Source organism: Azoarcus sp. DD4 (genome assembly GCF_006496635.1).
Classification (GTDB): domain Bacteria; phylum Pseudomonadota; class Gammaproteobacteria; order Burkholderiales; family Rhodocyclaceae; genus Azoarcus.
This window is the reverse complement of record NZ_CP022958.1, coordinates 558,242-1,012,511: the sequence shown is the minus strand read 5'-3', so window position 1 is coordinate 1,012,511 and position 454,270 is coordinate 558,242. Positions and strand designations below refer to the sequence as shown.

The following is a 454,270-nucleotide window of genomic DNA, read 5'->3' as shown; positions in this document are numbered from 1 at the left end:
CGACCACCGCACCGACGGTTGCGCTGCGCGACGAGATCACGCCATTGTCGGGCGCCAGCACGCGGGTATGCTTCAGCCTCACCTCGTGCGCGGCCAGCGTGGCGCGGGCGGCGGCGATGCGTGCTTGGGTGGTCCGTTCGGCGGTGAGGTACTGCACCACCTGCTGTTCGCTCATCGCCCCGCTCGCGCGCAGACCGCGCGCACGCTCGGCGTTGGCAGTCGCCTCGGCGGCGGCGGCCTCCGCTTCGAGCAGGGCGGCGCGTGCCTGGGCGACGTCGGCGCGCAGGGTTTCATCGTTGAAGGTAGCAAGCAGATCACCGGCACGCACGCTGTCGCCGACGTTGACCTTCACCTCGGTCAGGCGCTGGTCGCCCACACCGGCGCCTATGCTGGCTTCCTGCCAGGCGGCGATGTCGCCGTTGGTGGCCAGGCGCAGCGGCAGGCTCTGGCGCTGCGGCACGGTGGTCGTGACCGACAGCGCCGGCCGCGGCGAAGCCGCCGGCTTGCCGTCGTCGGCGCCGCTGGATGAGACCGTCATCAGGCCGATGAAGGCGGCGGGCAGCGCAAGGAGTAGCGCCGCCCCCAGCCCTGTTGAACGGGAAAGCAGTCTTTTCATGATCGTATCTGCGGACGGGCGCGAAGAATCCGGGCGAACAGCGGCGCCGGCAACGCGCAAATGTCATCGTGAGAACAGCGGACCGAAGCCTACCATCAGTCGCGCAACAATGACGCCTGCGTTCGCACGCGAACCCGCCCGGAATGCCTCAGGAGTGACTGACGCCGGCTTCGCGCCCCGCGCGCCGGCGCAGCGGCAGGCAGGCCAGCGCAAGCGCCAGTACCGCCAGCAGCAGGGCCGCGCGGTCGCCCCAGCGCGCGTAGGGCGTGAGGCCCTGGTAACCACGCACCGCGGCATGCAGCACGCCCTGCTCGAAGGCCGGCAACACCGCGGCGACGCTGCCGTCGGGCTGCACGACCGCCGTCATGCCGGTATTGGTCGAACGCAGCATCGGCCGCCCGGTCTCCAGCGCACGCGCGCGCGCAATCTGCAAATGCTGCGGCTGGGCCAGCGAGTCGCCATACCAGGCGAGGTTGGACAGGTTCAGCAGCAGCGTGGCCTCGGGCAGGCTGCGGATGATCTCGGCGCCGAAGAGGTCTTCATAGCAGATGTTGAGCGCGATCCGCTGCTGCCCGAAAACCATGGGCGCCTGGTCGGCCGCGCCGCGGGTCTGGTCCGACATCGGGATCTGCACCAGCCGGTAGAACCAGCCGAACAGCGGTGGCGAATACTCGCCGAAGGGCACCAGGTGCTGTTTTGCATAGGACTGGCCGGCGCTGGCGCCCAGGCTGATCGCCGCGTTGTAGATGCGCTGCTCCGTGTCGCGGGTGAACACTCCCAGCACCAGATCGCCGCCATTGCCGCGGGCATAGTCGCCGAGCAGTTCGAGGTAGCCGGCAGGCAGTTGGTCGGCCAGCGCCGGCAGCGTTGTTTCCGGCAACACCACCAGGCTGGCGGCGGTATCGCGCACCAGACGGGCATTAGTCTGCAGCACCTGGGCAAAATGCTCAGGACTCCACTTCAGGCTCTGCTCGACGTTAGTCTGCACCAGCGCCACCGACAACGGCTCGCCCACCGGCGTGGTCCAGGCCACACGGGCGAAGCCGCCACCGGCCAGCAACGCGACGGCAACAGCGGCCAGCGGCAGGCGCAGGCCACGCCAGCCAGCTTGCCGCCAGGCCAGGCCGAGCAGCGCCGCCAGCCAGGCGACGACCCCGCCCACGCCATAAACGCCGAGCAGCGGCAGAAAGCCGGCCAGCGGACTGGGCGGCGTCTGCGAATAACCGATCGCCAGCCAGGGGAAACCGGTGAAGAGCACGCCCCGCAACCATTCCGACAACAGCCACAAGGCGGCGAAGCACAGCGACTGCGGCAGCAGCCGCGCTCGCACCGGGCCGCGGCACAGCCGCACGAAAGCGGCGCCGAGCAGTGCGGGGTAGAGGGCAAGGAAGGCGCAGCACAGCCCGATCGCCAGCGCGGCCAGCGGTGGCGGCACGCCGCCGTAGCGGGCCAGGGCGATGTAGAGCCAGGACACTCCGCTGCCGAACACGCCCAGCCCCCACGCCAGGCCGAGGCCGAATCCGCTGCGGGTGCGCTCGGCGCCCCCCAGCAGGAAGGCCAGCGTCGCAAGGCTGAGGAAAGCGAGCGGAAAAAATTCGAAGGGAGCGAGCGCCAGCGTGACGCCGCCACCCGCCACCGCGGCCAGCAACAACCGCAGCATCAACCCGCCGCCACGCCGCTCGCCTGCGGCAGGCTCTCGACCAGCAGGGTATGGACGCGCCGGCTGTCGGCGCGCAGCACCTGGATGCGCAAGCCGTCGAGCTCCATGGTTTCGCCGCGCTCAGGCAGGCGGCCGAGGCGGTGCATGATCAGCCCGCCTATGGTGTCGACATCGGCGTCGCGCAGATGGGTGCCGAAGGCCGCGTTGAAATCCTCGATCTCGGTCGTGGCCTGAACGCGGTAGCGCCCCTTGTGATCCAGCCGGATGCGCGCGCCGACCTCGTCGAAGTCGTATTCGTCCTCGATGTCGCCGACGATTTGTTCGAGCACGTCCTCGATGGTGATCAGGCCGGACACGCCGCCGTATTCGTCCACGACGATGGCCATGTGGTTGTGGCTGACGCGGAACTCGCGCAGCAGCACGTTGAGGCGCTTGGATTCCGGCACGAACACGGCCGGACGCAGCATGTCGCGCAGATTGAACTCGCGGCCGGCGAAATAGCGCAGCAGATCCTTCGCCAGCAGGATGCCGACGACGTCGTCCTTGCTCTCGCCCACCGCCGGGAAGCGCGAGTGCGCGGTATCGATGACGAAGTCGGCGATGCGCTCCATCGGGTCGGCGAGCCGGATCACGTCCATGCGCGAACGCGGCACCATCACGTCACGCACCTGCAGTTCCGACACCTGCAACGCGCCTTCGATGATGGAGAAGGCATCGGCGTCGAGCAGGCCGCGCTCCAGCGCGGCGTGCAGCAGTACGAGCAGTTCGTCGCGGTCTTCCGGCTCGCGCGAGAGCATGGCCGAAAGTCTTTCCAGCAACGACGGTTTACCAGGAGCACTATCCATAAAGGGTACGCAAACGAAGAGCCAGGGTTTGGGACCGAGCAAGTTTCATGCGCGCCGGCCTCGCTCCCAATGCCTGGATCCTCCCGGTTTGGCCTCGTCAGGCATAGGGATCGGCGTAGCCCAGCCCGCGCAGGATGTCCGTCTCCAGGGCTTCCATTGCGTCGGCCTCGTCTTCCGCCTCGTGGTCGTAGCCCTGCAGATGCAGCATGCCGTGCACCACCAGATGGGCAAAATGGGCGTCGAGCGGCTTGTTCTGCTCCCCCGCCTCGCGCACCACCACCGGGACACAAAGCACAAGGTCGCCCGTCAGCGGCGCACCTTCTATGGTCGGCGCCCCGTCTTCCTCACCATAGACGAAGGTCAGCACATTGGTCGCGTAGTCCTTGCCGCGATAGCCGCGGTTGAGCTCGCGGCCTTCGGCCTCGCCCACCAGGCGCACCGTCACTTCGGCGTCGGTGCGCAGGGCAGCCTGGGCCCAGCGGCGGATCTGGTGCTTCTTCGGCGCCAGGCCCTTGGTGTCGCCGTCGAGCACCTTCTGCACCTCGAGGGTGAGCAGCGGCGGCTTGGCGGCTTCCGGCAGGTCGATGGACTCCACCGCCTGCATGTGATGATGCACGTCCACCCGCAGGGTGACGACATTGCAGGCACCGGGTTGCAGGGTGATGACAGGCACGTCGCTATCGTCGTCGCCGCCGATGTCGGCTTCGATCTCGAGATCGCCCCAGTCGCCCTCGGGAAAGCTCAGGGTGAGCTTGCGTCCGTCGGCAAGTTCGATCTCCAGCCGTTCGGCCTTGATGCGGGAGCTCTTGCCGGCCGCGTCGATGGCCAGGATCTTCGGTCCCTGCAACTGCTTAGGCATCACCCTCTCCGGTGTTCTTCGCGGCCGCGGCCCGGGCATCCCGCGCCGCCTCCTGGTTGTCGTAGGCCTCGACGATGCGCGCCACCAGCGGATGGCGCACCACGTCTTCCTTCTTGAATTCGGTGAAGGCGATGCCGCGCACCTTGGCGAGGATGTCGCGCGCCTCGCGCAGGCCGCTGCGGTTGCCGCGCGGCAGGTCGACCTGGGTGAGATCGCCCGTCACCACTGCCTTGGCGCCGAAGCCGATGCGGGTGAGGAACATCTTCATCTGCTCGGGCGTGGTGTTCTGCGCCTCGTCGAGAATGATGAAGGCGTTGTTAAGCGTACGGCCGCGCATGAAGGCCAGCGGCGCGATCTCGATGCTGCCGCGCTCGAAAAGCTTGGCGACGCGGTCGAAGCCCATCAGGTCGTAGAGCGCGTCATACAGCGGGCGCAGATAGGGGTCGACCTTCTGCGCCAGGTCACCGGGCAGGAAGCCGAGCCGCTCGCCCGCCTCGACCGCCGGACGGGTGAGGATGATGCGTTCGACCAGGTCGCGTTCGAAGGCATCGACGGCGCTTGCCACCGCGAGGTAGGTCTTGCCGGTACCGGCCGGACCGATGCCGAAGGTGATGTCGTGATCCTGGATGTGGCGCAGGTACTCGACCTGGCGCGGCGTGCGGCCGTGCAGCTCGGTCCGGCGCGTCAGCAGGGCGGGCGCGGTGAGCGCGTCGTTGCCGCTGCCGCGGTTGGCGATCTCGATCAGGCCGAGCTGCACGTCGTCGACCGTCAGCTCGTTCTCGGCGCGCTCGTAGAAGTGCTTGAGCGCCATCTCCCCGCGCAGCACCTGGGCCGGATGACCGTGCAGGGTGAACTGCTCGCCGCGCCGGCTGACGGTAATGTCGAAGGCGTTCTCGATCTGGCGCAGGTTTTCTTCCAGCGCGCCGCACAGTCGGGCGAGACGGGCGTTATCGACCGGCTCGAAGAAGACTTCCAGGGTCTTAGCCATCAGGACTCCCGGGTGAGGATCTCGCCACGCAGGCTGTGCGGCAGCGCCGAGGTGATGCGCACCTCGATGAACTGGCCGACCAGGCGGTCGCGATTGGGCGACGGCGCCGGGAAATTCACCACGCGATTGTTGTCGGTACGCCCCATCAGCTCTTCGTCGTTCTTGCGCGAGCTGCCCTCGACCAGGATGCGCTGCACCGAGCCGACCATGGACGCACTCACCGCCTGCGCCTGTTCGTCGATGCGCTTCTGCAGCCGCGCCAGCCAGCGCAGCTTGGTTTCCTGCGGCACCGGATCTTCGAGATCGGCCGCCGGCGTGCCCGGGCGTGCGCTGTAGACAAAGCTGAAGGAGCCGTCGAAGCCGACCTCGTCGATCAGCTTCATGGTCTTCTCGAAGTCTTCCTCGGTCTCTCCCGGGAAGCCGATGATGAAATCGGACGACAGCGACAGATCCGGTCGCGCCGCGCGCAGCTTGCGCACGATGGACTTGAACTCCAGCACCGAATAGCCGCGCTTCATCGCCGCCAGCACGCGGTCGGAACCCGACTGCACCGGCAGGTGGAGCTGCGACACCAGCTTGGGGAGCTTGACGTAGGCATCGAACAGGCGCTGCGTCATCTCGCGCGGATGCGAGGTGGTGTAGCGGATGCGCTCGATGCCCGGAATCTCGGCCACGCATTCGAGCAGGAAGGCGAAGTCGCCTTCCTCGCCCGCGTCGCGCACGATCTCGCCGCGCCAGGCATTGACGTTCTGGCCGAGCAGGGTCACTTCCTTCACGCCCTGCGCCGCCAGCCCGGCGATCTCGGCCAGCACGTCCTCGAGCGGGCGCGAGATTTCCTCGCCGCGGGTATAGGGCACCACGCAGAAGGTGCAGTACTTGGAGCAGCCTTCCATGATGGAAACGAAAGCGCTGGCGCCTTCGACGCGCGCCGGCGGCATCGCGTCGAACTTTTCGATTTCCGGGAAGGAGATGTCCACCTGCGAACGGCCGCTCTGCTTGCGCGCCTCGATCAGCGCCGGCAAGCGGTGCAGCGTCTGCGGCCCGAACACCAGGTCTACATAAGGCGCGCGCGCGACGATGGCCTCGCCTTCCTGGCTGGCGACGCAGCCCCCCACGCCGATGATGAGGTTGGGGTTGAGCTGTTTCAGGTGCTTGACCCGGCCGAGATCGTGAAACACCTTTTCCTGCGCCTTCTCGCGCACCGAACAGGTGTTGAAGAGGATCACGTCGGCCTCTTCCGGATTGTCGGTCTTGATGATGCCTTCATCGGCACCGAGCACGTCCGCCATCTTGTCGGAGTCGTACTCGTTCATCTGGCACCCGAAGGTGCGGATGTAGAGCTTCTTCATCGGGTAAATCCGGTCACTGCTTGGGGTCGGGCGCCGCGATCTCGGCCGGGGTGAGGATCCACACCCGGTGGATCTGGCCATTGTTGTCGAGCTGGGCACGCACCTTGAACTCGCCCGCCACGTAGGAGGGGAGCACGATACGGTTGTCGGTGTCGCGGATCTGCGAGCCGGCGCTGAGCTTGAGGACGGTATTGCTCTTGAAGAAGCTGTCCGCCTTGATCGTCACTGCATTGGAGCCGGCAAAGATCATCACCATCCTTGCCGCGTTGGCGGGGATTTCCCGCAGCACCGAGGCAAACGCACTCCCGCCTGCGAGCGGAGCGATGAACATCATGAGTAGAAGCAAGCGAAGCGCGCGCAAGGGAATCCGGACGACCCGTCGTAACACTGTGAGGAGAGCTGCGATCATCCCCGATCAACCCTCCGCTGTCAATGCAAACCCCTTATAAATCAAGCCTTCCACCGCAGGCCCGAACAGCGGAAACGCCCGCATCGGCCAGCCCGCGAACGAAAAGGATATTGACGCACCCCACGGCAGCCCGCTATAGTCGCGCGCTCGGTTGGTGATGTAGCTCAGACGGTTAGAGCGATGGATTCATAACCCATAGGTCGGCGGTTCGATTCCGCCCATCACCACCACCCGACAGAAGCCGCTGATTCCGCAAGGGTCAGCGGCTTTTTCACGTTCCCGGCCGAAACAAAACGGCAACACTCGGTGCGGCGCCGGACATGGGTCGGATACCACACCTCGCCAGCACCATGGGGGGACGCGCCGCCTTCGGCAGCCTGTTGCTCGCCCTCTTCACTGCGCTTCTGCCGCTCGCCTGCTGCTTCTCCGGCCGCGCGGCGTCCGCCACGGCTCGACAAGCGGACGCCACCGCGGCGGGCACGCCTGTGCGCGACCACCGCTTCTGGCTGGTCACCGGCGGCCTCTTCGTATGCGGCTTCCACGTCACCTTCCTCGTCACCCACGTGCCCGGCGTCATCACCGCCTGCGGTTTGCCGTCCGGACTTGCCGGCGCCTGGCTGGCAGTCGCAGGCGGGGCCAACATCGTCGGCAGCCTGCTCGCCGGCGGACTGATACGGCGCGTCGCACCGGCCCACCTCCGCCATGCCGGCAAGCACGCCCGTGAGGACCTGAAGCGATGCCCGGCTCAGGCAACCGGGAGATAGCGCGCCAGCAGCGCGAACAGGCGCTGCGGATCGACCGGCTTGTCCAGCACCGCCGCCAGTCCGTCGGCACCATTGGCCGGCAGCGCGTGCGCGTTGCCGCTGTAGAGCACCACAGGCAGCGCCGGGCGCACGGCGCGCGCATCGCGCGCGAGTTCCACCCCGGACAAGCCCGGCATCGCCTGATCGGTCAGCAGCAGGTCGATGTGCTCGCCGGCGACCAGGCGAGCGCGCGCAGCCAGCGGATCGCTGAACGCGCACACCTCGACGCCCCAGCGCTGCAGCAGCTCTCCCATGCAGCCAAGCACCGTCGGCTCGTCGTCGACCAGCAGCACCCGCCCGGCCAGACGGCCGGCGGGTAGCGCCCTGCGCCCATGCCCGCGGTCGTCGGACGCCATGCCGACAGCGGCCTGCGGCCGGAGCAACACGCGGAACCGGGTGCCGTCGCTGCCGGTATCGACCAGCACATGGCCATCCTGCTCATGGACGATGCCATGCACCATCGCCAGCCCCATGCCGGAACCGTGGCCGCCGCCCTTGCCGCCCCCCTTGGTGCTGAAGAAGGGCTCGAACATCCGGTCCATCACCGCAGGTGCGATACCGGGCCCGGAGTCGGTCACCGACAATTCGACGTAGTCGCCCTCCACCGGCTGGCGGCAGCTGCAGCACACGCCCTTTACCCGTGGCTGATGGCGCACGCCCACCACCAGCGTGCCACCCCCGCCCATCGCGTCGCGGGCATTGAGGCACAGGTTGAGCAGCACCTGCTCGATATGCACCGGATCGGCGAACACCAGAGGCACGTCGTCGGCGAAGTCGCTGTGTATTGCCACCGCAGCCGGGAAGGATGGCCGTGCGAGGCCGAGCGATTCGACCACCAGCGGGCCGAGTTCGAGCAGACGCGGCGCGCCGCGCTGGCCGCGGCTGAAGGTGAGCATCTGGCCGATGAGATCGCGTGCGCGTTCGCAAGACAGCCGCGCCTGCTCCAGGTAGCGCGCCTGCACCGCATCGCCGTCGTCCTCCGCGCGCTCGATGCCGAGCACCACGTAACCGAGGATGCCGGCGAGCAGATTGTTGAAGTCGTGGGCGATGCCTCCCGCCAGATGACCGATCGCTTCCATCTTCTGTGCCTGACGCAGCTGCGCCTCGAGCGCGTTGCGCTCGGCCTCGGCGCGCTTGCGTGCGGTGATGTCGCGCAGGTAGCCGATGAAGATATCGCCTTCCGCAGCGCGCGCCGTGCCTATGGCCAGCTCCACCGGAAATTCGCGACCGTCGGCGTGCAGCGCGGTGAGCTCCACGCTACGACCGAGAAATGGGCCGTGTCCGGTGGCAAGGTAGCGTGCCAACCCGCGGGAGTGAGCCTCCCGATGGCGCGCCGGCACGATAAGTTCCGCAAGCTGGCGGCCCATCGCCGCGCCGCGCGCATGGCCGAAGACGCGCTCGGCCGCCGGATTGAATTCGATCACCCGCCCTTCGGCGTCCATGCCGATCACGCAGTCGAACGCCGCCTCCACCGTGGCGCGCAAACGTGCCTCGCTGCGGCGCAGGGCATCCTCGGCGAGCTTGCGCGCGGTGATCTCCCGGGTGAAGGCAAGCAGGCGCGGGGTGCCGGCGATCTCAGCCATCTTCAGTACCAGTTCGTCCCAGTGCAGGCTGCCGTCTTTGTTGCGCCGGTGCCATTCCAGCTGCAACGGCCGGCCGCTGCGCCGCGCCTCGGCGATCAGGCGCGCCGCCTCTTCGCCGGTGTAGGGTGGTTCGCCCGAACACAGGGCATCGACCGGCATCGCACAGAGTTCGTCGTAGCTGTAACCGTAGGCGCGGCAGGCCTTGGGGTTGGCGTCGACGATCTCGCCGGTGTCGGCGTCGTGGACGAAGATCGCATCCTCCGCGGCGTCGAAGATGGCACGGTAGCTCGCCTCCGACGCCCGCAACGCGGCCTCGGCGCGCTGGCGCTCGATCTCGGCCGCCGCCCGCACCGAGAAGATCTTGAGTACCGACGCCACCAACTCCTCGTCCTGCATGGGGCGCCGCGACAACACCGCGATCACGCCTATCGGCCGCCCGGCCGGATCGCACAGCGGATAGCCGGCGTACGACTTGAGCCCCAGCGCGGAGAGCTGGCCATCCGCCGGGAACTGCGCGCCGACATCGGCGGCGAACAGCCGGAATCCATGCCCCACCACCGTCCGGCACGGCGTGGTGGCGAGCACGTAGGACATGTTTTCCTGGTAGGCGCCGTCGCCGTAGATGCCGCGCGTGCTAACCCGTTGCGGCTCGCCCGCCATCAGTTCGCCGATGAAGGCGTAATCGGCGTCGAGGATGGTCGACAGGTAGCGCGTGAGCTCCTGGAAGATACGGTCCGAACCGGCGCTGGACACCGCCAGTGCAGCCTCCTGCAGCGCAAGGCTGGTGCGCTGCCTTGCGGTGACGTCCTTGGCCACGCCGATCAGCCCGACGAGCGCGCCATCGCCATCGAACAGCGGCGACTTCATCGTCGCGTACAGTCGGCGCTCACCCTGGAACAGCGCTGTCTCCTCGAATTCCAGCGCACGCCGTTCGCCGAGCACCTGGGCGTCGTTGCGACTGAAGGCGGTGGCGATGTCCGGCGGGAAGAGGTCGATGTCACCCGCACCGACGATCTCCGACGCCGGGCGGCCGGCGAGGCGCTCGAAACTGCGATTCACGAACAGGTAGCGGCCGGAGCAATCCTTGGCGAAGACGATGGCGGCAACCTCGCGGTAGGCCTCGGCCATGGCGGCCACCACCGGCAACGGACGATCGTTCATGGCGTCTCCCCTGCGGCTGCGGAAGGTGCGTTTCGAGTGTAGCCGGGCGATCACCGGGCGGACACCGTGGCAACCGGACCGAAACCATTGAAACGCGCCGGTTACATTGCCCGACGCCGGCTTTCTCAGGGCGCGCCGGGCACGAACATGTAGCCGCTGCCGCGCACGGTGCGGATGCTGCGCGGATGCGCCGGATCGGCCTCGATCTTGCGCCGCAGCCGGGCGATGCGGATGTCGATCGAGCGGTCGAAAGGCTCCCACTCGCGATTGCGGGTCAGCGTCAGCAGTTGGTCGCGGCTGAGCACCCGGTTGGGGTGGTCGAGGAAGACGGCGAGCAGGTCGAACTCCATCGCGGTCATCGGCACATCCTCGCCGCGCGCGTCGAGCAGGCGGTGGGCGCTGCGGTCGAGACGGCAGCAGCCCACCGCCTCCAGCAACCCCACCGCCGGGGCCGCGGCCGGCTCCGCCGGCGGGCGGGACTGCATACGGCGCAGCACGCTCTTTACCCGGGCAAGCAGTTCGCGCGGGTCGAAGGGCTTGGCGATGTAATCGTCGGCCCCCACCTCCAGCCCCACCACACGGTCGATCACGTCGCCCGAGGCGGTCACCATGATGATGCCTACGTCGTAGCGCTCGCGCAGGAAACGCGCCAGCGTCAGGCCGTCCTCGCCAGGCAGGCGCACGTCGAGCAGGACGACGTCCGGCAGCGCCTCTTCCAGCGCGCCGCGCATCGCCGCGCCACTGTCGGCGCAGCGCACGGTGTAGCCGTGGGTGACAAGGTAGTCATTCAGCATTGCCCGCACGCTCGGATCGTCGTCGACCACCAGGATGTGCCCGCTGCACGTCATGCACGCCTCCCGCCACCGATACAAAGCGACAACACAGTGTTTCACCGCAGAAATCGGCGGATTACCCGCGGCGCCCAGAGTACGAACCGTACCGCGCCCCGGTGCAGACCCGAGCAGGCGACGCCGCAAGCAGCCCGCTTTCAATGTGAACCACAGGAGACCAACATGCAAACCACCATCGCCACCACCGACCACGTCACCGCCAGGCCCACCGCGGTCGACCCCGGCCGCTACGCCCGCTGCGTGGATACCTCGCGCCGTGTGCGCTGGGATATCGATCGCGACGTGATCCGCAGCCGTGACTTCGACTTCGGCCACAAATTCCTGCCCGACGGGCTGTCCATGGCCGACGAGCTCGACTTTCTCATGCCCGCCGCGCGCCGCCTCTTCAGCCAGGTGCAGGGCCGCAGCTACGCCAACATCTTCGGCCTGGTCGAACGCTTCATCGGCGCGAAGATCCTCGAGGTCAGCCGTGAGCACTGGCTGGGCGACCAGACCGCACTCGAAGCGCTGGTGCGCTTCACCGACGAGGAGCTCAAGCACCAGGCGATGTTCCGCCGGATCGAATCGATGATCGCGGCCGGCCTGCCACCGGGTTACCGCTTCCTGCCGCAATCCGACGAGGTCGCCCGCGCGGTGCTGGCCGCCTCGACTTGGGCGGTGCTCGGACTGACCTGCCACATAGAACTTTTCACCCAGATGCACTACCGCGAGAGCATCGCCGCCGATCCGACACTGTCGCCACTGTTCAAGGACGTCTTCCTCTACCACTGGAAGGAGGAATCGCAACACGCCATCCTCGACGAGCTGGAGTGGATGCGCGAGGACGAGAAACTGGACGATGACGCGCGCGACCGCGCAGTGGACGACCTCATCGCCCTGGTCGCCGCGGTCGACGGCATCCTGCAGATGCAGGCCACCGCCGACGCCGAATATTTCATCGCGGTCGCGCCGCAGGACTTCGACGAGGACGAGATGGAGCGCATCTACACGACCATGCTCAAGGCCTACCGCTGGCAGTACATCGTGTCCGGTGTGCAGGTACCGCACTTCCAGGCGGTACTGGCGCGCATGACGACTCCGGCGCAGCAGGCCCGCATCGGCGCGGCGCTTGCCCCGTTGATGTACGCGACGCCGGAGGAGGCGCGCTACGCGGCCTGAACGCGGGCGAAAAAAAAGCCCCGCCACATGGCGGGGCCGGACATCATCGTGTCGCGCCGGATCAGGCCGGGACCGAGGTGCGGATCAGGTGATCGAAGGCCGCCAGCGAAGCCTTGGAACCCTCGCCCATGGCGATGATGATCTGCTTGTACGGCACCGTGGTGCAGTCACCGGCAGCGAACACACCCGGCACCGAGGTCTGGCCCTTGGCATCGACGATGATTTCACCGAACTTGCTGAGCTCGACCGTGCCCTTGAGAAAGTCGGTGTTGGGCAGCAGGCCGATCTGCACGAAGATGCCTTCGAGCTCGATGCGCTTTTCCTCGCCGCTCACGCGATCCTTGTAGACCAGGCCGTTCACCTTATCGGCACCTGTCACTTCCGTGGTCTGCGCGCTCTTGATCACCGTGACGTTGGGCAGGCTGGCGAGCTTCTTCTGCAGCACTGCGTCCGCACGCAAGGTATCGGCGAACTCCAGCAGCGTCACATGGGCGACGATGCCGGCGAGGTCGATCGCGGCCTCGACGCCGGAGTTGCCGCCGCCGATCACCGCCACGCGCTTGCCCTTGAACAGCGGACCGTCGCAGTGCGGGCAGTAGGCCACACCCTTGCCGCGGTACTCCTTCTCGCCCGGCACGTTCATCTCGCGCCAGCGTGCACCGGTGGCGAGGATCACCGTCTTGGCCTTCAGCGAGGCGCCGTTTTCCAGCTTCACCTCGTGCAGCTCGCCCGGCACCAGTGCGCTCGCTCGCTGCAGATTCATCACGTCGACTTCGTACTGCTTGACGTGCTCTTCCAACGCCATCGCCAGCTTGGGCCCTTCGGTCTCCTTGACCGAGATGAAGTTCTCGATCGCCAGCGTGTCCATCACCTGGCCGCCGAAACGCTCGGCCAGCACGCCGGTGCGGATGCCCTTGCGCGCCGCATAGATCGCCGCCGCCGCGCCGGCCGGGCCGCCGCCGACGACGAGCACGTCGAACACGTCCTTGGCCGACAGCTTGGCGGCGTCGCGCTTGGCCGCGCCAGTGTCGATCCTGCCGAGGATCTCGCCCAGCTCCATGCGGCCGGCGCCGAACTCCTGACCGTTCAGATAGACCGTGGGCACTGCCATGATCTTGCGCGCCTCGACCTCGTCCTGGAACAGCGCGCCGTCGATCATGGTGTGGCGGATGTTGGGATTGAGGATGGACAGCAGGTTGAGCGCCTGCACCACGTCGGGGCAGTTATGGCAGGACAGCGAAATGTAGGTCTCGAAGTTGAACTCGCCTTCGAGCGCCTTGATCTGCTCGATCACGTCGGCTTCGACCTTGGGCGGATAGCCGGCGGTCTGCAGCAGCGCGAGGATGAGCGAGGTGAATTCATGGCCCATCGGCAGGCCGGCGAAACGCACGCGCGCCTCTCCGCCCTTGGGGCCGACCGAGAACGAGGGCTTGCGCTCATTGTCGTCGCGGCGCTCGATCACGGTGATGAGGTTGGACTGCTCGGCGACATCGCTGAGCAGTTCGCGCATTTCACGCGATTTTTCGCCATCGTCCAGCGACGCCACGATCTCGATCGGCTGCGTCACCCGTTCCAGATAGGCTTTCAGTTGAGTCTTGATATTGGCGTCCAGCATGATGACTTCTCCCTCGGATTTTTTCGGGCTGCCGCTGTTTTCGGCGAGCCCAGATACGACACAGCCGGCGCGTGGCCGGCTGCAGAGCACTTTGCCCAGGGCCGGATAGGCCCGGGCGATGCAGCGGATGCTTTTAGATCTTGCCGACGAGGTCGATGGACGGGGCCAGCGTCTTCTCGCCTTCCTTCCACTTGGCCGGGCACACTTCGTTCGGGTGGGCGGCGGTGTATTGGGCGGCCTTCAGCTTGCGCAGGGTTTCCGAGACGTCGCGGGCGATCTCGTTGGAGTGCACTTCGACGGTCTTGATGATGCCTTCCGGGTTGATCACGAAGGTGCCGCGCAGCGCCAGACCCTCTTCCTCGATATGCACGTCGAAGGCCTTGGTCAGCTGGTGGGTCGGGTCGCCGACGAGCGGGAACTTGGCCTTGCCGACCGCCGGCGAGGTCTCGTGCCACACCTTGTGCGAGAAGTGGGTGTCGGTGGTGACAATGTAGACCTCGGCGCCGGCCTTCTGGAACTCTTCGTAGTGCTCGGCGGCGTTTTCGATTTCGGTCGGGCAGTTGAAGGTGAAGGCGGCCGGCATGAAGATCACCACGGACCACTTGCCGATGAAGTTTTCGTCGGTAACCGGCACGAACTTGCCGTTGTGAAACGCGGTGGTCTTGAACGGCTGGACTTTGGTGTTGATCAGGGACATTGCAGACTCTCCGAGAAGTTGATGGAACGTCGTGGTGAAAACTCGATGGAATGAAGTGTAAGGTCGGGCAGAAAATTGATCTAATTAATTATCAAGATACCCGTCATTGCAAAGAGCTATGAAGCACGAAAGCCGGATTGTATGCCGTTGTGCATGAGCTTATGCATCTGGGGACGACCTGCGGACTTTCAATCCCCAGCGAGGTGGCGCCGCACCGAGATCGCAGCCCCCAGCCAGCCGAGGAAGGCGGCGAAGGCGACGATGACGCCCGACTCGAGCCCGTCCGGCCCGGCGAGCACGAACACCGCGCCGTAGGTTTCCGCCAGCGCCGACACCGGCCCTGACAACGCACGCACGCCCAGCCACACCGTACCGAGCGCCACCAGCCCGCCAAGCGCCCCCTGCAGCCCGCCGAACCAGTAGAAAGGGCGGCGGATGAAAGGGTCGGTCGCACCCAGCAGGCGGCTCACCTCGATCTCCTGGCGCTGCGTCATGATCTGCAGCCGGATGGTGTTGAAGGTAACGATCACCAGCGCGAAGCCGAGCAGCGCCGCCAGCATCATCACCGCCGAGCGCCCGAGACCAAGCAGTGCGTGCAGACGCTTGACCCAGGCCGAATCGAGCTGCACGTGCGTCACCGCCGGCCAGGCCTTCATGCGGGTCGACAGCTGTTCGAACAGGGCCGGATCCTCGCCGCGCGGGCTGACGATGAAGGCATCCGGCAGCGGATTGGCGGTCAGCCCGCCAAGCACGTCGCCCAGCCCGCTGCGTTCGAGCTGCTTGAGTGCCTCGTCGCGCGGCACGTAGCGGTAGCTCGCCAGCATGGGCTCCGCCCGCAGCTTCTTGTCGATCGCGGCGACCTCGCCGGCGCCAGCCTTGGGGTCGAGGAAGATGCTGATCTCCGGCGTGCCGGACACCCCCCGCACCAGGGATGCGACATTGTCGAGCAGCAGGTAGCCGCCCGCCGGCAAGGACAGCGCGATCCCGACGACGAGCGCCGACAGCAGCGTCCCCAGCGGCTGCCCGCCGAGGCGGCGCAGCGCATGCGCGATCGCGCGGATATGCAGGTAGAACCAGTGGATCATGCACCCTCCGCCAGCACACCGTGGCTCAGTACCAGGCGCCGCGGCGCGTTCTCGGCAAACAGCCCCGCATCATGGGTAGATACCAGCACGGTAACGCCGGCGCCGTTGAAGGACTTGAACAGCGCAGCGATGTCGCGTGCCGAGGCCGGATCGAGGTGGGCCGTCGGCTCGTCGGCCAGCAGGATGGTGGGGCGATTGACGATGGCGCGCGCGATCGCCACCCGTTGCTGCTCGCCGCCCGACAGGCCGGCAGGCATTTCCTTGTCGCGCCCGCCGAGACCGACGCGCTCCAGCGCGGCCGCCACCCGCTTGGCCGCGTCGCGCGGCGGATGGCCGGTGATGACCAGCGGCAGCATGACGTTGTCGAATACGCTGCGATCGAACAGCAGCCGGCTTTCCTGCAGCACCAGACCGAGGTTGCGGCGCAGGTAGGGAATCGCCCGGCGCGGCAGGCGCGAGACGTCTTCGCCGTTGATGCGCACGGTACCGCTGGTCGGCCGCTCTATCACCGGGATGAGCTTGAGCAGCGTGCTCTTGCCGGCGCCGGAATGCCCGGACAGCACCACCAGTTCGCCGTGGCCGATCTCGAAGCTGACGCCGGCGAGCGCCGTGTAGCCGCCGGCGTAGCGCTTGGCTACCTGTTCGAAGGCGATCATGCGTCGGCGTCGGTCCGCTTGCCCGGCGCCCCCGGCACCGGCTCGAACAGCGCGTCGACGAACTCGCGCGCCTTGAAGGGCTGCAGGTCGTCGATGCCCTCGCCGACGCCGATGAAGCGCAGCGGCTTCGGGCACTGGCGGGCTATCGCCGCCAGCACGCCGCCCTTGGCAGTGCCGTCGAGCTTGGTCACGACCAGGCCGGTGACGCCGATCGCGGCATCGAAGGCCTTCACCTGGGCGAGCGCGTTCTGGCCGATGTTGGCGTCGAGCACCAGCACCACTTCATGCGGACCGGTGGGGTCGGCCTTGGCGATCACGCGGCGGACCTTGGCAATTTCTTCCATCAGGTGCAGCTGGGTCGGCAGGCGGCCGGCGGTGTCGGCCAGTACGATATCGATGCCGCGCGCCCGCGCGGCGTTGATCGCGTCGAAGATCACCGCCGCAGCATCGCCGCCGTCCTGGGCGATCACGGTGACGTTGTTGCGCTCGCCCCAGGTCATCAGCTGCTCGCGCGCCGCCGCACGGAAGGTGTCGCCGGCAGCCAGCAGCACGCTCTTGCCCTGCGACTGGAAATACTTGGCGAGCTTGCCGATGGAGGTCGTCTTGCCCGAGCCGTTCACCCCCGCGATCATGATGATGTAGGGCTTGTGGCCGGCGACCTCGAGCGGCTGCTCCAGCGGTGCGATGATGCCGTGCAGCGCCTCGGCCAGCGCTTCCTGCAGCTGGTCGGCAGTCTCCAGCCGGTCGCGCTTCCAGCGCAGGCGCAGTTCGTCGAGCAGGTGCTGGGTGGCATCGACGCCGCAGTCGGCCATCAGCAGCGTGGTTTCCAGCTCCTCGAGCAGGTCTTCGTCGATCTTGCGCCGGCCGAACAGGCTGGCCAGCCCGCCGCCCAACTGCTGGCGGGTGCGTGCCAGGCCGGCCTTGAGGCGATCGGCCCAGGAGCGCTTGGGCACCGCCTCGGCTGCAGGGGCCGCGGGCACTGCGGCGGGAACGGGAAGGTCGGCCGCGACGGGCGCCGGCTCGGCTACCGGCGCGGGCAGCGTCGCCGGCGATTCGTCGGCAGGAGGCTGTCCGGCGCGATCGGCGGATTCGGACTTGCCGGACTTCTTGAAGAAACCAAACATGGGCGCTCGGGTCAGAGGGGGCGTTCGTTACAAGGCAGCCCCTGGCTTGCAGCAAATCTGCAACGCGGCTGCAACAAGGCTGCCACTCCCGGACGCGGCGTGCGACTCGGGCACGACGATCCGGATAAGGCTAAGATGCGGCTCCCCGAAAGGGCGGGCAGCGCCCGCTCTCGAAAAGCGCCGCGAATTCTATCAGATGCAGGACATCTCCATGTTTCGGCTCACCTTTCCGCGCCCCCTGCTGTTCATCGCCGCACTCGCCTTCGGCAGCGCCGCCCACGCCAATCCCGGCCCGCAGGCCGCCACCTACGAGACCACCCTCGCCAACGGCATGAAGGTCATCGTCAAGGAAGACCGCCGCGCGCCGTCCGTCGTCCACATGGTGTGGTATCGCAGCGGCTCGATGGACGAGCCGGACGGCGTGTCCGGTGTCGCCCATGTGCTCGAACACATGATGTTCAAAGGCACGAAGAAGGTCGGCCCCGGCGAATTCAACAAGCGCGTCGCCGCCATCGGCGGCCGCGACAACGCCTTCACCAGCAAGGACTACACAGCCTACTTCCAGCAAGTGCCGCCCGCCCACCTCGGCGATGTGATGGCACTGGAAGCCGACCGCATGATCAATCTCGTCATCACCGACGAGGAGTTCGCGCGCGAGGTCGACGTGGTGAAGGAAGAACGGCGGCTGCGCACCGATGACCAACCGCGCGCGCTGGTGCACGAGCAGCTGATGGCAAGCGCCTTCCAGGCCCACCCCTATCGCCGGCCGGTGATCGGCTGGATGACCGACCTCGACAGCATGACCGCCGCCGACGCACGCACCTGGTACAAGCGCTGGTACGCGCCCAACAACGCCTATCTGGTCGTCGTCGGCGACGTTTCCCACCAGGCGGTGTTCCGCCAGGCCAAGGAGCATTACGGCGCGATCCCCGCACGTCCGCTGCCCGAGCGCAGGATTTCCAGCGAACCGGCCCAGCGCGGCGCCCGCGGCGCCAGCGTGAAGGCGCCGGCCGAGCTGCCCTACCTTGCACTCGCCTGGCAGGCGCCCGCGCTGCGCAGGCCGGCAGCCGACCGCGACGCCTATGCGCTGCAGGTGCTGGCCGCGATCCTCGACGGTTACGACGGCGCCCGCCTCACCCGCCGCCTCGTGCGCGACAGCCGCCTCGCGGTTTCGGCCGGCGCCGGCTACGACGCCACCGGTCGCGGCCCGGCGCTGTTCTATCTCGACGGCGTGCCGGCCCCCGGCAAGAGCATGGACGAACTCGAAGCCGCCCTGCGCGCCGAGTTGCAGCGCATTCGGGACGAAGGCGTGAGCGAGGCCGAACTCGCCCGCGTCAAGACGCAGGCTGTCGCCGCGCAGGTCTACAAGCGCGATTCGCTGATGGGGCAGGCGATGGAAATCGGCTTTCTCGAAGCCTCCAACCTGTCCTGGCGCGACGACGACGCGCTGCTCGAGGGCCTGCGCCAGGTCACCGCCGAGGAAGTGCGTGCGGTCGCCCAGCGCTACTTCGGCGACGACACCCTGACCACATCCCGCCTCCTCCCGCTACCCATGCAGGCGCAGGCGCCGCGCCCCGCGGCCGCCACCCTGCGCCATTGAGTTCCGGACGCCCATGAGAACCAAGAACCCAAGCCCCTTCGCGCCGCTCGGCGCCCTCGTCGCGCTCGGTGCGCTGTTGCTGGCTGTCACCGGCGCGGCCGAAGCGGGACCGAAGATCGAGCAATGGAATACGGCCGCGGGCGCGCGCGTGCTCTTCGTCGAAAACCACGCCCTGCCGATGATCGACCTGCAGATCGACTTCGCTGCCGGCAGCGCCACCGACCCGGCCGGGCGCGCCGGCCTCGCCGGTCTCGCCCGCGGCCTGCTCGACGCCGGCACCGCGACCCTGGACGAACAGGCGATCGCCGACCGCAGCGCCGACATCGGCGCACAGATCGGCGGCGGCACGGAACTCGACCGCAGCAGCCTCTCGATACGCAGCCTGTCCTCGCCCACGGAGCGCGACGCCGCGGTGACGCTCGCGGCCGACCTGCTGGCCCACCCCGCTTTCCCGGCCGAGGTACTCGAACGCGAGCGCGCACGCGCCATCGCCGGCCTGCGCGAATCGCTTACACGCCCCGCCACGCTCGCGGCGCGCCGCCTCAACGCAGCCGTCTATGCCGACCACCCTTACGGCGCCAACGTCACGCCGGAATCGCTGGCCGCGATCACCCGCGACGACATCGTCGCCTTCCACCGCAGCCGCTACACCGCCAACAACGCCTCCATCGCCATCGTCGGCGACCTCGACCGCGCCACCGCCGAGCAGATCGCGATCCGCCTCACCGAAGCCCTGCCACGCGCTGCGGCCCCGACCCCACTGCCCGCCCCCGCGATGCCGGCGGCGGCCGACATCCGCATCCCGCATCCTTCCGCCCAGGCCCATATCCTCATTGGCCAACCCGGCCTGGCCCGCCAGGATCCCGACTACTTCCCGCTGCTGGTCGGCAACTACACGCTGGGCGGCGGCGGCTTCGTCTCGCGCCTGACCGCCGAAGTGCGGGAAAAGCGCGGCTTCGCCTACAGCGTGTACAGCTACTTCATCCCGCAGCAGGTCGCCGGCATGTTCCAGATCGGCCTGCAGACGCGTGGCAGCCAGGTAGAGGAAGCGCTCGGTGTGGTGCGCCGCACGCTCGCCGGCTTCATCGCCGACGGCCCCACCGCTGCCGAACTGAAGAGCGCCAAGGACAATCTGATCAACGGTTTCGGCCTGCGGCTGGATTCCAACCGCAAGATCCTCGACCACGTCGCGATGATCGGCTTCTACCGGCTGCCGCTCGACTGGCTGGACAGCTATCCGCGCCAGGTTGCCGCGGTCACGGCGGAACAGGTCCGCGACGCGTTCGCGCGCCGCATTCGCGCCGAACACCTGGTGACGGTGGTTGCCGGCGGCGACGGCGACGCCCAGGCCAAGCCGACGAGCGCGCAGTGAGCCGGGTACGCATCGTCGGCGGGCAGTGGCGCTCCCGCCTGCTCGACGTGGCCGACGTTCCCGGCCTGCGCCCCACGCCCGACCGCGTGCGTGAAACCCTGTTCAACTGGCTCGGGCAGGATCTCGACGGCCTGCACTGCCTGGACCTGTTCGCCGGCACCGGCATACTCGGCCTCGAATCCGCCTCTCGCGGCGCAGCGAGTGTCGCTCTGGTGGAGCAGAATCCGCGTGCGCTCGATGCGCTGCACAAGGCCGCAAAGACCCTGCAAGCGGCGCAGGTAGAGATCGTTCGCGGCGATGCGTTAAGATTCCTCCAGAACACTCCGCACAAGTTTGATGTGGTGTTTCTCGACCCGCCCTACAACCAAGGCTGGCTCGAGCGCGTGGAACCCTTGCTGGACCGGGTTCTCGAACCGGACGGCTGGCTCTACGCGGAGTCGGAAGCGCCGGTCAGCCGACTGGGCGCATGGCGGACGATCAAGCAGGGTCGCGCCGGCCTGGTTCATTACCACCTAATGCAAAGGGAGCAGGAATGAGGGATGGGGTGGCGATCTACCCGGGCACCTTCGACCCGTTCACCCGCGGCCACGAGGATCTCGTTCGGCGCGCCTCGCTGCTGTTCGACCAGGTCATCGTGGCGGTGGCCGAGAGCCGGGGGAAGGCACCGATTTTTTCTCTGGACGAAAGGGTGGCCATTGCCCAGGACGTGCTCAAGCCTTTCCCCAACGTCAAGGTGCTCGGCTTCGACGGCCTGCTGATGGATTTCTTGCGCGCAAACAACGGCCGTGTGATCCTGCGCGGCCTGCGCGCGGTGTCGGACTTCGAGTACGAGTTCCAGATGGCGGGCATGAACCGGAAGCTCTTTCCGGACGTCGAAACGGTATTCCTCACGCCGGCGGAGGAATACATGTTCATCTCTGCGACGATGGTCAGGGAAATCGCCCGCTTCGGCGGCGATGTGAGCAAATTCGTGCAGCCGGCGGTGCTGGCACGTCTGCAGCAGAAAGTGAGTTCAAAGCGATAGCAAGGAAGCGACAACCATGTCTTTGATGATTACCGACGAATGCATCAACTGCGACGTCTGTGAACCCGAATGCCCCAACGGCGCCATTTCCCAGGGCGATGAGATCTACCAGATCGACCCGAACAAGTGCACCGAGTGCGTCGGCCACTTCGACGAACCGCAATGCCAGCAGGTCTGCCCGGTCGACTGTATCCCGCTCGACCCCGACCACAGCGAAACCAAGGAACAGCTGATGGCGAAATTCCAGAAGCTGAGCGCAGTCAAGAGCTGACGCTCCCCCGGCCATGCCGGGCGTGGGATTAAAAAAGGGCGAGCCGCGAGGCCCGCCCTTTTTGCTGCCGGTCCCGCCGGCCGAATCGTTCAGGCGACCCGGCTGGCTGCGGCGTTGGCCTCGCCCACCGACGCGACCTCGACGCCAAGTGCCTGCGCAATCCCCTGCTCCAGGGCCGCGAGTTCGTCGAGCAGCGTCTGCACGCCGGCTTCTGCCTGCTTCAGCTCGTCCACCCTGTCCTCCAAGGTATCGGTCGCCTGGTGTATGCGCTTCACGCTCTCGAGCCGGCGCTTCAACTGCAGCTGGTACTCGCGCACCTGGGTTTCCAGCGGCGACATCACCGCGCGCAGCCATTGCTCGACGTCTCGATTGGCCAGCTCGAAGGTTCGCCGTGCCTGCACAGCGACCGTTTCGAAGAACTTCTGCGTGAGCGTGTGCTTTTCCGTGGTCACCAGGGTCAGCGTGGTGTTGATCTGGCGATTGAAGCTCTTCTCGAGGCGATCGAGTTCCTGCTCGTAGCGCACCGTGGAGAAAGCTTCCGGCGCATTGAGCTTGAGACCGTGCTCGACGCTGAAACGCTTGTACATCGCGTCCAGCATGCGGCTGATCTCCTGGATGTCGGTGGTGGAGCGCTGCAGATTGGCGCGCAGATGGGCGAAAAAGCCCTCCATTGCCTCTCGCAGGCCACGGGAGAAAGTCGATTCCAGCATCGCCTCGCGGGTGCGGCGGGTTTCGTCGCGCAGCGCGTCCAGGCCGAGATGGGCCAGCAGGCTGTTGGTCATGGTCGAGAATACCGAACGCACCGCGTAATACTTCTGCAGCCCCTGCTCGAACTCGTCCTTTTCGGCGCGGATCTTGCGCATCATGTACTCGATGACGCTCTGATTCTTGCCGCGCAGGTCGGTGAGTTCCTGCAGCTGCTCGCGCACGCCGCCGAGACGGGCCAGCAGCAGGTCGCGGGTCCGGGCGACGAGGTCGTCCGTTTCGCCCAGGGTATTGTCGCGCACGATTTCCTGCTTGGTCGGCAGCAGGTCTTCGGTCAGCGCACGTTCCAGCGCCGGCAGGCGGCTGCGTTCGAGCAGCGCGGCATCGCGCGTGACGCGCGCCACCAGGCCCTTCTGCGCCGACACGGGAAAAACCGCGCCGGCGTCGATCTCAAGGGTTTCCGCCACGCTTCCTGCCTGGCGTGCGATCTCGGCGTCGATGCTGGCTTCGTCGCGCAGGCCATCCCACAACCCGTCGATCTTGTTGAGCACAACCAGCCGCCCCTTCTGCCGACCGGGGCCGACATGGACGTAATTGCGCCATATCGCCAGATCGCTCTGGGTGACGCCGGTGTCCGCCGCCAGGATGAACAGCACCGCATGGGCGTTGGGCAGCATGGACAGTGTGAGTTCGGGTTCGGCGCCGATCGCATTGAGGCCCGGCGTATCGAGCACCACCAGTCCCTGTTCGAGCAAGGGATGGGGGAACTGGATCACCGCGTGACGCCAGCTCGGGATTTCGATCAGACCGTCGGCGCCGGGCTTGAGCCCGTCCTCGCCCTTGGGATCGACCTTGAATCCGAGCGCATCGGCCTCGTCCTGCGTCACCCGCTCGGTCTCGCCGACCCGCGCCAGCGCAGCCTGCAGGGCCGCAGCGGAATCCGCGCGCAAGGGCGTGACAGCCCACTGCTCGGGATAACGCTTGAGTTCGCTCACCGGAGCCTGCAGCGTACGGCTGCGGATAGGCAGCAGCCGGAGCTCCGGCTCCGCACCCGCGTGCCATTGCAGCTCGGTCGGACACATGGTTGTACGGCCGGCGCTGGACGGCAGGATGCGGTCGCCGTAGTCGGAAAAGAAGATCGCGTTGATCAGCTCGGACTTGCCGCGCGAGAACTCGGCCACGAAGGCCACCGTGAGCTTGTCGTCGCGCAGGCGGTCGAGCAGGTATTGCAGCCGCAGGTCGGCCTGCGCATCACCTACCTCATTGCGCGTCAGCCACGACCGCAGGCGCCCGATGGATTCGCTCGCTCCGGCACGCCAACGGCTATAGGCGGAAAACTGATCGACCAGGTTCATGCTCATATCATCCCCGAACGCGTGACAAACTTCACGACTGACTAACACCGGCAGCATAGCGCCGTTCGGGTTTGGCTTCCATGCCCACGGCACGATACGGGACAACCGGCAGCTGCCGCCGGACGAACGCACCCGCACCGCGGTCGCGCTACGGCCGATCAAGGCGGGTTCAACTACGGCGCTGGCACGCCGGGCAGAAGTAGGTCGCACGCTGTCCGCTCACGAAACGGCGGATGGGCGTACCACACACCCGGCAGGGCTCGCCCTCGCGGTCGTATGCGAAGTACTGCTGCTGGAAGTAGCCGGGGCGGCCGTCGCCGCCGACGAAATCGCGCAGCGTGCTGCCGCCGGCAGCAATCGCATCGCGCAGGGTGTCGCGCACGGCCTCCACCAGCCGGGCACAGCGGCGCGGCCCAAGCGCGCCGGCGGGCTCGAGCGGATGGATGCGGGCGCGGAACAGACTCTCCGAGGCGTAGATATTGCCCACCCCCACCACCCGCCGGCCATCCATCAGCACATGCTTGATCGGCGCCTTCAGACCGCGGGTGGCGGCCAGCCAGTAGGCGGCGTCGAAGCCCTCGCCCAGCGGCTCCGGCCCCAGCCCGGCCAGCATGGGATGGGCGATCGCCGGGCCCGGCTGCCACAGCACCAGGCCGAAACGGCGGGGATCGCGCAGGCGCAGCGCGCAGTCGCCGAAAACCAGATCCAGATGATCGTGCTTGTCGGGCGGCAGCCCGGGATCTATCACCCGCAAGCTGCCCGACATGCCGAGGTGGATCACCATGCCGCCCGCGTCGAAATCGAGCAGCAGGTACTTCGCCCGCCGCGACACCGCACGCAGGGTTTCGCCCACCGTCCGCTCGGCCAGCGCTTCCGGCACCGGCAGGCGCAGGCGTGGATTGCGCACGCTGACAGCGCTGAGCACCTTGCCTTCGACATGCGGACGCACGCCACGGCAGGTGGTTTCGACTTCTGGCAGTTCTGGCATCGGGACTCCTGTGCTGCCCGGCCGGCAGCTCTCTTGCCGGCGACGGGGCAAAGTGCCTACCATGAGGCGAACCGAATTCTAGATCACCCCTCCAATAGCGGACATCCCCAGCCTGGCCGCCACCGGCCGCTTCCTGGCGTCCACCGGATCACGCTCATGAAACGCACGCTCACCCAACTCGCCATCGGCATTGCGGCGACACTCACGCTAGGCGCGGGCGTGTCGCCGTCCGCGCTGGCTGCCGACCCCCCGGCCGAGCAACTGCCCGGGCAGGAGTTGACGGCGCGCACGCTCTATCAATTCCTGCTGGCCGAGATCGCCGGCGCGCGCGGTCAGATCGGCCTGTCCACCCAGCTCTACCTCGAACTCGCCCGCAGCACGCGCGATCCGCGCATCGCCAAGCGCGCCACCGAGATCGCCCTGTTCTCGCGCGATATCGATGCCGCAACGCAAGCGGCCCAGCTGTGGGCGGAGCTCTCGCCCGATTCCGACGAGGCCCGCCGCATCCTGGCCGGCGTCTCCGCCGGTCGTGACAGCCGGCTGGAAGACGTCCAGATCCAGCTCGCCCGCGCGCTGGCGCAGAACCCCGCCCACCTGGGGCCGAACCTGATGGGCCTGAACCGCGCCCTCAGCCGCATCCAGGACAAGCAGCTCGCCCGGCACCTGGTGCAGCGGCTCACCGAGCCCTACCTCGACCATCCCGAAGCGCATTTCGCCCGCGCCCAGGCTGCGGTCATGGCCGACAACACACTGGAAGCACTCGCCGGCATCGATGCCGCGCTCGCGCTCCAGGCCGACTGGGAGCCGGCCATCGTGTTCAAGGCCCAACTGCTGCTGCAGGGCGGCGCCACCCAGGAGGCGATAAGACTCCTGGGCCAGCATCTGGAACGCCGGCCGGACAGCCGCAACCTCCGTCTGGCGCATGCACGCGCCCTGGTGAGCGCACGCCAGTTCGAGGCCGCCCGCGATGAATTCCGCCGGCTGCTCGATGCAGCGCCCGAAGACCGCGACCTGATCTATGCCAACGCCCTGCTGGCGCAGCAACTCGACGATGACGCCGGTGCCGAGCAGCTGTTCAAGCGTGCGCTCGAAGCCGATCACCCTGAAGCCGACGCCATCCGCCTCAGCCTCGGCCAGCTCGCCGACAAGCGCGGCGAAGGCGAGCGCGCCCGTAGCTGGTACGAGGGTATTACCCCCGGCCGCCACTACACCGAGGCACGCCTGCGGCTCGCCCAGAGCTTCGCCCGCGAAGGCAAGCTCGACGAGGCACGCAGGATCCTGAGTGCAGAAGCGGACGACGAAGACGCCAACCGCCGCTTCATCCTCGCCGAGGCGCAGCTGCTGCGCGAGGCCAATCGCAGCGAGGAAGCCATGCAGGTGGTCGATCAGGCGCTGCGCCGCGCGCCCGACGACACCGACCTGCTCTACGAATCGGCCATGCTCGCCGAGCGCCTCGACCGCATGGAAATCATGGAAGGCCGACTGCGCAAGCTGATCGCACTCGCGCCCGACCACGCCCACGCCTACAACGCGCTCGGCTATTCGCTGGCCGATCGCGGCCAACGGCTCGACGAAGCCGAGAAGCTGATCGCACGCGCGCTCGAGATTTCGCCCGACGACCCGTTCATCCTCGACAGCATGGGCTGGGTGCGCTTCCGCCAGGGTCGCGCCCCCGATGCGGTCGTGGTCCTCGAACGCGCCTACGGCATCCGCCCCGACCCTGAGATCGCCGCACATCTGGGCGAGGTGTTGTGGGCACTGGATCGACGCGACGACGCCAATCGCGTATTCGACGAGGCACTCGCCGCCCATCCCGACAACAGCGTGCTGCGCGACACCGCCGACCGCGTGCGCAAACCATGACAGCCTGCTCACTGGCGCAGGCCCAGCCCGCGAAGCACTGGCTGGCGGCCCTGCTGTGCTCCGTGCTGCTGCTCGCCGGCTGCGGCACCCTCACCACGCAGCAGCATGCCACGAACGCGGTCGACCGCCAGGCCAGCCAGCGCTTCGACCTCGAAGGCCGCATGTCCGCATCGGACGGCGATCGCGGCGCCAACGGCCAGATCGAATGGCGCCACGATGCCGTGCGCGACGAGGTGACGCTCTACACGCCACTCGGCCAGATCGCTGCCCGGCTGGAGAGTTCGCTCCATGGTGCCGAACTGCTGACCGGCGACGGCAAGGTCTTCCATGCCGACAGCGCCGACGCCCTACTGCCGGAGCTGCTGGGCATCTCCCTGCCCGTGGCACGGCTCGCCTACTGGGTGCAGGCTGCGCCGCCCAGCGGGGCCGAGATCCGCGATGTGGACGCCGACGGCCGCCCGGCGCTGGTGATCGACCAGGGCTGGCGCATCGAGTATCTCGAGTATCACCCCGGCGCGGCCGCCTCGGCCCTGCCACGCAGACTCGACGTTTCCCGCGGCGACGCCCGCATCCGCCTGATCATCGACCAATGGACCACCCAGCAGTGACCACACCGGCATCGCTCACCGACTGCCCGGCCCCCGCCAAGCTCAACCTTTTCCTGCACGTCGTCGGCCGCCGCGACGACGGTTTCCATCTGCTGCAAACCGCCTTCCGGCTGCTCGACTGGGGCGATCGCCTCGACTTCCATTGCCGCGACGACGGCGAGATCCATCGCATCAACGACGTCCCCGGCATCCCACCCGAGCAGGATCTGGTGGTACGCGCGGCGCGGCGACTGCAGGCCGCGACGGCTTGCCGCCTCGGCGCCGACATCACGCTGCACAAGACCCTGCCGATGGGCGGCGGCGTGGGCGGCGGCAGCTCCGACGCCGCCACAACGCTGATGGCGCTCAACCGGCTGTGGAACACCGGCCAGTCGCGCACTGCCCTGCAGGAACTCGGACTCGGGCTGGGCGCCGACGTGCCCTTTTTCATCTACGGCCGGGACGCCTTTGCCGAAGGTGTCGGCGAGAATTTCCAGCCACTCGACCTGCCCGCCGCCACTTACGTGATCCTGTCACCCGAGGTCGGCGTGCCGACCGCTGAAATTTTTTCCGCGAAGGAGTTGACTCGGAATACCGCTCCAATCAGAATAGCGGACTTCGCAGCGAGCCTTACCCGAAACGACTTGCAAGCAGTAGCCTGCAGCCGTTACCCGGAAGTAGGGAAAGTGATCGACTGGCTGGCGCAATATGCCCCAGCACGGATGACCGGCTCTGGCGCCTGCGTGTTTGCCGAGGTGGCTTCAGAAGACGAAGCCGACGAAATCGTCAGCCTCTGCCCGACACGCTGGAAGGCCTGGAAGGCAAAAAGCCTGGCGCGGCATCCGTTGTACGGTTGGCTCGCTTGAGCATGCGAAACGGTTTTTGGGGAGTCGCCAAGTCGGTTAAGGCACCGGATTTTGATTCCGGCATTCGAGGGTTCGAATCCTTCCTCCCCAGCCAAATAACGACGGGCAGGCCACAGGCCTGCCCGAGTCGTTTTTGAACGCTTTTTCATTCTATCGGCATCGGAGATTCGGTCATGCCATACGGCAGCCTGATGGTCTTCACCGGCAACGCCAACCCCAAGCTCGCCGCCGACGTTTCCCGGCGCCTGGGCATCTCCCTCGGTTCGGTCACGGTGGGCCGCTTCTCCGACGGTGAGGTCAACGTCGAACTGCTCGAAAACGTCCGCGGCAAGGACGTCTTCATCCTGCAGCCGACCTGCGCCCCGACCAACGAGAACCTGATGGAGCTCCTGGTGCTCGTCGATGCGCTCAAGCGCGCCTCGGCCGGCCGCATCACCGCCGCCATCCCCTACTTCGGCTACGCCCGCCAGGATCGCCGCCCGCGCTCGGCGCGAGTGCCGATCACGGCCAAGGTGGTCGCCAACATGCTGCAGGCCGTGGGCGTTCAGCGCGTGCTGACGATGGACCTGCACGCCGACCAGATCCAGGGCTTCTTCGACATCCCGGTCGACAACGTCTATGCCGCGCCGGTGCTGCTGGCCGACCTCGACAAGCAGAAGTACGACGACCTGATGGTGGTGTCGCCCGACGTCGGCGGGGTGGTCCGCGCCCGTGCTTTCGCCAAGCGCCTCGAGTGCGACCTGGCCATCATCGACAAGCGCCGGCCCAAGGCCAACGTTTCCGAAGTGATGAACATCATCGGCGAAGTCCAGGGCCGCACCTGCGTCATCATGGACGACATCGTCGATACCGCCGGCACGCTGTGCAAGGCTGCCAGCGCGCTCAAGGAACACGGCGCCAAACGCGTGCTCGCCTACTGTACCCACGCGGTACTGTCCGGCGCCGCGGTGTCGCGTCTCAACGACTCCGAGCTCGACGAGCTGGTGGTGACCGATACCATCCCGCTGCGCGACGATGCCAAGGCCTCTCCGCGCATCCGCCAGATCTCGGTCGCCTCGCTGCTGGCCGACACGGTACTGCGCATCAGCAACGAGGAATCGGTTTCCTCGCTGTTCATGGAATAAAGGATTCGACCGCGGCCTGCCGCGGTTTTTTCATCTTCGCCTGGTCGCGGGCGAAGGTTCTTCAACCAGGAGTTTCAACATGACCATCGAATTCAACGCTACCAAGCGCGAAGGACAGGGATCGAGTGCGAGCCGCCGCCTGCGTCGCGCCGCCCAGGTGCCGGGCATCATCTATGGTGCCGGCAAGGACGCCCTGCCGATCACGCTCGACCACAACGAGCTGTATCACCTGCTGCGCAAGGAAGCCTTCCACGCTTCCGTGCTGTCGATCAAGGTCGAAGGCACCAAGGAAACCGTGGTGCTGCGCGACACCCAGTGGCACGCCTACAAGCAGCAAGTGCTGCACATCGACTTCCAGCGCGTCGACGCCGCGCAGAAGCTGCACCTGAAGGTGCCGCTGCACTTCGTGAACGGCGAAACCAGCCCGGCCGTCAAGACCGGCGGCAACATCATCGCCCACGTCATGACCGAACTCGACGTGGAATGCCTGCCGTCCTCGCTGCCCGAGTTCATCGAAGTCGACCTCGGCGCGCTCGAGGCCGGCCAGTCGATCCACATCTCCCAGCTCAAGTTGCCGGCTGGCGTCGAAGCCGTCCACCACGGCGAAGGCGACCCGGTCGTGGCTTCCGCCCAGACCACCCGTGGCGCGGCTGCTGCCGAAGGCGAAGGCGAAGCGGCCTGAGGCCGGCTTCCCGCCCGCATGCCTGAGACCGACACCCGATGAGCGCCGCGCCCTCGCGCCCTCCGCGTCTCGTCGTCGGTCTCGGCAATCCGGGCGCCGAATACACCGAAACCCGGCACAACGCCGGGTTTTGGTTTTGTGAGCGGCTCGCCGACAAGCTCGGCGCACGCTTCTCGCACGAATCCCGATTTCACGGCCTGGTCGCCAACGCGCGCGAAGCCGGGGTCTGGCTGCTGATGCCGCAGACCTACATGAACCGCTCCGGCCAGGCCATCGGCGCACTCGCCCGCTTCTACCGCATCGAACCGGCCGAGATTTTGGTGGTGCACGACGAGCTCGACATTCCGCCCGGCCAGTTGCGGCTGAAATTCGGCGGCGGCCTCGGCGGCCACAACGGTCTCAAGGACACCTCCGCCCACCTCGGCACCAACGACTACTGGCGCCTGCGCATCGGCATCGGCCACCCGGGCGATCGCAACGAGGTGGTGAACTTCGTGCTCAAGCCGGCACGCCGCGAGGAACAGACGCTGATCGACGACAGCCTCGACCGCGCGCTCGCCGCCTGGCCCACGCTGGCCAAGGGCGACTGGAACAGCGCCACCCAACGGCTCAACGCCCGCCCCGCCCCGCCCAAACCGCCCAAGCCCCCGAAAGCGCCGGCCGCAACCGACAAACCCAAGGACGAATCCCAGCCATGAGCCTGAAATGCGGAATCGTCGGCCTGCCCAACGTCGGCAAGTCGACCCTGTTCAACGCCCTCACCAAGGCCGGCATCGAAGCGGCGAACTACCCCTTCTGCACGATCGAACCCAATGTCGGCATCGTCGAGGTGCCGGACCCGCGCCTCGCCGCGCTGTCCGAGATCGTCAAGCCGCAGAAGATCCAGCCCGCCATCGTCGAATTCGTCGACATCGCCGGCCTGGTCGCCGGCGCCTCCAAGGGTGAAGGCCTCGGCAACCAGTTCCTCGCCAACATCCGCGAGACCGACGCCATCGTGCACGTGGTGCGCTGCTTCGCCGACGACAACGTGGTGCACGTCTCCGGCAGCGTCGACCCGATCCGCGACATCGAGGTCATCGACACCGAACTCGCGCTCGCCGACATGGCCACGGTGGACAAGGCGATCAACCGCTACAAGCGCCCCGCCGCATCCGGCGACAAGGAAGCCAAGATCCTGGTCGCGGTGCTGGAGAAGTGCCTCGCCCAGCTCAACGAAGCCAAACCGGTGCGTGCGCTCGATCTGTCCAAGGAAGAATGGGCCGCGCTCAAGCCCTTCTGCCTGATCACCGCCAAGCCGGTGCTGTACGCCGCCAACGTCGCCGAAGACGGCTTCGAGAACAATCCGCATCTCGACGCGGTGCGCGCCCACGCCGCCGCCGAAGGCGCCCAGGTGGTGGCGCTGTGCGCCGCGATCGAGGCCGAGATCGCCGACCTCGACGACGCCGACAAGAAGGATTTCCTCGAGTCCATGGGCCTGGAAGAGCCCGGCCTCGACCGCCTGATCCGCGCCGGCTACAAGCTGCTCGGCCTGCAGACCTACTTCACCGCCGGCGTGAAGGAAGTGCGCGCCTGGACCATCCATGTCGGCGACACCGCCCCTCAGGCCGCCGGCGTGATCCACACCGACTTCGAACGCGGCTTCATCCGCGCCCAGACCATCGCCTTCGAGGACTTCATCGCCTTCAAGGGCGAGGCTGGCGCCAAGGAAGCGGGCAAGATGCGCGCCGAAGGCAAGGAATACGTGGTCAAGGACGGCGACGTGATGAACTTCCTGTTCAACGTCTGAGCATCACACCCAGGACAGAACGCCCCGCCGGAAGCGCTCCGGCGGGGCGTTTTTCATGGAGCCCCGATTTCCCCAGCTCAACGGCCGGCCGACGAGCGCTTGCCGAAGGTCCACAGCGCATTGCCGCCGTAGTGCCACAACAGCAACAGCGCGGTGGTGATGATCTGGGCCAGCAGGTAGTGCAGCCCGAACACGTCGACGAACAGGTGCATCAGCAGCGCATTCCACACCAGCCCCATGCCGGCAATGGCGAAAAAGCGCGGCAGCGCCTCGACATGGGCTCGGTCGGAACCGAACACCAGGGAGCGATTCAACCCGTAGTTCACCAGAGCACCGAGCACGAAACCGGCAACCGAGCCAATCACCGGATCGACCCCGGCGACTTCGACCAGCGCCAGCAGCAGCGCATAGTGGGCCACCGTTCCGACCGCGCCCACGACAGCGAAACACAGGAAACGCGAAAGGTGATGCGTGCTCATCGCGGCGTCCGCTCCTCGCCTACCAGCATGCGCCGGTCGCGCATCAGGCCCAGGGTGACGCCATCGCGCACCACCTCCCCGATGACGCTGCCCCTCACAGCCGTGTGGCAGTCCATATGGGTCGGCGAAAGGAAGAAGTCGGCTGCCCGCCAGTCGCGCGTGACGGTAAAGCGTTCGTCCAGCCAAGCCGCAGCCTGCAGCGACTCGGCGCACACCGCCACCAGGTAGCGGCGCGGCGGCGTGCCTTCGTGGCTGACGAAGGCCTCCAACTGGCCAGTGAGTTCGCGCAGGCTGAGTCCCCAGTAATCCTGCTCCCAGCGCTCGACGGTGCCGCGCAGGCCACCGGTGAAGCCGTTGTATGCAAGGTACTCGTAGGGATGCAGGCGAGCCAGCGTGACGAGGTGGCCAACGGCCAGCAGCATGCAACCGGCAGCGGCCAGCACCCGCCCGCGCGGCCAACGCGCGGCGCGCAGCCAGGCTGCAGCCAGGCCGACCCCGCCCAGTGCCGCCAGCGGTGGCAGCAGGAAGGTGAAGTGGCGGATGCCGTTGTACAACGGCGGCGCGGCCAGCACGGTATAGGCAAGCGGAAAGCTCGCGGCCAGCACCGCCGGCAACCAGGGCAAGGCCGATCGGCGCGCCGCTGCCGAGCTGCCGAGTTGCGGCAAGGCCCGCAGGCCGGCCAGGCCAGCGAGCGCAAGAGCAAGCAGGAAAAGTTCGGGCAGCCGCACCAGCAGGTAGCGCGACAGGTAGCTGGCAGGCACTTCGCCGTTCTTCATGACCACGCCATCGAGGATGGTGTCGAGCTGGAAGGCGAAATGGGAGAAGGTCGTCATCGCCGTGTAGAGGTTGCCCGGCGCCAGCACCGACCATGGCCAGAACACCGCCATCAGCGCCACCGCAACGGCAATCGCCGGCCACAAGGCGGCAATGGCGCGCAGCAGGAAGGCGGCGCGCGCCCGACCGTTGTCGGCGGCCTGCCAGGCAGCGACCAGCATCGCGACGCCCAGATAGAAGACCGCGAACACCGCGCCGACGCGCAGGCCGAAGGCGCACCCGAAGCTCACGCCCAGCCCCATTACCTCGGCAAGTGGCGGACGCGGCAGGGCCGGCACCACACGCACAGTGAAATAAAGCGCCCACACCATGGCGGTGGCGAAGGGCACGTCCTTGGTATGCGTGAACATCGCCCCCGACCAGGCCCCAGTGACGAGCAGCAGCACCAGCGCGGCAAGGCCGGCCCACTCTGCCAGCCCGGCGTCACCCAGATGCCCCCTCCCCGCCAGCCTGCGCGCCAGCAACCAGGTGCCGGCCATGCCGGCCAAGCCGAAAGCGGCCGACAGCAGATGGCGCAGATCCCACACGTTCATCGGTACGACACGTTCCAACGCCGCCGCAATCAGGTCGAACAGGCCACCGTACAGGTAGAGGTTCTTGTAAGCGAAGGCGCTACGATCGGCAAAGCCGGACGCGTAGAAGTCGACCAGCAGACGGCCGTAGACGTGCTGCACCTCCTCGTCGTTGCTGATGCCGTGCTGCCCATAGCTCAGCAGGATGTAGACGCCGGTGGCCGCCAGCAGGCAAAGGGCCAGGCGGAAAGCCCAGCGCGACGACAACGCGAACGTCTGCCGCGCCGGGGCGAGGCCGCCGGCGCTCGCTTCTCCCGTACGGCTCACGCCTGCGGCTCCTGGCGCTCGAAACCGATGCGTTCGGCAACCAGGTACAGGGGGCGCGCCTTGACCTCGGTGAAGATGCGTCCCACGTACTCGCCGAGCACGCCCAGGCTGATCAGCTGTATCCCCGACAGGAACAGCACCGCCACCATGATGGAGGCGTAGCCGGGCACGTCGATGCCCCAGATCGCCGTGCGAACCACCAGCCAGCCGCCGTACAGCCCGGAAATCGCCGCCATCACCAGCCCGACCAGTGACCATACCCGCAGCGGCAGCGTGCTGAAGGTGGACAGGCCATCCACCGCATAGCGCAGCAGCCGCAGCATCGACCACGCCGATGCGCCAGCCGCACGCTCCTCCGGTTCGAAATCCACCTCGACCTGGCGGAAGCCCACCCAGCTGGTGATGCCTTTCATAAAGCGGGTGCGCTCGGGCAGGCTGTTGATCGCATCCACCACGGCACGATCGAACAGGCGGAAGTCGCCGCCGCCTTCGGCCAGCGCCACTTCCGACACGCGCTTGAAGAGGCTGTAGAAGGCGCGCGACAGCTGGCGGCGCAGCCACGGATCGGTGTCGCGCGAGCGGCGCACCGCCGTCACCATGCTCGCCCCCTGCTGCCAGTGCGTGACCATCTCCGCAATGAGTTCGGGCGGATGCTGCAGGTCGCCATCCATCAGGACCACCACGTCGCCACTGGCCGCACGCAGGCCGGCAGCCATCGCAGCCTCCTTGCCGAAATTGCGCGCGAAGCGGATCGCCTTCACATTGGCGTCCTGCGCGCGCAGCATCCCGACCTCGGCGAAAGTGGTATCGCGGCTGCCATCGTCGACGAAGACCAGCTCGCGGCGGCCTACCTCCAGCGGCAAGGTGTCCAGCGCCGCGCTGAGACGCTGGTGCAGCAGACCGAGCGAGCCACTCTCGTTGTACAGCGGGATGACCACGGAAAGCACAGGGATCCGGGTGCGCCCGGAGGCGGCCGGCAGGCTGGCGGCAGTGGCCAGGGCTTGTTGAAGATCGGGACGGGACACGATGCCAGAACTCGCGAAAAACTCTGCTAGGAGGGATTCCGCGTAAACGGCGCACCCCACTGGTGCGTTGACGGCGAACTCGTTACAAGCATTTGCCATGACAGCGTTTTTTCCGCTTCGCCCCATTCTGGTCTGTGCCGACGACTACGGTCTGGCGCCGGGTGTCAGCACGGCGATCACCGAACTGATCGCCGACGGTCGCCTGTCGGCCACCAGCGCGATGAGCACCCTGCCCGACTGGTGCCGCGCCGCGCCCGAACTGCAGGCCGTCGTCGCCCGCCAGCCCGCCGATGTCGGCCTGCACCTGACCCTGACCGACCATCCGGCGGCGACCAAGGCGGCGGGGCTGGCGGGTGACGGCCGCCTGCCGCCGCTAGGCAGCATCCTCAAGCAGGCCTTGGCGGGACGCCTGCCGCGAGCGGCCGTGCGCGACGAACTGCGCGCCCAGCTCGACGCCTTCGAGGATGCCTGGGGCGCACCGCCCGATTACGTGGATGGCCATCAGCATGTGCATCTGCTAGCCGGAGTCCGCGAGGCGGTGATCGATGAAGTGCTGCGCCGCTACCCGCATGGCCGCGTCTGGATACGCGATTGTGTCGAAGCACCGGCACGCTGCCTGAAGCGCGGCGTGGCGACACCGAAGGCGCTGTTCATCAGCGCACTGGGCCTGCCGCTGCGCCGCCTGCTGCGCAAGGCCGGCCTGCCGGCCAACGACGGTTTCTCGGGGCTGCACGACTTCGCATCGCCCCAACCCTTTGCTGCCAAGATGCGCCGCTTCCTCGCCGGCCTAGGCCCCCGCCCGCTGGTACACGTTCATCCCGGCCGGGTGGACGCTGCCCTGCTTGCCTGCGACAGCCTGACCACGCCGCGGGAGGCCGAACTCGCCTATCTGGCTTCCGAGGCCTTCGCCACCGACCTCGCCGCCGCCGGTCTGCGCATCGCCCGGTATGCGGACCTTGCCGCAGCGCCCAGCAGCGCCAGCAAGGCGCCGAGCACCAGCAGCGGATCGATCAGGTAGTCCCACAGATTGGGCGAGGCGAGCCAGTGCAGGCGCCAGCCGACCAGCGCGGCGACAAGGGCCAGCGCGATCACCGGGCAGCGGCCAACGCAGGCCAGCATCGCCACGCCGCCGACGACCAGCGGCAGCAGTGCGCCACCATATCCCCAGGCATAGGGGTCGACGGGACCAAGCCCCAGCGCGGGCGGGTAGAACGCCAAGCCGACCGCCACTGCCAGCACCGCCACCAGACTGCGCTCGAGGCCATCGAAACGGACCGCGCCCCCAACCCGCGTCAGCAGCAAGGCCGCGAGCACCACGATGGTGGTGAGCGCCGGCTCGGCGAACAGGCCGCGCAGCGCGGCCAGAAGCGTCGTCCCCGCCAGAGGCAGATGCAGCAGCGCGACTGCTACGCCCACGGCCACCAGGGCCCGCACCGGCCGGCCGCGCAGACGCGGCACGCACAGCGTCAATGCCAGCGCCCAGGCGCCGGTCGCGAGTATCGACCCCATCACAGTTTGCCCTCCAGCCAGGCGCGGTTGAACTGCAGATGCCGCACGAAGGAACGGTTCCAGGTGTAGACAAGGTGGAAGTCGCCGTCCGCCGCGCGGACCAGATAGGGATAGTCGTACTGCCAGCCGCAGGGACCGTTGCCGCGGCACAGGTTGCGCTCGGTATTGCGGACGATGACCTCACGCGCCGGCGCGGCGCCGAGCGCGTCGACGTCCTGCTCGAGCAGCGCACGGAACACGGGTTCGTCGAGCTCTTTCCCGGCCAGCGCCTGCTTGTCCTCGAAGCGGTGGATCACCCGCCAGTGACGGCCCTCGTCCGCGCTCACCAGCAGCGACAGGCGCAGACGCTCGTCGTCGGTGTCGTTGGCCACCGCCAGCAGACGGCCATCCTCCAGCCGCAGGGCCGCCAGCGCCGAATTCGGATTGGCGAGGTCGGTCGCCTCGACCGCCGACCAGCTGCGCCCGCCATCGGCGGTTTCCGAGCGCCAGGCACGGAACGGCGCCTGCTCGCCGCCGTAGCGCATCAGCGCCACCGCACGCTGCGCGTCCTGGACCAATACCACCGGCTGCAGCGAACGGCGGCCGTGGTCGATACGCTGCTTGCGCCTGACCTCGCCGCCGGCCGACAGCACCAGCAGTTCGGCAAACTTGCCCGCCATCTCGTGATACACCGGCAGGCCGATGTCGCCGTTGTCGAAGGATACCGGGTAGCCCTTCACCAGCGTGGACAGGTTGAGGAAGGGCGACGCCACCAGGCGCTGCGCCGGCAGCCAGCTGCGACCGAGGTCGGGCGAGCGCAGCAGGTTGAGATGACTGGTCGCCCAGCCACCCATGGTCACGCTGACGTAGACCACCCACAGTTCGCCCGCCGGCGTCACGAAAGCGAGCGGATTGCCCATCTTGCGCACCAGGCGACCGACATCGGCCGAGGTCTGTTCGGGCGAGGCGATCACCTGCTGCGTCTCCCACGCCACTGCTCCGGGAGCGCGGAAGGCGCCGTAGATCTTCACCTCGGTGCCGCCCTCGCGCTCGCCGCCGAACCAGGTGGCAAACAAGCGACCGTCGGGCAGTGCCGCGATCGAGGCGGCGTGCACCCGCGGCGGCTCCGCCTCGTTCACGATCGCGGAGACGAGGCGCGGTGTAGCTTGCACGCCGGCCGATGCAGCAGCGGCGAACGGCTGCGGCGCAACGAAGCCGGCCGGCGCAGCCGTCCTCAACCCCGGCCAGGCCGCCCAGGCGGTGACGACGGCGATCAGCGCCAACGCCGCCGCGCGCCCCGCCCTGCCCTTGTGCCCGCTCACGTCGCACACCCTCGGGAAGCCCCGGTACGCAGCATCATTCACCTACCTTCAGCAAGAAATATTCGTTGAGCGTCTTCGGCCGCCGCTTCGGATCGAGAAAGGCGGCATTGAGCCGGGTGACGCGGAAATCGGGATTGCTCGCCAGCACCTCCACCCGCAGGCCCGCCGCCACCACCGCGTCGCGCCCGCTGGCGGCGGTATACAGATAGTGCGGCCCCGGCGCGGCACGCAGCGCCTCGAGCGACAGCGTCGGTGTAAGGCGCGCGGTATAGAAATCGAAACTACCGGCACGGCCGTGCCCCTCCAGATAGAACACCGCGCCCCGATCCAGGCCTTGCTGCGCCACCGCCGCGGCCAGACGATTACCCGCCTGGTACTCCAGCAAGCGGGGATAGAAATTGAAATTGAGCAGAACGTTGAACACTGCCACCACCGCAATCGAAGCCACCACCAGGCGGGCGACGCCCTTGTGATGCAAGGCGAGCAGCCCCCCGGCCAGGGCCACCACCGCGGCGCCGGCAGCCACCCCGCCGCCGAGTGGAAACACCCAGCCGTTGAGCGCCACCGCGAGCAGGGCCAGCATGGCGCCCGCGAGCCACTGCGTGAGCACCATTGCGCGCCCCGGAGGCAGTTCGACGCGCGCGGCCAGCCAGGCGCCGAGCTGCACCGCAAAGAGCGGCAGCAGGATGTTGAGGTAATGCGGCAACTTGAACTTCGACGCCGAAATGATGGCGAACAGCACAGCCAGCGTGCCCAGGGTCAGCAGCTCGCTGCCGGCTTGCGGCTGCAGACGCGCGGCGACGATACGCCGGCCATGCGTCCACAGCGCGGCAAGGGTCAGCAGTGACCAGGGCAGGAAAGCCCACAGGAAGGTATGAACGAAGAACAGCGGATCCTCCGCACCGGCGTTGCCGAAACGCTCGCCGGCAAGGCGCTCGAAGTTCTGCGACCACAGGATGAAGCGCACGCCGTCCGCGCCGAACTGGTGGTAGTAGGCATAGAGCACCGGCGAAGCGAAAACCAGCACCAGCAGCGGCAGCGCCAGCCAGCGCGGATCGAACAGCCGGCGCCAGTCGCGCCGGTAGGCCAGGTGCAGGAAGACCGCGATCAGCGGCATCGCCACGCCTATCATGCCCTTGGTGGCAAAGCCGAGCGCCAGCCCCAGCGCCGCCAGCACCAGATGACGCCAGCGCGGCTTGGCGACGAAGGCCGCCAGCTGCCAGATCGAGAACACGATGGCGCCAGTGAGCAGCGCATCCATTCGTACGTCGTTGTTGGCAAGGACGAAGGCTAGGGCGCTCGCCAGCACCAGGCCGGCGATACGGCCGGCTTCCGCCGAGTAGAGCAGACCGCCGAGCCGGGCCGTCGAATACACCGCCAGCACGGAGAACATCAGGGACGGCAGCTTGTAGGCGACGGAGTTCACGCCGAACAGCTTGAACGCCAGGGCCGCCAGCCAGAACAGCAGGTGCGGCTTGTCGAGGTAGTCTTGTCCCTGGGTGACGAGGCTCAGGTAGTCGCCCGTCAGGTGCATGTGCAAGGCGATGCCGGCATGGTGCGCCGAATCGTTGTTCATCAGCGGCACCAGCACCCCGCCGAGGTAGGCAAGGGCAAGCAGCAGATAGCAGGCGAGAGCGGTTCGGGAATCGATGCGCACGGCGGGCCGGGACGAAAACGGTGTCACTCGCCGTCAGCATGGCAGCGGTCGACACAGGAAATGGCGGACGGGTAGCGGCCGCAAGGCCTGCGCGCATGCGCGGGCCGGGCGACCGGCGCCGAATGCTATCATGCCCCGCACATCCGGCGCCCGGCGCTCCGACCCGTGAGCACGGCGGACAGCGCCGGCTGTCGCAGCTCCCGAATCCAATGCCCCCAGCCACACCGATTGCCGCGATGCCATCCGCCTACGTCGGCCGTTTCGCCCCCTCGCCCACCGGTCCACTGCACTTCGGCTCCCTGGTCGCCGCCGCCGGTAGCCTGCTGGAAGCCCGCGCCCATCAGGGCCGCTGGCTGCTGCGCATCGAGGATGTCGACACGCCCCGCTGCATCGCCGGCGCGGCCGGGGGCATCCTCGCCACGCTGGAGCGCTTCGGCTTCGAATGGGACGGCGAGGTGGTCTGGCAGAGTGACCGCATCGACGCCTACGCCGCCGCGCTCGAACGGCTCAAGTCGGCCGGCCACGCCTTCCCCTGCGCCTGCACCCGTCGCGAGCTGGCCGATTCGGCACTCGCCCGCGACGGCTCGCGGCGCTACCCCGGCACCTGCCGCCAGGGCCTGCCTCCCGGCCGCGAAGCCCGTGCATGGCGGGTGCGCGCCGAAGGCCTGATCGGCTTCGAGGACGCCATCCAGGGCTGGCAGGAAGAAGACCTCGCGCGGGACTGCGGCGACTACGTGGTGCTGCGTGCCGACGGCCTCTACGCCTACCAGCTGGCAGTGGTGGTCGACGATGCGGCGGCCGGCATTACCCATGTTGTCCGCGGCGCCGACCTGCTCGACTCCACCGCCCGCCAGATCCACCTGCACCATCTGCTCGGCACGCCTGCACCGGCGCACGCACACCTGCCGGTGGCGACCAATGCCGCCGGCGAGAAGCTCTCCAAACAGACGCTGGCGCGGGCGATCGACGACCAGCCGCCGTCCGGCGCACTGGTGGCGGCGCTCGCCTTTCTCGGCCAGAATCCCCCCGCAGACCTCGCTGACATGCCGCTGGCCGAGGTCTGGCGCTGGGCACGGGCCAACTGGCAACTTGCCCGCGTACCGCGCAAACGCCACGCCCCGGCACCTGACCTTGCCTGAGGAAAACCCGATGCATCAGCCGAAGAAAGGCATCCTGATCGACGACATCGCCGGCCTGCGCCGCGTGCTGCAGCAGACGCGCACCATCGCGGTGGTCGGCCTGTCGGCCAACTGGCACCGGCCGAGCTTCTTCGCCGCGAAGTACATGCAGACGCGCGGCTACCGCATCATCCCGGTCAATCCGGCCTACAAGGAAGTGCTCGGCGAGAAGTGCTATCCCAGCCTGCGGGCGATCCATGAGCCGGTCGATCTGGTCGACGTCTTTCGCCGGCCAGAAGAAGTGCCTGCGGTTGTCGACGACGCCATCGCCATCGGGGCGCGAACGCTGTGGCTGCAACTCGGCGTCATCCACGAGGAAGCGGCGGCCAGGGCGCAGGCGGCCGGACTGGACGTGGTGATGGACCGCTGCGTCAAGATCGAATACGCCCGCCTTTTCGGCGGCCTCAATTGGGCAGGCGTAAATACCGGAGTGATCTCCGCACGGCGACCGGCACGCGCCATCCCCCATCCGCAACGCTGACCGGGCGCAGGCGTCGCCACTCAGTGGCGGCCGCCATACCCGGCCAGGCCGATCGCCAGACGTACCGCCTGGTAGGCCAGCCAGCTCAGCACCCGGCGCAGCGGCCGCAGGCGCCGCCAGTCGTCACGGCGCAGCTCCCGGGCGCCGTCACGCATCGCCACTTCCAGGCTGGCGCGCAGGCGACCGGCGAAGGCCTCGTCCTCCACCACCACGTTGGCCTCGCGCGCCAGCAACAGGCTGAAGGGATCGATGTTGCTCGACCCCACCGTCGCCCAGCGGCCATCGATCACCGCCACTTTGGCATGCAGATAGCTGCGGTGGTATTCGAACAGGCGAACGCCGTGATCGAGGAGGTGCGGGTACAGTGCCCGCGTCGCATAGGCCTGCACCGGATGATCCGCCAGCCCCTGAAGGATCAGCGTCACCCGCACGCCGCGCTCCGCCGCCTCGAGCAAGGTCTGGCGAAAAGGGCGGCCAGGAAAGAAATAGGCGCTCGCAATAACAACCTCGTGGTTGGCACGCGCGATTGCAGCGAGATAGGCGTCCTCGATGTCGCGACGATGGCGCAGGTTGTCGCGCACCAGGAAGGCCGCCCTGAGTTCGCCCGCCGACGCGGCGGTGGGCTGGCGCATCGTCTCCTGCAGGCGACGCCGGAAGTTCGCCCATGACACCAGCCGCCAGACCCGGTGCACCGACTCGGCGATAGGCCTCAGCAGAGGGCCTTCGACCCGTACCGCATAGTCGTAGCGCGGGTGCGGCGGGCCCGCGAGTTCGAAATCGTCGGTGATGTTGATCCCGCCGACGAAGGCGACGCGCGCGTCGATCAGGGCGATCTTGCGGTGCATGCGACGCAGGCGGTGACGGCGCAGCGACATCATGCGCAGTTCACGACGATAGATCAGTACCTCGACGCCGTCGTCCACCAGCGCGGGCATCAGCTCGCGCACGAATTCCCGACCACCGAAACCGTCGACCAGAACCCGCACCCGTACCCCACGCGCAACCGCACGTACCAGGGCTGCGGCAATGCGGCGGCCGATTGCGTCCTTGCTGAAGATGTAGGTCTCGAGAAAAACCTCGTGGCAGGCCGTGTCGATTTCGGCCTCCAGCGCGGGGAAATACTGCAGGCCGTTCTCCAGCAGCGCGATCGCGTTGCCTTCGACCAGCTCCGTCAATGCATGCGCTCCAGATCCGCGGTCAGCGCCGCATGATCGGAGATCCGCGACCAGGGTTCGCCGTAATGGACGTCCGCGCGAGAAACATCAAAACCGCGCACGTAGATCCGGTCTAGCCTGAACAAGGGCAGGGCGCTGGGAAAGCTGCGTGGTGGCCTCACCCGGCCGGCACCAAAGGCCTCGACGAGGCCCAGCCGGCGACAGAGGATGTCGTCGGCGCGATTGCGCCAGTCGTTGAAGTCGCCGGCGATTATCAGTGGCGCACCGTCGGGCGCCAGCCGCTCCATGCGTTCGGCCAGCGCTTCCATCTGGCGTCGCCGGCTGCCGGCCATCAGCCCCAGGTGCACGCAGACGCAATGCACCGGCGTATCCACTCCGGGCACCGCGATCTCGCAGTGAAGCAGCCCGCGGCGTTCGAAGCGATGGTCGGAGACATCCTGGTTGTCGGCCGAGAGGATGGCGTGACGGCTCAGGATGGCGTTGCCGTGATGGCCATGGTCATAGACCGCGTTGCCGCCGTAAGCCGTCTGATGCCACACATCCTCGGCCAGGAACTCGTGCTGTGGATGTGCCGGCCAGTCGGCATGGCGCAGCGGATGGTGCAGATGCAGCCCCTGCACCTCCTGCAGGAAGACCAGATCCACATCGAGGCTGCGCAGGCGCTCGCGCAGGTCGTGGACCACCATGCGACGGTTGAACTGGGAGAAGCCCTTGTGGATGTTGTAGGTGCAGATCCGCAGCTTCATCGCAGACCTCGTCGCTTGGTCCTCAGGACACCGCCAGCATGCGGTCCAGCGCCACGCGCGCGAGTTCGGCTTCGTGCTCTGGCACCTGGATGCGATTCACCACGTTGCCCTCGGCAAGATTCTCGAGGGTCCAGGCCAGGTGCTGCGGGTCGATACGCTGCATGGTCGAGCACATGCACACCGTCGGCGCCATGAACTGGACGACCTTGCCTTCCGGCTTCATTTCTTCGGCCAGACGGTTCACCAGGTTGAGCTCGGTGCCGACCAGCCAGCGGGTGTTGGCCGGAGCGGCAGCGATGGTCTTGATGATGTACTCGGTGGAGCCGACGAAATCAGAGTTCTGACAGACCTCGAGACTGCTCTCCGGATGTGAGATGACCAGGCCTTCCGGATGCTGCATGCGCCAGCGGCGGATATGGCTTTCCTGGAACATCTGGTGCACCGAGCAATGCCCCTTCCACAGTAGCACCTTGGCGTTACGGATCTGCTCGGGCGTCAGGCCACCGTATTCGAGATCGGGGTCCCACACCACCATCTGTTCGAGTGGAATCCCCTTCTTGTAGCCAGTCCAGCGTCCCAGGTGCTGATCCGGGAAGAACAGCACCTTCTCGCGACGTTCGAAAGCCCAGTCGAGGATGGTCGGCGCATTGGTCGACGTGCACACGATGCCACCATGCTCGCCGCAGAACGCCTTGAGGTCGGCCGCCGAGTTGATGTAAGTGACCGGGGTGATCAGTGCGTCCGGCATATCCAGCACTTCGCCCAGCTCGCGCCAGCAGCGCTCGACCTTGGCGAGATTCGCCATGTCGGCCATCGAACAGCCGGCGGCGAGGTCGGGCAGGATCGCGATCTGGCTGGGTCTGGACAGGATGTCGGCGACCTCGGCCATGAAATGCACGCCACAGAACACGATGTATTCGGCATCGGTCTGCGAGGCCAGCCGGGCCAGCTTGAGCGAATCACCGGTGAGATCGGCGTGCTGATAGACGTCAGCACGCTGGTAGTGGTGGCATAGCAGCACCGCCCTGTCGCCCAGACGGGCGCGCGCCGCACGGATGCGCTCCTGCGCCTCGTTGTCCTGCAGGGCATTGAAACGATCGAAACTGATGGTGGCAACTTGCATGGTGCTTGGCTCTGTCGCAAATAGTGCTCTGACCGCGAGTCCGGCGCCGGGTTGCGCTCGAACCGCCTGTCCTTCCTCGTCAGCCCTGATGCCAGGGCAGCCCGGCATGACGCCAGCCGCCGACGCGGTTGCGCTGGCCGTTGGCGTCCTTGTCGCCCTCGAACCCTTCGAGGACGTTGTAGCAGTTGGTATAGCCGGCCGCTCCGGCCGCCCTTGCGGCCGCATCCGAACGTCCGCCGGAACGGCACATGAACAGCACCAGCGCCTCCGGATCGACCTGCTGGCGCAACTGGTTGATGAATCCCGGATTCGGCTGGCTTCCCGGCCAGCTCAACCATTCGATCTCGACCGCGTTGGGAACACGACCTACCCAGTCCCATTCGGCACGGGTACGCACGTCGACCAATCTGGCACCGGGCGCAAGCTGCCACACCTGCCAGGCTTCGGCCGGCGTCAGGGCGCCCTGGTAGGGAAGATTGAGGTCACTCGCCCGCTGACGGGCAAGCGCGAGCAGATCGGATAAGGATCCCATGATGGTGTACGGCCACAATTGCGCAAGCACCCGAGTATACCCTGTCCCTTCGCCGGCAAGCGTCGCCACTCTATGGCCCCCTGCGAAATCCGCCTATGCGACGGAGCGGGAGAATGGCGGCAACAGCGGCCTGCCCCTTTCCATTCACCTTTCTTGTGCATAAGGCACCGTATTGGTGCATCAAAAATCACAGGGCACCATATTGGTGCCAGCCGCCGAACGCTAGCGAAAATTTGCCCTTGTGGCACAATGCGGCATCGGCCGAAAACCGCTTGGCACGGAAACTGCTTAAGTCCGCCGCAACGGAAATCTGACCGTTATTCAGGCATTGCCTCTTCTCACCAGGAGTGAATATGAACGCTCAAGACGTCATGAAGATGATTCAGGAAAACGAAGTTCGCTTCGTTGACCTGCGTTTTACCGATACCCGCGGCAAGGAACAGCACGTCGGCCTGCCGGTCTCCGCGTTCGAAGAAGACCACTTCGAGCACGGCCACCCGTTCGACGGCTCCTCGATCGCCGGCTGGAAGGGCATCCAGGCCTCCGACATGATCCTCATGCCTGAAGCCGGTTCCGCCTACATCGACCCCTTCTTCGACGAAACCACCCTGGTGCTGACCTGCGACGTCATCGAGCCGTCCGACGGCAAGGGCTACGACCGCGACCCGCGCTCGATCGCCAAGCGTGCAGAGGCCTACCTGAAGAGCACCGGCATCGGCGACACCGCCTACTTCGGCCCGGAACCCGAGTTCTTCATTTTCGACGCGGTCGAATGGTCGGTCGACATGTCCGGCGTCTACAGCAAGATCATCTCCGAAGAAGCCGCCTGGTCTACCGCCGACAAGTTCGAAGGCGGCAACACCGGCCACCGTCCGCGCGTCAAGGGCGGCTACTTCCCGGTCCCGCCGGTCGACAGCCTGAATGACGTGCGTGCCGCGATGGTCCTGGCCCTCGAAGGCGCCGGCGTTCCGGTCGAAGTTCACCACCACGAAGTGGCAAACGCGGGCCAGTGCGAAATCGGCACCAAGTTCAATACCCTGACCAAGCGTGCCGACTGGACCCAGGTCCTGAAGTACATCGTGCACAACGTCGCCCACCAGTACGGCAAGACGGCGACCTTCATGCCCAAGCCCATCGTCGGCGACAACGGCTCCGGCATGCACGTCCACCAGTCGATCTGGAAGGACGGCCAGAACCTGTTCGCGGGCAACGGCTACGCTGGTCTGTCCGAGACCGCGCTGTACTACATCGGCGGCATCATCAAGCACGCCCGTGCGCTGAACGCGATCACCAACCCGGGCACCAACTCCTACAAGCGTCTGGTGCCGCACTACGAAGCGCCGACCAAGCTGGCCTACTCGGCCCGCAACCGTTCTGCCTCGATCCGCATCCCCTACGTCGCCAACCCGAAGGGCCGCCGTATCGAAGCACGCTTCCCGGACCCCCTGGCCAACCCCTACCTGGCGTTCGCCGCGCTGATGATGGCGGGCCTGGACGGCATCCAGAACAAGATCCACCCGGGCGACCCGGCCGACAAGAACCTGTACGACCTGCCGCCGGAAGAAGACGCGCTGATCCCGACCGTGTGTACCAGCCTCGAACAGGCGCTGGAATACCTCGACAAGGATCGCGAGTTCCTGACCCGTGGCGGCGTCTTCTCCAATGACTTCATCGATGCCTACATCGCACTGAAGATGGAAGAAGTGGACCGCATGCGCATCACCACCCACCCGGTGGAATTCGACATGTACTACAGCCTGTAATCCTTCCGGTTACGGCGTGTAGCGAAAAGGACGGGCATTGCCCGTCCTTTTTTTATGGAGTCTAATCCCCCCTCCATGCCCCACCCGACCACTGCGGCGCGCCGCGGCGCAGTGGTCACGCCTGCGGACAACGTCATGCCCAAGCTTCGCATCCTGCCGATCCTGCTCCTCCTGTGCGGCTCCCCGCTGGCCAGCGCCGAGGTCTACAAATGCGTCGACGCCGAAGGACGTACCACCTACACCAACGATCGCAATCTCGGCCGAGGCTGCAAGCAGCTCTCACAGGACCAGTCGGTCTCGAGCATGCCGCCACCGCGCGCACCGTCCGGCACCACCCCCGCCACAGCCCCCTCTTCCCCCGCGTTTCCGCGCGTTTCGCCCGACACCCAGCGCTCACGTGACGACAGCCGCCGCCAGGTGCTCGAAAAGGAACTGACAACCGAAGAGAGCGCCCTCGAGGAAGCGCGCAAGGCACTGGGCGAGCAAGAAGCCATCCGAACGGGCGACGAGCGCAACTACCAACGCGTCCTGGATCGACTTCAACCGTTCAAGGATAAGGTCGAACTGCATGAGCGCAATATCGAAGCGCTCAAGCGGGAGATCTCCAACCTGCGCTGATGCCTGGTTTGGCGTGATTCTTGCGTAAATGCGGTACTGCATTTCCGCAGACAACCGCGACGCTGACCCCATGGCACGCCCATGGCCGACGATGGTCCCATCCATGGCCCGACATCCATCCTCACCTCCCGCTGCCACCGCCGCGGACGCCTTTGCCGGCCTTGACCTGCTGTCCTCAGCGGTCGTGCTGATCGACGAAAGGCGCATCATCCGCTACATCAACCCGGGCGCCGAAAACCTCTTCGCGATCAGTCAGCGTAAACTCTTGGGCGCCCCCTTGGCCCGCCTGCTCGGGGAACCCGTAGGGCTGAGTACCGCGCTCGACAATGCACTGCGGACCAACTGGAGCTACACCGGCCAGGATCTGACCATTACCCGTGGCCAGGCCGAAGCCATACACCTGGATTGCACCGTAAGCCCGGTGGAAGCAACCGGCGTCAAGCTCTTGCTCGAATTCCGCCCGATCGACGCGCAGTTGCGGGTCGCCCGTGAAGAACAGCTGCTGCAGCAGCAACAGGCCAACCGCGAACTCATCCGCAACCTCGCCCACGAGATCAAGAATCCGCTCGGCGGCATCCGCGGCTCGGCGCAACTGCTCGAACGCGAACTCGCCGACCCGCAACTGCGCGAGTACACCGAAGTCATCATCGCCGAGGCGGATCGCCTGCAGGATCTGATGAACCGCTTGCTGACCTCGCACTCGATGATGCGACCGGCCCAGCTCAACATCCACGACGTGCTCGAACGCGTGCGCCGGCTCATCCTCGCGGAGTTCCCCGATGTCGTGATCCGCCGCGACTATGACACCAGCCTGCCTGAACTGACTGCCGATCGCGAGCAGCTGATCCAGGCCATCCTCAACATCGCGCGTAATGCCGCACAGGCCCTCGGCGGCAAAGGCGAGATCCGGCTGCGCACCCGGGTCGCCCGCCAGGTCACCCTGGCCAAGCGTCGCTTCAAGCTGGCACTGGAATTGCAAGTGATCGACAACGGCCCCGGCATACCGGAAGAGATCCGCGACAAGATCTTCTATCCACTGGTTTCGGGGCGAGACGGGGGTAGCGGACTGGGCCTGTCACTTGCCCAGAGCTTCGTGGAGCAGCACCAGGGGATGATCGACGTCGAAAGTCGCCCCGGGCGCACCTGCTTCACCATCCTGCTACCGATTACCGACCGGACGTGACCTGCGCCTGCGGCGTCCGCACCAAAGAAGTGCATCAATACAATGAATACCGTCTGGATCGTAGATGACGACCGCTCCATCCGCTGGGTGCTCGAAAAAGCCCTCAGTCGCGAGGAGATCTCCCACCGCAGCTTCACCTCGGCGAGCGAAGCCCTGGCCGAGCTCGAGACCACCGCCCACCCGCCGAAGGTACTGGTATCGGACATCCGGATGCCGGGCGAAAGCGGATTAACCTTGCTGCAGCGGGTCAAGAGCGTACACCCTCAGCTTCCCGTGATCATCATGACCGCGTACTCCGACCTCGAGAGCGCGGTTGCCGCCTTTCAGGGCGGCGCCTTCGAGTACCTGCCCAAGCCGTTCGACGTCGACCAGGCGGTCGCACTCGTTCGTCGCGCCATAGACCAAAGTACGCACCAGGAAGGTGCGAGCGAAGAGACCACGCTCGCGCCCGAAATCCTGGGTCAGGCGCCATCGATGCAGGAGGTGTTCCGTGCCATCGGCCGGCTGTCGCAGTCGCACGCCACAGTCCTCATCAACGGCGAGTCCGGCACCGGCAAAGAGCTCGTAGCCCGTGCGTTGCACCGCCACAGCCCGCGCCGCGACGCCCCTTTCATCGCAATCAACACCGCGGCGATTCCGCGCGACCTGCTCGAATCCGAACTATTCGGCCACGAACGCGGCGCGTTCACCGGCGCTGCCGCACAGCGCCGCGGCCGCTTCGAGCAGGCCGAAGGCGGCACCCTCTTCCTCGACGAGATCGGCGACATGCCGTCGGAACTGCAGACGCGCCTGCTGCGCGTGCTGTCGGACGGCAATTTCTATCGCGTCGGCGGGCATCAACCGATCAAGGCCAACGTGCGAGTGATTGCGGCCACTCACCAGGATCTGGAAGAGCGCGTACGGCTCGGGCTGTTTCGCGAAGACCTCTTCCACCGCCTCAACGTCATCCGCCTGCGCCTGCCCCCCTTGCGCGAACGTCGCGAGGACGTGCCCATCCTGGTTCGCCACTTCCTGCAGCGCAGCGCGCAGGAACTCGGGGTCGAGAGCAAGCGCATCTCGGAGTCGGCCATCAAGTACCTGCAGGCCCTCCCCTTCCCGGGCAACGTCCGCCAGCTCGAGAACCTTTGTCACTGGCTGACGGTGATGGCTCCCGGCCAGATCGTGGAAGTCGCCGATTTGCCGCCGGAGATGCGCGACCAGCCGACCCGCGAAACGCCGGTCAACTGGGTCGATGGTCTTGGCCTGGAGGCCGACCGCCTGATTGCAGCAACCCCCGGCGAGGTTTTCGACCGCCTCACGCGCGAGTTCGAACGTACGCTTATCAGACGAGCCCTGACCGCCACGGGAGGTCGCCGCATCGAGGCCGCCCAGCTTCTCGGGATCGGGCGCAACACCATCACCCGCAAGATCCAGGAACTCGGCATGGACGACGACCGGCCGCACGCGGCCGAGAACGACGCCGACGAGTAAGGATTACCGACGCGACCACGCACCAGACTCGTGCGTGGTCGCCGGATGACGGATAATGACGGCCGTAACATGTCCGTCACCGTCCTTGCCTCAGCATGAGCCAACCTCACTCCTCGCCCGCGGGCATCGCCACCGCACTCGGCGACCTCGCCAGCCATTTCACCGTGCGCTGCGTCGCAAGCTGCGAATCGACCAATAGCGAACTGATGGCGGCTCCGCCGGCAGACGACGATCGGGTCCATGTACTCGTCGCCGACGACCAGACGGCCGGGCGTGGCCGCCGTGGCCGCCACTGGCAGTCCTGGAGCGGGGGCAGCCTCACCTTCTCCGCCCTCTGGCGTTTTGCGCCCGGCGCGCCGGTTCCGGCCGGCCTTTCCCTGGTTGCGGGACTCGCCCTGACCCGCGCACTGGAGGAACTCGGACTCGAGGGCGTCCAGTTGAAATGGCCAAACGACGTCCTGGTCCACGGCAACAAGCTGGCCGGCATCCTGGTCGAACTGCTGCCGGGCCGTGGCCGCACACCCGCCGCCGTGATCGGCATCGGACTCAATCTGCATATCCCCGACGGCATCGACATTCCCGATCAGCAAGGCGTCACCGACCTGCGCCGTGAGATCGGCACTTACCCGCAACGCGACGCGCTGCTCGCCGTCATCCTGCGCGAGCTCCACGGCTTGCTCGAACTCTACGCAAGCGCCGGCTTCGTTGCCCTGCGCGGTGCGTGGCAACAGCGCAATGCCTTCGCCGACCTGCCCGTGCGGGTGTTCGGCGAGGGCAGTGAGATCATCGGCACCTGTACCGGCGTGGACGAAGACGGCGCACTGCTGATCCGGACCGATACGGGCCTCGTGCGTATCCTGTCGGGCGAAGTCTCCCTGCGAGCAAGGTCGTGATACTGCTTGTCGATGCTGGCAACACCCGCGTCAAGTGGTGGGTGGTGGATGAAGCCGCTCAAGCAAACAACTTGGCGGAAGGCGTGCTCGAACACGCCCGGATCGACGAGCTTCAGCACGTGGTCGAACGCTTTCCGGCCGTAACCCGCATGGTCGGCACCAATGTCGCTGGCGACGCGATGGCCGAACGAATCGCTCGCTTGCTGGCATCGCGGTCGATCACAGTTGAATGGGTCCGGGCCAGCCTCCAGTGTTGCGGTGTTCGCAATCACTACGCGGCACCGACCCAGCTCGGCGCTGACCGCTGGGCCGCCTTAATCGGTGCGCGTGCGCTCCACCACGGCGCCTGTCTCGTCGTCAGCGCGGGGACGGCTACCACGGTCGACCTGCTCGACACCGACGGCAACTTCCTCGGCGGACTGATCATCCCCGGTGTCGATCTGATGCGGCACTCACTCGCCGGCAACACCGCGCAGCTCCCGCTCGCCAGCGGTCGGTTTTCGATGCAGCCGCGCTGCACGGCCGACGCCATCGAATCGGGTTGTCTACAGGCGCAGGCCGGTGCCGTTGAACGCATGTTCGCCCAGATTGCCCATCTACCGGATGCGTGCTGCCTGCTGGGTGGCGGAGCAGCTGGCCGCTTCGCCGGCCTGCTCGACATCCCTCTGCAGAAAGTGGATAACCTGGTTCTGCACGGCTTGGCTGCCATGGTGCGCGAACAGTATGCGGGCTGACGAGCATGGGACGCCCCATCCTGCGAAGGCGGCAGGTGACGCCCCTCGATCCAGAGCTTATCTGCAGCCCATCCATCGGTTAAGCTTCCGGCATGGCTCTGATGCGCTTATTCCTCATTCTGCTCCTCGTTCTCAACGCACTGGCGTTCGCTGCCATTCAAGGATGGCTGGGCAGCACACCGCCTCAAGGAGAACCCGAGCGCGTGGGCAATCAACTCCATCCCGAACGCATCCGCTTCGCCACCGACAGCGTCACCGAGTTGCCAACGCCGCCTGCTGGCGGCGACACCCCGCCCGGCGCACCGAGCGAACAGGCCAGCCCGACGCCGGCACTCGACCGCGCTGCCACCGCTCAGGCGGACACCCCCGATCCAGCAGCGGAGCAACCGTGTGTTGCATGGAGCGGGCTCGGCACTGACGAGGCAAATCGGCTCGTTGCACGGCTCCAGGCTGCAGCGATCAACGCACGGCAGATCAGCATCGACACGCCCAACTCATGGTGGGTTCGCGTTCCTCCGCAAGGCGGCCGCGAGCAGGCGGAGCGCAAGGTCAAGGAGCTGAAGGCACTGGGAGTCAGCGATTTCTTCATCGTCCAGGATGCCGGTCCGAATCAGTTCGCCATCTCGCTTGGTCTGTTCAAGACGGAAGCCGCTGCCAATCAGCAGCTCGCGCAGTTGCGAAACAAGGGCGTGCGCAGTGCGGGGGTTGCGCCCCGCATGAGCACCCAATACCGGGTCGAAGCGAATGCCAGCGCCGAGCGTCTGACATCGTTCACCAACGCCGACACGCGCCTCGACGCCGCGCGCGGGACGTGCCAGCCGTGAAGCCATCGCGTCCTTATGTCGTCGGACTGAGCGGCGGTATCGGCAGCGGCAAGAGCGCCGCCGCGGAGCGATTCGCTGCACTCGGCGCCGCGGTAATCGATACCGACGCCATTGCCCACCAGTTGACCGCCGCCGGTGGTGCCGCAATACCGGCCATCGCGCACACCTTCGGGCCTGGACTGATCGCGCCCGCGGGCAACCTTGACCGGGCAGCGATGCGTGCGCTGGTATTTACCCGGCCCGAAGCGCGGCGGCAGCTAGAAGGCATTCTTCATCCGATGATCCGCGCCGAGAGCGAGCGTCTGATCGCCCAGACCTGTGCCCCTTACGTCATCCTGGCGGTACCACTGCTGATCGAGTCGGGCAATTATCGCGGGCGCTGCGATCGTATCTGCATCGTCGACTGCCCGGAGGATATCCAGATCGCACGCGTTCAACAACGTAGCGGGCTCGACGAGAAGCAGATTCGCGCCATCATGCAGGCACAGGCGTGCCGGACCGATCGCCTGGCCGCCGCCGACGACGTGCTCGACAACACCGGATCACTCGCCGCCCTGCACACCCAAGTCGATGCGCTGCATCAGCGCTACCTCGCGGCGGCCCGCCCTACTCCCTCCGTATAAGCACGAGCAGGCTTGGGCTCTGGCTGCTGTGCTATTATCGATCGATTACTCAGGAGCTTCCGATTCTTGCGGACCAGACGCGGTGATTAGCTACGAATACCCTCTCAGCGAGCGCATTCGCACGCTTTTGCGCCTCGAGGACCTGTTCCGCAAGATCACCCACTTCGGTGGCAGCGAAGCCCCACTCGACCATCACGTGGCGCTGCTGACGATCTTCGAAATTCTCGAAGTGGCCAGCCGCGCCGATCTAAAGGTGGATCTGGTACAGGAGCTCGAACGCCAACGCCAGATCCTCGTCTCCTTCCGCAACAACCCGGAGATCTCGGAAGAGGCGCTTGCCGGCGCACTCTATGAAATCGAGCGAGCCTCGACCGCGTTGTTGTCAATGGCCGGCAAGATCGGTCAGTACCTGCGCGAGAATGAGTGGCTGATGGGGATACGCAGCCGTGCCGCCATTCCCGGCGGAGTATGCCAGTTCGACCTTCCATCCTATCACTTCTGGCTTAATCGCGAAGCCGACGAAAGACGCCGCGACCTGGACGGCTGGATACAGCCGATGACGCCGATCCGCGACGGTATCGAGATCGTCATGCGCCTGCTGCGAAGCAGCGGCCGCCCGGAGGCCCAACGTGCGCGCAGCGGTACCTACCAGTTGACGATGGCAGGACGTACCGCCCAGATGCTGCGCGTCCGCATTCCGCGCAGCGAGGCAGTGGTGCCGGAAATCAGCGCCAACAAGTACGCACTGAACATCCGGTTCATGCTGCCCGAAACCATCGCACGTCCACGCGTCGCCGAACGCGACATCCCCTTCGAACTGACCTTCTGCAGCCTGTAAGCAATATGTCGGACAGCAAGCCGCGCATCGTCAAATGCCCGACCTGCGGTACCGCGGTCGAGTGGCGACCTGAGAACCGCTTTCGCCCCTTTTGCTCGGCGCGCTGCAAGCAGATCGACCTGGGCGCGTGGGCCGCAGAGGAATACCGGGTACCGACCGCCCCGCCCGACAGCAACGAAGACGGCCAGCTCCCATCGGACGCAAGCAGTCGGCCTTAGGCCCAAGCACCCCGAATGGCCGCCACGCCGTGCGCACCGATGTTTCGTGCGTGCTCCAGATCGCCCCATCCCAGTCCGCCGAGCGCGAACACCGGAATCGGCAGGGACTGCATCTCACGGGCAAAGCCTTCCCAGCCCAGGGGCGTTCTTTCGGGGTGCGAAAGCGTCGGCATGACCGAACCAAGCAAGGCGTAATCCAATTCGAGCCGTGCTGCATGCAGGAGCTCGTCGCGGCAATGGCAGGACGCCCCCACCCACGCGAAGTCTGGACGCTCCTCACAAGACATCAGACGGGCTGCCGGCAGATGGAGTCCATCGGCACCGATTGCGCGCGCCAATTCTGCATCGTCACCGACGACGACAATAGCGCCGTGCGCATGCGCCCGCCTAACGACCTCCACGGCGAAACGCCGCCGTTCGTCAGACGGCAAGGCGGACTCACGAATCTGAACCAGTCCCAAGCCGCGATCGAGCGCGCCATCGAGACGAGCGAGTTGGGTCTCGATGCCGATATCCGCAGCCTGCGTGATCCCCATTCGGCGAGGCAGATGCAGCGCCTTGAGGATTGGGCCATTGGCCGGCAGCATCGGCGTGCACTCCTGCTCCATCGTACCTGCGACAACCCATTTCAGCGCGCTATGCACGTGGTCGTTTACGGCTCCCGACCACTCCGTCACTTCGAAGAAATGCAAGCGGACATGGGCATGCTCGTAAAGATGCTCTCGCATCAGCCAAGGCCGAAGTTTCAGCACACGCAGCCCCAACTCCTCGTCGAGTTCCCTGCACAGTGCCTGCGCGGGTGTTTCGCCCGCTTCGACCTTGCCACCCGGAAACTCCCAATATCCGGGATAGAAGGTTCCCGGCGCCCGCTGCCCGAGGAGAAAGCTTCCGTCTTCCTGGTAAATGACGCCAGCCGCGACATCGACGACCTTGCGCATATCAGATTTCGCCATCGATCCGCCCCGCGTAGTCACGGGCAAACTGCCACGCGACCCGACCAGACCGTGCGCCTCGCATCAAGGCCCATTGCAGCGCATCCTGACGCGCCGCATTGATGCCCCGCTTGGACACACCGAACACCTTCAACCAATGCGAAACGATGTCGAGATACTCATCCTGACTGAACGGGTAGAACGACACCCACAGCCCGAAGCGCTCGGACAGGGAAACCTTTTCCTCGACCGCCTCGCCTGGATGAATCTCGCCGCCGACATGGCGCACCTGCAGATTCTCGTCATGAAACTCCGGCATCAAATGGCGCCGGTTGGAGGTCGCATAAATCAGCACATTGTCGGACATCGCCGACACCGAACCGTCGAGAACGCTCTTCAGCGCCTTGTAGGCATCCTCCCCTTCCTCGAAGGAAAGATCGTCACAAAACAGGATGAAGCGTTCCGGCCGACCGGCCACCAGCTCAACAATTTCCGGCAGATCAACGAGATCACCCTTGTCCACCTCGATGACACGCAGACCACGATCGGCGTAGGCGGTCAACAGCGCCTTGATCAGCGACGATTTGCCAGTACCGCGCGCCCCCGTGAGCAGAACGTTGTTGGCATGGCGACCAGCGAGAAACTGGCGCGTATTGCGGTCGATACGCTCCTTCTGGTCATCGATATCCTGCAAGTCCTGCAGGCGAATCGCATGTGGCAAGGTCACCGGCACCAAGGCCGCACGACCGTTGCGGCGCCGCCAGCGAAACGCATTGGCAGCCCCCCAGTCCGGTTCGGCGACGGGCCCCGGCAGCATGGTCTCGAGACGGTCGATCAGGCGCTCCGCGCGCGCGAGAAACAGACTAAGTTCATTCATTATCGTGTTCTTGTTCGGAACCCTGACGGCGCTTCGGCCAAGTCGCCCATACGATGACGAGCACGAGTACGAGCGCCACGCCGGCCTCAAGAAAGATTACCCACATGGCTGACCTCGGGATTGGCAGAGCAGTATCGGTATACTTGGGACAAATCTTCGCGAAGTTTACCCGAACCGACTCATGAAGCGCTGCCCCCGCCAATCGCCGTTGTTACCTTCCATCGTAGCGACGCTAACCGTCACTCTGTCATTGCTCTCCGCCTGCACAACAAGCACAAGCGAGACGACGCGAATGGAGCCACCGTTGACTTGTCCGGCCCCAAAAATTTGCGCGGCCTGTTCGGCATGTCCCTCCAGCCCCAAGCCATCCCCCAGCCCCGACGAGGCGGCGCAAGCCTTCCAGCCGAGCGACTGGGGTGCCGTACACGGGTGGCTCGAAGACGATCCGTCTGCAGTCTGGCCTGCATTCCGCAGTTCATGCCGGACAATGGAAAAACAGGCCCAGTGGCAGAAAGTTTGCAGTCTCGTCAACCAGATGAGCGAAACGCCCTCCCCCGCAACAGCACGCGCTTTTTTTGAACAGCATTTCACACCCTGGGCGCTAGCCAATCCCGACGGTAGCCGCACAGGGCTGATCACTGGTTACTACGAACCGCTGATCAAGGGTAGCCGCACTCCGAACGAGCGCTACCGCTGGGCGGTCCATGCAACGCCAAAAGACATGCTGACCATCGATCTGAGCGCCGTATATCCGGATCTCAAGAACTACCGTTTGCGTGGCCGCCTGGTAGGCAACAGGGTTCTACCCTATTGGAATCGCGAAGAACTCGACAAACTGGAAAACAGACTACCCGCCGAAACGCTGCTATGGGCCGCAGACCCCATCGACCTGTTCTTTCTCCAGGTGCAAGGGTCAGGCCAAGTCGAACTGCCGGATGGCAGCCGGGTACGCATCGGCTACGCCGACCAGAATGGTCACCCCTATCAATCCATTGGCCGTTGGCTGGTCCAGCAAGGCGAGCTCACGCTCGACAGAGCGTCGATGGAGGGGATACGCGAATGGGCCCGTAAGCACCCGGAACGGTTGAAGGAAATGCTGCACAGCAATCCCAGCTACGTTTTCTTCCGTGAGTTACCGGCAAGTTCCGAGGGGCCAGTCGGAGCACAAGGGGTTCCCCTGACAGCGAGCCGTAGCATCGCCGTCGACCCGCGCCATACGCCCCTCGGTGCCCCTGTTTTCCTGGCCACCACCTACCCGAATACCGAACGCGCCTTGAACCGCCTTGTGATCGCACAGGACACTGGAGGCGCAATCAAAGGGGTAGTACGGGCGGATTTTTTTTGGGGATTCGGGCCTGAGGCCGGCAACCTCGCAGGCAGGATGCGTCAAGATGGGCGCATGTGGGTGTTGTTGCCGAAGGGTGCCAAGCCTCCGGCAACAACACCTCTCTGAGCAGACTTACCTTACTTCGCCCCGTTGGCCGCAAGCGCCTTTTCGAGCTCCGCCATTGGAACGAAACCACCTATGCGCGTCCCGTCAGCCAGGAAGATCGTCGGTGTGCCGTTGATCCTGAGCTTCTGACCAAGTTCGACATTGCGATCAATCACGCTAGCATTGCACTCCTCGCTGCTTGGAGCCTTGCCGGCCAGAATCCAATCGTTCCAGCTCTTGGCACGATCCTTCGAACACCAGATGCTGCGCGATTTGGCGGTGGAGTCCTGACTGAGGATCGGGTATAGAAAGGTGTAAATCGTGACATCCGACATCTGGGCAAGCTCCTTCGCGAGGCGCTTGCAGTAACCGCAATTGGGATCCTCGAAAGTCGCGATCACGCGCTTTCCATTACCCTTGACCTGCTTAACAGCCTGATCCAGCGGCAAGCTCGAAAAATCGACTGCCGAAAGCTGGTTGAGCCGGGCCTGAGTTACATCTCGCCGGGTGCGGGTGTCAATCACACGGCCGTCGATAATGAAGCCGGCCTTCTCATCCGTATAGACGATCTCACCACTCTTCAGCACGACCTCGTACAGCCCGTTATATGAGGTTCGTGTGACCGACTCAACCGCTGGAGCCCCGATGAAGGTCTCGACGCCTTTACGTACCGCTTCCTCGCTCGCCGATCCGACACCCGGGATGAATAATGCCAGCCCTACTGCGAGAGCTCGGGACAACGCTGATCCAGGGGTCAAAACCATAAACATCTCCGTATTCAAAATTTTCCGCTGACCGCGTATCGGGTCAGCGCATTACGTACGACCGGCAATCTGTCTGTCAGGTTCAACCCGAAATTCCGCGCAGCCACGGCCAGCGGGTGGCGGATGTTGAACAAACGATTGATGCCGTGAGTGACATATTGCACCAGGCACGGTTCCTCTGCCCGTTCTCTCGCGTAAGCACGCAGAATTCGCTCGTCGCCAGGATCTCCCCATTCCGGAAGATCCAACAACTTTTGACTCAGGACTTTCGCATCCTGGAATCCCAGATTGATGCCGTGACCCGACAATGGATGAATTGCATGCGCAGCATCGCCAACCAAGGCAACTCGCTTCGACACCACAGAACTAACCCGCATGAATTTCAATGGAAACCTTGCTCTCGGAGTAATCAAAGACAATTCACCAAAGGCCTTCTCTCCCGCCTCGGCCACCATCCTAGTGAACGTATCATCGTCCGTTGCCATGATCTCCTCGGCACGCTGCTTCTTTGCCGACCACACCATTGACATGTTATTGCCCGCCATGGGCAACCACGCGACGATGCCATCATCACAAAACCATTGCAGCGCTCGATTTCCATGCGGGCGACTGCAGGCAAAGTTTGCGACTATTGCAAGTTCGTCGTAAACGACCTCTCGTGCGTCAATGCCTGCCCGCGCACGCACCCAGGAGTTCCGACCATCCGCGCCGACCAACAAGCGGCCTGTCATACGCAGACCGGTATCTAGCTCTACCTCGGCGACATCCTCCCGAACCTCAAGGCTGGCAGGCACAGTCGGCGCAAAGAGTTGTACGTTGTGCTGACGCTTCAAACTCTCCCAGAGTTCCAAGTGCACCAAGCTCGACTCGGCGATCCACGCCAACGCATCCACACCGCAATCACCGGCGGAGAAACGTAGGGCACCTCCTCGATCGCCGAAAACCTCCATATCGTGGATTGCACACGTCCTCGACAGATCAAGGCGCTCCCAGACCCCCAGCGTCTGCAGGAATGCAACGTTGGCTGGACTATAGGCGTAAATGCGCGAGTCCCATCCCGAAGTCCTGATCGGTGGGCCACCGTCAATGAGCGCAATACGCAACCGACCCCTACTTAGCGCAACAGCGAGAGACGCTCCTGCCAGCCCAGCACCTACGATAATGACGTCGAATTTCATGCTCAGCCTTTGATAAGGTCGACGCTTCCAATTGTGCCGGTTCAATCCGATGTTGCGCTACATCGCGACTGCTGTGAATCGGCGTTTTGAGTCGATGCTGACGCTCGGTGGCGCCGCGGCTTTCTCGATTTTGCAATAAAAAAGCCCGTACAGTAGAACTGTACGGGCTTTTTGATGGGTTAGTCTGACGATGACCTACTTTCACGAGAGCGGATCTCACTATCATCGGCGCGGTCTGGTTTCACGGTCCTGTTCGGGATGGGAAGGGGTGGTACCCAGACGCTATGGTCGTCAGACTTTGACTTGTTGCTCGGCGTTTTTGTCGTCCGAGCCAAATTTGGAAGAAGTGTTGGATTGTGTGACTGCGTCGTGTTGTACACGCTTTGACGAGTTTGACGCTATTTTAAGGTTATAGGATCAAGCCTCACGGGCAATTAGTATCGGTTAGCTTAACGCATTACTGCGCTTCCACACCCGACCTATCAACGTGGTGGTCTTCCACGACCCTTCAGGGGGATCGAGTCCCCAGGGAAGTCTCATCTTGAGGCGAGTTTCCCGCTTAGATGCTTTCAGCGGTTATCTCTTCCGCACTTAGCTACCCGGCGATGCGACTGGCGTCACAACCGGTACACCAGAGGTGCGTCCACTCCGGTCCTCTCGTACTAGGAGCAGGTCCCCTCAAACTTCCAGCGCCCACGGCAGATAGGGACCAAACTGTCTCACGACGTTTTAAACCCAGCTCACGTACCACTTTAAATGGCGAACAGCCATACCCTTGGGACCGGCTACAGCCCCAGGATGTGATGAGCCGACATCGAGGTGCCAAACTCCGCCGTCGATGTGAACTCTTGGGCGGAATCAGCCTGTTATCCCCAGAGTACCTTTTATCCGTTGAGCGATGGCCCTTCCATACAGAACCACCGGATCACTATGTCCTGCTTTCGCACCTGCTCGACTTGTCGGTCTCGCAGTCAAGCCTCCTTTTGCCATTGCACTATCAGTACGATGTCCGACCGTACCTAGGAGACCTTCGAACTCCTCCGTTACCTTTTGGGAGGAGACCGCCCCAGTCAAACTGCCTACCATGCACTGTTCCCGACCCGGATTCACGGGCCTGGGTTAGAACCTCAACGACACCAGGGTGGTATTTCAAGGACGGCTCCACGAGAACTAGCGTTCCCGCTTCATAGCCTCCCACCTATCCTACACAAGTCCCGTCAAAGTCCAATGCAAAGCTACAGTAAAGGTTCATGGGGTCTTTCCGTCTAGCCGCGGGGAGATTGCATCTTCACAAACATTTCAACTTCGCTGAGTCTCAGGAGGAGACAGTGTGGCCATCGTTACGCCATTCGTGCAGGTCGGAACTTACCCGACAAGGAATTTCGCTACCTTAGGACCGTTATAGTTACGGCCGCCGTTTACCGGGGCTTCGATCAAGAGCTTGCACCCCATCACTTAACCTTCCGGCACCGGGCAGGCGTCACACCCTATACGTCCACTTTCGTGTTTGCAGAGTGCTGTGTTTTTAATAAACAGTCGCAGCCACCGATTCTCTGCGGCCCCTTCGCCCTTCGGATGTACTCCTACAAGCTAATGGGGCATACCTTCTCCCGAAGTTACGGTATCAATTTGCCGAGTTCCTTCTCCTGAGTTCTCTCAAGCGCCTTGGTATTTTCAACCTGCCCACCTGTGTCGGTTTGCGGTACGGTCGATTCTAGACTGAAGCTTAGAGGCTTTTCCTGGAAGCAGGGTATCAACCACTTCGCGAACAAGTTCGCTCGTCATCACGCCTCAGCTCAGCTCTCCGGATTTGCCTAGAGAGCACGCCTACACGCTTAAACCGGGACGTCCAACACCCGGCCGGCCTAACCTTCTCCGTCCCCCCATCGCATCTAGAACCGGTACAGGAATATTGACCTGTTTCCCATCGACTACGCATTTCTGCCTCGCCTTAGGGGCCGACTCACCCTGCGCCGATGAACGTTGCGCAGGAAACCTTGGGCTTTCGGCGAGGGTGCTTTTCACACCCTTTATCGCTACTCATGTCAGCATTCGCACTTCCGATACCTCCAGCATCCCTTACGAGACACCTTCGCAGGCTTACGGAACGCTCCCCTACCACGTGTCAAAGACACATCCGCAGCTTCGGTTCATGGCTTGAGCCCCGTTACATCTTCCGCGCAGGACGACTCGACTAGTGAGCTATTACGCTTTCTTTAAAGGGTGGCTGCTTCTAAGCCAACCTCCTAGCTGTCTATGCCTTCCCACCTCGTTTGCCACTTAGCCATGCATTTGGGACCTTAGCTGGCGGTCTGGGTTGTTTCCCTCTTGACACCGGACGTTAGCACCCGATGTCTGTCTGCCGTATATCACTTTGCGGTATTCGGAGTTTGCTATCGCGGGGTAGATCGCAGTGACCCCCCCAACGATTACAGTGCTCTACCCCCGCAAGTGTCCGTACGACGCACTACCTAAATAGTTTTCGGGGAGAACCAGCTATTTCCGGATTTGTTTAGCCTTTCACCCCTATCCACAGCTCATCCCCTAGTTTTTCAACACTAGTGGGTTCGGACCTCCAGTGCGTGTTACCGCACCTTCATCCTGGCCATGGATAGATCATCCGGTTTCGGGTCTACGCCCAGAGACTAAATCGCCCTTATCAGACTCGCTTTCGCTACGCCTCCCCTATTCGGTTAAGCTCGCCACTGAACGTAAGTCGCTGACCCATTATACAAAAGGTACGCAGTCACCCCTTACGAGGCTCCCACTGTTTGTATGCATGCGGTTTCAGGATCTATTTCACTCCCCTCCCGGGGTTCTTTTCGCCTTTCCCTCACGGTACTGGTTCACTATCGGTCGATCACGAGTATTTAGCCTTGGAGGATGGTCCCCCCATCTTCAGACAGGATTACACGTGTCCCGCCCTACTTGTCGCACGCTCAGACCCGCCACCGGCTTTTCGCATACGGGACTATCACCCTGTATCGTCGGACTTTCCAGACCGTTTTGCTAAGCTGATGGTTTAGTCGTGCAGGCTATTCCCCGTTCGCTCGCCACTACTTGGGGAATCTCGGTTGATTTCTTTTCCTACGGCTACTTAGATGTTTCAGTTCGCCGCGTTCGCCTCCACGTACCTATGTATTCAGTACGGGATACTGCTTGCGCAGTGGGTTTCCCCATTCGGATATCGGGGGATCAAAGCTCCATTGCCAGCTCCCCCCCGCTTTTCGCAGGCTTGCACGTCCTTCATCGCCTGTGATCGCCAAGGCATCCACCACATGCACTTAGTCGCTTGATCCTATAACCTTAGATCCTCTCGCGCGTTCTCACGCACTGAAGATCCGGCTACAGGTCGAACTCGTTTGTGCGATCCGCCACTGTGCTGACTACGCAGTGTCGGATCAATGCAATCACACAACCCGTGCAACACACCTAGATGTGCTGCACTAACTTCTTCCAATTTGTTAAAGAGCGAACCTCTGGCACGATGACCAAGAAGTCAGGCATGAGCACTTGCATACGCATGACTGACGTCTCGACATGTCGAACAACCGAGCAGCGCGGGCGCTGCGGCACTGGTGGAGCTGGTCGGGATCGAACCGACGACCCTCGGCTTGCAAAGCCGATGCTCTCCCAGCTGAGCTACAGCCCCATTCTGACTTCGAGCACCTAAAAGACTGGTGGGTCTGGTTGGGTTCGAACCAACGACCCCCGCCTTATCAAGACGGTGCTCTAACCAGCTGAGCTACAGACCCTCGACATCGAGGCTCTTCGCCTGAACAACCGATAAGTTGTGGATACTTGGCCGTTAGCGGCTTTTCTCTTGAAAGGAGGTGATCCAGCCGCACCTTCCGATACGGCTACCTTGTTACGACTTCACCCCAGTCATGAATCTCACCGTGGTAAGCGCCCTCCCGAAGGTTAAGCTACCTACTTCTGGTGAAACCCACTCCCATGGTGTGACGGGCGGTGTGTACAAGACCCGGGAACGTATTCACCGCAGCATGCTGATCTGCGATTACTAGCGATTCCGACTTCACGCAGTCGAGTTGCAGACTACGATCCGGACTACGATCGGCTTTAAGGGATTAGCTCCACCTCGCGGCTTGGCAACCCTCTGTACCGACCATTGTATGACGTGTGAAGCCCTACCCATAAGGGCCATGAGGACTTGACGTCATCCCCACCTTCCTCCGGTTTGTCACCGGCAGTCTCATTAAAGTGCCCAACTGAATGATGGCAATTAATGACAAGGGTTGCGCTCGTTGCGGGACTTAACCCAACATCTCACGACACGAGCTGACGACAGCCATGCAGCACCTGTGTCCTGGTTCCCGAAGGCACTCTCGCCTCTCAGCAAGATTCCAGGCATGTCAAGGGTAGGTAAGGTTTTTCGCGTTGCATCGAATTAATCCACATCATCCACCGCTTGTGCGGGTCCCCGTCAATTCCTTTGAGTTTTAACCTTGCGGCCGTACTCCCCAGGCGGTCAACTTCACGCGTTAGCTGCGTTACTCACAGAGTTACCTCTACGAACAACTAGTTGACATCGTTTAGGGCGTGGACTACCAGGGTATCTAATCCTGTTTGCTCCCCACGCTTTCGTGCATGAGCGTCAGTACAGGCCCAGGGGGCTGCCTTCGCCATCGGTGTTCCTCCACATCTCTACGCATTTCACTGCTACACGTGGAATTCCACCCCCCTCTGCCGTACTCTAGCCTTGCAGTCACAAGCGCAGTTCCCAGGTTAAGCCCGGGGATTTCACACCTGTCTTACAAAACCGCCTGCGCACGCTTTACGCCCAGTAATTCCGATTAACGCTCGCACCCTACGTATTACCGCGGCTGCTGGCACGTAGTTAGCCGGTGCTTCTTCTTACGGTACCGTCATCCACGCGGGATATTAGCCCGCGCGATTTCTTTCCGTCCGAAAGAGCTTTACAACCCGAAGGCCTTCTTCACTCACGCGGCATGGCTGGATCAGGCTTTCGCCCATTGTCCAAAATTCCCCACTGCTGCCTCCCGTAGGAGTCTGGGCCGTGTCTCAGTCCCAGTGTGGCGGATCATCCTCTCAGACCCGCTACAGATCGTCGCCTTGGTGAGCCTTTACCTCACCAACTAGCTAATCTGACATCGGCCGCTCCAATCACGTGAGGTCTTGCGATCCCCCACTTTCCCCCTCAGGGCGTATGCGGTATTAGCTACGCTTTCGCGTAGTTATCCCCCATGACTGGGCACGTTCCGATGCATTACTCACCCGTTCGCCACTCGCCGGCGGGCCGAAGCCCCCGCTGCCGTTCGACTTGCATGTGTAAAGCATGCCGCCAGCGTTCAATCTGAGCCAGGATCAAACTCTTAAGTTCAATCCATACAAAGCACTCAAAGTCACTTACTGACATGAGCACCTAATCATTGCGAAACTAAACCGCCGAAGCGGCTTCGCCACAACAACCAAGCACCCACACTTATCGGTTGTTCAATTTTTTAAAGAGCGCTGCATTCGCTGCAGCAGAGAAGCGAGATTATGTAGCACTTGCTTCGCTTCGTCAACCCCCGCCGCAACCTTTTTAAAACCGATCACGCCGAGACAAACTCGCAAAACCACCTCGCAAAACCCCTTCACCACCGCAAAAAACACAGACAGTCGCGAAGAGCCGCGCAGTATATACGTCGCGAAAAAAACGTCAAGCGGTAACGCCAATAATTCAATCTATTCGTCGGAAGAGTAGAAGCCTCCGCCTGCGAAGTTTTCAAATCGAGTGTACTGCCCGAGAAAAGTCATTCGAATAGTCCCAGTCGGACCGTTACGGTGCTTGCCGATAATCAGCTCGGCAGTTCCCTTGTCGGGGGAATCCGGGTTGTACACCTCGTCCCGGTAGATGAACATGATGATGTCCGCATCCTGCTCGATAGCCCCGGATTCTCGAAGATCGGACATGACCGGCCGTTTGTTGGGGCGCTGCTCAAGACTGCGATTCAACTGCGATAGTGCAATGATCGGAACGTGCAATTCCTTCGCCAAGGACTTCACGGAGCGCGATATCTCCGATAGTTCGGATGCGCGGTTATCGCTATCCTTACTACCAGTCATCAGCTGCAGGTAGTCGATCACGATCAGCCCCAGGCGTCCACACTGCCTCGCGAGACGACGCGCCCGCGCACGAAGATCGATTGGATTGAGGCCAGGCGTCTCATCAATGTACAGCGGTGCGTCGTACAACTTTCCCATGGCAACAGTCAGCCGCTGCCAGTCTTCGTCGGTCAAACGCCCACTCCTGATCTTCTGCATGTCGATACGGCCGACGGACGAAATGAAACGGGTTGCTAGCTGAGTACCCGGCATTTCCATCGAGAAGATCGCAACCGGAAGGCGCTCTTCGACCGCAACATGCTCGGCCACATTCAAGGCGAAGGTGGTTTTGCCCATTGCCGGGCGACCGGCAACGATCAGCATGTCAGACGGTTGCAGGCCCGAGGTCTTGTCGTCAAGATCGACAAAGCCCGACGGAATGCCCGTCACCTCGGACGGGCTATCGCGATCGTAGAGTTCCTGAACCCGGTCCACTACCTGCTTCAAGATGGGCTGGATGGACATGAAACCGCTGGCGTGTCGCGCCCCAGCCTCGGCAATCTCGAACACTTTTGCCTCAGCCTCGTCCAGCAAAGCCTTGGCATCCTTCCCCGAGGGCGTCAGCGCGGCAGCAGCGATCTCGTCACCGACCGCAACCAGCTTGCGGAGGATCGCACGCTCACGAACGATCTCGGCGTAGCGGCGAATATTCGCGGCCGACGGAGTGTTGTTGGCGATTTCCGCAAGATAGACCAGCCCGCCCGCCTGCTCGGCCTCACCGCTCTTCTCAAGCGCCTCGAATACAGTCACCACATCCGCAGGCTTGCCGAGATCGATCAACCTGGTGATTTGGCGATAGATGCGTCGATGATCGTCACGATAGAAATCAACTTCGTTCACCAGATCTGCGATGCGCTCCCACGCCGCGTTGTCGAGCAGGATTCCGCCAATTAGGGACTGCTCAGCCTCAAGGGAATGCGGCGGCAGCTTGATTGCGGCAAGCTGAGAATCCTTCATGGCGTCTTGAAAACGGCGAGGCGTCGAACTCATGGCACATCCATCTGCGTGGCCCGTACGACGACCCGGGAATGCCAGGCGTCATGGAACCGAAAACAAAAAGCAAAAAGGGCTGCCGAGGCAGCCCTTTGAATCGCACACGCGAAACGCGCTTACTGCTGCTCGCCCAGCACGGAGACGGTAACAGCAACCACCACGTCGGAATGCAGGGCCACTTCAAGCTGAACATCGCCGATCTGCTTCAGCGGACCTTCCGGCATGCGAATCGCCGAACGTTCGATCTCGAAGCCTTGGACCGCCAGCGCGTCAGCCACGTCGGCATTGGTGACGGAGCCAAACAGACGACCATCCATGCCAGCCTTCCGCGTCACTTGAACCATCAGACCTTCCAACTTGCCGGCCAACTCCTGGGCTGCTGCCAGCTTTTCAGCCTGCAGTCGCTCCAGCTCGGCGCGACGCGCTTCAAATTCGGCCAGATTAGCTTGGTTGGCGCGCTTGGCCTTACCTTGAGGGATCAGGAAGTTACGAGCGTAACCATCCTTGACCTTGACAACGTCGCCGAGGTTACCGAGGTTAACGACCTTTTCGAGAAGAATGATTTGCATGACGACTTTCCTCTCTTACTGGTGCAGGTCGGTGTAAGGCATCAGGGCCAGGAAGCGGGCGCGCTTCACCGCAACCGACAACTGCCGCTGATAACCCGCCTTGGTGCCGGTGATGCGAGCCGGCATGATCTTGGCGTTTTCGGTGATGAAGTCCTTGAGGATGTCCACATCCTTGTAGTCGACTTCTTCGATCTTCTCCGCAGTGAAGCGGCAGAACTTACGACGCTTGAAGAGACCGCGACCGCCGCGATCATCCTTCTTCTTGAACTTGGACTTGGGCTTGAAAGCCATTTCAGTTTCCTTCTACAAATTCGATCTTGTTCAGATGCATCACCGGCGTTCGACTGCGCTGGCTCTTGGCCGCGAGAAAACCGGTAACCATCAAATGCGTACCCGGGACAACGACTGCAAGCACGCTCGCCAATTCGCCGATCGCAACCGCCTGCAACTCCACCGTCACATTCCGGTCCAGCCCGGCCTCGGTTTGTGTCGATTCGTGCATCAGCACACAAGCAGCAACCGGCACACCTGCGGGAGTTCGACGCAAGGGCAGCAACTCGGCCACCTTCGCGCCGAGGCGCAGTTCGTTCAACCCCGACTCAGCCACCCTCGGCCAATCAGGCTTCGGCAGCCTCGGACTTGCCTTCCTCGCCAGCAGCGGCCGGCGTCAGGGAGCGCGACTTTTCTTCCTTCATCATCGGCGAAGGGGAGGTAACGGCCTTCTTCATCTTGATGGTGAGGTGACGCAGCACGGCATCGTTGAACTTGAACGCGTGCTCGAGTTCGCCAAGAGCTTCGCCGTCGCACTCGATGTTCATGAGCACGTAGTGGGCCTTGTGCACCTTCTGGATCGGGTAGGCCAACTGACGACGCCCCCAGTCTTCCAGACGGTGGATTTGGCCGTTGCGGGCGGTAACGATCGACTTGTAGCGGTCGATCATCGCCGGCACCTGCTCCGACTGGTCCGGGTGGACGATAAACACGATTTCGTAGTGTCGCATGCAGACTCCTTGCGGTTGTCAGAGTTCAGCCCCCCGGCATGCGAGACCGGTGGAGCAAGGGAAAGCCGGGTACTATAGCAAGAAAACCAGAGAAATCAAAAGCAAATCGAGTGGCGCACCCGCCCCCAGGCAGGCATGCCGATACCCTGCTTACACATTCCCGCTTACAGTCTCGCCGACCCGACCGCGGCAGCCTTGCCTATCATCGAAGCAACAGAACCTTGCCCGAAACCGGGCACAGCAAGGAAGTCCGATCATGAAGACTCAGAAAGTTAAAGCCCTCATCGCCACGCTGTTGTGCGGCGGACTCCTCATTGGCGGCAACGTGGCCAACGCTCACGGCGACCGCTACGACGACGACCGACGTCACTGGCGCCACCCGGGCAAGGGCTGGGGACACCATAAGCACCACTTCCACGGCCCCGATACGGTTGTGCGGGAGCGCGTCATCATTCGCGAACGTCCGCGCTATTACGATCGCGATGTCTATTACGACGCCCGCCCGGCTTATCGCGCCTATCGTCACGATCCGGCAGTGGTGATCGGCGTGCAGATCCCGCCGCTGGTCATTCCGCTGCGCTGACGTAATGCAACTTAGCGCGGCCGGCTCTCCCAGATCTTCTGCAGCCGCTTGACCGACACCGGCACAGGCGTTTTCAGTTCCTGGGCGAACAGGCCGACGCGAAGCTCTTCCAGCAGCCAGCGAAAATCCTCGAGCATCGGATCGACCACCCCCGCACGCCGCTTGGCGGCGAGTTCTCGCTCGAAGGCTTGCGCCAGCGTCCTCCACTCAGTCATTGCCTGTGAGTCGCGTGCGGCGTTGTTACGAAGCTTGTCGATGCGTATCGTCGCCGCCTTCAGATAACGCGGGTACTGCGCAAGACGCTCCCAGGGCATGGCAACCAGAAAGTCCTTGGGCAAGAGCGCTGCCACCTGCGCCTGCACATCGGCGACTACCTCCGGAAAAGTCTTCAGGCCGACAAGGCGCTTTTGCAAGGCGGCGTGATCGACAAGGATCTGCCCCGCCAGGCGCATGAACTCCTGGGCTACGAGGGTAATGCGCGGCTTGGCCTCGGCCATGCGCCGGCCGAAGGCGTCTGCATCGGTTGGCAGAGGTTCAAGCAGACAGGTACGCGCCAGCGTGGCATCCACCAGACGCTGTCGCAGCTCTGCGTCAGTTCCGAAATTCATGTATTGCAAGGCCAACTCGCGAAGGCCCGGTAGCCTCTCGATGGCTCTCACCTGGTCCTTCAGATTGAGCGCAAAGAGACGGGCCAGCCCCTTGCGATGCACCCGGGCGGCCTCTTCCTGCGTATCGAAGGGCCTCAGCGAAACGCTATCGCCGTCGTCGTGCAGCGCCGGGAAACCGATCACCTCGCGCCCGCCCACCTTCACCTCTAGCAGTTCGGGCAACGGCGCGAAGGTCCACGCGGTATGGCCCGCATAACCCTGCGCCGCGGCCGGCGCCGTCGATACGCCACGCACGCTGGCGGCGTGCGCTGCGCTGGCGGCAGGCGCGGACGCATTCGGCGGCGCAGCCGCACGGCTGTCGCCCAGCGCGCCGGCAAGCTGGGCGCCGCGGAAGCGCTCGGCGATCTGGTCACGGAAGCGCGCGCGCAGCTCAGCCAGATTGCGCGACTGTGCCAGCACCCGGCCGTGCTCGTCGATCACGCGGAAATTCATGAAACAGTGCGGATTGAGGTTTTCCGCGCGGAAGCTCTCCAGCGGCAGCTTCAGCTGCACCCGCTCCTCGACGAAGCGTTGCAGCGCCTTCAGCAGCGGCTCGCAGGTGTCGAACTCGCCCTCGTCGAACTGCGCCATGAAGGCCGCCGCGCTCTCGGCCATCGGCTGCAGCCGGTGGCGGTGCTTCTGCGGCACGGTCTTGAGCAGCGCGGTTACCTTCTCTTCCAGCAAGCCGGGCACCAGCCATTCGCAGCGTGCCGCCGGCACCTGATTGAGCATGGCCAGCGGCACCGTCAGCGTGACGCCGTCGTCGGCCTCGCCGGGCTGGTGCAGATAGGCGAGCCTGAGCTTCTGGCCCAACACCTCGAGCTGGGTCGGGAAGCGCTCGGTGGTGATGCCCTCCGCCTCGTGGCGCATCAGCTGCTCGCGGGTGAGGTGGAGCAGCTTGGGTTCGCGCTTCTCGGCCGGCTTGCGCCACTGTTCGAAACCGGCCAGATCGACCACCTCCGCCGGAATCTTGGCATCGTAGAAGGCCTCGATCAGCGCCTCGTCCACCAGCACGTCGGGACGGCGCGACTTGTGCTCCAGGCGCTCGATTTCGGCCACCAGCTTGCGGTTGTGAGCAAGGAAGGCCATCGCCCGCGCCGGGCCTTCGGCGATCTCGCCCTCGACCAGACCTTCTCGGATGAAGAGTTCGCGGCACAGCGCCGGATCGATGTCGCGGTAATTGACCCCGCGCCGGCCGTACAGCACCAGCCCGTGCACCGTGCCGCGCTCCCACGCGCGCACGCTACCCGCGGTTTTCGACCAGTGCGGCTCGAACACGTGGCGCTTCAGCAGATGCGCGCCCACCTCCTCCACCCACTCGGGTTCGATGCGGGCCAGACAGCGCGCGAACAGCCGCGAGGTATCGACCAGCTCGGCGCCCATGACCCACTTGCCCGCCTTCTTCGCCAACGCCGAACCGGGATGCGGCCAGAACTTGATGCCGCGCGCGCCCAGGTAGGCGCCGGCCTGCGGCCCCTTGGCGCCCTGGTCGTCCTCGGTCTTGCAGCCGATGTGGCCGAGCAGGCCGGCGAGCAGCGCCTTGTGGATGGCCTCGTAGTTGGCCGGCAGTTCGTTCTCCTTCCAGCCGTGCTCGGCGCACAGGCTGTGGAGCTGGGTGTAGACGTCGCGCCACTCGCGCATGCGCAGCCAGGACAGGAAGTGCTTCTTGCACCACTGCTTCTGCTGGTTGCCGGATTCGTGGCGCTGCACCTCCTCCCAGGCCTGCCACAAGCGGAGATACCAGAGGAATTCCGAGCGCTGATCCTGCTCGCCGCCGCGGAATTTCGCATGAGCCTGGTCGGCCGCGCCGGTGCTCTCGGGCGGCCGTTCGCGCGGGTCCTGCACCGACAGCGCGGCGGCGATCACCAGCAGCTCCTTCAGGCAGCCGCGGTCGCGGGCAGCGAGAATCATGCGGCCGATCTTCGGGTCGAGCGGCAGCTTGGCGAGTTCGACGCCGATCGGCGTGAGCTCGCGCTGCTCGTCGTCGGTCACTGCGCCGAGTTCGGTCAGCAACTGGTAGCCGTCGGCAATCAGGCGTCCGCCCGGCGGATCGATGAAGGGGAATTCCTCCACCGCGCCCAGCTTGAGCGCCTTCATGCGCAGGATCACCCCGGCGAGCGAGGAACGCAGGATTTCCGGATCGGTGTGTGCGGGCCGGCGGTTGAAGTCGTCCTCGCCATAGAGGCGGAAGCAGATGCCGTCCATCACCCGGCCGCAGCGGCCGGCGCGCTGGCGCGCGGCGGACTGGGCGATGTTCTCGATCTGCAGCTGCTCGACCTTGTTGCGCGGCGAATAGCGCTTGACCCGCGCCTGGCCGGTATCGACCACGTAACGGATACCGGGCACGGTCAGCGAGGTCTCGGCAACGTTGGTCGCCAGCACCACTCGCCGCCCCTTGCCGCTGGCGAACACCCGCGCCTGCTCCTGCGCCGACTGGCGCGCGAACAGCGGCAGGACCTCGGTGCCGGCGGCGTGATGCGCCTTGCGCAGCGCCTCGGCAGCCTCGCGGATCTCGCGCTCGCCGGGCAGGAAGACCAGCACGTCGCCCGGCCCGCAGGCCTGCGCCTCGTCCACCGCATCCACCAGCGCTTCGAGCAGTTCCTTGCCCTTCTGCCGGCGCGGGCCGCACTTGTCGCCCGCAGGCGCCTCGTCGGCCTCCTCCACCGGGCGGTAGCGCATCTCGATCGGATACAGCCGGCCGGAGACCTCGATCACCGGCGCCGGCTTGTCGTCGGCGCTGGCGAAATGGCGTGCGAAGCGGTCGGCGTCCAGCGTCGCCGAAGTGACGATGAGCTTGAGGTCGGGCCGGCGCGGCAGCAGCGTCTTCAGGTAGCCGAGCAGGAAGTCGATGTTGAGGCTGCGCTCGTGGGCCTCGTCGATGATGATCGTGTCGTAGGCGGCGAGCAGCGGGTCGGTCTGGGTTTCCGCCAGCAGGATGCCGTCGGTCATCAGCTTGATGTGGCTGTCGGCCGACAGCCGGTCGGTGAAGCGGATCTTGTAGCCGACCGCGCGGCCGAGTTCGCTGTTCAGTTCCTGCGCGATGCGGGTGGCGGTGGCGCGCGCCGCCAGCCGACGCGGCTGGGTGTGACCGATCAGCCCGGCGGCACCGCGGCCGAGTGCGAGGCAGATCTTCGGCAGCTGGGTGGTCTTGCCGGAGCCGGTCTCGCCGCAGACGATGATCACCTGATGCGCTTCGAGCGCCGCAGCGATCTCCTCGCGCCGGGCCGACACCGGCAGCTCCGCCGGAAAGCTCGGCACCGGCAGCGCCGCCCGGCGCGCCGCCAGCGCCGCGCGCGAACGTTCGCGCAGCGCGGCGAGATCGGCCGCCAGCTTGTCGCGGCGCTCGCCGCGCTGGCGCTCGAGCTCGCGCGCCAGCCGGCGCAGGCGCGGCCGGTCGGCGCTCAGGCAGTCATCGAACTGTTCCAGTGGCGGCCTGCGCTCGCCCTTGTGCTGCACTTGCGTCATCGACTCACTCGTGGGCCGTCGGCTCATGCCTCATTCGGGCAGGCTGGCGGCACTGTCGGGCGCGCCGCTCGCCGGCGCGTAAAGGCAGCATTATCCCAGCGGATCCGCCGTCGGCACACCTGTTACGGCCTGCTCGCGTAGATATACTCGTCCTTCACCCGCCGCCGCCGGTAGCCATGCCCATTTCCCCACCCTCGCACTGCCCGCTCTGCCATGCCGCTGCGCCGTTCTGGCTGCGGGAAGGCCGCCGCGGCATGCCCGCGCGCGACTATCACCGCTGTCCCGACTGCAAGCTGGTATTCGTGCCCGCGGTCTTTCATCTCGACGCCGCAGCCGAACGCGCGGAGTACGACCTGCATCGCAACGATCCGCTCGATGAAGGCTATCGCCGCTTTCTCGGGAGGCTGGTCAAACCGCTGCGCGAGCGCCTGCCGGCCGGGACGACCGGGCTGGATTTCGGCTGCGGCCCGGGCCCGGCCTTGCAGCAACTGCTGCGGGGAAACGGCCTCGCATGCGCGACCTACGACCCCTATTACCAACCCGACACCACCGTGCTGGAAGCGCGCTACGACTTCGTCACCTGCACCGAGGTGGTCGAGCACTTCGCCCAGCCGCGCGCATCCTTCGACCTGCTCCACACGCTGCTGAAACCCGGCGGCATCCTCGCGATCATGACGCGACGCCCCGGCGACGCCGCGGCCTTCTCCACCTGGCACTACTCCCGCGACCCGACCCACATCGCCTTCTACGCGCTCGAGACCTTCAACTGGATCGCCGACCGCTACGACCTGCGCATCGAAGTCCTCGCCGACGACATCGTGCTGCTGCACAAGCGGCCCGCCGATGCGACAATCGCGCATCGCCCGCCCGGCCCCGTGCTTCCATGACCGCTTCCACTCCTGCCTCATCCACCGTCCTGCCCATCGCCGCCATCCTGTACACGCCGACCGACAACGTCGAGGCCGTGCTGGTGGAAGCGGCCGCACGCCTGGGCGAACGCGGCGTCCGGCTGGGTGGCGTCATCCAGCACGATATCGGCGGAGCACTCAACGATCCGTGCGCGATGGAGCTCGAAGACCTGTCCTCCGGTACGCGCTTCTCGCTGTCGCAGGAACTCGGCCGCGGCTCGGAAGCCTGCCGGCTCGACCCGGATGCGCTCGCGCGTGCCTCGATGATCGTGCGCAATGGCATAGACCACGGCGCCGAACTCGTCATCTTCAACAAGTTCGGCGCCCAGGAGGCAGCCGGCGCGGGCCTGCGTGCCGAGATGGGCATCGCTGCCCTTGCCGGCACACCGCTGTTGACTGCCGTCGGCCACCGCTTCCTTGCCGAATGGATGGAATTCACCGGCGGCGAGAGCAGTCTGCTCGCACCCTCGGTGGACAGCGTGCTCGCCTGGTGGAACGCGCTCCGCCATCCGGCCTGACGCCGCCGTGGATTGCCGACCAGGCTGTGCCGCCTGCTGCATCGCACCTTCGATCTCGAGTGCCATCCCCGGCATGCCACAAGGGAAACCGGCCGGTGTCCGCTGCGTCCAGCTCGACGATGCCGAACGCTGCAAGCTCTTCGGCGACCCGCGCCGGCCTGACGTATGCGGCAGCCTGCCCCCCTCGGCCGAGATGTGCGGCGGCAGCCGCGAACACGCCATCGCCTGGCTGACCCGGCTGGAACACCTCACCGCCTGAAGCACCGCGTTACCCAGTTGCGCTGCGGCGCAATATTGCGTCCGGCTATAATCGGCGGCCGCACTCCACACGGTGCAAACACTTCCCGGGGGCCTTCGCCGCATGGACTTCACGCTACTTCTCACCGCACTGATCCTCGGCATCGTCGAAGGCCTTACCGAATTCCTGCCGATCTCTTCCACCGGCCACCTCATCATCCTCGGCGACCTCCTCGGCTACAACGACGAGGCCAGCAAGGTCTTCAAGATCGTCATCCAGTTCGCTGCCATCCTCGCCGTGTGCTGGGATTACCGCGAGCGCCTCGCCAAGGTTGCACTCGGCGTGACGAGCGATCGCAGCGCACAGCGCTTCGTCGGCCTCCTGCTGCTCGGCTTCCTGCCGGCCGCGGTGCTCGGCTTCCTGTTCCACTCGACGATCAAGACCGTGCTGTTCAATCCGCTGGTGGTGGCCACCGCGCTGGTGGTCGGCGGCTTCATCATCCTGTACGTGGAAAAGCGCGCCTACCATCCGCGCATCGAATCGGTCGAGGCGATGCGCTGGACCGATGCCGTGAAGGTGGGCTTTGCCCAGGCGCTGGCGATGATTCCCGGCACCTCGCGCTCCGGCGCCACCATCATGGGCGGCGTGATCTTCGGCCTGTCGCGCAAGACCGCGGCCGAGTTCTCCTTCTTCCTCGCCATCCCGACGATGTTCGCGGCCACGGTGTACGACCTCTACAAGAACTGGGCGCTGCTGCGGGTGGAAGACCTGCCGGTGTTCGCGGTCGGCTTCGTCGCCTCCTTCGTCGCGGCGATGTGGGCAGTGAAGAGCTTCATCCGCTTCATCTCCAACCACACTTTCATCGCCTTCGCCTGGTACCGCATCGTGTTCGGGCTGATCGTGCTCGCCACCTGGAAGTTCGACCTGGTGTCCTGGAGCCAGTCCTGATCCGGCCCGTGCCCGGTCACGGCTAAACTGGCATTCCGTTCTTACGGCGGTCCGCCCATGATCATCTACCTCCACGGTTTCCGCTCCGCCCCCGCCTCGGTTAAGGCGCAGGCGCTCAGAGCCCGCATGGCAGAGCGCGGGCTGAGCGAGTCTTTCTGGTGCGAGCAGCTGCCGGTATCGCCACAGGCGGCGATCGCGCTGGTCGAGGCGCAGATCGCCCACGCGCTCGCGCAGCCCGGCCAGCCCGCGCCGACCCTGGTGGGCAGCTCGCTCGGCGGCTACTACGCGACATGGTTGGCCGAACGCCACGGCCTGCGCGCGGTACTGGTGAATCCGGCGGTGGTCGCCCCCCTGTCGCTGGAAGCCTATATCGGGCAGCAGACCAATCTCTACACCGGCGAGCGCTTCGACTTCACCCAGCAGCACATCGACGAGCTGCGCGCGCTCGAGCCGGCCGCCATCACCCGCCCCGAGCGCTACTGGCTGCTGGTCGAGACCGGCGACGAGGTGCTCGACTACCGCCACGCCGTTGCGCGCTACGCGGGCGCCCGCCAGACGGTGCTGGTAGGCGGCGACCACGGTTTCTCGCGCTGGCACGACTATCTCGACGACGTCATCCGTTACGCGGGGCTGGCATGAGCAGCGGCTTCGACGCCCGCCGCTTCAAGGCTCAGGAGCGCGCCGGCTTCAATCGCATCGCCACGCGCTATGCCGAAGGGGCGCGGCTGCGCACCGAGCTGGCCGATGCGGTACTAAACGCCGCGGCGCTCGCGCCCGGTCTGCGGGTGCTCGATCTCGCCAGCGGCCCCGGCCTGCTCGCCGGCGCTGCAGCAAGGCAGGTTGCTCCCGACGGCTGGGTGATGGCGTCCGACATCGCCGAATCCATGCTGGCCGAGGGCGCCCGCGCCCATGGCGATGCCGCGTCGCTGCTGTTCGCCGCGGCCGACGCCGAACGGCTCTGCCTGCCGCCGGCCAGCGTCGATCGCGTGCTCGCCGGCCTCGCGCTCTTCATGTTTCCCCATCCGGCGCGTGCCCTGGCCGAGATCCACCGCGTCCTTGCCCCCGGCGGTCTGGTGGTGCTGTCGGTATGGGGCGAGCGTGCCGCCGTGCCATTGATCCACTGCGCCCAGAACGCCATCGCACAGGTGTTGCCGCCACCCAGGGTCGCCCGCCCCTCGGTGTTCCGTTACGGCGAACCCGGCGTGTTGCAGGCCGAACTGGCAGCCGCCGGTTTCGCCCCGCAATGCACCCTGCCTTGCCGCTTCGCCTGCCGGTTCGCCGATGCCGACAGCTACTGGCAGGCCTTCCTCGATCTTGCCGGCGGCGTCGCCGAGGCGCTTGCGCGCCTTCCTTCCAGCAGCCTCGACGCCTTGCGCACCGCAGTAACGGAGGAACTCCAGGCCTACCGCGCCGCAGACGACGAGGACGGCTACCTCCTGCCCGCCACCGCCCTCGTCGCGGTCGCCCGCAAGCCAGACTGAAAGCAGATGCATCGGCGCCGAAAAGCGCCGCGGCTGGATCGTCTAATCCAGTAAACTACAGGGCTTGCTCATTCCCTGGCGGTTGCCGATGTTCGTGCTGTTCGAAGAGGACGGAGCCTTCAAGGCCGGAACCATCCTCGCTGAAAACGATGCCTCCCTGCAGGTCGAAAACACCCACGGCAAACGGGTGAAGATCAAGCGCGCCAACGTGCTGCTGAACTTCCGCGAGCCCTCCCCGGCCGACCTGCTCGCACGCGCCGAAGCCGCAGCCGAGGCGCTCGACACCGAATTCCTGTGGGAAGTCTGCGGCGACGACGAATTCGGCTTCGCCGAGTTCGCCGCCGAATACCACGGCCACCCACCGAGCGCCGTCGAGGCCGCAACGGTGCTGCTGCGCCTGCACTCGGCGCCGATCTGGTTCCACCGCAAGGGGCGCGGGCGCTTCCGCAAGGCGCCGGCCGACATCCTGCAGGCGGCGCTCGCCGGTCTGGAAAAGAAGCGCCAGCAGGCGCTGGCCATCGAGGAGATGCGCGCCGAACTGGTCGAAGGCCGCATGCCCGCCGCCTTCGCCGGCCTGCTGCCGCAGATCCTCTACCGGCCCGACCGCAACCGGCTGGAAGTGAAGGCGCTCGAAGCCGCCTGCGTCGACAGCGGCCTGTCGGCACCGCGCCTGCTGCTGAAATGCGGCGCGCTGGCGTCCAGCTTCGAATACCACTTCAACCGTTTCCTGTTCGAATACTTCCCGGAAGGCATCGCCTTCCCGACCTTCGAACGGCCCGCGGTGCCGACCGACCTGCCGCGCGCCGACGTGGCTGCCTTCTCCATCGACGACGCCACCACCACCGAGATCGACGACGCCTTCTCGGTGACCCCGAAGCCCGGCGGCGGCTGGCGGGTCGGCATCCACATCGCGGCGCCGGCGCTGGGCTGCGAACGCGGCTCGGCGCTGGACGAGATCGCGCGCCGCCGCCTGTCCACCGTCTACATGCCGGGCAACAAGATCACGATGCTGCCGGACGAAATGGTCGAGGCCTTCACCCTGGCCGCAGGCCGCGACTGCCCGGCGATCTCGCTCTACCTCGACGTCAATGCCAACCTCGCCGTCACCGGCCAGGAAAGCCGCATCGAACTGGTGCCCATCGTCGCCAACCTGCGCCACCACGACATCGAGCCGGTGTTCAACGAGGAGACGGTGCACGAGGGCGTGCCCGATTTCAAATGGAAGCGCGAGCTGATGCTGCTGTGGGATCTGGCCACGGTGCTGGAAGCCGGACGCGGCAAACCGGCGGCCAACCAGAACCAGGTCGACCACAGCTTCTACGTCGATTGGCAGACCGAGACCGGCGACGGTCCCGGCTATGTCACCATCACCAAGCGCCTGCGCGGCTCGCCGATGGACAAGCTGGTCGCCGAGCTGATGATCCTGGCCAACTCCACCTGGGGCAAGCTACTCGACGAAGCCGGCGTGCCCGGCCTCTATCGCGTGCAGAGCGGCGGCAAGGTGCGCATGACGACGGTGGCCGGCCCGCACGAAGGCCTGGGCGTGGATTGCTACGCCTGGTCGAGTTCGCCGCTGCGCCGCTATGTCGACCTGGTGAACCAGTGGCAGATCATCGCGGTGCTGCAGGGCACGCCGCCGGCCTTTGCGCCGAAGTCGGCCGAACTGATGGCGGCGCTGCGCGACTTCGAGCTCACCTACGCCGCCTACGCCGACTTCCAGCGCCAGATGGAGCGCTACTGGTGCCTGCGCTGGCTGCGCCAGGCCGCGGCCGGTCCGGTGGAAGCCACCGTGCTGCGCGACAACGTGGTCAAGCTCGAAGCCATTCCGCTGGTGTTCAAGGTGCCGTCGATGCCGCTGCAGCTGCCGGGCAGCCGCGTCCGCCTGGTCGTCGAAGGCAGCGACCTGCTCGACGTCGAGATCCAGGCACGCTTCCAGGAGATCCTTTCCGAACCCGATCCCGAGGATTACGTCGAGTTCGAAGGCCCTTAGAATAGCGTCATGTCATCGACTTCCATGCTAGCCACCGCCAGCGGCCAGGCCCGGCCGGCAGCCGCGCTGGCCGCTTTCGCGAGCGGACGATCGCTGCTGACGCTGGCCTTCGCGCTCTCGCTCGCCCTGCACGGCATCCTGCTGGCCATCCACTTCAGCCCGCCGGAACGCAAGCCGATGCGCGACAAGGGGCTGGAGGTGGTGCTGGTCAATGCTCGCCACGCCAAGGCGCCGGACAAGGCCCAGGTGCTGGCCCAGGCCAATCTCGACGGCGGCGGTACCAGCGACAAGGCGGTCACGCCCAAATCGCCCCTGCCGCCCCAGGACGCCCGTCGCGACGGCAATGCCCTGACCGAGGCCCGTCGCAAGGTGCAGCAGCAGGAGCGCACCCAGCAGCAACTGCTCACCCAGGTGAAAAAGGCGCCCAGCGTCGCGACCGTGCAGCAGCAGGTCGAACAGCCTGCGCCGGTGCCTGCCGCCTCCGGGCTGGACCTGCTCGACAGCGCGGCGGCCATCGCCCGCATCGAGGCCCAGATCGACCGCAATCTCGAGGAGTACGCCAAGCGGCCGCGCAAGAAGTTCATCGGCGCGCGCGCGCGCGAGTATCGCTTCGCCCAGTACGTCGAGGACTGGCGGCTCAAGATCGAGCGCATCGGCACCCTCAACTACCCGGAAGCGGCGCGCGGCAAGCTGTACGGCAGCCTGCTGCTGTCAGTGTCGATCCGCTCGGACGGCAGCGTCGCCAGCGTCGAAGTCACCCGCAGCTCCGGCCACAAGGTTCTCGACGATGCGGCCAAGCGCATCGTGAACATGTCCGCGCCGTACGCGCCCTTTCCGCCCGACATCAGCAAGGACACCGACATCATCGAGATCGTGCGCACCTGGACCTTCACCAATACCGACCAGGTACGCGCCAACTAGGAGCCGGCCACGCATGGACCGCTACGCCGTCATCGGCAATCCGATCGCCCACAGCAAGTCGCCCCTGATCCACGCCGCCTACGCCCGTCAGACCGGCCAGGAACTGAGCTACGAAGCCATACTCGGCCCGCTGGACGGCTTTGCCGCAACGGTCGCCGCCTTTCGTGCCGACTGCGGCCGCGGCATGAACGTGACCGTGCCCTTCAAGCTCGAGGCCCACGCTCTGGCCGACCGCCTGACGCCCCGCGCCGCCGCTGCCGGCGCGGTGAACACCCTCGCCTTCGGTGCCGACGGCATCCTCGGCGACAACACCGACGGCGCCGGCCTGGTGCGCGACATCACCGTCAATCTCGGCAGCGTGCTGGCCGGCCAGCGCGTGCTGCTGCTCGGTGCCGGCGGCGCCGCCCGCGGCGCGCTGCTGCCGCTGCTGGCCGAGCAGCCGGCGACGCTCACCATCGCCAACCGTACCGAGTCCAAGGCGATCGCGCTGGCAGAAGGCTTCCGCCAGCAGCACCCCGACGTGGCGCTCGACGCCTGCGGCTTTGCCGCGCTGGCCGGTCGGCGCTTCGACGTCGTCATCAACGCCACCGCCGCCAGCCTCGCCGACGAAGCGCCGCCGCTGCCGGCCGGGCTCTACGCCGACGGCGCGCTGGCCTACGACATGATGTACGGCCGCGGCGACACGCCCTTCCTCGCCGCCGCTCGCAGCGACGGCGCCGCCCGGCTGGCCGACGGCCTCGGCATGCTGGTCGAGCAGGCTGCCGAGAGCTTCCTGCTGTGGCGCGGCGTGCGTCCCGACACGGCGCCGGTGCTCGCCGAACTGCGCGCCCAGCTCGCTGCCCGATGACCCGCTTGCTGGGCTGGATAGGGCGCGGCCTGCTGGCCGTGGTCGTCCTGCTGCTGGTGTGGCAGCTGTGGCTGCTCGCCCAGGTGGCCTGGTGGAGCCAGTTCAACCCGGGCAGCACCAGTTTCATGCGCCTGCGCCTGGATGCGATGCAGGAGAAGAAGCCCGACGCGCAGTTGCGCCACAAGTGGGTGCCCTACGCGCAGATCTCGATCAACCTCAAGCGCGCGGTCGTTGCTGCCGAGGACGACGGCTTCGTCGATCACGAAGGTTTCGACTGGGAAGGCATACAGCGCGCGCTCGAAAAGAACGAGCGCAAGGGGCGCACCGTGTCCGGCGGCTCCACGATCAGCCAGCAGCTCGCCAAGAATCTCTTCCTGTCGCCCTCGCGCAGCTATCTGCGCAAGGCGCAGGAGGCAGTGATCACCGTGATGATAGAAAGCCTGTGGAGCAAGCGCCGCATCCTCGAGGTGTATCTGAACGTGGTCGAATGGGGCGACGGCATCTTCGGCGCCGAAGCCGCCGCACAACGCTATTACGGTGTGCCGGCCGCCCGTCTCGGCGCCGACCAGGCGGCCAGACTGGCGGTGATGCTGCCCAATCCGCGCAAGTACGAACGCAGTTTCGGGCCGCGCCTCGCCGCCCATGCAGCGCGTATCCGCAGCCGCATGGCCTGGGCCCAGGTACCCGAATGAGGGTGTAACGCCGGCGTTTCCCCTGCCCGGCGGCCACCGCCTGGCGCAAGGTGAGCCGAAACGCGAGAAAAACCGGCCGGAATCGCGTGCAGCAAGCGTTTCGGGGTCGCGTGCAACGCGACGAGTCCGTAGAATTCGCGTCTCCCGCACCCACCCCACCGGCCCTTCGCGCAATGACCCCGGAAGAGGAACTCCACCCCGACGACGTCCAGCAGCACCTGCGCGAAGTGCAGGAGCTGCTGTCGCGCCAGAAGCTGGTGGAAGACCTCGTGCACCGCCAGGACATGCCGCGCCACGATCTGGTGGAATCGCTGGTGCACAAGCAGCACGTGGCCGGCCTGCGCGCCAAGCTCGATTCGCTGCACCCGGCCGACATCGCCTTCATCCTCGAAGCGCTGCCGCTCGAAGAACGCCTCTTCGTCTGGGACCTGGTCAAGGCGGAGCGCGACGGCGAGATCCTGCTCGAAGTCTCCGATGCCGTCCGCGAATCGCTGATCGAGACGATGGCGCCGGAAGAGCTCAAGGCGGCGGCGGAAACGCTGGACGCCGACGAGCTCGCCGACCTCGCGCCCGACCTGCCGCCCGAGGTCATCCAGGACGTCTTCCAGTCGCTCGACCACGAAGGCCGCGAACAGCTGCGCGCGGCCATGTCCTACCCGGAGGACTCGGTCGGCGCGCTGATGGACTTCGACATGATGACCGTCCGCGAGGACGTCACGCTCGAAGTCGTGCTGCGCTACCTGCGCCGTTTCGACGAGCTGCCCGACCACACCGACAAGCTCTTCGTGGTCGACCGCGAGGATCGCCTCAAGGGCATCCTGTCGCTCGAATGCCTGCTGATCAACGACCCGGAGCTCGAGGTCGCCGAGGTCATGCGCCAGGAAGTGGTGATCAGCTTCGAACCGGAAGACGACGCCGACGACGCGGCCCAGGCCTTCGAACGCTACGACCTCGTGTCCGCCCCGGTGGTGGACCGCGAAAAGCGGCTGGTCGGCCGCCTCACCGTAGCCGACGTGGTGGACTTCATCCGCGAGGAATCCGAGGCCGAGATCCTCAGCCACGCCGGTCTGAAGGAAGAAGAAGACATCTTCGCCTCGGTGTGGGACTCGGTGAAAAACCGCTGGTCCTGGCTGGCGGTAAACCTCGTCACCGCCTTCATCGCCTCGCGCGTGATCGGCGCCTTCGAAGGTTCGATCGAGAAGCTGGTCGCGCTCGCCGCGCTGATGCCCATCGTCGCCGGCATCGGCGGCAATTCCGGCAACCAGACCATCACCATGATCGTGCGCGCCATCGCCATGGGCCAGGTCGAGCAGAGCGCCATGCACCGCCTGCTGAAGAAGGAGATCAGCGTCGCGCTGATCAACGGCCTGGTGTGGGGCGGCCTGCTCGGCGTACTCGCCTGGTGGCTGTATGGTAGCGGTGCGCTCGGCGTGGTGATGACTGCCGCGATGACGCTCAACCTGCTACTCGCCGCCACCGCCGGCGTCGCCATTCCCATGCTGCGCCAGCGCCTCGGCGCCGACCCGGCGATCGGCGGCTCGGTGATGATCACCGCGCTGACCGACTCCGGCGGCTTCTTCATCTTCCTCGGCCTGGCCACGCTGTTCCTGCTGTGAGCGGCACGACGGCGGCGATGTCCAGGCGCATCCTCATCGTCGACGACGAACCGGCGATCGCCGACATGCTGGCCTACGCCCTGCGCACCGAAGGCTATGCGCCGGACTGCGTAAGCCTCGGCGGCGACGCCCTGACCGCCTTGCGCGGCAACGCCGACTACGCGCTGGTGATCCTCGACGTCGGCCTGCCCGACCTCAGCGGCTTCGACGTCTGCCGCGCACTGCGGCGCGAATCCGACGTGCCGGTGATCTTCCTCACCGCGCGCAGCGACGAGGTCGACCGCATCGTCGGCCTCGAACTCGGCGCCGACGACTACGTGCCCAAGCCCTTCAGCCCGCGCGAAGTGGCCTCGCGGGTGCGCGCCATCCTGCGGCGCGCGCGGCCGCAGGCCGCCCTGACACCGACCGCGGCCGGCGATGGCGGCGACGGCCCGTTCCGCCACGACGCCGACGGCGCCCGCATCGCCTTCCACGGCGTGTGGCTGTCGCTGACGCGCTACGAATACCGCCTGCTCGCCACCCTGCTCGAACGCCCTGGCCGGGTGCAGAGCCGCGCCCAGCTGATGGCCGCGGTCTGGCACGACGCCGAGGACAGCCTCGAACGCACCGTGGACGCCCACATCAAGACCCTGCGCGCCAAGCTGCGCGCGGTCAGCGAGACCGACGACCCGATCGAGACCCACCGCGGCCTCGGCTACAGCCTGCGCGCCGGCGGCTGACGCGGCGCGCATGAACATCGCGATCCGCTTCTTCATCGGCTATTTCCTGATCGTCGGGCTGGCCGCCTGGTTCGCGCTCAACATTTTCGCCAGGGAAGTCGAACCCGGCCTGCGCCAGGCCACCGAGGAAACCCTGGTCGACACCGCCCACCTGCTCGCCGAAGTCGCCGCCGACCACCTGCGCGACGGCCGTCTCGCGGACGACGCTTTCGCCGCCGCGGTGCAGCGCGCGCGGGAGCGTTCGCCGCAGGCGGTGATCTACGGCGTGCCCAAGACCACGCTGGACGTGCGCGTCTATCTCACCGATGCCGGCGGCAAGGTCTTGTTCGATTCCGAAGGCAGCGCGGTCGGCGCCGACTACAGCCAGTGGCGCGACGTCGCCCGCGTGCTGCGTGGCGAATACGGCGCGCGCAGCACCCGCGACGATCCGCAGGATCCGGCCAGCGCGGTGATGTACGTCGCCGCGCCGGTGATGGACGACGGCCGCCTGGTCGGCGTGCTGAGCGTCGCCAAGCCGGCCGCCTCGCTGCTGCCCTACGCCGACCAGGCGCGCGACCGGGTACGACGCGCCGGCATGCTGCTGCTCGGCAGTTCGGCCCTGATCGGCCTGGTGTTCACCCTGTGGCTGACCTGGTCGCTCAATCGTCTGCGCGACTACGCCCGCGCCGTCGCCCGCGGCGACAAGGCGGTCGCACCCACCGGGGGCGGCGGCCAGCTCTCGGAGCTCGCCCGCGCGCTGGCCGAGATGCGCGCCCGCCTCGACGGCAAGCAGTATGTCGAACACTACGTACAAAGCCTGGCCCACGAACTCAAGAGCCCGCTCACAGCGGTGCGCGGCGCCGCCGAACTGCTTCAGGAAGCGCCCTCGGCCGCCGACCGCGAACGCTTCGCCGGCCATATCGCCGAGCAGGCCGAGCGCATGCAGCTCATCATCGACCGCCTGCTGGCACTCGCCCGCGTCGAACAACTGCAGGCCCCCGGCGCGGTGGCGGAAACCAGCCTGGGCGAACTCGCGCACGAGGTCGTCGCCAGCCGAGCCAGCCAACTCGCGGCGCAAAGGCTGGAAGTCGATATCGGCGGCGAGCCGGCACGTCGGGTGCGCGGCGACCTCTTCCTGCTGCAGCAGGCGCTCGCCAACCTGCTCGACAACGCCATCGCCTTCTCGCCGAAGGGGGCGCGCATCGCCATCGACCTCGGCAGCGACGCCGATCGCCACATCGTCGCCGTGCGCGACCACGGCCCCGGTGCGCCGAACTACGCCCTGCCGCAGCTCTTCGAGCGTTTCTACTCGCTGCCGCGCCCGACGACCGGGCGCAAGAGCACCGGTCTCGGTCTCGCCTTCGTGCGCGAAGTGGCGCGGGTCCACGGTGGCGAGGCCGACTTCGCCAACGCGACTGGCGGTGGCGCCATCGCCCGCATCCTGCTGCCGCGCTGACCGCGCTTACACATCCGCACACCGGCTTCACGCAGGCCCGTTCCGCTTCACACCGGCTTCACCCGCCCTTCACCGCCGCCGCCGAGACTTCCTCCCGTCATTTTCAAAAGGGGAAGGTCATGCAAAGAAAGTTGTTGGCAAAGCTGGGCATCATTGCCTTGTTGTCGCTGATCCTGCTGATTCCGCTGGCGATGATCGAAGCGCAGATCGCCGCGCGCAGCGAACGCCAGGATGCGGTGGTGCAGGACATCGCCGACACCGCCGCCGGCCCGCAGACGCTGGTCGGCCCGGTGCTGGCGGTGCGCTACCGAGAGCGCGTCACCCAGCGCGAGCGCGATGCCGCCACCGGCAAGGAAACGCTGCGCCGCGAGATCGTCGAGCGCACCCTGGTGCTGCCGCCCCAGCGGCTCGCCATCGACGGCGACGCCAGCGTGGAAACACGCCAGCGCGGCCTCTACCGCGCCAGCCTCTACCACCTCGCCGCCCGGCTCGACGGCCACTTCGTCATCGACGAGCGGCTGGGCCTGGCCGCCGAACGTGAGCTGATCGACGCGCGTGCCTACCTGGTGGTCGGCATCGCCGACCCGCGCGGCGTGGACAACGATCCGGCGCTACGCATCAATGGTCGCGACTATCGCTTCAGCGCCGGCAACGCCGGTGCGTTGGCCGGGCCGGGACTCAATGTCGACCTCGGCGAAATCGCGCTCGACCGCGCCGGCCGCTTCGACTTCAACTTTCCGCTCGCGCTCACCGGCTCGGCGCGGCTGGCGATCGCGCCGGCCGGCGAGGCCACCGCGGTGACGCTGCGTTCGCCCTGGCCGCACCCCAGCTTCCAGGGCCGCTTCCTGCCGCTCACCCGCAGCGTGAGCGGGCGCGGTTTCGAAGCCCAATGGCAGATCTCCCACCTCGCCCGCAACTTCGAGCGCGTGCTTGCGGCCAGCGACGAGGACCGCGCCGTCCGGCCGGAAACCCTGGCCGTCAGCTTCATCGAGCCGGTCAATGTGTACCTGAAATCCGAACGCGCGGTGAAGTACGGCGTGCTGTTCGTGGTGCTGACCTTCGCCGCCTTCTTCCTCACCGAAGTCCTGCGCCGCCTGCCCATCCATCCGCTGCAGTACCTGCTGGTCGGGCTGGCGCTGGCGGTGTTCTTCCTGTTGTTGATCGCGCTCTCGGAGCACGTCGCCTTCGGCCCCGCCTATGCGCTTTCGGCAGCGGCCTGCGTACTGCTGATCGGCACCTATCTAGCCGGTGCCCTGGGCAGCCTGCGCCGCGGCGCAGCCTTCGGCGCCGGCATCGGCGCGCTGTACGGCGTGCTCTACGGCGTGCTGCTGTCGGAAGACAACGCGCTGCTGATGGGCGCCTTGCTGCTGTTCGCCGCACTCGGTGCGACCATGCTCGCCACCCGCCGCATCGACTGGTACCGCCTCGGCCACGTCCGCGCGGAGGCCTGAAGCGATGGCGCCCCTTAGCCTGGCGGCGAGAACACGCCGCCTGCTGCCGGCACTGCTGCGCTGGGCCGCGGTCCTGGTGCTGCTGACAATGGCGAGCGATCCGCGCTCGCCCTACCTGCTGCCCCTGCGCGCCCACATCACCGCCACGCTGGTGATCGCCGGACTGGCCGGCGCCGGCATCTGCGCGCTTGCGCTGCGTGCCGGCCGCATCGGCCGCGGCGAGGGCACGCTGCTGCTCGGCCTTGCGCTGGCCGGCTGCACCCTGGCGGGCTGGGAAGCGATGCGCTTCGCCAACCAGCGCATCGACGTCCTCGCCGCCGCGCTGACGGCCGATGGCGACGCGCGCTGGCTGGGCGCCCGCTTCATCGTCGGCTACCGCAGGCTCGACGAAGTGGCCCGACTGGCCGAACGCGGCCTCATCGGCGGCGTCTATCTCGCCCGCCACAACGTGCGCGGCCGCAGCGTCGCGGCGATCCGCGCGGAAATCGACTACCTCCAGCGCCTCCGCGCCGAGGCCGGCCTGCCGTCGCTGATCGTCGCCGCCGACCAGGAGGGCGGCAGCGTCGCCCACATGAGCCCGCCGCTCGACCCGATGCCGGCGCTCGCCACCCTGCTCGACGGCGACGACGCCACGCTGGAGGCGCGCGCCCGTGCCTACGGCCTCCGCCAGGGGACAGGCCTGGCGATGCTGGGGGTGACGCTCAACTTCGGCCCGGTGGTCGACCTGCGCCCGGCCGGCGGCGGCCCCCTGCTCGACACCCACACCCGCATCGGCCGACGCGCCATCGCCGCCGACCCGGCGCTGGTCACCCGCGTCGCCCGCGCCTATGGCGAGGGCCTGGCAAGCGCCGGGGTACTGGCCACGCTCAAGCACTTTCCCGGTCTCGCCGGCGTCGACGCCGACACCCACCACTTCCGCGCCCGTCTCGACACCCCGGCGGCCGAACTCGCTGCACGCGACTGGCACCCCTTTCGCGAAGCCGCCGCCAGCAGTGCAGCCATCATGCTTGGCCACGTCGTCCTGCCGGCGCTCGACCCGACACGGCCGGCCTCGCTGTCGCCGGCGGTGGTGCAGGGCCTGCTGCGCGGGCAATGGGGCTACGACGGCCTGCTGGTCACCGACGACCTCAACATGGGCGCGGTGTATAGGAGCGGTATCTGCAAAGCGGCGGTGGAAGCCTTGCAGGCCGGCGTCGATCTGGTGCTGATTTCCTACGATCCCGACCAGTTTTACCCGGCGATGCACTGCGCGCTTGCCGCCGCACGCGACGGCCGGCTGCCCGTCAAACGCCGGCCGGATAGCCGCATCGCCGCGCGGGCTTTATCCCCGGCAAGCGTGGGCGAGCCTGTGGACAAGCTGTGAGCACACGTCGCAGTGGATTGTTTTCAAAATAATTTTCCAGGCCGCTCAAATTTCGGGCAATACCGCCGGGGGGCACCCACGATTGACGCCGCCCGGCCGGTCTGCTTTGCTGAACGCATGGCTGCTCCAGCGGAGGTCACATGAAGCGATGGCCGCAGCACGCTCCCGGATGGGACGACGATAACAACGACGGCGACGACGGCGACGACCGCCACGCCTGGGCGGAACGCTACGGCCGCGTGCGGGCGGCCAGCGTTGCACTGTGCGCCCCGCTCGCGGTCGAGGACTACGTGATCCAGGCCTGCGAGGAGGCCAGCCCGGCGAAATGGCACCTCGCCCACGTCAGCTGGTTCTTCGAGACCTTCATCCTCACCGAATACCTGCCCGGCTACACCGAGTTCCATCCGCGCTATCGCCAGCTCTTCAATTCCTACTACGAACAGCTCGGCGAAGTCTTCCCGCGGCCGGCACGCGGCACCCTGTCGCGACCGACGGTGGAAGAGGTCCAGCGCTACCGCGCCCATGTCGACCAGCACATGCTGGCACTACTCGCCGAGCGCGCCGACCTGCCCTGGCCCGAGATCCTGCAGCGACTCGAGATCGGCCTCAATCACGAGCAGCAGCACCAGGAACTGCTGCTCACCGACATCAAGCGCAACTTCGCCGCCAATCCGCTGCGCCCGGCCTATCGCCAGGATCTGCCGCCCTCGCCGTCACAGCCGCGGCCAGCGATGGCGTGGACGGATTTCGACGGCGGCGTGTACCAGATCGGCCACGCCAGCCTCGACGAAGGCTTCGCCTACGACAACGAGGGCCCGCGCCATCGCGTCTATCTCGAACCTTTCCGGCTCGCCTCGCGGCTGGTGACCAACGGCGAATTCCTCGCCTTCATCGAATCCGGCGGCTATGCCAACCCGGCGCTGTGGCTGTCCGAGGGCTGGGCCCGGGTCCGCCAGGCGGGCTGGAACGCGCCGCTGTACTGGGAACGCATCGGCGGCGAGTGGTGGCACTTCACCCTCGGCGGCATGGCGCCGCTCGATCCCGACGAACCAGTGTGCCACGTGAGCTTCTTCGAAGCCGCGGCCTACGCCGCCTGGACCGGCCGCCGGCTGCCGACCGAGGCCGAATGGGAAGTGGCGGCGGCGGCACAGGATCTCGTCGGCAACCTGCGCGAGACCGGTTTCCTCAAGCCGGTGGTCGCGCCCGCCGACGCCGGCCTCACCCAGCTCTACGGCGACGTCTGGGAGCACACCGCGTCCGCCTACCTCCCCTACCCCGGCTACCGCGCGGCCGAGGGTGCGCTGGGCGAATACAACGGCAAGTTCATGTGCAACCAGATGGTGCTGCGCGGCGGCTCCTGCGTCACGCCCGCCGACCACCTGCGGCCGACCTACCGCAACTTCTTCTACCCGCACGAACGCTGGCAGTTCCAGGGTTTCCGGCTGGCCGAGGACGCGCCGTGAACCGGGCCGCGGCGCCGCCATCGAACTTCCATTTCCACGACCTGCAACCGCCGCCGGACGACTTTCGTGCGGCGGTGATCGCCGGCCTGCGCAGCCAGCCGCGCAGCCTGTCGCCCAAGTATTTCTACGATGCGCGCGGCTCGACACTGTTCGATGCAATCACTGCGCTGCCGGAGTACTACCTCACCCGCACCGAAATCGGTCTGCTGCGCCGCTACGGCGACGAGATGGCCACCCTGCTCGGCCGCGACACCGTGCTGCTGGAATTCGGCAGCGGCAGCGACGTCAAGGTGCGCCTGCTGCTCGATGCGCTGCGCCCCCACGCCTACCTGCCGCTGGACATCTCGGCCACGCACCTGCGCCGCGCTGCGGCCGCGATCGCGGCCGATCACGCCCGGCTGCAGGTGCATGCGCTGTGTGTCGATTACACCTGCCCCTTCCCGCTGCCCGCCACGCTGGACGGCCACCGCCGCGCCGCCTTCTTTCCCGGCTCCAGCATCGGCAACTTCGAACCGCAACAGGCCTGCCGCCTGCTGCGCGGGATCGCCGATCTGCTCGGCCCCCACGGCAATCTCCTGATCGGGGTGGATCTCAAGAAGGCCCACGCCGAGCTCCACGCCGCCTACAACGACGCCGCCGGCGTCACCGCGGCATTCAACCTCAATCTGCTGCACCGCATGCGTGCCGAGCTCGATGCCCAGGTCGACCCAGCCGGTTTCCGCCACCACGCCTTCTACAACGCGGAAGCCGGGCGCATCGAGATGCACCTGCTCGCCACCGACAGGCAGCAAGTCCGTATTGGCGACGAAGGTTTCGTCTTCGGGGCAGGCGACGGCATCCACACCGAGAACGCCTACAAGTACAGCCTGGACGAATTCGGCGCGCTGGCCGCCCGCGCCGGCTTGCGCACCCGCCGCGTCTGGTGCGACGACGGCGAACGATACAGCGTGCATTGTCTGCAGCCCGCGTGATCCACCGCACAGCGGCAGGTCTGGTCACGCAACTATCATGGGCGCCTAAGCGCAAGGCATAGCAGAAAATGCCGTCGGGAATTCTTACACTTTCGGCAAAAACCAACGTCGAAAAATTAACTAGTTTAGTAAAAACAGTAACTTAGTTAAGTTGGCATGCATGCTGCTTAAATCGGAAAACCTGATTTATACATAAATTGAATAACATGAAATATTTTAGACTTCTCCCCGGCCTTTTTACCGGCCTTGCCTGCCTCACTCTTGCCGCACCGGCATCAGCCGCGCTCTATACCGCCGACTACGGCAACCAGATCGCCAACATCAGCGATTGCGACGATTGCTACAGCTCGCCCGTCAGTCTCGGTTCCGGCCAGAGCATCAACTTCTTCGGTTCGACCTACAACAGCCTTTACGTCGGCTCCAACGGTTACGTCACCTTCGGCTCCGGCCAAAACGGGTTTACACCTGCGGCACTTGACGCTCAGACGCTGGCCCCGATGATCGCCGGACTCTTCACCGACCTCGACAGCCGTTCGGACGCACTCTCCAACGTCTACGTGAACACTGACCTGGCGGGCCAGATCGTCGTTACCTGGTCTCAAATGGGGCACTACAGCCAAAACTATTCGGTGCGCAGCACCTTCCAGTTGGTGATCCGCTCCGACCAGTACGGCTTCGATAGCAGCGAAGGCCAGATCGGCTTCTTCTACGACACCATCACCGATGCCTCCAGTGCCAGCGCCGGCTTCGGCGACGGGCTGAGCACGGTGAACGACGGCGAAGTCGCCCTGTTCTTCGGCCCGGCGAGCGGCGCCTCGCAGGATGATCCGCGGTGGTTCCGGCTGCGTGACGGCATCCCCGACGACCCGGCCTCGGTGCCCGAGCCCGGCATGGCCGCCCTGCTCGCCGTGGGTCTGCTTGGTCTCGGCCTGAACCGGCGCCGCAAGCAGGCCTGAGCGCCTGCCGCCGCATTACGCGAAACGCCGTCCAGCCCGTGCTGGACGGCGTTTTTCTTTTCGGGCCGGCAGTCGAACATTCCCGCCTCGCGGGGCTCCAACACGCACGTCAGCCGCCAAGGAGCCCCCATGGACAACACCCGCATCGAACGTGACAGCATGGGCGAACTCGCCGTCCCGCTGGCTGCCCTCTACGGCGCGCAGACCCAACGCGCCGTGCTCAACTTCCCGATCAGCGACCAGCGCATGCCGCCGGCCTTCATCCGAGCCCTGCTGCTCATCAAACTCGCCGCAGCGCGCGCCAACGCAGCGCTCGGGCAGATCACCCCGGCTCAGGGCGATGCCATCGCCGCCGCCTGCGAACAACTGCTTGCCGGCGAATTCATGCAGCACTTCCCGGTCGATGTGTTCCAGACCGGTTCCGGCACCAGCTCCAACATGAACGCCAACGAGGTGGTCGCCACGCTCGCCGGGCGCATCCTGGGCGAGCCGGTCAGCGCCAACGACCACGTCAATTGCGGCCAGAGCAGCAATGACACCATCCCCAGCGCGATCCACGTCTCCGCTGCGCTCGGCCTCGCCGGCGAATTGCTGCCGGCACTGCGCTACCTGGCCCATGTCATCCGCGACAAGGCCAAGGAGGTGCACCACCACGTCAAGACCGGCCGCACCCACCTGATGGACGCGATGCCGGTGCGCATGAGCCAGGTGCTCAACGGCTGGGCCCAGCAGATCGACGCCAACATCGAACACCTGCGCGCGCTGCAGCCCGCCCTGCAGAGCCTCGCCCAGGGCGGCACCGCGGTCGGCACCGGGATCAACGCCCATCCGCACTTCGCCAGCCGCTTCTGCGCCGAGATCAGCCGGCTCGGCGGCCTCAGCTTCACGCCCGGCACCGACTACTTCGCGCTGATGGGTTCGCAGGACGTGGCAGTGGCGCTGTCCGGCCAGTTGAAGACCACCGCCGTATCGCTGATGAAGATCGCCAACGACCTGCGCTGGATGAATTCCGGACCGCTCGCCGGGCTGGGCGAGATCGAACTCGAAGCCTTGCAGCCAGGCTCGTCCATCATGCCGGGCAAGGTCAATCCGGTGATCCCGGAGGCGACCTGCATGGTCGCGGCCCAGGTGATCGGCAACGACACCACCATCACCGTCGCCGGCCAATCGGGCAATTTCGAGCTCAACGTCATGCTGCCGCTGATCGCGCACCGGCTGCTCGACAGCTTGCAACTGCTGGCTAGCGTCAGCCGCCTGCTTGCCGACCGCGCGATTGCCACCTTCAAGGTGCACGACACCCGCCTGCAGGAGGCGCTGGCGCGCAACCCCATCCTGGTGACCGCGCTCAATCCCATCATCGGCTATGCCAAGGCCGCCGAAATCGCCAAGCAGGCCTACCGCGAAGGGCGACCGATCATCGACGTCGCCGCCGAGCACACCTCGCTGGGCCGTGCCGAACTGGAGCAGTTGCTCGATCCGGAAAAGCTCACAGCCGGCGGCTTGTGAACAAAGGCCGATTTATCCCCGCCCGGCGTGGGTGAAGCTGTGGACAAGATGTGGGGCGGCGCCAAAGAGGCTTGAGCCGGCAGCGTTTTTTGCGATTGCACAAAAATGAGGCAGGACCGGCATCGCGGTGCGCTGCCGCCCTCGTCGACGGGATTTCCGCTCCCCACACGCCCTCAGGAGCCGCGGCCTGTGGGGAAAACCGGGTTTATCCCCGGCCGCCGTGGGCGAAGCTGTGGACAAGATGTGGGGCGGCACGCAAGGTGCTTGAGCGGCAAGGACTTTTCCGCGCTGCACAAAAATTAGGCAAGCCCGACCGCAGGTAAAAGAAACGGCGCCGAAGCGCCGTTTCTCTCTGTCGGGGTTGGGCGTGCTTACATGCTGCGCCGGTACTGGCCGCCCACCTTGTACAGCGCCTCGGTGATCTGGCCGAGCGAGCAGTAGCGCACCGCATCGACCAGCACCTCGAACACGTTGCCGTTCTCGATCACCGTCTGCTGCAGCTTCGCCTGCCACTTCGCCGCTTCGGCCTTGTTGCGGCCATGGAAGTCCTTCAGGCGGGCGAGCTGGCTTTGCTTCTCCTCGTCGGTGGAACGCGCCAGCTCGATCTCCTGCTGGGCCTGGCCCTTGGGGTTGAGGAAGGTGTTCACGCCGATGATGGGGTAGGAGCCGTCGTGCTTCTTGTGCTCGTAATACAGCGACTCTTCCTGGATCTTGCCGCGCTGATAGCCGGTCTCCATCGCGCCGAGCACGCCGCCGCGGCTGGCGATGGCCTCGAACTCCTTCAGCACCGCTTCTTCGACGAGATCGGTGAGTTCCTCGACGATGAAGCTGCCCTGGTTGGGGTTCTCGTTCTTGGCCAGGCCCCACTCGCGGTTGATGATGAGCTGGATCGCCATCGCCCGGCGCACCGACTCTTCCGTCGGGGTGGTGATCGCCTCGTCGTAGGCGTTGGTGTGCAGGCTGTTGCAGTTGTCGTAGATCGCGATCAGCGCCTGCAGCGTGGTGCGGATGTCGTTGAAATCCATCTCCTGCGCGTGCAGCGAACGGCCGGAGGTCTGCACGTGGTATTTCAGCTTCTGGCTGCGCTCGTTGGCGCCGTACTTGTTCTTCATCGCCACCGCCCAGATGCGGCGCGCGACGCGGCCGATCACGGTGTATTCCGGGTCCATGCCGTTGCTGAAGAAGAAGCTGAGGTTGGGCGCGAAATCGTCGATGTGCATGCCGCGCGCCAGGTAGGACTCCACATAGGTGAAGCCGTTGGCGAGCGTGAAGGCGAGCTGGCTGATCGGGTTGGCGCCGGCTTCGGCGATGTGATAGCCGGAGATCGACACCGAGTAGAAGTTCTGCACCTTGTTGTGCACGAAGAACTCCTGGATGTCGCCCATCATCTTCAGCGCGAACTCGGTGCTGAAGATGCAGGTGTTCTGGCCCTGGTCTTCCTTGAGGATGTCGGCCTGCACCGTGCCGCGCACGGAAGACAGCGTCCATGCGCGGATCTTGGCGTACTCGTCGCTGGTCGGTTCGCGGCCGTTGTCGGCCTTGAACTTCGCGAGCTGCTGCTCGATCGCGGTGTTGAAGAAGAAGGCCAGGATGATGGGCGCCGGGCCGTTGATCGTCATCGACACCGAGGTGCTCGGCGCGCACAGGTCGAAGCCGTCGTACAGCACCTTCATGTCGTCCAGTGTGGCGATGCTGACGCCGGAGTTACCGATCTTGCCGTAGATGTCCGGGCGCAGGTCGGGGTCGCAGCCGTAGAGCGTGACCGAGTCGAAGGCGGTACTGAGGCGATGCGCCGGCATGCCTTCGGACACCTTCTTGAAGCGGCGGTTGGTGCGGAAGGCATCGCCCTCGCCCGCGAACATCCGCGTGGGGTCCTCGCCCTCGCGCTTGAAGGCGAACACGCCGGCGGTGTAGGGGAAGGAGCCGGGGACGTTCTCCTTCATCAGGAATTTCAGCGTCTCGCCGTCGTCGTCGAAGTTGGGCAGCGCCACCTTGCGGATCTTGCTGCCGGACAGCGATTCGTAGGTGAGCTTGGTGCGGATCTCCTTGTCGCGGATCTTCACCACGTATTCGTCGGCCGCGTACAGCGCCTTTTCGGTCGGCCACTGCTCCAGCAGCTTCTTCGCCACCGGGGTGAGTTCGCCGTCCTTCCAGTTGATCAGCTCGTCGAAGGAGCCGATGTCCTTGCCGCACTGCTCGAACAGCGCCTTGGCGGTCTTCAGCGACTGGCGCTCACGGGCGACGCGCGCCTGCTGCAGCACGTGCTTGTGGTAGTCGCGCACGGTGTCGGCGATTTCCGCGAGGTAGCGGATGCGCTCGGCCGGGACGATGGCGCGGCCCTTGCTCGATGCCTTGACGGTGACGATGGGCAGCTTGGCAGCCTTAGCCTTCAGGCCCTTTTCCACCAGCTTGGGGAAGATCGCCTGGTAGAGCGCGGTGACGCCGTCGTCGTTGAAGCGCGCCGCCATGGTGCCGAACACCGGCATCTCGTCGGTGGGCTGGGTGAACAGCTCGCGGTTGCGCTGGTACTGCTTGCGCACGTCGCGCAGCGCGTCTTCCGCGCCCTTGCGGTCGAACTTGTTGATCGCGACGAAATCGGCGAAGTCCAGCATGTCGATCTTCTCGAGCTGGCTGGCCGCGCCGAATTCCGGCGTCATCACGTACAGCGACAGATCGACGAAGGGCACGATCGCGGCGTCGCCCTGGCCGATGCCGGAGGTCTCGACGATCACCAGGTCGAAGCCGGACAGCTTGCAGGCGGCGATGACCTCGGGCAGCGCGGCCGAGACCTCGGAGCCGGTGTCGCGGGTGGCGAGCGAGCGCATGAAGATGTGCTCGTGCTCGATCGCGTTCATGCGGATGCGGTCGCCCAGCAGCGCGCCGCCGGTGCGCTTGCGCGAGGGGTCGATGGAGACGATGGCGATCTTGAGGCGGTCTTCCTGATCGAGGCGGAAGCGGCGCACCAGCTCGTCGGTGAGGGAGCTCTTGCCGGCGCCGCCGGTGCCGGTGATGCCCAGCGTCGGCGTCTTGCACTTGGCGGCGGCATCCTTGATCGCCTGCTTGATGTCGTCGCCGCAGGCGCCGTTCTCCAGCGCGGTGATGATCTGCGCCAGCGCGCGGCGGTCGCCGGAGGCGAGCCGCTTGAGCATTTCGTCGGCCGACTTCGGCGCGACATGGGTGAGGTCGACGTCGGAGCGCTCGACCACGTCGTTGATCATGCCCTGCAGGCCGATGGTGGCGCCGTCTTCCGGCGAGTAGATGCGGGTGACGCCGTAGGCGTGCAGTTCGCGGATTTCCGACGGCACGATCACGCCGCCGCCGCCGCCGAACACCTTGATGTTCTCGCCGCCGTTGGCCTTCAGCAGGTCGATCATGTACTTGAAGAATTCGACGTGGCCGCCCTGGTAGCTGGTGATGGCGATGCCCTGCACGTCTTCCTGCAGCGCCGCCTTGACGATCTCGCCCACCGAGCGGTTGTGGCCGAGGTGGATGACCTCGGCGCCGGTCGATTGCAGGATGCGGCGCATGATGTTGATCGAGGCGTCGTGGCCGTCGAACAGCGCGGCGGCGGTGACGAAGCGCACCTTGTTCTTCGGCTTGTAGGGCGAAAGCTTCTTGGCGATGCTCAGGTCGGTCATGGTCGGTCTCCCCCGTTCTAATAACCCGTTGCACGAATGGTAGAAGCCAGCCGGATGCTTTGCCATTGCCCTTGCCGACGACCATCGTGCAAAATCCGCCAAACTCTCCCTCCGCTTCGAGTGCTTTTCCCGCCACCGTGAGCACCGCCGCCCCGCCCCTTGCATCTTCCCGGCAACCCCGCACAACGGCGCGCAATCGCGCGACGGTAGCGATGGGTTTCGTCACCGGCATGCTCGCCGGACTGCTGCGTCGTGGCCAGGATGCGGCCCCGCTGCTCGCCGCCGCCGGCGTCAGCCTTGCAGACTCCGCCAGCCGCATTCCGGTCGAACGCTATGCCGCGCTCTACAACCTGATCGTGGATGAACTCGACGACGAGGGTTTTGCGCTGTTTTCGCAGAAGATGCCCCCCGGCAGCTTCGAATTCCTCTGCCGCGGCATGCTAGGCGCCGCCACGCTGGAAGAGGCATTGGGGCGCGCCGCGCGCTTCCTGCGCATCGTGCTGCCCGATCTCGCGGTGGCCGTGGTGCGCGAGCCCGGCGCCGGCCATGCCGAACTGCGCATTACCGAGACCCGCGCGCTCGCCGCCGACGCCGACGACCCGGCACGGGTGTTCGCCTTCGAATGGCTGCTGCGCCTGCTGCACGGGGTGGCCTGCTGGTTCGTCGGCCGCAGCCTGGCGCTGGACGCGGTGCGCTTTCCCTACGCCCGCCCGGCGCATGCCGACGACTACGCGCTGGTCTATACGGAACATTCGGCCTTCGGCGGCGACGCGCTGGTGGCGCGCTTCCAGGCCAACCTGCTCGATCTGCCGCTGCGCCGCGACGATGCCGCGCTCGCCAGCTTCCTCGACGGCGCGCCGGGCAAGATCACCATGCTCTACCGGCGCGACCGCGAGATGGTGTTCCGGGTGCGCGACATCCTGCGCGACGCGCTGCCGCACAACCTGTCGCTCGACCAGATCGCCGCCCGCCTGCACCAATCGCCGCGCACGCTCGCGCGCCGCCTGGAGGAGGAAGGCTCGGGATTCCGCGCGATCAAGGACGCCACCCGGCGCGACATCGCACTCGCCCGCCTGACCAAGACCCGCCAGCCGATCGCGCAGCTGGCGGCCGATCTCGGCTATGCGGACACCTCCGCCTTCTACCGCGCCTTCGTGGCCTGGACCGGGGTCTCGCCCGAGCGCTTCCGCACCCAGCTCGGCAGCCGCGAACCGCCTCCACTCGCTTCGCCGGCGGCCCCTTGAACAGCGGACGGAACGCCACGCCGCCCGGACGATCGGCTATGCTGCGCGCGACCGTCAGTTGACGCGAACGTCAACTTCGGAGGAGGAAGGTTCCAGCACACCACCGAATGTGCAACCATCGGCTCCATAACGACACACACGTCGATCGCCGGAGAGGAGACACCCGCACCATGGCGAAACTCGCCGACCTTGCGCCCACGCCCGAGCAGCGCCGCCGCTACGACCTGCTGCTGGCCGGGCTGGACCTGCTCGACCAGGCGATCGCGGTGTTCGACGCCACGCCCAAGCTCGTCACCTGGAACAAGGCGCTGCTGCGCCTGCTCGACTTCCCGGAATCGATGGTGCGGGTCGGCACCCCGTTCGAGGACTTCGTGCGCTTCAACGCAGAGCGCGGCGAGTACGGCGAGGGCGATCTCGACAAGCTGGTGAACGAGCGCATGGCGGCGGCGCGCGCCTTCCAGCCCCACTACGCCGAGCGCGCCCGCCCCAACGGCAAGATCCTGGCGATACGCGGCGTGCCGATCCCCAATCTCGGCTTCGTCTCGCTGTGGACCGACATCACCGAGCAGCGCCGCTACGAAACGCTGATCCAGGAACAGAACACCCAGCTCGAAGAGCGCGTGCGGGCGCGCACCGCCGAGCTGGAGGAGGCCAATGCGCGGCTGGCCCACGCCAAGGGCGAGATCGACGGGATAGCCCGCGCCCTGTCCAAGAGCGAGGAACGCCTGCGCCTCATCCTCGACTCCATCCCCGCATTGATCGCCCATGTGGACGCCGGCCAGCGCTACCGCTTCGCCAACCGCGCCTATGCCGACTGGTTCGGCCTCAGCAAGGAAGACATCGTCGGCCGCAGCATCGCCGAGGTGTTCGGCCCCGAGGCTTATGCGGCGATCTGCCCCCATCTGGAGAACGCCACCCACGGCGACCGCGTCAGCTACGAGTATTCGCGCAAGAACGCCCAGGGCCAGACCGTGCATGCGCGCAGCGTGGTGGTGCCGGACGTCTCGGTGGAGGGCGGCTTCCAGGGCTATTTCGTGCTGTCCATCGACATCACCGAGCAAAAGGCCCACCAGGCCGCGCTGGTGCAGGCGCAGAAAATGGAGGCGGTGGGCCAGCTCACCGGCGGACTGGCGCACGACTTCAACAACCTGCTCACCATCATCATCGGCAACCTGTCGGCCTTGCAGGCCCAGCTCGCCGGCGGGCCGGGCGCCGAGTATGTCGATCCGGCACTGCAGGCGTCGAAGCGCGGCGCCGAGCTGATCAAACGCCTGCTCACCTTCTCGCGCCGCCAGCCGCTGGAACCGAGCACCGTGGAAGTGGGCGCGCTGGTGCACAACATGTCGCACCTGCTGGTGCGCTCGCTGTCGGAAACCATCAAGGTGCGGCTGCGGCTGCCGGGCGAGCCGCTGCATGCGCTGGTCGATCCGCACCAGTTGGAGAACGCGCTGCTCAACCTGGCGCTCAACGCGCGCGACGCGATGCCGGACGGTGGCGAGCTGACGATCGCGGTATCCGACCGCCTGCTCGATGCCAACATCGCCCGCCTGGTCGAGGTGCCGCCCGGCCACTATGTGCAGATCGACGTCACCGACACCGGCACCGGCATCGATCCGGCGCTGGTGCCGCGCCTGTTCGAACCCTTCTTCACCACCAAGCCCTTCGGCGGCGGCAGCGGCCTGGGGCTGTCCATGGTGTATGGCTTCGTGCGCCAGTCGGGCGGCAACATCCGCATCCTGTCCACACCCGGCCAGGGCACCAATGTACGTTTCGTGCTGCCCATGACACAGCCGGCAGCGCCCGCCTCGGCCGAAGCCGCCGCGCCGCCGCCGGCGCCGCGCCTGCGCAGCGGCCCGGTGCTGCTGGTGGAGGACGAACCCGAGGTTCGCAAGGTCATCCGCATGCAGCTCACCGCCCTCGGCCATCCGGTGATCGAGGCGGAGAGCGGCGTCGAGGCGATTCCCCTGCTGGAAAACATCGAGGACATCGCCTTGCTGATCAGCGATACCGTGATGCCGGGCGGCATAGGCGGGCGCGAGCTGGCCATGCACGCGCGCAGCCTGCGTGCCGACCTGCCCATCCTGCTGATCACCGGCTACGCCAGCGCGAGCAGTGATGCGCCGCCGGCGGCGGCCGACATTCCCGTGCTGCGCAAGCCCTTCGACCAGGCGGCGCTCGCCGCCGCGCTGCAGAACCTCAATCCGGCCCAGGAGCCTGGCTCAACATGACCGCGACCCGACCCGAGGCAAGCCCGTCGACCATCTTCGTGCTGGAGGATGAACCCGAGATCGCCCGCCTGATCTGCGCCAGCCTGACCGAGTACGGCTTTCGCTGCGAACATCTGGCCACCGGCCGGCAGCTGCTGTCGCGCGCGCGCCAGCAGACGCCGGACCTGTGCATCGTCGATCTCGGCCTGCCCGACATGGACGGCATGCAGGTGGTGCGCGAACTGCAGGACGGCAGTCCGTGCGCGGTGCTGATACTGACCGGGCGCAACGACGTCACCGACCGGGTGCTGGGGCTGGAGCTGGGCGCGGACGACTACATTGTCAAACCGTTCGAGCCGCGCGAGCTGGTGGCCAGGGTGCGTTCCATCCTGCGCCGCTACCAGCGTTCGGCACCGATGGAGAGCGTCGGCGAGAAGACCATCGCCCATTTCGCCGGCTGGATCTTCGACAGCGGCCGCCATGCGATGACCGCGCCAGACGGCCGCGAGGTGAGCCTGTCGGCCGCCGAGGCCAGCCTGCTGGCGGTGCTGCTGCGCCGCCCGAACAAGATCTTCTCGCGCGAACAATTGCTGGGCGAGCGCGACGTCGATCCCTTCGATCGCAGCATAGACGTGCGCATCTCGCGACTGCGCCGCAAGCTCGACGACGACCCGCAGAATCCCAAGCTGATCAAGACGGTGTACGGTGCGGGCTACCTGTTCGCAGCGCAGGTGAGCTGGGAGTGAGCCCGCTGCGCCCGCCAGCGCGCAGGCGCTTTCGATTCGGAACGACTTCGCTATAATTATGAATTCTTAATCCATTTCAGCAGGAGTTCCCCATGTCGCAGCGCCCGTTCAAGATCCTCGGCGTCCAGCAGATCGCCATCGGCGGTCCGAGCAAGGACAAGCTCAAGACCTTCTGGGTGGACATGCTGGGGCTGGAGGTCACCGGCAACTTCGTGTCCGAGCGCGAGAACGTGGACGAGGACATCTGCGCGATGGGCAAGGGGCCGTTCAAGGTCGAGGTGGACCTGATGCAGCCGCTCGATCCGGAGAAGAAGCCGGCGGTGCACGCCACCCCGCTCAACCACATCGGCCTGTGGGTGGACGACCTGCCGGTGGCGGTGGAATGGCTCACCGCGCAGGGCGTGCGCTTTGCGCCGGGCGGCATCCGCCGCGGCGCGGCCGGCTATGACATCACCTTCCTGCACCCCAAGGGCAACGAGGAATTCCCCATCGGCGGCGAAGGTGTGCTGGTGGAGTTGGTGCAGGCCCCGCCGGAAGTGGTCGAGGCCTTCGCCCGCCTGGCCGGCTGAGTCCGCCGCAGCCATTTCGGCGCGGCACCTGTGCCGCGCGCATCATTGTCTGCCGCCGGCGTCCGGCCAGCGGAGCGCCCTACAGCGCGTTGGCCGAAAAAGTGTCGCAGGCGCGTACCGAGCCCTGCGCCAACCCGGTGCGGAACCAGCGCACCCGCTGCACCGCACTGCCGTGGGTGAAGCTGTCGGGCACCACATAGCCCTGCGCCTGCTTCTGCAGGCGGTCGTCGCCTATCGCCGCCGCCGCGGTGAGGGCTTCCTCGACGTCACCTGTCTCGAGGATCTGCCGCGCCCGATCGGCGTGGTGCGCCCAAACACCGGCGAAGCAGTCGGCCTGCAGTTCCAGCCGGACCGACAACGCGTTGCCCTCGCGCTCCGACAGCCTGCCGCGGGCGCTCTGTACCTTGTCGGAAATGCCGAGCAGGTTCTGCACGTGATGGCCGATTTCGTGTGCGATCACGTAAGCCTGGGCGAAATCGCCGGGCGCCCGGAAGCGCCGGCGCAGTTCATCGTAGAAAGACAGATCGATATACACCTTGCGGTCGGCCGGGCAGTAGAACGGCCCCATCGCCGCCTGCCCGGTGCCGCAGGCGGTTCCGGTAGCACCGCTGAACAGCACCAGCCTGGGTTCCTCGTACTGGCGTCCGGCCGCACGGAAGATCGGCCCCCAGGTGTCTTCGGTGTCGGCCAGCACCAGCGACACGAAACGGCCGAGCTCGTCTTCGGGGGCCGGTGCCGACCGCTCCACCCTTGCCGGGGGCGGCGCCACACTGGCGGTCTGCAGGACGAGTGCAGGATCGACGCCGAAATAGATCGCAATCAGGGCGACGATGATGGTACCGATGCCGAGCTTGCCGCCACCGAGCCGCATACCGCCGCCGCCCTGGCCCCGCCTGTCCTCGACGTTGTCGCTTTCCCTGCCCTTGTCGAAACGCATCGCAACTCTCCGCCGCTCGTCCGCTTCGCTGCATTATGGTCCACGCCGGCGGCGGCGTAGCGGCTCAGGCGGCGGCGAGGCTGTCGTCGCGCATGGCAGCGTACTCTTCCTCCCAGAACCAGGTCGCTTCACCGAAAGCCGGGCGCAGGTGATGCAGCCAGGTGGCCTGCTCGTCGTAGCGGGCGAAGAAGGGACGCTGCACCCAGTCGGGGTTGCGGCCCTGGATGAAGCGCAGCGCGAACACCTGCTCTCCCGCCACCTCGGTCACGCCCTGGATCTCGATCTTGCCCGGGCTGGCCGACATGCTGGGGCCACGCGCGGTACGCGCCAGCCCGGACACCTGCTGCATCGCATCGCGGTAGATTTCCCACGCCCGCACCAGCGGTACCTCGAAGTGATGGCGGGCACCGGTGTCGCGCTCGACGAACATGTAGTAGGGACTGATGCCCAGGCTCACCTGGGTCTGCCACAACCGTGCCCACACGCCGGCGTCATCGTTGATGTGGCGGATCAGCGGGCCCTGCCCGCGTATCACCGCACCGGTGTCGCGGATGCGGGCGATGGCGGCGCGCGCGGCATCGGTCTCGAGTTCGCGCCAGTGGTTGTAGTGCGCCATCAGCGCCACATGCTTGCCGGCCTTCACCATCCGCTCGAGCAGGCGGACGAGATCGTCGGCGTCGGCGTCGTGCAGGAAGCGCTGCGGCCAGAAGCTGAGCGCCTTGGTGCCGATGCGTATGGTCTGGATGTGGTCGAACTCCGGCGCCAGCAGCGGTTCGAGATAGGCCTGCAGGTGCTTGGTCTTCATCACCATCGGATCGCCGCCGGTGAACAGCAGATCGGTGACCTGCGGCTGGTGGCGCAGGTAGCCGTGCAGCATGCGCGCTTCCGAGGCGGCGATGCGCAAGGCCTTGTCGCCCACGAACTGGGCCCAGCGGAAGCAGAAGCTGCAGTAGCTGTGGCAGGTCTGACCCTGGCTGGGGAAGAACAGCACGGTTTCGCGGTACTTGTGCTGGATGCCGTCGAGCCGGTTGCCGGCGGCGTCGCGCGGCATGTTCATTTCCAGCTGGTCTGCCGGGTGGGGATTGAGCTCCTGCCGGATCGCCTGGGCGGCGGTCTCGATTTCGGCCTTGTCGGCGCCGCGGCGCAGCAGCCTGGCGATGCGGTCGAAATGGGCCTCGGTGAGCATGCCGCGTTGCGGGAAGGTGAGCTGGAAGATCGGGTCGCGCGGCACGTCCGACCAGTCGATGAGTTCGTCGATCACGTACTGGTTCACCCGGAAGGGCAGGACGGATGAGACCACACGCATGTCGAAGCGCATCTCTTCCGGCAGGCGGTCGAGCGCGTCGATGCGGTCGAGGTCGCGCTGGGTATAGACCTTGAAGGTGGGTACCGGTGCCGCATCGGCAAGCTGGATGGGCCAGCGGCGGTTGGAACGGGATTGGATCGTCATGCTTCCTCCTCGTCGGCTCGCACGCAGCGGGAGAAAGCGCCGGGTCGGCGGTTTCGGGCGTGTCGGAGCGCGTCAGCGAGCGATGGCGCCACGATCGGGCACCATCCATTCAGGCGGGACCAGCGCAAGTGCGCTGGCTTGGGCGTGCATATTATTTTGTAAATTTAATTTGTGCAAATATTAATAGCCGCACGTCGCCACCTTCCCACATCCGGACACGGGCAAGGCCGCGCCCTCAGGAGTCTTGCCCGCTCCGGATCAACGCCACGACGAAGTCCTCGGCCGCCATCGGCCGCCCGACCAGGTAGCCCTGATAGGCCTCGCAGCCGAGGCTGCTGAGGAAGGCAAGCTGCTCTGCCGACTCCACGCCCTCGGCAATCACGCCGAGGCGCATCTGATGCGCCATTGCGACCACGGTAGCGACGATCATGCGATCGTTCTCGTCGTCGACGATGTCACGCACGAAGGAGCGGTCGATCTTGAGCGCATCCACCTCGAAACGCTTGAGATAGGCGAGCGAGGAATAGCCGGTGCCGAAATCGTCCACCGACAGCTTCACCCCCAGGCGCTTGAGTGCGGCAAGGACGTCGATCGCGCGGTCGGCATCTTCCATGACGGTGCTCTCGGTGATTTCCAGATCCAGCATCGCCGCCGGAAAACCGGTGCGGGCCAGGATGTCGCGCACGGTGCCGGGCAGGTCGGCCGAGCGGAACTGCCGGGTCGACAGGTTCACCGCGATCGACAGTTCCAGGCCCTGGTCCAGCCACGCCCTGCCCTGTCGGCAGGCGCTCTCGAGCACCCATTCGCCCAAGGGCACGATCAGCCCTGTTTCCTCGGCCAGCGGGATGAAGCGCAGCGGTGCGATCATGCCTTCGGTGGGGTGGCTCCAGCGCACCAGCGCCTCGGCGCCGATGATCTCGCCGCTCTCCGCCGCCACCACCGGCTGATAGTGGAGGACGAACTCCTTGCGTTCGAGTGCGCGCCGCAGGGCCACCTCCAGCGCCAGGCGCTCGTGCGCGGCGCGGGTGAGGTCGGCCGTATAGAAACGATAGACGTTGCGGCCGGCCTCCTTGGCCTGGTAGAGCGCGGCATCGGCATTGCTGATCAGTTGGGTGGCATCCTCGGTATCGAGCGGGTAGAGGCTGATGCCTATGCTGGCGCCGACGAAGACCTCCTGCCCGTTGGCGAGCTGGAAGGACTGGTTGAGCAGGTCGATGATCTCTTGGGCGAAGTCCGCTACGTCGCTGGCGCGGCGCACACGGTCGAGCAGGATGACGAATTCGTCGCCGCCCAGCCGCGCCAGCGTGTCCTCGGCCCGGATGCGTGCCCGCAGGCGGCGGGCGATCTCGATCAGCAACTCGTCGCCAACCGGATGGCCGAGGCTATCGTTGACGTTCTTGAAGCGGTCGATGTCGAGGAAAAGCACCGCCAGCAGTTCGCCGCTGCGATGCACCCGCTCGACACCGTGGGCCAGCCGCAGATTAAGCAGCACCCGATTGGGCAGGTCGGTGAGCGCGTCGTAGTGGGCCAGGTGCTGCAGCCGCGCCTCGGTTTCCTTCATGCGGCTGATGTCGGAGAAAACCCCGACGTAATTGGTGACGCGGCCGTTGTGATCGCGCACCACCGACAGCGTCAGCAGTTCCGGGAACAGTTCGCCGTTCTTGCGCCGGTTCCATATCTCGCCCTGCCAGTGGCCAGCCTCGTGTACGCCGCGCCACATCGCCTCGTAATAGGCATCGCCATGGCGACCGGACTGCAGCAGGCGCGGCGTCTGGCCGATCACCTCTTCCGGCGCGTAACCGGTGATCACGGTGAAGGCGCGATTGACCGCGATGATGCGGTTGTCGGCGTCGGCGATCATCACCCCCTCGCCAGTGTTCTCGAACACCGTCGCCGCCTGGCGCACGCTCTCCACCGCCAGCTTGTGCTCGGTGATGTCCTGCACGGTGCCGACGCCGGCAAGCAGCCTGCCATCGGCGTCGCGGCGGAACTCGGCGCGTTCGCGCACCCAGTAGGTCCGGCCTTCCACCACCAGGCGGTGCACCACGTCGTACTCGCCCCCCGCGACGGCCTGCCGCCAGGCAGCGTCCACCATGTCGCGGTCGTCCGGGTGGATGGCATCGAGGAAGCCGGCGTAGGTCACCTGCCGCCCCGGCGGAATGCCGAAGATGCGGTAGGTCTCGGTCGACCACTCGAGCACGCCGTTCTGGAGGTCGATGTACCAGCTGCCGGTGCTCGCCACCGACTGGGCACGCTCCAGGTTTTCCTGGCTACGCCGCAGCGCTTCCTCCGCCTGCCGCGCCGCGGTCACGTCGCGGCTGATGCCGATGAGGCCGCGTTGCCCGGACCTGCCGTCGCGGAACAAGGTCTTCAGGGTGTCGAGCAGCACCCGGCGGCCATCCGGGTAGGTAATCCACTCCTCATTGCGCCTGGCCCTTCCGCCGTCGAGCACCTTGCGGTCGTGTTCCACATAGGCCGAGGCCGAAGCTGCGTCGAAGAGCTCCTCGTCGGACATGCCGATAAGCTCGGCCTCGCTACGGCCCGCGTATGCCTCGAAGGCACGGTTGCAGGCGAGGTAACGGCCGCCTTCGTCCTTGACGAAGACCAGATCGGGAATCGCGTCGATCAGCGCCCGCAGCAGCGAGTCTTCGCTGTCCGCGGCGGCGGGGGCGACATCGGCGGGCTTCTTCGGATCCATGAATGCGGTTCACGACAGAAAATCGATCTAATTGAGCATTCTCGTACACATCCCGCCAGCCAGCCCCCCAAATTGGGCACAGGCGAATAAAAAAGGGCCCGCTTGCGCGGGCCCATCCCTCGACAGGTATCCGGCGATCTAAGCCGCCGGATCTCCCTCCCCATCGAACGAAACAGCAAATGCGTCGTGGCGACGGATCACTCGAACTCGATGATGACGTCGTCCACCGCCAGGCTGGCGCCCGGCTTGACCACGATCTTCTTGACCTTGCCATCCTGCTCGGCCTTGAGCAGGTTCTCCATCTTCATCGCCTCGATCACCGCGAGCTTCTCGCCGGCCTTCACATCCTGGCCTTCGACAACCGCAATCTCGCGCAGCAAACCCGGCATCGGCGACAGCAGGAACTTGGAGAGGTCGGGCGGCAGCTTCACCGGCATCAAACCCTGCAGTTCGGCGGCACGTTTGGACATGACCATGAAGTCGGCCTGCGTACCCCAGTGGAACAGGCGGTAGCGCATTTTGTGGCGCTCGACCTGCAGGGTGAACTCGTCGGAGTTGCAGGTGCCGTTGAACAGCGCCTGGCCGAGCTGCCAGTCGGACTCGATGGTGTAGGTCTCGCCATTCAGCGTCACCGCGTAACCACCGGCAATCGGCGTGGCGGTGACCGGCAGCAGTTCGTTGCCGTTGTCGCCGCCCATGCGGATCACCACCCATTCGTTGCCAACGATGCGCTCGTGGCCCGGCAGTTGGCCGGACACGCTGGCGGCACGGTCGATGTAGCTGCGATGGACATAGGCGGCAACCGCGGCGAGCAGGGCCGGATCGTCGTGCGGCACCATCGAGGCGTCGAAGCCCTTGGGAAACTCCTCGGCGATGAAGCCGGTGTTGAAGTTGCCCGAGCAGAAGCGCGGATGCTGCATCAGCGCGGCCTGGAAGGGGATGTTGGAGCTGATGCCGCGGATCACGAAGGCGTTGAGCGCGTCGCGCATGCGGGCGATCGCCTGGTCGCGGGTGGCGCCGTGCACGATGAGCTTGGCGATCATCGAGTCGTAGAACATCGAGATCTCGCCGCCGTCATAGACGCCGGTATCGACGCGCACCTGGCCCGGCGCTTCGGCCGGCGGCTGGAAGCGCACCAGACGGCCGGTGGAGGGCAGAAAGCCGCGGAACGGGTCTTCCGCGTTGATGCGGCATTCCATCGCCCAGCCGTTGATCTTCACGTCGGCCTGGGAGAGCGGCAGCTTCTCGCCGGCGGCGACGCGGATCATCTGCTCGACCAGATCCAGCCCGGTGATCAGCTCGGTGACCGGGTGCTCGACCTGGAGGCGGGTGTTCATCTCGAGGAAGTAGAACTCCTTGGTCGCACCGGAGACGACGAACTCGACCGTGCCGGCCGACTCGTAATTCACCGCACGCGCCAGCGCCACGGCCTGCTCGCCCATCGCCTTGCGCATCTCGGCATCGACGAAGGGGCTCGGCGCCTCCTCGATGACCTTCTGGTGACGGCGCTGGATGGAGCAGTCGCGCTCGTTCAGGTACACGTAGTTGCCGTGCGAGTCGCCGAGCACCTGGATCTCGATGTGGCGCGGCTCGAGCACGTACTTCTCGATGAACACGCGGTCGTCGCCGAAGGAGTTGCGCGCTTCGTTGACGCAGGACGAGAAGCCCTCGAAGGCTTCGGCGTCGTTGTAGGCGACGCGCAGGCCCTTGCCGCCGCCGCCGGCGGAGGCCTTGATCATCACCGGGTAGCCGATCTTCTTGGCGATCTCGACCGCTTCCGCCGGGCCGGCGATGGCGTCGTTGTAGCCCGGGATGGTGTTGACCTTGGCTTCGATCGCGAGCTTCTTCGACTCGATCTTGTCGCCCATCTTGGCGACCGAGTAGTGCTTCGGGCCGATGAACTTGATGCCTTCCTCTTCGAGGCGGCGCGAGAACTCGGCGTTCTCCGACAGGAAGCCGTAGCCCGGATGGACAGCCTCGGCGCCGGTCTGCTTGCACGCGGCGATGATGCGGTCCATGACGAGGTAGGAATCTTTCGACGGCGCCGGGCCGATGCAGACGGCTTCGTCGGCGAGGTCGACGTGCAGCGCGTCCTTGTCGGCCTCCGAATAGACGGCGACCGTCTTGATGCCCATCTTGCGGGCGGTCTTGATCACGCGGCAGGCGATTTCGCCGCGGTTAGCAATCAGGATCTTGGTAAACATACGTTATCTCTCCGCGGCTCAATCGCAGCGTGCTGCGCACGCACGGCGATTTGACTTCGTCTCTGCGCCGCTTTGCGGCTGGTCGCCGCGGTTGGCAATCAGGATCTTGGTAAACATTGCGTTAAGTCTCCCCGGCGATCAGAGCGGAATGTTGCCGTGCTTGCGCCACGGGTTGTCGAGCTGCTTGTCGGCCAGCATTGCCAGGCTGCGGCAGATGCGCTTGCGGGTGTTGTGCGGCATGACCACGTCGTCGATGAAGCCGCGGCTCGCCGCCACGAAGGGGTTGGCGAACTTGGCCTTGTACTCGGCTTCGCGCTCGGCAAGCTTCTCCGGGTTGTTCTTTTCTTCGCGGAAGATGATCTCGACCGCGCCCTTCGGGCCCATCACCGCAATCTCGGCGCTCGGCCAGGCGAAGTTGACGTCGCCGCGCAGGTGCTTGGAGGACATCACGTCGTAGGCACCGCCGTAGGCCTTGCGGGTGATCACGGTGATCTTCGGCACGGTGCACTCGGCGTAGGCATAGAGCAACTTGGCGCCGTGCTTGATGATGCCGCCGTATTCCTGGGCGGTGCCGGGCATGAAGCCGGGCACGTCGACAAAGGTCACCACCGGAATGTTGAAGGCGTCGCAGAAACGCACGAAGCGTGCCGCCTTGATCGAGGACTTGATGTCCAGGCAGCCGGCCAGCACCAGCGGCTGGTTGGCGACAATGCCGACCGGCTGGCCGTCCATGCGCGCCATGCCGATGATGATGTTCTTGGCGTAGTCGGGCTGCAGCTCGAAGAAGTCGCAGTCATCGACCACCTTGATGATCAGCTCCTTCATGTCGTACGGCTTGTTGGTATTGTCCGGCACCAGGGTGTCGAGCGAGAAGTCCTGACGGTCGGCCGGGTCGTTGGTCGGCTGCACCGGCGGCTTTTCGCGATTGGACGACGGCAGGTAGTTCATGAAACGGCGCAGCATGGCGAGCGCTTCGACGTCGTTCTCAAAGGCGAGGTCGGCCACGCCGGACTTGCTGGTGTGGGTCACCGCGCCGCCCAGTTCCTCGGCGGTGACGTCCTCGTGGGTCACGGTCTTCACGACTTCCGGACCGGTCACGAACATGTAGGAGGAATCCTTCACCATGAAGATGAAGTCGGTCATCGACGGCGAATACACCGCGCCGCCGGCGCAGGGACCCATGATCATCGAGATCTGCGGGATCACGCCGGACGCCATGACGTTGCGCTGGAACACGTCGGCATAGCCGCCGAGCGAGGCCACGCCTTCCTGGATGCGCGCGCCGCCCGAGTCGTTGAGGCCGATCACCGGCGCGCCGACCTTCATCGCGTGGTCCATCACCTTGCAGATCTTCTCGGCGTGGGTTTCGGACAGCGAGCCGCCGAACACGGTGAAGTCCTGCGAGAACACGAACACCAGGCGGCCGTTGATGGTGCCGTAGCCGGTCACCACGCCGTCGCCCGGGGTCTTTTCCGCATCAGCCATGCCGAAGTCGACGCAGCGGTGCTCCTTGAACATGTCCCATTCCTCGAAGGAATCCGGGTCGAGCAGCAGCTCGATGCGCTCGCGCGCGGTGAGCTTGCCCTTGGCATGCTGGGAGTCGATCCGCTTCTGGCCGCCGCCCAGGCGGGCCGCGGCGCGCTTCTCGTCCAGCTGACGGATGATGTCGTGCATTGATGACCTCCTTTAAGGTTCCTTGCTCGCCGCCCGCGCTATCGCGGCCGGACGATATGTCGTTCTAGCGTTTCAATTCAGGTAGGCAAGCAGACGCAGCGCCGCCGCCGACGGGGTGGTACCGCCCGCCTCCACCGCAGCCGACAGCTGCGGCAGGGCTTCGCGCACGCCCGGATGGTTGCGGAAACGGCTGCGCAAGCCGGCGTCGATCTGTTCCCACATCCAGGCCAGCGCCTGGTGGCGGCGCTTGGCCTCGAACTCGCCGCTCTTCGTCATCGCGGCGCGGTAGTCCTGCACCGTGTTCCAGAAGTCGGCAACACCATCCTTCTTCAGTGCCGACAGCGTAAGCACCGGCACCGTCCAGTTGGGGCTCGCCGGGCGCAGCATGTGCAGCGCCGTCTTCATCTGCGATTTCGCCCGCATCGCCGCGCTAGCATCGATGTCCGCCTTGTTGATGACGATGAGGTCGGCGATCTCCATGATGCCCTTCTTGATCGCCTGCAGGTCGTCGCCGGCATTGGGCAGCTGCAGCAGGCAGAAGATGTCGGTCATGCCGGCAACCGCGGTCTCGCTCTGCCCCACCCCCACGGTCTCGACGATGATCACGTCGAAACCGGCCGCCTCGCACACCAGCATAGTCTCGCGCGTTTTCTCGGCCACGCCGCCGAGCGAACCGGCCGACGGGCTGGGGCGGATGAAGGCTGCGGGATTCTGGCTGAGCAGCTCCATCCGCGTCTTGTCGCCGAGGATGGAACCGCCCGTCAGCGACGACGAGGGATCGACCGCCAGCACCGCCACGCGCAGACCCTGCCCGATCAGGTGCAGGCCCAGCGCCTCGATGAAGGTGGACTTGCCCACCCCCGGCACGCCGGAGATACCCACCCGCATCGCACCGCCGGTGTGCGGCAGCAGCGCCTCCAGCACGGCACGGGCGCGCACCTTGTGCTCTTCGCGCTGAGACTCGATCAGCGTGATGGTCTTGGCGAGCGGGCGCAGCTGGCGCGCGCGCACGCCCTCGACCAGGGCGAGATCGGCGGCGGGCAGCGGCAGGGTTTCGGGCATGTTCATCGACATCGAACGGGATGGGGGCGGGACCACGCCCGGACGCCTCCGTCGGAGGCCATCCGGGCTGCGCAGCGTATCAGGCCGCGACCTTGGCCGCGCGGATCTGCTTGAGAACTTCGCGCGCCGCCTTCGGGATGGGCGTGCCCGGCCCGAAGATGCCCTTGGCGCCGGCCGCGTAGAGCGCGTCGTAGTCCTGCGCCGGGATCACGCCGCCGACGAAGGTGATGATGTCGTCCGCACCCAGGCGCTTGAGTTCGTTGATGATGGCCGGCACCAGGGTCTTGTGCCCGGCGGCCAGGCTGGAGCAGCCGACCGCATGCACGTCGTTTTCCACCGCGTGACGGGCGGCTTCTTCCGGAGTCTGGAAGAGCGGGCCGATGTCGATGTCGAAACCGAGGTCGGCGAAGGCCGAGGCCACCACCTTGGCGCCGCGATCGTGGCCGTCCTGGCCGAGCTTGGCGATCATGATGCGCGGACGCCGCCCTTCCTCGGCGACGAAGGTTTCGATCTCGGCCTTCAGCGCTTTCCAGTCGGCATCCTCTTCCACCACGGCGCCATAGACGCCTGACACCGCCTGCGGGTTGGCGCGGTAGCGGCCGAACACCTTTTCCAGCGCGTCGGAGATTTCGCCGACGGTGGCGCGCAGGCGCACCGCCTTGACCGCGAGGTCGAGCAGGTTGCCCTCTCCAGTCTCGGCACACTTGGTCAGCGCGGCCAGCGCGGCTTCGACCGCGGCGGCATCGCGGGTGGCGCGGATCTTGGTCAAACGGGCGATCTGCGCGTCGCGCACGGCGTGGTTGTCGATGTCGAGGATCTCGATCGGATCTTCCTTGGCGAGCTTGTACTTGTTCACGCCGACGATGACGTCCTTGCCCGAGTCGATGCGCGCCTGCTTGTCGGCGGCGCATTCCTCGACCTTCATCTTGGCCCAGCCGGACTCGACCGCCTTGGTCATGCCGCCCATGGCCTCGATTTCCTCGATCAGCGCCCAGGCCTTGTCGGCCATGTCCTGGGTGAGCGACTCCATCATGTAGGAGCCGGCCCAGGGATCGACCACGTTACAGATGTGGGTCTCTTCCTGGATGATGATCTGGGTGTTGCGCGCGATGCGGGCCGAGAACTCGGTGGGCAGCGCGATCGCTTCGTCGAGCGCGTTGGTGTGCAGCGACTGGGTGCCGCCGAACACCGCCGCCATCGCCTCTATGGTGGTGCGCACCACGTTGTTGTACGGGTCCTGCTCGGTGAGCGACCAGCCGGAGGTCTGCGAGTGGGTGCGCAGCATCATCGACTTCGGGCTCTTGGGGTTGAACTGCTTCATGATCCGCCACCACAGCAGACGCGCCGCGCGCATCTTGGCGATCTCGAGGTAGAAGTTCATGCCCACCGCCCAGAAGAAGGACAGGCGGCCGGCGAAGGTGTCGACGTCCATGCCGGAATTGATGCCGGTGCGCACGTATTCCAGGCCGTCCGCCAGCGTGAAGGCCAGTTCGATCGCCTGGTTCGCACCCGCCTCCTGGATGTGGTAGCCGGAGATCGAGATCGAGTTGAACTTCGGCATGTGCTGCGCGGTGTAGCCGAAGATGTCGGCGATGATCTTCATCGACGGCGTGGGCGGATAGATGTAGGTGTTCCGCACCATGAATTCTTTCAGGATGTCGTTCTGGATCGTGCCCGACAGTTTGTCCTGGCTGACGCCCTGCTCTTCCGCGGCGACGATGTAGCCGGCCAGGATGGGCAGTACCGCGCCGTTCATGGTCATCGACACCGAGACCTTGTCGAGCGGGATGCTGTCGAACAGGATCTTCATGTCCTCGACGGAGTCGATCGCCACGCCGGCCTTGCCGACGTCGCCGGTTACGCGCGGATGGTCGGAATCGTAGCCGCGATGGGTGGCGAGGTCGAAGGCCACCGACACGCCCTGACCGCCTGCGGCGAGCGCCTTGCGGTAGAAGGCGTTGGATTCTTCAGCGGTGGAGAAGCCGGCGTACTGGCGGATGGTCCACGGCTTGACCGCGTACATGGTCGGCTGGGGGCCGCGCAGGAAGGGTTCGAAACCCGGTAGCGTGTCGGCGTGCGGCAGATCGGCGGTGTCGGCCTTGGTGTACAGCGGTTTGACCGTCAGCCCTTCGGGCGTGATCCAGTTCAGTTTCTCCAGATCGCCATCCGGTGCGTGCTTCGCGGCGGCCTTCTTCCAGGCGTCCAGGTCCGGCTGGGGATACGCGGGCGCGTTGGCGTTCGACATGACAAACCCTCTCTGAAACAGAAAAGCCGCGGCGGCGGCGTTGCATTATTCGGTAGCCAAGTTTCACCGGCAGTCGGCCCCGAGAGTGGGCGGCAGCGGGACCGCCCGCAGTCGTAACCGCGGGCGGTCGCTGGCGCTCCAGCTCGCGACGTAGTCCCTCTCATGCGCTCCGGGCCGTGGGCCCGGAGCCTCCCATGCTACGCCGCATGCAGGAAAGCGACTGGTTGAAGCGGTGTTGACTTCGATCAGTTCAGTAATAATACTTTATCCATAATTATGTATGCAATGGGGTGAGAAAGCGGCCGGAACGCGTTATCCTTCCGCTCCCCCGAAGACCACACTGCCCATGACTGCCTCTCGCATCGCCCCGCTCGCGCTCTACCAGGAAGTCGCCGAACGCCTGCGCGAGCGCATTTTTTCGCACGAACTGCCACCTGGCACCTGGGTCGACGAGCAGGCGCTCGCCGAGCAATACGGCATCTCGCGCACGCCCTTGCGCGAGGCGCTGAAAGTGCTGGCGTCCGAAGGTCTGGTCACGCTCAAGCCGCGTCGCGGTTGCTATGTCACGGAAATCTCGGAGCGCGACCTCGACGAGGTCTTCAACGTGATGGCACTGCTCGAAGGCGAATGCGCCAAGGCCTCTGCCGGTCGCGCCAGCGACGCCGACCTCGCCCGCCTGCAGTCCATTCACGGCGATCTGGAAAAGGCCGCCGAGGCGCAGGACATCGACCGCTTCTTCGAGGCCAACCAGGCCTTCCACCACGCCCTGCAGGAAATCGCCGATAACCGCTGGCTGCTGCATGTGATCGAGGATCTGCGCAAGGTCATCAAGCTGTCGCGCCACCACTCGCTGTATTCCGAAGGCCGCCTGGAGCAGTCGCTGGCCGAGCACCGCACCCTGCTCGATGCCCTGCTCGCCCGCGACGCCGACGCTGCGGAGCAACGCATGCGCGAACACATCCGCAGCGGCCGCAGCGCGCTCGCCCGCATCGCCGCGGCACGCAACCGCGCAGCCTGAAGTCCGCGACGGCCGCTCAGGCCGCGGCGGGCTCCCGCGTCACCAATACCTGGTCGATGCGGTAGTTGTCGATGTCGACCACTTCGAACTTGTAGCCGGCATAGACCACGCTGTCGGTGCGCTTGGGCACCTTGCGCAGGCGGTACATCAGGAAGCCGGCGATCGTCTCGTAGTTCTCGAAGCCCTCGAACTCGTCGATCGCCAGCGCCTGCATGACGTCCTCGATCGGCGTCACACCGTCGATCAGCCAGGAGTTCTCATCGCGCCGCACGATCAGCTCTTCCTGGAAGGGGCTGCCGAGTTCGCCCATCACGGTGTTCATCACGTCCTGCAGCGTCAGTAAGCCGACCACCAGCGCGTATTCGCTGATCACCAGCGCGAAATCCTCCTTCGCGTCGCGGAAACGCTCCAGCGCCTCGAACAGCGTCAGCGAGTCCGGCAGCATCAGCACCTTGCGGACGATGGGCTGGGTGCGCAGCGAAAGGTCCTGCCCCTGCAGGATGCGCGCGAAAATGTCCTTGGCGTCCACATAGCCGATCACGCTGTCGATGGTGCTCTCGCACACCGGGAACTTGCCGTGCGGATGCTCGGCGATCTTGCGCCGTATGCTCTCTTCGCTCTCGCCCAGGGTGAAGAAGACGATGCTGTCGCGCGCCGTCATGGCCGAGGGCACGATGCGGGCGTCGAGTTCGAACACGTTGCGGATCAGGTGTTCTTCCTGCTGGAGCAGGCCGCCGGCCTGGGCGCCGGCATCGGCCATTGCCAGGATGTCGTCGGCGGTGATGTCGTCGCCCCGCACGTTGGGCACGCCGAACAACTTGAACAGCCGGTCCGCCACGCTGTTGAACAGCCACACCAGCGGCGCAAACAGCCACATGCAGGCCTGGATGGGCCGCACCACCCGCATCGCCACCTCTTCCGGCCTCACCATCGCCAACCGCTTAGGCATCAGGTCGGCGAACAGCACGAATAGCGAGGTAACGAACACGAAGGCGACGACGAAGCTCAGCGTACCGAGCGCCGGCCCGTCGTAAAAGGGCCGCAGCGCCGCCTCCACGTAGGGCGAAAGGGCCTGCTCGCCGACGATGCCGCCGAGGATGGCCACCGCATTGAGGGCGATCTGCACCACGGTGAAGAAGTTGCCGGGGTTCTCCTGCAATGCGAGCACGCGCTGGGCATCGACCCTGCCTTCCTCGGCCAGCAGCCGCAACTTGATCTTGCGGGCGGCCGCGAGCGAAATCTCGGCCAGCGAAAAAAATGCGCTGACGGCGATCAGCAGCAGGATGAGCAAAAGGTGATTGAGCAGCGCCACGACCACTCCTAGCGGCGGCAGGGAAATTCGATGCGGACGGCCAAGTCTAGCACCGCCCCACGACATCGCCATGACCTCCACTGGCGCGACGCCAAGCAAAACAAACCCCCTCGGGCCTTGCGGCCGGAGGGGGTTGATCACATCGTCATGCGCCGCAACCAGAGCCGCGACGCATCGTTACCGCTTAGTGGGCGGCGGCGCTGGCAGCGCCCACACCGGTCTGCGCACGCACGTACTGATCTTCAAAGGCATCGCGCTCGGCGACCGCCTTCTGGCTGCTGTCGAGCAGCGACACCAGGATGGCGGCGAGGAAGGCGATCGGCATCGAGAACAGCGCCGGCTGGGTGTAGGGGAAGAGCGGCGCGGCATTGCCGAGCACATCCACCCACACCGACTTCGACAGCACCACGAAGGCCACCGCGCTGAACAGGCCGAGGTAGCCGCCGGCGAGCGCGCCGCGGGTGGAGAGACCCTTCCAGTACATCGACAGGATCAGCACCGGGAAGTTGGCCGACGCAGCCACGCCGAAGGCCAGCGCCACCATGAAGGCGACGTTCATCTTCTCGAACACGATGCCGAGCAGCACCGCGATCACGCCCAGGCCGATGGTGGCGAACTTCGACACCTTCAGTTCGGTGGTTTCCGACGCCTTGCCCTTCATGATGACGCGGGCGTAGATGTCGTGCGAGATCGCCGATGCGCCGGCCAGCGCCAGGCCGGCCACCACCGCCAGGATGGTGGCGAAGGCCACCGCCGACAGGAAGCCGAGCAGCAGGTTGCCGCCGACTGCGTGCGCCAGGTGCATCGCCACCATGTTGCCGCCGCCGACGATCTTGCCGCCGATGGTGCCGCCCTCGAAGTATTCCGGGTTCTGGCCGACGATGAGGATGGCCGCCAGGCCCATCAGGGCGATGACGTTGAAGAAGTAGGCGATGATGCCCGAGGCGAACAGCACCGACTTGCGCGCCTCCTTGGCGTCGGTCACGGTGAAGAAGCGCATCAGGATGTGCGGCAGGCCGGCGGTGCCGAACATCAGGCCGAGGCCGAGCGAGATCGCGGTCACCGGATCGGCCAGCAGGCTACCCGGGCTCAGCAGCTTGGGCCCGAGCTTGTGCACTTCCATCGCGCGGCTGGAGAGGGTCTCGAAGCTGAAGCCGAACTGGCTCATCGCCAGCAGCATCACCGCAGTGCCACCCAGCAGCAGCATGCAGGCCTTGATGATCTGCACCCAGGTGGTGGCGACCATGCCGCCAAAGGTGACGTAGACCATCATCAGCGCACCGACCACGAACAGGGCGATGTTGTAATCCAGGCCGAACAGCAGCTTGATCAACTGGCCGGCACCGACCATCTGCGCCACCAGATAGAAGCACACCACCGTGAGCGAACTCACCGCCGCCATCGTCCGCACCTTGCCCTGGTCGAGCCGGTAGGCGGTGATGTCGGCGAAGGTGAATTTGCCGAGGTTGCGCAGGCGCTCGGCCATCAGGAAGAGGATGATGGGCCAGCCGACGAAGAAGGCGATCATGTAGATGTAGGCGTCGACGCCCTGCAGATACATCATCGCGGTGAGGCCGAGCAGCGTCGCGGCGGACATGTAGTCGCCGGCGATGGCGAGGCCGTTCTGGAAGCCGGTGATGCCGCCGCCGGCGGTGTAGAAGTCGGCGGTCGACTTGGTGCGGCTCGCCGCCCAGTAGGTGATGCCCAGCGTCATCAGCACGAACACGAAGAACATGCCGATGGCGTGCAGGTTGAGCGGCTGCTTCTGCGCTGCTTCCATCGCCGGGCCGGCAGCCAGCACGGTGGCAGACAGCGGCAGCGCCAGCAGGCCGGCAGCAAGACGCGACAGGAGGGAGGTCTTCATCACTTCTCCTCCTTCCAGGCGGCGCGCACGATCTCGGTGTTGATCGCATCGAACTCGCCGTTGGCGCGGCGCACGTACACGAAGGTCAGCACCCAGAAGAACACGAACTGGAACAAGCCGGCGGCAATGCCGAGGGTCAGGTTGCTGCCTTCCGACAGGCGCTGACCGATCAGCTCCGGGGCGAAGGCCACCAGCAGCACGAAGCCGTAGAACACCACCAGCACGATCGCGGCCAGCAGGCTGGCGAAGCGGGTGCGCTTGGCGACAAGTTCCGCAAAACGCGGATTGCGCCTGATATGAGCATACACAGAAGTCGACATCTCTCTCCTCTCCTCAAGAAAACAACGGCAAATCGTTGCTTCCTCCACCCTCCTGACCGACCTCTCCGTCTGGCGCGGGGTGTCGGTTTTGGCGAATGATATATTATTCTTATGACTCCATACCACATGGTATGGAAGGATTTGCCAAAGTCTTTGCTTGGGCGACAATTGCGGACATCCACAAGCCTGCCCGGCGCGGTTGCGCGGCGCTTCCGCCGCCCCGTTGCCCGGCCGCAAACACAGGACCCGCCCCGCATGAACGGACAGATCACCGTGGCTCGCGATGCTGGCATCGCCACCGTCGCCCTCTCCAACCCGGACAAGCTCAACGCGGTGAATGCCGCCATGTGGTGCCAGCTGCGCGACGCCTTCCTCACGCTGGGACAGGACGAGACCGTGCGCTGCATCGTGCTGCGCGGCGCCGGCGAGGACGCCTTCGCCGCCGGCGGCGACATCGAGGAATTCCTCACCGTGCGCGCCACCCTGGACGACGCCCTGCACTACCACGAGGAACTGGTGGCCGCCGCGCTGAATGCGATCCGCGACTGCCCGCTGCCGACGGTGGCGGCAATCCGCGGCGCCTGCGTCGGCGGCGGGCTGGAGATCGCGGGCTGCTGCGACCTGCGCATCGCCGGCGCGTCGTCGCGCTTCGGCGCGCCGATCAACAAGCTCGGCTTCTCGATGTATCCGGGGGAAATGGCCGGGCTGCTGGCGCTTGCCGGTCCCGCGGTGGTACTGGAGATACTGCTCGAAGGCCGCATCCTGAGTGCGACCGAGGCGCTGCAGAAAGGGCTGCTGACGCGGGTGGTGGATGACGAGAAGGTGTTCGACGAAGCCGCCGCCTGCGCCGCACGCATCGCCGCCGGCGCGCCGCTGGTGGCACGCTGGCACAAGCAGTGGGTGAAGCGGCTGCAGTGCGAGGAGCCGCTGAGCGACGCGGAACGCCGCGCCGCCTTCGACTTCCTCGCCACCGAGGACTACCGCGAGGGACTGGACGCCTTCCTCGCCAAGCGCAAGCCGGTGTTCAAAGGGCGCTGACGCTGCCCCGGATCAGGCGACGCGGCGCAGCGGCGCGGACACCGTTTCGGTACGTGCCGCACGCACGATGCGCTCCCGCAGCCAGCGGCATTCGGCCGAATGCTGGCTGCGGTCATGCCACAGCAGGTAGTAGGCCATGCCCGGCAGCTCGACCGGCGCGTCGACAACGGCGATGGGCAGAAACTCCGCGTAATGCGATGCGAAGCGCGCCGGCGCGGTGAACAGCAGCTCGGACTGCAGCACCATGTAGGGCGCCATGTGGAAGTAAGGCACATGGGCGACGACATTGCGGCGCAGGCGTTCGCGCGCGAGATAGACATCCACCACGCCACGCTGGCCGACCGAGTAGGACGTCGGCACCACGTGCTCGGCGCCCAGCCAGTCTGCCAGCTTGAGCGGCGTGCCGGCGAGCGGGTGGCCGGTACGCATCATCACCACCATGCGGTCCTCGAACAGCGGTGCGGTACGCAGGTGCTCAGGCGGATTCGGCCAGTTGCCGATGACGAGATCGAGTTCGCCGGATTCGAGCGCACGCGGGTAATCGAAGGCCTGCGTCATCGAGTGGAACACCACCTGCGCGCCCGGTGCCTGGCGGTGGATGTCGGTGACGATCTCGCCGAGCATCAGCGCGTTGAGGTAATCAGGCGTGGCAATGTTGAAGATGCGCTTTGAGCTGGCCGGTTCGAAGCCGGCCGGGCCGGCGGCGATGCGCTCCATCTGGTCGAGCACGATGCGCACCGGTTCCAGCAGTTCGGCGCCGCGCTCGGTGGGCGTCATGCCGGTGCGCGAGCGCACCAGCAGCTTGTCACCGGTGATGTCGCGCAGACGCTTCAACGCGGTGCTGACCGCCGGCTGCGACAGGTTGAGCCGCCGCGCGGCGCGCGACACGCTGCCTTCGGTGAGGAGTACATGCAGCACCCGCAGCAGGTGGGCGTCGAGCGAATCCCAGGCACATCCGTTGGCCATCCGTTGTTCTCCTGTAGGGGGCCACGGTGGCCCGGTTCAGACGGCGAGCGCCTCGCGCACGCCGTCGGCATCCATGTTGGCGCCCTCGCCGCGCATGACGATCTCGCCACGCTCCATGACGAGGTATTGATCGGAGAGGGCGCGGGCGAAGTCGTAGTACTGCTCGACGAGCAGGATGGCCATTTCGCCGGTGGCGGCCAGGCTGCGGATGGCGCGTTCGATGTCCTTGATGATCGAGGGCTGGATGCCCTCGGTCGGTTCGTCGAGGATGAGCAGCTTGGGACCGAAGGCGAGCGCGCGGCCGATGGCGAGCTGTTGCTGCTGGCCGCCGGAGAGGTCGCCGCCGCGCCGCCCCATCATCTGCTTGAGCACCGGGAACATATCGAAGATGCGCTGCGGGATGCTTTCGCCACGCGGCCGGGTGGCCAGGCCCATGAGCAGGTTTTCCTCGACGGTGAGGCGCGGGAAGATCTCGCGCCCTTGCGGCACGAAGCCGATGCCGGCGCGCACGCGGTTGTACGATGGTGCGCGGGTGATGTCCTGCGCACCGAAGTGGATCGTGCCACTGGCGGCCGGTACCAGACCCATCAGGGTCTTGAGCAGCGTGGTCTTGCCGACGCCGTTGCGGCCGAGCAGCGTGGTGACCTTGCCCACCGGCACCTCGAACGAGAGGCCGCGCAGGATGTGGCTGCCGCCGTAGTACTGGTTGAGGTTGTCGACTTTCAGCATGTTTCGTCCTTTCGGCGGGTCCTGGCTTTAGGCCACGGGGCCGGGGGTCAGGGTGTTAAGCAAAAAGTGGGCGCGGTGTTTTCGTGGTGCGTTGACGGCCGTGGTTCTAACGCCAGCCGCGCGGGGTGTTTCTTCCGGGGCTGCGGAACTCGCTACGCTCGGACAGTCCTCGCCCCTCCACAAACACCCCGCACGACTGGCTTGGCCTGATCGATTGCTCAAACCGCAAAACCGAAACCCGAAGAACCCGCGTGGTTTGGGATGCGGCGCTCTGGTCCTGGGATTCTGGGTGACCACCGCGTCGAGCCGGATGTGCGAGGTATTCGTGGAAGGGCGGGGACTATCCGAGCGAACGTCGTGAGCGAGTTCCGCAGCCACTGGAAGGAATACCCCGCGCAGCCGGCGGTTCAACGCAATAACCGCCGAGCGGCACGAACAACCATCAACGCCCCAGATAAACCTCGATAACCCGCGAATCCCCCTGCACCGTGGCGAGATCGCCCTCGGCCAGCACGGAGCCTTCGCACAGCACGGTGACCTTGCCGCCGAGCGCCTCGACGAAGGCCATGTCGTGCTCCACCACCATCAGCGAATGCTTGCCGGCGAGGCTCACGAACAGTTCGGCGGTGCGCTCGGTCTCGTCGTCGGTCATGCCGGCGACCGGCTCGTCGAGCAGCAGCAGCTTGGGCTCCTGCATCAGCAGCATGCCGATCTCCAGCCACTGCTTCTGGCCGTGGGACAGTAGCCCGGCGCTGCGGTCGGCGAGCTTGTCGAGGCGGATCTGCTTCAGCACGTCGGCGATGCGGTCGCGCTCGTCGTCGAACAGGCTGGCGAAGAGGGTTCGGCGCACCCGCTTGTCGGCCTTCATTGCCAGTTCCAGGTTCTCGAACGCGCTGTGGTTCTCGAAGATGGTCGGCTTCTGGAACTTGCGGCCGATGCCGGCGTGGGCGATCTCCGGTTCGGTCATGCGGGTCAGGTCCAGCGTCTGGCCGAAGAAGGCCTTGCCGGAGTCGGGCCGCGTCTTGCCGGTGATGACGTCCATCATCGTGGTCTTGCCGGCGCCGTTGGGGCCGATGATGCAGCGCAGCTCGCCGGCGTCGATCGTCAGCGACAGCTTGTTGAGCGCGCGGAAGCCGTCGAAGCTGACCGTGATGTCGTCCAGGTACAGGATGACGTTGTGCGAAAGGTCGAGCTCGCCGGTGGCGACGTGGCCGGTGGCGGCGCCGCCCTCCCAGTTCTCGCGTTCGCCGTCGGCGGCAAAGGCAACCGCGCGGCGCTCCAGATCGGTCGTCTCGGTCATGCCGTGGCTCCCTTGGCAACAGTGTTGTCGGAAACGGCTTCGCTCTTGGCTGACGCCGGCGTGGCGACCGCGGCGGGCGCCGAGGCGGCGCTGTCCGGCCCCTTGCGGGCGCGCAGCTTGCGCCACAGGCCGACCACGCCATCCGGCAGGTAGAGCGTGACCGCGATGAAGAGGAAGCCGAGGAAGAAGGGCCAGTATTCCGGCACGGTGACGGTAAAGAAGCTCTTGGCCAGATTGACGATGCCGGCGCCCAGCACCGCGCCCACCAGGGTGCCGCGGCCGCCCACCGCCACCCACACCGCGATCTCGATGGAATTGGCCGGACTCATTTCCGACGGGTTGATGATGCCCACCTGCGGCACATAGAGCGCACCGGCCAAACCGCACAGCACCGCCGACAGCGTCCAGATGAAGAGCTTGTAGTGCAGCGGGTTGTAGCCGATGAACATGACCCGGCTCTCGGCGTCGCGGATGGCGGCGAGCACGCGGCCGAAGCGCGAGCTGACGAGGTAGCGCCCCAGCACCAGGCAGGCGATCAGCAGCAGCGCGGAGAGCGCGAACAGCGTCGCCCGCATTTCCGGCGAGGTGATGCTGTGGCCGAGGATGCGCTTGAAGTCGGTGAAGCCGTTGTTGCCGCCGAAGCCGGTCTCGTTGCGGAAGAACAGCAGCATCGCGGCGTAGGTCAGCGCCTGGGTGATGATGGAGAAATACACGCCCTTGATGCGCGAGCGGAAGGCGAAGTAGCCGAACACGAAGGCCACCAGCCCCGGCAGCGCCATGGCCAGGAAGATCGCCCACAGGAAGGAGTCGGAGCCCGCCCAGTACCAGGGCAGTTCCTTCCAGTCGAGGAAGACCATGAAGTCCGGCAGGTCGCTCTGGTAGCTGCCGTCGCGACCGATCTGGCGCATCAGGTACATGCCGAAGGCGTAGCCGCCGAGGGCGAAGAAGAGGCCGTGGCCGAGGCTGAGGATGCCGGCGTAGCCCCAGATCAGGTCCATCGCCACCGCCACCACCATGTAGCACAGGATCTTGCCGAGCAGGCTGACGGTGTAGGCGGACAGGTGCAGCGCATGGCCCTCCGGCAGCGCGAGGTGGGCGACGGGCACGCCGACGCAGGCGACGACGGCGAAGATCGCGAGCGCGACCCAGCCGGTCTTCGGCATGCTCTGGAACAGTCTTACGGTGAATGGGGTGCGCATTTGGGAGCGCCTCCTTTTGCTTGAGTGCTTTGTTCAAACCGTCGGTGCTGTGTTGCTCTCGGCTTGCGATACGCGCCGGCCGGGGTGTTCGCTCCGCGAGCTGCGGAACTCGCCCTTCGGGCTCGGACAGTCCTCGCCCGCTGTGCGAACACCCCGACCGTCGCTTGGCGGTGGGGCGCTCTGTCTAGCTGTCGGCGAAGCGCCCCTTCAGGGCGAAGATCCCCTGCGGCCGCTTCTGGATGAAGACGATGATGAACACCAGCACCAGGATCTTGGCGATCACCGCGCCGGCCCAGCCTTCGAGGAACTTGGCGACGATGCCCAGCCCGAGCGCCGCCCACACCGCACCGGCCAACTGACCGACGCCGCCGAGCACCACCACCATGAAGGCATCGACGATGTAACCCTGGCCCATCGCCGGGCCAACGTTGGCGATCTGCGACAGCGCCAGCCCGCCCAGCCCGGCGACGCCGGAACCGATGGCGAAGGCGAGCGTGTCGACCCGCGCCGTCGGCACCCCGACGCAGCCGGCCATCGGGCGGTTCTGGGTGACGGCGCGCACGAACATGCCGAGCCGGGTCTTCTGCATCATCAGCCAGATCAGCACCAGCACGAACACGGCGAAACCGATGATGACGATGCGGTTCCAGGGCAGCACCACGCCGGCGGCCAGTTCCATGCCGCCCGACATCCAGCCCGGGTTGGCGAGTTCGAGGTTCTGCGGGCCGAACACCACGCGCGCGGCCTGGATCAGCACCAGCGACAGGCCCCAGGTGGCGAGCAGCGATTCCAACGGGCGGCCGTAGAGGTGGCGCAGCACCAGCCGCTCCATCGCCACGCCGACCAGCGCGGCGGCGAAGAAGGCGACCGGGATGGCGGCGACCACGTACCAGTCGAGGTAGGCCGGCAGGTAGCTGCGGAACAGGCCCTGCACCAGGAAGGTGGCGTAGGCGCCGACCATCAGCAGCTCGCCGTGGGCCATGTTGATGATGCCCATCACGCCGTAGGTGATCGCGAGGCCGAGCGCGGCCAGCAACAGGATGGAACCGAGCGACAGGCCGGAGAACACCGTGCCCACCGCCTGCGCGGTAGCGATACGGCGGTCGATCGCCTTGATCGAGGCTTCGGCCGCGGCGCGCACCTCGGCGTCGGGCTCGACCCAGCTGGCGTCCTTGCCCTCGCCGCGCTTTTCCAGCAGCGCGGCGAGCATGTTCTTGACCGCCGGATCGGAGGATGCGCCGAGCGCCTCGGCGGCCTTCAGGCGTTTGGCGGCGTCGGCGGAGCCGAGGTTGACGCGGGCGACGGCGCGGCTGAGGACGCCGCGCACGGCTTCATCCTTTTCCCCGGCGAGCGTGCGTTCGAACAACGGCAGCAGCGATTCGGAGGTGTTCTCGGTCAAGGTGTTTGCCGCCGCCAGACGCTCGGCGGCGTCCGCCGACGCCAGCGCCAGCGCGGCATGCGCGGTGGCGAGCGCGCGGCGGATGCGGTTGTTCACCGTGATGGTCTCGACCTCGTCGGCGGCGACCTGCAGGGTTTCGCCGCTGGCGGCGTCCTTGACCGCGTCGCCGTCGATGACGACCACCTTGTCGGCGGCGACGCCGACATTGCCGGCCTCCACCGCATCGAGCAGCGCGCGCGCCTCGGCGCTGCCATCCACACCCAGCGCCTCGATGGCGGCGACGCGGCTGTTGAAGTCGCCGGCGAAGCCGGCCACCAAGCCGGGATCGAGCGCGGCGCGGGCCGGCAAGGCAAGGCAGGCGAGCGAGGCGAAGAGCAGCGCGAGCCGCAGCAGCAATCGGTTCATGGCAGGCTCCATCGGATCATTCGCCCACGGGGGCGAATCGGGAATTCGGGGTTGAAGCAAAGGCTCAGCCGTCCGGAGCTCGTCCCTCCCCTTTCAAGGGGGGTGGAGCAGGGGTTTCGGCGAGCGAAGCTCGACGCCTGCGTAGCGGCGAGACGCAGCCGAGACTACTGGTTAGGGGGATGGGGTTGGGTTCAGCGCCGCGGCAACCCCATCCCCACCCCAACCCTCCCCTTGAAGGGGAGGGGGCAAAGACATCCCGGCGCAGCCGCGCCGGGACAAACCAACCCTCAAAGCCCCTGCTTGCCCTCGTTACCCGGGATGAACGGGCTCCACGGCTGGGCGCGGATCGGCTCCTTGGTCTTCCACACCACGTCGAACTGGCCGTCGGCGCGCACTTCGCCGATGAACACCGGCTTGTGCAGGTGGTGGTTGGTCTTGTCCATGGTCAGGGTGAAGCCGGACGGCGCCTTGAAGGTCTGGCCGCCGAGCGCGGCGATGACCTTGTCGGTGTCGGTGGACTTGGCCTTCTCGACCGCCTGCTTCCACATGTAGATGCCGACGTAGGTGGCTTCCATCGGGTCGTTGGTGACCACGGTGTCGGCGTTGGGCACGCCGTTCTTCTTCGCCCAGTCCTTGTACTTCTTGATGAAGGCGGTGTTTTCCGGGTTCTTCACCGTCATGAAGTAGTTCCAGGCGGCGAGGTGGCCGACCAGCGGCTTGGTATCGACGCCGCGCAGTTCCTCTTCGCCCACCGAGAACGCCACCACCGGCACGTCGGTCGCCTTCAGGCCGGCGTTGCCGAGTTCCTTGTAGAACGGCACGTTCGAGTCGCCGTTGATCGTGGAGATCACCGCCGTCTTCTTGCCTTCGGAGGCGAACTTCTTGATGTTGGCGATGATGGTCTGGTAGTCCGAATGGCCGAAGGGGGTGTAGTCCTCCATGATGTCCGCATCGGCCACGCCCTTGCTCTTGAGGAAGGCGCGCAGGATCTTGTTGGTGGTGCGCGGATACACGTAGTCGGTGCCCAGCAGCACGAAGCGCTTGGCGCTGCCGCCTTCGGCGCTCATCAGGTATTCCACCGCCGGAATGGCCTGCTGGTTGGGCGCGGCGCCGGTGTAGAACACGTTCTTCTCGAGCTCTTCGCCTTCGTACTGCACCGGATAGAACAACAGGCCGTTGAGTTCCTTGAACACCGGGTTCACCGACTTGCGGCTCACCGAGGTCCAGCAGCCGAACACCGCGGCGACCTTGTCCTGCGCCACCAGCTGGCGGGCCTTCTCGGCGAACAGCGGCCAGTTCGAGGCAGGGTCGACTACCACCGGCTCCAGCTTCTTGCCCATCACGCCGCCCTTGGCGTTGATCTCTTCGATGGTCATCAGCGCGACGTTCTTCAGGGCAGTCTCGGAGATCGCCATCGTGCCGGACAGCGAATGCAGGATGCCGACCTTGATGGTGTCGGCGGCGTGCGCGCCGAGCGGCGCGCCGATCGCGGCGATGGAGGCGGAAAGCGCGAGGGCCTTGATGAAGCTGCGACGAGTCTGCATGTGGGTCTCCCAGGTAATCGGTAGTCAAAGCGCAGTGCTGCGCTGCAACGCCAGATTAGGGAGTCGGGCCCTACGCAGGAATACGCAAGATGGCGTAGGGATGCGCAGATCGCGGCTGCAACGGACGCCCCATTCCCGTGTTCAGGGCACCCACCAGAAGCGGACGATATGGAAGAAGATCGGCGCCGAGAAGCTGATCGAATCGACCCGGTCCAGCATCCCGCCGTGGCCCTCGATCAGGCTGCCCCAGTCCTTCACGCCGCGGTCGCGCTTGATCGCCGACAGCACGTAGCCGCCGAAGAAGCCGAGCATGCTGATGACCAGCGCGATCGCCGCCGCCTGCAGCGGCGAGAACGGCGTGATCCACCACATCGCCGCACCCACGGCGGTGGAACTCGCCACCCCGCCGACCAGGCCCTCCACCGTCTTCGATGGCGAGATCGCCGACGGCAGCTTGTGGCGGCCGCACAGCTTGCCCCACACGTACTGGAAGACGTCGCTCGACTGGACGACAAGGATGAGGAACACGATCAGCAGCGCGTTGCGGCCAGCGAAACCGGGAATCTCCAGCGTCAGCAGCGCCGGCACGTGCGACAGGCAGTACACGCAGATCATCAGCCCCCACTGGACCTTCGCCGCCCGCTCCAGGAAGCGGGTGGTATCGCTACCGAGCGAGGCCGAAATCGGCAATAGCAGGAAGGCGTACACCGGGATCAGAATGGAGAACAGCCCGTACCAGCCGATCGCGATCAGGTAGTACTGCAAGGGCAGGAAGAAGAAAAAGCTCCACAGCAGGGCGCGATGATCGCCGCGGCGGGTGTGGGTGAGCGACACGAACTCGCGCAGGCACTGGAAGGAGATGAAGCCGAACAGCAGGATCACCCCGAGCGGCCCCACCCAGATCGCCGCGCCGATCAGGCCGATCATCACCCACCAGGTCTTGAGGCGGGCGTTGAGGTTGTCTATCACCGCATGTGGCCCGGCCGGGGCGAAGCGGAACTTCAGCACCGCGCCGATCAGGCTGGCGACCGCGAGCACGGCAAACACACCGCCGAAGACGGCGAACAGGGTATCGGACAAGCTCATCGGTATCAGTCCGCAGGCGGCGCCAGTGCGGCCAGCGCCGCCTGCGCACGGTGAAGGAAATCGTTCTTGGCCTCGTCGCCATCCAGGCGCAACGCGGCGCCGAAGCTGAGCGAGCACAGCAGCGGCACCGGGATCAGGCTGCCCTTGGGCATCACCCGGCCGAGGTTCTCGATCCACACCGGCACGAACTCGACCGCCGGATTGGCGCGCGCCAGGTGGTAGATGCCGCTCTTGAACGGCAGCAGGCCCTCGCCGAGGTTGCGGGTGCCTTCCGGGAACACGATCAACGACTCGCCGGCGGCCAGCGCCGCGCTCATCTGCGCCACCGGGTCGGCCTGGCGGGCGCCGGCGGTACGGTCGATCAGCACGCCGCGGAACACCCGCTCGGCGATGTAGCGGCGCAGCCTGCCGGTCAGCCAGTAGTCGGCGCCGGCCACCGGCCGGGTGGCGTGGCGCAGCGCCGGCGGCAACGACGCCCAGATCAGCAGGAAGTCGCCATGGCTGCGATGATTGGCGAAATAGACGCGCTGGCGCGCCTCCGGCGCGTTGTCGCGCCAGGTGGCGCGCACGCCGGTCACGAGTTTGGCGAAACCGCACAAGGCGGCGCCCGTCAGTCTTTCCAGCCCCATGTCTGCGGCCTGCTCCGGTTGGATGCGATGAAGATATTCGGCGTCAGCGAATATACATCGCCGCCGCCAGCGCGCATGCCGTCTGCAACACGGTGAAGACCGCCTGCCAGTGCAGCAGGCGCTGGGCGCCGCGGCAGCGCGACTCCAGCGGCCGGCCGGCGGCGGGCCGGCCGAGCGCGCGGTCGAAGGCCGCCATCGTCGCCGCCGGCAGCTCACCATCCGCCCCGGCCCACAGCGCAGCCCAGCGCCGGAACACCGCTTCGTCCAGCCGCACCCGCAGCGCGAAATATTTGGCGATCAGCGCGACGCCGAGGCTCGCCCATAGCAATGGCGCGCTGCCGCGCTCGAACAGCAAGGCAGCAAGCGCGACGAGCGCGAGGCCGCTCGCCCACAAGTCCAGCGGGCGACCGAGTCCGAGCAGGTCGGCGCACCAGCCGGCGCGCTCGGCCGCTTCATTGCGCCGCTCTTCAGCCATCGGGGCGCCCCCGCGCCAGGTCGGCGCAGGCGGCAAGCGCCGCGCTGTGCGCCGGCCCCAGCACCACGTCGGGACGCGCACGCCGCACGATCGCGACCGCCTCCGTCACATCCGCCGCCCGCCCGCTGACCAGCAACCACGCGGCCACCGCACTCGCGCTGCGCGAATAGCCGAGCGCGCAGCACACCAGCACGCTGCCATGGGTGCGCAGCGCCTCGATGCGGCGGCCGGCGTCGACCAGTCCGGCCGGCTCCGGCGCCACCAGGTCCAGCCACGGCAGGCCGTCGTAATGCCAGCGGCCGCGCGGCGCCGGCAGTTCGGGCGCGAGGTCGAACAATGCGGCGAAGCTGCCGCGGCGCATGTCGGCGGCACGCGGCATGCGGCCGAGCCAGACGCCATCGACGACGGCATCGGCCTGCGGATGGCGCCGCGTCCACCAGCGCGAGTTCAACCACGCACCAGCGATATAAGGTGCGCACAGCAGCACCGTCGCCACCCGGTGACGGCCGCCCTCCTTCTGGAAGCCGCGTCCGCCGGGGCCGACGTAGCACAGCGCCACCAGCACGAACGCCGCCGCAGGCCACAGCAGCCACAGCGCGCCGCCGCCGGCGGCGAAAGCCATGGCCGCCAGCAGCGCGGCCGCGGCGAGGTAGATGAAGGCGAGGCGCAAGCGCGCTGCGCCGACAGCCCCGCGCCAGCCGGCGAGCGGCGACGGCCCGCGGTCCGGCCAGGCCCACACGCACAACAGGCCGACCAGCGCCCCGGTGGGCACATCGATGAAATGGTGCTGGTAGGTGGTCAGTACCGACACCCCGATCGCCAGCGCCCACAGATGCACCAGCCAGCGCCACTCGCGGCCGGCGCCGAGCGCGAAGCGCAGCCACACGATCACCAGCAGGCTGATGTGCAGCGACGGCGCCTGGTTGTAGGGCTGGTCGAAACCGGCGAGCGCATCGAACATCAGCCCCGGCAGGCCATCGCTGTCCGGGCGGGTGAAGGCGAAGCGCAGCGGAAAGAGCAGGAAGCAGGCGACCGACACGCATTGCGCGGTAAGCAGGCGTAGCGCGTGGCGATCGACCACCAGGCGGTCGCGGCAATACAGGAAGGACAGGCCGTAGAACAGGTCGATCGACCAGTAGGGCACGATGGTCCACGGCACGAAAGGGATCGCCCGCTCCCACTCGAAGAACAGCGCGTCGGTAACGCCGCGCGCCGCCGCGGCGGAGTTGGCGTAGCCGTAGCTGAGGAAGAAGAAGGGGCCGAGCAGCAGCAGCCAGCCGATGCTGCGCAGCCACAGGATGCGGCCGCCCTCGCCCGCCGCCAGCGCGGCGGCCCCGGCGCCAGCAATGGGAGGTCGGCTCACCGGACAGCCCGCCTGAGGCTGCGTGCCATCCTCACCGGGCCGGAACACGCGGGCGCACTCATGCGGCGCGGCGGCGGGCGAGCGACACGGTGAAGATGCCCCATTCGTCGACCAGCTGCTCGAGCTTGTCGAAGCCGGCAGCCTCCACCAGCTGGTCCATCTCGGCCTGCGAACGCCGCCGCATCACCCAGGCGGCGCCGCCGCGATGGCTGGTGAGCGCGCGCGCGATCATCTCCAGCTGCGGATGCCAGGGCTGCCCGGTATAGACCAGGTAGCCGCCGGGTTCGACCGCGTCGGCCATGCCGGCGAGCGAACGCCGCACCATGTCGTTGTCGGGGAAGAGCTCGTACAGCCCGGAGACGATGCCCAGCGTCGGCCGCGGCGCGGCGGTGGCGACGGCGTCGCGGTCGAAGGCGTCGGCCTTCTCGAAACGGGCGATGTCCTCCAGCCCCTTGCTGCGGATCAGCGCGGCACCGTCGCGCACGTTGATGTCGCTGAAGTCGCGCAGCAGGATGGACTCGGGGCGCTGCGGCGCCCGCGCCAGGCCTTCCAGCACGTAGCGGCCGTGGCCGGCGGCGATGTCGAGCACGCGCAGCGGCCGCCCCTGTCCGTGCAGGAAGCCGAGCGCCTTCTGCAGCAGGGCCTCGACATGCAGCTTGCGCTGGCGGATGCCGCGCCAGCCGATGGCGTCGAGGTACTGGCGGTCGACCATGCGGCCGAGCGGCGCGAGCGGGCCGATGCCGGTGGCGGTGTCGCGATAGACGTAGTCGAGCGTGCTGCCGGAGTCGAAGCCGGTGTCGTGGCCGAGCTTCACGCCGGCCGACAGCCGGCCGCCCAGGCGCAGGCCGGCGCGGTAGGCAGACCAGTACAGCGCGCGGAAGGCCGACGGCGGCGCCGCCAGCGCCTGCGCCTCGTCGTAGGTCGCACCGCGACGGTCGGCGTCGAGCAGGCTGACTCGCTGCGGCGCATCCGCGAACTGGCGGAGGATGAAGTCGCGCGCCTTGTCGGTCGCCAGCTTGCGGTCGAGCTCGCCGAAGGTGTCGTGGTAGAAGCCGGGCAGTACGTGGCGCTCCTTCACCGCCGAGCCGAGGCGTTCGAAGAAGGCGTGCTGCGGGCCGTGGTGCACCACCCAGTCGGCGCCGGAGATCAATAGCTGCGTCGGCAGGGTGATCGCCTGGGCGTCGGCGACCACGCGGTCGGCGGCCTCGTAGAGCGCGAGCAGGATGTTCACCGAGATCGCGCGCGCGATCAGCGGATCGCTGTCGTAGGAGGCCTGCCGCGCCGGATCGTGGGTCAGGAATTTGGCCTTGACGTAGCTGTTCACGAAGAAGTTGCCGCGCAGCCGCCGCATCGCCGCCAGTCCACTGCGCGCGAACGGCACGTAGAGCTTGACCTTGAAGGCAGGCGAGGCCAGCACCAGGCAGCGCACCCGCGGCGCGTAATCGTGCGCCCAGGTGCTGACCAGCACCGCGCCCACGCTCTGCGCAAGTACCGCCATGTCCTCGTGGGCGATGCCCCAGGTATCGCGGATGTGATCGATGAAGCACTGCACGTCGCGCACCGAACTGCCGAAGCTCGGCGAATCGCCGCGCGCGCCGGGTGACAGGCCGTGGCCGCGCGCGTCCCAGGCGAAGAAATCGAATTCCGGCAGGTCGAGCTCGTCGGCCAGATGAGCCATGCGGCCGGAATGCTCGTGGCCGCGGTGGAACATCACCACCGCACCACGCCGCGGCGCGGTGGCCGGCCAGTGGCGGTAGAACAGGTCGACGCCGTCGTGGGTGGTGAAATGGTGCTCCTGCACCGGGCGGGATGTGCTCATGAGTACCCTTTCAGAGGGAGGAAGACGACTGGCGCACGCCGCTGCGCACGCGATTGACGATGTTGAACGCGATCGCCGCGGCGGCGGTCGGCATCAGCCACGCGGCCCATGGCGGCAGGCTGCCGGCGAGCCCCAGCCACAGGCCGAGCGCACCGAACACGAAGGCGCGGTCGCTCTTGCCCATTGGCCCGTCGTAGCAGCGCGGCGCGCCGACCATCGGGCCGAGCGCACCGGCCATTTCCGATACCACCGACAACAGGATCACCAGCCCCACGCTGAGCCAGCCGAAAGGCGCGACCAGCGCGAAGGGCAGGAACAGCGCGGCGTCCGACACCACGTCGGTGAGTTCGTTGAGATAGGCACCGAGCGCCGACTTGTGGCCGAACTCGCGCGCCAGCATGCCGTCGATGGCGTTGAGCGCCATGCGCAGGAACATCCACAGCGGCAGCAGCAGGAACAGGGCCGGACGCGGGAAGAGGAACAGCAGTGCGCCGAGCGCCAGCGACACCGCGGCGGCGGACAACGTGACCTGGTTGGCGGTGACCCCGGCGCCGGCAAGCCTGCCGACCAGCGGCCTCAGCAGCGCCTGGAAGCGCGACTTCAACAAGTAGATGGAGGACATCGGATTCGGCGGAAGGGCGACCGGGCGAATACTACATATTTATACAGCATAAAAGAAGCCCCCGCCTTCCCGGTGCCCCCCGTGCTAGTCGATCGGCAGCGCCGTCTTGTACTTCACCTGCTTGAGCGTCACCGACGACTGGATGGCGGCGACGCCCGGCAGCAGCGCGAGCCGTTCGACGATGAAGCGCTGAAGCTGTTTGAGGTCGGGCACGAGCACCCGTAACAGGTAGTCCGACTCGCCCGTCATCAGGTAGCACTCCATTACCTCGGGATAGGACAGCACCGCTTCCTCGAAGGTCTTGAGCGTCTGGCCGACCTGCCTTTCCAGCTTGACCTGGATGAACACCGAGACGTTGAGGCCGAGCGCCTCCGGTTCGACCAGGGTTGCGTAACCGCGGATCACCTTGGTCGCCTCCAGATCGCGCAGCCGCCGCAGGCAGGGTGCCGGCGACAGGTGGACACGCTCGGCCAGCGCAACGTTGGAAATGCGCGCGTTTTCCTGCAGGCAGGTGAGGATGCGCAGATCAGTGGCGTCGAGCGACGGGGTTTTCTCCATATTGCTCATATCCTTGTATTTTTTATCGAATATTGCTCAATCTAGCCATTTGGCAGTGTAGATGGCAATTTATTTATTCGACCGCTACCTACAATGAACAGCGCCCTCCAACCCCAAAGGCGGCTGCGCGATGAACGACAGAACCCCACACGATCCCGACCGGGACGAAACCCTGGACTGGCTGGAAAGCCTGGAAGAAGTACTCGCCCGCGCCGGTACGGCACGCGCCGAATTCCTGGTGGAGCGGCTGATCGAGGCCGGCCGCGTCGCCGGCGGCCGCTTCCATACCCGCCACACCACGCCCTACCGCAACACCATTCCGGTCGAGGCGCAGCCGGTCTATCCCGGCGATCTCGACCTCGAAACCCGCATCACCGCAATCCACCGCTGGAACGCACTGGCGATGGTGATGCGCGCCAACCAGGCGCATCCGGAACTGGGCGGCCACATCGCCACCTATGCCTCGATCGCCGACCTGTTCGAGGTCGGCTTCAACCACTTCTTCCGCGCCCCTTCGGCCGACCATCCCGGCGACCTGGTGTACTTCCAGCCGCACGCCGCGCCCGGCGTCTATGCGCGCGCCTACATCGAAGGCCGGCTGAGCGAAGACCAGCTCGAGCACTTCCGCCGCGAGGTCTCCGGCGGCATCGGCCGCGGCCTGTCGTCCTATCCGCACCCGACACTGATGCCCGGTTTCTGGCAGTTCCCCACCGGTTCCATGGGCCTGGGCCTGCTCACCGCCATCTACCAGGCCCGCTTCCAGCGCTACCTGCAGCACCGCGAGCTGATGCCGGCGAACGACCGCAAGGTCTGGGTCTATGTCGGCGACGGCGAGATGGACGAGCCGGAATCGCTCGCCGGCATTTCGCTCGCCGCGCGCGAACAGCTCGACAACCTGATCCTGGTGGTGAACTGCAACCTGCAGCGGCTCGACGGCCCGGTGCGGGGCAACGGCAACATCGTGCAGGAGCTGGAAACGCTGTTCGCCGGCGCCGGCTGGAACGTCGTCAAATGCCTGTGGGGCAGCAACTGGGACGTGCTGTTCGCGCGCGACAGCGGCGGCTGGATCCTCCGCCGCATGGCCGAGGCGGTGGATGGCGAATTCCAGAAGCTGTCGGCCACCGACGGCCACTACAACCGCGAGCACTTCTTCTCGCGCTACCCGGAACTGGCGGCGCTGGTCGCCAACATGTCGGACAAGGACATCGACGCCCTCACCCGCGGCGGCCACGACCCGATCAAGATCCACGCCGCCTACGCCGCCGCGGTGGCGCAGCGCGGCCAGCCGACGGTGATCCTGGCTCAGACCACCAAGGGCTACGGCATGGGCGGCTCCGGCCAGGGCGCCAACACCGCGCACCAGGCGAAGAAGCTGGCGCACGACGACCTGCGCCACTTCCGCGAACGCTTCGGCCTGCCGCTGTCCGACGACGACCTCGACAAGGCCCGCTTCTTCCACCCCGGCGAAGACAGCCGCGAAGTGCGCTACCTGAAGGAACGCCGCGCCGCGCTCGGCGGCTTCCTGCCGCAGCGGCGCGAGCAGGCGACGCCGATCGCGGTCGCCACGCCCGGCCTCTACACCGCCTTCCATGCCGATTCCGGCGAGCGCGCGATCTCGACCACCATGGCCTTCGTACGCCTGCTCACCAAGCTGATGCGCGACAGCGCGCTCGGCCCCCGGGTGGTGCCCATCGTCGCCGACGAGGCGCGTACCTTCGGCATGCAGGACATGTTCCGCCAGTTCGGCATCTACTCGCCCTGGGGCCAGCGCTACACCCCGCAGGACGCCGAACAGCTCGCCTTCTACCGCGAGGACGTGCGCGGCCAGATCCTGGAAGAAGGCATCTCGGAGGCCGGCTCGATGGGCTCCTGGCTGGCCGCCGGCACCGCCTGGTCGCACAGCGACCAGCCCATGCTGCCCTGCTACATCTTCTATTCGATGTTCGGCTTCCAGCGCGTCGCCGACCTGATCTGGAACGGCGCCGACTGCCAGGCGCGCGGCTTCCTGCTCGGCGCCACCGCCGGCCGCACCACGCTGTCGGGCGAAGGCCTGCAGCACGAGGACGGCCAGAGCCAGCTCTACGCCGCCACCGTGCCGACCTGCCGCGCCTACGACCCGGCCTATGGATACGAAGTCGCGGTCATCGTCGAGGACGGCGTGCGGCGGATGATGGCCGAGGGCGAGAACGGCTTCTACTACCTCACCCTGTACAACGAGAACTACCCGCAGCCGGCGCTGCCGCCCGGCGCCGAGGAAGGCATCCGCCGTGGCCTCTACCGCCTGCGCGCGGCCACGCTCGGCGACGACAGGCCGCGGGTGCAGCTGATCGGCAGCGGCAGCATCCTGCGCCTGGTGCTCGCCGCCGCGGAACGGCTGGAAGCGGAATTCGGCGTCGGCGCCGAGGTCTGGAGCGCCACCAGCTTCGGCGAGCTGCGCAAGGACGGCATCGCCTGCGACCGCTGGAATCTGCTGCATCCGGACGCCGAACCGCGCCGGCCCTGGGTCGCCGCCCAGCTCGGCGGCAGTCGCGGCCCCATCGTCGCTACCACCGACTTCATCCGCGCCTACCCCGACCTGATCCGCAACTGGGTGCCGCGGCGCTACACCGTGCTCGGCACCGACGGCTTCGGCCGCTCCGACACTCGCGTCGCGCTGCGCAACTTTTTCGAGATCGACGACCGCTACATCATGCTGGCGGCGCTGAAGAGCCTCGCCGACGACGGCGATATCGGCCGCGACGTCGTCGCCGCCGCGCTCGCCGCCTTTGCCATCGACACGGGCAAGCCCAGCCCGCTCGGTTTCTGAGGAGCCGGCCATGACCACCCTGATCGAGGTCACCGTGCCGGACATCGGCGACTACAGCGACGTGCCGGTGATCGACCTGCTGGTGCGCGTCGGCGACGCCATCCGCGCCGAGGATGCCATCGTCACGCTGGAGTCCGACAAGGCGACGATGGACGTGCCCAGCCCGTTAGCCGGCATCGTGCGCGAGATCGCCATCGCCCCCGGCGACCGCGTCAGCCGCGGAACGCTGCTGCTGCGTGTCGAGGACGCCGCGGCGAATGTTGTACCGACGGCACAGGCCGGACCGACCGCACTGCCACCTGCGCCAGCCGAGACCGGCAATCACCTCGCTGCGCCAAGCCCGGCGCCCACCCTGCCGGCCAACCGGCCACCTCCCGCCGGCGCGGTCCGCGCCCACGCCTCACCCTCGGTCCGCCGGCTGGCGCGCGAGCTCGGCGTCGATCTCGCCCGCGTGGCGCCGGCCGACGCCAAGGGCCGGATCAGCAAGGACGACGTGATCGCCCATGTGAAGATGGCGATGCTGGCCGGTGCCGGCACGCCCGCACCCGCTACGGCGGCGGCCCCCTTCGACCTGCTGCCGTGGCCGAATGTGGATTACGCCCGCTTCGGCCCGGTCGAACGCCGGCCGCGGACCCGCATCCAGAAGCTGTCGGCGGCCAACCTGCACCGCAACTGGGTGCTCATGCCGCACGTCACCAATTTCGACGAAGCCGACATCACCGACCTCGAAGCCTTCCGCCAGCAACTCAACGCCGAAGCCGGCAAGGAGGCAGCCAGGCTCACCCTGCTGCCCTTCCTGATCAAGGCCGCGGTGCACAGCCTGCAGCGCTACCCGGCCTTCAACGCCTCGCTCGACGGCGACGAGATCGTCGAGAAGCGCTACTGGCACATCGGCTTCGCCGCGGACACGCCCAACGGACTGGTGGTACCGGTGATCCGCGACGCCGACCGCAAGCCGCTGCGCGAGATCGCCGCCGAATGCGCCGAACTCGCCGCGCTCGCCCGCGACGGCAAGCTGCGGCCGGAGCAGATGCAGGGCGGCTGTTTCACCGTCTCCAGCCTGGGCGGCATCGGCGGCACCGGCTTCACGCCCATCATCAACGCGCCCGAAGTCGCAATCCTCGGCGTCACCCGCAGCGCGATCAAGCCGGTGTGGAACGGCCGCGAATTCCTGCCGCGGCGCATGCTGCCGCTATGCCTGTCGTGGGATCACCGCGCGGTGGACGGCGCCGCGGCGGCCCGCTTCCTGGTGCATCTGGCCGCCTTGCTGGCCGACTTCCGCCGGGTCGTACTCTAGTCGCCGCAGGGGGGCGGCCCCGACCTCGGGCCGCCCCGTATAATCCGGCATGCACACGAACCGCCCCACGCCAGACATGCCGCCCGCCGCGGCCGCCCCTTCCGACGCGGCCGCCGCCGCGCGGGCCTTTACCGAACTCCAGCTCGCTCCCGAGGTAATCGCCAACCTCGCCCGCCTCGGCTATCACACCATGACGCCCATCCAGGCCGCGGCGCTGCCGCTGGCGCTGGGCGGCCACGACCTCATCGCCCAAGCCAAGACCGGCAGCGGCAAGACCGCCACCTTCGGCCTGCCGCTGCTGGGCAAGCTCAACCCGCGCAGCCTGCGGATGCAGGCCATGGTGCTGTGCCCGACGCGCGAACTCGCCGACCAGGTCGCCAAGGAGCTGCGCCGCCTTGCCCGCGCCGAGGAGAACATCAAGATACTCACGCTGTGCGGCGGCACGCCCATCCGCCCGCAGCTCGACAGCCTGGCGCACGGCGCCCACATCGTCGTCGGCACGCCGGGCCGGCTGCTCGATCACCTCGACCGCGGCAGCCTGAAGCTCGAAGCGCTCAACACCCTGGTGCTGGACGAGGCCGACCGCATGCTGGACATGGGCTTCTTCGACGACATCGTCGCGGTCGCCCAGGCCTGCCCGCCCCATCGCCAGACCCTGCTGTTCTCTGCCACCTACCCCGAGGGCATCGCCAGCCTGGCGGCCCGCTTCCTGCGTCAACCGCGGGAGGTGAAGCTGGAGGAGCAACACGGTGCCGACAAGATCCGGCAGCGCTTCTACGAAGTCGCGCACCCACAGCGGCTGGAGGCAGTGGTCCGCCTTCTCCGCCACTACCGCCCGGTGAGTACGCTTGCCTTCTGCAATACCCGGCAACAATGCCGTGACCTGGTCGAAGTGCTGCATGCCCACGGCATCCATGCGCTCGCCCTGCACGGCGAACTCGAACAGCGCGAACGCGACCAGGTCCTGGTGCAGTTCGCCAACCGCAGTTGCTCGGTGCTGGTCGCCACCGACGTCGCTGCGCGCGGGCTGGACATCGCCGGCCTGGAGGCAGTGATCAATGTCGATGTCACGCCGGATCCGGAGGTGCACGTCCACCGCATCGGCCGTACCGGCCGTGCCGACGAGGCCGGCTGGGCCCTGAGCCTGGCCAGCAGCGCCGACCGCCGCCGTGTCGACGCGATCGCCCAGGCGCAACGCTTCGAACCTGAATGGCATACACTCGACGCCCTTCCGGGCGACAACGAAGAAGCGCTGCTGCCGCCGATGGCCACGCTGCAGATCCTCGGCGGCCGCAAGGACAAGATCCGCCCCGGCGACGTGCTCGGCGCGCTGACCGGCGAAGCCGGCTTGAGCCGCGAGCAGGTCGGGAAGATCCATGTCACCGACTCTTACACCTATGTCGCGGTGACACGGACTATCGTGAATGAGGCGCTGCACAGGCTCGCAAACGGCAGGATCAAGGGGAAACGGCTCAAGGTCCGGCCACTGGAATAGGCGGGCTGCAGGTCGTCAAATCAAGGAGAAAAAAATGGCAGGTACAAGAACATTGCAGGGCGGCTTGCTCGCGGCGCTCGTCATCGGCGTCTTCGCCACTGCGCCCGCCTTCGCCGACAAGCCCGACTGGGCCGGCGGTGGCCAGGGAGGCGGCGGCAAGCACGAACAGCGCGGCGACAAGGGCCGCGGCCAGGATCGCGACGACCGTCGCGACAATTCCCGTGACGACCGCCGCGGCGACGACCGTGGCACCCACTACGAGCGCGACGACCGTCGCAGCCCCTCGGTGTCGGTGGATCTGCGCTTCCACGATCGCCAGCGCACCGTCATCCGCGACTACTACCATCGCGAATTCTCCGGCGGCCGCTGTCCGCCCGGGCTCGCCAAGAAGGGCAACGGCTGCATGCCGCCGGGCCAGGCCAAGAAGTGGAGCCGTGGCCGCGTGCTGCCTCGCGACGTGGTCTATTACGACCTGCCGCCGGCGCTGGTGGTCGAGATCGGCATCCCGCCGGCCGGCTACAAGTATGTCCGCGTCGCCGGCGACATCCTGATGATCGCCATCGGCACCAGCATGGTGGTGGACGCGATCGAAGACCTCAGCCGCATGTAAGGCGGCCCGGCGGCGCCGACGCCCGGCGCCGCCGTCTCAAGCTTCGCGCGCCGCAGCGGCCGCGGACCACAACGCGGCACCGCCCGCCTCCAGGTGGCACAGATACACCCGCAGGTCGAACTCGTACTGGTGGTAGTTCGGCTCCATGTGGGCGCAGAGCTGGTAGAAGGCCTTGTCATGCTCACGCTCCTTGAGGTGGGCGAGCTCGTGCACCACGATCATCCGCAGGAACTCCGGCGGCGTGTCGCGGAACAGGCTGGCGATGCGGATCTCGCGCTTGGCCTTGAGCTTGCTGCCCTGCACCCGCGAGATCGTCGTATGCGTGCCGAGCGCGTGGCGCACCACATGCAGCTTGTTGTCGTAGTTCACCCGCGACAGCGGCTCTGCCTTGCGCATGAAACCGGCCTTCAGTTCCGCAACATAGTCGTACAGCGCCGCATCGGTGCGCACCGCGTGGCCTGCCGGATAGCGCCCGGCCAGCAGCGCCGCGAGCCGGCCGTCCTCCATCAACTGGCGCACCTGGGCCACCAGCGGCGCCGGGTAGGCGGAAAGGTATTTCATCGTGCTCATCGCGCTGCTGCCTCAGACCGGCTCGGCCAGCTTGCTACCGTCCGCTGCCGGCACCCGCCCGGCGGTCGGTCCCTCGTCGTCCGGCTCATCCGTTTCCTCACCCAGGAAGCCGCCGCTCTGGTGCGCCCACAGCCGCGCGTACAGGCCACCGCGCGCCAGCAGGCTGCGATGATCGCCCTCCTCCACGATGCGGCCGCGGTCGAGCACGATCAGCCTGTCCATCGCGGCGATGGTCGACAGGCGGTGGGCGATCGCGACTACCGTTTTGCCCTCCATCAGCCGGTAGAGGCTGGCCTGGATCGCCGCCTCCACCTCGGAATCGAGCGCGCTGGTGGCCTCGTCCAGCAGCAGGATGGGCGCGTCCTTGAGCATCACCCGCGCGATCGCGATGCGCTGGCGCTGACCGCCGGAGAGCTTGACGCCGCGTTCGCCGACGTGGGCGTCGTAACCCCGGCGGCCGTGCGGATCGCTCAGGGTCTGGACGAATTCGTGCGCCTCGGCGCGCCTGGCCGCGGCAATCATGTCGGCATCGGTCGCGTCCGGCCGGCCGTAGAGGATGTTGTCGCGCACCGAGCGGTGCAGCAGCGAGGTATCCTGCGTCACCATGCCGATCTGGGCGCGCAGGCTGTCCTGGGTGACATGGGCGATGTCCTGGCCGTCGATCAGGATGCGGCCCTGCTCGACGTCGTAGAAGCGCAGCAGCAGGTTCACGATGGTGGACTTGCCCGCGCCCGAACGGCCGACCACGCCGATCTTCTCGCCCGGCCGGATCACCAGGTCGAGGTCCTCGATCACCTTGCGCGCCTGCGGCCCGGTGGCGCCGTAGGCGAAGCCGAGCTGCTCGAAGCGGATCTCGCCGCGCTCGACCCGCAGCGGCCGGGCATCCGGCCTGTCCACCACCAGATGCGGCCGCGCCAGCGTGTTGATGCCGTCCTGCACCGTACCGACATGCTCGAACAGCGAGGCCAGCTCCCACATCACCCAGTGCGACATTCCGTTCAGGCGCAAGGCCATCGCGGTGGCCGCCGCCACCGCGCCGACACCGACCTGTCCCTGGGTCCACAGCCACAGCGCCACGCCGGCGGTACTGAGGATGAGCCCCATGCTGAGGCTGTGATTGACCACCTCGATGCCGCTCACCAAGCGCATCTGACCGTGCACCGTGGTCATGAACTCCTTCATCGCCGCGCGCGCGTAGCCCGCTTCGCGGCCGGCGTGGGAGAACAGCTTCACCGTGGCGATGTTGGTGTAGGCGTCGGTGATGCGCCCGGTCATCAGCGAGCGCGCATCGGCCTGGGCGCGCGACACCCGCGACAGCCGCGGCACGAACCAGCGCAGCGAGGCCAGGTAGCAGGCCAGCCAGCCGAGGAAGGGCAGCAGCATCCAGGCGTCGAAACCACCGACCACCGCCGCCAGGGTGATGAAGTAGATGATGACGAAGACCAGGATGTCGGTCAGGATCAAGCAGGTGTCGCGCACCGCCAGCGCGGTCTGCATCACCTTGGCCGCGACCCGGCCGGCGAACTCGTCCTGGTAGAAGGCCATGCTCTGGCCCAGCATCAGGCGATGGAAATTCCAGCGCAGCCGCATCGGAAAATTGCCGGCCAGGGTCTGGTGCTTGAGCATGGTCTGCAGCGCCACCAGCACGATGCTGCCGACGATGACGGAGCCCAGCAGCATCAGCGTGCCGCCCTCGTCTGCCCACAGATGTGCCGGCTCCACCCTGGCCAGCCAATCGACGATGCGGCCGAGCATGGCGAACAGCAGCGCCTCGAAGGCGCCGATGGTGGCGGTGAGCAGGGTCATGCCGAGGATGAAGGGGCGCAGGCCTTCCGTCCCCGCCCACAGGAAGGCGAAGAAGCGGCGCGGCGGCGTGGCCGGCGGCGCTTCGGGATAGGGATCGACCAGGTTTTCGAACAGGCGGAACAGACGGGACACGGGCTTCTCCAGGGCGGCCGCAGCACGAAGCGGCCGGGTGGTCGACAAGCTGTATACCAGAAGATGCCCGACGGCCTCATCGCGCGGACCGGGATCCATGCGCGCGACTGGATGTCCGGCACGTCCTCGCGCTAAGCTCGACATGACACACAGGAGCAGGGAGCCACCATGATGCGATACGACTACCTGGTGATAGGCGGCGGCAGCGGCGGAGTCGCCACGGCGAGGCGAGCCGCCGAGTACGGCGCCAAGGTGCTGCTGATCGAAAGCGGCCGCCTCGGCGGCACCTGCGTCAACGTCGGCTGCGTGCCGAAGAAGCTGATGTGGTACGCCGGCGGCATGGCCCATGCGCTCGCCGACGCGGCCTCGTACGGATTCCATGTCGATGACCACCGCTTCGACTGGGCCGCCCTGAAGGCTGCACGCGACGCCTATGTCGGCCGGCTCAACGGTATCTACGCCGACATGCTGGACAAGGCCGGCGTGCGTCTGCTGCGCGGCCATGCCCGTTTCGTCGATGCCGGTACGGTCGAGGTCGACGGCCACCGCCACCACGCCCGCCACATCGTCATCGCCACCGGCGGCAAACCGCAGCTGCCCGACCTGCCCGGCGCCGAACTCGGCATCAGCTCCGACGGTTTCTTCGCCCTCGACCACCTGCCACGCCGGGTGGCGGTGGTGGGTAGCGGCTACATCGCGGTGGAACTGGCCGGCGTGCTCGCCGCGCTCGGCAGCGAGGTCACCATGCTGGTGCGCGGCGACACCCTGCTGCGCCCCTTCGATCCCATGCTGCGCGAGGAGCTGATGACGCAGATGAGCGATGCCGGCATCCGCATCCTGACCGGTACCCGGCCTCATGCCCTGCGCCGCGGCGCCGACGGCGCGCTGCGGGCCGACTGCGGCGAGCGCACGGTGGAGGCCGACACCCTGATCTGGGCGATAGGCCGCCACGCCAACACCGACGGGCTGGACCTGATCGCCGCCGGCCTCGCCCCCGACGACGACGGCAACATCGCCACCGATGCCTGGCAGAACACCGCCGTGCCCGGCATCTACGCCATCGGCGACGTCACCGGCCGCGCCGAACTCACCCCGGTGGCAATCGCCGCGGGCCGCAAGCTCGCCGCCCGCCTCTTCCTCGACCAGAGCGAGGCTCGGCTGGACTACGACACCATCCCGACCGTGGTCTTCAGCCATCCGCCCATCGGCACCGTCGGCCTCACCGAGGGCGAAGCGCACCAGCAGTACAGCGACGTGAAGATCTATACCAGCCGCTTCACCGGCCTGTACCACGCGCTGACCGCCGCCAAACCGCGTACCGCGATGAAGCTGGTGTGCGCCGGTCCAGAACAGCGCGTGGTCGGTTGCCACATCATCGGCGAAGGCGCCGACGAGATGCTGCAGGGCTTCGCGGTGGCGATCCGCATGGGCGCAACCAAGGCCGACTTCGACAACACCGTCGCCATCCACCCCACCAGCGCGGAAGAGCTGGTGACGATGCGCTAGGCCCCAGCCTACAGTGGCGCCAGATCCTCGCCACGCAGTCCCACCAGCAGCGCCTTGCCGTCCGCATCCACCCGGAACTCGCCGAAGCGTGCCTGCGCCCAGCGCCCGCCTTCGCCCTCGGGGAAATAAAAGGCGTCGGTCACCAGCACCCAGCGGCCGCCGCGCGATACCAGGCGGATCAGCAACTCGTCGGCCTGCAGCGCGCTGCCATCGTCGGGCCGGCGCGCGGTGACCACGCCGCGCGCATCCACGCGCAGCACCAACCGCGGGTTATCGAGCGCGAAGGGATCTGGATCCTCGCCAGGCCGTTCGCCCCAGCCGAGGAAATTGAGCGCCATGTAGTCGCCCTGCATCAGCGAGCGCGGATCGACCGGCGCCAGCGGCACGAACACCGGCCGGCCGTGGGCGATCAGCCGCTCCTTCTGCACGATCGCGCCGACCGCGACCAGCACCACCGCCACCGTACCGAGCGCGATCGCCCAGCCCGCTCCACGGCTGCCGCGCGCCACCACCGCGCCGGCCGACGCCGTAGCGTCCACACCATTCGCGGTAGCGTCACCACTTGCCGCAGCGGCCGTAGCCGTCGCCGTGCGCGCCCCCCACGCTGCCAGCGCGCCGAGCACCGCGCCAGCGCCGGCCAGCACCCCGGCCTTGATCGCCAGCGGCCAGGCGAGCTGGTAGTAGAAGGCGCCGACGATCCAGGCCGCGGCCACCAGCGCCGCCAGTGCCAGCACGCGACGGCCGCTCACGACGCAGATCGCGGCGGCGAGCAGCACCGCCCCGAGTGCCGGCATGAAGGCGGCGAGCACCGCCAGCGCAACGGCCACGCCGCCACACCATGGCTGACGCAACTGCGGCCAGCAGCGCGCCAGCCACAAGCCCGCGCCAACCGCCAGCAAGGCCGACAGCATCGCCCAGGCTCCGGGAAGATAGGCGCCGGCGCGGCCCGGCCCATCGCGGAGCGCATCCGCCAGCTCTAACGCCGCGCCCACCCCCATGTTGGCGCCGAGCAGGAAGGTGGTGCCCGACCACAATGCGAACGCCGCCAGCACGGCCACCAGCCAGCCGCCACCGATGGCCTCGATCGCTGCGGCCACGCCTGGCCGTCCATCGGCCAGCGCACGCCGCTGCCACCCGAGCAAGGCAATCCAGCCCCCAAGCTGCACATGGAGCACCACGCCCGGTGGCAGGAAGAGGCCGAGACCGCCGTAGGCCAGATCGGTGACGATCAACCAGGCCAGCACCGCGGCGGCCGCCCCGAGCAAGCCGCGCAGCCAGGCCTGCGGCACCGCCGCGGCGACGCCGAGCGCGAGCACCGCCATCACCGTCGCCGCCACCGTCTCGGAGCCGCTGTCCAGCAAACCCATCGCGATCAGCCCCGCGCCGGCAAGCAGGCCGGGCATCGCCAGTTGCTCGACGAACAGCGAAAGCCCGGTACTGCGCAACACCATCACCGCGCCGGCGAGCAGCAGCGCGCCGACGACGATGGCGCCGATGCCGCTGTCGACCAGATCGGTCGCCAGCGCCACGAAGCCGAGCAGCGGAATCGCCGCCAGCCAGGCCCCCAGCCCGGTGAGCAATACCACCGGCCAGGGCCGGCCGCCGTCGGCGGTGGCCTGCTCGCCGGCCGGGATCAGGCCAGCGGCGGCCGCGGCATCGATCAGTTGCTGCAATCGTGCCCGGCTCATGCCTGCTCTCCCTGGGCGTGACGGCGGATCAGCGCCAGGATCGCGGCCACCGTGGCCGCGAGCAGCAGCGCGGCGGCGATGCCGAGCACCAGCAGGCCGCCGACCTCGCCGCCACCATCCAGCAGCAGCCGCGCCAGGCCGCACACCAGCAGCAGGTTGAGGCCGAGTCCAGCGGCGCTGACGCAATACACATCGAAGGCCCGCGGCGTGGCGAACAGCGCCGCCGCAGCGCCAAGTGCGATCAGCCCCAGCAGGTAGAGCAGCGGCGCGTCGTCGAACAGCCCGACCAGCGCGCCGGCGGTGATCGCCGCGGTGGCGAGCGTCACCGTCAGCCGCGCCGACCACGGACCGGCCCCGCTCCAGCGCCGCAGCGGCGCGCTCAACGCCGCGGCAAGCGCCAGCCACAGCAGCCAGGACAGCAGATGCACGCCAACCGCGCCGCCGCGCCACCAACTGTGGCCGTTGTAGGCGTACAGCCACAGCGACAACGCGCTGCCGGCGACCAAGGCCCAAGGCGCCCACAGCACGTCGCTGCGCACGCCCAGCGCAAGCGGCAGGCCAAGCACCGCCCACAGCGCGAACAGCTGCCAGGGGTCGGCGCCGGTCTGGTAGGTCTGGCCGAAATAGGCGAACACCCCGCCGGTGACGAGGAAGGCGAGCAGCGCGAGCGGCGCGCGCAGGCGCGGACGCAGCGCCGCGCCCAGCCCCATCGCCACCACCGCGCCGATCAACAGGCCGAAGCGCCCGAAGCGGCCGAACACCGCCCAATTCGCCGCCACCCACAGGATCAGGCCGAAGCCGCCCAGGGCCGCGGCCAGCACCGCCACGCCGCGCACCGCGAGCGGGCGCAGCGCCGCCGGCTCGCGCCCGAACCCGGCGAGATCGAGCAGCCGCGCGCTGGCGCCGGCATCGAGGCGGTGGCGGGCGGCGAGTTCATAGAGGCTGAGACGCAGGTTCAAACGATTCTCCCGGTGGGCTGCGTGAAGGCGGTGAATGGATGGCGGGCAAAACGGTGGGGGGTTCCCCTGCATCATGGGCGACGTCGCGGGGAAATACAGCCCCGGATCATATGCGCTTAACATTCACACACCAACCGGAACCCGACTGGCGAAGACGCTCAGCCGGTCATGGGAGCGCTTTGGCCAGTGTGGAGAGGGGCGTTGAGCGCCGTCGCACTGCTACCCCATCCCTCCAACCCGGGAGTCTCCGCTTCGCTGCGCCGCTCCGGCAGCGCAGAGCGATGCGCGGCGGAACCCCGCCTGCCCCCTTGAAGGCGAGGGCGCAAACAGGTCGGCCCTCAGCCGCCCTCGCCCGCGCCGCGGATCTTCGCCAGTGCCATCGATGCCGCGGCGGTGCGGGTTTCGACGCCCAGTTTCTCGAACACGTGCTCGAGGTGCTTGTGCACCGTGCGCGGACTGGAGCCGAGGATGTCGCCGATGTCGCGGTTGGTCTTGCCGCGCGTCACCCAGTACAGGACCTCGGCCTCGCGGGTGGTCAGGCGGAAAGCGGCGATCAGCGCCTCGATCGCGCTGGCGTCGTTCTCCTCGCGCAGCACCACCAGCCATTCTTCCTCTCCGGTCTGGTCGTGGAAGGAAGCGAGCAGGCGGCGCGGGCCGTCGGCCACCACCAGCGGCGACACTTCGCGGCGCTCGCGCCGGGCCAGTTCGGCCGCGAGTATCCATTCGATCAGGCGCGGTGGCGTCACCTCTTCCAGCGCGGCGCGCTCGCCGTCGAACCAGCTGCGGATCAACTGGCGCGCGAGCGGCGTCTGCCACACCAGCTTGCCGTCGGTAACGCGCACCGCCACCGTGGCCTGGCCGAAGGCGTCGAGCGCGCTTCGGGCCTGCTTCATCTGGCGCGCGTTCTGCACATGGGCGGCGATGCGCGCCAGCACTTCGGCTGGCTTGATCGGCTTGGTCACGTAATCCGCGCCGCCGGCGGCAAACGCCGCCACCACGTGCTCGGTCTCGGTGAGGCCGGTCATGAAGATCAGCGGGATGGCGCGGGTGATGAAATCCGCCTTCAGCCGGCGTGCTACCTCGAAGCCGTCCATGCCCGGCATCACCGCGTCGAGCAGCACCACGTCGGGCAGGCTCTGGCGGGCGCGGGCAAGTGCGCTCTCGCCATTGGTGGCAACCAGCACGGTATAGCCGGCCTCGTCGAGCGCGTCGTGCAGCAGCGAGAGGTTTTCCGGCACGTCGTCGACAATCAGCACGATGCCGGCCGACTGCGGCATGGAGACGGGATGGGGGATGGCGGAGGGCGGGGTCATTGCGGTACTTCGCTCCGGCGCAGGATCTCGTGCATGGCGTCGAACTGGAACTGGCGGGCGAGTTCGCGCTGCACGCGCACGAACTCGGCGCAATCGGGATGGGTGCGCTCGATCTCGGCAAGCTTGGTGAGGATGCCGCGCAGATAGCCAAGCTCGATCAGCTGTTCGAGCTCGTGCACGGTGTCGGCGGGCGGGCGCACCAGCTGCGGCGCACGCGGCGGCGGCAGCGGCTCAGCCGGCGCCGCGGCGCGCTCGGCCCACACCCAGTCGAGCTGGAGGCGGCGGCCTATCCAGTCGAGCAGGTCGTCGACCCGGATCGGCTTGAGGATGAAGTCGTCGGCACCGATCCCGGCATCGTTGTCCAGGCCCTTGTCGAAGGCATTGGCGGAGATGATGGCCACCGGCACCTCGTCGAACCCGGCCGCACGTAGCCGGCGGATGGTTTCCCAGCCGTCGATGCCCGGCATGGCGAGATCCATGAACACCAGATGCGGACACAGGGCCGGCACCATCTCCAGGCATTCGTAGCCGGAGGCCGCCTGCGCGACGTCGAAGCCGAGCGGTTCGAGCAGGCTGACCAGCAGTTCGCGATCGACCCGCTCGTTGTCCACCGTGAGGATGCGCCGGCGCACGCCCTGGTAGCCGATGCGCTGGGTGCGCGGCTGTACGGCCTCGGCCTGGGCGCCGTGCACCTGCGGCAGGAACAGGCGGATGCGGAAGGTGCTGCCCGCGCCCGGCACGCTATCGACGCCGAGCTCGCCGCCCATCAGGTCGGTGAGCATCTTGCTGATCGTCAGCCCCAGCCCGGTGCCGGTGGTGGTGCGCGCGCTGCTGCCGCGGGCGAAGGGTTCGAAGATGTGCTGCAGCTCGCCGGCGGGTATCCCCGGACCGCTGTCCTCCACCTCCACCAGCGCGATCTCGCGCCGGTAAGTCAGCCGTACCCGCACGCTGCCGCGCGGAGTGAACTTGATGGCGTTGCCGATGATGTTGATCAGGATCTGGCGCAAGCGCTTCTCGTCGGCGCGCACCACCTCCGGCAGCGTGCCGACCGCCTCGAATACGAAGTCCAGCCCCTTGTCGCGCGCCTGCAGCTCGAACATGCCGACCAGCTGCTGGACGAAAGCGGGGAAGGCCAGCGGCCGCATGTCGAGCGCAAACTTGCCGCCTTCGATACGGGCGATGTCCAGCGTGCCCTCGATCAGCGACAGCAGGTGCTCGCCGCTTTTCTTGATCACGCTCACCGCCTGGCGGCGGTGCGGCGGGATGGCCTCGTCGCCGTCCAGGATCTGGGCGTAGCCGAGAATGCTGTTGAGCGGGGTGCGCAGCTCATGGCTGATAGAGGTGACGTAGCGGCTCTTGGCCTGATTGGCCTGCTCTGCGACGCGGCGGGCGTTCTGCAGCTGCTCGTCGGTGCGGCGGTGGGATTCGATCTCCTGCATCAGCAGCTGGGTCTGGCGGTTGGATTCCTCCTGCGCCACATGGCGGCTCTTGTGAGTGAGCACCATCCACCACACGCCGATGCCGCTCACCAGGACGAGCGCGGCAAAGGTTTTCAGCAACACGCCCTGCAGGGCACCGCGGGCGACGTCCGGGCCGAGCGCCAGTACCTCGTGGTAATAGAGCGTGCCGAGCAGCAGCAGCAGGAAGCCGGTGACCCCGCCCATCAGCAAAAAATAGTGGCCGAGCCCGCCGTCGATGTAGGGTTGCAGCCCGCCCGGCACCAGCCTCCGCACCAGCGCCGACCATTGCGCCGACAGCCGCGCATGCGGCTTGCACAGGTCGCCGCAGCGGGCATCGAGCGAGCAGCACAGCGAGCAGATGGTGCCCTGGTAGGCCGGGCAGTGGCTGGTGTCTTCCGGCTCGAAGGCCTGGCCGCAGATCACGCAGCGCCGGGTCGCCACCCAGGCCTTGCCGTCGTTGGCGACCCGCTCCGGCGGCCGCGCGAGGTAGTAGCGCCCTTTCGTGGCCCAGGCGATCAGCGGCGAGGTGAGCAGCGCCGCCACCAGCGCGATGAAGGGTGCGAACGGCTGCCAGGCCGGGCCGAAGACACCGACGAAGGTGGACACCGACAGGATGGAGGCGACCAGCATCGCACCGACCCCCACCGGGTTGATGTCGTAGAGGTGGCTGCGCTTGAACTCGATTCCCGGCGGCGACAGCCCCAGCGGCTTGTTGATGACGAGGTCGGCCACCACCGCCACCATCCACGAGATGGCGATGTTGGAGTAGAGCCCCAGCACCTGGCCGAGCGCCTGGAAGACGTTCATCTCCATCAGCAGCAGGCCGATCAGGATGTTGAACACCACCCATACCACCCGGCCGGGATGGCTGTGGGTCAGGCGCGAGAAGAAGTTGGACCAGGCGAGCGACCCGGCATAGGCGTTGGTGACGTTGATCTTGAGCTGCGACACGATGACGAACAGCGCGGTCACCGCCACCGCCCACATCGCGCTGTCGAACACGGCGGAGAAGCCGAGCAGATACATCTGGTTGGGATCGACCGCCTTTTCCGCCGGCACGCCGTCGCGCAACAGCATCCACGCCAGCAGCGCGCCGCCCAGCATCTTGACCACGCCGATCAGCACCCAGCCCGGCCCGCCCAGCACCACGCCGGCGAGCCAGCGCCAGCGGTTCTGCTCGGTGCGTGCCGGCATGAAGCGCAGGTAGTCGGCCTGCTCGCCCATCTGGGTGATGAGCGCGGCGCCCACCGTCATCGCCGCGGCGAAAAGCTGCAGATCGAACATGCCGGGCTGGCCCTTCTCGCCCGGGTACTGCCACAGCCCGGCGAGCGCCGCCGGATCCTCGCGCAGCAGGAAGAAGAAGGGCAGCGCCAACAGGAACAGCCATAGCGGCTGGGTCAGCGTCTGCAGCCGGGAGATCACCGTGACGCCGTGGGTGACCAGCGGAATCACCACCAGCGCGCAGACCAGGTAGCCCCACACCGGCGGAATGCCGAGCGCCAGTTCCAGCGCATAGGCCATGATCGCCGCTTCGAGCGCGAACAGGATGAAGGTGAAGGAGGCATACACCAGCGAGGACAGCGTCGAGCCGATGTAGCCGAAACCGGAGCCGCGCGTCAGCAGGTCCATGTCCACGCCGTGGCGCGCGGCATAGAGGCTGATAGGCAGGCCGGCGAGGAAGATCAGCAGCCCGAGCGCGAGGATGGCCCAGAAGCTGTTGACGAAGCCGTAGCTCACCAGCATGGTCGCGCCGACCGCTTCAAGCACCAGGAAGGAGGCTGCGCCGAAGGCGGTGTTGCCGACGCGGAATTCGGTCCATTTGCGGAAGCTACGCGGCGTGAAGCGCAGCGCGTAGTCTTCCAGCGTCTCGTTGGCGACCCAGGTGTTGTAGTCGCGGCGGATCTTGACGACGCGCTGCACCGGATCGTGCTCGCCGGCGGCAGCCGGCACCGCTGCGGCAGGGGCGGCGGGAGCAAGGCGGGCGTCGGGGTCGGCGGCGTTCATCGTCAACGGGCAGGGGCGGATACGATAGGCTGGCGCTCCATTCTAGAGCAGCAAGCCGCCGCATCCGCCCCTGCGCGCGCAATCACACGCGCGGCGTCGTCCGGGCTGCCGCGATTCGCCTGCGGCAACCCGGCGAGGCTTACTCAGCGCTTGGCGCCACCCGCCTCGCGCAGGGTGTCGGCCAGCAGCGCGGCCTTGTCGACCTGCAGCGGCAGCGGCGCGTCCGGCGGGCAGATGGTGGCCGGATCGATGCCGGCGCGGTCCTGGCCGACTTCGCTGGCCGGCGGCAGGTCGTCGCGGGCGACGTCGAGCGCGCTCATCAGCTTACCGAGGCCGTTCAGCGTGCGCGCCTGGGCGATCACCTGATCGTAGCGCGCATTGGTGTAGGCGCGGCGGGCCTGGAAGTATTCATTCTCGGTGTCGAGCAGGTCGAGCAGGGTACGCTGGCCGATGTCGAACTGGCGGCGGTAGGCCTCGCGCGCCTTCTCGATCGACAGCTGGTGCTGGTCGAGGTAGCGCAGTTGCTCCACCAGGCGCTGGCTGTCGTTGTAGGCGATGGACAGGGTCTGGCGCAGGTCGCGGCAGGCCTTTTCGCGCAGATCCCTGGACTGGTTGAGCTGCTCGGCGGCCTGGCGGAGGCGGGCCTGGTCGGCGCCGCCGCGGAACAGGTTGTAGTTCAGCACCAGCTGGACGACGCTGTCGGTCGAGCGGCCGCTGACGCCATCGAGGTTGTGGTCGATCGCCTTGTAAGCCTGCAGGTCCACGCGCGGGTGATAGGCCGAGCGGCGGCTGTCGACCAGCGCCTGGCCGGCGCGCACGTTCTCGACCGCCGCATTGAGCGCGGGGCTGGTGTTGAAGGCCTCGCGCAGCGCTTCGCTGGCGTTGGCCGGCAGCGGACCGGCGGCAAGCTTGTCGCCGAAATCGCCCAGCGCTTCCGGCGGCATTTCGCCGACCAGGCGCAGGTAACGGGCGCTGACGTCGTGCAGGTTGGAGACTTCGGTCAGCAGGTTGGACTCGGCCAGCGCCAGGCGGCCGGTGGCCTGCTCGAGGTCGACCCGGCGGCCCACGCCGGCACCGGCGCGCTCGCCGATCTGGTCGGATATCTGTTTGTGCTCGACGTAGTTGGCCTTGGCCAGGCGCACCAGCTCGCGGTAGCGCAGCACATCGCCGTAGGCGCGCACCACTTCCAGCGCGGCGCCTTCGGAGGCGTCGACCAGTTCGTAGTAGCGCGCCAGCTTGGCGTAGCCCATGCGCGCGACTTCGCTCTTGGTGAAGAAGCCGTCGTACACCATCTGGTTCAGCGACAGGGTGGCGTTGCGGTGGGTATAGTCGTCCGTACCGGTGTTGGGCCGCGTCAGGCGTTCGCGACCGATGCTGGCCGAGACGTCCACCTGCGGGTAGTAACCGGCGCGCGCCGTCTCCTGGTCGGCGTCGGCGGCCTGGAAACCGTGCCAGCGCGCCTGCACCTCCGGGTTCGTCACCACCGCCTTGCGCACTGCGTCGCGCAGCGCCTCGGGCGCCGCAGCGGCCGCCGGGGCGATCTGCAGCGTGGATAGAACGGCGAGACAAACCAGGGTACGAACCTTCTTCATGACCTCTCCAGATGATTGAATGCGGCTGCCAGGGCACGGTGTTCCGCCCCAGCCTGAGCAGTGCGGGATGATATCGGACTACCTTGCTTACAAAATGCCAAGTACACAACATTGCGGAAAAAAGTCGCACTGTGATAGCCGCATACCCAAAACCGGGTGTTCTCCGCTAATGTGTCGAGGTCCCACGCCGTAAACAGCAGATGCCCTTTTCCTCCCTCCGGCCCAGCGCCCTGATGCAGCGCCGCAGACGCCATCCGCGCGGTCGCCTGCTGGGCGCGCTTGCGGCGGGCATGGTGGTGGCGGTGATGGGCGGCACCGTAGCGGCACCCGATCTCGATCGCATGCAGACGCAGGCCCTGCAGCGTTTCGGTAGCACGGCTGCAGAGACGGTGACCGCTTGGCGCCGGATGCTGGCCGAGAGCGAGGAAGACCGCGAGCTGGACAAACTCGCCCGGGTAAACAGTTTCTTCAACCGTCGGCTGCTGTTCGAGGACGACGCCGTCGTCTGGCGGCAGAACGACTACTGGGCGACGCCACTCGAGACCCTGGGCAAGGGCGCGGGCGACTGCGAGGACTTCGCCATTGCCAAGTACATGAGCCTGCGCCTGCTCGGCGTGCCGGCCGAAAAGCTGCGACTGATCTACGTGCGCGCGCAGATCGGTGCCGCCGGCAGCGGCGTGTCGCAGGCCCACATGGTGGTCGGCTATTTCGCCAGCCCCACCGACGAACCGCTGGTACTCGACAACCTGATCGGCGAGATCCGTCCGGCCGCACGCCGGCCCGACCTCTTCCCGGTCTTCAGTTTCAACAGCGAAGGACTGTGGGTCGCCGGCGCGACCACCTCGTCCGCCGACCCGACCGCGCGCCTGTCGCGCTGGCGCGACGCCCTCGACCGCATGCAGCGCGAAGGCCTGACGCTGCCGCAAACACGATGAACCCCGTACAGACTCTCTCCGGAATCCGCCGACCATGTCCCTGATCAAGCAACTCTGGCTCGCCATCGTCCTGGTCACCGTGCTTTCGCTGGGCGGCAGCTTCGTCGTCAGCACCCTGTCGGCGCGCCACTACCTGCAGCAGGAACTGGCGGTGAAGAACATGGACAACGCGGCCTCGCTGGCACTATCGCTGTCGCAGATGCCAAAAGACCCGGTAACCGTCGAACTGCAAGTCGCCGCCCAGTTCGATACCGGACACTACCGCGCGATCCGGTTGACCGGCCCCGGCGGCGAGACCATTGTCGAGCGCAGCTTCGACGACCCGCAGACCGAGGCGCCGGCCTGGTTCGTGCAACTGGTACCGATCGAGACCCAGCCCGGCGTCGCCCAGGTCCAGGACGGCTGGAAGCAGTTCGGCACGCTGTCGGTGGAAAGCCACAGCCGCTACGCCTATGCCTCCTTGTGGCAAGCCACCCGCCAGCTGCTGTGGTGGTTCGTCGGCGGCGGGTTGCTGACCGGCCTGATCGGCACGCTGGCGCTGAAGTTCATCACCCGCCCGCTCGACCGCATGGTCGAACAGGCCGAGGCCATCGGCGGCCGCCGCTTCATCACCACGCCGGAGCCGCGCACGCGCGAGTTCCGCAGCGTGGTGCGGGCGATGAACACCCTGTCCGGCCGCATCCGCACCATGCTGGCGGAGGAGTCCCAGCGTCTCGAAGCCCTGCGCCGCCAGACCCAGCACGACGAGCTGACCGGCCTGTTCAACCGCAACCAGTTCTTCCGCCAGCTCGACGCCGCGCTGGCGCGGGAGGACGCTAGTGCCGATGGCGGACTGCTGATGGTACGCATCGGCGATCTCGTCGAACTCAACCAGCGTCTCGGCCGCATCGAGGTCGACCGCATGCTCAAGACGCTTGCCGAAGCCTTGCAGGGTTTCGTCGCCAGCCGGCCAGGCTGGGACTGCGGCCGCCTCAACGCAACCGATTTCGCCGTGCTCGCGCCGGGCGAACTCGACCCCGCCACCGCCGCCGAGGCGCTGGCGGCAAGGCTGGAAGAGGCGCTGGCCCCGGTCTGTGAAGCGCATCGTCTCGACCTCGCGGCGACGGCTTACTCACCGGGTGAATCCCGCAGCCAGTTGCTGACCCGCCTGGACGGTACGCTTGCCGCAGCCGAGCAGCACCGCGAAGGCGGTGTGCTGGTGGCCGCCGCGGCCGACAGCGACGCGGCGCACTACAGCGCCGGCGAATGGCGCGGGTTCCTTGAACGGGCACTGGCGGCCGGCGACGTTCGACTGGCACGCTTCCCGGTCGTGGACGGCAAGGATGGCGTGCTGCATCACGAAGCGCCAGTGCGGCTGTTGCTCGACGGCGACTGGCAGAACGCCGGACGCTTCATGCCCTGGGCGTCGCGCCTGGGCATGATGGCGGCAATCGACACCGCTGTGGTGCGCGCCGCGCTCGCCACCCTGGAGACCGAGCCGGCCACCACGCTGGCGATCAACCTGTCGGTGGAGGCGCTGCGCGACCCTGCTTTCCGCGACACGCTCTACCAAGCGCTCGAAGCTGCGCCCGACTGCGCACGACGGCTATGGATAGAAGTGCCGGAGCACGGTGCGCTCAAGCATCAGGTGGAATTCCGCGCGCTGTGCCTCGCGCTGCGCCCGCTGGGCTGCCGCATCGGCCTCAAGCACGCCGGCCCGGCCTTCTCGCGCATCGCCGAACTGCACGACCTCGGCCTGGATTACATCAAGGTGAGTGCCGCCTTCATTCGCGACATCGACAGTTCGCCCGGCAACGTCGCCTTCCTGCGCGGACTGTGCACCATCGCGCACTCGATCGGACTGCTGACCATCGCGGAAGGGGTCAGCACGGCGGCGGAACAGGCTGCGCTACCGGACCTCGGCCTGGACGGCATGACGGGCCCGGCGATCAGCGCGACTCGGCCGGGCGCCCGGCAGACGGCCTCGCCGTCGGACGGCGAGGCCGAGTGCACACGCTGAATCAGAGCAGGCCGCTGTCGTCGTCGAGCAGGCTGACCGCGCTCAGCGATTCACGCAGCGAGCGGCGCTGCAGCAGCCGGTTCTGGGCCGGGATTGGGAGATCGGTGAAGCGGATCACATCCTTGGCCAGCAGGGTGTCGATCAGATCTTCCAGCACCCGGACGAGGCCCAGGTCGGAACTCACCAGTGCCGCAAGCGCCTCGTTCGGCGCGGGAGCCGGCGCGACACGGCGGGTGAAGGCGGCCACGGCCGGATCGGCCGCATCCAGCCACTCCGTCGCCGTTGCAGTCGCGACAGCCGCGACGGCAACGATCTCTCCGGATGGATCTCGCTCTACAAAGGGCATTGCACCGCCTCCGCCTGGTCGAAAAGTCAGTTGCCGAGCTTCCTGCGCTGGATCGCGGTATCGAAGATGGACAGGTAGCGCTCGGCAACGCGGTTGATGTGAAAGCGCTGCTGCGCATCGGCCAGCGCATTTTCGCCCAGATGATCGAACTTGTGCGGCGCGTCGATGATCTCGGTGGCATAACGCACCCAGCTCGCGATGTCGTCGTACTTGCACAGCAGGCCGTTGTAGCCGTGGCGTAGCACCTCCGGTACGAAGCAGCGGTCGCTGGCGACGATCTTCTTGCCGCGGAACAGCAGTTCGAACAGGCCCCAGTTGGCCGAGCCGAACTGCAGCGGGTAGAGGAACATGTCCATCGCCTCGACGTAGCTGGCGAAGTCGTCGTAGCCGGCGAAACTGACGTGCTGGAAGCTGGCCCCCTCGCCCAGGGTGATGCCCTCGCGTTCGAGCACGTATTGCATGAACGACGCCGGTCGCGACTCGGCCGGGAAGTTGTTCTGCAGGAAGGCTTCCTCGTAGCTGTACAGCACCTTGGGCGCGCCGCAGAAGACAAAGCGCACCTGCGGCCGGACCTTGAGGATTTCCTTTGCGATCAGGATGAACTGCTCGAAACCCTTGGCCGAGGACAGGTCGCGCGCCGAGAAGCCGATGTGGAAGACGCCTTCCTCCTTGGCGAAGGTCGACGGCTTGCGGGTGATGTTGAAGCCTTCCATCTGCGGCACGATGCGCTCGTGCAGGCAGGTCGGGAACATCGACTTGGCATAGACGCTGGGCACGATCACCAGATCGCTCTTGAGCGCCTGGTGATAGCTCGTCATCTCGAACACCTTGTCGCGGTAGGTGGCGTAGTCGGGCTGCGGATACTTGGGGTCGTGGCCGTGGTGGCCGAAGGAAGGGAATTCGATGTAGGTGATGATGGGAATGTCGAATTCGTCGAACAGCTGCAGCGGGAAGCCGCCCGAGCCGTGCGCCACGATGAGGTCGATGCCGGTCTTCTTGAGCAGCTCGGAGACCGCCTGCTTGATCAGGAAGGAACGCTGGATCCGCGCTTCGAGGTTCTTGGTGTAGAAGTAGGTCTGCGGATTCTCGGCGGCCACCGGAAACGGCACGAGATTGGGAATCCTGTCCTTGTTGGCGTTGTACACCGAAGTGGTGCACAGAAACCAGGAATGGGCCAGGCCTTCGCCGTTCAGGTGCTCATGCAGGGTCTGGAACTGGCCCAGCCCTTCGTGGACGAACAGAACCCTCATCGATACCTCTCGTCGTCAATAAAAGAACAAGGCGGCGGGCCTCAGCCCGCCGCCGTCTGCCGCGAAAGTCCGGATTACTCGACCGTCGGCGTGTTGTTGTTGAGCAGCGGATTCACCGGATCGGTCTGGAAGGCGGCGAGCGGATCGGAGGCGCTACCGCCGGTTCCGCCGGTGCCGCTGTCGCCGCCGTCGATCAGCGCATCGCTCTGCGGCAGCACGTCGCCGGCCGCCAGCGAATCGCCGATCACCGATTGGCTCTGCACCGTGTCGGTGGCCGTGTCGGTCACCGTTGCGGTATCGGTGACGGTGTCGGTTGCCATCGAGAGCGTCACGGTTTCGGTGTATTGGCTCACGGTGACCGTTTCGGTGTATTCCGTCACCGTCTCGGTGGCCGAGGTCACGGTTTCGGTCAGCGCCGTACCCGTCACCGTCTCGGTGCCGCTGGTCACGGTTTCCGTGTCCGTGATGCCGGTCACCGTCTCGGTACCCGCGGTCACGGTTTCGGTCAGTGCCGTACCCGTCACCGTCTCGGTGCCGCTGGTCACGGTTTCCGTGTCCGTGATGCCGGTCACCGTCTCGGTACCCGAGGTCACCGTTTCGGTCAGCGCCGTACCGGTCACCGTGTCGGTGCCTGAAGTCACCGTTTCGGTCAGGGCGGTGCCAGTCACCGTCTCGGTACCCGAAGTCACCGTTTCGGTCAGCGCCGTACCGGTCACCGTGTCGGTGCCTGAAGTCACCGTTTCGGTCAGGGCGGTGCCAGTCACCGTCTCGGTACCCGAAGTCACCGTTTCGGTCAGCGCCGTACCGGTCACCGTGTCGGTGCCCGAAGTCACCGTTTCGGTCAGCGCCGTACCGGTCACCGTCTCGGTACCGCTGGTCACCGTCTCGGTCAGCGCCGTGCCGGTCACCGTGTCGGTACCGCTGGTCACCGTTTCGGTCAGCGCCGTACCGGTCACCGTCTCGGTACCGCTGGTCACCGTTTCGGTCAGCGCCGTGCCTGTCGCCGTCTCGGTACCGTTGGTCACCGTTTCGGTCAGCGCCGTACCGGTCACCGTCTGGGTGCCGGAGGTCACGGTTTCAGTCAGCGCGGTGCCGGTCACGGTTTCGGTGCCGGAGGTGACGGTTTCGGTCAGCGCCGTGCCGGTCACGGTTTCGGTGCCACTGGTGACGGTTTCGGTCAGCGCCGTGCCGGTCACTGTCTGGCTATGGGTCTCAGTGACGGTCTGGGTGATTTCAACCTCCCGTTCGCCACCGGCCTGGACACCTCCGATCGTGAACCTGCCACTCTGATGTTCGATACGGAAGTCGTTGAAAGGCGTATCGGAAGTGATCGTGATGTCGTGCTCGCCCTTCGGCACGGAATAGGTCGTGGTGACACCATTGACCGTTACGTTGATCTCGGCGCTCCCACCCACCACGTTAACCTTCATCACCAATTCGTAAAGGTTGGCAGGCCCGTCATCCATGGTGACGACAACGTTTACCGCGTCGTGATACGGGTCGGTCCCGTTCATGTTCGCGTCGTCGACACCAAGCCAGCCCTCCCTGGTGTTAACTTCGTGACCAGCGTCAGGCGTGAACTCGATCCGCAGACCGTTTGCAACGATGTACCCAAGTGACGGCCCACCCGCCTGAATATCGTGGTCCGTGGTGACGAATGGCGTGGTGGTGGTGGTGACGGTCTCGGTCAGCGTGGTCCACGTTTCAGTGGCCGAGGTAACGGTCTCGGTGAGCATCGTGCCGGTGACGGTCTCGGTGCCGGAAGTGACCGTCTCGGTCAGCGCGGTGCCGGTCACGGTCTCGGTGCCCGAGGTGACCGTCTCGGTCAGCGCGGTGCCGGTCACGGTCTCGGTGCCGGAGGTGACCGTCTCGGTCAGCGCGGTACCGGTCACGGTTTCCGTGCCGGAGGTGACCGTCTCGGTCAGCGCGGTGCCGGTCACGGTTTCCGTGCCGGAGGTGACCGTCTCGGTCAGCGCGGTGCCGGTCACGGTTTCCGTGCCGGAGGTGACCGTCTCGGTCAGCGCGGTGCCGGTCACGGTTTCCGTGCCGGAGGTGACCGTCTCGGTCAGGTGTCAGTGCCGGAGGTGACCGTCTCGGTCAGCGCGGTGCCGGTCACGGTGTCGGTGCCGGAGGTAACCGTCTCGGTCAGCGCTGTACCGGTCACCGTGTCGGTGCCCGAGGTCACGGTTTCTGTCAGTGCAGTACCGGTCACCGTCTGGGTGCCGGAAGTCACGGTCTCGGTCAGCGTGGTGCCGGTCACCGTCTGGGTGCCGGAAGTCACGGTCTCGGTCAGCGTGGTGCCGGTCACCGTCTGGGTGCCGGAAGTCACGGTTTCGGTCAACGCAGTGCCGGTCACGGTCTCGGTACCGGTGGTGACCGTTTCGGTCAGCGCGGTGCCGGTCACGGTTTCGGTGCCCGAGGTCACGGTCTCGGTGAGCGTGGTACCCGTCACCGTCTGGGTGACGATACCGGTCACCGTGTCGGTAACGATGCCGGTCACCGTGCCGGTCACCGGCAGGATCACGGTTTCGGTCACGGTGATGGTCTCGGTCAGGGTCACCGTGACGGTTTCGGTCACGTTCTCGGTCGGCAGCACGGCGAGAACGCTGGGCGAGTCTTCGACCGAGGCCGGCATGAACAGCGGGGCTTCATCCTGGGCCAGCGCGGCGAACTCGAATTCCACCGGGGTGACGCCTTCGGCGATGCGCAGCAGGCGCACGAAGTTGTTGCCGGCGCCCCCGCCGCCGCCGGCCAGACCGGCCGCCGGCGCTTCGAGCGCGGCATCGAGATCGCCGCCCTGGTTCAGGGCCTGGATGACGCGCTCGATGTCGGCACCGGCGAGCTGGGCGTCCTGGGCCTGCGGACGGATGGTCTCGTCCATGTCGGCACTGACGGCGACCGTCTGCTTCTCGCCGATATCGAGGCGCGAACCATCGTTCATCGCCAGTTCGACATGACCACCCGCGGATGTGACGATGGTTTCGCCTTCACGCAGCACGTCGCCGGCCTTCAGCGGGCGCGTCTTTCCTTCGGAATCACGGGCAAAGGCATTGCCGGTGACGGCAACAACGGTAGCAACGGGCAGCGTGGTAGCCATTTCGGACCTCAATTCCACATTCAGGGATCCGGCCCATACGGACCAGGATGGGATTCATGACGATCCCATCCTAGCGAGCGACGCGGGGGGCGAACTATTGGACCAAAGGACAGGTCGTGAAACCCGTCACAGAGTTTCCAGGGCCTGACGGGTTTCACCGCCGGCGCCGATGCGCAGCGCGAGCTGCAGGCGGTCGCGCACGCCCAGCTTTTCGAAGGCAGCGCCGAGGTGCGCCTTGACCGTGCGCTCGGTGACGCCGAGCTGGCGCGCGACCTCCTTGTTGCTGAGGCCGGCCGCAACCGCCTGCGCGACCTCGACCTCGCGCGGCGACAGCGCGTCGAGCGCCGCATCGCGCGGCGCCGGCAGGCGCGGACGCAAGGCGCCGAGCAGGCGCGTCATCAATTCAGCGCCGACCCACAGGCCGCCATGCGTCACCACGGTTTCGATCTCGCGCAGCAGCGTCGGCGTCGCCAGCGCATGAACATAGCCGCGCGCGCCCAGCTCAAGCGCCGCCAGCGCCTCACCCTGGTCCGGCTGCAGCGACAGCACCACCACCTGGCAGCCTGCCGTCTCCACCAGGTCGCCTATCCTCGCGCGCCAGTCAGGCAGCTCGGCACTGAGCCACACGACATCGTCGGCGCCCACGGCGGTGTGAGCTGCGGCGGACACCACCATCGCATCGGGGAAGGCCTCCGCCCAGCGCGGCGAAGAAAACGAATTGCGGGTGATAAAGATGTGTCGTTTCATCGTTCTGACAATGCGTTGGCCTTGGCCCGAAGCACAGGCTTGAGCAGGTAGGAAAGAATGGTCTTCTTGCCGGTGAGGATGTCCACCTCGGCCACCATGCCGGGGATGATGGGCAGGTTCTCACCCAGCGACGATTCCCGCGTACGGACGCGGACGACGTAAAAGGCGCCGCCCTTGGCGTCAACCACTGTATCGGCAGAAATCTGCTCGACTTCAGCCTCCAGACCGCCGTAGATCGAAAAATCGTAGGCCGAGAACTTCACCAGGGCGTCCTGCCCGGGGCGCAGGAAGGCGATGTCGCTGGGCTTCACCTGCGCCTCCAGGATCAGCGCGTCGTCGAGCGGCACGATCTCGACCACTTCCTTGCCCGGCTGCACCACACCGCCGACGGTATTGACCAGCAGGCGCTTGACCGTGCCCCGCATGGGCGAACGGATTTCGGCATGCTTGACGCGGTCGGCCAGCATCCGGCTGCCCTGGGTCAGGCTGCCCAGGCGGGCCATGGTGTCGGACAGCTCATTGCGCAGCTGATTGCGAACGTTGAGCTCGATTTCCTGGATCTTGCGCGTCGACTCGGCAATCGCCGACTGGATGCGCGAAATCTGCGCCGCGCTCTGCTCGCGCTCGCCGCGCAGGCGGGCGACGTCGCGCTCCAGCCGCAGCAACTCCACCTCGGATACGGCACCGGAGGTGGCCAGCGGCTTGGTGACCTTGAGTTCCTGCTGCACCAGTTCGTAGGCGCGGGTGGCGTTCTCGTTACGCGCGCGGACCTCGTTCAGCTCCTGCTCGCGCTGGCGCAGCTGGTCGCGGGCAATCGACTGCTGAGCCTCCATCTCGGCGCGGCTGGACTCATAGAGCCGGCGCTCGTGGTCGACGATCTCGCGGGCCTCTGCCGCCAGTTCGGGCGGCACCACGAAAGGCGTAGCCTGGGTAAGCGCCTCGAGCCGGATGCGCTTGGCCTCGAGCGCGAGGTACTCGGCGCGGTTTTCCAGCAGTGACGACATGAAACGGGTCGGATCGACCTTGAGCAGCAACTCGCCGGCCTCGACCACCTGCCCCTCGCGCACGGCGATGGTCTCGACTACGCCGCCGTCGACCGACTGGATGATCTGCAGCTGGCTCGACGGGATCACCTTGGCCTCGCCACGCGTAACCTCGTCGACCTTGGCGATCGCCGCCCAGCCCAGCAGCAGCACCACCACCACCGCCGTCACCCGCAGCATGGCCCGGGCACGCAGCGGCTCCTGCTGCAGGCGCGCCCAGTCGGCATCGCTCGCCCAGTCCAGGCTGTCGTCGCGCTCGATTTTCGACAACCGCGCCAGCATGCCGCCGAACAGACTGTTGCCCACGCCGGAAAAGCGCGTGGCGAGCCCACCGACGCGCCGGAACACCCCTTGCTCGAAGCCGGCCATCAGCCTGCCCTCCCGATGCGCCCCTGGCGCAGGGCTTCGACCACCTGCGCCTTCGGCCCGTCGGCGACGATGCGCCCGCCATCGACGACGATGACGCGGTCGACCAGGTCGAGCAACGAGGTGCGATGGGTGATCACGATCATGGTCTTGTCATGGGCAAAGGCACCGAGCCGGCGCTTGACGCCGTCCTCGCTGGAGTGATCCATGGACGCGGTCGGTTCGTCGAGCAACAGGATGGGCGGATCGTTGATCACCGCCCGCGCGATTGCCACACCCTGACGCTGCCCGCCCGACAACGATTCGCCGCGCTCGCCGATCAGCATGTCGAAGCCCTGCGGATGGGCATTGACGAAGTCGATGATGCCGGCCACCTCGGCGGCGCGAATCACGTCGGCGTCCTCGGCAAGCGGCGCACCCATGGTGAGGTTCTCGCGCAGCGTGCCGTAGAACAGGGTGACGTCCTGCTGCACATAACCGATGTGGCGGCGCAGTTCGGCCGGATCGAGCTGACGCAGGTCGATGCCGTCGATCAGCACCGCCCCGGCGGTCGGCCGGTACAGGCCGAGGATCAGCTTCTCCAGCGTGGTCTTGCCCGAGCCGACGCGGCCGAGCACGCCGACCCGCTCGCCTGGACGGATGCGGAAGGACACGCCGCGCAAGGCCTCGGTCTGCTGGCCCGGGTAGGTGAAACCGACGTCGCGGAACTCGATTTCGCCCTGGAAGCTGCCGCGGGTGATGAAGGTACTGCCCTCGGGCCGCTCGACTTCGCGCTGCATCATCTGGTCGAGCGATTCGAGCGCAGTCGACGCGTTGTGATACTGGATGAGCAGGCCGGCGACCTGGCCGATCGGCGCCATCGCCCGCGAGGACAGCATGTAGCAGGCCACCAGGCCGCCCATCGAAAGCTCGTTGCGGCCGATCAGATAGACGCCGAGCACGATCATGCCCACGTTCACGATCTGCTGCATCATCATCGTGCCGTTGGTCGCCGTCGCCGACAGCAGGCGCAACTGCGCCGCCACCCGCGCCAGCAGGGCCGCGCTCTTCTCCCACTTGCGCTGGATGGGTGCCTCGGCGCCGAGCGCCTTCACGGTTTCCAGGCCGACCAGCCCTTCGACCAGCGTGGCGTTGCGCTGAGCACCGGCGCGATAGGTCATCTCTGACAGCTCGTGCATGCGTCCCTGCACGCTGAGCGCATAGAGCAGCACCAGCGCCACGCCGACGACGAAGGGCAGCAGCAGCAGGGGCGCAATCCACGCGATCACCACCAGGAAGACCAGCGCGAACGGCACGTCGATGAAGGAGACCACGGTGGCCGAGCCGATGAAGTCGCGCACCGATTCGAAGGCGCGCAGATTGGCCGCGAAGGAACCGGCCGAAGGCGGCCGCTCTTCCATGCGCATGCCCAGCACCCGCTCCATGATGTGGGCGGAGATCTTGACGTCCGCACGGTTGCCGGCGAGGTCGACGAAATAACCGCGCAGCGTGCGCAGCACCACGTCGCCGATCAGTACCACCAGCACGCCGGCCGCCAGCACCCACAAGGTCTCGACCGCGTTGTTGGGCACCACGCGGTCGTAGACGTTCATGGTGAACAACGGCATGCCGAGCGCAAACACGTTGATCATGAAGGCTGCCAGCAGTACGTCGCGGTAGAGCGTACGGCTCTCGGCGATCACGCCCCAGAACCAGTGATGGCCGCGAGCCGCCCGTACCACCGGCGTACGCGCATCGAAATGCACCTGCGGCCTGACGTGGATGGCATGGCCGGCGTAGCGGTCGAGCAGATCGGCCCGCGCCATGTCGACCACCGCCTCGCCGAGCTCGGGAAAGACAACCTGCGCGCGACTCCGTTCCGCGTTCCAGCCGACCAGCAGGCAGGCATGTTCGCCGTCGAGCAGCAGAATGGTGGGCAGCAGCGCATCGTTGAGCTGCTCGAGGGGGCGGCGCACGATCTGACTGGTAAGCCCGGCGCGCTTGGCGGCACGCCCGAACAAGGCGGGCGTCAATCCCTCGTCGCCCACCGGCAGCCCCGCCAGTACGGCATCACGCGTCATCGCAACGCCGTGGGCCCGCGCCGCCAGCAACAGGCATTCGAGTAGATCATGGCGGCCGTGCCCGCCTCCCGTCCCCTCCGCAGCACCGCCGGCTGCGGCCGACGGGCGCGTCGCCGTTTCCGGGGAAAAATCCGTTACCGATCCTTCAGCCACCGACAGGCACACCTCAAACAGACAAATTAAACCGCTGCACGCCGGTCGGGGCGTGATGTCAGCGGACCCGCATCCGATCCCGGAATGACACCCGCTCGCCTGTGCGGTACCGTCGGACGCAGCTCAGGACATGGGGAAGCCGGCTTGCCCAGGATGCGGTCATGGGCAAAACGTTACGAATTGTCGCACGCAGTCCGCCGCGCCAGCGTGACTCTGTTTGCACTTGCGCCGGCTTTCCGCGCTTGCAGCGCGCGGGACCGGCTTCCAGAATGAGACCGGCACCCACTTTCACGCCGGAGACGACGATGACTCCCGAACAACGCCACTTCTCCCGCATCCGCTTCCAGGGCAGCGCCGCACTGTTGATCGGCGACGACGAATACGCCTGTACGGTCTGCGATCTGTCACTGAAAGGGGCGTTGGTAGCCGCCAGCCTGCCGGCCGTTCCACCGCTGGGGGAGCGCTGCCTGCTCGAACTGCGCCTGGACGACGAGGCCACGGTGCGCATGGAAGGCGACATCGCCCACACCGAAGACGGCCACATCGGCTTGGTCTGTCGCGACATCGATCTGGACAGCATCACCCACCTGCGCCGCCTGCTCGAGCTCAACCTCGGCGACGCCGGCCTGCTCCATCGCGAATTCGCCTCACTGATCGGCGCCTGAACCCGGCAGGCCGCCCGGCTGCGCCTGCGGCGCACATTAATGCTACACTGTTGCAGTTTCCACGCCGACCGGGAGCCCCTGTGCGTACCCCTTCGCGCTTCGCGCCGCGCAATGGCGCCAACTCGACGCGCCGCCTGGTACAGCCCACGCATGGCGCCGCTTCACCGCGCGAGCTGATCGCTGCCCATGGTGGCCGGGTCACCCGCACCCGGGTCGCGGTGATCGAGACTCTGCAGGCCAGCAGCCACCCCCTGTCGCACGATGAACTCGGCCACGCGCTCGACGACGCCGCCATTCCGCACGACCGGGTAACGCTGTACCGGGCGCTCGAATGGCTGGTGGAGCAAGGCATCGCCCGCCGCATCGCCGGCAGCGACCGTGCCTGGCGCTTCGAAATGCTGCGGGCGGACGGCCATCGACATGCGCATTTCCACTGCGACCGCTGCGGTCAGGTGGTCTGCCTCGAAAGCCTGCAGCCGGCCTTCGCTGTCGCACTGCCGGAAGGCTACCGACTGGACCGTGCCGAGCTGGTGCTGCACGGCGCCTGCGCCGCCTGCGGCCGCGAACCGGAACCGCCGCTGCACGACGACAACGAGTGACGCAAACGGGCCACACTGCAACCGGACTGCATCTGCAAGGCGCTTACCGACCCTATATGTCACGACACACTCACAGCCATGGCGACCATCACGCCCACCACGGCGGCCATCAACACATTCAGCCGCTGCCGTCGGGAGGTCCGCTGGGGGCCGGAGCCGGCGTACGCCTGGCGGTCGCCGCGGGCGCAAGCGCCCTGCTGTGGCTGGCAGTAGGCTGGGCGCTGGCCTGACATGCACCCCGCCCCGCCCGCGTTGATCCGCCTCGACAACCTCACGCTCGGCTACGAGCGCCATCCGGCCGTCCACCACGTTTCGGTGGAGATCGCGCCGGGCGCGCTGGTTGCTGTCGTTGGCCCCAACGGCGCAGGAAAATCGACCTTGCTGAAAGGCCTGGCGGGCGAACTGCGCCCGATCGGCGGGCACATCCATCTGCCCACCGTCGGCCGCCAGGGCATCGCCTACATGCCGCAGCGCAGCGAGATGGACCACAGTTTTCCGGTGTCGGTGTTCGACATGGTGGCGATGGGCCTGTGGCACGAGATCGGCGCCTTTGGTGGGCTCAAGCCGGCGCAACGGCGCCGGGTGGAGGCCGCCCTCACCGCTGTCGGGCTGGTCGGCTTCGAAGCGCGCTCGATCGGTTCGCTGTCGGGCGGCCAGCTGCAACGCGCCCGCTTTGCCCGCCTGATCCTGCAGGATGCGCCCATCATCCTGCTCGACGAGCCTTTCGCCGCGATCGACGCCCGCACCGTTGGCGATCTGGTGCGGCTCATCCTCGACTGGCATGCGCAGGGCCGTTGCGTGCTCACCGTGGTGCACGATTACGAACAGGTCCGCCGCCACTTCCCCACCTGTCTGCTGCTGGCGCGCGAACTCGTCGCCTACGGGCCGACGGCGGATGTGCTGACCAACGAACGCCTCGCCCGCGCCCGTCGCCTGTCGGAGGCCTTCGACGACTATGCGCCCGAGTGCCATGTCGAGGACACGGCGGAGACAATGCGATGAGCCTCTTTTCGCTGGTGGGCGACTACCTCGTCAGCCCCTTTGCCGATTTCGGCTTCATGCGCCGCGCGCTCGCCGGCTGCCTGGCGCTGGCGCTGGGCGCGACGCCGGTCGGCGCCTTTCTGCTGCTACGGCGCATGAGCCTGATGGGCGACGCGATGAGCCATGCCATCCTGCCCGGTGCGGCGCTTGGCTACCTCGCCTTCGGCCTGTCACTGGGCGCGATGACGGTCGGCGGAATCGTCGCCGGTCTGGTGGTGGTGTTTGCCGCCGGCGCAGTCACGCGCGCCTCGGTGCTGAAGGAAGACGCCAGCCTCGCCGCGTTCTACCTGCTGTCGCTTGCCGCCGGGGTGATGATCGTGTCGCTGCGCGGCAAGAACCTCGACCTGCTGCATGTGCTGTTCGGCTCGGTACTGGCACTGGACGACGGCTCGCTGACGCTGATCGCGGGCATCGCCACCGCCACCCTGTTCGGCCTTGCGCTGCTGTTCCGGCCGCTGGTGCTGGAGTGCTTCGACCCCTCCTTCCTGCGCGCGGTCAGCCGACTGTCGCCGGTGGCGCATTACGGATTCCTGGTGCTGGTGGTACTCAATCTGGTGGCAGGCTTTCATGCGCTCGGTACGCTGATGGCGGTCGGCATCATGATCCTGCCATCAGCCGCGGCCCGGCTATGGGCACGCAAGCTCTCTACGATGCTGGCGGTAGCCATCCTGATCGCCTTCGGCAGCGGCCTGGGTGGCCTGCTGCTGTCCTTCCACGGCGACGTTCCTGCCGGCCCGGCCATCGTGCTGATCTGCGGGCTCGCCTATTTCGCCTCGCTGATCGCGGCACCGGGCGGCCTGCTGGCCGGCCGCCTGCCGGTACGACGCCACCTCGAATCCTGACCTGACCGAACTCCGGAATCCACGATGCCGCGCACGCCAGACCTGCTCCGCCGCACGCTGTTCGCGCCGCTGCACGCTTTGCTGTTTGCCGCGCTGACGCTCGGCGCAACGGCCGTGCAGGCCGCAGCTGTCGAAGTCGTCACCAGTTTCAGCATTCTCGGCGATTTCATCCGCCAGGTCGGCGGCGAGCGCGTCACCGTCCACGCCCTGGTCGGCAGCGACGGCGATACCCACGCCTTTCAGGCCCGCCCGTCCGACGCCCGCCGGATCGGCAGCGCCACGCTGGTGGTCGCCAACGGCCTCGGCTTCGACGACTGGCTGATCCGGCTGGCGCGCTCCGGCGGCTACCGCGGCGAGGTGGCCATCGCCAGCAAGGGGGTGAGCACCATGGAAATGGCGGGCGACGCCCACGACGACAGTCACGGGCATGATCGTCACGCGGTCGACCCGCACGCCTGGCAGGATGCCGGCAATGCCCAGCGCTATGTCAGCAACATTGCCGAGGCGCTCGCCGCAGCCGATCCCGCCGGTGCTGCCAGCTATCGGGCCAATGCCGACCGCTACCGCGCGACACTGAAGGCGCTCGACGCCGAAGTACGTGCCGCCATCGCCACCCTGCCGGCGGAACGGCGCAAGGTCGTGAGTTCGCACGACGCCTTTGACTACTTCGCCCGCGCCTACGGCCTGCGCTTCCTCGCACCGGTAGGCGTGTCGAACAACGCCGAGCCGACCGCACAGGGCGTGGCGCGGCTGATACGGCAACTGAAAGCGGAAAAGGCGCCGGCTGTCTTCATGGAGAATATCGCCGATCCGCGCCTGATCGAACGCATCCGCTCGGAGAGCGGTGCCCGCATAGGCGGCACACTTTACTCCGATGCGCTCTCCGCCCCCGACGGCCCGGCGCCGGACTACCTCACGCTGATGCGCCACAATACGCGCAGTCTGGTCGAAGCGCTGGCGCCAGCCAGATAGCCGGCCGCGCCGGTCAGCCACCGGCGCGTTGCAGCCGTTTCAGCAGAAGCGCAGCAGCCTGTCCGCCTGCTTGGGAAAATGCGCACGCAGTTGCTCGCGCAGGCCACCGGCCAGACCCGAGCAACGCGCCGTATCGGCGGCGCCCAGGCTTTGCGAGAATGCGGTCAGCGTATCGCGCAGCACACCGCCGAGGTCGGCATCCTGCAGGGTTTCACGCAGCGTCGCACGGAAGTCGCCGAAGGCCACGCAAGCCGCTGGCCGGTCGCCCTCCTGCATGCACTGCACGACTACCGAGAGTCTGTCCTCGCCCGCTGCACCGGATTCGATAGAGATTGAATTCGCAAGCATTGTCGGATTCCTCACCAGATTGACCCACTTACTTTCTTCAAAGCATTTTCCACGCCACTTCCCGCCGCGATGTTGACCTGGCGCAAGGCACGGAAAAACCGGTTGCTCAAGCCAGCGCCTGTTGCAGCAACTGGGCAACATGCAGCGGCTGACGACCGGCGCCGTCACGGATCTGGTGACGGCAGGAGAAACCGTCCGCCAGCACCGGCGCGGTGGCTGCCGCCGCACGCACGGCCGGCAACAAGGCGGCCTCGGCCAGGCGCCTGGACACCGTCTGCGTGTCGGCCTGCAAACCGAAGCTCCCCGCCATGCCGCAACAGCCGGATTCGACAACGCTGTGCGCGAAGCCCGGAATCAGGCCTAGCACAGTGCTGACGGCCGGCATGCCCCCGTAGGCCTTCTGGTGACAGTGGCCGTGCACCAGCGCCGGCGGCATCGCCAGCGGCTTCAAGGCCAGCTTCAGGCGGCCGGCCGCGTGTTCGCGCGCGAGAAACTCCTCGAACAGGAAGACCTGTCCGGCCAGACGACCGACCGCGTCGCCCAAACCGAGGCTGAAGTACTCATCCTTCAGCATGTAGAGACAGGAAGGCTCCAGACCGACCACCGGCAGGCGCGCGGCGATCGCGGGCTGAAGCGCCGCCATCATCCGCCGCGCTTCCGCTCGCGCCTCGTCCACCAGGCCGAAGGAGAGCTTGGTTCGTCCACAGCACAACGGCCGGCGCGGATCGCCGTCATCGGCCGCCGGCTGCAGGATCTGTACCCGGTAGCCGGCCGCTTGCAGCACCGCGACGGCCGCCTCCGCGATAGCCGGCTCGAAGTTGCGGCTGAAACTGTCGACCAGCAGCGCGACCGTCCTGCCCTGCGCGCCGGGATCACCATCGCCGCCAGGCGCCGGCGCAAATGGCCGTGCGGCAGGCTCGGGCAGGCGACGGCCGCGCGCAATGCCGAACCAGCGCTCGCCCAGCGCCGCCAGCAACGGGATGCGGTTGCGCAGGGCCACCAGCGCACCCAGCCACGGCCAGGCAGCGACCCAGTCGGTGGCCGAGGCCAGCAGCCGCGCGCCGCGCGGCACGCCTTCGCGTACGTTGCGCTGGGCAAGGTACTCGGCGCGCAGCAGCGCCATGTCGACACCGTTCGGGCACTCGCGCTTGCACCCCTTGCACGACAGGCACAGGGCCATCGCCTCTGCCAGCCCGGGGTCCGCGAAGTCGATGTCGTCGGCCCCGGCAGCCAGCATCGCCTCGAGTGCCTCGATACGGCCGCGGGTGGAATGTAGCGGATCGTCGGTGGCACGGAAGCTGGGACACATCACCCCCGGGGTATCGGTGCGCAGACAGGCCCGATTGCCGGTACACAGCGCCACCGCCTTGCCGAAACCGCCGGACGGCGGCGACGCTGTGGCTGCGAAGGCGGCGCCAAAGGGATCGCCGCCGAAAGGGTCGCCCATGCCAGCGTTGTCGTAGGCGGACCAGTCCAGTTTGGTTTGCATTGATGACCTCCTGGCTTTCATTAGCAAGCAGGAGGCCAGGCCGTCAGCCGGACGCTGGATGGAGAAGGCTGGCCTGAGCGCCGCCTCGTCTTGTCGGTTTTACGACAATGTCGCCAGGCTGTCAGGCGCCCGTCGTTTCGCCGGCCGCGCGGAACCAGTGCGGATTGGCCTCGCGGTAAACGCGCAGCCACTGCAGGGTGTCGGTGGTGAAGTCACGCGCCGCTTCCCACAATGCAATCGGGCCGACGCGGTCGGCGGCGAGCTCCTCGCCGAGGCTGGACCAGCGCGCCCAATCCACCTCGGGCAGGGCCGTGCGTGCGGCCGCGGGCAACGTTGTCGCGATTGCCGCCATGCGGCACAGGCGTTTGACGGTTTCGCCGCGCGTCAGGCGGCTGCGGGCAAGGCCGGCTGCGTCGACATCTTCGGTCAGCGTCAGGATGTCGGCGGCAAGCGTTTCGAGCAGGTCGTGCGGATTTTCGGTCATGGCGCTGGACGGAGTCGGTTGGCCCGCCCGGCCGGGCGGGGCCCGAGCAACCCAGCAAACATCGCGCCATGCCTTGGCGCAGGACGATGGTCGGTCAGTTGAAGATGTTGTAGAGCATCTTCACGCAAAGCAGGATCAGCACGCCGGCGAAGATCTTCTTCAGCGTAGCCACCGGCAGGCGATGAGCCAGCCCGGCGCCGATCGGTGCGGTCAGATAGCTCACCACGCTGACCAGCACCAGTGCCGGCAGGTAGACGAAACCCACCGAATAGGCCGGCAGCCCGCCGACGCTCCAGCCATTGATCAGGTAGCCAGCGGTACCGGCCAGCGCGATCGGCAGGCCGATCGCCGCCGACGTACCGATCGCATGCTGGACCTTGACGTTGCACCAGGTCATGAAGGGCACTGACAAAGAACCGCCGCCTATGGCCACCAGCGCCGACACACCGCCGATGCCGACGCCGGCCGCCCCCATGCCGAACACGCCGGGCAGATCGCGCGAGGGCTTGGGTTTGACGTTGATCAGCATCTGCAGCGACACGTAGGCCATGAAGATGGCAAAAAAAACCGCAAGCATTACAGTGTCGGCATGCGCGGCAATGAAGGTCCCGCCGAAGGTGCCGAGCAGGATGCCGGGCGTGATCCCTCGCACGACCTCCCAGCGCACCGCGCCATGGCGGTGGTGGGTACGCAGGCTGGAAATCGAAGTCAGCACGATGGCGGCCATCGAGGTGCCGAGCGCCATGTGGACGACCTGCGCCAGAGGGAAGCCCTGGGCGAGAAAGATCGTGGTCAGCATCGGCACCATGATGCCGCCGCCGCCGATGCCGAGCAGGCCGGCGAAGAAACCGACCACGGCGCCGAGCACCGGATAGGCCAGCCACCAAACATCAAATGCCATCGTCTTCGAGTCCCATCAATTCCCGGGTGATGAAATGCCATTCGGCCGGATCGACCGGAGTGATCGACAGCCGGTTGGCGCGTGCCAGGACGCGCATGTTGGCCAGTTCCGGGCGGGCGCGCAACTCGGCCAGCGCGACCAGTCGCGTCTTGCGCACGAACCGGACGTCGACATTGAGCCAGCGCGGCGACTCGCGGGTCGCCTTGGGGTCGAAATAGGGGCTGGCAGCATCGAACTGCGTCGCATCCGGGTAGGCTGCGCTCACTACCCGTGCAATGCCGGCGATGCCCGGCTGCGGGCAGCTCGAATGATAGAAGAACACCGCGTCGCCCACGCTCATCTGGTCACGCATCAGGTTGCGCGCCTGGTAGTTGCGCACGCCGTACCACGGCACCGTTGCATCCGGCCGCCGCGCCAGATCGTCGATCGACACGTCGTCGGGTTCGGATTTCATCAGCCAGTAGCGCATCGCCGTCTCCCGGACGGCGGCCGCTCGCTTCCGGTACGCGCGGATGACCACCGTCAACGCAAAAGGCACGGCGTATGCCGTGCCTTTTGCTGTTTGGCCCCCCGCCTGTGCCGTCTCCGTCGGGCATCCTGAACCTAGGGTTCAGGGAGGTCGCTTTCCTTCCGCCTCAGGCTCACCCGGCTAGGGGCATGCACACCAGCGGTGTCTATGGTCCGCAACCAAGTCTCTCGACATTGGTTCAAGGAATCTACGACTTCGACGAACACTGCAGGGGATTGATCTTACGTGCCTGGCAACCAGCCCAATCAACGCGGAACCCGCGTCAGAACAGCTTTTCCTGTTGGGCCAGCACCCCGTCCAAGCGCGCTTTCATGAGTTCGATTCTACGCTTCGCGGCCGGCATGTCAAACCCGTTTCCGCGTTGATGAAGGAGAAATTCGTGGGCGATATTCAGCGCCGTCATGACGGCCAGCTTCTCGCCGGACGAGCGGGTCTTGTCGGCCACTTCGACCAGTTTTCCGTCGAGGAAAACAGCCGCAGCGAGCAGTGCCTCGCGGTTTTCAGGGGCGCACGCCACCCGGTATTCCTTGCCGAGCAGCGTGATGTCGAGCGCTTCCATGCTGGCCTCCTCAGGCTTCCGGCAACTGGTCGAGCAAGGTTTCGAGCTTGTCGGCGGCAAGCTTGACCTTGTCCGCCAGGACGTGATTGTCGGCTTCGAGCTTCACCACCCGCGCACGCAGGTCGCGATTCTCGGCCTTGAGCCCGGCGTAGAGGCTGATCAGCTGCTCGAGCTGCGCTTCGAGCCGGGTCAGTTCGGGAGTCAGTTCGTCGTCCATGGCACCGATGGTAGAGGGCCCCGCAGGATGCGGTCAATACGCGCTGAAGCGCGCGCCGGCGGACGACAGCGACATGCTGCCGTCCGCGCATTTCGCATGCTCAGCGCTGCACCTGGGTGACGTCACGCACGGCACCGGTGTCGGCCGAAGTGGTCAGCGCCGCATAGGCCTGCAGCGCAGCCGACACCACGCGCTCGCGCTTGACCGGCTTCCACGCCGCACTGCCCTTGGCGTCCATTGCTGCGCGACGGCGGGCGAGTTCGGCATCCGGCACTGCCAGCGCGATGCGACGGTTGGGGATGTCGATCTCGATGGTGTCGCCGTCCTCGACCAGCGCGATCGCTCCGCCCATTGCCGCTTCCGGCGAGGCATGGCCGATCGACAGGCCGGAGGTGCCGCCCGAGAAGCGGCCGTCGGTCAGCAGCGCGCATTCCTTGCCCAGGCCACGGCTCTTCAGGTAGGAAGTCGGGTAAAGCATTTCCTGCATGCCAGGGCCGCCCTTCGGGCCTTCGTAGCGGATGATGACCACGTCGCCGGCCTGCACCTGTTCGCCGAGAATGCCCGCGACCGCGTCTTCCTGGCTTTCGTAAACCCGTGCCTTGCCGGTGAATTTCCAGATCGACTCATCGACGCCAGCAGTCTTCACGATGCAGCCCTTCTCGGCGATGTTGCCGTAGAGCACGGCCAGCCCGCCGTCCTGGCTGAAGGCGTTGGCTTTGTTGCGGATCACGCCCTTGGCGCGGTCCATGTCGAGTTCGTTCCAGCGGCGGTTCTGACTGAATGCCACCTGGGTGGGCACGCCGCCGGGCGCGGCGAGGAAGAAGTCGAACACCGCCTTGTCGTGCGCCTGCATGATGTCCCAGCGGCTCAGCGCCTCGCCCAGCGTCTTGCTGTGCACCGTGGGCACTTCGCGGTTGATGAGGCCGGCGCGGTCGAGCTCGCCAAGGATGCCCATGATGCCGCCGGCGCGGTGGACGTCCTCGATGTGCACGTCCTGCACCGCCGGCGCCACCTTGCACAGGCAGGGCACGCGGCGGGAGATGCGGTCGATGTCCTTCATGGAGAAGTCGACGCCGGCCTCGCGTGCCGCGGCCAGCAGGTGCAGCACGGTATTGGTGGAACCGCCCATCGCCACGTCGAGGCTGATCGCATTCTCGAACGCCGCGAAGCTTGCGACCGAGCGTGGCAGCACCGAGGCGTCATCCTGCTCGTAATAGCGCTTGGCCAGGCCGACGATACGCTGGCCGGCCTCGCGGAACAGGCGTTCGCGGTCGGCATGGGTGGCGAGCGTGGTGCCGTTGCCCGGCAACGACAGGCCCAGCGCTTCGGTCAGGCAGTTCATCGAGTTGGCGGTGAACATGCCGGAGCAGGAGCCGCAGGTCGGACAGGCGGAACGCTCGATGGCGTCGACTTCTTCATCGGAGCAGTTCTTGTCGGCCGCCTTGACCATGGCGTCGACCAGGTCGAGCGGGATGACCTTCGCTTCCCACTTGACCTTGCCGGCTTCCATCGGGCCGCCCGACACGAAGATGGTCGGGATGTTGAGGCGCAGCGCGGCCATCAGCATCCCCGGAGTGATCTTGTCGCAGTTGGAGATGCACACCAGCGCATCGGCCGTGTGGGCGTTGACCATGTACTCGACGCTGTCTGCGATGAGTTCGCGCGAGGGCAGCGAGTAGAGCATGCCGCCATGGCCCATGGCGATGCCGTCATCGACCGCGATGGTGTTGAATTCCTTGGCGACGCCACCGGCCGCCTCGATCTCGCGCGCGACGAGCTGACCGAGATCCTTCAGATGCACGTGGCCGGGCACGAACTGCGTGAAGCTGTTGGCGATCGCGATGATCGGCTTCTCGAAGTCGCCGTCCTTCATGCCGGTGGCGCGCCACAGGGCGCGGGCGCCCGCCATGTTGCGGCCGGCGGTGGAAGTGCGGGAACGGTATTGGGGCATTGCAGGACTCCGGACACTCTTCGGGACAGACGCAGGATTCTACCTCTCCAGGCGTCCGATCGGGCAGGCTCCGGCCACAGGCAACGCTCCGCTCAGACGGAGACGGCAGCGGCGAGGTAGATACCGATGTCGACCTCGTCGATCTGCCCGGGTTCGAGAAAGCGTTCGGCGTAGCGCCGATAGACGCCGGCGCTGAGAAAGAGCGCAAAGACGTCGGGGTCGATGTGACGCTCGCGGGCGAACCCCGCCAGGATGGCGATCGCCTCCGACAGGGTCTTCGCCTTCTTGTAGGGACGATCCGACGCGGTGAGCGCCTCGAAGATGTCCGCCACCGCCATGATGCGCGCCGGCACCGAGAGTTCCAGCTGGGTCAGCCCGCGCGGATAGCCGGAACCGGTGAGCGTCTCGTGGTGGGTACCGGCATACTCCGGCACGCGCCGCATGTTGCGCGGCAGCGGCAGGCTGTCCAGCATGATCACGGTCTGGATGATGTGCTCGTTGATCTTGAAGCGCTCCTCCTCGGTGAGCGTGCCGCGCCCTATCCCGAGGTTGTACACCTCGCCGAAGTTGTAGAGGTTCTCCGGCACTTTCACCTTGAACCCGTATCGCTCGTCGAAGTGTTGGGCAGCGGTGCGCGGCACCACGTGATGAGCCTTGTCGGCAAGCAAGGGCTCCACCGCCGGCAACGGTGCCGCCTGGCCGGCACGGCGGCGATGTTCCTCCTGCGACAGGCCCAGACGGTCGTCGAAATGGCGCAACCAGGTCTGGCGCGCGATCTCGCGCAGGCGGACGAGATGCGCAGGCGCCATTGCCTCGCCGCCGACGTTGCACTCGGCGACAAAGCGAAAGTCGTCGATCAGCTGTGCCTTGCGTGCCTCGAAGGCGGCAGTCGCAGCGGCCGCATCGCCGCCAGCGAGCAGCCGCGTCAGCCGTTCGATCTCGGCGTCGCGCAACAGCACCTCGAAGCGCGTGCGGATCTCGTGAATGCGGTTGTAGATGGTCTCCAGCTTGGTGGCTTTGTCGACCACGTATTCCGGCGTCGTCACCTTGCCGCAATCGTGCAGCCACGCGCCGATGCGGAATTCGCGCCACTCGTCTTCCGACACGAAGCGGAAGGCGGCCAGCGGTCCGCTGTCGACCTCGCAGGCGGCCTCGGCCAGCATCAGCGCCAGCTCCGGCACCCGCTCGCAATGGCCGCCGGTGTAGGCGCTCTTGGCATCGATCGCGCCGGCGATGATGCGGATCAGCGCGTCCATCAGGCTCTGCTGCGACTCGAGCAGATTGTGGTTGTCGAGCGCCACTGCCGACTGCGAGGCCAAGGCCTCGATGTACTGCACGATCTCCGCAGGGAAAGGCACGATCTCGCCGCTGTCGGGATCGGTGGCGTTGAGGAACTGCAGTACACCGATGACCTCGCCGCTGGTCGCCGTCATCGGCACGGTGAGCATGGAAACGGTACGGTAGCCGGTCTCGGCATCACTGCGCCGCGCGCCGGAAACGTCGAAGCGGGTTTCTGTCGCCGTGTCGTCGATCCGTACCGATTGCCGGTGCAGGGCCACCCATACCGCGACGAACTGTTCGTTGGGCGCGCCGGTGTGCGGATCGTGCAGGGGAATCTCCATCGCCGGCAGCGGGTCGTCACGGCTGCGCAGCGCGAAGCGCAGTCGCCCTTCCGCGGTCGTCAGCAGCAGCGAGGCGGCATCCGCATTGCAGAGCCGCTTGCCCACGCCGAGGATATGGCCGAGCAGCTTCTCGTGATCGCGCTCGGCCGACAGCTGCAGGCCGTTCTCGACCAGGCTCTCGAGTTTGTCCAGCGCGGCCTTCAAGGCCCGCGTGCGCTCCTGGATCGAGGCCTTCATGGTGCGGTGGGCCTCGCCCAGCGTATCGATCTCGTAGAACAGCGAGCGCACCCGCAACTGCCCGCTGAAATCGAGCCGCATCACCCGCTCCGAATCCTGCGCCAGCAAGCCGAGCGCACGCGAGGCATGGCGCGCGATGACGAAGGCGAGCGGCATGGACAGGCCCAGCACCAGCGCCGAGATCAGCAGGATTTCGTCACGCGCCTGCTCGATCTGGCCGCTGAAGGCGCTGACCGGTGCGAAGGCCACCACATGGAAGGCGGCCGAGCTGGCAAAGCGGACCTCGCGCCCGGCAAAGACGAAGGACTTGCCGCGCACGCTCGCCACCCTGCCGTCCAGCGAAGGCAGCCCATCAGCGTTCAGACTGGCGAGGAAGGGGTCGGCGGACTCGGCCAGCGGCTGCAACGCAGCCGGCTGCAGCGCGCCGAGTCCGCTGCTGGCATGGAAGACCAGTACGCGATGGCTGGTGTCGAGCACCACGGCACCGCCCGGCAGATCTCCGAGCGAGCCGCCCACGAAAGCGGCAAGCTCGCCCAGCGTGATGTCGGCGGCAAACACGCCCCCACCGCCGGCAAGCGCCTGCGACAGCGTCAGACCGAGCTCGCCGGATGACTGAAAGACATAGGACTCGGTAGCCTGCAGCCCCCCCTGTCGCAAGGCCTGCCCGAACCAGGGGCGCGATTGCGGCAGATACACCGCCTGCGCACTGCGCTGGCCGAGCAGACGGCCGGCCTCGTCGAGAAAGCGCCAGTTCTCGACACGATCGTCGCCCCGCTGGCGAACGATGGCGCGCAGGGCGAAGTAGGTATCGGCCGGCGCGGCGAGCGCCTCCGCGATGCGTGCATCGCGACGCACGCCGACGACTTGCAGGAATTCGCCGCTCTCCAGACCGAAGTAAAAGCTGTAGACCTGCGGGTTGACCCTCAGCTCGGCGATCAGGCCACTCACCAGGGTGCGATCGTCGAGGCGCCCATCGGCCGTGGTGAAGAAGCTGCCATCGAGCGCCGCCTGCGCGCTGACCACGCGTCCGACGCCGCGCATGGTCTCCTGCAGCTTGAGCGCGTTGCGATCGGCGATCTGGGCGAACACCGCACGGGCATGGGCTTCGGCCATGTCGCCGAAGCGGCTCAGCGCGCTGAGGAGGAACACCCCCATCAGCAGGATCACGAACACCACCAGCAACGCCGTCGCCACGTAGTGGAAACGGAACCGCAAGCCTTTCCATGCCGCCATCGTGCGCCCCCTGCAAGCTGATGCATGGCCGACCTCGACTCGCACCCAAGGACATTCTTCGCATTCCGCAGCTTTGCGGCATTGCGCAATACGGGCGAGCGGGGTAAAACATGGCCACATGCAAACGGCAACCGGAAAGGAGGCCTGCCGTGACCTTTCAACGACTTATCTGGATCTGCGCGCTCTGCGTCGCCAGCCTCGGCGTGCGCGCCGAGGACTTGCCAATAGGATACGTCAAGACGCTCACCGGCGACGCCGTCATCATCGGTAGCGCGGGGCCGCAGAGTGCGTTCGTAGGCAGCCCGGTTCATCGTGGCGACCGCATCCGCACGCTGGCTAACGGTAGCCTCGGGCTCACGCTGAAGGACAACACCATGATGTCGTTCGGCCCCGACACCGAGATCAGCGTGGACGAGTATCTCTACGCGCCCGCCCGCAACGAGTTGCGCCTGAGCACCCGCGTCGTCCGCGGCACCATGCAGTTCGTCTCCGGCATCATCGCCAAGCTCAAGCCGGAAGCGGTGACCATCACCACGCCGACCGCCACCATAGGCGTGCGCGGCACCCGCTTCCTGGTGAAGGTGGAGCAATGAGCACCACGCGCCCCGCCGGCACGCTGCGCCGCCTGGGCAGCCTGCTTGCCGCCGGCCTTGCGCTGACGACGGCCGGCTGCGCCCAGCGTTCGTATCTCGTGTTGCTCGAGGATGCTGACGGCTCCACCGGCAAGGTCGTCGTGGATGGTCCGCGCGGCCGCGTGCAGCTCGATCGTGCAGGCGACGCCGTCAGCCTGACGACCGACGGTCCCCGTCCGCTCGGCAGCAGCCCGCAACAGATCGAGGCCGACTTCGGCCCCGCCCTGAGCGCCCTGCCACCTCCGCCAACCACCTTCCTGCTCTACTTCGAGACCGCCGGTGCGCGCCTGACGCCCGATTCGCGCGCCAAACTGCCGGACGTGTTGAAGCAGGTACGTACCTACCCGGCTGCCGACATCTCCATCATCGGCCATACCGACACCGTTGGCAGCGAGGCCGACAACGAGGCCCTCGGCCTGGCCCGCGCCCGTGCCGTGAGCGGCATGCTGAATGGCGCCAGCATTGCCGCCCGCGCGATCACCATCACTTCGCATGGCGAACGCAACCTGCTCGTCCCCACGCCGGACAACACCGACGAGGCGCGCAACCGCCGTGTGGAGGTCACCGTGCGCTGAACCACGGCAGCGCTGGCCCCCCGCCCCCTATTTGGCATTGAGCACGATCAGATCGCCCCGCTCGCCGGCACGCAAGCGCGCGCACTGGAAGGCAACCAGGCCGTCACCGCTGCGCGCCGCCGCCAGCCGCTCGAAGGCCTGCAAGGCTCCCGGCTCGCCGGCGGCCAGCAAGGCGTAGGCCGCTTCGTACCCGGCATCCTCCGGCACACCATCCGCCAGCGGCTCGTACGCCATCAGCGGCACGGTCTTGCCCTGCAGCAGCAATCTGCCCACCGGCCGTGTCGGCACCGAGGGGCAGGCGTCGCGCACCGCAGCCGAGATGCAGATGCGCGTACCTATCCACTTGTTGGCCGACTCCAGCCGCGCCGCGACGTTGACCGGATCGCCGAGCGCGCGGTAGTCGAACATCGTGCTGCCACCGAAATTCCCCACGATCACCTCGCCACTGTGGACGCCGATGCGGGTATGGCCGAAGGCGATGCCGCGCGCCTGCAGCGTGGCGGCGTAGGCATCGGTGAAGCGCCGCAAGTCGAGGGCACAGGCCAGCGCGCGCGCGCCGTGGTCGTCCTGTACGAGCGGTGCCGAGAACAACACCGCGACAGCGTCGCCGACGATGCGGTCCAGCGTCCCTTGGTGGCGGAAGGCGATCTCCACCATGCCGGCAAGATAGTCGTTGAGCAGACCGACGGCCTCGGCAGGATCCAGATCCTCGATCAGACGGGTATAACCGGCGATGTCGGTGAACACGAAGCTGCAGACCCGACGCTCGCCCCCCAGCCGCAAGCTCTCCGGATGCCTCACGAGGTGATCGACGAGATTGGGCGACACATAGCGGGCAAAGGCCTGCCGCAGCCACCGCTGCCGCAGCTCCTCGCGCCGATGGCGGGCGACTCCGGCGGTGATGAAGACCGCGAGCACGGTCAGCGCCGGCAAGGCCGGATCGAGCAGCAGCCTGTGCGCGGCGAACGCCTGCCAGGCCGCCCCGCAGATACCCGTCACCATCAGCAAGGTCGCGGCGGCCGCCGGCACTACCCGCAGACGCAGGGCGAGCGCTGTCACCACCGCAGCGCCGACCAGCACGACCAACAGCTCGACCGCCTCGGCCCACCACGGCCGTAGCAACACAGCGGCATCGAGTATCTGGTTAAGTGCCTGCGCATGGATCTCGACCCCGGGCACGACCCCGCCGAGCGGACTGAAGCGCAGATCGAGCAGGCCTTTGGCCGAACTGCCCACCAGCACGATGCTGCCGGCCAGCTCGGCGGCGGGCACTTCACCCGCCAGCACGCGCCAGGCCGGCAGGTAAGGCGATTCCGGTGCCCGCGCATAATGCAGCCAGAGTTCCCCGGAAGCGTTGACCGGCACGCTGACGGCGCCGGTGCGCAATACTGCCGACGCGTGCCCCGCGCCGGGCTGGATCTGCAGGTTGCGCGCGCGCTGCGCCACCCGCAGCAACTCGAAATCGAGCGACGGCACCACCCCGTCCGCCAGGCCGAGCAGCATCGGCGCCCGCCGCACGATGCCGTCGGCGTCGGCGGCAAAGCTGATCGCCCCCAGCCCCGCCGCGGCGGATGCCAGCGCGGGCAGCGGCATGATCGCCTTGGTATAGCCCCCCAGCGGACGCCTGTCGAACTCGCCCACGGTCACCACGCGGAACGGCCAGGCCGGCGGCAAGCCCGTGCTCGCTCCGTACTCGACCGCAAAGCCGAGTACCGCCGGGCGCCCTGTCAGGCTGCGGACGAACTCGGCATCGTGATCCGGCAGGGCTCCCAAGGCTGCGCCGAGTGCAGGCGGCAGACCGGGCATTTCGGCCAGGCGCGGCGGCGAGGTGCGATCCGGTTCGGCGAACAGGATATCGAAGCCGACGGCTGCCGCGCCGGCCTGCGCCAGCCTGTCGTTGAGTGCGGCAAGACGCGTGCGCGGCCACGGCCACTGGCCAAGACGGGAGAGGCTCTCCTCGTCGATGTCGACGACACGCACCGGCCTGTCCACTGCGACGCGCGGCTGCCAGCGCTGGTACTGATCGAACACTGCGTGGCGCAGGCCTGCCGCCGGCGCCGGCTGCAGCACATGGGCAGTCGCGGCGCCGAGCACCAGGCCCACAAGCAGGATCAGGAGAGCGAAACGGGCGCCATGGCGCATCAGGGGCGGGACCGCGTGCGGCGACAGGAATATTCGCCCATCTTAACGGAGCGCGGCCGGACTACGACAGGTGAACACACGGGCGCAGGCGGACTCCTTTATCATCGCCCTCCCGCCCAGCCAGGAACCCGCATGGACAACGCACCCGCCGCCAATGAAGCAGCCTTCGACCTGAGCCCGGCGGAAATCCGCGTGCTCGGCGTGCTGATCGAGAAGGCCTTCGTCACCCCCGACGCCTACCCGATGTCGATCAACGGCCTGGTCACGGGCTGCAACCAGCTCACCGCGCGCGAACCGGTGATGGCCCTCAGCGAAAGCGAGGTGCAGGCTGCGATCGACAGCCTCATCGCACGCCGCCTGGTGACCCGCCGCGATCAGGCCGGCGCCCGCGTCGCCAAGTACGAACACCAGGTAAGGCTGCGCCATTCGCTGCCGCCTGCGGAGCAGGCCGTGCTGGCACTGCTGATGCTGCGCGGCCCCCAGACGGCAGGCGAACTACGCAACCGCTGTGAGCGCATGCACCGTTTCGACGATATCGCTGACGTCGAGGCCGTCCTCGAACATCTTTCCGAAAAGTACCCACCGATGGCCGCCCCGCTGCCGCGCACGCCGGGCACCAAGGAGATCCGCCATATGCATTTGCTCGGCGGCGAGGATGCGCTGCAGGCTGCCGCCGACGCGCTCGCCGGCAGTGCGTCGCCCAGTGCCGCACGCGGCAGGATGGCGGAACTGGAGGACGAGGTCCGGCGTCTGCGCGATGAACTCGACGCCCTGCGCAGCGCGTTCGAGACTTTCCGCAACCAGTTCGACTGAGCACACGGAGCCGCCGATGCTGGTCCACCCGCAGTTCGACCCCATCGCCTTTTCGGTCGGCCCGCTTTCGGTCCGCTGGTACGGGCTGATGTACCTGATCGCCTTTTTGCTCTTCGTCCTGCTCGGTCGTGCCCATGCCCGCCGCCGCCCCGAGCTCGGCTGGAACGGCCAGGCGATAGACGATCTGCTCTTCTACGGGGTGCTCGGCGTCATCGTCGGCGGCCGGCTCGGTGAAGTGTTGTTCTACCAGCCGGGCTACTATTTCACGCACCCGGCGGAAATACTCGCCGTCTGGAAGGGCGGCATGAGCTTTCATGGCGGCTTCCTCGGCGTGCTGGTGGCGATGTGGCTGTATGGGCGGAAGACAGGCCGCGGCTTCTGGCAGATCACCGACTTCATCGCGCCACTGGTGCCGACGGGGCTCGCGGCCGGACGCATCGGCAACTTCATCAACGGCGAACTGTGGGGGCGGCCGGCCGGCGCCGACCTGCCATGGGCGATGATCTTTCCCTGGGTCGACGATCTGCCGCGGCACCCGTCCCAGCTCTACCAGGCGGCCGGCGAAGGCCTGCTGCTGTTCGCCATCCTCTGGTTCTATTCCGCCAGCCCGCGCCCGCTGCGCGCGGTGTCGGCGGTCTTCCTGGTCGGTTACGGCAGCCTGCGCTTCGCTGCGGAATTCTTCCGCACGCCGGATCCGGGCATCTTCAGCGCCCTGGTCCCGGGACTGTCGACGGCGCAATGGCTGTGCGTGCCCATGGTCGTGGTCGGCGTCGTGCTGCTGATCGGCGCCCGGCGCCGGCCGCAGGCGCACTGAGGCACGCGGCGACTCAGACCTTGCCGGAACGCTCCGGCCGCGCTGCCAGCGCCGCCAGGCAGTCGGGCAGGAAATCGCAGGTCACCACCTCATCCGCGCCGAGCGCACGCGCCGCGCGCGCCGGCATGGAATCGAGCGCCGGCACCACCGATACCACGCAGGCACCTGGCGCGACCCGCTTGAGCAGTCCTACCAGGCGTGCCGGCTCGTGCTCGGCGATACGCCAGTCGAGCACGGTGACATCGGGTCTCAGGCGGAAAAACAACTGCATCGCCTCACTCTCGCTGGTCGTCCGACCGACCACGAGGATCTCGGTGGAACCGGCCAGATAGCGGTCGATATGCGCGCAGCACAATGGATCAGGCATCGCCAGCATGATGCGCAACGGCACCACGGGCGGACTCTCCGACGGCGATCTCTTGTGCAACAGAATCATTCACGCATACCTCCTCTGCCACGATGGCATAAGCGGCGCGCATCATCAAGAACCCAATGCGGGGAACGCCGCCGCCGCGCTTCAGGGGGCTGGCAAACCGGCCTGCTGGGCGCGCTTGCGCGCGGTGATGTCGAGATAGGTTCCCACCAGCCGCAGCGGCGAACCGCCCTCATCGCGATCGACGATCTGCCCCACCGAACTGAACCAGCGGTAATCGCCGCCGGGCATCGCGAGACGGAACTCATTGACGTATTGCTCGCTGCGCCCTTCGAGATAGTCTCGAAAGCGCTGCCGGAAGGATTCCCGATCGTCCGGGTGGAGCCGCGCCAGCCATTTGTCGGCCGATTCCCGAAACGGCTCGGGCGGGCGCCCCAGCATACGGGCGGCCTCGTCGTCGTACTCGACCTCTCGGCTGTCGACCAGGTAATCCCATAGCCCGAGGCCGGTGGCGCGCAGCGCGACGCGCAGGCGCGCCTCGCGCCGGCTCAACACCGCCTGCAAGTCGGCCTGGCGCGCAAACCCCCTCCGCACCATGACCCACAGCAGCAGGGCGGTTCCGACCACGAAGAGCAGGCCTTTCAGCGTCTGCATCTCGGTCAGCCTGTCCGGATCGCGCACCCAGATACCGATGATCTGATCGGAATACACGATCCAGGCCACCGCGAAGGCCGCATAGATCAGTGCGACCGGCAGGGCCAGCAGTCCCGGCGAAGGCAGTGCGGGCAGGGGCGAATTCGGCATGACATGCTCCTTGCAAGTGCGGGAGACGTACGGATGTTACGCCTTCGGTCGCATCCGGGCAGCCCAAGGCCACGCGGACGCGATATGATCGTGGCAAACGATAGACTCCCTGAACGAGGAGAGCAAAACATGTCCGCCACCGGCCTCATCTCCAAGAGTCTGTCCCGCATGCGCGCCATGGTCGCCGACGCCACGGGCCGGGGCCGGGAACCGTCCGAGCGTGTGCTGGAGCGTATCCGCCAGCAACTGCACGAATGCGCCGACGGCCGCGGCGGCGAGGTCTCCACCCGGCAGCGCGCCGCACGCCTCGCCGAAACCTATCTGCGCCTGGACGACGCCGGGCGCCTCGCCTTCCTGCGCATGATCGCGCTCGAATTCGGCCCCGACCCGGTCAAGGTGGCGAGCGCCCACAAGGCCTATCAGGCGGCCGTCGATTCCGACCGCCAGTGGGACGCCGAGGCGGCGCTGCGTGCGGCGATGCGCTCGCAGCGGCTGCGCATCCTGACCCAGTTCAACGCGATTCCCCAGGGCGTGAAGTTCCTGGTGGATCTGCGTGCGGACCTGCTGCGCTACCTGCCCAAGGACAGTCTGCTCAAGCCGCTCGACCGCGAACTCGAAGCGCGCCTGGCGGCCTGGTTCGACGTCGGCTTCCTCGAACTCGCCCGCATCACCTGGAACTCGCCCGCCGCGCTGCTGGAAAAGCTGGTGCAGTACGAGGCAGTGCACGAAATCCAGTCATGGAAGGATCTCAAGAACCGGCTCGACTCCGATCGCCGCTGCTACGCCTTCTTCCACCCCCGCATGCCGCTGGAGCCGCTGATTTTCGTCGAGGTTGCGCTGGTGGAGGAACTGGCCGACAACGTCCAGAAGCTGCTCGACGAGAACGCACCGGTGGCCGACGCGGGTCGGGCCAACACCGCCATCTTCTATTCGATCAGCAACACCCAGGCCGGGCTGCGCGGCGTCTCCTTCGGCAATTTCCTGCTCAAGCGCGTCGTGGAAGATCTGCAGCGCGATTTCCCCAAGCTGCGCACCTTCGCCACGCTGTCGCCCATCCCCGGCCTGGTACGCTGGGCGCACCGTCACCCGGAGCACCTCGCCGCCGGATTCACTGCGGCCGACTGGAAACGGCTTGCCGCCGCCGGCGTTGACGGGCCCGAATCCCCGCGGCTGCGCGGCCTGATGCGCGGCAGCGCGGACTGGGCTGCCGACCCGCAACTCGCCCGCGCCCTGCGCGAACCGCTCCTGCGCGTCGCCGCCCACTACCTGCTGCACGCTGCCAAGGACGGCAAACCGGTCGATCCGGTCGCCCGCTTCCACCTCGGCAACGGCGCCCGCGTCGAACGCCTGAACTGGCTGGCCGACACCTCGGACAAGGGCTACGAGCAGTCGTGGGGCATCATGGTCAATTATCTGTACGACCCCGACCGCATCGAAGCCAACCTCGAAGCCTTCGCCAGCGAAGGCCGCATCGATGCTTCGGCCACCGTGCGCCGACAGGGCAAGCAGTGAGCGTCGGGCGGCTGGCTCCGACGCGTGGCCCATGGGCCGAGCGCTACCTGCGCCGCTGACACCGACCACGGATACCACATAGTGCGCCTGCCTTTCCGGCACTCCTCGATACGTTTTCGCCTCCTGCTCGCCAGCACCGCGGTGCAGGTGGTGTTGCTCACGCTGCTGCTGGCCAACAGCGTGCGACTGATGAACGATGCCGCTTCGGCCAGCCTCGCCACCGTCGCCAACCAGAACGCCAACATGCTGCACGCCATGGCCACGGCCTACGGCGAACAGGGCCGCTACGACACCCTGCAGGACGTGCTCGGCGAACTGCTCGCCGATTCCGCCGAAGGCTTGGTCTATGTGCGCATCGGTCGCCCCGATGGCCGCCTGCTGGTAAGCGCAGGTGCATCGGCCATGACAGCCTTGCCGCCACCTACCGCCGACATGACGCGTGCGCTCGGTTCGCTGGTCGACCGCCCGGTGATCCACATCCGCCGGCCACTGCTGCTCGACCGCAACGAAATCGGCTTCCTGCAGTTCGGCGTCTCGGTCTCGGTGCTGGCGGCCGCCCGCCAGGCGATCATCGAGCAGGGCACCCTGATCGCACTCGCCGAGATCCTGCTCACCTTCGTGCTGCTGTCCGGCATTGGCTACCTGCTCACCCACAATCTCGGCCGCCTCCTCGCCGGCAGCCGGGCCATTGCCGAGGGCCATCTCGACCACCGCCTGCCGGAAAAGGGCGACGACGAACTCGCCCGCCTCGCCCGCAACTTCAACATCATGGCGGCCACGCTGCAGCAGCGGGTCGGCGAGCTTCAGCGCACGGCCCTGCAGTTGCGCACCAGCGAGGAACGCTACGCGCTGGCGCTGCGCGGCGCCAACGACGGCCTGTGGGACTGGGACCTCCCCTCCGGCAACGCGTATTTTTCCGAGCGCTTCTGCGAAATCGTCGGCCGCGACATGGGCGAGCATGCCCATGCCGACGATGCGTTGCTGAGCTACCTGCACCCCGACGAACTGACGGTCTACCGCCAGGTGATGCGCGCCCATCTGCGCGGCGAAAGTGCCCAGTTCATGCTGGAACACCGCATCCGCCTGCCCGACGGCAGCGTGCGCTGGGTGATGACCCGCGGCGTCGCCCAGCGCGATGGCAGCGGCCGCGCCAGCCGGATGGCGGGCTCGATCAGCGACATCGACCTGCGCAAGCGCGCCGAGCAGCAACTGCTGCACGACGCGCTGCACGACGGGCTCACCGGCCTGCCCAACCGCGCCCTCTTCATCGAGCACGTGCACCAGGCGCTCGGCCACCAGCGCCGCGACGAGAACGCCCGCTTCGCCGTGCTGGCCATCAACATCGAACGCTTCAGCCTGATCAACGACAGCTTCGGTCATGCAGCGGGGGACGAGCTGCTGCGCCGCATCGCCGATCACATCACCGCCTCGATGAATGCAGGCGACGTCGCCGCCCGCGTCGGCGGCGACCAGTTCGCGCTGCTGCTGAACGGCATCGGCGGCAGCACCGACGCACTGCGCATCGCCGAAAGCCTGGTCGAGCTGCCCGGCCTGGTGACGCCCGCCGCGGGACGCCCGCTGCACCTGCGCTGTCGCATCGGCGTGGTCGTCAGCGACAAGGACCGCGACGACGCGGAATCCATCCTGCGCGACGCCGACAATGCCTTGCACAAGGCCCGCCGCGGCGAAGCCGAAGCGGTCGCCTTCTTCCACGCATCCATGCATACCCAGGCCCTGCGTGCCTTGCAGCTCGAGGCCGACCTGCGCACCGCCTTGCGCACCGGCGGGCTGTGCGTGCATTACCAGCCCATCGTTTCGCTGGCCGACCGCCGGCTGGCCAGCTTCGAAGCCCTGGTGCGGTGGCAGCACCCCACCCACGGCCTGCTGCCGCCGGCGGAGTTCATTCCGCTGGCCGAGACGCTGGACCTCATCCACGACGTCGGCATGCGGGTGCTCAGCCTGGTGTGCCGCGATCTGCTCGACTGGGGCATCGCCCACCCGGGCGTCGCCCTGCCGCCGGTCAGCGTCAACCTGTCGGCCCGCCAGCTGATCCGCCCGGGCTTGGCCGACGAACTGCTCGACCTCATCGAGAGCCACGGCGTACCGCTGTCCTGTCTGCGTTTCGAGATCACCGAAAGCCTGCTGGCCCGTCCCGACGGCCCGGCCACGCCCATCCTGCACCAGCTGCGCGATGCCGGCGCCACGGTGCTGATCGACGATTTCGGCACCGGCTACTCGGCGCTCAGCTACCTGCACACCATTCCGTGCGACATCGTCAAGCTCGACGGCTCCTTCGTCCGCTCCATCACCGATGACGGCCGCCTGCGCGACATCGTGCGGCGCAGCATCCAGCTCGCCCACGACCTCGGCATGACGGTGATCGCCGAGTGCATCGAACAGGACGAGCAGGCCACCGTCCTCAAGGACATGAACTGCGATTACGGCCAGGGCTACCTCTTTGCCCGGCCGCTCGAAGCCGACAGCGCGCTGCGCCTGATCGCCCCCAACACCACGGGTCACCCGTCATGAAGTCCTCTTTCCTTCTCGCCCTCTCGCTGGCGGTGGCAGCGGCACAGGTGCCCGCCCAGGCACAGGTACAGGAGCCGGAAGTCCGCTGGTCGGCCTTCGGCACGCTGGGTGCAGTCGTCACCAGCGAGGACGACCTCCGCTTTGCCCGCATCGGCATCGATCATCCCGGGGCCGAATCGCCCGACTTCGGCCCCGACACGGTATTCGGCGTACAGGCCAACCTCGCCTTGTCGGAGCAGACCGGCGCGGTGATGCAACTGGTCAGCCGCGAGAGCCCGCGCGGCGACTACACGCCACGCGTCACCCTCGCCTTCCTCAGCCACGCGCTCACGCCGACCCTGACCGCCCGGGTCGGCCGCATGCGCGTACCCTTCTTCATGCTGTCGGATTCGCTGGACATCAACTACGCCAATCCCTGGGTGCGGCCGCCGGTCGAAGTCTACGGGCTCAACCCCTTCACCGACCTCGACGGCATCGACCTCTTCTTCCGTTCGCGCATCGGCAACGCCGACATCGAGATCCACCCCTACGCCGGCTCCAGCTACATTCCGGTATACCGCCGCGGCAACGGCAAGCTGCGCGAGCTGTTCGGCGTCAATCTGGCACTGTCCACCGAACATCTGGCCCTGCACCTCGGCCATGCCGAAGCCAAACTGGCGCTGCACTGGAGCGACGCCGATTTCGACACTCTGGTCGGCGCCTTGCGCGCCACCGGCCTGGGCTCGATCGCCGACGAACTGTCGGGCGACGACGGTTATGCCTCGTTCAGCTCCGCCGGCGTCCAGTGGGACGACGGCGAATGGCTGCTGATAGGCGAATACGCCCGCCGCGAGAACCGCCGCTACGGCAACAGCGCGCACGGCTGGCACCTCACCGTGGGCCACCGCTTCGGCGCCACGCTGCCGTATCTCACCATCGCCCGCCAGACACAGGACCGGCCGACATCGGGCAATGTCGCCCTTCCGCCCGGTTCACCATTCGCCGCCTTCATCGACGGTTTCGACACCTCGCGCAATCTGGCCCAGCGCAGTGCGACACTGGGCGTGCGCTGGGATTTCAGCCGCAACGCCGCGTTCAAGGCCGAGTTCTCGCACATGCGCACCGCGTCGGACGCATGGGGCTCGTTCTTTCCACGCGGCAACGCCGCAACGGCGCAGCTTGGCGGCCGCAGCATCAACGTTCTGAGCCTGTCCGTCGATGTCGCCTTCTGACCTCGCCCGCCTAGTCCACCGCCTCGCGGCGAGCGCCGCAATAATGGCTTTCGCCCTGCTCGGCGCGGCGTGTCCGGCGCTGGCGCAGACGGAGATGGTCGTGGTCGTCGCACGCAACGGCCCACTCACCGGACTCTCGCGCGAAGAGGCCGAACAACTCTACCTGGGGCGCCGCACCACCCTCGCCGACGGAACGCCGGTCAGTCTGGTGGATCTTCCGGCCGGCAGCGCACGCGACAACTTCTATCTGGAACTCACCGGCAAGAACCCCAGCCAGACGCGTGCCTACTGGTCGCGCCTGGTGTTCACCGGCCGCGCCCTGCCACCGCGCGAAGCCGCCACGCTGACCGAAGCGCGCGACTGGATCGCCACCCGGCCGGGCACCGTCGGCTACCTGCCCGCCGGCAGCACCGACGAACGTCTGCGTATCCTGCTGAAGCTGCCCTGAGCGCCTCACCGCGCCATCTTGTGTGGCGATGCAGGGCAGCCGCCTGCGATGTCGGTCGCACATGCTTCAAGGGTAGCAAAGGCGACCATTCGGCCAAGGCGGGGCGCCGACGGCGACGCTACCTCCGGCCCCAGCCACTCGCGCACCGCAAACCCGGCCCGCCAGCCGCTGCCCCCCATCGAGCGCCGGCCACCGGCGCCGCGCACCCGGCAGCACCGCGGCGTCAGTCGATGGAACATTTCATGCTTTCAAAGCTTGACCGAGCAGCCCGACGCAGGCTTGCCAGCCCGCCCGGTTGCGCAGCGACGGCGCCCCGGTTCGATCAGACAGCATGTACGCAGCGCAAGAAATATTGACGCACGAACGACCAGATGTTGTAATGCAAATCATTCCTATTCGTGTGATGCCAAAGCATGACGATCGAGACCTCAGACCAAAGCGCCACCCGCGCCTCAGCCGACGCCCCCGGGTCGAAGCTGGCGGGCAGCCCCGCGGATGAATCGGGGCTGGCCATTCCCAGTGCCCAGCTTCTCGGCGGTCGATCCTGCGTGACCATCGACCACCAGGGCGTGAACTACGTGCTGCGCGCGACCCGCGCAGGCAAGCTGATCCTGACCAAGTAAGCCGCCTGGGCAAGGCGAAAATTCCACGACGAGGCTAGACTATGTATGTCTGTGTCTGCAACGCAGTAACCGAACGTCACATCAACGAAGCCGTCAGTGAAGGCCTGTCTACCCTGCGCCATCTCCGCGAGGAGCTGGGCGTGACGGCCGAGTGCGGACGCTGCGCGGTGTGCGCGCGTGACTGCCTGCGCTCGGCGCTGGCCGAGAAGGCCCGGACCTGCATGGCGGCACCGGTGAGAACCGGCGCCGCTTCCTCGTATTCCCTTGCCGTGGAGGCCTCATGAAAGGCGACAAGAAAGTCATCCAGCTGCTCAACAAGCAGCTCACCAACGAACTGACGGCGATCAACCAGTATTTCCTCCATGCCCGCATGTACAAGAACTGGGGGCTGGTGCAACTGGGCAAACACGAGTACGAAGAATCCATCGAGGAGATGAAGCACGCCGACAAGCTGATCGAGCGCGTCCTTTTCCTCGAAGGCCTGCCCAACCTGCAGAACCTCAACAAGCTGATGATCGGCGAGAACGTGCCGGAATGCCTGCAGGGCGACCTCAAGCTGGAAGTCGGCTCGCGTGCCGATCTGGTGGAAGGCATCGCCTATTGCGAGTCCTGTAAGGACTACGTGTCGCGCGAACTGCTCGAAGAAATTCTCGAAGACACGGAAGAACACATCGACTACCTCGAAACCCAGCTCGAACTGGTCGAAAGCGTGGGCCTGCAGAACTACCTGCAATCCCAGATGGGACACAACTCCTGAGCCTGCGCGGGCGGCCATCACGACGGTCCGCCCGCAGCCAGCCAGCTCCGGACCGGGGCGAGCCAGCAGGCCTCCTGCCGAGGAACGACGGTTTGCCATGAAGATCGGATCTCCCCGCCCCCAGCCGGCATTTCCCGCCCGGCGCTGTGCGCTCTACCTGCTCGCTGCCGCCATCGTGCTCGACCTGACCCTGGGCCAAGCCCACGGCGCCTCCGCCACCAGTGCCCTCCTCCCGCTCTGACGACAGCCCGCAGCCCGGAAATCCACCGATGAACGCAGCAAGCCAGGCCATTTCCATTTCTGCCGCCCCACCCCAGCCCGGCGTGCAAGCTCGGTCGCCGACGCGGACGGGAGAGGCGGTGCAGTCCGCCGCCTCTCCCGTCCGTCCCGGACGCCACAAGCGTTTGCCCGAACGTGCCGGTCTCGGCGCACTGGTGATTGCGGCGCATGTGGCCGGCCTGCTCGCGCTGACCTATCTGGGCAAGCCGGTCGCGCCGCCGGAGATCCGGCCTATCCAGATCGCCTTCATCCCGCTCGAGGCGCCGCCGCAACCAGAGGCAGCCCCGCCGACCCCGCCCGCCCCGGTGCAGCCGGAACCGCCCAAGAAGCAGCTTGCGGTGCGACCAAAACCGCCCAAGCCCCTGCCGCCGAAGGCACCAGCCGAGCCGGCACCGTCGACTTCGCAAAGCGCGCTGACCGCGCAGAACACCGACCCCGCACCCGTCCAGGAAAGCGCGCCACCCGCAGCGCCCGCCCCCGCGCCGCCGGCACCGGTCGCAGCGCCTGCCGCAGCACCCATCGTCGCCGCCCGCTTCGATGCCGACTACCTGAACAACCCGCACCCCACTTATCCGCCGCTGTCACGGCGCATGCGCGAAGAGGGCAAGGTGATGTTGCGGGTGCAGGTTTCGCCCGACGGGCGGCCGAGCCAGATCGAAATCTCGCGCAGCTCCGGTTTCGAGCGTCTCGACAATGCGGCACGTCAGGCGGTCACGCGCTGGAGCTTCGTCCCGGCCCGGCAGGGCGATCGCAACGTCGAAGCCTGGGTACTGGTGCCGATTGTTTTCAAACTTGAAGGAAACTGAACATGGAAGGAACGCAAGCATTCGGATTCGCCCACCTGTGGGGGCAGTCCGATTCCATCATCCGCACCGTCGCCATCCTGCTGCTGGCGATGTCGGTCACCAGCTGGTACCTGATCCTGGTGCGCAGCCTGCGCCAGCTGCGCGCGCGTCGCAGCATCGACGCGGTCGACGCCTTCTGGGCCGCCTCCGACCTCAATGACGGCCTGCGCCGCCTGCAGACCCAGGCGCCCGATTCGCCCTTCGAGGAACTCGCCCGCCAGGGTGCCGCCGCAGCCGAGCATGTGCGCCGCCATACCCACCAGGAAACCCTGGGCGGCAAGCTCGACGCCGACGAGTTCATCACCCGCGCGCTGCGCAAGTCGATCTCGCTGTCGACCTCCCGCCTCGAGTCCGGCCTCACCATGCTGGCCTCGATCGGCTCGACCGCGCCCTTCGTCGGCCTTTTCGGCACGGTGTGGGGCATCTACCACGCCCTGGTCAACATCAGCGCGTCCGGCATGGCCACGCTCGACAAGGTCGCCGGTCCGGTGGGCGAGGCGCTGATCATGACCGCCTTCGGCCTCTTCGTCGCGATTCCGGCGGTGCTGGCCTACAACGCCTTCACCCGCGCCAACCGCGTCGAACTGTCCGAGCTCGACGCCTTTGCCCACGATCTGCATGCCTGGTTCTCCACCGGCGCCCGCATCGCGCCGCTTGCCGAGCAGGGCAAGGAAGGCGCCAACGGCAAGACCGGCGCCACCCGCCTCGCCGCCGCGGGAGCTGCGTGATGGCATTCGGAGGTTTCAGCCAGGGCGGTGACCGTCAGCCGACCAGCGACATCAACATGGTGCCGCTGATCGACGTGATGCTGGTCCTGCTGATCGTATTCATGATCACCGCGCCGCTGCTCACCCATTCGGTCAAGATCGACCTGCCCAAGGCGGCCAGCCAGCCCAACGTCGAAAAGCCGGAAACCGTCACGCTGGCGCTGGACGCCGACGGCAAGATGTTCTGGAACAACGAGCCGCTGCCCGACGACCAGCTCGTCGGTCGTCTGGACGCCGCGGCAAAGCAGACTCCGCAGCCGGAGCTGCACCTGCGCGCCGACCAGAACACCCGCTACCAGAAGCTGGCCGAGGTCATGTCGCAGGCACGCGAGGCCGGCATCGAAAAGATGGGCTTCATCACCGTACCCGAGCGCTGATCCGGCCGCCCGGCTCGTACTGCAACGGCGCACCCTGCTCCTGGCGGCGTGCGCCGTTTCCTTTTGTGACCGTCGCAGGGGTCTCCCTTGCGCACTGCAATACGATACACAGCGTCCACACGCGGGCGGCTATGCTTGAACCCAAGTACCCCACCGCTGTCAGTCCCGACGCCCAGAACGCAACCCAAGTCCGCAATGACCTCAACCCCAGCAGGCCGCCCCGCGCGCGGCTGGAAGCGCCCCGTCCTGATCCTAGTCGGCTTCGCCGTGCTCGTCGGCGGCGGTGCCGCACTCGCCTGGCCCATGCTCTTCGGCAGGAACAACCCGACCGCCACCTACCAGTTCGCCACGGTAGCGCGGGGCGACATCGAGGATGTCGTCACCGCCACCGGCACCCTGCAACCGCGCGAGTACGTGGATGTCGGCGCCCAGGTATCCGGCCAGCTCAAGAAGATCCACGTCGAAGTCGGTTCCATGGTCGAGGCCGGCGACCTGCTGGGCGAGATCGACTCCACCGTGTACCTTTCCAAGGTCGACGCCGCGCGCGCGCAACTGCGCAACCTGCGCGCCCAGCTCAAGGAGCGCGAGGCCCAGGTCGCGCTTGCCCAGATCCAGTTCAAGCGCCAGACCGCACTGATGGCCGAGGACGCCACCACCACCGAAACCCTGCAGACTGCCGACGCCACGCTGAAATCGGCCGAAGCCCAGCTCGAGGCCCTGCGCGCGCAGATCGAGCAGTACGAATCGACCCTGCGCGGCGACGAAGCCAACCTGCAGTACGCCCGCATCATGTCGCCGATGAGCGGCACCGTGGTTTCCGTCACCGCGCGACAAGGCCAGACCCTGAACACCAACCAGTCGGCGCCGACCATCCTGCGCGTCGCAGACTTGTCCACCATGACGGTGCAGACCCAGGTCTCGGAAGCCGACGTCAGCCGCCTGCGGCTGGGCATGGCCGCCTACTTCACTACCCTGGGCAGCAAGGGCAAGCGCTGGTACGGCAAGCTCACCAAGATAGAGCCTACGCCCACCGTCACCAATAACGTCGTGCTCTACAACGCACTGTTCGACGTGCCCAACGACGACGGCCAGCTGATGACACAAATGACCGCCCAGGTCTTCTTCGTCGTCGCCGAAGCCAAGGACGTGCTGCAGATCCCGGTGGCCGCGCTCAACCAGGGCGGCCGCCCACAGCGCCGGGCCGACGGCGCAAGCCCGCCGACGCGTCCGGCGGGAGCCGGCGGAACGCGCCGTGTCACCGTGAAGGTACTCAAGGCCGACAACACGCTGGAGGATCGGCAGATCGAGGTCGGCGTCTCCAACCGGGTGCAGACGCAGGTCGTGTCGGGCCTGGAAGAAGGCGAGCAGGTGGTTTCCGGCCTCGCCGCCGCAGCCGCCGCCAACTCCGCCGCCGGCGGCAACCGTCCCGCCGGCCCGCCGCCCCGCCTATGAAACGCGAAGCCTTCTCCGCTCCGGCAGCCACCACCGGTGCCGCCCAGGCGGAACCGCTGATCGAGCTCGCCGGCATCACCCGCAGCTTTCGTAACGGTGAAGTCGAGACGCGCGTGCTGCACGGCATAGACCTGCGCATCTACCCGGGCGAGTTCGTCGCCATCGTCGGCGCCTCCGGCTCGGGCAAGTCGACCCTGATGAACATCCTCGGCTGCCTCGACCGCCCCACTGGCGGCACCTACCACTTCATGGGCGAGGACGTCGCCGGTTTCGACCGCGACGAGCTGGCGCGGCTGCGCCGCGAGGCCTTCGGCTTCGTATTCCAGAGTTACAACCTGCTCGGCGGAGCGACCGCACGCGAGAACGTCGAGGTGCCGGCAGTCTATTCCGGCATGCCTCCGGCCGAACGTCACGCCCGCGCCGAACAGCTGCTGGCCGCGCTCGGATTGGCCGAACGCAGCCAGCACCGTCCCGGCCAGCTCTCCGGTGGCCAGCAGCAGCGGGTTTCCATCGCGCGCGCGCTGATGAACGGCGGTCGCATCATCCTCGCCGACGAGCCCACCGGCGCGCTCGACAGCAAGAGTGGCGAAGAGGTGATGAAGCTGCTGCGCCAGCTTTCCGCCGAAGGCCACACCATCATCCTCATCACCCACGCCCGCGAGGTCGCCGAACTCGCCCACCGCATCATCGAGATCCGCGACGGGCGCATCGTCGCCGATCCCGGGCCACACAAGCCGGAAGGGCCGGAGCCGGATTTCACGCCGCACGTCGACCGTACCTCGTCGATGTCGGACCTGGTCGAAGCCACCCGTACCGCACTGCGGGCGCTGCGCGCCAATCTGTTCCGCTCGGCGCTGACGCTGCTCGGCATCGTCATCGGCGTCGCCTCGGTGATCGCCATGCTGGCGATCGGCGACGGCGCCAAGGCCAAGGTGGTCGACCAGATCAGCGCGATGGGCACCAACCTGCTCACCGTGCGCCCCGGCGCACCTAACCAGCGCGGCCGCGAAACCACCGCCACCCTGGTGATCGAGGACGTGCGCGCGATCGCCGAACTACCCAACGTGCTGGCCTCGGTACCGGAACAGAGCGCCAGCGTCACCGTGCGCGCCGGCAACACCGACCAGCGCACCACCGCCAACGCCACCTCGTGGAACTACGGCATCGCGCGCAACTGGGACGTTGCCAGCGGCACCTTCTTCAGCGCCGACGACGAGGCCCGCTACGCCACCGTCGCGGTGCTCGGTCAGACCACCGCCAGCGCGCTCTTCCCCGGCGCCAGTCCGATCGGACAGTACGTGCTGGTAAACAACATCCCCTTCCAGATCATTGGCGTGATGAGCCCCAAGGGCGCCACGCCCTGGGGCCAGGACCAGGACGACATCGTCTTCGTGCCCTACACCACGGGCAGCCTGCGCCTTACCGGTCAACGCTACCTGCGCAACGTCACCGTCGCGGTGGAGGACGTCGCCCGCATCGATACGACGCAGAACGAGGTCAGCCAGTTGCTGCTCGCCCGCCACGGTGTTGAGGACTTCCAGATCCGCAACATGGCCTCGGTGATCGACACCGTGTCGGCCACCCAGAACACGCTCACCATCCTGCTCGGCACCGTGGCGGCGATCTCGCTGCTGGTGGGCGGCATCGGCGTGATGAACATCATGCTGGTGTCAGTCACCGAGCGCACCCGCGAGATCGGTATCCGCATGGCCACCGGCGCGCGCATGAAGAACATCCTGCAGCAGTTCCTGATCGAAGCGCTGGTGGTGTCGGCGCTCGGCGGACTGATCGGCGTCGCCGTCGGGCTCGGCACCGCGGCGGTCATCGCCGCCTTCGGCACGCCGATCAGATACTCGCTGATGCCCGTGCTGCTGGCCTTCGGCTGCGCCTTCGCCACCGGCCTGGTGTTCGGCTACCTGCCGGCGCGCAAGGCCGCACGACTGGACCCGGTGGTCGCCCTCGCCTCCGAATGAAGCCCCCGATGCCCATGAACGCCCTTTATGCGAAGCCGCTGCTCGCCGGCCTTGTCGTCGCCCTGCTCGGCGGCTGCGCCATCACCGAACCGACCGCCCGCCCCGACCAGCCGCTGCCGGCGCGCTGGACCGAGACCACCGACGCAGCACCCGCCGCCATCCAGCCCGACACCTGGTGGCAGGCCTTCGGCTCCGCCGCGCTCGACGCCCTGATCGCCGAGGCCCTGGTCGCCAGCCCCGACCTGCAGATCCAGGCGGAGCGCGTGATCCAGGCCGAGCTCGCGCTGCGCAGCACGCGGGCTTCGCTCTTCCCCTCGCTCAGTCTGGGCGGCGACAGCGGCTGGAGCCGCAGCGATGCCGGTGATCGCGGCGGCAGCACGATCAGCGAGAGCAAATCGACTTCGCTCGGCCTTTCGGCCAGCTACGAGATCGACCTCTGGGGCCGCATCGCCGCCAATGTCGACAGTGCCGCCGCCGCGCTCGCCACCACGCGCTACGATCGCGACAGCGCCCGCCTGTCGCTCGCCGCCAGCGTCGCCACCACCTATTTCCAGCTGCTGACGCTGCAGGAACGGCTGGAGATTGCCCGCCAGAATCTCGCCATTGCCGAGCGCGTGCTCAAGGTGGTGGAAGCGCGCTACCGCAACGGCGCAGCGTCCGCACTGGAAGTGAGCCAGCAGCGCACCACCGTGCTGACCCAGCGCGCCGCCATCGAGCCGCTGGATGTGAGCGTGCGCCAGACGCGCTCGGCACTCGCCATCCTGCTCGGGCGCAATCCGCAGGAGCCTGCGCCGGAATTCGAACGCCTGACGGCGCTCGCCATCCCCGCAGTGACGCCCGGCCTGCCGGCCGAACTGCTGCTGCGCCGGCCCGACCTCGCCAGCGCCGAAGCCAGCCTCGCCGCCGCCTCGGCCGACATCGCCGCGGCACGCGCGGCGCTGCTGCCGGGCTTCAGCCTGTCGGCCGGCGGCGGCGTGGCGAGCAGCCTGCTGCTGTCGCTGGCCGACCCCAGCACCAGCGTGTCGCTGTCCGCGGCGGTGGTGCAGACCATCTTCGACGGCGGCCGGCTGCGCACCGAAGTCGATATCGCCCGCTCGCGCCAGCGCGAACTGCTGGAGAGCTATCGCAGCGCCATCATCACGGCCTTGAAGGAAGTGGAGGATGCGCTCGGCAACGCCAACCGCGACGCCAATCAGGAAGGCGCCCAGCGCGAAATCCTGGCCGAGGCGCAGCGCTCGCTACGGCTGGCCGAGCTGCGTTACCGCGAGGGTGCGGCCGACCTCCTCACCGTGCTGGATGCCCAGCGCACACTGTTCTCGGCGCAGGACCAGCTCGTTCAGCTGCGTCAGGCCAGGCTGTCGGATGCGGTGAGCCTGTACAAGGCGCTCGGCGGCGGCTGGCAGGCCAGTATCCCCTCAGGCAACTGAATCCGGCCGGCTCCCGCCGGACACCTGCCTGCGCCATCGGCGGTGCAGGCGTGTGGCACTCATGCAACAGAATCCCGCATAGCACAAAAATTATTACGAATTGTTCTCAATAGCATTGACGCAGATTAATGATTTATTGAGAATCGTAACCATCTGCAATCGCAGTCGGGAGCCACGCTCAGCGTCCGAACTCCCGGTGCCGGTTCGCCCGGCACCCATAGCCAGCCAGTCCTCCCTGTGTGGATCAGCCAGCCAAGTCGGCCCATGGATGCAAGCACCAGGGGCCGCCCGCAGCACCAGCCAGACATAAAGCGCTTCGTCCCCCGCGTTCCACGCGGTCGGGCCGCGCTGTGTCCTGAGCACGGTGGCGGGCGTCGCCTCCGGCAAGCGGCCAGCCATCCCGCAATCGGCATTTTTCATCGGTAATAGACCACTAGGAAAGGCAATGAAGACAAAGAGCAAGAACATCCGGCTGCCCCACAGCTTCAGGAAACCGGCCAGCGCCCAGGCCCTGGCCATGACGAAAACCGGCGTGGCGCTCGGTATCTCTACCGCAATGCTGATGCCGATGTCGGCCCTCGCTGCCAACGACACGGCGAAGAAGGAAGAAGTCGAGATGGAGGCGGTCAAGGTCGTCGACACCGTCATCGACCCCAACCCGAACGCCGAACCCGGCGTTCCCTACAAGGCCAAGACCTCCGGTGACAAGCGCCACGTCAAGCCGCTGGCCGAGACGCCGCAGACCATCACGGTCATCACCGCCAAGTCGATCGAAGACTCCGGCCGCAGCGACCTGCGCGACATCCTGCAGGCGCAACCGGGGGTGACGCTGGGCACCGGCGAGAACGGCAACGCCTTCGGCGACCGCTACATCATCCGCGGTCAGGAAGCCCGCAGCGACGTATTCGTCGACGGCCTGCGCGACCCCGGCATGACCGTGCGCGAGAGCTTCGCCACCGAGCAGGTCGAGATCACCAAGGGTCCGAGCTCGACCTTCGCCGGCCGTGGCTCGACCGGCGGCGCGGTCAACTCGGTGACCAAGCAGGCCACTACCGACCTCGACTTCGCCAAGCTTTCCGCCGGCTTCGGCGGCGACGAATACCGGCGCTACACGCTGGACCTGAACCGCGTCCTCACCGACGACATGGCCATCCGCGTCAACCTGCTCGACGCCTACCAGCAAGTGCCCGACCGCGACCCCGCCGACCGCGACCGCGAAGGCGCAGCCCTGTCCTTCCTGTGGAAGGCCACCGACAAGTTCACCCTCGTTGCCGACTACTACCATCTCGACGCCGAAGACAAACCCGACCTCGGCGCCTACATCAACCGCACTACCGGCAAGGTGGTCGACGACGTCCCGGTCTACCTGCAGGACGAGGACTTCCTCAAGTCCAAGATCGACACCTACACGCTGCGCGCCGGCTACCAGTTCGATGCCGACACCCGCATCGAGAACCTGATGCGCTATGGCACCACCAAGAACGCCTACCTGATGACCGGCTTCAACGGCAGCCGCCTGAGCACCCACCAGGGCTGGCAGGAAGTCGAGTACTTCGCCAACGCGCTCAACTTCTACCTCGACCGCCAGCTCGCCGGCATGAAGCACCAGTTCGTGTTCGGCGTGGAATACTCCGACCACAGCGTGTTGAACGGCGTCTACTCTGTCTCGCCATCGACCTACACCGTGACTGGCGCGGAGACCAACTGGCAGAACCTGATGAACCGTCGCGTCGCCAAGGGCAACTGGGACTCCGACTGGAACGTCAAGACCATCTCGCTGTCGGCGATGGACACGGTGGATTTGAGCGACAAGTGGACGGTGTTCGGCGGCCTGCGCTATGACCGCTTCGACTACCAGAACACCGTCGGCAGCAACCCGGCCGCGCGCACCAAGTACGACCTGGAAGACGGCCTGTGGAACGGCCACCTCGGCGTGACCTACAAGTTCCTGCCCAACGCCAACGTCTACGCCACCTACAGCACCGCGAGCGACTTCAACGGCGGCGAATCCGATGTCGGCGCGAGCTGCGACTACGGCGGCATCTGCGTGCCCAGCGTCGGCACCACCGCGGATCGCCAGCAGCTCTTCGGCGACAGCAAGCCCGAGCTGTCGCAGAACTTCGAGCTCGGCACCAAGTGGGAACTGATGGGCGGCAAGCTGCTGGCCACCGCGGCGGCCTTCCGCACGGTCAAAAAGGACGTGATGGAAACCACCTCGGCCACCAGCTACAACAGCCTGGGCACCATCAACACCGGCAAGTACCGCGTGCAGGGTGTCGAGTTCTCGCTGACCGGCAAGCTGACCGAAAAGCTGACCGCCCAGGCCGGCCTCGCGCTGATGAAGGCGAAGATCCTCAAGTCGCAGACGGCCGCCAACGTCGGCGAAACCCTGAGCAACTTCCCGGAGCGGACGGCCAACGTGCAGCTGAGCTACCAGGCCACGCCGAAGTTCAATTTCGGTGGCGCGGCGCGCTATTCGAGCGAGAAGTACTCGGGTACGCCGGAAGGGGTCGCGGCCACCAGCCTGAAGGTGCCCGACTACACCGTGTTCGACCTGTTCGCGGCCTACAAGCTCACCGAGCAGCTCAACGCGCGCCTGAACATCGGCAACGTGACCGACGAGAAGTACTACACCGCGGCCTATCGTTCGGGCTCCTTCACCTACATGGGGGACCGTCGCACCGTGCGTCTGACCCTCGACTACAGCTTCTGATGACGAGCTGAACAAGAGGCCGGGCACGCGTACCCGGCCTCTTGCATTGGATGCATGCGATGAATGCCACCCCTCAGGCCCGGTCCGCGGCCAACCGGATTCCCACCGATATCCATTGCGCGCAGGACTACGAGGCGCGCGCCCGCGAGGCGATCGCCTGGCCGAGCCACGAATACATCGCCGGCGGCAGCGGCAGCGAAGCGACGCTGCGCGCCAATCTCGCTGCCTTTGCGCATCACAGCATCCTGCCGCGCCTGCTGCGCGACACCACCGCCGGCCACACCCGCGTCGAGCTGCTTGGCCGCAGCCTTCCCCATCCTGTCCTGCTCGCGCCCGTCGCCTTCCAGAAACTCGCCCATCCAGCCGGTGAAGTGGAAACGGCCCGCGGCGCAGCCGCCATGGACGCCTGCATGGTGTGCAGCACGCTGTCGTCCTGCAGCCTGGAAGACGTCGCCCACTCCGCCGGCCACGACAAGTGGTTCCAGCTCTATTTCCAGCCCGCGCGCGCAGCCACGCTGGATCTCGTGCGGCGGGCGGAAGCGGCGGGCTACACCGCCCTCGTCGTCACCCTCGACGCATCTATCCAGGCGCCGAGCATCCGCTCGCTGCGCGCCGGCTTCCAGATGCCGCCCGACGTGCGGCCGGTCAATCTGGCGGCCTACCCGGTGCCGCCGCAAGTCAGCCTGGAACCGGGGCAGAGCATCATCTTCCAGGGCATGATGACCGAGGCGCCTACCTGGAAGGATCTCGCCTGGCTGATCGAGCACAGCACGCTCCCGGTCATCGTCAAGGGGGTACTGCACCCGGACGACGCGCTGGCCCTGCGCGCGCTCGGCGTGGCCGCGCAGATCGTCTCCAACCACGGCGGCCGCAGCCTCGACGGCGTCCCCGCCAGCCTGCGCGCGCTGCCGGCCATCCGCGCCGCGCTGGGCAATTCCTACCCGCTGCTGCTCGACAGCGGCATCCGCTCGGGCGGCGACATTTTCAAGGCGCTGGCGCTGGGCGCCGACGCAGTCCTGATCGGCCGCCTGCAGGTGCACGCGCTGAGCGTGGCGGGCGCACTCGGCGTGGCCCACATGATCAAGATGCTGCGCGAGGAGCTGGAGGTGTGCATGGCCCTGTCCGGTTGCCCCACGCTGGCCGATATCGGCCCCGAGATTCTTTTCGACTGACCCGTCAGGGAAACGAACATGTTGATTCCGATCGAGAACGTCCTCAGCAAGGACGAAGTCAGGCAGTTCAGGGCCCGCCTCGACGCGGCCGCGTGGCAGGATGGCCTCGCCACCGCCGGCAGCCTCGCCCGCCAGGTCAAGCGCAACCAGCAGCTGGACGATGCCTCGGACACCGCCGTCGCGCTCGGCAACCACATCCTGCGCAGGCTCGGCAGCCATCCCGAATTCATCTCCGCGGCGCTGCCCAACCGCATCTATCCGCCGAAATTCAATCGCTACCGCGACGGCGGCACCTACGGCGTGCACGTGGACAGCGCGCTGATGCAGGTCGGCGGCACCAACATCACGGTGCGCACCGACCTGTCCGCCACCCTGTTCCTGTCCGAACCCGATGAATACGACGGCGGCGAGCTGCAGATCGAAGGCCCCTTCGGCGTGCAGGCGGTCAAGCTCGAAGCCGGCGACATGGTGCTCTATCCGTCGAGCAGCCTGCACCAGGTCACCCCGGTGACGCGCGGCGCACGCATCGCCTCCTTCTTCTGGATCCAGAGCATGGTGCAGGGCGAAGGCGATCGCACCCTGCTCTACGATCTCGACCAGGCCATCCAGGAGCTGACCCCGCGTTGCGCGCCCGACGACGATCAGCTGCTCCGGCTCACCGGCGTCTACCACAACCTGCTGCGGCGCTGGGCCGCGACCTGAGGCAGGGGGGGCGGTGCTGCCGCCCGGGTCACGCCGGCGCGAATCAGGACACGCGCCGTCCGGGCACGCAGCCGTTGTCGTCGCTCAGCAAGGCATATGCTCGCCATTCGTCGACCAGCCCGTCGGCGCAATCGCGGATGCAAGCGGCGATACGCGGATCTTCGCCAACGATGCGCAAATGGTCGACGATGGCCTGGGCGATCGCCGGCGTGCGCCGGGCCGGAAAGCGGGACAACAGGTAGAGCAAGGCGGCCAGCGCCAGATCCGGCCGCGACTCGTACTCGGGACCGGGCACCGCCGGCGCCGCCGTACCGCAGCAAGCGCGGCCGCCGCTCATATCCGCACCGCGTAGTATTCGACCACGTGCTGCACCTCGATCGGGAACGGTACCTCATCGCCGCCCGGCAGGCGCGTCACCGTGGCGGTAACGGTCGTCGGGTCGAAACTCAGCCATTCCGGGCGCGTCAGCGACGGCTCGGTAAGCGATTCGACCGCGATCGGAATCCTGCGACCCTTTTCGGTCAGGGTGACGGTGTCACCCGGCTGGACGCGGATCGACGGGATATTCACCGCCCGCCCGTTCACCAGCACATGCTTGTGGCGCACCAGTTGGCGCGCGGCCACAGTGGTGGGCGCGAAACCGGCACGGAAGACGAAGTTGTCCAGCCGCCGTTCGAGCAGTTCAAGCAGCTTCTCGCCGGTCGGCGCCTTCGACATCTTGGCTTCCCTGAACAGCCGCTGGATCTGACCCTCGGACAGGCCATAGTTGAAGCGCAGCTTCTGCTTCTCGATCAGCTTGACGCCAAAGTCCGACTTGCGCCTGGTCTTCTGGCCGTGCTGGCCGGGCGGGTAGTTGCGCTCGCCGATCGGCTTGCGCGACAGGCCCGGCAGCTCGACACCGAGCGCGCGCAGGACTTTCAATCGTGGTCCGGTGTAACGCGACACACTGTTCTCCTTGTCTCTATTGCTGGGGGATGGGGCGCGCACATGGCCTTCGCCAGGTGCGCAAACAGGATCACCGACGCGCCCTCGAAGTCGGCCAGCATGCCTCGCAGGGCACGCCTGCGCCCCGCCTGCAGCACAGCGGCGCAGCCCGCAGCGGCCGCCGGCCGCTGCGGAAACCGGGCACGGCGCCCCGCATCACGGGAATGCCCGGAAGCCGGAACAGCGTTCTGCGCAGCAAGGTATGGCATGGCCTGACTCTTTAACGCGAATGCTTCTCAATATCGTACAGCGCGAGAGAATGGTCAAGCCCCTTGTCGGCACTCCGACAATCGGACGTGCAATTGATCGAAACCTACGTATTGAGATGCTTTATCATTCTCAAAACCAAACTGTCCATGCGCCGTCATCCGAGCCGTACACCATGACCCTAGCCGCCACCGCGGACTCCGCTGCCCGCACCTTCGCCCTCGTCGGCCACCCCAACGTCGGTAAATCGGTGCTGTTCCACCGCCTCACCGGGACCTACGTCAACGTGTCGAACTACCCCGGCACCACGGTCGAAGTAGCCCGTGCGGCCCCGCGCTTCGACCGCGACGCCTCCCTGCTCGACACGCCGGGCGTACTCGCCCTGCCCTCGCGCAGCGACGACGAGCGCGCCACCATGCGCGCGCTGCTGCATGAAGACATGCGTACGCTGATCCAGGTCGGCGACGCCAAGAACCTGCGGCGCACGCTCAACCTCACCGCGCTGCTGGCCGAACTCGGCGTGCCCATGGTGATGGCTTTGAACATGACCGACGAAGCCAGCGCGCGCGGCGTCAGCGTCGACACCGCTGCGCTGGCCGAAGCCCTGGGTGTGCCGGTGGTAGCGACAGTGGCGACCGGCGGCGAAGGCATCGCTCCGCTCACGGATGCGCTTGCCGGCGCGGCCACGCCTGCCCCGTTGCTGCGCTACGACGCCGAAACCGAAACGGCAATCGAACACATCGCCAGCCTGATCGCTGCCCACGCCCCGCATCCGCGGCTGGCCGCGCGCGGCCTCGCCATCCTGCTGCTCGGCCACGACAGCGAAGTGGCGCGCTGGGTGGACGAACACGGCGGCGCTCACGCCGCCGCCATCCACGACACGCTCAAGGCGGTCGCCACCACCGGCAAGGAGCCGCTCGCCGCGCGCCTCGCCCGCGAACGTGGCCGCGCCGCCGAAGCACTGGCGCGCACTGTCAGCAGTCAGGCCGCCGGCAAGGAGCGCACGCTGTCGCTGCTGGTCGGCCAGCTCGCGGTGCATCCGGTGTGGGGCTGGCCCATGCTGTTCGGCGTGCTGTTCGTGGTCTATCTCTTCGTCGGCGACTTCGGCGCCGGTACCCTGGTCGGCCTGCTGGAAGAGGACTTCTTCGGCGGCGTGCTCAACCCGGCCTTCACCGACTTCGTCCAGCGCCACATCACCGTCCCCTGGCTCGCCGACCTGCTGGTGGGCGAGTACGGCCTGTGGACCATGGGCATGACCTACGCGCTGGCGCTGATCCTGCCCATCGTCACCACCTTCTTCCTCGCCTTCGGCGTGCTGGAGGATTCCGGCTACTTCTCGCGCCTGTCGGTGATCGCCAACCGCAGCTTCGCCGCCATCGGCCTGAACGGCCGCGCGGTGCTGCCGATGGTGCTCGGCCTGGGCTGCGTCACCATGGCGACGCTCACCACCCGCATCCTGCACACCCCGCGCGAGCGCCTCATCACCACCTTCCTGATGGCGCTGGCGATTCCCTGCTCGGCCCAGCTCGGCGTAGTGCTCGGCCTGCTCGGCGGCCTGTCGCTCGGCGCGCTAACGATATGGGGTGTGAGCATCGCCTGCGTACTGCTGTTCACCGGCTGGCTCGCCGGCAAGCTGGTGAAGGGGCGACGCATCCCGCTCGTGACCGAACTGCCGCCCATGCGCCTGCCGGTGCTCGGCAACGTGCTGAAGAAAACCGGCGGGCGGCTGAAGTGGTACCTGATCGAGGTCATCCCGCTGTTCCTGATCGGCACCTTCCTGATGTTCATGCTCGATCGCCTCGGCGTGCTGCCCTGGATCATCAAGGCCGGCGAACCGCTGGTCACCGGCTGGCTGGGCCTGCCGCCGGAGGCGAGCGCCGCCTTCGTGATGGGCTTCCTGCGGCGCGACTTCGGCGCGACCGGCCTGTTCGCGCTGAGCCACGAACTCAACATGGTGCAGGCGGTGGTCGGGATGGTGACCATCACCCTGTTCGTGCCCTGCATCGCCAGCGTGATGATGATCGTCAAGGAGCAGGGGCTGCGCACGGCGGCGCTGATGCTGGCCATGATCATGCCCACCGCCTTCCTGATCGGCGGCATCCTCAACCACATCCTGCGACTGTTCTTCTGAGGCACCCGCGATGAACGCCACTGCCAGCGCGCAAGCGCACGAACGCATCCGCCTCACCGGCACGCCCATCGGTTGCCAGGTCCGCATCGCCGACTTCGGCGACGACATCGATCCGCTGCAGCGCGAACAGCTCCACGCCTACGGCCTGTCGGCGCCGCACACCGTCACCGTGCTGCAGCAGCAGCCGATGACGGTGGTGCTGTGCGATCACGTCGAACTCGCGCTGGAGCACGACGTCGCCCGCCACGTCTGGGTCGAAACCGGGCACTGATCCCGCGCTTCAGCCCGCGTGCGCCGGCGGACACTCCAGCCCGTCGGCGCCCGCGCCCGCCAGCGGCACGTAGACCAGCAGCCGCTCGCCGTTGCGCGGCGCCGACCACCAGTTCATCTGCTGCAGCGCCACGACGCTGCCATCCGCGCGGCGAAAGCGCTTGAGCTGGTTCTCCACGTTGCTGACCTCGTAACGCTGCCAGGTCGCGCGGAATTCCGCGGAAACCGACAGGTAGCGCTGCAGATCCGCATTCCAGGCCGGATCGTCCAGATGGTCGGCCATGGCCGCGCGGAAGGCCGCGACCAGATGCGGCATCGACGTGTCCCAGTCGGCGAGGCGCGCACGCCAGGCGGGACGGGTGAAGGCGAGATAGATGCAGTTGCGGTCGCCTTCGGGAATGGTGGCGAGATCGATCCCGATCAGCCGGCAGTAAGCGGCATTGAAGCCGAGGATGTCGAAGCGGGCGCTCTGGATCACCGCCGGGAACGGCTCCAGCCGGTCGAGGATGGCCTGGCTGGCGGCGGACAGCCGCGTGCACTCGCGGCCCTTGGCCGGCGCCTGGGCCACCCCGGCGAGCGACAGCAGGTGGCGGGTTTCCGTCTCGCTGCACTGCAGGGCCTCGGCGATGGCGTGCAGCACCTGGGCGGAGGGATTGACCGGCCTGCCCTGCTCGAGCCAGGTGTACCAGGACGCGCTGACGTTGGCGAGTTGCGCGACCTCCTCCCGCCGCAGCCCGGGCGTGCGGCGACGGCCACCACGTGGCAGGCCGATGCGGGCGGGGTCCAGGTTTTCGCGGCGGGCGCGCAGGAAGGCACCCAGCTCGCGATTGCGCGGAGCGATGTCCGCGACGGCGGACGCGGTGTTCGGCAGCGGCGTTACAGGGCTCATGGCGCTGGGCTCGGCAAACGTGGGCCGGATGCGGACCGGCCAGGGTGGTGGCGCCAATCCTAGGATGGACGAAGACTGGTACCAGTTTACTGCAACACGCATACTCGGCGCACCTCCACCCGCACAGCCATGCCGAGATCCGCATCATGCGCCACGCCACGCCCCCCGCCACACGTCCCCGCCTGGACGCCGCCGGCCTTGCGGTACTGCTCTGCGGGCAATTGCTGCCGCAGATCGACTTCACCATCGTCAATGTCGCCCTCGACGCGATTTCCCGTTCGCTGCACGCCGATGCCACCGGGCTCGAACTCATCATCGCCGCCTACGGCCTCGCCTTCGCGGTCTGCCTGGCGATGGGCGGGCGCCTCGGCGACAAGCTCGGCCGCCGCCGCGTCTTCGAATGGGGCGTGGCACTGTTCTTCGTGTCTTCCCTGCTGTGTGGGCTGGCCACCGCGGTGTGGCAGATGCTGGCGGCGCGGGTGCTGCAGGGCGTGGCCGCGGCGCTGATCGTGCCGCAGATCCTGGCGACGATACACGTCACGCTGGAGGGGCATGCGCACTCGCGCGCCCTCGGTGTGTACGGCGCGATCGGCGGGCTGTCCTTCATCGTCGGCCAGGTGTTCGGCGGCTTCCTGATCTCCGCCGACATCGCCGGCCTGGGCTGGCGCAGCGTGTTCCTGATCAACCTGCCGCTCTGCGTCGGCGTGCTCGCCTGCAGCCGGCGCTGGGTGCCGGAGACTCGCCGCGAAGGCGACGTGGCCATTGACTGGGCCGGCACGGTGCTGCTCGCCGGCCTCGTCGTCTGCCTGCTGTCGGCGCTGGCCTTCGGCCCGATCTCGCACTGGGCTTGGCCGTGGCCGGCGCTGCTCGCCGCCGTACCAATGCTGCTGGCGGCGCTGTGGCGCGTCGAACTGGCGCAGGAGCGGCGCGGTGCCCAGCCGCTGCTGCCGCCCAGTTTGCTGCGCCTGCCCAGCGTGCGTTTCGGGCTGCTGGTCGCCATCCTGTTCTTCGCCTGTTGGAGCGGCTTCATGTTCGCGGTGGCGCTGACGCTGCAGAGCGGCGCCGGCCTGACGCCCTTCCAGTCGGGCAATGCCTTCATCGCGCTGGGCGCGTCGTATTTCGTGTCGTCGCTGCTGAGCAGCCGGGTAGCCGCCCGCCTCGGCCAGGTGCCCGCGCTGGTGCTCGGCTGCATCATCCAGATGAGCGGCCTGCTAGCGCTGATGCTGACCTTCGAGCTGGTATGGCCGCGGCCGGACATGCTCACGCTGATGCCGGCGACGGTGCTGATCGGCTTCGGCCAGGCCTTCATCGTCAGCAGCTTCTTCCGCATTGGCCTGTCCGACGTGCCGGCCGAGCAGGCGGGCGCCGGCGCCGGGATGTTGTCCACCGTGCAGCAGGCGGCCTTCGGCCTGGGCGTGACGCTGATCGGCGCGGTCTTCGCCCAGGTGATCCACCATGGCGGCGACTACCGCGCGGCCGTGCTGGCCGCACTGGGCACCGAATTCTGCGTGATGCTGCTGTTGCTGGCCGGCGCGGTCGTGTTCCACGGCCGGCGACGGCGCCTGTGCCCGGGCTGAGCACGGTGCCGGCGCTACCCGCCCAGGCCGCGGCGCAACAACAGCAGCACCGCCATGCCGCAGATGAAGGGCAGCCAGGGGTTGCGCCAGCGCAACACCACGGTCACTACCACCAGTGCAGCCGCCACCTTGGGATTGAAGAAAGACAGCTCGCCGCCGTCGAGCAGGATGTCCGGCATCACCAGCCCGGACAACGCCGCCGCCGGCGCATAGCGCAACACCCGTTGCACCGCCGGCGGCAGGCGGGCGCGCTCGCCGAGCAGGATGAAGCTGCCGCGGGTCGCGATCGTGGTCATGCCGATCAGGAAGAAGCTGAGCCACAGCCACACGTCGCCGTTCATCGCTCCGCCCTCCCCGCACGCTGCAGCAGGTGTTCGGCAAGGAAGCCGGCGCCGATACCGACCACGATCCCGGCGATCAGCCCCAGCCGCAGCGGCAGGCCGCGCAACAGTACGGTCGCAATGCCGCCGGCCAGCGCCGCCACCAGCATCGGCCGGGTGCGGCTCATCGGCACCATCATCACCAGCAGCGCGATCGTCGCCATGAACTCCAGCGACCAGCCCTGCGGCACCGCGCCGGCGCCGAGCACGCCGGCCAGGGTGAAGAGTTGCCACAGCACCCACACCCACAGCGAGGGCGCGAGGTAATAGCCCCAGCGCCAGTGCGGATCGTCCGCCTTCACCATGCGCTCGGCGCACATCGCGAACACGCCGTCGACCAGCAGATAGCTCGACGCCAGCCGGCGCGCCAACGGGTAGTCGTGGAAAGCCGGCGCGATCGCCGCGCTGAAAATGACGAAGCGCAGATTGAGCGCCAGCGCGGTGAGCACGATCAGCCACAGCGGCGCGCCGGCGGCGAGCAGCGGCAGGGTGCCAAGCTGGGCGGTACCGGCATAGACGATGAGGTTCATGCCCATCGCCTGCAGCGGCGACATGCCGGTCGACACCATGGCAATGCCGCTGACCATGGCCCAGGGCAGCAGCCCGACCGACATCGGCATGAAGTCGCGCAGCCCTTCGCGGGCGCCGCGGCGAAATGCAGAATTCATCTGGAGGCGCAAAAACCCGGAGCTTAGCAGGCCGTCACGCCACCGCCATGTACGCTTTCGCCGCATTCCACCGTCACACTGCCGGCGCAACGCATGTCGCGGCCCACCCGGCCAGCCGGTACACTGCAGGCCTTCGCCCAACCCGGCGGCGCCCGCTGCGCCGTACCTGCCTGGACTTTTCGATGATCGGACGCATCACCGGCCTGCTGCTGGAAAAGAACCCGCCCCAGATCCTGGTCGACGCCCACGGCGTCGGCTACGAACTCGAAGTGCCGATGAGCACCTTCTACGGCCTGCCCGCCACAGGCACCCAGGTCAGCCTGCACACCCACCTCGCCATCCGCGAGGACGGCCACTTCCTCTACGGCTTCGCCACCGACGAGGAGCGCACCGCCTTCCGCCAGTTGCTCAAGGTCTCCGGCATCGGCGCACGCACCGCGCTGGCGGTGCTGTCCGGCCTGTCGGTGTCCGACCTCGCCCAGGCGGTGGCGCTGCAGGAGGCCGGCCGGCTGGTGAAGATCCCGGGCATCGGCAAGAAGACCGCCGAGCGCCTGCTGCTGGAACTGCGCGACAAGCTCGGCAAGGCGCTGCCGCAGATCGCCGGTGCGCGCCTGGCGGCCGTTACCGGCGGCGCGCCGGACGCGAAGAGTGACATCCTCAACGCGCTGCTCGCGCTCGGCTACAACGAGAAGGAAGCGCTCGGCGCGATGAAGGGGCTGGCCGAGGACGCCGGCGTATCCGACGGCATCCGCCAGGCCTTGAAGCTGCTGTCCAAGGCCTGAACAAAACCCCAGTGACGCCCACCCCAGCGGACGACGGAGCGGCTAAACTCTCGCCATGATCGAAACCGACAAACTCCGCGCCGCCGCGCCCGAACGCCTGATCTCGCCGCAACCCGCCGACCGCCAGGAAGACGCGGTCGAGCGCGCGCTGCGGCCCAAGCGCCTGGCCGAGTACGTCGGCCAGGCCAAGATCCGCGAGCAGCTGGAAATCTTCATCCACGCCGCCAGGAAGCGCAGCGAAGCGCTCGACCACGTGCTGCTGTTCGGCCCGCCCGGCCTGGGCAAGACCACGCTGGCGCACATCGTCGCCGCAGAAATGGGGGTAAACCTGCGCCAGACCTCCGGCCCGGTGCTGGAGCGCGCCGGCGACCTCGCCGCGCTGCTGACCAACCTCGAACCGCACGACGTCCTCTTCATCGACGAGATCCACCGCCTGTCGCCGGTGGTGGAGGAAATCCTCTACCCGGCGCTGGAAGACTTCCAGATCGACATCATGATCGGCGAAGGCCCGGCCGCGCGCTCGGTGAAGCTCGACCTGCCGCCCTTCACCCTGGTCGGCGCCACCACCCGTGCCGGCATGCTCACCAACCCGCTGCGCGACCGCTTCGGCATCGTGTCGCGGCTGGAGTTCTACACCCCGGACGAGCTCGGCTTCATCGTCAGCCGCTCGGCGCGCCTGCTCAATGTCGAGATCGACGACGACGGCGCGCTCGAGATCGCCCGTCGCGCCCGCGGCACACCGCGCATCGCCAACCGCCTGCTGCGCCGGGTGCGCGACTACGCCGAGGTCAAGGCTGGCGGCGACATCACCCGCACGGTGGCGGATGCCGCGCTGCGCATGCTGGACGTCGACAGCCTCGGCCTGGACCTGATGGACCGCAAGATGCTCTCGGCGATGCTGGAAAAATTCGGGGGCGGCCCGGTCGGGCTGGACAACCTCGCCGCCGCGATCGGCGAATCCACCGACACCATCGAGGACGTCATCGAGCCCTACCTCATCCAGCAGGGCTATCTGCAGCGTACCCCGCGCGGCCGCATCGCGACCCATTCGATCTGGCAGCACTTCGGGCTGGCGCCGCCGCGCCCGGGCGGCACCGACCTTTTCGGACAGTAAGCCGGCATGGCGATCGCGCTGCTGCTCGGACTGATCATCCTTGCGGTGGTCGTAACCCTGGTACTGCGAGCACGCGCTGGACGCTCGCCGGCGCGACGCTCGCATGACCACGACGGCGGCAGCACGAGTTCAAGCAGCAGCGACGGCAGCAGCTATTGCACCGACGGCCCGGGCGGCCACGACGGCGCCTGCAGCGACAGCGGTGGGGGTGGCGACGGCGGTGGAGGCGGCGACTGATGCGCAGTGCCCAGGTGCTGATGTTCAGCCTGTGCGTGTTCGGCGGGCTGTTCCTGCTGACCCAGGCGCCCAGCTTCTTCATGCCCGACCGCTGGGATCCGGCCATCGGCCGGCAATTCGACGCCACCGCCTCGCGCCTGCTCGGCGCCGCCCTGCTCGCCATCGCCTGGCTCGGCGGCGGCTACCTGCGCCGCCATTACTACAGCGAGATCCGCCGCTTGCCCGGCCCCGGCGAACAGCGCCGCTATTTCGCGGTGCTGCTGATCGCGCTCGCCCTGCTCACCGCCGCCGTCAACCGCGCCGAACCCAGCCCGAACCCGGACTACCGCCCGCCGGCGACCCAGCAATACCAGGCCGACCGTGACGCTGTGCCGCATTCAGGCGATTGAGTACGCGCTAACATATGCTCAACGCAAGCTGCTACGCAGCATTTGTCGGATTCTTTTTCAGTCTCGTAATACGGCGTTCGAGCAAAAATCACAACGCGTTGTTTTTGTCGAAAACAGAAACGGGCCTATTCATTGCGTTTATACGCGATTCCCGTCACCACTTTTCCAGACGAGCGATGAACAAGGGGTTGCTCATGTCTCACAAGAACTGGTTTTCCTCCGCATCGGCCGCACGCCTTAGTCTGGCCGCAGCCATGGCACTGTGTTTTTCCACGATGGTCTCCGCGGCGCCCACGGCGTTCGACGACGGCATCCCGAACGGCTGGACGGGCACCGGCAGCTACGGCACGTCGGGTGCCGACGGCGTGGTGACCGCCTCGCCCGAGGGTGGCGCCTATGGTTGGGTGTCGACGAATGGCGGCGTCGACGACACCGCCCTGCCCGGCATCGGCAGCGCCAACGGCTCCCTGCTCCGAAGCAGCGTCTTCTCTGCCAGCGCGGGTGACAGCCTCGACTTCTGGTTCAACTACATTACTTCCGACGGCGGCGATTTCACCGACTACGCCTGGGCACGCCTTCTCAGCCCCGATCTCACCCAGGTCGCCATACTGTTTACCGCCCGCACTGCACCTTCCGGAAACATAGTGCCCGGCTTCGACCTGCCGGGCATCGAGGCAGACATCGATCCACCGGTCGTGACCATCATCGGCGGCGATCCGTACTGGTCGCCCCTCGGAAGCGATTCCGGCAAATGCTTTGACGTTGGCTGCGGTTACACCGGCTGGATCAATTCGAAGTACACCATCGCCAATGGCGGCAACTACATCCTCGAGTTCGGCGTTGCAAACTGGGGCGACGACAGCTACCAGTCGGGGCTCGCATTCGACGGCATTACCGTTGGCGGCAAACCGATCGACAACCCGATCCCCGAGCCCGCCTCGCTCGCACTGGTGGGCCTCGGTCTTGCCGGCCTCACCTGGCGACGCCAGCGCTTGGCAACCTGATCGCACGGCGTGCTCCAAGTAGCGCCTGGAGCGCATCGTCCCATAAGCTCGGGCCAAGCAGGTGGAACAGCCCGCTTGGCCCGATGCATTCAAACCGGCTGCGGATTTCGGCCTGGCAGTCAATCCCCGATCTGCACGGCAAGGCCCTTGAGGTACTCGCCCTCCGGCACCGCAAGGCCGACCGGATGGTCAGGCGCTGCTGACAGCCGATGCAGGATGCGCGCATCGACGCCGGCATCCGAGGCCGCGCCGGCGACGATCTTCTGGAACAACTCCAGGCCGATGCCGCCGGAGCAGGAATAGGTCATCAGGATGCCACCCGGCGCCAGCAGCCGGAAGCCGAACAGGTTGATGTCCTTGTAGGCACGCGCGGCGCGGTCGGCATGCGCGGCCGAGGGCGCGAACTTGGGCGGATCGAGCACGATCAGGTCGAAACTGCGGCCCTCGGTACGCAGGCTGCGCAGCGCCTCGAACACATCGTCTTCCCACCAGTCGGCGCGGCCGGCGTCGAGCTGCGGGTTGAGCGCGAGATTGCGCGCCGCGGTCGCCAGCGCCGGGCCGGAAGAGTCAATCGACAACACGCTCTCGGCGCCCCCCGCCAGCGCCTGCAGCGAAAATCCGCCGGTGTAGCAGAAGCAGTTGAGTACCCGCCGGCCCTGCGCCAGCATGCCGGTGAGCTTGCGGTTGTCGCGCTGGTCAAGATAGAAACCCGTCTTGTGGCCACCGACCACATCGACCTCCATGCGCACACCGTGTTCGACGATCTGCAGCTGCGCGGGCAGCTCGCCATGCGCGCAGCCGGTTCGCGCCTCCAGGCCTTCCAGCCCGCGGACGTCGGAATCGGAACGCTCGTACACCGCGACGCAGCCGGTCGCCTGGACCAGGCCGGCGACGATGGCCTCGCGCCACTTGTCGGCGCCGGCGCTGGTGAGCTGCACGACGACGACCTCGCCGTAGCGGTCGGCGATGACGCCGGGCAGGCCGTCGGATTCACCGTGGATCAAGCGCACGCCGTCCTGCCCGGCCAGCAGCGGATGGCTACCACGACGAGCCACGGACGCCGCCACACGGCGCTTGAAGAAGGCGTGGTCTATCACCGTATCGCCATCGAAACACCACATGCGGGCCCGGATCTGCGACACCGGCGACCAGGCCGCGCGACCGAGCATGCGACCGTCGGCCGCCAGTACATCGACGGTATCGCCCGGGCGGGCGCGACCCTCCAGGCGGTCGACCGAGCCGGCGAAAATCCACGGATGGCGGCGCAGGAGCGAACGCTCCTTGCCGGGATGAAGGTACAGGCGTGCCATGGGGATCGAAACGGACAGTGGGCGCCCAGTTTAGCTGCAGGCTTCCGGCCGGGCCAGCCCGGGCGCCGCGCGCGGGCTCAGGATTCGAGCAGGCGGCGGGCGCGGTCGGCGGTTTCGATCACGTCGGCGAGTTCGCGCGAACTCAGCACCGCGCCGAAGTGGCGCAGCGCCGCCGAAGTCACGTAAAGGTGGCCGTTATGACGCTTGTTGATCCAGCCGAGTTCGATCAGGCGCACGATCTTGCGCCGCACGGTTTCCCGCGGCAGGCCGGTCGCCGCCGCAATCGAATAGGCATTACAGGGCTTGAGCGGACAATTCGCGTCATCGCCCCGGCCCAGCTCCTCGCCCTTGCCGTTCTCGGTGGAGCCGATGTTGTGCAGCGCAATTTCACCAAGCAGGATGGGCAGGAGGATGTCGCGGTCGAATTCCTCGAACCAGCGCCTGAGATGACGAACCTCGTGCCGTGCCAGCAGCAGGGCGACACGCTTCAGAACGCGCTGCCTGTCATCCGCCTGGGAATCCTCGGATCCATGGCCTCCCTCGAGCACCGGATCCACCTGGGGAACGGATTCGTTTGACATATATATCCTGCGTAGCCGCCCGCGCTATGGTGCGCTGCGGGCTACAGAGCGATTGTTGTAGTGTTTCCGCCGAGGATAGCCGAAGCCTCGTCGAGGCCCACACTACTCGATACCCAAAGTGGGGACCGTGAAAATGCTTACGGCCGGCTACTTGCGAGCCCGCGGATGTGCGGCGTCGTAGACCTTGGCCAGGTGCTGGAAATCGAGATGGGTATACACCTGCGTGCTGCGGATGCTGGCGTGGCCGAGCATCTCCTGGACCGCGCGCAGATCGCCGCTGGACTGCAGGACGTGGCTGGCAAAGCTGTGCCGCAGCATGTGCGGATGGACATGCACGCCGAGACCGACCGCACGCGCGCGGCGGGCGAGGCGATCGCGGATCGCGCCGGGGCTCATGCGATCGCCGGTGCGCGTCACGAACAGCGCCGGCTGGTCGGCACCGGCGATCCCCGCCCGGACCGTGGCCCAGGCTTGCAGGGCGCCCCAGGCCTGGGCGCCGACCGGCACAGTCCGCGTCTTGCCGCGTTTGCCGGTGACGGTAATCATGCCCTCGGCCGGATCGAGACCGCCGCCGACCTCCAGCGCAGCCAGTTCGGCCAGCCGCAGACCGGACGAATAGAAGAGTTCGAACATCGCCAGGTCGCGCACCTCAAGCGCGCCCTCGGCGGGCGGATCGAGCAGCGCTTGCGCCTGATCGGGCGACAGGGCTCGCGGCAAGCGCTGCGGCGACTTCGGCGCACGGATGCCGTCGACCGGGTTGGCCGCCAGCCCGCGCTGACGCACCAGCCAGCGGAACAGGCCGCGCCAGCACGACAACACCCGCGCGATCGAGCGCCCCGACAGGCCTTCGCCATGCAGCCGGGCGACAAAGCGCCGGATATCGTGCGGATCGAGTTCGAGCAGGGGCCGGCCGGCGGCGAGTTGCTCCAGGCGCTGCAGGTCGCGCCGGTAGTTCTCCAGCGTCAGCACCGCAGCGCGCCGCTGAGTGGCGAGGTAGTCGAGATAGGCCGTCGGCAGGTCCGACAGGCCGGGGGCATTCAAGCCGGCTCGCCCTGCAGCGCCGCCGCAGTCAGTTCGGCGATGCGGCCGAGGTACAGGGTGCCCATTTCCGGGTAGAAGCGCTCGCCTTCCTCGCTACCGAGGGCAAGCAGGCCGAAGGCCCGGCCCTGGCGCCGCAGCGGCATCAGGGCCACCGAGCGCACGTGCGGCGCGGCCTCGCCGAACCAGCCGACGATCTCGATAGTGCCCGGCGCACCACAGTACGGATGACGCAACTCGGCGGCATACAGCCGCGCCGCCTCACTGACCTCGGCGTATTCCGGCTCGCTACGCGCGCCGGCGGCATCCCACAGCCGCAGCGCGACGTGCGGCACGGCGAAATCCTCCTGCAGACAGCTGTAGAGCGCGTGCCTCACCGCGTCGTAACTGGCGGCCGCCAGCAGCGCGACCGACAGCCGGTGCACCTTCTCGCTGATGTCGTCGTTCTCCTCGCCGAAGCGGATCAGTTCGGCGAGCTTCAGTTCAAGCTGGCGGATCTTGTCGCGCAAGGCGTGCAGCTGGCGCTCGGCCAGCGAGATCGCCTGCCCGCCGTGCTGCGGATGCGGCACCGTCAGTTGGGTGAACAGTTCGCCATGCTCGGCGAGAAAATCGGGATTGTCGCGCAGATAACGGGCAACGTCGTGGGCATTCATCCAGTTGGCTCCAGGCGGCCGGCGTCAAGGGCGCGACCGCAAACGATAGCAATCAGGCGAGTTCGATCTCGCCTTCGAACACGGTCACCGCCGGACCGGTCATCAGCACCGCCGTGCCCGGCCCGCCCCAGGCAATCTCGAGTTCGCCGCCACGGGTTTCGACCCGCACCGGCGAGGTCAGCAGGCCGCGCAAGATACCGGCCACCACTGCGGCGCAAGCGCCGGTGCCGCAGGCCAGGGTTTCGCCTGCACCCCGTTCATAGACCCGCAAGCGCACGCGCTGCGCATCGACCACCTCCATGAAGCCTGCATTGACGCGCGCCGGGAAGCGCGGATGGCACTCGATCGCGGCGCCCTGGCTGAGCACCGGTGCCGACTCCACGTCGGCGACCACCTGCACCGCATGCGGGTTGCCCATCGACACTGCGGTGATGGCGACGGTGCTGCCCGCCACTTCCAGCGGCTGCACATAGGCGTCGGAATCCGACACGAAGGGCACCTTGGCCGGATCCAGCCCGGGTACGCCCATATCGACCGTCACGAGCCCGTCCTCGCGCAGCGCGGGGGTGATGATGCCGGAGCGGGTTTCGACGCGGATGCGGTCCTTCGCGGTCAGCGCCTTCTCGTGCACGAAGCGCACGAAGCACCGTGCGCCGTTGCCGCACTGCTCGACCTCGCCGCCGTCGGCGTTGAAGATCCGGTAACGGAAATCGACGTCGTCACGTCCCGCGGGCTCGACCACCAGCAACTGGTCGCAGCCGACGCCGAAGTGGCGGTCGGCAATGGCCTTGACGCGCTCCGGCGTCAGATCGACCGGATTGCGGGTGGCGTCGATGACGACGAAGTCGTTGCCGAGGCCGTGCATCTTGGTGAAACGGATACGCATGCGGAGAATCCGGATAAAGATGGGCGGTGCGCCCGAACATGGCGTCTGCCGACGCCGGAATTGCGCGGAGCTGCGGAGCGGAAACCTGCGGGACAAGACGCCGCGCACTTGCCGGCGGAATTCTCGCGCAGCAGCCGTCCAGCGTCCACCGCAATGGTCATGCGAAAATCCTGCCGATGAAAACCGAACCAACGCCCCACCCGACCGATTCGCCTCCAGCCGCGGCGCAAGGGTCCGCCCGCATCCTGCTGCCGCTGAGCGCCTGGCTGCTCGGCCTGCCCGGTCTGGTGTGCCTGGCCGCCGGCATTGCCCTCGTAGCGGGCGATTTCGGCGGAATCCACCCCATCCTGGCCGAGCCTGGCACCGGCCTCGCACTCATCGTATCCGCCATCGCCCTGCTCGGCAGTGCCGCGTTTCCGGTCGCGCTGGCGCATCTCGCGCGGCGCGATGCCGCCGCGCGCGACAGCGCTCCTCAGTAGAAACGCGCCTCGCCCGGCGGGCGGGTCTTGAAACGGCGGTGCACCCAGTAGTACTGCTCCGGCATGGTCCGCACCGTCGCCTCTATCCAGGCATTCATGCGCGCGGTATCGGCTTCGACATCCTCGCTCGGAAAATCCGTCCAGGGTTCGCCGATTTCCACCCGGTAGCCCTGCCCGCCGGGCAGCACGCGCGTCGCGCAGGGCAGAACGACCGCACCAGCCAGCCGCGACAGCCGCGACAGCCCGGTGATGGTGGCGGCCGGCACGCCGAAGAAGGGCACGAAGATCGCGTCCTTGCGGCCGTAATCCATGTCGGGCAGGTAGTAGAAAGGCCGACCGGCCTTCATCGCCTTGATCGTGCCGCGCACGCCGTCCTGGCGCGACAGCAGCAACTGGTCGCCAAAGCGACTGCGTCCGTGGTAAAGCCAGCGATCGAACACCTTGTTCTTCTGCCGCGCATAGATGCTCACCACGTCCGCCTCCATGGTCAATCGCGTGCCGCCCATGTCCAGACCGACGAAATGGGGTGCCAGCAGGATCACCGGCCTACCGGCCGCCTGCAGGGCACGCAGACGCTCGCCGCCCTCGATCTTGACGATGCGCCGCAGGCGCTCGCGACTGGCCCACCATACCAGGCCGCGCTCGAGAAAACTGCGACCCGCCACACGGAAATGCGCGCGCGCCAGACGGCCACGTTGCGCCACGCTGAGCTCCGGAAAGCAGAGCCGAAGATTGGTCGCCACCACCCGCCGGCGCGGCACCGCGACGACGTAGAGCAGAAGTCCGAAGGCCTCGCCCAGCGGCGCCAGCACCGACAGCGGCAGCCAGTGCAGCAACCAGAAGATCGCAATCGCCAGCCTGCTCATGCAGCCGCCTGCTCGGGCGCCCGCCCGCCCTTCGGCCGCTTGTAGCGGTGATAGCCCCACAGGTATTGCGCCGGGCACTGCAGGATCAGGCGCTGGATCTCGCGGTTGATGGTGGCGCAACGCGCTTCGAGTTCGCCTTCAAGCGGCTCGGTCGGCGGGAACATCCGGAACACGTAGCCTTCGCCGCGCGGCAGGCGTTCCGCCCAGCAATAGATCACATGCACGCCCTTCACCTCCGCCAGGCGCGCACCCAGCGTCATCGTCCATGCAGGACGACCGAAGAAGGGCACCCAGATGCCCTCGCCGGCGGCCGGCACCTGATCGGGCAGCATGCCAACCGCCTCGCGGTTGCGCAGGGTCTTCACCAACGACCGCACGCCCGAGAGATCGGCCGGAGCAATGCGCATGCTGCCGCGCGCACGCCCGGCTTCCATCAGCGGCTGCAATGCCGCCTTGCGTGGCGGACGGTAGAGCACGGTGATCGGGGCATGGGCGGCATAGCACGGCGCGGTGATTTCGAAGCAACCGAGATGCGGCGTGAAGAACAGGATGCCGGCCCCGGCGCGATGCGCGGCCTCGACCAGTTCCCAGCCTTCCACGCGCACCACCTTGGCGACCACTTCTTCGACCGGCCTCAGCCACAGCCAGGGCAGCTCCAGCGCCTGCTTGCCGGCTTCCGCCACCGCAGCGTGCAGCAACCGGCGGTCGCTGCGGCCGGTGGCGAGTTCGAGATTGTGCCGCAAACGCCGCCGGTATCCGGGTGCGCACAGGTAGACGAGCCAGCCCATCCAGCCGCCGATGCGGTGCAGCCAGGACAGCGGAAGGCGGGCGAGGAGTTTGAAGAGATAGGTGGCGAACACGTTTTGGCAGCTTGGTATCCGGTTTGCACCCCGCGTTTGACGCGAAGCGACAGCAGCCTATAATTATCGCTTAGCCGCCGAGTTAATTCGACAACTTGCAGGGCGGTCGTCGTGTTCCCAGGATCACCCTGTTGCGAATCGGCCCAGAAATACTGCTAAAGCGTCGGCTGCTCGCCGAAATCCCCGGAGCTGGCCACGACGCCACAGAACCGGGGATTTTTGTTTTTGGAGCAGCACACATGGCAAACGAGTTTCTCTTCACCTCCGAATCGGTCTCCGAAGGCCATCCCGACAAGGTTGCCGACCAGATTTCCGACGGCGTGCTCGACGCCATCCTCGCCGAAGATCCTAAGGCCCGCGTCGCTTGCGAGACCTTGGTGTCCACCGGCCTGGTGGTGATCTCGGGTGAAATCACCACCTCCGCGCACCCCAACTACCGCGAGATCGCCCAGGACGTCGTCCGCCGCATCGGCTACGACAACTCCGACATCGGCTTCGACTACAAGTCGTGCGCAGTGCTGGCGGCGATCAACCGCCAGTCGTCCGACATCGCCCAGGGCGTCAATGAAGGGGAAGGCCTCGACCTCGACCAGGGCGCCGGCGACCAGGGCCTGATGTTCGGCTTCGCCACCAACGAAACCACCAGCCTGATGCCGCTGCCGATCTACTACGCGCACCGCATCATGCAGCGTCAGGCCGAGGTGCGTAAGGACGGCCGCCTGCCCTGGCTGCGCCCGGACGCCAAGAGCCAGCTCACGGTGAGGTACGTCGACGGCAAGCCGGTGGCGATCGACACGGTGGTGGTGTCCACCCAGCACAATCCGGAGGTTTCGCACGCGCAGATCTCGGAAGCGGTGATCGAGGAAATCATCAAGCCGGTGCTGCCCAAGGAGCTGATGCAGGGCGAGGTGCGCTACCTGATCAACCCGACCGGCCGCTTCGTCATCGGCGGCCCGCATGGCGACTGCGGCCTCACCGGACGCAAGATCATCGTCGACACCTACGGCGGCGCAGCCCACCACGGCGGCGGGGCCTTCTCCGGCAAGGATCCGTCCAAGGTCGACCGTTCGGCCGCCTACGCCGGCCGCTACGTTGCCAAGAACGTGGTCGCCGCCGGCCTGGCCGACAAGTGCGAGGTGCAGGTCGCCTACGCGATCGGCGTGGCCAAGCCGGTGTCGCTGATGGTGAACACCTTCGGCACCGGCAAGATCGCCGACGACAAGATCGTCGAGCTGATCCGCGCCCATTTCGACCTGCGCCCCAAGGCCATCATCCAGACTCTGGACCTGCTGCGCCCGATCTACTCGAAGACCGCCGCCTACGGCCACTTCGGCCGCGACGAACCGGAGTTCAGCTGGGAGCAGACCGACAAGGCGGCCGCGCTGCGCACCGACGCCGGGCTCTAAGCCGGGGCACCGCCGCATTGCGGGCGGCGGCAAGTCAACCGCCTGCAATGCTGCTACTGGAAGGTGGACATCCGCTCGCCGGCCCCCTGGAAGGGCCCGAGCGGATTGCGGCTGACGCCGACCTCGCGGATCGCGGGCTGCCCCGACCACTGCTTGAACACCACCTGATTGTCGACCAGCACGACCAGCGCATTGAAGCGCCAGCCGGTGGTGACCGTTTCACGGTGGAAGTTGAGAAAATCGCCCCAGAAGTTGCCGACGCGATTGCGTTTGATGCGGCTCTCCTCGAGCAGGTAGCCGATACACCGCTCCTGCGCCAGCACGCAGGTGCGTATCGCGGTCGGCACCTCGCCATTGGGAATCAGCCGATCGCCGGGCAGGACCGCATGCGCGATCTGCGAATAGTTGAGGATCTGCACATTGGGCGTCACGCCCGGATCGAAGCCGAGCTTGTGCACCGAATCACGATCCGAACTGCCCAGTTCGATGCTGTCGAAAGCGGCCTTCGCCTCGTCGAAACTCTTCCACGGCGACACCGTCTCCTGCTGCCCCTTCGGCAGCAGGGACGAGCAGCCGGCAAGCAGCAGGGTGAGGATTGCAAGCTGAACTCTCGGTCTCATCGCCAGCCCTCCCTTCGCGGCGATGCAGCGGGTCATCGCTCGTTTGCGCATTTGACCACCGTTGCCGTGCCTTGTTCGTGCGCTGATTCACGCAGGCGAGACGCACTTCGCCGCTGCGGCTATAATCCAGCACCACCGAGGAGCGCTGCGAGACATTCGTCCCAGGCTCGGTCTTTCCAGAACTGCGCTCACCTTAACCCGTGCCGGGCACGGGGTGACGAGGTGAGTTCACCGTAGCACCCCCTCCCGGCCACACGTTCAAGGAATATGACATGAACACTGTGGCTGACATCAAGGATTACGTGATTGCCGACCTGTCGCTCGCCGACTGGGGTCGCAAGGAAATCCGCATCGCCGAAACCGAGATGCCCGGCCTGATGGCGATCCGCGAGGAATACGCCGCCAGCCAGCCGCTCAAGGGCGCACGCATCACCGGTTCGCTGCACATGACCATCCAGACTGCGGTGCTGATCGAGACGCTGACCGCGCTCGGCGCCGAAGTGCGCTGGGCCTCGTGCAACATCTTCTCCACCCAGGACCACGCCGCCGCCGCCATCGCCAAGGACGGCATCCCGGTGTTCGCGGTCAAGGGCGAGTCGCTCACCGACTACTGGGACTACACCCATCGCATCTTCGAGTGGCCGGACGGCGGCTACAGCAACATGATCCTGGACGACGGCGGCGACGCCACCCTGCTGCTGCACCTGGGCGCCCGCGCCGAGAAGGACATCTCGGTGCTGGACAAGCCGGACAGCGAGGAAGCGACCGTGCTGTTCGCCAGCATCAAGGCCAAGCTCGCAACCGACCCGACCTGGTATTCCACCCGCCTCGCGCAGATCAAGGGTGTCACCGAAGAGACCACCACCGGGGTACACCGCCTGTACCAGATGCACGCCAAGGGCGAACTCAAGTTCCCCGCGATCAACGTCAACGACTCGGTCACCAAGTCCAAGTTCGACAACCTCTACGGCTGCCGCGAATCGCTGGTGGACGGCATCAAGCGCGCCACCGACGTGATGATCGCCGGCAAGATCGGCGTGGTGCTGGGCTACGGCGACGTGGGCAAGGGCTGCGCCCAGTCGCTGCGCGGCCTCGGCGCTACCGTGTGGGTCACCGAGATCGACCCGATCTGCGCGCTGCAGGCGGCGATGGAAGGCTTCCGCGTGGTCACCATGGAAGAGGCTGCCGCCATGGGCGACATCTTCGTCACCACCACCGGCAACGTCGGCGTGATCAGCCACGATCACATGAAAGCGATGAAGAACAACGCCATCGTCTGCAACATCGGCCACTTCGACTCCGAGATCGAAGTCGCCAGCCTGCGCCAGTACGAGTGGGAGAACATCAAGCCTCAGGTCGACCACATCATCTTCCCGGACGGCAAGCGCATCATCCTGCTGGCCGAAGGCCGCCTGGTAAACCTGGGTTGCGCCACCGGTCACCCGAGCTTCGTGATGAGCAACTCCTTCGCCAACCAGACCCTGGCGCAGATCGAGCTCTACACCAAGACCGGCGAATACCCGGTCGGCGTGTACGTGCTGCCCAAGCAACTCGACGAGATGGTCGCCCGCCTGCACCTGAAGAAAATCGGCGCCAAGCTCACCGTGCTGAGCCAGACCCAGGCCGACTACATCGGCGTGCCGGTCGAAGGCCCGTACAAGCCCAACCACTACCGCTACTGATCGCGGCGGCGGGTGGCCTGCGGGTCGTCCGCTATCTGCCTGAGGGGCACGCGCGATGAAATCCTTCCACCGTCGCAACAGCCGTCCCGCCGCGGAGCGGTCAGTCGCGCCCGCAGCGGTCGCGCGCGGCCTGCCGCGCGCCGACCAGCTGCTGGTGCAACAAGGCCTGGCGCCCTCGCGCACCGCGGCGCGGGTGCTGATCGAGGCCGGCCGCGTCAGCGCCGACGGCGTGGCGGTGACCAAGCCGGCGCAGGAGCTGCCTGAATCGGCCGTGCTGGCGGTGACGCCGGACGAGGCCGACCGTTTCGTGTCACGCGGCGGGCTCAAGCTCGCCGGCGCGCTCGCGGCGAGCGGGCTGGACCCGGCGGGGCGCGTCTGCCTCGACGTCGGCCAATCCACCGGCGGTTTCACCGATTGCCTGCTGCAGGCCGGCGCCGCCAAGGTGGTCGGGGTCGAGGTCGGCCACGGCCAGCTGCATCCGCGGCTGGCCGGCGAGCCGCGCTGCATCACGCTGGAAGGCGTCAACGCGCGTCATCTGACCGCGGCGGATCTGGCCGGGCACTGCCCGCCGGGCGGCTTCGGCCTCATCGTCTGCGACGCCAGCTTCATCTCGCTGACGCTGCTGCTGCCGCAGTGGCCGGCACTGCTGGCGGCGGAGGGCGACATCCTCGCGCTGGTCAAACCGCAGTTCGAGGTCGGCCCGCAGGGGCTTTCCAAGGGCGGCATCGTGCGCGACGCCTCGCTGTATGCGGAAGTCGAGCGCAAGCTGCGCACGGCCGCCGCGGCTGCCGGGCTGGAGGTGCTCGGCTGGTACGACTCGCCCATCACCGGCACCGACGGCAACCGCGAATTCTTCATCTGGATGCGACATGCACAAGACTGAACTTTCCATCGAATTCTTCCCGCCGCAGACGGCCGAGGGCGCAGAGAAGCTGCGCGCGGTGCAGGCCCGGCTCGCCGGGCTCAAGCCCGCCTTCTTCTCGGTGACCTACGGCGCCGGCGGCTCCACCCGCGAGCGCACCTTCTCCACCGTCAAGGAAATCGCCGCCAGCGGCAGCGAGGCCGCGCCCCACCTGTCGTGCATCGGCTCATCCCGCGACAGCATCCGCGCCATCCTCAAGGAATACGCCGACGCTGGCGTCAAGCGCATCGTCGCGCTGCGCGGCGACCTGCCCTCGGGCGTGGTCGACCCGGGCGAGTTCCGCTACGCCAACGAACTGGTGGAATTCATCCGCGCCGAGACCGGCTCGCGCTTCCGCATCGAAGTCGCCGCCTACCCGGAATGGCACCCGCAGGCCAAGAGCCCGGCCGACGACCTTGCTGCCTTCAAGCGCAAGATGGACGCCGGCGCCGACTCCGCCATCACCCAGTACTTCTACAACCTCGACGCCTACCTGCATTTCGTCGACGCGGTGCGCAAGCTCGGCATCGACAAGCCGGTGATCCCCGGCATCATGCCCATCGCCAGCTTCTCCAAGCTGGCGCGCTTCTCGGACGCCTGCGGCGCCGAGATCCCGCGCTGGATGCGCAAGAAGTTCGAGTCCTATGGCGACGACGCCGACTCCATCCGCGCCTTCGGCCTGGATGTGGTCACCGAGCTGTGCCAGAAGCTGCTCGCCGCTGGTGTGCCCGGCCTGCACTTCTACAGCATGAACCAGGCCGGGCTTACCACCGAGATCTGCAAGCGCTTGCAGCTCGCCTGAGCATCCGGCCCGGCTGATAGGGCAATAAACACTTTCGAAGTCCGGAACCTCGCCCGACGGCAGCGGCGGCGTAGAATGCTGCAACGCAACATCCTACGCCGCCCGCCATGCCACTCCCGCTTCTCGCCCTCGCCATTGCCTCCTTCGGCATCGGCACCACCGAATTCGTCATCATGGGCCTCTTGCCCGAGGTCGCCCTCGATCTCGGCGTGGACATCCCGCGCGCAGGCATGCTGGTGTCGGGCTACGCGATGGGCGTGGTGATCGGCGCGCCCATCCTGGCGGTGGTGATCTCGCGCATGGAACGCCGCCGCGCCCTGCTCGGCCTGGTGACGATGTTCATCCTCGGCAACCTGCTGTGTGCGCTGGCGCCGGACTACGCTGCGCTGATGGTGGCGCGGGTGGTCACCGCCTTCTGCCACGGCGCCTTCTTCGGCCTCGGCGCGGTGGTCGCGGCCGGCCTGGTGGCGCCGGAGCGCCGCGCCCAGGCCATCGCGCTGATGTTCACCGGCCTCACGCTGGCCAACGTGCTGGGCGTGCCGCTCGGCACCCTGCTCGGCCAGCACGCCGGCTGGCGCGCCACCTTCTGGGCGGTGGTCGGCATCGGCTGCATCGCCGCGGCCGCGCTCTACCTGTGGCTGCCGCGCACCCTCGGTGCCGGCAGCAGCCGCGGCCTGCTCAACGAGGTGCGCGCGCTGCGCCGGCCGCAGGTGCTGCTGGCGATGCTGATCAGCGTCCTGTCGTCGGCCAGCCTGTTCTCGGTGTTCACCTACATCGCACCGCTGCTGCTGGAAGTCACCGGCGTGTCGCCGCGCGGCGTCACGCTGGTCCTACTGCTGTTCGGCGCCGGCCTCACCATTGGCAACCTCGCCGGCGGCAAGCTGGCCGACTGGCGCTTGATGCCGGCGGTGATCGGCATCTTCGTCGCGGTCATCGCGGTGCTGGCGCTGCTGCCGGCCGCGAGTCCGCTGCCACTGGCTGCGGTCGCGGTGATCTTCGCCTGGGGCGTGGCTGCCTTCGCGCTGATCTCGCCCTTGCAGATGCGGGTAGTGAACGAAGCGGTGGGTGCGCCCAACCTCGCGTCCACGGTGAACCAGGGAGCCTTCAATCTCGGCAATGCCATCGGTGCCTGGATAGGCGGTGTCGCGATCACCCACGGCCTGGGTTACGCGGAGATTCCCTGGGTGGGCGTCGCCCTCGCTGTCGCCGGCCTCGCCTTCAGCGTGTGGTCGCACCGGCTGGAATGCCGCGATGCTTCGGCAGCGGCGCCCTGCGGCGAACCCGAAACCGAACGCTGCTGACGCCGTTCAGCCGCGCTGGCGCGCCATCACGGCGACGCCGGCCACCACCATGGCCATGCCGGCAAGCTGGAACACGCCGATGGCTTCGTCCAGGATCAGCCACCCGAGCAGCATGGTGATGGCCGGTGCCAGCGTGCCGGTCAGCGACACCGGCCCCGCGCCCAGGCGGCGGATCGCCTCCGACACCATCCACACCGGCGCCACCGTGCTGAACACCGTCATCAGCCCGGCAAAGGCGTAGACCTGCCAGGCTTGCTCGGCGACCATCGCCAACGGCCGCATCGCCGCGAACTGCGCCAGGCTGAAGAAGCAGGCGAAACTGCTGGCGTAGGCGGTGACCCGCGACGAACCCAGCCGGCCGACCACCTCGCCGTTGCCCATCAGGTAGAGCGCGTAGCTCACCGCGCTGGCGAACACCAGCACGCAGCCGAGCACGACCTCGTGCGCTGTGCCGGAGACGTCGAGGTCGTGCCCCACCGCCAGCGCGATGCCGAGGTAGCTCAGCGCCAGCGCCGCCAGCATGCGCCGCGTCACCTTCTTGCCCAGGAACGCCGCCGACAGCACGATCACCACGGTGGGATAAAGGAAGAGGATCAGCCGCTCGAGCGCCGCCGAGATGTAGTCCAGGCCGAGGAAATCGAGATAACTCGCGAGGTAATAGCCGAACAGTCCGAGCCCGGCCATCCAAACCCAGTCGCGCGCCGACAGGGCATGCGCTGCCCGGCGGCTGGCCGCCCAGCCCATGGCCAGGAAGAAGGGCAGCGAGAACGCCATGCGCAGCGCCAGCAGCGTCTCGGCATCGACACCGTAGCGGTAGGCGAGCTTGACCAGGATGGCCTTGAACGAGAAACCGACCGCGCCGCAGACGGCGAAAGCCAGGCCGACGGCCATGCCGCCGCCCGGCTTCGCCATCGCCCCGCCCAATTCATCGGCACGTGCCGTCCTGCTTCCCGCCTGTGTCATGCCCGCTGCCCTGCCCGGATTCGATCCAATCCGCGATTAGGCCACCGGACGGCACCCGGCACAATCCGCAATCTACGCAAACCGCATCACTTCAGGCTGCGCTGGGCGACCGCGATCACCGCCACCACCAGGCAGCCGAGCGCCAGCCCGATCAGGATGTGCCCCGCCGCCACGCTCACCGCCGCCTGCTGTACCACGTCGCCGAGCGCCGGCGCCAGGCTGTCGGGTGTCGCCGCCTGCATCGCCGAGCGGGCAGCCTCGGCGCCGTGATGCAACTGCAGCACGGCGAGACCGGTGCCGAGCGCATTGACGATCTCGCGCACGATGTTCTTGAAGGCGTAGGCGTGGGCGAAGTCTTCGGTCGGCATGTCGACGAAGGTCATCATCGCCACCTGCAGCAAGGCCAGCACGGGCATCGCGCCCTGCAACACGATGGCCGGCAGCACGGCTATCGCACTGGCGCCGGGCCGCGCCGCGGCCGCCATCGCCAGGAAGGCCGTCGCCAGGCCGATGTAGCCGACGGCGATGTAGCGGCGCTTGCGCATGACGCGCGGCAGGCACAGATGGAAGACCACCACCGCCGCCAAGGTCGTCAGTCCGCCGAGCGACAACAGCCCGCCCACCTTGGTCAGGCCGAAGCCGAGGCCTTCGACCAGGAAGGCTGGCACCAGGAAATTCCAGTAGCCGGTGATCAGGTAGAACACGCCGTAGAAGGCCAGCCCGATCAGGTAGCGGCGGCTGGTCAGCCGGCGCGGGTCCAGCCAGGGATCGGGGTGGCGCGAAAAGCGCCGCATCACCAGCACGAGCAGCGCTATTCCGGCCACACCGTAGCCGGCCAGCGCCGGCAGGTCGGCCCGGGTGAGATAGCGCAGATGCTCGAGCGCGTGCTCCAGCAGCAGCGCACCGGTGGCGAAGGCCAGCACGCCCGGCCAGTCGAGCTGCCCCATCGGCCGCCGCGGCCGATGTTCGATCCGCGGATAGACCAGTGCGACCAGCGGCAGCAGCGGCACCGCCAGCGCCGCCTGCAGCAGGAAGAGCGTATGCCAGCCGTGATTCGAAACCAGCCAGCCGGCCAGCCAGGGAGCGAGCGCGACCAGGGCGAAGTTGGCCAGGCCGAAGCCCCAGAACAGCGACAGGCGCTCCTGCGGCTGCGACGAGAACTGCGCCAGGATGCGTGCGGCGGCGAACAGCCCGCCGCCACCCAGGCCCTGCACCGCACGCGCCAGCGTCAGCGCCGGCAGCGACTCGGCGGCTGCGCAGGCAAGGGCGCCGAGGATGAAGACCACCAGGCTGCCGAGCGTGAAGCGGCGGTAACTCACCCGGCCGGCCAGTTGCACCAGCACCAGGTTGGCCACCACCGCCGCCACCGCGTAACTGGTCAGCGCCCACAGGAAGTCGCGCGGCGCCACGCCCAGTCCAGTCTGCACTTGCACGCCCGCCATCGCGATCAGGATGGCGGCGACAAAATCCAGCCCCGCGACCAGGCCGAGCGTGGCACCGAAGGCGTACACCCGCAGCGGGCGAAATTCCGGATGCGCGCTCAGCAGCACCGCGCGGGCCGGTGCATCGGCGGCGCTGATCTGGGGAAAGGGCGGCAGGGGCGGCAAGGGTGGCGACATGCCTCACAACTTACATTGTGCGTATCATTGAATAAATATTCATTTATGGACGCTCTATCCAAAAATGCGAACAATCAACTGGAACGATTGGTATGCCTTCACCGCCGTCGCCCAGAGCGGCAGCTTCACCCGCGCCGCCGAGCAGCTGGCGCTGCCGAAATCCTCGGTGAGCCATGCGGTGGCAAGGCTGGAGCGCCAACTCGGCCAGCGCCTGATCGAACGCAGCACGCGACGCGTGGCACTCACCGAACAAGGGGAGCGCATGCTGGTGCAGCTGGCGCCGCTGTTCGAACGGCTGGACGCGGTGGCGACCGAGGCCGGCGACGCCCGTGACGAGCCCCACGGCGTGCTGCGCATCGCCACACCCTACGAATTCGGCGCAATCCAGCTCGGCGAGGTGGTGAACGACGTGCTGAACCGCCATCCGCGCCTGGAAATCGAGATCGACGTGCGCATCCTCGGCAGCGAAACGGTCGGTGCCGGCTACGATGTGGTGTTCTTCGCCACCGGCGAAGCGCTGCCGGACTCCGAGCGCGTGGTGAGGCGGGTCTACAGCGTGGCGCGCGGCCTGTACGCCGCGCCGGCGCTGATCCGCAGGCTGGGACTACCGCGCAGCGTGGCCGAGCTGGAACACTGGCCTTGCCTGTCGATGCCGGGCGAGGAGCGCTGGCACTTCGAAGCGGCCGATGGCAGGACGCATACGCTGCATCCGCGCGGCCCGCTGCGTACCACCAATGCTGCGCTGCGGCTGCAAGCGGCACTGGCCGGCCATGGCGCCACGATGCTCGCGGCCTCCTACTGCCGGCGCGAGCTCGAAGCCGGCACGCTGCTGCCGCTGCTGTCGGACCATGTGCCGCATCCGCTCAAGATCTACGCCCATCTGCCGGGGCGCGGGCTGGTGCCGGCACGCACCCGGGTGTTCATGGACGCGATCGAGCGCTTCCTGCTCGACTGAGCCGGGATAACCGCCTCAGCGCCGGCGCGATCCGCCGCCGAGCAGGGAGCCGAGCACCCCGCGCACGATCTCCCGACCGAGCGAGCTGCCTATGGTGCGGGTCAGGGTCTTGGCGGCGATCTGCACCAGTCCGTCGCGCTGACCGCCGCGCGGCCCGGTGGAACCGAACAGGATGTCACCCATGCCGCCGAGCGCGCCACCCTGCTCACCCGCGGGTGCGCCAGCCGACGTCGCACCGCCCTGCGGCTGCGCGGCCGCAGCCTGGGCGCGCAGCATCTCGTAGGCGGATTCGCGATCGACCGCCTTTTCGTAATGACCGTAGAGCACCGAGGCACGCACCGCCGCCTGCCGCTCGGCCTCGGTCAGCGGACCGAGCCGGGACGCGGGCGCGATCACGAAGCCGCGCTCGACGATCTCGGGCCGGCCCTTTTCATCGAGAAAGGACACCAGCGCCTCGCCCACGCCGAGTTCGGTGATCGCCGTGGCGGCATCGAAAGCCGGATTGGCGCGCATGGTGTCGGCAGCGGTCTTCACCGCCTTCTGGTCGCGCGGGGTGAACGCGCGCAGGGCGTGCTGGACGCGGTTGCCGAGCTGGCCGAGCACGGTTTCGGGCACGTCGAGCGGGTTCTGGGTGACGAAATAAACGCCCACGCCCTTGGAGCGGATCAGCCGCACCACCTGCTCGACCTTTTCCACCAGTGCCTTGGGCGCATCGGCGAACAGCAGGTGGGCCTCGTCGAAGAAGAACACCAGCTTGGGTTTGTCGAGGTCTCCTACTTCCGGCAGCTGCTCGAAGAGTTCGGACAGCATCCACAGCAGGAAGGTGGAGTAGAGCTTGGGCGAGTGGTAGAGCTTGTCGGCAGCGAGCACGTTGATGACGCCGCGGCCGTCGCCGTCGGTCTGCATCAGGTCGGCGATGTCCAGCATCGGCTCGCCGAAGAAGACGTCGCCGCCCTGCTCTTCCAGCGCCAGCAGGTTGCGCTGGATGGCGCCAATGGAGGCTGCCGAGACGTTGCCGTACTCGGTGGTGAAGGACTTCGCGTTCTCGCCCACGTACTGGATCATCGCCCGCAGATCCTTGAGGTCGAGCAGCAGCAGACCGTTGTCGTCGGCGATCTTGAACACCAGCTGCAGCACGCCGGCCTGGGTATCGTTGAGATTGAGCAGGCGCGCCAGCAGCAGCGGCCCCATATCGGAGATCGTTGCCCGCACCGGATGGCCCGCGGCGCCGTAGACATCCCAGAACACCGTCGTGTTGGCGCGCGGCGTGAATTCGGTGATGCCGATCGCGGCCAGGCGCTGCATCAGCTTGTCGGAGGCGACACCGGCGGCGCCGATGCCGGAGAGGTCGCCCTTGACGTCGGCCATGAACACCGGCACGCCGATGCCGGCGAAGGACTCGGCCATCTTCTGCAGGGTCACCGTCTTGCCGGTACCGGTGGCGCCGGTGATGAGGCCGTGGCGGTTGGCGAGGCGCGGCAGGAGGCAGAGTTCCTTGTCGGCGGTCTTGGCGATCAGCAGCGGTTCGGTCATCACATCACCATGCGGTCGAAAGGTTTGGAATCCAGTGTATCAGCGGGCATCGCAGGTGCGGTTGCAGCGGTCGTAGGCGGCCTGGCAATCCGCGCAGTCGCCGGCGGCGCAGCGCGCCTGACATTGGTAGAGCGGCGCGGCACAGGCGCGCACGCAGGCATTCCAGGCCGGGCGCTCGGCCGCGTCGGCGCCCGGCAGCAGCAGCGCGCCGCGCGACAGCGGGCAACTGCCCAGCGCGATCTGCCGGCGCGGCCCGGGCAGTTCGGCCCATTCGGCATCGGAAAAGCGGAGATCGGCTTCGAGCGCCTCGACCGAGGTCTGCGCCAGCAGGCCGGAACGCTGCAGCGTCCCCAGTGCGGCGCAGTCGGCACGGTGAGCGGCGCCGGTGTCGAGCAGGCCGTCGGCCGGGTAGCCGAGGTTGAGCCGGGCGCAGGCCTGTGCGTAGAGGAAGCTGCGGCTGGCCGGCAGCAGCCGCGGCAGCAGCTCGGGATTATGGCGGATCACCGGGCGGCCGGCCTCGCTGGAGGTTGCCACTGCGGCCGGCAACTGCGGATCGATCAGGCTCACCACCGCCGCACCGCGCGCATCCACGCAGCCGCCGTAGATCGGCTCGCCCTCGTCGGCGGCGAGTGCCGCACCACCCGCAACGCAGAAACAGAACAGCAGGAATCGGATGATGGCGCTCAAACCGCTTCTCCTCGTGATCGGACATTCTTTCGGCATGCAGGGCGGAATCTACCAGAGCACGGCCGCAGATGCCGCCCCCCGTCTGTATAATGCCGGGCTTCAATCGCTTACGGCTGCATCGAGGTTTATATGGCTGGTCATTCCAAATGGGCCAACATCCAGCACCGCAAGGGGCGTCAGGACGCCAAGCGGGGCAAGGTCTTCACCAAACTGATCAAGGAAATCACCGTCGCCGCCAAGATGGGCGGAGGCGACGTCAGCGCCAACCCGCGCCTGCGCCTGGCCATCGACAAGGCCAAGGCCGAGTCCATGCCCAAGGACAACATCGAGAACGCGATCAAGCGCGGCACCGGCCAGCTCGAAGGCGTGACCTACGAGGAAGCGCGCTATGAAGGCTACGGCATCGCCGGCGCCGCGGTCATGGTGGACTGCCTCACCGACAACAAGACCCGCACCGTCGCCGACGTGCGCCACGCCTTCTCCAAGTACGGCGGCAACATGGGCACCGACGGCTGCGTGGCCTTCCAGTTCAAGCACTGCGGCCAGCTGATGTTTGCCCCCGGCACCAACGAAGACGCGCTGATGGAAGCGGCGCTCGAAGCCGGTGCCGAAGATGTCGTCCCCAACGACGATGGTTCGATCGAAGTGATCACCGGCCCGTGGGAATTCACCACCGTCAAGGAAGCGCTCGAAAAGGCCGGTTTCACCGCCGAGTTCGGCGAAGTGACGATGAAGGCCCAGAACGAGACCGAGCTCTCCGGCGACGACGCCGCGCGCATGCAGAAGCTGCTCGACGCGCTCGAATCGCTCGACGACGTGCAGGAGGTCTACACCTCCGCGGTGCTCGACGAATAAGCCTCGCCCTCCTGCGCGAACCAAGCGGCGCCCGGCGCCGCTTTTTCGTTTGTGGCCCCGACCGACGGCAACAAGGACAACCGCCCCCATGACGACGCCCGCCCCCGCCCAGCGCCTGATGCCCTTGCTGTTCGTGCTGCTGTGGAGCACCGGCTTCATCGGCGCCAAGTTCGGCCTGCCCTATGCCGAGCCGCTCACCTTCCTGTGCGCACGCTACGTGCTGGTGGTGCTGCTGATGACTGCAGTCGTGTTCGCCATGCGCGCACCCTGGCCGCGCAGTGCCCGCGAAGTGGCGCACATCGGCATCACCGGGGTGCTGGTGCACGCGCTGTACCTGGGCGGTGTCTTCGTCGCCATCCATCGCGGCCTGCCGGCGGGCGTCACTGCACTGGTCGTCGGCATGCAGCCGCTGCTCACCGCGCTCGGCGCCGGCTTCCTGCTCGGCGAGCGGGTGTCGATGCGGCAGTGGGCCGGGCTGGCGCTCGGCTTCGCCGGCGTCACCATGGTGGTCAGCAACAAGGTGGCGGTCGGCGGCGTCGGCACCGACGAGCTTGCCCACATGCTCGCGCCGGCGCTCGCCGCGCTCGCCGGCATCACCGTCGGCACGCTCTACCAGAAGCGTTTCTGCCCGCGCTTCGACCTGCGCACCGGCTCGGTCATCCAGTTCCTGCCCACGCTGGCGCTGTCGGCGCTGGTCGCCAGCCAGACCGAGACCATGAGCATCCAGTGGAGCGGGGAATTCGTGTTCGCCCTGCTGTGGCTGGTGCTGATCCTGTCGCTGGGCGCCATCACCCTGCTCAACCTGCTGATCCGCAGCGGCAGCGCGGTGAACGTCGCCAGCCTGTTCTACCTGACCCCGCCCACCACCGCGCTGATCGCCTGGGCCATGTTCGGCGAGACCCTCACCGGGCTCGCGCTGGCCGGCATGGTGGTGGCCGTGGCCGGGGTGTGGCTGGCGCGCAAGGGCTAGAATGCCGGCATCAAGCCACGGAGGATCCGCCATGCTGATGACCACCACTCCCACGCTCGAAGGCAAGCCGGTACAGCGCTATCTCGGCGTCGTCACCGGCGAAGCCATCATCGGCGCCAACATCTTCAAGGATCTGTTCGCCTCGATCCGCAACATCGTCGGCGGTCGCGCCGGCGCCTACGAGCGCTCGCTCGCCGACGCGCGCGAAGTGGCGATGGAGGAAATGGCCGAGCAGGCCGCCAAACTCGGCGCCAACGCGGTCGTCGGTATCGACATCGACTACGAAGTGCTCGGCGCCGACAACGGCATGCTGATGGTGTGCGTCAGCGGCACCGCGGTAGTCACCGCTTGAGCACCGACGCTCGGCCGCCCGAAGGCACCGCTCGTCCTCCCGCGGCGAGGATGTCGCGCCGCGCCGGGAGGGCAGAGTGAGCACGGCCGGCCGCATCGTCGCCACCCGCATCCTGGGCCTGGACCCCGGCCTGCGCATTACCGGTTTCGGCGTCATCGACACGCTGGGCAGCCAGCTGCGCTACGTCGCCAGCGGCTGCATCAAGACCCGCGACGGCGAACTGCCCGGCCGTCTCAAGACCCTGCTCGACGGCGTGCGCGAGGTCATCGCCACCTACCAGCCGGATGCGGTCGCGGTGGAAAAGGTCTTCGTCAACGTCAATCCCCAATCGACGCTGCTGCTCGGCCAGGCCCGCGGCGCGGTAATCTGCGGCGCGGTATCGTGCGAGTTGCCGGTGGCCGAATACACCGCGCTGCAGGTCAAGCAGTCGGTGGTCGGCTATGGCAAGGCGGCCAAGGAGCAGGTCCAGCACATGGTCCAGCGCCTGCTCGCGCTCGACGCCAGCCCCGGCCCCGACGCCGCCGACGCGCTCGCCTGCGCGATCTGCCACGCCCATGGCGGCCAAGGCCTGGGCGGCCAGGCCGGCATCGGCGGCCGCCGCCGCGCCGGCCGCATCCTGAGCCTGTAGGCACAAAAAATCATTCCGTGCTTGCACAAACGCAAGAACGTGGCTAATATGCGCGCCTCTTGCAGCGAGGCAGCAACAGCGGCAAGCGGTTCGGGGGTATAGCTCAGTTGGTAGAGCAGCTGACTCTTAATCAGTAGGTCCAAGGTTCGAATCCTTGTGCCCCCACCAAAGAATCCATGCAAAAGGCCAGATCTCCGGATCTGGCCTTTTGCTTTTCCGGCCCGGCTCGCCCCACCTCGGGGAAACGTCGCCCCGGCATCCGCTGTCTAGAATGCGTCTACAGCCTGTCGGAAAGACGCCCATGCTGCGCATCGCCATCGTCGACGACCACGAGATCGTTCGCGCCGGTTTTCGCGAGATGCTGTCCGAGGAAACCGGCCTGCAGATCGCCTTCGAGGCCGCCAGCGGCGAGGAGGCGCTGGCGCTGCTGCGCGACACGCCCTGCGACTTGGTGCTGCTCGATCTCTCCCTGCCCGGCCAGAGCGGCATCGACGTGCTGCGCACGCTCCGCCAGCGTCACGCAGCGCTGCGGGTGCTGGTGCTGAGCGGCTTTCCGGAAGAACGTTACGCGCTGGCGATGCTGCGCAACGGCGCCGACGGCTATCTCGGCAAGGAGTGCGAGCGCGACGAGTTGATCCGCGCCATCCATATCGTTGCCCAGGGGCGCCGCTACGTTTCGGCGCGGGTGGCCGAGCTGCTGGCCGATGAACTGGCCGGCGACGCGTCCCACCCCGCTCACCTGCAGCTGTCGGAACGCGAACTGCAGGTCTTCCTGCGGCTGGCGCGCGGCGAATCGGTCTCGGCCATCGCCGAAGCGCTCAAGCTGAGCGTCAAGACGGTCAGCACCTACCGTTCGCGCCTGCTCGAAAAGCTGGAGGTGGCGAGCAATGCCGAGCTGGCCGCCTACGCCATCCGCCACGGTTTGATCCTGCCATGAGCGAGCTCACTCCGCCGCCCCTGCGTGTCTTCCTGGTGGAAGACTCGCCGCTACTGCGCGGTCTGCTCAGCGACATCCTCGCCGAACTCGGCGGTATCGCCGTGATCGGCAGTGCCGCCGACGAAGCTGCCGCGCTGCAGGCACTGGAAGCGCGCGACGCCGACCTCGCCATCGTCGACCTGCAGCTGGCATCGGGCAGCGGCATCGGCGTGCTGCGCGCACTGAACGCCGAGCCCGAACGCTTCGGGCGGCCGCGCACCGTGGTGTTCTCCGCCTACGGCCATGCGCCGCTGCGCGAGCTGTGCCGTCGCCTGGGCGTCGATGGTTACTTCGACAAGGCGCAGCAGATGAACGAACTGATCGCCTACGTCGAGGCCGCGCGCGCAGCGCTCGCTGGCGGTCACTGACCGCCCGCCGCCGCCTGCCCCTGTACCACCGCCGCCAGCGGCAGGCTGGCGTGGATGCGGGTACCGCGGCCGGGCGCGCTGTCGATCCCGAAGCTGCCGCGGAACATCTGCGTCCGGTGGCGCATGCCGGCCAGGCCGTAGCGCCGGCTCGCCGGCAGCGCGGGGTCGAAGCCGACGCCGTCGTCCTCCACGTCCAGCCGCATCTGCTCGGGCGTCAACGTGAAGCGCAGGGTCACCTTACGGGCACGGGCATGGCGCCGGATGTTGGTGAGCGCTTCCTGGGCGATGCGGAACAGTGCCAGCGCGCTCTCCGGGGGCAATTCAATGTCCATGGCCGGCAGCTCCAGCACCACCTCCACACCGTCGCTCGCGGCGAAGTCCTCGCCGAGCGTGCGCAGCGCCGCCACCAGGCCGAGCTCCTGCAGCAACGGAGGACGCAGGTTGTCGATGATTCGGCGCTTGAGGGTGATGCCGCTGTCCAGCGTCTGCAGCAGCCGCTCGAAACGTTCGCGACAGGGCGCCAGAGCGGCCTCGCCCAGGCTGCGGCCGAGCCAGGCGGCATCCATCCTGGCGGCGGTGAGCAAGGCCCCGAGTTCGTCGTGCAGTTCGCGCGCCAGCCGCTGCTGCTCGGCCTCGCGGATTCGGGTGAGGTAGCTGGCCAGATCGGACAACTCGGCGGTACGCGCCTGCACCAGCGCCTCCAGCCGCGCGTTCTCGTCCTGCAGCAGCCCGGCGAGGCGCTCGCGCAGCTGGAACTGGCGCTGCAGGACCACGAACAGCACGGCAAGCAATACCAGCGCGCCGCCGGACAAGGCCGCCACCACCCAGCGGGTGCGCTGGACGTGGGCGATGGAGGCCTCCAGCGAGCGCTGGCTGTGCGCAGCCATGCGGCCCTTGAGCTCGGCCAGGGCAAGGCGGATGGTCTCCATGTAGCGCCGTCCGTCCGACGTGGCGGCGCCACGCGGCGCTTCCTCGCCAACGGCACCGCGGCTCACCGCCTCCGACAGCACCCGCAGCTTCAGCGTGATGACGCCGGTGAGCTGTGCCAGCGCCTCCTGGTCGCGCGGGTCGCTGCCGATATCGCGGCGTATCTCCTCCAGCGTGTATTCGATGGTTGCAAGGCTGTTGTGGTAGGGCTCGAGGTAGGCCGGATTGCGGCTCAGCAGGTAGCCGCGGGCGCCGCTTTCGGCCTCCACCAGCTGGATCAGCATGCTGTCTAGCCGGCCGATGCGGACAGCCTCGGCCTGCAGGGTGCCAAGCGCGGCGAGGCTGGTCGTCGCCTGCCAGACACTCGAGACGAACAGCGACAACACCAGCGCGCAGGCGAGCGTGAGCGTGAGCTGGCGCCAGCGCCGCGACAGGCCCCGCACCTGGATGGCATGGACGGACAGTTTGGCGTGCATGGTGATTCTCCCGGCCGACCGTCGTGCAGGAATCGTCCTACACGCGATTCCGCCTTGTCCGACAGCCCGGCGCCAAAGCGTTCCCTAGCATGGAAACAGCCCTGGACGAGAACCGCATGGGCAGTCCCTCAACCACCGGAGACGCATGATGAAATCCAAGATCAGTCTAGTTGCGCTGCTTCTGACCGGCGCGCTGCCGCTGGCGGCCATCGCCGCCGAACCCACGCGGCCGCCCGCCGCCGACGCACCGCCGGCCAGCACGACGCCGGCCATGCCCGACAGCGCAGCGTCCAAGAGCGACAGTGCACCGATGTTCAAGCAGCTTGACCGCAACAGCGACGGCATGGTTTCCAAGGAAGAAGCCAAACGCTCGGCCGACGTCCAGGCCCGTTTCTCGACGCTGGACGCCGACGGTAACGGCAGCATCACGCTGGCCGAATGGACGGCTGCCGAGAAACGCTGAACGGCGTACTGCAACCCGGACGACGGCTGCGCAAGCACCGTCGCACCTCCAACCTGCCGGGAGCAAGCCGATGATCCGACGATTCCTTACCCTGCTGCTCACGCTGCCCTTGCTCTTTGCGCCGGCGGCACTTGCCGCGCCGGGCATCGCCGCCGACGTCCTGGTCAAGGGCGTCACCGACGAAGTGCTGGCCATCCTGCGCCAGGACAAGGCGCTGCAATCGGGCGACCGTCACAAGGCGGTCCGTCTGATCGACGAGAAGATCGCCCCTCACTTCGACTTCCACCGCATGACTAGCCTGGCGGTCGGCCCGACCTGGCGGCAGACGAGCTTCGAACAGCGCGAAGCGCTGGCGCGCGAATTCCGCACGCTGCTGGTGCGCACCTACGCCAATGCACTGACGGCCTATCGCGACCAGACAGTGAGCTTCAAGCCCACCACCGGACCGCGCGAAGCCGGCGACGTGACGGTCCGCAGCCAGATCAACCAGCCGGGCGCGACACCGATCGCGCTGGACTATCGCCTGTCGCGCAACGGCGACAGCTGGAAGGTGTTCGACGTCGCGGTGGACAACGTCAGCCTGGTCACCAGCTACCGCGGCAACTTCGCGGCCGAACTGGGCAAGGGCGGCCCCGACGGCCTGATCGCCGCATTGCGCGAGCAGAACCGCCGTTTCGAAAACCCGCCGCGATCCGGCGACGGTCGCAGCTGAACCACCCACAAGGAGAACGAGCATGCGCAAATCCATCCGAGCCAGCCTGGGCATCGCCGCGATGCTCGCCGCCCTGAGCGCCTGCAGCGGCACCCCGACGCGCGAGAGCACCGGCGAATACCTCGACGACAGCGCCATCACCGCCAAAGTCAAGAGCGCCTTCGTGCAGGACAAGACGGTCAGCGCGCTGCAGATCAAGGTCGAAACCTTCAAGGGCAGCGTCCAGTTGTCCGGCTATGCCGACCACGCAGCCGAGGCGCAACGCGCGGTCGAGCTCGCCCGCGACGTGCCCGGCGTGAAGTCGGTGAAGAACGACATCCGGCTCAAATCCAACTGAGGACGCACAAGGAGGAAGGCATATGAAAACCCGCATCCTGTTGCTTGCCGCGTTCGTCGCGCCGCTGCTGATGGCCGGCTGCGACGGCAAGGATCCCGATCCGGTCGCGCCCCAGGCGCCGGCGCCGCAGCGCGATGTCGCGCCACCCGCGCCCAGCACGGCCCAACCACCCCCGCTGCCTGCGGCACCGCCGGCCCCTGTGCCGGCACCCGCCCCGTCCGATACGCCGGGCAGCAGCACCGAAGGCAGCAAGTAAAGCGCGCGCCGGCCGACGCAGACCGAACCGGCGCCGCAAGGAGGACATCATGAAACGCCTGAACTCGACGCTCGCGATGCTCGCCGCAGCCTTCGCGCTGTCGGCCTGCACCACGCTGGGCGGTACCCTGATCGGCGCGGCGGCCGGCGCCGGCGTGGGTAGCGCGGTCACCGGCGGTTCCACCGCCGGGGCGGTCGGCGGTGCCGCAGTCGGCGGCATCATCGGCCACGAAGTCAGCAAGTAGGGCCAGCCGGCCCTGACCGCGACGCGGCGACGCTAAGGCGTCGCCGCGTCGTCGTCCACCAGCATTGCCGGACCCCGGCCGAAATCCTCGGCGCCCACCGGACGACCGAACAGATAGCCCTGCATCTCGTCGCAGCCAAACTCGAACAGCTGGCGCTGCTGCAGCGGCGTCTCCACGCCTTCGGCGATCACCCGCATGTCGAGGTTGTGCGCCATCGCGATGATGGCGGCGACGATGGCTTCGGCGCGCGCGCCGCTGGCCATGCTGCGCACGAAGGACTGGTCGATCTTGAGCGTGTCGATCGGGAAGCGCTGCAGGTAGGCGAAGCTGGAATAGCCGGTACCGAAGTCGTCGAGCGCGATCGCCACGCCGATCTGCTTGAGCCGGTGCAGCATCGCCTCGGCCTGCTCGGCATCGCCCATCAGCATGCTCTCGGTCAGCTCCAGCTCCAGCACGGCGGCGGGCAAGCCGGTCTCCTCCAGGATCTCGGCGACCCGGGCGGGCAGATCGGGCGAACGGAACTGGCGCGCCGACACATTCACCGCGATGCGGAAAGGCCGGTCGGCCGCCTGCCACGCCAGCGCCTGGCGGCAGGCGGTGCGCAGCACCCACTCGCCGATCGGCACGATCAGGCCGATCTCCTCGGCGAGCGGAATGAAGCGGGTTGGCGAGATCGCACCCAGCTCGGGGTGGCTCCAGCGCAGCAGCGCCTCGGCGCCGATCACCCGGCCGCTGCTGCCGTCGACCTGGGGCTGATAGGCGACGTGCAGCTCGCCGCGCTCCGGCGCAGTGCGCAGCGCGGCCTCGAGCTGGACGCGGTCGCGCAGCTGCGCATTCATCTCGGCGGTGAAGAAGCGGATCGCATCGCGACCGGCCGCCTTGGCGCGGTACATCGCGATGTCGGCATGCTTGAGCAGGGTATCGCCGTCGCCGCCGTCACGCGGGTAGAGGCTGACACCGATGCTGCAGGTAACGAAGAAGACGCGGCCGTCGATGCGAACCGGTTCGGCCAGTGCCGTCTGTACGCGGTTGAGTACGCGGAAGGCGTCGCCCTCGTCGTCGAGATCGGCCAGCAGCACGACGAACTCGTCGCCCCCCTGCCGCGCCGCGGTGTCGCCGTCGCGCAGCACCGCCGTCAGCCGCCGCGCCACCTCGCCCAGCAGGAGGTCGCCGAGACGGTGGCCGATGTTGTCGTTCACCAGCTTGAAATGGTCGAGATCGAGAAAGGCTACGCCGAGCAGGCGCTGGTGCCGACGCGCCGCGACGATGGCCTGCGTCAGGCGGTCGTCGAGCAGATGGCGGTTGGGCAGGCCGGTGAGGCCGTCGTACTTGGCCTGATGTTCGAGCTGATGCAGGTACTGGGTACGCTCGGTGACATCCTTGATGACGCAGACGACGTGGCTGCCGTCGACCGCCGTCACCGGCGCCAGCGCGCATTCGCACCAGAAGGGCACGCCGTCGCTACGCCGGCCGTCGGCCTGGACCAGGGATTCGCGGCCGCTCGCCAGCGCCGCCTCGAGCTCGCCCAGCGCTGCACCGGCAAACACGCCGAGCGCGGCCGGCCCGCTGCCGATCAGGGCCCCGCGCGGCAGCCCGAGGATGCGCTCGGCCGCGGGGTTGGCGTCGCGCACCACGGCGCGGCCGCCATCGAGCGCGAAGATCAGCACCCCGTCGCTCGACGCCTCGATCGCCCGTTCGCGCAGACGCAGCGCACCTTCCGCCTGATGGCGCGCCTGCGCGGTGCGCTGGCTGACGATGCCGAAGGCGAGATCCTCGGCCAGCTCCTTGAGCAGGGCGACGCCCGCCTGGTCGAGCGCGCCGGCATGCGCCGCGCCTATGGTCAGCGCCCCCAGCGTGCGGGCACCGTCGCTCAGCGGATAGGCGATCAGCGCGCGGCAGCCGGCCTGCATCGCCGCGGCACGCAGCGCGGGTTCGGCATCGGCCAGATCGCCGAGCCGCACCACCCGCCGCTCGCCCACCGCCTGTACCGCCGGCGCCAGACCTTGGCCGCCGAAAGCAGCCAGCGTGGTCCGGAAAATGTCCGCGGCACCGTCCTCGGCGACCAGCACCACCGACGCGCTATCGTCGCTGCGCAGTTCTATCGTCGCCAGCCGGAAGCCGCCGGTATCGACCAGCACCCGGCAGATTCCGCTCACCAGTTCCGCCTCGCTCGCAGAATGCACCAGCGTTTCGTTGCCGCGGCTCAGGGTCCGCAGCGTGCGCTGCAGGCGCAGCATCGGCGCGATCACCATGCCGCCGATGGCGAAGTGGAGCGCCACCACCAGGGTCAGCGTGATCGTCGCCGCGGCGCCGAGCATCACCTGGCGCAGCACCATGGCGCCACGGCCGAATTCGTCCTCGTAGCTGCTCGCACCGATCACCCAGCCCAGCTCGGGAAAGCTGGCAAAGGCGGCCAGCTTGCGACGCGACGCCTGCTCGCCGCGCACGGCATTGCGCCAGGGATAGGCGATGATGCCCTCGCCACGCGCGAGCATTTCGGCGACCACGGAACGGTCGGCGTCGTCGCTGTCCTCCAGCGGGTTGCCGCCCTCCTGCGCCGGATGGACCACGAAACGGCCGTAGCCCGGCCCCGGCGAGGCATCGAGCACGAACACATAACCGCTGTCGCCGATCGCGAACTGGCGCAGGCGGTCGCGCAGGCGCTGGAACTCACGCGCAAGATCGACCCCCACCAGCAGCAGGCCGACGGTCGTGCCGCTGGCATTGCGGGTCGGCAGGGTCTCCAGCAGGTAGCGGCGGCCGTCGAGTTCGAGCTGGCCGCGCCAGCGCCGCCCGTCGTCGAGCGCGGCCAGTGCAGCCGCCGGCAAGGGCAGCGCCACCTCACCGCTGCGCTCGCCCCACAGGGTGGAGGCCAGCACGCGATAGCCCGTGCCACGGCGCTGGGCAATCGCCGCAACGCTGCCGGCGGAGTCTTCGCCGAAGCGGTAAAGATCGGCCGCGATCACCTCCGCCGGTTGGCCCTCGCGCCGCAACCTGCCGGCCGGATCGAGCGCGTAGGTGCCGCTGAAATGCAGCGCCATCGCATCGGCCAGCCGGGACACGGCGTTGTCGACGAGGCTGTGCTGGGTGGCCACCAGGTCGCGCACCAGGGTACTGAAGGCAACCAGCTGGGTCTGTGCGTCGTCACGCGCGCGGCCTTCCAGATAAGCGGCCGCTACCAGCACGAAGGGCAGCATCACCGTGGCGACGACGAAAACGACGATGGCGGACAGGCGGGTACGCAAGCCCTCGTGAGCGCCCTTCGCCATATTCCCCCCGGTTCCGGTTGTCGACCTGGCGGCGACGCACGCGGGTGCGAGCCGGCTGTCGCTGTCTTTATGAGCTACCCAGTTTACATAGAAACAAAGAATTGCAAAGGTTTTCCCCAGATCGGGGCGAAATCGCCCGCTTCGTGGCGGAAACCAGGCCGAAACAGACAAGCACGCTGTCGGACTTGCGACAAGTCGGCGCAAGGATTGTCGTACTTCAGCCACGACCGACCACGACCGGGCCATCAAACCATAAGCCGCGAGCCTTTGTCGCCGCTGGCATGCCGCTTGCGCCTGTCGTGGTCGACACCAACCCTCGCGCCGAGCGACAACGCTCCTACAAGATTTGGACCACGAACACGACGCCCCGCCTGCCGGCAGCGACTACACCCCGCCCGAAAACCCCTGCGCGCAATGCGAACTGCGCGAGGACACGCTCGCCAAGGGGCGCTGCGGCCCGGGCGACGCCTGTCTGTTCGTCTACAGCGGCCGCCAGATCGACCGCTTCCTCGCGCGCAACCCGGAATGGGCCGAGTTATGCCTCGACGACCCGTTCTGGGAACGACGCGCGATCGCGGTCCGCTACGCGCCGCAGGAAGCGGCGATGCGCCTGGAAAACGACCAGGACGAGGTCGTCCGTCGCGCCGTCGCCATCCGCGCGGAAGGCGAGGTGCTGCGGCGCATGGCTCGCGATCCCGACCGCGAGGTCCGCATCACCGTCGCCACCCGCATGGCGCCGGCCGACCTGCCCCGCATGATGCGCGACGCCGACTACGGCGTGCGCATCCACGTCGCCCGCCGCCTGCCGCACGGCCAGCTGCCGCAGATGGTGGACGACCCCGATCCGGCGGTCCGCAAGGAGATCGCCCGCCGGCTGCCCGCCTTCGCGCTCGGCAAGCTTGCCGGCGACCCCGACCCGGAAGTCCGCGCCCTCGCCGCCGGCCGCATGCTGCCCGACGACGCCGCGCGCCTGCTCGACGACCCCGAATGGCTGGTGCGCGCGGCAGCGGTGCAGCAGGCCCCGCTCGACACGCTCGCCGCCGTACTCAACGACCCGGAGCCCGACGTCCGTCTGCTTGCCGCCGAACGCCTTGGCGCCGCCAACGACTCCGCCTGACGGCGCCACCGCAAGACCCATCATCACCGCTCCTCCAAGGACTCGCCATGACCGACGCCTCGTTCGACACCCCCCGTGACGCCGCACAGGCGTCCCCGACCGCCGGACCGGCCAGTCTCAACATCCCGCCCACGCTGAACGAAACCCTGTTCACCCTGTGCGCCACGCTCACCCCGCTGCCCGGACACGCGCCGCTGCTCGACGCCCTGCGCAAGGCCGGCGGCCCCGAGTTCGCGCCACGGGTGTCGCGCGGCGGCTGGTTCCGCCCGGGCCGCATCCTCGACGCCAACGGCGGCTGCGTGGCCGAAGATGCGCTCGCGTGGCTGGAGCAGGCCTGGGCCGAGATCGACGAGGACGGCGAGGCCTTCCTCGAACGTTACGCCGACGCCGGCTACGTGCTGACGCTGCAGCAGGGCATCAGCCACTACCTCGTCGCCCCATGGGGCAAGGGCCCGGCGGAGTTCCTGCAACTCGAAATCGAGGAACTGCAGGAGGTCTCCAGCCATGTGGTGGGCGCCGGCAGCGCAGCACCGCTCGCCGCCGAGGACCTGCTCGAACGTCCGGCCGCAGCCCCGGCGCCGGTCGCGCTGGGCGCCCCGCGCTACGTCCTGCGTCGTCTCACCGACGTCACCCAGTTCGTCGGCCGCCTCATCGACCAGACCGGCAAGCCGGCGCCCATCCTGCGCTTCCTGTCCGACTGGGCCGCCAGCAGTGCCGGCCAGCAGCGCCGCTTCTGCGACCACTGGGTGCTCGCGCTGACCGAACACCTCGACCGCTTCCACCAGACCCGCTACGGCGCCACCACGGTGGCCGCGCACGCGCCGGTATGGACCGGCATCCCGGCCAGCCGCGGCACCGTGCTGGCGCGCGAACTGCACGACTTCGACCGCACTGCCGGCTACGGCTTCGCCTGGTACTTCCACATGGTCGGCAGCCGCCGTGTGCCGCGCAGCCTGGCGCCGCTGGTCGCCGGCGACCTGCAGGACGGCATGGCCTACCTGCCGGAACGCGACGCCGCCCTGGTCCAGGCCTGGGCGCGCGACCCCTACACGCTGTAAAGGACGGTGTGCCGCCACCCGGCGGCACACCGGGTGGCCGGGTGGGCTGTCGTGTAGCGCGCTGCACATTGTCACCTTCACGACATCGAGGCATGGCTTTATTCACCTTTAAAGTCATGGACTTGAACAACACCATCGATGCGGCACGGTGCTTGCTGGACGTAGGACATCATTGCCGACGGAGTCCCCAACCGTGAAAGCCTCCGAAGTTGCCGCCCTGCTCGACGAACCCGCGTGCACCCACAACAAGAAAGAGAAATCCGGTTGTGCACGTCCCAAGCCCGGCGCCTCCGCCGGCGGTTGCGCCTTCGACGGCGCCCAGATCGCGCTGCTGCCGATCGCCGACGTCGCCCACGTGGTGCACGGCCCGATCGCCTGTGCCGGCAATTCCTGGGATAACCGCGGCACCAAGTCGTCCGGCCCCACGCTCTACAAGATCGGCATGACCACCGACCTGTCGGAGCAGGACATCATCATGGGCAAGGCGGAAAAGCGCCTGTTCCACGGCATCAAGCAGGCGATAGACCGCTATGCCCCGCCGGCGGTCTTCGTCTACAACACCTGCGTGCCGGCGCTGATCGGTGACGACATCGAGGCCGTCTGCAAGGCCGCGACCGAGCGCTGGGGCGTGCCGGTGGTACCCATCGACGCCGCCGGCTTCTACGGCACCAAGAACCTCGGCAACCGCATCGCCGGCGAAGCCATGGTCAAGTACGTGATCGGCACCCGCGAGCCGGACCCGCTGCCGCCCGAAGCCATCCCGCCCGGCATCAAGGTGCACAACATCAACCTCATCGGCGAGTACAACATCGCCGGCGAGCTGTGGTACCTCACCCCGCTGTTCGACGAACTCGGCATCCGCATCCTCTGTACGCTGTCGGGCGACGCACGCTTCCACGAGGTGCAGACCATGCACCGAGGCGAGGTGAACATGCTGGTGTGCGCCAAGGCGATGATCAACGTCGCCCGCAAGATGGAAGAGCGCTACGGCATCCCCTGGTTCGAGGGCAGCTTCTACGGCATCACCGACACCACCCACGCGCTGCGCGAGATCGCCCGCATCATCGGCGACGAAGACCTCGTCGCCAGAACCGAGGCGGTGATCGCCCGCGAGGAAGCGCGCGTGCGCGGCGAACTCAACGCCTGGCGGCCGCGCCTCGAAGGCAAGCGCGTGCTGCTCTTCACCGGCGGCGTGAAGTCGTGGTCGGTGGTGTCCGCGCTGCAGGATCTCGGCATGAACGTGGTCGCCAGCGGCACCAAGAAATCCACCGAGGAAGACAAGGCCCGCATCCTCGAACTGATGGGCGACAACACCATCATGCTCGAGAGCGAAGGCGCGCGCGACCTGCTCAACGCGGTGTACAACCTCAAGGCCGACATCCTCATCGCCGGCGGCCGCAACCTCTACACCGCACTCAAGGCCCGCCTGCCCTTCCTGGACATCAACCAGGAACGCGAATTCGGTTACGCCGGCTACGAGGGCATGAAGGAACTGGTGCGCCAGCTCGCGCTGACGCTGGAATCGCCGGTGTGGGACGCGGTACGCAAGCCGGCCCCCTGGACCACCAAGGCGATGGTGATCGCCGGCCCCGAACTGGGCGACAGCCCGGACGCCGCCGATGCCAACGACGGCCATGATCACGACCACGATCATGACCACGACCACCACCACGCCACTGCGGGCGCCGCCGCTTAAGGAGGGCAGCATGGCCGAGATCATCCGTCACCCCAAGGCGCTGTCGGTCAGCCCGCTGAAATCCTCGGCGCCGGCCGGCGCCGCGCTGGCCTTCCTCGGCATCAACCGCAGCATGCCGATCTTCCATGGCTCGCAGGGCTGCACTGCGTTCGCCAAGGTCTTCTTCGTGCGCCACTTCCGCGAGCCGGTGCCGCTGCAAACCACCGCGATGGACCAGGTCGCCACCGTGATGAACGCCGACGGCAACGTCGTGCAGGCGCTCGCCACCGTGTGCGGCAAGAGCAAGCCCGCGCTGGTCGGCGTCGCCACCACCGCGCTGTCCGAAACCCAGGGCACCGACATCGCCCGTCTGGTGAAGGACTTCCGCGTCGATTTCCCCGAGTTCAACCATATTCCCGTGGCCGCGGTGAACACGCCGGATTTCGCCGGCTGCCTCGAAACCGGCTATGCCGCCGCGGTGAAGGGCATCCTCGACGCCACCGTGCCGCACACCGCCGGCACCGGCCTCGCCGGCCGCCGCAAGAAGCAGGTTAACCTGCTGCTGGGCAGCCACCTCACCCCGGGCGACGTCGAAGCCATCAAGGAGTGGCTGGAACTCTTCGGACTGCGGCCGCTGGCCGTCCCCGACCTCGCCGATTCGCTCGACGGCCACCTGATCTCGGAAGACACCATCCCGGTCACGCTGGGCGGCACACCGGTGTCCGAGCTGGCAACGCTGGGCGAAGCCGTGGCCACCATCGTCGTCGGCCGCTCGCTCAAGGGCGCCGCCGATCTGCTGGCGGAGCGCACCGGCGTGCCCGATTACCGCTTCGACGGCCTTGTCGGCCTGGAAGCCTGCGACCGCTTCACCCAGACCCTGGCCGAGATCGCCGGCGTCGCGGTGCCGGACAAGCTCGAACGCCAGCGCGCCCAGTTGCAGGATGCGATGGTCGACACCCACTTCATGACCGGCCTGCGCCGCGTCGCCATCGCCGCCGACCCCGACCTGCTGCTGCAGACCGCCACGCTGTTCGCGGGCATGGGCAGCGAGATCGTCGCCGCGGTGTCGCCGATCAAGACCGCCAGCCTCACTGCCGTACCCGGCGCCCAGGTGCACGTGGGCGACCTCGAGGATCTCGAGGATCTCGCCCGCGCCGGCCAGGCCGAGCTCGTGGTCGCCAATTCGCACGCAGCCGCCAGTGCCGATCGCCTCGGCGTGCCCTTGCTGCGCGCGGGGATGCCGCAGTACGACCTTGTCGGCGGCTACTGCAAGACGTGGGTGGGCTACCGGGGAACCCGGCAAGCCCTGTTCGATATCGCCAACCTGGTGCTGCAACATCATGAGTCCATCGCCCCGCATCGATCCCGCTTCAAGCTCGAGTCCGACCCCGCGCCGTCGCCAGCTGCGGCTGGTGGGCACTGAGGAGGCCAGGCCCGTCATGGATGGAGTCCGCATCGCCTTCGCCAGCACCGACCGCAGCACGGTGAACCAGCACTTCGGTTCGACCGAGGCCTTCGCCATCTTCGAGATCGGCCAGGACAGCTCGCAGCTGGTCGAGGTCACCGAGTTCATCGACACCTCGCAGGACGGCAACGAAAACAAGCTGCCCGCCAAGATCGCCACGCTGGCCGGCTGCGCCGCGGTGTATTGCCTCGCGGTCGGCGCCTCCGCGGTCAAGCAGCTGCTCGCCGCCGGCGTGCAGCCCATCCGCGTCGAGGAAGGCAGCAGCATCGACCAGCTGGTCGCCGACCTGCAGGGCGAACTCGCAAGCGGCCCCGGTGGCTGGCTGGCCAAGGCCATCAAGGCACGTCAGCCGGTCGACACCAGCCGCTTCGACGAAATGGAAGCCGAGGGCTGGCAGGAATGATGAGCCGCAGCGGGCGCGTCGTCGCCGCCGACGATCACCGGCTGGTGGTGCGCTTCGAGGGGGCCTCGGCCTGCGGCAGCTGTCGCGCCAACAAGGTCTGCGGCAGTGGCAGCGCCACCGAGCTGGTACTCGACGCCGGCGGCTGCGGCAGCCGCGTCGGCGACCAGGTCGACGTCGATGTCGATGCCTCCACCGCCTTCCGCGCGCTGGCCGTTGCCTACCTGCTGCCGGTATTCGGCCTGCTCGGCGGCATGGGCTTCGCCAGCGCGCTCGGCCTCGCCGACCTGGGGGTGGCCGGTTTCAGCTTTGCCGGCATGGGCATGGGGCTGATCGTCTCGCGCCGCCTCGGCCGCCACCCTTCCCTGCAGCCGGCCCCGCGGCTGGCTACGCCCAACCTCACCGACTGACCCGTACCTGACCGCAAGGAGCACCACCCATGATCACGATCGACACCAACACCGCCCCGGCGCCGACCCTCACCCCCGAGCTGGCGGAAACCGATTTCATCAAGGAGATGAACCGTCAGACCCGCGCGCTGGACAGCTACGGCACCTACGACGGCTGGCCCACCGACCGCGTGCTGGCGCCCTACGTCCTCACCAAGGAACAACGCCGCCAGATCCCGGTGGTGGGCGACCCGGACGACGTCACCATCTCGCGCGTCAAGGCCTTCCACAACGCCATCGCCGCGCTGATCGAGAAGGAATGCGGCCTGATGGCGGTGCCGATGATCCACATCTCGCACGAAGGCTTCGGCCGCGGCCTCATCACCGTCGGCAAGCTCGTCGTGCTCGACCGCACCCTGCGCGACGTGCACCGCTTCGGCTTCGACTCCTACTCCAAGATGAAGGACGAAGCCGACAAGCACCTCGCCGTCGCCCTCGAAATCATCGGCAAGCACCCGGAAGTCGCCGGGCTGTAAGGAGAGACGTCATGACCGACGAAGAGATCAAGGAGCTCGAGAAGGAAGTGAAGAAGCTCAAGCGCATTTCACAGGAATGGGCTTCGCAGATGCACGACCTGGTCGAAGACCGCCTGCCGGCCGGCTACGAGGAAATCCCCGGCATCGCGCAATCGACCTACGACGCCTGCAAGGCCTGGGCGGACGCCAACAAGCGCCTGTCCGCAGCGACCGCAGCCGCCGCCAGCTGATCCGGCGCAGTATCCGCTTCACCGCACAGGTCGGACCCCGGTCCGGCCTTTGTGCTGTCTGACCTGCTACAAATCACGCCACCCGGGCGACGCCCAGCGCCGCACCGGGAAGCCAGAGGAAACACCATGAGCGATATCACCGGCCTTACCCGTGGCGGTGCCACCTGGGTCCCCCAGTTCGTGCTTGAACTCAACGCCAAGCGCTGCATCGGTTGCGGCCGCTGCTACAAGGTCTGTCCGCGCGACGTGTTCGAACTCGTCGAACGCGAGGGCGACGAACTCGATGAAGACCTCGACGACGACAACCTGATGGTGATGTCGCTCGCCAATGCGCTGGACTGTATCGGCTGCGGCGCCTGCGGCCGCGTCTGTCCCAAGAACTGCCACAGCCACGGCCCCTCGCCGGTGCAAGCCTGAACGGAGCATCATGGGCGTCATCGCACTCATCCTGTTTCACAAGCAATCCACCAGCGGGCGCCTGCGTTTCGCCCGCTTCGACAACACCGTGGTCGCCGCCCGCATCGACGTCGACGGCGATCCCGAGGTCGTCACCCCGCACCCCGGCATCCTGATCAACCAGGCCGCCGCCCGCCTCGGGCTCGCGGTGGGCGAATTGCGGGTGGAGCCGGAATTCCGCGAACGCATGCTCGCGCCGGGCGGCACCGCCTCGGTATGGATCGCGGAGTTCGCCGCCATCGACCCGCCTTTCGCCGCGGTCGAACAGGCTGGCGGCCGCTTCGTGCTGCTCACCGAACTGCAGGGCATCCCCGACACCGAACGCGACGTGATGCGCTCGGTGTACGAGCACGTGCTCGGCGGCTGAGCCGCAGGCCTTCATCCGCAGGCAGACAACGGCGCGGCATCGACCGTGCCGTTTTCACGTCGGCGCCACCGGTGCGACGCCGCCCGGCACCCCACGCGAGGACGCGACAGGCCACTTGTCGCAAAGTCGACAAGCCCGCCTACACGTCCCCTTCACTACATCTGACCTTCCGAAACAATTCATAAATATCATTAACTTAGAGCACGTTCGACAGTGGCACAGCGCTTGCACCATGGAATGTGAAGCTAGCGTAGCCACCCTCTTCCCCAGGAGAACCGAACATGCTCAACCTCACGCCCAGCGCGCTCAAAGCCGTCAGCCGCTTCATCTCCTCCTCTGCCGACCCCGTCGTCGGCCTGCGCATCCATGTGCAGGGTGGCGGCTGCTCAGGCCTCCAGTACGGCATGAAGCTCGAAGCCGAGAAGGCGGAAGACGATGTCATCGTCGAAATGGAAGGCATCACCCTGCTCGTCGATCCGTTCTCGGCCCCGATGCTGGCCGGCGTCACCGTCGATTTCGTCGATTCGCTGACCGGCTCCGGCTTCAAGTTCGAAAACCCGAATGCCACCGGCGGCTGCGCCTGTGGCCAGTCCTTCTCCGCCTAAGCACCGGGAGACCGCCATGTGGGATTACTCCGATACCGTCAAGGAACACTTCTACAACCCGCGCAACGCCGGCGCGCTGGCCGACGCCAACGCCATCGGCGAAGTGGGCTCGATTTCCTGCGGTGACGCGCTGCGCCTGATGCTCAAGGTCGATCCGGGCAACGAAACCATCCTCGACGCCTCCTTCCAGACCTTCGGTTGCGGCTCGGCCATCGCCTCCAGCTCGGCGCTCACCGAGATCATCAAGGGCAAGACCCTGGAGCAGGCGCTGGAAGTGTCCAACCAGGACATCGCCGACTTCCTCGGCGGCCTGCCGCCGGAAAAGATGCACTGCTCGGTGATGGGCCGCGAAGCCCTGCAGGCCGCGGTCGCCAACTACCGCGGCGAAGAATGGAAGGACGACCATGAAGAAGGTGCGCTGATCTGCAAGTGCTTCGCCGTCGATGCGGTGATGATCGAAGAGACCATCCGCGCCAACAACCTGTGCAGCGTCGAGCAGGTCACCAACTACACCAAGGCCGGCGGCGGCTGTTCCTCCTGCCACGAAGGCATCGAGGAGATCCTCGCCAAGGTGCTGGCCGAGCGTGGCGAAACCTTCAAGGCCGCGCCGCCGCCGGAAAAGAAAGTGCCCGGCAAGATGACCACCCTGGAGCGCATCCGCAAGATCGAGCAGGTCATCGAAAAGGCCCGCCCCAACCTGCAGCGCGACCACGGCGACATCGAACTGGTCGACGTCGACGGCAAGAACATCTACGTGTCGATGAAGGGCGCCTGCGCCGGCTGCCAGATGGAAGCGGCCACGCTCGGCGGCGTCCAGGCACAGATGGTCGAAGCGCTCGGCGAGCTGGTGAAGGTGATCCCGGTCAAGGCCACCGCCAAGCTTGCACCGAACACCCTGCCCGCCTGATCCCGGCGCGGCCTGTTCCAAAGCACAGGAGCGGGCCGCGCAGCCCGCCGCGCCCGAGGCGCGGTCACAGCCCCCGACATTCACGAGATAAACCACCGCGACAGCCGCAGCAGCGCGCCGCCGGCCACCCCGGCAGCCCAGTCCGGCCCACACGGTAGCCCCGCGGAGAGCACGATGAGCATCCCGAACCTGACCCCGATCTATCTCGACAACAACGCCACCACCCGTTGCGCCCCCGAGGCGGTAACGGCGATGCTGCCCTACTTCACCGAGCAGTTCGGCAATCCGTCCTCCATGCACAGCTTCGGCGCCAAGGTCGGCCACGCCACCAAGGGCGCGCGTGCCTCGCTGCAGAAGCTGCTCGGCGCCGAGTTCGATTCCGAGATCATCTACACCGCCGGCGGCACCGAGGCCGACAACACCGCCATCCTGTCGGCGCTCAAGGCCAACCCGGAGCGCAAGGAAATCATCACCAGCACCGTGGAGCACCACGCCGTGCTGCACCTGTGCGAACAGCTCGAAAAAGAGGGCTACACCATCCACAAGCTCAAGGTGGACGGCAAGGGCCGGCTGGACCTCGACGAATACGCCAAGCTGCTGACCGACAAGGTCGCGGTGGTGTCGGTGATGTGGGCCAACAACGAAACCGGCACCTACTTCCCGGTCGAGAAGATGGCCGAGATGGCCAAGGCCGCCGGCATCCTGTTCCACACCGACGCGGTCCAGGCGGTCGGCAAGATTCCGCTCAACCTCAAGGATTCGGCCATCGACATGCTGTCGCTGTCGGGCCACAAGCTGCACGGCCCGAAGGGCATCGGCGCGCTCTACCTGCGCCGCGGCGCGCGCTTCCGCCCGCTGCTGCGCGGCGGCGGCCAGGAACGCGGCCGCCGTGCCGGCACCGAGAACGTGCCCGGCATCATCGGCCTCGGCGTCGCCGCGGAACTGGCGCTGGAGCACATGGAGCAGGAGAACACCTACGTCCGCGCGCTGCGCGACAAGCTGCAGGCCGGCATCCTCGCCGCCGTGCCCAATGCCTTCGCCACCGGCGACGTCGACAACCGCCTGCCGAACACGCTCAACATCGCCTTCGAATACGTCGAAGGCGAGGCCATCCTGATGCTGCTGAACAAGCAGGGCATCGCCGCATCGTCCGGCTCGGCCTGCACCTCCGGCTCGCTCGAACCCTCGCACGTGATGCGCGCCATGGGCATCCCCTACACCGCCGCCCACGGCACCATCCGCTTCTCGCTGTCGCGCGAGAACACCGAGGCCGAGATCGACCGCGTGATCGCCGCGGTGCCGCCGATCATCGCCCAGCTGCGCAAGCTGTCGCCGTACTGGGGCGAGAACGGCCCGGTCACCGATCCGGAAAAGGCCTTCGCCCCGACCTACGCTTAAGCCCGCCACGCGGCACCGTCGCCACCCGCGACGGTGCCACCGGACCCGACGCGAACGACACCCGCACAGGCCTCCATCATGTCTGCACCGGTCATCATCGACGACACCACCCTGCGCGACGGCGAGCAATCGGCCGGCGTCGCCTTCACCCGTGCGGAGAAGTGCGGCATTGCCCGCATCCTCGCCGAAATCGGTGTGCCGGAACTCGAGATCGGCATCCCGGCGATGGGCAGCGAAGAATGCGGCGACATCCGCGCCATCGCCGACACGCTGGACGATTGCGGCCACGATACCCGGCTGATCGTCTGGGGCCGGCTCACCGGCGCCGACATCGACGCCTGTCGCAGCCTGCCGGTGCACATGCTGGAGTTGTCGGTACCGGTGTCGGACCAGCAGATCCGCCACAAGCTGGGCAGCAGCCGCGACGAGGTGCTGGCGCGGATCGCGCGCTGGGTGCCGGTGGCGCGTGAAGCCGGCTTCGACGTCGGCGTCGGCGGCGAGGACGCCTCGCGCGCCGACCCGGCCTTCCTCGCCGAAGTCATCCAGGCCGCCGAAGCCGCCGGCGCGCGCCGCTTCCGTTTCGCCGACACGCTGGGCGTCCTCGACCCCTTCTCCACTTTCGAGGCGATCCGCGCGCTGCGCGCCTGTTCGAGTCTGGAGATCGAGATGCACGCGCACGACGATCTCGGGCTGGCCACCGCCAACACCCTGGCGGCGGTGCGTGGCGGTGCCAGCCATGTGAACACCACGGTGAATGGCCTGGGCGAGCGCGCCGGCAACGCCGCGCTGGAGGAAGTGGCGCTCGGCCTGCGTCAGTTCCACGGCATGCAGGACCTGATCGACTTCAGCCGCCTGCTCGACACCTCCGAGGCCGTCGCACGCGCCTCCGGCCGTCCGGTCGGCTGGCACAAGAGCGTGGTCGGCGAGGGCGTGTTCACCCACGAGGCCGGTATCCATGTCGACGGCCTGCTCAAGGACCCGGCCAACTACCAGGGTATCGATCCAGCCCTGCTCGGCCGCAGCCATCGCATGCTGCTGGGCAAGCACTCGGGCGGGCGCGGCGTTGCCGCCGCCTATGCCGGGCTGGGCATCGAACTCGACGCCGCCCGCACCGCCTGCCTGCTCGCCCGCATCCGCGACTTCACCTCGCGCACCAAGCGCACGCCGCAGCGTGAAGACCTGCTCGCCTTCTGGGAAGAACTCGAAGCCGGCAGCGCCCAGTGCGACGACGTGCTGCATCACCTGATCGACACCGCTGCCGCGGTGAGCTGCGCCCGTCCCCCGCTAGCCGGAGCCTGACGACGATGAACACCGAGTCGATGACCATGACCGATGAAGCGACCACGCCGGGCCTGTTCGCCCTGCTGCGCGAGGACGTCCGTTGCGTCTTCGGCCGCGACCCCGCCGCCCGTACCGTGTGGGAGGTTCTGACCACCTATCCCGGCGTGCATGCGGTGATGTCCCACCGCATCGCCCATGCTCTGTGGCGCCACGGCTGGCGCTATCCGGCACGGCTGGTGAGCTTCCTCGCGCGCGTCTTCACCAATGTCGACATCCATCCGGGCGCGCAGATCGGCCGCCGCTTCTTCATCGACCACGGCGCCGGCGTGGTGGTGGGCGAGACTGCCGAGATCGGCAACGACGTCACCCTCTACCACGGCGTCACCCTGGGCGGCACCACCTGGAACCCGGGCAAGCGCCACCCGACGCTGGGCGATCACGTGGTGGTCGGCGCCGGTGCCAAGATCCTCGGCGCCATCACCATCGGCAGCCGGGTGCGCGTCGGCGCCAACTCGGTGGTGGTGAAGAACGTGCCGGCCGACCGCACCGTGGTGGGCATCCCGGCCAAGGTGGTCAAGCGCGAATCGCCCATCCTGTCGCCGACCGACGAACTCAACCTCGACCACCACGTGATGCCCGACCCGGTCGGCCACACGCTGAACTGCCTGCTCGACCGCATCAAGACACTGGAAGCCGAACTCGCCACCCTGCAGGTGGACCGCCAGACCACGGCAGCCACGCCGGCCAGGCCGGTCCAGACCGTCTTCCCCCTGATCAACACCAACCCGCTCGACTGCCAGGCCAACACCGACGCCGCCTGTCCGGAATGCGCCTGTCAGCCCGAGGCCGAGGAGGCTCGCTAATGGATCTGCTCCACTTCGACCCGCAGCCGCTGTACTTCGAGGATCCGCTGCCCGAAGGGGTGCACGACCTCATCGAGGAAGCCGGCCGCCACTACGGCCAGCCCGAGGCCGAAGCCCTGCTGGCACGCGCTGCCACAGCCGCACCCGACCACCTGGTAGTCCTGGTCGCGCGTTACCGCTACTACTTCTACCAGCACCGCATCGTCGAGGCGCAGGACGTCGTGTGGCATGCGATCGCGGTGTCCGGTGCACAGCTCGGCTTGCCCGCCGACGGCCGCGACCTCAGCCTGGAAAAGGTCGCTGCCGCCGCCAAGCTGTCGATGACGCTGACCCGCTTCTACCTGTCGTCGATCAAGGCCGCGGCCTACGTGAAGATGCGCCTGGACGAGATTCCGGCGGCGATCGCACTGCTGCAGACCCTGGTCGAGATCGACGAGGCCGACCGCATGGGTGGCAAGGTCCTGCTCGACATTGCCCACGCCCGCCAGAACGGCACGTCCGACGAAGAGGACGAGCTGGAAACCGAAGGCATCCTTTGAAAGCCCCCACCGGAGAACCGAGATGGACGAACTGACCCTGGACGAAGCAATGGAAGAGTTGTCCTCCGCCGAGGACTTCCTGGAATTCTTCGCTGTGCCCTTTGACCAGAGCGTGGTGCACGTGAACCGCCTGCACATCCTGCAGCGCTTCCACGACTACATCGCCCACAACCCGCCCGCGGAAGGCAGCGACGAAGCGGCGGTGCGTGCCCACTACCGCAGCTTCCTGGAGCGCGCCTACAACGACTTCGTCGTTTCCAACTCCGTGCAGGAGAAGGTGTTCGCGGTGTTCAAGAAGGCGGCGGGCGAAGCCTTCGTTTCGCTGGACTCGATCCAGCGCTAGCTTGCGGCAAGGAGCATGAGATGAAACCCGAATTCGATTACGGCGACCGGGTCCGCGTCACGCGCAACGTGCGCGACGACGGCACCTATCCCGGCAAGGACGTCGGCGACCTGCTGGTACGCCGCGGCAGCATCGGCACGGTGATCGAGATCGGCACCTTCCTGCAGGACCAGATCATCTACACCGTGCACTTCCTGGAGATCGACCGCATCATCGGCTGTCGCCAGGAAGAGGTGATCGGCGCCGACGACGAGTGGAACCCGAGCCGCTACGAGTCGCGCGAAAAGGTTGTGGCCGGCCGCAGCTTCGCGATCGACGGCGAGGTCGTGGTGCCCAAGGGCACCATCGGCGAGATCATCAAGGTCCTGCGCGACATGCCGGGCGGCGTGCATTACCACGTCTCCTTCCCGACCAAGTTCCTCTGTATTCCGGAATCCTCGCTGGAGCCGCTGCCGCCGGGTGTCGAGGCGCCCGCGGCCGTGACCAGCGGGGAGGAGGAAGAATCGTGAGCGCCCAGGTCTACTACGAGCTCAAGGCAGCGCTGGCGCTCTTCAGCAAGAGTCCAGGCGCGCTCGAAGACGCCGAATCCAAACGGGTCAAGGCGGTTGCCCGCCGCTACACGGAGATCGAGGCGGTGGTGCTGTCGAGCCCGGAAGCCCAGGGCGTCTGTCTGGCCGACGGCGCGGTGGACAAGGCCATCGCCGAGATCCGCGGACGCTATGAGGACGAAGGCGGTTTCACGCTGGAGCTCGAAGCCGCCGGCCTCGACCTCACCAGCCTGACCACTGCGCTGCAGCGCGACCTGCTGGTGGAAGCGGTGATGGAGCGGGTCGGCGCCCGCGCCGGCACGGTGGACGACACCGAGGCGGAGATCTTCTACTACGCCCATGTCGACCGCTTCCGCGCACCGGAACGCCGGACGGTGCGCCACATCCTGGTGACCGTCAACGAGCAGTACCCGGACAATCGCCGCGAGGTTGCCAGCCGCCGCATCCGCGAGATCTGCAAACGCCTCAACAACAAGCCGGAACGCTTCGAGGAACAGGCGATGAAGCACTCGGAATGCCCCACCGCGCTCAACGGCGGCCTGCTCGGCGAAATGCCGCGCGGCACGCTGTACCCGGAGCTCGACGCGGTGCTGTTCGAGATGAAGGCTGGCCAGCTCAGCGATGTGGTCGAATCGGAGATCGGCTTCCACCTGCTGCGCTGCGACGCCATCCAGCCGGAGCGCACCCTGAGCTACGCCGAGGTAGCGGAATCCCTGCGCCAGCAGCTCACCGAAGAGCGCAGCCGCAAGGACGCGAGGCGCTGGCTCACCGAGCTGCTGAAGCGCACCAGCGGCGAAGTCGTCACCAGCTGAATCGGCCGCCGCGGGCGGCAAACAAAATGGGGCGCCGGAATGGCGCCCCATTTCTTTCCGACCGTGCCCCCTTGCCGCAGACGGAAGCTCAGTGGCGGAAGCGGCCCACCATGCCACGCAGCGCCTCGGCGATCTTCTCCAGTTCGCGCGCCGACGAGGCCGTCTGCTGCATCGATGCGCTGGTTTCCTCGACCATCTGCGCGATGCTCTCGACCTGCTGGGCGATCGCATTGCTGGCGCTGCTCTGCTCACGCGTCGCCAGTGCGACGTCACGGATGCGAGCAAGCGTCGAACCGGCGCCGTCTCGGATCTCGCGCAGCGACTGCGCCGCCTCCTGCGCCAGATCCACTCCGCGCGCCACCTGCGGCAAGGCGTGGTCCATGGCAGCCACGGCAGTGGCGGTTTCGGCCTGGATGGCACTGATCATCTGTTCGATCTGCACCGTGGCTGCGGCAGTACGTTCGGCCAGGCCCCTCACCTCGTCGGCCACCACCGCGAAGCCGCGCCCCTGTTCACCGGCACGCGCAGCCTCGATCGCCGCGTTGAGCGCCAGCAGATTGGTCTGCGCCGCGATCTCCTTGATGACGTTGGCGATCGACGAGATCTCCGCGGCGCGGTTCTCGAGCGAACGGATCTTCTCTGCCGCAGCGGACACCGAACCAGCGATGCGCTGCATCTCCTCGGTGGCGTGGGTCACCTTGGCCTCGCCGCTCTCGGCCAGCGCCGCCGCCGACGACGAGTTGCCTTCGGTATCGCGGGCGCTATCGGAAATGTGATTGATCGACACCGTCATCTGCTCGATCGCCGCCGCCATCGACGAGGTCGAGTCGGCCTGGCGATGAGCCGCCTGCGCCACCTGGTCGGAAGCGTGGGCGATGTTCTCCGCCGTGCCCTTGAGCTCGATTGCGCCGCCCGAGATCTCCCTCACCATGTCACGGATGGCGCGCAGCATCTGGGTCAGGCCATGGAGCAGGCTGCCGGGCGGAGCGTTGCGCATCTCGACGGTAAGGTCGCCAGCCGCCGCCCGCTCCATCAGCTGCAGCGCCTCGGCCGGCTCGCCGCCGATCTGACGCAGCACCGAGCGCGCCACCAGCACCGCGATGCCGACGATGAGCGCCAGCAGCACCACGCCGACACCGAGGTCGAACAGCAGGCGCTGGTAGACCGCCGCATCGACGTCGTCGACATAGACGCCGGTGCCTATCACCCAACCCCAGGGCTTGAAGGTGGAGACGTACTGCAGCTTGGCCACCGGCTGAGTCGTACCCGGCCGCGGAAAGGCGGTATCGACAAAACCGCTGCCCTGGCTGCTGGCAGTCCGGGTGAGGTCCTTGATGGTGAAGCGACCGTCACCGTCGCGCAAGTCGAGCTTGCTCTGCCCCTTCCACTCCGGCCGGAAGGGATGCATCACCGACACGCCGTCCAGGCTCCAGATGTACATGTATTCGGCCTTGCCATCCGCGCCGCCGTAACGCATCGCCGCCAGCGTTGCGGCCGCGCGCGTGCGGGCCTCGTCCTCGCTGAGCGTCCCCTTTGCGGCCTGGGCGTGATAGTCGGCGACGATCTGTTCGGCTGACTGGACGATGGCCTGGATCTGGGCGCGCCGTCCGTCCATCAAGTCGCGCTTGACGGCCATCGCGCCGATCAGATTGGTGAGCAACAGCCCGATCAGCGCCGCGACGACCAGCAGCGTGATACGGGTTCTAAGCTTGAGTTTGTCCAGCATGATGCGACTCCCTGATTGCCACACGTCCGTCTGCGGTGCAGACATCGGCGTTCGTCCGAACACTTAACGGACGCGTCCGATCTGACTTTAGTGTTCCGCACCGGCTACCGCCAGCGGTTTCCGCCGAACGGCGGAAAATGCCGTATGCATCACCCGAACGCAAACGGGCCGCGCTCCAAGATGGAGCGCGGCCCGCTGTAATGCACTACCGGGAGCTTAGTCTTCGACCACTTCGGCGACCACGACGCCGATTGCGACGTCGGGATCCTTGGTGAGTGCCAGACAGTGGTCGCCGTTGGCGATCAGGTACAGGTTGAAACCCGGCCCGGTCAGCGCCGGCCCCAGGCGCGGCGGCATGTCGTCGTCGGAACAATAGGTGAAGCGCAGGTTGGGCCAGCGCACGCGCATCGTACTGACCACCGCTTCACCGGCGCCCTGCTCGGACACCATCGCGGCGACGGCGCCCAGGATATCGTTGCTGATCATGCCTCAGCCTCCTCGTCGGCGGTGAACTGGGCCAGGCTGGGCGCCTCGCGGCCGATCACCTTGGCCAGCCAGGGCGGCGGACGCTTCAGCGTGCCCTGCAGCTGCCGCAGCACTTCGCGGGCCTCGCCGCCGACCGGGAACTTGACCGGGTGGATGCCGGCACGCACCACCTTGGCGGCAGCCGGGCCGCCGATGGACTGCATGTAGGCGAGATGACAATCACCGATCAGCGCGGCGCGGGCGACATTGCGGTCGTCGGCCTCGTCGGCGGCTTCAGTGCTGCGCACGGCGGTCAGCCAGATGCCTTCTTCGGTCACCTGGTACACCAGGAAGCGCGTGCAGGAGCCGAAATGGCCGTCGAGCAGTTCCCCGGTGTTGGATGCGACCGCAACGCGCAACGCCCCTTCGCAGGCGGGCACATCACTGTCGGGAACGGGCTCGCCGTCGCTCAGCCCCTCGCCCCACAGGAAGCGCACCGCGGCCTTGAGCGCGCCGGCGTCGACACCTGGATCCACGATCTCGTCGCCCTGCAGCAGCGCCTTGAGATCCTCGACCGTGACGCGGGCGAGCTTTTCATCGGTAACGGGCAGGCCGAGCCGGTCGCCCAGGGCGCGAACGAAGGCAACGACTTCGACGCCGGGCAGTGCGCGCGCCGCCATGGCGATGCGCAATGCGGCCTCACGGGTAACGGGACTGCCGTGCGGGCTAGCGGTATTCATGACGAGCCTCATCGGAATTCGGGCTGAAAGAAGGGGACCGCCCCTTGGGCGGCCCCGTTGTCGCACTTAGGCCGCGATCGGCACGATACAGGCGTCGCCTGCAGGACAGACGGCCAGGCACTGGGGCTCGTCGAACTCGCCCTCGCACTCGGTACAGGTGTCCTTGTTGATCTTGAAGATGCCGCCCTTGTCGGTGATCGACTTGGTCGGGCACACCGGCTTGCAGTCGCCACAGGACGTGCATTCGTCCAGCACAATTTTCAGAGCCATGATTCTTTCTCCAGTGAAAACGCGCCCTTACTCGGGCGCATCCACACGCTTGGCGCGCACGGTGATCGGCAGCTTGGGCGGAGCATCCAGCGGCTCGACGTAGTACTCGCCGCCGTTGAGCAGCTTGAGCGCACCACCCCACTTGTCAGCCTGATCGAACTCGATGGAGACGATGTCGTCCTCGAGGTCGCGCTTGGGCAGGTAGAACGACAGCCCACCGGCAGCGGTCTTGCGGATCATGATGTTGGCCACAACTCATCTCCAGTTGAGCGCGCGCAGACACCGTGGCGCCTGCGTGCGGGATTCGCAAACGTGAAAGCGGGACGGGGGCCCGAAGGCGCCCGTCCCGGGATCGCTGATTAGCGAACGAGGTCGTAGTTGTAGTCGGTGGTACCCATGCCGCGGGTTTCGTCGTCCAGACGCTCGAGGACGGCGTTCACCAGGGTGGTCAGCACGTACATCGCGCCTTCGTAGCCCAGGGTGGTCATGCGGTGCAGGTGGTGACGGTCGAAGATCGGGAAGCCGAGGCGGATCAGCGGAACCTCGAATTCCTTGCCCTTGTAGACCGTGTCACGCTGGATGTACTTACCGTAGGAGTTGCCGATCAGGAAATCGGGCTTCTCGGTGAAGCACAGGGAGCGCATGTGCCACAGATCGTTACCGACGTAGATCTTGCAGTTGGCGCCGTGCTTGTAGCCGTCGAGCACCTTCTGCACCGCCTTGCCCCAGCGCTTGTTGGCGTTGTTCGACAGGATGTGGATCGGCTCAGCACCCAGTTCGAGCAGGATCTTGACCATGCCGATGACGAAGTCGGGATCGCCGTACAGCGCGAACTTCTTGCCATGCAGCCAGGTGTGGGAGTCCTGCATCATGTCGACCAGGCGGCCGCGCTCGAGGGCCAGCTCTTCCGGGATCGCCTTGCCGGTGATCTCGGAGACTTTCATCAGGAACTCGTCGGTCCAGTCCAGGCCCATCGGAATGTTGAGCTTGGGCACGTCGTGGTTCCACACGGTCTCGGCGAACTTCTTCGACTTGTCCGACTGCCACGGCTGGAGGAACACCGTGTTGAGCGCGTTCGGCGCATCGCTGATCTCGTCCATGGTGGTGCCGCCGGAGTACATGCGGAACTCGCCGTCGGACGGGGTATCGAGGACGTCGCTCGGGTCGGACAGCAGGGTCGCATCGACGCCCATCTGACCCATCATGCGCTTGATGACGCGGTAGTTGCCGAGGTAGGTTTCGAAGCCCGGCACGAAGTTCAGCTTGCCGTTGCTGCCGATCACCTTGCCTTCCATCTTGTTCAAGGTGAAGAAGCGGGCGATGCCTTCGAACATGTTGTCCCAGCCGGTGGTGTGGCTACCGACGAAGGACGGGGTGTGGGCGAACGGAACCGGGTATTCCTGGGGAACGTGACCGGCCTTCTTGGCGTTGTTGATGAAGGCGTTCAGGTCGTCGCCGATCACCTCGGCCATGCAGGTGGTGGAGACCGCGATCATGTCGGGCTTGTAGATCGCCTTGGCGTTCTCGAGGCCGTCGAACATGTTCTTCTGGCCGCCGAACACCGCGGCATCTTCCGTCATGGAGTCGGACACGCAGGAGACCGGTTCCTTGAAGTGACGGTTGAAGTAGGTGCGGAAGTAGGCGACGCAACCCTGCGAACCATGCACGTAGGGCATCGTGTTCTTGAAGCCCAGCGAGCACAGCACCGCGCCCAGCGGCTGGCAAGCCTTGGCGGGGTTGATGGTGATCGCTTCGCGCTTGAAGTTGATGTCCTGGTATTCCTTGGACGTCGTCCATTCGAACGTTTCCAGAACCTTGTCGGCCGGAACGCGCTCTTCGTACAGGTCCTGCTTGCGCTTCAGGTTTTCCTTGTAGTCGTCGTCACGGAACAGCGGGTAACACGGCTTGATATCGTCTACGGCTTGCATTTTTCAGCTCCTTAACCCGGCCAGCAATCTGTGGACACGGGCTTGAGTGCATTCGATACCTGCTGCGCCGACCCCGGCGCAGCAGGTCCATCCGGAAGGTCGATCAGGCGGCAGCCTTCACTTCCTCGGTCGCTTCGGTCTTCTTCCACGGCGGGGTCTGCTTGCCCCAGCACGGGTTGTTCAGGGTCATGTCCATGTCGCGCGCGAAGATCGCGAAACCGTCATAACCGTGATACGGACCGGAGTAGTCCCAGCTGTGCATCTGGCGGAAGGGAATGCCCATCTTCTGATAGATGTACTTTTCCTTGATGCCGGAACCGACGAGGTCGGGCTTGATGCGCTTGACGAACTCTTCCAGCTCGAAGCCGGTGACGTCGTCGTACAGCAGGGTCGCATTGCCCATTTCCTGGATGGTGCGGTCGTAGTCGTCGTTGTGGGCGAACTCGTAACCCGTGCCCACGACTTCCATGCCGAGGTCTTCGTACGCGCCGATGACGTGACGCGGACGCAGGCCACCGATGTAGAGCATGACGCGCTTGCCCTGGAGGCGCGGCTTGTACTTGTCGATGACGGCTTGCATCATCGGCTTGTACTTGGCGATGACTTCCTCGCACTTGGCCTTGATCGAGTCGTCGAAGAAGGCGGCGATGCGGCGGAGCGATTCTTCGATCTTGGTCGGGCCGAAGAAGTTGTACTCCATCCAGGGAATCCCGTACTTCTCTTCCATGTGACGGCTGATGTAGTTCATCGAGCGGTAGCAGTGGAGGAGGTTCAGCTTCGCCTTCGGGGTGTTCTCCATTTCGGCGATGGTGCCGTCACCGGACCACTGGGCGATCACGCGCAGGCCCATTTCTTCGAGGAAGATACGGGAAGCCCAGGCGTCGCCGCCGATGTTGTAGTCGCCGATGATGGTGACGTCGTACGGGGTGCTTTCGAATTCCTTGCCGTCGCGGTTCGACAGGACGTAGTCGCGGATCGCGTCGTTGGCGATGTGGTGGCCCAGCGACTGGGACACGCCACGGAAGCCTTCGCAGCGGACCGGCACGACGACCTTGTTGTACTGGGCGGCGGCCTTCTTGGAAACGGCTTCGATGTCGTCACCGATCAGACCGATCGGGCACTCGGACTGCACCGAAATACCCTTGTTCAGCGGGAACAGGGCTTCGATTTCGGCCATGGCCTGGGCGAGCTTCTTGTCGCCGCCGAAGACGATGTCCTTCTCCTGGAAGTCCGAGGTGAAGTTCATTTCGGCGAAGGTGTTCACGCCGGTGGTACCGACGTAGTAGTTGCGGCGGCCACCACGGGAGTACTGGCCACAGCCAACCGGACCGTGCGAGATGTGGATCATGTCCTTGACCGGACCCCACACCACGCCGCGCGAGCCGGCGTAGGCGCAACCACGGATGGTCATCACGCCCGGCAGGGACTTGCGGTTGGAGGTGATGCACTTCTTCGACTGGGTGATGCTCTGATCGTTGACCGCCAGGTGCTTGGCGCGATCTTTCTTGGCCTTCTCGGGATAAACCTCCAGCACCTCCTGGATGAGGGCGTCGGTTTCTTCACGGGTCAGGTTCGACATCTTGCTTCTCCTTTTCATGCCGGCACCAATCTGTGCACGACACTAAAGACGGGATTCAAGTCCGGGCGCGGCAAGCCGCGCCCGGGATCACTCGGTAGCGAGGCTGGATCAGGCAGCGGCGCCGGAAGCCAGTTCGGCAGCGGTCTGGCCGACGATGGACTCGTCTTCCTGTTCCATGATGCCGAATTCCATCAGCAGGGCTTCGAGCTGTTCCATCTCGATCGGGGTCGGGATCACGAGCTTCTTGTTCTCGAGAACCTTCATCGCGAGCTGGCGGTACTGGTCGGCCTGCTTGTGGGTCGGGTCGTATTCGATGACGGTCATACGACGGATTTCAGCGTGCTGAACGGCGTTGTCGCGCGGCACGAAGTGGATCATCTGGGTGCCCATGGCGGCAGCCAGCGCTTCGATCAGTTCGTCTTCGCGGTCGGTGTTGCGGCTGTTGCAGATCAGGCCGCCGAGGCGCACGCCACCGGAGTTGGCGTACTTCACGATGCCCTTGGCGATGTTGTTGGCGGCGTACATGGCCATCATTTCGCCGGAGCAGACGATGTAGATTTCCTGGGCCTTGTTTTCGCGAATCGGCATCGCGAAGCCACCACACACCACGTCACCCAGCACGTCGTAGAACACGAAGTCGAGTTCGTCGTCGTAGGCGCCTTCTTCTTCCAGGAAGTTGATGGCGGTGATAACGCCACGGCCAGCGCAGCCGACGCCGGGTTCCGGACCGCCGGACTCAACGCACTTCACGCCACCGAAGCCGACCGACAGGACGTCGTCGAGTTCGAGATCTTCAACGGAGCCAGCTTCGGCAGCCAGGTGCATGACGGTGGTCTGGGCCTTGCTGTGCAGGATCAGACGGGTGGAGTCGGCCTTCGGGTCGCAACCGACGATCATCACTTTCTTGCCGGCTTCGGCCAGGGCCGCAACCAGGTTCTGGGTGGTGGTGGACTTGCCGATACCGCCCTTGCCATAAATGGCGCATTGACGCAGCTTTGCCATGTTAAAACTCTCCTCGTTGAAGAAAAAAACTACCGGGTGTCCTGGGCCCGGAGGAACATTGCCCGGCGCCCACGGCTACTTCATGGCAATCGGCGTGCCAGACCCGACACACAACGAACAAATGACTGATTCAAAAGAATTAAATCAAAACAGGCCACTCTTCGGAAAGTTTGCCGATGGCGCCGACAGTCGTCGTTGTTGCGACAATGCCCCCAGTGTTTGTAAGGCCAACAACACGCTTTCCGGCGCAGCCGACATCACCGCAGAAGTGCTGCGAACGACCCTTCCGCCACACGCCCGACGCGCCATCAACCGCTGCAATCTGCCCGCCGACGCGCTCGCCAGCCTCGCCTTCCAGCTGGGGCCGCAAGCGCTGGAGCTGGACGGGGTGCTGCCGCTGCACCGGACGCTGTTCGAACGGCTGGACGAGCTCACCGCCGTCGTCGACCGGGCCGCGCTGTTCCAGTCCTACATGACCGCGCACTTCATGCTCGACGATGCCCCGGCGCTCGGCCTGTCGGACAACGCCCGCATCAATCGCAGCAAGCTCGACTACCTGCGCCTGCTGCGCGGCTGGCTGTTCGACTCCGAAGGCCGCGAGGGCGCCATCCTCAAGGCCTGGGTGGAATCGCGCTTCGGCCTGCTGACCGGCTTCCACCGCCGCCCCATCCCCGCGGCCGACAGCCCGGAGCGCGAGGCCTTCGACCGCGAAGTCGCCACCGGGCTGTATACGACTTGCGCGCTCGAGACCCAGCTCGACCTCCTCTACGCCTGGGCGCAATACGAACTGGGCCGACGCAATCCGGGCATCAGCCACCTCACCCTGTACCGCGGTTACTCCGGTGCGGCGGCGCTGCCGCTGCTCGACGAACTCGGCAACGGCCACAGCCTGGTGCAGCTCAACAACCTCAGCTCCTTCTCGGCCAGCCGCGAACGCGCCGACGAATTCGGCGACCGGGTGCTGGCCTGCGCGGTGCCGCTGGCGAAGGTGCTGGCCTTCTCCCAGCTGTTGCCGGGCCGGCTGCAGGGCGAGGACGAATATCTGGTAATAGGCGGCGTCGCCGCGGTGAGCTGGCTCAACTGACGCAGTCGGCCCGGGGGGAAGCTGCTGCCGGCCGCTGACCGGTGCTAGATTGATGCGAGTCCGCGTTGCAGGGATATCGCAACATGAACAATACCGACGGCGTCCATCTCGCCCGCCTGACGGCCGCCGCCGCCCTGACCGCTCTCGGCTCCGGCAGCGGCGGGCTCGACGCCGACACCGCGCGCCGCCGGCTCGCCGAATTCGGTCCCAACCACATCGCCGCCACCGCCCGCCGGCGCCCGTGGCTGATGCTGGCGCGCGAATTCACCCACTTCTTCGCCGTCATCCTGTGGTTCGCCGCCGCGCTCGCGTTTGTCGCCGAGGGCTATACCGGTGGCGACGGCATGGCCGAACTGGGTTTCGCCATCGTGTGCGTGATCCTGGTCAACGGGGTGTTCTCGTTCTGGCAGACCTACCGTGCCGAGCAACTGCTGGCACGGCTCCGCACCCTGCTGCCGACGCGCGTCACCGTGGTGCGCAACGGCGCCAGCCATGAAGTGGCCGCAACCGAGATCGTGCCGGGCGACGTGCTGCTGCTCGCCGAAGGCGATCGCGTGCCCGCCGACTGCCGGGTGATCGAGGCCTGGGGCGCACGCGCCAATCTGTCCACCCTCACCGGCGAATCGCGCCCGCGCGCCATCGATGCCGAAGCCGCTGGCGAAGTGGCCGATACCCTCGCTGCACGGAACCTGCTGCTGGCGGGCACCACCCTGGTCGCCGGCGAATGCCGTGCGCTGGTGTATGCCACCGCCACGCATACCGAATTCGGCCGCATCGCCCATCTGACCCAGACCACCGGCGACACCGAATCGCCGCTGCAGCGCGAGATCCGCCATGTGTCGCGCATCGTCGCCCTGCTGGCGCTCGCACTCGGGGGGCTGTTCTTCGTCATCGGCCAAGGCATCGGCCTGCCCTTCTGGGCGAGCTTCATGTTCGCCATCGGCATCATCGTCGCCAACGTGCCGGAAGGTCTGCTGCCCACCGTCACCCTTGCGCTCGCGCTCGCCACCCAGCGCATGGCCCGCCGCCAGGCACTGGTACGCCATCTGCCGGCGATCGAGGCGCTCGGCAGCGCCACCGTCATCCTCACCGACAAGACCGGCACCCTCACCGAGAACCGCATGCGGGTGCGCGAGCTTTTTCTCGGCGGTAGCCATCGCCTGGCGGCAACCCGCTGGCCGCGCGGCGAGGACGATGCCCGCCTGCGCCGGGTCGCGCGCCTGTGCCACAGCCTCCGGTTTCCCGACGGCCAGGCCACCGGCGATCCGATGGAGATCGCGCTGTGGGAATTCGGCGGGGGCGAGACCGACGGCGCCACCCGGACCGGCGAAATCGCCTTCGAAGCCACCCGCAAGCGCATGTCGGTACTGACCTGCGACGCCGCCGGCGAACGCGCGCTGTGGTGCAAGGGCGCACCGGAGACGGTGCTGCCGCTGTGCACGCACTGGCTGCAGGAAGGCGAATCGCAGGCGCTGGACGACGACATCCGCGCCGGGTTCCGCCGCGCCCAGAACGACATGGCCGACCGCGGGCTACGCGTACTCGCCCTCGCCTGGAAGAAGATGGCCGGGGACAGCAACGGAACCGGAGAAGCCGACGAGACCGGCCTCGAACTGTGCGGCCTCGTCGGTCTCGAGGATCCGCCGCGCGCAGACGTGCACCTGGCGGTCGAACGCTGCCGCGAGGCCGGCGTGCGCATCGTCATGATCACCGGCGATCATCCGCGCACCGCGCTTGCGCTCGCGCGCGAGATCGGCCTGGTGCGCAGCGGCGAAGCGCGCGTCGTCAGCGGCGACGAGCTGCGCACCATGGGCCGCGCCCAGCTGCAACTGGTGCTCGATACCCCCGAGCTGCTGTTCGCGCGCATGACCGCCGAACAGAAGATGCGCGTGGTGCAAGCGATGCAGCGCAAGGGCGAGATCGTGGCGGTGACCGGCGACGGCGTGAATGACGCCCCGGCGCTCAAGACCGCCGACATCGGCATCGCGATGGGGCGCTCCGGCACCGACGTCGCCCGCGAGGCCGCGGATATCGTGCTGCTCGACGATCACTTCGCCACCATCGTCGCCGCGATCGAGGAAGGGCGTGCGGTATACGACAACATCCGCAAGTTCCTCACCTACATCCTGACCTCCAACATTCCCGAGATCGTCCCCTACCTCGCCTTCGTCCTGTTCCGCATTCCGCTGCCGCTCACGGTGGTGCAGATCCTCGCCGTCGATCTCGGCACCGACCTGCTGCCTGCGCTCGCACTCGGCGCCGAGAAGCCGCATCCAGAGGTCATGCGCACGCCGCCACGGCGGCGCGGCGAGCGGCTGCTGTCGTGGCCGCTGCTGGCACGAGCCTACCTCTTTCTCGGCCCGCTCGAAGCGCTGGCGGCGATGGCCGCCTTCTTCTTCGTGCTCGATCTCGCCGGCTGGCGCTACGGCGACATGCTGGCGCGCAACGACCCGGTCTACCTGCAGGCCACCACCGCCTGCCTCGGCGCCATCGTACTGGCCCAGGTCGTCAACCTCTTCGTCTGCCGCCATCCGCGGCGCCCGGCGCTGGCCTTTCCGCTGCGCGACAATCCGCTGCTGCTCGTCGGCGTCGCGGTGGAAATCGGCCTGCTGCTGCTCATCGTCTATACGCCGGCCGGCAACCGCCTGTTCGGCACCGCCCCGCTGCCGCCGGTGGTTTGGCTATATGCCGCCCCCTACGCCCTGCTGCTCGGCGCCGCCGAGGAAGGGCGCAAGTGGCTGCTGCGCAAGGTCGCGGCCACGCCCGCAGCCGCCCGCCCCGTTCCGGACCGCCGACGGGCCCCGTAAGCGACGGCGCGCCTGTCGCATTCCCGACAAGGCCCTGCCGCGGCAACGACATCCCCCCTAAGCGGCAGCCCTGGCGCCCCGCCTAAGGCACGCATTCACAGCGTTTTCCGGCGGGACGGGCGAATGGCATCGTTCTTGCGCTTTGTCGTGTCAACCCGGGCCACCGCCCGCTCCGACCGACTCGACAAGGAAGCTCCCATGAACGAAGCAGTCTTCGAACAGATCAAGGCCGGCCTTGCCGCCGGCGAGGTGGTTCCCTTCATCGGCGCCGAAGCGCTGGCCGACGTCAGCCATGCGACGAAGGGCATCAAGATCCCCGCGACCAGCGACGAACTCATCCTGTCGCTCAACAACGGCCAGCCGATGGCGCCGCGCCTGATGTACGAATTCCCGCGCGCGGCGATGAACGTCGAACTCAAGCGCGGCCGCAGCGCGGTCAACCGCTGGCTGGAGCAGACCTACGGCGACAACGGCTGGTCCGAGGCCGGCATGCACCGCTGGCTGACCGAGCAGAAGCTGCCCTACATCGTCGACATCAACCGCGACACCGGCCTGCAGAAGCTCTACGCCGGCCGCCCGCACACGCTCATCGTCGGCGTCGCCCGCATTGCCGGCACCGCCTTCCGCTACAAGCTCTACAAGTACGACGGCGAGAAATACAGCGGCGCGGTGGACGAATCCGAAATCGACCCGAACGCCCCCATCCTGTTCAAGCCCTGTGGCACGCCCTGGCCGGAAGGCAACTGGATCGCGTCGGACGCCGACTTCGTCGACTACATCACCGAACTGATGGGGGGCTTCGCCATTCCCGGCTTCCTCAAGACCCGCCGCGTCGGCCTCAAGTACCTCGTCGCCGGCATGCGCCTTAACCGCGACACCCAGCGCATGCTGCTGTCGGACATCATGTTCAGCGCGGCGCAACCGTCCGGCTGGGCGCTGATCCCCGGCGCCAACGACAAGGAAAAGCGCTTCTGCGCCCGCCTCGGCCTGACCGTGATCGACGCCGACCTGCGCGATCTGGCCGGCCTGCCGGTCGCCGAAACGGCGTGAGTCGCGCGGCGATGAGCAGCTTCGTCTGGGACGACGCCCGCCACGCCCTGGGCGTGCCGGAGATGGACGCCACCCACCACGCGTTCGTCGAGCAGGTCGATCGCCTGTGCGCGGCCGACGACGCCGCCTTTCCGGCACTCTTCAATACCCTGCTCGAGCACACCCGCAGCCACTTCTTCGCCGAAGACGCGCGCATGAAGGAAACCCGCTTCAACGCAATCGGCGAGCACATCAGCGAGCACCAGCGGGTGCTGATCGAGCTGCGCAGCTTCAACCGCAGCGTCCAGGCCGGCAAGATGCGCATGGCGCGCGCCTACGTGCGCGAGAACCTCAAGGAATGGTTCGACCTGCACCTGGCGACGATGGACTCGGCGCTGGCTGCGCACCTGAAGAGGCTGGCGGTGGACAAGGCTGTGAGCGCCTGAGGCGGTCCGCCCCGCCTCAAGCCGGGGCGCATCGGCTCGAAAGGAGTGCCATCTCACGCGCCGGTGTCGCGCGGGCGTCGCACTGCCCGGACCTTGCCGCTCGCACCGCCGCCGCAGTAAAAGAGTGCCGCGCCGTCGGACTCTAGCCCGCTGACGCCGGTACCGCGCGGCATCGCCAGCCGTTCGAGCACTGCGCCACTCTCCGGGTCGATCCGGCGGATCTCGCTCTCGTCCTCTTCCCATGTCCCGTGCCACAGCTCACCATCGACCCAGGTCACGCCGGTGACGAAGCGGTTGGATTCGATGGTGCGCAAGAGCACGCCGGTCTCCGGATCGATCTGGTGGATACGGCGATCCCCGTACTGCCCCACCCACAGACGCCCCTCCGCCCACGTAAGGCCGGAGTTGCAGCCGTCGCCGGGCGCCGGGATCGACGCCACCACCTTGCCGGAGGCGGGATCGATCTTGTCGATGCGCGTATCCGCGATCTGGTAGAGGTAGGTGCCGTCGAAGGCCGTGCCGGCGTCGCAGGCGCAGTCGATCCTGCGGCTGGGTTGGCCGGTCCCGGGTTCGAATGCGATCAGCGCGGTCCCGGTCGCAGCCCAGACGCACCGTCCGTCGTGGGTGACACCATGGACGTGGTCGGCCCCGGCAAACGGGCCGTACTCGCGCACGATCTCCGCCGCATGCACCGGCGCGTCGGTTCGATCCTTGTTCATCGTTCTGCTGGTCATCGCTGGCTCCTTCTGACGCGCCTCGGATCGGCGCCGTGAGGCCACTCTATTCAATCGCGAACGCAGCGGGGAGTAACAAGATCGTCGTGAATCCCGCCAGCGGCGGCGACAACCAGCGGCGTGCCCGCGCCCGCCCGATCGAGCGCACCCGTCCGGCGGCTTCGAGCTCGGCGAGCGCGCGTTGTACGGTGCGCTGGCTGGCACCCAGCGCCACCGCCAGGGCCGAGGTGGACCACGCCGCGCCATCCGCGAGCAACGCCAGCAGTGCTGCCTGATCGCCGTCGATCGGCGGCGCCAACACGACGACAGGTCGTCGCTCCCGTGGCCGAAGGACGAAACCGCGCGCGCTGGCCTCGATATCCGCCATCGGCGCGGCCAGCCTGCGCAGGCGGCCGATCTCCACGCGCAGGCGCGCACGGTGCGTCTCATCCGGCTGGCGGCTACGGAACGCCCGCGCGATCAAGGTATTCCGCTCGGCATCGCCGGGCCACGCCTCGGCAAGCGCGCGCATCAGCGCGAACAGCACCGGCCGCCGCGCCAGTGACAACCACGCGTCCCCGGCGCACAGGCCGCGGCGGCAGGCATCGACGACCAGCGCGCCCGAAGCCAGCAGCGCCGCCGCCTCTTCAAGCCGCAACGTCTCTTCACCACCGTCCAGCAGACGCCGCGCGGCTGGGCGATCGAGTGCCGCCCTCAGCTCGACGACCTCGGCCAACAGCGCCGGCACACGCGCATGAGCGGCGGCCTCGTGCGCGCGGCCAAGCGCTGCCCGCGCCGCACCGACGCGCAGCGAGCGCAGCGCCAGCTCGGCCGTAGTCAGCTCGGCCACCGCGGTCAGCGGCGGCGACAGGCCCTGCAGCTCGAGACCAGCCAACGCCGCCTCCGCCTCGCCGAGGCGGCCGAGCAGCAGAAGGCGACGCACCGCGATCAGCCGCGCCCAGCGCGCGTTGGCATGATCGGCATGCGCCGCTAGCGTGGCGGCCGCCATCGCCAGCACGCGCGGCGAGCCGCCTAGCTCGCGCATGGCCAGCGCCACCTCGGCCTCGGCAACGACGCAACGCGCGCGCGCCAGCGCATCGTGGGCGCCGAAGCCGCGCGCGGCACGGTGCAGGAGGTCACGGGCGCGCGGGTGCTCGCCGAGCTGGGCCATGGCAATGCCCCTCAGGGCCAGTGCTGGCGGATCATCGCGCAGGGCGACGCGCTTGAGCGCGCCGAGCGGATCGCCGACGACGAGGGCCCGCGCGGCAGCGGTAATCGAAGCGTCCATGCCGGCAGGCTACTCCCCTGCGCCCGGATGCGCCTTGGTGATACGCCCTGCGTTGGCCTGCGCGGCTGACGGCCGGACAATCTCCACCCCGCCCCCACGCAGTAAGATCACGGCTGGCACCCACACCGGGAACCCCGCAACGATGCGCCTCGCCCTGCTGATCGTCGTCGCCGCCGCCCTGATCGCATCAGGCGTCTCGCCCTACGACCGCAGCGTATGGCTGGCCGAGGTGATGCCGGTGCTGATCGCGCTGCCGGTGCTGGTGCTCACCGCCCGCCGCTTTCCGCTGACGCCGCTGAGCTGTTGGCTGATCGCGCTGTTCGCGCTGATCCTTATCCTCGGCGGCACCTACACCTACGCCCGCGTGCCACTCGGTCTCCAGTTGCAGGAAATGTTCGGCCTCGCCCGCAATCCCTACGACCGCATCGGCCATGTGTTCCAGGGCATCACCCCGGCAGTGCTCGGGCGGGAGCTGCTGCTGCGCACCTCGCCGCTGCGGCCGGGAAAGTGGCTGTTCTTCGTCGTCACCCTCGCCTGCCTGGGTATCAGTGCCGCTTACGAACTGGTTGAGTGGGCTGCCGCGGTGTTCTGGGGCGAGGGTTCCGTCGAGTTCCTCGGCACTCAGGGTGACCCGTGGGATGCCCAGTGGGACATGTTCCTGGCGCTACTGGGCGCGGTCGCGGCACAGCTGCTGCTGGGGCCCTGGCACGACCTGCAATTGCAGCGCATGGGCAGGTCGGACGCCTGAGGGCGGCGCCTGTCCGCCCGGCCCGCCGCCGATCAGCCGCGGCTCGCGGGCGCCAGCTCCAGCAGCCCGCTCGCCAGCCGCACGCAATCCATGCGTACGCCCGCCTTCACTGCCTGCCGCCAGTGCGCCGGCAGGCCGGTCTCACCGGCCAGGGCGCCGACGATCATGCCGGCGATGGCACCGGTGGTATCGGCGTCGCCGCCGCGGTTGACGACATCCACCAACACCGCTTCGAAACCGCGCTGGCCGGCGATCGCCTGGCAGACCGCGCGCATGGTGTCGACGATGTAGCCGCTGGGGTTGTCGCAACGGCGGTCGCGGAAAAAGAATTCCGCATGGCGGGCGGCCAGCGCGTCGGCCTCGGCCAGCACGCCGTCCACGCCGGCGCCGGCGATGGCCACCTGGACCATGCGTACCGCGCTCAGGGTGGCCGCATCGGTGAGCGGATTGTGATGGGTGACGCGGGCCTGGACGAGCGCGGCAGCCTCGATCACTTCTGCCTCGGCGCCCAGCGTCGCCAGCGCCACCGGCAGGCAGCGCATGGTGGCGCCGTTGCCGGCGTCCGACGAGGGTTCGGCCTGCGCCGTGCCGTGCAGCCGCCAGCGCACGATGCCGCGGCGCACGGTGTTGCCGATGTCGACCGGCTTGGCCCTCATCCAGGCATCGAAAGCGTCGGCGCAGGCACGGGCATCCGGCGGGCCGCCCGCGGCGAGCCAGGCCTCGGCGAGCGCGAAGCTCATGGTGGTGTCGTCGGTCACCTCACCGGACGGCAGCTTCAGCCAGCCGCCGCCGCGGATGCGGTCGTGCACGCCGTACTGCGCGGCGATCTCGCGCGGGGTCATGAACTCGACCGTCGCGCCCAGCGCATCGCCGATCGCCAGCCCCAGCATTGCACCGCAGGCCCGGTTCAACCTTTCGGCGGAAAGGCCGGCGGGCTCCGCCAGCACTGCGTCGACTTCGCTGCCGAGCGCCACCATGATCATCTCCTAGACTTCCGGGCCGAAGCAGTTGGCGTAATCCGCACAGGCTTCGCACGAGGGCGAGGCGCAGACGAAGATGCCCTCGCGCTGGCACAGCTCGCGGTAGAGGAATTTCTTCCACTTCATGTCGCGGTTGTTGAGGGCACCGAGTTCGGGGAAATTGAGCGCGATCAGTTGCGACAGCTCGCGCCGCGACGGCAGGCCGAGATCCTGCCAGAGGTGATCCGACCCCATGCAGGCGGTGGCGAGCACCAGGGTCATGTCGTCCGACCCGGCCACCGCAGCGTCGGCGTGGGCGCCGATGAAGCGCACCAGATCGTCGAATTCCGGGTAGAGCACCAGGGCCGGGCCGTGGTCGGTCTTGGGTTGCCACACCAGACCGGGGAAATGCACCGCCATCAGGCGGGCGAAACGCTGCGCGCCGAGGCCGAGATCGGGCGGCAGTACACCGTCGCCCAGCGTCCAGCCGGCGATCAGGTGAGCCAGGAATTCGTCGTTGGGCGTGCCGGCAGCATGCTGCATCAGGTGGGCGTGCAGCGCCTGGCGGGCGGGCGTCGGACGTTGATTGAGCGGAGCGAGCATCGCGGCATTCCTCAAGAAGTCGGGGTGCGGGCACGACCGGCCCGCGAGGGCCGGCCGCAAGCCGCGATCAGTACTCGACGAGCAGATCCTCGTCGCGCAGCACCAGCTGGCAGGCCAGGCGCCACGGCGTGGTCGGCACGTCCTCGACGCGCATCTTGTCGATCTCCTCGGCGGAGATCTTCTTGTGCTCCTTGAGCACCGCGATTTCCTTGTCGGTCAGCGGGCCGGCCATCTTGCCCTTGCGGGTCAGCGAGGTGACCTTGATGAGGCAAGTGGCGCAGTTGCCGTCCTCACAGGAAAAGTCGATCGGGATGTGGTTCTCCTTGGCGACCTTGAGGATGGTGTTGGTATGCGAGCCGGTGACCGCATACACGGTCTTGTCCTTGTGGATCGGGCTGGAGAAAGTGATGTTAGGCATGGTGAAACTCCGGAACGGTTGTTGAACGGCCTCTCTGCCGGTGTTGTTCGGAATCAGCCCGGGCGGACCACCACGTGGCCGCCCAGTACCTGGGCCTGACAGGCGAGCCGGTTGGCGACGCCGGCGAAGTTGTCCTTGAGCACCTTGTCTTCCAGCACCGAGGGATTGGCGAGATGCTCGCTGCCCGACACGATCTTCATCATGCAGGTGCCGCATTCGCCCTCGCGGCAGCCGTAGGTGATGCCGGCGCCGATCTTCTCGGACACTTCGATGAGTCGGGTTCCGGCGGGAACGGTGACGGTGACTTCGATATCCTCGAAGGTGACCTGGGCCTTGGGCATGGTTTGCTCCTATGCAGAACGCGCCTGTAGCGCTGTGAAATCGATATGACGGGGTCCGCTGCGGCCGACCAGGTGCTCGGCAAGCTCGCGGCCCAGCGCGTTGCACTCGGCGAGCTCATCGACGGTGGGGATGAGCTTGACCTTCACCCCCGGCCGCGGCACCCGCAGCTTGAGGCCGCGCAGGCGGTCCTCGATCAGGCCCACCGCCTCGCCGCTCCAGCCGTAGGAGCCGAACGCGGCGCCGAACTTGCCGCGTACCTTGACCAGCGTGAGCGAGGACAGCAGATCCCACACCGGCTTGACCGCGTCGCCGTTGATGGTGGGCGAGCCGAACACCAGTCCGTCGGCCTCCTCGATCAGGTCGACGAAGGGGCCCGGCTCGCCACCGGCGAGGTCGTAGAGCGACACCCGCACGCCGTCCACGCTCTCGGCACCCTCGCGCACCGCCTGCGCCATCTGCTGGGTGTTGCCGTAGGCGCTGATGTAAAACACCAGCAGGGTCTTGGCGCGCTCGGCGGCCTCGTTCTGCAGCTGCGGCGTGGCGAGCTGGCGGTAGCGCCGCACGTAGGTCTGCGGCACGTCGCGCAGCACCGGGCCGTGAGCGGGTGCGATCAGGCGGATGGTGAGCGGCTCGATGAGCTCGAGCGCCGCCTGCACATGCTCGCGGAAGGGCCGCATGATGTGCTGGTAGTAGTAGTCGAACGAAAAGCGGAAGTCGCCGACCTTGTCGTTGAACAACCGCGGATCGCAGAAGTGGCAACCGAAGACGTCGCCGGAGAAAAGAAAGCCGTCTTCCTCCACCCAGGTGCACTGGGTATCGGGCCAGTGCAGATAAGGGGTCTGCAGGAAGCGCAGGCTGCGCCCGCCGAGCTCGACCCGGGTGTCGGGCTCGGTCGCGATGATGCGCGCCGGATCCAGCCCGTCCTTGATGATGCCCTTCAGCATCGCGAAGGCCGGCCGCGAGATGTAGAGCGGCGCCTGGGGCGCGGCCTTGAGCAGTTCGGGCAAGGCACCGGAGTGGTCAGGCTCGAGGTGGTTGAGCACGATGGCCTTGATCTCTTCCGGCTTGCAGCAGGACCACAGGCGCTGGAAGAAGAGGTCGGCGTACTCCGCCTTGACGGTATCCACCACCGCCACCCCGGCGTTGCCGCGGATGGCGTAGGCGTTGTAGCTGGTGCCGTTGGCGGTGCGCAGGATGATGTCGAACTGGCGCAGGTCGGGATCGAGCGCCCCCACCCAGTGCACGCCCGGGGCGACGGCGACGGCTTTGTCCGGGGATACCGCGCCCGGGCTGCTCATGACGGGCTCGCGACGGCAGGCGGTGGACAGAAGGCGGCGGGCGCGTCGCCATGACTGCAACCTTCGGGCACCGGGGCCTCGGGTGCCAGCGTCACCCCCTGTGCCGCCAGCCATTCCGGCACGAAACCGGCGCAGCGCGCGTTGCCGATCTCGATCAAGGGCCGCCGGATCAGGATGGGCTCGGCTACCAGGCGCTCCAGCGCGGCTTCCGGGCTGAAGGCGGCAGGCACCACGGCGCCGGACTTCACCGCCGGCGCCGCCGGGTTGAACCACTCGGCCACCGGCCGGCGGCCGAGGAAAGCCGCCAGGCGCGCGGGCGTCCACGGCTCGGTCAACAGGTTTTCCACCCTCACTTCGCAGCCGGCTTGCTCCAGCAGGCGAATCTGACGGGTATTGGTGGCACAGCCGGGCTTCCACCAGAAGCGGATCTGCATGGTCGTCGTCACGACATGCTCCTTGCTCGAAGGCGGTGCGCGCGCAACGCACCGCGGTATTGCACCGGGCCCCACACGGAGCCCGGACGGGTCTTGCGGAGCTGCTTACACGCCGGGCCGGGCAACGGTGCCGGTCGTGTTGTATTCCTCGATCAGATGAATGGGGATGCCGGTGAGCGAACCGAGCGGGTTCAGCGCATCGCCGAGTTCATCGACGATGGCCGCCTCGATCGGGCAGATCTCGGCGCACTGGGGTTTTTCGTAATCGCCCAGGCATTCGGTGCATTTGTCGGGATCGATGGTGAACACCGGGTTGCCGGCGCTGATCGCCTTGTTCGGGCACAGCGGCTCACAGGCGTAGCAGCCCACACAGACTTCGGTGATTTCCAGTGCCATTTCGTGCCTCTCGCGTTCGTTGGGTGAATGCGGAAATGTTCTGCAGGGTTCCGTGACGAAAAAGCGGGAGCCCGCGCCAGCGCGGGCTCCCTTGCCGTCAGGCCGCGGCCTTGGCTTCGGCGGGCTGATCGAGCTTGCCGGCGGCGGCCAGCTCGTCATACACCGCGCGAATGGCTTCCTCGATCGGCTCCATCGCGTGCTCGCCGTTGGGCTGGATGCCCGCCTTTTCCAGGTCGGCCCAGGGTTCGAAGCCGATCTTGCTGGCCAGCAGCACTTCCACCCCTTCCAGGCTCTTGATGATCTGGCCGAGCACCGTTTCGCCGTCACCGCAGGATTCGTCGCCCATGCAGTAGGGCGTGCACTTGCGGTGGGTCAGGAAGCGGTGGCTGGTGGGGCCGACCTCGTACACCAGGAACTCGTGGGCGTGGCCGAAGTGCTCGTTCACCAGGCCGCCGCCCTTGCTGGCGATGGCGATGCGGATGGCGCGCGTGGCGGGTTTCTCTTCGGCATCCGGGTTGAACTTGGGCGCGGACTTCAAGGCGCGCTTCATTTCCAGCTCGGAGGTGATGGCATCGTGCACCTTGGCGCGCTCGACCATGGCCGTGGCGTAGTCGATTTCCATCTCGTCGATCTTGTCGAGGGTGAATTCGGCACCGCGGTCTTCGCCCAGCAGGCCCACCGCGTCGGCACGGCACTGGCGGCAGTGGCGCATCATCGACATGTCGCCGGAGCAGGAGTCCTGCAGGGCTTCGAGTTCCAGCGGCGTCGGTTCGCGCTGGCCCATGATGCCGTAGTAGGTACCATGCTCGGCTTCGGCGATCAGCGGCATCACGTTGTGCAGGAAAGCGCCCTTGGCCTTGACGATCTTGGACACTTCCTTGAGATGCTCGTCGTTGACGCCCGGAATCATCACCGAGTTGACCTTCACCAGGATGCCGCGTGCGGACAGCATCTCGAGGCCCTTCTGCTGCTGCTCGATGAGGATCTTCGCTCCTTCGACACCGAAGATCCGCTTGTTTTCCCAGAAGATCCACGGATAGATCTTGGCGCCGATCTCCGGGTCCACGCAGTTGATGGTGATGGTGACGTGGTCGATGTTGTGCTTGGCCAGTTCATCCACGCTTTGCGGCAGCGACAGGCCGTTGGTGGACACGCACAGCTTGATGTCAGGCGCCTGCTCGGAAAGCTGGCGGAAGGTCTCGAAGGTGCGTTCCGGGTTGGCGAGGGGGTCTCCGGGTCCGGCGATGCCGAGCACCGTCATCTGCGGGATCGCCGCCGCCACCGCCAGCGTCTTCTTGACCGCCTGATCGGGGCTCATCACTTCGGACACGACGCCCGGACGGGATTCGTTCGAGCAGTCGTACTTGCGGTTGCAGTAGTTGCACTGGATGTTGCAGGCCGGGGCCACCGCGACGTGCATGCGCGCGAAGTAGTGGTGGGCTTCTTCCGAATAACAGGGGTGGTCCTGAACCTTGCTGCGGATACTGTCCGGCAGATGAGAGAGCGCATCGGGCGCGGTCCCACAGCCGCTTGAGCTACAGCCGCCGCCCGACTCTTCGGGTGCGGTATTGCTGATAACCGGGAGTTCCATTGTCGATCCCCTTTAGCGAAGTCTTACGGGGATGACTTTTGCAAAGGCCGTGCCAGCACAAGAAAACGAATTATCCATTTGATTAAAAAGGACAACTCTTTTCTTGTCGGGCTTTTCTTGTCGGCTACGTCACAGCTTTTCGTGTCCGACTCCGCACAAGCGGGCGACACGGCCCGTGCCGGGATGTGCATTGCTGCATTGCCCGCGCCATGTGTGCCGCCTAAGATGCAGCCACCCACGACGCATACGACCGACGCGTCCTGTGATCGTCACGCATCGCCGTAGGCCCCAACCATCCACGGAGAAGACCGCATGCCTGCCATCAGAACACTTGCCGCCGCCGTCCTGCTCGCCACCATCGCCGCCCACGCCGGCGCAGCCGACCGCGCCAGCGCCCAGATCGTCGACCGCCAGGGCAAACCCGTCGGCACCGCCACCCTCAGCGAAGGCCCGACCGGCGTGCTGATCCACGTCTCGGCCAAGGGTCTGACCGCGGGTCCCAAGGGCATCCACATCCACAGCGTCGGCACCTGCGAAGATCCCGACAAGGGCTTCGTCGCCTCCAAGGGCCATCTCAACCCGACCGGCAAGAAGCATGGCCTGATGAACCCGGAAGGTCCGGACGCGGGCGACCTGCCGGTGCTCTTCGTGCACGCCGACGGCAGCGTCGAGGCCGAACTCTTCACCTCGCTGGCCAGCCTCAAGGGCGCCGGCGAACGCGCCACCATCCTCGACGCCGACGGCGCCGCCCTGGTGATCCACGAGAGCCGCGACGACCATGCCACCCAGCCGATCGGCGGGGCCGGCGCGCGCATCGCCTGCGGCGTGGTCAAGGCAGCCGATTGAGCATCCGCGGATGAAGCGCTGGCCGCTGGCCCTCGGCACGGCCCTGGCGGTGGCGGCGACCGCGGTCGTCGCCCGCCAGGCACTGATGCCGGCGGCGCCCGTGCCGGCCGCGATCGCGCCCATCGTCACCGCCGACGGCGTCGGTCCGCTGCGGCTCGGCCGCGACCTGCGCGCCGCGGCCGCGCTTGCGCTGCCGCTGGACGCCGCCGCCGCGCAGGTCGGCCCCGGCTGCGACGCGCGCGACCAGGTATCGATCACGGTGCGCAGCGCCGGTATCGAACTCGCGGTGATGGCGATGGCCGGCAACGACGGTCGCATCGAGGAGGTCATCGCCCTGCCGCGCGGCCTCGACCGCTCTGTCGCCGATGCCGAAGCCTGCCGCCTGCATGGAGCCGACTTCGCCGACCGCTTCCGTGTTGCGCTCGGCGGGCCGCAGGCCCAGTCGCACCAGCGCAAGCCGGTCTCCGACGAATTCAGCGTGCACTTCGCCGGCGACGCCGCCGCGCTCGCACGTTGGTTCCCTGGTGGTGCGAGCTGCGATCTTGCGCTGGTCTTCGGCCCGCGCCCCACTTCCTGAGCCCCTGATTCGACCGCCATGTCCGATACCTGTACGCGGCGCCGGCAACCGCTGCGCCCCCTGCTGCTGGCACTGCTGCTCGCCTGCGCCAGCCCGGTACCCGCCTTCGCCAACGACCCGGCGCCGGGCGAAAACCTGCCCGACCTCATGATCTGCCACGAGTCGCCCGGCAGCCGCGCTGCGATGGAGGAACGGCTGGTCGCCTACCAGCAGCTATCGGAAGAAGCGCTGGCCATGCGCGCCGAGGCGATACGCCTGTTCCACACCCTCAACCGGCGCAGCGCAGACGGCACAGCCCTGACCGGCCAGGACCTGCAACGGCTCAACAGCGGCGCCGCCGCCCTGCTGACCCAGCGCCGCGCCCTGCTGCAGGCGGCCTTCGCCCACGAGTGCTGGCTCGACATGCCGCCGCCGCTGGAGGCCGACGCCGTCGCCGTCCGCCGCGCCGGCATCCTGATGTCGCTCGCCGCGGCGCTGACGCTCTACGACAACTATCTGTCGGCGATCTCGCTCTACCGCGAGGACAGCGTGCTGCGCCAGCACCTCAACCGCAGCGACCGCGGCTTCGCGCTCGACACCGGCGAACTCGACCGCATCACCCGCGCCTACGCCTCGCCGGCCAACCGCGAGCGCGTTCGCCGCGCCATCGCATGGTACGAACGCCACGGCGCCGAAGCCGTCGGCGACGACCTCGACGGCCAGGCCTACCTTGCCGGCCTGATCGCACAGAGTCCGTCCTACCACATGGTGCGGCGCGCCGATCCGCTCGGCGACCTGGGTGATCACTTCGGCATCTTCCGGGTCGCGACGGTCGACACCCTGAACAGCCTCAAGAACGAAAGCCTCAACCTCTCCAGCCTGCTGTTCGGCAACACCATAGGCCTGATCGAAACCCGCCGCGGCAAGCTCGACCGGCGGCCGGACGTGCTCGAACGGGTGGAGCGCACCTTGCGCGCCGGCGACATCCTGCTGGAGAAAACGCCCTTCCGCCTGACCGACAGCTTCATCCCCGGCCACTGGGGCCACGCGGCGATCTGGGTGGGCGACGAGGCACAGCTGCGCGAACTTGGCATCTGGGACCACCCTGTGGTCCAGCCGCTCCAGGCCGACATCCGCGCCGGCCACGGCATCGTCGAAGCGCTGCGCTCCGGCGTGGAGATGAACCCTGTTGCCGCCTTCCTCAACATCGACGACCTCGCCGTGCTGCGCGCCGAGGCCCTGTCACCGGCGGCCCGCGCCGGGATCGTGCTGCAGACACTGCGCCAGGTCGGCAAGGCCTACGACTTCAACTTCGACGCCGAGACCACCCAGCGCGTGTTCTGCTCCAAGCTGGTGTATCTCGCCTACGGCGACATGCAGTGGCCCACCACCCGGATGTTCGGCCGGGTGACGGTCAGCCCGGACAACATCGCCGCCCGCGCCACCGGCGACGGCCCGCTGAACGTCGCCCTGCTTTACCACGACGGCCGCGAGATCGCCGACGCGCCGCGGGCCCTGCTCGAAAAGCTCACCCGCACGCCGTCGCAGAAGCTCGCGCGCAGCGAGACCGCGGCGCGCTGAAGCCGCACCCCGCCCGCCTGCCGGCATCGCGCCCGGCGGCGGGCGGCGGTTCAGATCTGCCGCACCTTGATGTTGAGCGTCTGGATGCGGTAGGCGATCTGGCGCGGCGTCATGCCCAGCAAACGTGCCGCCTTGGCCTGCACCCAGCCGGCCTGTTCGAGCGCGGCGATGACCCTTTCGCGTTCGTCCAGGCCCGGATCGTCGAGATCCACCGTGCCGCCGCCACCGCGCAGGGGCGTGACGCGCTCCTCGATGCCGGAAATGAGGATGAGATCGCGGTCTATGGTGCCGTCCTCGCTCATCACCGCCGCCCGCTCGATGCAGTTCTCCAGCTCGCGCACGTTACCTGGCCAGGCGTGGTGCAGCAGGATGCGCAGCGCACTGTCGGTGATCGTCAGCGGCCGGCCCTGCTGGCTGGACACCTTCTCGACCAGGAAGCGCGCGATCTCGGGAATGTCCTCCACCCGGTCGCGCAGCGGCGGCAGCATGATGGGCATGACGTTGAGCCGGTAGTACAAGTCCTCGCGGAACTTGCCGGCCTCGACTTCCAGCTCGAGATCGCGGTTGGTCGCCGCGATCACCCGCACGTCCACCCGCAGCGTGCGCGCGCCGCCGACACGCTCCAGCTCGCCTTCCTGCAGCACGCGCAGCAGCTTGGCCTGGAAGGAGGCCGAGATCTCGCCGATTTCGTCGAGGAAGAGCGTGCCGGAATCCGCCATTTCGAAGCGGCCCTTGCGCTGCGTCAGCGCGCCGGTGAAGGCGCCCTTCTCGTGGCCGAAGAGTTCGGATTCGAGCAGGTTCTCCGGCAGCGCCGCACAGTTGAGCTTGACGAAGGGGCCGGAGGCGCGCGGCGAGTTGTAGTGGATGGCCTGGGCGATGAGCTCCTTGCCGGTCCCCGTCTCGCCGCGCACCAGCACGGTGGTATTCCACTTCGCCACCTGGCGGATCTGTTCGAACACCTGGCGCATGCGCTGGGTGTGGCCGACGATGTTGTCGAAGCCGAAGCGGTTGCGCACGGTGCGCCGCAGGTTGTCGCGTTCTTCGGCGATGTCGCGGCGTTCCTGCCGCACCTGACAGGACAGCCGCACCGTCTGGCCGACCAGGTTGGCTACCATCTCGGCGAAGTGGGCGTAGTCGTCCAGGCGTTCGCGCACCGCCGAGGGCGGCTGCAGCGCGAGCACGCCTATCGTTTCGTGGCCGGCACGGATGGGCGCGCCGATGAAGGGCGCCTCGCCGTCGAACAGGCCGCGGCGCGACAGGTAGTGGCTGTCGTCGGCCAGGCGCGCCAGCACCAGCGGACGCGAGCGCTGCTGGGTCACCCCGATGACGCCTTCGCCGGCGCGCCAGCGGATGTCGGGGTCGATCGGCACATCGACGCCATGCAGCGCCGAGATCGCCATCGATTCACCGTCGGGCTCGTTGAGCGTGACCAGCGCACGATTGAAGCCGCACTCCTCGTCGAGCACGCGCAGCACCTCCGACAGCGTCTCCCGCAATTCGAGCGAGCGCGACAGCACGCGGCTGACGCGGTACAGCGCCTCCAGCGTGGATTCGAGCCAGGCGACGCGCTCTTCAGCTCCCGGGGCCTGATCCGCGGCGCTCATCGGCCCACCTCCTGGTCCGCCGCGGCGGATCGTCTTGCCGGAAAGCTCACCAGCAGACGGCAGCCGCCGGTGTGTTCGCCGTCGATCTCGAGCACGCCGCGGTGGCGGCTGACGATTTCCTGGGCGAGCGACAGGCCGACGCCACGACCGGCGGCACGCGCCTTCTTGGTCGAGAAGAAGGGCTCGAACACCTTGATGCGCAGGGCCTCCGGGATGCCGGGGCCGGTGTCCGTGACTTCCACCTCCACCTGCCCGTCGCGGGTATGAGTGCGCAACACCAGGCCGCGCTCCTTCCAGCCGCGCACGTTCATCGCCTCGATGGCATTGGCCACCAGCTGGCGGAACAGGGTGCGCAGCGCGGTCGGATCACCCTGCACCGAGGGCAGGATGTGGGCGGGATGCCAGTCGACGGTGACACCGGCCGACAGCAGCGCATCGGTTTCCAGCATCAGCACGTCGCGCAGCACCTCGTTGAGATTGACCGGGCCGGCGGGCTCTTCCGGCTCGGGCGGCATCGCCGCCTGCAGGGTGGAGATCGCCTGCTCGCCCGCACGCTGGGCTTCCGACAGTGCCTTGGCGAGCGGGTCGCTGCCGGCACCGGGGCCGGCACGGCGGCGCTGCAGCCCGGCCGCAGCGGAAATCAGGTTGACCGGTCCCTGCAGCTGGAAAACGGCGCCCGACAGCGCCTCGCGCAGGCTCTGGTTGAGTTCGCCCTCGGACAGCATCGCGCGCATCGCGGCGAGGCGCAGCGCCTCCTGTTGGCGCTTGGATGCACTGATATCGTGCATCACCAGCAGCAGGTAATCGGAACAGCCGTCGCCGTAAAAGGCGTCCGGGCTGGTGTGATGCTCCTCGAACCACGACAGCGAACAGGCGTACCAGCGCGGTTCGCCGCCGGCCAGATCGAAGCGTACTTCCTGGTTGAGCAGGGCACGACGGCTGGCGAAGGAGCGGTCGAAGCTCTCGCCGAGGTCGTGGCGCAGGGATTCGATCACCGCATGGGCGGGCTCGGCGACCTTCATTTCTGCCACGATGCGGCGATAGGCGGGATTGTCCAGCACCACCCGGCCGTCGACGTCGAGCAGCGCCACCGCCACCGGCGCCACCGAGATCACCGACTCGATGAGCTGCTTGTGGTTGGCGAGCTGGCGGGCGAGGCGGTGCTCCTCGGTGGCATCCCAGTGCATGCCGAGGTAGTTGATTTCCTCTTCTTCGTGCTCCGGCGTCTTCAGCGGCGTGACGGTGAGTTCGGCGACGTAGGGCGAGCCGTCGCGCCGGCGGTTGAGCAGGCGGCCCGACCACGACCGGCCCGACTTCAGCGCACCCCACAGTTCCTGGTAGACCGCCTTGGGCGTGGATTTGTAGGACAGCAGCGACTGCTTGTGACCGACCACTTCATCCGCGGGATAGCCGGTGATCGCGCAGAACGCGGGGTTTACATAAAGGATGTTGGCGTGCTGATCGGTGATCGAGATCGCGATCGCCGACTGCTCGACCGCATAGTGGAAAACGGCATCGGCGAAGATGGTGGGCGTTGGTACGGGTGCGGGCATGATGATCTCGTGCAGTGCGGGCCACCCGTCATCTAGCAAGCGTTGTGCCAAACCCTACATACAACTGCACCGGCACGGTGCGTCGCTGCAGCCGGCCGGACTCCCCCTCGAAGACCCGGCCGCAGCCCCTGATTTCGCCGTAAACGCCGGGTAAACGGCGTCGTAAACGCCGCGTAAACAGGGCTGAAAGCCACATTTGTTCGAATCGCGACAATCCTCGCAGCGATGAAGCAGTCGCCACACCGCACGCCCCGACCCGCAGCGCAACATTTATTTAATTTCAGCAACTTGCAACGAAAAACCGCGTGGCACGCGTTCTGCAAAGTACTAGCAGGACACCCATAGAAGGGGGTCAGCGAGGATAGTGATGAGCGAATGGTTGATGCTGCTGCTGGGGACGGCCCTGGTGAACAACGTGGTCCTGGTCAAGTTCCTGGGCCTGTGTCCCTTCATGGGCGTGTCCAAGAAGGTGGACAGCGCGATCGGCATGGGCATGGCCACCACCTTCGTGCTCACCCTGGCCAGCGCGCTGACCTGGCTGATCGAGCATTTCCTGCTGGTGCCCTTCGACTTCGGCTACCTGCGCATCCTGTCCTTCATCCTGGTGATCGCGGCGACGGTGCAGTTCGTCGAGATGGTCATCAAGAAGACCGCGCCCGACCTCTACAAGGTGCTCGGTATCTACCTGCCGCTGATCACCACCAACTGTGCGGTACTCGGCGTCGCCCTGCTCAACGCCGGCGAGGGCTCCGGCTTCGTGCGCAGCGTGCTGTACGGCTTCGGCTCGGCACTCGGCTTCACCATGGTGATGGTGCTCTTCGCCGGCCTGCGCGAGCGCCTCGCGCTGACCTCGGTGCCGGCCGCCTTCGCCGGCGCCCCCATCAGCTTCATCACCGCCGGCCTGCTGTCGCTCGCCTTCATGGGCTTTGCCGGCCTCACCAACCACTGAGCAAGCACCCAGACATCCAAGGAGCACAACGATGTTGATCGCGGTTACCAGCGTTGCCCTGATCGGGGCCTTCTGTGGCGTGGCACTGGGCATTGCCGCCCGCCGCTTCTATGTCGAACCCGACAGCGTGGTGGCCGAGATCGAGGCCATGATGCCCGGTTCCCAGTGCGGCCAATGCGGTTTCCCGGGCTGCGCCGGCGCCGCGGCGGCCATTGTGTCCGGCGACGCCCCGGTGACCTGCTGCCCGCCGGGCGGCAAGGCGCTCGCCGTGGCCCTGGCCGAAAAGCTCGGCATCAGCGTGGACACCTCGGGCATGAGCGACGAAGGCCCCAGGATCGCCGGTGTCACCGAGGAAATCTGCATCGGCTGTACCAAGTGCTACAAGTCCTGCCCGACCGACGCCATCCTCGGTGCGGTCAAGCAGATCCACACCGTCATCCGTGACGCCTGCACCGGTTGCGCGAAATGCGAAGAGGCTTGCCCCACCGGCGCCATCTCGCTGTCGCCGGTCCAGGTCACCCAGCAGACCTGGGTGTGGCCGAAACCGGTCACCGCCTGAGGAGACGAACATGGGTTCGCTCGCCATCCCCCCGCTCGCCCGTCTTGCCCGCCTGCTCAATTCCTGGGGCGTGCATCCCGAAGGTCGCAAGCAGCTCACTGCCGACACCAGCATCGCCCGGGTGCCGCTGCCCGCCCGCCTGGTGCTGCCGCTCAGCCAGCACATCGGTGCGCCGGCACGCCCCATCGTCGAGGCCGGCCAGCGTGTACTGCGCAACCAGCTGATCGCCGAAGCACAGGGCGCGATCTCCGCGCCCATCCACGCCCCGACCTCCGGCACCATCCTCGGCATCGCCGAAGTGCCTGTTCCGCACGCGTCGGGCCTGCCCGGCCCGGCCATCCTGCTCGAACCGGACGGCCTCGACGAAGCGCTGCCGAGTGAAGAGATCGACCCGTTCAGCCTGAGCGGCGAGGACATATCCCGCCGCGTCGCCGAGGCCGGCATCGTCGGCATGGGCGGCGCCACCTTCCCGGCTGCGGTCAAGCTCTCGCTCGGCCAGAAGACCCGTATCCCAACGCTGATTCTCAACGGCGGCGAGTGCGAACCCTATCTCACCTGCGACGACCGCCTGATGCGCGACCGTGCGGACCAGGTGATAGACGGCGCACTCATCATCCTGCACGCCATCGGCGGCAGCGAAGCCCTGATCGGCGTCGAGAACAACAAGCCCGAGGCGATCGCCGCGCTGCAATCGGCCGCTGCCGACACCCCGACGGTAAAGGTGGTGGCGGTGCCCAGCCGCTACCCGATGGGCTCGGAGAAGCAGCTCATCGAATGGATCACCGGCCGCGAAATCCCCGCCGGCGGCCGGCCGGCCGACATCGGCGTGATGGTGCAGAACGTCGGCACCGCAGCCGCCATCCACCGCGCGATCCGCTACGGCGAGCCGCTGACCAGCCGCATCGTCACCGTGTCCGGCGGCGCCGTGCGTACGCCGCGCAACGTCGAGGTGCGCGTCGGCACGCCGCTGTCGGCGCTGCTCGACTTCTGCGGCGGGCTCAAGGCCGAAGCCGCCCGCTACGTCATGGGCGGCCCGATGATGGGGATGTCGGTCAGCTCGCTCGAGATCCCGGTGATCAAGGGCAGCGGCGGCCTGCTCGCGCTGCTGGCGGACGAGGTCGGCAGCCAGGGCGCCGACGACGCCAGCGCCGGCCCCTGCATCCGCTGCGCCTCCTGCGTCGGCGCCTGTCCGATCGGCCTGATGCCGCTCGACATGGCCGCGCTGATCAAGGGCGGCGAACTCGCCGCCTCGGTCGACATCGGCCTGAAGGACTGCATCGGCTGTGGCACCTGCTCCTATGTGTGCCCGTCGAAGATCCCGCTGGTGCATTACTTCAACCACGCCAAGGGCGAACTCGCCGCGCAGGACCGCGCCAGGATGAAGCAGGACGCGATCAAGCAGCTGGCCGACGCGCGCACCGCCCGCATGGAACAGGAGGCCCGCGAAAAGGCCGAGGCCGCCGCACGCCGCAAGGCCGAGCGTGAAAAGGCCAAGGCCGAAGCCGCCGCCAAGAAGGCCGCCGCCGAGGCCAGCACCAGCCCCGCCAACGCCAGCGAAGAGAGCCCAGCATGAACGTCATTTCCTCCCCCCACGCCCACGGCGCCCGCAGCGTCGGCCGGGTCATGCTGCTGGTGATGCTGGCGCTGGTGCCGGCCACGCTGGCCGGCTTCTGGCGCTTCGGCTGGCCGGCCGTCTATCTCTGGCTGATCACCATCCTGTCCTGCCTCGTTGCCGAGGCCTTCGCCACCCGCATCCGCGGCATCGACACCGGGCGCGCCCTGTTCGACGGCTCGGCGGTGCTCACCGGCTGGCTGCTGGCGATGTCGCTGCCGCCCTGGGCGCCGTGGTGGATAGGCGCGCTCGGCGGCGCCTTCGCCATCGTCGTCACCAAGCACTTGTTCGGCGGGCTGGGCCAGAACCTCTTCAATCCGGCGATGGCGGCGCGGGTGATGCTGCTGATTTCCTTCCCGGTCGAAATGACGCAGTGGTTGCTGCCGACCCCCGACGCGCTGCCCGGCGCAATGGACGCGCTGGCGATCACCTTCGGCGCCGGCGTGCCGGATGCGATGAGCAGCGCCTCCCTGCTCGGCCACGTCAAGAGCGAGGCCACCAAGGGCATCCTGCTCGACCAGTCGCTGATCGGCCATTTCTCCGCCGGCGGCTTCGGCCTCGGCGAACGCCAGGGCAGCCTGGGCGAGACCAGCGCGCTGCTGCTGCTCGGCGGCGGCCTCTTCCTCGTCTTCCAGCGCATTATCGGCCTGCGCATCCCGCTTGCCTTCCTCGCCGGCGTCGCCTTGCCGGCTGCGATCGCCAGCACGGCGGCGCCCAGCCACTACCTCGGCCCCCTCGCCCACCTGCTGTCCGGCGGCGTGATCCTGGCCGCCTTCTTCATCGCCACCGACTACGTCACCTCGCCGAGCACACCGCTCGGGCAGTGGATCTTCGGCCTCGGCTGCGGCCTGCTGACCTGGATCATCCGCACTTGGGGTGCGTATCCGGAAGGCATCGCCTTCGCGGTGATGCTGATGAACGCCACCGCCCCACTGATCGACCAATACACCCGGCCGCGCATCTTCGGCCGCGGCCGCGACGGCCGCGCGCTGAACCCCGCCCAATCCCGCTGAATCCGCAGAACACCCAAGGCGCGCAGACATGGACATCGCCAAACAATTCGACACCCTGTGGTATCAGGGCACCTCGCTGGCCGTCGTGGCGCTGGTGACCGGCTCCGCGCTCGCCGTGGCCTACGGCAGCGCCGCGCCGCGCATCGCCGAAGCCCAGGCGCGCAAGACCCAGGCCGCGCTCGCCGAAGTGTTGCCCAAGGACAGCTTCGATAACGAACTGATGTCCGACACCATCGTCGTCAAGGATGCCGATGGACGCGAGGTGCGCGTGTATCGGGCACGCAAGGCCGGCACCGTGACCGGCGTCGTGTTCGGCATGGAGAACAAGGGCTATTCCGGCACCATCAAGCTGGTGATGGGGGTCGATCTCGACGGCCGCCTCACCGGCGTGCGCGTCACCGGGCACACCGAAACCCCCGGCCTGGGCGACAAGATCGAGCTCGGCAAGAATCCCTGGGTGCTCTCCTTCACCGGCAAGTCGCTCGGCGACCCGGCGCCGGCGATGTGGGCGGTAAAGAAGGACGGCGGCGTGTTCGACCAGTTCGCCGGCGCCACCATCACCCCGCGCGCGGTAGTCAGCGCAGTCAAGCGCGGTCTCGAACTCTACGCCGGCAAGCGCGACCTCATGGTCGCCGACACCGCCCCCCGTTCCTGAGGAGAACACCATGAGCGAAGCCTGTTCAACCGCCGCGGCCGACGGCGCCGCCGCCAAGCCGGCCGGACCGTCCTACGCCCGGCTGATGAAGGACGGCCTGTGGTCCAACAACCCGGTGCTGGCGCAGATGATCGCGCTGTGCCCGACCCTGGCGGTGACCAGCAGCGCGACCAACGGGCTCGGCATGGGCCTGGCCACCACCGCCGTGCTCATCCTCTCCAACATGCTGGTCGCCTCGATCCGCAACCTGGTCAGCCCCAACGTCCGCATTCCGGTGTTCGTCGTGCTCATCGCCAGCCTGGTCAGCCTGATCGACATGAGCATGAACGCCTGGATGTACGAGCTCTACCAGGTGCTCGGCCTCTTCATCGCGCTGATCGTGGTGAACTGCGCCATCCTCGGCCGCGCCGAGGCCTTCGCCTCCAAGTCGCCGGTGCTGGCCTCCGCGGTCGATGGCCTCGGCATGGGACTGGGCTTCACCGCCACCCTGGTGGTGCTCGGCGGCATCCGCGAGATCCTCGGCAGCGGCACGCTCTTCGCGGGCGCCAGCCAGATGCTGGGCTCGAGCTTCGCCTTCCTCGAACTCACCCTGATCCCCGACTACAAGGGCTTCCTGATGATGATCCTGCCTCCGGGCGCCTTCTTCGTCATCGGTTTCCTGATCGCCGGCCACCGCGTCATCGAACAGCGTGCCGCCCGCCGCGCCGAAGCGGCAGCCGCTGCCCTGCCGGCCGGCGGCGCCCACGCCTGATCTTCACCGGAGAACCATCCCCATGCGAATCGGAGTCGCCTATGCCGACGTCGCCCAGCCGGTGTGGCTGAAAATCGACGTCCCCGACGATGCCACGGTCCAGCAGGCCATCGAGCTGTCCGGCATCCTGCAGACCTTCCCGCAGATCGACCTCGCCACCCAGAAGGTCGGCATCTTCGGCAAGCTCGCCAAGCTCGACGCGGCACTCAAGCCCGGCGACCGCGTCGAGATCTACCGCGCCATCATCTGCGACCCCACCCAGGTGCCCCGCAAGAACGGCGCCGAGGACGACGACGACGAGTGAGCGTCCCGCCCTGCCGCCCGAAGGGCGCTCCTGAAGGGTGAAGCCGGGATTTCGTGGAGCACGGCTCCGCGCCTGCGGAACGGGGCGATTGTTCAAATCCACCCCGCCGTCGTGCAGCGACAGGCGGGTAGCCATGTGAGCGCCGCCCGGCGTGCCGTTGTGGTGCAGCATGCCGCTGCGGACGCGGCTGCCGGCCTGCGGTAAGCTCGCGGCTTTCCCCGATGCAGTGAGCCGACGCCCGCCGGCGGCGGCCACGCAGCCCGTCCGATGCCCGCCACCGTTCCCATCGCCGTACCGCCCCCGCCTTCCGCTGCATCGGAATTCGAGCTGATCCGCCGCCACTTTTCGCGCCCCTGCGCACACACCACGCTTGCCGGCGGCGACGATGCGGCGCTGCTGCAGCCCCGTGCCGGCATGCAGCTCGCGGTATCGACCGACATGCTGGTCGCCGGCACCCACTTCTTCGCCGACACCGATCCCGCGGGGCTGGGCTGGAAGGCGCTGGCGGTCAATGTGTCCGACCTCGCGGCAATGGGCGCGGCGCCGCGCTGGGCGCTGCTCTCGCTCGCCCTGCCGGCCGCCGACGAGGCCTGGATCGCCGCTTTCGCCGACGGCTTCTACGCCTGCGCCGCGCGCTACGGCGTCGATCTGGCCGGCGGCGACACCACGCGCGGGCCGCTCAACCTCAGCGTCACCATCATCGGCGAAGTCCCCCCGGCCCGGGCCGTCACCCGTGGCGGCGGTCGCCCGGGGGACGACCTCTGGGTGTCGGGCCAGCCCGGCCTCGCCGCGCTCGGACTGGCCATGCTGCGCGGGCAGTTCCGCCCGGACCGCGACGGCGAACGCTGCCTCGACGCGCTCCATCGTCCGCAGCCGCGCGTCGAACTCGGCCTGGCGCTGCGTGGTGTCGCCAGCGCCATGCTGGACGTATCCGACGGCCTGCTCGGCGACCTGGGCCACATCCTCGAACAATCCCGCTGTGGAGCGATCGTCGAACTCGACCGTCTGCCCGTCGCCGCCCTGCTCGCCACCGGCGCCGACCCGTTGCTGGCACAGCGCTGCCTGCTGCGCGGTGGCGACGACTATGAATTGCTGTTCTCCGCCCCGCCTGCAGAACGCACGACGCTGGCCGGGCTGTCACAACGCCTCGCCCTTCCACTCACCCGCATCGGCTGCCTCACCGAGCCCGGTTCGCTGCTGTTGCGTCACGCCGACGGCAGACTGGAACCCGCCGCTGCCGCCGGCTACGACCACTTCGCCTGAGTCCCGCATGCGCCCCACCCTGACGCTGTTGCTGTCCCATCCGGCCCACTTCATCTCGCTCGGTTTCGGCGCCGGCCTCTCGCCCAGGGCACCGGGCACCGTCGGCACCCTGCTCGCATGGCTGCTGTTCCCGCTGCTGCGCACCCCGCTCTCGGACTTCGTCTTCCTCGCCCTGCTGCTGGCCCTCTTCGTCGCCGGCATCCTCGCCGCCGAGCGCACCGGGCGCGCCCTCGGTGTATCCGATCACGGCGGCATCGTCTGGGACGAAATGGTGGCAACCTGGCTGGTACTGCTGCTGACGCCCCCCACCCTGATCTGGCAGGCGATCGCCGTAGCGCTGTTCCGCTTCTTCGACATCGTCAAGCCGCCGCCCGTCGGCTGGGCCGACCGCAGCTTCAAGGGCGGCTTCGGCGTGATGCTCGACGACCTTATCGCCGCCGGCTACACGCTGCTGGTACTCGCCCTGCTGGTCAGCTTCTTCGGAGCATGACGATGGACGCCGAACTCGCCACCCTCTCGCGCCGCGTCGGCGACGCACTGAGCGCCCGCGGCTGGCTCCTCGCCACCGCCGAATCCTGCACCGGCGGCTGGATCGCCGAGGTGGTCACCGCCACCGCGGGCAGTTCCGCCTGGTTCGACCGGGGCTTCGTCACCTACTCCAACGCCAGCAAGATCGACATGCTGGGTGTCGCCGGCGCCACCCTCGCCGCGCACGGCGCGGTGAGCATCGAGACCGTACTGGAGATGGCAAGCGGCACCCTGGCACGCAGCCATGCCGACGTCGCCGTGGCGGTGTCGGGCGTTGCCGGCCCGAGCGGCGGCAGTGCCGAGAAACCTGTCGGCATGGTGTGCCTGGCCTGGGCACGACGGGACCAGCCCGCGCAGGCGACGGTCTGCCGCTTCGATGGCGACCGCGAGGCCGTGCGGCGCCAGACGGTGCTGCGGGCGCTCGCCGAGGTGATCGCGCTCGCAACCTAAACCGGCACCGCCAGCGCCCCGCCTGCACGTGGTGTAGAGGCAGTGCCGCCAGCACCCGCGCCACGACCTGATTGCGCCTTGAGTTGCTGTAAATACATTCAGGCAATAGACTGCACGCCAGCGTGACAACCGCCTAGCGGCTGCCACATTCCTGCAAGCTCTGTGCCATAATTCGCCAATCACTTAGGAACACTTCACATGGACGACAACAAGGCCAAGGCCCTTGCCGCGGCGCTCTCGCAGATCGAAAAGCAGTTCGGCAAGGGTTCGATCATGCGCATGGGCGACGGCAATGTCGAAAAGGACATCCAGACCGTTTCCACCGGCTCGCTCGGGCTCGACATCGCGCTCGGCCTCGGCGGCCTGCCGCGCGGCCGCGTGGTCGAGATCTACGGTCCTGAATCCTCCGGCAAGACCACGCTCACGCTGCAGGTCGTCGCCGAAATGCAGAAGCTGGGCGGCACCGCGGCCTTCATCGACGCCGAGCACGCGCTCGACGTCGGCTATGCCGAAAAGCTCGGCGTGAACATCACCGACCTGCTGATCTCGCAGCCTGACACCGGCGAACAGGCGCTCGAAATCGCCGACATGCTGGTGCGCTCGGGCGGTGTCGACGTCGTCGTCATCGACTCGGTCGCCGCGCTCACGCCCAAGGCCGAAATCGAAGGCGAGATGGGCGACCAGCTGCCCGGCCTGCAGGCCCGCCTGATGAGCCAGGCGCTGCGCAAGCTCACCGCCAACATCAAGCGCACCAACACCCTGGTGATCTTCATCAACCAGATCCGCATGAAGATCGGTGTGATGTTCGGCAACCCGGAAACCACCACCGGCGGCAACGCGCTCAAGTTCTACGCCTCGGTGCGCATGGACATCCGCCGCACCGGCACGATCAAGCGCGGCGACGAAGTGGTCGGCTCGGAAACCAAGGTCAAGGTCGTCAAGAACAAGGTGTCGCCGCCGTTCAAGGAAGCGCACTTCGACATCCTCTACGGCGAAGGCGTGTCGCGCGAGGGTGAGATCATCGACCTCGGCGTGGATCACAAGATCGTCGACAAGTCCGGCGCCTGGTACGCCTACAACGGCGACAAGATCGGCCAGGGCAAGGACAACGCTCGCGAATTCCTGCGCGCCAACCCGGCACTGGCGCGCGAGATCGAGAACAAGGTCCGCGTCGCCCTCGGCCTCAAGGAAATGCCGGTCGACGGCATCCTGCCGGCGGCGGCCGAGGCCTGACTTCGGGTCACACGACCATGGGCGAACCCAGCCTGCGCGAACGAGCGATCCGCCATCTGGCGCGGCGGGAGCATTCCCGCAGCGAACTGGCGCGCAAGCTGGCCGCCCACGGCGATGCGGAGGAAGTGGACGAAGTACTCGGTCGGATGAGCGAACTCGGCCTGCTCTCCGACACCCGCTTCGCCGGCGCCTGGGTGCGCGGCAAGGCCGGACGTTTCGGCGCCGCCCGCCTGCGCCGCGAACTCACCCGGCGCGGCGTCGCCGCCGAGACGATAGACGAGGCACTGGCCGCCGAGTGCGGCGATTCCGAACTCGATCGCGCCCGCGCGGTGTGGCAGGCGAAGTTCGGCAGCGCCCCGGGCGATGCACGCAAATGGGCGCGACAGGCCCGCTTCCTGCAAAGCCGGGGCTTCGCTTCCGACCTGATCCGCAAAATACTGAAAGAAAGCCCCGATGAGTCTGCTTAAGGTCACCGGACTTCAAAAGCGCTACAAGGCGCGCACCGTGGTGCACGACGTCGGCTTCGAAGTCGACGCGGGCGAGGTCGTCGGCCTGCTCGGCCCCAACGGCGCCGGCAAGACCACCTGTTTCTACATGATCGTCGGTCTGGTGCGGGCCGATGGCGGCGAGATCCTGCTCGAAGACGCCCGCCTCACCCACCTGCCCATCCACGAACGCGCCCGCCTCGGCCTGTCCTACCTGCCACAGGAAATGAGCGTGTTCCGCAAGCTCACGGTGGCGGAGAACATCCAGGCGGTGCTCGAACTGCGCGGCCTCGACAGCGGCCGCGTGGCAGAGCGCCTGGAAGAACTGCTCGAGGAACTCGGCATCGCCCACCTGCGCAACAGCACCGCGATTTCACTGTCCGGTGGCGAGCGCCGCCGCTGCGAGATCGCGCGCGCGCTCGCCACCGATCCGCGTCTAATCCTGCTCGACGAACCCTTCGCCGGTGTCGACCCCATTGCGGTGCTCGACATCCAGAAGATCATCCGCTTCCTCAAGGAACGCGGCATCGGTGTGCTGATCACCGACCACAACGTGCGCGAAACCCTGGGCATCTGCGACCGCGCCGCCATCATCAGCGAAGGGCGCGTCCTGGCCAGTGGCCAGCCGCGGGAAATCATCGACAACGAGCAAGTCCGCCAGGTATATCTCGGCGAGCACTTCCGTCTCTGACCGCCGCCCACCATGAAGCCCACGCTACAACTCAAGCTCTCCCAGCACCTCACGCTGACGCCGCAGCTGCAGCAGTCCATCAAGCTGCTGCAGCTCTCCACGCTGGAGCTCAACACCGAGATCGAGCGCTTCCTGCTCGAGAACCCGATGCTGGAGCGCGAGGAGCCCGACGGCGGTCACGATTTCCAGGCTTCGATCGCGCCCTCCGGTGCCACCCAGAGCACGTCGACCGGCGATGGCCCCGGCGATGCGGCTCCCGAGCACGAACCACGCTCCGAGAACAGCGACTCCGCCAGCTTCGAGGAAGGCATGGACTGGTCGGGCAGCGGCAGCGGTTCGAGCGGCAACCGCGACGATGACGACGACGTCGACTTCCAGGAATTCCAGGCTGCCGGCATCTCGCTGCGCGACCATCTCGACCAGCAAGTCGCCCTGTCGCCGCTGTCCGACCGTGATCGCTCCCTGGTGCGCTTTCTGATCGAGGCACTGGACGACGACGGCTACCTACACCAGGAGCTCGAAGAACTGCTCGAACTCCTGCCGCCGGAGCTCGACGTCGAACTCGACGACCTGAGCATCGCATTGCGCCACGTGCAGAGCCTGGAGCCCGCCGGCATAGGCGCACGCACCCCGCAGGAATGCCTGGCGCTGCAACTGCAGGCGATGCCGGCCAACCCGGTGCGCAACTTGGCGCTGGAAATCGTCAGCCAGCATCTCGAACTGCTCGCCGAGCGCAATTTCGCCAAGCTCAAGAAGCTCACCGGCTGCGACGACGACGCCCTGCGCGCGGCCCATGCCCTGATCTGCCGCCTGGACCCGCATCCGGGCGCCCAGCACTCGGTGGAAGAAACCCGCTACGTGCTGCCCGACGTGGTGGTCCGCAAGCAGCGCGGCCGCTGGACGGTGCAGCTCAACCCCGAGGCGATGCCGCGCCTGCGCATCAACCAGCTCTACGCCAGCATCCTGCAGCAGAACCGCGGCCAGGGCGGCGGCCTGACCAGCCAGTTGCAGGAGGCGCGCTGGCTGATCAAGAACGTGCAGCAGCGCTTCGACACCATCCTGCGCGTCTCCCAGGCCATCGTTGACCAGCAGCGGCAGTTCTTCGATCATGGGGAGGTGGCGATGCGGCCGCTCACGCTCAGGGAGATCGCGGACCAGCTCGAATTGCACGAATCCACTGTGTCGCGCGTCACCACGCAGAAGTTCATGGCGACCCCGCGCGGCGTGTTCGAACTCAAGTATTTCTTCGGCAGCCATGTCGCCACCGACACCGGTGGCGCGGCCTCTTCCACGGCGATTCGCGCGCTGATTCGCCAGCTGGTCGATGCCGAGGACAGGAAAAAACCCCTGTCCGACGCCAGGATTGCCGAATTATTGGGCCAGCAGGGTATCGTGGTGGCAAGGCGTACCATCGCCAAGTACCGCGAGTCACTCAATATCCCGCCGGTCAGTCTGCGCAAAACGATCTGAAAGAGGAGTCATCATGAATCTCAACATCACCGGGCATCACGTCGAAGTCACGCCGGCCATCCGCGAATACGTGATGACGAAGCTGGACCGCGTCATCGCTCATTTCGACAACGTCACCAGCGTGAACGTGATTCTCTCGGTGGAGAAGCTGAAGCAAAAAGCCGAGGTCACCGTACACGTGCGCGGCAAGGACATCTACGTCGAGAGCGACGATGCCAACCTCTACGCCGCCATCGACAGCATGACCGACAAGCTCGATCGCCAGGTGCAGAAGTACAAGCAGAAGGTGGCCGATCACAACCACGACGCGCTCAAGCACCAAAGCCCCGAAGCGTGATCTTTTCATTACGTCGTCCGATCTAGGGTGTGGGTATAATCCGCGCGTTTTCACGACGCGCCTGCCCGCACCCCCGATCGCCAGACCGCCATCCCGCGGTGCCAGCGTCGCCGGCGCCGCGCAAGCTTTCCAGCGCATGAGCCTGATAGCCCAACTCCTGCCACTCTCCAACGTGGTGGTCGACCTCGATGCCAGCAGCAAGAAGCGGGTTTTCGAGCATGCCGGCCTGCTGTTCGAAAACAATCAGGGCATTGCCCGCAGCACTGTATTCGACAGTCTGTTCTCCCGCGAACGACTCGGCTCCACCGGTCTGGGCCAGGGCATCGCCATTCCGCATGGCCGCATCAAGGGCCTGAAGGAAGCCGCGGGCGCCTTCCTGCGCCTGTCGACGCCGGTGCAGTTCGACGCCCCCGACGGTCGTCCGGTCAACCTGCTGTTCGTCCTGCTGGTACCGGAACAGGCCAACGAGGCCCATCTGCAATTACTCTCGGAACTGGCGCAGATGTTCAGCGAGCGCGCTTTCCGCGAGCAGTTGCTGAACGCCCCCGACGCCGCCTCCATCCACGCGCTGTTCGCCAACTGGGGGCCCGATGCGGCAGACCAGCGTCGCGCGGCTGTATGAGGATCAAGGCCAGCGGCTGCAGCTGACCCACGTCAGCGGACCGCTCGATGCGGTGCTCTCCGTTGCCGAGGAACGCATCTGGCCGGCCGACCTCGTCGGCCACCTCAACCTGATCCACCCCACCCGGCTGCAGATCCTCGGCGCCGCCGAACTCGAATGGGCGCGCCGCCAGTCGCGCGAGAAAGTCGCCCACCACCTCAACGGCATCCTGTCGGCACGGCCACCGGCCATCATCATCGCCGACGGCTGCGAGACGCCGAACATCGTGCACGGCGTGTGCAACGCGCACAACGTCGCGCTGTTCTCCACGCCCCACCCTTCGGCCAGCGTCATCGACCAGCTGCGCCTCTACCTGTCGCGCCAGCTCGCCGAGAAGATCTCGCTGCACGGCGTGTTCATGGACGTGCTCGGGATCGGCGTGTTCATCACCGGCAACTCCGGTGCCGGCAAGTCGGAGCTGGCGCTGGAGCTGATCTCGCGCGGCCACGGCCTGGTGGCCGACGACATCGTCGAATTCTCGCGCATCGCGCCGACGGTGCTCGAAGGCCGCTGCCCCGAGTTGCTGAAGGATTTCATCGAAGTCCGCGGCCTCGGCATCCTCAATATCCGCACCATCTTCGGCGAGACCGCCTGCCGGCGGAAGATGCGCCTGCGGCTGATCTGTCACCTCGAGCGGCGCCAGCCCGGCCAGGACGATCCCAACCGGTTGCCGGTCCAGCAGGAAGTGCAGAACATCCTCGGCGTGCCGACACCGCGCGTCACGCTGCCGGTCGCCGCCGGCCGCAACCTCGCGGTGCTGCTCGAAGCGGCGGTGCGCTCCACCATCCTGCAGCTGCGCGGGGTCGATTCCACCCAGGAATTCATCGATCGCCAGAGCCGGATGCTGCACGGCGACGGCGACACGCCCTGAGCGCCTCGGCCGCCTGACACGAAACGTCCCCGAGGGGTGGCAGCATGCTCGAGACGGCCCGGCGCCCTTGCCGCAGCGCGGCGTCGGCTGCTAACCTCGTCCCCTTTGCCGCCCGACGCCGCCCGCCATGACCCCCGCCGCCCCCGATTACCTGGAACGCATCCTCAACGCCCAAGTCTATGATCTTGCGGTGGAAACGCCACTGGATCTGGCGACCAACCTGTCGGCGCGCTGCGGCAACCGGATCTACCTGAAGCGCGAGGACATGCAGCCGGTGTTCAGCTTCAAGCTGCGCGGCGCCTACAACAAGATGGCCCAACTTTCGCCGCAGGCACTCAAACGCGGCGTGATCTGCGCCTCCGCCGGCAACCACGCCCAGGGTGTCGCGCTGTCGGCTCAAAAGCTGGGCGTGCGAGCAGTGATCGTAATGCCGACCACCACCCCGCAGATCAAGATCGACGCAGTCCGCAATCGCGGCGGCGAGGTGGTGCTGGCGGGCGAATCCTACTCCGATGCATACGCCCATGCGCTGGAGCTCGAGCAGGCGGAGAAACTCACCTTCGTCCATCCCTATGACGATCCGGACGTGATCGCCGGCCAGGGCACGATAGGCATGGAGATCCTCCGCGCCCACCCCAAACCCATCCACGCCATCTTCTGTGCGGTCGGCGGCGGCGGCCTGATCGCCGGCATCGCCGCCTATGTGAAGCGCCTGCGGCCGGAAACCCGCATCATCGGCGTCGAGTCGGACGGCGCCGAGGCGATGACGCAGTCGCTCGCCCGCGGCGAGCGCGTCACCCTCGACCAGGTCGCACTGTTTGCCGACGGCACCGCCGTCAAGCAGGTCGGCTCCGAGACCTTCCGTCTCTGCCAGCAGTATGTCGACGAGATGATCGTGGTCGACAACGATGCCATCTGCGCCGCGATCAAGGACGTCTTCGAGGATACCCGCTCCATCCTCGAGCCGTCCGGCGCACTCGCGATCGCAGGCGCCAAGGAGTACGCCAAGCGCCACCAGCTGCACGACCAGCACCTGGTCGCCGTCGCGTCCGGCGCCAACATGAACTTCGACCGCCTGCGCTTCGTCGCCGAACGCGCCGAACTCGGCGAGCAGCGCGAGGCGGTGCTGGCGGTCACCATCCCGGAACAGCCCGGCTCGTTCCGCAAGTTCATCAACGTGCTGGGCAACCGCGACATCACCGAGTTCAACTATCGCTACGCTGACGCCGAACGCGCCCATATCTTCGTCGGCGTCAGCGTACGCAGCCGCGAGGAAGCAAGCCGCCTGGTCGACATGCTCGGCGAGCACGATCTGCCGGCCATCGACCTCACCGACGACGAACTCGCCAAGTCCCACGTCCGCTACATGGTCGGCGGGCGGGCGCCGCAGGTCGCGAACGAACTGGTGTACCGCTTCATCTTTCCCGAGCGGCCTGGCGCCCTGCTCAACTTCCTGTCCAACCTCCGCTCGGACTGGAACATCAGCATGTTCCATTATCGCAACCACGGCGCCGACTTCGGCCGCGTGCTGGTGGGCATGCAGGTACCACCGGAAGACAAGTCCGCCTTCGAGGCATTCCTCGAGCGCCTGGGTTACGAATACGCGGCAGAGACCGCCAATCCGGCGTACCGGATGTTTCTCGGCTGAACGTGAGCTTTTCCTCGTCGAGGCAGCAGATGCGGCCTTGATTCAATTGAGCTTATGTAATAATGACCCGACCTTATCGGCGGCATTAGCGATGCTGCGCCGGCTATTGATCCAGACGATATGAGCCCGATTCCATCAAGACGGGCTTAACTATTACTTTCGAATTATTCATGCGCCCGTTCGCCCGCCTCGCACTGAGTCTGTTTTGCAGCCTGATGCTGCTCCACGGCGCCACTGCGGCGGAGCCGGCCAGCAGGCTGGACCGCATTGTCGGCGAGCGCCTGCTCAAGGTCTGCGTCTGGCCGGACTATTACGGCATTTCCTATCGCAACCCGCGCACGCAGGAGCTGACCGGCATCGACATCGACCTGGCACGCGAGCTGGCACGCGATCTCGGCGTCCGCGTCGAGTTCATCGACAGCTCCTTCGCCAGCCTCATCGGCGATGTTCTCGGCGACCGTTGCGATGTGGCGATGTTTGCCATCGGCATCACCGCCCAGCGCGCAGAAAAGCTGCGCTTCACCTCGCCGCACCTCGCGAGCGACATCTACGCCATCACCACCCGCAGCAACCGCCGCATCCGCAGCTGGGACGACATCGACCAGCCCGGCGTCGTCGTCGCGGTCGCGAAGGGCACGCTGCACGAGCCGGTGATGCGGGAGAAACTGCGCCATGCGCAATTGCAGGTGCTCGCCTCGCCGCATGCGCGCGAACAGGAAGTGGAATCCGGCCGTGCCGACGTGTTCATGACCGACTTCCCCTACAGCCGCCGCATGCTCGACAACGCCGACTGGGCACGGCTGGTGTCGCCGTCGACGCGCTATCACGTCACCCCCTATGGCTGGGCAGTTGCCCCTGGCGACGACCGCTGGCACCAGCGCCTGGAGACCTTCCTCGGCGCGATCCGCGACGATGGCCGCCTGATGACCGCCGCCCGCCGTCACGGCCTCGACCCCATCGTCGTCAGCCGCTGATGCCGGGCGAGACGTTGCCGTGCAAGCTACCGATAGTGCTGCGCCCGTCCCCGCCACGCCTCCGTCCAACGGGCGCCAGCGCCTCGGCGACATCGGCTTCATCGGCTTCATCGCCCTCTGCGTGCTGGTCGCCTGGCTCAGCGTGCACTATCACGGTGGCCGCCTAGAGGAAGAAGCGCTCGCCGCCCGGCAGCAGGTCGCAGCACTCGATGCCCAGCATCTCGAATCCCACCTTGCGCTGACGCTGCGCGGCATCGACCTGACCCTGCAAGCCTTGCTGGAGAACGGTCCGCCAGCCGAAGCCGGCCACACCTGGAACGGGCTGCTGGGCGAAGCCTTGCGGCACAGCCCGCAGCTGCGTTCGCTCTCCCTGCTCGGCCCCGACGGCCGCATCATCGCCAGCTCCAACCCGGCCAACATCGGCCACCGGCCCGGCCTCGGTGGCTACCAGCCGGATGGTAGCGGCGCTGCCCCGCTGCTACGCATCGGCCCGCCGCAGGCGGGGCGGGATCTGATCGACGGCGCCGCAATGGATCCCGCAGCCGCCTTGCCGCCGCTGTACTTCGTGCCGGTGCTGCGCGGCACCGGTCGCACCGACGAGCGCAGCCTTGCCATGCTCGCTGCCATCAACATGGATTACTTCCTCAACAACGGGGCATTGCCGGAACGGGCGCCCACGGACCACCTCGAAATACTCAGCTTCGACGGCCAGCGCCTGCTCGACGACAACGCTCCCTTCGACCTCGATCTGCATCAGGCCAATCGCACGCTGGCCGCCCGCTGGCAGGCCGGTGACGAAAACGGCCAGGTGAGCGAAATCCTCCGCGACAAGCGCTACGAGGCCGTCTATCGCGTAACCCACCACTTTCCCCTCGGCGTGGTCGCGCGCTTCGACACGGACGCTGCGCTCGCCGGCGCGCGGGCCGAGCGCAGCCGCCAGGAAACACGTCTGTTCCCGACAGTGGCGCTCGGACTGGGCGGCGCCCTGCTCGGCTACATTTTTTTCCGCCGCGCTGGCAGCCGCGAGCGCGCCGCCCGTCAGGCGGCGGAAGACGCGCTGCGGGCAAGCGAAGCACGCTACCGCACCACCATGGACGCGGTGCGCGACGGCATGTGGGAATGGAATGCGCAGACGGGCACCATGCGCTGGGATAGACGCTGCTTCGAAATGCTCGGCTATCCGCCCGGCGCGTTCGAAGTCGATTTTCCGACCTGTCTGGCGATGCTGCACCCGGACGATGCGCCGCTCGTTTCAGGCCAACTGGCGGACCAGACCAGCAAGGCCGAAGGCTTCTCCAACGAGTTCCGCATGCGGACCGCCACTGGCGACTGGCACTGGGTGGAAGGTCGCGGCCGGGTGGTCGAGTGGCAGGACGGCAAGCCGCTGCGGGTGGTCGGCACCAACAGCGACATCCATGCGCGCAAGACCGGGGAGCAGCGCCTGCGCCTGCTCGAGGCCGCCCTCAACGCCGCCGCCAACGCCGTGGTCATCACCAACCCGCAGGCCGTGATCGAGTGGGTCAACCCGGCCTTCGCGGCACTGACAGGCTACGCGGAATCGGAAGTGATCGGCCGCACCCCGCGCGAACTCATCAACTCCGGCACGCAGTCGGGCGAATACTACGCGGCGCTGTGGAACACCATCCTTGCCGGCGACGTCTGGCGCGGCGAGCTCGTCAACCGGCGCAGCGACGGCCGGCTCTACCACGAAGCCTTGACCATCACGCCGATACACGACGATCACGGGGCCCTCGACCACTTCATCGCCGTCAAGGAAGACATCAGCGCGCGCAAGGCCGCCGAAACCGCGCTCGACGCCGCCCATGCGCGCCTGCGCGCGGTGGTGGACAACTTCCCCGGCGCCGTCATCCTCGAAGCACCCGACGGCACGATCACGCTGGTGAATCAGGCGCTGTGCGACCTGCTCGGCCTGCAGCAGTGCGCCACCGAACTGATCGGCACCCCCAGTGCCGATCTGGCCGACGCGGTCAGCCGCAACTTCGTCGAGGCAGACGCCTTCATCAGCCGCATCCGGACCCTGCGCGAACACGCCCGCCCGGTGCAGGGCGAAGAGATCGAGCAGGTCGGCGGCCGCTGGCTGGAACGCGATTTCGTCCCGGTCCACGCCGGCGACACCCTGCTCGGTTTCCTGCGGCTGTACCGCGACGTCACCGAGCGCAAGCACCACGAGCAGGCGCTGCAACGCATGGCCACGCTGGACGGCCTTACCGGCGCATGGAACCGGCGTGCCTTCCTCGAGCGTGCCGAACAGGAGCGGCTGCGCCACCTCCGCACCCGGCATCCGACGACGCTGGTGATGCTCGATCTCGATTACTTCAAGCGCATCAATGACACCTGGGGCCATGCCGCCGGCGATGCGGTGTTATGCGACTTCGTCCGCCAGGTCCAGAGCGGCCTGCGCTCAACCGACATGCTCGGCCGTCTCGGCGGCGAGGAATTCGCGCTGCTGCTGGCCGACACCGGCCTGGACGGCGCCGCGGATCTCACCGAGCGGCTGCGCGCAAGCATCGCCGCGAACCCGATCGAATACGCCGGCCAACATATCGGCATTACCGTCAGTGCGGGCATCGCCCCCTTCCGGGCAACGGACCGTTCGGTGGAAGCCGCACTGGGACGTGCCGACGAAGCGCTCTACCGTGCCAAGTCCGCCGGCCGCAATCGCTTCGAAAGCGCGGCGGACGACGGAGATGCGTGCGACCAGGCCTGTTCGGCCTGAGCCCGCCCGCCGCCGCTCAGCCCAGCGGCGATTCCTGCACGCCGGCCTCCGTGACGATCCAGTGCATGGGCTGGTCGTGCCCCTGCGGAAAGACGCTGTCCACCCGGCCACATTCGAAACCCACCCCCACCGCCACCGGATCGATCTCGGCCAGGGTACGGTCAAAGTAGCCGCCACCGTAGCCCAGGCGGAAGCCCGCCGCGTCGAAGGCATTGAGCGGCACCAGCGCCAGGTCGGGCACCAGCGCTTCGCCAGCGGCCGGGTAGGGGATGCCATGGCGATCCGGCGTCAGCACCGCATCCGGCGTCCACCGGCGGAAGCCCAGCGGCGTTGCCTTGTCGAGCACTACCGGCAGCGCAGCCCGCCGCTCGCGGTCGGCCGCCAGCCAGCGCGTCACCCAGGCGCGCAGGTCGGGTTCGCCACGGTAGGGCCAGCAGAAAGCCAGCACCCGCGGCGCAAAGCGCTCGGCGAGCATGTCGAGATGTCCTTCGATGCGCGCGGTGAGCTCGGCACGCCGGCTCGGCGACAGGGCCTCGCGGGCAGCGATGGCGCGTTCGCGGGCCGAGCGCCGGAGCGCCGCAATGTCATCGGGTGAAGCGGAATGCAGGCCGGTCACTGTGATAAGGTTGTTCGATCGATGCAGGGATATTAAGGGATGAAGCAGTTTCTTTGGGGTGCGCTCGCAGCGGGGCTGATGTCGCTCAACGGGGGCGCCGCCGCCCAGGTCGGCAAGACAGGCGACGACCGCATCCTGGCGGCACGCGACGCGGTGCGCAACGGCGACCGTGCATCGCTGGAATGGCTGGCCACCGGCACCGAGGGCCATGTGCTCAACCCCTACGTGCGCTACTGGCTGCTGTTCAACAAGCTGGCACGCCCCGAGCCCCCACCGGCCGACGAACTCGCCGATTTCTTCCTGCGCGAGGCCGGCAGCATGCTGGCCGAACGCCTGCGCGGCGATTGGCTGCGCCGCATGGCCAAGGACGGCGACTGGACCGGCTACCTGCAGCTTTACCCCGACCTCCAGGCCCCCGACCAGGAATTGCGCTGTCTCAACTGGACTGCCCGGCTGATGACAGGCGACCGCAGCGTGCTCGACGAAGTCGCCCGCCAATGGATGGAACTGGTGGACAGCCACACCGCCTGTGAGACCGCGCTGCGCGCCACGCTCAGTGCAGGGCTCGTCGGCGCCGACGAGGTCTGGTGGCGCATCCGCCGCCAGGTCGAAGGCAAGAATCCGGGCCAGGCGCGCGCCACGCTCGCCTGGCTGCCGGTCGGCAACGCCCCCCAGAGCGCCGCCTTCGAACAGGCGATCGGTTCGCCTGCGGCCTACCTCGACCGGCTGCCGCCCAATTTCGCCGTCAGCCGCGCCGGCCGTGAGCTGGCGCTGGCTGCCATCGTGCGGCTGGCACGCGACGATCTCGCCGGCGCCTACGGCCGCCTGATCCGCCTGCAGGACCGCCTCGAGACCGGGGAACGCGCCTACGCCTACTCCGCGCTCGCGCTGCGCGCCGCCTTCGCCCAGCAAGCCGAGGCCGTTGCCTGGTTTCAGGCCGCCGGCAACATCCCGCTCACCGCAGAACAGCGCGCCTGGCGCATCCGCAGCGCGCTGCGCGCCGCCGACTGGCCTGCGGTGCGGCAGGCCATCCAGGACCTGACGCCGAACGAACAGAACGAGCCGGACTGGATCTACTGGCTCGCTCGCGCCCACGCTGCCGAAGGCCGGCAGGCCGAGGCCGAGACGCTCTACGGCCGCATCGCCGACCAGGCCAGCTTCTACGGCCTGCTCGCCGCCGAGGAACTTGGCCGTCCCTTCGCCCCGCCGGTCCGCAGCGGCACCATCACCGCCGCCGACCTCCGCCGCGCCGAGACCGACCCCGGCCTGCTGCGCGCACTCGCCTTGTTCCGTCTCGACATGCGGACCGAGGGCGTACGCGAATGGAACTGGTCGCTGCGCGGCCAGGACGAAGCGTTCACGCTCGCCGCGGCCCGCATCGCGCTCGACAACGGCATCTACGACCGCGCCATCAATTCCGCCGAACGCGGCAACCCGAACGGCAACTTCGACATGCGCTTCCTCACGCCCTATCGTCAGCTGATCGAACCGCAGGTGCGCAGCCAGGGCCTCGACCTGAGCTGGGTGTACGGCCTGATGCGCCAGGAAAGCCGCTTCGTCGTGCCGGCGCGGTCGAGTTCCGGCGCGCAGGGGCTGATGCAGGTGATGCCGGCCACCGGCAAGTGGGTCGCCGGCAAGATAGGGATGAGCAGCTACCATCTCGGCCTGCTGTCCGACCCGAACACCAACGTGCAACTGGGCACCAACTACATGCGCCTGATCCTGGAAGATCTCGACAACCATCCGGTACTGGCCAGCGCCGGCTACAACGCCGGGCCCAGCCGGGCCAAGCGCTGGCGCGATGCCAAACCGCTCGAAGGCGCGATCTATGCTGAAACTATCCCCTTCGACGAGACGCGCGACTACGTCAAGAAGGTGATGACCAACACCGTCATCTACGCGGCGATGCTGGAAGGCCGGCCACAATCGCTGAAGAACCGGCTGGGCACCATCGCACCGCGCAACTGAGCCGTGTCCGGGCGCCAGCGCGCCCGCCACGCCCCTAGCAGTCCATCGACAAGGAGCTTGCGATGAAACCCGCACGTGTCGTCCTGATCGGCGGCTCCGGCTTTGTCGGCAGCGCCATCGCCAACCGCCTGTGCGCCGCCGGTGTCGAGGTATCCATCCCCACGCGGCGGAGCATCCATGCCGACCATCTGCGGTTGCTGCCCACCGCCGACATCGTCGAGGCCGACGTGCACGACCCGGCCGCCCTCGCCCGCGTCGTCACCGGTGCCGACGCGGTGGTGAATCTGGTCGGCATCCTGCACTCCCGCTCCGGTTCGCCCTTCGGCCCGGACTTCGCCCGCGCCCACGTCGAACTGCCGCGCAAGCTGGTCGCCGCCTGCACCGCGGCCGGCGTCGGCCAACTCGTTCATGTCAGCGCGCTAGGCGCCAGCGCGGACGGTCCCTCGCAATACCAGCGCTCAAAGGCGGCCGGCGAGGCGGAAATCCGCGCCGCAGCGCCCTCGCTGGCCTGGACCATCCTGCGCCCGTCGGTGATGTTCGGCCGCGACGATCATTTCCTCAATCTGTTCGCCAGTCTGGCCCGCAGTTTTCCGCTGCTGCCGCTGGCCGGCGCGCGCGCCCGCTTCCAGCCGGTGTATGTCGAGGACGTCGCCGAGGTCGTGTGGCACTGCCTGACCGAACCGACCGCCGGTGGACAGACCTACGAGCTGGCCGGCCCGACGATCTACACCCTGCGCGAGCTGGTCGAATACGTATCGGCGCTGGCCGGCTGCCCGCGCCCGGTGCTGCCGCTGCCGGAAGGGCTCGCCATGCTGCAGGCGGCACTGATGGAGCTGGCGCCGCAACCCATGATGAGCCGCGACAACGTGCGCTCGATGCGGGTGGACAACGTCGCCGCCGGCGCACCGCTGCCCTTCGGCCTGACGCCGACCGCGATGGAGGCGGTGGTGCCGAGCTGGATAGGCAGCAATTCGCCGCGCGCGCGCTTCTACGGCTTCCGCCGCCACGCCAGCCGGCCGCGGGGATGACGCGTGCCTGAAGCGGATGCTAAGGTGGCAGCCGGTCGCATCCATGCGGCCGTCCGTTCATCGTCCCGGAGTCGGCAATGAAACTGATCATCGGCAACAAGAACTACTCGTCCTGGTCATTGCGCGCCTGGCTGGCCGCGCGTGCCGGCGGCATCGGCTTCGAAGAAATCCGCATTCCGCTCTTCATCCCCGGCAGCCGCGAGCACATCCTGTCGCACTCGCCGTCGGGCAAGGTGCCTTGCCTGATCGATCACGGCCTCACGGTATGGGATTCGCTCGCGATCTGCGAGTACCTCGCCGAGAAGGCACCGCAGCTGTGGCCGGCGGACCCGGCGGCACGCGCCGTCGGCCGCGCGGTCAGCGCCGAGATGCACGCCGGCTTCCAGAACCTGCGCCAGCGCATGGGCATGAACATCCGTAAGGACTACGCCGGTCACGGCCGCACGCCCGAGGTCGAAGCCGACATCGCCCGCATCACTGCGATCTGGAACGACTGCCGCAAACGCTTCGGGCAGGGCGGCCCCTACCTGTTCGGCGCCTTCTCGATCGCCGACGCCATGTACGCGCCGGTCTGCTTCCGCTTCCAGACCTACGCGGTCAAGCCCGAGGGCGCCGCCGGCGACTACCTCGCCACGATGCTGGCCGATCCGCACATGCAGGCCTGGCAGCAGGCCGCGCTGGCCGAGACCGAGATCATCCCGGCCGAGGACGTCTACGGCTGATGCAAGCCTATGTCGTCGGCGGCGCGGTGCGCGACGCCCTGCTCGGGCTACCGGTCAAGGATCGCGACTGGGTGGTGATCGGCGCCACGCCGGAAGAGATGCTGGCGCAGGGCTTTCGTCCGGTGGGCAAGGATTTCCCGGTCTTCCTGCATCCGCAGACGCAGGAGGAATACGCGCTGGCCCGCACCGAGCGCAAGACCGGCCGCGGCTATGCCGGTTTCGCCTTCCATACCTCGCCCGAAGTGACGCTGGAGGAAGACCTCGCCCGCCGCGACCTCACCATCAACGCGATCGCGCGCGATGAGGACGGCAGCCTGGTCGACCCCTACGGCGGCATCGCCGATCTCGACGCGCGGCTGTTCCGCCACGTCAGCCCGGCCTTCGCCGAAGACCCGGTGCGCATCCTGCGCGTCGCCCGCTTCGCCGCGCGTTTCACCGATTTCACCGTGGCGCCGGAAACACAGGCGCTGATGCGCGACATGGTCGGCTGCGGCGAGGTCGACCACCTGGTGGCGGAACGCGTCTGGCAGGAGATCGCCCGCGGCCTGATGGAGAGCCGGCCTGCGCGCATGATCCGCGTACTGCGCGACTGCGGCGCGCTCGCCCGCCTGCTGCCCGAACTCGACCGCCTGTTCGGCATACCGCAGCCAGCGGCGCACCATCCGGAAATCGACACCGGCGAGCACGTGCTGATGGTGATCGACCACGCTGCGGCCACCGGCCAGCCGCTGGCGGTACGCTGGGCGGCCCTGCTGCACGATCTCGGCAAGGGCGAAACGCGGGCCGACATCCTGCCCCATCATTACGGCCACGAGGCGCGCAGCGCCGACCTCGCACGTGCGCTGTCCGAACGGCTGAAGGCGCCGGTCGATTGCCGCGATCTTGCGGTGATGGTCGCACGCGAACACGGCATCCTCGCCCAGGCGGCGATCCTGCGCGCAGAGACCATGGTGAAAGTGCTGGAGCGCTGCGACGCGCTGCGCCGGCCGGAACGCTTCGAGCAGATGCTCGATGCCGCCGCCTGCGACTATCACGGCCGCGGTGGAGAACGTGCCGCCGTCTGGGCACCGGCCGCCGCCTGGCGCGAAGCGATGGCCGCCGTGCGCGCGGTAGACGCCGGCGCCATCGCCCGCGCGTGTGCCGACAAGGCACAGATTCCGCAGCGGGTACATGAAGCCCGCGTCGCCGCGGTCAAGGCTCTGCGCAGCCGCGACGAAACCGCCGCGCCGTGACGAAGCCGGCTGGCGCGCCATTCAAAATGCCTTCAACATCAACCAGGCCAGCAGGGACAGCAGCAGGGTCGTGGCAAAGGGAAAGCGATAAGTCCTGCCGCGCAGGCGAAAGGCGAAATCGCCCGGCAACCTCCCCAGCCGCAGGCGATGCGCCAGCCCGGGCTGGATCAGGCCGGTCACCAGCACGATGAGCACGATCACGACGAACCACTTCAGCATCGACCGCTCCATATGACGGCGCCGGATCCGTTCCGGCGCCACCGGATTAGACCCGTCACCGGGCGCAGACCGCAACCGACAGAGTATTACGCATGATCACCCTCTACACCTGGGGCACCCCCAACGGCTACAAGATATCGATCGCGCTCGAGGAGCTCGGCCTGGCCTACGAGGTCCGCCCGGTCGACATCACCCGCGGCGACCAGCTCACGCCCGAGTTCCTGGCGCTCAATCCCAACAACAAGATCCCGGTGATCGTCGACAGCGACGGCCCCGGCGGCACGCCGATCACCCTGATCGAATCGGGCGCGATCCTGATCTACCTCGCCGAGAAGACCGGCCGCCTGCTGCCGGCCGATCCGCGCGCGCGCATCGAGGCGCTGCAGTGGCTGATGCTGCAGATGGGCAGCGTCGGCCCGATGCTCGGCCAGGCTCACCACTTCCTGCGCTTCGCGCCGAGCGCCGTGCCCTATGCGATCGAGCGCTATTCGAAGGAGGCCGCCCGCATCTACGGCGTGCTCAACACCCGCCTGCGCGGACGCGAGTGGCTGGCTGGCGACGACTATTCGATCGCCGACATCGCCACCTGGCCGTGGATCGCACGCCACGAGTGGCAGGGCATCGAACTCGCCCGCTTTCCCGAGGTGAAACGCTGGTTCGACGCGATCGCTGCACGGCCCGCCGTGCAGCGTGGCCGGAAGGTGCCGCGATGAACAACACCCGATTCGGCGAACTCGAAGTCCTCTGCCATGCGCCGGCAGACATCCCCGCCCACGAAACCCCGCTGCTCTTCGTCCATGGCGCCTACGTCGGCGCCTGGTGCTGGCAGGAACACTTCCTGCCCTGGTTCGCCGCCCGCGGCTGGTCCGCCTACGCGCTGTCCCTGTCCGGCCATGGCGGCAGCCGCCGGCGCGACCACCTCGACAGCTACTCGATCGCCGATTACGTCGACGATGTCGCCGAAGTCGTCGCCAAGCTGCCCAGCCCGCCGGTCCTGATCGGCCATTCGATGGGCGGCATGGTGGTGCAGAAATACCTCGAACGCCATCACACGCCGGCAGCGGTGCTGATGGCCTCGGTGCCGCCGCAGGGCCTGATGAGCTCGGCGCTCGGCCTGATGTTCTCCAAGCCCCATCTGCTGAGCGACCTGAACCGCATCATGGGCGGCGCCGAGGTCGATGTTTCCAGCCTGCGCGAAGCCCTGTTCCACCAGCCGGTAGACGAGGCCGTGCTGCATCGCTACTATCGCCTGAGCCAACCGGAATCGCACCGTGCGATCTGGGACATGACGCTGTTCAACCTGCCGCAGCCGCTGCGCATGCGCCAGCCGCCGCTGCAGGTGCTGGGTGCCCAGTACGACCAGCTGATTCCCCCCGACCAGGTACGGCTGACCGCCGCCACCTATGGCACCGACGTCACCATCTTCCCCGGCATGGGCCACGGCCTGATGCTGGAGCGCGACTGGGAGCAGGTCGCCCGCCACATCGACGGCTGGCTGGGCGGCTTGGCGCTGTAGCTGTCCCGGCAACGGCGGCCCGCTACCGCGGCAAAAAGACTTGAGTGGGCGTGCGATATTTCCTGGCGCACGCCCCAGGCGCGCACCAAGATGAAATCAAGGCTGTCAGCCCGGCAGCCCTTCAGCGCAGCGCCCTGGCAACACCCGCCGCTCCGCTCAAGTCCGCCCGCCGGCGGCCGTAAGAGCAAACAAGGGCGAGAAGTCCGGTAAGCACTGCGGAGGCCATCATGGTGATCATCATGGACATGAATACCGGCAAAGCGATCGGGGAACCGCCCCCGTACGACGAGGAAGTGATGAACGCCAACTGGCTTCCGCGCCCGGAAATCGCGCCGCAACTGCAGGAAGTCGAACTCGAAGGGCGGCAGCGCCGCGAGCGCCAGCCACCACCCGAGGACATCGAGGCCTTCCTGAAAGCGATCTACCGCAACCAGGAGTAGCCGTCGTAGCGGCGGCGCCGCTGCAGCAGAAGGAACGTGACGTCGACACGGCGCCGCGAAGGGATGTCCTGCTGCCGGCAGGAGAACAACATGGAACCGCTCAGACTGATGCGCGGCGGCCGGCGGGCCGCCGCCGAACCCACACCCGACCGCTGGCGCAGCAGCGCCCTCGATGCGGTACACAGCGCCATCCATGCCGGCTTCGCGATCGGCAGTCCGGTGCATCTGGGCCACGTCGCCGGCCGCATCGTCGGCTACAACATCGGCGCCTTCGGCCGCTACACCGGCAGCGGCTTTCCACTGCTGGTCCGCACTGAATTCGGTGTCGCCAAATGCAGCGTGAACGAGGTCTCGCCCGACTGAGGCACGGTCGGCGTCGCCGCGCTGGAAGACCGCCGTAGCCGTCGTGATTGCCGCGCCACTTCAGAGGGTATGCAGGCGATCGCCACGGCTGAAGCCGACCAGGGGTTCGGCAATGCCACGCGCCACCGCCAGCACCTTGAAGAGTTCGCCCATTTCCTGCGGTGCGGTCAGGCGCTGCACCGCCCGCGCGGCTCGGATGTAGTCCGCCTTTTCTTCCGGCCCCCGCCGCGCCAGGCATTCGAGCACGCCGCAGTTGAAGAGGAATTGCGCCTGCGTCGTATAGCCGAGCACGTCCAGCCCGGCGGCGAACGCCGCCTCCGCCACCGCGGTGAAATCGACGAAGGCGGTGATGTCGTTGAGCCCCGGCCACAGGAAGGGATCACCGTGGGCGTGGTGGCGGTAGTAGCACAGCAGGGTGCCGCCCGAGCGCGACGGCAGGTAGTACTCGGCGCGCGGATAACCGTAGTCGACCAGCAGCATCGCCCCCTGCTGCAGCCGCTCGGCCCAGGACGCCACCCAGGCCGAGCCGGCGAGATTGATCTCGGTCACGTATTCGCCCTGTTCCGGCACCGGCAGGCTGAGTTCGAGCGCCGCCTCGCGCACCACCCCGGCGGCAGCCACATCGGCCCAATGCAGCACCTCGCCCTCCCCACCGGGGGCGAGCGCGACGCCGCGCTCGAACAGTCCGTCGGCCCGCGACACCACCAGATGCAGCGGCATCACGTCCAGCACTTCGTTCGCCACCACCGCACCGCTGAAGGCATCCGGCAGGCGGTCGAGCCAGGCGACGCGCGACGCCAGGTGCGGCGCCTTCGCCGCCAGGGTGTCGAACTGGCGTTCGCGCAATTCGCCCGACAATTCGAGGATGCCGTAGCCTTCGGGCAGGCAGCCGCGATGCTCCAGTTCCAGCAACAGGTCGGCTGCGAGCAGACCGGTGCCCGCACCGACCTCGATCACCTGCATGGCGCTCGCCCGCATCACCTGTTCGACCTGCGACGCCAGCGCCTGGCCGAACAGGGGCGTGAGTTCGGGCGCGGTGATGAAGTCGCCACCCGGCCCGAACTTGCGTGCCCCGCCGCTGTAGTAGCCCAAACCCGGTTCGTACAGCGCGAGCTCCATGTAGCGGGCAAAGGACAACCAGCCCCCGGCGGCACGGATCTCGGCGTGCAGACGTTCGACAAGGCGCGCGCTCTGCGCGAGCGCGTCTGCGGAAGGCGGGGGCAGGGAAGACATGGCGGGATGGGCGGCAGCGGAATCGATCGAGGCCGCATTGTATCGCCGGACATCCCGACGGACCTCCCCGCGTAGCCTCGCACGGACTTCCCACATGCACCGAAGGGCGTGACAATGCCTACCCCATGGACACTTCGCCCGCTCCCGTCATTCTCGTCACCGGCGCCGCCCGCAGGGTGGGCGCCGAGATTGCCCGGCAACTCCACGACGCCGGCGCCCGTATCATCGTCCATCACCGCCGCTCGGCCGCCGAAGCCGACACGCTGGTGGCCGGGATGAACGCGCTGCGCCCCGGGTCGGCCGCCAGCGTGTGCGGCGACCTCGCCATCGACGGCTTGCCGGCCGCGGTCGCCGAAGCGGCGCTGGCCTGTTTCGGCCGTCTCGACGGCCTGGTGAACAACGCTTCCAGCTTCTTCCCCACCCCCGTCGGCACCATGGACGAAGCCGCCTGGGGCGACCTGATCGGCTCCAACCTCAAAGGGCCGCTGTTTCTTACCCAGGCGCTCGCGGGCGAACTCCGGCAGCGCCGCGGCGCCATCGTGAATATCGTGGACATCCACGCCGAACGCCCGCTGAAGGGTTATCCGCTGTATTGCGCGGCCAAGGCCGGCCTGGCCGGCCTGACGCGTGCCCTGGCGGTCGAGCTCGCGCCCGAGGTGCGGGTCAACGGTGTCTCGCCCGGCCCCATCGCCTGGCCGGAGGACGATCAGTTCGGCGCCAGCGAGCGGGCGGAGATCGTGCGCCACACCTTGCTCCAGCGCGAAGGCAACCCGGCGGACATCGCCCGCAGCGTGCGTTTCCTGATGTTCGACGCGCCCTACATCACCGGCCAGATCCTCGCGGTAGACGGCGGCCGCAGCGCCCACCTGTAAAGCCCACGCCCATGCTGGGCATCTGCCACTGCAGGTCAAGGGCTCGCGCAAGGGTATAATTCGGCTCGTTTTTCCACCCCGAGCTCCCCGTGAACGCCGCCCCCGCCCCGCTTGCCGTTTCGGCCAACGCCGCCGAACATCGCCACTCCAACACCTTCCTGCGCCTCAAGAAGAAGCTCGAACGCGGTGTGGGCGAGGCCATCGCCGACTACAACATGATCGGCGACGGCGACACCGTCATGGTCTGCATCTCCGGCGGCAAGGACTCCTACACCCTGCTGTCCTGTCTGCTGGCCCTGCGCGAACGCGCGCCGGTGGACTTCCGCATCGTGGCGATGAACCTCGACCAGAAGCAGCCGGGCTTTCCGGACGACGTACTGCCCGCCTATTTCGAATCCATCGGCGTCGAATACCGCATCGTCGCCGAGGACACCTACTCCATCGTCAAGGACAAGATTCCCGAGGGCAAGACCACCTGCTCGCTGTGCTCGCGCCTGCGCCGTGGCATCATCTACCGCACGGCGAAGGAAATCGGCGCCACCCGCATCGCGCTCGGCCACCACCGCGACGACATGCTGGAAACGCTCTTCCTCAACATGTTCTTCGGCGGCAAGATCAAGGCGATGCCGCCCAAGCTGGTGAGCGACGACGGCCAGCACGTGGTGATCCGGCCGCTGGCCTACTGCACCGAGAACGACATCGCCCGCTTCGCCCGCGCGATGGACTTCCCCATCATTCCGTGCAATCTGTGCGGTTCGCAGGAAAACGCCCAGCGCAAGCAGATCAAGAACATGCTGCAGAGCTGGGCACGCGACTACCCGGGCCGGATCGAATCCCTCGCGACCGCGCTGCAGAACGTGGTGCCCTCTCACCTTTCCGACAGCAAGCTGTTCGACTTCGTCGGCCTCACCCGCGGCACCGCGGTGATCGAAGGCGACATCGCCTTCGATCCTATCCCCTTGCCCCCCCAGGGCGGCGAGACGATCAGCTTCCATGCGCATGTATCAAATTCGAAATAGACCGTTGCCATTTCGGCTTGCATCGCCATCGGCATTTGATCATCATGCCCTGCCGGTCCCGCAAATGCAGCAAGACCCCTCCGCAGCACCTAGCACCTAACTGATCGCCGCCGTCATGTCCGAGAGAAGAAACCTGTGCCTGCTCGTCGCTGAAGTGCTCGGCCACGACCGGCTCGTCGGCCGACTGGGTGCAACCGAGGCCGCACACGCGGTGGAACGTTGCCTCAACCGCATCGACCGCGCCATCGAAGCCAATGGCGGCACGGTGCTGCAACGGGACATGCAACAGGTGAGCGTCAGCTTCGAGCGCTGTGACGCCGCCGTGCTTGCCTGCTGTGAAATGCTGGAACGGGTCATGAATCTGCCTCCCGTCAGCGGCACCCGGCTGGCGATGCGCATCGGCCTGCACTATGGCGCTGTCGAAACCGACGGCCGCAGCGGCGAAGGCATCGACGTAGCGCGGCAGCTGGTCGAACTCTGTCGCCCCGGCCAGGCCCTGGCCAGCGGTGCGACGGTCATGCTGCTATCGCCCTCCACCCGTCACTTCGCCGGCACCGAAGCCATCCACGACGGCGACCTCGACAAGCTCGAATGGCCGGTGTACGCGATCGGCCAGCGCGTCGGCATGGTCACCTCGGTACCGCCGAGCGCACGGGTTTCGCAACGCCTGCGTCTGCGTCACCAGCAGGAAATCCTCTTCGTCGAGGAGCAGCGTCCGGTTCTGCTGCTCGGCCGCGAGCTCGGCAACGACGTGGTGATCATCGACGCCCGCGCCTCGCGACAGCACGCCCGCATCGAACGCCGCCGCGAAGGCTTCATCCTGATCGACCAGAGCACCAACGGCAGTTTCGTTTCGATCGATGGTGTCGGCGAGCGCTGCATCAAGGACGACGAGATCGCCTTGTCCGGTCCGGGGCGCATCGGCTGCGGTTTCTCGGCCAACGAGATCGAGCGCGACCTGGTCTTCTTCGACATCGTCTAGCGCCAGACCGCGCGCCGCCTTCACGCCCTGCCGGCACTCGCCGCCAGGGCGTTTCCATTCGTACTGCCTCAGCCCTTCAGGCACTCGCTCATGTAGGCCTTGCGCGCATCGCCCTTGAGCGCCTGTTCGGTCGCGGCCTGGTTGCAGGTCTTCATCTTGCTGCGCGGCTCCGCCGCGGCAGTTTCCGCCACCGCGTCCTTGGCAGCAGTGGCGGGCTTGGCCGCGGCCGGCTTGACTGCCGGGGGCGACGGCTTGGCTGCCGAGGCGCCGGCCGCTGCGGTCTCAGGGTGCTTGCCCTTGAGGCAGCCGCTCATGAACTGCTTGCGCTCGTCCCCCTTCAGGGTTTTCTCCTTGGCTTCCTGACTGCAGCGCTTCATCCTTTCGTGCTGCGGATTGGCCTGCGCCTCGGCAGGCGAGAGGACGGCGCAGGACACCAGCACGGCAAACACCGGCAACAGCTTCTTCATCACGAATCTCCTGGACATGGCAATGAAAAGACCCTGGGAAAGGATCTCGGCGGACAACACTGGAACGCGCCGGATTCTGCATTTGTCATATTTTCATGTCAATGATGAATGCATTTTCAACAGTGCCGGACGGCAACCGAAATGGAGCTGATCGCCAGTGTCGGCGAGGCTCCTGCCGGCCTGGGCGCGCTCTTCCTGTCTGCCTTCCTCGCGGCCACGCTGCTGCCTGGCGGCTCCGAAGCGGTGTTCGCCGGCCTGCTCCATTTCCGCCCGGATCTGGTGCTGCCCGCGATCGGCGTGGCGACGCTGGGCAATACCCTGGGCGGCATGACTTCCTATCTGCTGGCACGGCTGCTGCCACGCAAGGAGATTCCACGACGGCTGGAGGCGGTAAGGCGGTTTGGCAGCGTCAGCCTGGTACTGTCCTGGCTGCCGCTGATCGGCGACGCCCTCTGCGTTGCCGCCGGACTGCTGCGCCTGCGCTGGCTGCCCTGCCTGCTATGGATGGCGCTGGGCAAGGGTGTGCGCTATGCAGCCGTCGCCTGGCTGATGCACTGAAGCGTCCCTGGCGGATGGAAGCACGGCGCTATACTGGCGAGCCCCAAGCCAGGAAGCAGCCATGCAGCCGATAGCGCGCAAGGGCGTGACCGCCCGCTATGCCGACGCCGTGATCCACGACTCGGTCGTCTATCTCGTCGAGGTCCCAGCCACCGCAAGCGCCGACATCGCCACCCAGACGGCTGAGGTGCTGGCCAGCCTGGAGCGGCAGCTCGCCGCCGTCGGCAGCAGCAAGGCACGTATCCTGATGGCCACGGTCTACCTCACCGACATGGCCGATTACGACGCGATGAACGCAGTGTGGGATGCCTGGGTGCCGGCGGGCTGCGCACCGGCACGCGCCTGCGTGCGCGTCGCCGGTCTGGCCCAGCCCGGCTGGCGGATAGAGCTTGCCCTGACGGCAGCAACGACCTGACCCTTCTCACCTGCAATAAGCCCGCAGCTTTCATAAGGTCTTGATTTGTGCTGCGTGTTGCACTGCGGTTCGATAGAATCGCGGGTTCCCCAGCGGTAGTTTGCCCGGTACGCCAATGACCCAACGTCTGCGAGAAATCCCCTACAACTACACTTCGTTCTCGGACCGCGAGATCGTCATCCGCCTCCTTGGCGCCGACGCTTGGTCGGTCCTGGACGAGTTGCGTAGCGAGCGCATCACCGGCCGCTCGGCGCGCATGCTCTACGAAGTGCTGGGCGACATCTGGGTGGTGCGTCGCAATCCCTACCTCGAAGACGACCTGCTCGCCAGCCGCGAACGGCGCCACGCACTGGTCGGCGCGCTCAACCACCGTGTCAGCGAAGTCGAAAAGCGCCGCCAGGGCAATGACCGCGTCGCACTGCTGATCAGCCGCGCGCGCGAGGCGGTGGCCGACTTCGAGCGCTGGTTCGACGACACCGAGCGCAAGCGCAAGTCGGTGCTGAAAACCCTGGGTCGCCTGACCCGCCGCGACAACATCTGCTTCGACGGTCACGCCCGCGTTTCGCACGTCACCGACGCCACCGACTGGCGCGTCGAGTATCCCTTCGTCGTGCTCTACCCGGACACCGAGGAAGAGATGGCGCCGCTGGTGCGGGCCTGTATCGAGCTCGGCATGACCATCATCCCGCGCGGCGGCGGCACCGGCTACACCGGCGGTGCCGTGCCGCTGGACGCCAATTCGGTCGTGATCAACACCGAGAAGCTGATCGCCATCGGCCCGGTCGAGGACATGGTACTGCCCGACGCCGACGGCAAACCGATGGCCTCGCCCTACGCCACCATCCGCACCGGCGCCGGCGTGGTCACCGAACGCGTGTCGGAAGCGGCAGGCCTCGCCGGCCGCGTGTTCGCGGTCGATCCGACCTCGGCCAGCGCGTCCTGCGTGGGCGGCAACATCGCCATGAACGCCGGCGGCAAGAAGGCCGTGCTGTGGGGCACCGCGCTCGACAACCTGGCGTGGTGGAAGATGGTCACGCCGGACGGCAACTGGCTGGAGGTCGAACGCCTCGACCACAACTTCGGCAAGATCCACGAGCAGCACACCGCGCGCTTCCGCCTGCGCCGTTTCGACGGCATCAGCTACAAGCCACTGGGCGAGGAAATCCTCTCCATGCCGGGCGCGCACTGCCGCAAGGACGGGCTGGGCAAGGACGTCACCGACAAATTCCTCGGCGGCATCCCCGGCGTGCAGAAGGAAGGCACCGACGGCCTCATCGTCGCCGCGCGCTGGGTGCTGCACAAGATGCCGCCGGTCACCCGCACCGTCTGCCTGGAATTCTTCGGCCAGGTGCGCGAGGCCGTGCCGGCCATCGTCGAGATCACCGACTACTTCAAGCCAGGCGGCGCCGGCAACGCCGCCAGCGTGCTGCTGGCGGGCCTCGAGCACCTCGACGAACGCTACGTGAAGGCGGTGGGCTATACCACCAAGGCCAAGCGCCATGGTCGGCCCAAGATGGTATTGATCGGCGACATCGTCGGTTTCGACGAGAACGCGGTGATGGCCGCCGCCTCCGAAGTGGTGCGCATGACCAATGTGCGCGGGGCCGAAGGCTTCATCGCGGTATCGCCGGAGCAGCGCAAGCGCTTCTGGCTGGAACGTTCCCGCACCGCGGCGATCTCACGCCACACCAACGCGTTCAAGGTGAACGAGGACGTGGTGATCCCGCTGCCGCGCATGGGCGACTACTGCGATGGCATCGAGCGCATCAACATCGAGCTCTCCATCCACAACAAGCTGGAGCTGTGCGACACGCTTGCCGAGTTCCTGCGCGGCGAGCTGCCGCTCGACCAGGGCGATGCCAACCTCGCCTCGGAAGAACTCATCGGCGACCGTCGCGAGGCCGCACTCAACTACGTCGAAGCGGTGCGGCTGCGCTGGGAATGGCTGCTGGAAAATCTCGACCTGCCGCTGGCCGAGGCCGAGTCGCGCTTTGCCTCCTACGGCGTCAATGCCGGCGATCTGTCCAACCGCGCCGCCAACCCCCGCCTCTTCCACCGCCTGCAGGACTACTCGATCCGGGTGTCGTGGAAGACCGAACTGAAGCCGCGCCTGGACAAGATCTTCGACGGCGTGGTGTTCCGCCCGGTGCTGGACAGGATCGCCGAGCTGCACAAGCAGGTGCTGCGCGGCCGCGTCTTCGTGGCCCTGCACATGCACGCCGGCGACGGCAATGTGCACACCAACATCCCGGTGAACTCCGACCACTACGAGATGCTGCAGACCGCCAACCGCGCGGTCGACCGCATCATGGCACTGGCGCGCAGCCTGGACGGCGTGATCTCCGGCGAGCACGGCATCGGCATCACCAAGCTCGACTACCTCACCGACGAGGAGATGGCAGAGTTCTGGGCCTACAAGGCCAAGGTAGACCCGGAAGGCCGCTTCAACCGCGGCAAGCTGATGAAGGGCGGCAACCTCGACAACGCCTACACGCCGAGCTTCAACCTGATGGGGCACGAGTCCCTCATCATGGAGCAGACCGAGATCGGCGACATCGCCCACGACATCAAGGACTGCCTGCGTTGCGGCAAGTGCAAGCCGGTGTGCTCCACCCATGTGCCGCGCGCCAACCTGCTCTACTCGCCGCGCAACAAGATCCTCAGCACCTCGCTGCTGGTCGAGGCCATGCTCTACGAAGAGCAGACCCGCCGCGGCGTGTCGCTGGCGCACTGGGCCGAATTCGAGGACGTCGCCGACCACTGCACGGTCTGCCACAAGTGCGAGAAGCCCTGCCCGGTCGACATCGATTTCGGCGACGTCTCGATCAAGATGCGCAACCTGCTCCGCAAGCAGGGCAAGAAGTCGTTCAACCCGGGCAAGGCGGCGGCGATGGCCTTCCTGACGATCAAGGATCCGGCGACGATCAAGCTGATCCGCACCGGCATGATCGAATGGGGTTACAAGGCGCAGCGCTTCGCCCACAAGATGGGCAAGTCGCTCGGCCTGATCCAGCAGCAGGTGAAGGCGCCGCCGGCCACGCTCGGCAAGCCGCCGCTCAAGGCCCAGGTGATCCACTTCATCAACAAGCCGATGCCGGGCAAGCTGCCCAAGAAGACCAGCCGCGCCCTGCTCGACATCGAGGACGACAAGGTCATCCCGGTGATCCGCGACCCGCAGAAAGCCAACGGCGATTCCGACGCGGTGTTCTACTTCCCCGGCTGTGGCTCGGAGCGGCTGTTCAGCCAGGTCGGGCTGGCCACCCAGGCGATGCTCTACCACGTCGGCGCGCAGACCGTGCTGCCGCCGGGCTACCTGTGCTGCGGCTACCCGCAGACCTCGGCCGGCGAGGACGACAAGGGCCAGAAGATCACCACCGACAACCGCGTGCTGTTCCACCGCGTCGCCAACACGCTGAACTATCTCGACATCAAGACGGTGATCGTGTCCTGCGGCACTTGCATGGATCAGCTGCAGAAGTACGAGTTCGAGAAGATCTTCCCCGGCTGCCGCCTGCTCGACATCCACGAGTACCTGATGGAAAAGGGCGTCAAGCTCGACGGCATCCAGGGCGTGAACTACATGTACCACGAGCCCTGCCACACCCCGATGAAGGTGCATTCCGGCATCAAGGTGGCCAATGCGCTGATGGGCACGCGGGTGGATCTGTCGGACCGCTGCTGCGGTGAATCCGGCACGCTGGCGGTCGCGCGGCCGGACATCTCCACCCAGGTGCGCTTCCGCAAGCAGGAAGAGATCGAGAAGGGCGTGGCGAAGATGCAGGAAGCACAACCCGGCGCGCAGACCAAGATACTCACCTCGTGCCCGAGCTGCCTGCAGGGCCTGCACCGCTACGCCGACGACGCCGGTGGCGTCGAGCCGGACTACATCGTGGTCGAGCTCGCCAAGCACCTGCTGGGCGAGGACTGGATGCCCGACTATGTCGCCAAGGCCAACAGCGGCGGGATCGAGCGCGTGCTGCTGTAATCGCCCGAGACACCTCGTAAACGCACATCGCCGGCCGCGGGTCACCCCGCCGCCGGCGATGTTCTTTTGCGCTTGCCGCGACCGGTTCAGCCGGCCAGGTAATCCAGCGCCAACCCGGCGAAAACCGCCGCGCCCAGCCAGTTGTTGTGGCGGAAGGCCTTGAAGCAGGCCGCCCGTTCGCGATGGCGGATCAGTGTGTAGTGATAGATCGCCAGACCGCCGGCGACCGCCAGCCCCGCGAAGAAGAACACGCCGCGACCTGCCTGCGCGCCCACCCAGGCCAGCAGACCGAGCGCCGCAGCGTAGCACAGCATCACCGCCGCCACGTCGAAGCGGCCGAAGGTGATTGCCGAGGTCTTGATGCCGATCTTGAGGTCGTCGGGCCGGTCCACCATCGCATACTCGGTGTCGTAGGCCACCGCCCAGAAGATGTTGGCGAGCAGCATCACCCAGGCCATCGCCGGCACCTCGCCCTGCACCGCCGCGAAACCCATCGGGATGCCGAAGCCGAAGGCGATGCCGAGGTAAGCCTGCGGGATCGCGAAGAAGCGTTTGGTGAAGGGATAGCTCGCGGCCAGGAACAATGCCGGCACCGACAGCCAGATCACCAGCGGATCGAGCGGCAGGATCAGCACGAAGGACACGGCCGACAGGCCGGCGGCGAGCCACAGCGCCTCGCGCGTGCTCACCGCGCGGGTGGCGAGCGGACGGTTGCGGGTACGTTCGACATGGCCGTCGAAGTCGCGGTCGGCGTAGTCGTTGATCACGCAGCCGGCCGAGCGCATCAGCAAGGTGCCGACGGCGAAGATCACCAGCACATGCAGCGGCGGCTTGCCGTCGGCGGCCAGCCACAGCGCCCACAGCGTGGGCCACAGCAGCAGCAGCGAGCCGATCGGCTTGTCCAGCCGCATCAGGCGGCCGTAGAGGGGGAGACGTTCAGAGAGGATCATCGGGCAGTTCGAGTATCGCGGGCAGGAAGAACTCGCTCACCATCAGCGACCGGCCGTGCAGCCGGAACACCGAGCGCCGCGCCCACAGCGCCGGTGGCAGCACCGCATCGCCGGCGAGCGAGCGTCGGGCAAGATGATAACGCCTGTCGGTGACGCCGATGCGTGCGCAGGCCAGCGGCAGTCGGCTGATGCGACGGTCGGAGAACAGCGCCGCGCCCAGCGGCCGGCTGCCGATGCCGCGCCAGAGGCGCAGCCAGCCGCCGCGCAGGTCGCGGCGCGCCACCACGCTGCGCGCGAACACCACCGGCCGGCCGTCGGCAATCAGCAGCACCTCGCGCAGCAGCGCCGTCTCGCCGGCGCGCAGGCCGAGCAAGCGGCGTTCGTCGGGGTGCAGGCTGCCGGCACACTGGCGCAGCACGCGCACCCGGAACGCGCTGCAGCGCGCACGGATGCGGGCGGTGAGCGAGGCCGGATCGGTCAGCCAGGGGCGCAGACGAGGCGGAATGCCGGCGCGCTGCGGGCAGGCAAGCCAGGTCTCGCGGAAGGGACGGTGCAACATCGGCGATACGGCGGACGCGGGAAAGGCGTGATCGTATACGAGCGCGGCTCCGGGGGAAGCCCTGTCCGCTGCGCGGGCCGCCCGCCCCGCCATCTGCCCCGCCCTGCTCACGCGCGCAGCAGCGATTCGCGCCCGCCCAGCCAGCGACGCATCAGGGCGTCGGCCTCGGCCGGGGTCTCGCGCAGCATGCGCTCGGCCAGCTCGCGCGCCGGTTCGATCAGGTCGATGTCCAGCTCGAGATCGGCATAGCGCAGCAGCGGCACCCCGCTCTGACGCGCTCCGACGAATTCGCCCGGCCCGCGCAGATGCAGATCCTCGCGCGCGATCGCGAAGCCGTCGGTGTGTTCATAGATCACCTTCAGCCTTGCCCGGCCGTTCTCCGACAGCGGCTGGGCGAACAGCAGGATGCACACCGATTCCGCGGTGCCGCGTCCAACCCGGCCGCGCAGCTGGTGCAACTGTGCGAGGCCGAAGCGCTCGGCGTGTTCGATCACCATCAGGCTGGCGTTGGGCACATCCACCCCGACCTCGATCACCGTGGTCGCCACCAGCACCTGCAGTTCGCCGGCGGAGAAGGCGGCCATGGTCGCCGACTTCTCGTCGGCCTTCAGCCGGCCGTGGACCAGGCCGACGCGCAGCTCGGGCAGGGCTGCGGACAGTGCCTCGAAGGTGTCGATCGCGGTCTGAAGCTGCAGCGCCTCGGACTCCTCGATCAGCGGGCACACCCAGTAGGCCTGGCGGCCGGTAAGGCAGGCCGCGCGCACCCGTTCGACGACCTCGTCGCGGCGTGCATCCGAGATCAGCTTGGTGCGGATCGGCGTCCGCCCCGGCGGCAGTTCGTCCAGCACCGAGACGTCGAGGTCGGCGTAGTGCGTCATCGCCAGCGTGCGCGGGATGGGCGTGGCCGACATCATCAGCATGTGCGGGCGCAGGCCGTGCTCACCCTTCTCGCGCAACGCCAGGCGCTGGCGCACGCCGAAGCGGTGCTGTTCGTCGATGATGGCGAGCGCGAGGCGCGGCAGCGCGACTTCGTCCTCGATCAGCGCATGGGTGCCGACCGCGAGCAGCACTTCGCCGTTCTGGAGCCGGGCCAGTTCGGCCTCGCGTTCGCGCTTCTTGCGGCTGCCCGACAGCCAGGCGATGCCGACCCCGAGCGGCGCCAGCCAGGCGGCCAGCTTCTTGTAGTGCTGCTCGGCGAGGATCTCGGTAGGCGCCATCAGCGCCGCCTGCCAGCCGTTCTCGGCGGCCTGCAGCATCGCCAGCGCAGCCACGATGGTCTTGCCGCTGCCAACGTCGCCCTGCAGCAGACGCTGCATCGGATGGGCGGCGGCGAGGTCTTGCGCGATCTCGCCGAAGGCGCGCTGCTGCGCACCGGTGAGCGCGAACGGCAGGCCGCGGATCAGCCCGGCGGTAAGCTGTTGGCGCGCCGGCAGCACCACCGCCTCGCGTGCGCGGCGGGCGTTGTAGGCGCGCCGCAACGAGAGCTGCTGCACCAGTAGCTCCTCGAACTTGATGCGCCGCCAGGCGGGATGCTCGCGGTTCTCCAGCGCGATCGGATCGGCGTCCGGCGCCGGGTGATGCAGCGCCGCCAGCGCCTCGGCGAAGCCCGGCAGCCCGAGCGCGCGGCGCGCCGCCTCCGGCAGCAGATCCTGCAGCGGAACGGTCTTCAATGCACGGTCGATCAGCTTGCGCAACGTGGCCTGACCCAGCCCGGCGGTGGTCGGATAGACCGGGGTCAGCGACTCCGGCAGGCCCTCCCCGGGTTCGATGCTGCGCACCCGCGGATGCACCATCTCGTCGCCGAAGAAGCCGCCGCGCACCTCGCCGAAGAGCCGCACCCGGCGGCCGACCGCCAGCTGCTTCTGCTGCGAAGGATAGAAATTGAGCCAGCGCGCGACCAGCGTGCCGGACTCGTCGCGCACCCGCGCCACCAGCTGGCGGCGGGGGCGCAGCACGATCTCGCAGGACGTCACCTCGCCTTCCACCTGCGCCGGGAAGCCGGCGCGGGCGACCGCGATCGGCGTCAGGCGGGTTTCGTCCTCGTAGCGCAGCGGCAGGTGGACGACGAGATCCTCCGACCGGTGCAGGTCCAGCTTCTTCAGGCGCGACGCGAGTGGCTCGGCCAGCCCCGGCCAGCTCGTCGACGTCACGCCGTGCCTTAGCCGAGCACCAGGACGGCGTCGGCCTCGACCACCGCGCCCTTGGGCAGCTCCTTGACGCCGACCGCGGCACGCGCCGGATAGGGCTCGGAGAAGTAGCGCGCCATGATCTCGTTCACCTTGGCGAAGTTGGCGAGGTCGGTGAGGTAGATGTTGAGCTTGACCACGTCGCCGAGCGAACCGCCAGCGGCTTCGGCCACCGCCTTGAGGTTTTCGAACACGCGCACGGTCTGCGCCTCGAAACCTTCGACCAGCTGCATGGTGGCGGGATCGAGGCCGATCTGGCCGGACAGGTAGACCGTGCCGTTGGCATTGACCGCCTGCGAATAGGTGCCGATGGCGGCGGGCGCATTGGGGGTGGAAACGATGCTGCGGCTCATGAAGGCGTCCTCGGGTTGTCTGAGGACCGCATTGTAAACCGCGGGGCGCCGCGACAGGCCGCAGCGCCCGGTTTCGGCAGGGGATGCCGGCATGCGGCCGGCCAGACCCGCGACCTCGGCTTCAGACGCGCTCGCGCAGCACGATGTCGCAGCCGAGGCGGTTGATCACCTTCTGCAGACCGCGGCGGGCCTCGACGTTGATCACCAGCGGCGCCATGAAGTTGGCGCGCAGCCCGGTACTGGCGGGCGAACCGAGTTCGCCGTCCTTGCGCACGATCACCGCGACCAGCGCTTCTTCCGGACGCGCGAGCTTGAGCGTGGCCACCTCTTCATCGGTCAGCGCGAACTCGTAATTGACGCCGAGCTGCTCCGGACCGGTCACCGAAAACGCGACATCGGCATCGTCCGCGCTCTGCAGCAGGAACACGCTGGCATCGCCGCCTTCTTCGTGGACCAGCACGAAACGCTTGCAGTGGTCGAACCCGGGCAGGCCGGCCGGGAATTCGATCACCTTGTCGTCGGACACCTCGGCGCTGCCGAATACCGGACTTTCGATTTTCATGCGTTTTCTCCTCTCCTGACGCGGACGGATCACGCTCCGTCCAAGCATGTATGAAGTGCCGCTGCCACCCGCTCAACGCGCGTTACGCGGCGGCACCACGATCGCTCCAAGCTTGTGTTCGTTCCTGAGTCGCCGCTGCGCCGCATCCAACGCCTTGCGATCCGGAAAGGGCCCGAGCACGACCCGGCTCTCGACCCGCGCCGGCAAACCCTTGGCCGCCAGTTCGGCCTGCAGCGCGCCGGCATTTACCGGGTTGCCGAAGACACCGAGCTGCAGCAGATAACCGTCCTTCATCGGCGCGGCTGGCTGGTTGGCGAGTGCCGCCAGCGCGGCAGCATTCGCGGGCACAGCCGCGGTATCGACCACCGGCATTGCCGGCGTGCTCACCACCGGTGCGACCACCCTGGCCGGCGTCGGCGCCAGGGGAGCCACCGGCGCCACCAGCACGGCGCCCTGCGCTGGAGCAGGTTCTGCAACCGGCGCCGCCTCTTCCGCTTGGGCGGCCTTCTCGGCGGCGGCTGGTTGCGGCTTGACGGATTCGACAGCAGGCACCGCGACCGGCGACGCCGGCACAGGCTGCGGCACGGACGGCGCGGGTGTCGCCTCGGGCGGAGCCGGCTGCTGCGGCGGGCGCGCGTCGTCCATCAGCAATACCCCGACCAGCAACGCGACCGCAGCAGCGACGGCGATACCGGCACGCAGCAGGGCGGCGTTGCGGCCAGTGCGCAGCGTATCGGCGCTGTCGCTCACTACTGCGCTCCGTCGTCGTTGCGCGCGGCCAGGGCGCGCACCAGCTCGGCCTCGGCGACGGTGATGCCGCAACGCTCGGCGATGGCCTCGACCGGCAGGCCGCGACGGGCGAACACCAGCGCCTCGCTGTACTCGGGCGAAGCGTTCTGGCTCACGAGAGAACGCTCGTTTTGCGTCTGCAGGCTGCTCAGGCTGTCGTGCAGACCGCCGATCTCCTGCTGCTGCACATCGAGCGCCGCACGCAGGGCGGCCACCTCGCGGCGCAGGCGCTGCAGCTCCAGTTCGAGCTGGAAGGCATCGGGGGCCGCCGCCGGGGGCGCGGCGCTTGCGGTGACTGCGCCCGGCTGGGGCTCGCGGGTGCGCGCGGGAATGGGTGCGTAGTCGAAATCGCCGTCGTCGCCGTCGTCGCCATCGTCTCCGTCATCGACGGCTGCGGCGGGCGATGTCGCCGCCGCCGGACGGCTGCCGCGCAAGCCGCCGCGGATCGCGCACAGCACTTGCCAGCCGCCGTAGCAGAGCAGCAGCGCGATCGCGATCCAGACGGCCGTGCGCAGGCTCACCGCAATGCCCTCACCCCGCCCGCGCCAGCGCCTGGTCGAGATCCCAGACAATGTCATCCAGGGTCTCGATGCCGACCGACAGCCGCACCATGTCCGGCGGCACGCCGGCGGCACGCTGTTCTGCTTCCGACAGCTGGCGATGGGTGGTGGAGGCCGGATGGATGACCAGGGTCTTGGCGTCGCCGACATTGGCGAGGTGGCTGATCATCTGCAGGGCTTCGATGAAGCGCTCGCCGGCGGCCTGGCCGCCGCGGATGCCGAAGGACAGGATGGCGCCCGGCCCCTTGGGGAAGTAGTGCTGGGCGAGTGCGTGGTCCGGGCTCGTCGTCAAGCCGGGGTAATTGACCCAGGCCACCGCCGGATGGGCGGCGAGGAAATCCGCCACCGCACGCGCGTTGGCGACATGGCGGTCCATCCGCACATGCAGGGTTTCCAGCCCCTGCAGCAGCATGAAGGCGTTGAAGGGCGACAGCGCCTGGCCGAAGGTGCGCAGGGTTTCCATGCGCGCCTTCATGGTGAAGCCGAAGTTGCCGAAGGTCTCGAAGAAGCGCACGCCGTGGTAGCCGGCCGAGGGTTCGACCATCTGCGGGAAGCGGCCGTTGTCCCAGGGGAAGGTGCCGGACTCCACCAGCACGCCGCCCATGGTGGTGCCGTGGCCGCCGATGTACTTGGTGGCCGAGTGGATGACGATGTCGGCGCCGTGTTCGATCGGGCGACACAGGTAGGGCGAGGCCAGCGTGCTGTCGATCACCAGCGGCACGCCTGCAGCCTTGGTCACGGCCGCCACCGCGGCGACGTCGAACACGTTGAGGCTGGGGTTGCCGATGATCTCGCCGTACACCGCCTTGGTCCGCTCGGTGATTGCGGCGCGGAAGTTTTCGGGGTCGGACGGATCGACGAAGGTGGTCTTGATGCCCAGCCGGCGCAGGCTGACGTCGAGCTGCGAATAGCTGCCGCCGTAGAGCGTGCGCGCGGCGACGATCTCGTCGCCGGCTTCGGCCAGCGTGAGCAGCGCGGTCATCTGCGCGGCCAGGCCGGACGAGGTGGCGAGCGCGGCGCGGCCGCCTTCGAGCGCCGCCATGCGTTCCTCGAACACCGCCACCGTGGGGTTGGAGATGCGCGAATAGACGTTGCCGAAGGTCTGCAGGTTGAAGAGTTCGGCGGCGTGCTCGGGCGAATCGAAGACGAAAGAGGTGGTCTGGTAGATCGGTACCGCGCGCGCACCGGTTTCGGCATCGGGTTGCTGACCGGCGTGGAGGCAGAGGGATTCGATGCCGAAGCGGTGATCGGGCATGGGCGGAGCGCGCGTTTGAATTGCGCCGATAATACTGGCGACATCCCCCGCCGACAAATCGCGATGCACTTCGATCTTGCCCTTGTCCTGTTCTGGCTGAAGAAACTGGTCGCCGCCTTCGTGCTGCCGCCGCTGCTGCCCCTGGTGCTGACCGGTGCCGGGCTGTTGCTGCTGGGCCGGCACCGCCGGCTGGGGCTGGGACTGGCCTGGAGCGGGATGGCGGTCGGCCTGCTGTTGACGACACCGCTCACGGTCGGCTGGCTGCTGGCGCCGCTGGAGCCGGGCCGGGTGGTGGATGCGGCCGAGGCCCGCACGGCGCAGGCCATCGTCATCCTTGGCGGAGGCCGCCGGCATGACGCCGCTGAATTCGGCGGCGACACGGTAAACCGGCTGACCCTGGAGCGCCTGCGTTACGGCGCACGGCTGGCGCGCGAGCTGCAGCTGCCGGTGCTGGTGAGCGGTGGCGCGCCAACCGGCGAAGTGCCGGAGGCAGCGCTGATGAGCCAGGCGCTGCGCGAGGATTTCGGCATTGCGACGCGCTGGCTGGAGGGTGCCTCGCGCGATACCCGCGACAACGCGCGCCATTCGGCCGAACAATTGCGTGCATCGGGGGTGAGCCGGATCGTGCTGGTGACGCATGCTGCCCACATGCGACGCGCCCAGGCGGAGTTCGAGGCGCAGGGCTTCCAGGTGGTGGCGGCGCCGACGGCCTGGCTGGGGCGCGGGCCGGGCGCGGCGGAGGGCGACCCGCCGTGGCCCAGCCTCCCCAGCCAGAACGCGGCTTACGCCGGCTGGTATGCAGTACACGAGTGGATGGGCTTGCTGGCGTATCGCCTGACGCGTTGATCGCAGTTGCGCGGGGGTCGGCGGAGCACCGGGCGGCCGGGTCACCGGTTCGGGCAACGCGTTCGCGGTAGCCGGCTTGCCGGCACCCCTGAGAAACACGCCGCGGCGCCGCCCGGAAAATGCTCGCTCAAGCCCCCTTGAAACCCGGCTTGCGCTTTTCCAGGAAGGCGGTGACGCCTTCGGCGAAGTCGGCGGTGGCACCGCAGCGGCCGAAGGCCTCGGCTTCGCTCTGCAACTGGCTTTCGAGCTGGTTGTCATGGGAATCGGCGAGCAGGCGCTTGATCTCGCCATAGGTCTGCAGCGGGCCGGCCTTGAGTCGGGCGACCAGCTTGTCGGTTTCGACGTCGAGTTCGGCGGCGGGCACACTCCGGGTGACGATGCCCAGCCGCAGCGCTTCGGCGGCATCGAAACGGTCGGCCAGCAGCAGCAGTTCGGCTGCCTTGCGCCGGCCCACCGCGCGCGGCAGGAAGTAGGACGCGCCACCGTCGCCCGAGAGGCCGATCGCGGCGTAGGCGGTGGTGAACACGCTGCTGTCGGCGCAGACGGCGAGATCGCAGCCCAGCATCAGCGACAGGCCGAAGCCGGCACAGGCACCGCGCACCTTGGCGATCACCGGCTGGCGCAGGCTCTGCAGGGTTTCGACCGTCGGGTTGATGTACTGCGCGATCATCGCGCGGAAGGTGGCGAGCCGGGCTTCGGGCGACAGATGCAGATGCGTGGCGAAGTCCTTGAGGTCGCCGCCGGCCATGAAGTGGTCGCCGGCGCCGACGATCACCACCACCTTGAAGTCCTTGCGCACCGAAAGGTCGCGGACGGTGGCGGAGAGGTCCTGCATCATCTCCACCGACAATGCGTTGAGTGCCGCCGGGCGGTTGAGGGTGAGCGTGGCGACGCCGTCGGCGACGGCGAGCAATACGGTTCCGGCCATGGTTGAGGTCTCCTTGTTGTCGGGCCGCCGGAGCGCCATCGTCGGCTCCGGACATGCAACCGGCCGACGGAGTTCGCCGGCCGGTGTCGATGTCCGCAGTGTAGCGCGCGACGCGTTCAGACGCGCTCGAACACGCCCGCCGCGCCCATGCCGGTGCCGATGCACATGCTGATCATGCCGTAGCGCGCTTCGCCGCGTTGCATCGCGCTCATCAGCGTGGCAGTACGGATGGCGCCGGTGGCGCCGAGCGGATGGCCGAGCGCGATCGCGCCGCCGAGCGGATTCACCCTGGCCGGGTCGAGATCCAGCGTTCGCATCACCGCCAGCGCCTGGGCGGCAAAGGCTTCGTTGAGTTCGATCCAGTCGAGTTCGCCCTGGGCGATGCCGGCGAGCTTCAGGGCACGCGGGATGGCTTCAACCGGGCCGATGCCCATCACCCGCGGCGGCACGCCGGCCACCGCGTAGCTGCGGAAACGCGCGATCGGCACGGCGTTGTAGCGCTTCAACGCGGCCTCGCTCATCAGCAGCACCGCACCGGCACCATCGGACATCTGCGAGCTGTTGCCGGCGGTGACCGAGCCGCGTGCGGCGAACACCGGCTTGAGCTTGCCGAGTGCGTCGAGCGAGGCATCGGCGCGCGGGCCTTCGTCGGTATCCATCAGGCGTTCGGCGATGCGTACCGTACCGCCTTCGCCGGGCAGGTGGCTGCGCACGGTGTAGGGGGCGATTTCGTCCCGGAAGCGGCCGGCGGCGATGGCGGCACAGGCGCGCTGGTTGGACTGCAGTGCGAAGGCGTCCTGGTCAGCCCGGGTGACCTTCCATTCCTCTGCGACCTTCTCGGCCGTCAACCCCATGCCGTAGGCGATGCCGATGTTTTCCCGGTGGGCGAAGATCTCGGGATTGAGGCTGACCTTGTTGCCCATGATCTGCGGCATCGCGCTCATGCTCTCGGTGCCGGCGGCGATCATGACGTCGGCTTCGCCGAGGCGGATGCGGTTGGCGGCATCGGCCACCGCCTGCAGGCCGGAGGCGCAGAAGCGGTTGAGGGTGACGCCGGGCACCCGGTCCGGCAGCCCGGCCAGCAGCAGGCCGATGCGGGCGACGTTCATGCCCTGCTCCGCTTCCGGCATGGCGCAGCCGGTGATGACGTCGCCGATCTCGCCGGGGTCCAGGCCCGGCGCCTTGGCGATCACCGCGCGCAGCACATGGGCCAGCATGTCGTCCGGGCGGACATGGCGGAAGGCGCCGTTGCGCTTGGCCACCGGCGTGCGGGTGGCGGCAACGATGTAGGCGTCCTGAATCTGTTTGCTCATTTCTTCGTTCTCCTCGTTTGGACGAGCGCGATGCGTGCTCGCAGTGCCGAGCAGGGAATTTGTTCCGAGGGCTGCGGAACTCGCTCGCTACGCTCGCTCAGACAGTCCTCGCCCTCTCCACAAACACCCCGCCCGTCACTGCTACCGAGTCGCCGCTCAAACGCCCGATAAGCGCGCGGCGTCTCTGCCGAGACGCCCTGGGTATTCCTGAAGCCGGCGAGGACTGTCTGAGCCCGAAGGGCGAGTTCCGCAGCCAGCGGAAGGAATACCCAGGGTGGCTCGGCGCGCGACCACGTCGATAAAAGCCACCTAATTCCGCAACGGCTTCCCCGTCGCCAACGTGTGCGCAATCCGCTGCTGCGTCGCCTCGGTCTTCAGCAACTCCACGAACAGCGCCCGCTCCACATCCAGGATCCACTGCTCGCTCACCCGCGCATTGGTATCCACCTCGCCGCCGCACAAGGCGGTGGCCGCGGCCTTCGCCACCGTGTAGTCGTGCGCCGAGATGAAGCCGCCTTCGGCCATGTTCACCAGCATCAGCTCGCAGGTGGCGATGCCGTTGCGCCCCGCGACCACCACCTGACGCTCCGGCAGCGGCGGATGCCAGCCGGCCTCGGCCAGCGCCCGCGCCCGGCGGATCGCGACGTAGAGCAGCTCCTGCGGATGGAACAGGATGTCGTCGCTCGCCTGCGCGAAGCCGAGCTGCACTGCCTCCAGCGCGCTCTTGGCCACCGTCGCCATCGCGATGGTCTGGAAGCTCTGCTGGATGTAGGGGAAGACGTCGCCGCCCGCCGTCCGCTGCGCCAACCGGTGCGCCTGCAAGGCGAACTCCTTGCTGCCGCCGCCGGCCGGGATCAGGCCGACGCCCGCCTCCACCAGGCCGACGTAGCTCTCCAGCGCCAGCACCCGGTGGGCCGCGTGCATCAGGAACTCGCAACCGCCGCCCAGCGCCATGCCCTCGACCGCGGCCACCACCGGCACCTGGGCGTGCTTCAGCGTCATCGACGCCTGCTGGAACTGCGCCACCGTCTTCTCCAGCATGTCGAACTGGCCGGCCTTGCAGGCCTCGACCACCTGCTGCAGGTTGGCGCCCACCGCGAACGGCGCCTCGTGCCACAGCACCACGCCGTCGAGTTCGCGCTCGGCGCGCGCCACCGCCTCTATCAGGCCATCGAGCACCGCACTGCCTATGCTGTGCATCTTCGATTTGAAGGACAGGATGCCGATGCGCCCATCCACGTCCGGACGCAGCCACAACCGCACGCCGTCGTGTTTGTCGCCGCATTCCCACACGGTCTCGCCGCGCGCCGCGGGCGCCTCGCCGACAACGCGGTCGGGGTAGAGCTGGCGGCCATAGACCGGCAGCGCCGAGCGCGGCTTCAGCGCAGCCGCGCTCGCACTCCACGAACCGGCCGGTTCATGCACGCCGGCGCGCTCGAACACCCACGCAGGCAGCGGCGCGGTGCTCATCGCGCGGCCGGCCTCGATGTCGGCGCGCACCAGTTCGGCAACCTGCATCCAGCCGGCGGCCTGCCAGGTCTCGAACGGCCCGAGCGCCCAGCCGAAACCCCAGCGCATGGCGAAATCGACATCGCGCGCGTTGTCGGCGATGTCGCCCAGGTGACAGGCGCAGTAATGGAATACGTCGCGGAAGATGGACCACAGGAACTGCGCCTGCGGATGGGCGCAGGCTGCGAGTTCGGCGAACTTCTCCACTGGATCCTTCAGCGCCAGGATCTCGGCCACCTCCACCGCGACCTCGCCGCCGCTCAGGCGATAGTCGAGCCGCGCCGGGTCGAACACGAAGATCTGCTTGCCTTCCTTGCGGTAGATGCCGGCACGCGTCTTCTGGCCGAGCGCGCCGTTGGCGATCAGGGTCTGCAGCCAGCCGGGCAGTTCGAAGTGTGCATGCCAGGGATCGTCCGGCAGCGTCGCCTGCATGGTGCCGACGACATGCGCCAGGGTATCGAGGCCGACCACGTCGGCGGTGCGGTAGGTGGCGCTCTTGGGCCGGCCGATGCGCGGGCCGGTGAGCGCATCCACCTCGTCGAAACTGAGGCCGAGGCGCACGGTGTGGTGCATCACCGCCAGGATGGAGAACACGCCGATGCGGTTAGCGACGAAATTGGGCGTGTCCTTGGCGCGCACGATGCGCTTGCCCAGCCGGCTGGTGAGCCAGGTCTCCAGTTCGTCGAGCATCGCCGCGTCGGTGTCCGGCGTCGGGATCAGCTCGACCAACGCCATGTAGCGCGGCGGGTTGAAGAAGTGGATGCCGCAGAAGCGGCTGCGCAGCGCGGCCGGCATGCCCTGCGCCAGCGCACGGATGGACAACCCCGAGGTGTTGGAGGCGAACACCGCCCCTGGGTTCAGACGGGGCGCGACCTTGCCGTAGAGGTCGAGCTTCCAGTCCATCCTTTCGGCGATGGCCTCGATGACGAGGTCGCATTCGGCCAGCCGGCTGAGGTCGCTGCCGTAGTTGGCGGCCTCGATGTGCTGGCCTTGCGCCTTGGTGGCGAGCGGCGCCGGGTCGAGCTTGACCAGCCCGGCGAGCGCCTTGTCGACGATGGCGTTGGGCTTGCCCTCTTTGGCGGGCAGGTCGAACAGGATCACCGGCACGCCGGCGTTGGCGCAGTGGGCGGCGATCTGCGCGCCCATGACGCCGGCACCGAGCACGGCGACCTTGCGGATGATGAAGTTGCTCACGCGGATTCTCCGGGTAATGTGGGAAGCATGCGTTCGGCAGGGGTGGAGTTCGATCGCGACCGTCTAACCCCATCCCCACCCCAACCCTCCCCTTGAAGGGGAGGGAGCGGCCGCGCTTCACCTTGTCATCGACAGGTTCTGTCCAGTCGCAGAATCAGAAGGCCAGCGAGTACTGCGCGCCGAGGATCCACACGCTGGAGTCGTACTCGCCCGTCACCCGGCCACGGCCCAGCGCAGCCTGGTTGTTGTCGATTTTCGTCTTGGGCACGTAGAGGTAGGCGGCGCCGAGATCCACCGTGGAGCCCTTGGCCACCGTCCATTGGCCGCCGACGGTGAACCAGGTACGGTCGTTGTCGGGCAGCGACACCAGCCGGCGCTCCTTGTCCTTCACCGGCGTCTGGTCGTAGGCGATGCCCATCTTCAGCTTCCAGGCGTCGTTGAGCCGGTAGTTGGCACCGAGGGCGACGCGCCAGGTGTCCTTGAATTCGGTATCCAGCGTCTGCACCGTCACGCCGTTGAGCGGGCCGGAGGTGCGCACGATGTCGACCTGCTTGATCTTGCTCCAGCCGGTCCAGGAAATATCGCCCAGCAGTTCCCACTGGCTGTCGAGCTTGTGCACCGCGCTCAGGATGAAGGTGTCGGGCAGTTCCACCTTGGCTTCGGCCTTGCCGGAAGTCAGCGCCGCGCTCGCCCCCGCAGCCGGCCCCTTGACCTTGAGGTCGCCTTCCAGCGTGTGCTCGATCGAAGAACGATAGGAAATGCCCAGCCGGGTCGCCTCCGACAGCTTGAACAACGCGCCGACGTTCCAGCCCCAGGCGTCGGAATCGGCGTCGAGTATCGCGTGGGTCATGGACACCGGCAGCGAGATCACCGCCGCTGCGCGCTCGTATTCGACCTCCATGCGCTGCCAGCTGAAGCCGGCGCCGATCGAAACGCTGTCGTTGATGCGCCAGGCGATGGAGGGGTTGATGTTGTAGGTCTTGATGTCGAACTTGATGGAATGCGCCGCGCCCACCCAGTCGTCATCGTATTCGGTGATCAGGCCGAAGGGCGCGCCGAGGCCGACGCCCAGATAGACATCCTTGTTCAGCGCCCACGACAGGTAGCCGTTGGGCAGCGCCGCCCACGAGCCGGCGTCGTCGCCGTCGCCGCGGAAGGGGCCGGTGGCGGTGGAGCCCTTGTCCTTGTACTCGAAGACCGGCCGCACCAGCGACATCCCGACCGAGAGTTCGCGCGCTTGCAGCTCGGTCATGCCAGCCGGGTTGAAGAAGATGGTGCTGGCGTTCTCGGCCACCGCAGCCGAACCGGCATAGGCGTTGCCGATGCCGCTGGCGTTCTGCTCGAGCAGCTGGAAGCCGGCGGCGCAGGCCGCGCCCGATGTCATCGACAACAGGGCAGCGGAAAGCAGGCGTGCAATCTTTTTCTGTTGCATCGGTGTCGTCTCCTCCTGGTCGGGTATCGCTACCCTGGCGCACCGGGATGTCTCCCCCGGTCGTCGAAATTGCGCGGGCACCTGCGCCGGCAGCGCCCGCGCCACTGCTTATTCCATGGGTATCGGCCGCTTGTTGCCGGACTGGTCCATCGCCACGTAGGTCAGCTTGGCCTCCGTAACCTTCACCACGAAAGGGTTCTCGTGGCCGCGCTCGGCATAGACCTCGACATCCACCGTCACCGAGGTGCGGCCGGTGGCGACCACCTTGGCGTAGAAGCTCACGAGGTCGCCCACCGACACCGGCTGCTTGAACACGAAGGAATTCACCGCCACGGTGGCGACCCGCGACTTGGCGCGGCGATTGGCCGGAATGGCGCCGGCGATGTCCACCATGGACATGATCCAGCCGCCGAACACGTCGCCGGAGGGATTGAGGTCGCCCGGCATCGGCACCACGCGCAGCGTGAGGTGCTTGTCGTCGGGCAGGGAGATGGGATCGAGGGAGGGGGAGGTCATGATTGTTCCTGTTATGTGGTTGCGGCACCCGCATTTTGCTGCGCCGCACCAAGCCCGCCAATCCGTAAATCGCGCATCTCGCGGTAACGCAGCGGGCCTCCGGTCCAGGGCGCGAAGCCGGTACCGAAGATGATGCCGGCATCGGCCAGATCGGTATCGGCGACCACGCCCTCGGCGACGCAGCGCTGCGCGGCGGCCAGCAGCGGCGCCAGCACGCGCTCGACCAGCCCTTGCGGCGTCTCGGCCTGAGCGCCGCGGTCGGCGATGCGGCCGTCCTGCCAGCGGTAATAGCCCTGCCCGCTCTTGCGGCCGAGATGCCCCGCCTCGACCAATGCGAGGAGGAGCGGAGGCGGCGTCGCACCCTGCCCGGCCAAAGCCTTGCCGGCGGCCACCGCGATGTCCAGCCCGACGGTATCGACCAGTTCCACCGGCCCCATCGGCATGCCGAAGGCGACCAGCGCGGCATCCACCGTCGCCGGCGCCATGCCCTCCTCCACGCAGCGCAGCGCTTCCAGCATGTAGGGACCGAGCACCGCATTGACCAGGAAGCCGGGCGCGCTCTTCACCGGCAGCGGCAACTTGTCGATGCGGCGCACGAAGGCGGCGGCGCGGGCGAGCGCGGTAGCGTCGGAGGCGGCGCCCTGCACCACCTCGACCAGCGGCATCATCGCCACCGGGTTGAAGAAGTGGATGCCGACCAGCCGCGCCGGATTCGCCAGCGCGGTGGCGATGTCTTCCAGCCTGAGGCTGGAGGTGTTGGTCGCCAGCACCGCGTCCGGCCGCGCGCGGCGTTCGATGTCGGCGAACAACGCGCGCTTGGCGTCGAGGTTCTCGAAGATCGCCTCGATCACCACGTCCGCGCGAGCGACGCCGTGCCCCCGCGGATCGGGGATCAGCCGGTCGAGCGCGAAACGCACCAGGCGGCGGTCGCCGCGCAGCTTCCGCTCGAAGAGCTTGGCGGCGCGCGCGATCGCCGGGGCGATGCGTTCCACCGTCTGGTCCTCCAGCGTCACCGTCATGCCGGCGAGTGCGCACACCGCGGCGATGTCGCCACCCATGACGCCGGCGCCGACCACATGCACATGGCGCGGTGCGAATTCGACTTCCTTGCCGAATCCCTTCAGCCGCTCCTGCAGGAAGAACACCCGGATCAGGTTCTGGGTGGTCGGCGAGGCGAAGATCGTCTCCAGCGACGCGGGATCGCCCGCCGGCACCGCCAGCGCGTCGCCACCGTGCTTCGCCCAGATGTCGATGATGGCGTAGGGCGCCGGATAGTGTTCGCGCCTCGCCTTGGCGGCGGTCTGCTTGCGCGCCTTGGCCGCAACGACGCCCTTCAGCGGACCGTTCATCAGCCGCGCCGGCAGCGGCGGGCGGTGCCGCGGCTGGCCGGACGTCACCAGCACCCGCGCGGCGTTCTCCATCACCCGCGGCGGCACGCAGTCGTCGGCGAGGCCGAGGCGGCGCGCCTTCTTCGCATCCACGCCCTTGCCGGTGAGCATCATGTCGAGCGCCGCGGCCGGGCCGATCAGCGCCGGCAGCCGCTTCATGCCGCCCCAGCCGGGCACGATGCCCAGCATCACCTCGGGCAGCGCGAGCTTCGTCCCCGGCTCATCGACCACGATGCGGTAGCGGCAGGCGAGCGCCAGTTCCAGGCCCCCGCCCATGCAGTGGCCGCGGATCAGCGCCAGCGTCGGGCAGGAGAGCGCGGCGAGGCGCTCGAACAGGGTCCAGCCGCGGCCGACCAGTTCGCGCGCGGCGTCCGCGCTGCCGAGGCGGGTGAATTCCTCGATGTCGGCGCCGGCGATGAAGCCGGCCGCCTTGGCCGAGGCGATCACCAGCGCCGCCGGCGGGTTCGCTTCGAGCGCGCCGAGCACGCCGTCGAATTCGTCGAGCACCGCGCGCGACAGGGTGTTGGTGGCGGCGCCGGCCTTGTCCAGCCACAGCCAGGCGATGCCGTCGCCGCCGCGCTCGATGCGCCAGTGCTGCCAGGCGGTCTGATGGATTTCCGATAGGGCGTTCATAGCGGTATGCGCCGAGCCGTCTCAAGCATGCCGCCGCCCCCTTGGGGGGGTGAAACGGGGGTTTCACGGCGCCCCGCGCCGTGCCTGTCGAACGGGCCTGCTGTGCAAAGCCAACCCTCCGCGAACACAGTGAGCGTGGGGGTTGTCATCTCAGCGCCTCCACCAGCATCGCGCCGCCCTGCCCGCCACCGATGCAGATGCTGGCGATGCCGCGCCCGCCGCCCTGGCGGCGCAGCACGTTCAGCAGATGCAGCACGATGCGCGCGCCGCTGGCGCCGACCGGATGGCCGAGCGCCACCGCGCCGCCATCGACGTTGAGCCGATCCGCCGCCGGCGCACCCGGCGCATCGCAGCCGAACTGTTCGCGGCAGTAGTCGTTGTCGTCGAGCGCACGCAGGCAGGCGATCACCTGCGCGGCGAAGGCTTCGTTGATCTCCCAGGCGGCGAGGTCGCGCGGCGCGAGGCCGTGGCGCGCCAGCAACGGCAGCGCCGCGTGCACCGGGCCCAGCCCCATCTGCTCCGGCGCAAGCCCGGCCCATTCGCTGTCGACGATGCGCCCGAGCGGCTGCAGGCCGTGGCGTTCCACTGCCTCGGTCGAGGCCAGCACCAGCCAGGCGGCGCCGTCGGTGATCTGCGAGCTGTTGCCGGCGGTGACGCGGCCGTAGCGCTTGTCGAAGAAGGGCTTGAGCTTGGCGAGATTGGCCGGCGAGGAATCGCGCCGCACGCCGTCGTCGCTGGCGTACACCGTGCCGTCGCGGGCTATCAGCGGCACGATCTCGCCGTCGAAGCGGCCGGCGTCCTGCGCAGCGGCGACGCGGCGGTGGCTCTCGGCGGCGTAGGCGTCCATCTCGTCGCGCGAGATGCCGAACTTCCACGCCAGATTCTCGGCGGTCTGGCCCATCAGCTGGCCGACGACCGGATCGGTCAGGCCTTTCATGATGGCGATCACCGGCGCCAGGTAGGCCGGGCGGAAGCGGCGCAGCGCGGCGACCTTCTGCCCGGCCGTCTTCGCCGCGTACCAGCCGGCCAGCCAGCGCACCATCGCCTCGGAAAAAAGCAGCGGCGCACGCGACAGCGCATCGACGCCGCCCGCCAGCACCAGCTGCGAACGCCCGGCGCGGATGTTGGTGAGCGCAGAATCCAGCGCCTGCATGCCGCTGGCGCAGTTGCGCATCACCGTCCAGCCCGGCACCTGCAAGCCGCAGCCCATGCGCAGCGCCACCACGCGGCCGATGTTCACCTCGTCCGGCGAGGGGCTGGCGCAGCCGAGGATGACCTCGTCGAGCTGGTCAGGCGCGAAGCGCTGGCGGGCGAGCAAGGCGCTGCCGGCCGCGGTGGCGAGGTCGGCCGCGGCGAACGGCCCCGGCGCGTTCTTCGCCTTGAGGAAGGGCGTGCGCGCGCCGTCGATGATGAAGACGTCGGCGCTCACGCCACCGCCCTCACCTTGGGCGCTTCAGGCTGGGCGGCCTTCATGCCGAGGTCGAAAGGGAAATCGTCCACCCGGATCACCTTGTCGCGCAGTTCGCCACGGCGCTGCAGCAGCGCGAATTCGTCGGCGTCGATGATGCCGGCCGCGCGCGCCTTCACCCACAGCGCATCGACACCGCCGCCGACCAGCACGCCCGGTTGGAAGCGGCCTTCGCGCTGCGCCTGCTTGACCTTGGCCTCGACCGGCTCGGCGGCGATGGTCGCCGCCAGCGCGGCTTCGAGCGCGCCCAGCGGTTCTTCGGTGTCGGCCGGCAGATGCACCACCGAAGTCAGTCGGTCGCGCGTCGCCGAGGGTTCGATCAGCCGCTTCGCCACCTGGTGGCCGAGTTCGTCCGACGGTACCACGTAGGGCCGGCCGAGCGGGAACACCACCAGCCGGCGCAGCAGCGTAGCAAAGACGCGGTTGGGGAAGTTGGCGATCACGCCCTCGAAGGCGTTCTGCGCGCGGAACATGCAGTCCCAGATCGCCCAGTGCATCAGCGGCGCGTCTTCCTGCTGGCGGCCTTCGGCCTCGTAGCGCTTGAGCGTGGCCGAGGCGAGGTACATCAGCGACAGGATGTCGCCCAGCCGGGCGGAGAGCTTTTCCTTGCGCTTGAGCGCGCCGCCCATGGTGCCCATCGAGATGTCGGCAAGGAAGGCGAAGGCAGCGGAGAAGCGGGTGAGCTGCTGGTAGTAGCGGCGGGTTTCCGGCGCCACGTCCACCGGCACGCCGACGAAGTGCGAACCGGTCAGGCCCATCACCAGCGCGCGCACGCCGCTGGAAACCGTGTAGCCGACGTGGCCCCAGAAGGCACGGTCGAAGGCCTCGAGCTTGCCCTGCTGGGCGGCGTGCATTTCGTCCAGCACATAGGGATGGCAGCGGATCGCGCCCTGGCCGAAGAGGATGAGACTGCGCGTCAGGATGTTGGCGCCTTCCACCGTGATGCCGACCGGAATCTGCTGGTAGGCGCGGCCGAGGAAGTTCTGCGGGCCGAGGCAGATGCCCTTGCCGCCGATGACGTCCATGCCGTCGTTCACCGTCTGGCGGGCGCGCTCGGTGACGTGGTACTTGACGATGGCCGACACCACCGAGGGCTTTTCGCCGAGGTCGATGGCGCCGGCGGTCATCACCCGCGCGGCGTCGCTCAGGTAGGTGTTGGCGCCGATGCGGGTGAGCGCTTCTTCCACGCCCTCGAAGCGGCCGATGGCGGTCTTGAACTGGTAGCGCACCCGGGCGTAGGCGCCGACGGCGCGCGCGGTGAGCTGCTGCATGCCGGTGTTGGAACCGGGCAAGGAGATGCTGCGGCCGGCGGCGAGGCACTCCATCAGCATGCGCCAGCCCTGGCCGGCCATCTGCGGCCCGCCGATGATGAAATCCAGCGGCATGAAGACATCGCTGCCGCGGATCGGCCCGTTCATCCACACCGCATTGAGCGGGAAGTGACGGCGGCCGATATCGACACCCGGGTGGTCGTGCGGCACCAGCGCGCAGGTGATGCCGAGGTCTTCCTCGCTGCCCAGCAGGTGGTCCGGATCGTACAGCCGGAAGGCGAGGCCGAACACGGTGCACACCGGGGCCAGCGTGATGTAGCGCTTGTCGAAGGACACGCGCATGCCGAGCACCTCGCGCCCCTGCCACGGGCCCTTGCAGACCACGCCGGCGTCCGGAATCGACGCCGCATCCGAGCCGGCCCACGGACTGGTCAGCGCGAAGGCCGGGATCTCCAGCCCTTTGGCCAGCCGCGGCAGGTAGTGCTGCTTCTGCTCCGGCGTGCCGTAGTGCAGCAGCAGTTCGGCCGGACCGAGCGAGTTGGGCACCATCACGCTCACCGCCGGCGCGGAAGAACGGGTCGACAGCTTGGTGATGACCTGCGAATGGGCGAAGGCGGAGAAGCCCTTGCCGCCGTATTCCCTGGGAATGATCATGCCGAGGAAGCCGCGGTCCTTGATGAACTGCCACACCGGCGCCGGCATGTCCTGCAGCTGGGTGGCTTCCCAATCCTTGACCAGATGGCAGAGCTGCTCGGTGTCCTCATCGAGGAAGGCCTGCTCCTCGGCGGAAAGCTTCGGCCAGGGGTAGGCCGCCAGCCGGTGCCAGTCGGGACGGCCGGCGAAAAGTTCGCCCTCCCACCACACCGTACCGGCTTCGAGCGCATCGCGCTCGGTCTGCGACATCGCCGGCAGCGCGCGGCGGAAAGCCTTGAAGATGTTCGCCGTCAGCAGCGCGCGCCGCAGCGGCACCACCAGGAACAGGGCCATCACCACGCTGAAGGCGCCGAGCACCGCCACCGCCACCGGCATGGACCAGCCGCCCGCCCACGCGAGCGCCGCCAGCCATGCCCACCCTGCCACCAGCCAGGCAAAAAGTGGCGCTCGCCCGTAGGCGAGCGCGCCTGCCAAGGGAGGGAGGGAAACCAGGAACCACCAGATCATCGTTGTCTCCTTCGTGAGGCGCCGCGGTCTTGCGCCACGGTCGCACTGGAATGTGAAGCTGTTCGCCGCCGGCGGGCGGCCGTTCAGCGCCTCATGCCGCTTCCCGGCCGCCCGCCGGCGTCTGGGCGAGGGCGGAGAAATCCGCCAGCGGTGCGCGCAGGCCGCCCAGCAGGAAGGACATCAGCCGTGGCAGCAGGCGCTGCGGATCGGCATCGTCGAAATGGCCGGCGAAGAGCTGCAGCGCGTCGGTGCCGGCGATCGAGTAGGACATCGCCCCCATCATGAAATGGAAGCGCCACAGGATTTCCTCGCGCGGCACCTCGGGCAGCGCGCGGTAGAGCGCATCGAGAAAGCGGTGCACCGCCTCGGCGTATTCCTCGGCGAGGAACTGGCGGACGAAGGCGTTAGGTTCCGTGTAGGTGCGGCCGAGCAGGCGCATGAAGGTGTGGCCGCCGTTTTCGGTGTCCGCCGCCAGCACCAGCGCCGTGCCGAAAAAAGCTTCGACGATGCGGCTGGGCTTGAGCGGCGCGCCGTTCGCTTCCGCCTCCAGACGATCGAGCGCGGCAAGGCGCTGGCGGTTGAGTTCGGTCAGGCGGCGGCGGAAGACTTCCTGGATCAACGCGTCCTTGCTACCGAAGTGGTAGTTCACTGCGGCCAGATTAGCCTTGGCGGCGGTGGTGATCATGCGCATCGAGGTGGCCTCGAAACCGTGCTCGACGAACAGGGCTTCGGCCGCATCGAGGATGCGGTCGCGGGTCTCGGGAGCAGGCGGACGGTCGGCTGGGTTCATCTTGAAACGCTCAATTCAAACAGTTGTTTTAATCATACGTTTCATTGATGAGCTGTCAAGGGGAATTTATCGAGCCGGACGCTCCCCTGTGGTGCCCCCGCCTGGCCTAAAGTAGCGCTGCAGCGAGGATCAGGAGCATCGGCTTGCCATTTCAGCCTCATCCTTCGTATTAGCCGCCTACCTCATACCAGCGGTGTTGCGCCCCCACCCTGCTCTACTCCGGTTCGTTGGCCCACCCGATGACAACTTCACCCTCCCCACCGCCCCCCGAGCTCCTCGTCATGTCGCAGCATGAAGTCCAACGCAAGCTCGGACGCTGCCTCATCCGCCTTCAGCAATATGAATGTCTGGCGAAAGCGCTAGTGACCGCGGGAAAGATCGAAGGACCTGTCAGCGCCATTGAGAACATCCAGGCACAACGCAGAGCTGCGGCCGCCAGACAGACGTTGGGGCAGTTGGTTGGCACGCTGACCGACGCCACCGTCGTGCCGGTGCGCCCGGAGTCAGCTTCCTCAGCAGAGGACTCCAAGTTCGCAAACCTGACCGAAGCTTGGGTCCATATGGACTTCTCGCTTGAGGTGGGTGGAGATAAACATACGCAAATCGTCACCGAATTGAGCCGCCTGGTCGAACTACGTAACCGGCTGGTTCATCACTTCATCCAGGACCATGACATCTGGACCGAACAGGGCTGCTTGTCCGCACAGGCACAACTGGACCGGAGCTTTGAACAGATCGACCAACGCTATCAAGAACTTCGCACTTGGGCACAATCCATAATCGCAGCAAAGCAACGCTTGGCAGCGTTTGCAGCAACCAAGGTCTTTGACAATCTGATTCACGGAATAGGGCCCGACGGAGCCGTCGATTGGTCCGGTTCGACCATCGTCCTCTTGCTCAGAGAGGCTGAAGCCCGGTTTGCGCGCAACGGTTGGGCACTGCTCGCCGACGCCACCAAGCTCATTCAAGCAGAAAGCCCCGACCACACTCCGCAGCGTTATGGCTGTCAGACTTGGCGGCAGGTTCTCCATGAATCCGGTCTGTTCTCGATCCGGAAAGAAGTCATCGGCAACGGGCGTCCGAACATAATCTGGTTCCAGTCACGGTAAGTTAGGGAGCCTCGCGCTTGAAGTTGCCCTCTGGAAACGCTTGCCGGGATTCCCGCCAACAACGTTGCCACCCGCACCCGGGCCGCATAGCCCTTACTCCCTGTGGAGGACATTATTCACATTCCGCCCCACCTCCAGCCTACGCTGTCGCACGTTTGACATATGTCCTGCGGATCATCCGGCCACCTTCCCACTCTGGACCCCGGCCCGATGAAATCCGTCAAACAATTCAAGCTGCGCGCCGCCGCGGCTGCCGTCACCCTGGTCCTCACCAGCTTCGCCGGCGCCGCCAGCGCGCTCGAATTCCAACTCGCCGGCACATACGCCACCGGGCTTTCGCACCTCGAATCCTCCGGCGAAACCGCCGCGCTGCGTAATGACCGGCTCTATGTCACCAACGCCAAGGACGTCTCGCTCGACATCGTCGATGTCGTCGACCCGGCGGCGCCGAAGCTCATCAAACGGGTCGATCTCAAGGCTTATGGCGCCGGCGTGAACAGCGTCGCGGTGTCGTCCAAGAACCTGGTCGCGGTGGCGCTGCAGGCGCAGAAGAAGACCGACGCCGGCACCATCGTGTTCCTGACCCCCGACGGCACCGTCAAGCGCACCGCCACGGTCGGCTCGCTGCCCGACATGGTCACCTTCACCCACGACGGCCGCCGCCTGCTGGTCGCCAACGAGGGCGAGCCGGACTGCTACGGCAGCGGCTGCACCGATCCGGAAGGCTCGGTCAGCATCATCGACGTGATCCCGATGAAGCCAGAACTCGCGGTGCGCACGGTGAACTTCGCCGGCGTGCCGCTGCCGGCCGGCGTACGCATCTTCGGGCCGGGCGCCACCCCGGCGCAGGATCTCGAACCGGAATACATCGCCGTCAGCGAGGACGACCGCAAGGCCTATGTCACGCTGCAGGAGAACAACGCGATCGCGGTGATCGACATCGACAGCGCGCGCGTCACCGAGATCCGTGCGCTCGGCTACAAGGACTTCAACGTCGCGCCGCAACTCACGGTCCATGAATTGAAGGATCTGCCCCTGGCCGGCACCACCGCCGCCGGCCAGAGCATCGCGCTCGGCGGCTTCTCCGGGCTGCATTTCGAAGGCCGCAGCGCCGACGGCAGGCTGCGCTTCATCACCCACACCGACCGCGGCCCCAACGGCGAGCCCACCGGCATCAACCGTCCCTTCCTGCTGCCCGACTTCAGTCCGCGCCTGGTGCGGCTGACGCTGGACCCGGCGACCGGCGCGGTCGAACTCGGCGAACAGATCCTGCTGCGTCGCGGCGACGGCAGCCCGCTTTCCGGCCTGCCCAACACCGCCGTTTCCGGCAACGCGAACGCAGCCTACAACGACGAGGTGCCGGTCGACCTGCGCGGCAACGTGCTGCCGGTCGACCCGCTCGGCGGCGACTTCGAAGGCATCGCGGTCGATGCCGACGGCTCGTTCTGGCTGGCCGACGAATACCGCCCTGCGATCTACCACTTCGATGGCAGCGGCCGCCTGCTCGACCGCTTCGTGCCCGCCGGCACCGCCACCGCGGCCGGCAAACCCGCCGGCCATTTCGGCACCGAGGCGCTGCCGGCGGTGCTCGCCCAGCGCCGCCAGAACCGCGGCTTCGAGGCCATCGTGCTGCAGGACGGCAAGCTCTACGCCTTCGTGCAGAGCCCGCTGCGCAACCCGGCCAGCCTCGCCAACAGCGCGCTCAACGCGATGAAGAACGTGCGCGTGGTGGAATTCGACCCCGCCACCGGCGCCACCCGCCAGTTCATCTACATCATGGACAACCCGGCCAGCACCGGCGCCGACGACACCCGCGCCGACAAGATCGGCGACGCCGCGGCGCTGCCCGGCGGCGGCTTCCTGGTGGTGGAACGCGACGACGACGCCCGTCCGGACGACGCGCCCGCCACCATCACCAAGAAGGTCTACGCCTTCAACCTGACCGGCGCCACCGACATCAGCAGCAAGGACATGCTCTACACCGTCGGCGGCGTCAGCAAGTCGCTCGACCAGATGACGGCGAGCGAGCTGTCGTCGGTCGGCGTCAAGCCGGTCGCCAAGGTGGTGCATGTCGATCTCGCCACCGCCGGCTACAACGCGGTCGAAAAGGTCGAAGGCCTGGCGGTGATCGACGCCGACACCATCGCGCTGATCAACGACAACGATTTCGGCGTCGCCCAGATCAGCATCGACGCCGCCACCGGCAGCTACACCCTGGCGCCGGGCTACACGCCGGAACCAGTGCAGCTCGGCATCCTGCGCACTGGCGGCCTGGACGCCTCGGACAAGGACAACGTCGCCAACATCCGCAACTGGCCGGTGCGCGGCATGTACCAGCCGGACGCCATCGCCAGTTACAGCGTCGGCGGCCAGCGCTACCTGGTCACCGCCAACGAGGGTGATGCCCGCGACTACCCCGGCTTTGCCGAGGAAGTGCGCGCCAAGAGCATCAAGGCCAACTATCCCAACCTGCCGGAAGTCGCCGACGACCTGCAACTCGGCCGCCTCACCGTGACCAGCGTGCCGCCGGCCGGCGGCGTGCCCTACGTGTTCGGCGCCCGCTCGTTCTCGATCTGGAACGCCGCCACCGGCGCCCAGGTGTGGGATTCCGGCAGCGAACTCGAAGTGCGCAGCGCCGCCGCCTTCCCGAAGAACTTCAACAGCAACAACGACGAGAACAACTTCGACAACCGCTCCGACAACAAGGGGCCAGAACCCGAAGGCGTCGCCGTCGGCACCATCGACGGCCGCAGCTACGCCTTCGTCGGCCTGGAGCGCATCGGCGGCGTGATGGTGTACGACGTCACCCAACCGGCCGCGCCAGCCTTCGTGCAGTACCTGCACTCGCGCAGCTTCGCCGGCGGCGAAGTGGGCCCGGACAGCGGCCCGGAGATCATCCGCTTCATCCCCGCCAAGGACAGCCCGACCGGCAAGCCGATGGTGGTGGTGGCGAACGAGATCAGCGGCACGGTGAATCTGTGGAGCGTGGGCGCCGGCGAATAAGCCACCCGCAGCTGCCAGCAACGACGGCGATCCCGGCAACGGGGTCGCCGTCGTGCTTTGCAGGGAAAGCCGCCTCAGCGGCTCCCGGTTGCCTCCGCCGTGGTCACTGCGGCGGCTTCGTCCAGATGGTCGAGGCTGCTGCGGGCATCCCCGTCCAGCCCTTGCAGGCCACGCATCCGGTTGCGCATTTCGCTGCCGATCTCGCGTACGTCCTGCTCGCTGCGGATCACCCGCGGCGTGATCATCACCAGCAGTTCGGTGCGCACCGTGCCGACGGCGGTCGAACCGAACAAGTTGCCCACCACCGGCAGGTCGTGCAGCCAGGGGATGCCCTGGCGGTCGCGCGTCTTGTTGTCGCGGATCAGGCCGCCGAGCACGATGGTCTCGCCCGAGCGCACCGACACGCGGCTGACCACCTGGCGCTGGTTGAAGGCACGCTGGCCGGTGGCCGAGTCGGTCTCGCCGACGTCGGTGATCGCCTGGTTCACGTCCAGCCCCACCATGTCGCCCGCATTGACCGACGGCGTCACCGCGAGCAGCACGCCTGTGTCCTTGTACTGGATCGAACTGGTGGTGGTGCCGCCGTCGGTGACGGTGGTCGACGAGCGGATCGGCTGCTGGTCGCCCACCTGGATGGTCGCGGTATGGTTGTCCTGCACCATCACCGTCGGGTTGGACAGCACGTTGAGCAGCGACTTGGTGGCCAGCATGTTGAGCACCGCGCGCACCGAACCCGCGGGGTTGATCACCGAATAGAAGAAGCCCTGCCCGGTGTTGGCGAGGGCGCCGCTGGTGTTGTTGCTGAGCTGGCCCGATCCGCTCCAGCCATCGCGCAAGGTGTTCTGGAAATACCACTGCAGGCCGTAGCGGAGTTCGTCCGACAGCGTGACCTCGACGATGCTGGCTTCGATCAGCACCTGGGTGGGCGCCACGTCCAGGCGGCGCAGCGCGGCCTCGATGCGGCGGTACTCGCGGCGGTTGGCGTGGATCAGCAATGCGTTGTTGCGGTTGTCGGCCACCACCCGGATGTGCTCGCCCATGTCAACCTGGGTTACCGCGGCGGCGCCGCCCGCCGTTCCGGTACCGGTGCCGCCGACCGCCGCCATGGCGCCGAAACCGGTGCCGCCACTTCCAGTGCCGCCACTTCCAGTGCCGGCGCTGCCGCTGGTGGCGACCGCGCTGCCGACGCTGGCCTGCACGCCGCGGCCGAGCCCGGGCGCGACACCGGTCGCCTGCACTCCGCCCACGGCCGTGGTGCCATAGAGGCCATTGAGCAGATCGGCGAGATGCCGAGCCGAGCCGTTCTGCACGGGATACACGTAGAGCTGGCCGTCGGCGTCGCCGTCGCCGGACTGGTCCAGCCGTTCGATCCAGGTCTTCATCTGCTCCAGGTAGTGCGCGCGCGGCGTCACCACCAGCAGGGCATTGAGCCGCTCGATCGCCATGACCCGCACCAGCCCGGCGAGCGGCCCCGCCCCGTCGCCGTCCTTCGCTTCGCCCGCGGCGCGTTCGCGGGCATTGGCCGCACCCCTTGCGCCACGCGCTGGCGCCGGGTTTGCCGCATTCGTGCCGCCCGAGCCGCCGGATTGCGCCGGCGTCGTGACAGGCGCGGCGATCGAAGAGCTGCCGAGCAGCGCCTTCAGCGCGGCCTCGACATCGCGCGCCGAACCATGATCGAGCGGAAAGAGCCCGACCGACATGCCCTTGAGGAAATCGACATCGAAGGTGTTGATGATCTCCAGCCAGCCGTCGATCTGGTTGCGCGTGCCGGACAGCATCAGCAGGTTGCGCACCGTATCCACCCGCAACAGCGACTCCGCGCTGGCGACCGGGCGCAGGATCTCGGCCATCTCGGCCGCGCCGATGTAGCGCAGCGGCACGATGACGGCGCCGCCGCCGGCCGCCCGCGCGTCGGCCCGCCGGACCAGCGGCACCGCGCCCGCCATCGCCTCGGCCTTGCCGATGCGGTAGCGGCCGGAAGCGTCGGCCACCATCGCCATGCCGTTGGCCTGCAGCGCGGATTCCAGCAGCGACAACACCTGATCGCGCGGCACCGGCCCTTGGGTGTGGAGCGTCAGCTCGCCGGCCAGCGGCGTCACCAGCGCATAGTCCAGCCTGAGCAGGTCGCCGAGGATGGCGTGCACCACTTCGGTCACCGGCGCCTGCTCGAAATGCAGGGCCACCGCCGTGCCTTGCGCGCTGACCGAGCTGCGCGCCGACGGTGTCGCGATCATCACGTCGCTCCCTTTCGTCAGGACGGGCGCGCTGCGCTCGGTCTCCGGGGATATGGGTGCGGCCGGCGGCGCGACGACTGCCGGCGGACGGGACTGGCGGGCGACGGCAGCGGCGCTGCCGTCCAGCACGGTCGGATCGGTGGCGCAGGCGGCCAGGGGCAGGACGAGCGCGAGACAGGCGGCTTTGCTGGGATTCATCCGGTGCGGGGTGTCGGTTGGGTGGATCGGGGGTCAGTTGGCGGCCGCCTGCCGGCGGGCCTGGCGGCGGGCACGGCGCGCGGCGGCGGTGTCGTCGTCGGCCGCGGGGGGCGCATCGCTTGCCTTTGCGGCCGCGCCGGGCGAAGGCGGCGGTGTTTGCGGCGTGGTGGTGGCGGCCGCCACCGGTTCTGCGGGTTTCTGCACCGCGTGTTCCATGAAGAGATCCTGTCCGGGGAGTTCGCCGCGGGAGAAACGGGCCGTGCGGCCGTCGCTGCCCTGCAGCACCCAGCCATCGATCTGCTCCCCGGCACGCACGCGCCGGACCCTGTCGCCGTGGGCGAGGAGCGCGACCGTGGCCTGACCGCTGCCCAGCAAGCCGACCAGGCGGAAGTCCTGGAAGGACGGCGCGCCGCCGTTGCCGGTAGCCGCGCTGCGCGTGGGACTGAACAGGGGGCGTTCGGTGATGGCCTGCACCACGGCGGCATCCGGCGCCGGCTGCGTGGGCGATTGCGGTGCCAGGGCCGCGGCATCGGGCGGGAGCGGCGCCGGCTCCGGCCACGCCGGCGCCCCCAGCCAGTAGGCCAGCAGGCCGGCCGCCAGGGCGAGGTTCGCCAGCACCAGCACAAGGCGTGGCGGCAGCCGGACATCCCCGCCGCCGCTGCGCAAGCGCCGGCCCGACACGCTCGCTGGACGCCCCTCCTGTCGCTGAAGATGCTCCCTTTCGGGCGGCCGGGCGGGGGCGCTCATGGCACGCGCCTCAGCACGCTGAAACGTGCCTGCACCGTCAGCCGGCCGCCATCGCCGGCACGACTGCGCTGACGCTGGATGCCAAGGCTGTCGATGAAGATCGCGGGCGCCTGCCCCGACTGCGTCTGCACCGCCAGCAGCATCTGCCGCAACTGGCCAATTTCGGCTTCCAGCGTCATCGACACCGGCACGTCCTCCAGGTCTGCCTGGCGCTTGCCCGTCCCGATCTGGCTGTTGATCACGCCGACGCCCGCCGCCTCGGCCGCCGCCCGCAGCCGTTGCTGCAGGTCGGTGCCGATGCGGTCGCCGCTCATGGTCACGGGGTAGGCGAAGCGGTCCAGCGCGGCGGTCGCCGCCGCCGCGGCCTGCTCCACCGCGGCCGCCGATTCGCGCAAGCCCGCCAGCCGGGCGTAGCGCGGCGCCACCGCCTCCTGCACTTCCCCGGCTTCGCGCCCCCGCTCGGCGACCAGCAACCCGGCGAAGACAGCGATCACCACCACGCCGGCAAGCGTGCCGAACACGCTGAGATGGGCCGGCCGCAACGCCGCCTTGCCGGGCACCTTCATCGCTCCGCCCCCTGTCCCAGCCTGAACTCGATGGCAAAACTCTCGCGCCCGGTGGCGCGGTCGCGCGCGATCGCGGAGGGCGAACGCAAGTCATGGAAATCGGGCTGGGCGCCGAGCGTTTCCATCAATCCGGCGGCGTTGTCGGCCAGGCCGCCGAGAACGACGGTGTCGCCACGCAGCTCCAGCCGGGTCAGGTGGGCGCTGTCGGGCAGCAGCTGCGACAGGCGGCCGAGCAAGGCCACCGGGTCGGGGCGGGCGGCGGCGTAGGCTGTCACCGTCTGCAACTGGAGGTTGGCCCTGCCGAATGCGTCGCGGGTGGCGACGATGGGCGCCACCGCCTGCGTCAGCGCATCCAGCCGGGCCTGTGCCTCCTGCGCCTGTCGTTGTGCCTGCAGCGCGGGCGAGGCCGCGAGCGCGCCGGCGAGGAACACCGCGGCGCCGATCAGGGCCTGCGTCTGGCGGTGGCGCCGGCGCGTGCGCGCGTAGCGGTGCGCTTCCGCATAGCCCTGGAGCACCACGAAGGGCGGGCCGCCCGCCCAGACTTCCAGTTCGGCGCCCCCGCCCTGCGCATCGCCCGCACGGGCCGCGGCGATGCATTCCGCGACGTGCGCCTTCGCTGCCATCGCCAGTTCGACCCGCAACTGCCCACCTGCCACCTCGGTGCGGTAACCCCAGGCGGTCGCATCAACCCCGAAGGGGGTCGTCGCCTGCACTGCCAGCAACACCGCCTGCCGCAGTTCGGCGGAGGACAGCGGCGGCAGCAGCAGGGACTGCTGCAACACCTTCTCCTCGGGCAACAGCAGCGCACAGGCACGCCCGGCAGCGCCGGCAGCGGGCCAGATGCGCTCGCCGCCTTCCGGCAGCCTCAGGCGCACCGCCTCGGCGGGCAGCAGACGGGTGAAGAAGGGCCGGTCCAGCGCCTCACGCCAGCCCAGGCGCCAGAGCCCGGCGAGCCGGCGCAGATCCAGTCCGAAGAGATCGTAGGGATTGCGGTCGGCGGTCATGGTGCGGCCGGTGGCGAAAGGGGAAGGAAGCGGACCGGCTCGGCGGCCACCGTCTGCCAGGGCGCGCCGCCGGCATCGGGTGCGGCGACGATCCAGCGGCCTCGCACCGCGCGCAGCTCGCCGACGGGCACCTCGACCTCGACATGCAGGACGCTGCCGACACCGCCCTGGTCGAGAAAGGCCGGGTCGAGCGCGGTCAAGTCCATGCTGCGGTCGCCGGCATCGCGTGCCGCAGCGATCCGCCCCGCGAGGCCGTGGTTGCCGCCGGCGAGGATCGCCAGCACCTCCGGGGGCGCAGCCAGCGGATTGACACCGGCGGCGGCACCCGCCCAGACCGTGACGTACGGGCGGATGCGCTCGAACAGTTCGAAATCGAAGCCCAGCACCTGCAGTAGGTCTTCCGGCACCAGCAGACGACCGTTGCGCGGCCGCCAGGCCAGGTTGGCCGCGGCGTAGGCCGGCGCCTCGGCGCCCTCGGGCAGCGCCGCGTCGTCCGCATCCCGCCAGTCGATGAGGCGCTGTGCCAGCACGCCCGCCACTGCGGGGTCGAGTCCGCCCCCCAGTGTCAGCAGGGCGCGCAGCAGCGGTTCTGGCGCGGCATTCAGGTTGATGTAGCCGGTCGCCGGCACCACCCGTACCGCGATCACGCGCCCTTCCAGCATGTAGTCGGCGCGCCGCAGGCTGTCCGGCGGCGGCGTCGCGGTACGCCAGTCGAGCACCGCCAGCTGGATCGCCGCATCGCCCAGCGCAATCGCCTCGGCCGCCGCGCCGCGCACCTGCGCCGCTTTCACTTCGGCGCGCGCCAGCGACAGCAGCCCGCCGACCAGCAGCGACAGCGCCGCCGTCATCCACAGCACGGCGACCAGGGCCAGGCCATGGTCGCGGGCGGCAAGACGACCGCAGCCCATCAGTCGCCCAACTCCGGCACCACATGGACGGTGCCGTGGTCGACAGCGGCGATGGAAACGAAGAGCGGTGGCCACGCCTGCCCCCCGGCGGCAACGTCGATGCGGACACGCGCAGGCAGATGGCCCGGCTCCGCCCAGATATCCGACCAGTGCGTCGTCTCGTCCGGCCGGCGCGCCCGGCTTTCGTAGGACAGCCGCAGCGCATCGAGCCCCTCCGCCAGTACCTGGCTGGCAAACGCACCCGCCGCCGGCGTGGCCCCGGGCACGTAGGGCAGATAGCGCAACAGCAGGCGCGGCGGCGGTCCGTCCGCCTCGAGCCGGAAGAGATAGAGGCCGCCGGCGCCGTGGCGGGCCGGCATGCTGCCCAGCCATTCGAGCCCGTCGGCACGGCCGGCGAAATACGCGCTCTGGCTGCCGTCCGGCAAGGTGTGGCGGAGCTGGCCGACGGCGGACGACAGTGCCGTGCGCAGAAAGGCCGTCGCCAGCCACGCGTCACCTTCGCGCCCGGCGCGCGCCTCCAGCCTCGCGGCCGTGCTGCCGAACCCCGCGAGTGCGCTCACCAGACCCAGCATGAGGAGCGACAGCAGCGCCAACGCGATGACGACCTCGACCAGCGTGAAACCCGCCGTCGCGTCCGGGCGAACGCGCGCAGGAACGCGGCCAATGGCGGTTCTCATCGCGCCCCCGGCACCGCCGAACGCTCGGGCAACAGGCTGGTCAGGTGCAGTTCGCGCTCGCCCGCGCCTTCACGCCAGTACACGACAGCCTCGACCCGGTACAGCGGCCACCCGGGTGCGGCCTCGCGGCCGGTGGCGTAGGGCCGGGCGGTCAGACGCCAGCGCAGACCGGCGGCCTCGCCAGTGTCGTCGCCGCCGCCGGGCGGCACCGTGGTGCGCGAGTCGAGCACCGACAGCGCCAGCGCCAGCGCGCGCGTACGCGCTTCGCTCTCGCCCACGCCGCGCACGCCGCCGCCCGCCGCGTGATAGAGCGCTGCGAGCGAAAAGGTCATGATGGACAGCGCCACCAGCACTTCCAGCAGCGAAAAGCCGCGCGCGACCGTCCTGTACCTCATCCCGGAATCGGCTCCTGTTCTATCCGCCCGAACAGCCAGTCGACCCGCAGGCGGACGCCGCCGCCCTGCGGGCGGAGCAGGTCGACGCTGCCGCCGGTGGCGCCGCCGTCCGGCTGAAAACGGATGCCGCCCTTGCCGGCGGCCTCCACCTCGCGCTCGGCGACGATGACACGCACACCCACCGCCTCGGGCAGGCGCCCGCCGAGGCGGCCATCGACGCCGTAGCTGCGGCCCGCAAGGTCCACCGCGAACACGACGGGCCGGCCGCTGCGCATCGCCTCCGTGCGCGCGGCGTGCATGCCGGCAAGCACCCCGCGCACGGCCGAACGGTAAGCCATGGTCTGCAGCAGGCGCTCGTGGTTGGCCGCGACGGCGCCCAGCGCGAGCGCCGCGATGGCCAGCGCCACCACCAGTTCCACCAGCGTGAAGCCGCGCATCGGCGCCCTCCCCGCCTACTGCCAGTTGCCGACGTCGGCATTCTCGCCATCACCGCCCGGCGCGTTGTCCGCGCCGAGGGTGTAGATGTCGATGTCGCCATGCCTGCCGGGCACGTCGTAGCGATAGGCATTGCCCCACGGGTCCCTGGGCACGCCGCCCTTCTTGAGGTAGGGGCCGTTCCAGCCGGGCGCCGAGGCCGGCCGCGTCACCAGCGCGTCCAGCCCCTCGGCGGCGCTCGGGAAGCGGGTGACGTCGAGCTTGAAGAGTTCGGCCGCCTGCTCCAGATCCTTGATCTGCACCGGCGCCGTCTTGCTCTTGGCGCCACCCAGCTGGCCGAGCACCCTGGGCCCGACCAGGCCGACAAGCAGGCCGAGGATGGCGAGGACGACCAGCAGTTCGACCAGCGTGAAGCCGCGCGCGGAGCGGGCAGCGGAAGGCGGACGCGAGGGGATCATGGCTGATGGTTTCCGTATGACGATGGGAATAATGAACGAGGTCCGCGGCGGTCTCACGTGGCGAGGTCGTTGACCGACAGGATGCCGAGCAGGATGGAGACGATGATCGCGGCGATGACCGCCCCCAGCACCAGGATGAGCAGCGGTTCGAGCAGGGTCAGCGCGCGTTTGACGCCGGCCTGGACCTCGCCGTCGGCAACCCGGGCGAGCTCCAGCAGCATTTCGTCCAGCCGTCCGGTCTCCTCGCCGAGCCGCAGCATGTTGAGCGCGAGCGGGCCGAACAGGCCGCTGCCGCCAAGCGCGTCGGCAAGCCGGCCGCCCTGCTTGATCGCGGGGACGACGCCGGCCAGCGCCCCGCGCAGGTGCTGGTTGGCCATGGTGTCGGACGCGATGCGCAGCGCATGCACGATGGGCACGCCATTGCCCAGCAGGGTGCCCATGCTGCGGGCGAAGCGGCTGACCTCGTACTTGCGCGCCACGCCGCCCAGCACCGGCAGCTTCAGCACCTGCGCGTCCCGCCAGCCGCGTCCGGCCGGCGTCGCCAGCCAGCGTCGCCCCAGCCAGAGCACCGCCGCCGCGGCCAGCGCCATCAGCCAGCCCCAGTCGGCGACGAGGTGGCCGCCGGCAACGATGATGCGTGTCGGCAGCGGCAGCGCCTCGCCCATGTCGTCGAACAGGCTTTCGAACTGCGGCACCACGAAGCCCAGCATCAGGAACACCGAAACCGCCGCCACCGCCACCAGCACCGCCGGATAGATCAGCGCCGACACCACCGATTCGCGCAGCGCCTTCACCCGCTCCAGGTGTTCCGCCAGCCGGCCGAGAACCTCGGCGAGCTGACCGCCGGCTTCGCCGGAACGGACCATGTTGATGTAGAACTCGCCGAACGCCGCCTGATGGGCCGACAGCGCCTGCGACAGGCCCTTGCCCGCCTTCACCGCCTTCAGCAGTTCATCCGCCAGACCGGCCACCGCGGGCTTGGCCGCCATGTCGAGCAGCACCCGCAGGGCGCGGTCCAGCGGCAAGCCGGCGCGCAGCATGACGGCGAGTTCGCCGGTGAGTGCATGGATGTCGGCGGCATCGAGGCCGCCGTCTCGTGCGAAGCGGCGGCCGGGGCGTGCATCGCCGGCCACGCCCACGCCAGCGGTGGCGCCATCGGCTTCGGCGATCTGCAGCGGCGTCAGCCCCTGCGCCTGCAACTGGCGCAGCGCCGCCTCGCGGCTGGGCGCGGCGACACGGCCGTCGCGCACGCGGCCGTCGCCATGGGCGGCGCGATAGACGTAGTCAGCCATGGCCCTGGTCCTGCGTCACGCGCAGCACTTCCTCCAGCGAGGTCAGCCCCGCCGCCACCTTGCGCAGGCCATCCTCGTACAGCGTCAGCATGCCGCCCCGGCACGCAACCGCGTGCAGCGTGGTGGCGTCCGCGCCCGCCAGGATGGCGCGGTGCGCCTCCTCGTCCAGCACGAACAGTTCGTGGACCGCGGTGCGGCCGCGGTAGCCACTGCCCTTGCACGCCGGGCAGCCGCGGGCGCGCTGCACCGTACGGCTGCCCGCCGGCATGAAGCGCGCAAGGCCGCTGGCCTGCAGGACCTCGTCGGCGAGCTCCTCCGGCGCCTTGCACTGCGGGCACAGGCTGCGCACCAGGCGCTGGGCCAGCACGCCGTTCACCGCCGAGGTGATCAGGTAGCGCTCCACCCCCATGTCTTCCAGCCGGACGATGGCGCCGGCCGCGGTGTTGGTGTGCAGCGTCGACAGCACGAGGTGGCCGGTCAACGCGGACTGCACCGCGATCTGCGCGGTTTCGGTGTCGCGCATCTCGCCGATCATGATGATGTCCGGGTCCTGGCGCAGGATGGAGCGCAGCACCTGCGCGAAACCCATGCCGATCTGCGGCTGCACCTGCACCTGGTTCACCCCGGCCAGCTGGTACTCCACCGGGTCCTCCACGGTGAGGATCTTCAACGCGCCGGCATCCAGCCTGGCGAGCGAGGCGTACAGCGTGGTCGTCTTGCCCGACCCGGTCGGCCCGGTCACCAGCAGGATGCCGTGCGGGCGCGCGATCAGCTCGCGGTAGCGCGCCAGGGTGTCGGCGGAAAAACCCATGTCCTCCAGCGACAGGCGGATGCTGGCGCGGTCCAGCACCCGCATCACCACGCTTTCGCCATGCACGGTGGGCAGGGTGGAAACGCGCAGATCGAGTTCGTGCCCCTTCACCCGGCTCCTGATGCGTCCGTCCTGCGGCAGGCGGCGCTCGGCGATGTTAAGATGGGCGAGCAGCTTGATGCGCGAGGTCACCGCCGCTGCCAGCGCGAGATCGGCCGGGTCGCCATCCTGCATCACGCCGTCGACGCGATAGCGCACGCGCAAGCCGTCCTCGAAGGGTTCGATGTGGATGTCGGAAGCGCGCAGGTCGATCACGCGGCCGATGATCTGGTTCACCAGGCGGATCACCGGCGCCTCGCTGGCGAGATCCTTCAGATGCTCGACGAACTCGCTGTCGCCGCTGGCGGACAGCGCGCCGTCAGGCAGGGGTTCCGCCGCCGGTTCGACGTACAGCCGCTCCAGCGCAGCCTGCAATTCCGTCTCGATGGCCAGCAGCGGCCGCACTTCCAGCCCGCTCGCCAGCTTTACCGCCTTGACGAGAAAGGCGTCCTGCGGCACCGCCATTGCAAGCGCGAGATGCGAGCCCTCCACGCGCAGCGGCAGGACGCGATGTGCAAGCAGGTAATCGGCATGCAGCCCGGGGACATCCAGTGCGGCCTCCGGGTAATCCGGGGGCAGGACCAGCGGCAGGTCGAGCTGCACCGACAAGGCTCGCCCCACCTCGGTCTCGGAGACCAACCCCAGCCGCACCAGCACCCGCCCGAGCAGATCACCCAGTTCCCGCTGCGCCGCGAGCGCCTGGTCGAGGTCGCGCGCCGACAACCGCCCCTCGCGAACCAGCAGTTCGCCAAGCCGCCCATGGGCAGCCTCGACCGGGCTGGATAAGAGGGAGCTGTCGTCGTTCATGTAGCGGCCGGAGTGCTGGAGTTCTACGGGTTGCAGTCAAGTGACGACATTCCATTCGCAACTTTCAAGCCAGCTTCATACCCCTGGCCCGGGCCTCCGCCGCGGCAGTCCGGCGCCTTCGCGGCGCGAGCACTTCACCGGGGACGCGACCTGATGACGGCCGCCCGGCTCCGGCCGGGGTGTTCAGTTCATGACATCGAAACAATCCGTTTGTCTTATTTGTATAGTTAACAACATAACGTTATCCCGAACGAGCGCTACGTCCTTGCGAAACGCGCCTTCAACACCTTGGCGATCCACCCAGCCGTCATTTCTAAAAAGGCTTCCGAAGGCAGGAAGCGCTATTCCCACCGACAGAGCAATTGCCAATGGCATGGCATTTGCTGTCCGAAAATCAATATAGCTACATATATAGAAACAGCCGGCGCAGCACCACGCCGCAAGCTGCCGTCGATCGACAGCCGCTGCCATGCACGCACGGCGCGCATCTGTCATGCATCCAGGGCAACGGAGCGCCGCTTCCGCGAACACTCGCGCGGCGCCGCTCCGCCGCCCGAACCGAGTCCTTTCGCAGGTGGAAAGGAACGGGAGGCCAAGCCTCCCGACCTAGCAGTGTCGTTCAGGCGTCATATCAATCAACCGCAAGCAACAGGAGTTTTGCAATGCACTTCCGAGTTAAGCAACAACCCTCCGTGCTTTTCGCCGCCACGCTCTGCGCGCTGGCATCCTCCGGCAGCTGGGCCGCCGACACGGTGTGCTCCACCGTGGCCGGCGGCACCGTCACCGCCGTCACCTCCGGCAGCTACTCGACGCCCGACACCACCATCGCGGTGGCTTCCAACTTCTACGGCCCCGCCAAGCGGCTGCTGCAGGACTACACCAAGTCCGGCGCGCCGGGCAACGGCAAGGTCATCGGTGTCTGCCACAACGCCACCGGACACCTGATGAGCGAAATCATGGGGCTGACGAGCAGCCTCACGGTTAACGGCACCACTTACAGCGCCCATCCGTCTTCGTCCAACGAATGGCTGTCGTCCGGTATCAGCTACAAGTACGGCATGCTGCTCGCGGCCAATGAAAAGGCGCCGGCCGATCTGGTTTATCGGGACACCAACAACTCGACCAACTTCACCATCGGCTCCAAGCAGAAATACGCCAACGGCGTGCCGGCGCTACTGCTGAACCCTAACCAGACTCCCACCTACGACGCCTACGATCTGGTCGTCGCTGACATGGATAGCGAGGTGGAGGGCTACTACTACGGAGATCCGCTGGACGGAACCGGTACCGTGACCCTGAACTATCCGAGCCTGATGACCCCCATCGCGATCGGCAATCCGACGCCTGCGCCCTATGGCCAGGCAGCACTGGATATCCTGGCCGCTATGCCCGTCGCGATAAATTCGACCGTGAACAAGGGATCGAACTGGAGCTCCTCATGCGGCGCAACGGGAAGCGGCTCGGACATCGGAGTTTGCCAGTACGACAACATCGACCTGACCCTGCAGGCGACCCAGAGCAGCACCAGCGGCATCGTCGCCGGCTTCGTGTCCTGGGCGCAGGTGCTGGATCTCGGCGGCTCGCCGGAATACATCACCTTCCCGGACTACCCGGTTCCGCAGTGGGGCATCCTGCTCGAGACCGATGCCACCGACGGCACCAGCAACGCCAACGAGACCGCCGCCTCCAGCCTGTGGAGCTTCATGAACCTCGGTTCGCCGGGCACCACCAACGCCTACCTCGGCAGCGGCCAGTCCTGGAACGCCTGGCTGGCCGCCAACGGCTACGGCTCGATCTGATGCAAGCCGCGCCCGTCGCACCGGTCGGCGGGCCTGACGGGGCTTGCCCCCGGCATTCGTAAGTTCCACGGGAGCGCCGCCGGAAGGCGGCGCTCCCACTTCCCCACCGCGCCTCCTTCAGCCCCCTTCCTCTCCGCACAGGAACGTCCATGACGCGCAGTCCCACGCAATCGAAGCCGATATTTCGCAGACTCCAGCCCGCGGCCCTGCTGGCCTTCGCCCTGGTCTTCTGTTCCCCACCCGCCCCGGCAATCGCCGCCGAAGAGCAGGCGCTGGCCCGCCTCGGCGACGCCACCGTCAGCAGTCGGGACTTCCTCGCCATGCTGCAGCGGCTTTCCCCCGCACAGCGCGCCGACCTGCAGGAACAGCGCGCCGCGCTTGAACAACTGCTGTGGCAGAACCTGGCGATGCAGGTGCTCGCGCGCAAGGCGCGGGAAGAGAAATGGGCGGAACAATCGGAGGTGCAGGCCCAGGTTCGGGAAGCGGTGCGCAAGGTGTCCGACGGCATCGTCGGCGCGAGCTACCTGCGCGAACGGACCCGGCTAGCCGACAACTATCCGAGCGAGGCGGAGCTGTCGGCCGCATTCGCGAAGATGAGCGCACCGCCCCCGATTCCGGCTACCTACCAGCTGGCGCAGATCTTCCTCGAACGGCCCGAAAAGGGCAGCCGCCACTCCATGGACGAAATCCGCACCGAGGCGAAGCGCATCGCCCAGCAGGCCAGGAACGGCGATTTCGCAGCGCTCGCGCGCGAGCATTCGCAGGACGGCGCCAGTGCCCCGAACGGCGGCGAGTTGCCGCCGATGCCGCTGTCCGGCATGCGCCCGGCCACCGGCAAGGTCGTCGCGCGGCTGGCCGTCGGCGAGGTCAGCGAGCCCGTCGAAACCGCGCAGGGCCTGTTCATCTTCAAACTCCTGCAGAAGCAGCCCGAGCGGGCGCCGACGCTGGCAGAGATCGCCCCGACCTTGCGCGCCGCGATGCGTGCCGAACTCAAGACCCGGAAAGAGCGGGAACTGCTGGAGGTGATGGCACCGAAGCAGCAGGTGCTGATCGACGACAAGCTGCTCGCCAACCTGCTTCAAAGCACTCCCTAGGTCGCCGCGCCCGGCTGGCTGCCGGGCGTGCCGCTCCATGGCCCGAAAGCGAGTCGCAACTCCTCCTCAGCGCGCCGATATTTATCTATGTAGTAGACACCACAAATGTCGGATGACCTACGCGCTCCAGTCACACCCGACATAAACCGCCACTCCTCCCCACCTTCCCTGGCTTGAACAATCTCCGGAATGCAGTCGGCATGCGGTTTGCTTATGTACATTAGTACATAGAAAAACCGCCATTCATCCGGAGTCCTTCCATGTCCCGCCGCCTCACCGCCACACCGCGCCACCGCGCGCGCCCCACCCCGCTCGCACTCGCCATCTCCGCCCTGCTCTGTCCGCCACTGGCGGTTGCCGCCCCAAGCGGCGGCATCGTCACCAGCGGCACCGCCACCATCGGCCAGGCCGGCACCACCACCACCATCGCGCAGGGCAGCCAGAAGGCGGCGATCAACTGGCAGGGCTTTTCCATCGGCGCGGGCGAGACGGTCAACTTCCAGCAGTCCGGCGCCGGCGCAATCACCCTCAACCGCGTGGTCGGCAACGAGCAGAGCGTCATCGCCGGCGCGCTCAACGCCAACGGCAAGGTCTTCCTGATCAACTCCGCCGGCGTGCTGTTCGGCAAGGGTAGCCAGGTCAATGTCGGCGGCTTGGTCGCCAGCACGCTCGACATCCGCGACGAGGACTTCGAGGCGGGCAACTACGTATTCCGCGGCGCAGGGTCGGGCAGCGTGATCAACCGCGGCACCATCACCGCGGCCGACGGCGGCTACGTGGCGCTGCTGGGCCGGCAGGCGATCAACGAAGGCGTGGTCGTCGCCACCCGCGGCACCGCGGCGCTAGCCGCCGGCAGCAAGGTGACGCTGGACTTCGCCGGCGACGCGCTGCTCGGCGTCACCCTCGACCAGGGCGCGCTCGATGCGCTGGTCGACAACCGCCAGGCGATCTACGCCGACGGCGGCCGGGTTTTCCTCACCGCAAAGGCGGCCGACGACCTGCTCGGCAGCCAGGTGAACAACAGCGGCATCGTGCAGGCGCGCACGCTGGGCGAGCTGAAGGGCGAGATCGTCGCCTACGCCTACGGCGGCACCGCCCACATCGACGGCACGCTCGACGCCTCCGCCCCCACCGGCGGCGACGGCGGCTTCGTCGAGACCAGCGGCGACCATGTGAAGATCGCCGACAGCGCGCAGATCACCACCCGGGCGAGCGCCGGGCGCCACGGCACCTGGCTGATCGATCCGGTGGATTTCACCATCGCGGCGAGCGGGGGCGACATGACCGGCGCGCTGCTCTCCAGCCTGCTCGGCGGCGGCAACATCACCATCGCCTCGGCGGCCGGTTCGAGCGGCAGCAGCGGCGACATCAACGTGAACGACGCCGTCACCTGGAGCAGCGACAGCGTGCTGACGCTGACTGCCGCCCACGACATCAACATCAACAACGCCATCACCGCCAGCGGCGCCGATGCCGGCCTGGTGCTGAACTACGGCGGCGACTACAACATCCGCACCAAGGCCAGCTACAGCGGCACCGTGCTCGATGCGGACGGTATTCCGGTGGCCAGGCAGGACACCAGCGGCGGCGTCTATGGCAGCGTCACATTCTCCAACGCCGCCAACACCGACGGCCTCACCATCAACGGCCAGACCTATACGCTGATCCACAGCATGGCCCAGCTCGATGCGATCGACGGCTACAACGCGGTCACCAATACCGGAACCGCGGTGATCAATTCGGGCCTCTACGCGCTGGCGACCGACCTCGATGCAGCGGGTACCACGTATCTCAACTCCCTCGTCGGGCTAGCGCTGGGATCCAGCTTCCGCGGCGTGTTCACCGGCCTCGGCCACGTCATCGACAACCTGAAGATCGCCACCAACGGGCCCGCAAATACCGCCCTGTTCGGCTACACCGGCAACACCAACATACCGGTCACCCTGCGCGACATCGGGCTCACCCGGGTCGACATCAGCGCCGCCAGCGGTACCGCCGCGGCGCTGGTCAGCAGCGGCACCTACACCTCCCTGCACAACGCCTACAGCACCGGGAGCGTCTCGTCCGCGAGTTCCGCCGGCGGTTTGGCTGGGACGGTTACCTACGGAACGCAAAGCAAGCTGTTCTCCACCGCCACGGTGACAGGTCTGAGTGCGGGCGGCCTCATCAGAACCTCCAATGGCAATACCGTCCAATATACCCATGCCAGCGGCGAGGTAATCGCACGCAGCGGCGCAAGCGGTGGCTTGATCGGGCAGACAACCGCCTCCGATGTCCTCGACTCCTATGCGACGGGCAACGTCACCACGACCAGTTCGACCGACTACGGAGGAGTCGGCGGGCTGATCGGCCAGTTCAACGGCAGCAAAGGCTCTACCCAGTATCTCGTCAACGCCTTTGCCACCGGCGACGTGGTGGGTTCGATCAATGTCGGCGGGCTGGTCGGCAGGGCCGCGGGCAATCTGGTACCCACGCTCTACTTCACCAACACCTATGCGACGGGCGATGTCACGGCAACCTGGCAGGGCGACGCGGGTCAGTACATGGGGGTGGGCGGCCTGATCGGGAGTGTGGGCGCAGCCAATAGCAATGTGAATGCCTACATCACCAAGTCCTTCGCCACCGGCGACGTGCGGGTCCTGTCGACCTCCTCGCCCGCCGTCAACGCCATTGGCGGCCTGGTCGGGATGATGAGAATCGACTCCCAGGGCGCCATCACCGACTCCTACGCCACCGGAAACATCTACGCCCCGCACTCCCATTCCGTTGGCGGCCTGCTCGGCGGCGCCCAGATCAGCCTCGGCGGCGAGCAGAACCTTGTCATCAGCGGCTCCTACGCCACCGGCAACGTGCAAGGCTTCGGCGATGTCGGCGGCCTCGTCGGTTCCGGCACCGGCACCATCATCGACTCCTACGCCACCGGCACTGCCAGCGGCAGCGCCGGCGAGTGGGTCGGCGGGCTGGTCGGGGGCGGCATGCGGAACATCATCAACAGCTACTACAACGCCGAAACCAACAGCAGCCACTACGGGGGCCCGGCGCGCGGGGGTGACGACGTACAGGGCCTGACAGGCGAGCAGTTCAAGGACATCAGGTACTACCTGGACGGCACCATCGACCAAGTACTGGCCGCGCGCGCGGCCGAAGCCGCGGCGCGTGCGGCCGCCGAAGCCGCGGCGCGTGCGGCCGCCGAAGCCGCGGCACGGGCTGCTGCCGAAGCCGCGGCACGGGCTGCTGCCGAGGCCGCTGCACAGGCTGCTGCCGAGGCCGCCGCACAGGCCGCCGCACAGGCCGCCGCACAAGCCGCCGCACAAGCCGCCGCACAAGCCGCCGCACAGGCCGCCGCCGAGGCCCAAGCCCTCGCCGCCCTGCAGGCACGTGCCGATACCGGCACCCGCAGCGCCGCCGGCACCGTCGCCGACACGCAGCGCACAAGTCCGCCGGCGCCGAACGCAGGCGCGCCCCGCGCATCCAGCCCCAGCGCCGCACTGGACGGCAACATCGCCTTCGCCGATGCCCGCGAGTTCTCCGCCGACATCCAGAGCATCGAGGTCGGCGGCGTCGTCTATCAGCTCGACGGCAACGGCGGGGAAGACGACAGGCTCCCCGCCCAACGCCCCGGGCAGTCCGCCCAATAAACCCGCCGATGGCGTCCCGGAAGGCGCGTCATGGCGCCCTCCGGGGTGCCGCCGCGCCGTTCCGCACCCTCAGCCCACGTGATCCTCATGAATACACCACGCCCCACCCCATCCGCGCCGGTAACCCTGCGCGCATTCATCGCGGCATCGGCCTTGACCACGGCCGCCGCCGCTTACGCCCAGACCCCGCCGGCGCCCGGCTACGGCATCGGCGATGCCATGAAGGAGGCCCAGCCGCCGCGCCCGCCGGCACCGCGCGAGGCACCGGTACCGTCGATCGAGCAGCAGCAGGACGAGCGCCCGATGGCGCTGCCGGCCGGCGAAACCCTGACCGTGCACGCGTTCCGCTTCGAGGGCGCGGACTTCATCCCCGAGGCCGAGTTGCAGGCCGCGGTCGGACCCTACGCCGGACGCGCCTTGACACTGGGCGAAATCGAAGCCGCCGCCGCGCGCATCACCGCGCTCTACCGCGAACGCGGTTACCTCGTCGCCCGCGCCTACGTCCCCCGCCAGGACGCGAGCGAGGGCACGCTGACGCTGCGCGTGCTGGTCGGCCGGTACGGCCGCTTCACCTTCAGGAACGAATCTCTGGTGCGCGACGGCCTGGTGCAGGGCGCCTTCGCCGGTGTGCAGGGCGACGAGGCCATCACCCGCGACGGCCTGGAGCGCGCCATGCTGATCGTGGCCGACATGCCGGGCGCGCAACTGCCCAGGCTGCGCATCGCCCCCGGCCAGGCGCAAGGCAGCTCGGACCTCGACGTGGAGGTCGACGCCGATCCCACCGTCGCCGGCTACGTGCTGGCCGACAACCAGGGTTCGCGCTACACCGGCAAGAACCGGCTGCGCGCCGGGCTGGACGTCAATTCGCCGCTCGGCATCGCCGACCGGTTATCGCTCTCCGGCACCCGCGCGCAGGGCGAAGGCCTGGTGAACGGCCGCCTGGCCTACGGCGTGCCGCTGATGGCCAACGGCCTGCGCGCCGAAATCGCCGTGTCGAAGACGACCTACGAACTGGGCGACGACTACGAAGAGCTCGAAGCCACCGGCACCGCCCATACCGTGGAAGCCGGCCTGAGCTACCCGGTCGTCCGCAGCCGCGGCCAGAACCTGTCCCTGGGTTTCAGCCTGGCGGCCAAGCGCATGCGCGACGAAATCGACGCGCTCGACACGGCCATCCCGAAGAAGGCCAAGGTCGGCACGCTCACCCTTCAACACGAGGCCTGGGGCAGTCTCCTCGGTCGACAGGGCTACAGCAGCGTGACGGCCGGCCTGGCCTACGGCTACCTCGACATCACCGACGCTGCGCAGAAGGCGCTCAACGCCGCCGGCGCCGACACCGTCGGCCACTACGGCCGCTTCAACCTCGGGCTGAACGGCAGCCTCTCGCTCGGCGGCGACTGGAGCCTGAGTGCCTCGCTCGGCCTGCAGAAGGCCTTGCGTGACAAGAACCTCGACACCAGCGAGCAGATGACGATCTCCGGTTCCAACGGCGTCAAGGCCTACCGCGAAACGGTGAGCGGCGACAACGGCTACCTGCTGGGCGCCGAACTGCGCTACCTGCTGCCCGCCGTTGCCGGATTGACGCATTCGGTCGGCCTCTTCGCCGACACCGGCCGCATCCACCAGCAGAAGGCCGACTACACCGACACCAACGGCGTACGCCTGTCCGACGTCGGGTTGGGCTACTACGCGAGCTACCGGTCACTGTTCGGCGGCGTCCAGGTTGCCCGTGGCGTGGGCGCGCGGCCGGACGCCGTCGCGCGCGACGACAGGACTCGCGTGCTGCTGCAGCTGGGCATGGTCTTTTGATATCTGACAAGGAGAACGACATGAACATGGAATGGCTGGCCGGCGCGATCGACTACGGCGTGATCGGACTGCTCGGCGTGCTGAGCGTGATCGTGGTGGCGATCGGCGTCGAGCGCCTGCTGTACTACCGCAGCGTCGACATCCGGCAGGTGGACGACATCAAGGCGCTGGAGCTGGCGCTCACCCGCAAGCTCTTCGTGATCGCCTCGGTGGCGAGCAACGCCCCCTACCTCGGCCTGCTCGGCACGGTCTTCGGGATCATGCTCACCTTCTACCGCATGGGCCAGAACGCCGCCATCGACACCGCCCAGATCATGACCGGCCTGGCGCTGGCGCTCAAGGCCACCGCGGTGGGGCTGGCGGTGGCACTGGTGGCGGTGGCGCTCTACAACCTGCTGCAGCGCAAGGCCAAGGTGATGCTGCTGGAGTGGGAGATCGCCCATGGATGAGAAGGGCTTCGAGAGCATGAACATGGTGCCCTTCATCGACATCATGCTGGTGCTGCTGACCATCGTGCTGACGACGTCCTCCTTCATCGCCAGTGGCCGCATCCCGGTGAACCTGCCGCAGGCGACGGCGAGCGAACCGGACACGCGCCAGACCGAGACCATCGAGATCGACGCGGCCGGCACGGTCTACCTCGCCGGCGAGGCAGTAAGCACCGACACCCTGAAGACCCGACTGGGCGGCATGAACAAGGACACGCCGGTATTGCTGCGCGCCGACAAGGCGGTGGCGCTGCAGCGTTTCATCGACGTGGCCGACGTGCTCAAGCAGCTCGGCTTCGCCAAGGTGGCGGTGCAGACCGAGGCGGGCACATCGTGAACGCGGCTGGCATGGCACCGGCACCCGGGCTGCCAGCCGTCCGCTTCACGCTGGCGCAGGGCCTCGTGTTCTCGCTGGCGGTGCACGGCGCGCTCGTCCTGCCCTGGCTGACGGGCGACTGGCTGCAACCGGCGCCGCGGCACGAGCAGCTGGTCGTGGAACTATTCGGCATGGTAAGCAAACGTCAGGTGACCCCGCAGCTGGCAGGCGAGACACCGCGGCCGGTCACCCAGCCCCGGCAGGCGCCGCCACCGACGCCCCGGCAGCAGGCCGAGCGCAAACCGCCCGCCCCCGCCGCCGCCAGCCCGGTCAAGGTGAAACAGGCGGAAGCGCCCAGTGCGCCCCCCGACGCGCCCCCGCCCCAGGCATCGGCCGCCACGCCGGCGCCCGCGCCGCCGAGCACCGAACCGATCGTCGCCGCCGGCGCCGATGCGCTGCAGAACCGCAACCAGCAAACCGTGCAGCGGCCGCAGGACGAGATCGCTGACCCGGCCGACCAGATGCGCAGATACCTCGGCGGCCTGCGGCGCGCCATCCAGACGCACCTGGTCTATCCGCCGGAAGCGCGCGACATCGGTTACGTGGGTTCGCCGGTGATCCGCTTCACCCTTGCCGAGAACGGCGAGATCCTGCCCGGTTCGCTCGCGGTGCACAGGAGCAGCGGCTACCCGGTGCTCGACGACAACGCATTGCGCGCGGCGCTGGCTAGTTCGCCCTTCGACCGGCCGCCGAAGCAGATGGAGATCACCATGGCGGTGGCGTTCGCACGCGAACGCTGACCGCGACGCCGCCCGCGCCGCATGCCCGGCCCTTCCGTCGCCGCGGGGCCGGACATGCGGGGTGCGCCCGAAGCTTACTTCCCGCCGGTCGCCACCTCTTCCAGCTTGCTGAGCGACACGTCGCTTTCCTTCACCCCCTTGGGGTTGGCCTTCATGTTGGAAGACCAGGTGGTGGAGTGGTTGCGCTTGACGTCGATGACGTGGCCGACCACCGGCATCACCGCCTTGTAGCCGTCGTCGCCGATGTCCGGGCGGTTCTGGAAGATCATGTATTTCCAGAATTCGCCCTTCTGGTCGTACATCTCGCCCAGGTAGGGGCGCGGGAAGGCCACTTCCATGTAGACGACCTTCTTGCTGTAGGGGTGCTCCGGCGGCGGCGTGCCTTCCACCACGTACACCTCGCGCGGCTCCCATTCGATGTGCTTGGCCGGGAAGAAGTAGGGCGCTTCGGTCAGCCCGACCGACGGGAATTCGGCCGGGGTGTCGCGCTTGCTGCCATCCACGCTGACCAGCGGACTGTGCGCCACCGCCAGCACCCAGCGCTTGCCCACCAGCTTGTTGCTGCGGTACTTGGTCGGAAAGGCGTCCCAGATGTCCCAGTCGTCATAGAGCTGGTCGGTGCCGCCGATCGGGTCCATCCAGGCGCCGCCGGACAGGCGGCGCGTGCGCCGCACCGACTTCAGGTAGGCCCAGGTGTCGTCCGGCTTGGCCGAGGTCGGGTCGTTGTAGCGGATCGAGAAGGTGCCCAGGCCGCGGATGTCCTGCGGGCTGGTGGCGAAGAGGTAGGTCTTCTGCGCGATGTCGCCGTCGCCCTCGGTCATCGGTCCGCCGTCCAGGCGGCCTTCCATGTAGTAGCGGCGCGACTGCCAGCGCTGCACCCGCTCGACGCCGGTGGCGCCGCTGATGAACACGAAGGAGATGTCGCGCAGGTCCATGGTGGCGCCGTAGGTGGCTGCGCGCAGGTTCCAGATGACCTTGTCCCCGGCATTGGGGTCGTCGAGCTTGATCGTCTCCGGCGGGAAGGGCATGCCGGCCTTCCAGTCGCTCATGGTGCGGGTGGCCGGATCGAACTTGACGTTCTTGGCGTACTCCCGGGTCGCGGCGACGTACTTCGCATCCATCTCGATCGGCTTGGAATGCGCGAGTTTGATCGTCAGGCCGAAGTTCTTGATCATCGCTTCAAGCTTGTCGGGAACCATGCTGGCGATGGTCTTGCCCTCGAAGGTCTCGCCCTTGATCTTGTCGTAGTTGTCCTTGCTGATGACGAAGCCGGCCTGCAGCTCGCCCGCGTGCAGCTGGCCGCTCAGGCCGACGCCGATGCAGACCGCCAGCGACTGCAGCACCTGCTTGCCGGCCGGCCGCTTGGCCTTGTTCAGTGTTTCCATGCTTGTGTCTCCTCTTTTCAGGTCAGAACTGCCGTGTCAAACGAAGGGTGAGCTGGTTGTTCTTGGCGAAATAGCCGAACAGCTGTGCCGAGCGCTCGGGGTCGAACAGGGACTTCGCCGAACCGTTGTTCCAGAACAGGTCGGCCTCGGCCTTCATCCGCCACTTGTCGCCGAGCGCCACTTCCACGCTCGGGATGGCGAAGCCGCCGCCGTTCGACAGGTCGAAGCCGACCGCGAGGCCGGGGTTGATGGTGTCGCCGCTGTAGTTGAGAACGGTGAAGGCGGTCAGGATGGTGTTGTGCTCGGGCAGCGGCGCGCCGTAGGCGAAAAGGCGGACGAGGTCATCCGACTTCTTGTAGTCGCGCACCCACACGTCGAACAGCTGCACCGACGAGAACGACGGCCGGTTGGTGCCGAGCAGGTTCTGCAGGTTGAGGTTCTTGTCCGCCCGCAGCATCGTCGTGATCGTGTCCTTGAGCTTGATGCCGCCCAGGCCCAGGCCCGCCGCCCCGCCCTGCGACGGCGCCGTCAGCGCACCGGTACCGACGTTGTAGGGCTGGTCCTTGGTGTAGGCGATCTCGGCGCTGAACACCGTGTCGAAGGTTGCCGAGTAGCCGCTCAGGGTGGCGCCGAAGACGTCGATCTTGGGATGGATCAGGTCGAACAGCGGGCCCTTCGGCGCCTGCTTGTAGGGCGCGAACACCGAGTTCGCCACCGGGTCGGCGGCAAAGGCCTTGATGTAGGCCAGCGAATAATCGAGCGGCCCGACGGTGCCCGACCAGCGGATGCCGCCGGTCCAGTCGTCCTTGTCGGCATCGGGGTGGTCACAGTTGAGCGTGGTCACCGCGGTCAGGTCGAAGCCGCGGTAGGGCTGGAAAAACCAGCGGCCGCCAGCCACGTCGTAGGTGTTGCCGAGATCCTTGCAGCTGTCCATGCCGGGACGCAGATAGGCATGGATCTGGCCGTCGGCCTCGGGCACATCCACCTTGACGCTCGCCAGCCACAGCGGCTTGCGCCATTCCTCGTTCTCGCCCTCGAAGAACAGCCGCCAGCTCAGGTCGTAGCCGTGCACCACGTCCATCGCGTGGAAGAAGTCCGACTCGCCCCACACGATCTGCTGCTTGCCGAGGCGGAAGGTGGTCCGGTCGCCGACCTTGAATTCGCCCCAGAACTCGCGCAGGTCTTCATTGTTGTAGTTGTTCAGGATGCTGCTGTGGTCGCCGCCGGTGGTGCCGTTGGTCTTGCGCAGATCCTCCAGGTCCTCCAGGTAGGAGGTCTTGACCTCGCGGTCCAGACGGCCGACCGCCTTCCACTTGATCGGACCGGTGCGGGCATCGGCATCGAGCAGGATGGAACCGCGCAGCATCGAGGCCTTGCCGCGGTCATTGCTGTCGGTTTCGGGCTGGTCCTGCAGGTTGAAAGCGGCCCAGCCGCGGACGTAGCCGCCCAGCTGGAAGTAGTTGCCGTTGTCGTCGCTGTCGCCATCCGCGGCCAGCCCGAGGCCGGACTTGCACATCAAGCCCAAGCCGACGGCCACGCTCGCGGCGAGCGCACGCCTGTTGCTGAATCTCATCTGTCACCTCCGCTTCTGTAGTTGTGGATAAAACGTCCCCGTCCCCCGGCGCAGAGGCACCGGGAGTGGTCAGGGGGTACTGCTCGGGGTCAGGCAGCGCTGGCGGGCTGAAGCTCGACGGCCTGCTCGATGGGGTGGCGCTTGGAGCCGACGATGAACTCCGGCCGGAACACATAGACCATGGCCGGCATCAGGAAGAGCGCGGACGCGGCGGAGATGAACAGCCAGATCGCGATGAGGATGCCCATGTCGGCCTGCAGGCGCAGCGACGAGAAGCTCCACAGCACCACGCTGGTCACCAGGGTCAGCGCGGTGATCAGCACGCCCTTGCCCGAGGTGGCGATCGACTTGACGATGGCGCGGCCCACGTCCTTGTGGCGGTGCAGCTCCTCGCGGATGCCATCGACGATGTAGAAGCTGTAATCGACGCCCAGGCCGATGCCGAGCGCGACCACCGGCAGCGTGTTGATGTTCATGCCGATGCCCTTCCACGCCATGTAGCTGAAAGTGAGCGTGTTGGACAGCAGCACCGGCACCATGAAGAACATGCCCGCCACCGTGGAGCGGTAGGTCACCATGCAGCACACCACCAGCACCAGCAGGGCCAGCGCGATCGCCTCGATCTGGCCGGCGAAGATCACCTCGTTGACCGCCGCCAGCACCCCCACCAGGCCGCCGGCCAGCAGGAACTCGGCGTCCTGCAGCGGATTGGCGGCGACGTACTCCTTGACCCGCGCGATCGCGGTGCGGATGGTCTCGCCCTGGTGGTCGCGGAAGAACAGCGTCACCGCGCCGTTGAGCGCCTGCGGATCGGCATAGCGGTCCATGTCGCCGGGGTCGGCGCCGGACACGAACATGTACACCAGCTCGCCGTTCTCGTCGGCGCTGTTGCCCAGCTCCTGGTAGCGCGCATTGCCCTCGCGCACCACGCGCTTGACCGCCGGCAGGATGTCGGCCAGCGAGATGCTGCCGCCGACCTCCGGCTGGGCCTCCATGTACTTCTGGAAGCGCTCCATGCCCTCGAGCACGCTCGGCTCCTTGAGCGCGCCTTCGTGCTTGCCGGCCACCACCACGAACATCCGGTCCGAACCCTGGAACTTGTGGTTGATCGCCGTCGCGTCCTGGTTGTAGGTGGAATCCGGCCACAGGATGGGCGAACCCGGATTGGCATCGCCCACCTTCAGCTTGAACGCATACAGCCCCGACACCACGAACACCACCGCCGCCCCCAGCACCACGGTGAAGCGCAGCCGCGAGGTGACGATGGCGGAACACAGGCCGAGGATCTTCTGCAGCAGCGGCATCACGTTGAGCGGATGCACCTGGCGCTTGCGCACGCCGCACCACGACAGCAGCACCGGCGTCAGCACCATCGCGCTGAACATGATCGACAAGATCCAGACGGTGCCTATGTAGGAGATCTTCTCCAGCATCGGGATCGGCGTCAGCGCCACCACCAGCACGCAGCCGGCGTCGGCGACGATGGCCAGCATGCCCGGCTTGAACAGGTTGAGGATGCTGGCGCGCGCCGCCGCGGTGGCCGAGTCGGCGCCGGCCGCGACCTCGTCGTCGAAACGCGAGATCAACTGCACCGAATTGGAGATTGCCTGCGCCGTGATCAGGAAGGCCACCACGATCACCAGCGGGTCGAGGTGGAAACCCATCAGCTTTGCCGCACCGAGCGCCCAGATCGCGCTGACCACGCCGGTCGCCAGCGGCAGCAGGGTGCCGTGCCAGGTGCGGGTGATCAGCAGCAGCAACAGTACCAGCGCGCCGACCGTCACCAGGAAGATGTAGAAGGTTTCGGTCAGGTAGTGATTCACCAGGCCGTAGAGGATGGGCTCGCCCACCACGCGCACCAGCACGCCGTCGCCGCGCGCGCCCTCGGCGATCTCCGCGATCTGGTGGTAGGCCTTGAGGTAATCGACCGCGCCGTCGGCAAAGTCCGCGGTGATCAGCGTGGCGCGCATGTCGATGGACACATACGGCCCGTAGACCAGCGGGTTGTTGAGCACCGCCTCGCGCAGCACCGCGATGTCGGCGGCATCCTTGGGCAGATTGGGCCACATCAGCGGGCGCGACTCGATGCCCTCGGTGGAGGCACGCACCTCCTTCATCTTCTTCGAGGCCAGCGACACGATCTGGTAGGTGTCCACCCCCTCGACCTTCTGCAGCGCCTGGGTGATCTGCTGGACCTTCTTCAACACCGTCATGTTGAAGACGTCGCCCTCCTCCACCTCCAGCATGATGCTCACCATGTTGGAGCCACCGAAGGTCTGCTTGAACTTGTTGTTCACCTCCACGTAGGGATGATTGCGTGGCAGCAGATCGCTGAATACGGTCTTCACCTCGATCTGCGAGGCGAGATAGCCCATCACCGCGGTCAAGCCGATGATCGTCGCCAGCACCGCGGCCCGATACCGCAGGATGGCGTCGATCAGCTTCGCCAGTGCCCTGAACGTCGCGTTCTTCATTCCTGTTTCCTTGTTCTCGTGATCTCGCTGACGGATGCCGTCAGTCGCGGCCCAGGACCTGCAGCGCGTCGTCGCGCAGCACCGACAGGTTGGCGCCGGCCAGTACGTAGGCATCCGCGGTCTTGACGATCTGCGTGCGCCACGACAGGTCGCGCTCGTCGATACGGCCGGCCTTCCAGTCGGTGCCGGCGGCATCGGCGGTGACGCGGACGCCCTTGTCGCCGACCGCCACCCAGGACACGCCGTCCCACACCACGCAGTTCAGATGCTCCCGGGTCAGCTGCGGACCTTCGCGCCAGGTCTGGCCTCCGTCCGCCGTCACCACCGCGGTGCCGGACAAGCCCACGGCGACGCCATGCCGCTCGTCGCGGAAGTGCACCGACATCAGGCTGTTCTTGACCGGGCTGTCGACCTGTTCCCAGCTCGCCCCGCCGTCAGTGCTGCGCAGGATCTGGCCGAACTCGCCGACCATCCAGCCCGACTGACCGACGAAGAAGATGTCGTTCCAGGCCTGGTCCTTCTCGGGCAGCGCGCGCGTCCAGCTCGCGCCGTAGTCGGTGCTCCTCAGCACCGCCCCCAGTTCGCCCACCGCCCACGCCACGCCGCCGGGATAGGCCCGCACCTGCACCAGCTTGTTGGCCACCTCCGAACGCGGCGCCTGCGCTTCCTGCCAGGTCTTGCCACCGTCGGCGGTGATCACCACCAGGCCGCGGTTGCCCACCGCCACCGCGCGCTCGCCGTCCCACGCGGCGATGGCCTGCAGGTGGCTGACGACCGGCGTGCGCTGGATGCGCCAGGACGCGCCGCCGTCGTCGCTGCGGACGACCTTGCCGTAGGAGCCCGCCGCCCACAGCGTGCCGGCGTCGGGCGCCGCCAGGCCGTAGAAGACGTCGCGCCGCTCGATCGGACGGACCGCCAGGCTGTCGATGGCCGGCTCGGCCTTGACGAAGAAGGCCGCATAGAGCAAGCCGGCAATGATCGCCATGGGCAGCGTCGAGGTGCCGACCGACGACACCAGCCGTGCGCCCCGCCCCAGTCTGTTCACCGCCTTAAGCATGTCGCCTCCCGTCGCCGCGCCACATCCGAATCCATGCATCGCCCGCCGTACCGGCGCTTCTTACCGGCACGCCGGACTGCGCAGAACTGTTTTTTGTCTCCATATCCGCTCCATCGCATCACTGGTTGCTGAACTGTCATGGATGCCGGCGATCTCGCCCGTTCGGCGCAGCGGCCAATTCAATGACCATTGAACTCACCGCTGCCGCTATTCAATTCGTCCGATATCGAAGCGAATTCGGACAATGCCGGCCATGACTCCTCGCCACTGCCAATTAGCAACTTGGATGCCAGTAAATTGAATTGAATAAATTACCGACAGATCAGATAGATACGATTGGTTCACGGCCAATTCCGCAATTGCGGCGTAGCAGCATTCCGGCGGTGCCGTTCGGGAATCCGCCGCATCGCCGCCCGGCTATCGAACGGATAGCCGGGCGGCCGGACGCCTGGGTGCGATCGGAATGGATGAGCGCGGCGGCAGTGCGCCTGCCAGTTGGCGGCAAACGCTGATCCGCGCACGGGGCAACGGCACACCGGGGCGGGACAAGCGCGCAAACCCGGCCATGACGCCGGGCAACCGGAACAGCGCCGTGAGCCCGTTACACTGGCCACGGCCGGCCTCGAGGCCGATCCATGGCGGACGGGGCGTGCCCTCGGGCGACACGGCCCGGTCGGGCAGGTTCAGTCGAAATGGATGACCGGCTTGATGATGCCGTCGGCCTTGGTCGTCATCATGTCCAGGGCCTTCTCGATCTCGGAGAACTTGAAGTGATGGGTGGTCAGCCGCGTCGGATCGACACGGCCGGCCTCGATGAGGCGCATCAGGCGGCCCATGCGTTCGCTGCCACCGGGGCACAGCAGCGTGGTGATGGTTTTCTCGCTCATCCCGACACCCCATTCGAGGCGGGGGATCTTGATGTAATCACCGTGGCCGAAGTAGCCGATGTTCGAGATCACACCCCCGGGTCGCGTGGCCTTGACGCAATTCTCGAAGGTGGCCTGCGAACCCAGCGCATCCATCGCTGCGTCGGCACCATGCCCGCCGGTCAGCCGCATGATCTCGGCGATCGGGTCCTGCTCCTTGAAGTTGATCGTGACATCGGCCCCGTAGTAGCGGGCCAGTTCGAGGCGCGAAGGCACGCAATCGACCGCGATGACCAGCCCGGCACCCAGCAGGCGGGTGCCGGCGATGGCCATCAGCCCGACCGGCCCCATGCCGAAGACCACGCCGGAACCGCCGAGGGGAATGCGCGCGTTCTCCGCGCCCTTGAAGCCGGTGGACATCATGTCGGTGGTGTAGCAGGCCGCCTCGTCCGAGACGCCGTCCGGGATCGGCGCCAGGTTGGCTGCCGCATCATTCACGTGAAAGTACTCCGCCATGTTGCCGTCCTTCTGGACGGTGAATTTGTAGCCGCCCAGCATCACCTCGCACTGCGAGGTGAAGCCCCGTTGGCAGTTCTCGCACTTGTAGCAGGGCGTGATGGCATTGACCGCCACGCGCTGGCCGAGCGCGAAGCCCTTGACCGCGCTGCCCAGGGCGTGGATCACGCCCACGGCTTCATGACCGAGCACCCGATCCCGGAGTTCGCCGAGACCGCCCTCGATGGTGTGGCAATCCGACGTGCACACCATGGCGACCGTCGTTTTCACCACCGCGTCGTTCGGACCGGGCTGCGGAATGGGACGCTCGAGCACCGCCACATCGTGCAGACCTCGCATCACCAGCGCCTTCATCGAACCTGCCATGTCATTCCTCCTTCCGTGTCGTCGTTTGTCGGAGCGCCGTTTGGTGGGCCCCACGCTTGTTGCTGCCAAGAGTCCGCTTTCGTCCAGGAAAGCGTCTCCGACAATGCAAACGACATGCCATCAATCCAGAATGAGTATTTCCTGATGGAGTTCAATCACTTGGAGTTATTTCCGGGTCGCGATCCATTCTGCTTCCGGAAAATCCCGTCCGAATTCCGGCCGAAGCCGTCCGGGACAACGTGCGGCCATCGGACGCTTGTCCAGACCGGGCGACGCCGGGCACAGAATCTTTCTCGAGGTGGAAGGCGGTACGGGCCGTACGAGCGGCACACCGCAATCACGCGGTTGGCGCAGCGGGGACGAGGCAGAAAAAGATCCGTCCCGCGGCATCGGACACCTGCAGCGGCAGGGCCCTCGCGCACTCGGACGCCAGCCGCGACCAGGGCTGGCGGAGTGCGCGGGATGCCGGGGACGGCAAGGGAGACAAGGAAGTCGGGCAGACATCACGGCAGCGCCGCGACGCCCGCCCGCAGGGTCACGCGCGCAGCCGGGTCAGGCTTTCCAGGACGTGCTCCGGCTCATGGTCGGCCGGAATCTCGGCGAAGTAGAACTGGCCCTGCCCCAGCGCCGGCAGGGCGCCGCCGGACCACAGCGCGGCGCTGACATCCACGCCCGACGAGGTGGGCGCCGCCGCGCGGATGGTCGGCGAGATGACCGCATCGAACTCGGCCAGCGACGGCGAAACCCACTCCGCCGCACCGCGCGGCCGCAGCGCCAGCGACCAGCGGTAGTGCTTGGCCACGTTGATGAGCGGGCGATAGCGCTCGACATCGGTCACGCCCATGTCGCTGTCGGCGGGGTGCTCTTCCAGCAGCACGCCACCCACTGCGTAGGCCGACACCGAGCGCAGCAGGTCGGCCATGTACATGGCCGCATCCTCGACGCCGTCCGGGTCCAGTTCGACGCCGACCCGCCCCGCCAGGGCATTGGCGTGGTGCAGCCAATGCTTGGGCGAGGGCATGGCCAGCACCAGCGGGGTCTGGCCGCGCAGGTTGGCGATCACCGCTTCGACCACCTCGGCCAGGATCTGGCGCGGCGCCTCCTGTTCCAGCAGCTTGCGCAGCGGGTAGGAGAGGCGCCGCTTGGCGCCCAGCTCGGCCGCCACCGCCGGGTGGCGGGCCAGCCAGGCGTCGAACAGCTCGCCGACCTCGACCACGGCGACATCGGGGCGCAGCAGGCCCTGGGCCTGGCTGAAGTAGGCGAGGTACTGCGGTGCGCTGGCCCAAGGGTCGCCCCCTGCGCCCAGCAGAAGCCGACGGGTGTAAGCCGAAGACTTGAGCCACACCCGCAGGCGCCCGTTGCCCGTGCCGCCGGGCAGATCGTCGGCGAGGCTCTGGCTCATTGCTTTTCACCTCCCAGTGCGCCGAGTGCCGCAAGGCGCGCTTCCAGTTCGGCGATGCGCACGTCCTTCGGGTGGGGCATGTAGTTGGGGCGCGGCGCGGCCGCTTCGCGGTACTTGTCCGCGTCGCCCATGTAGAGCTTGCCGACGTCGTCGCCCCAGCAGCCGAAGTACTGCAGGTGCGACGGCGGCGTCGGCTTGTTCCACGACTTGACGAACTCGGCATAGGGCACGCCGCGCGCCAGGCGCGCCTTGCGCTCGGCATCGCGCGCCGCGGCGGTGGCGTCGTGGTTGATCGCCAGCGTCGCCGGGTCGAACTTGACCTTGTACAGGCGCTCGGCCACGGCCGGCGAGATCAGGCCTTCCTCGATGTCGCGGATCACCCCGGCCGGATCGCGCTCCAGCAGGTCACCGTAACCGGCACCGGCACCCTGCGAGATCATGAAGAGTTCGCCGCGCTTGGAGATCTCGAAGCCCATCCCCATGTGGTGGGTGGTGTAGCTCGCGCCCTCGAAGGGCTGCTCGTTCATGATCTCCTCGATCGAGTGCTTGAACTTCTCCGGCGTTTCCAGCAGCACGTCGTACACATCCACGCCCTTGACCTTGGAGAGCGGGTAGGCCCCGCAGGCGTAGCCGCCGAACAGGCCCTGCAGCGGCGGGATCTTGGCGCCCTGGCAGGTGGTCATGAAGCCCCACTGCTCGCTGTCCTTGGTCGCCACGATCATGGTGTAGCCCTGGCCGCCGCGGTACTTGCCCGGGGCGATGGCGTCGCGCGTCATCTTCTTGGAGACGAGCTGCAGGAAGGGCACGTCCTCCTCGTTGAGTTCCTGCTCGCCGATGTCGGCCATGGTGGCGAAGATAGGCGCCAGCGCATGCTCGCCGTCGCGGTCCACCGTGGCGCCAGCGCCCATGCCGTTCAAGTCGGCGCAGAGGTTGCCGAGGGTTTCGCCGTGCTGGCTGACCCCGCCCCAGATGAAGGTGTTGATCATGTTGAAGGTCGGGGCATGGACCTTGGTGTACTTCTCCGGGCAGCTGTAGAGGAACTTGGCCACCGCGTGCTGGCCGGCGGTGAAGCCGGTGAAGATGGACATCAGGCTCTGCGAGTTCGGCGCCGCGTAGGAGCAATTGACGATGGAATGCGGGTCGGTGATCACCTCGATCGGCGCGAAGGCGGCCTGGCCGCGCGGCAGGTCGGGCCACACGTAGCACAGGAAGACCTGCGCCAGCATGCCCTTGAGGCCGGCGACGATGGTGTTGGTCGGCCGGTTGGTGAATTCCGGCGCCGAGCCGCGGAAGTCGAAGATCAGGCGGTCGCCGGTCTTGGTGAGCTTGCAGTTGATCTTCACCACGCAGTTCTCGCGCAGCGTCGAGTCCTGGATGATGTAGGTGCGCACCGTCATGTCCGGCCATTCGCTGATGCGGCGCTTCACCTCGGCGCGCACGTTCTCCATGGTCAGGCGCAGGGTGGAGACCAGCGCATTGGGGCCGTCGGTCTTGAGCGTTTCCTCGATGCGCTGCTTGATGCGCAGGCAGGCGAAGAGCTTGACCTTCATGTCCTCGTACTGCAGCTTGGGCTCGCGCACCGAGTTCTGCAGGAAGGTCAGGATGTCGCGCTTGATCTCGTAGTTCTCGACGACCTTGAAGGGGCTCATCTTGAGGCCCTCGTCGCACGGGCTCTCCGCCATCGACGGCATGCCGCCCGGCTCGATCGCGCCGTTCTCGCCTTCATGCACGGTGGACGCCACCCAGCACACCAGCTTCCCTTCGTGGAAGATGGGCAGGATCATGCTCTGGTCGGTGTTGTGCACGTTGCCGTAGCGCGAGTCGTTGTGGATGAAGCCGTCACCCTCGCGCACGCCCACCGTGGGGTCGTTCATCCAGTTCTTGATGATGAACTTGATCGGGTGGTGCACCAGGGCGGAAAAGATCAGCACGCCGCCGGCACTGGCGATGGCGAGGTCGCCCGAGGCGGAATACACCCCGGTGATGACGTCGCCCCACTTGGCGCCGGGGGCCGCGCCCATCTGCTCGACCATCTCGTAGCCTTCGTCGCAGCCGGCCTGGATGCGGTCGCGGATCTTGGCGATGGTGTGGGCGTCGCTCATCTTGCGGATGGCTTCGTCCTCGGCCTCGGTGCGCGGCATGAGATCGTGGTTCTGCATGATCTCGGGGTCGGGCCCGAGGAACAGCGTGGTGTCGCTGAGGAACTTCTTGATCAGCGCCAATTCCTCGGCGCTGGGCGTCTTTGCCTTCACAGGCGTAGCGATGTCGTTCATGTTCGATCCTGTCTGAATATGGTCGATGGCTGTCCCGCGGCCCTCAGGCGCGCAGGAACCAGGAAGCACCCTGCTTGGCGGCGACGAAGTTCCAGCCGGGGTTGACCAGGAAGGTGGTCACTTCGGAGGCGACGATGGCGGGGCCGGCGATCTGCACGCCGGGCTCGATCGCCGCGCGGCTCCACACCGGGGTCTCGAAGGCGCCCTCGTGGCCGACGAAGTAGCACTTGCGGGTGTCCGACGGCGGCGGCGGCGACTTGCGCTGCTCGACCGGGACCGGCTTGATGTTCTCGAACTTCACCGTCTCGTGACGCACGAAGGCCGCCACGCGGATGGTGTTGATGCGGATGCCGGCCTCCGGCGCCTGCGAGCCCTCGCCGAAGCGCTTGCCATAGTCGTTGGAGAACTGCTCGATGATGGCCAGCACATCGGCCGGACCATGCACCTCGTGGCGGGGAATCACGGCGGTGGTCTGCACCAGCTGGTTGCCGTAGCGCATGTCCAGCTCGAGGTTGTGGCAGATGTCCTCGCGCGCCACGCCCTGACGCAGCAGATCCTGGGTGCCCTGCTCCTTGAGGTCGGCGACGATGGCGTTGAAGCGCTCGTAGTCGTCGAACAGGTGGCGCGTGTTCGAGTCGTACAACACCATGTACAGCGAGGTCTCGTGGATGTGGAGCTGGTGCATGTTGCCGGCACCGACCGCCGAGAACACCGAACTGAGCGGGGGCGCCAGGATCTTGTCGATGTTCAGGTTCTGGGCGATGCCGCAGCAGTGCAGCGGCCCGTTGCCGCCATAGGCGAGCATGGTGAAGTCCTTGGGGTCGTAACCGCGCGCGCGCAGCTCGGTGAACAACCCGTTGGCCATGTTGTCGTCCACCTTCTCGCGGATCAGCAGCGCGGCCTCGATCACCGAGCAGTCGAGGTCGTCGCACAGCGCGTCCTCGATCGCCGCCGACGCGCGCCGCGGGTTGAGCGGAATCGAGCCGCCGGCGTAGTTCTTCGGGTCGAGGTAGCCGAGCAACAGGTCGGCGTCGGTCACCGTCGGCCGCATGCCGCCGCGGTCGTAGCAGGCCGGGCCGGGGTCGGAGCCCGCGGATTCGGGGCCGCACTTCACCGTGTTGTACATGCGGTCGTAGCTGGCGATGGAGCCGCCGCCGGCGCCCAGCGTCACCAGGTGCACCATCGGCACCGACACCAGCCAGCGGTCGATCACCGGGTTGAAGTCGTAGTGCTTGATGCCGCCTTCGACCACGATGCCGATGTCGTAGCTGGTGCCGCCCATGTCAGTCGCGACCACGTTGCCCAGGTCGCACTGCATCGCCAGGTGCTCGGACGCGCCGATGCCGGACACCGGGCCGGAGTGGATGGTCTGCAGGGCATCGGTGGAGTTGAGCTGGGCCATGCCGCCGGAGTTGTGGATGACCAGCATCGGCTTCTCGTAGCGATGCGCGCGCAGGTTCTGCTCCAGCGCCGACAGGGCGTGGTACATGGTGTTGTGCAGGTAGCCGTCGACGATGGCCGAGGTTGCCCGCACGTATTCGCCCTTGCGGCCGGCCACCTGGTGCGACAGGATCACCGGGATGGCGCCGAGCAGGTGCGACGGATACTCCTCGAGCAGGATCTCCTCGATGCGCTGCTCGTGCGCCGGATTCACCACCGCGTTCACCAGCGCCACCACGATGATCTCGGCGCCGCGGTCCACCAGTTCGCGGATCTGGGTGCGCACGTCGTCCTCGTCGAGCGGCATCACCAGGTCGCCCTGGAAGTCCACCCGCTCGCGCACGCCGCGGATCATGTGCGGCAGCACCAGCGGATCGGGACGCTGGGCGTTGGGCATGTCCTGCTGGCCGAGGTTGTCGAGGCCTTCGCCGTAGCCGCGGGCACGCGACAGCGGCACCGTGGCCTCGTAGCCGGCGGTCACCAGCATGCCGATCTTGGGGCCCTTGTGCTCGATCAGGGCGTTGGTGCCGAGCGTGGTCGCATAGCGCACCGAATCCACCTGGGAGAGGATCTCTTCCAGCTCCAGGCCGAGGTCGTGGTAGGCCTTGCTCAGGGCTTCGTTGAAGCCCAGGGCGAGGTTGTGATGGGTGGTCAGGGCCTTGGCTTCGATGTACTTGCCATCCCACACCACAAAGCAATCGGTGAAGGTGCCACCGATATCGACTGAAACGCGCCTCATGCTATCTCCTTGATTCTGTTCCGCCGGGGCCGCCCGGAGCGCGGGCGGCCTTCCGTTCCGGCGCTTGAATGGGCTTAGTGGCTGTGGCCCTGATCGGCCGTCACCGCGGGACCGACCACCGGCTCCGCGACCTCGCCGCGCTTGGCCCACTGCGCGCGCAGCGCGGGCAGGTCGGGCTGCATGTCGTGCAGCGGCGGATGGCCGGGGACGGCGTACTCGGTCTCGACCATGGTTCCGCAATGCGGGCAGTAGTACTCGAGGATGCGCACCCACTCCGGGTCGGGGCTGAAGGTGAAGCGGTACTTCTCGGGATCGATGATGGGCGGGTGGATTTCGCGTGGGTCGCGGTTGTAGACCAGCATGCCTTCCTTGTAGCCCTTGGTCGCCGGACCGATCTCGTGGTCGCACACGCGGCACTCCCACTTTTCGGAGTCGAGGTCGACGCGCAGGTATTCAGTCATCGGTACTTTCATTTGTCAGGCCTTCCTGTTCAGCATGATGTCGCCCGCGTCGCTGATGACGAAGCTCCAGCCATCGAGCACGTGGCACGTGAAAAAGTCTTCCTCGAGGATCGCGGGGCCGCTCGCGTGGTCGCCGGTGGCGAGGTCGGCCAGGCGATAGACGGGGATGTCGATGCGGCCTTTGCCGCGGGTCAGGACATTGCGCGTCCCCGCTGCCGTCGCCGCCTGCGCAGGCGCGAAGCGGGCGGTCTTGCCGGCGTCGGCGCGCAGCGGCTTGACCGCACGCAGGCCGATTTCCACCGTTCTGGCGCGGGCCAGTTCCGGCGGGAAGCCGGCACCGTCCGCGAGCGGGCGGCTCAGTTCGCTGCCGTCCTCCATCTCGCCGGCGAGCCAGGCTTCGATGTCGTACTGGCCTGCGGCAAAGCCCTCGGCAAACATGTCGCGCCCGGCCTTGAGCTTGAGACCGGCCAGCGCCGCCCCCACGCCCGCGTCGCTGCGATCGTCGAGGGCGACCGCGTAGCGCTGCGAGATGTCGCACGAGCCGATGCCGAAGGCGCTGAACACCGCCGCCAGCTTGGGCACCGCGACCCGGTCGATGCCGGCCTTCTCGGCGACGCCGCACGCATTGAGCGGGCCGGCGCCACCGAAGGCGAGCATCACGGTGTCCTTGGACACCTTCGTGAAACGATGCAGCTCGACCGCGATCTTCTCCTCGTAGGCGTGCTCCATCTGCAGCAGTGCGTCGTCCAGGCCGACACCGAGCGGCTGGGCGATGTTGAGGCTGACCGCCGTCGCGGCGCGGTCGAGGTCGAGCGCCATGCCGCCGCCGAAATAGGACTTCGGATCGAAGATGCCGCACAGCAGGCTGGCATCGGTGATGGTGGCTTCCTTGCCGCCGCGGCCGAAGGCCGCCGGCCCGGGCACCGCACCCACGCTCTCGGGACCGATCACGATGCGGTTGTTGACCACCTTGAAGATGGAGCTGCCGCCCGCGCCGGCGCTCATGATTTCGCACAGGGGGAAGGACACGCTGATGCCTTCGACGTGGCCGCGCTGGACCTCGGCCACCTTGCCGTCCAGGCACTGGCCGATGTCGGTGGTGGTGCCGCCGACGTCGATCGCGACCACATCGGACATGCCGTAGAGCCGGGCGAAGGACTTCATGCCCTCCATGCCACCGCGCGGGCCGGAGCTGTAGGTCTTGATCGCCACCGTCTTGGCCACCCGCGAGGCGTCGCCGTCGTTGCGGAAGATCAGCAGCGGGTTCTTGGTGCGATAGGCGCGCAGGCGGTTCTCGGCGTTGAACAGGAAGGCTTCCATCGCCGGATGCAGGAAGGAGTTGATCAGTGCCGTCCAGGTGCGGCGGACGACGTCGCGGTCGGTGGTCAGATCGCTGCCGTAGAGCACCGGCACCGCCCCCAGCAGGTGGCGCGGATACTTGCGCAGCACCACCTTGCGGAAACGCTCCTCGACCTCGCGGAAGGCGGCGCCGCCGAAGCTGACTACCAGCCGGTTGGCACCGGCGGCGGTGAGCTGGTTGATCGCCTTCACCACGTCGACGTCCGCGCTGTCGCCGCGGACCACCGCGGCGTCGAGGAAGACCACGCGGTCGCCGACCAGCGCCTCGTACACCTCCGGATCGTGCTCGGCCAGCCGCACCGGCAGATCGCGCGCGCCGGCATCGATGATCAAGCCCAGGCGCGGGCCCTTGCGTTCGCAGATGGCATTGGTGCCCTGCGTCGTCGAGTAGCGGATCAGGTCGACTTCCTCGAGCAGGCGCTCGACGTCCGGGGTGTCGTAGAGCACGCCCGAGGCCTTCTGCAGGCCTTCGAAGAAGCACTTGCTCAGGTCGTAGGGTGTGGTCAGCACCTTGGTTTTCCTGACCGCATCATCGGTCATGATGCAGATATCGGTGAGTGTTCCACCGTTATCGATGTTGATTTGCAATGCCATGCCGCATTACCTCCTGCCATCTCGTTCGTGGATTGAGATTCTTCCGACTTCCGTTCTTGGTACTCGGATTGTCTGGATTCCGGATTTCGTCGCCGCATGCCCTCAGACAACGGACTGAATCGACGAAACCGGACCTTCCGAGCATCCTTATCGCAAGCCCCATGCCAATTCACAAAGAACGGACAAAATCATTCAACTAATTGTTTTTAATGATTTTTTAATTCCGTTGAAATAGTCTTCAAATCGAACGCGTTTTCTTTCCAGATAAAGCGTTCGATTTTCGGTTTGATTGATGCGACGCAATATCCGGAATCGAATCGGTCAGCAGGAACGACGTCCGTCAGACGACGGAGATTCGCCGGAAGCGCTTGAATAGCCGTTACGCCCGCGGCAAATGGCGCGGGGCGGCGAAAAAACGGAATGGGATAAGGCTGCCGGCAGGCTGGCCGGAATTACCGGGCCGCCGCAAGGGCGCGAACACGCCTTCCGGACGCAGCGACTCGGGAAACTTCATCCGCCCCCGGCAACGGCCGGGGCGGATGGATAGGCACGACGATCAGGACAGCGGCGCGATGTCAGACGCGATAATTGCGCAGGTCGTCCACATAGGCTTCCAGGCCGAAGCGTTTGAGCTTCGCATAGACGGTGCTCTTGGCGATGCCCAGCTCGCGCGCAACGGCCGTCATGTTGCCGCGGCAGGCCTTGATCGCACGCAGGATGGCCTCGCGCTCCGCACTTTCGAGGCAGGTCAGGTCGCGCGCGTCGCACGGCGCGTCCGGGTCATCCTGCGGCGCGGCTTCCAGCGCCGCACGGATGTCGAGCGGCAGGTCCGCCTCGGTGAGGACGCTCGCCTGCGAGGTCAGCAGCATGCTCTCGATTACGTTGCGGAACTCGCGGATGTTCCCCGGCCAGCCGTATTGCGCCAGGCGTTCGGCCGCGCCGGCCGACAGCGTCCGCGGCCCCAGCCCGTGCTGCTGCGCCAGCGCCTTCAGGTAATGGTCGCCGAGCAGGGGGATGTCGCCGGTGCGCTCGCGCAGCGACGGAATGCTGATGCTCGTCACCGCCACCCGGTAGAAGAGGTCCATGCGGAAGCTGCCGGCCTGGATCTCCTTGCGCAGATCGCGGTTGGTCGCGGCGATGAGGCGGAAATTCACCTTGCGCGGCTTGTTCTCGCCGATGCGATAGACCTCGCCTTCTTCCAGCACGCGCAGGAAATGCGGCTGCAGGTCGATCGGCATCTCGCCGATCTCGTCCAGGAACAGGGTGCCGCCGTTGGCTGCCTCGATCTTGCCGATCATGCCGCCGCGGCGCGCGCCTGTGAACGAGCCCTCGGTATAGCCGAACAGTTCGCTGGTCAGCAGCTCGCGCGAGAAACCGCCACAGTTCAGCGCCACGAACGGGCCGTCCTTGGTTGCGCCGGATTCGTGGATGCAGCGCGCGAACACGTCCTTGCCCACGCCGGTTTCGCCCAGCAGCAGCACGGGCACGCGCGATTTCGCCAGCTGCTGCGCCCGGCCGACGGCCTGCATCAGCGCCGGCGATGCGCCCACGACCTTTTCGAAGGAGCCCTTTTCGACCGTCTCGCCGAAAAACAGCGGCACGGAGCGGGACAGGCCGCCGCCCTGGTGGCGGCGGCTCGGCAGGGTCAATACCGTACCGAGGTGCTCCCCACCGATGACCACCGGCTCCAGCCAGTCCCGGTCTATCCAGTCGGGCAGATCCTCCGCCGCCTGTTCGGTCTGCTTCCACTTCAGCGTCAGCGCGGACAACGCGTCCGGCGCGCCGGCGAACTGGCATCCGGCAAGGTCGGCCATGACCGTGGATGCCCGCGGATTGGCCTTGATCGCGCGGCCGCGGCGGTCGAACACGATCACGCCGTCCAGCGCCGACACCGACAGACGATCGACGCAGGTTTCGAGCAGCCGGTAGCGCACGTCCATTTCCATGCGCGCCAGCCGGTTCTCGATCCGCCCCGCGGTGGCCACCACCAGCGCCAGGCTGTGGCGGCTGTAGGAGGCCGACAGCCCGGACACGTCGACCACGCCGAGTATGGTGCCGTCGTAGGGGTCGCGGATCACCGTGGCCGAACAGGACCAGCGCTTGATACCGGCGCAGTAGTGTTCCGCCGAGTGGATCTGCACCGGCTGGCCGACCTCCAGCGCGGTGCCGATGGCATTGGTGCCGCAGGCCAGTTCGCTCCAGTTGGCGCCGGACAGCAGATGCACGTTCTCCGCGGCGCCGCGGGTGGACATGTCGCCTTCGAGATTGAGGATGGTGCCGCTGTGATTGGTCAGGACCATCACCGTCCCGGTTTCGGACAGGAAGTCCCGCGCCGATGCCATCACCGGCGCGCTGGCGGTGAGCAGGTCGGAAGATTCGTCGCGCAGGTAGTGCAGGGAGTTCTCTCCGACCGGCGGCGGCGCCTGATAGCGCCCGGGGTCCACGCTGGCGCCGAAGCAGCGGCGCCACGAATCGTCGATCAGGCGGCGCAGTGCGTCCGACCCGGCCTCGTCCCCATTAACGAAGTGCTCCCATGAAGCCATGATGCGGCCATCGTTTTCCGGAACGGAAAACATCTGGCCTGAAATAGTGGCAGGCATGTCCACCCTCCTTTGCGCCGATACGCTGACTGCGTCGTCGGCTGCGGATTCGGTCCGCAGGCCGCGCGCAGTTCTCTCATGTGTCCCTGGCCGTGTCCCCGTGCCGGTGTGCCTCTGCGGCGACACCGGCAAGCGACCGGATCTTCGATCTTGTGTTGTTCCCGCTGACGGGAGCGGCGTGTGTCTCGAGCACGCTGCCCCGTCTTGCCAGCCCGGGATGACTAGCCAGACTGGTCTCGATCCGCACAAAAATCAAGCGCTGTACCGATCGATGTTCGAACTCAGCAAATTCTGCGCCAATCCGGCAGATGATTGATGAGGGGCGGATTCGCCCGTTTGCAGCGCCGTGGCAAAAGGCAAGGCGACGAAGGGCGTTCGATAATCGAACGCTGGCGTAGTCCGATTATCGAACGCCCCGCCTGGAAAGATACGGCGGCCGGAAAAAAGGTGGGGGCTTCCGGCGTGTGAGGTACCCGAGGAGAGGGAAGAAGGATTCCTCGCCGGATGTTGCGTGCCCCCGAAAATGTCGGCACCTGCAGGGCGGCTGGCGGCGCGCCTATTGCAGGTCGACGACGAAATCGACGGCGGTGGCGGCCCGGACCTCATCCACGCTGGTGCCGGGCGCGAGATCGACCAGCGCCAGGCCGTCGTCGCGTACTTCGAACACGCAGAGATCGGTCACGATCAGGTCCACCACGCCCGTTCCGGTCAGCGGCAGCGAGCACTCGCGGACGATCTTGGGCTCGCCTCGTGCGGTGTGTTCCATGATGACCACGACGCGGCCGACCCCGGCCACCAGGTCCATCGCGCCGCCTATGCCCTTGACCATCTTGCCCGGCACCGCCCAGTTCGCCAGGTCGCCCTTCTCCGACACCTGCAGCGCACCCAGCATGGACAGCTGGATATGGCCGCCGCGGATCATGCCGAAGGAGGTGGCACTATCGAAGAAGCTGGTGGTCGGCAGCGTGGTAATGGTCTGCTTGCCGGCGTTGATCAGGTCCGCGTCTTCCTCGCCTTCCCACGGGAAGGGCCCCATGCCGAGCATGCCGTTCTCGCTCTGGAGCTGGATGGACATGCCGGGCGGCACGTGATTGGCCACCAGGGTCGGAATGCCGATGCCCAGATTGACGTAGTAGCCGTCACGCAATTCGCGCGCGGCGCGCGCCGCCATTTGATCTCGGGTCCAGGCCATTCCTCACTCCTCCACCAGGGCCGGGCGGCGACGCACCGTCCGCTGTTCGATCCGTTTGTCGACGTTTTCCACCAGCACGATGCGATCCACGTAGATGCCGGGCGTGACGATATGGTCAGGGTCTATCGCGCCCGGCTCGACCAGTTCCTCGACCTCGGCCACCGTCACCGCGGCCGCCGTGGCCATCATGGGATTGAAGTTGCGCGCCGTCATGCGATAGACGAGATTGCCCTCGCCATCGCCCTGCCAGGCGTGCACCAGGGCCAGGTCCGCCCGCAGGCCGCGCTCGAGCACGTAGTTTTTACCGTCGAATTCGGCGGTGGGCTTGCCTTCGGCGATCACCGTGCCGACGCCGGTGGGGGTGTAGAAGGCGGGAATGCCGGCGCCGCCGGCGCGGATGCGTTCTGCCAGGGTGCCCTGCGGGTTGAACTCCACCTCCACCTCGCCCGCCATGTACTGGCGAGCGAACTGGGCGTTCTCGCCCGCATAGGAGCAGATCAGCCTGCGCACTTGGCGGGTGTCGAACAGCTTGCCGAGGCCGAGGCCGTCGCAGCCCGGGTTGTTCGAGATCAGCGTCAGGCCCTTCACCCCGGATTCGAGCACCGCATCGATCAGGATGGCGGGAATACCGCACAGGCCGAAACCGCCCGACATGATCGTCATGTCGTCGTGCAGCAGCCCTGCCAATGCCTCAGCTGCCGTCGGATATCGCTTTCTTGAAGACACTTTGCATTCCTTCAATTTGAGTTGCGCCGTTTCCCGGAATTCGCCTTGGACGGAATTCCCGCGCGGAGCATTTCCGCTCGCATGGCTTACAGCAAAGGCAATGCCAGAATCGCTAATTACCTGAGGCAAAAGGAATTCGAATTCCTATCCGGATTCCGGCGATGGACATCGTCGTTTTGTTTGCGGTCGATCGCGATCAGGCTTCGTTCGAATTCGAGGCGGGCGGCATTGCTCAAACGCGGCAGGACGGCGCGGATGCGGCGTCTTCCAGCATTTCGCGCAGCGCCGTCTTCAGCACCTTGCCGTAGTTGTTCTTCGGCAGGGCGGCGACGAAGCGGTATTCCTTGGGCCGCTTGAAGCGGGCGATGCGGTCCAGGCAGTAGCGGTCCAGTTCTTCGGCGGCGACGCCGGCCTCCGGATCGACCACCACGAAGGCGATCACCACCTCGCCCCAGTCGGCATCGCGCCGGCCGACCACCGACACCTCCCTGACCGCGGGATGGGCGACCAGCACCTCCTCCACCTCGCGCGGATAGATGTTGGCGCCGCCCGAGATGATCACGTCCTTTGAGCGGTCCTTGAGCGTGACGAAGCCGTGCGAATCCATCGCCCCCATGTCGCCCGTCCATAGCCAGCCGCCGCGCAGCGCGGCCGCGCTCGCCTCGGGCTGCTGCCAGTAGCCGGACATGACCGTCTCGCCGCGGACCACCACCTCGCCGACCTCGTCGTTCGCCAGCGGCCGGCCCTCGGCATCGACGATGCGGACTTCGACGAGCGACTGCGCCACCCCGACCGAGGCGATGCGCGACGCCCAGGCTGGGTCGCTGCGGTCGGCCAGGACGGCACGCGACAGCGCGGTGATGGTCATCGGCGATTCGCCCTGACCGTAGATCTGCACGAAGCGCGGCCCCATCACCGTGAGCGCCTCGGCGATGTCCTCGGCGTACATCGGACCGCCGCCGTAGACGATGGTCTGGAAGCCCGACGGATCGCTGCCCGCCTGCTTCACCCGCTCGGTCAGGCGCTTCACCATGGTCGGCGCGGCGAACATGGCCAGCCGCCCGACCCGGGCCGCAAGCGCGATCAGCTCGGCCGGATCGAATCCCCCGGATTCCGGCACGACATGGCGGCAGCCCCGCAGCACGTAGGGAAAGCTGTAGAGGCCCGCGCCGTGCGACAGCGGCGCCGCGTAGACCGCCGCATCGGCCTCGGCGACCGGATCCACGTCCATGAAGAAGCAGGACGTCATCGCCATCAGGTTGCGGTGGCTGAGCATCACCCCCTTGGGCTTGCCGGTCGTGCCCGAGGTATAGAACAGCCAGGCCAGATCGTCCGGCAGGCGTTCCTGTACCGGAATCGCCAGGGCCGACACCGCGCGGGTGTACAGCGCGTCGCCGGGCACCAGGGTCGGCAGCGCGTCGCCACCGGGGCAGGCGCCCAGTCCATCGGCCAGGTCGCGCGACACGCAGGCCAGGCGGGCACCGGCGTCGGCGAGGATGAAGGCCGCCTCGCGCGGATGCAGCTTGGCATTGATGGGCACCGCCACCAGCCCCGCCCACAGCACCCCGTAGAGGCATTCGAGGTATTCGGGGCAGTTCGTCATGTGGATGGCCACCCGCTCCCCCGGCGCCAGCCTGAGGTTGCGCCGCAGAAAGCCGGCCAGCCGGGCCGCGCGCGCGGCCAGCCCGGCATAGGTATGCAGCGGGCGGGCTCCGGCCATGACTGCGAGCCGCTCCGGAAAGGTCCGTGCCGAACGCGCGAGCAGCTGGGCGAGGTTCATTTTGTGCGCTCCAGGATACTTACGTAGTTGGCGACCGCCGCGCCGCCCATGTTGAAGACGCCCGCCACGCTCGCATCCTTGACCTGCATGTCGAGCGCCTCCCCGGTCAGCTGCATGGCGGCCATCACGTGCATGGACACCCCCGTCGCACCGATCGGATGCCCCTTGGCCTTGAGACCGCCCGACGGATTGACCGGGAGCCTGCCGTCAGCATAGACGCTGCCGTCGAGCAGGCAGTCGCCGCCGCGGCCGGGCGCGGCCAGCCCCATGGCCTCGTAGGTCAGCAGTTCGGCGATGGTGAAGCAGTCGTGCACCTCGGCGAGCGAGAGGTCGTGCACCGCGCATCGGGCATCGGCCAGCGCCCGCTGCCAGGCCCGCCGCGGCCCCTCGAAGCTGAGGACGTCGCGGCTGGAGACCGGCAGGAAGTCGTTGACCTGGGCGCGGGCACGCAGGCGCACTGCGCGGCGGGCGCTCGCGGCCACCGCATCGTCGGCCAGCACCAGCGCGGCCGCACCGTCGGACACCAGCGAACAATCGGTCTTGCGCAGCGGGCCGGCGATCCGCGGATTGCGCTCCGACTCTGTGTTGCAGAACTCGAAACCCAGATCCCGGCGCATGTGAGCCCAGGGATTGCGCACGCCGTTGGCATGATTCTTCGCGGCGATGCGGGCCAGTGTCGCCGCGTGGTCACCGTAGCGGTCGAAGTACCGCTCGGCCAGCTGGCCGAACAAGCCCGGGAAGGTCAGCCCCTTGGCCGCCTCTTCCGCTACGTAGGACGCCGACGCCAGCACCTGCGTGACCTCGGAACCGGACACCGACGTCATCTTCTCGGCACCCACCACCAGCGCGATGCGCGCCCGCCCGGCCTCGATCGCATCGCAGGCCGCATAGACCGCCGCGGCACCGGACGCGCAGGCGTTCTCGACGCGGGTCGCGGGACACCAGCGCAGGGCGGGGTCGGCCTGCAGGACCAGCGACGAACAGAAGATCTCCGGCACCAGCCCGCCGTTGAGGTGGCCCAGCCAGATGCCATCGACATCCTCGGCAGGAACTTCCGCATCCTGCAGTGCGTCGCGGCTGACGCCGATGATGAGCGACTCGAGATCGACCATGTCCAGCCGTCCGAACGACGAATGTGCCCAACCGATAATGCTGACGCCCATGTTGTTTCCCTTATGAGTGAATGATCTGCAGGAGCGAAGATCCGGCTCGCCCCGCCGGGTCATTTAGCATCGGCCATGCCACCGGCGCAGCGCCGGATGACAATCGCAAGCCCCTGATTTTCCACTGCCGAAGATGCGCCGGCGGCGCCCCGGCGTCCGGTTGTCGGACGCTCGCCCGGCGCCTCGCGTTCGATTCCAGTACGCATACGGCCCGCAACCACCCCGATGCGCGCCGCGGTGCCGCTGCCTTGACGGGATTGCCGGCTTCTCCATGCAGTGGCATGGCCTTTGCATCGCTCCGGCGTGCTTCCTGCACGCAAACCAAGAACGACATCGGAGACAAGCATGCCCAGCCCTGCTGCATCGCAGCCGACCCGCCGCCCGATCGACCGCATCCCCGTCAGCCTGCTCACCGGCTTCCTCGGTGCGGGCAAGACGACCCTGCTGAACCGGCTGATGAAGGATCCGGCGATGGCGGGTACCGCCCTGTTGATCAACGAGTTCGGCGAAGTCGGCATCGACCACCACCTGGTCGACAGGCTCGACGAGCACACCCTGCTGCTGGATTCGGGCTGCATCTGCTGCAGCGTGCAAGGCGACCTGGTCCGGGCCCTGCGCGAACTCCACCAGCGCTTTTCGCGGCGGGAGATCCCCGAGCTGTCACGCGTGATCATCGAGACGACCGGCCTCGCCGATCCGGTTCCCGTGGTCTATACGCTGATGGAGGAACGCTTCGTCTCCGCGCGCTATGTCTGCGACAGCGTATTGACGGTGGTCGACGCCGGCCACGGCTGCGAGCAGTTGAAGCGGCATCGCGAGGCAGTGCGCCAGGTCGCGATGGCCGACCGCCTGCTGATCAGCAAAGGCGACCTCAGCGACGCGGCCACCCGGGCCCGGCTGGATGAAAGGCTCGCCACGCTCAACCCCACGGCGCAGCGCCTGGACGTGCGCCACGGCAAGGTCGCGCCCGACCAGCTGTTCGGCAGCGGCATCTACGCTGCCGCCGACAAGTTGCCCGATGTCGCCCGCTGGCTGGCGGACGAGCGCGAGCACGAGCACGAACAAGCCCGCCCGACGGCAAGCGACACCACCGCACGCTGGACGCGCAAGCCTGCCACGCGCCGGCATAGACACGTCGAACGCCACGGCAGCGCCGTGTCCTCCTTCGTCGTCCGCTTCGAAGCGCCGGTGCCGTGGCATGGCTTCGCGGTATCGCTCGGACGGATCCTCGCGTCCTACGGCCGGCAGTTGCTGCGGGTGAAGGGGCTGATCGCGGTGGCTGGCGATCCGCGGCCGCAGGTCGTCCAGTGCGTGCAGGACGTGGCCTACCCACCGGTGCGACTTCCGGCGTGGCCCGATGGCGGCGCCTTTGCCGACCGCTGCGGACGGCTGGTATTCATCACCCAGGATCTCGATGCGACAGCGGTAGACGCCATCCGCAGCGCGCTGGCCGACCTCCCCGGCGCCGCCGCGGCCATACGCATCAGTGCCGCCCATCCCCTGCTCCCCACCCGTTGCTGGCTCAGCCAGCCGATGCCGCTGGCGCCGCGCGGCGGCATCGAGCTCGACGCCTGGTTCGTCCAGCCGAAGCGCCTGGCCCGCCGCCACACGCCCAGCGCAAGTGCCTGAGCGGTGGCGCCGAAGCGCCGCCCCGTGCAGTCCTGCTACTCAACGGAGACAACCCATCGTGCTTTCCAGCCACAAGTGGCTCAGCCATCTCGAACGCTTTGCCGACGCGCTCGCCGCCGGCTTGCCCTTTGCAGGCAGCTTCATCGGCCCCCGCCGCCAGACGCGGATTGCCGCCAGCCTCAACGAGGGCTACGAATCCATGCTGGCCCGCCACGCCGAGCTGCGACACAGCCTCGAAACCCTGGAACAGGAAGCCGGCCAATTGCGTACCGCACTGTTCGACGCCGGTCGCGAAGGAGACAGGCTCGCCGAGCGCTTCGACCTGATCAGCCGCGCCAGCGGCGAGGGCCTGTGGGACATCAGCGTGGCGGCCGGCGATCCGATCCATCCCGACAGCGTAGTGTGGTGGTCGCGCCAGCTGCGCCAGCTGCTCGGCTACGACGACGAGCGTGACTTCCCCAACCGGCTGGACAGCTGGCGCAGCCGGATTCACCCCGACGACAGCAAGCGCGTGCTGGCGGCCTTCGCTGCTCACCTGGGCGACGTCAGCGGCACCGTGCCCTACGACATCGAGTACCGCCTCGCCCACAAGAACGGCAGCTACCGCTGGTTCCGCGCCATCGGCACCACCCTGCGCAATGCCCACGGCGTACCCTTGCGGGTCGCCGGCTCACTGGTGGATATCCACGACAAGCTGGAGCGCGAAGCCTTGCTCGGACGCAGCCTGGACCGCTTCGAACTGGTGCGCGAACTATTGAGCGACGGCCTGTGGGACATCGAGATCGTGGACGGCAAGGTGCTGAACGCCGCCAACACCGTCTGGTGGTCGCAGCAGTTTCGCCGCATGCTGGGTTACAGCGACGAGAACGACTTCGCGAATACGCTCGATGCCTGGGCGGCACGCATCCACCCCGACGATCGCGAACAGGTGTTCAAGGCCTTTCTCGCCCATGTCGACGACCGCAGCGGCCAGACGCGCTACGACCAGGCTCACCGCCTTGCGCTCAAGAGCGGCGAATACCGCTGGTTCCGCGCCTCGGCCCAGACCCGCCGGCGCCACGACGGCACCCCGCTGCGCGTGGTGGGCGCGCTCACCGACATCGACACCCAGTTGCGCGAGAAGGAACAGCGCGAGGCGCTGGAGCAGCAGCAGGGCAAGCTGGAAGCAACCCTGCGCCGCATCAACGAACTGGTCGGCACGATCAAGGAGATCGCCGACCAGACCAATCTGCTCGCGCTCAACGCCGCCATCGAAGCCGCCCGGGCGGGCGAAAGCGGGCGCGGCTTCGCAGTCGTGGCGGATGAAGTGCGCAAGCTCGCCGAGCGCACCCGCGACACCACCGCGCGCATCGAGAAGATGGCGACTGCGGAACCCTAGCCGGGCGCGCGCCGCCTTACCAGGCGGTTTCGCGCTCCGCCGTCGCCGAGATCTTGTGGATGGAAAGGTCAGCGCCTTCGAATTCCTCTTCCGCATCCAGGCGCAGACCGACCAGCAGCTTGAGCGTGCCGTACACCGCGAAACCGCCGACCAGCGCGACGCCGACGCCGAGCAGCGTCCCCATCAGCTGCGCGCCGAAGGATACGCCGCCGACGCCACCCAGCGCCTGGCTGCCGAAGATGCCGGCGGCGATGCCGCCCCAGGCGCCGCACAGGCCGTGCAGCGGCCACACGCCGAGCACGTCGTCGATCTTCCAGCGGTTCTGGGTCAGCGTGAACATCTGCACGAACAGCGCCCCCGCCACCGCACCCACTGCGAGCGCGCCTAACGGGTGCATCACGTCGGAGCCGGCACACACCGCCACCAGCCCCGCGAGCGGGCCGTTATGGACGAAACCCGGGTCGTTGCGCCCCAGCGCCAGCGCCGCCAGCGTGCCGCCCACCATCGCCATCAGCGAGTTGATCGCCACCAGGCCGCTGATCTTCTCCAGGGTCTGCGCGCTCATCACGTTGAAGCCGAACCAGCCGATGATGAGGATCCAGGCACCGAGCGCGAGGAAGGGGATCGACGACGGCGGATGCGCGGCGATCGCTCCGCTGCTGTGGTAGCGGCCGCGCCGCGCGCCGAGCAGCAGCACCGCCGGCAGCGCGATCCAGCCGCCCACCGCGTGCACCACCACCGAGCCGGCGAAGTCGTGGAATTCGGCGTCGAAGCTCGCCTTCAGCCAGGCCTGGAAGCCGTAATGCTGGTTCCAGGCGATGCCTTCGAAAAAGGGATAGACCAGCCCCACCAGCACGAAGGTGGCCGCCAGCTGGGGGCTGAAGCGGGCGCGCTCGGCGATGCCGCCGGAGATGATGGCCGGAATCGCCGCGGCAAAGGTCAGCAGGAAGAAGAAGCGGGTGAGTTCGAAGCCGCTCTTCTCCAGCAGCACATCGGCACCGGCGAAGAAATGCACGCCGTAGGCGACGCCGTAGCCGATGAAGAAATACGCCAAGGTGGAAACGGCGAAGTCGCTCAGTATCTTGACCAGCGCATTGACCTGGTTCTTCTTGCGCACCGTGCCCAGCTCGAGAAAGGCGAAGCCGGCGTGCATGGCGAGCACCATAATGGCGCCCAACAGGATGAAAAGAACGTCGTTGTCCGGGTGATGAAGTTCCATTTTGGTTCCTGAACTGAGGATGCGCACCAAAAGCAAGCATCACGCCAAGTCAGAAACCTTGATTTTGTAGGATTTTAGACAAACCAAGCCGACATCAATGCATCAATACCGTGCCAACAGCTGATTTAATGCACTTTTTTAGTGCAATTTTCGATGCTGGCGCACCAGATTGAAAACCACTTCAGCCACCGGCCGGTTTGGCCCCCGCGGCACGGCTGCGCTGCAGGCAAGCCACCACCTCGGCGTCCTCGACCTGGTCGAAATCGCAATAGAACTGGCCGACCGCGCGAAAGTCCTGTGGCGCGAACAGGCACACCACCTCGTCCGCCAGTGCCTGCACCCGCGCCAGGCTTTCCGCGGCGGCCACCGGCACCGCGCAGATCAAGCGCTGCGGCCCCTGGCTGCGGACCGCATGCAGCGCCGCGATCATGGTGGCACCGGTGGCAAGGCCGTCATCGACGATGATCGTCACCCGGTCGTGCGCGTCGGCCGGCGGCCGGCCCGGGGAGTACAGCGCGCGCCGTTCGCGCAGCTGGGCGAGGCGATGTCGCTTTTCCGCCTCCAGGCCGCCGACATCGCCATGGGCGGGGTCGGAGACGAAGGACCAGCCGCTCTCGTCGATGGCGCCCACCGCGTATTCCGGGTTCCACGGCAGGCCCAGCTTGTGTACCAGCACCACGTCGAGCTCGCCGTCGAGCGCGTCGGCCACCACCGCCGCCATCGGCACCGCGCCGCGCGGAATCGCCAGCACCAACGGCCGGCTGCCGCGCCAGCCGGCCAGTGCCTCGCCCAGCCGGCGCCCGGCATCGAGTCGGTCGCGAAAGATCATGTTGCCTCCCCGGCGCCTGCCGGCACCCTGGGGTGCCGCTGCAGGAGCTCGATGCGGAAATCCGCTTCGTAAGGCGGCACGTTGCACTCGACCACATCGCCTGGCGCCACCGCCAGGCGCAGGCCCACCACGTCGGCGCGTACCGGCAGGCGGGTCACGCAGCGGTCGACCAGCACCACGACGCGGATCTCCGCCGGCTGCTTGCGCGCCAGGTACTCCACCGCCCTCAGCAGCGAATGGCCGGTGTAGAGCACGTCGTCCACCACCAGCAGCGCATGGCCGGCGAGATCCAGCGCCGCATGAGCGGCATCCTCGGTCAGGCGCGTTTCCGGATGGAGCAGGGTGAGATCGTCGGCATAGCGGCTGATCGACAGATCCAGCCGCAGTGGCGGCGCCAAGCCGTAGCGGGCCACCATCGCCGCACCCAGCCGGTCGGCCAGCGGCGCCCCGCGCCGCCGGATGCCGACTACCGCGATGCGTTCGCGCGCGCCGAGCACACCGGCCGCCCGGCGCGCCATGTCGTCGATCACGTCGGCGAGTCCGGCCGCGTCGTAGAGGCAGGTCCGTACTCCGGGCGGTCGCTCCATGTAGGCCTCCAGCTGGCGGGCCCGGCAGCATCGGCCGCGCCCCTGATTCAGCATAGGCGAGCGCCTGCGCCGCCCCAAGCGGGGCTGCGCCCGCCCAACGCCCCAGCTTGGGCAATCCGATTGCCCGGAACGCAGCGGCTATCGAGTAAAACCATGTGCTCGACTATGATTCCCACACAGCAGGACGCGGGGCATCCCCCTGCCCTGGCGCAAGGGCCACACTAAGCGAGTACGAATCACGCATGAGGGCCGATCATTTCCGCGCGCTTCGCCGCCGCCTGCCGCTGCTGGCCGGCTCGGTCCTGCTCGCCGTGTCCTTACCGGCCGGCGCGGCCACGCCCACCGCCACGACCGCGCCGGCCGCTTCCGCTGCCAGTGTCGCGACGTTGGACGCCAGCCTGCTCGCCGCACTCGGCCTGGCCGTCCTGATCGGCGGGGCGGCACTCTACATCTCCCGCATCAACCTCCGCCTGCGCCAGAGCATCGCCGACAGCCGTAGCGCCGAAGCCGCCCTGCGGCCGCTGTCCACCGCGATCGCGCAGAGTCCGGCGCTGGTGGTGATCACCGGACCGGATGTCCGCATGCGCTATGTAAACCCGCGCTTCACCGAAATCACCGGCTACAGCGCGGCAGAAGCCCTCGGCCACAATCCGCGCATGCTCAGTTCCGGCCTCACCGACCCGGCCAGCTTCCGCGACATGTGGGAGCACCTCAAGCGTGGCGAGTCGTGGTCGGGCGAATTCATCAACCGCCGCAAGAACGGCGAGCTCTACTGGGAAGAGTCGCACATCTCGCCGGTGATCGACGGCGACGGCCGCTGCACCGGCTACGTCGCAGTCAAGCTCGACATCACCGCACGCAAGCGGGCCGAACAGGCGGAGCATGCCCGCGCCCACGTGCTGGAGCTGCTCGCCCGCGGCGCGCCGCTGCCGGAGATCCTCGAAGCCATCGTGCGCGGCGTCGAGGCGGGCAACCCGGAGATGCGCTGCAGCGCGCTGCTGCTGGACGCCGACCGCAAGCGCCTGCTGACCGGCGCCGCCCCCAGCCTGCCCGACTTCTACAACGCCGCAGTGCACGGACTGGCCATCGGCTACGGGGTCGGCTCCTGCGGCACGGCGGCCTACACCGGCGAACGCGTGGTGGTCGAGGACATCCAGAGCCATCCCTACTGGGCGCCTTACCGCGACATCGCCCGGCAGGCCGACCTCGCCGCCTGCTGGTCCGAGCCGATCCGTTCGTCCGGCGGCGAGGTGCTGGGCACCTTCGCGATCTACCATCGCCACCCGCACCGGCCGACCCCGGCCGACATCGAGCTGATCGAGCAGTCGGCCAAGGTGGCGTCGATCGCGATCGACCGTACCCTGGCGCTGGAGGCGCTGCGGGTGAGCGAGGAACGCCACCGCCTGCTCGCCGAGAACGCCACCGACGTGATCTGGACCATGGACCTGCAGGGCCGCTTTACCTATGTCAGCCCATCGGTGGAGAAGCTGCGCGGCTATACCGTCGCCGAGGTGATGCAGCAGGGGCTGGACGAGGTGCTGACGCCCGAATCCGCCGCCATTGCGCGCGATGGTCTCACCCGCGGCATCGCTGCCGTCGCCAGCGGGTGGCCCTTCCCGGTGTTCCGCGGCGAACTCGAACAGCCCTGCAAGTACGGCGGCACGGTGTGGACCGAGGTCACCACCTCGGGCATCTACAACGCCGCCGGCGAGTTCATCGGCATCCTCGGCGTCAGCCGCGACATCTCGGAGCGCAAGGCGGCCGAGGCGCGCATCAGCTACCTCGCGCACCACGACACCCTCACCAATCTGCCCAACCGCACACTGTTCGCCGACCGGCTGGAGCATGCACTCACCCAGGCCGAGCGCGATGGCAGCGACCTGGCGCTGATGTTCCTCGATCTGGACCACTTCAAGCCGATCAACGACAGCTTCGGCCACGCCGTCGGCGACCTGCTGCTGAAGGAGGCCGCCCACCGGATGCAGGCCTGCCTGCGCGCGGTGGATACGGTGGCGCGCATCGGCGGCGACGAATTCGTGGTGCTGCTGCCTGCAGTGGGCAGCGAGGACGACGCCCTGCTGGTGGCAGAGAAGATCCGTCATGCTCTCGACCAGCCCTTCGCGATCGCCGGGCAGACGCTGGAGATCTCGTCCAGCATCGGTGTCGCCATGTACCCGGCACACGGCAGCGACGCCGTCGGCCTGGCGCGCAACGCCGACATCGCGATGTACTTCGCCAAGGGCAACGGCCGCAACCACGTGCAGCTTTACCACCCGGCACTGGTCAAGCTCAGCGCCTAGCGCACCTACGCCGGTTCGCCCGCCACCGGCACCCCGGCCACGCCGAAGAAGATGCTCTCCAGCTCGCCGCGCGGCAGGTCGCGCACGATGAACACCAGGCGGCTGCGCTGGTCGTTGTAGGGCGGCTTGTCCGGCCAGGCGGGCAGGCTGGTGGGCGGATAGGCGACGTGCTGCACGCACTGCACCACCCGCGGCAGCGGATCGCCGACGATGTTCATCAGCCCCTTCACCCGCAGGATGCGCTCGCCGTAGACCTGCAGGATGAGGCCGAGCGCGTCGCTGAAGCCGAACCAGGTGAGCGGCGCGTCGAAGGTGAACACATAGCTGGTGACGCCGTCGTCGTGGCGCGGCGCATGGCCGCCGGCCGCCGCGCCGCCCGGCTTGCGCCAGCTGATGGCCGCTGCCGCGGCACGCGCCGCGGCCGCACGCGTGCGCTCCTCGCCCAGCCAGGCCGCCACGTCCGGGATCTTGCCGGCGGCGTCGTACAACCCGCAGCCGAACATCACCGCCGGCGCCACCTCGCCGCGCTCGACCTCGACCTGCTGCGCCGCCGGATTGAGCTGCGCCAGCCGCTCGGCCAGCGCCGCGCGCAGCTCTGGCGTGGCGAGGTCGCATTTGGTGAGCAGCAGCCGGTCCGCCATCGCCACCTGGCGCATCGCCTCGCGGTGCCGGTCGAGCTGGCCGTCGGCGTGGGTGACGTCCACCGCGGTGATGACGCCGTCGCAGCGGTAGCGCTCGGCGATGAAAGGCTCTTCCATCAGCGTCGAGATCACCGGCGCCGGGTCGGCCAGCCCGGTGGTTTCGATCAGCACGCGACGCACCGGCTTGATCTCGTGATGCAGCGCCTGCATGAAGAGCCGCTTGAGTGCCTTCACCAGGTCGCCCTGCACGCTGCAGCAGATGCAGCCGGAATCGAGCACCATCAGGGTGTCGTCCACCTTCTCGACCAGGTGGTGATCGACGCCGACCTCGCCGAACTCGTTGATCAGCACCGCACTGCCTTCCATCTCGGGCTGGCGCAGCAGGTGATTGAGCAGCGTGGTCTTGCCGGCGCCGAGAAAGCCGGTGAGGACGGTGACGGGGATGCGGCGGTCGGTGGTGTCGGCGGTCATGGCGGCAGCGGAGCGATGCGGGGAAAGACCCGCATCTTACGCAGCACGCGGCGGGCTGCGCCAAGCCTGTGCGCAATCGGTCCGGACAAGACCCTGCCGCCACCGCGTTTGACGCCACCCCGCGCGGGCAACAGAATCTGCCCTCCTCCGCGGACACCGACATGCCCACCATCGATACCCTTGCCGCCTTTCTCGCCATCTCGGTGGTGATCACCCTCGCCCCCGGGCCGGACAACCTGATGGTGCTCGGCCACAGCCTGGCGCGCGGGCGGCTGGCCGGCTTCGGCATCGCGCTCGGCTGCGCGCTCGGCTGCTTCACCCACACGCTGTGGGCGGCACTGGGCGTGAGCGCGGCCCTGGCGTCCTCGCCCGCGGTCTTTCTCGCGCTCAAGCTCGCCGGCGCCGCCTGGCTCGCCTGGCTGGGCATGCAGGCCCTGCGCTGTGCCGCCGCGCCACGGCTGGACCGGGTTGCGGCCGCGCGCGCGCCCTGGCTGCGCGATGTGCGCCGCGGTTTCGTCGCCAACGCGATCAATCCCAAGGTGGCGCTGTTCTTCCTCGCCTTCCTGCCGCAGTTCGTGCAGGCCGACGCCGGTCACGCCACGTTGCAGATGGTGGTGCTGGGCAGCGTCTTCGCCGCGCAGACGGTGCTGGTGTTCGGCGGCTTCGCGCTGGCCGCCGGCACCCTTGGCCGCGCCATCGCCCGCCGCCCCGCTGCCGGCGCCTGGCTGGACCGCATCGCCGGCCTGCTCTTCATCGGCCTCGCCGTCCGCCTCGCCGCGGACGACGGCCCTCTCTGAATACAACAAGACCCCCGCCATGAGACACGCCGTCCCCGCCCCCCTGCCCGCGCCCGCCACCGGCGAGCGCCACGACTGGCAGACGCTGAAAAGCCTCGTCCCCTTCATCTGGGCCTACAAGGGCCGGGTGATCTTCGCGCTCGGCTGCCTCATCGCCGCCAAGGGCGCCAACGTCACCGTGCCCATCATCTTCAAGCACCTGGTCGACGCGCTCACCATCACCCCGCAGCAGGCGCTGATCGTGGTCCCGGCGGCGCTGCTGCTGGCCTACGGCGTGCTGCGCTTCTCGACCTCGTTGTTCACCGAGCTGCGCGAGATCGTGTTCGCCCGCGTCACCCAGCAGGCGGTGCGCGAGATCTCGCTGCGGGTGTTCCGCCACCTGCACGCGCTCAGCCTGCGCTTCCACCTCGAACGCCAGACCGGCGGCCTGACCCGCGACATCGAGCGCGGCACCCGCTCGATCGGCTCGCTGATCAGCTACACGCTGTATTCCATCCTGCCGACGCTGGTGGAGATCGGCCTGGTGGTGGGCATCCTGCTGGTGCAGTACGACGCGGTGTTCGCGCTGATCACGCTGGGCACGCTGAGCTTCTACATCCTGTTCACGGTGAAGGTGACCAACTGGCGCACCGCGCTGCGGCGCCAGGCCAACGAGCTGGATTCGGCCGCCAACGCGCGCGCGATCGACAGCCTGCTCAACTTCGAGACGGTGAAGTACTTCAACAACGAGGCCTTCGAAGCGCACCGCTACGACGAACAGCTGCAGAAATGGACGCGGGCGCAGGTCAAGAACCAGTATTCGCTGTCGGCGCTCAACATCGGCCAGGCCGCGATCATCGCCGTCGGCGTCACCGCGATGATGTGGGCGGCGGCCAGCCGCGTCGCCGCCGGCAGCATGACCCTGGGCGACATCGTGCTGGTCAATGCCTTCCTCATCCAGCTCTACATCCCGCTCAACTTCCTCGGCGTGATCTACCGCGAACTGCGCCAGGCGCTGACCGACATCGAGCGCATGTTCGGCCTGATGCACGAACACCGCGAGATCGCCGACGCCCCCGACGCCCACGCCCTGCCGCCCGGCCCCGCCAGCGTGCGCTTCGAGCAGGTGAGTTTCGCCTACGACGCCAAGCGGCCCATCCTGTTCGACGTCGATTTCGAGATCCCCGCCGGCAGCACGGTGGCGGTGGTGGGCCATTCCGGCTCGGGAAAGTCGACGCTGGCGCGCCTGCTCTACCGCTTCTACGACGTGCAGGGCGGCGCCATCCGGGTCAATGGCCACGACCTGCGCGGCCTCACCCAGGACAGCCTGCGCGCCGCGATCGGCATCGTCCCGCAGGACACGGTGCTGTTCAACGACACCCTGTTCTACAACATCCAGTACGGCCGCCCGACCGCCAGCCGCGACGAGGTGGAGGCCGCCGCCCGCGCCGCCCAGTTGGAGGACTTCATCCGCCGCCTGCCCGACGGCTACGAGACACGCGTCGGCGAACGCGGCCTGAAATTGTCCGGCGGCGAGAAGCAGCGGGTGGCGATCGCGCGCGCGCTGCTCAAGAACCCGGCCATCCTGATCTTCGACGAGGCCACCTCGGCGCTGGACTCCAAGACCGAGAAGGCCATCCAGGCCCAGATCGAACTCGCCGCCGCCGGCCGCACCGCGCTGGTCATCGCCCACCGGCTCTCCACCGTGATGGACGCCGACGAGATCATCGTGCTCGATCAGGGCCGCATCGCCGAGCGCGGCCGCCACACCGACCTGCTGGCGCAGGACGGGCTTTACACCCAGATGTGGCTGCTGCAGCAGCAGGAAACCGACAGCGTGGAAACGACGGGCTGACGCTCAGCCCCCGGCAGGCCCACCACCGGTGATGCCGATGTGCTCGCCCGAGGTGGCGTGCTTGACGCGGTACATCGCGCGGTCGGCGGCCCGCAGCAGCTCGTCGAGCGAACCCCCGTGGTCGGGGAAGACGGCGATGCCGATGCTCACGCCGACGCGCAGGCGATGCTCGCCCTGCACCAGCGGCTCGACCAGCGCATCCTGCAGCTTCAGCGCCACGCCGCGCGCGTCGTCCACCGACAGCACCTGGCCCAGCAGCACCACGAACTCGTCGCCGCCGATGCGCGCCACCGTGTCGCTCTCGCGCACGCTGTGCTGCAGGCGTTCGGCGATGCCGCACAGCACCCGGTCGCCGACCGCATGGCCGTGGGTATCGTTCACCGGCTTGAAGCCGTCCAGATCGAGATAGAGCAGCGCCATCCGGTGGCCCATGCGGCGCGCCAGTTCGGCCGCCTGCTGGTAACGGCTGGCGAGCAGCACCCGGTTGGCGAGCCCGGTGAGGCTGTCGTGCAAGGCCAGATGACGCACCCTGGCCTCGAGGCGCTCCTGCTCCGACACATCGACCATGATGCCGACCAGGCCGCCGATCGCGCCCGAGGGATTGCGGTGCACGCCAGCACGCACGTCCAGTGTGCGCTGCATGCCGTCGCGGTCGGTCAGCCGCACCCGTTCGTGCTGCAGCGCCATCTGGACGTCGCCGTCGCCGGCAAGATGGCCGTCGGCCAATAGCGTGGCGGACCGCAGGCGGGCGCCGCCGTCGGGATCGATCTGCACCAGTTCGGTCCAGTGCAGGCCGAGGCTGGACGGCAGGTCGCGGCCGGTGATCTGGTACCACGCCGGATTGAGGTAGATCACCCGGCCGGCGGCGTCGGTGCGGAACAGCACGTCGCGAATCTGCTCGGCCAGTTCACGGTAGAGCTGCTCGGATTCGGTCAGCCGCAGGTCCATGGTGCGCAGCTTGAGCACCATCAGCACGGTCACCATCGCCAGCAGCACGGCCGCGCCGCGCGATGCCCACACCGGGCCGTTGACCGGCGGCTCGTCGAGCGGCAGCGCCGCCATCCGCCAGTGGCCATTGAGCACCTGGATGTCGAGGCCGATGGTGCGCTCGTCGCGGAACAAGGCCTCGTCGCCCCAGAACACCGCCCCGTTCGCCCCAAGGCCATCGACGCCGCGCAGGGCGATGCGGTAGCGCAGATTCGAATTGGAAAGCCCGGACTGGGCCAGCAGTCCGTCGAAGTCGATAGGCGTGCTCATCAGCCCCCAGTAGGGGCCGCTGCGCGGTGCCGCCCCCGGCGGCGACAGGAAGATCGGCACCCGGTGGATCAGCGCCCGGCCGCCCTGCACCAGCTCCACCGGCCCCGCCAGCACCGGCTGGCCGAGCGCGAGCATGCGCCGGGTGGCCGCACCCTGCACCGGATGGTTGAGCAGGTCGAGCCCGAGCGCGGCCTCGTTGCCCTTGAGCGGATAGACCATGTCGATGACGTTGGCGGGCGCCAGCGTGATGTTGCGCAGCAGGCTGCGCTCGGCCATCAGCTCGCGGGCCAGCGCCTCGAACTCTGCATGCTCGATGCCGCCGTGCACCGCCACATGGGCGATCAGCCCCGCCGACAGGTTGATCGCGCCGTTCAGCCGGCCTTCGAGCTGAGCGCGCAACCCGGACAGCTCGCTCAGGCGTTCGGTCCGCCAGCGTTCGTGCAGGCGCGCCTCGATCAGGCTGCCGGCGAAAAGGACGAGCGCCGCCGCCGCCACCCCGAGGGCGGCGAACAGAATGCTCGTCCACGATTGTAAGGATCGGCGCTGCATGCTCTCCCTGAGGTTTCCCCTGCTCGGCTTGTGCCTTTTTTCAGCCATTGTGGCAGCGTGCCGCGCGCTTGTCTCAGCTCATCCGCAGGCGCCAGCGTGATCCATTACACTCTCGCTCCACACTCGAGCCGCAGCGCTTCCGCATGGACGCCCACGAAGCCTTCCCGTTCCTGAAAGAGACCATCCTCTTTCTCGCCCTGTCGGGCATCCTGATTCCGCTCCTCGCCCGCCTGCGCATCAACCCGGTGCTCGGCTTTCTCGCGGTCGGGACGGTGCTCGGGCCCTATGGTCTGGCAAGCTTCGCCACCGACCAGCCCTGGCTCGGCTACCTGACCTTTCCGCGTCTGGAAGACGTCGAGGTGCTGGCCGAGCTCGGCGTGATCTTCCTGATGTTCATGATCGGCCTGGAGATGTCGGTGGACCGGCTGTGGTCGATGCGGCGCCAGGTATTCGGCCTCGGCACGCTGCAAGTGGTGCTGACCGCGCTGCTGATCGGCGGCATCGCCCGCGCCTTCGGCAACGGCACCGAGGCCTCGGTGATCCTCGGCCTGGTGCTGTCCTTCTCGTCCACCGCCATCGTCATGCAACTGCTGATCCAGCGCGGCGAACTCGGCGGCCCGCTCGGCCAGTCGGCCTTCGCCATCCTGCTGCTGCAGGATCTGGCGGTGGTGCCGCTGCTGGTGCTGCTCAGCATCCTCGGCGCCGGCAACAGCGGCGAGAGCTTCCCGCTGCTGCTCGGCATGGCAGCCGCCAAGGGCCTGGTCACCGTCGGCCTGATCTACCTCGTCGGCCGCCGCCTGGTGCGGCCGGTGTTCCACCAGATCACGATCAGCCGCCAGCCCGACACCTTCATGGCGCTGACCCTGCTCACCACCCTGGGCGTCGCCGCGCTGACCTGGACGGCCGGTCTGTCGATGGCGCTGGGCGCGCTGCTGGCCGGGCTGATCATCGCCGAGACCGAGTTCCGCCACGAGGTCGAAGTCACCATCGAGCCCTTCAAGGGTCTGCTGATGGGCCTGTTCTTCCTCTCGGTGGGCATGGGCATAGACCTGCGCGCGCTGATCGCCGAGCCGCTCTGGATACCGCTGGCGGTGGCCGGCCTGATGGCGATCAAGGGCGTGGTGGTGTTCGTGCTGCTGCGCGTCTTCGGACTGTCGTGGGGGCGGGCCGCCGAAGGCGGTTTCCTGCTGGGCCAGGGCGGCGAATTCGCCTTCATCGTGATCGGCCTGGCGCTGTCCTTCAAGCTGCTGCCGCGCGACGTCGGCCAGTTCATGCTGCTGGCGGTCGGCCTGTCCATGCTGGCAGCCCCGGTGGCAGCACGGCTCGGCCGCGATCTCGGCATCGCCCTCGACCGCCGCCGTCCGCCGGAAGCCGCCGAGGAGCTCGAGTTCGGCGAGCTGCGTGGCCACGTCATCATCGCCGGCTACGGCCGGGTCGGTCAGATGGTGGGGCAGATGCTGGCCGAGCAGGGCATAGCCCACGTCGCGGTGGAAAACGACGCCAAACTGGTCGCACTGCAGCGCAAGGCCGGCGCTGCGGTGATCTACGGCGACGCCAGCCGGCCCGAGCTGCTGCGCAAGCTGCACCTGGACCGCGCGCTGGCGGTGGTGCTGACCATGGACCACACCGCCGCCGCCGTCCATGCCGTGAAGGGGATACGCCGCACCCAGTCGCAGATCCGCATCATCGCCCGCGCCCGCGACGAGAAACACGCGCTGACGCTGCGCGAAGCAGGCGCGTCGGTGGTGGTGCCGGAGACGCTGGAATCCGGCCTCAAGCTCACCGGTTCGGTGCTCGAAACCCTGGGCGTGCCGGCCGACGCCGCCAGCCGCCTGCTCGAGCAGGAGCGCGAACGGCGCATCGTTGCCTTCCGCGAGGCTTGAGCAAGCCAGCCATGGACGCCACCGCCCCCCAACCCCGCGACGCGCCCGGACACCGGCTGCAGCGTCACGATCCGCTGATCCTCGCGCTGTGCGTGGTGCTGATCAGCCTGGCCGGGCTGAGCGGCTATCGCCTCGGCGAGCACTTCGGCATGCGCGCGCTGCGCATCGAGGCCAGCCACCGCCTCGACCTCGGCGCAGCAGCCATCGATGGCGTAGTGAACCGCTACGCCCACATCCCGGCCACGGTGGAGCTGTCCGGCGAGGTGATCGGCCTGCTGCGCGATCCGGCCAGCCCGGCGCGCGCGCAGGCGGTCAACCGCTACCTCGAACGGCTCAACCGCCACATCGGCAGCATCGCGATCTTCGTCCTCGACCGCCAGGGCATCGTACGTTCGGCCAGCAACTGGGCGCGCGACGACAGCTTCATCGGCGAGGACCTCACCTTCCGGCCCTACTTCCAGACCGCCATCGAAGGCCGCCCCGGCCGCCATTTCGCCATCGGCACCACCCGCGGCGATCCGGGCTATTTCGTTTCGCACCCGATCCGCGACGGCAACGAGACCATAGGCGTGGCGGTCATCAAGATCGGGCTGGGCGGCCTGGAAGAAACCTGGCTGTCACTGGGCGCACCGGCGCTGATCACCGACGAGAACGGCGTCGTCATCCTCACCGCGGTGCCGGCCTGGCTGTATCGCTCGCTTGCACCGCTGCCGCAGGCGATCCAGGCCGAGGTCGCAAGCAACCGCCTCTACAACGACCGCCCGATCGAACCGCTGGAGCTCAGCCTCGACCCGACCGCGGGCGAGACCGGCACCGAAATCCGGCTCGACCGCCGTATCGCCCTGCCGCCCGAGCTGCCGCGCAATTCCGGCCACTATCTGGTGCAGGCGCGCCAGTTGCCGGACACCGGCTGGCAGCTGCTGGTGTTCTCCGACCTCACCGCGGTGCGGCACCAGGCGGTCAGCCAGGCGGCGCTGGCGCTGATCGGTGCCGCCTTCCTGGTGCTGCTCGGCGTATTCATCGCGCAGCGCCGCCGTATCGCCCGCCAGCGTCTCGATGCCCAGCGCCTGCTCCAGCGCGCCAATGCCGAGCTGGAGAACAAGGTTGCCCGCCGCACCCGCGCGCTGACCGAATCGATCGCCCGGCTGCGCAAGGAGGTGGCGGTGCGCCAGCACGCCGAACAGACCCTGCACGCCGCCCAGGACGAACTGGTGCAGGCCGGCAAGCTGGCGGTGCTGGGCCAGCTCGCCACCAGCGTCACCCACGAGCTGACCCAGCCGCTGGGCGCGATGCGCACGCTGGCCGGCAACGCCATCGAGTTCATGCGCCGCGGCGACCAGGCCACCGCCGGCAAGAACCTCGACATCATCGGCCGGCTGGCCGACCAGATGGCGAGCATCATCACGCCGCTCAAGACCTTCGCCCGCAAGTCGCCGGCGGTGCCGGCCGAAGTCGACGTCGCCCATGCGGTGGGCAACGCGCTCTTCCTGCTCGAACAGCGGCTGCGCAGCGCGGACATCACGGTGGACAACGCCTGCAGGCCGGGCGATGTGATCGCCTGGTGCGACCAGAACCGGCTCGAGCAGGTGCTGATCAACCTCGTCGGCAACGCCATCGACGCGATGCGCGGCCAGCCGCGGCGCGAACTCTCCATCAACGCCGCGCTGCATGCCGACGGCCGCATCCTGCTGCGCATCGGCGACACCGGCTGCGGCGTGCCGGAAGCGCTGCGCGGCCGCCTGTTCGAACCCTTCTTCACCACCAAGCCGGCCGGCGAGGGCCTCGGCCTCGGGCTGGCAATCTCGCGCGACATCGTGCGCGAGTTCGGCGGCGATCTGGTCGCCGACAACCGCGCCAGCGGCGGCACCTATTTCACCCTTTTCCTGAATCCGCCCGCGCGGCAGGAGTCCTCCGCATCATGAGCTCTCCACTCCATGTCCTCGTCATCGAAGACGATCCCAATGTGCGGCTCGGCTGCGAGCAGGCGCTGCAGCTGGCCGGCATCACCGTGGACAGCGTCGGCTCGGCCGAAGCCGGGCTGCCCAGGCTGGCCCCCGGCTTTCCCGGCGTCGTCGTCACCGACATGCGCCTGCCGGGCGCCGACGGCCTCAGCGTGGTGCGCCGCGCCCACGAGCTCGACCCCGACCTGCCGGTGATCATGATCACCGGCCACGGCGACGTCACCCTCGCGGTGGAGGCGATGCGCAGCGGCGCCTACGACTTCATCCAGAAGCCCTTCACGCCCGACCTGCTGGTGGAAGTGGTGCGGCGCGCGCTCGACAAGCGTGGCCTCGCGCTGGAAGTGGTGGAGCTGCGCCGCCGGCTGGAGCAGCGCGAGGGGCTGGACGCCGCGCTGATCGGCCGTTCGCCGCAGATGGAGCGGCTGCGCCGGCTTATCCTCGACGTCGCCGGGCAGACGGTGGACGTCCTTATCCACGGCGAGACCGGCACCGGCAAGGAACTGGTAGCGCGCTGCCTGCACGACCGCGGCCCGCGCCGCAAGGCCAACTTCGTCGCGCTCAACTGCGGCGGCCTGCCCGACAACCTGCTCGACAGCGAACTGTTCGGCCACGAGGCCGGCGCCTTCACCGGCGCGCAGAAACGCCGCGTCGGCAAGATCGAGCACGCCAGCGGCGGCACGCTCTTCCTCGACGAGCTGGAGAGCATGCCGATGGGAGTGCAGATCAAGCTGCTGCGGGTGCTGCAGGAGCGCGTAATCGAACGCCTCGGCTCCAACCAGCTTCTGCCGGTCGACACCCGCGTCGTCGCCGCGACCAAGGACGACCTGCTCGAACTCGCCGGGCAGGGGAAATTCCGCGCCGACCTTTACTACCGGCTCAACGTCGTCACCATCGAGCTGCCGCCGCTGCGCGAACGCCGCGAGGACATCCCGCTGCTGCTCGAATACTTCCTGCTGCAGGCCGCGCAGCGCTTCGAGCGGCCGCTGCCAGCGGTGAATCCGGAGCAGATGAACCGGCTGATGGCGCACGGCTGGCCGGGCAACGTGCGCGAGCTGCGCAACGTCGCCGACTGTCTGGTGCTGGGCGTGGCCAACGCGGTGCTGGCCACCGGCGGCGATGCCGCGGGCAATGCGCTGTCGCTGTCCGAGCAGGTCGAACACTTCGAGCGCAGCCTGATCGACGCCGAGCTGCGCCGCCAGGGCGGCAACCTCAGCCGCGCCGCCGAAGCGCTGCACGTAGCCAAGACCACCCTGCACGACAAGATCCGCAAGTACGGGCTGGGCACGCGGGAATTCTGAGCCTCCCATGTTCGGATTTCCGAACGCCTGCGAGGCCCGAAATCCGGCATTCCGAACGCGCACTCCGGGTCTACCCTCAGCATCTCCAGTCGAATCAGGCGTCTAGGATAAGGAAGGGCGCTGGCACGTTAGCTGCATATGTACTGGCCTAACGGGCGCCCCTTTTCGTCCGCATCCTCGAACTTCGACTGGAGACCGGTAATGCGTAAATCCCTCACCCTGCTCACCCTGTGCCTGTCCATGGCCGGCCTGGCCGCGCCCGTCCACGCCGCCGAACTTACCGGCACGCTCAAGAAGATCAAGGAATCGGGCACGATCACCGTGGGCCACCGCGAATCGTCGGTGCCCTTCTCCTACCTGGACGCCGAGCAGAAGCCGATCGGCTACGCGATGGACCTGTGCGCCAAGGTGGTCGATGCGGTGAAGAGCGAGCTCAAGCTGCCCAAGCTGGAGGTGAAGTACCAGGCAGTGACCTCGCAGAACCGCATCCCGCTGATGCAGAACGGCACCATCGACATCGAGTGCGGCTCCACCACCAACAGCGTGCAGCGCCAGCAGCAGGTGGGCTTCAGCGTCAATTACTTCGTCACCAGCGTGCGCATGGCGGTGCGCAAGGATGCGGGCGTCAAGGACATCGGCGACCTCTCCGGCAAGCCCGTCGCCACCACCACCGGCACCACCTCGGACGCGCTGATCAAGCAGAACGAGAAGGGCAAGTCCATCGACGTGCGCAACATCTACGGCAAGGACCACGCCGACTCCTTCCTGATGGTGGAGAGCGGCCGCGCCGCCGCCTTCGTGATGGACGACATCCTGCTCGCCGGCCTGATCGCCAGTTCCAAGAACCCGGCGGCCTTCGAGATCGTCGGCCCCTCGCTGCGCGACGAACCCTACGGCGTGATGCTGCGCAAGGACGACGCCGAGTTCAAGGCGGTGGTCGACAAGGCACTGGTTGCACTGATGAAGTCCAGCGAGGCCACCGCGCTCTACAACAAGTGGTTCATGCAGCCCATCCCGCCGCGCAACGTGAACCTCAACTTCCCGATGAGCCCTGCCACCAAGGCGGTGTTCGACAATCCGACCGACAAGGGCGTCGAGTAAAGACAAACCGGGCGGGCGGCGAGCGTCGCCCGCGCCGGGCTCTACCCCCGACAACCCCCGCGCCGCCTGCCGCCGGCGGCGCCCCCTTGAGAGGATTCCCATGAACTACCACTGGGACTGGGCCTTCTTTTTCCAGGAGACCGACGACGGTCTCAAATACTACGACTGGGTGATCTCCGGCATGGGCTGGACCACCGTCGTCGCAGTTTCCGCACTCGTCATCGCACTGCTGGTCGGTTCGGTGCTGGGTGTCATGCGTACCACGCCCAACAAGGTGCTGGTCGCCATCGGCGACACCTATGTGGACGTGTTCCGCAACGTGCCGCTGATCGTGCAGCTGTTCATGTGGTTCTTCGTCGTGCCCGAGCTGGTGCCGGAGAAGATCGGCCTGTGGATGAAGCAGGATCTGCCCTACTTCGTCACCGCGGTGATCGGTCTCGGCCTCTACACCGCGGCGCGCATCGCCGAGCAGGTGAAGTCCGGCCTCAATTCCCTCGCCCGCGGCCAGCGCTTCGCCGGCCTCGCGCTCGGCTTCACCGAGTGGCAGACCTACCGCTACGTGCGCCTGCCGATGGCCTACCGCATCGTGCTGCCGGCGCTCACTTCCGAGGCGATGAACATCTTCAAGAACTCGGCGGTGACCTACGCGGTAGGCATCCTCGAGCTCTACTTCCAGTACAAGCAGATCATCGAGAAGACCTCGCAGGTGCTCGAGATCACCATCGTCGTGACGCTGACCTACTTCATGCTCGCCTTCACGATGAACCGCCTGCTCGCCTTCATCGAGAAGCGCACGCGGGTGCCCGGCCTGATCACCGGCAGCAACGGAGGGCGCTGATCATGGGTGACTTCGAATTCGGCATCATCGCCGACAACTGGCGTTTCCTCGCCGAGGGCCTGCGCTACACGCTGCAGGTGACGGTCGTCGCCACCATCGGCGGCATTTTCATCGGCACCCTGCTGGCGCTGATGCGGCTGTCGTCGATCAAGCCGCTGCAGTGGTTCGCGGTCGGCTACATCAACCTCTTCCGCAGCGTGCCGCTGGTGCAGGTGATCCTCGCCTTCTACCTGATCATCCCGCTGGTGCTGCAGATGATCACCGGCCAGTCGATGCCGATCGGCGCGGAAAGGTCGGCCTACTTCACCTTCACCGTGTTCGAGGCCGCCTACTTCGCCGAGATCATGCGCTCGGGCATCCAGTCCATCCCGCGCGGCCAGATCGGTGCCGGCTATGCGCTGGGTTTCACCTACGGCCAGACCATGCGCCTGGTGGTGCTGCCGCAGGCCTTCCGCAACATGCTGCCGGTGCTGCTGACGCAGACCATCGTGCTGTTCCAGGACGTGTCGCTGGTGTACGCGATCGGCGCGACCGACTTCTTCGGCGCGGCCGACAAGATCACCCAGCGCGACCTGCGCCCGGTGGAAATGTATACGACGGTGGCGGTGGTCTATTTCGTCATCTGCTTCAGCCTGTCGCGGCTGGTGAAGCGGCTGCAGGCCCGCATCGCCATCATCCGCTGAACGCACTTACCCAATTCTCACTGCATTCCCGGAGCATCCCGACATGATCGAGATCAACAACGTTTCCAAGTGGTACGGCAGCTTCCAGGTGCTGACCGACTGCACCACCGAGGTGAAGAAAGGCGAGGTGGTGGTGGTGTGCGGCCCGTCCGGCTCGGGCAAGTCGACGCTGATCAAGTGCGTCAATGCGCTCGAACCCTTCCAGCAGGGCAGCATCAAGGTCAACGGCATCGCCGTCGAAGACCCCAAGACCAACCTGCCCAAGCTGCGCTCGCAGGTGGGCATGGTGTTCCAGCATTTCGAGCTGTTCCCGCACATGACCATTACCGACAACCTGGCGATCGCCCAGATCAAGGTGCTCGGCCGCAAGCGCGAAGAGGCGATGGAAAAGGGCCTCAAGCTGCTCGACCGCGTCGGCCTCAAGGCCCATGCGCAGAAGTTCCCCGGCCAGCTCTCCGGCGGCCAGCAGCAGCGCGTGGCGATCGCCCGCGCGCTGGCGATGGACCCGATCTGCATGCTGTTCGACGAGCCGACCTCGGCGCTCGACCCGGAGATGATCAACGAGGTGCTCGACGTCATGGTCGAACTCGCCCGCGAGGGCATGACCATGATGTGCGTCACCCACGAGATGGGCTTCGCGCGCAAGGTCGCCCACCGGGTGATCTTCATGGACCGCGGCGCCATCGTCGAGGATGCCGCCAAGGACGAGTTCTTCGGCCAGCCGCGCTCCGAGCGCGCCCAGAGCTTCCTCGCCAAGATCCTGCAGCACTGATCCGGCCATCCGAAGCCGGACACCCCCAACCCCAGCCCGCGCGCCGGCGGCCCCCAGCCGTCGGCGCACACCAGGAGATCCCATGATTTCGACGCCCTCCCGGCTGCGCAGCCTGCTGCTGCCCGCCCTCGCCGCCGCCTCGCTGCTGCTGCCGCCCGCCGCCCAGGCGCGTGAAGCCGCCGCCCCCGCCCGCCTCGCCAAGGTGGTGATCCTCGCCACCGGCGGCACCATTGCCGGCGCCGGCGCCGACGCCGCCTCCAGCGCCACCTACCAGGCCGCCAAGGTACCGGTGGACAAACTCGTGGCCGGCATCCCGGAACTCAAGAACATCGCCGAGGTGCGCGGCGAGCAGGTGTTCCAGATCGCCTCCGAGAGCTTCACCAACGAGCACCTGCTGCAACTCGGCCGCCGCGTCGCCGAGCTGAGCCGCAGCAGCGATGTGGACGGCATCGTCATCACCCACGGTACCGATACCCTGGAAGAGACCGCCTTCTTCCTCAATCTGGTCGTCCGCAGCGACAAGCCGGTTGTGGTGGTGGGTTCGATGCGGCCGGGCACCGCGCTGTCGGCCGACGGCGCGCTCAACCTCTACGACGCTGTCGCGGTGGCCGCCAGCGCCGACGCCCGCGGCAAGGGCGTACTGGTGACGATGAACGATGAGATCCACAGCGGCCGCGACGTCAGCAAGGCGGCCAACATCCGCCCCGACGCCTTCAAGAGCCCGTGGGGCCCGCTCGGCATGGTGGTCGAAGGCAAACCCTACTGGTTCCGCCTCCCCGCCAAGCGTCACACGGTGAATTCGGAGTTCGACATCGCCCGCATCGAAACCCTGGCGCCGGTTGAAATCGCCTACGGCTACGGCAACGTCAGCGACACCGCCTACAAGGCGCTTGCGGGCGCCGGTGCCAAGGCCATCATCCACGCCGGCACCGGCAACGGCTCGGTGTCGAACCGGGTGGTGCCCGGCCTGCAGGCACTGCGCGCGCAGGGCGTGCACATCATCCGCTCGTCGCGGGTGGACGGCGGCGGCTTCGTGCTGCGCAATGCCGAACAGCCCGACGACAAGTACGACTGGGTGGTCGCCCACGACCTCAACCCTCAGAAAGCGCGCATCCTGGCCGCGGTGGCGCTGACCGCCACCAGCGATAGCAAGGACCTGCAGCGCATCTTCTGGGAATACTGATACGCAAGGACATCCGGCGCCCGGTGTGCCGGATGTCACACCCCGGCACGGCCCGGCGGCTGCGCTGCGCACTGCCGGCCGGCCCTGCGGTCGAACACCGCAAGCGGCGCATCCGACGCTGCGATGACAAGGAGGCAGCATGCACACCACCCGTATCGAGCACGACCTGCTCGGCGACCGCGAAATCCCCGCCGATGTCTACTGGGGCATCCACAGCCTGCGCGCGCTGGAAAACTACCCGATCACCGGCAAGCCGATCGGCGCCTACCCGGAACTGGTCAAAGCGCTGGCGCTCGTCAAGCAGGCCGCGGCACGCACCAACCACCAGCTCGGCCATCTCGACGAAGGCCGCTTCCATGCCATCGACGAGGCCTGCCGCGAGATTGCCGAAGGCCGGCTGCACAACCAGTTCGTGGTGGACGTGATCCAGGGCGGCGCCGGCACCTCGACCAACATGAACGCCAACGAGGTGATCGCCAACCTCGCGCTGGAAAAGCTCGGCTGGCCCAAGGGCCACTACAAGGAGCTGCATCCGATCAACCATGTGAACATGAGCCAGAGCACCAACGACGTCTATCCGACGGCGCTGAAGCTGGCGGTGGTGTTCGCGATCCAGGGCCTGCTCGACGCGATGGAAACCCTGCGCCTGGCCTACATCGCCAAGGCGGAGGAGTTCAAGGACATCCTCAAGATCGGCCGCACCCAGCTGCAGGACGCGGTGCCGATGACGCTGGGCCAGGAATTCTCGACCTATGCGGTGATGATGAAGGAAGACATCGCCCGCCTGCGCGAGGCGATCTGCCTGATCCAGGAGATCAATCTCGGCGCCACCGCGATCGGCACCGGCATCAACACCGACATCCGCTACGCCAAGATGGCCACCGAGCACCTCGCCGAACTCTCCGGCGTCAAGCTGGTGCCGGCCGAGAACCTGATCGAGGCGACCCAGGACACCGGCGCCTTCGTCCAGCTCTCGGGCGTGCTGAAGCGCATCGCCTGCAAGCTCTCCAAGGTGTGCAACGACCTGCGCCTGCTGTCGTCCGGCCCGCAGGCGGGCTTCAACGAGATCAACCTGCCCGAGCGCGCCGCCGGGTCGTCCATCATGCCGGGCAAGGTGAACCCCATCATCCCGGAAGTGGTGAACCAGATCGCCTTCGAGGTGATCGGCAACGACGTCACCATCACCATGGCGTCCGAAGGCGGCCAGTTGCAACTCAACGCCTTCGAGCCCATCATCGGCCACTCCCTGTTCAAGAGCATCGAGCATCTGGAAGCCGGCTGCCGCACCCTCACCGAGAACTGCGTGCGCGGCATTACCGCCAACCGCGAGCTGCTCGCCGAGCGGGTACGCACCTCGGCCGGACTGGCGACGGCGCTCAATCCCCTGATCGGCTACGAACACGCCACCTGGGCCGCACGCGAGGCGCTCAAGACCGGCCGCAGCGTGACCGAACTGGTGCTCGAACGCGGCCTGGCCGACAAGGAAACCCTGGAACGCACCCTGCGCCCGGAAGTGCTGACCGCACCGCGGGCAAGCTGAAACCCACCGAGACCACCGCCGCCCGTGAGCCGCAAGCCCGTCATCGCCCTCGTCGCCACCGGCGGCACCATTGCCGGCCGGGCGGATTCCGCCACCGACACCACCGCCTACACCGCCGGTACGCTCGGCGCCAACGAGCTGGTGGCGGCGGTGCCCGGCCTGGGCGACATCGCGGAACTGCGCGCCGAAACCCTCTTCAGGGTAGACAGCAAGGACATGACGCCCGGCCACTGGCTGACGCTGGCACGGCGGGTGGCCGAACTGGCGGAGCAGGCGGACGTGGACGGCGTGGTCGTCACCCACGGCACCGACACCCTGGAAGAAAGCGCCTTCTTCCTCCACCTCACCCTGACCACCGACAAGCCGGTGGTGTTCACCGCGGCGATGCGGCCGGCGAGCGCACTGTCGGCCGACGGCCCGATGAATCTCTACGGCGCGGTGCGGGTGGCGGCCTCGCCCGCCTTCCGCGGGCTGGGCACGCTGGTGGTGATGAACGACCGCGTCTACAGCGCCCGCCACGTCGCCAAGCAGCACACCCGCGCGGTGGATGCCTTCGGCGCCACCGACGGCGAGCCGCTGGGCTGGGCCAGCCCGCCGACGCTGGCCCGGCGGCCGGCACGCACCGAGCACGGCGACGTGCCGCTGGCTGGACTGGACACTGCAAACTGGCCGCCGGCGGTCGAGATCCTTTACGTCGGCGCCGGTTCGTCGCCCGCGCTGCTGGCGGCCTGCCGTCAGCTCGGTGCGGCTGGCGCCATCCTCGCCCTGCCGGGCAACGGCAGCATGCCGGCGAGCTGGATGGGCGAGATCGAAGCCGCCATCGCCGCCGGCTTCCCGCTGGTCCGAGCCAGCCGTGTTCCGGCTGGTGCGGTCTCGCCCCACGACGGCCTGCCCGGCCTGCTGTGCGCCGACGGTCTGTCGCCGGTGAAGGCGCGCGTCGCGCTGATGCTGAGCCTGGCGCAGGCCGATCCGGCGGTCTTCGTCCGCATCGCCGGCTGACAGCCGCCGCACCGCGCCGCCTTACAGCCCGGCGTCGGTGCCGCCGCCGGCCAGCGCCGTCTCCACCATGCGCCGCGTCAGGTGCGGCGCGAACAGCTCGACGAAGGCATACACGTAGCCGCGCAGCCAGGCGCGCCGGCGCAAACCGATGCGGGTGGTACTGGACTCGAACAGGTGGGCGGCATCGATCATGCCGAGCTTGCGGTCCTCTTCCGGATCGTAGGCCATGCGCGCCAGGATGCCGATGCCCAGGTCCATCGACACATAGGTCTTGATCACGTCCGAGTCGAGCGCGGTGAGCACCACGTTGGGCTTGAGGCCGCGGCCGAGGAAGGCCTTGTTGATCTGGCTGCGCCCGGTGAAGGCGTCGTCGTAGGTGATCAGCGGATAGCGCGCGATCGCCTCCAGTGTCAGCGGCTGCTCGCGCAGGATGGGATGGCGCGGCGACGCCACCACACAGCGGTTCCACTGGTGGCAGGGCAGCATCACCAGTTCGTCGTACTCGGCGATGGCCTCGGTGGCGATGGCGATGTCGGCCGAACCGTCCAGCACCATCTCGCACACCTGGCGCGGACTGCCCTGGTGCAGCGACAGCTTGACCTGCGGATACAGGCGCATGAATTCGCGCACCACCGGCGGCAGCGCATAGCGTGCCTGGGTGTGGGTGGTGGCGATCGACAGGCTGCCGGCAGACTCGTTGGAGAACTCGTCGCCAACCTGCATCAGGTTGTCCATGTCGCGCAGCATGCGTTCGGCGATCGCCAGCACCGCGCGGCCCGGTTCGGTCACGGCCACCAGGCGCTTGCCGTGGCGGGTGAAGATCTCCACCCCGAGCTCGGCCTCGAGCAGACGGATCTGCTTGGAGACGCCCGGCTGCGAGGTGAACAGCGCCTCGGCCGCATCCGAGACGTTGAGCCCGCGGCGGGCCACCTCGTGGATATATCTCAGCTGCTGCAGGTTCATCTCAGTATGCGCCGAGCCGTCTCAAGCATGCTGACGCCCCCTTGGAGGGCTGCGAGCGTAGTGAGCGTGGAGGTTGTTTCATCTCAGCATCCTTAATAACCAATTCTTCTTAAAGTCTAACGCGAAACCGCTTTTTGAACTAAACAAGCTCATTTACGATGCGCCGCAACATCAAGGACCTGTACCCATGGACTTCGCCTACACCGTTGCCGGATTTGCAGTTGGCGCCATCGTCGGCCTGACCGGCGTCGGCGGCGGATCGCTGATGACGCCGCTGCTGGTGCTGCTGTTCGGCATCCACCCGTCGGTCGCGGTCGGCACCGACCTGCTCTACGCCGCCATCACCAAGGCCGGCGGCACCGTCGCGCACGGACTCAAGGGCACGGTGGACTGGACGGTGACAAGGCGGCTCGCCACCGGTAGCATCCCGGCCGCTGCGCTGACGCTGGTGCTGGTGGGCAGCTTCGCTCCCGGCGGCATCGACGGCGCGGCCGGGCTGATCAAGGGGGCGCTCGGCGTCGCACTGCTGCTGACCGCCGTGGCCATCATCTTCCGCAAGCAGATCCAGGCCTACGCGGTAGCCCGCTTCGGCGGCCAGCCCAACCCGAAGCGCACCGCGAGGCTGACGGTGCTGGTCGGCGCGGTGCTCGGCGTACTGGTGTCGATCTCGTCGGTGGGTGCCGGCGCGCTCGGCGTCACCGCGCTGTTCTTCCTGTATCCGACCATGCCTGCGCTGCGCATCGTCGGCTCCGACATCGCCCACGCGGTGCCGCTGACGCTGGTGGCCGGCATCGGCCACTGGATGCTGGGCAGCGTCGACTGGTTCCTGCTCGGCAGCCTGATCGTCGGCTCCCTGCCGGGGATCTGGCTGGGCAGCCATATTTCCACCAAGGTGCCGGACCGGGTGCTGCGCCCCATCCTGGCAACGATGCTGGTGCTGGTGGGCGCCAAGCTGATCGGCCACTGATACCACAAGCGGCCACTGCACCACCCGCAGCACAGACCGAACTCAACGAGAGAGACGCGATGTACCGATACGACGAATACGACCAGCGCCTGGTGGACGAACGGGTGGCGCAGTTCAGCGACCAGACCCGCCGCTACCTCGCCGGCGAGCTGTCCGAGGACGAGTTCCGCCCGCTGCGCCTGCAGAACGGCCTCTACATCCAGCGCCATGCGCCGATGCTGCGCATCGCGGTGCCCTACGGGCTCTTCTCCAGCGCCCAGCTGCGCAAGCTCGCGCACATCGCACGCCACTACGACCGCGGCTACGGCCACTTCACCACCCGCCAGAACATCCAGTTCAACTGGCCGGCGCTCGAGAAGGTGCCGGAAATCCTCGCCCAGCTGGCGACGGTGCAGATGCACGCGATCCAGACCTCGGGCAACTGCATCCGCAACATCACCTCCGACCCCTACGCCGGCGTCGCCGCCGACGAGCTGATCGATCCGCGCCCGTGGTGCGAGATCCTGCGCCAGTGGAGCAGCTTCCACCCGGAATTCGCCCACCTGCCGCGCAAGTTCAAGTTCGCGGTGAACGGCGCCGAGGAAGACCGCGCGGTGATCCAGGCCCACGACATCGGCCTGGACGTGGTGAAGAACGCCGCCGGTGAAGTCGGCTTCCGCGTGCTGGTCGGCGGTGGCCTCGGCCGCACCCCGATCATCGGCGAGGAAATCGCCGCCTTCGTGCCGTGGCAGCACATCGTCACCTACTGCGAATCCATCCTGCGGGTGTACAACCTGCACGGCCGCCGCGACAACAAGTACAAGGCGCGCATCAAGATCCTGGTCAAGGCGCTCGGCATCGAGGAGTTCCGCCGTCAGGTCGAGGCCGAATGGACCTTCCACAAGGACGGTCCGTCGACCCTGACCGCAGCCGAAGTCGCGCGCGTCGCCGCCCACTTCGTCGATCCGGCCTACGAAACCCTGCCGGCGACCGATGTCGGCTACGCCAGCCTGCTCGCCGAGAACAAGCCCTTCGCCGCCTGGGTGAAGCGCAACGTGCGCGCCCACAAGGTGCCGGGCTACGCCAGCGTCACCGTGTCGCTGAAGAAGACCGGCGTGCCGCCGGGCGACATCACCGAATCGCAGATGGACCTGCTGGCCGACCTGGCCGACGCCTACAGCTACGGCGAGGTGCGCGCCACCCACCAGCAGAACCTGGTGCTGGCCGACGTGCGCCAGTCCGACCTGTTCAAGGTCTGGCAGACGCTGCGCGATGCCGGCCTGGCGACGCCCAACATCGGTCTCTTGACCGACATCATCTCCTGCCCGGGCGGCGACTACTGCGGCCTGGCCAATGCCAAGTCCATCCCCATCGCCAACGCCATCCAGGAGCGTTTCGACAACCTCGACTACCTCTACGACATCGGCGAGATCGAGCTCAACATCTCCGGCTGCATGAACGCCTGCGGACACCACCACGTCGGCCACATCGGCGTGCTCGGCGTCGATAAGAACGGCGAAGAGTGGTACCAGGTGACCATCGGCGGCGACCAGGGCAACAAAGCCGCCATCGGCAAGGTGATCGGCCCGTCGTTCGCCGCGCACGAGATGCCGGACGTGGTGACCCGCCTGATCGAAACCTATCTCGCCAACCGCCATGAGGACGAGCGCTTCGTCGATACCGTGCGCCGCATCGGCATCGAACCGTTCAAGGCCCATGTCTATGGCAATCGCCAGACCGAAAAGAAGGTGGCCCATGCCTAAAGTGATCCGCAACCGCCGCGTCGAGGACGACGCCCGTCAGATCGTCCGCCTCGCCGAAGGCGTCACCCCGGAAACCGTCTCCATTCCCGCCGGCCCGGTGCTGGTGCCGCTGGCCGTGTGGCAGGCGCGCACCACCGAACTCGCCGCCCGCGGCGACGTCGGCGTGTGGCTGGACGCCGCCGAGGGCGCCGAACTGATCGCCGCCGACCTGCCTAAACTGGCCGCGGTGGCGGTCAACTTCCCGGCCTTCACCGACGGCCGCGGCTATTCCACCGCCGCGCTGCTGCGCACCCGCCACGGCTACACCGGCGAGCTGCGCGCGATCGGCGACGTGCTGCGCGACCAGTTCCAGGCCTATGTGCGCTGCGGCTTCGACACCCTGCAGCCCAACGACGGCCGCTATACCGACGCCCAGCTGGAAGCGGCGATCGCCAGCCTCGGCGACTTCAGCGTACCCTACCAGGGCGCGGTGGACGAGCCGCGTCCGCTGTGGGCGCGGGCGCAACGCGAGGTACGCGCATCATGAGCGGCGCGGTCTCCCTGCTGCGCCCCGCAGCCACCAACCCGGCGACCCGCCCCGAGCTGACCGAGGCCCTGCGCGCCAGCGTCGCCGCCAAGGCCGCGGCCGCGCGCGAGCTGCTGGCCGCCGCGGTGGCCGAACTCGGCGCCAATGGCGAGATCACCTTCGCCAACAGCTTCGGCGCCGAAGACATGGTGCTGACCGACCTCATCCTGGGCGGCAAGCTGCCGATCGAGATCTTCTCGCTCGACACCGGCCGCCTGCCGGCCGAAACCTATACGCTGATGGGCGAGGTCGAGCAGCGCTACGGCACGAAGCTGAAGGTGTTCTTCCCGGATGCCACGGCGGTCGAGCAGTTCGTCCGCAGCGAGGGCATCAACGCTTTCTACGACTCGGTGGAACTGCGCAAGGCCTGTTGCGGCATCCGCAAGATGGAGCCGCTGCGCCGCGCGCTCGCCGGCAAGAAAGCGTGGGTGACCGGCCTGCGCGCCGCGCAGTCGGTGACGCGCACCGGCCTCGCGCTGCGCGAGTTCGACGCCGGCAATGGGCTGGAGAAGTTCAACCCGCTGTCCGACTGGACGGAGGCCGAGGTGTGGGCTTATATCCGGATGAACGAGGTGCCCTACAACGCGCTGCACGACCAGTTCTACCCGAGCATCGGTTGCGCGCCTTGCACGCGCGCGATCGCGCTGGGCGAGGACGTCCGCGCCGGCCGCTGGTGGTGGGAAGATCCGGCCTCCAAAGAGTGCGGCCTGCACGTCAAGAAGAGCTGACCATGAACGCATTGAGGCACAATCCGCCTTCCGTCATGCATCGCCTCCTTGCGCTGTGTGCCGGGCTGCGCGCCGCCGTGCGGGCACTGCGCGCCCACTGAATACAATCGAAACGGTAACCTGAAGATGTCGACGCTGACCAAACAGACGCTTTCCCACCTGGACTGGCTCGAGGCCGAGGCCATCCACATCCTGCGCGAGGTCGCGGGCCAGTGCTCCAATCCGGCGCTGCTGTTTTCCGGCGGCAAGGATTCGCTGTGTCTGCTGCGGCTGGCGGAGAAGGCGTTCCGCCCCGGCCGCTTCCCCTTCCCGCTGCTGCACGTCGATACCGGCCACAACTATCCGGAAGTCATCGAGTTCCGCGACCGTCGCGCCGCGGAGCTGGGCGAGCGCCTGATCGTGCGTTCGGTGGAGGATTCGATGGCGCGCGGTACCGTGGTGCTGAAGACGCCGGACGAGTCGCGTAACAAGCACCAGTCGGTGACGCTGCTGGAGGCGATCGAGGAGTTCGGCTTCGACGCCTGCATCGGCGGCGCCCGCCGCGACGAGGAGAAGGCGCGGGCGAAGGAGCGGATCATGAGTTTCCGCGACGAATTCGGCCAGTGGGACCCGAAGAACCAGCGCCCCGAGCTGTGGAACCTGTACAACGCGCGCTCGCACAAGGGCGAGAACATCCGCGCCTTCCCGATCTCGAACTGGACCGAGCTGGACGTGTGGCAGTACATCGAGCGCGAAAAGCTCGAACTGCCGTCGATCTACTTCGCCCACGTGCGGCCGGTGGTGCGCAAGAACGGCCTGCTGCAGCCGGTGACCGAGCTGACCCCGGCCAAGCCGGGCGACGTGATCGAGGACGTGCTGGTGCGCTTCCGCACCGTCGGCGACATCACCTGCACGGCGCCGGTGGAGTCCGACGCGGACACCGTGGCCAAGATCCTGGCCGAAACCGCGACCACCACGATTACCGAACGCGGTGCGACGCGGATGGACGACCAGACCTCCGAGGCGTCGATGGAGCAGCGGAAGAAGGAAGGGTATTTCTGATTTTTTGGGTGGGTCGGTTGTTTGTGGGTTGAAAACCGAGGATTCGGATTGGGCGTTGCGCGGGGTATTTGTTCCGGGGGGCTGCGGAACTCGCTCGCTACGCTCGCTCAGACAGTCCTCGCCCCCCTCCACAAACACCCCGCACATCCCGCTGAGGTTGATTTGCGGCCGTAGCGGCAAAAGGCATGAACAACCAACCACCGCAGCCTCACGGTTTTGCTGCCCTTCGAGCAGCGCCCACGGTAGCCGGGGACGACGGGGTGTTCCTGGCGCAGGCGAGGACTGCCGAGCCCGCAGGGCGAGTTCCGCAGCCTGCAGAAGGAATACCCTGGCGGCCCCGGCGGATTACCACCGCCGCACACAGAACAACCGATTAGCAGCACCGAATTCTCGAAAGAAATCGAAGGAACGATGAACATGTCCGCCCCTGAACAACTGCCCGAAATCGACAACGGCCTGCTGCGCTTCCTCACCTGTGGCAGCGTGGATGACGGCAAGAGCACGCTGATCGGCCGCCTGCTGTTCGACACCAAGGCCATCCTCGCCGACACCATGAACGCCATCGAGAAGACCTCGGCCAAGCGCGGCATGAGCGCGGTCGACCTCTCGCTGCTCACCGACGGCCTGCAGGCCGAGCGCGAGCAGGGCATCACCATCGACGTCGCCTACCGCTACTTCTCCACCGGCACCCGCAAGTACATCATTGCCGACGCGCCGGGCCACGAGCAGTACACCCGCAACATGGTGACGGCCGCCTCCACCGCCAACCTGGCGATCATCCTGGTCGATGCGCGCAAGGGCGTGCTCACCCAGACCCGCCGCCACTCCTACCTCGCCAGCCTGGTCGGCATCCCGCACCTGCTGGTGGCGGTGAACAAGATGGATCTGGTCGACTACGACCAGAAGGTGTACGAGCAGATCCGCGCCGACTACCTCGCCTTCGCCGACAAGCTCGGCATCAAGGACGTGCGCTTCATCCCGATGTCGGCGCTGGCCGGCGACATGATCGTCGACCGCGGCGACCGCCTCGGCTGGTACGACGGCCCCACGCTGCTCGAGATCCTCGAAGCCGCGCCCGCTGCCCACACCGAAACCGCCGAGAACTTCCGCTTCCCGGTGCAGTTCGTGTGCCGCCCGCAGGATTCCGCCAACCCCGAGCTGCACGACTACCGCGGCTTCATGGGCCGGGTGGAATCGGGTGAAGTGGCCGTCGGCGACGCCATCACCGTGCTGCCGTCCGGCGCCACCAGCAAGGTCAAGGCGATCGAACTCGGCGGCGAGAAGCTCGCCCGCGCCATCCACGAGCAGTCGGTGACCCTGCTGCTGGAAGACGAGATCGACATCTCGCGCGGCGACATGATCGTCAAGTCCGCCGAAGCGCCTGAAGCGGTCAAGCAGATCGACGCCACCGTGTGCTGGCTGTCGGAAACGCCGATGTCGCCGGCCCGCACCTACCTCGTGCGCCACACCACCCGCGAGGCCAAGGCCAAGATCGCCAAGATCGACTACCGACTGGACGTGAACACGCTGGAGCAGGAAGCCGCCACCAGCCTGGCGATGAACGATATCGCCCGCCTCACGCTCAAGCTCGCCCAGCCCATCGTCGCCGACCGCTATGCCGACAACCGTGCCACCGGTGCCTTCATCATCATCGACGAAAGCACCAACAACACCGTCGGCGCCGGCATGATCGGCTGACGCCCTCTGCCGCGCCTGGCCTCACGGCCAGGCGCGGCGGATAATGCGGTCCTCCATCGAGGAATGCCGCAAGCCGTGTCCGACAAGCACCCGCCCAACCATCCCGACGCCCGCACCCGCATCGACAAGTGGCTGTGGGCGGCCCGCTTCTTCAAGCACCGTACCGGCGCCACCGACGCGGTCGATGGCGGCAAGGTCAAGCTCAACGGCGTCGCGGTGAAGCCCTCGCGCGAGGTCAAGGCGGGTGACCGGCTTGACATCACCATCGGCGACGACGTCTTCACCGTCATCGTCCGCGACATCGCCGAAAAACGCGGCCCGGCCAGCGTCGCCCAGCAACTCTACGAAGAAACCGCGGAAAGCATCGCCCGCCGCAGCGAAGCGCGTGAAATGCGCAGGTTCGCCGCCACGCCCGGCGCCGATCTGCACGGCCGCCCGACCAAGCGCGACCGCCGCCAGATCCGCCGCTTCACCGACTTCTAGGCGCGAAAGCGCCACCCCCGCACTACACTGGAATCAGAAAGCCCCACCGGGGCATCCGGCTTTTTCGCCAGCGGAGGCAGTGCGATGCGGGCTTCCACCCTTGCGCGGCTACGCCGCATTGTCGCCTTCGCCATGCTGTGTCTGGCGGCGATGCTATCGCCGACGGCTGCAAGCCGCGCCGCCGAGGTTGTCGTGCTGCGGGTGGACGGTGTCATCGGCCCCGCCACGGCCGACTATCTGCAGCGCGGCCTCGGTCTGGCAGCCGGCAAGGGAGCGGCGCTGGTCGTGATCGAGATGGACACCCCGGGCGGGCTGGACACCTCGATGCGCAGCATCATCAAGGACATTCTCGCCTCGCCGGTGCCGGTAGCGACCTTCGTCGCGCCGGAAGGCGCCCGCGCCGCCAGTGCGGGCACCTACATCCTGTATGCCAGCCACATCGCAGCGATGGCACCGGCGACCAATCTCGGCGCTGCCACACCGGTGGCAATCGGCATCGGCGGTGCCCAGCCCGGCAAGCGCGAACCGGCCGCCCCGGACGACGGGCAGACGGACAAGAGCGCCCCGGCGGGCGCGGCCGACACCATGAGCGCCAAGGCCGTCTCCGACGCCGCCGCCTATATCCGCAGCCTCGCCCAGCTGCGCGGTCGCAATGCCGACTTCGCCGAACGCGCTGTGCGGGAGGCCGCCAGCCTGAGCGCCGAAGAGGCGCTGGCCGGGCGGGTGATCGACCTCGTCGCGCCCGACCTCGCCGACCTGCTGCGCCAGCTCGAAGGCCGCGAGGTCGCACTCGCCTCCGGCAAGCACACGCTCGCCACCGCCCAGGCCACCGTCGAACGGCAGCTGCCGGACTGGCGCAATCGCATCCTCGCCGCCCTCGCCCACCCCCAGGTCGCGCTGATCCTGATGATGATAGGCATCTACGGCCTGTTCTTCGAATTCACCACGCCCGGCTTCGGCGTGCCCGGCACCGCCGGCGCCATCTGTCTGCTGATCGCGCTCTATGCCTTTCAATTGCTGCCGGTGAACTGGGCCGGGGTGGCGCTGATTGCAATCGGCACCGCGCTGATGCTGGCCGAGGCCTTCATGCCCAGCTTCGGCGCGCTCGGCATCGGCGGCATGATCGCCTTCGTGGTCGGTGGCCTGTTCCTGATGGACGCCGAAGCGCCCGGATTCGGCGTGCCGCTCGGGCTGATCGCGGGCCTGGCGGTGGCGAGCTTTGCGGTGATGGCGGCAATCGGCGGCTTCGCCGCGCGCAGCCGGTCTCGACCGGTGGTCAGCGGCCGCGAGCAGATGGACGGCCGCGGCGGCGTGGTCATCGCCGCCGCGGATGACGGCGACTGGTGGGTGGAGGTAGGCGGAGAACGCTGGCGCGCGCGCAGCGCCAGCCCGCTGGCGCCCGGCAGCCACGTGCGCATCGACCACGTCGACGGTCTGACGCTCGACGTTACGCCCGCCCCGCCACGATCTGCAGACAGGAGCCCCATGCCATGATCGACCTCCAGCTCGGCCTTGCGCCCCTCATCGTCATCCTCCTCGCCCTGGTCATCTCCTCGATCCGCATCCTGCGCGAATACGAACGCGGCGTGGTCTTCCTGCTCGGCCGCTTCTGGAAGGTGAAGGGACCCGGCCTGGTCATCATCGTCCCCGGCGTGCAGCAGATGGTGAAGGTGGATCTGAGGGTAGTCACAATGGATGTTCCGCCGCAGGATGTCATCTCGCGCGACAATGTCTCTGTTAAGGTCAACGCCGTGCTCTATTTCCGCGTCGTCGATCCGCAACTCGCGATCATCCAGGTGGAAAACTTCCTCGTCGCCACCAGCCAGCTGGCCCAGACTACTTTGCGCGCCGTACTCGGCAAGCATGAGCTGGACGAGATGCTGGCGGAACGGGAGAAACTCAATCTGGATGTCCAGCAGATCCTCGACGCACAGACCGATTCCTGGGGGATCAAGGTGGCCAACGTCGAAATCAAGCATGTCGATCTCAATGAGTCGATGATCCGTGCCATTGCCCGCCAGGCCGAGGCCGAACGCGAACGGCGCGCCAAGGTGATCCACGCCGAGGGCGAGAAGCAGGCTGCACAGTCGCTGATGGAGGCGGCTGAAATGCTCTCGCGCGAACCCGCGGCGATGCAGTTGCGCTATCTGCAGACGCTCACCCAGGTCGCCGGCGACAAGAGTTCGACGCTGGTCTTCCCGGTACCGGTGGATCTACTGAGCGCATTTACCCGCGCCGGCGACGCCGGCCGTAGCGGCAAGGCCGACAGCTGAACGGAGCCGCTCCAGACAATGAGCGTGGCCCCACGACGCACGCTGTTCGGAAAGGACAGTTCGCCGGCCGCGCGCGGCGGCTTCGTCACGCTCGCCGTCGTGGTGCTGGTGATCAGCCTCGAGTGGGTGGCCTGGCGCCAGTACCGTAGCCACGAGGAACGCCTCGCCGCAGCCAACTTCACCCGCATCGCCGACCAGGCCACGCTGTCGCTGATGCAGCAGACCACGCACTACCGCAACGCACTGCTCGCGCTGCGCGCGACCTACCTCGCCTCGGAGCGCTTCGATCCGGACGAATTCGCCCGCTACGTGCGCGCGCTGTCGATCGAGCAGACCCTGCCCGGCTTGCGCGCCTTCGCCGTCAACCGGGCGATAGACGAGGACGACAGGGCCGCCTACGTCCAGCGCATCCGGCGCGAGCTGACCGAGGTCGATCCGGTCTACGCCCGCTTCGACATCTATCCGGAAGGCCTGCGCGAGCACTATCACGTGGTCGAGATGATCCAGCCGCCGAGCGGCAACCAGCGCTCGCTGGGCTACGACCTCAATACCAGCGAGGTCCGCCGCGCCACCATCGACTACGCGCTGCGCAACGGTTTCGCCGCCACGCCGCCGATCCAGTTGCAGCAGGCACCAGGCGTGCTGGCGGTGCTGATCCTGGCCCCGGTGCGCGATCCGCGCAGCGGCCCGAGCCGCGACACGCTGGCGGCGTCCTTCCTCGTCGGTGACATGGTGAACGCAGCCATTTCGCCCACGCTGCGCAAGCACTTCCACCTGACCATCACCGATCTCGGCGCGCTGGACGCGGCCCGCGACCAGCCGACCACTCTTTTCGTCGATGCGGCGGCGAATGCCAACCAGGCCGATCCACGCACCGTGGTCCGCGAAGAGAGTTTCGGCGGCCGACGCTGGCAGTTGCGCCTGCAACCCAGCCAGTCGGTCTCCCGGCCGCTGGCGGACGGCATGCTGTTCGGCCTGTTTGCCGGCGGTGCGCTGATGGCCGGCACCCTCAGCCATCTCGCCTTGCAGCACGCGCGCCGCGCCGTACGCCACCAGGCACTGGCACGGCTCGGCTCCGATTGCGTGATGGAACTCGACGGCAGCGGCCTGGTACGGACCGTCGATCCCTCGGCCCAGCGCATCACCGGCCGGATCGCGCAGCAGTGGCGGGGCCAGGCGCTGTGGCAAAGCGTCGTCGAAGACGACGCGGGCGACGTCGAGGAGGCGGTACGTCGCTGCATCAACCGCAACGAACCGGTCGTCACCGAATGCCGCGTACGCGCCGAAGACGGCCCGCCGCGCTGGATCTCGGTGCGGATAGGCAACCACCTCGAACACCCCTACCTCGGCTGCCTGCTCGCCCAGGTCTCCAACATCGACGGGCGCAAGGCCGCCGAAGCGGAAGTCCAGCGCCTCGCCTTCTTCGATCCGCTCACCGGCTTGCCCAACCGGCGCCTGCTCGAAGCACGCGCCGATCTCACCTTCAGCGCCGCCCGCCGTCACAATGGCCGCGCTGCGGTGCTGGTGCTCGATCTGGACGGATTCAAGGAAATCAACGACAGCGCCGGCCACGCCGTCGGCGACGAGGTTCTGGCCCAGGTCGCCACCCGCCTGCGCCACTCGGTGCGCGACAGCGATACCGTCGCCCGCCTCGGTGGCGACGAATTCGTGATCCTGCTCGGCGAGCCCGCCAGCGAAGCCGACGTCCGCGCCGCCAGCATGCGCCTGACCCATGCGCTGAGCGTGCCGATGCCGGCCGCCGGCCATAACTGGCTGGTGACGGCAAGCGTGGGCATGGCGATGTACCCCGAACATGGCACACGCTTCGCCGAGCTGCTCGGCGCCGCCGATGCGGCGATGTACAGCAGCAAGCGCACCGGCCACGGCCTCAGCACCATGGCAACGGGGCGCACCGGCTAGCCGCTCAGAGCGCCAGAGCCAACGCCAGCGGCAGGAAGAGCACCGCCGCAAGATTGCCTATCAGTACCAGCGAAGCCACCTTTTCCGGCTCCTGCCGGTAACGCTCGGCGAAGATGTAGTTGAGCACCGCCGGCGGCAGCGCGCCGAACACCAGCAGCAGGGCCTGCTCCTGCGCGGGCAGCTCGACCACCTGCAGGATGCCCCACGCCAGCACCATGCCGATCAGCGGCCGCATCACCGCGGCGAAAACGCCCAGACCGATGGCGGTGATGCGCGCATCGGTGAGACGCACGCCCAGAGCGAACAGCATCAGCGGAATCGAGATGTCGCCCAGCATCTTGACCGCCGTCAGCAGCGGCGGCCACACCGCGATGCCGGACAGACCCACCGCGAGGCCGGCAAAGGTGGCTGCCACCGATGGCACCCGCCAGATCGTCAGCAGCCGCACGCGGTGGTCTAGCAGCCAGGCGCCGAAGGAAAAATGCAGCAGGTTGGAAACCATGAAGATCACCACCGCCGGCATCAGTGCCAGTTCGCCGAAGGCGAGTACCGCCAGCGGCAGGCCGAGATTGCCGCAGTTGTTGAACATCAGCGGCGGCACGAAGGTCTTGGCCTCCACCCCGATGGCGCGTGCGATCAGCCAGGCGATACCGCCGGACGCGAGCACCACCGCCAGCGTTGCACCCAGCAGCGGCAGGTATTCGGTGATACGGAACTCACGGTTGGCGAGCGCGGCGAACACCAGCGCCGGCACGAACACGTCCATGTTCAGCCGGTTGGCGTGGGTCAGATCCGGTTTCATCCGCCGTCCAACCAGAAAGCCGGCGGCGGTGATGGCAAAGAGCGGAAAAAGAATGGCGACGATGCGGGTCAGCATTGAACGATGGCGCTTTCAGGATCTCCAGCCATCGTTCAGAAACGGGCACCGATCACGATCTGATGGAAGTCGACGCCATCGTTGGGCAGCTTGATGTCGGCATTCGAATAATGCGAGTACAGCCAGCCGGCGGACAGGCCGTGCGGCAGCTCGACGCCGAGCCCGAGATGTTCCGAAAACTGCAGCCGGGTCGAAAAGTCCTTGCCGCCGAGCGTAGTGCGACTGAACAGCGCCAGGCCAAGGCCGACTTCGGCATACGGACGCAGCGCACCGCTGCCGTACACCGCCCGGAACATGCCGAGCACACCGCCCTGGTCCAGCGTGCTTGCCCCGGGGCCATGGCCGTCGTAGCGGAGGCGGCCGACTTCGAGCTCGGGATGCAGCGCCGCGCGCCAGTTACCCCAGTCGGCCGTCCAGACCGGAGCAAAGCGCAGGCTGGCGCCGATGCGATCGTAGTTGTCGAATTCGCCATAGCGCAGCGCCACCGTCATGTCTTCGGCATATGCCGGAGCGCAGACCAGCATCAGCGCCGCACACAAGGTTCTGATCTTCATCGTCTTCCTCACAGTACGTAACGGGCCAGATCCTCACGCTGCGCGAGCATTTCCAGGCGGGCGTCGACATAGGTGGCATCGACCTTGAGCGCTTCGACGCCCACCTTGCCGGCGTCGAAGGAGACCTCCTCGAGCAGCTTTTCCATGACGGTGTACAGACGGCGGGCTCCGATGTTCTCGGTCTTTTCGTTCACCTGGAAGGCAATTTCCGCCAGCCGGCGGATGCCTTCGGCCGTGAATTCCAGCGTCACGCCGTCGGTCGCGAGCAGCGCCTGGTACTGACGGGTCAGGCAGGCGTCGGTACTGGTAAGGATGCGTTCGAAGTCCTCGACCGACAGCGAATCGAGTTCGACGCGGATAGGGAAGCGGCCCTGCAGCTCCGGGATCAAGTCGCTCGGTTTCGACAGGTGGAAGGCACCACTGGCGATGAAGAGAATGTGATCGGTCTTGATCATGCCGTACTTGGTCGAGATCGTGATGCCTTCAACCAGGGGCAGCAGATCGCGCTGCACACCCTGGCGCGACACGTCGGCGCCGTGCGCATCGGAACGCGCGGCGATCTTGTCGACCTCGTCGAGAAAAACGATACCGTTCTGCTCGACCGCGCGCACCGCCTCCGACTTGACCTCTTCGTCGTTGATAAGGCGCGCCGCCTCTTCATCGGCCAGCACCTTGAGCGCCTCGCGGATCTGCATTTTGCGCAGCTTCTTCTTGCCGCTGCCCAGGTTCTGGAACATGCCCTGGATCTGCTGGGTCAGCTCCTCCATCCCTGGCGGAGCGAAGATTTCGGCATGCATGCCGGCCGCGGCGATCTCGATTTCGATTTCCTTGTCGTCGAGTTCGCCCTCGCGCAACTTCTTGCGGAATTTCTGGCGGGTCGCGGAGTCCTGCGGTTCGGCCTCGGCGGCAAAGCCCACCGGCCGCGCCGGCGGCAGCAGGGCGTCGAGCACGCGGTCCTCGGCGGCATCGAGAGCGCGGTCGCGCACCAGCCGCATCGCACGCTCGCGGCCGTCCTTGATCGCGATCTCGACCAGATCGCGGATGATGGTATCCACGTCGCGGCCGACATAGCCCACCTCGGTGAACTTGGTCGCCTCGATCTTGATGAAGGGCGCGTTGGCCAGGCGTGCCAGTCGCCGCGCGATCTCGGTCTTGCCGACGCCGGTAGGGCCTATCATCAGGATGTTCTTGGGCGTGATCTCGCTGCGCAGCGGCTCGTCGACCTGGGCGCGACGCCAGCGATTTCGCAGCGCGATCGCCACCGCCTTCTTGGCGCGGGCCTGGCCGACGATGTGCTTGTCGAGTTCGGAAACGATTTCCGGCGGAGTCATCTGGGTCATGGCGGTTCGCTCGAAACGGTTACGACAGGGCGGACTGGTGCGGAACGGGCGCGCTCAGTCCAGCACTTCGATGGTGTGGCACTGGTTGGTATAGATGCACAGGTCGCCGGCGATCGCGAGCGACTTGGCCACCACCTCACGCGGCTCCAGCTCGGTGTTCTCGATCAGCGCCCGCGCCGCCGCCTGGGCATAGGCGCCACCGCTGCCGATCGCGACGATGCCCTGCTCGGGCTCCAGCACGTCGCCGTTGCCGGTGATGATCAGCGAATGCTCGCGATCTGCCACCGCCAGCATCGCCTCCAGCCGGCGCAGCATGCGATCGGTGCGCCAGTCCTTGGCGAGCTCGACCGCACTGCGCAGCAGGTTGCCCTGATGCTTGTCGAGCTTGGCCTCGAAGCGCTCGAAGAGCGTGAAGGCGTCGGCCGTGCCGCCGGCGAAACCGGCCAGGATCTGGCCCTGGTAGAGCGTGCGCACTTTGCGCGCCGACGCCTTGACGACGATGTTGCCGAGGGTGACCTGGCCGTCGCCGCCGAGCGCGACGCGATTGCCGCGCCGCACCGACAGGATCGTGGTGCCGTGATACTGTTCCATGTCCTTTTCCCGCGATGGAGGAGGCGCAGTGCGCCTCAAACGCGCAGCGTGACCTGCGCGACCTGATCGACGCTCATGACACGCAGCAGCGCGCCGACCATGGCATTGACGTTGTGAAGTTCGACGAGTTTACCCTGCGCCTGCAATGTGGCGAGGATGTTGAACAAGGTGCCGGCGCAGACGAAGTCGATGCGCCGCAGCCGGCTGCAGTCCACCACCACCGCGCGACGCTCCGCCGCGAAGGCGGCAAGCTTGCGCAAGACCTCGTTGGAAGCGCCGCCCAGCTCACCCTCCAGGCGGAAGTCGCTGCCATCGCCGGTGGCGGCGGCACGGCCTTCGACCGCCGTCGCGGCCGGCGGCACCGCCTTCTGCTCCCATGAAGGCGGCGACTCCTCGAAGGTGACGGCATAATCGATCGCGAGCTGCTCGAAGCGTTCGCAGTCGGCGGTGTATTGCAGCAGTTCGAGCAACAGCAACCAGCTGTCGCGTGCCTCCGCCTTGCCGACCTCGATCTGGCCGGCCAGCATGTCGGCCAGACCGCGACCGTTCAGCAGCGCGACTTTCACCCGGTCGGCCGCGAGCTGCGCCAGCAGCTTCCGCAACAGGCCGCAGCCCTGGTCGTCGACCGCACGCAAACGGGCCAGGTCGATACGTACCGCGCCACTCTTGCGGCCGATGATGCCGACCTGCTGGAACTGGCCGGCGACCTGTGCCGACAAGCTGCCCGACAGCGTCACCATCGGGGTGGTGTCGCCACGCCTGCGTTCGCCCTGGCTGGAGAGGTCCTCCCAGGGAGGCGGCGAACGTTCGAACTGGGTGGCATAGTCGAGCACGCGCGCTTCGAAATTCTGGCGCTGGCCAGTCAGCCGGTACAGGTCCAGCAGCATCATCCACAGGCCTTCGCCCGCGGTGCTGCCGCCATCGCCCAGTACCGCACCCAGCACCTTCTCCGCCTCGGCGTCGGCGCCGTTGGCGTAAAGCACCGCGGCTTCCTCGTAGACTGCACCGATGCCGGCCGCGACCTCCTGCACTTCGACCATGCCGGCGCACTGGGCCAGCGCGCGGTTGGAATCGCCGCGCGAGAAGTCCAGCGCCGACAGTTCGGTGCGTGGAGGCGACGGTGATTTCGGCGCGTCCCCGCTGCCGGGCGCAGCCCGGTCCGACGAAGCCGCCGGAGGATTTTTCTTGCCGAAGAAAGGAAGCGCCACGCTGTTATCTACCCACGTTGGGCACATTACGTGCCGGAAAGTGCGGAGTCAAAGGATAGCACTTCCGCAACAGAACCATCACCCGCGCGAGCAATTGCAGCAAGGCTTGCAGCCTCGTCGCCCGGTAAAAAAACTTTACGTTTTGCAAACAAAGCCGCTGCATATGCATGACGACCGACAGGCGAGCTCGGCTAAAATGCTGCGATGCAAATCCGCACCACCTCCGAGACCGCGCCCAACCGACGGGTTTTCGTCCTGCCGCTGCGCGTCTATTACGAGGATACCGACGCGGCCGGCATCGTTTACTACGCCAACTACCTGCGTTTCTGCGAGCGTGCCCGCACCGAGTGGCTGCGTGCGATCGGCTTCGAGCAGCAGCGCCTGCGCGCGGAAAGCGGGCTCGTCTTCGTCGTCAAATCGGTGCACGCAGAATACATGTCACCCGCCTTGCTCGATGATGCGTTAGAGCTCAGGTCCGTGATCGAGTCTCTCGGTCGTGCCAGCATCACCTTCCGCCAGCAGGTCGTCCGCGACGGCGTCTGCCTGTTCGACGCCCGTATCGTCATCGCCTGCGTCGATCAGGGCCGCGCCCGTCCCGTAGCAATGCCCGCGGACATCCGCCGCCGCTTCGAACAAGTCCAAGACCACTCCTCCCAACCCGAACTCCTGCGACCAGCATGACTGTCTCCCACGATCTTTCCATCCTCAGCCTGATCACCCAGGCCAGCGTCCTCGTCCAGCTCGTCATGGCCATGCTTGCCGGCCTGTCGCTGATGTCGTGGTACTGGATTTTCCGCAAGTGGTTCCAGATCCGCGCCGCCCGCGGCAAGACCAACGAATTCGAACGTGATTTCTGGAGCGGCGGCGACCTCAACGCCCTGTTCCAGTCGGCGTCCGCCGCACGCCACCACACCGGCGGCATGGAGCGCATCTTCGAATCCGGCTATCGCGAATACAACAAGCTGCGCGCCAAGAGCCACGACCACGGCGCCACCATCGACGGCGCCCGCCGCGCCATGCGCGCCACCTACCAGCGCGAGGTCGACGACCTCGAAGCCCATCTCGCCTTTCTCGCCTCGGTCGGCTCGGTGTCGCCCTACATCGGCCTGTTCGGCACCGTGTGGGGGATCATGAACGCCTTCCGCGGCCTGTCGAACGTCGGCACCGCGACGCTGACCCAGGTTGCCCCGGGCATCGCCGAGGCGCTGGTCGCCACCGCGATCGGCCTGTTCGCCGCAATCCCCGCCGTGGTGGCCTACAACCGCTTCGCCCATGACATCGACCGCATCGGCATCCGCTTCGAAAGCTTCATGGAAGAGTTCTCCAACATCCTCCAGCGCAACCTGCGCTGAGCGGGCGGGAGCACACGCATGCGTCAGCGCCGCCTGATGAACCAGATCAACGTCGTGCCTTACATCGACGTGATGCTGGTCCTGCTCGTCATCTTCATGGTCACCGCGCCCATGGTGCAGCCGGGCAATATCGACGTGCCTTCGGCCGGACCGATCTCGGCACCGCCGGCCGAGGCCATGGTCATCGAGGTCAAGGCCGACGGCTCGATGGCTGTCCGCAAGACCAGCAACGCCGCCTCCAAAGCGGTCTCGCACACCGAATTCCAGCGCGTGATCAAGGAAGCGCTTGCCGCCAACGCCGAGCAACCCTTCCTCGTCGCTGCCAGCAAGGAGCTGCAGTACCAGAAGGTCATCGACATTCTCGAAACCGCGCGCCAGCTGGGCGTCAAGAAGATCAGCCTGCAGACCCAGTCGGGCTCCGCCAGCCGATGAATGAACGCGCACTCCCCCGCGAGCATCCCGGCAAGTGGACCTCGCTTGCGCTGACTTTCGCCGTCCACATCGGCCTCGCGCTGTTCCTGTTCTTTGGCATCCGCTGGCAGAGCGAGCCGCCGGCCTCGCTCGAAGTCGAACTGGCCGCGCCGCCGCCGAGCCGCCCGGCCCCGCAGCCGGCAGAGATCAAGCCGGAACCGCCCAAACCGGAACCGCCCAAGCCCGAACCGAAGCCGGAGCCGAAACCCGAGCCCAAGCCGCCGGAACCGCCCAAGGCCCCGGCCAAGCCCGACATCGCGACCAAGGCGCCGGAAAAGAAGCCGGAACCTCCCAAACCGGAACCCAAGAAGCCCGAACCGCCCAAACCGGAACCGAAGAAGCCGGAACCACCCAAGCCCGAGCCAAAGAAACCCGAGCCGCCCAAGCCGGAGCCGAAGAAGCCCGTCGTCCCGCCCAAGGACAATTACATGGACAAGCTGCTCGAGCGTGAATCGGAAAAGGCCCAGCTCGAAAACATGATGCGGGCCGACGCGGCGAAGGCGTCGGCAGCGCGCAACAAGGCGGCCACCGAAGGCTACATCAACGCGATCCGCACCAAGGTCCGCGGCAACCTGCTGCGGCCGCCCGGCCTGTCCGGCAATCCGGAAGCGGTGTTCGAGGTCGATCAGCTGCCGTCGGGCGAAGTGCTGGCGATCCGGCTCAAACGCTCGTCGGGCATCCCCGCGCTGGACGAGGCGATAGAACGTGCGATCCGCCGCTCCAGCCCCTTACCGCTACCCGACAAAGGGGAACTTTTCGAGCGCACCCTCGAACTGAAGTTCCGGCCGCTGGAAGATTAAGGCGGTCAACTGGCTATAATTCCACGCTTGTGCACCACACCATGAAATGAAGACACTCGCCCAACTCCGTCTGCTGCTCGCCGCCGCCCTCGCCTGCCTGTCCTTTGCGGCGCAGGCGCAATTGTCGATCGAGATCACCGGCGCCGGCGCCTCGCGCTTTCCGGTCGTCATCCCGGTGTTCGAAAACGAGGGCAGCCTGCCGCGCGGCGTATCCGACGTCGTGCGCGCCGACCTCGAACGCAGCGGCCTGTTCAGTCTGGTCGACATCGGCCCGCTGCCGCTGCCGGAATCCCAGGTTCCCGACCTTGGCAGCCTGCGCAACCGCGGCGCCGACGCCGCCCTCAGCGCCACCGTCGTGCCGCAACCCGATGGCCGCTACGAGGTGCGCTTCCGCCTGTTCGACACCCAGAAGCAGACCGAGCTCGGCGCCCTTGCCCTGCGCATGTCGCCGGCGCAGAACCGCATCACCGGCCACCGCATCGCCGATTTCGTCTACGAAAAGCTCACCGGCCTGCCCGGCTACTTCGCCACCCGCATCGCCTACGTGGTGAAGACCGGCCCGCGCTACGAACTGCAGATCGCCGACGCCGACGGCATGAACGCGCAGGCCGCACTGGTATCGCGCGAACCCATCATCTCGCCGGCCTGGTCGCCCGACGGTGCCCGCCTCGCCTACGTCTCCTTCGAGGCGAAGAAGCCGATCATCTACGTGCACACGCTCGCCACCGGCCAGCGTCAGGTAGTTGCCAACTTCAAGGGTTCCAACTCCGCGCCGGCCTGGTCACCCGACGGCCAGCAGCTGTCGGTGGTGCTCACCAAGGACGGCCTGTCCCAGCTCTACGTGCTCAACGCCGACGGCTCCGGCGTGCGTCGCCTGGCCAGTTCCTCCGGCATCGACACCGAGCCGGCCTGGTCGCCCGACGGCCAGTGGATCTACTTCACTTCCGATCGCGGCGGCAGTCCGCAGATCTATCGCATTCCGACCGGCGGCGGTGCCGCCCAGCGCGTGACCTTCGATGGCGTGTATAACGTTACGCCCCGCCCCTCGGCGGATGGCAAACTGCTCGCCTTCATCACCCGCAACAACGGTCGCTTCCAGGTGGCGGTGCAAGACCTCGCCACCCGGCAGACCACGATCCTCACCGATTCGGCGCGTGACGAATCGCCCAGCTTCGCACCTAACGGCCGCATGATCCTCTACGCCTCCGATGCCGGTGGCCGGGGTGTGCTTGCGGCCGTGTCGTCCGATGGCCGGGTGAAGCAACGCCTGTCGGTGCAGGCCGCCGATGTACGGGAACCCGCCTGGGGCCCGATACAAAAGCAATAACGCTGCTGTCCCCTCACAAAACGACTTGGAGAAACATCCATGAAGAAGCTTGTCCTGCCCGCTCTGCTGTCCGCCGTTCTCGCCGCGTGCTCCAGCACCGGCCCCGAAGCCACCTCGGGCGCTGCCGTTAGCGACCGTTCCGGCGCCGGTGTCGCCACCGTCACCGCCCCCGGCGTTTCCGGCTCCGGCATCGCCGCGCTGACCGACCCGAACAACATCCTGTCCAAGCGCAACGTGTTCTTCGACTTCGACAGCTATGTGATCAAGGCCGAAGCCAAGCCGCTGGTCGAAGCCCACGGCCGCTTCCTCGCCCAGAACCCGCAAATGAAGATGCTGGTCCAGGGCAACGCCGACGAACGCGGCAGCCGCGAGTACAACCTGGCGCTGGGCCAGAAGCGTGCCGACGCCGTCAAGCAAGCCCTGCTGCTGCTCGGCGCCAAGGAAGCCCAGATCGAGTCCGTCAGCCTCGGCGAAGAAAAGCCGCGCTGCACCGAGGCCTCCGAAGCCTGCTACGCCCAGAACCGTCGTGGCGACATGCTGTACTCGGGTGAGTTCTGATGAAACGCCTCCTGCCGCTGGCAGCGCTTCTCGCACTGTCGTCGGCCGGACCCGCTCACGCGGGTCTGTTCGACGACACCGAGGCGCGCCGTCAAATCATGGAGATGCGACAGGATCTTGAGAACCGCATCGACGCCACCAGTCGCGGCCAGCTCGAACTCGCCAATCAGAACGAACAGTTGCGGGGAGAAGTCGCCCGCCTGCGCGGCCAGATCGAAGTACTGGTGAACGAAGTCGAGTCGCTCAAGCAGCGCCAGCGCGACTTCTACGTCGACCTCGACAACCGTCTGCGCAAGCTGGAAAGCGCCGCCGTGCAGCCTCAGGCTGCCCAGGCCGCCGATCCGGCCGCCGAATCCGCCGAATACGAAGCCGCCCTGAACCTGCTCAAGAACGGCAAGCACCGCGAGGCGCTGACCGCCTTCGAAGCTTTCGTGAGCAAGTTCCCCGCCGGCAGCTTCACACCCAGCGCCCATTTCTGGGCCGGCAACGCCGCGCTGCAGGCGAAGGAGATCGCTTCGGCGACCAACCACTTCAACGCAGTGCTCGGCAAGTGGCCCAATGACAGCGTGGCCCCCGACGCCATGCTCGGTCTCGCCAACAGCCAGCAGGCCATGGGCGATGCCAAGACAGCCCAGCGCACGCTGCAATCCCTGGTCGAGCGCTATCCGACCAGCAATGCCGCGCAGGCCGCCAAACAGCGCCTGGGCAAGCGTTAAGCGGTGGATGCCGCCATGCCCGTCGCAGCCCGGGAGGTACGGCTGCGGCTGACGGAAATCTTTGCCTCGGTCCAGGGCGAATCGACCCGCGTCGGCTTGCCCACCGTCTTCGTCCGGCTCACCGGCTGCCCCCTGCGCTGCAGCTGGTGCGACACCGCCTACGCCTTCCAGGGCGGCGAATACCGCACGCTCGACGCGGTACTGGCCGAGGTCGCCGGTCACGGCCTTCACCACGTCTGCGTCACCGGCGGCGAGCCGCTTGCGCAGAAGGCCTGCCTGCCGCTGCTCACTGCACTGTGCGACGCCGGCTACTCGGTCTCGCTCGAGACCAGCGGCGCGCTAGATATCGCCGCGGTCGATCCGCGCGTGTCGCGCATCATGGACCTCAAGGCACCGGGTTCGGGCGAGGCCGCGAAGAACCGGCTCGAGAACATCCCGCTGCTCGCTGCCCGCGATGAAGTGAAGATCGTCCTCGCCGACGAGGCCGACTACCAATGGGCGCGCCGGATGCTCGAAGAGCATGATCTCGCCGCCCGCTGCGCCGTGCTGCTGTCGCCAGTCGCCGGCGACCTCGACCCCGCCGCGCTCGCAGAGTGGATCGTGCGTGACCGCCTGCCGGTTCGCTTTCAACTACAGTTGCACAAGGTGCTGTGGAACGACGCGCGCGGCCGCTGAGCGCCCGTCGCCGCGGCAGCTCCCCGTTTTCCGGACCTCGCCATGACTGATACGCAACGCGCCGTCGTCCTGCTGTCGGGCGGCCTCGACTCCGCCACCTGCCTCGCCATCGCCCGCGACATGGGACTGGAAACCTATGCCCTGTCGGTCGCCTACGGTCAGCGCCACGCCGCCGAACTGACGGCGTCGCAGCGTGTCGCCGCCGCGCTCGGCGCCCGCGAGCATCGCCTCGCCAGCGTCGGCCTCGGCCAGTTCGGCGGCTCCGCGCTCACCGATCCGACCATCGCGGTGCCCGAGAACAGCGAGAACAGCGGCATTCCGGTCACCTACGTGCCCGCGCGCAACACCGTCATGCTGTCGATCGCACTGGCCTGGGCCGAGGTCCTGGACGCGCGCCACATCTTCGTCGGCGTCAATGCGGTCGATTATTCCGGCTACCCCGACTGCCGCCCCGCCTTCATCCAGGCCTTCGAGACCATGGCCAACCTTGCCACCAAGGCCGGTGTCGAAGGCAAGCACATCACCATCCATGCGCCGCTGATCGACCTGTCCAAGGCCGACATCATCCGTCGCGGCGTCGCCCTCGGGGTCGATTACGGCATCACCGTGTCCTGCTACCAGGCCGACGACGCCGGCCGCGCCTGCGGTCGCTGCGATGCCTGCCGGCTGCGCCGCGGCGGCTTCGAGGCTGCCGGCGTGCCCGACCCGACGCCCTATCAGCTGCCCTGAACTAGAATCGCGACTCGATCCGCTCCGGCTCACGCATCATGGATGAACCCCTGGTCGCCGCCTCCACCATTACCGGGCTCGCCTTCCTCATCGGGCTGGCGTTCGGCTTCGTCGGCAACAAGACCCATTTCTGCACGCTCGGCGCCATTTCCGACGTCGTGAATTTCGGCGACTGGAACCGCATGCGGATGTGGATGCTGGCGATCGCAGTGGCGATTTTCGGCACGACAGCCCTGCAACTGGCCGGGCTGTTCGACGTCGGCCGCACGATCTACGCCGGCAACCGCGTGCTCTGGCTGTCCAACCTGGTCGGCGGCCTCTGCTTCGGCGTCGGCATGACGCTCGCTTCCGGTTGCGGCAGCAAGACCCTGATCCGGATCGGCGGTGGCAACCTGAAGTCGCTGATCGTCTTCGTCTTCCTCGCCATCGGCGCATACATGACGCTGCGTGGCCTGTTCGCGGTCTGGCGCGTACAGTTGCTCGACCCGGTGGCAGTCGAGCTGTCCCACGGGCAGGCCCTGCCCGCCTTTCTCGCCAGCCAGGGCATGGCACCGGCGACTGCCCTGGCACTGGCCGCCGGCATGGTCGGCGGCCTCCTGCTGGTCGGTGCCCTGGCCAGCCGCACCGCCTGGCGCACCGACCTCCTGCTCGGCGGCATCGTGATCGGTGCGCTGTGCGTCGCCGGCTGGTATGTCACCGGCCATGTCGGCCATGTCGCCGAACATCCCGAAACCCTGGAAGAAGCCTTCATCGCCACCAACAGCGGCCGCGCCGAGTCGCTCTCCTTCGTGGCGCCCTTTGCCTACACGCTGGAACTGCTGATGCTGTGGAGCGATCGCTCACGCGTCCTCACCTTCGGCATCGCCAGCTCGCTCGGCGTCGTTGCCGGCTCGGCGCTCTACGCACTCGTCACCCGCAGCTTCCGCATCGAGGGCTTTCGCGAATCCGGCGACCTGGTACGCCATATCGCCGGCGGCCTGCTGATGGGTTTTGGCGGCGTCACCGCGCTCGGCTGCACAATTGGCCAGGGCATCAGCGGCTTTTCCACCCTGGCGCTGGGCTCGATGCTGACCACCGCGGCCATCGTCGCCGGCGCCGCGCTGACGATGAAGGTTGAGTACCGGCTGCTGATGCGCGGTACCTGAAGCAGCCAAGACCGCCGCGCGCTGTTGACCCCGACCCCGTCTGTCCTCTATAGTCACGCGCTTGCTTTCGGGTCGGTAGCTCAGTCGGTAGAGCAGCGGACTTTTAATCCGTTGGTCGCGAGTTCGAGTCTCGCCCGACCCACCACTATTCAAGGCCGACTGTTCTCAGTCGGCCTTTTCCATTTCTGGCTTTCCTCCATGGCACGCGGGCTTCCGGCCCATACTGCGTGCGCCGGGCATCCGACGATGCCACTCAAATTTCCGCCATATCTCGGCTGGTTCGCCCCTGTTCTGCTCTCTGTTCTCAAAAAATATGCAGAACCGCGCACAACTGGCACACGCAAACGGCCTATTCTGCCAGTAGGTTACACCTGTGCCGCTGATAGCGGTTCGACGGGCACTGTCCTGTACAGCGTGTCATTTTGCGAACCCAAAGAGCACCCGCTGCTCCTGTCAATCGACAGGCACCTCGGCCTGGCGGCCGCGTACCGCATGCTGGTTCAGGTGACGCGGCTGACGCCCCTCCAGGAGGGCCTGGACGCTGTCCGGCGCCAATCGTGTCAGCCGCAATACGTCGGCGACCCAACCGGGCTCCAGGCGCAGCTGCCGGCCCAATTCTGTGGCAGCGACTGCGCCAATGTCCAGCAGTCGTTGCCAGTAGTAGGCCTTTCCCAACGTGCGGATCAGCGGCAGATCAAACGACGATTTGACCTTGGTGCTCTGGCTGCCTGGCGGCGGTACCGTTACCTTGCTGTAGCTGCGGCGCTTAATGGTCAGCGGCACAAACGTCACGGACTGTCCACCAGCCTCGAACTGGCGTGCCTCGCCGGTGACAGTAATTTCGACCTTGCGCTGGGCCGTGCGGTAGATGTGAACGTCGCCGTTCATGCCAGCACCTCCATGGGATCGAATCCGGTGCCTGCAGTACCAGATGTACCTGGCTGAGCACTGCGCGTTCGATTTCGGCTGCAGGCAACGGCCCCATGCTGCGACGGCCTGTCTGGGCGGAGGCGCCTGCGCCTTACCGCTTTTCAAGGTAGGGCACGTAGTACCGATAGCGCCGGCCGTTCTTTTTCGTGGTGTGGGGAGTCTGAATCAATGGGATGGACGCCCCCACCCGATTAGGCATCGATGTGCCAGAGTGGAGGCGCTAATCAACCACTCGATACGGAGGAGGTGTCCGCCATGGAGATTAGGACAAGTGGGATCGACCTTGCCAAGAGCGTGTTCCAGCTACACGGCGTCGACGAACATGGCAAGACCGTTCTCCGTAAGCAACTCAGGCGTGACCAAGTAACCAAGTTCATAGCCAACGTACCTGCGTGCCTGGTCGGGATGGAAGCGTGTGGCAGCGCACATCACTGGGCGCGCGTGCTGCAGCGCTTCGGACACTCAGTGGGGCTCATGTCGCCGCAGCTCGTGAAGCCCTACGTGAAGACCAACAAGAACGACGCAGCGGATGCCGAGGCGATCTGCGAGGCGGTCGCGCGCCCGAACATGCGATTCGTGCCGATCAAGAGCGTTGAGCAGCAGGCGGTGCTGTCGTTGCACCGCGTCCGGCAGGGCTTCGACACGGCACGCACTGGGCAGGCGAACCAGATCCGTGGATTGCTTGCCGAGTTCGGCATTGTGCTCCCAAAGGGGATCTGTTCGCTGCGCAATCAGTTGTGGGGAGTCGTCGAGAAAGCAGGCGATCAGCTTCCGGAAGTGTTCCGGCAGTTGATGCGCCGCCTCTATGCACATCTGATGGAGCTGGATCGACAAGTGAACGAACTCGAGGCGCAGATCAAGCAATGGCACCGCAGTTGTGGGCTCAGCCAGCGCTTGGAAGAAACTCCTGGGATCGGACCACTTACAGCTACGGCGTTGGTGACCTCGATCGCCGACGCGCGAAGCTTCAAGAACGGCCGGCAACTGGCGGCATGGCTGGGCCTCGTCCCGCGACAGCACTCAAGTGGAGGGAAGCCCACTTTGCTGGGTATCAGCAAGCATGGTGATGTGTATCTGCGAACTTTGCTGATCCACGGAGCGCGCTCCGCGATTCTGGCGGCCAAGCGCCATGCGACGTCGAATATTTGGCTGAGCAACCTGCTCGGCCGACGAAATCCGAATGTCGCTGCCGTTGCCTTGGCGAACAAGAACGCGAGGACCATCTGGGCCTTGCTCGCTTACGACCGTGAGTTCCAGGTCGATTACGTGCCGAGACTGACAGGCGCGTAAGCAGAACCGAACGCACAAAAGACAGAACAGGAAGCACTTCCACCGATTGCACCGGCAATCATGCAGTGATGGCGAAACAGGTAAGACCGTGGTTGGCCAAACCCATCCGGGGCGACGCACTTCGAGTGCATTGAATCGATCTGGACCCGACCAGCGCATTCCACCAGGAACAGCGGCTTTGCCGCAGCGAAAGTCCGAATGTACGGTTGCAACCTTGCCTTCAAACCATCATCACATGAGAGCTGGGCATACCGGGGGCGTCCATGTACGCCCCGGGTTTTGCGGAGGCCGTTCTGTTTGAGTCAGGCAGCAACCGCCTGCTCAGTTCGACTGCGGTAGTAGTTTGCCTCGGCTTCGGCTGGCGGAATCTACCCAATCGGCTCAAGCAACCGGTGGAGGTTGAACCATGAGACCCATTCGAGGGTGGCCAGCTCGACCGCTTCCACGTTTTTCCAAGATCCTCGCCGGTGGATGACTTCTGCCTTGTAGAGCCCGTTGATGGTCTTGGCCAGCGCGTTGTCGTAGCTGTCCCCCCGACTGCCGACCGACGGCTCGATGCCCGCTTCCGCCAGTCGCTCGCTGTAGCGGATCGAGACGTACTGCGAGCTACGGACGCCCTTCTGTTTGTCAAGCGGAAATTCGCGTTCGGTTGATGTCAAGGTTCCGCCGCCGAAGTAGCGTATAGACTTCGCGCGCGATGTACCCCTTCAGACATCGGATAGCCTCAAGCTTTGAATGCCCCCTCGGCAATGCGGCGGGCAACATAGTCCTTGGTGCGAGGATCTGTTCGCAGCCGGCCGATGGCGATGATGTGCAAGGCGCTGTTGGCGGCCCGATCACCACCGCGATTCAATCGGTGACGTGTAACCTGTCCAGATGACGCGGGGACGGGGCTTACGCCGCATAACGCGGCGAAGCTCGCCTCCGAGCCGATACGATCGACATTGTCGCCGGCCGTCAGCAGAAGTTGCGCGGCGGACTCGTGACCGATCGAGTTTCGAGCGACGAGCTCCGGCGCGAGTTCGTCGACGATGGCGCCGATCATGGAATCCAGATCGGCAATTTCGTCGTGCAGCTCAAGGTAGCGGCGCGCAAGGGACTTCAGTGCAATCCGGTATGCAGATGACACATTTCGATAATCAGACAGATCGGGCCTCCAGCCGGCAAGCAAGCTGCATGCGAGTCCGCTTGCGCAATGCATCACGCAACTCGTCGGGTGCGCAGACGACGGTATTGTGAATCAACTGCAAGGCCACGCGGCGTGCGGCCATCGCAGTCTTGCGGCATGCTTTCAGGACACGCAACGATTCGATCATCCCGTCGCGGGTCTTGGGGGTGACCGTCCGCTTGCCGTTGAAGGCCGCGTGAGCAGCGTTCTGCGCATCGATATCGTCGTCCTTGCCACGACGACGGCGATCTTGCTTATCGGGCGCGGTGACTTCGAGCACCGTCACCCCGGCAGCCTGCAGATGGCGTAGCAGACCTGCGCCGTAGGTGCCGGTCGACTCGACCCCGACCCGTGTGAGGGTGCCGAACGATCGCATCCATTGCAGCATCTGCCGGTAACCTTGGCGCGTGGTCGCAAAGCACTGGCTGCCGAGCACGTGATCATGCTCGTCGACTACCGAAGCGACGTGAAGATCCTTGTGGGTATCGACGCCACCCACCACGCGTGCGCTGTCTTGCTGAGCATCCTGCATGATCGGTCTCCAAGCTTGATTGGCATGAGCATGGTTAGCCACGACCGAACACCTGGACAGGACAGTAACGTGACAGAACGTCAGGCCCTTCTCGGGTCACACGCATCGGCGAGGCGCAGCCTCGCTGCGAGATGTTCCCAGGCGGCCGACAGGTCCGGGGAAAGACACAAGGTCGATCGGAGTGGGAGTCAGGCTACCTGGAACACCTGCAGCACCAGCCCGATTGGTCGATCCCTGTGAGAGGCAGACCACCCGGGAACAACTGGCTCTTACATTCTTACTATCGCTGTGATGGATCAAAGCGTTGCGTTCCGGTTGGCGCGCCCACAGGGCCTGCTCCAGGGCGTCGAGGACGAATTCGGTGTGCATGGATCGGCTGACGCGCCTACCCACGATGTAGCGAGCGAAGACGTCGATAACGAAGGCGACGTACACGAAACCTTGCCAGCTCGAGACATAGGTGAAGTCGGAGACCCAAAGCTGGTTCGGGCGCTGCGCGGCGAACTGTCGATTGACGCGATCGAGCGGACAGGGGGCTGCCGGATCGGGCCGAGTGGTCCGTACTGCCTTGCCTCGCATCGCACCACGCAGCCCTTGGGCCCACATCAGCCGCTCGACCGTACAGCGGGCGACCTCGATGCCCTCGCGCTGCAACTGCCGCCACACCTTGCGCGCTCCATACCCCTGCAAATTCGCCTGCCAGATCCGCTCAACGTGGTCAGCCAACACCTCGTCGCGACGAGTCCGCGCACAGCGCAAGGCCGGATCGCGGCGGCGAGCCACAGCACATCTATAAGCGGACGGGGCGACCTGCAGTACCCTGCAGATCGGCTCGACCTCGAAGCACTCGCGGTGCGCGTCGATGAAACCGTTCATCACTTGTTGCGGCGGTCGAGCTCCACCTGCGCGAAATACGCACTGGCCAGGCGCAGGATCTCGTTGACCTTCTTCAGCTCACGCAACTCGCGCTCAAGCTCCTTGACGCGGGCCGCCTCCGCAGTGGTGACCCCATCACGCTGCCCGGTGTCGCGCTCGTACTACCGAACCCAGTTCGATAGCGTCTGCGCGCTGCAGCCGATCTTGCCGGCAATCGACTCGATCGCCGCCCCCTGTGATCCGTGCTCGCCGCGCTGCTCGAACACCATGCGCACGGCGCGCTCGCGCACTTCGGGGGAGAACTTGGTTGTCTTCTTCATGGCTCCATCTTCTCAAGAGTTGGAGCCTCCGCAAAACCCGGGGCGATTCACACTTCGATGCGAGCAGGAAATGATGTCGATATTCCTAAAGGATGACGTCCGCCCCCCCGAGGGTTAAAATGAGCAGATCATGTGCGGCGATCAGCCGTTTTGGAAATGGCCGTAGGGGAATCGTTTTGCTTGAGAAGCCGCTTGTAGTGGATTTGGATGGCACTTTAATCCATTCCGATATGCTACACGAATCTGCGTTAAGAGTATTTAGGGACAGCCCTTTTGACACACTCCGCATCCCGTTTCTTCTAATAAAAGGCAAGGCTTTTCTGAAGCGACACCTTGCATCTCGAACGGAATTTGACCCCAAAACACTTCCATACAACGAGGAGCTGCTTGAATGGCTCAAGCAACAGCGCGCTGCAGGCCGGCGTCTGATCTTGTGTACGGCATCCGATAGAAAAATCGCCGATCTTATTGCGGGTCACTTGGGTATATTTGACGAAGTCATCGCCAGTGACGGTGTCTTGAATATCGCAGGTGAAAATAAAGCCGCAGCCTTGGTCCATCGCTTCGAGCATCATGGGTATGACTATGCTGGTAATTCCCATAAAGATTTGCCGGTATGGTCGCAAGCGCACAAGGCAGTAGTCGTTAATGGATCGAGCGAACTGGTCAAAAAGGCCCATGATATCTCAACGATTGAACGAGTATTTCCTAAAAGACCTATCGGGTTTTCCTCTTGGCGTCGGGTTCTACGGATCCATCAGTGGCTGAAAAATCTTCTTCTGTTTGCCCCGCTATTCGCTGCGCATGATTTGGGGAATGGTCCCGCTTGGGGATCTCTAATACTTGCTTTCGTGGCGTTTAGCCTTTGTGCTTCATCGGTTTACATCGCCAATGACTTGCTCGACCTCGAGAGCGATCGCCTACATCCCAGAAAACGAAGCCGACCATTTGCCTCTGGAGTTGTGCCCGCGTGGGTAGGAGTTCTCGTTGCGCCTCTGCTTTTGATCGTCAGTCTGGGCCTGGCCGCTTTGGTTGGGCAACAGTTTTTGTCTTGGCTCATTGTCTACTTTGCTTTGACCTGCGCCTACTCTTGGGTCCTAAAACGATTGATGTTGATCGATTGCCTAACGCTAGCGTTACTTTATACCTTGCGAATTATTGCTGGCGGTGCAGCTGTTGGGCATGACCTTTCCTTCTGGCTTTTGGCGTTCTCGGTGTTTCTGTTCCTTTCCCTTGCATTCGTCAAACGCTACGCTGAGTTGGAAGTTCAATTGCTCAGCGGAAAGGAGAAAATTCACGGACGCGGATACCATACCGCAGATGCATCACTTATCCAGACAATGGGAATTGTGGCTGGCTACTCTTCCGTCTTGGTGTTGGCCCTTTATTTGAACAGTGATGCCGTGCTTAGGCTTTACGCAGTACCTGAGCTAATTTGGGGAGCAGTGCCCGTCATGCTGTTCTGGGTAAGCTGGATGTGGATGCAAGCTCATCGGGGCAAAATGCACGACGATCCACTCGTATTTGCAGTCAAAGATCGCGCAAGTCTTGGCGCAGGCGCTACTTTTGCTGCCATTTTGGTCGCCGGCACCATGGGTGTTCCATGGTGGCAATAAGCTCATGGGGGCGCCTATCAATGGAAGAGCATGCGGTGATCGCACTCAGTGATCGCGGCCAGATCCATGCGTCTTTCAAGAATTCAGCCGCGCCGGGCCTGGCGTATGGCATGGGTCGCAGCTATGGTGACGTCTGCCTGAATCCGGGAGGCACGCTCTGGTGCACAACCGGGCTCGACCACTTCATCGCATTCGACGATAGCACTGGCCGAGTTATGTGTGAGACTGGGGTGCTGCTACGAGACATCCAGCGGCTGGCCATTCCGCGCGGGTGGATTCTGCCGGTAACACCTGGTACCCAACTGATAACCGTTGGAGGCGCCATTGCCAACGATGTGCACGGCAAGAACCATCATGTACTGGGTTCTTTCGGCGATCACGTACAGCGCCTTACCCTCATTCGCACCGATGGAGAAGTCATCCAATGTGGCCTGAATGAGCAGCCAGATTGGTTTGCAGCCACTGTCGGTGGATTGGGCCTTACTGGGGTGATCACGCAAGCCGAGATCCAACTGCGCCGTGTGGCTGGCCCATGGCTGGACACCGAGACCGTTACCTATGCCAACCTCGGCGAGTTTTTCCAGCTTGCCGATGACTCGGAGGCCGATTGGGAACACACGGTTTCTTGGATCGATTGCATCACAGGAGGCGGCGGGCGCGGCTTGTTCATGCGCGGCAACCCAACCAATGTCGGAGATCGCCCGGCACCTCAAGGGCGTAAGCTGACCATGCCGATGGTTCCACCAGTTTCCTTAGTCAATCGGCTGTCGCTGCGTCCCTTCAACATGGCCTACTACCACCTCAAAAAGTGGCAGGCCGGACGGGCCATGATGCACTACGAGTCGTTTTTCTACCCCCTCGACAACTTGCTCGAGTGGAACCGGATGTACGGACCTAAGGGCTTCTTCCAATACCAGAGCGTGGTTCCACGCGAAGTTGGGCAAGACGCGGTTCAGGCCATGCTCAAAGAAATCGCCCGATCGGGAGACGGTTCGTTCCTCGCCGTCTTGAAGACTTTTGGCAGCCGCCAGCCGGTGGGGATGCTGAGTTTTCCGCAGCCAGGGGTGACACTGGCACTGGACTTTCCGAATCATGGGGATCGCACCCACAAGCTATTCGAGCGTCTTGATGCCATCGTGCGTGAGGCCAAAGGCCGCATCTATCTAGCCAAGGATGCACGAATGCCCAGAGAACTCTTTGAAGCAGGCTATCCACGCCTGGCTGAATTCATGAAATACAGGGACCCTGGCATCAGCTCTGGTCTCTCACGCCGTTTGATGGGAAGTTGAATGAACAACAAGAAAAGAATCGCCATCATTGGCGCTACCTCGGCAATCGCCGAGCACTGCGCCAGGCTCTGGCTGGCAAAGCAGCCGGCCGACCTAACACTGGTGGGCCGCGATACCCAGCGCATTGAGCGGGTTGCAACAGACCTGAAGGTCCGTAGCCCGCGATCCGAGATTCGGGTCGTCCAGGCTGAGTTTCTGGACCCCGAAGCCATAAACGCCACGGTTCGAGATATCGTCAAATCGGGGCGCGTTGATATCGTCCTGGTTGCGCATGGATCGCTGCCCGACCAAACCGAGTGCCAGAACGACCTTCAGTCTTGCCGCGACGCATTGGAGATCAACGGGATATCACCCGTTCTCTACGCCGAGGCCTTTGCCAAAGAAATGGAAAAAGTCAACCACGGCACCATAGCCCTGATTGGCTCGGTAGCCGGTGACAGGGGACGCAAGTCCAACTATGTGTACGGAGCAGCCAAAGGACTGGTTACGCGCTACGCCCAAGGCTTGCAGCATCGTTTCGCGGGTACTGGTGTAAAGGTGGTGCTGATAAAGCCAGGCCCAACCGATACCCCGATGACGGCGCACATTAAAGCAGCTGGTGCAAAATTGGCAAGAGTAGATAAAGTGGCTGCGGATATTGTTCATGGCATAGCAATTGAGCAACAAGTTATCTATACACCGAGGATCTGGCAAATTGTAATGATGATAGTTCGGCATCTGCCGGATTTTATATTCAAAAAACTCGCAATATGAAAAACACTGCTTCATCGATGCAAAATGGTTTTTTCATGCCCGCCAGCCGGTGCTTTCAAATGGCCATTGGCTTTTTATTTGCAACAACACTATTTTTTACGGCGTTTGCTATTTTTGTTCCATTGGCTCCGGGCATGCCCGAACAAGGGCTTGATCCTTCATGGCAATTCGGAATGGCCCAAGCATTAGAGCAAGGACTGGTATTTGGGAGGGATATTGTATTTACTTATGGGCCATACGCATCCATTTTAACAAACAGATATTTACCATCGATGGATTATTTGATGGTTTATTCTGGAGCCTATCTTGGATTTGTTTTTTTTATGGCGGCTTGGCTTAATTTTAGGAATTGCAATCTTATTCTTCAATTGGCCTTTTTATTTTTTTTTGGTGCGACTGTCTATTTAAAAGATCACCTATATTTTCTTTACCCCTTGCTGGTTGGTGTCGGTCTATATAAATCAGAGACTTCCAATAAACTTGATTCTGATGGTGTTTTAAACACATCAGTTATCATGGCCTTGCTGTTTTCGGCGTTTGGTCTTTTGCCGCTAATTAAAGCATCAAATTTTATTAGTTGCGCGGGGATTTTTTTTATCTCTGCATTCATGCTGACCTATAGAAAAAAACACCTTTACGCATTGCTCATCTGCCTGTCTCCAATATTGTCCATGCTGATTTTTTGGTCCGTTTCTGGCCAGCCTTTGAGCGCGCTGCCTCAATACGTTATCTCGTCAATTCCTATTATCAGTGGATACACGGAGGCAATGGCTGTAAATGGTAGTTTACACGAGGTTATTGCCTTCTTGGTTGCTGGACTTGTCACAATATTTCTTTTGTATGATCACAATACCGAGGTCTTTCCTCTAAGGCTGGTCATGCCTTTAATGTTTGCTTTTATTCTGTTTTTGTCTTTTAAGGCAGGATTCGTACGGCACGATGTGCACGCAACAATTGCAGGTTGCATGATTATTCTATCTGCCATACTAGGGGCCACTTTATTGGAGCCAAGAGGCGTGGCAGCACTAATTGCATGTTCTTTTGCAGCGTGGATTTTAATCGACGCATCACATCTAAGAACTAGTACTGCAGATATGTTGAGTCGCTTAAAGTCGACTTATGAGAATGCGTGGAATGGAACCAAGGTGCGGATATTCGAACCCGGAAAGTTTCAAGAGCTTTTTGTCAATCAGATGGCAGTACTTAAGGCGCGCAGCCATTTTCCGATGCTTGATGGCGCAGCGGATATATATTCTTACGAGCAAACCATTTTAGTTGCTTCTGGTAACAAATGGAACCCCCGTCCAGTTTTTCAAAGCTACTCGGCTTATACACCATCTTTGTCGGAGCTTAACAAAAATCACTTAATTAATGGTCCAGAATATTTGATCTTTAAAACTCAACCAATCGATGGTCGATTGCCTGCGCTCGAAGATGGCGCTAGCTGGCCAATCATCCTTTCCGATTACAAGCCAAATTATTCAATAGATGGCTACTTATTCCTTAGGCGCGGTAAGCCTGCAGGCGATGTTAGCCAGAAGCTTAATGGCATATTAAAAGGAAGTTTTCGACTTGGCGAGACGATTGCTGTTCCCCGAGGCGGTGGTGTTGTTTTCGCCGAAATTACCCTAAAGAGAAATTTTCTTGGTGATGTTAGTAACGCATTTTTTAAACCAGGAATGTTAGCGCTGAATTTGACCCTAAAAAACGGATCTACAAGAAAATATAGAATTGTTTCTGGCATGGCAAAGTCTGGTTTTGTCATTTCTCCATTAATTG

409 protein-coding genes, 6 tRNA genes, 3 rRNA genes, 1 other RNA gene, 3 pseudogenes, 1 riboswitch and 1 other annotated feature (2 of these 424 cut by a window edge) are annotated in these 454,270 nt (G+C 67.1%); of the genes and pseudogenes, 229 read left to right on the top strand and 193 right to left on the bottom strand.

What is annotated here, in order from left to right:
* The 7 genes from CJ010_RS04850 to CJ010_RS04820 form a co-directional block, all read right to left on the bottom strand.
* Positions 1 to 616 carry the 5' portion of an efflux RND transporter periplasmic adaptor subunit gene (locus tag CJ010_RS04850; RefSeq protein ID WP_141016990.1) on the bottom strand. 548 nt of this gene lie to the left of the window's left edge, so 616 of the gene's 1,164 nt are visible here — the first part of the coding sequence; it begins with the start codon at positions 614 to 616; its stop codon lies beyond the left edge, outside the window.
* A 148-nt stretch (positions 617 to 764) separates the two neighbouring features.
* Positions 765 to 2,276, bottom strand: coding sequence for an apolipoprotein N-acyltransferase (gene lnt / locus CJ010_RS04845; protein ID WP_205754899.1), 1,512 nt, complete (start codon positions 2,274 to 2,276; stop codon positions 765 to 767).
* The gene (locus CJ010_RS04840) at positions 2,276 to 3,121 is read right to left on the bottom strand and encodes an HlyC/CorC family transporter (protein ID WP_168224905.1); all 846 of its coding nucleotides are present in this window, start codon (positions 3,119 to 3,121) and stop codon (positions 2,276 to 2,278) included. Before CJ010_RS04840 ends, lnt begins: the two co-directional genes overlap by 1 nt.
* Positions 3,122 to 3,218: 97 nt before the next feature.
* On the bottom strand, positions 3,219 to 3,980 hold the full coding sequence (gene ybeY, locus CJ010_RS04835) for an rRNA maturation RNase YbeY (RefSeq protein ID WP_240794500.1): 762 nt from the start codon (positions 3,978 to 3,980) through the stop codon (positions 3,219 to 3,221).
* Positions 3,973 to 4,968 (bottom strand): PhoH family protein, encoded by a 996-nt coding sequence (locus tag CJ010_RS04830; protein WP_141016987.1) that lies wholly within the window; start codon positions 4,966 to 4,968, stop codon positions 3,973 to 3,975. The genes ybeY and CJ010_RS04830 overlap by 8 nt, the downstream gene beginning before the upstream one ends.
* Positions 4,968 to 6,317: a tRNA (N6-isopentenyl adenosine(37)-C2)-methylthiotransferase MiaB gene (gene miaB, locus CJ010_RS04825; protein WP_141016986.1), complete on the bottom strand. Its 1,350-nt coding sequence runs from the start codon at positions 6,315 to 6,317 to the stop codon at positions 4,968 to 4,970. The genes CJ010_RS04830 and miaB overlap by 1 nt, the downstream gene beginning before the upstream one ends.
* 13 nt (positions 6,318 to 6,330) lie before the next feature.
* Positions 6,331 to 6,651, bottom strand: coding sequence for a hypothetical protein (locus tag CJ010_RS04820; RefSeq protein WP_240794499.1), 321 nt, complete (start codon positions 6,649 to 6,651; stop codon positions 6,331 to 6,333).
* Between the two features lie 228 nt (positions 6,652 to 6,879).
* Between CJ010_RS04820 and CJ010_RS04815 the strand changes: the two genes are divergently transcribed.
* Positions 6,880 to 6,956: transfer RNA gene (locus tag CJ010_RS04815), tRNA-Met, on the top strand.
* 90 nt (positions 6,957 to 7,046) lie between these two features.
* The gene (locus CJ010_RS04810) at positions 7,047 to 7,490 is read left to right on the top strand and encodes an MFS transporter (RefSeq protein WP_141016984.1); all 444 of its coding nucleotides are present in this window, start codon (positions 7,047 to 7,049) and stop codon (positions 7,488 to 7,490) included.
* Here the strand turns inward: CJ010_RS04810 and CJ010_RS04805 are convergent.
* Positions 7,472 to 10,273 (bottom strand): PAS domain S-box protein, encoded by a 2,802-nt coding sequence (locus tag CJ010_RS04805; protein WP_141016983.1) that lies wholly within the window; start codon positions 10,271 to 10,273, stop codon positions 7,472 to 7,474. The two genes, CJ010_RS04810 and CJ010_RS04805, sit on opposite strands and share 19 nt — an antisense overlap.
* A 125-nt stretch (positions 10,274 to 10,398) precedes the next feature.
* Positions 10,399 to 11,121 (bottom strand): response regulator, encoded by a 723-nt coding sequence (locus tag CJ010_RS04800; protein WP_141016982.1) that lies wholly within the window; start codon positions 11,119 to 11,121, stop codon positions 10,399 to 10,401.
* Between the two features lie 165 nt (positions 11,122 to 11,286).
* Between CJ010_RS04800 and CJ010_RS04795 the strand changes: the two genes are divergently transcribed.
* On the top strand, positions 11,287 to 12,282 hold the full coding sequence (locus CJ010_RS04795) for a hypothetical protein (protein ID WP_240794498.1): 996 nt from the start codon (positions 11,287 to 11,289) through the stop codon (positions 12,280 to 12,282).
* A gap of 61 nt (positions 12,283 to 12,343) precedes the next feature.
* On the opposite strand, the gene ahpF is transcribed toward CJ010_RS04795, so the two are convergent.
* From ahpF to ftsY, 5 genes are all read right to left on the bottom strand, one after another.
* The gene (gene ahpF / locus CJ010_RS04790) at positions 12,344 to 13,897 is read right to left on the bottom strand and encodes an alkyl hydroperoxide reductase subunit F (protein WP_141016981.1); all 1,554 of its coding nucleotides are present in this window, start codon (positions 13,895 to 13,897) and stop codon (positions 12,344 to 12,346) included.
* Positions 13,898 to 14,030: 133 nt separating this feature from the next.
* A complete protein-coding gene (ahpC, locus tag CJ010_RS04785) occupies positions 14,031 to 14,594 on the bottom strand; it encodes an alkyl hydroperoxide reductase subunit C (RefSeq protein WP_141016980.1) in 564 nt (187 codons plus the stop codon).
* A gap of 188 nt (positions 14,595 to 14,782) precedes the next feature.
* Positions 14,783 to 15,679 (bottom strand): permease-like cell division protein FtsX, encoded by an 897-nt coding sequence (gene ftsX, locus CJ010_RS04780; RefSeq protein ID WP_141016979.1) that lies wholly within the window; start codon positions 15,677 to 15,679, stop codon positions 14,783 to 14,785.
* Positions 15,676 to 16,335, bottom strand: coding sequence for a cell division ATP-binding protein FtsE (locus CJ010_RS04775; RefSeq protein WP_141016978.1), 660 nt, complete (start codon positions 16,333 to 16,335; stop codon positions 15,676 to 15,678). Before CJ010_RS04775 ends, ftsX begins: the two co-directional genes overlap by 4 nt.
* Positions 16,332 to 17,459 (bottom strand): signal recognition particle-docking protein FtsY, encoded by a 1,128-nt coding sequence (ftsY, locus tag CJ010_RS04770; protein ID WP_141016977.1) that lies wholly within the window; start codon positions 17,457 to 17,459, stop codon positions 16,332 to 16,334. The genes CJ010_RS04775 and ftsY overlap by 4 nt, the downstream gene beginning before the upstream one ends.
* A 211-nt stretch (positions 17,460 to 17,670) precedes the next feature.
* On the opposite strand from ftsY, the gene CJ010_RS04765 reads away from it, so the two are divergent.
* The 5 genes from CJ010_RS04765 to CJ010_RS04745 are packed head-to-tail and all read left to right on the top strand — an operon-like array spanning position 17,671 to position 21,726.
* Positions 17,671 to 19,059: a pitrilysin family protein gene (locus CJ010_RS04765; RefSeq protein WP_141016976.1), complete on the top strand. Its 1,389-nt coding sequence runs from the start codon at positions 17,671 to 17,673 to the stop codon at positions 19,057 to 19,059.
* A 13-nt stretch (positions 19,060 to 19,072) separates the two neighbouring features.
* A complete protein-coding gene (locus tag CJ010_RS04760) occupies positions 19,073 to 20,431 on the top strand; it encodes a pitrilysin family protein (protein ID WP_141016975.1) in 1,359 nt (452 codons plus the stop codon).
* On the top strand, positions 20,428 to 20,967 hold the full coding sequence (gene rsmD / locus CJ010_RS04755; protein ID WP_141016974.1) for a 16S rRNA (guanine(966)-N(2))-methyltransferase RsmD: 540 nt from the start codon (positions 20,428 to 20,430) through the stop codon (positions 20,965 to 20,967). Before CJ010_RS04760 ends, rsmD begins: the two co-directional genes overlap by 4 nt.
* Complete coding sequence (gene coaD / locus CJ010_RS04750; protein WP_141016973.1) at positions 20,964 to 21,455, top strand: pantetheine-phosphate adenylyltransferase; 492 nt, start codon at positions 20,964 to 20,966, stop codon at positions 21,453 to 21,455. Before rsmD ends, coaD begins: the two co-directional genes overlap by 4 nt.
* A 16-nt stretch (positions 21,456 to 21,471) precedes the next feature.
* The gene (locus tag CJ010_RS04745; protein WP_141016972.1) at positions 21,472 to 21,726 is read left to right on the top strand and encodes a YfhL family 4Fe-4S dicluster ferredoxin; all 255 of its coding nucleotides are present in this window, start codon (positions 21,472 to 21,474) and stop codon (positions 21,724 to 21,726) included.
* Between the two features lie 89 nt (positions 21,727 to 21,815).
* Here the strand turns inward: CJ010_RS04745 and CJ010_RS04740 are convergent, their stop codons facing one another.
* Both CJ010_RS04740 and mutM read right to left on the bottom strand, forming a co-directional pair.
* On the bottom strand, positions 21,816 to 23,786 hold the full coding sequence (locus CJ010_RS04740; protein WP_141016971.1) for a dynamin family protein: 1,971 nt from the start codon (positions 23,784 to 23,786) through the stop codon (positions 21,816 to 21,818).
* 169 nt (positions 23,787 to 23,955) lie between these two features.
* On the bottom strand, positions 23,956 to 24,774 hold the full coding sequence (gene mutM, locus CJ010_RS04735) for a bifunctional DNA-formamidopyrimidine glycosylase/DNA-(apurinic or apyrimidinic site) lyase (protein ID WP_141016970.1): 819 nt from the start codon (positions 24,772 to 24,774) through the stop codon (positions 23,956 to 23,958).
* Positions 24,775 to 24,930: 156 nt separating this feature from the next.
* Between mutM and CJ010_RS04730 the strand changes: the two genes are divergently transcribed.
* From CJ010_RS04730 to ychF, 8 genes are all read left to right on the top strand, one after another.
* Entirely contained in the window at positions 24,931 to 26,637 is a 1,707-nt protein-coding gene (locus tag CJ010_RS04730) for a tetratricopeptide repeat protein (protein WP_141016969.1), read from the top strand.
* Positions 26,634 to 27,245: a lipoprotein insertase outer membrane protein LolB gene (gene lolB, locus CJ010_RS04725; RefSeq protein WP_141016968.1), complete on the top strand. Its 612-nt coding sequence runs from the start codon at positions 26,634 to 26,636 to the stop codon at positions 27,243 to 27,245. Before CJ010_RS04730 ends, lolB begins: the two co-directional genes overlap by 4 nt.
* A complete protein-coding gene (gene ispE / locus CJ010_RS04720; RefSeq protein ID WP_141016967.1) occupies positions 27,227 to 28,090 on the top strand; it encodes a 4-(cytidine 5'-diphospho)-2-C-methyl-D-erythritol kinase in 864 nt (287 codons plus the stop codon). The genes lolB and ispE overlap by 19 nt, the downstream gene beginning before the upstream one ends.
* A gap of 17 nt (positions 28,091 to 28,107) precedes the next feature.
* Positions 28,108 to 28,184, top strand: a tRNA-Gln gene (locus CJ010_RS04715).
* A gap of 79 nt (positions 28,185 to 28,263) precedes the next feature.
* Entirely contained in the window at positions 28,264 to 29,214 is a 951-nt protein-coding gene (locus CJ010_RS04710) for a ribose-phosphate pyrophosphokinase (protein ID WP_141016966.1), read from the top strand.
* Positions 29,215 to 29,293: 79 nt separating this feature from the next.
* Entirely contained in the window at positions 29,294 to 29,896 is a 603-nt protein-coding gene (locus CJ010_RS04705) for a 50S ribosomal protein L25/general stress protein Ctc (protein ID WP_141016965.1), read from the top strand.
* A gap of 38 nt (positions 29,897 to 29,934) precedes the next feature.
* Complete coding sequence (gene pth / locus CJ010_RS04700) at positions 29,935 to 30,594, top strand: aminoacyl-tRNA hydrolase (RefSeq protein ID WP_141016964.1); 660 nt, start codon at positions 29,935 to 29,937, stop codon at positions 30,592 to 30,594.
* A complete protein-coding gene (gene ychF, locus CJ010_RS04695) occupies positions 30,591 to 31,682 on the top strand; it encodes a redox-regulated ATPase YchF (protein ID WP_141016963.1) in 1,092 nt (363 codons plus the stop codon). Before pth ends, ychF begins: the two co-directional genes overlap by 4 nt.
* Before the next feature lie 77 nt (positions 31,683 to 31,759).
* On the opposite strand, the gene CJ010_RS04690 is transcribed toward ychF, so the two are convergent.
* From CJ010_RS04690 to CJ010_RS04680, 3 genes are read right to left on the bottom strand one after another with little or no spacing between them, the layout of a single operon-like run.
* A complete protein-coding gene (locus tag CJ010_RS04690; RefSeq protein ID WP_141016962.1) occupies positions 31,760 to 32,161 on the bottom strand; it encodes a GtrA family protein in 402 nt (133 codons plus the stop codon).
* The gene (locus CJ010_RS04685) at positions 32,158 to 33,834 is read right to left on the bottom strand and encodes a hypothetical protein (protein ID WP_371415687.1); all 1,677 of its coding nucleotides are present in this window, start codon (positions 33,832 to 33,834) and stop codon (positions 32,158 to 32,160) included. The genes CJ010_RS04690 and CJ010_RS04685 overlap by 4 nt, the downstream gene beginning before the upstream one ends.
* The gene (locus tag CJ010_RS04680; RefSeq protein WP_141016961.1) at positions 33,831 to 34,859 is read right to left on the bottom strand and encodes a glycosyltransferase family 2 protein; all 1,029 of its coding nucleotides are present in this window, start codon (positions 34,857 to 34,859) and stop codon (positions 33,831 to 33,833) included. The genes CJ010_RS04685 and CJ010_RS04680 overlap by 4 nt, the downstream gene beginning before the upstream one ends.
* A 97-nt stretch (positions 34,860 to 34,956) precedes the next feature.
* On the opposite strand from CJ010_RS04680, the gene CJ010_RS04675 reads away from it, so the two are divergent.
* A complete protein-coding gene (locus tag CJ010_RS04675; protein ID WP_141016960.1) occupies positions 34,957 to 35,877 on the top strand; it encodes a ChbG/HpnK family deacetylase in 921 nt (306 codons plus the stop codon).
* A 490-nt stretch (positions 35,878 to 36,367) separates the two neighbouring features.
* Here the strand turns inward: CJ010_RS04675 and CJ010_RS04670 are convergent, their stop codons facing one another.
* Both CJ010_RS04670 and CJ010_RS04665 read right to left on the bottom strand, forming a co-directional pair.
* Positions 36,368 to 37,669 (bottom strand): exo-alpha-sialidase, encoded by a 1,302-nt coding sequence (locus CJ010_RS04670; RefSeq protein ID WP_168224904.1) that lies wholly within the window; start codon positions 37,667 to 37,669, stop codon positions 36,368 to 36,370.
* A gap of 34 nt (positions 37,670 to 37,703) precedes the next feature.
* Positions 37,704 to 39,326 carry a glycosyltransferase family 39 protein gene (locus tag CJ010_RS04665; protein WP_141016958.1) on the bottom strand — a complete coding sequence of 541 codons (1,623 nt, stop codon included), beginning with the start codon at positions 39,324 to 39,326 and terminating at the stop codon, positions 37,704 to 37,706.
* Positions 39,327 to 39,562: 236 nt separating this feature from the next.
* On the opposite strand from CJ010_RS04665, the gene gluQRS reads away from it, so the two are divergent.
* The gene (gene gluQRS, locus CJ010_RS04660) at positions 39,563 to 40,465 is read left to right on the top strand and encodes a tRNA glutamyl-Q(34) synthetase GluQRS (protein WP_141016957.1); all 903 of its coding nucleotides are present in this window, start codon (positions 39,563 to 39,565) and stop codon (positions 40,463 to 40,465) included.
* Positions 40,466 to 40,475: 10 nt separating this feature from the next.
* Positions 40,476 to 40,985: a CoA-binding protein gene (locus CJ010_RS04655; protein ID WP_205754898.1), complete on the top strand. Its 510-nt coding sequence runs from the start codon at positions 40,476 to 40,478 to the stop codon at positions 40,983 to 40,985.
* A gap of 20 nt (positions 40,986 to 41,005) precedes the next feature.
* On the opposite strand, the gene clsB is transcribed toward CJ010_RS04655, so the two are convergent.
* From clsB to CJ010_RS04635, 4 genes are all read right to left on the bottom strand, one after another.
* Positions 41,006 to 42,160 (bottom strand): cardiolipin synthase ClsB, encoded by a 1,155-nt coding sequence (clsB, locus tag CJ010_RS04650; RefSeq protein ID WP_141016956.1) that lies wholly within the window; start codon positions 42,158 to 42,160, stop codon positions 41,006 to 41,008.
* Positions 42,157 to 42,906 (bottom strand): endonuclease/exonuclease/phosphatase family protein, encoded by a 750-nt coding sequence (locus CJ010_RS04645; protein WP_141016955.1) that lies wholly within the window; start codon positions 42,904 to 42,906, stop codon positions 42,157 to 42,159. Before CJ010_RS04645 ends, clsB begins: the two co-directional genes overlap by 4 nt.
* A gap of 22 nt (positions 42,907 to 42,928) precedes the next feature.
* Positions 42,929 to 44,029, bottom strand: a complete 1,101-nt coding sequence (gene nadA / locus CJ010_RS04640; protein WP_141016954.1) for a quinolinate synthase NadA — start codon at positions 44,027 to 44,029, stop codon at positions 42,929 to 42,931.
* 79 nt (positions 44,030 to 44,108) lie between these two features.
* Entirely contained in the window at positions 44,109 to 44,561 is a 453-nt protein-coding gene (locus CJ010_RS04635) for a rhodanese-like domain-containing protein (protein ID WP_141016953.1), read from the bottom strand.
* Between the two features lie 353 nt (positions 44,562 to 44,914).
* Here CJ010_RS04635 and glnA point away from each other — a divergent pair, with 353 nt between their 5' ends.
* The 10 genes from glnA (at position 44,915) to yacG (ending at position 53,725) form a co-directional block, all read left to right on the top strand.
* Positions 44,915 to 46,324 carry a type I glutamate--ammonia ligase gene (gene glnA, locus CJ010_RS04630; RefSeq protein WP_141016952.1) on the top strand — a complete coding sequence of 470 codons (1,410 nt, stop codon included), beginning with the start codon at positions 44,915 to 44,917 and terminating at the stop codon, positions 46,322 to 46,324.
* Between the two features lie 135 nt (positions 46,325 to 46,459).
* On the top strand, positions 46,460 to 46,942 hold the full coding sequence (locus tag CJ010_RS04625; protein ID WP_141016951.1) for a DUF4124 domain-containing protein: 483 nt from the start codon (positions 46,460 to 46,462) through the stop codon (positions 46,940 to 46,942).
* Between the two features lie 103 nt (positions 46,943 to 47,045).
* The gene (gene glnL / locus CJ010_RS04620; RefSeq protein ID WP_141016950.1) at positions 47,046 to 48,125 is read left to right on the top strand and encodes a nitrogen regulation protein NR(II); all 1,080 of its coding nucleotides are present in this window, start codon (positions 47,046 to 47,048) and stop codon (positions 48,123 to 48,125) included.
* A 42-nt stretch (positions 48,126 to 48,167) separates the two neighbouring features.
* Positions 48,168 to 49,595, top strand: coding sequence for a nitrogen regulation protein NR(I) (gene ntrC / locus CJ010_RS04615; protein ID WP_141016949.1), 1,428 nt, complete (start codon positions 48,168 to 48,170; stop codon positions 49,593 to 49,595).
* A gap of 95 nt (positions 49,596 to 49,690) precedes the next feature.
* Positions 49,691 to 50,488: a biotin--[acetyl-CoA-carboxylase] ligase gene (locus tag CJ010_RS04610; RefSeq protein ID WP_141016948.1), complete on the top strand. Its 798-nt coding sequence runs from the start codon at positions 49,691 to 49,693 to the stop codon at positions 50,486 to 50,488.
* Complete coding sequence (locus CJ010_RS04605; protein ID WP_141016947.1) at positions 50,485 to 51,222, top strand: type III pantothenate kinase; 738 nt, start codon at positions 50,485 to 50,487, stop codon at positions 51,220 to 51,222. The genes CJ010_RS04610 and CJ010_RS04605 overlap by 4 nt, the downstream gene beginning before the upstream one ends.
* Before the next feature lie 92 nt (positions 51,223 to 51,314).
* A complete protein-coding gene (locus tag CJ010_RS04600) occupies positions 51,315 to 52,046 on the top strand; it encodes an SPOR domain-containing protein (protein ID WP_141016946.1) in 732 nt (243 codons plus the stop codon).
* Positions 52,043 to 52,669 (top strand): dephospho-CoA kinase, encoded by a 627-nt coding sequence (gene coaE, locus CJ010_RS04595; RefSeq protein WP_205754897.1) that lies wholly within the window; start codon positions 52,043 to 52,045, stop codon positions 52,667 to 52,669. Before CJ010_RS04600 ends, coaE begins: the two co-directional genes overlap by 4 nt.
* Positions 52,670 to 52,751: 82 nt before the next feature.
* Positions 52,752 to 53,507 (top strand): cell division protein ZapD, encoded by a 756-nt coding sequence (zapD, locus tag CJ010_RS04590; RefSeq protein WP_141016944.1) that lies wholly within the window; start codon positions 52,752 to 52,754, stop codon positions 53,505 to 53,507.
* A 5-nt stretch (positions 53,508 to 53,512) separates the two neighbouring features.
* Complete coding sequence (gene yacG / locus CJ010_RS04585) at positions 53,513 to 53,725, top strand: DNA gyrase inhibitor YacG (RefSeq protein WP_141016943.1); 213 nt, start codon at positions 53,513 to 53,515, stop codon at positions 53,723 to 53,725.
* On the opposite strand, the gene CJ010_RS04580 is transcribed toward yacG, so the two are convergent.
* Entirely contained in the window at positions 53,722 to 54,663 is a 942-nt protein-coding gene (locus CJ010_RS04580) for a Nudix family hydrolase (RefSeq protein WP_141016942.1), read from the bottom strand. The genes yacG and CJ010_RS04580 overlap by 4 nt on opposite strands.
* A 1-nt stretch (position 54,664) precedes the next feature.
* Positions 54,665 to 55,534 carry an ATP-binding protein gene (locus tag CJ010_RS04575; protein ID WP_141016941.1) on the bottom strand — a complete coding sequence of 290 codons (870 nt, stop codon included), beginning with the start codon at positions 55,532 to 55,534 and terminating at the stop codon, positions 54,665 to 54,667.
* 181 nt (positions 55,535 to 55,715) lie between these two features.
* Between CJ010_RS04575 and CJ010_RS04570 the strand changes: the two genes are divergently transcribed.
* Entirely contained in the window at positions 55,716 to 56,987 is a 1,272-nt protein-coding gene (locus CJ010_RS04570) for a murein transglycosylase A (RefSeq protein ID WP_141016940.1), read from the top strand.
* A gap of 11 nt (positions 56,988 to 56,998) precedes the next feature.
* Here the strand turns inward: CJ010_RS04570 and CJ010_RS04565 are convergent, their stop codons facing one another.
* The 12 genes from CJ010_RS04565 to rpsF all read right to left on the bottom strand — a co-directional run bounded on the left by CJ010_RS04565 (position 56,999) and on the right by rpsF (position 67,600).
* Positions 56,999 to 57,730: a DsbC family protein gene (locus CJ010_RS04565; protein ID WP_141016939.1), complete on the bottom strand. Its 732-nt coding sequence runs from the start codon at positions 57,728 to 57,730 to the stop codon at positions 56,999 to 57,001.
* Positions 57,731 to 57,744: 14 nt separating this feature from the next.
* The gene (locus CJ010_RS04560; protein WP_141016938.1) at positions 57,745 to 58,908 is read right to left on the bottom strand and encodes a UbiH/UbiF family hydroxylase; all 1,164 of its coding nucleotides are present in this window, start codon (positions 58,906 to 58,908) and stop codon (positions 57,745 to 57,747) included.
* A gap of 182 nt (positions 58,909 to 59,090) precedes the next feature.
* Positions 59,091 to 59,204, bottom strand: a 5S ribosomal RNA gene (gene rrf / locus CJ010_RS04555).
* A 117-nt stretch (positions 59,205 to 59,321) separates the two neighbouring features.
* A 23S ribosomal RNA gene (locus tag CJ010_RS04550) occupies positions 59,322 to 62,206 on the bottom strand.
* A 278-nt stretch (positions 62,207 to 62,484) separates the two neighbouring features.
* A tRNA-Ala gene (locus CJ010_RS04545) sits at positions 62,485 to 62,560 on the bottom strand.
* Between the two features lie 26 nt (positions 62,561 to 62,586).
* Positions 62,587 to 62,663: transfer RNA gene (locus CJ010_RS04540), tRNA-Ile, on the bottom strand.
* A gap of 71 nt (positions 62,664 to 62,734) precedes the next feature.
* Positions 62,735 to 64,270: ribosomal RNA gene (locus CJ010_RS04535) — 16S ribosomal RNA — on the bottom strand.
* Together the 16S, 23S and 5S rRNA genes with 2 tRNA genes alongside form the textbook arrangement of a ribosomal RNA operon.
* Positions 64,271 to 64,617: 347 nt before the next feature.
* A complete protein-coding gene (gene dnaB, locus CJ010_RS04530) occupies positions 64,618 to 66,027 on the bottom strand; it encodes a replicative DNA helicase (RefSeq protein WP_141016937.1) in 1,410 nt (469 codons plus the stop codon).
* Positions 66,028 to 66,146: 119 nt separating this feature from the next.
* A complete protein-coding gene (gene rplI / locus CJ010_RS04525; RefSeq protein WP_141016936.1) occupies positions 66,147 to 66,599 on the bottom strand; it encodes a 50S ribosomal protein L9 in 453 nt (150 codons plus the stop codon).
* Positions 66,600 to 66,614: 15 nt separating this feature from the next.
* Complete coding sequence (gene rpsR, locus CJ010_RS04520; protein WP_002933051.1) at positions 66,615 to 66,890, bottom strand: 30S ribosomal protein S18; 276 nt, start codon at positions 66,888 to 66,890, stop codon at positions 66,615 to 66,617.
* 1 nt (position 66,891) lies between these two features.
* Positions 66,892 to 67,206 (bottom strand): primosomal replication protein N, encoded by a 315-nt coding sequence (gene priB / locus CJ010_RS04515; RefSeq protein WP_141016935.1) that lies wholly within the window; start codon positions 67,204 to 67,206, stop codon positions 66,892 to 66,894.
* A 10-nt stretch (positions 67,207 to 67,216) separates the two neighbouring features.
* Positions 67,217 to 67,600 carry a 30S ribosomal protein S6 gene (gene rpsF / locus CJ010_RS04510; protein WP_141016934.1) on the bottom strand — a complete coding sequence of 128 codons (384 nt, stop codon included), beginning with the start codon at positions 67,598 to 67,600 and terminating at the stop codon, positions 67,217 to 67,219.
* 256 nt (positions 67,601 to 67,856) lie between these two features.
* Between rpsF and CJ010_RS04505 the strand changes: the two genes are divergently transcribed.
* Positions 67,857 to 68,183, top strand: coding sequence for a hypothetical protein (locus tag CJ010_RS04505; protein ID WP_141016933.1), 327 nt, complete (start codon positions 67,857 to 67,859; stop codon positions 68,181 to 68,183).
* Positions 68,184 to 68,194: 11 nt separating this feature from the next.
* On the opposite strand, the gene hrpA is transcribed toward CJ010_RS04505, so the two are convergent.
* Positions 68,195 to 72,295: an ATP-dependent RNA helicase HrpA gene (gene hrpA, locus CJ010_RS04500; RefSeq protein ID WP_205754896.1), complete on the bottom strand. Its 4,101-nt coding sequence runs from the start codon at positions 72,293 to 72,295 to the stop codon at positions 68,195 to 68,197.
* A gap of 176 nt (positions 72,296 to 72,471) precedes the next feature.
* Here hrpA and CJ010_RS04495 point away from each other — a divergent pair, with 176 nt between their 5' ends.
* The 19 genes from CJ010_RS04495 to CJ010_RS04405 all read left to right on the top strand — a co-directional run bounded on the left by CJ010_RS04495 (position 72,472) and on the right by CJ010_RS04405 (position 92,318).
* On the top strand, positions 72,472 to 73,182 hold the full coding sequence (locus CJ010_RS04495) for a class I SAM-dependent methyltransferase (protein WP_141016932.1): 711 nt from the start codon (positions 72,472 to 72,474) through the stop codon (positions 73,180 to 73,182).
* Entirely contained in the window at positions 73,179 to 73,721 is a 543-nt protein-coding gene (locus tag CJ010_RS04490) for a DUF2478 domain-containing protein (RefSeq protein ID WP_141016931.1), read from the top strand. Before CJ010_RS04495 ends, CJ010_RS04490 begins: the two co-directional genes overlap by 4 nt.
* A 7-nt stretch (positions 73,722 to 73,728) precedes the next feature.
* A complete protein-coding gene (locus tag CJ010_RS04485; RefSeq protein ID WP_141016930.1) occupies positions 73,729 to 73,980 on the top strand; it encodes a YkgJ family cysteine cluster protein in 252 nt (83 codons plus the stop codon).
* A 102-nt stretch (positions 73,981 to 74,082) separates the two neighbouring features.
* Complete coding sequence (locus tag CJ010_RS04480) at positions 74,083 to 74,907, top strand: undecaprenyl-diphosphate phosphatase (protein WP_141016929.1); 825 nt, start codon at positions 74,083 to 74,085, stop codon at positions 74,905 to 74,907.
* Positions 74,908 to 74,964: 57 nt separating this feature from the next.
* On the top strand, positions 74,965 to 75,546 hold the full coding sequence (locus CJ010_RS04475; RefSeq protein WP_141016928.1) for a YqiA/YcfP family alpha/beta fold hydrolase: 582 nt from the start codon (positions 74,965 to 74,967) through the stop codon (positions 75,544 to 75,546).
* Entirely contained in the window at positions 75,543 to 76,388 is an 846-nt protein-coding gene (locus CJ010_RS04470; RefSeq protein ID WP_141016927.1) for a class I SAM-dependent methyltransferase, read from the top strand. Before CJ010_RS04475 ends, CJ010_RS04470 begins: the two co-directional genes overlap by 4 nt.
* 88 nt (positions 76,389 to 76,476) lie before the next feature.
* Entirely contained in the window at positions 76,477 to 78,378 is a 1,902-nt protein-coding gene (locus CJ010_RS04465; RefSeq protein WP_141016926.1) for a ribonuclease catalytic domain-containing protein, read from the top strand.
* Positions 78,379 to 78,387: 9 nt separating this feature from the next.
* Positions 78,388 to 79,299 (top strand): energy transducer TonB, encoded by a 912-nt coding sequence (locus tag CJ010_RS04460; protein ID WP_141016925.1) that lies wholly within the window; start codon positions 78,388 to 78,390, stop codon positions 79,297 to 79,299.
* A gap of 13 nt (positions 79,300 to 79,312) precedes the next feature.
* A complete protein-coding gene (gene aroE, locus CJ010_RS04455) occupies positions 79,313 to 80,146 on the top strand; it encodes a shikimate dehydrogenase (RefSeq protein ID WP_141016924.1) in 834 nt (277 codons plus the stop codon).
* Positions 80,143 to 80,838, top strand: coding sequence for a monofunctional biosynthetic peptidoglycan transglycosylase (gene mtgA, locus CJ010_RS04450; protein ID WP_141016923.1), 696 nt, complete (start codon positions 80,143 to 80,145; stop codon positions 80,836 to 80,838). Before aroE ends, mtgA begins: the two co-directional genes overlap by 4 nt.
* Before the next feature lie 173 nt (positions 80,839 to 81,011).
* Positions 81,012 to 82,454 (top strand): magnesium transporter, encoded by a 1,443-nt coding sequence (mgtE, locus tag CJ010_RS04445; RefSeq protein WP_141016922.1) that lies wholly within the window; start codon positions 81,012 to 81,014, stop codon positions 82,452 to 82,454.
* Between the two features lie 17 nt (positions 82,455 to 82,471).
* The gene (gene creB, locus CJ010_RS04440; protein ID WP_141016921.1) at positions 82,472 to 83,173 is read left to right on the top strand and encodes a two-component system response regulator CreB; all 702 of its coding nucleotides are present in this window, start codon (positions 82,472 to 82,474) and stop codon (positions 83,171 to 83,173) included.
* Positions 83,174 to 83,183: 10 nt separating this feature from the next.
* Positions 83,184 to 84,608 carry a two-component system sensor histidine kinase CreC gene (creC, locus tag CJ010_RS04435; RefSeq protein ID WP_141016920.1) on the top strand — a complete coding sequence of 475 codons (1,425 nt, stop codon included), beginning with the start codon at positions 83,184 to 83,186 and terminating at the stop codon, positions 84,606 to 84,608.
* Between the two features lie 119 nt (positions 84,609 to 84,727).
* A complete protein-coding gene (creD, locus tag CJ010_RS04430; protein ID WP_141016919.1) occupies positions 84,728 to 86,059 on the top strand; it encodes a cell envelope integrity protein CreD in 1,332 nt (443 codons plus the stop codon).
* Between the two features lie 4 nt (positions 86,060 to 86,063).
* Positions 86,064 to 87,422, top strand: coding sequence for a glycoside hydrolase family 3 N-terminal domain-containing protein (locus tag CJ010_RS04425; RefSeq protein ID WP_141016918.1), 1,359 nt, complete (start codon positions 86,064 to 86,066; stop codon positions 87,420 to 87,422).
* Between the two features lie 140 nt (positions 87,423 to 87,562).
* Entirely contained in the window at positions 87,563 to 88,885 is a 1,323-nt protein-coding gene (egtB, locus tag CJ010_RS04420) for an ergothioneine biosynthesis protein EgtB (RefSeq protein ID WP_141016917.1), read from the top strand.
* Entirely contained in the window at positions 88,882 to 89,856 is a 975-nt protein-coding gene (gene egtD, locus CJ010_RS04415; protein WP_141016916.1) for an L-histidine N(alpha)-methyltransferase, read from the top strand. The genes egtB and egtD overlap by 4 nt, the downstream gene beginning before the upstream one ends.
* 206 nt (positions 89,857 to 90,062) lie before the next feature.
* Positions 90,063 to 90,812 (top strand): PEP-CTERM sorting domain-containing protein, encoded by a 750-nt coding sequence (locus tag CJ010_RS04410; protein WP_240794589.1) that lies wholly within the window; start codon positions 90,063 to 90,065, stop codon positions 90,810 to 90,812.
* Between the two features lie 129 nt (positions 90,813 to 90,941).
* Complete coding sequence (locus CJ010_RS04405) at positions 90,942 to 92,318, top strand: lyase family protein (protein ID WP_141016914.1); 1,377 nt, start codon at positions 90,942 to 90,944, stop codon at positions 92,316 to 92,318.
* 371 nt (positions 92,319 to 92,689) lie between these two features.
* On the opposite strand, the gene icmF is transcribed toward CJ010_RS04405, so the two are convergent.
* A complete protein-coding gene (gene icmF, locus CJ010_RS04400) occupies positions 92,690 to 95,956 on the bottom strand; it encodes a fused isobutyryl-CoA mutase/GTPase IcmF (RefSeq protein WP_141016913.1) in 3,267 nt (1,088 codons plus the stop codon).
* 212 nt (positions 95,957 to 96,168) lie between these two features.
* On the opposite strand from icmF, the gene CJ010_RS04395 reads away from it, so the two are divergent.
* The 4 genes from CJ010_RS04395 to CJ010_RS04380 all read left to right on the top strand — a co-directional run bounded on the left by CJ010_RS04395 (position 96,169) and on the right by CJ010_RS04380 (position 100,722).
* Positions 96,169 to 97,200 (top strand): AraC family transcriptional regulator, encoded by a 1,032-nt coding sequence (locus CJ010_RS04395; protein WP_205754895.1) that lies wholly within the window; start codon positions 96,169 to 96,171, stop codon positions 97,198 to 97,200.
* 170 nt (positions 97,201 to 97,370) lie between these two features.
* Complete coding sequence (locus CJ010_RS04390; RefSeq protein ID WP_141016911.1) at positions 97,371 to 99,428, top strand: PAS-domain containing protein; 2,058 nt, start codon at positions 97,371 to 97,373, stop codon at positions 99,426 to 99,428.
* Positions 99,425 to 100,153, top strand: coding sequence for a response regulator transcription factor (locus CJ010_RS04385; protein WP_141016910.1), 729 nt, complete (start codon positions 99,425 to 99,427; stop codon positions 100,151 to 100,153). Before CJ010_RS04390 ends, CJ010_RS04385 begins: the two co-directional genes overlap by 4 nt.
* A gap of 92 nt (positions 100,154 to 100,245) precedes the next feature.
* On the top strand, positions 100,246 to 100,722 hold the full coding sequence (locus CJ010_RS04380) for a VOC family protein (RefSeq protein ID WP_141016909.1): 477 nt from the start codon (positions 100,246 to 100,248) through the stop codon (positions 100,720 to 100,722).
* Between the two features lie 79 nt (positions 100,723 to 100,801).
* Here the strand turns inward: CJ010_RS04380 and CJ010_RS04375 are convergent, their stop codons facing one another.
* From CJ010_RS04375 to scpA, 7 genes are all read right to left on the bottom strand, one after another.
* The gene (locus tag CJ010_RS04375) at positions 100,802 to 101,659 is read right to left on the bottom strand and encodes a neutral zinc metallopeptidase (RefSeq protein ID WP_141016908.1); all 858 of its coding nucleotides are present in this window, start codon (positions 101,657 to 101,659) and stop codon (positions 100,802 to 100,804) included.
* A 64-nt stretch (positions 101,660 to 101,723) separates the two neighbouring features.
* The gene (locus CJ010_RS04370; protein ID WP_205754894.1) at positions 101,724 to 103,109 is read right to left on the bottom strand and encodes a KamA family radical SAM protein; all 1,386 of its coding nucleotides are present in this window, start codon (positions 103,107 to 103,109) and stop codon (positions 101,724 to 101,726) included.
* 235 nt (positions 103,110 to 103,344) lie between these two features.
* The gene (locus tag CJ010_RS04365; RefSeq protein ID WP_141016907.1) at positions 103,345 to 105,807 is read right to left on the bottom strand and encodes a bifunctional diguanylate cyclase/phosphodiesterase; all 2,463 of its coding nucleotides are present in this window, start codon (positions 105,805 to 105,807) and stop codon (positions 103,345 to 103,347) included.
* Between the two features lie 197 nt (positions 105,808 to 106,004).
* A complete protein-coding gene (gene accC, locus CJ010_RS04360) occupies positions 106,005 to 108,011 on the bottom strand; it encodes an acetyl-CoA carboxylase biotin carboxylase subunit (protein ID WP_141016906.1) in 2,007 nt (668 codons plus the stop codon).
* 138 nt (positions 108,012 to 108,149) lie between these two features.
* Positions 108,150 to 109,685, bottom strand: a complete 1,536-nt coding sequence (locus tag CJ010_RS04355) for an acyl-CoA carboxylase subunit beta (RefSeq protein WP_141016905.1) — start codon at positions 109,683 to 109,685, stop codon at positions 108,150 to 108,152.
* A 72-nt stretch (positions 109,686 to 109,757) separates the two neighbouring features.
* Positions 109,758 to 110,759, bottom strand: a complete 1,002-nt coding sequence (gene meaB / locus CJ010_RS04350; RefSeq protein ID WP_141020569.1) for a methylmalonyl Co-A mutase-associated GTPase MeaB — start codon at positions 110,757 to 110,759, stop codon at positions 109,758 to 109,760.
* Between the two features lie 67 nt (positions 110,760 to 110,826).
* On the bottom strand, positions 110,827 to 112,992 hold the full coding sequence (scpA, locus tag CJ010_RS04345; RefSeq protein WP_141016904.1) for a methylmalonyl-CoA mutase: 2,166 nt from the start codon (positions 112,990 to 112,992) through the stop codon (positions 110,827 to 110,829).
* 346 nt (positions 112,993 to 113,338) lie between these two features.
* Here scpA and CJ010_RS04340 point away from each other — a divergent pair, with 346 nt between their 5' ends.
* Positions 113,339 to 114,010, top strand: coding sequence for a GntR family transcriptional regulator (locus tag CJ010_RS04340; protein ID WP_141016903.1), 672 nt, complete (start codon positions 113,339 to 113,341; stop codon positions 114,008 to 114,010).
* 16 nt (positions 114,011 to 114,026) lie between these two features.
* Here CJ010_RS04340 and CJ010_RS04335 read toward each other — a convergent pair whose 3' ends face one another.
* From CJ010_RS04335 to CJ010_RS04325, 3 genes are all read right to left on the bottom strand, one after another.
* The gene (locus tag CJ010_RS04335) at positions 114,027 to 115,322 is read right to left on the bottom strand and encodes a hemolysin family protein (RefSeq protein ID WP_240794497.1); all 1,296 of its coding nucleotides are present in this window, start codon (positions 115,320 to 115,322) and stop codon (positions 114,027 to 114,029) included.
* Positions 115,323 to 115,506: 184 nt separating this feature from the next.
* Positions 115,507 to 117,186, bottom strand: a complete 1,680-nt coding sequence (locus CJ010_RS04330; protein ID WP_141016902.1) for a cation acetate symporter — start codon at positions 117,184 to 117,186, stop codon at positions 115,507 to 115,509.
* Positions 117,186 to 117,506, bottom strand: a complete 321-nt coding sequence (locus CJ010_RS04325) for a DUF485 domain-containing protein (protein ID WP_240794496.1) — start codon at positions 117,504 to 117,506, stop codon at positions 117,186 to 117,188. The genes CJ010_RS04330 and CJ010_RS04325 overlap by 1 nt, the downstream gene beginning before the upstream one ends.
* Positions 117,507 to 117,761: 255 nt before the next feature.
* Between CJ010_RS04325 and CJ010_RS04320 the strand changes: the two genes are divergently transcribed.
* Positions 117,762 to 118,544, top strand: coding sequence for an enoyl-CoA hydratase/isomerase family protein (locus CJ010_RS04320; RefSeq protein ID WP_141016901.1), 783 nt, complete (start codon positions 117,762 to 117,764; stop codon positions 118,542 to 118,544).
* Positions 118,545 to 118,556: 12 nt separating this feature from the next.
* Here CJ010_RS04320 and CJ010_RS04315 read toward each other — a convergent pair whose 3' ends face one another.
* The 13 genes from CJ010_RS04315 to CJ010_RS04255 all read right to left on the bottom strand — a co-directional run bounded on the left by CJ010_RS04315 (position 118,557) and on the right by CJ010_RS04255 (position 132,638).
* On the bottom strand, positions 118,557 to 119,510 hold the full coding sequence (locus tag CJ010_RS04315) for a LysR substrate-binding domain-containing protein (RefSeq protein ID WP_141016900.1): 954 nt from the start codon (positions 119,508 to 119,510) through the stop codon (positions 118,557 to 118,559).
* A 36-nt stretch (positions 119,511 to 119,546) separates the two neighbouring features.
* The gene (gene urtE / locus CJ010_RS04310; RefSeq protein ID WP_141016899.1) at positions 119,547 to 120,239 is read right to left on the bottom strand and encodes an urea ABC transporter ATP-binding subunit UrtE; all 693 of its coding nucleotides are present in this window, start codon (positions 120,237 to 120,239) and stop codon (positions 119,547 to 119,549) included.
* Positions 120,240 to 120,681: 442 nt separating this feature from the next.
* Entirely contained in the window at positions 120,682 to 121,539 is an 858-nt protein-coding gene (gene urtD / locus CJ010_RS04305) for an urea ABC transporter ATP-binding protein UrtD (protein ID WP_141016898.1), read from the bottom strand.
* Positions 121,536 to 122,738: an urea ABC transporter permease subunit UrtC gene (urtC, locus tag CJ010_RS04300; protein ID WP_141016897.1), complete on the bottom strand. Its 1,203-nt coding sequence runs from the start codon at positions 122,736 to 122,738 to the stop codon at positions 121,536 to 121,538. Before urtC ends, urtD begins: the two co-directional genes overlap by 4 nt.
* Before the next feature lie 184 nt (positions 122,739 to 122,922).
* Entirely contained in the window at positions 122,923 to 124,542 is a 1,620-nt protein-coding gene (gene urtB, locus CJ010_RS04295) for an urea ABC transporter permease subunit UrtB (protein ID WP_240794495.1), read from the bottom strand.
* A 287-nt stretch (positions 124,543 to 124,829) separates the two neighbouring features.
* Positions 124,830 to 126,086, bottom strand: coding sequence for an urea ABC transporter substrate-binding protein (gene urtA / locus CJ010_RS04290; protein ID WP_141016895.1), 1,257 nt, complete (start codon positions 126,084 to 126,086; stop codon positions 124,830 to 124,832).
* Between the two features lie 141 nt (positions 126,087 to 126,227).
* Positions 126,228 to 127,172, bottom strand: a complete 945-nt coding sequence (locus CJ010_RS04285) for a phosphatidate cytidylyltransferase (RefSeq protein WP_141016894.1) — start codon at positions 127,170 to 127,172, stop codon at positions 126,228 to 126,230.
* A gap of 5 nt (positions 127,173 to 127,177) precedes the next feature.
* Positions 127,178 to 127,801, bottom strand: coding sequence for a lysophospholipid acyltransferase family protein (locus CJ010_RS04280; protein ID WP_141016893.1), 624 nt, complete (start codon positions 127,799 to 127,801; stop codon positions 127,178 to 127,180).
* Positions 127,802 to 127,844: 43 nt separating this feature from the next.
* Entirely contained in the window at positions 127,845 to 128,276 is a 432-nt protein-coding gene (locus tag CJ010_RS04275) for a hypothetical protein (protein WP_141016892.1), read from the bottom strand.
* Positions 128,269 to 129,639 carry a phosphatase PAP2/dual specificity phosphatase family protein gene (locus CJ010_RS04270; protein WP_240794494.1) on the bottom strand — a complete coding sequence of 457 codons (1,371 nt, stop codon included), beginning with the start codon at positions 129,637 to 129,639 and terminating at the stop codon, positions 128,269 to 128,271. Before CJ010_RS04270 ends, CJ010_RS04275 begins: the two co-directional genes overlap by 8 nt.
* Positions 129,640 to 129,697: 58 nt before the next feature.
* Positions 129,698 to 131,458, bottom strand: coding sequence for a bifunctional alpha/beta hydrolase/class I SAM-dependent methyltransferase (locus tag CJ010_RS04265; RefSeq protein WP_141016891.1), 1,761 nt, complete (start codon positions 131,456 to 131,458; stop codon positions 129,698 to 129,700).
* Between the two features lie 10 nt (positions 131,459 to 131,468).
* Positions 131,469 to 132,080, bottom strand: a complete 612-nt coding sequence (locus CJ010_RS04260) for a CDP-alcohol phosphatidyltransferase family protein (protein WP_141016890.1) — start codon at positions 132,078 to 132,080, stop codon at positions 131,469 to 131,471.
* 84 nt (positions 132,081 to 132,164) lie between these two features.
* Positions 132,165 to 132,638, bottom strand: coding sequence for an Lrp/AsnC family transcriptional regulator (locus CJ010_RS04255; RefSeq protein WP_141016889.1), 474 nt, complete (start codon positions 132,636 to 132,638; stop codon positions 132,165 to 132,167).
* A 130-nt stretch (positions 132,639 to 132,768) separates the two neighbouring features.
* Between CJ010_RS04255 and aceE the strand changes: the two genes are divergently transcribed.
* The 4 genes from aceE to CJ010_RS04235 are packed head-to-tail and all read left to right on the top strand — an operon-like array spanning position 132,769 to position 138,846.
* On the top strand, positions 132,769 to 135,444 hold the full coding sequence (gene aceE / locus CJ010_RS04250; RefSeq protein WP_141016888.1) for a pyruvate dehydrogenase (acetyl-transferring), homodimeric type: 2,676 nt from the start codon (positions 132,769 to 132,771) through the stop codon (positions 135,442 to 135,444).
* Positions 135,445 to 135,454: 10 nt separating this feature from the next.
* Entirely contained in the window at positions 135,455 to 136,741 is a 1,287-nt protein-coding gene (locus CJ010_RS04245; RefSeq protein WP_141016887.1) for a 2-oxo acid dehydrogenase subunit E2, read from the top strand.
* Positions 136,742 to 136,790: 49 nt separating this feature from the next.
* Complete coding sequence (gene dbpA, locus CJ010_RS04240; protein WP_371415686.1) at positions 136,791 to 138,236, top strand: ATP-dependent RNA helicase DbpA; 1,446 nt, start codon at positions 136,791 to 136,793, stop codon at positions 138,234 to 138,236.
* Positions 138,237 to 138,270: 34 nt separating this feature from the next.
* Positions 138,271 to 138,846, top strand: a complete 576-nt coding sequence (locus CJ010_RS04235; protein WP_141016886.1) for a hypothetical protein — start codon at positions 138,271 to 138,273, stop codon at positions 138,844 to 138,846.
* A 36-nt stretch (positions 138,847 to 138,882) separates the two neighbouring features.
* Here the strand turns inward: CJ010_RS04235 and CJ010_RS04230 are convergent, their stop codons facing one another.
* Both CJ010_RS04230 and CJ010_RS04225 read right to left on the bottom strand, forming a co-directional pair.
* Entirely contained in the window at positions 138,883 to 139,416 is a 534-nt protein-coding gene (locus CJ010_RS04230; protein ID WP_205754893.1) for a M48 family metallopeptidase, read from the bottom strand.
* Between the two features lie 12 nt (positions 139,417 to 139,428).
* On the bottom strand, positions 139,429 to 141,354 hold the full coding sequence (locus CJ010_RS04225) for an ABC transporter ATP-binding protein (RefSeq protein WP_305764624.1): 1,926 nt from the start codon (positions 141,352 to 141,354) through the stop codon (positions 139,429 to 139,431).
* A gap of 168 nt (positions 141,355 to 141,522) precedes the next feature.
* Here CJ010_RS04225 and gorA point away from each other — a divergent pair, with 168 nt between their 5' ends.
* Positions 141,523 to 142,860, top strand: coding sequence for a glutathione-disulfide reductase (gorA, locus tag CJ010_RS04220; RefSeq protein WP_141016885.1), 1,338 nt, complete (start codon positions 141,523 to 141,525; stop codon positions 142,858 to 142,860).
* An 8-nt stretch (positions 142,861 to 142,868) separates the two neighbouring features.
* On the opposite strand, the gene CJ010_RS04215 is transcribed toward gorA, so the two are convergent.
* From CJ010_RS04215 to CJ010_RS04195, 5 genes are all read right to left on the bottom strand, one after another.
* Complete coding sequence (locus CJ010_RS04215) at positions 142,869 to 144,548, bottom strand: GDYXXLXY domain-containing protein (RefSeq protein ID WP_141016884.1); 1,680 nt, start codon at positions 144,546 to 144,548, stop codon at positions 142,869 to 142,871.
* A complete protein-coding gene (locus CJ010_RS04210; RefSeq protein ID WP_141016883.1) occupies positions 144,545 to 145,507 on the bottom strand; it encodes a DUF2157 domain-containing protein in 963 nt (320 codons plus the stop codon). Before CJ010_RS04210 ends, CJ010_RS04215 begins: the two co-directional genes overlap by 4 nt.
* A 338-nt stretch (positions 145,508 to 145,845) precedes the next feature.
* Complete coding sequence (locus CJ010_RS04205) at positions 145,846 to 146,820, bottom strand: response regulator transcription factor (RefSeq protein WP_141016882.1); 975 nt, start codon at positions 146,818 to 146,820, stop codon at positions 145,846 to 145,848.
* The gene (locus tag CJ010_RS04200) at positions 146,817 to 150,284 is read right to left on the bottom strand and encodes an ATP-binding protein (RefSeq protein WP_141016881.1); all 3,468 of its coding nucleotides are present in this window, start codon (positions 150,282 to 150,284) and stop codon (positions 146,817 to 146,819) included. The genes CJ010_RS04205 and CJ010_RS04200 overlap by 4 nt, the downstream gene beginning before the upstream one ends.
* A gap of 143 nt (positions 150,285 to 150,427) precedes the next feature.
* Positions 150,428 to 151,876, bottom strand: coding sequence for a TolC family outer membrane protein (locus CJ010_RS04195; protein WP_141016880.1), 1,449 nt, complete (start codon positions 151,874 to 151,876; stop codon positions 150,428 to 150,430).
* Between the two features lie 233 nt (positions 151,877 to 152,109).
* On the opposite strand from CJ010_RS04195, the gene CJ010_RS04190 reads away from it, so the two are divergent.
* Together CJ010_RS04190 and CJ010_RS04185 are read left to right on the top strand one after the other, a co-directional pair.
* Positions 152,110 to 152,811, top strand: a complete 702-nt coding sequence (locus CJ010_RS04190; protein ID WP_141016879.1) for a transglutaminase-like cysteine peptidase — start codon at positions 152,110 to 152,112, stop codon at positions 152,809 to 152,811.
* Positions 152,812 to 152,845: 34 nt separating this feature from the next.
* A complete protein-coding gene (locus CJ010_RS04185; protein WP_141016878.1) occupies positions 152,846 to 154,810 on the top strand; it encodes a LapD/MoxY N-terminal periplasmic domain-containing protein in 1,965 nt (654 codons plus the stop codon).
* 1 nt (position 154,811) lies between these two features.
* On the opposite strand, the gene CJ010_RS04180 is transcribed toward CJ010_RS04185, so the two are convergent.
* From CJ010_RS04180 to CJ010_RS04150, 7 genes are all read right to left on the bottom strand, one after another.
* Complete coding sequence (locus tag CJ010_RS04180; protein ID WP_141016877.1) at positions 154,812 to 155,156, bottom strand: hypothetical protein; 345 nt, start codon at positions 155,154 to 155,156, stop codon at positions 154,812 to 154,814.
* A 26-nt stretch (positions 155,157 to 155,182) separates the two neighbouring features.
* The gene (locus tag CJ010_RS04175) at positions 155,183 to 156,406 is read right to left on the bottom strand and encodes a glycosyltransferase (protein WP_141016876.1); all 1,224 of its coding nucleotides are present in this window, start codon (positions 156,404 to 156,406) and stop codon (positions 155,183 to 155,185) included.
* A gap of 74 nt (positions 156,407 to 156,480) precedes the next feature.
* The gene (locus CJ010_RS25110; RefSeq protein ID WP_168224902.1) at positions 156,481 to 158,442 is read right to left on the bottom strand and encodes a hypothetical protein; all 1,962 of its coding nucleotides are present in this window, start codon (positions 158,440 to 158,442) and stop codon (positions 156,481 to 156,483) included.
* Between the two features lie 29 nt (positions 158,443 to 158,471).
* Positions 158,472 to 159,503 (bottom strand): retention module-containing protein, encoded by a 1,032-nt coding sequence (locus tag CJ010_RS04165; RefSeq protein ID WP_141016875.1) that lies wholly within the window; start codon positions 159,501 to 159,503, stop codon positions 158,472 to 158,474.
* 126 nt (positions 159,504 to 159,629) lie between these two features.
* Positions 159,630 to 160,250 carry a response regulator transcription factor gene (locus CJ010_RS04160; protein WP_141016874.1) on the bottom strand — a complete coding sequence of 207 codons (621 nt, stop codon included), beginning with the start codon at positions 160,248 to 160,250 and terminating at the stop codon, positions 159,630 to 159,632.
* A complete protein-coding gene (locus CJ010_RS04155) occupies positions 160,247 to 161,662 on the bottom strand; it encodes an HlyD family type I secretion periplasmic adaptor subunit (RefSeq protein ID WP_141016873.1) in 1,416 nt (471 codons plus the stop codon). The genes CJ010_RS04160 and CJ010_RS04155 overlap by 4 nt, the downstream gene beginning before the upstream one ends.
* Entirely contained in the window at positions 161,662 to 163,719 is a 2,058-nt protein-coding gene (locus CJ010_RS04150; RefSeq protein WP_240794493.1) for a type I secretion system permease/ATPase, read from the bottom strand. The genes CJ010_RS04155 and CJ010_RS04150 overlap by 1 nt, the downstream gene beginning before the upstream one ends.
* A gap of 458 nt (positions 163,720 to 164,177) precedes the next feature.
* On the opposite strand from CJ010_RS04150, the gene CJ010_RS04145 reads away from it, so the two are divergent.
* The 6 genes from CJ010_RS04145 to CJ010_RS04125 all read left to right on the top strand — a co-directional run bounded on the left by CJ010_RS04145 (position 164,178) and on the right by CJ010_RS04125 (position 167,991).
* A complete protein-coding gene (locus tag CJ010_RS04145) occupies positions 164,178 to 164,537 on the top strand; it encodes a PilZ domain-containing protein (RefSeq protein WP_141016871.1) in 360 nt (119 codons plus the stop codon).
* 134 nt (positions 164,538 to 164,671) lie between these two features.
* Positions 164,672 to 165,136: a Fur family transcriptional regulator gene (locus CJ010_RS04140; protein ID WP_141020562.1), complete on the top strand. Its 465-nt coding sequence runs from the start codon at positions 164,672 to 164,674 to the stop codon at positions 165,134 to 165,136.
* Positions 165,137 to 165,192: 56 nt separating this feature from the next.
* The gene (locus CJ010_RS25105; RefSeq protein WP_168224901.1) at positions 165,193 to 165,366 is read left to right on the top strand and encodes a hypothetical protein; all 174 of its coding nucleotides are present in this window, start codon (positions 165,193 to 165,195) and stop codon (positions 165,364 to 165,366) included.
* A gap of 1 nt (position 165,367) precedes the next feature.
* Positions 165,368 to 166,138 carry a metal ABC transporter ATP-binding protein gene (locus tag CJ010_RS04135; RefSeq protein ID WP_141016870.1) on the top strand — a complete coding sequence of 257 codons (771 nt, stop codon included), beginning with the start codon at positions 165,368 to 165,370 and terminating at the stop codon, positions 166,136 to 166,138.
* Positions 166,135 to 167,019, top strand: a complete 885-nt coding sequence (locus tag CJ010_RS04130; protein WP_371415685.1) for a metal ABC transporter permease — start codon at positions 166,135 to 166,137, stop codon at positions 167,017 to 167,019. The genes CJ010_RS04135 and CJ010_RS04130 overlap by 4 nt, the downstream gene beginning before the upstream one ends.
* A gap of 24 nt (positions 167,020 to 167,043) precedes the next feature.
* The gene (locus CJ010_RS04125; RefSeq protein ID WP_141016869.1) at positions 167,044 to 167,991 is read left to right on the top strand and encodes a metal ABC transporter solute-binding protein, Zn/Mn family; all 948 of its coding nucleotides are present in this window, start codon (positions 167,044 to 167,046) and stop codon (positions 167,989 to 167,991) included.
* A 39-nt stretch (positions 167,992 to 168,030) separates the two neighbouring features.
* On the opposite strand, the gene CJ010_RS04120 is transcribed toward CJ010_RS04125, so the two are convergent.
* The 10 genes from CJ010_RS04120 to CJ010_RS25250 all read right to left on the bottom strand — a co-directional run bounded on the left by CJ010_RS04120 (position 168,031) and on the right by CJ010_RS25250 (position 177,561).
* On the bottom strand, positions 168,031 to 168,339 hold the full coding sequence (locus CJ010_RS04120; RefSeq protein ID WP_141016868.1) for a hypothetical protein: 309 nt from the start codon (positions 168,337 to 168,339) through the stop codon (positions 168,031 to 168,033).
* 106 nt (positions 168,340 to 168,445) lie between these two features.
* Positions 168,446 to 169,828 carry a (Fe-S)-binding protein gene (locus CJ010_RS04115; protein WP_141016867.1) on the bottom strand — a complete coding sequence of 461 codons (1,383 nt, stop codon included), beginning with the start codon at positions 169,826 to 169,828 and terminating at the stop codon, positions 168,446 to 168,448.
* 121 nt (positions 169,829 to 169,949) lie between these two features.
* The gene (locus CJ010_RS04110) at positions 169,950 to 170,312 is read right to left on the bottom strand and encodes a hypothetical protein (protein ID WP_141016866.1); all 363 of its coding nucleotides are present in this window, start codon (positions 170,310 to 170,312) and stop codon (positions 169,950 to 169,952) included.
* Positions 170,313 to 170,406: 94 nt separating this feature from the next.
* Positions 170,407 to 171,213 (bottom strand): sulfite exporter TauE/SafE family protein, encoded by an 807-nt coding sequence (locus tag CJ010_RS04105; protein WP_141016865.1) that lies wholly within the window; start codon positions 171,211 to 171,213, stop codon positions 170,407 to 170,409.
* Positions 171,203 to 171,682 (bottom strand): EVE domain-containing protein, encoded by a 480-nt coding sequence (locus tag CJ010_RS04100; RefSeq protein WP_141016864.1) that lies wholly within the window; start codon positions 171,680 to 171,682, stop codon positions 171,203 to 171,205. Before CJ010_RS04100 ends, CJ010_RS04105 begins: the two co-directional genes overlap by 11 nt.
* Before the next feature lie 94 nt (positions 171,683 to 171,776).
* Positions 171,777 to 171,959, bottom strand: a non-coding RNA gene (gene ssrS, locus CJ010_RS04095) — 6S RNA.
* Positions 171,960 to 172,004: 45 nt separating this feature from the next.
* On the bottom strand, positions 172,005 to 172,301 hold the full coding sequence (locus CJ010_RS04090; protein ID WP_141016863.1) for a cell division protein ZapA: 297 nt from the start codon (positions 172,299 to 172,301) through the stop codon (positions 172,005 to 172,007).
* Positions 172,302 to 172,311: 10 nt separating this feature from the next.
* Positions 172,312 to 172,518, bottom strand: coding sequence for a hypothetical protein (locus CJ010_RS04085; RefSeq protein WP_371415684.1), 207 nt, complete (start codon positions 172,516 to 172,518; stop codon positions 172,312 to 172,314).
* Between the two features lie 100 nt (positions 172,519 to 172,618).
* Complete coding sequence (gene ilvD / locus CJ010_RS04080; protein WP_141016862.1) at positions 172,619 to 174,469, bottom strand: dihydroxy-acid dehydratase; 1,851 nt, start codon at positions 174,467 to 174,469, stop codon at positions 172,619 to 172,621.
* Between the two features lie 92 nt (positions 174,470 to 174,561).
* A complete protein-coding gene (locus CJ010_RS25250) occupies positions 174,562 to 177,561 on the bottom strand; it encodes an HD domain-containing phosphohydrolase (RefSeq protein ID WP_205754892.1) in 3,000 nt (999 codons plus the stop codon).
* 149 nt (positions 177,562 to 177,710) lie between these two features.
* Between CJ010_RS25250 and CJ010_RS04070 the strand changes: the two genes are divergently transcribed.
* Both CJ010_RS04070 and CJ010_RS04065 read left to right on the top strand, forming a co-directional pair.
* Entirely contained in the window at positions 177,711 to 178,154 is a 444-nt protein-coding gene (locus tag CJ010_RS04070) for a FecR domain-containing protein (protein WP_141016861.1), read from the top strand.
* Positions 178,151 to 178,768: an OmpA family protein gene (locus CJ010_RS04065; protein WP_141016860.1), complete on the top strand. Its 618-nt coding sequence runs from the start codon at positions 178,151 to 178,153 to the stop codon at positions 178,766 to 178,768. Before CJ010_RS04070 ends, CJ010_RS04065 begins: the two co-directional genes overlap by 4 nt.
* Positions 178,769 to 178,795: 27 nt before the next feature.
* Here the strand turns inward: CJ010_RS04065 and CJ010_RS04060 are convergent, their stop codons facing one another.
* Complete coding sequence (locus tag CJ010_RS04060; RefSeq protein WP_141016859.1) at positions 178,796 to 180,910, bottom strand: CHASE2 domain-containing protein; 2,115 nt, start codon at positions 180,908 to 180,910, stop codon at positions 178,796 to 178,798.
* Positions 180,911 to 181,042: 132 nt separating this feature from the next.
* On the opposite strand from CJ010_RS04060, the gene CJ010_RS04055 reads away from it, so the two are divergent.
* Positions 181,043 to 181,723: a YceH family protein gene (locus CJ010_RS04055; protein WP_141016858.1), complete on the top strand. Its 681-nt coding sequence runs from the start codon at positions 181,043 to 181,045 to the stop codon at positions 181,721 to 181,723.
* Positions 181,724 to 181,739: 16 nt separating this feature from the next.
* On the top strand, positions 181,740 to 182,537 hold the full coding sequence (gene lgt, locus CJ010_RS04050) for a prolipoprotein diacylglyceryl transferase (protein WP_141016857.1): 798 nt from the start codon (positions 181,740 to 181,742) through the stop codon (positions 182,535 to 182,537).
* Positions 182,538 to 182,550: 13 nt separating this feature from the next.
* On the opposite strand, the gene CJ010_RS04045 is transcribed toward lgt, so the two are convergent.
* Together CJ010_RS04045 and CJ010_RS04040 are read right to left on the bottom strand one after the other, a co-directional pair.
* Positions 182,551 to 182,973: a response regulator transcription factor gene (locus tag CJ010_RS04045; RefSeq protein WP_141016856.1), complete on the bottom strand. Its 423-nt coding sequence runs from the start codon at positions 182,971 to 182,973 to the stop codon at positions 182,551 to 182,553.
* An 81-nt stretch (positions 182,974 to 183,054) separates the two neighbouring features.
* The gene (locus tag CJ010_RS04040; protein ID WP_141016855.1) at positions 183,055 to 183,714 is read right to left on the bottom strand and encodes a PAS domain-containing protein; all 660 of its coding nucleotides are present in this window, start codon (positions 183,712 to 183,714) and stop codon (positions 183,055 to 183,057) included.
* 129 nt (positions 183,715 to 183,843) lie between these two features.
* On the opposite strand from CJ010_RS04040, the gene CJ010_RS04035 reads away from it, so the two are divergent.
* From CJ010_RS04035 to CJ010_RS03975, 14 genes are all read left to right on the top strand, one after another.
* Positions 183,844 to 185,226 (top strand): malonyl-CoA decarboxylase, encoded by a 1,383-nt coding sequence (locus tag CJ010_RS04035; protein WP_141016854.1) that lies wholly within the window; start codon positions 183,844 to 183,846, stop codon positions 185,224 to 185,226.
* A gap of 81 nt (positions 185,227 to 185,307) precedes the next feature.
* Positions 185,308 to 187,755, top strand: a complete 2,448-nt coding sequence (locus tag CJ010_RS04030; RefSeq protein ID WP_141016853.1) for a bifunctional diguanylate cyclase/phosphodiesterase — start codon at positions 185,308 to 185,310, stop codon at positions 187,753 to 187,755.
* Positions 187,752 to 188,966: a hypothetical protein gene (locus CJ010_RS04025; protein ID WP_141016852.1), complete on the top strand. Its 1,215-nt coding sequence runs from the start codon at positions 187,752 to 187,754 to the stop codon at positions 188,964 to 188,966. The genes CJ010_RS04030 and CJ010_RS04025 overlap by 4 nt, the downstream gene beginning before the upstream one ends.
* A 43-nt stretch (positions 188,967 to 189,009) precedes the next feature.
* Complete coding sequence (locus tag CJ010_RS04020; protein WP_141016851.1) at positions 189,010 to 189,414, top strand: hypothetical protein; 405 nt, start codon at positions 189,010 to 189,012, stop codon at positions 189,412 to 189,414.
* A 413-nt stretch (positions 189,415 to 189,827) separates the two neighbouring features.
* The gene (locus CJ010_RS04015; RefSeq protein WP_141016850.1) at positions 189,828 to 190,037 is read left to right on the top strand and encodes a hemin uptake protein HemP; all 210 of its coding nucleotides are present in this window, start codon (positions 189,828 to 189,830) and stop codon (positions 190,035 to 190,037) included.
* Positions 190,038 to 190,078: 41 nt separating this feature from the next.
* Positions 190,079 to 190,321: a (2Fe-2S)-binding protein gene (locus CJ010_RS04010; RefSeq protein WP_141016849.1), complete on the top strand. Its 243-nt coding sequence runs from the start codon at positions 190,079 to 190,081 to the stop codon at positions 190,319 to 190,321.
* On the top strand, positions 190,318 to 190,794 hold the full coding sequence (gene bfr, locus CJ010_RS04005; protein ID WP_141016848.1) for a bacterioferritin: 477 nt from the start codon (positions 190,318 to 190,320) through the stop codon (positions 190,792 to 190,794). Before CJ010_RS04010 ends, bfr begins: the two co-directional genes overlap by 4 nt.
* A 97-nt stretch (positions 190,795 to 190,891) precedes the next feature.
* Positions 190,892 to 191,035, top strand: a complete 144-nt coding sequence (locus CJ010_RS25100; RefSeq protein WP_168224900.1) for a hypothetical protein — start codon at positions 190,892 to 190,894, stop codon at positions 191,033 to 191,035.
* A 208-nt stretch (positions 191,036 to 191,243) separates the two neighbouring features.
* Complete coding sequence (locus tag CJ010_RS04000; RefSeq protein ID WP_240794492.1) at positions 191,244 to 191,879, top strand: energy transducer TonB; 636 nt, start codon at positions 191,244 to 191,246, stop codon at positions 191,877 to 191,879.
* Positions 191,880 to 191,881: 2 nt separating this feature from the next.
* On the top strand, positions 191,882 to 192,646 hold the full coding sequence (locus tag CJ010_RS03995; protein WP_141016846.1) for a MotA/TolQ/ExbB proton channel family protein: 765 nt from the start codon (positions 191,882 to 191,884) through the stop codon (positions 192,644 to 192,646).
* Positions 192,646 to 193,062, top strand: coding sequence for a biopolymer transporter ExbD (locus CJ010_RS03990; protein WP_141016845.1), 417 nt, complete (start codon positions 192,646 to 192,648; stop codon positions 193,060 to 193,062). Before CJ010_RS03995 ends, CJ010_RS03990 begins: the two co-directional genes overlap by 1 nt.
* A gap of 195 nt (positions 193,063 to 193,257) precedes the next feature.
* Positions 193,258 to 194,514: a MacA family efflux pump subunit gene (locus tag CJ010_RS03985; protein ID WP_141016844.1), complete on the top strand. Its 1,257-nt coding sequence runs from the start codon at positions 193,258 to 193,260 to the stop codon at positions 194,512 to 194,514.
* Positions 194,511 to 196,487, top strand: a complete 1,977-nt coding sequence (locus tag CJ010_RS03980) for a MacB family efflux pump subunit (protein WP_141016843.1) — start codon at positions 194,511 to 194,513, stop codon at positions 196,485 to 196,487. Before CJ010_RS03985 ends, CJ010_RS03980 begins: the two co-directional genes overlap by 4 nt.
* Before the next feature lie 8 nt (positions 196,488 to 196,495).
* Complete coding sequence (locus tag CJ010_RS03975; protein ID WP_371415683.1) at positions 196,496 to 197,914, top strand: efflux transporter outer membrane subunit; 1,419 nt, start codon at positions 196,496 to 196,498, stop codon at positions 197,912 to 197,914.
* A gap of 93 nt (positions 197,915 to 198,007) precedes the next feature.
* On the opposite strand, the gene CJ010_RS25095 is transcribed toward CJ010_RS03975, so the two are convergent.
* Entirely contained in the window at positions 198,008 to 198,433 is a 426-nt protein-coding gene (locus CJ010_RS25095; RefSeq protein ID WP_168224874.1) for a hypothetical protein, read from the bottom strand.
* On the opposite strand from CJ010_RS25095, the gene CJ010_RS03970 reads away from it, so the two are divergent.
* The 3 genes from CJ010_RS03970 to CJ010_RS03960 are packed head-to-tail and all read left to right on the top strand — an operon-like array spanning position 198,432 to position 202,501.
* A complete protein-coding gene (locus tag CJ010_RS03970) occupies positions 198,432 to 200,627 on the top strand; it encodes a TonB-dependent siderophore receptor (RefSeq protein WP_240794491.1) in 2,196 nt (731 codons plus the stop codon). The genes CJ010_RS25095 and CJ010_RS03970 overlap by 2 nt on opposite strands.
* 59 nt (positions 200,628 to 200,686) lie before the next feature.
* A complete protein-coding gene (locus CJ010_RS03965; RefSeq protein ID WP_141016841.1) occupies positions 200,687 to 201,799 on the top strand; it encodes an alpha-hydroxy acid oxidase in 1,113 nt (370 codons plus the stop codon).
* Positions 201,800 to 201,817: 18 nt separating this feature from the next.
* The gene (locus tag CJ010_RS03960) at positions 201,818 to 202,501 is read left to right on the top strand and encodes a Fe2+-dependent dioxygenase (protein ID WP_141016840.1); all 684 of its coding nucleotides are present in this window, start codon (positions 201,818 to 201,820) and stop codon (positions 202,499 to 202,501) included.
* 43 nt (positions 202,502 to 202,544) lie between these two features.
* On the opposite strand, the gene CJ010_RS03955 is transcribed toward CJ010_RS03960, so the two are convergent.
* Both CJ010_RS03955 and rpsD read right to left on the bottom strand, forming a co-directional pair.
* Positions 202,545 to 202,838 carry a hypothetical protein gene (locus CJ010_RS03955; protein WP_141016839.1) on the bottom strand — a complete coding sequence of 98 codons (294 nt, stop codon included), beginning with the start codon at positions 202,836 to 202,838 and terminating at the stop codon, positions 202,545 to 202,547.
* Positions 202,835 to 203,422: a 30S ribosomal protein S4 gene (gene rpsD / locus CJ010_RS03950; protein WP_240794490.1), complete on the bottom strand. Its 588-nt coding sequence runs from the start codon at positions 203,420 to 203,422 to the stop codon at positions 202,835 to 202,837. Before rpsD ends, CJ010_RS03955 begins: the two co-directional genes overlap by 4 nt.
* Positions 203,423 to 203,867: 445 nt before the next feature.
* On the opposite strand from rpsD, the gene feoB reads away from it, so the two are divergent.
* Positions 203,868 to 205,823 carry a ferrous iron transport protein B gene (gene feoB, locus CJ010_RS03945; protein WP_141016837.1) on the top strand — a complete coding sequence of 652 codons (1,956 nt, stop codon included), beginning with the start codon at positions 203,868 to 203,870 and terminating at the stop codon, positions 205,821 to 205,823.
* A 10-nt stretch (positions 205,824 to 205,833) separates the two neighbouring features.
* Entirely contained in the window at positions 205,834 to 206,094 is a 261-nt protein-coding gene (locus tag CJ010_RS03940; protein ID WP_141016836.1) for a ferrous iron transport protein A, read from the top strand.
* Between the two features lie 9 nt (positions 206,095 to 206,103).
* On the opposite strand, the gene CJ010_RS03935 is transcribed toward CJ010_RS03940, so the two are convergent.
* The gene (locus CJ010_RS03935) at positions 206,104 to 206,982 is read right to left on the bottom strand and encodes a helix-turn-helix transcriptional regulator (protein WP_205754891.1); all 879 of its coding nucleotides are present in this window, start codon (positions 206,980 to 206,982) and stop codon (positions 206,104 to 206,106) included.
* A gap of 146 nt (positions 206,983 to 207,128) precedes the next feature.
* Between CJ010_RS03935 and CJ010_RS03930 the strand changes: the two genes are divergently transcribed.
* Positions 207,129 to 208,559: an MFS transporter gene (locus CJ010_RS03930; RefSeq protein WP_141016834.1), complete on the top strand. Its 1,431-nt coding sequence runs from the start codon at positions 207,129 to 207,131 to the stop codon at positions 208,557 to 208,559.
* Positions 208,560 to 208,573: 14 nt separating this feature from the next.
* On the opposite strand, the gene CJ010_RS03925 is transcribed toward CJ010_RS03930, so the two are convergent.
* Positions 208,574 to 208,900 carry an AzlD domain-containing protein gene (locus CJ010_RS03925; protein ID WP_141016833.1) on the bottom strand — a complete coding sequence of 109 codons (327 nt, stop codon included), beginning with the start codon at positions 208,898 to 208,900 and terminating at the stop codon, positions 208,574 to 208,576.
* Positions 208,897 to 209,607, bottom strand: coding sequence for an AzlC family ABC transporter permease (locus tag CJ010_RS03920; RefSeq protein WP_141016832.1), 711 nt, complete (start codon positions 209,605 to 209,607; stop codon positions 208,897 to 208,899). The genes CJ010_RS03925 and CJ010_RS03920 overlap by 4 nt, the downstream gene beginning before the upstream one ends.
* 182 nt (positions 209,608 to 209,789) lie before the next feature.
* Here CJ010_RS03920 and ruvA point away from each other — a divergent pair, with 182 nt between their 5' ends.
* The 5 genes from ruvA (at position 209,790) to CJ010_RS03895 (ending at position 213,133) form a co-directional block, all read left to right on the top strand.
* The gene (gene ruvA / locus CJ010_RS03915) at positions 209,790 to 210,389 is read left to right on the top strand and encodes a Holliday junction branch migration protein RuvA (protein ID WP_141016831.1); all 600 of its coding nucleotides are present in this window, start codon (positions 209,790 to 209,792) and stop codon (positions 210,387 to 210,389) included.
* A 55-nt stretch (positions 210,390 to 210,444) separates the two neighbouring features.
* On the top strand, positions 210,445 to 211,503 hold the full coding sequence (gene ruvB, locus CJ010_RS03910; protein ID WP_141016830.1) for a Holliday junction branch migration DNA helicase RuvB: 1,059 nt from the start codon (positions 210,445 to 210,447) through the stop codon (positions 211,501 to 211,503).
* Between the two features lie 6 nt (positions 211,504 to 211,509).
* Entirely contained in the window at positions 211,510 to 211,740 is a 231-nt protein-coding gene (locus CJ010_RS03905; RefSeq protein WP_141016829.1) for a hypothetical protein, read from the top strand.
* On the top strand, positions 211,740 to 212,129 hold the full coding sequence (locus CJ010_RS03900; protein WP_141016828.1) for a hypothetical protein: 390 nt from the start codon (positions 211,740 to 211,742) through the stop codon (positions 212,127 to 212,129). Before CJ010_RS03905 ends, CJ010_RS03900 begins: the two co-directional genes overlap by 1 nt.
* A 194-nt stretch (positions 212,130 to 212,323) precedes the next feature.
* Positions 212,324 to 213,133, top strand: a complete 810-nt coding sequence (locus CJ010_RS03895; protein ID WP_141016827.1) for an NF038132 family protein — start codon at positions 212,324 to 212,326, stop codon at positions 213,131 to 213,133.
* Positions 213,134 to 213,252: 119 nt separating this feature from the next.
* Here CJ010_RS03895 and CJ010_RS03890 read toward each other — a convergent pair whose 3' ends face one another.
* The 5 genes from CJ010_RS03890 to dapF form a co-directional block, all read right to left on the bottom strand.
* On the bottom strand, positions 213,253 to 214,443 hold the full coding sequence (locus tag CJ010_RS03890) for a class I SAM-dependent rRNA methyltransferase (RefSeq protein WP_141016826.1): 1,191 nt from the start codon (positions 214,441 to 214,443) through the stop codon (positions 213,253 to 213,255).
* Between the two features lie 77 nt (positions 214,444 to 214,520).
* Positions 214,521 to 215,024, bottom strand: coding sequence for a hypothetical protein (locus CJ010_RS03885; RefSeq protein ID WP_205754890.1), 504 nt, complete (start codon positions 215,022 to 215,024; stop codon positions 214,521 to 214,523).
* 147 nt (positions 215,025 to 215,171) lie between these two features.
* Entirely contained in the window at positions 215,172 to 216,065 is an 894-nt protein-coding gene (gene xerC / locus CJ010_RS03880) for a tyrosine recombinase XerC (RefSeq protein WP_141016825.1), read from the bottom strand.
* Positions 216,062 to 216,715, bottom strand: a complete 654-nt coding sequence (locus CJ010_RS03875) for a DUF484 family protein (RefSeq protein WP_141016824.1) — start codon at positions 216,713 to 216,715, stop codon at positions 216,062 to 216,064. Before CJ010_RS03875 ends, xerC begins: the two co-directional genes overlap by 4 nt.
* A 52-nt stretch (positions 216,716 to 216,767) precedes the next feature.
* Positions 216,768 to 217,601, bottom strand: a complete 834-nt coding sequence (gene dapF / locus CJ010_RS03870) for a diaminopimelate epimerase (protein ID WP_141016823.1) — start codon at positions 217,599 to 217,601, stop codon at positions 216,768 to 216,770.
* A 176-nt stretch (positions 217,602 to 217,777) separates the two neighbouring features.
* On the opposite strand from dapF, the gene CJ010_RS03865 reads away from it, so the two are divergent.
* Positions 217,778 to 218,080: a hypothetical protein gene (locus tag CJ010_RS03865; RefSeq protein WP_240794489.1), complete on the top strand. Its 303-nt coding sequence runs from the start codon at positions 217,778 to 217,780 to the stop codon at positions 218,078 to 218,080.
* Here the strand turns inward: CJ010_RS03865 and CJ010_RS03860 are convergent.
* Both CJ010_RS03860 and CJ010_RS03855 read right to left on the bottom strand, forming a co-directional pair.
* Positions 218,074 to 218,946: a lysophospholipid acyltransferase family protein gene (locus CJ010_RS03860; protein WP_141016822.1), complete on the bottom strand. Its 873-nt coding sequence runs from the start codon at positions 218,944 to 218,946 to the stop codon at positions 218,074 to 218,076. The two genes, CJ010_RS03865 and CJ010_RS03860, sit on opposite strands and share 7 nt — an antisense overlap.
* Positions 218,943 to 219,806, bottom strand: a complete 864-nt coding sequence (locus tag CJ010_RS03855; RefSeq protein ID WP_141016821.1) for a lysophospholipid acyltransferase family protein — start codon at positions 219,804 to 219,806, stop codon at positions 218,943 to 218,945. Before CJ010_RS03855 ends, CJ010_RS03860 begins: the two co-directional genes overlap by 4 nt.
* 239 nt (positions 219,807 to 220,045) lie before the next feature.
* On the opposite strand from CJ010_RS03855, the gene metK reads away from it, so the two are divergent.
* Positions 220,046 to 221,212, top strand: coding sequence for a methionine adenosyltransferase (gene metK / locus CJ010_RS03850; RefSeq protein ID WP_141016820.1), 1,167 nt, complete (start codon positions 220,046 to 220,048; stop codon positions 221,210 to 221,212).
* Between the two features lie 53 nt (positions 221,213 to 221,265).
* Here the strand turns inward: metK and CJ010_RS03845 are convergent, their stop codons facing one another.
* Positions 221,266 to 221,832: a hypothetical protein gene (locus CJ010_RS03845; protein ID WP_141016819.1), complete on the bottom strand. Its 567-nt coding sequence runs from the start codon at positions 221,830 to 221,832 to the stop codon at positions 221,266 to 221,268.
* 133 nt (positions 221,833 to 221,965) lie between these two features.
* A riboswitch (S-adenosyl-L-homocysteine riboswitch) is annotated at positions 221,966 to 222,029 on the top strand.
* Positions 222,030 to 222,104: 75 nt separating this feature from the next.
* Between CJ010_RS03845 and ahcY the strand changes: the two genes are divergently transcribed.
* The 4 genes from ahcY (at position 222,105) to CJ010_RS03825 (ending at position 226,518) form a co-directional block, all read left to right on the top strand.
* A complete protein-coding gene (gene ahcY, locus CJ010_RS03840) occupies positions 222,105 to 223,514 on the top strand; it encodes an adenosylhomocysteinase (protein ID WP_141016818.1) in 1,410 nt (469 codons plus the stop codon).
* Positions 223,515 to 223,569: 55 nt separating this feature from the next.
* Positions 223,570 to 224,397, top strand: coding sequence for a TlyA family RNA methyltransferase (locus tag CJ010_RS03835; protein ID WP_205754889.1), 828 nt, complete (start codon positions 223,570 to 223,572; stop codon positions 224,395 to 224,397).
* Positions 224,384 to 225,217 (top strand): methylenetetrahydrofolate reductase [NAD(P)H], encoded by an 834-nt coding sequence (gene metF, locus CJ010_RS03830; protein ID WP_141016817.1) that lies wholly within the window; start codon positions 224,384 to 224,386, stop codon positions 225,215 to 225,217. Before CJ010_RS03835 ends, metF begins: the two co-directional genes overlap by 14 nt.
* A gap of 107 nt (positions 225,218 to 225,324) precedes the next feature.
* Entirely contained in the window at positions 225,325 to 226,518 is a 1,194-nt protein-coding gene (locus CJ010_RS03825) for an MFS transporter (RefSeq protein WP_141016816.1), read from the top strand.
* 6 nt (positions 226,519 to 226,524) lie between these two features.
* Here the strand turns inward: CJ010_RS03825 and CJ010_RS03820 are convergent, their stop codons facing one another.
* Entirely contained in the window at positions 226,525 to 227,481 is a 957-nt protein-coding gene (locus CJ010_RS03820; protein ID WP_141016815.1) for a DMT family transporter, read from the bottom strand.
* Positions 227,482 to 227,567: 86 nt separating this feature from the next.
* Positions 227,568 to 229,100 (bottom strand): MFS transporter, encoded by a 1,533-nt coding sequence (locus CJ010_RS03815; RefSeq protein ID WP_141016814.1) that lies wholly within the window; start codon positions 229,098 to 229,100, stop codon positions 227,568 to 227,570.
* A gap of 64 nt (positions 229,101 to 229,164) precedes the next feature.
* Between CJ010_RS03815 and CJ010_RS03810 the strand changes: the two genes are divergently transcribed.
* On the top strand, positions 229,165 to 230,055 hold the full coding sequence (locus CJ010_RS03810) for a LysR family transcriptional regulator (RefSeq protein WP_141016813.1): 891 nt from the start codon (positions 229,165 to 229,167) through the stop codon (positions 230,053 to 230,055).
* A gap of 15 nt (positions 230,056 to 230,070) precedes the next feature.
* Here the strand turns inward: CJ010_RS03810 and CJ010_RS03805 are convergent, their stop codons facing one another.
* Both CJ010_RS03805 and CJ010_RS03800 read right to left on the bottom strand, forming a co-directional pair.
* Complete coding sequence (locus CJ010_RS03805; protein ID WP_141016812.1) at positions 230,071 to 231,588, bottom strand: helicase HerA-like domain-containing protein; 1,518 nt, start codon at positions 231,586 to 231,588, stop codon at positions 230,071 to 230,073.
* Between the two features lie 39 nt (positions 231,589 to 231,627).
* Positions 231,628 to 232,275: a hypothetical protein gene (locus tag CJ010_RS03800; protein WP_141016811.1), complete on the bottom strand. Its 648-nt coding sequence runs from the start codon at positions 232,273 to 232,275 to the stop codon at positions 231,628 to 231,630.
* Positions 232,276 to 232,404: 129 nt separating this feature from the next.
* Here CJ010_RS03800 and CJ010_RS03795 point away from each other — a divergent pair, with 129 nt between their 5' ends.
* From CJ010_RS03795 to CJ010_RS03765, 7 genes are all read left to right on the top strand, one after another.
* Positions 232,405 to 233,130 carry a YebC/PmpR family DNA-binding transcriptional regulator gene (locus CJ010_RS03795; protein ID WP_141016810.1) on the top strand — a complete coding sequence of 242 codons (726 nt, stop codon included), beginning with the start codon at positions 232,405 to 232,407 and terminating at the stop codon, positions 233,128 to 233,130.
* Between the two features lie 88 nt (positions 233,131 to 233,218).
* A complete protein-coding gene (locus tag CJ010_RS03790; protein ID WP_141016809.1) occupies positions 233,219 to 234,100 on the top strand; it encodes a DMT family transporter in 882 nt (293 codons plus the stop codon).
* A gap of 31 nt (positions 234,101 to 234,131) precedes the next feature.
* The gene (locus CJ010_RS03785) at positions 234,132 to 234,452 is read left to right on the top strand and encodes a heavy metal-binding domain-containing protein (RefSeq protein ID WP_141016808.1); all 321 of its coding nucleotides are present in this window, start codon (positions 234,132 to 234,134) and stop codon (positions 234,450 to 234,452) included.
* A 76-nt stretch (positions 234,453 to 234,528) separates the two neighbouring features.
* Positions 234,529 to 235,080 carry a crossover junction endodeoxyribonuclease RuvC gene (gene ruvC / locus CJ010_RS03780; protein ID WP_141016807.1) on the top strand — a complete coding sequence of 184 codons (552 nt, stop codon included), beginning with the start codon at positions 234,529 to 234,531 and terminating at the stop codon, positions 235,078 to 235,080.
* A 92-nt stretch (positions 235,081 to 235,172) separates the two neighbouring features.
* Positions 235,173 to 235,248, top strand: a tRNA-Lys gene (locus CJ010_RS03775).
* Between the two features lie 133 nt (positions 235,249 to 235,381).
* The gene (locus CJ010_RS03770) at positions 235,382 to 236,017 is read left to right on the top strand and encodes a response regulator transcription factor (RefSeq protein ID WP_141016806.1); all 636 of its coding nucleotides are present in this window, start codon (positions 235,382 to 235,384) and stop codon (positions 236,015 to 236,017) included.
* A complete protein-coding gene (locus CJ010_RS03765; protein ID WP_141016805.1) occupies positions 236,014 to 236,424 on the top strand; it encodes a response regulator in 411 nt (136 codons plus the stop codon). Before CJ010_RS03770 ends, CJ010_RS03765 begins: the two co-directional genes overlap by 4 nt.
* On the opposite strand, the gene CJ010_RS03760 is transcribed toward CJ010_RS03765, so the two are convergent.
* The gene (locus CJ010_RS03760; protein ID WP_141016804.1) at positions 236,418 to 237,827 is read right to left on the bottom strand and encodes a CHASE3 domain-containing protein; all 1,410 of its coding nucleotides are present in this window, start codon (positions 237,825 to 237,827) and stop codon (positions 236,418 to 236,420) included. The two genes, CJ010_RS03765 and CJ010_RS03760, sit on opposite strands and share 7 nt — an antisense overlap.
* Positions 237,828 to 237,975: 148 nt before the next feature.
* On the opposite strand from CJ010_RS03760, the gene CJ010_RS03755 reads away from it, so the two are divergent.
* The 5 genes from CJ010_RS03755 to CJ010_RS03735 all read left to right on the top strand — a co-directional run bounded on the left by CJ010_RS03755 (position 237,976) and on the right by CJ010_RS03735 (position 239,839).
* Positions 237,976 to 238,290 carry a hypothetical protein gene (locus tag CJ010_RS03755; protein ID WP_168224899.1) on the top strand — a complete coding sequence of 105 codons (315 nt, stop codon included), beginning with the start codon at positions 237,976 to 237,978 and terminating at the stop codon, positions 238,288 to 238,290.
* 70 nt (positions 238,291 to 238,360) lie between these two features.
* Positions 238,361 to 239,002 carry a phospholipid-binding protein MlaC gene (locus CJ010_RS03750; RefSeq protein ID WP_141016803.1) on the top strand — a complete coding sequence of 214 codons (642 nt, stop codon included), beginning with the start codon at positions 238,361 to 238,363 and terminating at the stop codon, positions 239,000 to 239,002.
* Positions 239,003 to 239,024: 22 nt separating this feature from the next.
* Positions 239,025 to 239,339, top strand: a complete 315-nt coding sequence (locus CJ010_RS03745) for a BON domain-containing protein (protein WP_141016802.1) — start codon at positions 239,025 to 239,027, stop codon at positions 239,337 to 239,339.
* A gap of 22 nt (positions 239,340 to 239,361) precedes the next feature.
* Positions 239,362 to 239,595: a hypothetical protein gene (locus CJ010_RS03740; RefSeq protein WP_141016801.1), complete on the top strand. Its 234-nt coding sequence runs from the start codon at positions 239,362 to 239,364 to the stop codon at positions 239,593 to 239,595.
* A gap of 49 nt (positions 239,596 to 239,644) precedes the next feature.
* Positions 239,645 to 239,839 (top strand): glycine zipper 2TM domain-containing protein, encoded by a 195-nt coding sequence (locus tag CJ010_RS03735; protein WP_141016800.1) that lies wholly within the window; start codon positions 239,645 to 239,647, stop codon positions 239,837 to 239,839.
* A gap of 32 nt (positions 239,840 to 239,871) precedes the next feature.
* Here CJ010_RS03735 and CJ010_RS03730 read toward each other — a convergent pair whose 3' ends face one another.
* Positions 239,872 to 243,108, bottom strand: a complete 3,237-nt coding sequence (locus CJ010_RS03730; RefSeq protein ID WP_168224898.1) for an EAL domain-containing protein — start codon at positions 243,106 to 243,108, stop codon at positions 239,872 to 239,874.
* A gap of 346 nt (positions 243,109 to 243,454) precedes the next feature.
* On the opposite strand from CJ010_RS03730, the gene CJ010_RS03725 reads away from it, so the two are divergent.
* From CJ010_RS03725 to nifM, 19 genes are all read left to right on the top strand, one after another.
* Positions 243,455 to 244,225 carry a 4Fe4S-binding leucine-rich repeat protein gene (locus CJ010_RS03725; RefSeq protein WP_141016798.1) on the top strand — a complete coding sequence of 257 codons (771 nt, stop codon included), beginning with the start codon at positions 243,455 to 243,457 and terminating at the stop codon, positions 244,223 to 244,225.
* 47 nt (positions 244,226 to 244,272) lie between these two features.
* Positions 244,273 to 245,283, top strand: a complete 1,011-nt coding sequence (locus CJ010_RS03720) for a hypothetical protein (protein ID WP_141016797.1) — start codon at positions 244,273 to 244,275, stop codon at positions 245,281 to 245,283.
* 193 nt (positions 245,284 to 245,476) lie between these two features.
* Positions 245,477 to 246,979, top strand: coding sequence for a nitrogenase iron-molybdenum cofactor biosynthesis protein NifE (nifE, locus tag CJ010_RS03715; RefSeq protein ID WP_141016796.1), 1,503 nt, complete (start codon positions 245,477 to 245,479; stop codon positions 246,977 to 246,979).
* Positions 246,936 to 248,381, top strand: a complete 1,446-nt coding sequence (gene nifN, locus CJ010_RS03710) for a nitrogenase iron-molybdenum cofactor biosynthesis protein NifN (RefSeq protein WP_240794488.1) — start codon at positions 246,936 to 246,938, stop codon at positions 248,379 to 248,381. The genes nifE and nifN overlap by 44 nt, the downstream gene beginning before the upstream one ends.
* Positions 248,382 to 248,397: 16 nt before the next feature.
* Positions 248,398 to 248,826, top strand: a complete 429-nt coding sequence (locus CJ010_RS03705) for a NifB/NifX family molybdenum-iron cluster-binding protein (RefSeq protein ID WP_240794487.1) — start codon at positions 248,398 to 248,400, stop codon at positions 248,824 to 248,826.
* The gene (locus tag CJ010_RS03700; RefSeq protein WP_141016794.1) at positions 248,823 to 249,233 is read left to right on the top strand and encodes a SoxR reducing system RseC family protein; all 411 of its coding nucleotides are present in this window, start codon (positions 248,823 to 248,825) and stop codon (positions 249,231 to 249,233) included. Before CJ010_RS03705 ends, CJ010_RS03700 begins: the two co-directional genes overlap by 4 nt.
* Positions 249,234 to 249,262: 29 nt before the next feature.
* Positions 249,263 to 249,748 carry a NifX-associated nitrogen fixation protein gene (locus CJ010_RS03695; RefSeq protein WP_141016793.1) on the top strand — a complete coding sequence of 162 codons (486 nt, stop codon included), beginning with the start codon at positions 249,263 to 249,265 and terminating at the stop codon, positions 249,746 to 249,748.
* Positions 249,749 to 249,759: 11 nt separating this feature from the next.
* Entirely contained in the window at positions 249,760 to 249,978 is a 219-nt protein-coding gene (locus CJ010_RS03690) for a CCE_0567 family metalloprotein (RefSeq protein WP_141016792.1), read from the top strand.
* 126 nt (positions 249,979 to 250,104) lie between these two features.
* The gene (gene fdxB / locus CJ010_RS03685) at positions 250,105 to 250,395 is read left to right on the top strand and encodes a ferredoxin III, nif-specific (RefSeq protein ID WP_141016791.1); all 291 of its coding nucleotides are present in this window, start codon (positions 250,105 to 250,107) and stop codon (positions 250,393 to 250,395) included.
* A gap of 10 nt (positions 250,396 to 250,405) precedes the next feature.
* Positions 250,406 to 250,801: a hypothetical protein gene (locus CJ010_RS03680; RefSeq protein ID WP_141016790.1), complete on the top strand. Its 396-nt coding sequence runs from the start codon at positions 250,406 to 250,408 to the stop codon at positions 250,799 to 250,801.
* Between the two features lie 281 nt (positions 250,802 to 251,082).
* Positions 251,083 to 251,406, top strand: a complete 324-nt coding sequence (locus CJ010_RS03675; RefSeq protein WP_141016789.1) for an iron-sulfur cluster assembly accessory protein — start codon at positions 251,083 to 251,085, stop codon at positions 251,404 to 251,406.
* A 16-nt stretch (positions 251,407 to 251,422) separates the two neighbouring features.
* Entirely contained in the window at positions 251,423 to 252,313 is an 891-nt protein-coding gene (nifU, locus tag CJ010_RS03670; RefSeq protein WP_141016788.1) for a Fe-S cluster assembly protein NifU, read from the top strand.
* 174 nt (positions 252,314 to 252,487) lie between these two features.
* Positions 252,488 to 253,711, top strand: a complete 1,224-nt coding sequence (nifS, locus tag CJ010_RS03665; RefSeq protein WP_011764287.1) for a cysteine desulfurase NifS — start codon at positions 252,488 to 252,490, stop codon at positions 253,709 to 253,711.
* Between the two features lie 78 nt (positions 253,712 to 253,789).
* Positions 253,790 to 255,010, top strand: coding sequence for a homocitrate synthase (gene nifV / locus CJ010_RS03660; protein ID WP_141016787.1), 1,221 nt, complete (start codon positions 253,790 to 253,792; stop codon positions 255,008 to 255,010).
* 5 nt (positions 255,011 to 255,015) lie between these two features.
* Positions 255,016 to 255,855 (top strand): serine O-acetyltransferase, encoded by an 840-nt coding sequence (gene cysE / locus CJ010_RS03655; protein WP_141016786.1) that lies wholly within the window; start codon positions 255,016 to 255,018, stop codon positions 255,853 to 255,855.
* A complete protein-coding gene (locus CJ010_RS03650) occupies positions 255,855 to 256,394 on the top strand; it encodes a hypothetical protein (RefSeq protein ID WP_141016785.1) in 540 nt (179 codons plus the stop codon). Before cysE ends, CJ010_RS03650 begins: the two co-directional genes overlap by 1 nt.
* A gap of 22 nt (positions 256,395 to 256,416) precedes the next feature.
* A complete protein-coding gene (gene nifW / locus CJ010_RS03645) occupies positions 256,417 to 256,737 on the top strand; it encodes a nitrogenase-stabilizing/protective protein NifW (protein WP_141016784.1) in 321 nt (106 codons plus the stop codon).
* A 20-nt stretch (positions 256,738 to 256,757) separates the two neighbouring features.
* On the top strand, positions 256,758 to 257,246 hold the full coding sequence (locus CJ010_RS03640; RefSeq protein ID WP_141016783.1) for a nitrogen fixation protein NifZ: 489 nt from the start codon (positions 256,758 to 256,760) through the stop codon (positions 257,244 to 257,246).
* Entirely contained in the window at positions 257,243 to 258,097 is an 855-nt protein-coding gene (gene nifM / locus CJ010_RS03635) for a nitrogen fixation protein NifM (RefSeq protein ID WP_168224897.1), read from the top strand. Before CJ010_RS03640 ends, nifM begins: the two co-directional genes overlap by 4 nt.
* A gap of 88 nt (positions 258,098 to 258,185) precedes the next feature.
* Here nifM and CJ010_RS03630 read toward each other — a convergent pair whose 3' ends face one another.
* The 8 genes from CJ010_RS03630 to nifH form a co-directional block, all read right to left on the bottom strand.
* Positions 258,186 to 259,823, bottom strand: a complete 1,638-nt coding sequence (locus CJ010_RS03630; RefSeq protein ID WP_141016781.1) for a methyl-accepting chemotaxis protein — start codon at positions 259,821 to 259,823, stop codon at positions 258,186 to 258,188.
* 216 nt (positions 259,824 to 260,039) lie between these two features.
* Positions 260,040 to 260,309, bottom strand: coding sequence for a DUF6129 family protein (locus CJ010_RS03625; protein WP_141016780.1), 270 nt, complete (start codon positions 260,307 to 260,309; stop codon positions 260,040 to 260,042).
* A complete protein-coding gene (locus CJ010_RS03620; protein ID WP_141016779.1) occupies positions 260,306 to 261,028 on the bottom strand; it encodes a dinitrogenase iron-molybdenum cofactor biosynthesis protein in 723 nt (240 codons plus the stop codon). Before CJ010_RS03620 ends, CJ010_RS03625 begins: the two co-directional genes overlap by 4 nt.
* Positions 261,029 to 261,094: 66 nt before the next feature.
* On the bottom strand, positions 261,095 to 261,298 hold the full coding sequence (locus CJ010_RS03615) for a 4Fe-4S dicluster domain-containing protein (RefSeq protein ID WP_141016778.1): 204 nt from the start codon (positions 261,296 to 261,298) through the stop codon (positions 261,095 to 261,097).
* Positions 261,299 to 261,325: 27 nt separating this feature from the next.
* Positions 261,326 to 261,550, bottom strand: coding sequence for a putative nitrogen fixation protein NifT (gene nifT / locus CJ010_RS03610; protein WP_141016777.1), 225 nt, complete (start codon positions 261,548 to 261,550; stop codon positions 261,326 to 261,328).
* Positions 261,551 to 261,657: 107 nt separating this feature from the next.
* Positions 261,658 to 263,226: a nitrogenase molybdenum-iron protein subunit beta gene (nifK, locus tag CJ010_RS03605; RefSeq protein WP_141016776.1), complete on the bottom strand. Its 1,569-nt coding sequence runs from the start codon at positions 263,224 to 263,226 to the stop codon at positions 261,658 to 261,660.
* Positions 263,227 to 263,329: 103 nt separating this feature from the next.
* Positions 263,330 to 264,805, bottom strand: coding sequence for a nitrogenase molybdenum-iron protein alpha chain (gene nifD / locus CJ010_RS03600; protein ID WP_141016775.1), 1,476 nt, complete (start codon positions 264,803 to 264,805; stop codon positions 263,330 to 263,332).
* Positions 264,806 to 264,913: 108 nt separating this feature from the next.
* Complete coding sequence (gene nifH, locus CJ010_RS03595; protein WP_141016774.1) at positions 264,914 to 265,807, bottom strand: nitrogenase iron protein; 894 nt, start codon at positions 265,805 to 265,807, stop codon at positions 264,914 to 264,916.
* Positions 265,808 to 266,075: 268 nt separating this feature from the next.
* On the opposite strand from nifH, the gene CJ010_RS03590 reads away from it, so the two are divergent.
* The 4 genes from CJ010_RS03590 (at position 266,076) to CJ010_RS03575 (ending at position 271,173) form a co-directional block, all read left to right on the top strand.
* Complete coding sequence (locus CJ010_RS03590; RefSeq protein WP_205754888.1) at positions 266,076 to 266,891, top strand: NAD(+)--dinitrogen-reductase ADP-D-ribosyltransferase; 816 nt, start codon at positions 266,076 to 266,078, stop codon at positions 266,889 to 266,891.
* Positions 266,892 to 266,974: 83 nt separating this feature from the next.
* A complete protein-coding gene (locus tag CJ010_RS03585) occupies positions 266,975 to 269,698 on the top strand; it encodes a cation-transporting P-type ATPase (protein ID WP_141016773.1) in 2,724 nt (907 codons plus the stop codon).
* 198 nt (positions 269,699 to 269,896) lie between these two features.
* Positions 269,897 to 270,748 carry an SIR2 family protein gene (locus tag CJ010_RS03580; protein ID WP_141016772.1) on the top strand — a complete coding sequence of 284 codons (852 nt, stop codon included), beginning with the start codon at positions 269,897 to 269,899 and terminating at the stop codon, positions 270,746 to 270,748.
* 11 nt (positions 270,749 to 270,759) lie between these two features.
* Positions 270,760 to 271,173, top strand: coding sequence for a bacteriohemerythrin (locus CJ010_RS03575; RefSeq protein ID WP_141016771.1), 414 nt, complete (start codon positions 270,760 to 270,762; stop codon positions 271,171 to 271,173).
* A 53-nt stretch (positions 271,174 to 271,226) separates the two neighbouring features.
* Here CJ010_RS03575 and CJ010_RS03570 read toward each other — a convergent pair whose 3' ends face one another.
* Both CJ010_RS03570 and CJ010_RS03565 read right to left on the bottom strand, forming a co-directional pair.
* Positions 271,227 to 271,907, bottom strand: a complete 681-nt coding sequence (locus CJ010_RS03570) for a PQQ-binding-like beta-propeller repeat protein (protein WP_141016770.1) — start codon at positions 271,905 to 271,907, stop codon at positions 271,227 to 271,229.
* Between the two features lie 46 nt (positions 271,908 to 271,953).
* Positions 271,954 to 273,174, bottom strand: a complete 1,221-nt coding sequence (locus CJ010_RS03565) for a helix-turn-helix domain-containing protein (RefSeq protein ID WP_141016769.1) — start codon at positions 273,172 to 273,174, stop codon at positions 271,954 to 271,956.
* A gap of 142 nt (positions 273,175 to 273,316) precedes the next feature.
* Between CJ010_RS03565 and CJ010_RS03560 the strand changes: the two genes are divergently transcribed.
* On the top strand, positions 273,317 to 273,922 hold the full coding sequence (locus tag CJ010_RS03560; protein WP_141016768.1) for a DUF2238 domain-containing protein: 606 nt from the start codon (positions 273,317 to 273,319) through the stop codon (positions 273,920 to 273,922).
* 32 nt (positions 273,923 to 273,954) lie between these two features.
* On the opposite strand, the gene draG is transcribed toward CJ010_RS03560, so the two are convergent.
* From draG to nifB, 8 genes are all read right to left on the bottom strand, one after another.
* Positions 273,955 to 274,899: an ADP-ribosyl-[dinitrogen reductase] hydrolase gene (gene draG / locus CJ010_RS03555; protein WP_240794486.1), complete on the bottom strand. Its 945-nt coding sequence runs from the start codon at positions 274,897 to 274,899 to the stop codon at positions 273,955 to 273,957.
* 9 nt (positions 274,900 to 274,908) lie between these two features.
* On the bottom strand, positions 274,909 to 275,484 hold the full coding sequence (locus CJ010_RS03550) for a nitrogen fixation protein NifQ (protein ID WP_205754887.1): 576 nt from the start codon (positions 275,482 to 275,484) through the stop codon (positions 274,909 to 274,911).
* A gap of 67 nt (positions 275,485 to 275,551) precedes the next feature.
* Positions 275,552 to 275,902 (bottom strand): 2Fe-2S iron-sulfur cluster-binding protein, encoded by a 351-nt coding sequence (locus tag CJ010_RS03545; protein WP_141016766.1) that lies wholly within the window; start codon positions 275,900 to 275,902, stop codon positions 275,552 to 275,554.
* A 53-nt stretch (positions 275,903 to 275,955) separates the two neighbouring features.
* Complete coding sequence (locus CJ010_RS03540) at positions 275,956 to 276,243, bottom strand: 2Fe-2S iron-sulfur cluster binding domain-containing protein (RefSeq protein WP_011764262.1); 288 nt, start codon at positions 276,241 to 276,243, stop codon at positions 275,956 to 275,958.
* A 9-nt stretch (positions 276,244 to 276,252) separates the two neighbouring features.
* Positions 276,253 to 277,542, bottom strand: a complete 1,290-nt coding sequence (locus CJ010_RS03535) for an FprA family A-type flavoprotein (protein ID WP_141016765.1) — start codon at positions 277,540 to 277,542, stop codon at positions 276,253 to 276,255.
* Positions 277,539 to 277,988 (bottom strand): hypothetical protein, encoded by a 450-nt coding sequence (locus tag CJ010_RS03530; RefSeq protein ID WP_240794485.1) that lies wholly within the window; start codon positions 277,986 to 277,988, stop codon positions 277,539 to 277,541. Before CJ010_RS03530 ends, CJ010_RS03535 begins: the two co-directional genes overlap by 4 nt.
* Positions 277,989 to 278,081: 93 nt before the next feature.
* Entirely contained in the window at positions 278,082 to 278,372 is a 291-nt protein-coding gene (locus CJ010_RS03525) for a YfhL family 4Fe-4S dicluster ferredoxin (protein WP_141016764.1), read from the bottom strand.
* 97 nt (positions 278,373 to 278,469) lie between these two features.
* Positions 278,470 to 279,963, bottom strand: coding sequence for a nitrogenase cofactor biosynthesis protein NifB (nifB, locus tag CJ010_RS03520; RefSeq protein WP_141016763.1), 1,494 nt, complete (start codon positions 279,961 to 279,963; stop codon positions 278,470 to 278,472).
* 312 nt (positions 279,964 to 280,275) lie between these two features.
* Between nifB and CJ010_RS03515 the strand changes: the two genes are divergently transcribed.
* Genes CJ010_RS03515 through CJ010_RS03505 form a run of 3 tightly spaced genes read left to right on the top strand, consistent with a single transcriptional unit; the run spans position 280,276 to position 282,946 of the window.
* Complete coding sequence (locus tag CJ010_RS03515; RefSeq protein ID WP_141016762.1) at positions 280,276 to 280,809, top strand: superoxide dismutase family protein; 534 nt, start codon at positions 280,276 to 280,278, stop codon at positions 280,807 to 280,809.
* Between the two features lie 10 nt (positions 280,810 to 280,819).
* Entirely contained in the window at positions 280,820 to 281,386 is a 567-nt protein-coding gene (locus tag CJ010_RS03510) for a hypothetical protein (RefSeq protein ID WP_141016761.1), read from the top strand.
* 18 nt (positions 281,387 to 281,404) lie between these two features.
* The gene (locus tag CJ010_RS03505) at positions 281,405 to 282,946 is read left to right on the top strand and encodes a YiiX/YebB-like N1pC/P60 family cysteine hydrolase (RefSeq protein ID WP_141016760.1); all 1,542 of its coding nucleotides are present in this window, start codon (positions 281,405 to 281,407) and stop codon (positions 282,944 to 282,946) included.
* A 50-nt stretch (positions 282,947 to 282,996) separates the two neighbouring features.
* Here CJ010_RS03505 and nifA read toward each other — a convergent pair whose 3' ends face one another.
* On the bottom strand, positions 282,997 to 284,550 hold the full coding sequence (nifA, locus tag CJ010_RS03500; RefSeq protein ID WP_141016759.1) for a nif-specific transcriptional activator NifA: 1,554 nt from the start codon (positions 284,548 to 284,550) through the stop codon (positions 282,997 to 282,999).
* Positions 284,547 to 286,103 carry a nitrogen fixation negative regulator NifL gene (gene nifL / locus CJ010_RS03495; RefSeq protein ID WP_141016758.1) on the bottom strand — a complete coding sequence of 519 codons (1,557 nt, stop codon included), beginning with the start codon at positions 286,101 to 286,103 and terminating at the stop codon, positions 284,547 to 284,549. Before nifL ends, nifA begins: the two co-directional genes overlap by 4 nt.
* A 367-nt stretch (positions 286,104 to 286,470) precedes the next feature.
* Between nifL and rsxA the strand changes: the two genes are divergently transcribed.
* From rsxA to CJ010_RS03395, 20 genes are all read left to right on the top strand, one after another.
* On the top strand, positions 286,471 to 287,052 hold the full coding sequence (rsxA, locus tag CJ010_RS03490; protein ID WP_141016757.1) for an electron transport complex subunit RsxA: 582 nt from the start codon (positions 286,471 to 286,473) through the stop codon (positions 287,050 to 287,052).
* Between the two features lie 31 nt (positions 287,053 to 287,083).
* On the top strand, positions 287,084 to 287,611 hold the full coding sequence (locus tag CJ010_RS03485; protein ID WP_141016756.1) for an RnfABCDGE type electron transport complex subunit B: 528 nt from the start codon (positions 287,084 to 287,086) through the stop codon (positions 287,609 to 287,611).
* Positions 287,612 to 287,621: 10 nt separating this feature from the next.
* Positions 287,622 to 289,184: an electron transport complex subunit RsxC gene (rsxC, locus tag CJ010_RS03480; RefSeq protein ID WP_141016755.1), complete on the top strand. Its 1,563-nt coding sequence runs from the start codon at positions 287,622 to 287,624 to the stop codon at positions 289,182 to 289,184.
* Positions 289,181 to 290,236, top strand: coding sequence for an RnfABCDGE type electron transport complex subunit D (locus tag CJ010_RS03475; protein WP_141016754.1), 1,056 nt, complete (start codon positions 289,181 to 289,183; stop codon positions 290,234 to 290,236). Before rsxC ends, CJ010_RS03475 begins: the two co-directional genes overlap by 4 nt.
* Positions 290,237 to 290,264: 28 nt before the next feature.
* The gene (gene rsxG, locus CJ010_RS03470; RefSeq protein ID WP_141016753.1) at positions 290,265 to 290,891 is read left to right on the top strand and encodes an electron transport complex subunit RsxG; all 627 of its coding nucleotides are present in this window, start codon (positions 290,265 to 290,267) and stop codon (positions 290,889 to 290,891) included.
* 10 nt (positions 290,892 to 290,901) lie between these two features.
* Positions 290,902 to 291,642, top strand: coding sequence for an electron transport complex subunit E (locus tag CJ010_RS03465; protein WP_141016752.1), 741 nt, complete (start codon positions 290,902 to 290,904; stop codon positions 291,640 to 291,642).
* 22 nt (positions 291,643 to 291,664) lie between these two features.
* A complete protein-coding gene (locus CJ010_RS03460; protein WP_141016751.1) occupies positions 291,665 to 291,946 on the top strand; it encodes an RnfH family protein in 282 nt (93 codons plus the stop codon).
* Between the two features lie 267 nt (positions 291,947 to 292,213).
* A complete protein-coding gene (thiL, locus tag CJ010_RS03455; protein WP_141016750.1) occupies positions 292,214 to 293,209 on the top strand; it encodes a thiamine-phosphate kinase in 996 nt (331 codons plus the stop codon).
* Positions 293,210 to 293,216: 7 nt separating this feature from the next.
* Complete coding sequence (locus tag CJ010_RS03450) at positions 293,217 to 293,699, top strand: phosphatidylglycerophosphatase A (protein ID WP_141016749.1); 483 nt, start codon at positions 293,217 to 293,219, stop codon at positions 293,697 to 293,699.
* Between the two features lie 2 nt (positions 293,700 to 293,701).
* Positions 293,702 to 294,187, top strand: coding sequence for a CinA family protein (locus tag CJ010_RS03445; RefSeq protein WP_371415682.1), 486 nt, complete (start codon positions 293,702 to 293,704; stop codon positions 294,185 to 294,187).
* 198 nt (positions 294,188 to 294,385) lie between these two features.
* Positions 294,386 to 295,420, top strand: coding sequence for a recombinase RecA (gene recA, locus CJ010_RS03440; protein WP_141016747.1), 1,035 nt, complete (start codon positions 294,386 to 294,388; stop codon positions 295,418 to 295,420).
* A 17-nt stretch (positions 295,421 to 295,437) separates the two neighbouring features.
* Positions 295,438 to 295,887, top strand: a complete 450-nt coding sequence (recX, locus tag CJ010_RS03435; RefSeq protein WP_141016746.1) for a recombination regulator RecX — start codon at positions 295,438 to 295,440, stop codon at positions 295,885 to 295,887.
* A complete protein-coding gene (gene lptB, locus CJ010_RS03430) occupies positions 295,874 to 296,596 on the top strand; it encodes an LPS export ABC transporter ATP-binding protein (RefSeq protein WP_141016745.1) in 723 nt (240 codons plus the stop codon). Before recX ends, lptB begins: the two co-directional genes overlap by 14 nt.
* 12 nt (positions 296,597 to 296,608) lie before the next feature.
* Positions 296,609 to 298,066: an RNA polymerase factor sigma-54 gene (locus tag CJ010_RS03425; protein ID WP_141016744.1), complete on the top strand. Its 1,458-nt coding sequence runs from the start codon at positions 296,609 to 296,611 to the stop codon at positions 298,064 to 298,066.
* A gap of 13 nt (positions 298,067 to 298,079) precedes the next feature.
* Positions 298,080 to 298,403 (top strand): ribosome hibernation-promoting factor, HPF/YfiA family, encoded by a 324-nt coding sequence (gene hpf / locus CJ010_RS03420; RefSeq protein WP_141016743.1) that lies wholly within the window; start codon positions 298,080 to 298,082, stop codon positions 298,401 to 298,403.
* Positions 298,404 to 298,539: 136 nt separating this feature from the next.
* Positions 298,540 to 299,025, top strand: a complete 486-nt coding sequence (ptsN, locus tag CJ010_RS03415) for a PTS IIA-like nitrogen regulatory protein PtsN (RefSeq protein WP_141016742.1) — start codon at positions 298,540 to 298,542, stop codon at positions 299,023 to 299,025.
* The gene (gene hprK, locus CJ010_RS03410; protein WP_141016741.1) at positions 298,994 to 299,935 is read left to right on the top strand and encodes an HPr(Ser) kinase/phosphatase; all 942 of its coding nucleotides are present in this window, start codon (positions 298,994 to 298,996) and stop codon (positions 299,933 to 299,935) included. The genes ptsN and hprK overlap by 32 nt, the downstream gene beginning before the upstream one ends.
* Positions 299,936 to 300,062: 127 nt before the next feature.
* Positions 300,063 to 301,583 (top strand): threonine ammonia-lyase, biosynthetic, encoded by a 1,521-nt coding sequence (gene ilvA, locus CJ010_RS03405; RefSeq protein ID WP_141016740.1) that lies wholly within the window; start codon positions 300,063 to 300,065, stop codon positions 301,581 to 301,583.
* A gap of 170 nt (positions 301,584 to 301,753) precedes the next feature.
* The gene (locus CJ010_RS03400; RefSeq protein WP_141016739.1) at positions 301,754 to 302,557 is read left to right on the top strand and encodes an ABC transporter substrate-binding protein; all 804 of its coding nucleotides are present in this window, start codon (positions 301,754 to 301,756) and stop codon (positions 302,555 to 302,557) included.
* 19 nt (positions 302,558 to 302,576) lie between these two features.
* Positions 302,577 to 305,294, top strand: coding sequence for a diguanylate cyclase (locus CJ010_RS03395; protein WP_141016738.1), 2,718 nt, complete (start codon positions 302,577 to 302,579; stop codon positions 305,292 to 305,294).
* Positions 305,295 to 305,310: 16 nt separating this feature from the next.
* Here the strand turns inward: CJ010_RS03395 and CJ010_RS03390 are convergent, their stop codons facing one another.
* On the bottom strand, positions 305,311 to 305,910 hold the full coding sequence (locus CJ010_RS03390; protein ID WP_141016737.1) for a 5-formyltetrahydrofolate cyclo-ligase: 600 nt from the start codon (positions 305,908 to 305,910) through the stop codon (positions 305,311 to 305,313).
* Positions 305,911 to 305,949: 39 nt separating this feature from the next.
* On the opposite strand from CJ010_RS03390, the gene CJ010_RS03385 reads away from it, so the two are divergent.
* The 4 genes from CJ010_RS03385 to CJ010_RS03370 all read left to right on the top strand — a co-directional run bounded on the left by CJ010_RS03385 (position 305,950) and on the right by CJ010_RS03370 (position 310,860).
* On the top strand, positions 305,950 to 307,878 hold the full coding sequence (locus CJ010_RS03385; RefSeq protein WP_141016736.1) for a lytic transglycosylase domain-containing protein: 1,929 nt from the start codon (positions 305,950 to 305,952) through the stop codon (positions 307,876 to 307,878).
* Between the two features lie 62 nt (positions 307,879 to 307,940).
* Positions 307,941 to 308,906: a complex I NDUFA9 subunit family protein gene (locus CJ010_RS03380; RefSeq protein WP_141016735.1), complete on the top strand. Its 966-nt coding sequence runs from the start codon at positions 307,941 to 307,943 to the stop codon at positions 308,904 to 308,906.
* Positions 308,907 to 308,983: 77 nt separating this feature from the next.
* Positions 308,984 to 309,628, top strand: coding sequence for a glutathione S-transferase family protein (locus CJ010_RS03375; RefSeq protein ID WP_141016734.1), 645 nt, complete (start codon positions 308,984 to 308,986; stop codon positions 309,626 to 309,628).
* Positions 309,628 to 310,860, top strand: a complete 1,233-nt coding sequence (locus CJ010_RS03370; RefSeq protein WP_141016733.1) for a multifunctional CCA addition/repair protein — start codon at positions 309,628 to 309,630, stop codon at positions 310,858 to 310,860. Before CJ010_RS03375 ends, CJ010_RS03370 begins: the two co-directional genes overlap by 1 nt.
* Positions 310,861 to 310,881: 21 nt before the next feature.
* Here CJ010_RS03370 and CJ010_RS03365 read toward each other — a convergent pair whose 3' ends face one another.
* Positions 310,882 to 311,079: a DUF2905 domain-containing protein gene (locus CJ010_RS03365; RefSeq protein ID WP_141016732.1), complete on the bottom strand. Its 198-nt coding sequence runs from the start codon at positions 311,077 to 311,079 to the stop codon at positions 310,882 to 310,884.
* Between the two features lie 92 nt (positions 311,080 to 311,171).
* Between CJ010_RS03365 and CJ010_RS03360 the strand changes: the two genes are divergently transcribed.
* From CJ010_RS03360 to CJ010_RS03345, 4 genes are all read left to right on the top strand, one after another.
* Entirely contained in the window at positions 311,172 to 311,792 is a 621-nt protein-coding gene (locus tag CJ010_RS03360; protein WP_141016731.1) for a glutathione S-transferase family protein, read from the top strand.
* Positions 311,789 to 312,595, top strand: coding sequence for an alpha/beta hydrolase (locus CJ010_RS03355; RefSeq protein WP_141016730.1), 807 nt, complete (start codon positions 311,789 to 311,791; stop codon positions 312,593 to 312,595). The genes CJ010_RS03360 and CJ010_RS03355 overlap by 4 nt, the downstream gene beginning before the upstream one ends.
* Positions 312,596 to 312,822: 227 nt before the next feature.
* Complete coding sequence (locus CJ010_RS03350; RefSeq protein WP_141016729.1) at positions 312,823 to 313,035, top strand: hypothetical protein; 213 nt, start codon at positions 312,823 to 312,825, stop codon at positions 313,033 to 313,035.
* Between the two features lie 90 nt (positions 313,036 to 313,125).
* Positions 313,126 to 313,398 carry a hypothetical protein gene (locus CJ010_RS03345; protein WP_141016728.1) on the top strand — a complete coding sequence of 91 codons (273 nt, stop codon included), beginning with the start codon at positions 313,126 to 313,128 and terminating at the stop codon, positions 313,396 to 313,398.
* 60 nt (positions 313,399 to 313,458) lie between these two features.
* Here the strand turns inward: CJ010_RS03345 and CJ010_RS03340 are convergent, their stop codons facing one another.
* Positions 313,459 to 314,631, bottom strand: a complete 1,173-nt coding sequence (locus CJ010_RS03340) for a class I SAM-dependent methyltransferase (protein ID WP_141016727.1) — start codon at positions 314,629 to 314,631, stop codon at positions 313,459 to 313,461.
* Between the two features lie 125 nt (positions 314,632 to 314,756).
* Between CJ010_RS03340 and CJ010_RS03335 the strand changes: the two genes are divergently transcribed.
* From CJ010_RS03335 to CJ010_RS03325, 3 genes are all read left to right on the top strand, one after another.
* Positions 314,757 to 315,503: a pteridine reductase gene (locus CJ010_RS03335; RefSeq protein ID WP_141016726.1), complete on the top strand. Its 747-nt coding sequence runs from the start codon at positions 314,757 to 314,759 to the stop codon at positions 315,501 to 315,503.
* 89 nt (positions 315,504 to 315,592) lie between these two features.
* Complete coding sequence (ttcA, locus tag CJ010_RS03330; protein WP_141016725.1) at positions 315,593 to 316,522, top strand: tRNA 2-thiocytidine(32) synthetase TtcA; 930 nt, start codon at positions 315,593 to 315,595, stop codon at positions 316,520 to 316,522.
* A gap of 115 nt (positions 316,523 to 316,637) precedes the next feature.
* On the top strand, positions 316,638 to 317,504 hold the full coding sequence (locus CJ010_RS03325) for an FHA domain-containing protein (RefSeq protein WP_141016724.1): 867 nt from the start codon (positions 316,638 to 316,640) through the stop codon (positions 317,502 to 317,504).
* A 68-nt stretch (positions 317,505 to 317,572) separates the two neighbouring features.
* On the opposite strand, the gene CJ010_RS03320 is transcribed toward CJ010_RS03325, so the two are convergent.
* Positions 317,573 to 317,971 carry a PsiF family protein gene (locus CJ010_RS03320; protein ID WP_141016723.1) on the bottom strand — a complete coding sequence of 133 codons (399 nt, stop codon included), beginning with the start codon at positions 317,969 to 317,971 and terminating at the stop codon, positions 317,573 to 317,575.
* 141 nt (positions 317,972 to 318,112) lie between these two features.
* Here CJ010_RS03320 and CJ010_RS03315 point away from each other — a divergent pair, with 141 nt between their 5' ends.
* The 3 genes from CJ010_RS03315 to CJ010_RS03305 all read left to right on the top strand — a co-directional run bounded on the left by CJ010_RS03315 (position 318,113) and on the right by CJ010_RS03305 (position 322,929).
* Positions 318,113 to 318,529 (top strand): YqaA family protein, encoded by a 417-nt coding sequence (locus CJ010_RS03315; protein ID WP_141016722.1) that lies wholly within the window; start codon positions 318,113 to 318,115, stop codon positions 318,527 to 318,529.
* Between the two features lie 61 nt (positions 318,530 to 318,590).
* Positions 318,591 to 318,944 (top strand): RidA family protein, encoded by a 354-nt coding sequence (locus CJ010_RS03310; protein WP_141016721.1) that lies wholly within the window; start codon positions 318,591 to 318,593, stop codon positions 318,942 to 318,944.
* A 115-nt stretch (positions 318,945 to 319,059) separates the two neighbouring features.
* Positions 319,060 to 322,929, top strand: coding sequence for a DUF3683 domain-containing protein (locus CJ010_RS03305; RefSeq protein ID WP_141016720.1), 3,870 nt, complete (start codon positions 319,060 to 319,062; stop codon positions 322,927 to 322,929).
* Between the two features lie 86 nt (positions 322,930 to 323,015).
* Here CJ010_RS03305 and ubiA read toward each other — a convergent pair whose 3' ends face one another.
* The 8 genes from ubiA to CJ010_RS03265 form a co-directional block, all read right to left on the bottom strand.
* A complete protein-coding gene (gene ubiA, locus CJ010_RS03300) occupies positions 323,016 to 323,879 on the bottom strand; it encodes a 4-hydroxybenzoate octaprenyltransferase (RefSeq protein ID WP_141016719.1) in 864 nt (287 codons plus the stop codon).
* Entirely contained in the window at positions 323,866 to 324,438 is a 573-nt protein-coding gene (locus CJ010_RS03295; RefSeq protein ID WP_141016718.1) for a chorismate lyase, read from the bottom strand. The genes ubiA and CJ010_RS03295 overlap by 14 nt, the downstream gene beginning before the upstream one ends.
* Before the next feature lie 107 nt (positions 324,439 to 324,545).
* The gene (gene recG / locus CJ010_RS03290; RefSeq protein WP_141016717.1) at positions 324,546 to 326,588 is read right to left on the bottom strand and encodes an ATP-dependent DNA helicase RecG; all 2,043 of its coding nucleotides are present in this window, start codon (positions 326,586 to 326,588) and stop codon (positions 324,546 to 324,548) included.
* A gap of 8 nt (positions 326,589 to 326,596) precedes the next feature.
* Positions 326,597 to 326,977 (bottom strand): RidA family protein, encoded by a 381-nt coding sequence (locus CJ010_RS03285; RefSeq protein WP_141016716.1) that lies wholly within the window; start codon positions 326,975 to 326,977, stop codon positions 326,597 to 326,599.
* A 121-nt stretch (positions 326,978 to 327,098) separates the two neighbouring features.
* Positions 327,099 to 327,539, bottom strand: a complete 441-nt coding sequence (gene fliW / locus CJ010_RS03280) for a flagellar assembly protein FliW (RefSeq protein WP_141016715.1) — start codon at positions 327,537 to 327,539, stop codon at positions 327,099 to 327,101.
* Positions 327,540 to 327,611: 72 nt separating this feature from the next.
* Positions 327,612 to 328,289 (bottom strand): SPOR domain-containing protein, encoded by a 678-nt coding sequence (locus CJ010_RS25610; protein WP_141016714.1) that lies wholly within the window; start codon positions 328,287 to 328,289, stop codon positions 327,612 to 327,614.
* Positions 328,289 to 328,849, bottom strand: coding sequence for a DUF2802 domain-containing protein (locus CJ010_RS03270; protein WP_205754886.1), 561 nt, complete (start codon positions 328,847 to 328,849; stop codon positions 328,289 to 328,291). The genes CJ010_RS25610 and CJ010_RS03270 overlap by 1 nt, the downstream gene beginning before the upstream one ends.
* Positions 328,850 to 328,859: 10 nt before the next feature.
* Positions 328,860 to 330,143 carry an O-acetylhomoserine aminocarboxypropyltransferase/cysteine synthase family protein gene (locus CJ010_RS03265; protein WP_141016712.1) on the bottom strand — a complete coding sequence of 428 codons (1,284 nt, stop codon included), beginning with the start codon at positions 330,141 to 330,143 and terminating at the stop codon, positions 328,860 to 328,862.
* Between the two features lie 63 nt (positions 330,144 to 330,206).
* Between CJ010_RS03265 and CJ010_RS03260 the strand changes: the two genes are divergently transcribed.
* Positions 330,207 to 330,989 (top strand): YdcF family protein, encoded by a 783-nt coding sequence (locus CJ010_RS03260; RefSeq protein ID WP_141016711.1) that lies wholly within the window; start codon positions 330,207 to 330,209, stop codon positions 330,987 to 330,989.
* Positions 330,990 to 331,116: 127 nt separating this feature from the next.
* Here the strand turns inward: CJ010_RS03260 and CJ010_RS03255 are convergent, their stop codons facing one another.
* From CJ010_RS03255 to CJ010_RS03215, 9 genes are all read right to left on the bottom strand, one after another.
* The gene (locus CJ010_RS03255) at positions 331,117 to 331,917 is read right to left on the bottom strand and encodes an enoyl-CoA hydratase/isomerase family protein (RefSeq protein ID WP_141016710.1); all 801 of its coding nucleotides are present in this window, start codon (positions 331,915 to 331,917) and stop codon (positions 331,117 to 331,119) included.
* A gap of 116 nt (positions 331,918 to 332,033) precedes the next feature.
* Positions 332,034 to 333,230, bottom strand: coding sequence for an acetyl-CoA C-acyltransferase (locus CJ010_RS03250; RefSeq protein ID WP_141016709.1), 1,197 nt, complete (start codon positions 333,228 to 333,230; stop codon positions 332,034 to 332,036).
* Between the two features lie 309 nt (positions 333,231 to 333,539).
* Complete coding sequence (locus CJ010_RS03245; RefSeq protein WP_141016708.1) at positions 333,540 to 335,933, bottom strand: 3-hydroxyacyl-CoA dehydrogenase/enoyl-CoA hydratase family protein; 2,394 nt, start codon at positions 335,931 to 335,933, stop codon at positions 333,540 to 333,542.
* A 154-nt stretch (positions 335,934 to 336,087) separates the two neighbouring features.
* Positions 336,088 to 337,365 (bottom strand): OmpP1/FadL family transporter, encoded by a 1,278-nt coding sequence (locus CJ010_RS03240; RefSeq protein ID WP_141016707.1) that lies wholly within the window; start codon positions 337,363 to 337,365, stop codon positions 336,088 to 336,090.
* A gap of 108 nt (positions 337,366 to 337,473) precedes the next feature.
* Positions 337,474 to 337,881 carry an acyl-CoA thioesterase gene (locus CJ010_RS03235; protein ID WP_141016706.1) on the bottom strand — a complete coding sequence of 136 codons (408 nt, stop codon included), beginning with the start codon at positions 337,879 to 337,881 and terminating at the stop codon, positions 337,474 to 337,476.
* Positions 337,882 to 337,892: 11 nt separating this feature from the next.
* A complete protein-coding gene (locus CJ010_RS03230; protein ID WP_141016705.1) occupies positions 337,893 to 339,902 on the bottom strand; it encodes a 3-hydroxyacyl-CoA dehydrogenase NAD-binding domain-containing protein in 2,010 nt (669 codons plus the stop codon).
* Positions 339,903 to 340,047: 145 nt separating this feature from the next.
* Entirely contained in the window at positions 340,048 to 341,331 is a 1,284-nt protein-coding gene (locus tag CJ010_RS03225) for an acetyl-CoA C-acetyltransferase (protein WP_141016704.1), read from the bottom strand.
* Positions 341,328 to 343,802, bottom strand: a complete 2,475-nt coding sequence (locus CJ010_RS03220) for an acyl-CoA dehydrogenase (protein WP_141016703.1) — start codon at positions 343,800 to 343,802, stop codon at positions 341,328 to 341,330. The genes CJ010_RS03225 and CJ010_RS03220 overlap by 4 nt, the downstream gene beginning before the upstream one ends.
* 91 nt (positions 343,803 to 343,893) lie before the next feature.
* Positions 343,894 to 344,592, bottom strand: coding sequence for a TetR/AcrR family transcriptional regulator (locus CJ010_RS03215; RefSeq protein ID WP_141016702.1), 699 nt, complete (start codon positions 344,590 to 344,592; stop codon positions 343,894 to 343,896).
* Positions 344,593 to 344,873: 281 nt separating this feature from the next.
* On the opposite strand from CJ010_RS03215, the gene CJ010_RS03210 reads away from it, so the two are divergent.
* Positions 344,874 to 345,701 (top strand): OST-HTH/LOTUS domain-containing protein, encoded by an 828-nt coding sequence (locus CJ010_RS03210; RefSeq protein ID WP_168224896.1) that lies wholly within the window; start codon positions 344,874 to 344,876, stop codon positions 345,699 to 345,701.
* A 210-nt stretch (positions 345,702 to 345,911) separates the two neighbouring features.
* Complete coding sequence (locus CJ010_RS03205) at positions 345,912 to 348,704, top strand: esterase-like activity of phytase family protein (protein ID WP_168224895.1); 2,793 nt, start codon at positions 345,912 to 345,914, stop codon at positions 348,702 to 348,704.
* Between the two features lie 74 nt (positions 348,705 to 348,778).
* Here CJ010_RS03205 and gspD read toward each other — a convergent pair whose 3' ends face one another.
* The 11 genes from gspD to CJ010_RS03150 are packed head-to-tail and all read right to left on the bottom strand — an operon-like array spanning position 348,779 to position 359,335.
* A complete protein-coding gene (gspD, locus tag CJ010_RS03200; protein WP_168224894.1) occupies positions 348,779 to 351,136 on the bottom strand; it encodes a type II secretion system secretin GspD in 2,358 nt (785 codons plus the stop codon).
* A gap of 33 nt (positions 351,137 to 351,169) precedes the next feature.
* Positions 351,170 to 351,883, bottom strand: a complete 714-nt coding sequence (locus CJ010_RS03195) for a hypothetical protein (protein ID WP_141016699.1) — start codon at positions 351,881 to 351,883, stop codon at positions 351,170 to 351,172.
* Positions 351,880 to 352,449, bottom strand: a complete 570-nt coding sequence (gspM, locus tag CJ010_RS03190) for a type II secretion system protein GspM (protein ID WP_141016698.1) — start codon at positions 352,447 to 352,449, stop codon at positions 351,880 to 351,882. The genes CJ010_RS03195 and gspM overlap by 4 nt, the downstream gene beginning before the upstream one ends.
* The gene (locus CJ010_RS03185; RefSeq protein ID WP_141016697.1) at positions 352,446 to 353,453 is read right to left on the bottom strand and encodes a PilN domain-containing protein; all 1,008 of its coding nucleotides are present in this window, start codon (positions 353,451 to 353,453) and stop codon (positions 352,446 to 352,448) included. Before CJ010_RS03185 ends, gspM begins: the two co-directional genes overlap by 4 nt.
* Positions 353,450 to 354,361: a general secretion pathway protein GspK gene (locus CJ010_RS03180; protein ID WP_168224893.1), complete on the bottom strand. Its 912-nt coding sequence runs from the start codon at positions 354,359 to 354,361 to the stop codon at positions 353,450 to 353,452. The genes CJ010_RS03185 and CJ010_RS03180 overlap by 4 nt, the downstream gene beginning before the upstream one ends.
* Positions 354,361 to 355,038, bottom strand: a complete 678-nt coding sequence (locus CJ010_RS03175) for a prepilin-type N-terminal cleavage/methylation domain-containing protein (RefSeq protein ID WP_141016695.1) — start codon at positions 355,036 to 355,038, stop codon at positions 354,361 to 354,363. The genes CJ010_RS03180 and CJ010_RS03175 overlap by 1 nt, the downstream gene beginning before the upstream one ends.
* Complete coding sequence (locus CJ010_RS03170; protein ID WP_141016694.1) at positions 355,035 to 355,433, bottom strand: prepilin-type N-terminal cleavage/methylation domain-containing protein; 399 nt, start codon at positions 355,431 to 355,433, stop codon at positions 355,035 to 355,037. Before CJ010_RS03170 ends, CJ010_RS03175 begins: the two co-directional genes overlap by 4 nt.
* Positions 355,430 to 355,870 carry a GspH/FimT family protein gene (locus CJ010_RS03165; RefSeq protein WP_141016693.1) on the bottom strand — a complete coding sequence of 147 codons (441 nt, stop codon included), beginning with the start codon at positions 355,868 to 355,870 and terminating at the stop codon, positions 355,430 to 355,432. The genes CJ010_RS03170 and CJ010_RS03165 overlap by 4 nt, the downstream gene beginning before the upstream one ends.
* A gap of 15 nt (positions 355,871 to 355,885) precedes the next feature.
* Positions 355,886 to 356,326 carry a type II secretion system major pseudopilin GspG gene (gene gspG / locus CJ010_RS03160; protein WP_141016692.1) on the bottom strand — a complete coding sequence of 147 codons (441 nt, stop codon included), beginning with the start codon at positions 356,324 to 356,326 and terminating at the stop codon, positions 355,886 to 355,888.
* 53 nt (positions 356,327 to 356,379) lie between these two features.
* A complete protein-coding gene (locus tag CJ010_RS03155) occupies positions 356,380 to 357,618 on the bottom strand; it encodes a type II secretion system F family protein (RefSeq protein WP_141016691.1) in 1,239 nt (412 codons plus the stop codon).
* Positions 357,611 to 359,335: a GspE/PulE family protein gene (locus CJ010_RS03150; protein ID WP_141016690.1), complete on the bottom strand. Its 1,725-nt coding sequence runs from the start codon at positions 359,333 to 359,335 to the stop codon at positions 357,611 to 357,613. The genes CJ010_RS03155 and CJ010_RS03150 overlap by 8 nt, the downstream gene beginning before the upstream one ends.
* Positions 359,336 to 359,997: 662 nt before the next feature.
* Between CJ010_RS03150 and CJ010_RS03145 the strand changes: the two genes are divergently transcribed.
* From CJ010_RS03145 to CJ010_RS03115, 7 genes are all read left to right on the top strand, one after another.
* Positions 359,998 to 361,134 (top strand): hypothetical protein, encoded by a 1,137-nt coding sequence (locus tag CJ010_RS03145; protein WP_141016689.1) that lies wholly within the window; start codon positions 359,998 to 360,000, stop codon positions 361,132 to 361,134.
* A gap of 149 nt (positions 361,135 to 361,283) precedes the next feature.
* Positions 361,284 to 362,228 (top strand): peptidylprolyl isomerase, encoded by a 945-nt coding sequence (locus CJ010_RS03140; protein WP_141016688.1) that lies wholly within the window; start codon positions 361,284 to 361,286, stop codon positions 362,226 to 362,228.
* Between the two features lie 260 nt (positions 362,229 to 362,488).
* The gene (locus tag CJ010_RS03135) at positions 362,489 to 365,866 is read left to right on the top strand and encodes a filamentous hemagglutinin N-terminal domain-containing protein (RefSeq protein ID WP_141016687.1); all 3,378 of its coding nucleotides are present in this window, start codon (positions 362,489 to 362,491) and stop codon (positions 365,864 to 365,866) included.
* 87 nt (positions 365,867 to 365,953) lie between these two features.
* A complete protein-coding gene (locus tag CJ010_RS03130; RefSeq protein ID WP_168224892.1) occupies positions 365,954 to 367,675 on the top strand; it encodes a ShlB/FhaC/HecB family hemolysin secretion/activation protein in 1,722 nt (573 codons plus the stop codon).
* A 20-nt stretch (positions 367,676 to 367,695) separates the two neighbouring features.
* Positions 367,696 to 368,124: a TonB-system energizer ExbB gene (gene exbB / locus CJ010_RS03125; protein WP_141016685.1), complete on the top strand. Its 429-nt coding sequence runs from the start codon at positions 367,696 to 367,698 to the stop codon at positions 368,122 to 368,124.
* A complete protein-coding gene (locus tag CJ010_RS03120) occupies positions 368,117 to 368,500 on the top strand; it encodes a biopolymer transporter ExbD (protein ID WP_141016684.1) in 384 nt (127 codons plus the stop codon). The genes exbB and CJ010_RS03120 overlap by 8 nt, the downstream gene beginning before the upstream one ends.
* 11 nt (positions 368,501 to 368,511) lie before the next feature.
* Entirely contained in the window at positions 368,512 to 369,279 is a 768-nt protein-coding gene (locus tag CJ010_RS03115) for a TonB family protein (protein WP_141016683.1), read from the top strand.
* A 74-nt stretch (positions 369,280 to 369,353) separates the two neighbouring features.
* Here CJ010_RS03115 and CJ010_RS03110 read toward each other — a convergent pair whose 3' ends face one another.
* The 15 genes from CJ010_RS03110 to CJ010_RS03040 form a co-directional block, all read right to left on the bottom strand.
* Complete coding sequence (locus tag CJ010_RS03110; protein ID WP_141016682.1) at positions 369,354 to 370,664, bottom strand: DUF1329 domain-containing protein; 1,311 nt, start codon at positions 370,662 to 370,664, stop codon at positions 369,354 to 369,356.
* Positions 370,665 to 370,686: 22 nt separating this feature from the next.
* Positions 370,687 to 372,237, bottom strand: a complete 1,551-nt coding sequence (locus CJ010_RS03105) for a DUF1302 family protein (protein ID WP_205754885.1) — start codon at positions 372,235 to 372,237, stop codon at positions 370,687 to 370,689.
* Positions 372,238 to 372,326: 89 nt separating this feature from the next.
* On the bottom strand, positions 372,327 to 374,711 hold the full coding sequence (locus tag CJ010_RS03100; RefSeq protein WP_141016681.1) for an RND family transporter: 2,385 nt from the start codon (positions 374,709 to 374,711) through the stop codon (positions 372,327 to 372,329).
* A 40-nt stretch (positions 374,712 to 374,751) separates the two neighbouring features.
* Positions 374,752 to 375,768 (bottom strand): YCF48-related protein, encoded by a 1,017-nt coding sequence (locus CJ010_RS03095; protein WP_141016680.1) that lies wholly within the window; start codon positions 375,766 to 375,768, stop codon positions 374,752 to 374,754.
* A gap of 683 nt (positions 375,769 to 376,451) precedes the next feature.
* Complete coding sequence (locus CJ010_RS03090) at positions 376,452 to 377,516, bottom strand: NAD(P)-dependent alcohol dehydrogenase (RefSeq protein ID WP_205754884.1); 1,065 nt, start codon at positions 377,514 to 377,516, stop codon at positions 376,452 to 376,454.
* 535 nt (positions 377,517 to 378,051) lie between these two features.
* Positions 378,052 to 378,918: a hypothetical protein gene (locus tag CJ010_RS03085; RefSeq protein ID WP_141016679.1), complete on the bottom strand. Its 867-nt coding sequence runs from the start codon at positions 378,916 to 378,918 to the stop codon at positions 378,052 to 378,054.
* The gene (locus tag CJ010_RS03080; protein ID WP_141016678.1) at positions 378,915 to 381,191 is read right to left on the bottom strand and encodes a hydantoinase B/oxoprolinase family protein; all 2,277 of its coding nucleotides are present in this window, start codon (positions 381,189 to 381,191) and stop codon (positions 378,915 to 378,917) included. The genes CJ010_RS03085 and CJ010_RS03080 overlap by 4 nt, the downstream gene beginning before the upstream one ends.
* Positions 381,192 to 381,234: 43 nt before the next feature.
* Positions 381,235 to 383,370: a hydantoinase/oxoprolinase family protein gene (locus tag CJ010_RS03075; protein WP_141016677.1), complete on the bottom strand. Its 2,136-nt coding sequence runs from the start codon at positions 383,368 to 383,370 to the stop codon at positions 381,235 to 381,237.
* A 74-nt stretch (positions 383,371 to 383,444) separates the two neighbouring features.
* Complete coding sequence (locus tag CJ010_RS03070) at positions 383,445 to 383,831, bottom strand: acetone carboxylase subunit gamma (RefSeq protein WP_141016676.1); 387 nt, start codon at positions 383,829 to 383,831, stop codon at positions 383,445 to 383,447.
* A 15-nt stretch (positions 383,832 to 383,846) separates the two neighbouring features.
* Positions 383,847 to 385,784, bottom strand: coding sequence for a hydantoinase/oxoprolinase family protein (locus tag CJ010_RS03065; RefSeq protein WP_141016675.1), 1,938 nt, complete (start codon positions 385,782 to 385,784; stop codon positions 383,847 to 383,849).
* Positions 385,785 to 386,359: 575 nt separating this feature from the next.
* Positions 386,360 to 388,384, bottom strand: a complete 2,025-nt coding sequence (locus CJ010_RS03060; RefSeq protein WP_205754882.1) for a sigma-54-dependent Fis family transcriptional regulator — start codon at positions 388,382 to 388,384, stop codon at positions 386,360 to 386,362.
* Positions 388,385 to 388,940: 556 nt separating this feature from the next.
* Positions 388,941 to 389,576 carry a CoA transferase subunit B gene (locus CJ010_RS03055; RefSeq protein ID WP_141016674.1) on the bottom strand — a complete coding sequence of 212 codons (636 nt, stop codon included), beginning with the start codon at positions 389,574 to 389,576 and terminating at the stop codon, positions 388,941 to 388,943.
* Between the two features lie 3 nt (positions 389,577 to 389,579).
* Positions 389,580 to 390,239: a CoA transferase subunit A gene (locus CJ010_RS03050; RefSeq protein ID WP_168224891.1), complete on the bottom strand. Its 660-nt coding sequence runs from the start codon at positions 390,237 to 390,239 to the stop codon at positions 389,580 to 389,582.
* A 295-nt stretch (positions 390,240 to 390,534) separates the two neighbouring features.
* Entirely contained in the window at positions 390,535 to 392,082 is a 1,548-nt protein-coding gene (locus CJ010_RS03045; protein ID WP_141016672.1) for an AMP-binding protein, read from the bottom strand.
* On the bottom strand, positions 392,079 to 393,245 hold the full coding sequence (locus CJ010_RS03040; RefSeq protein WP_141016671.1) for an acetyl-CoA acetyltransferase: 1,167 nt from the start codon (positions 393,243 to 393,245) through the stop codon (positions 392,079 to 392,081). The genes CJ010_RS03045 and CJ010_RS03040 overlap by 4 nt, the downstream gene beginning before the upstream one ends.
* Positions 393,246 to 393,590: 345 nt before the next feature.
* Between CJ010_RS03040 and CJ010_RS03035 the strand changes: the two genes are divergently transcribed.
* Both CJ010_RS03035 and CJ010_RS03030 read left to right on the top strand, forming a co-directional pair.
* Positions 393,591 to 394,874 carry a GTP-binding protein gene (locus CJ010_RS03035; RefSeq protein ID WP_141016670.1) on the top strand — a complete coding sequence of 428 codons (1,284 nt, stop codon included), beginning with the start codon at positions 393,591 to 393,593 and terminating at the stop codon, positions 394,872 to 394,874.
* Between the two features lie 58 nt (positions 394,875 to 394,932).
* The gene (locus tag CJ010_RS03030; RefSeq protein WP_205754881.1) at positions 394,933 to 396,252 is read left to right on the top strand and encodes a PAS domain-containing protein; all 1,320 of its coding nucleotides are present in this window, start codon (positions 394,933 to 394,935) and stop codon (positions 396,250 to 396,252) included.
* A gap of 16 nt (positions 396,253 to 396,268) precedes the next feature.
* On the opposite strand, the gene CJ010_RS03025 is transcribed toward CJ010_RS03030, so the two are convergent.
* From CJ010_RS03025 to CJ010_RS03015, 3 genes are all read right to left on the bottom strand, one after another.
* Positions 396,269 to 397,471, bottom strand: a complete 1,203-nt coding sequence (locus CJ010_RS03025; protein WP_141016669.1) for an ammonium transporter — start codon at positions 397,469 to 397,471, stop codon at positions 396,269 to 396,271.
* A gap of 181 nt (positions 397,472 to 397,652) precedes the next feature.
* On the bottom strand, positions 397,653 to 398,300 hold the full coding sequence (locus CJ010_RS03020) for a phosphoribosyltransferase (protein ID WP_141016668.1): 648 nt from the start codon (positions 398,298 to 398,300) through the stop codon (positions 397,653 to 397,655).
* A complete protein-coding gene (locus CJ010_RS03015; RefSeq protein WP_141016667.1) occupies positions 398,297 to 398,887 on the bottom strand; it encodes a phosphoribosyltransferase family protein in 591 nt (196 codons plus the stop codon). The genes CJ010_RS03020 and CJ010_RS03015 overlap by 4 nt, the downstream gene beginning before the upstream one ends.
* 242 nt (positions 398,888 to 399,129) lie before the next feature.
* Between CJ010_RS03015 and CJ010_RS03010 the strand changes: the two genes are divergently transcribed.
* Complete coding sequence (locus CJ010_RS03010; protein WP_141016666.1) at positions 399,130 to 401,187, top strand: sensor domain-containing diguanylate cyclase; 2,058 nt, start codon at positions 399,130 to 399,132, stop codon at positions 401,185 to 401,187.
* Positions 401,188 to 401,192: 5 nt separating this feature from the next.
* Here CJ010_RS03010 and CJ010_RS03005 read toward each other — a convergent pair whose 3' ends face one another.
* A complete protein-coding gene (locus tag CJ010_RS03005) occupies positions 401,193 to 402,299 on the bottom strand; it encodes a GTP-binding protein (RefSeq protein WP_141016665.1) in 1,107 nt (368 codons plus the stop codon).
* A gap of 161 nt (positions 402,300 to 402,460) precedes the next feature.
* On the opposite strand from CJ010_RS03005, the gene CJ010_RS03000 reads away from it, so the two are divergent.
* Both CJ010_RS03000 and CJ010_RS02995 read left to right on the top strand, forming a co-directional pair.
* Complete coding sequence (locus tag CJ010_RS03000; RefSeq protein WP_141016664.1) at positions 402,461 to 403,096, top strand: LysE family translocator; 636 nt, start codon at positions 402,461 to 402,463, stop codon at positions 403,094 to 403,096.
* A gap of 19 nt (positions 403,097 to 403,115) precedes the next feature.
* Positions 403,116 to 404,930: an ABC transporter ATP-binding protein/permease gene (locus CJ010_RS02995; protein ID WP_141016663.1), complete on the top strand. Its 1,815-nt coding sequence runs from the start codon at positions 403,116 to 403,118 to the stop codon at positions 404,928 to 404,930.
* Positions 404,931 to 404,933: 3 nt separating this feature from the next.
* Here the strand turns inward: CJ010_RS02995 and CJ010_RS02990 are convergent, their stop codons facing one another.
* Complete coding sequence (locus CJ010_RS02990; RefSeq protein WP_168224890.1) at positions 404,934 to 406,736, bottom strand: diguanylate cyclase domain-containing protein; 1,803 nt, start codon at positions 406,734 to 406,736, stop codon at positions 404,934 to 404,936.
* Between the two features lie 143 nt (positions 406,737 to 406,879).
* Here CJ010_RS02990 and CJ010_RS02985 point away from each other — a divergent pair, with 143 nt between their 5' ends.
* From CJ010_RS02985 to CJ010_RS02940, 10 genes are all read left to right on the top strand, one after another.
* A complete protein-coding gene (locus tag CJ010_RS02985) occupies positions 406,880 to 408,619 on the top strand; it encodes a cation:proton antiporter (RefSeq protein WP_141016661.1) in 1,740 nt (579 codons plus the stop codon).
* 11 nt (positions 408,620 to 408,630) lie between these two features.
* On the top strand, positions 408,631 to 410,541 hold the full coding sequence (locus CJ010_RS02980) for an ATP-binding protein (protein WP_141016660.1): 1,911 nt from the start codon (positions 408,631 to 408,633) through the stop codon (positions 410,539 to 410,541).
* On the top strand, positions 410,538 to 411,878 hold the full coding sequence (locus CJ010_RS02975) for a sigma-54 dependent transcriptional regulator (protein ID WP_141016659.1): 1,341 nt from the start codon (positions 410,538 to 410,540) through the stop codon (positions 411,876 to 411,878). The genes CJ010_RS02980 and CJ010_RS02975 overlap by 4 nt, the downstream gene beginning before the upstream one ends.
* 201 nt (positions 411,879 to 412,079) lie before the next feature.
* Entirely contained in the window at positions 412,080 to 412,979 is a 900-nt protein-coding gene (locus CJ010_RS02970) for a transporter substrate-binding domain-containing protein (protein WP_141016658.1), read from the top strand.
* Between the two features lie 100 nt (positions 412,980 to 413,079).
* Complete coding sequence (locus CJ010_RS02965; protein ID WP_141016657.1) at positions 413,080 to 413,817, top strand: amino acid ABC transporter permease; 738 nt, start codon at positions 413,080 to 413,082, stop codon at positions 413,815 to 413,817.
* 2 nt (positions 413,818 to 413,819) lie between these two features.
* Positions 413,820 to 414,500 carry an amino acid ABC transporter permease gene (locus CJ010_RS02960; RefSeq protein WP_141016656.1) on the top strand — a complete coding sequence of 227 codons (681 nt, stop codon included), beginning with the start codon at positions 413,820 to 413,822 and terminating at the stop codon, positions 414,498 to 414,500.
* A gap of 43 nt (positions 414,501 to 414,543) precedes the next feature.
* Positions 414,544 to 415,272: an amino acid ABC transporter ATP-binding protein gene (locus tag CJ010_RS02955; RefSeq protein ID WP_141016655.1), complete on the top strand. Its 729-nt coding sequence runs from the start codon at positions 414,544 to 414,546 to the stop codon at positions 415,270 to 415,272.
* An 82-nt stretch (positions 415,273 to 415,354) separates the two neighbouring features.
* The gene (locus CJ010_RS02950; protein ID WP_141016654.1) at positions 415,355 to 416,455 is read left to right on the top strand and encodes a type II asparaginase; all 1,101 of its coding nucleotides are present in this window, start codon (positions 415,355 to 415,357) and stop codon (positions 416,453 to 416,455) included.
* Between the two features lie 139 nt (positions 416,456 to 416,594).
* Positions 416,595 to 417,995, top strand: a complete 1,401-nt coding sequence (locus CJ010_RS02945) for an aspartate ammonia-lyase (protein ID WP_141016653.1) — start codon at positions 416,595 to 416,597, stop codon at positions 417,993 to 417,995.
* A gap of 24 nt (positions 417,996 to 418,019) precedes the next feature.
* Positions 418,020 to 418,994 (top strand): asparaginase, encoded by a 975-nt coding sequence (locus CJ010_RS02940; protein WP_141016652.1) that lies wholly within the window; start codon positions 418,020 to 418,022, stop codon positions 418,992 to 418,994.
* 21 nt (positions 418,995 to 419,015) lie between these two features.
* On the opposite strand, the gene cysB is transcribed toward CJ010_RS02940, so the two are convergent.
* A complete protein-coding gene (gene cysB / locus CJ010_RS02935; protein ID WP_141016651.1) occupies positions 419,016 to 419,957 on the bottom strand; it encodes an HTH-type transcriptional regulator CysB in 942 nt (313 codons plus the stop codon).
* A gap of 187 nt (positions 419,958 to 420,144) precedes the next feature.
* Between cysB and CJ010_RS02930 the strand changes: the two genes are divergently transcribed.
* The 10 genes from CJ010_RS02930 to CJ010_RS02885 all read left to right on the top strand — a co-directional run bounded on the left by CJ010_RS02930 (position 420,145) and on the right by CJ010_RS02885 (position 431,374).
* The gene (locus tag CJ010_RS02930) at positions 420,145 to 420,924 is read left to right on the top strand and encodes a sulfite exporter TauE/SafE family protein (RefSeq protein ID WP_141016650.1); all 780 of its coding nucleotides are present in this window, start codon (positions 420,145 to 420,147) and stop codon (positions 420,922 to 420,924) included.
* A gap of 59 nt (positions 420,925 to 420,983) precedes the next feature.
* Complete coding sequence (locus tag CJ010_RS02925) at positions 420,984 to 422,666, top strand: nitrite/sulfite reductase (RefSeq protein ID WP_141016649.1); 1,683 nt, start codon at positions 420,984 to 420,986, stop codon at positions 422,664 to 422,666.
* Positions 422,659 to 423,192 carry a DUF934 domain-containing protein gene (locus tag CJ010_RS02920; RefSeq protein WP_141016648.1) on the top strand — a complete coding sequence of 178 codons (534 nt, stop codon included), beginning with the start codon at positions 422,659 to 422,661 and terminating at the stop codon, positions 423,190 to 423,192. Before CJ010_RS02925 ends, CJ010_RS02920 begins: the two co-directional genes overlap by 8 nt.
* Positions 423,189 to 423,959: a phosphoadenylyl-sulfate reductase gene (locus CJ010_RS02915; RefSeq protein ID WP_141016647.1), complete on the top strand. Its 771-nt coding sequence runs from the start codon at positions 423,189 to 423,191 to the stop codon at positions 423,957 to 423,959. The genes CJ010_RS02920 and CJ010_RS02915 overlap by 4 nt, the downstream gene beginning before the upstream one ends.
* A 126-nt stretch (positions 423,960 to 424,085) precedes the next feature.
* Positions 424,086 to 425,000, top strand: coding sequence for a sulfate adenylyltransferase subunit CysD (cysD, locus tag CJ010_RS02910; protein WP_141016646.1), 915 nt, complete (start codon positions 424,086 to 424,088; stop codon positions 424,998 to 425,000).
* A 417-nt stretch (positions 425,001 to 425,417) separates the two neighbouring features.
* On the top strand, positions 425,418 to 426,698 hold the full coding sequence (gene cysN / locus CJ010_RS02905; protein WP_141016645.1) for a sulfate adenylyltransferase subunit CysN: 1,281 nt from the start codon (positions 425,418 to 425,420) through the stop codon (positions 426,696 to 426,698).
* A gap of 75 nt (positions 426,699 to 426,773) precedes the next feature.
* Complete coding sequence (locus CJ010_RS02900; RefSeq protein WP_371415681.1) at positions 426,774 to 427,181, top strand: RNA-binding S4 domain-containing protein; 408 nt, start codon at positions 426,774 to 426,776, stop codon at positions 427,179 to 427,181.
* Between the two features lie 84 nt (positions 427,182 to 427,265).
* Positions 427,266 to 428,675 carry a nodulation protein NfeD gene (locus CJ010_RS02895; protein WP_141016643.1) on the top strand — a complete coding sequence of 470 codons (1,410 nt, stop codon included), beginning with the start codon at positions 427,266 to 427,268 and terminating at the stop codon, positions 428,673 to 428,675.
* Positions 428,672 to 429,454 (top strand): slipin family protein, encoded by a 783-nt coding sequence (locus CJ010_RS02890; protein WP_141016642.1) that lies wholly within the window; start codon positions 428,672 to 428,674, stop codon positions 429,452 to 429,454. The genes CJ010_RS02895 and CJ010_RS02890 overlap by 4 nt, the downstream gene beginning before the upstream one ends.
* A gap of 18 nt (positions 429,455 to 429,472) precedes the next feature.
* A complete protein-coding gene (locus CJ010_RS02885; RefSeq protein WP_141016641.1) occupies positions 429,473 to 431,374 on the top strand; it encodes a GGDEF domain-containing protein in 1,902 nt (633 codons plus the stop codon).
* A gap of 4 nt (positions 431,375 to 431,378) precedes the next feature.
* On the opposite strand, the gene CJ010_RS02880 is transcribed toward CJ010_RS02885, so the two are convergent.
* Genes CJ010_RS02880 through CJ010_RS02860 form a run of 5 tightly spaced genes read right to left on the bottom strand, consistent with a single transcriptional unit; the run spans position 431,379 to position 435,944 of the window.
* Positions 431,379 to 432,251 carry an AEC family transporter gene (locus tag CJ010_RS02880; RefSeq protein WP_141016640.1) on the bottom strand — a complete coding sequence of 291 codons (873 nt, stop codon included), beginning with the start codon at positions 432,249 to 432,251 and terminating at the stop codon, positions 431,379 to 431,381.
* 35 nt (positions 432,252 to 432,286) lie between these two features.
* Positions 432,287 to 432,805, bottom strand: a complete 519-nt coding sequence (locus CJ010_RS02875; protein WP_141016639.1) for an acyloxyacyl hydrolase — start codon at positions 432,803 to 432,805, stop codon at positions 432,287 to 432,289.
* A gap of 8 nt (positions 432,806 to 432,813) precedes the next feature.
* Positions 432,814 to 434,145, bottom strand: coding sequence for an ATP-dependent protease ATPase subunit HslU (gene hslU / locus CJ010_RS02870; protein ID WP_141016638.1), 1,332 nt, complete (start codon positions 434,143 to 434,145; stop codon positions 432,814 to 432,816).
* A 54-nt stretch (positions 434,146 to 434,199) separates the two neighbouring features.
* Positions 434,200 to 434,736, bottom strand: coding sequence for an ATP-dependent protease subunit HslV (gene hslV, locus CJ010_RS02865; protein WP_141016637.1), 537 nt, complete (start codon positions 434,734 to 434,736; stop codon positions 434,200 to 434,202).
* A 35-nt stretch (positions 434,737 to 434,771) separates the two neighbouring features.
* Positions 434,772 to 435,944 carry an STAS domain-containing protein gene (locus CJ010_RS02860; protein WP_240794484.1) on the bottom strand — a complete coding sequence of 391 codons (1,173 nt, stop codon included), beginning with the start codon at positions 435,942 to 435,944 and terminating at the stop codon, positions 434,772 to 434,774.
* Positions 435,945 to 436,148: 204 nt separating this feature from the next.
* On the opposite strand from CJ010_RS02860, the gene ybgC reads away from it, so the two are divergent.
* The 11 genes from ybgC (at position 436,149) to CJ010_RS02805 (ending at position 443,862) form a co-directional block, all read left to right on the top strand.
* A complete protein-coding gene (gene ybgC, locus CJ010_RS02855; protein WP_141016635.1) occupies positions 436,149 to 436,625 on the top strand; it encodes a tol-pal system-associated acyl-CoA thioesterase in 477 nt (158 codons plus the stop codon).
* Complete coding sequence (gene tolQ / locus CJ010_RS02850) at positions 436,622 to 437,296, top strand: protein TolQ (protein ID WP_141016634.1); 675 nt, start codon at positions 436,622 to 436,624, stop codon at positions 437,294 to 437,296. The genes ybgC and tolQ overlap by 4 nt, the downstream gene beginning before the upstream one ends.
* 18 nt (positions 437,297 to 437,314) lie before the next feature.
* A complete protein-coding gene (locus tag CJ010_RS02845) occupies positions 437,315 to 437,728 on the top strand; it encodes an ExbD/TolR family protein (protein ID WP_141016633.1) in 414 nt (137 codons plus the stop codon).
* Positions 437,725 to 438,567, top strand: coding sequence for an energy transducer TonB (locus CJ010_RS02840; protein WP_141016632.1), 843 nt, complete (start codon positions 437,725 to 437,727; stop codon positions 438,565 to 438,567). Before CJ010_RS02845 ends, CJ010_RS02840 begins: the two co-directional genes overlap by 4 nt.
* A gap of 46 nt (positions 438,568 to 438,613) precedes the next feature.
* The gene (tolB, locus tag CJ010_RS02835; protein WP_141016631.1) at positions 438,614 to 439,894 is read left to right on the top strand and encodes a Tol-Pal system beta propeller repeat protein TolB; all 1,281 of its coding nucleotides are present in this window, start codon (positions 438,614 to 438,616) and stop codon (positions 439,892 to 439,894) included.
* Positions 439,895 to 439,933: 39 nt separating this feature from the next.
* Positions 439,934 to 440,452: a peptidoglycan-associated lipoprotein Pal gene (gene pal / locus CJ010_RS02830; protein ID WP_141016630.1), complete on the top strand. Its 519-nt coding sequence runs from the start codon at positions 439,934 to 439,936 to the stop codon at positions 440,450 to 440,452.
* Entirely contained in the window at positions 440,452 to 441,168 is a 717-nt protein-coding gene (gene ybgF / locus CJ010_RS02825; RefSeq protein ID WP_141016629.1) for a tol-pal system protein YbgF, read from the top strand. Before pal ends, ybgF begins: the two co-directional genes overlap by 1 nt.
* A 15-nt stretch (positions 441,169 to 441,183) precedes the next feature.
* The gene (gene queE, locus CJ010_RS02820) at positions 441,184 to 441,843 is read left to right on the top strand and encodes a 7-carboxy-7-deazaguanine synthase QueE (RefSeq protein ID WP_141016628.1); all 660 of its coding nucleotides are present in this window, start codon (positions 441,184 to 441,186) and stop codon (positions 441,841 to 441,843) included.
* 42 nt (positions 441,844 to 441,885) lie between these two features.
* Complete coding sequence (gene queC, locus CJ010_RS02815; RefSeq protein ID WP_141016627.1) at positions 441,886 to 442,572, top strand: 7-cyano-7-deazaguanine synthase QueC; 687 nt, start codon at positions 441,886 to 441,888, stop codon at positions 442,570 to 442,572.
* Between the two features lie 38 nt (positions 442,573 to 442,610).
* The gene (locus CJ010_RS02810) at positions 442,611 to 443,717 is read left to right on the top strand and encodes a YeeE/YedE family protein (protein WP_141016626.1); all 1,107 of its coding nucleotides are present in this window, start codon (positions 442,611 to 442,613) and stop codon (positions 443,715 to 443,717) included.
* A 69-nt stretch (positions 443,718 to 443,786) separates the two neighbouring features.
* Positions 443,787 to 443,862: transfer RNA gene (locus CJ010_RS02805), tRNA-Lys, on the top strand.
* A gap of 308 nt (positions 443,863 to 444,170) precedes the next feature.
* On the opposite strand, the gene CJ010_RS02800 is transcribed toward CJ010_RS02805, so the two are convergent.
* Complete coding sequence (locus CJ010_RS02800; RefSeq protein WP_141016625.1) at positions 444,171 to 444,605, bottom strand: hypothetical protein; 435 nt, start codon at positions 444,603 to 444,605, stop codon at positions 444,171 to 444,173.
* 297 nt (positions 444,606 to 444,902) lie between these two features.
* Here CJ010_RS02800 and CJ010_RS02790 point away from each other — a divergent pair, with 297 nt between their 5' ends.
* A complete protein-coding gene (locus tag CJ010_RS02790; protein WP_141016624.1) occupies positions 444,903 to 445,937 on the top strand; it encodes an IS110 family transposase in 1,035 nt (344 codons plus the stop codon).
* Between the two features lie 302 nt (positions 445,938 to 446,239).
* Here the strand turns inward: CJ010_RS02790 and CJ010_RS02785 are convergent.
* The 3 pseudogenes from CJ010_RS02785 to CJ010_RS02770 form a co-directional block, all read right to left on the bottom strand.
* Positions 446,240 to 446,548, bottom strand: a pseudogene (locus CJ010_RS02785) (integrase core domain-containing protein); the annotation flags it as partial.
* A gap of 16 nt (positions 446,549 to 446,564) precedes the next feature.
* A pseudogene (locus tag CJ010_RS02780) lies at positions 446,565 to 447,637 on the bottom strand (IS110 family transposase).
* Positions 447,638 to 447,919: 282 nt separating this feature from the next.
* Positions 447,920 to 448,833 (bottom strand): annotated as a pseudogene (locus CJ010_RS02770) (IS3 family transposase); the annotation flags it as partial.
* Positions 448,439 to 448,555 (bottom strand) — a sequence feature (AL1L pseudoknot). (Overlaps the previous pseudogene by 117 nt.)
* Positions 448,834 to 448,952: 119 nt before the next feature.
* Between CJ010_RS02770 and CJ010_RS02760 the strand changes: the two are divergent.
* The 4 genes in view from CJ010_RS02760 to CJ010_RS02745 are tightly spaced (at most 20 nt apart) and all read left to right on the top strand, a layout consistent with a single transcriptional unit that may run on beyond the window.
* The gene (locus tag CJ010_RS02760) at positions 448,953 to 450,449 is read left to right on the top strand and encodes a UbiA family prenyltransferase (protein WP_240794483.1); all 1,497 of its coding nucleotides are present in this window, start codon (positions 448,953 to 448,955) and stop codon (positions 450,447 to 450,449) included.
* A gap of 20 nt (positions 450,450 to 450,469) precedes the next feature.
* Positions 450,470 to 451,738, top strand: coding sequence for an FAD-binding oxidoreductase (locus tag CJ010_RS02755; protein ID WP_205754880.1), 1,269 nt, complete (start codon positions 450,470 to 450,472; stop codon positions 451,736 to 451,738).
* Positions 451,739 to 452,491, top strand: coding sequence for an SDR family NAD(P)-dependent oxidoreductase (locus CJ010_RS02750; RefSeq protein WP_141016622.1), 753 nt, complete (start codon positions 451,739 to 451,741; stop codon positions 452,489 to 452,491).
* Positions 452,488 to 454,270, top strand: the 5' portion of a protein-coding gene (locus tag CJ010_RS02745) for a DMT family transporter (RefSeq protein ID WP_141016621.1). The gene runs 581 nt beyond the window's last position; only the first 1,783 of its 2,364 coding nucleotides appear in the window; it begins with the start codon at positions 452,488 to 452,490; its stop codon lies off the right edge, out of view. Before CJ010_RS02750 ends, CJ010_RS02745 begins: the two co-directional genes overlap by 4 nt.

What these genes read in the sequence shown, in the direction of transcription:
- CJ010_RS03920 (WP_141016832.1), bottom strand. Translation starts at nt 209,607, where the DNA reads ATGAATTCTGCATTTCGCCGCGGCGCCCGCGAAGGGCTGCGCGACTTC.
- nifA (WP_141016759.1), bottom strand. Translation starts at nt 284,550, where the DNA reads ATGAGCGCCGCGGATCAGGCCCCGGGAGCTGAAGAGCGCGTCGCCTGG.
- fliW (WP_141016715.1), bottom strand. Translation starts at nt 327,539, where the DNA reads ATGAAAATCGAAAGTCCGGTATTCGGCAGCGCCGAGGTGTCCGACGAC.
- metF (WP_141016817.1), top strand. Translation starts at nt 224,384, where the DNA reads ATGCACAAGACTGAACTTTCCATCGAATTCTTCCCGCCGCAGACGGCC.
- CJ010_RS02925 (WP_141016649.1), top strand. Translation starts at nt 420,984, where the DNA reads ATGTACCGATACGACGAATACGACCAGCGCCTGGTGGACGAACGGGTG.
- CJ010_RS04015 (WP_141016850.1), top strand. Translation starts at nt 189,828, where the DNA reads ATGACGATCGAGACCTCAGACCAAAGCGCCACCCGCGCCTCAGCCGAC.
- CJ010_RS03460 (WP_141016751.1), top strand. Translation starts at nt 291,665, where the DNA reads ATGCGAATCGGAGTCGCCTATGCCGACGTCGCCCAGCCGGTGTGGCTG.
- CJ010_RS04025 (WP_141016852.1), top strand. Translation starts at nt 187,752, where the DNA reads ATGAAGTCCTCTTTCCTTCTCGCCCTCTCGCTGGCGGTGGCAGCGGCA.
- CJ010_RS03260 (WP_141016711.1), top strand. Translation starts at nt 330,207, where the DNA reads ATGCACTTCGATCTTGCCCTTGTCCTGTTCTGGCTGAAGAAACTGGTC.
- CJ010_RS03760 (WP_141016804.1), bottom strand. Translation starts at nt 237,827, where the DNA reads ATGCACGCCAAACTGTCCGTCCATGCCATCCAGGTGCGGGGCCTGTCG.
- CJ010_RS04600 (WP_141016946.1), top strand. Translation starts at nt 51,315, where the DNA reads ATGGCTCTGATGCGCTTATTCCTCATTCTGCTCCTCGTTCTCAACGCA.
- CJ010_RS03380 (WP_141016735.1), top strand. Translation starts at nt 307,941, where the DNA reads ATGAAACCCGCACGTGTCGTCCTGATCGGCGGCTCCGGCTTTGTCGGC.
- CJ010_RS04145 (WP_141016871.1), top strand. Translation starts at nt 164,178, where the DNA reads ATGACTCCCGAACAACGCCACTTCTCCCGCATCCGCTTCCAGGGCAGC.
- cysN (WP_141016645.1), top strand. Translation starts at nt 425,418, where the DNA reads ATGTCCGCCCCTGAACAACTGCCCGAAATCGACAACGGCCTGCTGCGC.
- aceE (WP_141016888.1), top strand. Translation starts at nt 132,769, where the DNA reads ATGAACGACAGAACCCCACACGATCCCGACCGGGACGAAACCCTGGAC.
- ilvA (WP_141016740.1), top strand. Translation starts at nt 300,063, where the DNA reads ATGACCCCCGCCGCCCCCGATTACCTGGAACGCATCCTCAACGCCCAA.
- CJ010_RS04800 (WP_141016982.1), bottom strand. Translation starts at nt 11,121, where the DNA reads ATGACGTGCAGCGGGCACATCCTGGTGGTCGACGACGATCCGAGCGTG.
- CJ010_RS03235 (WP_141016706.1), bottom strand. Translation starts at nt 337,881, where the DNA reads ATGACCTCCCCCTCCCTCGATCCCATCTCCCTGCCCGACGACAAGCAC.
- tolB (WP_141016631.1), top strand. Translation starts at nt 438,614, where the DNA reads ATGAAGACACTCGCCCAACTCCGTCTGCTGCTCGCCGCCGCCCTCGCC.
- CJ010_RS03155 (WP_141016691.1), bottom strand. Translation starts at nt 357,618, where the DNA reads ATGGCTGACTACGTCTATCGCGCCGCCCATGGCGACGGCCGCGTGCGC.
- CJ010_RS03185 (WP_141016697.1), bottom strand. Translation starts at nt 353,453, where the DNA reads ATGACCGCCGACCGCAATCCCTACGATCTCTTCGGACTGGATCTGCGC.
- CJ010_RS03485 (WP_141016756.1), top strand. Translation starts at nt 287,084, where the DNA reads ATGTTGATCGCGGTTACCAGCGTTGCCCTGATCGGGGCCTTCTGTGGC.
- CJ010_RS04010 (WP_141016849.1), top strand. Translation starts at nt 190,079, where the DNA reads ATGTATGTCTGTGTCTGCAACGCAGTAACCGAACGTCACATCAACGAA.
- dbpA (WP_371415686.1), top strand. Translation starts at nt 136,791, where the DNA reads ATGCACACGAACCGCCCCACGCCAGACATGCCGCCCGCCGCGGCCGCC.
- CJ010_RS04315 (WP_141016900.1), bottom strand. Translation starts at nt 119,510, where the DNA reads ATGGCCAACGGATGTGCCTGGGATTCGCTCGACGCCCACCTGCTGCGG.
- CJ010_RS03845 (WP_141016819.1), bottom strand. Translation starts at nt 221,832, where the DNA reads ATGAGACCGAGAGTTCAGCTTGCAATCCTCACCCTGCTGCTTGCCGGC.
- CJ010_RS02970 (WP_141016658.1), top strand. Translation starts at nt 412,080, where the DNA reads ATGCGTAAATCCCTCACCCTGCTCACCCTGTGCCTGTCCATGGCCGGC.
- CJ010_RS03505 (WP_141016760.1), top strand. Translation starts at nt 281,405, where the DNA reads ATGTCCGATACCTGTACGCGGCGCCGGCAACCGCTGCGCCCCCTGCTG.
- CJ010_RS04325 (WP_240794496.1), bottom strand. Translation starts at nt 117,506, where the DNA reads ATGTCGACTTCTGTGTATGCTCATATCAGGCGCAATCCGCGTTTTGCG.
- CJ010_RS03535 (WP_141016765.1), bottom strand. Translation starts at nt 277,542, where the DNA reads ATGAGCAGCCCGGGCGCGGTATCCCCGGACAAAGCCGTCGCCGTCGCC.
- CJ010_RS03890 (WP_141016826.1), bottom strand. Translation starts at nt 214,443, where the DNA reads ATGGCACGCCTGTACCTTCATCCCGGCAAGGAGCGTTCGCTCCTGCGC.
- CJ010_RS03400 (WP_141016739.1), top strand. Translation starts at nt 301,754, where the DNA reads ATGCGCCCGTTCGCCCGCCTCGCACTGAGTCTGTTTTGCAGCCTGATG.
- urtB (WP_240794495.1), bottom strand. Translation starts at nt 124,542, where the DNA reads ATGAACCGATTGCTGCTGCGGCTCGCGCTGCTCTTCGCCTCGCTCGCC.
- CJ010_RS04505 (WP_141016933.1), top strand. Translation starts at nt 67,857, where the DNA reads ATGAAGACTCAGAAAGTTAAAGCCCTCATCGCCACGCTGTTGTGCGGC.
- CJ010_RS03085 (WP_141016679.1), bottom strand. Translation starts at nt 378,918, where the DNA reads ATGAGCCAGAGCCTCGCCGACGATCTGCCCGGCGGCACGGGCAACGGG.
- CJ010_RS03205 (WP_168224895.1), top strand. Translation starts at nt 345,912, where the DNA reads ATGAAATCCGTCAAACAATTCAAGCTGCGCGCCGCCGCGGCTGCCGTC.
- CJ010_RS03545 (WP_141016766.1), bottom strand. Translation starts at nt 275,902, where the DNA reads ATGCCTAACATCACTTTCTCCAGCCCGATCCACAAGGACAAGACCGTG.
- CJ010_RS03240 (WP_141016707.1), bottom strand. Translation starts at nt 337,365, where the DNA reads ATGCAACAGAAAAAGATTGCACGCCTGCTTTCCGCTGCCCTGTTGTCG.
- CJ010_RS04130 (WP_371415685.1), top strand. Translation starts at nt 166,135, where the DNA reads ATGAGCCTCTTTTCGCTGGTGGGCGACTACCTCGTCAGCCCCTTTGCC.
- CJ010_RS04655 (WP_205754898.1), top strand. Translation starts at nt 40,476, where the DNA reads ATGCATCAGCCGAAGAAAGGCATCCTGATCGACGACATCGCCGGCCTG.
- CJ010_RS04090 (WP_141016863.1), bottom strand. Translation starts at nt 172,301, where the DNA reads ATGGAAGCGCTCGACATCACGCTGCTCGGCAAGGAATACCGGGTGGCG.
- CJ010_RS03385 (WP_141016736.1), top strand. Translation starts at nt 305,950, where the DNA reads ATGAAGCAGTTTCTTTGGGGTGCGCTCGCAGCGGGGCTGATGTCGCTC.
- CJ010_RS04125 (WP_141016869.1), top strand. Translation starts at nt 167,044, where the DNA reads ATGCCGCGCACGCCAGACCTGCTCCGCCGCACGCTGTTCGCGCCGCTG.
- CJ010_RS04560 (WP_141016938.1), bottom strand. Translation starts at nt 58,908, where the DNA reads ATGAAATTCGACGTCATTATCGTAGGTGCTGGGCTGGCAGGAGCGTCT.
- CJ010_RS03755 (WP_168224899.1), top strand. Translation starts at nt 237,976, where the DNA reads ATGAAATCCAAGATCAGTCTAGTTGCGCTGCTTCTGACCGGCGCGCTG.
- lgt (WP_141016857.1), top strand. Translation starts at nt 181,740, where the DNA reads ATGCTGGTCCACCCGCAGTTCGACCCCATCGCCTTTTCGGTCGGCCCG.
- CJ010_RS03425 (WP_141016744.1), top strand. Translation starts at nt 296,609, where the DNA reads ATGAAGCCCACGCTACAACTCAAGCTCTCCCAGCACCTCACGCTGACG.
- CJ010_RS03350 (WP_141016729.1), top strand. Translation starts at nt 312,823, where the DNA reads ATGGTGATCATCATGGACATGAATACCGGCAAAGCGATCGGGGAACCG.
- CJ010_RS03960 (WP_141016840.1), top strand. Translation starts at nt 201,818, where the DNA reads ATGTTGATTCCGATCGAGAACGTCCTCAGCAAGGACGAAGTCAGGCAG.
- nifK (WP_141016776.1), bottom strand. Translation starts at nt 263,226, where the DNA reads ATGCAAGCCGTAGACGATATCAAGCCGTGTTACCCGCTGTTCCGTGAC.
- rsxA (WP_141016757.1), top strand. Translation starts at nt 286,471, where the DNA reads ATGAGCGAATGGTTGATGCTGCTGCTGGGGACGGCCCTGGTGAACAAC.
- CJ010_RS03620 (WP_141016779.1), bottom strand. Translation starts at nt 261,028, where the DNA reads ATGAATACCGCTAGCCCGCACGGCAGTCCCGTTACCCGTGAGGCCGCA.
- CJ010_RS04635 (WP_141016953.1), bottom strand. Translation starts at nt 44,561, where the DNA reads ATGGGATCCTTATCCGATCTGCTCGCGCTTGCCCGTCAGCGGGCGAGT.
- CJ010_RS03905 (WP_141016829.1), top strand. Translation starts at nt 211,510, where the DNA reads ATGGCGATCGCGCTGCTGCTCGGACTGATCATCCTTGCGGTGGTCGTA.
- nifU (WP_141016788.1), top strand. Translation starts at nt 251,423, where the DNA reads ATGTGGGATTACTCCGATACCGTCAAGGAACACTTCTACAACCCGCGC.
- CJ010_RS04275 (WP_141016892.1), bottom strand. Translation starts at nt 128,276, where the DNA reads ATGGCTGAAGAGCGGCGCAATGAAGCGGCCGAGCGCGCCGGCTGGTGC.
- CJ010_RS03175 (WP_141016695.1), bottom strand. Translation starts at nt 355,038, where the DNA reads ATGAGAACCGCCATTGGCCGCGTTCCTGCGCGCGTTCGCCCGGACGCG.
- ispE (WP_141016967.1), top strand. Translation starts at nt 27,227, where the DNA reads ATGGACCACCCAGCAGTGACCACACCGGCATCGCTCACCGACTGCCCG.
- CJ010_RS03680 (WP_141016790.1), top strand. Translation starts at nt 250,406, where the DNA reads ATGGGCGTCATCGCACTCATCCTGTTTCACAAGCAATCCACCAGCGGG.
- CJ010_RS03325 (WP_141016724.1), top strand. Translation starts at nt 316,638, where the DNA reads ATGTCCGAGAGAAGAAACCTGTGCCTGCTCGTCGCTGAAGTGCTCGGC.
- dapF (WP_141016823.1), bottom strand. Translation starts at nt 217,601, where the DNA reads ATGCGTATCCGTTTCACCAAGATGCACGGCCTCGGCAACGACTTCGTC.
- CJ010_RS03895 (WP_141016827.1), top strand. Translation starts at nt 212,324, where the DNA reads ATGTCTCACAAGAACTGGTTTTCCTCCGCATCGGCCGCACGCCTTAGT.
- CJ010_RS03575 (WP_141016771.1), top strand. Translation starts at nt 270,760, where the DNA reads ATGAGCAGCTTCGTCTGGGACGACGCCCGCCACGCCCTGGGCGTGCCG.
- CJ010_RS04355 (WP_141016905.1), bottom strand. Translation starts at nt 109,685, where the DNA reads ATGCACGACATCATCCGTCAGCTGGACGAGAAGCGCGCCGCGGCCCGC.
- CJ010_RS04385 (WP_141016910.1), top strand. Translation starts at nt 99,425, where the DNA reads ATGACCGCGACCCGACCCGAGGCAAGCCCGTCGACCATCTTCGTGCTG.
- CJ010_RS03700 (WP_141016794.1), top strand. Translation starts at nt 248,823, where the DNA reads ATGATGAGCCGCAGCGGGCGCGTCGTCGCCGCCGACGATCACCGGCTG.
- egtB (WP_141016917.1), top strand. Translation starts at nt 87,563, where the DNA reads ATGAAGCGATGGCCGCAGCACGCTCCCGGATGGGACGACGATAACAAC.
- scpA (WP_141016904.1), bottom strand. Translation starts at nt 112,992, where the DNA reads ATGTCGAACGCCAACGCGCCCGCGTATCCCCAGCCGGACCTGGACGCC.
- ruvB (WP_141016830.1), top strand. Translation starts at nt 210,445, where the DNA reads ATGATCGAAACCGACAAACTCCGCGCCGCCGCGCCCGAACGCCTGATC.
- CJ010_RS03735 (WP_141016800.1), top strand. Translation starts at nt 239,645, where the DNA reads ATGAAACGCCTGAACTCGACGCTCGCGATGCTCGCCGCAGCCTTCGCG.
- CJ010_RS04810 (WP_141016984.1), top strand. Translation starts at nt 7,047, where the DNA reads ATGGGTCGGATACCACACCTCGCCAGCACCATGGGGGGACGCGCCGCC.
- ruvA (WP_141016831.1), top strand. Translation starts at nt 209,790, where the DNA reads ATGATCGGACGCATCACCGGCCTGCTGCTGGAAAAGAACCCGCCCCAG.
- CJ010_RS02755 (WP_205754880.1), top strand. Translation starts at nt 450,470, where the DNA reads ATGGAAGAGCATGCGGTGATCGCACTCAGTGATCGCGGCCAGATCCAT.
- CJ010_RS03805 (WP_141016812.1), bottom strand. Translation starts at nt 231,588, where the DNA reads ATGACCGAACCGCTGCTGATCGCCAAGACCGCCGACAAGGAACTCTGC.
- CJ010_RS04120 (WP_141016868.1), bottom strand. Translation starts at nt 168,339, where the DNA reads ATGCTTGCGAATTCAATCTCTATCGAATCCGGTGCAGCGGGCGAGGAC.
- CJ010_RS03750 (WP_141016803.1), top strand. Translation starts at nt 238,361, where the DNA reads ATGATCCGACGATTCCTTACCCTGCTGCTCACGCTGCCCTTGCTCTTT.
- CJ010_RS04115 (WP_141016867.1), bottom strand. Translation starts at nt 169,828, where the DNA reads ATGCAAACCAAACTGGACTGGTCCGCCTACGACAACGCTGGCATGGGC.
- CJ010_RS03095 (WP_141016680.1), bottom strand. Translation starts at nt 375,768, where the DNA reads ATGCTTAAGGCGGTGAACAGACTGGGGCGGGGCGCACGGCTGGTGTCG.
- CJ010_RS03585 (WP_141016773.1), top strand. Translation starts at nt 266,975, where the DNA reads ATGAACAATACCGACGGCGTCCATCTCGCCCGCCTGACGGCCGCCGCC.
- CJ010_RS03060 (WP_205754882.1), bottom strand. Translation starts at nt 388,384, where the DNA reads ATGCCTGCCACTATTTCAGGCCAGATGTTTTCCGTTCCGGAAAACGAT.
- ahcY (WP_141016818.1), top strand. Translation starts at nt 222,105, where the DNA reads ATGAACACTGTGGCTGACATCAAGGATTACGTGATTGCCGACCTGTCG.
- CJ010_RS04365 (WP_141016907.1), bottom strand. Translation starts at nt 105,807, where the DNA reads ATGGATCCGAAGAAGCCCGCCGATGTCGCCCCCGCCGCCGCGGACAGC.
- CJ010_RS03995 (WP_141016846.1), top strand. Translation starts at nt 191,882, where the DNA reads ATGGAAGGAACGCAAGCATTCGGATTCGCCCACCTGTGGGGGCAGTCC.
- fdxB (WP_141016791.1), top strand. Translation starts at nt 250,105, where the DNA reads ATGAGCGATATCACCGGCCTTACCCGTGGCGGTGCCACCTGGGTCCCC.
- CJ010_RS02790 (WP_141016624.1), top strand. Translation starts at nt 444,903, where the DNA reads ATGGAGATTAGGACAAGTGGGATCGACCTTGCCAAGAGCGTGTTCCAG.
- CJ010_RS04200 (WP_141016881.1), bottom strand. Translation starts at nt 150,284, where the DNA reads ATGAACGCCGCCGACCCCGACGCCCGCCTTGCTCCCGCCGCCCCTGCC.
- CJ010_RS04690 (WP_141016962.1), bottom strand. Translation starts at nt 32,161, where the DNA reads ATGAGCACGCATCACCTTTCGCGTTTCCTGTGTTTCGCTGTCGTGGGC.
- nifV (WP_141016787.1), top strand. Translation starts at nt 253,790, where the DNA reads ATGTCTGCACCGGTCATCATCGACGACACCACCCTGCGCGACGGCGAG.
- CJ010_RS03000 (WP_141016664.1), top strand. Translation starts at nt 402,461, where the DNA reads ATGCCCACCATCGATACCCTTGCCGCCTTTCTCGCCATCTCGGTGGTG.
- CJ010_RS03550 (WP_205754887.1), bottom strand. Translation starts at nt 275,484, where the DNA reads ATGCTCGCTCCGCTCAATCAACGTCCGACGCCCGCCCGCCAGGCGCTG.
- CJ010_RS03765 (WP_141016805.1), top strand. Translation starts at nt 236,014, where the DNA reads ATGAGCGAGCTCACTCCGCCGCCCCTGCGTGTCTTCCTGGTGGAAGAC.
- lnt (WP_205754899.1), bottom strand. Translation starts at nt 2,276, where the DNA reads ATGCTGCGGTTGTTGCTGGCCGCGGTGGCGGGTGGCGGCGTCACGCTG.
- CJ010_RS03720 (WP_141016797.1), top strand. Translation starts at nt 244,273, where the DNA reads ATGACCGACGCCTCGTTCGACACCCCCCGTGACGCCGCACAGGCGTCC.
- CJ010_RS03045 (WP_141016672.1), bottom strand. Translation starts at nt 392,082, where the DNA reads ATGAACCTCGCCCAGCTGCTCGCGCGTTCGGCACGGACCTTTCCGGAG.
- CJ010_RS02995 (WP_141016663.1), top strand. Translation starts at nt 403,116, where the DNA reads ATGAGACACGCCGTCCCCGCCCCCCTGCCCGCGCCCGCCACCGGCGAG.
- nifN (WP_240794488.1), top strand. Translation starts at nt 246,936, where the DNA reads ATGACCACGACCACCACCACGCCACTGCGGGCGCCGCCGCTTAAGGAG.
- CJ010_RS04375 (WP_141016908.1), bottom strand. Translation starts at nt 101,659, where the DNA reads ATGCGTTTCGACAAGGGCAGGGAAAGCGACAACGTCGAGGACAGGCGG.
- CJ010_RS03105 (WP_205754885.1), bottom strand. Translation starts at nt 372,237, where the DNA reads ATGAGATTCAGCAACAGGCGTGCGCTCGCCGCGAGCGTGGCCGTCGGC.
- CJ010_RS03445 (WP_371415682.1), top strand. Translation starts at nt 293,702, where the DNA reads ATGGACGCCGAACTCGCCACCCTCTCGCGCCGCGTCGGCGACGCACTG.
- CJ010_RS03580 (WP_141016772.1), top strand. Translation starts at nt 269,897, where the DNA reads ATGAACGAAGCAGTCTTCGAACAGATCAAGGCCGGCCTTGCCGCCGGC.
- CJ010_RS04150 (WP_240794493.1), bottom strand. Translation starts at nt 163,719, where the DNA reads ATGACGCGTGATGCCGTACTGGCGGGGCTGCCGGTGGGCGACGAGGGA.
- urtC (WP_141016897.1), bottom strand. Translation starts at nt 122,738, where the DNA reads ATGCGCACCCCATTCACCGTAAGACTGTTCCAGAGCATGCCGAAGACC.
- ahpC (WP_141016980.1), bottom strand. Translation starts at nt 14,594, where the DNA reads ATGTCCCTGATCAACACCAAAGTCCAGCCGTTCAAGACCACCGCGTTT.
- CJ010_RS04475 (WP_141016928.1), top strand. Translation starts at nt 74,965, where the DNA reads ATGATCATCTACCTCCACGGTTTCCGCTCCGCCCCCGCCTCGGTTAAG.
- CJ010_RS03820 (WP_141016815.1), bottom strand. Translation starts at nt 227,481, where the DNA reads ATGACACAGGCGGGAAGCAGGACGGCACGTGCCGATGAATTGGGCGGG.
- CJ010_RS02750 (WP_141016622.1), top strand. Translation starts at nt 451,739, where the DNA reads ATGAACAACAAGAAAAGAATCGCCATCATTGGCGCTACCTCGGCAATC.
- rsxG (WP_141016753.1), top strand. Translation starts at nt 290,265, where the DNA reads ATGGACATCGCCAAACAATTCGACACCCTGTGGTATCAGGGCACCTCG.
- CJ010_RS03145 (WP_141016689.1), top strand. Translation starts at nt 359,998, where the DNA reads ATGCACTTCCGAGTTAAGCAACAACCCTCCGTGCTTTTCGCCGCCACG.
- CJ010_RS04155 (WP_141016873.1), bottom strand. Translation starts at nt 161,662, where the DNA reads ATGGCCGGCTTCGAGCAAGGGGTGTTCCGGCGCGTCGGTGGGCTCGCC.
- CJ010_RS03355 (WP_141016730.1), top strand. Translation starts at nt 311,789, where the DNA reads ATGAACAACACCCGATTCGGCGAACTCGAAGTCCTCTGCCATGCGCCG.
- CJ010_RS03015 (WP_141016667.1), bottom strand. Translation starts at nt 398,887, where the DNA reads ATGGAGCGACCGCCCGGAGTACGGACCTGCCTCTACGACGCGGCCGGA.
- ntrC (WP_141016949.1), top strand. Translation starts at nt 48,168, where the DNA reads ATGAATACCGTCTGGATCGTAGATGACGACCGCTCCATCCGCTGGGTG.
- CJ010_RS02955 (WP_141016655.1), top strand. Translation starts at nt 414,544, where the DNA reads ATGATCGAGATCAACAACGTTTCCAAGTGGTACGGCAGCTTCCAGGTG.
- gspG (WP_141016692.1), bottom strand. Translation starts at nt 356,326, where the DNA reads ATGATCCCCTCGCGTCCGCCTTCCGCTGCCCGCTCCGCGCGCGGCTTC.
- CJ010_RS03875 (WP_141016824.1), bottom strand. Translation starts at nt 216,715, where the DNA reads ATGAATGCCCACGACGTTGCCCGTTATCTGCGCGACAATCCCGATTTT.
- CJ010_RS03100 (WP_141016681.1), bottom strand. Translation starts at nt 374,711, where the DNA reads ATGAAGAACGCGACGTTCAGGGCACTGGCGAAGCTGATCGACGCCATC.
- CJ010_RS03510 (WP_141016761.1), top strand. Translation starts at nt 280,820, where the DNA reads ATGAAGCGCTGGCCGCTGGCCCTCGGCACGGCCCTGGCGGTGGCGGCG.
- CJ010_RS03730 (WP_168224898.1), bottom strand. Translation starts at nt 243,108, where the DNA reads ATGGCGAAGGGCGCTCACGAGGGCTTGCGTACCCGCCTGTCCGCCATC.
- CJ010_RS03785 (WP_141016808.1), top strand. Translation starts at nt 234,132, where the DNA reads ATGCTGATGACCACCACTCCCACGCTCGAAGGCAAGCCGGTACAGCGC.
- CJ010_RS04775 (WP_141016978.1), bottom strand. Translation starts at nt 16,335, where the DNA reads ATGATCGCCTTCGAACAGGTAGCCAAGCGCTACGCCGGCGGCTACACG.
- CJ010_RS04185 (WP_141016878.1), top strand. Translation starts at nt 152,846, where the DNA reads ATGTCCCTGATCAAGCAACTCTGGCTCGCCATCGTCCTGGTCACCGTG.
- CJ010_RS04565 (WP_141016939.1), bottom strand. Translation starts at nt 57,730, where the DNA reads ATGGTTTTGACCCCTGGATCAGCGTTGTCCCGAGCTCTCGCAGTAGGG.
- queE (WP_141016628.1), top strand. Translation starts at nt 441,184, where the DNA reads ATGCCCGTCGCAGCCCGGGAGGTACGGCTGCGGCTGACGGAAATCTTT.
- CJ010_RS03195 (WP_141016699.1), bottom strand. Translation starts at nt 351,883, where the DNA reads ATGAGCGCCCCCGCCCGGCCGCCCGAAAGGGAGCATCTTCAGCGACAG.
- CJ010_RS03020 (WP_141016668.1), bottom strand. Translation starts at nt 398,300, where the DNA reads ATGATCTTTCGCGACCGACTCGATGCCGGGCGCCGGCTGGGCGAGGCA.
- icmF (WP_141016913.1), bottom strand. Translation starts at nt 95,956, where the DNA reads ATGACCGACCTGAGCATCGCCAAGAAGCTTTCGCCCTACAAGCCGAAG.
- CJ010_RS04705 (WP_141016965.1), top strand. Translation starts at nt 29,294, where the DNA reads ATGACCATCGAATTCAACGCTACCAAGCGCGAAGGACAGGGATCGAGT.
- CJ010_RS04085 (WP_371415684.1), bottom strand. Translation starts at nt 172,518, where the DNA reads ATGGACGACGAACTGACTCCCGAACTGACCCGGCTCGAAGCGCAGCTC.
- gorA (WP_141016885.1), top strand. Translation starts at nt 141,523, where the DNA reads ATGATGCGATACGACTACCTGGTGATAGGCGGCGGCAGCGGCGGAGTC.
- CJ010_RS03835 (WP_205754889.1), top strand. Translation starts at nt 223,570, where the DNA reads ATGAAATCCTTCCACCGTCGCAACAGCCGTCCCGCCGCGGAGCGGTCA.
- recX (WP_141016746.1), top strand. Translation starts at nt 295,438, where the DNA reads ATGGGCGAACCCAGCCTGCGCGAACGAGCGATCCGCCATCTGGCGCGG.
- CJ010_RS03790 (WP_141016809.1), top strand. Translation starts at nt 233,219, where the DNA reads ATGACGACGCCCGCCCCCGCCCAGCGCCTGATGCCCTTGCTGTTCGTG.
- urtD (WP_141016898.1), bottom strand. Translation starts at nt 121,539, where the DNA reads ATGACCGAGACGACCGATCTGGAGCGCCGCGCGGTTGCCTTTGCCGCC.
- nifB (WP_141016763.1), bottom strand. Translation starts at nt 279,963, where the DNA reads ATGGAACTCCCGGTTATCAGCAATACCGCACCCGAAGAGTCGGGCGGC.
- CJ010_RS04470 (WP_141016927.1), top strand. Translation starts at nt 75,543, where the DNA reads ATGAGCAGCGGCTTCGACGCCCGCCGCTTCAAGGCTCAGGAGCGCGCC.
- ahpF (WP_141016981.1), bottom strand. Translation starts at nt 13,897, where the DNA reads ATGCTGGACGCCAATATCAAGACTCAACTGAAAGCCTATCTGGAACGG.
- CJ010_RS04055 (WP_141016858.1), top strand. Translation starts at nt 181,043, where the DNA reads ATGGACAACGCACCCGCCGCCAATGAAGCAGCCTTCGACCTGAGCCCG.
- CJ010_RS04745 (WP_141016972.1), top strand. Translation starts at nt 21,472, where the DNA reads ATGTCTTTGATGATTACCGACGAATGCATCAACTGCGACGTCTGTGAA.
- nadA (WP_141016954.1), bottom strand. Translation starts at nt 44,029, where the DNA reads ATGCAAGTTGCCACCATCAGTTTCGATCGTTTCAATGCCCTGCAGGAC.
- CJ010_RS04575 (WP_141016941.1), bottom strand. Translation starts at nt 55,534, where the DNA reads ATGAATGAACTTAGTCTGTTTCTCGCGCGCGCGGAGCGCCTGATCGAC.
- creD (WP_141016919.1), top strand. Translation starts at nt 84,728, where the DNA reads ATGCAAAGAAAGTTGTTGGCAAAGCTGGGCATCATTGCCTTGTTGTCG.
- CJ010_RS04045 (WP_141016856.1), bottom strand. Translation starts at nt 182,973, where the DNA reads ATGATTCTGTTGCACAAGAGATCGCCGTCGGAGAGTCCGCCCGTGGTG.
- CJ010_RS03050 (WP_168224891.1), bottom strand. Translation starts at nt 390,239, where the DNA reads ATGACGATCATGTCGGGCGGTTTCGGCCTGTGCGGTATTCCCGCCATC.
- CJ010_RS03565 (WP_141016769.1), bottom strand. Translation starts at nt 273,174, where the DNA reads ATGGACGCTTCGATTACCGCTGCCGCGCGGGCCCTCGTCGTCGGCGAT.
- CJ010_RS03560 (WP_141016768.1), top strand. Translation starts at nt 273,317, where the DNA reads ATGCGCCTCGCCCTGCTGATCGTCGTCGCCGCCGCCCTGATCGCATCA.
- CJ010_RS04740 (WP_141016971.1), bottom strand. Translation starts at nt 23,786, where the DNA reads ATGAACCTGGTCGATCAGTTTTCCGCCTATAGCCGTTGGCGTGCCGGA.
- CJ010_RS04410 (WP_240794589.1), top strand. Translation starts at nt 90,063, where the DNA reads ATGAAATATTTTAGACTTCTCCCCGGCCTTTTTACCGGCCTTGCCTGC.
- CJ010_RS03335 (WP_141016726.1), top strand. Translation starts at nt 314,757, where the DNA reads ATGGACACTTCGCCCGCTCCCGTCATTCTCGTCACCGGCGCCGCCCGC.
- hslV (WP_141016637.1), bottom strand. Translation starts at nt 434,736, where the DNA reads ATGGAACAGTATCACGGCACCACGATCCTGTCGGTGCGGCGCGGCAAT.
- CJ010_RS04160 (WP_141016874.1), bottom strand. Translation starts at nt 160,250, where the DNA reads ATGAAACGACACATCTTTATCACCCGCAATTCGTTTTCTTCGCCGCGC.
- gspM (WP_141016698.1), bottom strand. Translation starts at nt 352,449, where the DNA reads ATGAAGGTGCCCGGCAAGGCGGCGTTGCGGCCGGCCCATCTCAGCGTG.
- gluQRS (WP_141016957.1), top strand. Translation starts at nt 39,563, where the DNA reads ATGCCATCCGCCTACGTCGGCCGTTTCGCCCCCTCGCCCACCGGTCCA.
- CJ010_RS03705 (WP_240794487.1), top strand. Translation starts at nt 248,398, where the DNA reads ATGGATGGAGTCCGCATCGCCTTCGCCAGCACCGACCGCAGCACGGTG.
- CJ010_RS02880 (WP_141016640.1), bottom strand. Translation starts at nt 432,251, where the DNA reads ATGCTGACCCGCATCGTCGCCATTCTTTTTCCGCTCTTTGCCATCACC.
- CJ010_RS03360 (WP_141016731.1), top strand. Translation starts at nt 311,172, where the DNA reads ATGATCACCCTCTACACCTGGGGCACCCCCAACGGCTACAAGATATCG.
- pal (WP_141016630.1), top strand. Translation starts at nt 439,934, where the DNA reads ATGAAGAAGCTTGTCCTGCCCGCTCTGCTGTCCGCCGTTCTCGCCGCG.
- CJ010_RS03935 (WP_205754891.1), bottom strand. Translation starts at nt 206,982, where the DNA reads ATGAGCCCTGTAACGCCGCTGCCGAACACCGCGTCCGCCGTCGCGGAC.
- bfr (WP_141016848.1), top strand. Translation starts at nt 190,318, where the DNA reads ATGAAAGGCGACAAGAAAGTCATCCAGCTGCTCAACAAGCAGCTCACC.
- CJ010_RS03985 (WP_141016844.1), top strand. Translation starts at nt 193,258, where the DNA reads ATGACCTCAACCCCAGCAGGCCGCCCCGCGCGCGGCTGGAAGCGCCCC.
- CJ010_RS03810 (WP_141016813.1), top strand. Translation starts at nt 229,165, where the DNA reads ATGCGAACAATCAACTGGAACGATTGGTATGCCTTCACCGCCGTCGCC.
- CJ010_RS03170 (WP_141016694.1), bottom strand. Translation starts at nt 355,433, where the DNA reads ATGAGGTACAGGACGGTCGCGCGCGGCTTTTCGCTGCTGGAAGTGCTG.
- CJ010_RS04260 (WP_141016890.1), bottom strand. Translation starts at nt 132,080, where the DNA reads ATGTCCTCCATCTACTTGTTGAAGTCGCGCTTCCAGGCGCTGCTGAGG.
- CJ010_RS03075 (WP_141016677.1), bottom strand. Translation starts at nt 383,370, where the DNA reads ATGAGGCGCGTTTCAGTCGATATCGGTGGCACCTTCACCGATTGCTTT.
- CJ010_RS03690 (WP_141016792.1), top strand. Translation starts at nt 249,760, where the DNA reads ATGACCGACGAAGAGATCAAGGAGCTCGAGAAGGAAGTGAAGAAGCTC.
- ybgF (WP_141016629.1), top strand. Translation starts at nt 440,452, where the DNA reads ATGAAACGCCTCCTGCCGCTGGCAGCGCTTCTCGCACTGTCGTCGGCC.
- CJ010_RS03025 (WP_141016669.1), bottom strand. Translation starts at nt 397,471, where the DNA reads ATGGAACTTCATCACCCGGACAACGACGTTCTTTTCATCCTGTTGGGC.
- CJ010_RS03005 (WP_141016665.1), bottom strand. Translation starts at nt 402,299, where the DNA reads ATGACCGCCGACACCACCGACCGCCGCATCCCCGTCACCGTCCTCACC.
- mutM (WP_141016970.1), bottom strand. Translation starts at nt 24,774, where the DNA reads ATGCCAGAACTGCCAGAAGTCGAAACCACCTGCCGTGGCGTGCGTCCG.
- CJ010_RS03310 (WP_141016721.1), top strand. Translation starts at nt 318,591, where the DNA reads ATGCAGCCGATAGCGCGCAAGGGCGTGACCGCCCGCTATGCCGACGCC.
- CJ010_RS03965 (WP_141016841.1), top strand. Translation starts at nt 200,687, where the DNA reads ATGAATGCCACCCCTCAGGCCCGGTCCGCGGCCAACCGGATTCCCACC.
- CJ010_RS04570 (WP_141016940.1), top strand. Translation starts at nt 55,716, where the DNA reads ATGAAGCGCTGCCCCCGCCAATCGCCGTTGTTACCTTCCATCGTAGCG.
- CJ010_RS03375 (WP_141016734.1), top strand. Translation starts at nt 308,984, where the DNA reads ATGAAACTGATCATCGGCAACAAGAACTACTCGTCCTGGTCATTGCGC.
- CJ010_RS04110 (WP_141016866.1), bottom strand. Translation starts at nt 170,312, where the DNA reads ATGACCGAAAATCCGCACGACCTGCTCGAAACGCTTGCCGCCGACATC.
- CJ010_RS03650 (WP_141016785.1), top strand. Translation starts at nt 255,855, where the DNA reads ATGGATCTGCTCCACTTCGACCCGCAGCCGCTGTACTTCGAGGATCCG.
- CJ010_RS04795 (WP_240794498.1), top strand. Translation starts at nt 11,287, where the DNA reads ATGCAAACCACCATCGCCACCACCGACCACGTCACCGCCAGGCCCACC.
- CJ010_RS02885 (WP_141016641.1), top strand. Translation starts at nt 429,473, where the DNA reads ATGAGCGTGGCCCCACGACGCACGCTGTTCGGAAAGGACAGTTCGCCG.
- gspD (WP_168224894.1), bottom strand. Translation starts at nt 351,136, where the DNA reads ATGAATCCCAGCAAAGCCGCCTGTCTCGCGCTCGTCCTGCCCCTGGCC.
- CJ010_RS03055 (WP_141016674.1), bottom strand. Translation starts at nt 389,576, where the DNA reads ATGGCCTGGACCCGAGATCAAATGGCGGCGCGCGCCGCGCGCGAATTG.
- CJ010_RS03250 (WP_141016709.1), bottom strand. Translation starts at nt 333,230, where the DNA reads ATGAGCAAACAGATTCAGGACGCCTACATCGTTGCCGCCACCCGCACG.
- creC (WP_141016920.1), top strand. Translation starts at nt 83,184, where the DNA reads ATGAACATCGCGATCCGCTTCTTCATCGGCTATTTCCTGATCGTCGGG.
- CJ010_RS03570 (WP_141016770.1), bottom strand. Translation starts at nt 271,907, where the DNA reads ATGACCAGCAGAACGATGAACAAGGATCGAACCGACGCGCCGGTGCAT.
- feoB (WP_141016837.1), top strand. Translation starts at nt 203,868, where the DNA reads ATGACCCTAGCCGCCACCGCGGACTCCGCTGCCCGCACCTTCGCCCTC.
- CJ010_RS03010 (WP_141016666.1), top strand. Translation starts at nt 399,130, where the DNA reads ATGAGGGCCGATCATTTCCGCGCGCTTCGCCGCCGCCTGCCGCTGCTG.
- CJ010_RS02960 (WP_141016656.1), top strand. Translation starts at nt 413,820, where the DNA reads ATGGGTGACTTCGAATTCGGCATCATCGCCGACAACTGGCGTTTCCTC.
- CJ010_RS02915 (WP_141016647.1), top strand. Translation starts at nt 423,189, where the DNA reads ATGAGCGGCGCGGTCTCCCTGCTGCGCCCCGCAGCCACCAACCCGGCG.
- CJ010_RS03940 (WP_141016836.1), top strand. Translation starts at nt 205,834, where the DNA reads ATGAACGCCACTGCCAGCGCGCAAGCGCACGAACGCATCCGCCTCACC.
- CJ010_RS04205 (WP_141016882.1), bottom strand. Translation starts at nt 146,820, where the DNA reads ATGACCCCGCCCTCCGCCATCCCCCATCCCGTCTCCATGCCGCAGTCG.
- CJ010_RS25105 (WP_168224901.1), top strand. Translation starts at nt 165,193, where the DNA reads ATGTCACGACACACTCACAGCCATGGCGACCATCACGCCCACCACGGC.
- CJ010_RS03090 (WP_205754884.1), bottom strand. Translation starts at nt 377,516, where the DNA reads ATGGCAGGTTCGATGAAGGCGCTGGTGATGCGAGGTCTGCACGATGTG.
- CJ010_RS04180 (WP_141016877.1), bottom strand. Translation starts at nt 155,156, where the DNA reads ATGCCCTTTGTAGAGCGAGATCCATCCGGAGAGATCGTTGCCGTCGCG.
- CJ010_RS03035 (WP_141016670.1), top strand. Translation starts at nt 393,591, where the DNA reads ATGCCCAGCCCTGCTGCATCGCAGCCGACCCGCCGCCCGATCGACCGC.
- pth (WP_141016964.1), top strand. Translation starts at nt 29,935, where the DNA reads ATGAGCGCCGCGCCCTCGCGCCCTCCGCGTCTCGTCGTCGGTCTCGGC.
- CJ010_RS04820 (WP_240794499.1), bottom strand. Translation starts at nt 6,651, where the DNA reads ATGATGTTCATCGCTCCGCTCGCAGGCGGGAGTGCGTTTGCCTCGGTG.
- CJ010_RS03740 (WP_141016801.1), top strand. Translation starts at nt 239,362, where the DNA reads ATGAAAACCCGCATCCTGTTGCTTGCCGCGTTCGTCGCGCCGCTGCTG.
- draG (WP_240794486.1), bottom strand. Translation starts at nt 274,899, where the DNA reads ATGGTGGCGCTCGGCAGCGAAGTCGACGCAGTGCTGGCGGAGCCCGCC.
- CJ010_RS02965 (WP_141016657.1), top strand. Translation starts at nt 413,080, where the DNA reads ATGAACTACCACTGGGACTGGGCCTTCTTTTTCCAGGAGACCGACGAC.
- glnA (WP_141016952.1), top strand. Translation starts at nt 44,915, where the DNA reads ATGAACGCTCAAGACGTCATGAAGATGATTCAGGAAAACGAAGTTCGC.
- CJ010_RS03265 (WP_141016712.1), bottom strand. Translation starts at nt 330,143, where the DNA reads ATGCCCGATCACCGCTTCGGCATCGAATCCCTCTGCCTCCACGCCGGT.
- CJ010_RS03980 (WP_141016843.1), top strand. Translation starts at nt 194,511, where the DNA reads ATGAAACGCGAAGCCTTCTCCGCTCCGGCAGCCACCACCGGTGCCGCC.
- urtA (WP_141016895.1), bottom strand. Translation starts at nt 126,086, where the DNA reads ATGCAGACTCGTCGCAGCTTCATCAAGGCCCTCGCGCTTTCCGCCTCC.
- CJ010_RS02810 (WP_141016626.1), top strand. Translation starts at nt 442,611, where the DNA reads ATGGATGAACCCCTGGTCGCCGCCTCCACCATTACCGGGCTCGCCTTC.
- CJ010_RS04460 (WP_141016925.1), top strand. Translation starts at nt 78,388, where the DNA reads ATGTCATCGACTTCCATGCTAGCCACCGCCAGCGGCCAGGCCCGGCCG.
- CJ010_RS02990 (WP_168224890.1), bottom strand. Translation starts at nt 406,736, where the DNA reads ATGCAGCGCCGATCCTTACAATCGTGGACGAGCATTCTGTTCGCCGCC.
- CJ010_RS04285 (WP_141016894.1), bottom strand. Translation starts at nt 127,172, where the DNA reads ATGAGCTTGTCCGATACCCTGTTCGCCGTCTTCGGCGGTGTGTTTGCC.
- CJ010_RS02945 (WP_141016653.1), top strand. Translation starts at nt 416,595, where the DNA reads ATGCACACCACCCGTATCGAGCACGACCTGCTCGGCGACCGCGAAATC.
- CJ010_RS02875 (WP_141016639.1), bottom strand. Translation starts at nt 432,805, where the DNA reads ATGAAGATCAGAACCTTGTGTGCGGCGCTGATGCTGGTCTGCGCTCCG.
- CJ010_RS04165 (WP_141016875.1), bottom strand. Translation starts at nt 159,503, where the DNA reads ATGGCTACCACGCTGCCCGTTGCTACCGTTGTTGCCGTCACCGGCAAT.
- CJ010_RS04175 (WP_141016876.1), bottom strand. Translation starts at nt 156,406, where the DNA reads ATGAGGGTTCTGTTCGTCCACGAAGGGCTGGGCCAGTTCCAGACCCTG.
- CJ010_RS04405 (WP_141016914.1), top strand. Translation starts at nt 90,942, where the DNA reads ATGGACAACACCCGCATCGAACGTGACAGCATGGGCGAACTCGCCGTC.
- CJ010_RS04060 (WP_141016859.1), bottom strand. Translation starts at nt 180,910, where the DNA reads ATGCGCCATGGCGCCCGTTTCGCTCTCCTGATCCTGCTTGTGGGCCTG.
- CJ010_RS03305 (WP_141016720.1), top strand. Translation starts at nt 319,060, where the DNA reads ATGACCCAACGTCTGCGAGAAATCCCCTACAACTACACTTCGTTCTCG.
- CJ010_RS03120 (WP_141016684.1), top strand. Translation starts at nt 368,117, where the DNA reads ATGGATGAGAAGGGCTTCGAGAGCATGAACATGGTGCCCTTCATCGAC.
- CJ010_RS02800 (WP_141016625.1), bottom strand. Translation starts at nt 444,605, where the DNA reads ATGAACGGCGACGTTCACATCTACCGCACGGCCCAGCGCAAGGTCGAA.
- glnL (WP_141016950.1), top strand. Translation starts at nt 47,046, where the DNA reads ATGGCCCGACATCCATCCTCACCTCCCGCTGCCACCGCCGCGGACGCC.
- CJ010_RS03795 (WP_141016810.1), top strand. Translation starts at nt 232,405, where the DNA reads ATGGCTGGTCATTCCAAATGGGCCAACATCCAGCACCGCAAGGGGCGT.
- recA (WP_141016747.1), top strand. Translation starts at nt 294,386, where the DNA reads ATGGACGACAACAAGGCCAAGGCCCTTGCCGCGGCGCTCTCGCAGATC.
- ptsN (WP_141016742.1), top strand. Translation starts at nt 298,540, where the DNA reads ATGAGCCTGATAGCCCAACTCCTGCCACTCTCCAACGTGGTGGTCGAC.
- CJ010_RS04135 (WP_141016870.1), top strand. Translation starts at nt 165,368, where the DNA reads ATGCACCCCGCCCCGCCCGCGTTGATCCGCCTCGACAACCTCACGCTC.
- queC (WP_141016627.1), top strand. Translation starts at nt 441,886, where the DNA reads ATGACTGATACGCAACGCGCCGTCGTCCTGCTGTCGGGCGGCCTCGAC.
- cysB (WP_141016651.1), bottom strand. Translation starts at nt 419,957, where the DNA reads ATGAACCTGCAGCAGCTGAGATATATCCACGAGGTGGCCCGCCGCGGG.
- CJ010_RS03955 (WP_141016839.1), bottom strand. Translation starts at nt 202,838, where the DNA reads ATGAGCGGCGGCCGCGCTTGCTGCGGTACGGCGGCGCCGGCGGTGCCC.
- CJ010_RS04035 (WP_141016854.1), top strand. Translation starts at nt 183,844, where the DNA reads ATGTCCGCCACCGGCCTCATCTCCAAGAGTCTGTCCCGCATGCGCGCC.
- CJ010_RS02845 (WP_141016633.1), top strand. Translation starts at nt 437,315, where the DNA reads ATGCGTCAGCGCCGCCTGATGAACCAGATCAACGTCGTGCCTTACATC.
- CJ010_RS04675 (WP_141016960.1), top strand. Translation starts at nt 34,957, where the DNA reads ATGACAGCGTTTTTTCCGCTTCGCCCCATTCTGGTCTGTGCCGACGAC.
- CJ010_RS03630 (WP_141016781.1), bottom strand. Translation starts at nt 259,823, where the DNA reads ATGCTGGACAAACTCAAGCTTAGAACCCGTATCACGCTGCTGGTCGTC.
- CJ010_RS03220 (WP_141016703.1), bottom strand. Translation starts at nt 343,802, where the DNA reads ATGATCTGGTGGTTCCTGGTTTCCCTCCCTCCCTTGGCAGGCGCGCTC.
- CJ010_RS03130 (WP_168224892.1), top strand. Translation starts at nt 365,954, where the DNA reads ATGAATACACCACGCCCCACCCCATCCGCGCCGGTAACCCTGCGCGCA.
- CJ010_RS02985 (WP_141016661.1), top strand. Translation starts at nt 406,880, where the DNA reads ATGGACGCCCACGAAGCCTTCCCGTTCCTGAAAGAGACCATCCTCTTT.
- rpsR (WP_002933051.1), bottom strand. Translation starts at nt 66,890, where the DNA reads ATGGCTTTCAAGCCCAAGTCCAAGTTCAAGAAGAAGGATGATCGCGGC.
- CJ010_RS03115 (WP_141016683.1), top strand. Translation starts at nt 368,512, where the DNA reads ATGGCACCGGCACCCGGGCTGCCAGCCGTCCGCTTCACGCTGGCGCAG.
- nifW (WP_141016784.1), top strand. Translation starts at nt 256,417, where the DNA reads ATGGACGAACTGACCCTGGACGAAGCAATGGAAGAGTTGTCCTCCGCC.
- CJ010_RS02950 (WP_141016654.1), top strand. Translation starts at nt 415,355, where the DNA reads ATGATTTCGACGCCCTCCCGGCTGCGCAGCCTGCTGCTGCCCGCCCTC.
- CJ010_RS03065 (WP_141016675.1), bottom strand. Translation starts at nt 385,784, where the DNA reads ATGGCATTGCAAATCAACATCGATAACGGTGGAACACTCACCGATATC.
- CJ010_RS04840 (WP_168224905.1), bottom strand. Translation starts at nt 3,121, where the DNA reads ATGGATAGTGCTCCTGGTAAACCGTCGTTGCTGGAAAGACTTTCGGCC.
- nifH (WP_141016774.1), bottom strand. Translation starts at nt 265,807, where the DNA reads ATGGCAAAGCTGCGTCAATGCGCCATTTATGGCAAGGGCGGTATCGGC.
- CJ010_RS03930 (WP_141016834.1), top strand. Translation starts at nt 207,129, where the DNA reads ATGCGCCACGCCACGCCCCCCGCCACACGTCCCCGCCTGGACGCCGCC.
- CJ010_RS03345 (WP_141016728.1), top strand. Translation starts at nt 313,126, where the DNA reads ATGGAACCGCTCAGACTGATGCGCGGCGGCCGGCGGGCCGCCGCCGAA.
- CJ010_RS03165 (WP_141016693.1), bottom strand. Translation starts at nt 355,870, where the DNA reads ATGCGCGGCTTCACGCTGGTGGAACTGGTGGTGGCGCTGGCCATCGCG.
- CJ010_RS03370 (WP_141016733.1), top strand. Translation starts at nt 309,628, where the DNA reads ATGCAAGCCTATGTCGTCGGCGGCGCGGTGCGCGACGCCCTGCTCGGG.
- CJ010_RS03515 (WP_141016762.1), top strand. Translation starts at nt 280,276, where the DNA reads ATGCCTGCCATCAGAACACTTGCCGCCGCCGTCCTGCTCGCCACCATC.
- CJ010_RS04730 (WP_141016969.1), top strand. Translation starts at nt 24,931, where the DNA reads ATGAAACGCACGCTCACCCAACTCGCCATCGGCATTGCGGCGACACTC.
- CJ010_RS04040 (WP_141016855.1), bottom strand. Translation starts at nt 183,714, where the DNA reads ATGCCGAATTCGCCCCTGCCCGCACTGCCTTCGCCGGGACTGCTGGCC.
- CJ010_RS03210 (WP_168224896.1), top strand. Translation starts at nt 344,874, where the DNA reads ATGTCGCAGCATGAAGTCCAACGCAAGCTCGGACGCTGCCTCATCCGC.
- CJ010_RS04390 (WP_141016911.1), top strand. Translation starts at nt 97,371, where the DNA reads ATGGCGAAACTCGCCGACCTTGCGCCCACGCCCGAGCAGCGCCGCCGC.
- CJ010_RS03450 (WP_141016749.1), top strand. Translation starts at nt 293,217, where the DNA reads ATGCGCCCCACCCTGACGCTGTTGCTGTCCCATCCGGCCCACTTCATC.
- CJ010_RS03135 (WP_141016687.1), top strand. Translation starts at nt 362,489, where the DNA reads ATGTCCCGCCGCCTCACCGCCACACCGCGCCACCGCGCGCGCCCCACC.
- CJ010_RS04265 (WP_141016891.1), bottom strand. Translation starts at nt 131,458, where the DNA reads ATGAGCACATCCCGCCCGGTGCAGGAGCACCATTTCACCACCCACGAC.
- nifD (WP_141016775.1), bottom strand. Translation starts at nt 264,805, where the DNA reads ATGTCGAACCTGACCCGTGAAGAAACCGACGCCCTCATCCAGGAGGTG.
- CJ010_RS03110 (WP_141016682.1), bottom strand. Translation starts at nt 370,664, where the DNA reads ATGGAAACACTGAACAAGGCCAAGCGGCCGGCCGGCAAGCAGGTGCTG.
- CJ010_RS03975 (WP_371415683.1), top strand. Translation starts at nt 196,496, where the DNA reads ATGCCCATGAACGCCCTTTATGCGAAGCCGCTGCTCGCCGGCCTTGTC.
- exbB (WP_141016685.1), top strand. Translation starts at nt 367,696, where the DNA reads ATGAACATGGAATGGCTGGCCGGCGCGATCGACTACGGCGTGATCGGA.
- CJ010_RS03695 (WP_141016793.1), top strand. Translation starts at nt 249,263, where the DNA reads ATGATCACGATCGACACCAACACCGCCCCGGCGCCGACCCTCACCCCC.
- hslU (WP_141016638.1), bottom strand. Translation starts at nt 434,145, where the DNA reads ATGACCCAGATGACTCCGCCGGAAATCGTTTCCGAACTCGACAAGCAC.
- CJ010_RS03230 (WP_141016705.1), bottom strand. Translation starts at nt 339,902, where the DNA reads ATGAACGCCCTATCGGAAATCCATCAGACCGCCTGGCAGCACTGGCGC.
- CJ010_RS03040 (WP_141016671.1), bottom strand. Translation starts at nt 393,245, where the DNA reads ATGGGCGTCAGCATTATCGGTTGGGCACATTCGTCGTTCGGACGGCTG.
- CJ010_RS03815 (WP_141016814.1), bottom strand. Translation starts at nt 229,100, where the DNA reads ATGTCGCCACCCTTGCCGCCCCTGCCGCCCTTTCCCCAGATCAGCGCC.
- nifS (WP_011764287.1), top strand. Translation starts at nt 252,488, where the DNA reads ATGAGCATCCCGAACCTGACCCCGATCTATCTCGACAACAACGCCACC.
- CJ010_RS03625 (WP_141016780.1), bottom strand. Translation starts at nt 260,309, where the DNA reads ATGATCAGCAACGATATCCTGGGCGCCGTCGCCGCGATGGTGTCCGAG.
- CJ010_RS03320 (WP_141016723.1), bottom strand. Translation starts at nt 317,971, where the DNA reads ATGAAGAAGCTGTTGCCGGTGTTTGCCGTGCTGGTGTCCTGCGCCGTC.
- CJ010_RS03315 (WP_141016722.1), top strand. Translation starts at nt 318,113, where the DNA reads ATGGAGCTGATCGCCAGTGTCGGCGAGGCTCCTGCCGGCCTGGGCGCG.
- ybeY (WP_240794500.1), bottom strand. Translation starts at nt 3,980, where the DNA reads ATGCCTAAGCAGTTGCAGGGACCGAAGATCCTGGCCATCGACGCGGCC.
- CJ010_RS03640 (WP_141016783.1), top strand. Translation starts at nt 256,758, where the DNA reads ATGAAACCCGAATTCGATTACGGCGACCGGGTCCGCGTCACGCGCAAC.
- cysE (WP_141016786.1), top strand. Translation starts at nt 255,016, where the DNA reads ATGAACACCGAGTCGATGACCATGACCGATGAAGCGACCACGCCGGGC.
- nifL (WP_141016758.1), bottom strand. Translation starts at nt 286,103, where the DNA reads ATGCCCGCACCCGTACCAACGCCCACCATCTTCGCCGATGCCGTTTTC.
- CJ010_RS04645 (WP_141016955.1), bottom strand. Translation starts at nt 42,906, where the DNA reads ATGAAGCTGCGGATCTGCACCTACAACATCCACAAGGGCTTCTCCCAG.
- CJ010_RS04245 (WP_141016887.1), top strand. Translation starts at nt 135,455, where the DNA reads ATGACCACCCTGATCGAGGTCACCGTGCCGGACATCGGCGACTACAGC.
- CJ010_RS03285 (WP_141016716.1), bottom strand. Translation starts at nt 326,977, where the DNA reads ATGAGCCGCAGCATCGTTTCCACCCCCAATGCGCCCGCCGCCATCGGC.
- CJ010_RS03365 (WP_141016732.1), bottom strand. Translation starts at nt 311,079, where the DNA reads ATGCTGAAGTGGTTCGTCGTGATCGTGCTCATCGTGCTGGTGACCGGC.
- CJ010_RS03825 (WP_141016816.1), top strand. Translation starts at nt 225,325, where the DNA reads ATGCCACTCCCGCTTCTCGCCCTCGCCATTGCCTCCTTCGGCATCGGC.
- ybgC (WP_141016635.1), top strand. Translation starts at nt 436,149, where the DNA reads ATGCAAATCCGCACCACCTCCGAGACCGCGCCCAACCGACGGGTTTTC.
- CJ010_RS03295 (WP_141016718.1), bottom strand. Translation starts at nt 324,438, where the DNA reads ATGTTGCACCGTCCCTTCCGCGAGACCTGGCTTGCCTGCCCGCAGCGC.
- urtE (WP_141016899.1), bottom strand. Translation starts at nt 120,239, where the DNA reads ATGCTGAAAGTCGACAACCTCAACCAGTACTACGGCGGCAGCCACATC.
- CJ010_RS04425 (WP_141016918.1), top strand. Translation starts at nt 86,064, where the DNA reads ATGGCGCCCCTTAGCCTGGCGGCGAGAACACGCCGCCTGCTGCCGGCA.
- CJ010_RS04195 (WP_141016880.1), bottom strand. Translation starts at nt 151,876, where the DNA reads ATGAAGAAGGTTCGTACCCTGGTTTGTCTCGCCGTTCTATCCACGCTG.
- CJ010_RS25250 (WP_205754892.1), bottom strand. Translation starts at nt 177,561, where the DNA reads ATGGCGGCATGGAAAGGCTTGCGGTTCCGTTTCCACTACGTGGCGACG.
- CJ010_RS04760 (WP_141016975.1), top strand. Translation starts at nt 19,073, where the DNA reads ATGAGAACCAAGAACCCAAGCCCCTTCGCGCCGCTCGGCGCCCTCGTC.
- CJ010_RS04020 (WP_141016851.1), top strand. Translation starts at nt 189,010, where the DNA reads ATGGCTTTCGCCCTGCTCGGCGCGGCGTGTCCGGCGCTGGCGCAGACG.
- mtgA (WP_141016923.1), top strand. Translation starts at nt 80,143, where the DNA reads ATGACCCGCTTGCTGGGCTGGATAGGGCGCGGCCTGCTGGCCGTGGTC.
- CJ010_RS03990 (WP_141016845.1), top strand. Translation starts at nt 192,646, where the DNA reads ATGGCATTCGGAGGTTTCAGCCAGGGCGGTGACCGTCAGCCGACCAGC.
- cysD (WP_141016646.1), top strand. Translation starts at nt 424,086, where the DNA reads ATGTCGACGCTGACCAAACAGACGCTTTCCCACCTGGACTGGCTCGAG.
- miaB (WP_141016986.1), bottom strand. Translation starts at nt 6,317, where the DNA reads ATGAAGAAGCTCTACATCCGCACCTTCGGGTGCCAGATGAACGAGTAC.
- coaD (WP_141016973.1), top strand. Translation starts at nt 20,964, where the DNA reads ATGAGGGATGGGGTGGCGATCTACCCGGGCACCTTCGACCCGTTCACC.
- CJ010_RS02980 (WP_141016660.1), top strand. Translation starts at nt 408,631, where the DNA reads ATGGACGCCACCGCCCCCCAACCCCGCGACGCGCCCGGACACCGGCTG.
- hpf (WP_141016743.1), top strand. Translation starts at nt 298,080, where the DNA reads ATGAATCTCAACATCACCGGGCATCACGTCGAAGTCACGCCGGCCATC.
- CJ010_RS04380 (WP_141016909.1), top strand. Translation starts at nt 100,246, where the DNA reads ATGTCGCAGCGCCCGTTCAAGATCCTCGGCGTCCAGCAGATCGCCATC.
- CJ010_RS04190 (WP_141016879.1), top strand. Translation starts at nt 152,110, where the DNA reads ATGCAGCGCCGCAGACGCCATCCGCGCGGTCGCCTGCTGGGCGCGCTT.
- CJ010_RS03150 (WP_141016690.1), bottom strand. Translation starts at nt 359,335, where the DNA reads ATGAACGACGACAGCTCCCTCTTATCCAGCCCGGTCGAGGCTGCCCAT.
- CJ010_RS02840 (WP_141016632.1), top strand. Translation starts at nt 437,725, where the DNA reads ATGAATGAACGCGCACTCCCCCGCGAGCATCCCGGCAAGTGGACCTCG.
- CJ010_RS04280 (WP_141016893.1), bottom strand. Translation starts at nt 127,801, where the DNA reads ATGGGGCTGGAAAGACTGACGGGCGCCGCCTTGTGCGGTTTCGCCAAA.
- CJ010_RS04235 (WP_141016886.1), top strand. Translation starts at nt 138,271, where the DNA reads ATGGCAGGTACAAGAACATTGCAGGGCGGCTTGCTCGCGGCGCTCGTC.
- CJ010_RS25095 (WP_168224874.1), bottom strand. Translation starts at nt 198,433, where the DNA reads ATGGCCAGGGCCTGGGCGCTGGCCGGTTTCCTGAAGCTGTGGGGCAGC.
- CJ010_RS03525 (WP_141016764.1), bottom strand. Translation starts at nt 278,372, where the DNA reads ATGGCACTGGAAATCACCGAAGTCTGTGTGGGCTGCTACGCCTGTGAG.
- CJ010_RS04215 (WP_141016884.1), bottom strand. Translation starts at nt 144,548, where the DNA reads ATGAGCCGGGCACGATTGCAGCAACTGATCGATGCCGCGGCCGCCGCT.
- CJ010_RS04610 (WP_141016948.1), top strand. Translation starts at nt 49,691, where the DNA reads ATGAGCCAACCTCACTCCTCGCCCGCGGGCATCGCCACCGCACTCGGC.
- CJ010_RS03340 (WP_141016727.1), bottom strand. Translation starts at nt 314,631, where the DNA reads ATGTCTTCCCTGCCCCCGCCTTCCGCAGACGCGCTCGCGCAGAGCGCG.
- CJ010_RS04230 (WP_205754893.1), bottom strand. Translation starts at nt 139,416, where the DNA reads ATGAGCACGATGAAATACCTTTCCGCCTACCCGGCGCCGCTGGTGGCC.
- CJ010_RS04710 (WP_141016966.1), top strand. Translation starts at nt 28,264, where the DNA reads ATGCCATACGGCAGCCTGATGGTCTTCACCGGCAACGCCAACCCCAAG.
- rpsF (WP_141016934.1), bottom strand. Translation starts at nt 67,600, where the DNA reads ATGCGACACTACGAAATCGTGTTTATCGTCCACCCGGACCAGTCGGAG.
- CJ010_RS03615 (WP_141016778.1), bottom strand. Translation starts at nt 261,298, where the DNA reads ATGGCTCTGAAAATTGTGCTGGACGAATGCACGTCCTGTGGCGACTGC.
- aroE (WP_141016924.1), top strand. Translation starts at nt 79,313, where the DNA reads ATGGACCGCTACGCCGTCATCGGCAATCCGATCGCCCACAGCAAGTCG.
- rplI (WP_141016936.1), bottom strand. Translation starts at nt 66,599, where the DNA reads ATGCAAATCATTCTTCTCGAAAAGGTCGTTAACCTCGGTAACCTCGGC.
- dnaB (WP_141016937.1), bottom strand. Translation starts at nt 66,027, where the DNA reads ATGAGTTCGACGCCTCGCCGTTTTCAAGACGCCATGAAGGATTCTCAG.
- accC (WP_141016906.1), bottom strand. Translation starts at nt 108,011, where the DNA reads ATGTTTACCAAGATCCTGATTGCTAACCGCGGCGAAATCGCCTGCCGC.
- lolB (WP_141016968.1), top strand. Translation starts at nt 26,634, where the DNA reads ATGACAGCCTGCTCACTGGCGCAGGCCCAGCCCGCGAAGCACTGGCTG.
- CJ010_RS04395 (WP_205754895.1), top strand. Translation starts at nt 96,169, where the DNA reads ATGGGTTTCGTCACCGGCATGCTCGCCGGACTGCTGCGTCGTGGCCAG.
- CJ010_RS02930 (WP_141016650.1), top strand. Translation starts at nt 420,145, where the DNA reads ATGGACTTCGCCTACACCGTTGCCGGATTTGCAGTTGGCGCCATCGTC.
- hprK (WP_141016741.1), top strand. Translation starts at nt 298,994, where the DNA reads ATGCGGCAGACCAGCGTCGCGCGGCTGTATGAGGATCAAGGCCAGCGG.
- CJ010_RS03140 (WP_141016688.1), top strand. Translation starts at nt 361,284, where the DNA reads ATGACGCGCAGTCCCACGCAATCGAAGCCGATATTTCGCAGACTCCAG.
- CJ010_RS04805 (WP_141016983.1), bottom strand. Translation starts at nt 10,273, where the DNA reads ATGAACGATCGTCCGTTGCCGGTGGTGGCCGCCATGGCCGAGGCCTAC.
- creB (WP_141016921.1), top strand. Translation starts at nt 82,472, where the DNA reads ATGTCCAGGCGCATCCTCATCGTCGACGACGAACCGGCGATCGCCGAC.
- CJ010_RS03465 (WP_141016752.1), top strand. Translation starts at nt 290,902, where the DNA reads ATGAGCGAAGCCTGTTCAACCGCCGCGGCCGACGGCGCCGCCGCCAAG.
- CJ010_RS03970 (WP_240794491.1), top strand. Translation starts at nt 198,432, where the DNA reads ATGACGAAAACCGGCGTGGCGCTCGGTATCTCTACCGCAATGCTGATG.
- CJ010_RS04330 (WP_141016902.1), bottom strand. Translation starts at nt 117,186, where the DNA reads ATGAAGACCTCCCTCCTGTCGCGTCTTGCTGCCGGCCTGCTGGCGCTG.
- CJ010_RS03860 (WP_141016822.1), bottom strand. Translation starts at nt 218,946, where the DNA reads ATGAGCAGGCTGGCGATTGCGATCTTCTGGTTGCTGCACTGGCTGCCG.
- CJ010_RS04255 (WP_141016889.1), bottom strand. Translation starts at nt 132,638, where the DNA reads ATGGAGAAAACCCCGTCGCTCGACGCCACTGATCTGCGCATCCTCACC.
- ubiA (WP_141016719.1), bottom strand. Translation starts at nt 323,879, where the DNA reads ATGATCCTCTCTGAACGTCTCCCCCTCTACGGCCGCCTGATGCGGCTG.
- ftsY (WP_141016977.1), bottom strand. Translation starts at nt 17,459, where the DNA reads ATGTTTGGTTTCTTCAAGAAGTCCGGCAAGTCCGAATCCGCCGATCGC.
- CJ010_RS03745 (WP_141016802.1), top strand. Translation starts at nt 239,025, where the DNA reads ATGCGCAAATCCATCCGAGCCAGCCTGGGCATCGCCGCGATGCTCGCC.
- CJ010_RS04830 (WP_141016987.1), bottom strand. Translation starts at nt 4,968, where the DNA reads ATGGCTAAGACCCTGGAAGTCTTCTTCGAGCCGGTCGATAACGCCCGT.
- CJ010_RS04625 (WP_141016951.1), top strand. Translation starts at nt 46,460, where the DNA reads ATGCCCAAGCTTCGCATCCTGCCGATCCTGCTCCTCCTGTGCGGCTCC.
- mgtE (WP_141016922.1), top strand. Translation starts at nt 81,012, where the DNA reads ATGACCCCGGAAGAGGAACTCCACCCCGACGACGTCCAGCAGCACCTG.
- CJ010_RS03180 (WP_168224893.1), bottom strand. Translation starts at nt 354,361, where the DNA reads ATGGGCTGCGGTCGTCTTGCCGCCCGCGACCATGGCCTGGCCCTGGTC.
- CJ010_RS03070 (WP_141016676.1), bottom strand. Translation starts at nt 383,831, where the DNA reads ATGACTGAATACCTGCGCGTCGACCTCGACTCCGAAAAGTGGGAGTGC.
- CJ010_RS03080 (WP_141016678.1), bottom strand. Translation starts at nt 381,191, where the DNA reads ATGAACGACATCGCTACGCCTGTGAAGGCAAAGACGCCCAGCGCCGAG.
- CJ010_RS03540 (WP_011764262.1), bottom strand. Translation starts at nt 276,243, where the DNA reads ATGCCCAAGGCCCAGGTCACCTTCGAGGATATCGAAGTCACCGTCACC.
- CJ010_RS04480 (WP_141016929.1), top strand. Translation starts at nt 74,083, where the DNA reads ATGGACTTCACGCTACTTCTCACCGCACTGATCCTCGGCATCGTCGAA.
- CJ010_RS04495 (WP_141016932.1), top strand. Translation starts at nt 72,472, where the DNA reads ATGCCCATTTCCCCACCCTCGCACTGCCCGCTCTGCCATGCCGCTGCG.
- CJ010_RS03900 (WP_141016828.1), top strand. Translation starts at nt 211,740, where the DNA reads ATGCGCAGTGCCCAGGTGCTGATGTTCAGCCTGTGCGTGTTCGGCGGG.
- CJ010_RS03865 (WP_240794489.1), top strand. Translation starts at nt 217,778, where the DNA reads ATGAAAACCGAACCAACGCCCCACCCGACCGATTCGCCTCCAGCCGCG.
- ilvD (WP_141016862.1), bottom strand. Translation starts at nt 174,469, where the DNA reads ATGCCCCAATACCGTTCCCGCACTTCCACCGCCGGCCGCAACATGGCG.
- CJ010_RS03770 (WP_141016806.1), top strand. Translation starts at nt 235,382, where the DNA reads ATGCTGCGCATCGCCATCGTCGACGACCACGAGATCGTTCGCGCCGGT.
- yacG (WP_141016943.1), top strand. Translation starts at nt 53,513, where the DNA reads ATGTCGGACAGCAAGCCGCGCATCGTCAAATGCCCGACCTGCGGTACC.
- CJ010_RS03885 (WP_205754890.1), bottom strand. Translation starts at nt 215,024, where the DNA reads ATGTCAAACGAATCCGTTCCCCAGGTGGATCCGGTGCTCGAGGGAGGC.
- CJ010_RS04065 (WP_141016860.1), top strand. Translation starts at nt 178,151, where the DNA reads ATGAGCACCACGCGCCCCGCCGGCACGCTGCGCCGCCTGGGCAGCCTG.
- CJ010_RS04320 (WP_141016901.1), top strand. Translation starts at nt 117,762, where the DNA reads ATGAACGGACAGATCACCGTGGCTCGCGATGCTGGCATCGCCACCGTC.
- CJ010_RS04465 (WP_141016926.1), top strand. Translation starts at nt 76,477, where the DNA reads ATGTTCGTGCTGTTCGAAGAGGACGGAGCCTTCAAGGCCGGAACCATC.
- tolQ (WP_141016634.1), top strand. Translation starts at nt 436,622, where the DNA reads ATGACTGTCTCCCACGATCTTTCCATCCTCAGCCTGATCACCCAGGCC.
- CJ010_RS03255 (WP_141016710.1), bottom strand. Translation starts at nt 331,917, where the DNA reads ATGGCCGGAACCGTATTGCTCGCCGTCGCCGACGGCGTCGCCACGCTC.
- CJ010_RS03925 (WP_141016833.1), bottom strand. Translation starts at nt 208,900, where the DNA reads ATGAACGGCGACGTGTGGCTGTGGCTCAGCTTCTTCCTGATCGGCATG.
- ychF (WP_141016963.1), top strand. Translation starts at nt 30,591, where the DNA reads ATGAGCCTGAAATGCGGAATCGTCGGCCTGCCCAACGTCGGCAAGTCG.
- rsxC (WP_141016755.1), top strand. Translation starts at nt 287,622, where the DNA reads ATGGGTTCGCTCGCCATCCCCCCGCTCGCCCGTCTTGCCCGCCTGCTC.
- CJ010_RS03215 (WP_141016702.1), bottom strand. Translation starts at nt 344,592, where the DNA reads ATGAACCCAGCCGACCGTCCGCCTGCTCCCGAGACCCGCGACCGCATC.
- CJ010_RS04100 (WP_141016864.1), bottom strand. Translation starts at nt 171,682, where the DNA reads ATGCGCTACTGGCTGATGAAATCCGAACCCGACGACGTGTCGATCGAC.
- CJ010_RS04490 (WP_141016931.1), top strand. Translation starts at nt 73,179, where the DNA reads ATGACCGCTTCCACTCCTGCCTCATCCACCGTCCTGCCCATCGCCGCC.
- CJ010_RS04765 (WP_141016976.1), top strand. Translation starts at nt 17,671, where the DNA reads ATGTTTCGGCTCACCTTTCCGCGCCCCCTGCTGTTCATCGCCGCACTC.
- meaB (WP_141020569.1), bottom strand. Translation starts at nt 110,759, where the DNA reads ATGTCGATGAACATGCCCGAAACCCTGCCGCTGCCCGCCGCCGATCTC.
- CJ010_RS04580 (WP_141016942.1), bottom strand. Translation starts at nt 54,663, where the DNA reads ATGCGCAAGGTCGTCGATGTCGCGGCTGGCGTCATTTACCAGGAAGAC.
- CJ010_RS03675 (WP_141016789.1), top strand. Translation starts at nt 251,083, where the DNA reads ATGCTCAACCTCACGCCCAGCGCGCTCAAAGCCGTCAGCCGCTTCATC.
- CJ010_RS03475 (WP_141016754.1), top strand. Translation starts at nt 289,181, where the DNA reads ATGAACGTCATTTCCTCCCCCCACGCCCACGGCGCCCGCAGCGTCGGC.
- CJ010_RS02895 (WP_141016643.1), top strand. Translation starts at nt 427,266, where the DNA reads ATGCGGGCTTCCACCCTTGCGCGGCTACGCCGCATTGTCGCCTTCGCC.
- CJ010_RS04370 (WP_205754894.1), bottom strand. Translation starts at nt 103,109, where the DNA reads ATGACGATCCAATCCCGTTCCAACCGCCGCTGGCCCATCCAGCTTGCC.
- CJ010_RS02920 (WP_141016648.1), top strand. Translation starts at nt 422,659, where the DNA reads ATGCCTAAAGTGATCCGCAACCGCCGCGTCGAGGACGACGCCCGTCAG.
- CJ010_RS04340 (WP_141016903.1), top strand. Translation starts at nt 113,339, where the DNA reads ATGACTGCCTCTCGCATCGCCCCGCTCGCGCTCTACCAGGAAGTCGCC.
- CJ010_RS02975 (WP_141016659.1), top strand. Translation starts at nt 410,538, where the DNA reads ATGAGCTCTCCACTCCATGTCCTCGTCATCGAAGACGATCCCAATGTG.
- CJ010_RS25100 (WP_168224900.1), top strand. Translation starts at nt 190,892, where the DNA reads ATGAAGATCGGATCTCCCCGCCCCCAGCCGGCATTTCCCGCCCGGCGC.
- thiL (WP_141016750.1), top strand. Translation starts at nt 292,214, where the DNA reads ATGCCCGCCACCGTTCCCATCGCCGTACCGCCCCCGCCTTCCGCTGCA.
- lptB (WP_141016745.1), top strand. Translation starts at nt 295,874, where the DNA reads ATGAGTCTGCTTAAGGTCACCGGACTTCAAAAGCGCTACAAGGCGCGC.
- CJ010_RS04105 (WP_141016865.1), bottom strand. Translation starts at nt 171,213, where the DNA reads ATGGCATTTGATGTTTGGTGGCTGGCCTATCCGGTGCTCGGCGCCGTG.
- hrpA (WP_205754896.1), bottom strand. Translation starts at nt 72,295, where the DNA reads ATGACGCAAGTGCAGCACAAGGGCGAGCGCAGGCCGCCACTGGAACAG.
- metK (WP_141016820.1), top strand. Translation starts at nt 220,046, where the DNA reads ATGGCAAACGAGTTTCTCTTCACCTCCGAATCGGTCTCCGAAGGCCAT.
- CJ010_RS02890 (WP_141016642.1), top strand. Translation starts at nt 428,672, where the DNA reads ATGATCGACCTCCAGCTCGGCCTTGCGCCCCTCATCGTCATCCTCCTC.
- ftsX (WP_141016979.1), bottom strand. Translation starts at nt 15,679, where the DNA reads ATGATCCACTGGTTCTACCTGCATATCCGCGCGATCGCGCATGCGCTG.
- CJ010_RS02760 (WP_240794483.1), top strand. Translation starts at nt 448,953, where the DNA reads ATGAGCAGATCATGTGCGGCGATCAGCCGTTTTGGAAATGGCCGTAGG.